This is a genomic window from Variimorphobacter sp. HTMS_6, from assembly GCF_059717775.1.
The window spans coordinates 1,015,686-1,477,058 of sequence record NZ_AP046094.1; the positions used below are offsets into that span (position 1 = coordinate 1,015,686).

426 protein-coding genes, 2 tRNA genes, 2 pseudogenes and 1 other annotated feature (2 of these 431 running past the window's edge) are annotated in these 461,373 nt (G+C 37.0%); of the genes and pseudogenes, 373 read left to right on the plus strand and 57 right to left on the minus strand.

Annotated features, from left to right (window positions below; all coding sequences use genetic code 11):
- Both AC6IWN_RS04475 and AC6IWN_RS04480 read right to left on the minus strand, forming a co-directional pair.
- On the minus strand, positions 1 to 1,052 hold the 5' portion of the coding sequence (locus tag AC6IWN_RS04475) for a [Fe-Fe] hydrogenase large subunit C-terminal domain-containing protein (protein ID WP_497991175.1). 628 nt of this gene lie to the left of the window's left edge; only the first 1,052 of its 1,680 coding nucleotides appear in the window; it begins with the start codon at positions 1,050 to 1,052; its stop codon lies off the left edge, out of view.
- 121 nt (positions 1,053 to 1,173) lie between these two features.
- A complete protein-coding gene (locus AC6IWN_RS04480) occupies positions 1,174 to 1,416 on the minus strand; it encodes a (2Fe-2S) ferredoxin domain-containing protein (protein WP_497991176.1) in 243 nt (80 codons plus the stop codon).
- Between the two features lie 544 nt (positions 1,417 to 1,960).
- Here AC6IWN_RS04480 and AC6IWN_RS04485 point away from each other — a divergent pair.
- Positions 1,961 to 2,263, plus strand: coding sequence for a DUF1648 domain-containing protein (locus AC6IWN_RS04485; RefSeq protein WP_497991177.1), 303 nt, complete (start codon positions 1,961 to 1,963; stop codon positions 2,261 to 2,263).
- Between the two features lie 84 nt (positions 2,264 to 2,347).
- Here AC6IWN_RS04485 and argH read toward each other — a convergent pair whose 3' ends face one another.
- Both argH and AC6IWN_RS04495 read right to left on the minus strand, forming a co-directional pair.
- Positions 2,348 to 3,721 carry an argininosuccinate lyase gene (gene argH, locus AC6IWN_RS04490; protein ID WP_497991178.1) on the minus strand — a complete coding sequence of 458 codons (1,374 nt, stop codon included), beginning with the start codon at positions 3,719 to 3,721 and terminating at the stop codon, positions 2,348 to 2,350.
- Between the two features lie 260 nt (positions 3,722 to 3,981).
- A complete protein-coding gene (locus AC6IWN_RS04495; RefSeq protein WP_497991179.1) occupies positions 3,982 to 5,496 on the minus strand; it encodes a carboxypeptidase M32 in 1,515 nt (504 codons plus the stop codon).
- 301 nt (positions 5,497 to 5,797) lie between these two features.
- Between AC6IWN_RS04495 and eno the strand changes: the two genes are divergently transcribed.
- Positions 5,798 to 7,108, plus strand: a complete 1,311-nt coding sequence (gene eno, locus AC6IWN_RS04500) for a phosphopyruvate hydratase (protein WP_497991180.1) — start codon at positions 5,798 to 5,800, stop codon at positions 7,106 to 7,108.
- 385 nt (positions 7,109 to 7,493) lie between these two features.
- Here eno and AC6IWN_RS04505 read toward each other — a convergent pair whose 3' ends face one another.
- From AC6IWN_RS04505 to AC6IWN_RS04520, 4 genes are all read right to left on the minus strand, one after another.
- Entirely contained in the window at positions 7,494 to 8,081 is a 588-nt protein-coding gene (locus AC6IWN_RS04505; RefSeq protein WP_497991181.1) for an MBL fold metallo-hydrolase, read from the minus strand.
- 25 nt (positions 8,082 to 8,106) lie between these two features.
- Positions 8,107 to 8,313 (minus strand): hypothetical protein, encoded by a 207-nt coding sequence (locus tag AC6IWN_RS04510; protein WP_497991182.1) that lies wholly within the window; start codon positions 8,311 to 8,313, stop codon positions 8,107 to 8,109.
- Between the two features lie 289 nt (positions 8,314 to 8,602).
- The gene (locus AC6IWN_RS04515; RefSeq protein WP_497991183.1) at positions 8,603 to 11,296 is read right to left on the minus strand and encodes a calcium-translocating P-type ATPase, PMCA-type; all 2,694 of its coding nucleotides are present in this window, start codon (positions 11,294 to 11,296) and stop codon (positions 8,603 to 8,605) included.
- Between the two features lie 103 nt (positions 11,297 to 11,399).
- On the minus strand, positions 11,400 to 12,017 hold the full coding sequence (locus tag AC6IWN_RS04520) for a DedA family protein (RefSeq protein ID WP_497991184.1): 618 nt from the start codon (positions 12,015 to 12,017) through the stop codon (positions 11,400 to 11,402).
- Positions 12,018 to 12,173: 156 nt separating this feature from the next.
- Positions 12,174 to 12,418: a binding site (T-box leader), on the plus strand.
- A 67-nt stretch (positions 12,419 to 12,485) separates the two neighbouring features.
- Here AC6IWN_RS04520 and leuS point away from each other — a divergent pair.
- Positions 12,486 to 14,894, plus strand: coding sequence for a leucine--tRNA ligase (gene leuS, locus AC6IWN_RS04525; RefSeq protein ID WP_497991185.1), 2,409 nt, complete (start codon positions 12,486 to 12,488; stop codon positions 14,892 to 14,894).
- Positions 14,895 to 15,140: 246 nt separating this feature from the next.
- On the plus strand, positions 15,141 to 15,740 hold the full coding sequence (locus tag AC6IWN_RS04530; protein WP_497991186.1) for a CDP-alcohol phosphatidyltransferase family protein: 600 nt from the start codon (positions 15,141 to 15,143) through the stop codon (positions 15,738 to 15,740).
- Between the two features lie 176 nt (positions 15,741 to 15,916).
- On the opposite strand, the gene AC6IWN_RS04535 is transcribed toward AC6IWN_RS04530, so the two are convergent.
- Positions 15,917 to 16,963, minus strand: a complete 1,047-nt coding sequence (locus tag AC6IWN_RS04535; RefSeq protein ID WP_497991187.1) for a LacI family DNA-binding transcriptional regulator — start codon at positions 16,961 to 16,963, stop codon at positions 15,917 to 15,919.
- Between the two features lie 312 nt (positions 16,964 to 17,275).
- On the opposite strand from AC6IWN_RS04535, the gene malQ reads away from it, so the two are divergent.
- From malQ to AC6IWN_RS04565, 6 genes are all read left to right on the plus strand, one after another.
- Complete coding sequence (gene malQ / locus AC6IWN_RS04540) at positions 17,276 to 18,793, plus strand: 4-alpha-glucanotransferase (RefSeq protein WP_497991188.1); 1,518 nt, start codon at positions 17,276 to 17,278, stop codon at positions 18,791 to 18,793.
- Between the two features lie 42 nt (positions 18,794 to 18,835).
- Positions 18,836 to 21,175: a glycogen/starch/alpha-glucan phosphorylase gene (locus AC6IWN_RS04545; protein ID WP_497991189.1), complete on the plus strand. Its 2,340-nt coding sequence runs from the start codon at positions 18,836 to 18,838 to the stop codon at positions 21,173 to 21,175.
- 73 nt (positions 21,176 to 21,248) lie between these two features.
- Positions 21,249 to 21,926, plus strand: coding sequence for a response regulator transcription factor (locus AC6IWN_RS04550; RefSeq protein ID WP_497991190.1), 678 nt, complete (start codon positions 21,249 to 21,251; stop codon positions 21,924 to 21,926).
- Positions 21,923 to 22,993, plus strand: a complete 1,071-nt coding sequence (locus AC6IWN_RS04555; RefSeq protein ID WP_497991191.1) for a sensor histidine kinase — start codon at positions 21,923 to 21,925, stop codon at positions 22,991 to 22,993. Before AC6IWN_RS04550 ends, AC6IWN_RS04555 begins: the two co-directional genes overlap by 4 nt.
- An 86-nt stretch (positions 22,994 to 23,079) precedes the next feature.
- The gene (locus tag AC6IWN_RS04560) at positions 23,080 to 24,027 is read left to right on the plus strand and encodes an ABC transporter ATP-binding protein (protein WP_497991192.1); all 948 of its coding nucleotides are present in this window, start codon (positions 23,080 to 23,082) and stop codon (positions 24,025 to 24,027) included.
- Positions 24,024 to 24,842: an ABC transporter permease gene (locus AC6IWN_RS04565; RefSeq protein WP_497991193.1), complete on the plus strand. Its 819-nt coding sequence runs from the start codon at positions 24,024 to 24,026 to the stop codon at positions 24,840 to 24,842. The genes AC6IWN_RS04560 and AC6IWN_RS04565 overlap by 4 nt, the downstream gene beginning before the upstream one ends.
- Before the next feature lie 259 nt (positions 24,843 to 25,101).
- Here the strand turns inward: AC6IWN_RS04565 and AC6IWN_RS04570 are convergent, their stop codons facing one another.
- The 3 genes from AC6IWN_RS04570 to AC6IWN_RS04580 all read right to left on the minus strand — a co-directional run bounded on the left by AC6IWN_RS04570 (position 25,102) and on the right by AC6IWN_RS04580 (position 26,697).
- Entirely contained in the window at positions 25,102 to 25,380 is a 279-nt protein-coding gene (locus AC6IWN_RS04570) for a hypothetical protein (protein ID WP_497991194.1), read from the minus strand.
- Between the two features lie 4 nt (positions 25,381 to 25,384).
- Positions 25,385 to 26,140 carry a hypothetical protein gene (locus AC6IWN_RS04575; RefSeq protein WP_497991195.1) on the minus strand — a complete coding sequence of 252 codons (756 nt, stop codon included), beginning with the start codon at positions 26,138 to 26,140 and terminating at the stop codon, positions 25,385 to 25,387.
- A gap of 77 nt (positions 26,141 to 26,217) precedes the next feature.
- Positions 26,218 to 26,697: an S-ribosylhomocysteine lyase gene (locus AC6IWN_RS04580; RefSeq protein ID WP_497991196.1), complete on the minus strand. Its 480-nt coding sequence runs from the start codon at positions 26,695 to 26,697 to the stop codon at positions 26,218 to 26,220.
- A 482-nt stretch (positions 26,698 to 27,179) separates the two neighbouring features.
- On the opposite strand from AC6IWN_RS04580, the gene AC6IWN_RS04585 reads away from it, so the two are divergent.
- From AC6IWN_RS04585 to AC6IWN_RS04605, 5 genes are all read left to right on the plus strand, one after another.
- On the plus strand, positions 27,180 to 27,878 hold the full coding sequence (locus AC6IWN_RS04585; protein ID WP_497991197.1) for a LytR/AlgR family response regulator transcription factor: 699 nt from the start codon (positions 27,180 to 27,182) through the stop codon (positions 27,876 to 27,878).
- A 33-nt stretch (positions 27,879 to 27,911) separates the two neighbouring features.
- A complete protein-coding gene (locus AC6IWN_RS04590) occupies positions 27,912 to 29,201 on the plus strand; it encodes a sensor histidine kinase (protein ID WP_497991198.1) in 1,290 nt (429 codons plus the stop codon).
- 379 nt (positions 29,202 to 29,580) lie between these two features.
- Positions 29,581 to 30,216 carry an HAD family hydrolase gene (locus tag AC6IWN_RS04595; RefSeq protein ID WP_497991199.1) on the plus strand — a complete coding sequence of 212 codons (636 nt, stop codon included), beginning with the start codon at positions 29,581 to 29,583 and terminating at the stop codon, positions 30,214 to 30,216.
- A 116-nt stretch (positions 30,217 to 30,332) separates the two neighbouring features.
- Complete coding sequence (trpS, locus tag AC6IWN_RS04600) at positions 30,333 to 31,337, plus strand: tryptophan--tRNA ligase (RefSeq protein ID WP_497991200.1); 1,005 nt, start codon at positions 30,333 to 30,335, stop codon at positions 31,335 to 31,337.
- A 171-nt stretch (positions 31,338 to 31,508) separates the two neighbouring features.
- Entirely contained in the window at positions 31,509 to 32,468 is a 960-nt protein-coding gene (locus AC6IWN_RS04605) for a D-2-hydroxyacid dehydrogenase (protein WP_497991201.1), read from the plus strand.
- 98 nt (positions 32,469 to 32,566) lie between these two features.
- Here AC6IWN_RS04605 and AC6IWN_RS04610 read toward each other — a convergent pair.
- The 6 genes and pseudogenes from AC6IWN_RS04610 to aroC form a co-directional block, all read right to left on the minus strand.
- Positions 32,567 to 34,418 (minus strand): annotated as a pseudogene (locus AC6IWN_RS04610) (extracellular solute-binding protein).
- Complete coding sequence (locus AC6IWN_RS04615) at positions 34,412 to 35,230, minus strand: ABC transporter permease (RefSeq protein WP_497992165.1); 819 nt, start codon at positions 35,228 to 35,230, stop codon at positions 34,412 to 34,414. The pseudogene AC6IWN_RS04610 and the gene AC6IWN_RS04615 overlap by 7 nt, the downstream one beginning before the upstream one ends.
- Before the next feature lie 85 nt (positions 35,231 to 35,315).
- Entirely contained in the window at positions 35,316 to 36,392 is a 1,077-nt protein-coding gene (locus tag AC6IWN_RS04620; protein ID WP_497991202.1) for an ABC transporter ATP-binding protein, read from the minus strand.
- Between the two features lie 86 nt (positions 36,393 to 36,478).
- Positions 36,479 to 37,018, minus strand: a complete 540-nt coding sequence (locus AC6IWN_RS04625; protein WP_497991203.1) for a helix-turn-helix domain-containing protein — start codon at positions 37,016 to 37,018, stop codon at positions 36,479 to 36,481.
- A gap of 249 nt (positions 37,019 to 37,267) precedes the next feature.
- Positions 37,268 to 37,474: a DUF6774 domain-containing protein gene (locus tag AC6IWN_RS04630; RefSeq protein WP_497991204.1), complete on the minus strand. Its 207-nt coding sequence runs from the start codon at positions 37,472 to 37,474 to the stop codon at positions 37,268 to 37,270.
- A 189-nt stretch (positions 37,475 to 37,663) separates the two neighbouring features.
- On the minus strand, positions 37,664 to 38,764 hold the full coding sequence (gene aroC / locus AC6IWN_RS04635; RefSeq protein WP_497991205.1) for a chorismate synthase: 1,101 nt from the start codon (positions 38,762 to 38,764) through the stop codon (positions 37,664 to 37,666).
- A 124-nt stretch (positions 38,765 to 38,888) separates the two neighbouring features.
- On the opposite strand from aroC, the gene AC6IWN_RS04640 reads away from it, so the two are divergent.
- Positions 38,889 to 39,092, plus strand: coding sequence for a hypothetical protein (locus tag AC6IWN_RS04640; RefSeq protein ID WP_497991206.1), 204 nt, complete (start codon positions 38,889 to 38,891; stop codon positions 39,090 to 39,092).
- Positions 39,093 to 39,199: 107 nt separating this feature from the next.
- On the opposite strand, the gene AC6IWN_RS04645 is transcribed toward AC6IWN_RS04640, so the two are convergent.
- Positions 39,200 to 39,421 (minus strand): chorion class high-cysteine HCB protein 13, encoded by a 222-nt coding sequence (locus tag AC6IWN_RS04645; RefSeq protein WP_497991207.1) that lies wholly within the window; start codon positions 39,419 to 39,421, stop codon positions 39,200 to 39,202.
- 465 nt (positions 39,422 to 39,886) lie between these two features.
- Between AC6IWN_RS04645 and AC6IWN_RS04650 the strand changes: the two genes are divergently transcribed.
- The 19 genes and pseudogenes from AC6IWN_RS04650 (at position 39,887) to AC6IWN_RS04740 (ending at position 58,025) form a co-directional block, all read left to right on the plus strand.
- Positions 39,887 to 40,843, plus strand: coding sequence for a S8 family peptidase (locus AC6IWN_RS04650; protein WP_497992166.1), 957 nt, complete (start codon positions 39,887 to 39,889; stop codon positions 40,841 to 40,843).
- A gap of 382 nt (positions 40,844 to 41,225) precedes the next feature.
- Positions 41,226 to 42,542 carry a xylose isomerase gene (gene xylA, locus AC6IWN_RS04655; RefSeq protein WP_497991208.1) on the plus strand — a complete coding sequence of 439 codons (1,317 nt, stop codon included), beginning with the start codon at positions 41,226 to 41,228 and terminating at the stop codon, positions 42,540 to 42,542.
- A 174-nt stretch (positions 42,543 to 42,716) separates the two neighbouring features.
- On the plus strand, positions 42,717 to 44,327 hold the full coding sequence (locus AC6IWN_RS04660) for an IS1182 family transposase (RefSeq protein WP_497987278.1): 1,611 nt from the start codon (positions 42,717 to 42,719) through the stop codon (positions 44,325 to 44,327).
- A 359-nt stretch (positions 44,328 to 44,686) separates the two neighbouring features.
- Positions 44,687 to 45,268 carry a TetR/AcrR family transcriptional regulator gene (locus AC6IWN_RS04665; RefSeq protein WP_497991209.1) on the plus strand — a complete coding sequence of 194 codons (582 nt, stop codon included), beginning with the start codon at positions 44,687 to 44,689 and terminating at the stop codon, positions 45,266 to 45,268.
- A gap of 29 nt (positions 45,269 to 45,297) precedes the next feature.
- Positions 45,298 to 46,488, plus strand: a complete 1,191-nt coding sequence (locus AC6IWN_RS04670; protein WP_497991210.1) for an SDR family NAD(P)-dependent oxidoreductase — start codon at positions 45,298 to 45,300, stop codon at positions 46,486 to 46,488.
- 173 nt (positions 46,489 to 46,661) lie between these two features.
- On the plus strand, positions 46,662 to 46,823 hold the full coding sequence (rd, locus tag AC6IWN_RS04675) for a rubredoxin (RefSeq protein WP_497991211.1): 162 nt from the start codon (positions 46,662 to 46,664) through the stop codon (positions 46,821 to 46,823).
- A 255-nt stretch (positions 46,824 to 47,078) separates the two neighbouring features.
- A complete protein-coding gene (locus tag AC6IWN_RS04680) occupies positions 47,079 to 48,257 on the plus strand; it encodes a cysteine desulfurase family protein (RefSeq protein WP_497991212.1) in 1,179 nt (392 codons plus the stop codon).
- An 83-nt stretch (positions 48,258 to 48,340) separates the two neighbouring features.
- A pseudogene (locus AC6IWN_RS04685) lies at positions 48,341 to 49,186 on the plus strand (tRNA 2-thiocytidine biosynthesis TtcA family protein); the annotation flags it as partial.
- Complete coding sequence (locus tag AC6IWN_RS04690) at positions 49,180 to 49,938, plus strand: tRNA threonylcarbamoyladenosine dehydratase (protein ID WP_497991213.1); 759 nt, start codon at positions 49,180 to 49,182, stop codon at positions 49,936 to 49,938. The pseudogene AC6IWN_RS04685 and the gene AC6IWN_RS04690, both read left to right, overlap by 7 nt.
- Positions 49,939 to 50,104: 166 nt before the next feature.
- Complete coding sequence (locus tag AC6IWN_RS04695; RefSeq protein WP_497991214.1) at positions 50,105 to 50,677, plus strand: hydrolase; 573 nt, start codon at positions 50,105 to 50,107, stop codon at positions 50,675 to 50,677.
- An 83-nt stretch (positions 50,678 to 50,760) separates the two neighbouring features.
- Positions 50,761 to 51,522: a DUF554 domain-containing protein gene (locus AC6IWN_RS04700; RefSeq protein WP_497991215.1), complete on the plus strand. Its 762-nt coding sequence runs from the start codon at positions 50,761 to 50,763 to the stop codon at positions 51,520 to 51,522.
- 295 nt (positions 51,523 to 51,817) lie between these two features.
- On the plus strand, positions 51,818 to 53,215 hold the full coding sequence (locus AC6IWN_RS04705; RefSeq protein WP_497991216.1) for a hydroxymethylglutaryl-CoA lyase-like TIM-barrel protein: 1,398 nt from the start codon (positions 51,818 to 51,820) through the stop codon (positions 53,213 to 53,215).
- Positions 53,216 to 53,354: 139 nt separating this feature from the next.
- The gene (locus tag AC6IWN_RS04710; RefSeq protein WP_497991217.1) at positions 53,355 to 54,524 is read left to right on the plus strand and encodes an isocitrate/isopropylmalate family dehydrogenase; all 1,170 of its coding nucleotides are present in this window, start codon (positions 53,355 to 53,357) and stop codon (positions 54,522 to 54,524) included.
- A 76-nt stretch (positions 54,525 to 54,600) separates the two neighbouring features.
- Positions 54,601 to 55,269 carry a GntR family transcriptional regulator gene (locus AC6IWN_RS04715; protein ID WP_497991218.1) on the plus strand — a complete coding sequence of 223 codons (669 nt, stop codon included), beginning with the start codon at positions 54,601 to 54,603 and terminating at the stop codon, positions 55,267 to 55,269.
- A gap of 253 nt (positions 55,270 to 55,522) precedes the next feature.
- Positions 55,523 to 55,903, plus strand: a complete 381-nt coding sequence (locus tag AC6IWN_RS04720; protein ID WP_497991219.1) for a DUF5412 family protein — start codon at positions 55,523 to 55,525, stop codon at positions 55,901 to 55,903.
- A gap of 138 nt (positions 55,904 to 56,041) precedes the next feature.
- A complete protein-coding gene (locus AC6IWN_RS04725; RefSeq protein WP_497991220.1) occupies positions 56,042 to 56,401 on the plus strand; it encodes a DUF5412 family protein in 360 nt (119 codons plus the stop codon).
- Between the two features lie 60 nt (positions 56,402 to 56,461).
- Positions 56,462 to 56,773, plus strand: a complete 312-nt coding sequence (locus tag AC6IWN_RS04730; RefSeq protein ID WP_497991221.1) for a hypothetical protein — start codon at positions 56,462 to 56,464, stop codon at positions 56,771 to 56,773.
- Between the two features lie 178 nt (positions 56,774 to 56,951).
- Positions 56,952 to 57,794, plus strand: a complete 843-nt coding sequence (locus AC6IWN_RS04735; RefSeq protein WP_497991222.1) for an N-acetylmuramoyl-L-alanine amidase — start codon at positions 56,952 to 56,954, stop codon at positions 57,792 to 57,794.
- Positions 57,795 to 57,833: 39 nt separating this feature from the next.
- A complete protein-coding gene (locus AC6IWN_RS04740) occupies positions 57,834 to 58,025 on the plus strand; it encodes a hypothetical protein (protein ID WP_497991223.1) in 192 nt (63 codons plus the stop codon).
- Positions 58,026 to 58,211: 186 nt separating this feature from the next.
- Here the strand turns inward: AC6IWN_RS04740 and AC6IWN_RS04745 are convergent, their stop codons facing one another.
- Positions 58,212 to 60,200, minus strand: a complete 1,989-nt coding sequence (locus tag AC6IWN_RS04745) for an ABC-F family ATP-binding cassette domain-containing protein (protein ID WP_497991224.1) — start codon at positions 60,198 to 60,200, stop codon at positions 58,212 to 58,214.
- A gap of 416 nt (positions 60,201 to 60,616) precedes the next feature.
- Here AC6IWN_RS04745 and AC6IWN_RS04750 point away from each other — a divergent pair, with 416 nt between their 5' ends.
- The 12 genes from AC6IWN_RS04750 to AC6IWN_RS04805 all read left to right on the plus strand — a co-directional run bounded on the left by AC6IWN_RS04750 (position 60,617) and on the right by AC6IWN_RS04805 (position 73,872).
- Positions 60,617 to 60,979, plus strand: coding sequence for a BlaI/MecI/CopY family transcriptional regulator (locus AC6IWN_RS04750; RefSeq protein WP_497991225.1), 363 nt, complete (start codon positions 60,617 to 60,619; stop codon positions 60,977 to 60,979).
- Positions 60,980 to 60,983: 4 nt separating this feature from the next.
- Positions 60,984 to 63,071 (plus strand): M56 family metallopeptidase, encoded by a 2,088-nt coding sequence (locus AC6IWN_RS04755; protein WP_497991226.1) that lies wholly within the window; start codon positions 60,984 to 60,986, stop codon positions 63,069 to 63,071.
- Positions 63,072 to 63,267: 196 nt separating this feature from the next.
- On the plus strand, positions 63,268 to 65,424 hold the full coding sequence (locus AC6IWN_RS04760) for a DUF2339 domain-containing protein (RefSeq protein WP_497991227.1): 2,157 nt from the start codon (positions 63,268 to 63,270) through the stop codon (positions 65,422 to 65,424).
- Positions 65,425 to 65,660: 236 nt separating this feature from the next.
- Positions 65,661 to 66,296: a redox-sensing transcriptional repressor Rex gene (locus AC6IWN_RS04765; protein WP_497991228.1), complete on the plus strand. Its 636-nt coding sequence runs from the start codon at positions 65,661 to 65,663 to the stop codon at positions 66,294 to 66,296.
- A gap of 30 nt (positions 66,297 to 66,326) precedes the next feature.
- Entirely contained in the window at positions 66,327 to 66,941 is a 615-nt protein-coding gene (locus tag AC6IWN_RS04770; RefSeq protein ID WP_497991229.1) for a hypothetical protein, read from the plus strand.
- A gap of 18 nt (positions 66,942 to 66,959) precedes the next feature.
- Entirely contained in the window at positions 66,960 to 67,322 is a 363-nt protein-coding gene (gene acpS / locus AC6IWN_RS04775) for a holo-ACP synthase (protein WP_497991230.1), read from the plus strand.
- Positions 67,322 to 68,932 carry an NAD(P)H-hydrate dehydratase gene (locus tag AC6IWN_RS04780; protein WP_497991231.1) on the plus strand — a complete coding sequence of 537 codons (1,611 nt, stop codon included), beginning with the start codon at positions 67,322 to 67,324 and terminating at the stop codon, positions 68,930 to 68,932. Before acpS ends, AC6IWN_RS04780 begins: the two co-directional genes overlap by 1 nt.
- Positions 68,933 to 69,010: 78 nt before the next feature.
- On the plus strand, positions 69,011 to 70,159 hold the full coding sequence (gene alr, locus AC6IWN_RS04785) for an alanine racemase (RefSeq protein WP_497991232.1): 1,149 nt from the start codon (positions 69,011 to 69,013) through the stop codon (positions 70,157 to 70,159).
- A 137-nt stretch (positions 70,160 to 70,296) separates the two neighbouring features.
- A complete protein-coding gene (locus AC6IWN_RS04790; protein WP_497991233.1) occupies positions 70,297 to 70,656 on the plus strand; it encodes a type II toxin-antitoxin system PemK/MazF family toxin in 360 nt (119 codons plus the stop codon).
- A gap of 364 nt (positions 70,657 to 71,020) precedes the next feature.
- The gene (locus AC6IWN_RS04795; RefSeq protein ID WP_497991234.1) at positions 71,021 to 71,608 is read left to right on the plus strand and encodes a histidine phosphatase family protein; all 588 of its coding nucleotides are present in this window, start codon (positions 71,021 to 71,023) and stop codon (positions 71,606 to 71,608) included.
- Entirely contained in the window at positions 71,580 to 72,059 is a 480-nt protein-coding gene (rlmH, locus tag AC6IWN_RS04800; protein WP_497991235.1) for a 23S rRNA (pseudouridine(1915)-N(3))-methyltransferase RlmH, read from the plus strand. Before AC6IWN_RS04795 ends, rlmH begins: the two co-directional genes overlap by 29 nt.
- Positions 72,060 to 72,447: 388 nt before the next feature.
- Entirely contained in the window at positions 72,448 to 73,872 is a 1,425-nt protein-coding gene (locus tag AC6IWN_RS04805) for a carbohydrate ABC transporter substrate-binding protein (RefSeq protein WP_497991236.1), read from the plus strand.
- 301 nt (positions 73,873 to 74,173) lie between these two features.
- On the opposite strand, the gene AC6IWN_RS04810 is transcribed toward AC6IWN_RS04805, so the two are convergent.
- Positions 74,174 to 74,743, minus strand: coding sequence for an N-acetylmuramoyl-L-alanine amidase family protein (locus tag AC6IWN_RS04810; protein ID WP_497991237.1), 570 nt, complete (start codon positions 74,741 to 74,743; stop codon positions 74,174 to 74,176).
- Positions 74,744 to 74,894: 151 nt separating this feature from the next.
- Between AC6IWN_RS04810 and AC6IWN_RS04815 the strand changes: the two genes are divergently transcribed.
- The 9 genes from AC6IWN_RS04815 to AC6IWN_RS04855 all read left to right on the plus strand — a co-directional run bounded on the left by AC6IWN_RS04815 (position 74,895) and on the right by AC6IWN_RS04855 (position 86,046).
- The gene (locus AC6IWN_RS04815; protein ID WP_497991238.1) at positions 74,895 to 75,950 is read left to right on the plus strand and encodes a sugar ABC transporter substrate-binding protein; all 1,056 of its coding nucleotides are present in this window, start codon (positions 74,895 to 74,897) and stop codon (positions 75,948 to 75,950) included.
- An 80-nt stretch (positions 75,951 to 76,030) separates the two neighbouring features.
- Positions 76,031 to 77,524: a sensor histidine kinase gene (locus AC6IWN_RS04820; RefSeq protein ID WP_497991239.1), complete on the plus strand. Its 1,494-nt coding sequence runs from the start codon at positions 76,031 to 76,033 to the stop codon at positions 77,522 to 77,524.
- Between the two features lie 35 nt (positions 77,525 to 77,559).
- Positions 77,560 to 79,152, plus strand: a complete 1,593-nt coding sequence (locus AC6IWN_RS04825) for a helix-turn-helix domain-containing protein (protein ID WP_497991240.1) — start codon at positions 77,560 to 77,562, stop codon at positions 79,150 to 79,152.
- Between the two features lie 47 nt (positions 79,153 to 79,199).
- A complete protein-coding gene (locus AC6IWN_RS04830; protein ID WP_497991241.1) occupies positions 79,200 to 80,234 on the plus strand; it encodes a sugar ABC transporter substrate-binding protein in 1,035 nt (344 codons plus the stop codon).
- 276 nt (positions 80,235 to 80,510) lie between these two features.
- Positions 80,511 to 81,602, plus strand: coding sequence for a multiple monosaccharide ABC transporter substrate-binding protein (chvE, locus tag AC6IWN_RS04835; RefSeq protein ID WP_497991242.1), 1,092 nt, complete (start codon positions 80,511 to 80,513; stop codon positions 81,600 to 81,602).
- Between the two features lie 232 nt (positions 81,603 to 81,834).
- The gene (gene mmsA, locus AC6IWN_RS04840; protein WP_497992167.1) at positions 81,835 to 83,352 is read left to right on the plus strand and encodes a multiple monosaccharide ABC transporter ATP-binding protein; all 1,518 of its coding nucleotides are present in this window, start codon (positions 81,835 to 81,837) and stop codon (positions 83,350 to 83,352) included.
- Between the two features lie 2 nt (positions 83,353 to 83,354).
- A complete protein-coding gene (gene mmsB, locus AC6IWN_RS04845) occupies positions 83,355 to 84,512 on the plus strand; it encodes a multiple monosaccharide ABC transporter permease (RefSeq protein ID WP_497991243.1) in 1,158 nt (385 codons plus the stop codon).
- 523 nt (positions 84,513 to 85,035) lie between these two features.
- Positions 85,036 to 85,350 (plus strand): hypothetical protein, encoded by a 315-nt coding sequence (locus tag AC6IWN_RS04850; RefSeq protein WP_497991244.1) that lies wholly within the window; start codon positions 85,036 to 85,038, stop codon positions 85,348 to 85,350.
- Positions 85,351 to 85,416: 66 nt separating this feature from the next.
- Entirely contained in the window at positions 85,417 to 86,046 is a 630-nt protein-coding gene (locus tag AC6IWN_RS04855; protein ID WP_497991245.1) for a histidine phosphatase family protein, read from the plus strand.
- 248 nt (positions 86,047 to 86,294) lie between these two features.
- Here the strand turns inward: AC6IWN_RS04855 and AC6IWN_RS04860 are convergent, their stop codons facing one another.
- From AC6IWN_RS04860 to AC6IWN_RS04870, 3 genes are all read right to left on the minus strand, one after another.
- Complete coding sequence (locus AC6IWN_RS04860) at positions 86,295 to 87,125, minus strand: HAD family hydrolase (protein ID WP_497991246.1); 831 nt, start codon at positions 87,123 to 87,125, stop codon at positions 86,295 to 86,297.
- A 17-nt stretch (positions 87,126 to 87,142) separates the two neighbouring features.
- A complete protein-coding gene (locus AC6IWN_RS04865; protein WP_497991247.1) occupies positions 87,143 to 87,772 on the minus strand; it encodes a GNAT family N-acetyltransferase in 630 nt (209 codons plus the stop codon).
- A gap of 79 nt (positions 87,773 to 87,851) precedes the next feature.
- Positions 87,852 to 88,421 carry a manganese efflux pump MntP gene (locus AC6IWN_RS04870; RefSeq protein ID WP_497991248.1) on the minus strand — a complete coding sequence of 190 codons (570 nt, stop codon included), beginning with the start codon at positions 88,419 to 88,421 and terminating at the stop codon, positions 87,852 to 87,854.
- A 300-nt stretch (positions 88,422 to 88,721) separates the two neighbouring features.
- On the opposite strand from AC6IWN_RS04870, the gene AC6IWN_RS04875 reads away from it, so the two are divergent.
- The 5 genes from AC6IWN_RS04875 to AC6IWN_RS04895 all read left to right on the plus strand — a co-directional run bounded on the left by AC6IWN_RS04875 (position 88,722) and on the right by AC6IWN_RS04895 (position 93,823).
- Complete coding sequence (locus tag AC6IWN_RS04875) at positions 88,722 to 89,642, plus strand: AEC family transporter (protein WP_497991249.1); 921 nt, start codon at positions 88,722 to 88,724, stop codon at positions 89,640 to 89,642.
- Between the two features lie 169 nt (positions 89,643 to 89,811).
- Positions 89,812 to 90,681: a DegV family protein gene (locus tag AC6IWN_RS04880; protein ID WP_497991250.1), complete on the plus strand. Its 870-nt coding sequence runs from the start codon at positions 89,812 to 89,814 to the stop codon at positions 90,679 to 90,681.
- Between the two features lie 194 nt (positions 90,682 to 90,875).
- Positions 90,876 to 91,634, plus strand: a complete 759-nt coding sequence (locus tag AC6IWN_RS04885) for a TrmH family RNA methyltransferase (RefSeq protein ID WP_497991251.1) — start codon at positions 90,876 to 90,878, stop codon at positions 91,632 to 91,634.
- Positions 91,635 to 91,792: 158 nt separating this feature from the next.
- The gene (locus AC6IWN_RS04890) at positions 91,793 to 92,629 is read left to right on the plus strand and encodes a glycerophosphodiester phosphodiesterase family protein (protein WP_497991252.1); all 837 of its coding nucleotides are present in this window, start codon (positions 91,793 to 91,795) and stop codon (positions 92,627 to 92,629) included.
- A gap of 291 nt (positions 92,630 to 92,920) precedes the next feature.
- The gene (locus tag AC6IWN_RS04895; protein ID WP_497991253.1) at positions 92,921 to 93,823 is read left to right on the plus strand and encodes an alpha/beta hydrolase; all 903 of its coding nucleotides are present in this window, start codon (positions 92,921 to 92,923) and stop codon (positions 93,821 to 93,823) included.
- 136 nt (positions 93,824 to 93,959) lie between these two features.
- On the opposite strand, the gene AC6IWN_RS04900 is transcribed toward AC6IWN_RS04895, so the two are convergent.
- Together AC6IWN_RS04900 and AC6IWN_RS04905 are read right to left on the minus strand one after the other, a co-directional pair.
- Complete coding sequence (locus AC6IWN_RS04900) at positions 93,960 to 94,199, minus strand: hypothetical protein (protein ID WP_497991254.1); 240 nt, start codon at positions 94,197 to 94,199, stop codon at positions 93,960 to 93,962.
- Between the two features lie 443 nt (positions 94,200 to 94,642).
- Positions 94,643 to 95,854, minus strand: a complete 1,212-nt coding sequence (locus AC6IWN_RS04905) for an argininosuccinate synthase (RefSeq protein WP_497991255.1) — start codon at positions 95,852 to 95,854, stop codon at positions 94,643 to 94,645.
- A 400-nt stretch (positions 95,855 to 96,254) separates the two neighbouring features.
- Here AC6IWN_RS04905 and AC6IWN_RS04910 point away from each other — a divergent pair, with 400 nt between their 5' ends.
- The 5 genes from AC6IWN_RS04910 to AC6IWN_RS04930 all read left to right on the plus strand — a co-directional run bounded on the left by AC6IWN_RS04910 (position 96,255) and on the right by AC6IWN_RS04930 (position 101,075).
- Positions 96,255 to 96,863 (plus strand): Maf family protein, encoded by a 609-nt coding sequence (locus AC6IWN_RS04910; RefSeq protein ID WP_497991256.1) that lies wholly within the window; start codon positions 96,255 to 96,257, stop codon positions 96,861 to 96,863.
- A gap of 105 nt (positions 96,864 to 96,968) precedes the next feature.
- A complete protein-coding gene (locus tag AC6IWN_RS04915; protein ID WP_497991257.1) occupies positions 96,969 to 97,403 on the plus strand; it encodes a GNAT family N-acetyltransferase in 435 nt (144 codons plus the stop codon).
- Between the two features lie 160 nt (positions 97,404 to 97,563).
- The gene (gene argJ / locus AC6IWN_RS04920; protein WP_497991258.1) at positions 97,564 to 98,784 is read left to right on the plus strand and encodes a bifunctional ornithine acetyltransferase/N-acetylglutamate synthase; all 1,221 of its coding nucleotides are present in this window, start codon (positions 97,564 to 97,566) and stop codon (positions 98,782 to 98,784) included.
- Positions 98,785 to 98,977: 193 nt separating this feature from the next.
- Positions 98,978 to 99,862, plus strand: a complete 885-nt coding sequence (argB, locus tag AC6IWN_RS04925) for an acetylglutamate kinase (protein ID WP_497992168.1) — start codon at positions 98,978 to 98,980, stop codon at positions 99,860 to 99,862.
- Positions 99,863 to 99,884: 22 nt separating this feature from the next.
- A complete protein-coding gene (locus AC6IWN_RS04930; protein ID WP_497991259.1) occupies positions 99,885 to 101,075 on the plus strand; it encodes an aspartate aminotransferase family protein in 1,191 nt (396 codons plus the stop codon).
- 115 nt (positions 101,076 to 101,190) lie between these two features.
- On the opposite strand, the gene AC6IWN_RS04935 is transcribed toward AC6IWN_RS04930, so the two are convergent.
- Positions 101,191 to 101,766, minus strand: coding sequence for a DUF4362 domain-containing protein (locus AC6IWN_RS04935; protein ID WP_497991260.1), 576 nt, complete (start codon positions 101,764 to 101,766; stop codon positions 101,191 to 101,193).
- A gap of 328 nt (positions 101,767 to 102,094) precedes the next feature.
- Here AC6IWN_RS04935 and AC6IWN_RS04940 point away from each other — a divergent pair, with 328 nt between their 5' ends.
- From AC6IWN_RS04940 to AC6IWN_RS04950, 3 genes are read left to right on the plus strand one after another with little or no spacing between them, the layout of a single operon-like run.
- The gene (locus tag AC6IWN_RS04940; RefSeq protein WP_497991261.1) at positions 102,095 to 103,051 is read left to right on the plus strand and encodes an AAA family ATPase; all 957 of its coding nucleotides are present in this window, start codon (positions 102,095 to 102,097) and stop codon (positions 103,049 to 103,051) included.
- Between the two features lie 36 nt (positions 103,052 to 103,087).
- Complete coding sequence (locus tag AC6IWN_RS04945; protein WP_497991262.1) at positions 103,088 to 104,209, plus strand: DUF58 domain-containing protein; 1,122 nt, start codon at positions 103,088 to 103,090, stop codon at positions 104,207 to 104,209.
- 20 nt (positions 104,210 to 104,229) lie between these two features.
- On the plus strand, positions 104,230 to 105,489 hold the full coding sequence (locus tag AC6IWN_RS04950; RefSeq protein WP_497991263.1) for a hypothetical protein: 1,260 nt from the start codon (positions 104,230 to 104,232) through the stop codon (positions 105,487 to 105,489).
- 296 nt (positions 105,490 to 105,785) lie between these two features.
- On the opposite strand, the gene AC6IWN_RS04955 is transcribed toward AC6IWN_RS04950, so the two are convergent.
- Together AC6IWN_RS04955 and AC6IWN_RS04960 are read right to left on the minus strand one after the other, a co-directional pair.
- Positions 105,786 to 106,091, minus strand: a complete 306-nt coding sequence (locus AC6IWN_RS04955) for a hypothetical protein (protein WP_497987795.1) — start codon at positions 106,089 to 106,091, stop codon at positions 105,786 to 105,788.
- Positions 106,088 to 107,398 (minus strand): IS30 family transposase, encoded by a 1,311-nt coding sequence (locus AC6IWN_RS04960; protein WP_497991264.1) that lies wholly within the window; start codon positions 107,396 to 107,398, stop codon positions 106,088 to 106,090. The genes AC6IWN_RS04955 and AC6IWN_RS04960 overlap by 4 nt, the downstream gene beginning before the upstream one ends.
- Positions 107,399 to 107,715: 317 nt before the next feature.
- Here AC6IWN_RS04960 and AC6IWN_RS04965 point away from each other — a divergent pair, with 317 nt between their 5' ends.
- From AC6IWN_RS04965 to AC6IWN_RS05000, 8 genes are all read left to right on the plus strand, one after another.
- Positions 107,716 to 108,165, plus strand: a complete 450-nt coding sequence (locus AC6IWN_RS04965) for a DMT family transporter (protein WP_497992169.1) — start codon at positions 107,716 to 107,718, stop codon at positions 108,163 to 108,165.
- A 122-nt stretch (positions 108,166 to 108,287) separates the two neighbouring features.
- On the plus strand, positions 108,288 to 109,016 hold the full coding sequence (locus tag AC6IWN_RS04970) for a helix-hairpin-helix domain-containing protein (RefSeq protein WP_497991265.1): 729 nt from the start codon (positions 108,288 to 108,290) through the stop codon (positions 109,014 to 109,016).
- Between the two features lie 36 nt (positions 109,017 to 109,052).
- Positions 109,053 to 109,751, plus strand: coding sequence for a response regulator transcription factor (locus AC6IWN_RS04975; protein ID WP_497991266.1), 699 nt, complete (start codon positions 109,053 to 109,055; stop codon positions 109,749 to 109,751).
- Between the two features lie 25 nt (positions 109,752 to 109,776).
- Positions 109,777 to 111,168, plus strand: a complete 1,392-nt coding sequence (locus tag AC6IWN_RS04980; RefSeq protein ID WP_497991267.1) for a sensor histidine kinase — start codon at positions 109,777 to 109,779, stop codon at positions 111,166 to 111,168.
- Positions 111,169 to 111,204: 36 nt separating this feature from the next.
- Complete coding sequence (locus tag AC6IWN_RS04985) at positions 111,205 to 112,119, plus strand: GerMN domain-containing protein (RefSeq protein WP_497991268.1); 915 nt, start codon at positions 111,205 to 111,207, stop codon at positions 112,117 to 112,119.
- Positions 112,120 to 112,578: 459 nt separating this feature from the next.
- Positions 112,579 to 114,936 (plus strand): DNA internalization-related competence protein ComEC/Rec2, encoded by a 2,358-nt coding sequence (locus AC6IWN_RS04990; protein ID WP_497991269.1) that lies wholly within the window; start codon positions 112,579 to 112,581, stop codon positions 114,934 to 114,936.
- Between the two features lie 194 nt (positions 114,937 to 115,130).
- Positions 115,131 to 115,829 carry a DUF434 domain-containing protein gene (locus tag AC6IWN_RS04995; RefSeq protein ID WP_497991270.1) on the plus strand — a complete coding sequence of 233 codons (699 nt, stop codon included), beginning with the start codon at positions 115,131 to 115,133 and terminating at the stop codon, positions 115,827 to 115,829.
- 34 nt (positions 115,830 to 115,863) lie between these two features.
- On the plus strand, positions 115,864 to 116,640 hold the full coding sequence (locus AC6IWN_RS05000; RefSeq protein WP_497991271.1) for a PhzF family phenazine biosynthesis protein: 777 nt from the start codon (positions 115,864 to 115,866) through the stop codon (positions 116,638 to 116,640).
- A gap of 51 nt (positions 116,641 to 116,691) precedes the next feature.
- Here AC6IWN_RS05000 and AC6IWN_RS05005 read toward each other — a convergent pair whose 3' ends face one another.
- Positions 116,692 to 117,756, minus strand: a complete 1,065-nt coding sequence (locus AC6IWN_RS05005; RefSeq protein ID WP_497991272.1) for a putative sugar O-methyltransferase — start codon at positions 117,754 to 117,756, stop codon at positions 116,692 to 116,694.
- Between the two features lie 285 nt (positions 117,757 to 118,041).
- On the opposite strand from AC6IWN_RS05005, the gene AC6IWN_RS05010 reads away from it, so the two are divergent.
- From AC6IWN_RS05010 to AC6IWN_RS05160, 31 genes are all read left to right on the plus strand, one after another.
- On the plus strand, positions 118,042 to 119,499 hold the full coding sequence (locus AC6IWN_RS05010) for a UDP-N-acetylmuramoyl-L-alanyl-D-glutamate--2,6-diaminopimelate ligase (protein ID WP_497991273.1): 1,458 nt from the start codon (positions 118,042 to 118,044) through the stop codon (positions 119,497 to 119,499).
- 68 nt (positions 119,500 to 119,567) lie between these two features.
- The gene (priA, locus tag AC6IWN_RS05015; protein WP_497992170.1) at positions 119,568 to 121,802 is read left to right on the plus strand and encodes a replication restart helicase PriA; all 2,235 of its coding nucleotides are present in this window, start codon (positions 119,568 to 119,570) and stop codon (positions 121,800 to 121,802) included.
- A gap of 64 nt (positions 121,803 to 121,866) precedes the next feature.
- On the plus strand, positions 121,867 to 122,358 hold the full coding sequence (def, locus tag AC6IWN_RS05020) for a peptide deformylase (protein ID WP_497991274.1): 492 nt from the start codon (positions 121,867 to 121,869) through the stop codon (positions 122,356 to 122,358).
- Between the two features lie 107 nt (positions 122,359 to 122,465).
- Positions 122,466 to 123,395 (plus strand): methionyl-tRNA formyltransferase, encoded by a 930-nt coding sequence (fmt, locus tag AC6IWN_RS05025; RefSeq protein WP_497991275.1) that lies wholly within the window; start codon positions 122,466 to 122,468, stop codon positions 123,393 to 123,395.
- 104 nt (positions 123,396 to 123,499) lie between these two features.
- Positions 123,500 to 124,198, plus strand: a complete 699-nt coding sequence (locus AC6IWN_RS05030; protein WP_497991276.1) for a zinc metallopeptidase — start codon at positions 123,500 to 123,502, stop codon at positions 124,196 to 124,198.
- Positions 124,191 to 125,546: a 16S rRNA (cytosine(967)-C(5))-methyltransferase RsmB gene (gene rsmB / locus AC6IWN_RS05035; RefSeq protein ID WP_497991277.1), complete on the plus strand. Its 1,356-nt coding sequence runs from the start codon at positions 124,191 to 124,193 to the stop codon at positions 125,544 to 125,546. Before AC6IWN_RS05030 ends, rsmB begins: the two co-directional genes overlap by 8 nt.
- Positions 125,547 to 125,572: 26 nt before the next feature.
- Positions 125,573 to 126,616 carry a dual-specificity RNA methyltransferase RlmN gene (gene rlmN, locus AC6IWN_RS05040; protein WP_497991278.1) on the plus strand — a complete coding sequence of 348 codons (1,044 nt, stop codon included), beginning with the start codon at positions 125,573 to 125,575 and terminating at the stop codon, positions 126,614 to 126,616.
- 27 nt (positions 126,617 to 126,643) lie between these two features.
- Entirely contained in the window at positions 126,644 to 127,363 is a 720-nt protein-coding gene (locus AC6IWN_RS05045) for a Stp1/IreP family PP2C-type Ser/Thr phosphatase (protein ID WP_497991279.1), read from the plus strand.
- A 17-nt stretch (positions 127,364 to 127,380) separates the two neighbouring features.
- Complete coding sequence (gene pknB / locus AC6IWN_RS05050; RefSeq protein WP_497991280.1) at positions 127,381 to 129,447, plus strand: Stk1 family PASTA domain-containing Ser/Thr kinase; 2,067 nt, start codon at positions 127,381 to 127,383, stop codon at positions 129,445 to 129,447.
- A 9-nt stretch (positions 129,448 to 129,456) separates the two neighbouring features.
- Entirely contained in the window at positions 129,457 to 130,341 is an 885-nt protein-coding gene (gene rsgA, locus AC6IWN_RS05055) for a ribosome small subunit-dependent GTPase A (RefSeq protein ID WP_497991281.1), read from the plus strand.
- 67 nt (positions 130,342 to 130,408) lie between these two features.
- Positions 130,409 to 131,080, plus strand: coding sequence for a ribulose-phosphate 3-epimerase (gene rpe, locus AC6IWN_RS05060; RefSeq protein WP_497991282.1), 672 nt, complete (start codon positions 130,409 to 130,411; stop codon positions 131,078 to 131,080).
- Positions 131,081 to 131,165: 85 nt separating this feature from the next.
- A complete protein-coding gene (locus AC6IWN_RS05065) occupies positions 131,166 to 131,825 on the plus strand; it encodes a thiamine diphosphokinase (RefSeq protein ID WP_497991283.1) in 660 nt (219 codons plus the stop codon).
- 88 nt (positions 131,826 to 131,913) lie between these two features.
- Complete coding sequence (ychF, locus tag AC6IWN_RS05070) at positions 131,914 to 133,011, plus strand: redox-regulated ATPase YchF (protein ID WP_497991284.1); 1,098 nt, start codon at positions 131,914 to 131,916, stop codon at positions 133,009 to 133,011.
- A gap of 41 nt (positions 133,012 to 133,052) precedes the next feature.
- Entirely contained in the window at positions 133,053 to 133,982 is a 930-nt protein-coding gene (lgt, locus tag AC6IWN_RS05075) for a prolipoprotein diacylglyceryl transferase (protein ID WP_497992171.1), read from the plus strand.
- Positions 133,983 to 134,433: 451 nt separating this feature from the next.
- Positions 134,434 to 134,862 carry a division/cell wall cluster transcriptional repressor MraZ gene (gene mraZ, locus AC6IWN_RS05080; protein ID WP_497992172.1) on the plus strand — a complete coding sequence of 143 codons (429 nt, stop codon included), beginning with the start codon at positions 134,434 to 134,436 and terminating at the stop codon, positions 134,860 to 134,862.
- Between the two features lie 20 nt (positions 134,863 to 134,882).
- Complete coding sequence (rsmH, locus tag AC6IWN_RS05085) at positions 134,883 to 135,815, plus strand: 16S rRNA (cytosine(1402)-N(4))-methyltransferase RsmH (RefSeq protein WP_497991285.1); 933 nt, start codon at positions 134,883 to 134,885, stop codon at positions 135,813 to 135,815.
- 51 nt (positions 135,816 to 135,866) lie between these two features.
- Complete coding sequence (locus AC6IWN_RS05090; protein ID WP_497991286.1) at positions 135,867 to 136,352, plus strand: hypothetical protein; 486 nt, start codon at positions 135,867 to 135,869, stop codon at positions 136,350 to 136,352.
- Positions 136,353 to 136,377: 25 nt separating this feature from the next.
- A complete protein-coding gene (locus AC6IWN_RS05095) occupies positions 136,378 to 138,336 on the plus strand; it encodes a peptidoglycan D,D-transpeptidase FtsI family protein (RefSeq protein ID WP_497991287.1) in 1,959 nt (652 codons plus the stop codon).
- 138 nt (positions 138,337 to 138,474) lie between these two features.
- A complete protein-coding gene (locus tag AC6IWN_RS05100; protein ID WP_497991288.1) occupies positions 138,475 to 140,442 on the plus strand; it encodes a peptidoglycan D,D-transpeptidase FtsI family protein in 1,968 nt (655 codons plus the stop codon).
- Between the two features lie 235 nt (positions 140,443 to 140,677).
- A complete protein-coding gene (mraY, locus tag AC6IWN_RS05105; protein WP_497991289.1) occupies positions 140,678 to 141,646 on the plus strand; it encodes a phospho-N-acetylmuramoyl-pentapeptide-transferase in 969 nt (322 codons plus the stop codon).
- Between the two features lie 36 nt (positions 141,647 to 141,682).
- Positions 141,683 to 143,041, plus strand: a complete 1,359-nt coding sequence (murD, locus tag AC6IWN_RS05110) for a UDP-N-acetylmuramoyl-L-alanine--D-glutamate ligase (RefSeq protein ID WP_497991290.1) — start codon at positions 141,683 to 141,685, stop codon at positions 143,039 to 143,041.
- Positions 143,042 to 143,089: 48 nt separating this feature from the next.
- Positions 143,090 to 144,235 carry an FtsW/RodA/SpoVE family cell cycle protein gene (locus AC6IWN_RS05115; protein ID WP_497991291.1) on the plus strand — a complete coding sequence of 382 codons (1,146 nt, stop codon included), beginning with the start codon at positions 143,090 to 143,092 and terminating at the stop codon, positions 144,233 to 144,235.
- A 91-nt stretch (positions 144,236 to 144,326) separates the two neighbouring features.
- On the plus strand, positions 144,327 to 145,595 hold the full coding sequence (gene murA, locus AC6IWN_RS05120) for a UDP-N-acetylglucosamine 1-carboxyvinyltransferase (RefSeq protein WP_497991292.1): 1,269 nt from the start codon (positions 144,327 to 144,329) through the stop codon (positions 145,593 to 145,595).
- Between the two features lie 97 nt (positions 145,596 to 145,692).
- Entirely contained in the window at positions 145,693 to 146,457 is a 765-nt protein-coding gene (locus AC6IWN_RS05125) for a cell division protein FtsQ/DivIB (RefSeq protein WP_497991293.1), read from the plus strand.
- Positions 146,458 to 146,707: 250 nt separating this feature from the next.
- Positions 146,708 to 147,946: a cell division protein FtsZ gene (gene ftsZ / locus AC6IWN_RS05130; RefSeq protein WP_497991294.1), complete on the plus strand. Its 1,239-nt coding sequence runs from the start codon at positions 146,708 to 146,710 to the stop codon at positions 147,944 to 147,946.
- Positions 147,947 to 148,314: 368 nt separating this feature from the next.
- Entirely contained in the window at positions 148,315 to 149,232 is a 918-nt protein-coding gene (locus AC6IWN_RS05135) for a sigma-E processing peptidase SpoIIGA (RefSeq protein WP_497991295.1), read from the plus strand.
- A gap of 62 nt (positions 149,233 to 149,294) precedes the next feature.
- Positions 149,295 to 150,035 carry an RNA polymerase sporulation sigma factor SigE gene (sigE, locus tag AC6IWN_RS05140; protein WP_497991296.1) on the plus strand — a complete coding sequence of 247 codons (741 nt, stop codon included), beginning with the start codon at positions 149,295 to 149,297 and terminating at the stop codon, positions 150,033 to 150,035.
- A 94-nt stretch (positions 150,036 to 150,129) separates the two neighbouring features.
- Positions 150,130 to 150,906, plus strand: a complete 777-nt coding sequence (gene sigG / locus AC6IWN_RS05145) for an RNA polymerase sporulation sigma factor SigG (protein WP_497991297.1) — start codon at positions 150,130 to 150,132, stop codon at positions 150,904 to 150,906.
- A 281-nt stretch (positions 150,907 to 151,187) separates the two neighbouring features.
- Positions 151,188 to 152,498, plus strand: coding sequence for a sensor histidine kinase (locus AC6IWN_RS05150; protein WP_497991298.1), 1,311 nt, complete (start codon positions 151,188 to 151,190; stop codon positions 152,496 to 152,498).
- Between the two features lie 181 nt (positions 152,499 to 152,679).
- Positions 152,680 to 153,399: a LytR/AlgR family response regulator transcription factor gene (locus AC6IWN_RS05155; RefSeq protein WP_497991299.1), complete on the plus strand. Its 720-nt coding sequence runs from the start codon at positions 152,680 to 152,682 to the stop codon at positions 153,397 to 153,399.
- A 418-nt stretch (positions 153,400 to 153,817) separates the two neighbouring features.
- The gene (locus tag AC6IWN_RS05160; RefSeq protein ID WP_497991300.1) at positions 153,818 to 154,855 is read left to right on the plus strand and encodes a lysylphosphatidylglycerol synthase transmembrane domain-containing protein; all 1,038 of its coding nucleotides are present in this window, start codon (positions 153,818 to 153,820) and stop codon (positions 154,853 to 154,855) included.
- Here AC6IWN_RS05160 and AC6IWN_RS05165 read toward each other — a convergent pair.
- Entirely contained in the window at positions 154,806 to 155,756 is a 951-nt protein-coding gene (locus AC6IWN_RS05165) for an ROK family protein (RefSeq protein ID WP_497991301.1), read from the minus strand. The two genes, AC6IWN_RS05160 and AC6IWN_RS05165, sit on opposite strands and share 50 nt — an antisense overlap.
- A gap of 287 nt (positions 155,757 to 156,043) precedes the next feature.
- Here AC6IWN_RS05165 and AC6IWN_RS05170 point away from each other — a divergent pair, with 287 nt between their 5' ends.
- Complete coding sequence (locus AC6IWN_RS05170; protein WP_497991302.1) at positions 156,044 to 156,376, plus strand: zinc ribbon domain-containing protein; 333 nt, start codon at positions 156,044 to 156,046, stop codon at positions 156,374 to 156,376.
- Between the two features lie 169 nt (positions 156,377 to 156,545).
- Complete coding sequence (locus AC6IWN_RS05175; protein ID WP_497991303.1) at positions 156,546 to 157,307, plus strand: hypothetical protein; 762 nt, start codon at positions 156,546 to 156,548, stop codon at positions 157,305 to 157,307.
- Between the two features lie 173 nt (positions 157,308 to 157,480).
- On the opposite strand, the gene nrdR is transcribed toward AC6IWN_RS05175, so the two are convergent.
- From nrdR to AC6IWN_RS05190, 3 genes are all read right to left on the minus strand, one after another.
- Positions 157,481 to 157,930 carry a transcriptional regulator NrdR gene (nrdR, locus tag AC6IWN_RS05180; RefSeq protein ID WP_497991304.1) on the minus strand — a complete coding sequence of 150 codons (450 nt, stop codon included), beginning with the start codon at positions 157,928 to 157,930 and terminating at the stop codon, positions 157,481 to 157,483.
- Positions 157,931 to 158,100: 170 nt separating this feature from the next.
- Positions 158,101 to 158,358 (minus strand): PRC-barrel domain-containing protein, encoded by a 258-nt coding sequence (locus AC6IWN_RS05185; RefSeq protein WP_497991305.1) that lies wholly within the window; start codon positions 158,356 to 158,358, stop codon positions 158,101 to 158,103.
- A 229-nt stretch (positions 158,359 to 158,587) separates the two neighbouring features.
- Complete coding sequence (locus AC6IWN_RS05190; protein WP_497991306.1) at positions 158,588 to 159,751, minus strand: FprA family A-type flavoprotein; 1,164 nt, start codon at positions 159,749 to 159,751, stop codon at positions 158,588 to 158,590.
- A 218-nt stretch (positions 159,752 to 159,969) separates the two neighbouring features.
- Here AC6IWN_RS05190 and AC6IWN_RS05195 point away from each other — a divergent pair, with 218 nt between their 5' ends.
- The 69 genes from AC6IWN_RS05195 (at position 159,970) to AC6IWN_RS05535 (ending at position 227,078) form a co-directional block, all read left to right on the plus strand.
- On the plus strand, positions 159,970 to 161,517 hold the full coding sequence (locus tag AC6IWN_RS05195) for a YifB family Mg chelatase-like AAA ATPase (RefSeq protein WP_497991307.1): 1,548 nt from the start codon (positions 159,970 to 159,972) through the stop codon (positions 161,515 to 161,517).
- A gap of 374 nt (positions 161,518 to 161,891) precedes the next feature.
- Entirely contained in the window at positions 161,892 to 163,004 is a 1,113-nt protein-coding gene (gene dprA / locus AC6IWN_RS05200) for a DNA-processing protein DprA (protein ID WP_497991308.1), read from the plus strand.
- A gap of 36 nt (positions 163,005 to 163,040) precedes the next feature.
- Positions 163,041 to 165,092: a type I DNA topoisomerase gene (topA, locus tag AC6IWN_RS05205; protein ID WP_497991309.1), complete on the plus strand. Its 2,052-nt coding sequence runs from the start codon at positions 163,041 to 163,043 to the stop codon at positions 165,090 to 165,092.
- A 246-nt stretch (positions 165,093 to 165,338) separates the two neighbouring features.
- Positions 165,339 to 166,112: a GTP-sensing pleiotropic transcriptional regulator CodY gene (gene codY, locus AC6IWN_RS05210; protein WP_497991310.1), complete on the plus strand. Its 774-nt coding sequence runs from the start codon at positions 165,339 to 165,341 to the stop codon at positions 166,110 to 166,112.
- 339 nt (positions 166,113 to 166,451) lie between these two features.
- Positions 166,452 to 166,841, plus strand: a complete 390-nt coding sequence (gene flgB, locus AC6IWN_RS05215) for a flagellar basal body rod protein FlgB (protein ID WP_497991311.1) — start codon at positions 166,452 to 166,454, stop codon at positions 166,839 to 166,841.
- Between the two features lie 123 nt (positions 166,842 to 166,964).
- Complete coding sequence (gene flgC, locus AC6IWN_RS05220) at positions 166,965 to 167,402, plus strand: flagellar basal body rod protein FlgC (protein WP_497991312.1); 438 nt, start codon at positions 166,965 to 166,967, stop codon at positions 167,400 to 167,402.
- Positions 167,403 to 167,443: 41 nt separating this feature from the next.
- Entirely contained in the window at positions 167,444 to 167,755 is a 312-nt protein-coding gene (gene fliE, locus AC6IWN_RS05225) for a flagellar hook-basal body complex protein FliE (protein WP_497991313.1), read from the plus strand.
- Between the two features lie 137 nt (positions 167,756 to 167,892).
- Entirely contained in the window at positions 167,893 to 169,491 is a 1,599-nt protein-coding gene (locus AC6IWN_RS05230) for a flagellar M-ring protein FliF C-terminal domain-containing protein (protein ID WP_497991314.1), read from the plus strand.
- A gap of 13 nt (positions 169,492 to 169,504) precedes the next feature.
- The gene (fliG, locus tag AC6IWN_RS05235) at positions 169,505 to 170,518 is read left to right on the plus strand and encodes a flagellar motor switch protein FliG (protein ID WP_497991315.1); all 1,014 of its coding nucleotides are present in this window, start codon (positions 169,505 to 169,507) and stop codon (positions 170,516 to 170,518) included.
- Positions 170,499 to 171,290 carry a FliH/SctL family protein gene (locus tag AC6IWN_RS05240; RefSeq protein WP_497991316.1) on the plus strand — a complete coding sequence of 264 codons (792 nt, stop codon included), beginning with the start codon at positions 170,499 to 170,501 and terminating at the stop codon, positions 171,288 to 171,290. Before fliG ends, AC6IWN_RS05240 begins: the two co-directional genes overlap by 20 nt.
- Before the next feature lie 38 nt (positions 171,291 to 171,328).
- Complete coding sequence (gene fliI, locus AC6IWN_RS05245; RefSeq protein ID WP_497991317.1) at positions 171,329 to 172,639, plus strand: flagellar protein export ATPase FliI; 1,311 nt, start codon at positions 171,329 to 171,331, stop codon at positions 172,637 to 172,639.
- Positions 172,639 to 173,100 carry a flagellar export protein FliJ gene (locus tag AC6IWN_RS05250; RefSeq protein ID WP_497991318.1) on the plus strand — a complete coding sequence of 154 codons (462 nt, stop codon included), beginning with the start codon at positions 172,639 to 172,641 and terminating at the stop codon, positions 173,098 to 173,100. The genes fliI and AC6IWN_RS05250 overlap by 1 nt, the downstream gene beginning before the upstream one ends.
- Positions 173,100 to 173,864 (plus strand): MotE family protein, encoded by a 765-nt coding sequence (locus AC6IWN_RS05255; protein WP_497991319.1) that lies wholly within the window; start codon positions 173,100 to 173,102, stop codon positions 173,862 to 173,864. Before AC6IWN_RS05250 ends, AC6IWN_RS05255 begins: the two co-directional genes overlap by 1 nt.
- Before the next feature lie 106 nt (positions 173,865 to 173,970).
- Positions 173,971 to 175,443, plus strand: a complete 1,473-nt coding sequence (locus AC6IWN_RS05260; RefSeq protein WP_497991320.1) for a flagellar hook-length control protein FliK — start codon at positions 173,971 to 173,973, stop codon at positions 175,441 to 175,443.
- Positions 175,444 to 175,464: 21 nt separating this feature from the next.
- Positions 175,465 to 176,292 carry a flagellar hook capping FlgD N-terminal domain-containing protein gene (locus AC6IWN_RS05265; protein WP_497991321.1) on the plus strand — a complete coding sequence of 276 codons (828 nt, stop codon included), beginning with the start codon at positions 175,465 to 175,467 and terminating at the stop codon, positions 176,290 to 176,292.
- Positions 176,293 to 176,325: 33 nt separating this feature from the next.
- Positions 176,326 to 176,718, plus strand: coding sequence for a TIGR02530 family flagellar biosynthesis protein (locus tag AC6IWN_RS05270; protein ID WP_497991322.1), 393 nt, complete (start codon positions 176,326 to 176,328; stop codon positions 176,716 to 176,718).
- An 82-nt stretch (positions 176,719 to 176,800) separates the two neighbouring features.
- On the plus strand, positions 176,801 to 178,246 hold the full coding sequence (locus AC6IWN_RS05275) for a flagellar hook protein FlgE (RefSeq protein WP_497991323.1): 1,446 nt from the start codon (positions 176,801 to 176,803) through the stop codon (positions 178,244 to 178,246).
- Positions 178,247 to 178,470: 224 nt separating this feature from the next.
- A complete protein-coding gene (locus tag AC6IWN_RS05280; RefSeq protein WP_497991324.1) occupies positions 178,471 to 178,662 on the plus strand; it encodes a flagellar FlbD family protein in 192 nt (63 codons plus the stop codon).
- Between the two features lie 78 nt (positions 178,663 to 178,740).
- Positions 178,741 to 179,244, plus strand: coding sequence for a flagellar basal body-associated FliL family protein (locus tag AC6IWN_RS05285; RefSeq protein ID WP_497991325.1), 504 nt, complete (start codon positions 178,741 to 178,743; stop codon positions 179,242 to 179,244).
- A gap of 62 nt (positions 179,245 to 179,306) precedes the next feature.
- A complete protein-coding gene (fliM, locus tag AC6IWN_RS05290; protein WP_497991326.1) occupies positions 179,307 to 180,287 on the plus strand; it encodes a flagellar motor switch protein FliM in 981 nt (326 codons plus the stop codon).
- A gap of 7 nt (positions 180,288 to 180,294) precedes the next feature.
- Positions 180,295 to 181,473: a flagellar motor switch phosphatase FliY gene (fliY, locus tag AC6IWN_RS05295; protein WP_497991327.1), complete on the plus strand. Its 1,179-nt coding sequence runs from the start codon at positions 180,295 to 180,297 to the stop codon at positions 181,471 to 181,473.
- A gap of 50 nt (positions 181,474 to 181,523) precedes the next feature.
- On the plus strand, positions 181,524 to 181,886 hold the full coding sequence (locus tag AC6IWN_RS05300) for a response regulator (protein ID WP_497991328.1): 363 nt from the start codon (positions 181,524 to 181,526) through the stop codon (positions 181,884 to 181,886).
- Between the two features lie 6 nt (positions 181,887 to 181,892).
- Entirely contained in the window at positions 181,893 to 182,327 is a 435-nt protein-coding gene (locus AC6IWN_RS05305; protein WP_497991329.1) for a flagellar biosynthetic protein FliO, read from the plus strand.
- Positions 182,328 to 182,363: 36 nt separating this feature from the next.
- Complete coding sequence (fliP, locus tag AC6IWN_RS05310) at positions 182,364 to 183,221, plus strand: flagellar type III secretion system pore protein FliP (RefSeq protein WP_497991330.1); 858 nt, start codon at positions 182,364 to 182,366, stop codon at positions 183,219 to 183,221.
- Between the two features lie 16 nt (positions 183,222 to 183,237).
- A complete protein-coding gene (gene fliQ / locus AC6IWN_RS05315; RefSeq protein ID WP_497991331.1) occupies positions 183,238 to 183,513 on the plus strand; it encodes a flagellar biosynthesis protein FliQ in 276 nt (91 codons plus the stop codon).
- Positions 183,510 to 184,277, plus strand: coding sequence for a flagellar biosynthetic protein FliR (fliR, locus tag AC6IWN_RS05320; protein WP_497991332.1), 768 nt, complete (start codon positions 183,510 to 183,512; stop codon positions 184,275 to 184,277). The genes fliQ and fliR overlap by 4 nt, the downstream gene beginning before the upstream one ends.
- 14 nt (positions 184,278 to 184,291) lie before the next feature.
- Positions 184,292 to 185,425, plus strand: a complete 1,134-nt coding sequence (flhB, locus tag AC6IWN_RS05325) for a flagellar biosynthesis protein FlhB (protein WP_497991333.1) — start codon at positions 184,292 to 184,294, stop codon at positions 185,423 to 185,425.
- 121 nt (positions 185,426 to 185,546) lie between these two features.
- Entirely contained in the window at positions 185,547 to 187,580 is a 2,034-nt protein-coding gene (flhA, locus tag AC6IWN_RS05330; protein WP_497991334.1) for a flagellar biosynthesis protein FlhA, read from the plus strand.
- On the plus strand, positions 187,580 to 188,791 hold the full coding sequence (gene flhF / locus AC6IWN_RS05335; RefSeq protein WP_497991335.1) for a flagellar biosynthesis GTPase FlhF: 1,212 nt from the start codon (positions 187,580 to 187,582) through the stop codon (positions 188,789 to 188,791). The genes flhA and flhF overlap by 1 nt, the downstream gene beginning before the upstream one ends.
- Positions 188,792 to 188,793: 2 nt before the next feature.
- A complete protein-coding gene (locus AC6IWN_RS05340; protein WP_497991336.1) occupies positions 188,794 to 189,675 on the plus strand; it encodes a MinD/ParA family protein in 882 nt (293 codons plus the stop codon).
- Between the two features lie 48 nt (positions 189,676 to 189,723).
- Entirely contained in the window at positions 189,724 to 190,485 is a 762-nt protein-coding gene (locus AC6IWN_RS05345) for a flagellar brake protein (protein ID WP_497991337.1), read from the plus strand.
- Positions 190,486 to 190,523: 38 nt separating this feature from the next.
- A complete protein-coding gene (cheB, locus tag AC6IWN_RS05350) occupies positions 190,524 to 191,612 on the plus strand; it encodes a chemotaxis-specific protein-glutamate methyltransferase CheB (RefSeq protein ID WP_497991338.1) in 1,089 nt (362 codons plus the stop codon).
- Positions 191,613 to 193,697, plus strand: a complete 2,085-nt coding sequence (locus tag AC6IWN_RS05355; protein ID WP_497991339.1) for a chemotaxis protein CheW — start codon at positions 191,613 to 191,615, stop codon at positions 193,695 to 193,697. It abuts the gene before it with no gap.
- 13 nt (positions 193,698 to 193,710) lie between these two features.
- On the plus strand, positions 193,711 to 194,163 hold the full coding sequence (locus tag AC6IWN_RS05360) for a chemotaxis protein CheW (protein WP_497991340.1): 453 nt from the start codon (positions 193,711 to 193,713) through the stop codon (positions 194,161 to 194,163).
- A gap of 23 nt (positions 194,164 to 194,186) precedes the next feature.
- A complete protein-coding gene (locus tag AC6IWN_RS05365; RefSeq protein WP_497991341.1) occupies positions 194,187 to 194,807 on the plus strand; it encodes a chemotaxis protein CheC in 621 nt (206 codons plus the stop codon).
- A gap of 9 nt (positions 194,808 to 194,816) precedes the next feature.
- Positions 194,817 to 195,302, plus strand: coding sequence for a chemotaxis protein CheD (locus tag AC6IWN_RS05370; RefSeq protein WP_497991342.1), 486 nt, complete (start codon positions 194,817 to 194,819; stop codon positions 195,300 to 195,302).
- A 78-nt stretch (positions 195,303 to 195,380) separates the two neighbouring features.
- Positions 195,381 to 195,635 (plus strand): hypothetical protein, encoded by a 255-nt coding sequence (locus AC6IWN_RS05375; RefSeq protein ID WP_497991343.1) that lies wholly within the window; start codon positions 195,381 to 195,383, stop codon positions 195,633 to 195,635.
- A 69-nt stretch (positions 195,636 to 195,704) separates the two neighbouring features.
- Complete coding sequence (locus AC6IWN_RS05380) at positions 195,705 to 196,475, plus strand: FliA/WhiG family RNA polymerase sigma factor (protein ID WP_497991344.1); 771 nt, start codon at positions 195,705 to 195,707, stop codon at positions 196,473 to 196,475.
- A gap of 61 nt (positions 196,476 to 196,536) precedes the next feature.
- Positions 196,537 to 198,144 (plus strand): flagellar assembly protein A, encoded by a 1,608-nt coding sequence (locus AC6IWN_RS05385; protein WP_497991345.1) that lies wholly within the window; start codon positions 196,537 to 196,539, stop codon positions 198,142 to 198,144.
- Between the two features lie 39 nt (positions 198,145 to 198,183).
- Entirely contained in the window at positions 198,184 to 198,489 is a 306-nt protein-coding gene (locus tag AC6IWN_RS05390) for a hypothetical protein (protein ID WP_497991346.1), read from the plus strand.
- A gap of 13 nt (positions 198,490 to 198,502) precedes the next feature.
- Complete coding sequence (locus AC6IWN_RS05395) at positions 198,503 to 199,180, plus strand: DUF6115 domain-containing protein (RefSeq protein ID WP_497991347.1); 678 nt, start codon at positions 198,503 to 198,505, stop codon at positions 199,178 to 199,180.
- A gap of 20 nt (positions 199,181 to 199,200) precedes the next feature.
- Entirely contained in the window at positions 199,201 to 199,713 is a 513-nt protein-coding gene (locus tag AC6IWN_RS05400; protein WP_497991348.1) for a hypothetical protein, read from the plus strand.
- A gap of 193 nt (positions 199,714 to 199,906) precedes the next feature.
- Positions 199,907 to 200,287 carry a GntR family transcriptional regulator gene (locus AC6IWN_RS05405; RefSeq protein ID WP_497991349.1) on the plus strand — a complete coding sequence of 127 codons (381 nt, stop codon included), beginning with the start codon at positions 199,907 to 199,909 and terminating at the stop codon, positions 200,285 to 200,287.
- Position 200,288: 1 nt separating this feature from the next.
- Positions 200,289 to 201,146: an ABC transporter ATP-binding protein gene (locus AC6IWN_RS05410; RefSeq protein WP_497991350.1), complete on the plus strand. Its 858-nt coding sequence runs from the start codon at positions 200,289 to 200,291 to the stop codon at positions 201,144 to 201,146.
- A 1-nt stretch (position 201,147) separates the two neighbouring features.
- Positions 201,148 to 201,804: an ABC-2 transporter permease gene (locus AC6IWN_RS05415; RefSeq protein WP_497991351.1), complete on the plus strand. Its 657-nt coding sequence runs from the start codon at positions 201,148 to 201,150 to the stop codon at positions 201,802 to 201,804.
- A gap of 241 nt (positions 201,805 to 202,045) precedes the next feature.
- A complete protein-coding gene (rpsB, locus tag AC6IWN_RS05420) occupies positions 202,046 to 202,783 on the plus strand; it encodes a 30S ribosomal protein S2 (RefSeq protein WP_497991352.1) in 738 nt (245 codons plus the stop codon).
- 196 nt (positions 202,784 to 202,979) lie between these two features.
- On the plus strand, positions 202,980 to 203,912 hold the full coding sequence (gene tsf / locus AC6IWN_RS05425; RefSeq protein ID WP_497991353.1) for a translation elongation factor Ts: 933 nt from the start codon (positions 202,980 to 202,982) through the stop codon (positions 203,910 to 203,912).
- A 485-nt stretch (positions 203,913 to 204,397) separates the two neighbouring features.
- Entirely contained in the window at positions 204,398 to 207,658 is a 3,261-nt protein-coding gene (locus AC6IWN_RS05430; RefSeq protein WP_497991354.1) for a carbohydrate-binding domain-containing protein, read from the plus strand.
- A gap of 270 nt (positions 207,659 to 207,928) precedes the next feature.
- Positions 207,929 to 209,053: a polysaccharide deacetylase family protein gene (locus AC6IWN_RS05435; RefSeq protein WP_497991355.1), complete on the plus strand. Its 1,125-nt coding sequence runs from the start codon at positions 207,929 to 207,931 to the stop codon at positions 209,051 to 209,053.
- Between the two features lie 23 nt (positions 209,054 to 209,076).
- Positions 209,077 to 210,081, plus strand: coding sequence for a bactofilin family protein (locus AC6IWN_RS05440; protein WP_497991356.1), 1,005 nt, complete (start codon positions 209,077 to 209,079; stop codon positions 210,079 to 210,081).
- A gap of 90 nt (positions 210,082 to 210,171) precedes the next feature.
- Positions 210,172 to 210,879 carry a UMP kinase gene (pyrH, locus tag AC6IWN_RS05445; RefSeq protein WP_497991357.1) on the plus strand — a complete coding sequence of 236 codons (708 nt, stop codon included), beginning with the start codon at positions 210,172 to 210,174 and terminating at the stop codon, positions 210,877 to 210,879.
- Positions 210,880 to 210,942: 63 nt separating this feature from the next.
- Complete coding sequence (frr, locus tag AC6IWN_RS05450; protein ID WP_497991358.1) at positions 210,943 to 211,497, plus strand: ribosome recycling factor; 555 nt, start codon at positions 210,943 to 210,945, stop codon at positions 211,495 to 211,497.
- Positions 211,498 to 211,610: 113 nt separating this feature from the next.
- Positions 211,611 to 212,327, plus strand: coding sequence for an undecaprenyl pyrophosphate synthase (gene uppS / locus AC6IWN_RS05455; RefSeq protein WP_497991359.1), 717 nt, complete (start codon positions 211,611 to 211,613; stop codon positions 212,325 to 212,327).
- 21 nt (positions 212,328 to 212,348) lie between these two features.
- A complete protein-coding gene (locus AC6IWN_RS05460) occupies positions 212,349 to 213,158 on the plus strand; it encodes a phosphatidate cytidylyltransferase (protein ID WP_497991360.1) in 810 nt (269 codons plus the stop codon).
- 104 nt (positions 213,159 to 213,262) lie between these two features.
- Positions 213,263 to 214,432, plus strand: a complete 1,170-nt coding sequence (locus tag AC6IWN_RS05465) for a 1-deoxy-D-xylulose-5-phosphate reductoisomerase (RefSeq protein ID WP_497991361.1) — start codon at positions 213,263 to 213,265, stop codon at positions 214,430 to 214,432.
- A gap of 61 nt (positions 214,433 to 214,493) precedes the next feature.
- Positions 214,494 to 215,783 (plus strand): RIP metalloprotease RseP, encoded by a 1,290-nt coding sequence (rseP, locus tag AC6IWN_RS05470; RefSeq protein WP_497991362.1) that lies wholly within the window; start codon positions 214,494 to 214,496, stop codon positions 215,781 to 215,783.
- A gap of 17 nt (positions 215,784 to 215,800) precedes the next feature.
- Entirely contained in the window at positions 215,801 to 216,853 is a 1,053-nt protein-coding gene (ispG, locus tag AC6IWN_RS05475) for a flavodoxin-dependent (E)-4-hydroxy-3-methylbut-2-enyl-diphosphate synthase (protein ID WP_497991363.1), read from the plus strand.
- A 186-nt stretch (positions 216,854 to 217,039) separates the two neighbouring features.
- Entirely contained in the window at positions 217,040 to 221,605 is a 4,566-nt protein-coding gene (locus AC6IWN_RS05480) for a PolC-type DNA polymerase III (protein WP_497991364.1), read from the plus strand.
- Positions 221,606 to 221,615: 10 nt separating this feature from the next.
- Complete coding sequence (locus AC6IWN_RS05485) at positions 221,616 to 222,221, plus strand: dienelactone hydrolase family protein (RefSeq protein WP_497991365.1); 606 nt, start codon at positions 221,616 to 221,618, stop codon at positions 222,219 to 222,221.
- 4 nt (positions 222,222 to 222,225) lie between these two features.
- Complete coding sequence (locus AC6IWN_RS05490) at positions 222,226 to 222,360, plus strand: hypothetical protein (protein WP_497991366.1); 135 nt, start codon at positions 222,226 to 222,228, stop codon at positions 222,358 to 222,360.
- Positions 222,361 to 222,826: 466 nt separating this feature from the next.
- Positions 222,827 to 222,898: transfer RNA gene (locus tag AC6IWN_RS05495), tRNA-Glu, on the plus strand.
- Positions 222,899 to 223,179: 281 nt separating this feature from the next.
- Positions 223,180 to 223,935 carry a hypothetical protein gene (locus AC6IWN_RS05500; RefSeq protein ID WP_497991367.1) on the plus strand — a complete coding sequence of 252 codons (756 nt, stop codon included), beginning with the start codon at positions 223,180 to 223,182 and terminating at the stop codon, positions 223,933 to 223,935.
- A 265-nt stretch (positions 223,936 to 224,200) separates the two neighbouring features.
- A complete protein-coding gene (locus AC6IWN_RS05505) occupies positions 224,201 to 224,458 on the plus strand; it encodes a hypothetical protein (RefSeq protein ID WP_497991368.1) in 258 nt (85 codons plus the stop codon).
- Positions 224,459 to 224,498: 40 nt separating this feature from the next.
- On the plus strand, positions 224,499 to 224,651 hold the full coding sequence (locus AC6IWN_RS05510; RefSeq protein ID WP_497991369.1) for a hypothetical protein: 153 nt from the start codon (positions 224,499 to 224,501) through the stop codon (positions 224,649 to 224,651).
- Positions 224,652 to 225,300: 649 nt separating this feature from the next.
- Positions 225,301 to 225,978 carry a hypothetical protein gene (locus AC6IWN_RS05515; RefSeq protein ID WP_497991370.1) on the plus strand — a complete coding sequence of 226 codons (678 nt, stop codon included), beginning with the start codon at positions 225,301 to 225,303 and terminating at the stop codon, positions 225,976 to 225,978.
- Complete coding sequence (locus AC6IWN_RS05520) at positions 225,975 to 226,163, plus strand: hypothetical protein (protein ID WP_497991371.1); 189 nt, start codon at positions 225,975 to 225,977, stop codon at positions 226,161 to 226,163. The genes AC6IWN_RS05515 and AC6IWN_RS05520 overlap by 4 nt, the downstream gene beginning before the upstream one ends.
- 176 nt (positions 226,164 to 226,339) lie before the next feature.
- Complete coding sequence (locus AC6IWN_RS05525) at positions 226,340 to 226,531, plus strand: hypothetical protein (RefSeq protein ID WP_497991372.1); 192 nt, start codon at positions 226,340 to 226,342, stop codon at positions 226,529 to 226,531.
- Positions 226,532 to 226,581: 50 nt separating this feature from the next.
- Positions 226,582 to 226,758, plus strand: a complete 177-nt coding sequence (locus AC6IWN_RS05530; RefSeq protein WP_497991373.1) for a hypothetical protein — start codon at positions 226,582 to 226,584, stop codon at positions 226,756 to 226,758.
- Between the two features lie 83 nt (positions 226,759 to 226,841).
- Positions 226,842 to 227,078, plus strand: a complete 237-nt coding sequence (locus AC6IWN_RS05535; RefSeq protein ID WP_497991374.1) for a zinc ribbon domain-containing protein — start codon at positions 226,842 to 226,844, stop codon at positions 227,076 to 227,078.
- Here the strand turns inward: AC6IWN_RS05535 and AC6IWN_RS05540 are convergent.
- Positions 227,051 to 228,186, minus strand: a protein-coding gene (locus tag AC6IWN_RS05540; protein WP_497987882.1) for an IS3 family transposase whose coding sequence is annotated in 2 segments (ribosomal slippage) — positions 227,051 to 227,940 and positions 227,940 to 228,186 — 1,137 coding nt in all. Because the reading frame shifts where the segments join, the coding sequence is not laid out codon by codon here. The genes AC6IWN_RS05535 and AC6IWN_RS05540 overlap by 28 nt on opposite strands.
- Before the next feature lie 491 nt (positions 228,187 to 228,677).
- Here AC6IWN_RS05540 and AC6IWN_RS05545 point away from each other — a divergent pair.
- From AC6IWN_RS05545 to larB, 7 genes are all read left to right on the plus strand, one after another.
- Positions 228,678 to 228,866: a hypothetical protein gene (locus tag AC6IWN_RS05545; RefSeq protein ID WP_497991375.1), complete on the plus strand. Its 189-nt coding sequence runs from the start codon at positions 228,678 to 228,680 to the stop codon at positions 228,864 to 228,866.
- A 19-nt stretch (positions 228,867 to 228,885) separates the two neighbouring features.
- The gene (locus tag AC6IWN_RS05550) at positions 228,886 to 229,032 is read left to right on the plus strand and encodes a hypothetical protein (protein ID WP_497991376.1); all 147 of its coding nucleotides are present in this window, start codon (positions 228,886 to 228,888) and stop codon (positions 229,030 to 229,032) included.
- A gap of 440 nt (positions 229,033 to 229,472) precedes the next feature.
- Positions 229,473 to 230,573 carry an FIST signal transduction protein gene (locus AC6IWN_RS05555; RefSeq protein ID WP_497991377.1) on the plus strand — a complete coding sequence of 367 codons (1,101 nt, stop codon included), beginning with the start codon at positions 229,473 to 229,475 and terminating at the stop codon, positions 230,571 to 230,573.
- Between the two features lie 12 nt (positions 230,574 to 230,585).
- Positions 230,586 to 231,578 carry a methyl-accepting chemotaxis protein gene (locus AC6IWN_RS05560; RefSeq protein WP_497991378.1) on the plus strand — a complete coding sequence of 331 codons (993 nt, stop codon included), beginning with the start codon at positions 230,586 to 230,588 and terminating at the stop codon, positions 231,576 to 231,578.
- A gap of 176 nt (positions 231,579 to 231,754) precedes the next feature.
- Positions 231,755 to 232,783: an asparaginase gene (locus AC6IWN_RS05565; protein WP_497991379.1), complete on the plus strand. Its 1,029-nt coding sequence runs from the start codon at positions 231,755 to 231,757 to the stop codon at positions 232,781 to 232,783.
- Positions 232,784 to 233,051: 268 nt separating this feature from the next.
- Positions 233,052 to 234,386 carry an alpha-amylase family glycosyl hydrolase gene (locus AC6IWN_RS05570; protein WP_497991380.1) on the plus strand — a complete coding sequence of 445 codons (1,335 nt, stop codon included), beginning with the start codon at positions 233,052 to 233,054 and terminating at the stop codon, positions 234,384 to 234,386.
- 247 nt (positions 234,387 to 234,633) lie between these two features.
- Complete coding sequence (gene larB / locus AC6IWN_RS05575; protein ID WP_497991381.1) at positions 234,634 to 235,380, plus strand: nickel pincer cofactor biosynthesis protein LarB; 747 nt, start codon at positions 234,634 to 234,636, stop codon at positions 235,378 to 235,380.
- A gap of 37 nt (positions 235,381 to 235,417) precedes the next feature.
- Here the strand turns inward: larB and AC6IWN_RS05580 are convergent, their stop codons facing one another.
- From AC6IWN_RS05580 to AC6IWN_RS05600, 5 genes are all read right to left on the minus strand, one after another.
- Complete coding sequence (locus AC6IWN_RS05580) at positions 235,418 to 236,551, minus strand: hypothetical protein (protein ID WP_497991382.1); 1,134 nt, start codon at positions 236,549 to 236,551, stop codon at positions 235,418 to 235,420.
- A 92-nt stretch (positions 236,552 to 236,643) separates the two neighbouring features.
- Positions 236,644 to 237,483, minus strand: a complete 840-nt coding sequence (larE, locus tag AC6IWN_RS05585) for an ATP-dependent sacrificial sulfur transferase LarE (protein WP_497991383.1) — start codon at positions 237,481 to 237,483, stop codon at positions 236,644 to 236,646.
- 17 nt (positions 237,484 to 237,500) lie between these two features.
- Positions 237,501 to 238,874 carry a nickel pincer cofactor biosynthesis protein LarC gene (gene larC, locus AC6IWN_RS05590; RefSeq protein ID WP_497991384.1) on the minus strand — a complete coding sequence of 458 codons (1,374 nt, stop codon included), beginning with the start codon at positions 238,872 to 238,874 and terminating at the stop codon, positions 237,501 to 237,503.
- A gap of 315 nt (positions 238,875 to 239,189) precedes the next feature.
- Complete coding sequence (locus AC6IWN_RS05595; RefSeq protein ID WP_497991385.1) at positions 239,190 to 239,462, minus strand: GNAT family N-acetyltransferase; 273 nt, start codon at positions 239,460 to 239,462, stop codon at positions 239,190 to 239,192.
- A gap of 262 nt (positions 239,463 to 239,724) precedes the next feature.
- A complete protein-coding gene (locus tag AC6IWN_RS05600; protein WP_497991386.1) occupies positions 239,725 to 239,913 on the minus strand; it encodes a ferredoxin in 189 nt (62 codons plus the stop codon).
- A 243-nt stretch (positions 239,914 to 240,156) separates the two neighbouring features.
- Between AC6IWN_RS05600 and AC6IWN_RS05605 the strand changes: the two genes are divergently transcribed.
- Positions 240,157 to 240,723 (plus strand): flavin reductase family protein, encoded by a 567-nt coding sequence (locus tag AC6IWN_RS05605; RefSeq protein ID WP_497991387.1) that lies wholly within the window; start codon positions 240,157 to 240,159, stop codon positions 240,721 to 240,723.
- Between the two features lie 45 nt (positions 240,724 to 240,768).
- Here the strand turns inward: AC6IWN_RS05605 and AC6IWN_RS05610 are convergent, their stop codons facing one another.
- Both AC6IWN_RS05610 and AC6IWN_RS05615 read right to left on the minus strand, forming a co-directional pair.
- Positions 240,769 to 241,686, minus strand: coding sequence for a metallophosphoesterase (locus AC6IWN_RS05610; RefSeq protein WP_497991388.1), 918 nt, complete (start codon positions 241,684 to 241,686; stop codon positions 240,769 to 240,771).
- Between the two features lie 22 nt (positions 241,687 to 241,708).
- Positions 241,709 to 242,734: a DUF4474 domain-containing protein gene (locus tag AC6IWN_RS05615; RefSeq protein ID WP_497991389.1), complete on the minus strand. Its 1,026-nt coding sequence runs from the start codon at positions 242,732 to 242,734 to the stop codon at positions 241,709 to 241,711.
- A 338-nt stretch (positions 242,735 to 243,072) separates the two neighbouring features.
- On the opposite strand from AC6IWN_RS05615, the gene AC6IWN_RS05620 reads away from it, so the two are divergent.
- From AC6IWN_RS05620 to AC6IWN_RS05680, 13 genes are all read left to right on the plus strand, one after another.
- A complete protein-coding gene (locus tag AC6IWN_RS05620; protein WP_497991390.1) occupies positions 243,073 to 243,891 on the plus strand; it encodes a P-loop NTPase in 819 nt (272 codons plus the stop codon).
- Positions 243,892 to 243,913: 22 nt separating this feature from the next.
- Positions 243,914 to 244,480 (plus strand): thymidine kinase, encoded by a 567-nt coding sequence (locus AC6IWN_RS05625; RefSeq protein WP_497991391.1) that lies wholly within the window; start codon positions 243,914 to 243,916, stop codon positions 244,478 to 244,480.
- Between the two features lie 150 nt (positions 244,481 to 244,630).
- Positions 244,631 to 245,371, plus strand: coding sequence for a peroxiredoxin (locus AC6IWN_RS05630; RefSeq protein WP_497991392.1), 741 nt, complete (start codon positions 244,631 to 244,633; stop codon positions 245,369 to 245,371).
- An 89-nt stretch (positions 245,372 to 245,460) separates the two neighbouring features.
- Positions 245,461 to 245,898, plus strand: coding sequence for an RrF2 family transcriptional regulator (locus tag AC6IWN_RS05635; RefSeq protein WP_497991393.1), 438 nt, complete (start codon positions 245,461 to 245,463; stop codon positions 245,896 to 245,898).
- A gap of 280 nt (positions 245,899 to 246,178) precedes the next feature.
- Entirely contained in the window at positions 246,179 to 247,465 is a 1,287-nt protein-coding gene (locus tag AC6IWN_RS05640) for an O-acetylhomoserine aminocarboxypropyltransferase/cysteine synthase family protein (protein ID WP_497991394.1), read from the plus strand.
- Between the two features lie 18 nt (positions 247,466 to 247,483).
- A complete protein-coding gene (cysK, locus tag AC6IWN_RS05645; protein WP_497991395.1) occupies positions 247,484 to 248,413 on the plus strand; it encodes a cysteine synthase A in 930 nt (309 codons plus the stop codon).
- A 279-nt stretch (positions 248,414 to 248,692) separates the two neighbouring features.
- Complete coding sequence (locus tag AC6IWN_RS05650) at positions 248,693 to 249,571, plus strand: YicC/YloC family endoribonuclease (RefSeq protein ID WP_497991396.1); 879 nt, start codon at positions 248,693 to 248,695, stop codon at positions 249,569 to 249,571.
- 24 nt (positions 249,572 to 249,595) lie between these two features.
- Entirely contained in the window at positions 249,596 to 249,871 is a 276-nt protein-coding gene (locus AC6IWN_RS05655) for a DUF370 domain-containing protein (RefSeq protein ID WP_497991397.1), read from the plus strand.
- Positions 249,872 to 249,932: 61 nt separating this feature from the next.
- The gene (gene rpoZ, locus AC6IWN_RS05660) at positions 249,933 to 250,217 is read left to right on the plus strand and encodes a DNA-directed RNA polymerase subunit omega (protein WP_497991398.1); all 285 of its coding nucleotides are present in this window, start codon (positions 249,933 to 249,935) and stop codon (positions 250,215 to 250,217) included.
- Positions 250,218 to 250,409: 192 nt separating this feature from the next.
- Positions 250,410 to 251,117 (plus strand): signal peptidase I, encoded by a 708-nt coding sequence (gene lepB, locus AC6IWN_RS05665; protein WP_497992173.1) that lies wholly within the window; start codon positions 250,410 to 250,412, stop codon positions 251,115 to 251,117.
- Positions 251,118 to 251,206: 89 nt separating this feature from the next.
- On the plus strand, positions 251,207 to 252,196 hold the full coding sequence (holA, locus tag AC6IWN_RS05670; RefSeq protein WP_497991399.1) for a DNA polymerase III subunit delta: 990 nt from the start codon (positions 251,207 to 251,209) through the stop codon (positions 252,194 to 252,196).
- A gap of 63 nt (positions 252,197 to 252,259) precedes the next feature.
- Positions 252,260 to 252,347 (plus strand) — tRNA-Ser (locus AC6IWN_RS05675).
- Between the two features lie 291 nt (positions 252,348 to 252,638).
- Positions 252,639 to 253,658 (plus strand): EFR1 family ferrodoxin, encoded by a 1,020-nt coding sequence (locus AC6IWN_RS05680; protein WP_497991400.1) that lies wholly within the window; start codon positions 252,639 to 252,641, stop codon positions 253,656 to 253,658.
- Between the two features lie 8 nt (positions 253,659 to 253,666).
- Here AC6IWN_RS05680 and AC6IWN_RS05685 read toward each other — a convergent pair whose 3' ends face one another.
- Positions 253,667 to 254,848 (minus strand): aminotransferase-like domain-containing protein, encoded by a 1,182-nt coding sequence (locus tag AC6IWN_RS05685; RefSeq protein ID WP_497991401.1) that lies wholly within the window; start codon positions 254,846 to 254,848, stop codon positions 253,667 to 253,669.
- A 438-nt stretch (positions 254,849 to 255,286) separates the two neighbouring features.
- On the opposite strand from AC6IWN_RS05685, the gene AC6IWN_RS05690 reads away from it, so the two are divergent.
- Entirely contained in the window at positions 255,287 to 256,693 is a 1,407-nt protein-coding gene (locus tag AC6IWN_RS05690) for an aminotransferase-like domain-containing protein (RefSeq protein WP_497991402.1), read from the plus strand.
- Between the two features lie 81 nt (positions 256,694 to 256,774).
- Here the strand turns inward: AC6IWN_RS05690 and rpsT are convergent, their stop codons facing one another.
- Complete coding sequence (gene rpsT / locus AC6IWN_RS05695; protein WP_497991403.1) at positions 256,775 to 257,038, minus strand: 30S ribosomal protein S20; 264 nt, start codon at positions 257,036 to 257,038, stop codon at positions 256,775 to 256,777.
- A gap of 245 nt (positions 257,039 to 257,283) precedes the next feature.
- Between rpsT and gpr the strand changes: the two genes are divergently transcribed.
- The 6 genes from gpr to AC6IWN_RS05725 all read left to right on the plus strand — a co-directional run bounded on the left by gpr (position 257,284) and on the right by AC6IWN_RS05725 (position 264,470).
- On the plus strand, positions 257,284 to 258,192 hold the full coding sequence (gene gpr, locus AC6IWN_RS05700; RefSeq protein ID WP_497991404.1) for a GPR endopeptidase: 909 nt from the start codon (positions 257,284 to 257,286) through the stop codon (positions 258,190 to 258,192).
- A 223-nt stretch (positions 258,193 to 258,415) separates the two neighbouring features.
- A complete protein-coding gene (locus AC6IWN_RS05705; protein ID WP_497991405.1) occupies positions 258,416 to 259,771 on the plus strand; it encodes a stage II sporulation protein P in 1,356 nt (451 codons plus the stop codon).
- Between the two features lie 87 nt (positions 259,772 to 259,858).
- Positions 259,859 to 261,670, plus strand: a complete 1,812-nt coding sequence (lepA, locus tag AC6IWN_RS05710) for a translation elongation factor 4 (protein WP_497991406.1) — start codon at positions 259,859 to 259,861, stop codon at positions 261,668 to 261,670.
- Between the two features lie 487 nt (positions 261,671 to 262,157).
- The gene (gene hemW / locus AC6IWN_RS05715) at positions 262,158 to 263,528 is read left to right on the plus strand and encodes a radical SAM family heme chaperone HemW (protein ID WP_497991408.1); all 1,371 of its coding nucleotides are present in this window, start codon (positions 262,158 to 262,160) and stop codon (positions 263,526 to 263,528) included.
- A gap of 19 nt (positions 263,529 to 263,547) precedes the next feature.
- The gene (locus AC6IWN_RS05720; RefSeq protein ID WP_497991409.1) at positions 263,548 to 264,093 is read left to right on the plus strand and encodes a hypothetical protein; all 546 of its coding nucleotides are present in this window, start codon (positions 263,548 to 263,550) and stop codon (positions 264,091 to 264,093) included.
- A gap of 173 nt (positions 264,094 to 264,266) precedes the next feature.
- Positions 264,267 to 264,470, plus strand: a complete 204-nt coding sequence (locus AC6IWN_RS05725; RefSeq protein WP_497991410.1) for a hypothetical protein — start codon at positions 264,267 to 264,269, stop codon at positions 264,468 to 264,470.
- 81 nt (positions 264,471 to 264,551) lie between these two features.
- Here AC6IWN_RS05725 and AC6IWN_RS05730 read toward each other — a convergent pair whose 3' ends face one another.
- Complete coding sequence (locus AC6IWN_RS05730; RefSeq protein ID WP_497991411.1) at positions 264,552 to 265,238, minus strand: hypothetical protein; 687 nt, start codon at positions 265,236 to 265,238, stop codon at positions 264,552 to 264,554.
- Between the two features lie 431 nt (positions 265,239 to 265,669).
- Between AC6IWN_RS05730 and hrcA the strand changes: the two genes are divergently transcribed.
- The 22 genes from hrcA (at position 265,670) to AC6IWN_RS05840 (ending at position 291,086) form a co-directional block, all read left to right on the plus strand.
- On the plus strand, positions 265,670 to 266,698 hold the full coding sequence (gene hrcA / locus AC6IWN_RS05735) for a heat-inducible transcriptional repressor HrcA (protein WP_497991412.1): 1,029 nt from the start codon (positions 265,670 to 265,672) through the stop codon (positions 266,696 to 266,698).
- A 77-nt stretch (positions 266,699 to 266,775) separates the two neighbouring features.
- Positions 266,776 to 267,450: a nucleotide exchange factor GrpE gene (gene grpE, locus AC6IWN_RS05740; RefSeq protein WP_497992174.1), complete on the plus strand. Its 675-nt coding sequence runs from the start codon at positions 266,776 to 266,778 to the stop codon at positions 267,448 to 267,450.
- A 100-nt stretch (positions 267,451 to 267,550) separates the two neighbouring features.
- Positions 267,551 to 269,422 carry a molecular chaperone DnaK gene (gene dnaK, locus AC6IWN_RS05745; protein WP_497991413.1) on the plus strand — a complete coding sequence of 624 codons (1,872 nt, stop codon included), beginning with the start codon at positions 267,551 to 267,553 and terminating at the stop codon, positions 269,420 to 269,422.
- Positions 269,423 to 269,601: 179 nt separating this feature from the next.
- Positions 269,602 to 270,747, plus strand: a complete 1,146-nt coding sequence (gene dnaJ / locus AC6IWN_RS05750; RefSeq protein ID WP_497991414.1) for a molecular chaperone DnaJ — start codon at positions 269,602 to 269,604, stop codon at positions 270,745 to 270,747.
- Between the two features lie 741 nt (positions 270,748 to 271,488).
- Positions 271,489 to 272,448 (plus strand): 50S ribosomal protein L11 methyltransferase, encoded by a 960-nt coding sequence (gene prmA, locus AC6IWN_RS05755; RefSeq protein WP_497991415.1) that lies wholly within the window; start codon positions 271,489 to 271,491, stop codon positions 272,446 to 272,448.
- A 529-nt stretch (positions 272,449 to 272,977) separates the two neighbouring features.
- Entirely contained in the window at positions 272,978 to 273,718 is a 741-nt protein-coding gene (locus tag AC6IWN_RS05760) for a 16S rRNA (uracil(1498)-N(3))-methyltransferase (protein ID WP_497991416.1), read from the plus strand.
- 48 nt (positions 273,719 to 273,766) lie between these two features.
- Positions 273,767 to 274,570, plus strand: coding sequence for a GTP pyrophosphokinase (locus tag AC6IWN_RS05765; RefSeq protein WP_497991417.1), 804 nt, complete (start codon positions 273,767 to 273,769; stop codon positions 274,568 to 274,570).
- 65 nt (positions 274,571 to 274,635) lie between these two features.
- Positions 274,636 to 276,213: an RsmB/NOP family class I SAM-dependent RNA methyltransferase gene (locus AC6IWN_RS05770; protein WP_497991418.1), complete on the plus strand. Its 1,578-nt coding sequence runs from the start codon at positions 274,636 to 274,638 to the stop codon at positions 276,211 to 276,213.
- Between the two features lie 28 nt (positions 276,214 to 276,241).
- Complete coding sequence (locus tag AC6IWN_RS05775) at positions 276,242 to 276,958, plus strand: pseudouridine synthase (protein WP_497991419.1); 717 nt, start codon at positions 276,242 to 276,244, stop codon at positions 276,956 to 276,958.
- A 139-nt stretch (positions 276,959 to 277,097) separates the two neighbouring features.
- Positions 277,098 to 277,748 carry an HAD family hydrolase gene (locus AC6IWN_RS05780; protein WP_497991420.1) on the plus strand — a complete coding sequence of 217 codons (651 nt, stop codon included), beginning with the start codon at positions 277,098 to 277,100 and terminating at the stop codon, positions 277,746 to 277,748.
- Positions 277,749 to 277,819: 71 nt separating this feature from the next.
- Positions 277,820 to 278,896 carry an RluA family pseudouridine synthase gene (locus AC6IWN_RS05785; protein WP_497991421.1) on the plus strand — a complete coding sequence of 359 codons (1,077 nt, stop codon included), beginning with the start codon at positions 277,820 to 277,822 and terminating at the stop codon, positions 278,894 to 278,896.
- 270 nt (positions 278,897 to 279,166) lie between these two features.
- Positions 279,167 to 279,706, plus strand: a complete 540-nt coding sequence (locus AC6IWN_RS05790) for a Holliday junction resolvase RecU (protein WP_497991422.1) — start codon at positions 279,167 to 279,169, stop codon at positions 279,704 to 279,706.
- 66 nt (positions 279,707 to 279,772) lie between these two features.
- Positions 279,773 to 280,612 carry an undecaprenyl-diphosphate phosphatase gene (locus tag AC6IWN_RS05795; RefSeq protein WP_497991423.1) on the plus strand — a complete coding sequence of 280 codons (840 nt, stop codon included), beginning with the start codon at positions 279,773 to 279,775 and terminating at the stop codon, positions 280,610 to 280,612.
- A 12-nt stretch (positions 280,613 to 280,624) separates the two neighbouring features.
- Positions 280,625 to 281,173, plus strand: a complete 549-nt coding sequence (locus AC6IWN_RS05800) for a prolyl-tRNA synthetase associated domain-containing protein (RefSeq protein WP_497991424.1) — start codon at positions 280,625 to 280,627, stop codon at positions 281,171 to 281,173.
- 228 nt (positions 281,174 to 281,401) lie between these two features.
- On the plus strand, positions 281,402 to 282,661 hold the full coding sequence (hisZ, locus tag AC6IWN_RS05805) for an ATP phosphoribosyltransferase regulatory subunit (protein WP_497991425.1): 1,260 nt from the start codon (positions 281,402 to 281,404) through the stop codon (positions 282,659 to 282,661).
- Positions 282,662 to 282,777: 116 nt separating this feature from the next.
- A complete protein-coding gene (hisG, locus tag AC6IWN_RS05810; protein ID WP_497991426.1) occupies positions 282,778 to 283,422 on the plus strand; it encodes an ATP phosphoribosyltransferase in 645 nt (214 codons plus the stop codon).
- 30 nt (positions 283,423 to 283,452) lie between these two features.
- Positions 283,453 to 284,742 (plus strand): histidinol dehydrogenase, encoded by a 1,290-nt coding sequence (hisD, locus tag AC6IWN_RS05815; RefSeq protein ID WP_497991427.1) that lies wholly within the window; start codon positions 283,453 to 283,455, stop codon positions 284,740 to 284,742.
- A gap of 331 nt (positions 284,743 to 285,073) precedes the next feature.
- On the plus strand, positions 285,074 to 285,664 hold the full coding sequence (hisB, locus tag AC6IWN_RS05820) for an imidazoleglycerol-phosphate dehydratase HisB (protein ID WP_497991428.1): 591 nt from the start codon (positions 285,074 to 285,076) through the stop codon (positions 285,662 to 285,664).
- Positions 285,665 to 285,687: 23 nt separating this feature from the next.
- Entirely contained in the window at positions 285,688 to 286,410 is a 723-nt protein-coding gene (gene hisA / locus AC6IWN_RS05825) for a 1-(5-phosphoribosyl)-5-[(5-phosphoribosylamino)methylideneamino]imidazole-4-carboxamide isomerase (protein ID WP_497991429.1), read from the plus strand.
- 15 nt (positions 286,411 to 286,425) lie between these two features.
- Positions 286,426 to 287,691, plus strand: coding sequence for a bifunctional phosphoribosyl-AMP cyclohydrolase/phosphoribosyl-ATP diphosphatase HisIE (gene hisIE, locus AC6IWN_RS05830; protein WP_497991430.1), 1,266 nt, complete (start codon positions 286,426 to 286,428; stop codon positions 287,689 to 287,691).
- A 219-nt stretch (positions 287,692 to 287,910) separates the two neighbouring features.
- Positions 287,911 to 290,553 carry an alanine--tRNA ligase gene (gene alaS / locus AC6IWN_RS05835; protein WP_497991431.1) on the plus strand — a complete coding sequence of 881 codons (2,643 nt, stop codon included), beginning with the start codon at positions 287,911 to 287,913 and terminating at the stop codon, positions 290,551 to 290,553.
- Positions 290,554 to 290,834: 281 nt separating this feature from the next.
- Positions 290,835 to 291,086: a hypothetical protein gene (locus AC6IWN_RS05840; protein ID WP_497991432.1), complete on the plus strand. Its 252-nt coding sequence runs from the start codon at positions 290,835 to 290,837 to the stop codon at positions 291,084 to 291,086.
- 84 nt (positions 291,087 to 291,170) lie between these two features.
- On the opposite strand, the gene AC6IWN_RS05845 is transcribed toward AC6IWN_RS05840, so the two are convergent.
- Entirely contained in the window at positions 291,171 to 291,704 is a 534-nt protein-coding gene (locus AC6IWN_RS05845; protein WP_497991433.1) for a hypothetical protein, read from the minus strand.
- Positions 291,705 to 292,415: 711 nt separating this feature from the next.
- Between AC6IWN_RS05845 and AC6IWN_RS05850 the strand changes: the two genes are divergently transcribed.
- From AC6IWN_RS05850 to AC6IWN_RS06000, 31 genes are all read left to right on the plus strand, one after another.
- Positions 292,416 to 292,967 carry a biotin transporter BioY gene (locus tag AC6IWN_RS05850; protein WP_497991434.1) on the plus strand — a complete coding sequence of 184 codons (552 nt, stop codon included), beginning with the start codon at positions 292,416 to 292,418 and terminating at the stop codon, positions 292,965 to 292,967.
- Entirely contained in the window at positions 292,954 to 293,343 is a 390-nt protein-coding gene (locus AC6IWN_RS05855; RefSeq protein ID WP_497991435.1) for a DUF1284 domain-containing protein, read from the plus strand. The genes AC6IWN_RS05850 and AC6IWN_RS05855 overlap by 14 nt, the downstream gene beginning before the upstream one ends.
- Positions 293,344 to 293,537: 194 nt before the next feature.
- On the plus strand, positions 293,538 to 293,711 hold the full coding sequence (gene rpsU, locus AC6IWN_RS05860) for a 30S ribosomal protein S21 (RefSeq protein ID WP_228352766.1): 174 nt from the start codon (positions 293,538 to 293,540) through the stop codon (positions 293,709 to 293,711).
- 109 nt (positions 293,712 to 293,820) lie between these two features.
- Positions 293,821 to 294,186 carry a YabP/YqfC family sporulation protein gene (locus AC6IWN_RS05865; protein WP_497991436.1) on the plus strand — a complete coding sequence of 122 codons (366 nt, stop codon included), beginning with the start codon at positions 293,821 to 293,823 and terminating at the stop codon, positions 294,184 to 294,186.
- A gap of 116 nt (positions 294,187 to 294,302) precedes the next feature.
- Positions 294,303 to 295,544 carry a sporulation protein YqfD gene (yqfD, locus tag AC6IWN_RS05870; RefSeq protein WP_497991437.1) on the plus strand — a complete coding sequence of 414 codons (1,242 nt, stop codon included), beginning with the start codon at positions 294,303 to 294,305 and terminating at the stop codon, positions 295,542 to 295,544.
- Entirely contained in the window at positions 295,519 to 296,583 is a 1,065-nt protein-coding gene (locus AC6IWN_RS05875) for a PhoH family protein (RefSeq protein ID WP_497991438.1), read from the plus strand. The genes yqfD and AC6IWN_RS05875 overlap by 26 nt, the downstream gene beginning before the upstream one ends.
- Positions 296,567 to 297,988, plus strand: a complete 1,422-nt coding sequence (locus tag AC6IWN_RS05880; protein ID WP_497991439.1) for an HD domain-containing protein — start codon at positions 296,567 to 296,569, stop codon at positions 297,986 to 297,988. The genes AC6IWN_RS05875 and AC6IWN_RS05880 overlap by 17 nt, the downstream gene beginning before the upstream one ends.
- Before the next feature lie 32 nt (positions 297,989 to 298,020).
- Positions 298,021 to 298,518, plus strand: coding sequence for an rRNA maturation RNase YbeY (gene ybeY / locus AC6IWN_RS05885; RefSeq protein ID WP_497991440.1), 498 nt, complete (start codon positions 298,021 to 298,023; stop codon positions 298,516 to 298,518).
- A gap of 30 nt (positions 298,519 to 298,548) precedes the next feature.
- On the plus strand, positions 298,549 to 299,634 hold the full coding sequence (locus AC6IWN_RS05890; RefSeq protein ID WP_497991441.1) for a DUF3048 domain-containing protein: 1,086 nt from the start codon (positions 298,549 to 298,551) through the stop codon (positions 299,632 to 299,634).
- Between the two features lie 162 nt (positions 299,635 to 299,796).
- The gene (locus AC6IWN_RS05895; RefSeq protein WP_497991442.1) at positions 299,797 to 301,479 is read left to right on the plus strand and encodes a putative polysaccharide biosynthesis protein; all 1,683 of its coding nucleotides are present in this window, start codon (positions 299,797 to 299,799) and stop codon (positions 301,477 to 301,479) included.
- Between the two features lie 158 nt (positions 301,480 to 301,637).
- The gene (locus AC6IWN_RS05900) at positions 301,638 to 302,297 is read left to right on the plus strand and encodes a BofC C-terminal domain-containing protein (RefSeq protein WP_497991443.1); all 660 of its coding nucleotides are present in this window, start codon (positions 301,638 to 301,640) and stop codon (positions 302,295 to 302,297) included.
- 282 nt (positions 302,298 to 302,579) lie between these two features.
- The gene (locus AC6IWN_RS05905) at positions 302,580 to 303,797 is read left to right on the plus strand and encodes a BaiN/RdsA family NAD(P)/FAD-dependent oxidoreductase (RefSeq protein WP_497991444.1); all 1,218 of its coding nucleotides are present in this window, start codon (positions 302,580 to 302,582) and stop codon (positions 303,795 to 303,797) included.
- 22 nt (positions 303,798 to 303,819) lie between these two features.
- The gene (locus AC6IWN_RS05910; protein ID WP_497992175.1) at positions 303,820 to 305,415 is read left to right on the plus strand and encodes an NAD(P)/FAD-dependent oxidoreductase; all 1,596 of its coding nucleotides are present in this window, start codon (positions 303,820 to 303,822) and stop codon (positions 305,413 to 305,415) included.
- Between the two features lie 42 nt (positions 305,416 to 305,457).
- Positions 305,458 to 306,315, plus strand: coding sequence for a glutamate 5-kinase (gene proB / locus AC6IWN_RS05915; RefSeq protein WP_497991445.1), 858 nt, complete (start codon positions 305,458 to 305,460; stop codon positions 306,313 to 306,315).
- A 275-nt stretch (positions 306,316 to 306,590) separates the two neighbouring features.
- Positions 306,591 to 306,806 carry a DUF896 domain-containing protein gene (locus AC6IWN_RS05920; protein WP_497991446.1) on the plus strand — a complete coding sequence of 72 codons (216 nt, stop codon included), beginning with the start codon at positions 306,591 to 306,593 and terminating at the stop codon, positions 306,804 to 306,806.
- Between the two features lie 71 nt (positions 306,807 to 306,877).
- Positions 306,878 to 307,468, plus strand: coding sequence for a 5-formyltetrahydrofolate cyclo-ligase (locus AC6IWN_RS05925; protein ID WP_497991447.1), 591 nt, complete (start codon positions 306,878 to 306,880; stop codon positions 307,466 to 307,468).
- 82 nt (positions 307,469 to 307,550) lie between these two features.
- Complete coding sequence (locus AC6IWN_RS05930) at positions 307,551 to 308,798, plus strand: glutamate-5-semialdehyde dehydrogenase (protein ID WP_497991448.1); 1,248 nt, start codon at positions 307,551 to 307,553, stop codon at positions 308,796 to 308,798.
- Positions 308,799 to 308,834: 36 nt separating this feature from the next.
- Positions 308,835 to 309,803 (plus strand): FtsH protease activity modulator HflK, encoded by a 969-nt coding sequence (hflK, locus tag AC6IWN_RS05935; RefSeq protein WP_497991449.1) that lies wholly within the window; start codon positions 308,835 to 308,837, stop codon positions 309,801 to 309,803.
- Entirely contained in the window at positions 309,800 to 310,681 is an 882-nt protein-coding gene (hflC, locus tag AC6IWN_RS05940; protein ID WP_497991450.1) for a protease modulator HflC, read from the plus strand. The genes hflK and hflC overlap by 4 nt, the downstream gene beginning before the upstream one ends.
- A gap of 96 nt (positions 310,682 to 310,777) precedes the next feature.
- The gene (locus AC6IWN_RS05945) at positions 310,778 to 311,746 is read left to right on the plus strand and encodes a M14 family zinc carboxypeptidase (RefSeq protein ID WP_497991451.1); all 969 of its coding nucleotides are present in this window, start codon (positions 310,778 to 310,780) and stop codon (positions 311,744 to 311,746) included.
- Between the two features lie 24 nt (positions 311,747 to 311,770).
- Positions 311,771 to 313,192 (plus strand): tRNA (N6-isopentenyl adenosine(37)-C2)-methylthiotransferase MiaB, encoded by a 1,422-nt coding sequence (miaB, locus tag AC6IWN_RS05950; RefSeq protein ID WP_497991452.1) that lies wholly within the window; start codon positions 311,771 to 311,773, stop codon positions 313,190 to 313,192.
- Between the two features lie 243 nt (positions 313,193 to 313,435).
- Complete coding sequence (locus AC6IWN_RS05955) at positions 313,436 to 316,069, plus strand: Ig-like domain-containing protein (RefSeq protein WP_497991453.1); 2,634 nt, start codon at positions 313,436 to 313,438, stop codon at positions 316,067 to 316,069.
- 369 nt (positions 316,070 to 316,438) lie between these two features.
- The gene (gene rny / locus AC6IWN_RS05960; RefSeq protein ID WP_497992176.1) at positions 316,439 to 317,986 is read left to right on the plus strand and encodes a ribonuclease Y; all 1,548 of its coding nucleotides are present in this window, start codon (positions 316,439 to 316,441) and stop codon (positions 317,984 to 317,986) included.
- Positions 317,987 to 318,274: 288 nt separating this feature from the next.
- On the plus strand, positions 318,275 to 319,507 hold the full coding sequence (locus AC6IWN_RS05965; protein ID WP_497991454.1) for an amidase domain-containing protein: 1,233 nt from the start codon (positions 318,275 to 318,277) through the stop codon (positions 319,505 to 319,507).
- Between the two features lie 11 nt (positions 319,508 to 319,518).
- Positions 319,519 to 320,121, plus strand: coding sequence for a DUF4829 domain-containing protein (locus tag AC6IWN_RS05970; protein WP_497991455.1), 603 nt, complete (start codon positions 319,519 to 319,521; stop codon positions 320,119 to 320,121).
- 392 nt (positions 320,122 to 320,513) lie between these two features.
- A complete protein-coding gene (locus AC6IWN_RS05975) occupies positions 320,514 to 321,710 on the plus strand; it encodes a pyridoxal phosphate-dependent aminotransferase (RefSeq protein ID WP_497991456.1) in 1,197 nt (398 codons plus the stop codon).
- A gap of 306 nt (positions 321,711 to 322,016) precedes the next feature.
- On the plus strand, positions 322,017 to 322,823 hold the full coding sequence (gene proC, locus AC6IWN_RS05980; protein ID WP_497991457.1) for a pyrroline-5-carboxylate reductase: 807 nt from the start codon (positions 322,017 to 322,019) through the stop codon (positions 322,821 to 322,823).
- Positions 322,824 to 323,018: 195 nt separating this feature from the next.
- On the plus strand, positions 323,019 to 323,555 hold the full coding sequence (locus tag AC6IWN_RS05985) for an NUDIX hydrolase (RefSeq protein ID WP_497991458.1): 537 nt from the start codon (positions 323,019 to 323,021) through the stop codon (positions 323,553 to 323,555).
- 109 nt (positions 323,556 to 323,664) lie between these two features.
- Positions 323,665 to 324,279 carry a stage II sporulation protein M gene (locus AC6IWN_RS05990; RefSeq protein WP_497991459.1) on the plus strand — a complete coding sequence of 205 codons (615 nt, stop codon included), beginning with the start codon at positions 323,665 to 323,667 and terminating at the stop codon, positions 324,277 to 324,279.
- 68 nt (positions 324,280 to 324,347) lie between these two features.
- Entirely contained in the window at positions 324,348 to 325,223 is an 876-nt protein-coding gene (locus AC6IWN_RS05995; RefSeq protein ID WP_497991460.1) for a tyrosine recombinase, read from the plus strand.
- A 149-nt stretch (positions 325,224 to 325,372) separates the two neighbouring features.
- Positions 325,373 to 325,741 (plus strand): VOC family protein, encoded by a 369-nt coding sequence (locus tag AC6IWN_RS06000; protein ID WP_497991461.1) that lies wholly within the window; start codon positions 325,373 to 325,375, stop codon positions 325,739 to 325,741.
- A gap of 36 nt (positions 325,742 to 325,777) precedes the next feature.
- On the opposite strand, the gene AC6IWN_RS06005 is transcribed toward AC6IWN_RS06000, so the two are convergent.
- On the minus strand, positions 325,778 to 326,176 hold the full coding sequence (locus tag AC6IWN_RS06005) for a GNAT family N-acetyltransferase (RefSeq protein WP_497991462.1): 399 nt from the start codon (positions 326,174 to 326,176) through the stop codon (positions 325,778 to 325,780).
- Positions 326,177 to 326,188: 12 nt separating this feature from the next.
- Positions 326,189 to 326,644, minus strand: a complete 456-nt coding sequence (locus tag AC6IWN_RS06010; RefSeq protein ID WP_497991463.1) for a GNAT family N-acetyltransferase — start codon at positions 326,642 to 326,644, stop codon at positions 326,189 to 326,191.
- A 198-nt stretch (positions 326,645 to 326,842) separates the two neighbouring features.
- Between AC6IWN_RS06010 and AC6IWN_RS06015 the strand changes: the two genes are divergently transcribed.
- The 3 genes from AC6IWN_RS06015 (at position 326,843) to AC6IWN_RS06025 (ending at position 328,737) form a co-directional block, all read left to right on the plus strand.
- A complete protein-coding gene (locus AC6IWN_RS06015; protein ID WP_497991464.1) occupies positions 326,843 to 327,691 on the plus strand; it encodes a LysR family transcriptional regulator in 849 nt (282 codons plus the stop codon).
- An 89-nt stretch (positions 327,692 to 327,780) separates the two neighbouring features.
- The gene (locus AC6IWN_RS06020) at positions 327,781 to 328,173 is read left to right on the plus strand and encodes a DUF1398 domain-containing protein (protein WP_497991465.1); all 393 of its coding nucleotides are present in this window, start codon (positions 327,781 to 327,783) and stop codon (positions 328,171 to 328,173) included.
- A 69-nt stretch (positions 328,174 to 328,242) separates the two neighbouring features.
- On the plus strand, positions 328,243 to 328,737 hold the full coding sequence (locus AC6IWN_RS06025) for a GNAT family N-acetyltransferase (protein WP_497991466.1): 495 nt from the start codon (positions 328,243 to 328,245) through the stop codon (positions 328,735 to 328,737).
- Positions 328,738 to 328,877: 140 nt separating this feature from the next.
- Here AC6IWN_RS06025 and AC6IWN_RS06030 read toward each other — a convergent pair whose 3' ends face one another.
- The gene (locus AC6IWN_RS06030; protein ID WP_497991467.1) at positions 328,878 to 329,924 is read right to left on the minus strand and encodes a 3-deoxy-7-phosphoheptulonate synthase; all 1,047 of its coding nucleotides are present in this window, start codon (positions 329,922 to 329,924) and stop codon (positions 328,878 to 328,880) included.
- 205 nt (positions 329,925 to 330,129) lie between these two features.
- On the opposite strand from AC6IWN_RS06030, the gene AC6IWN_RS06035 reads away from it, so the two are divergent.
- The 23 genes from AC6IWN_RS06035 (at position 330,130) to AC6IWN_RS06145 (ending at position 353,904) form a co-directional block, all read left to right on the plus strand.
- Positions 330,130 to 331,455, plus strand: a complete 1,326-nt coding sequence (locus AC6IWN_RS06035) for a pyrimidine-nucleoside phosphorylase (RefSeq protein ID WP_497991468.1) — start codon at positions 330,130 to 330,132, stop codon at positions 331,453 to 331,455.
- A 539-nt stretch (positions 331,456 to 331,994) separates the two neighbouring features.
- A complete protein-coding gene (locus AC6IWN_RS06040; protein WP_497991469.1) occupies positions 331,995 to 332,570 on the plus strand; it encodes an Ig-like domain-containing protein in 576 nt (191 codons plus the stop codon).
- A gap of 108 nt (positions 332,571 to 332,678) precedes the next feature.
- On the plus strand, positions 332,679 to 333,905 hold the full coding sequence (locus AC6IWN_RS06045; protein WP_497991470.1) for a D-alanyl-D-alanine carboxypeptidase family protein: 1,227 nt from the start codon (positions 332,679 to 332,681) through the stop codon (positions 333,903 to 333,905).
- A 274-nt stretch (positions 333,906 to 334,179) separates the two neighbouring features.
- Entirely contained in the window at positions 334,180 to 335,115 is a 936-nt protein-coding gene (locus AC6IWN_RS06050; protein ID WP_497991471.1) for a metallophosphoesterase, read from the plus strand.
- Positions 335,116 to 335,159: 44 nt separating this feature from the next.
- Positions 335,160 to 335,936 (plus strand): segregation and condensation protein A, encoded by a 777-nt coding sequence (locus tag AC6IWN_RS06055; protein WP_497991472.1) that lies wholly within the window; start codon positions 335,160 to 335,162, stop codon positions 335,934 to 335,936.
- Positions 335,936 to 336,505 carry an SMC-Scp complex subunit ScpB gene (gene scpB, locus AC6IWN_RS06060; protein WP_497991473.1) on the plus strand — a complete coding sequence of 190 codons (570 nt, stop codon included), beginning with the start codon at positions 335,936 to 335,938 and terminating at the stop codon, positions 336,503 to 336,505. Before AC6IWN_RS06055 ends, scpB begins: the two co-directional genes overlap by 1 nt.
- Before the next feature lie 765 nt (positions 336,506 to 337,270).
- A complete protein-coding gene (locus AC6IWN_RS06065) occupies positions 337,271 to 337,783 on the plus strand; it encodes a DUF5104 domain-containing protein (protein WP_497991474.1) in 513 nt (170 codons plus the stop codon).
- Positions 337,784 to 337,847: 64 nt separating this feature from the next.
- Positions 337,848 to 338,072, plus strand: a complete 225-nt coding sequence (locus tag AC6IWN_RS06070; protein WP_497991475.1) for a hypothetical protein — start codon at positions 337,848 to 337,850, stop codon at positions 338,070 to 338,072.
- A 33-nt stretch (positions 338,073 to 338,105) separates the two neighbouring features.
- On the plus strand, positions 338,106 to 338,735 hold the full coding sequence (locus AC6IWN_RS06075) for a nitroreductase family protein (protein ID WP_497991476.1): 630 nt from the start codon (positions 338,106 to 338,108) through the stop codon (positions 338,733 to 338,735).
- Positions 338,736 to 338,930: 195 nt separating this feature from the next.
- A complete protein-coding gene (locus AC6IWN_RS06080; RefSeq protein WP_497991477.1) occupies positions 338,931 to 339,617 on the plus strand; it encodes a SatD family protein in 687 nt (228 codons plus the stop codon).
- Positions 339,610 to 340,365, plus strand: a complete 756-nt coding sequence (locus AC6IWN_RS06085; protein ID WP_497991478.1) for a DUF3307 domain-containing protein — start codon at positions 339,610 to 339,612, stop codon at positions 340,363 to 340,365. The genes AC6IWN_RS06080 and AC6IWN_RS06085 overlap by 8 nt, the downstream gene beginning before the upstream one ends.
- A 45-nt stretch (positions 340,366 to 340,410) precedes the next feature.
- Complete coding sequence (locus AC6IWN_RS06090; protein ID WP_497991479.1) at positions 340,411 to 341,262, plus strand: hypothetical protein; 852 nt, start codon at positions 340,411 to 340,413, stop codon at positions 341,260 to 341,262.
- 134 nt (positions 341,263 to 341,396) lie between these two features.
- A complete protein-coding gene (locus AC6IWN_RS06095; protein ID WP_497991480.1) occupies positions 341,397 to 341,744 on the plus strand; it encodes a tetratricopeptide repeat protein in 348 nt (115 codons plus the stop codon).
- A 306-nt stretch (positions 341,745 to 342,050) separates the two neighbouring features.
- On the plus strand, positions 342,051 to 342,371 hold the full coding sequence (locus AC6IWN_RS06100; protein ID WP_497991481.1) for a hypothetical protein: 321 nt from the start codon (positions 342,051 to 342,053) through the stop codon (positions 342,369 to 342,371).
- A gap of 421 nt (positions 342,372 to 342,792) precedes the next feature.
- The gene (speD, locus tag AC6IWN_RS06105) at positions 342,793 to 343,599 is read left to right on the plus strand and encodes an adenosylmethionine decarboxylase (RefSeq protein WP_497991482.1); all 807 of its coding nucleotides are present in this window, start codon (positions 342,793 to 342,795) and stop codon (positions 343,597 to 343,599) included.
- 14 nt (positions 343,600 to 343,613) lie between these two features.
- Complete coding sequence (locus AC6IWN_RS06110; RefSeq protein ID WP_497992177.1) at positions 343,614 to 345,065, plus strand: aminotransferase class I/II-fold pyridoxal phosphate-dependent enzyme; 1,452 nt, start codon at positions 343,614 to 343,616, stop codon at positions 345,063 to 345,065.
- 546 nt (positions 345,066 to 345,611) lie between these two features.
- On the plus strand, positions 345,612 to 346,463 hold the full coding sequence (speE, locus tag AC6IWN_RS06115; protein ID WP_497991483.1) for a polyamine aminopropyltransferase: 852 nt from the start codon (positions 345,612 to 345,614) through the stop codon (positions 346,461 to 346,463).
- Complete coding sequence (gene speB, locus AC6IWN_RS06120) at positions 346,456 to 347,298, plus strand: agmatinase (protein WP_497991484.1); 843 nt, start codon at positions 346,456 to 346,458, stop codon at positions 347,296 to 347,298. Before speE ends, speB begins: the two co-directional genes overlap by 8 nt.
- A 24-nt stretch (positions 347,299 to 347,322) precedes the next feature.
- Entirely contained in the window at positions 347,323 to 348,528 is a 1,206-nt protein-coding gene (locus AC6IWN_RS06125) for a saccharopine dehydrogenase family protein (protein WP_497991485.1), read from the plus strand.
- An 11-nt stretch (positions 348,529 to 348,539) separates the two neighbouring features.
- Positions 348,540 to 349,673 (plus strand): carboxynorspermidine decarboxylase, encoded by a 1,134-nt coding sequence (nspC, locus tag AC6IWN_RS06130; RefSeq protein ID WP_497991486.1) that lies wholly within the window; start codon positions 348,540 to 348,542, stop codon positions 349,671 to 349,673.
- A 315-nt stretch (positions 349,674 to 349,988) separates the two neighbouring features.
- Positions 349,989 to 351,197: an FprA family A-type flavoprotein gene (locus AC6IWN_RS06135; protein ID WP_497991487.1), complete on the plus strand. Its 1,209-nt coding sequence runs from the start codon at positions 349,989 to 349,991 to the stop codon at positions 351,195 to 351,197.
- 322 nt (positions 351,198 to 351,519) lie between these two features.
- Positions 351,520 to 352,191 (plus strand): cysteine hydrolase family protein, encoded by a 672-nt coding sequence (locus tag AC6IWN_RS06140; protein WP_497991488.1) that lies wholly within the window; start codon positions 351,520 to 351,522, stop codon positions 352,189 to 352,191.
- Between the two features lie 375 nt (positions 352,192 to 352,566).
- Positions 352,567 to 353,904, plus strand: a complete 1,338-nt coding sequence (locus AC6IWN_RS06145; protein ID WP_497991489.1) for a D-alanyl-D-alanine carboxypeptidase family protein — start codon at positions 352,567 to 352,569, stop codon at positions 353,902 to 353,904.
- Positions 353,905 to 354,003: 99 nt separating this feature from the next.
- Here the strand turns inward: AC6IWN_RS06145 and AC6IWN_RS06150 are convergent, their stop codons facing one another.
- Positions 354,004 to 354,480 carry a TspO/MBR family protein gene (locus AC6IWN_RS06150; protein WP_497991490.1) on the minus strand — a complete coding sequence of 159 codons (477 nt, stop codon included), beginning with the start codon at positions 354,478 to 354,480 and terminating at the stop codon, positions 354,004 to 354,006.
- 277 nt (positions 354,481 to 354,757) lie between these two features.
- Here AC6IWN_RS06150 and AC6IWN_RS06155 point away from each other — a divergent pair, with 277 nt between their 5' ends.
- Both AC6IWN_RS06155 and AC6IWN_RS06160 read left to right on the plus strand, forming a co-directional pair.
- On the plus strand, positions 354,758 to 357,040 hold the full coding sequence (locus AC6IWN_RS06155; RefSeq protein ID WP_497991491.1) for a hydratase: 2,283 nt from the start codon (positions 354,758 to 354,760) through the stop codon (positions 357,038 to 357,040).
- Between the two features lie 350 nt (positions 357,041 to 357,390).
- Complete coding sequence (locus AC6IWN_RS06160; RefSeq protein ID WP_497991492.1) at positions 357,391 to 357,861, plus strand: pyridoxamine 5'-phosphate oxidase family protein; 471 nt, start codon at positions 357,391 to 357,393, stop codon at positions 357,859 to 357,861.
- 285 nt (positions 357,862 to 358,146) lie between these two features.
- On the opposite strand, the gene AC6IWN_RS06165 is transcribed toward AC6IWN_RS06160, so the two are convergent.
- Positions 358,147 to 358,551: a hypothetical protein gene (locus AC6IWN_RS06165; RefSeq protein ID WP_497991493.1), complete on the minus strand. Its 405-nt coding sequence runs from the start codon at positions 358,549 to 358,551 to the stop codon at positions 358,147 to 358,149.
- 404 nt (positions 358,552 to 358,955) lie between these two features.
- Between AC6IWN_RS06165 and AC6IWN_RS06170 the strand changes: the two genes are divergently transcribed.
- The 9 genes from AC6IWN_RS06170 (at position 358,956) to nagB (ending at position 371,136) form a co-directional block, all read left to right on the plus strand.
- A complete protein-coding gene (locus tag AC6IWN_RS06170) occupies positions 358,956 to 361,355 on the plus strand; it encodes a glycoside hydrolase family 94 protein (RefSeq protein ID WP_497991494.1) in 2,400 nt (799 codons plus the stop codon).
- A 91-nt stretch (positions 361,356 to 361,446) separates the two neighbouring features.
- Positions 361,447 to 362,886 carry a phosphoglucomutase/phosphomannomutase family protein gene (locus AC6IWN_RS06175; protein WP_497991495.1) on the plus strand — a complete coding sequence of 480 codons (1,440 nt, stop codon included), beginning with the start codon at positions 361,447 to 361,449 and terminating at the stop codon, positions 362,884 to 362,886.
- Between the two features lie 138 nt (positions 362,887 to 363,024).
- Positions 363,025 to 364,827: a sensor histidine kinase gene (locus tag AC6IWN_RS06180; RefSeq protein WP_497991496.1), complete on the plus strand. Its 1,803-nt coding sequence runs from the start codon at positions 363,025 to 363,027 to the stop codon at positions 364,825 to 364,827.
- Between the two features lie 186 nt (positions 364,828 to 365,013).
- Complete coding sequence (locus AC6IWN_RS06185) at positions 365,014 to 366,324, plus strand: ABC transporter substrate-binding protein (RefSeq protein WP_497991497.1); 1,311 nt, start codon at positions 365,014 to 365,016, stop codon at positions 366,322 to 366,324.
- A 180-nt stretch (positions 366,325 to 366,504) separates the two neighbouring features.
- Positions 366,505 to 367,386: a carbohydrate ABC transporter permease gene (locus AC6IWN_RS06190; protein WP_497991498.1), complete on the plus strand. Its 882-nt coding sequence runs from the start codon at positions 366,505 to 366,507 to the stop codon at positions 367,384 to 367,386.
- Between the two features lie 17 nt (positions 367,387 to 367,403).
- On the plus strand, positions 367,404 to 368,252 hold the full coding sequence (locus tag AC6IWN_RS06195; RefSeq protein WP_497991499.1) for a carbohydrate ABC transporter permease: 849 nt from the start codon (positions 367,404 to 367,406) through the stop codon (positions 368,250 to 368,252).
- Between the two features lie 36 nt (positions 368,253 to 368,288).
- On the plus strand, positions 368,289 to 369,071 hold the full coding sequence (locus tag AC6IWN_RS06200; protein WP_497991500.1) for a response regulator transcription factor: 783 nt from the start codon (positions 368,289 to 368,291) through the stop codon (positions 369,069 to 369,071).
- Between the two features lie 158 nt (positions 369,072 to 369,229).
- A complete protein-coding gene (gene nagA, locus AC6IWN_RS06205; RefSeq protein ID WP_497991501.1) occupies positions 369,230 to 370,369 on the plus strand; it encodes an N-acetylglucosamine-6-phosphate deacetylase in 1,140 nt (379 codons plus the stop codon).
- Positions 370,370 to 370,386: 17 nt separating this feature from the next.
- The gene (gene nagB, locus AC6IWN_RS06210) at positions 370,387 to 371,136 is read left to right on the plus strand and encodes a glucosamine-6-phosphate deaminase (RefSeq protein WP_497991502.1); all 750 of its coding nucleotides are present in this window, start codon (positions 370,387 to 370,389) and stop codon (positions 371,134 to 371,136) included.
- A gap of 120 nt (positions 371,137 to 371,256) precedes the next feature.
- Here the strand turns inward: nagB and AC6IWN_RS06215 are convergent, their stop codons facing one another.
- A complete protein-coding gene (locus AC6IWN_RS06215; RefSeq protein WP_497991503.1) occupies positions 371,257 to 371,586 on the minus strand; it encodes a hypothetical protein in 330 nt (109 codons plus the stop codon).
- A 344-nt stretch (positions 371,587 to 371,930) separates the two neighbouring features.
- Between AC6IWN_RS06215 and folD the strand changes: the two genes are divergently transcribed.
- From folD to spoIVA, 44 genes are all read left to right on the plus strand, one after another.
- The gene (gene folD / locus AC6IWN_RS06220; RefSeq protein WP_497991504.1) at positions 371,931 to 372,770 is read left to right on the plus strand and encodes a bifunctional methylenetetrahydrofolate dehydrogenase/methenyltetrahydrofolate cyclohydrolase FolD; all 840 of its coding nucleotides are present in this window, start codon (positions 371,931 to 371,933) and stop codon (positions 372,768 to 372,770) included.
- Between the two features lie 50 nt (positions 372,771 to 372,820).
- Complete coding sequence (locus AC6IWN_RS06225) at positions 372,821 to 373,393, plus strand: hypothetical protein (RefSeq protein ID WP_497991505.1); 573 nt, start codon at positions 372,821 to 372,823, stop codon at positions 373,391 to 373,393.
- 110 nt (positions 373,394 to 373,503) lie between these two features.
- On the plus strand, positions 373,504 to 374,835 hold the full coding sequence (gene rimO, locus AC6IWN_RS06230; protein ID WP_497991506.1) for a 30S ribosomal protein S12 methylthiotransferase RimO: 1,332 nt from the start codon (positions 373,504 to 373,506) through the stop codon (positions 374,833 to 374,835).
- A gap of 39 nt (positions 374,836 to 374,874) precedes the next feature.
- Positions 374,875 to 375,417: a CDP-diacylglycerol--glycerol-3-phosphate 3-phosphatidyltransferase gene (gene pgsA / locus AC6IWN_RS06235; RefSeq protein WP_497991507.1), complete on the plus strand. Its 543-nt coding sequence runs from the start codon at positions 374,875 to 374,877 to the stop codon at positions 375,415 to 375,417.
- 521 nt (positions 375,418 to 375,938) lie between these two features.
- Positions 375,939 to 377,189 (plus strand): competence/damage-inducible protein A, encoded by a 1,251-nt coding sequence (locus AC6IWN_RS06240; protein WP_497991508.1) that lies wholly within the window; start codon positions 375,939 to 375,941, stop codon positions 377,187 to 377,189.
- 286 nt (positions 377,190 to 377,475) lie between these two features.
- Positions 377,476 to 378,711: a BaiN/RdsA family NAD(P)/FAD-dependent oxidoreductase gene (locus AC6IWN_RS06245; protein WP_497991509.1), complete on the plus strand. Its 1,236-nt coding sequence runs from the start codon at positions 377,476 to 377,478 to the stop codon at positions 378,709 to 378,711.
- A gap of 30 nt (positions 378,712 to 378,741) precedes the next feature.
- Positions 378,742 to 379,407: a (d)CMP kinase gene (cmk, locus tag AC6IWN_RS06250; protein ID WP_497991510.1), complete on the plus strand. Its 666-nt coding sequence runs from the start codon at positions 378,742 to 378,744 to the stop codon at positions 379,405 to 379,407.
- An 18-nt stretch (positions 379,408 to 379,425) separates the two neighbouring features.
- Positions 379,426 to 381,378: a bifunctional 4-hydroxy-3-methylbut-2-enyl diphosphate reductase/30S ribosomal protein S1 gene (locus AC6IWN_RS06255; protein ID WP_497992178.1), complete on the plus strand. Its 1,953-nt coding sequence runs from the start codon at positions 379,426 to 379,428 to the stop codon at positions 381,376 to 381,378.
- A gap of 34 nt (positions 381,379 to 381,412) precedes the next feature.
- Positions 381,413 to 382,192 carry a CheR family methyltransferase gene (locus AC6IWN_RS06260; RefSeq protein ID WP_497991511.1) on the plus strand — a complete coding sequence of 260 codons (780 nt, stop codon included), beginning with the start codon at positions 381,413 to 381,415 and terminating at the stop codon, positions 382,190 to 382,192.
- 159 nt (positions 382,193 to 382,351) lie between these two features.
- On the plus strand, positions 382,352 to 383,362 hold the full coding sequence (gene plsX, locus AC6IWN_RS06265; protein ID WP_497991512.1) for a phosphate acyltransferase PlsX: 1,011 nt from the start codon (positions 382,352 to 382,354) through the stop codon (positions 383,360 to 383,362).
- 137 nt (positions 383,363 to 383,499) lie between these two features.
- The gene (gene acpP / locus AC6IWN_RS06270) at positions 383,500 to 383,733 is read left to right on the plus strand and encodes an acyl carrier protein (RefSeq protein WP_497991513.1); all 234 of its coding nucleotides are present in this window, start codon (positions 383,500 to 383,502) and stop codon (positions 383,731 to 383,733) included.
- Between the two features lie 196 nt (positions 383,734 to 383,929).
- Positions 383,930 to 384,619: a ribonuclease III gene (gene rnc / locus AC6IWN_RS06275; protein ID WP_497992179.1), complete on the plus strand. Its 690-nt coding sequence runs from the start codon at positions 383,930 to 383,932 to the stop codon at positions 384,617 to 384,619.
- 18 nt (positions 384,620 to 384,637) lie between these two features.
- Complete coding sequence (gene smc, locus AC6IWN_RS06280; protein ID WP_497991514.1) at positions 384,638 to 388,198, plus strand: chromosome segregation protein SMC; 3,561 nt, start codon at positions 384,638 to 384,640, stop codon at positions 388,196 to 388,198.
- A 103-nt stretch (positions 388,199 to 388,301) separates the two neighbouring features.
- Positions 388,302 to 389,234 carry a signal recognition particle-docking protein FtsY gene (ftsY, locus tag AC6IWN_RS06285; RefSeq protein WP_497991515.1) on the plus strand — a complete coding sequence of 311 codons (933 nt, stop codon included), beginning with the start codon at positions 388,302 to 388,304 and terminating at the stop codon, positions 389,232 to 389,234.
- A gap of 95 nt (positions 389,235 to 389,329) precedes the next feature.
- Positions 389,330 to 390,547, plus strand: a complete 1,218-nt coding sequence (ilvA, locus tag AC6IWN_RS06290) for a threonine ammonia-lyase (RefSeq protein ID WP_497991516.1) — start codon at positions 389,330 to 389,332, stop codon at positions 390,545 to 390,547.
- A 582-nt stretch (positions 390,548 to 391,129) separates the two neighbouring features.
- Positions 391,130 to 392,155, plus strand: coding sequence for a recombinase RecA (gene recA, locus AC6IWN_RS06295; RefSeq protein ID WP_497991517.1), 1,026 nt, complete (start codon positions 391,130 to 391,132; stop codon positions 392,153 to 392,155).
- 124 nt (positions 392,156 to 392,279) lie between these two features.
- Positions 392,280 to 392,894, plus strand: coding sequence for a regulatory protein RecX (locus tag AC6IWN_RS06300; RefSeq protein WP_497991518.1), 615 nt, complete (start codon positions 392,280 to 392,282; stop codon positions 392,892 to 392,894).
- Positions 392,895 to 393,180: 286 nt separating this feature from the next.
- The gene (locus tag AC6IWN_RS06305; RefSeq protein ID WP_497992180.1) at positions 393,181 to 394,617 is read left to right on the plus strand and encodes an acyl-CoA carboxylase subunit beta; all 1,437 of its coding nucleotides are present in this window, start codon (positions 393,181 to 393,183) and stop codon (positions 394,615 to 394,617) included.
- A 14-nt stretch (positions 394,618 to 394,631) separates the two neighbouring features.
- Positions 394,632 to 394,994 (plus strand): OadG family protein, encoded by a 363-nt coding sequence (locus AC6IWN_RS06310; RefSeq protein ID WP_497991519.1) that lies wholly within the window; start codon positions 394,632 to 394,634, stop codon positions 394,992 to 394,994.
- Between the two features lie 65 nt (positions 394,995 to 395,059).
- Positions 395,060 to 395,473 carry a biotin/lipoyl-containing protein gene (locus AC6IWN_RS06315; RefSeq protein WP_497991520.1) on the plus strand — a complete coding sequence of 138 codons (414 nt, stop codon included), beginning with the start codon at positions 395,060 to 395,062 and terminating at the stop codon, positions 395,471 to 395,473.
- A gap of 39 nt (positions 395,474 to 395,512) precedes the next feature.
- Complete coding sequence (locus AC6IWN_RS06320) at positions 395,513 to 396,925, plus strand: oxaloacetate decarboxylase subunit alpha (RefSeq protein WP_497991521.1); 1,413 nt, start codon at positions 395,513 to 395,515, stop codon at positions 396,923 to 396,925.
- A 465-nt stretch (positions 396,926 to 397,390) separates the two neighbouring features.
- A complete protein-coding gene (locus AC6IWN_RS06325; RefSeq protein ID WP_497991522.1) occupies positions 397,391 to 400,804 on the plus strand; it encodes a pectate lyase-like domain-containing protein in 3,414 nt (1,137 codons plus the stop codon).
- Positions 400,805 to 401,297: 493 nt separating this feature from the next.
- Positions 401,298 to 401,798, plus strand: coding sequence for a hypothetical protein (locus tag AC6IWN_RS06330; protein WP_497991523.1), 501 nt, complete (start codon positions 401,298 to 401,300; stop codon positions 401,796 to 401,798).
- Positions 401,799 to 402,119: 321 nt separating this feature from the next.
- Positions 402,120 to 402,305, plus strand: coding sequence for a hypothetical protein (locus AC6IWN_RS06335; RefSeq protein WP_497991524.1), 186 nt, complete (start codon positions 402,120 to 402,122; stop codon positions 402,303 to 402,305).
- A gap of 183 nt (positions 402,306 to 402,488) precedes the next feature.
- A complete protein-coding gene (ylxM, locus tag AC6IWN_RS06340; RefSeq protein ID WP_497991525.1) occupies positions 402,489 to 402,863 on the plus strand; it encodes a YlxM family DNA-binding protein in 375 nt (124 codons plus the stop codon).
- Positions 402,864 to 402,868: 5 nt separating this feature from the next.
- Positions 402,869 to 404,215, plus strand: coding sequence for a signal recognition particle protein (gene ffh / locus AC6IWN_RS06345; protein ID WP_497991526.1), 1,347 nt, complete (start codon positions 402,869 to 402,871; stop codon positions 404,213 to 404,215).
- Between the two features lie 204 nt (positions 404,216 to 404,419).
- Positions 404,420 to 404,662 carry a 30S ribosomal protein S16 gene (gene rpsP, locus AC6IWN_RS06350; RefSeq protein ID WP_497991527.1) on the plus strand — a complete coding sequence of 81 codons (243 nt, stop codon included), beginning with the start codon at positions 404,420 to 404,422 and terminating at the stop codon, positions 404,660 to 404,662.
- Between the two features lie 99 nt (positions 404,663 to 404,761).
- Positions 404,762 to 404,992: a KH domain-containing protein gene (locus AC6IWN_RS06355; RefSeq protein WP_497991528.1), complete on the plus strand. Its 231-nt coding sequence runs from the start codon at positions 404,762 to 404,764 to the stop codon at positions 404,990 to 404,992.
- 326 nt (positions 404,993 to 405,318) lie between these two features.
- Positions 405,319 to 405,825: a ribosome maturation factor RimM gene (gene rimM / locus AC6IWN_RS06360; protein ID WP_497991529.1), complete on the plus strand. Its 507-nt coding sequence runs from the start codon at positions 405,319 to 405,321 to the stop codon at positions 405,823 to 405,825.
- 180 nt (positions 405,826 to 406,005) lie between these two features.
- Entirely contained in the window at positions 406,006 to 406,788 is a 783-nt protein-coding gene (gene trmD / locus AC6IWN_RS06365) for a tRNA (guanosine(37)-N1)-methyltransferase TrmD (RefSeq protein ID WP_497991530.1), read from the plus strand.
- A 156-nt stretch (positions 406,789 to 406,944) separates the two neighbouring features.
- The gene (gene rplS / locus AC6IWN_RS06370; RefSeq protein ID WP_497991531.1) at positions 406,945 to 407,292 is read left to right on the plus strand and encodes a 50S ribosomal protein L19; all 348 of its coding nucleotides are present in this window, start codon (positions 406,945 to 406,947) and stop codon (positions 407,290 to 407,292) included.
- Positions 407,293 to 407,393: 101 nt separating this feature from the next.
- On the plus strand, positions 407,394 to 408,014 hold the full coding sequence (gene lepB / locus AC6IWN_RS06375) for a signal peptidase I (RefSeq protein ID WP_497992181.1): 621 nt from the start codon (positions 407,394 to 407,396) through the stop codon (positions 408,012 to 408,014).
- A gap of 81 nt (positions 408,015 to 408,095) precedes the next feature.
- Positions 408,096 to 409,016 (plus strand): ribosome biogenesis GTPase YlqF, encoded by a 921-nt coding sequence (gene ylqF / locus AC6IWN_RS06380; protein WP_497991532.1) that lies wholly within the window; start codon positions 408,096 to 408,098, stop codon positions 409,014 to 409,016.
- A gap of 38 nt (positions 409,017 to 409,054) precedes the next feature.
- On the plus strand, positions 409,055 to 409,840 hold the full coding sequence (rnhB, locus tag AC6IWN_RS06385) for a ribonuclease HII (RefSeq protein ID WP_497991533.1): 786 nt from the start codon (positions 409,055 to 409,057) through the stop codon (positions 409,838 to 409,840).
- Between the two features lie 50 nt (positions 409,841 to 409,890).
- Complete coding sequence (locus AC6IWN_RS06390) at positions 409,891 to 410,178, plus strand: EscU/YscU/HrcU family type III secretion system export apparatus switch protein (protein WP_497991534.1); 288 nt, start codon at positions 409,891 to 409,893, stop codon at positions 410,176 to 410,178.
- 66 nt (positions 410,179 to 410,244) lie between these two features.
- On the plus strand, positions 410,245 to 410,595 hold the full coding sequence (locus tag AC6IWN_RS06395) for a YraN family protein (RefSeq protein ID WP_497991535.1): 351 nt from the start codon (positions 410,245 to 410,247) through the stop codon (positions 410,593 to 410,595).
- A 29-nt stretch (positions 410,596 to 410,624) separates the two neighbouring features.
- Entirely contained in the window at positions 410,625 to 411,473 is an 849-nt protein-coding gene (gene pgeF, locus AC6IWN_RS06400) for a peptidoglycan editing factor PgeF (protein ID WP_497991536.1), read from the plus strand.
- Positions 411,474 to 411,539: 66 nt separating this feature from the next.
- Positions 411,540 to 412,850, plus strand: a complete 1,311-nt coding sequence (locus AC6IWN_RS06405) for a DUF512 domain-containing protein (protein ID WP_497991537.1) — start codon at positions 411,540 to 411,542, stop codon at positions 412,848 to 412,850.
- 24 nt (positions 412,851 to 412,874) lie between these two features.
- Positions 412,875 to 414,200, plus strand: coding sequence for a ribosome biogenesis GTPase Der (gene der, locus AC6IWN_RS06410; RefSeq protein WP_497991538.1), 1,326 nt, complete (start codon positions 412,875 to 412,877; stop codon positions 414,198 to 414,200).
- Positions 414,201 to 414,827: a glycerol-3-phosphate 1-O-acyltransferase PlsY gene (gene plsY / locus AC6IWN_RS06415; RefSeq protein ID WP_497991539.1), complete on the plus strand. Its 627-nt coding sequence runs from the start codon at positions 414,201 to 414,203 to the stop codon at positions 414,825 to 414,827.
- Between the two features lie 25 nt (positions 414,828 to 414,852).
- Entirely contained in the window at positions 414,853 to 415,866 is a 1,014-nt protein-coding gene (locus AC6IWN_RS06420; protein ID WP_497991540.1) for an NAD(P)H-dependent glycerol-3-phosphate dehydrogenase, read from the plus strand.
- A gap of 119 nt (positions 415,867 to 415,985) precedes the next feature.
- Positions 415,986 to 416,744, plus strand: a complete 759-nt coding sequence (locus AC6IWN_RS06425; protein ID WP_497991541.1) for an inositol monophosphatase family protein — start codon at positions 415,986 to 415,988, stop codon at positions 416,742 to 416,744.
- Positions 416,745 to 416,849: 105 nt separating this feature from the next.
- The gene (locus tag AC6IWN_RS06430; RefSeq protein WP_497991542.1) at positions 416,850 to 417,275 is read left to right on the plus strand and encodes a hypothetical protein; all 426 of its coding nucleotides are present in this window, start codon (positions 416,850 to 416,852) and stop codon (positions 417,273 to 417,275) included.
- A 115-nt stretch (positions 417,276 to 417,390) separates the two neighbouring features.
- Positions 417,391 to 418,869: a stage IV sporulation protein A gene (spoIVA, locus tag AC6IWN_RS06435; RefSeq protein ID WP_497991543.1), complete on the plus strand. Its 1,479-nt coding sequence runs from the start codon at positions 417,391 to 417,393 to the stop codon at positions 418,867 to 418,869.
- 124 nt (positions 418,870 to 418,993) lie between these two features.
- Here the strand turns inward: spoIVA and AC6IWN_RS06440 are convergent, their stop codons facing one another.
- On the minus strand, positions 418,994 to 419,842 hold the full coding sequence (locus AC6IWN_RS06440) for an MBL fold metallo-hydrolase (protein ID WP_497991544.1): 849 nt from the start codon (positions 419,840 to 419,842) through the stop codon (positions 418,994 to 418,996).
- Between the two features lie 578 nt (positions 419,843 to 420,420).
- On the opposite strand from AC6IWN_RS06440, the gene AC6IWN_RS06445 reads away from it, so the two are divergent.
- From AC6IWN_RS06445 to AC6IWN_RS06475, 7 genes are all read left to right on the plus strand, one after another.
- A complete protein-coding gene (locus AC6IWN_RS06445; protein ID WP_497991545.1) occupies positions 420,421 to 422,001 on the plus strand; it encodes an ABC transporter substrate-binding protein in 1,581 nt (526 codons plus the stop codon).
- 153 nt (positions 422,002 to 422,154) lie between these two features.
- Positions 422,155 to 423,093 carry an ABC transporter permease gene (locus AC6IWN_RS06450; RefSeq protein WP_497991546.1) on the plus strand — a complete coding sequence of 313 codons (939 nt, stop codon included), beginning with the start codon at positions 422,155 to 422,157 and terminating at the stop codon, positions 423,091 to 423,093.
- 11 nt (positions 423,094 to 423,104) lie between these two features.
- A complete protein-coding gene (locus AC6IWN_RS06455; RefSeq protein ID WP_497991547.1) occupies positions 423,105 to 423,902 on the plus strand; it encodes an ABC transporter permease in 798 nt (265 codons plus the stop codon).
- Between the two features lie 13 nt (positions 423,903 to 423,915).
- On the plus strand, positions 423,916 to 424,929 hold the full coding sequence (locus AC6IWN_RS06460; protein WP_497991548.1) for an ABC transporter ATP-binding protein: 1,014 nt from the start codon (positions 423,916 to 423,918) through the stop codon (positions 424,927 to 424,929).
- Positions 424,916 to 425,905, plus strand: coding sequence for an ABC transporter ATP-binding protein (locus tag AC6IWN_RS06465; protein ID WP_497991549.1), 990 nt, complete (start codon positions 424,916 to 424,918; stop codon positions 425,903 to 425,905). The genes AC6IWN_RS06460 and AC6IWN_RS06465 overlap by 14 nt, the downstream gene beginning before the upstream one ends.
- A 15-nt stretch (positions 425,906 to 425,920) precedes the next feature.
- On the plus strand, positions 425,921 to 427,432 hold the full coding sequence (locus AC6IWN_RS06470; protein ID WP_497991550.1) for a nitrogenase component 1: 1,512 nt from the start codon (positions 425,921 to 425,923) through the stop codon (positions 427,430 to 427,432).
- Positions 427,425 to 428,795 carry a nitrogenase component 1 gene (locus AC6IWN_RS06475; RefSeq protein ID WP_497991551.1) on the plus strand — a complete coding sequence of 457 codons (1,371 nt, stop codon included), beginning with the start codon at positions 427,425 to 427,427 and terminating at the stop codon, positions 428,793 to 428,795. The genes AC6IWN_RS06470 and AC6IWN_RS06475 overlap by 8 nt, the downstream gene beginning before the upstream one ends.
- A gap of 193 nt (positions 428,796 to 428,988) precedes the next feature.
- Here the strand turns inward: AC6IWN_RS06475 and cysK (AC6IWN_RS06480) are convergent, their stop codons facing one another.
- The 3 genes from cysK (AC6IWN_RS06480) to AC6IWN_RS06490 are packed head-to-tail and all read right to left on the minus strand — an operon-like array spanning position 428,989 to position 432,857.
- The gene (gene cysK, locus AC6IWN_RS06480; RefSeq protein ID WP_497991552.1) at positions 428,989 to 429,936 is read right to left on the minus strand and encodes a cysteine synthase A; all 948 of its coding nucleotides are present in this window, start codon (positions 429,934 to 429,936) and stop codon (positions 428,989 to 428,991) included.
- A 30-nt stretch (positions 429,937 to 429,966) separates the two neighbouring features.
- The gene (locus AC6IWN_RS06485; protein WP_497991553.1) at positions 429,967 to 431,502 is read right to left on the minus strand and encodes a nitrogenase component 1; all 1,536 of its coding nucleotides are present in this window, start codon (positions 431,500 to 431,502) and stop codon (positions 429,967 to 429,969) included.
- Positions 431,503 to 431,513: 11 nt separating this feature from the next.
- Positions 431,514 to 432,857, minus strand: coding sequence for a nitrogenase component 1 (locus AC6IWN_RS06490; protein ID WP_497991554.1), 1,344 nt, complete (start codon positions 432,855 to 432,857; stop codon positions 431,514 to 431,516).
- 428 nt (positions 432,858 to 433,285) lie between these two features.
- Between AC6IWN_RS06490 and AC6IWN_RS06495 the strand changes: the two genes are divergently transcribed.
- From AC6IWN_RS06495 to AC6IWN_RS06590, 20 genes are all read left to right on the plus strand, one after another.
- Positions 433,286 to 434,362, plus strand: coding sequence for a C40 family peptidase (locus tag AC6IWN_RS06495; RefSeq protein WP_497991555.1), 1,077 nt, complete (start codon positions 433,286 to 433,288; stop codon positions 434,360 to 434,362).
- A 308-nt stretch (positions 434,363 to 434,670) separates the two neighbouring features.
- Positions 434,671 to 436,347, plus strand: coding sequence for a MutS-related protein (locus AC6IWN_RS06500; RefSeq protein WP_497991557.1), 1,677 nt, complete (start codon positions 434,671 to 434,673; stop codon positions 436,345 to 436,347).
- A gap of 131 nt (positions 436,348 to 436,478) precedes the next feature.
- On the plus strand, positions 436,479 to 436,955 hold the full coding sequence (gene rnhA, locus AC6IWN_RS06505) for a ribonuclease HI (RefSeq protein ID WP_497991558.1): 477 nt from the start codon (positions 436,479 to 436,481) through the stop codon (positions 436,953 to 436,955).
- A 91-nt stretch (positions 436,956 to 437,046) separates the two neighbouring features.
- Positions 437,047 to 439,764, plus strand: a complete 2,718-nt coding sequence (gene mutS / locus AC6IWN_RS06510; RefSeq protein ID WP_497991560.1) for a DNA mismatch repair protein MutS — start codon at positions 437,047 to 437,049, stop codon at positions 439,762 to 439,764.
- A 23-nt stretch (positions 439,765 to 439,787) separates the two neighbouring features.
- Positions 439,788 to 441,974 carry a DNA mismatch repair endonuclease MutL gene (gene mutL / locus AC6IWN_RS06515; RefSeq protein ID WP_497991561.1) on the plus strand — a complete coding sequence of 729 codons (2,187 nt, stop codon included), beginning with the start codon at positions 439,788 to 439,790 and terminating at the stop codon, positions 441,972 to 441,974.
- A gap of 143 nt (positions 441,975 to 442,117) precedes the next feature.
- Positions 442,118 to 443,062 (plus strand): tRNA (adenosine(37)-N6)-dimethylallyltransferase MiaA, encoded by a 945-nt coding sequence (gene miaA / locus AC6IWN_RS06520; protein ID WP_497991562.1) that lies wholly within the window; start codon positions 442,118 to 442,120, stop codon positions 443,060 to 443,062.
- Between the two features lie 75 nt (positions 443,063 to 443,137).
- Positions 443,138 to 444,397, plus strand: a complete 1,260-nt coding sequence (locus tag AC6IWN_RS06525) for a methionine gamma-lyase family protein (RefSeq protein WP_497992182.1) — start codon at positions 443,138 to 443,140, stop codon at positions 444,395 to 444,397.
- A 272-nt stretch (positions 444,398 to 444,669) separates the two neighbouring features.
- Positions 444,670 to 444,951, plus strand: coding sequence for a DUF4321 domain-containing protein (locus tag AC6IWN_RS06530; protein ID WP_497991563.1), 282 nt, complete (start codon positions 444,670 to 444,672; stop codon positions 444,949 to 444,951).
- Between the two features lie 77 nt (positions 444,952 to 445,028).
- Entirely contained in the window at positions 445,029 to 445,727 is a 699-nt protein-coding gene (gene radC / locus AC6IWN_RS06535; RefSeq protein ID WP_497991564.1) for a RadC family protein, read from the plus strand.
- Between the two features lie 74 nt (positions 445,728 to 445,801).
- Entirely contained in the window at positions 445,802 to 446,821 is a 1,020-nt protein-coding gene (locus AC6IWN_RS06540; RefSeq protein WP_497991565.1) for a rod shape-determining protein, read from the plus strand.
- A gap of 163 nt (positions 446,822 to 446,984) precedes the next feature.
- On the plus strand, positions 446,985 to 447,836 hold the full coding sequence (gene mreC, locus AC6IWN_RS06545) for a rod shape-determining protein MreC (RefSeq protein WP_497991566.1): 852 nt from the start codon (positions 446,985 to 446,987) through the stop codon (positions 447,834 to 447,836).
- 16 nt (positions 447,837 to 447,852) lie between these two features.
- Positions 447,853 to 448,362, plus strand: a complete 510-nt coding sequence (gene mreD / locus AC6IWN_RS06550; RefSeq protein WP_497991567.1) for a rod shape-determining protein MreD — start codon at positions 447,853 to 447,855, stop codon at positions 448,360 to 448,362.
- A 2-nt stretch (positions 448,363 to 448,364) separates the two neighbouring features.
- Positions 448,365 to 451,193, plus strand: a complete 2,829-nt coding sequence (locus AC6IWN_RS06555; protein WP_497991568.1) for a penicillin-binding transpeptidase domain-containing protein — start codon at positions 448,365 to 448,367, stop codon at positions 451,191 to 451,193.
- 74 nt (positions 451,194 to 451,267) lie between these two features.
- Entirely contained in the window at positions 451,268 to 451,933 is a 666-nt protein-coding gene (gene minC / locus AC6IWN_RS06560; protein ID WP_497991569.1) for a septum site-determining protein MinC, read from the plus strand.
- A gap of 130 nt (positions 451,934 to 452,063) precedes the next feature.
- A complete protein-coding gene (minD, locus tag AC6IWN_RS06565) occupies positions 452,064 to 452,852 on the plus strand; it encodes a septum site-determining protein MinD (RefSeq protein WP_497991570.1) in 789 nt (262 codons plus the stop codon).
- A 12-nt stretch (positions 452,853 to 452,864) separates the two neighbouring features.
- On the plus strand, positions 452,865 to 453,140 hold the full coding sequence (minE, locus tag AC6IWN_RS06570) for a cell division topological specificity factor MinE (RefSeq protein ID WP_497991571.1): 276 nt from the start codon (positions 452,865 to 452,867) through the stop codon (positions 453,138 to 453,140).
- A gap of 12 nt (positions 453,141 to 453,152) precedes the next feature.
- A complete protein-coding gene (locus tag AC6IWN_RS06575; protein ID WP_497991572.1) occupies positions 453,153 to 454,271 on the plus strand; it encodes an FtsW/RodA/SpoVE family cell cycle protein in 1,119 nt (372 codons plus the stop codon).
- 43 nt (positions 454,272 to 454,314) lie between these two features.
- Positions 454,315 to 454,713: a methylglyoxal synthase gene (mgsA, locus tag AC6IWN_RS06580; RefSeq protein WP_497991573.1), complete on the plus strand. Its 399-nt coding sequence runs from the start codon at positions 454,315 to 454,317 to the stop codon at positions 454,711 to 454,713.
- Between the two features lie 37 nt (positions 454,714 to 454,750).
- Entirely contained in the window at positions 454,751 to 455,713 is a 963-nt protein-coding gene (locus AC6IWN_RS06585) for a D-alanyl-D-alanine carboxypeptidase family protein (protein WP_497991574.1), read from the plus strand.
- Positions 455,714 to 455,893: 180 nt separating this feature from the next.
- The gene (locus AC6IWN_RS06590; RefSeq protein WP_497991575.1) at positions 455,894 to 456,313 is read left to right on the plus strand and encodes a twitching motility protein PilT; all 420 of its coding nucleotides are present in this window, start codon (positions 455,894 to 455,896) and stop codon (positions 456,311 to 456,313) included.
- A gap of 77 nt (positions 456,314 to 456,390) precedes the next feature.
- Here AC6IWN_RS06590 and AC6IWN_RS06595 read toward each other — a convergent pair whose 3' ends face one another.
- A complete protein-coding gene (locus AC6IWN_RS06595) occupies positions 456,391 to 456,588 on the minus strand; it encodes a DUF378 domain-containing protein (protein WP_497991576.1) in 198 nt (65 codons plus the stop codon).
- 212 nt (positions 456,589 to 456,800) lie between these two features.
- Between AC6IWN_RS06595 and AC6IWN_RS06600 the strand changes: the two genes are divergently transcribed.
- From AC6IWN_RS06600 to aroB, 5 genes are all read left to right on the plus strand, one after another.
- On the plus strand, positions 456,801 to 458,168 hold the full coding sequence (locus AC6IWN_RS06600; RefSeq protein WP_497991577.1) for a biotin/lipoyl attachment domain-containing protein: 1,368 nt from the start codon (positions 456,801 to 456,803) through the stop codon (positions 458,166 to 458,168).
- A gap of 163 nt (positions 458,169 to 458,331) precedes the next feature.
- A complete protein-coding gene (locus AC6IWN_RS06605; RefSeq protein WP_497991578.1) occupies positions 458,332 to 459,066 on the plus strand; it encodes a YggS family pyridoxal phosphate-dependent enzyme in 735 nt (244 codons plus the stop codon).
- 20 nt (positions 459,067 to 459,086) lie between these two features.
- Positions 459,087 to 459,656: a cell division protein SepF gene (locus AC6IWN_RS06610; protein WP_497991579.1), complete on the plus strand. Its 570-nt coding sequence runs from the start codon at positions 459,087 to 459,089 to the stop codon at positions 459,654 to 459,656.
- Between the two features lie 3 nt (positions 459,657 to 459,659).
- Positions 459,660 to 460,433, plus strand: a complete 774-nt coding sequence (locus tag AC6IWN_RS06615) for a YlmH family RNA-binding protein (RefSeq protein WP_497991580.1) — start codon at positions 459,660 to 459,662, stop codon at positions 460,431 to 460,433.
- A gap of 95 nt (positions 460,434 to 460,528) precedes the next feature.
- Positions 460,529 to 461,373, plus strand: the 5' portion of a protein-coding gene (aroB, locus tag AC6IWN_RS06620; RefSeq protein ID WP_497991581.1) for a 3-dehydroquinate synthase. 244 nt of this gene lie beyond the right edge of the window; only the first 845 of its 1,089 coding nucleotides appear in the window; it begins with the start codon at positions 460,529 to 460,531; its stop codon lies off the right edge, out of view.

The following is a 461,373-nucleotide window of genomic DNA, read 5'->3' on the forward strand; positions in this document are numbered from 1 at the left end:
AAAATTTCATTCACTGCTATACTTCCGGGCATCTTCAGGTTGGAATTCTGGAAGAGAAATTGCTTTTCAAGATGAGAGGATGTAGGTGGTGTTACATCAAAATCCTCTTGACCGGCATAGCGGTTGACACTTATGATGTCGGATAGTAACATACTGTGTTTTTTATCCATTGCCGGACCACCAGTACAGCTACCTGCACAGGCAGACATTTCAACAAAACAATGATTCAAATTACCGCTTATCATATTCTTAAAGGCACGAATACAATTATCAATACCGTCAATAGCAATATAATCATAATCTGCGTCGTTATATTCCATGGAACGCAGGATACCTCCTGGAATTGGGAATAATCTCGCTTTTCCGGTTGTTTGTTTGGTCTTTGGCGATGGGGTTAGTGTGATCTGTTCCTTCTCAAACCAATCGGTTAATTCCTCAAAGGTTAGAGCAGCATCAACAATACCCGGATATTGTTCCGCTTCCTCTTTTTTTGAAATACAAGGGCCGATAAAAACAGTAAAAGCCTCGGGATGCGCTTCCTTTAGCATGGTACAATGAGCCTGCATAGGAGACATCACCTTTGCCAGATATGGAAGTACCTCGGGATAATATTTTTGAATTAAGGTATTTACCGTATGACAACAGGAGGAGATTAGAATTTTAGATTCACCGGACTTGATGATTGATTCGTATTGCTTTTTCACAATTGTTGCTCCAATTGCTGTTTCCTCTACTTCGGTAAATCCAAGTTTCTTTAATGCGGTTTCCATCGAAGTGATGTCAGAATTATCATAATTAGCAATGAAGGATGGTGCTAAACTTACGTAAACTTGTCTTCCTGAAGCAATCATTTCTTTAACGGATTCTACATCATTTCTGATTTGTTTTGCATTTTGCGGACAGGCTACAAAGCATTCACCACAAAGAATACATTGTTCTTTTACGATATGAGCCTGCTGATCTGCAAAACGAATGGATTTAACCGGGCAGTGGCGGATGCATTTATAACAGTTTTTACAGTTCGATTTTTTTAGTTGTATGTAATGATTCATTTTATCAACCTCCGCGAGGATTGCACTAGGCACATAACGCATGGATACGTATGATTATGTCAGCGATAGCTGACCGCGCTCTGCGAGAGAATGCTTTAGGGCAGATTTAATGTTAAATTTGTTAGAATTTAGATAGGACATAGTCATTAAAGAATCCTTCGAAACTATCCTTTGAAACACCACAGACTACTTCTTCATCAATTTTTACCGATACACCATCGGTACAGCGTCCCAGACAAAAGGCAGCAGATAGCTGGATTTTATCTTCAAGATCATATTTTTCTATGGCTTCTTTCATAAGTTGTATGATGTCATAGGAACCTTTTAAATGGCAGGAGCTGCCGACACAAATATAAATATTCATAAGATTACTCCTTTTCATGAGTTATTAAGCAAAGAGTTAAATAAGTTTGGGGTCGATGTGACACCTAAACCGATTCAATCTATTTGCACAGAAAGAACGGTGAAGCTCACACTTAAGATGCGTGCTCCTCCGTGAATTCTTTCAAGGGTTCTAGATGTCGCTGTGCCAAAGCGACATTGGATATGTTTAAAACACACATCATGGAGGCTAAGTAGTTAATTACTACAAGATTGTTAATTACTTAACGAACCCAAGTATAATACATTGTTAAAAAACTGTCAATGTTAAAAACAATATTTTTTCTTCTATAGAATGATATTGTATAAACGAACAAAGAGGATTATAATTTGCGTGTTAGATTGGTGAATTTGAACAGCAGAATACATAAACTTGAAAGTGAACATAGACGAGATGTATACAAGAGCATTAGGCCTACATGGACGTGACGTATACATGAACAAGAGCTACATAAAAATGTATGCAATAAGGTTAATGAGAGTTATAATTTGGCTTTGAAAATATGCATTAGTAAAAGGAGAAGAAGATGTATTTCATTAAACGATATTATGAGAAGATTTTGATAGTATTATATATTTTATTTACCGCAGTTATGAACGTGATTGGTTACTTTAATCTACCGGGTAAAATTGCAACACATATGGACGTAAACGGTGAGCAGTCAAATTATGTATCTACACCTATTTACTTGATCATAAGTTTTTTACTCGTAATTTTCTTATCGATACTAGGAACAAAAAAAATAGGGGAGAAAAAGGTGAAATTTCATTTTGCTACCGCGATCGTCGTTATAGCTAATGCAGTTGTAATTATCATACAATTTCAGTGATAGTAGAGAAGGGATATTGCAAATAACATTGTTCCTTGATAGAATAATTTATTTTGCAACATCCCTTCTTTTATAAGAGTTCAATTATTGATTAAGATATTCTTCGTTTAGTTTTAAAACTTGTGCCATCGCTTCCAAGCCTGGAGCCCCGATGGTATTGCGTTTATTTACGCAGGTGGTCAGGCTGATTGCGTCATAAATATCCTGTTCGAATACAGGGCTAATATTCTTAAATTCGTCCAATGAGAGATCGTCAAGGGAACAATCCTTATCAATACAATATAATACAAGCTGTCCGATAATCCCATGTGCATCACGGAAGGGAACACCCTTATATACCAGGTAATCTGCTGCATCAGTTGCATTCGTAAAACCATTCTTAGCGCTATTTTCCATATTTTCTTTATTAAACTTCATCGAAGCAATCATTCCGTTAAATAGAGCGAGACATCCTTTGACGGTGTCAATTGCATCAAATGTATATTCCTTATCCTCCTGCATGTCCTTGTTATAAGCAAGTGGGAGACCCTTCATAACAGTTAATAGTGATACCAGTGAACCATATACACGGCCGGTTTTGCCGCGAACCAGTTCGGCAATATCAGGATTCTTTTTCTGAGGCATAATACTGGAACCGGTGGAGTAAGCGTCATCAAGTTCAACAAAACGGTACTCGTTACTATTCCAAATTATAATTTCTTCACTGAAACGGCTTAAGTGCATCATGATAGTGGAAAGTGCACTCAGTAATTCAATTAGATAATCGCGATCAGAAACACTATCCATACTATTTAATGTGGGACCGTCAAAGCCCAGTAGATTAGCGGTATAATTTCGATCCAGAGGATAAGTAGTTCCAGCCAGAGCCCCGGATCCAATCGGAGATAGGTTTAATCGTTTTGAGATATCGGTTAATCTGGAGCGATCTCTTTTAAACATTTCAAAGTATGCTCCAAAATGATGAGCCAATGAAACAGGCTGAGCTTTTTGAAGATGAGTAAAGCCAGGCATAAATGTGGAGGTGTGTTCTTTCATAATATGATGAATACTCTCAAGCAGCTCCTTCACTAATTCATCAATATCTTTGATTTCATCTCGAGTATATAATTTCATATCCAATGCTACTTGATCATTACGGCTTCTGCCTGTATGAAGTTTTTTTCCTGCAGCCCCTATTCGATCTATTAGATGAGCTTCTACAAAGCTATGTATATCTTCATGCTCGTTATCAATTACTAGGCTACCATTTATGATATCAACCAGAATTCCGGTTAATCCGTCAATAATACTTTCTTTTTCGTCTTCAGAGATGATTTCCTGCTTTGCTAACATTCTTACATGAGCAATACTTCCTTCAATATCCTGTTTGAAAAATTTTTGATCAAAGGAGATTGATGCATTAAAATTATGGACTAATTGATCGGTTTCCTTGGTAAAGCGTCCGCCCCAAAGTTTCATATAAGCCTCCATTCTGCCACGGTTGGCATCCGAATTTCATATTATTCAATGCGCGCATTAGTAAAGAATTACCAATGCGGGCATCTTTAACCTCAATATTGTAATCTGAATTCTTAAGGTTTTGATTGAGATAATATTACATCGTTTTATTCAAACTTGCAATATAAAATTAATATTTATGCAGAAAAATTAATAGTTCTGCATATTCATTAATTATATGCGAAGATAATATTAGTATTTTAATGCCGGAAAACAAGCGCTTAATTAAAATGTATATCATAAAGCTTAGTATATTTTTCTTTAAGGTATTTGATATAATATTCAGCAGAGAATTTCTCGCCGCAAACTTCGGTGAGGATTTCATTTGAATTTTTTAAAGCGCCGTATTTGTGAATATTATCACGTAGGAATTCACGAATCGGTGTTAAGTTTCCTTCCTTAAGGTAATCATTGATGGGCATGTGATCCTTCATATAAGCATATATTTGTGATGCGATTGCAGTTCCTATCGCATAGGAAGGAAAATATCCGAATTCACCCCATGACCAATGAGTGTCCTGAAGGATCCCTTCGGTGTCGTTTGAAGGAGAGATACCCATGTATTCTTGATATTTCTGATTCCAAATAGTGGGAAGTTCGTTGATATCGACTTTTTCATTAAAAATCATCTTTTCAATCTCATAGCGGATTAGGATATGAATACAATAGGATAGCTCATCCGCTTCCGTACGTATCAGGTTCGGAGCTGATTTGTTAATTCCTCGGATAAACTGATCCAAACCGATAGAATATAGATTTTCTGAATAGGTGTCCACTAGCTTATCATAAATTGGTTCCCAGAATTCTTTACTACGTCCAATTATATTTTCATAGAAACGGGACTGGGACTCATGCATAACCATGGATGCCCCTCCACCGATTGGAGTTTGTGTAATGTCATCATCAATATTCATTTCATATAATGCATGGCCGCTTTCATGAATGATGGAGAAGATAGAACTTTCCAGATTATCTTCTTTATAATTGGTTGTGATTCTTACATCGTGGTTATGAAGCTGAAGTGTAAATGGATGAGCACTTTCACTTACTACGCCTCGATTAAAATCAAAACCGATATATCCACAAATGTATTTACAAAATTCCTTTTGCTTTTCAATATCATAATTGAGATAATTATAACTCTTATCAATCGTTTCTACTTTTTTTGACACTTCCTTTAATAAGGGAATAATTTCTTTTTTTACTTGGTCAAAGAAAAGATCCAAATCCTTAATCATAAAGCATTCATCAAAATCGCTTAGCAATATCTCATAAGGTTTCTTATCATCCTTAACTCGATAGCTGGCAAATTTCTTCTTGTACTCGATTACCTTTTCTAAATAAGGGGCGAAATCTTGATATTTATTATCCTTCTTTGCTTTTGCCCACTTTCGGCTGGAAATTGAAGTCAATTCGTTAAACTCGCGGTATTCAGCGGGAGGAATGCTTTCCAATTGTTCGAAGGTTCTCCCAACCTCCTTAACAATCGCTTTTTCAATTTCAGTTAATTCCTCTTGCTCCTTCTTTTCCTGAAGCTTTTTTAAAAGTTTGCGTACATCATCGTTAATCATACTTTTCATATATTCATCCGAAAGAATACCGATTACCTTAGAGGTATAATCAGCAGCTTCAAAAGGGGCTGTAGTTTGCTCATCCCAATCGAATAGATTACGGGCAGTTTGTAAGGCCATGGATTTTTCCAGAAAGGGTTGTAATTTTTCAAATGTTTTACTCATTGTATAGACCTCCGTTTTATCGTATCAAAGTAAACTCGATATTTTTCACATTATTCATCTTAAGTAAGAAAGGACAGTATTAATAGTTTTTTACCATTTAAATAATGCTTATTATAATTAGTATAACAATTTTCATAAGGTATAACAATCCAATAAAAGGTAGTTTTTTTTGAGTAAATGAATTATAATTTAAGTGTACCGAATATTTTCCATATTAAAGCAGATAATAAAAAAGATAATTGTCAAAAATGATTAAGTGACAAAAGCAAATGTCAAAACTATCAGCTGAACGGAGGTAAATATGAAAAACATGATTATTGAAAAAGTAATTGGTAGAGAGATACTGGACTCCAGAGGTAATCCAACTGTTGAGGCAGAAGTGACTTTGGTGGATGGAAGTGTTGGAAGGGCAGCAGTACCTTCGGGCGCATCTACCGGCGCATTTGAAGCAGTGGAACTTCGTGACGGAGATAATTCACGTTATTTGGGAACTGGTGTAAAGAAGGCAGTTGAAAATGTTAATAAGTTAATAGCGGATCATATCAAGGGAATGTGTGCAAGTGATCAGACACAGATTGACGGAGCCATGCTTGCATTGGATGGTACAGAGAACAAAGGGAAGCTTGGCGCAAATGCGATATTAAGCGTATCGTTAGCAACTGCAAAGGCAGCCGCTGCATCCTTAAAGATGCCGTTATATCGTTATCTTGGGGGTGTAAATGCAAAGGTTCTTCCGGTTCCGATGATGAACATTATAAATGGCGGAAAGCATGCGGATTCAAGCCTAAATATTCAGGAATTTATGATTATGCCTGTGGGTGCTACCTCTTTTGCGGAAGCACTAGAGCACAGCGCTACTGTATTTCATACATTAAAGAAGTTGTTAAAAACAGATGGTTATGTAACCGCGGTAGGAGACGAAGGTGGTTTTGCTCCGAAGTTTACCAGCGATACACAGGCACTGGATTATATCGTGAAAGCGATAGAAGCTGCCGGTTATAAGCCGGGACAGGATTTTTATATTGCGATTGATGCTGCTGCAACAGAGATGTATGATGAAGCAAAAAAAGCCGGAAGAGAAGGAGATTATCTTTTCTGGAAGGCAGGAGAATACAAGACGGTTGAAGAAATGGTAGACTTCTGGGATCAGATCTGTAATAAATATCCGGTTATTTCTTTGGAGGATGGTTTATCAGAAGAGGACTGGAAGGGCTGGAAGCTCTTAACGGAGCGTATCGGCCACAAAGTGCAATTGGTAGGTGATGACCTATTTGTTACAAATACCAGTCGTATCAAAGAAGGAATCAATCAAGATATCAGCAACTCTGTTCTGATTAAATTTAATCAAATTGGTTCCCTGACTGAAACATTGGATGCGATTGAGATGGCTAAGAATAATCGATGGACAGCGGTAGTATCGCACCGTTCCGGAGAAACAGAAGATGTAACTCTTGCAGATATTGCCGTTGCAACAAATGCAGGACAGATTAAAACAGGTGCACCTTCCAGAACGGATCGTGTTGCCAAGTATAATCAGCTTCTTCGAATTGAACAGGAATTGGGCGATAAGGCCGTTTATCTTGGCCGGGATGCCTTTAAAGTGTTTAAATAAATCACAAGACCAAATTATAAGGAAGGGCTACCGCATGAATGAGGTAGCCCTTCCTTTTAAAGATAATGTTTATAATAGCCAAGGTTATAACTAGCGTAAAAGTTATTATCCTTCAGAGATATGTTTCCACTCGGATATCGCACGTAACGGCACATAATGTTGTGACAGATTAAAAAGAATTAGCCTCAACCTAAATGCTGACGGCGGTAAACAATTTGCTTCTGGATAATACTGAAAACGTAATTTGTTACTTAAAGAGTCTGCACCGACAGAATGAAATAAGCGATGATGAGTAAGGGTAGCATTACCGGAAAGTTATAAGGGAAATAAATTAGAGTAACCCTGTTAATGTACCGTCCCTAGAAAGAAAATATCAGAGAGGTAACTATTCTTCGATTTCAAATGCTTCTCCGTGTCCGGGATATATGGTTTTTACATTACGACGCTGAATCATATTCCAGCTGTCCGCAATTACCGTATTGTACTCTTCAGGTTTAAATATTGTAGGTAAATCTCCGATAAAGGCAAATTCATCATCGATAACCAGGCTGACACTGTCATCACTATGTCCCGGAGTGGATAAGAGTTCCCCATGTATATTAAGAGATTCTAAAAAACTTCGACTGTCTGAATTATTAATCACAATGTTATTACTATTCGTTATATCCTTAAAATTAGCCTTCGGATTTTTCTTAAAGAAGCTATTTAGCCTATTATAATATGGAAGCTGGGATTCGTGCAGAATCAGATTCGTGCCCAGATCCTTTAAGTTTTGGGTAAGACCGGCATGTCCCGGATGAAAATGTGTGATAATTAAATAATCCACCTCATTTACCGGAATATTATTTTGATAAAGCAGTTGAAGAAGTTGGGAAAATGTATCCGGCCAACCGGTATCTATCATAATCCATCCTTCATTTGCCGGTACAAGATAACAATTTGCTGATTTATATGTTAATTGTACTACTTTCACTTGATTCACCTCATAATTAAAAATATTATCCTTTGTTACCTACTTCAATGATGTCCACTATTTGGCAACGGTATGCCTTGATTACATTTCCTGTAACTAATACAAATTTTTTATCTGCGTTAAGATCCGGATTCCATGTAAATGGAACCATATCATACATAGAATGACGATCCAATAAAGAATCATCATAAGGTGCAACTTTTATATTATTGTTCATTATTTCATTCATCATGTCAAAACCTCTGTTTTAAGCGTATTAAAGCATTTGTAAAATAATTGGATGAAATTTGTATTCCATACTTATTTCGCAAATACTAACCAACCGTATTATCAATACTATATAACGATTTGAATCAGATTTCAAGTACAAGCGGATTCTAGTAATGAAAATGTTAGCATAAAAATACTCTCTTTATCAGGATTTAATGATTACAGGGAAGATTTGTTCTTCCGGCAGCAATCTTTCACACTGAAAAGAGAGTATGTGGTGATGGGAACATAAATTTACGAAGCATCAATTATTACGATTTTTTGAAGTATGAATTTATATTCTTCTGTAATTCTATTACGATAATAGGAACAAAGGCTAAGAATAGAGCGATTGCCCATTGTTGTGCGGTTAATCCAACCACCTGGAATATATTGGCAAGCGGTGCTATGGTGATTACGGAGATCTGAAGTGTTGCACATATGATAAAGGATATAACGAGCTTCATGTTGCTAAATATTCCTATCTCTGACAGGGAATGTTCACTTCTCATATTAAAAGAGTGGAACAGCTGGGAGAGGCTGAGTACTGCAAATGCCATGGTTCTACCTACCCAAGGAATCATATCATCGTTTGGGCTGTTAGCATTTTGACTTGATTGTAGGAAAGCGGGTAGGTCGTAGTGATGATAGCCTATCACGAAAGCTAACAGTGCTAATGAGCCGATCATCATACCTTCCAATATGATTTTTACTGCAAGGCCATCAGCGAACATGCCTTTCTTTGGGGATACCGGTTTCTTTTTCATGATATCTTTATCCGTCGGTTCAACCCCTAGCGAGATGGCAGGCAGGGAATCCGTTACAAGATTAACCCAAAGTAGTTGAACGGCAACTAATGGTGTTGGCAAGCCGAGAATGATAGCGACAAATATGGTTAATATCTCTCCGATATTACTGGATAAGAGAAAATGAACCGCTTTTTTTATGTTATCATAAATTCCGCGACCTTCCTTAACCGCCGATACAATCGTCGCGAAATTATCATCGGTTAAAATCATATCGGCAGCATTTTTAGCCACATCCGTACCCGTAATACCCATCGCGCAACCGATATCTGCAGCATTTAAAGCCGGTGCATCATTTACACCGTCACCGGTCATCGCCACAACATTTCCTTTGCTCTGGAACGCTTTTACAATTCTAACCTTATGTTCCGGAGATACTCTTGCAAACACGCTAAATCGGTTAATATGATTTGCTAGATCCTCATTAGTCATTCGGTTTAATGCATCTCCGGTGATAGCTTCTTCGCCACCTACTAAAATACCGAGTTCTTTCGCAATTGCTTTGGCTGTTAGTACATGATCACCGGTAATCATAACCGGCTTGATACCGGCATGACGACACAGAGCAACAGCTTTCTTTACCTCTTCTCTCGGAGGGTCAATCATTCCAATTAAACCGATTAAAATCAGATCATTTTCTAATTGGACGGGATTGGCATGAGCAACCGGTTTTGGTAAATCTTTATAAGCTACTGCGATGACACGTAAGGCTTTTTCTGTCATCTCGTTGTTAACAGAATTTAAACGTACCCTATCTCTAGAGGTGATCGGGGTAGGAGAGCCATTTAGATAATAATGGGTGCAATGTCCTAGAAGATAATCAAATGCGCCCTTCGTAATGCTGCGATACGTATTATCGGAAGACTTATGTACGGTTGTCATTAACTTTCTTGATGAATCAAAAGGAATTTCATTTATTCGTTGATATGTTTTGTCTAGGTCAATCTTGCTAGAACCAGTTTGATAGGCAGCTAGTACTAATGCTTTTTCAGTAGGCTCACCGGTTACGGTTGCGCCTTTTTTATCAAGTTGTAGAATGGCATCGTTACAAAGTGCTGCATGTGATAGGAGGAAGGAAGCAAATTCTCCCGTCATATTTTCCTTGCCGTTAATGGAGCTGACCCTGGTAACCGTCATAACATTCTGAGTTAAGGTTCCGGTTTTATCGGAACAGATTACGGTTGCACTACCAAGTGTTTCTACCGCTGGAAGCTTGCGAATAACAGCATTTTTCTTTGCCATACGCTGTACACCCAGTGAAAGCATAATGGTTACGATAGCCGGGAGTCCCTCCGGTATGGCAGCTACGGCAAGACTAACCGAAGTCATAAACATATCAAACACAGGCATTTGCTTTAACAATCCAATCAAGAAGATACAGACACAGATGGATAAGGCAGCTATTCCAAGGATCTTTCCCGTTTTTGCCAGACGCTTTTGCAGCGGTGTCATCGGTGTTTCTTCATCCATTATCAAAGTCGCGATATGCCCCACCTGGGTGTTCATTCCTATGTCTGTTACTACTGCTATACCCCTGCCATATGTTATTGTGCTGGTGGCAAGCACCATGTTATGTCGGTCAATAATATTGGTTTCCGGACTTAGCTTAACCTCAGCTATCTTTTCTACAGGGTGGGACTCTCCGGTAAGAGAGGCTTCTTCCGCCTTTAGATTTACAGAGGAGACTAATCTTGCGTCAGCAGGTACATAGCCGCCTGTTTCCAACATAATGATATCACCGGGTACAAGTTCGCTGGAATCAATTATGGATACTTTACCATCACGCAACACATGAGCGGAGGGAGCGGACATTTTTTTAAGCGCTTCCAATGCTTTCTCTGCACGTGCCTCTTGTAATACGCCGAGCGTTGCATTCACAACAATGATAACTAATATGATAATAGGATCGACAAAATCTGGTTCGCCTTCAAAATAGGATACTGCAAAAGAAATAACAGCGGCAAGAATTAAGATGATGATCATGAAATCAGCAAATTGTTCAAAGAATTTCACTACGTTGCTTTTGCCCTTCTTCGTAGTTAAAATATTCTTCCCATATGTATGCTGTCTTTCTTTTGTTTCTTTTGTAGATAAGCCCTGATCCAGCGAGACCCCTAATTTGTTTAAGGTCTCTTCTACGGATAAACTGTGCCATTGCATAGAGGTTCTCACTCCTGGTTAGGAAATCTTCTTTAAATTATATGAGTCATGCATCGGATTATGAATGCTTTGTTGGATAAGTCATCCGGTGCATACTAAGAAATCAATCTTTAGCTGAATTGATTTTACGTTTCTTTCCCTTTTTTATAGCAAAGTTAACGATAAGAATAGCAGCGAATACAATAAAAACGGGGATAAGATTATGTTTATAGCGATTATAATATTCACCCACATTCTTATAATTCTCGCGAAGAATATACCCAAGCCCGATTAAGATAGTATTCCAAACCGTGATTCCAAGTGCAGATGCTGTAAAGTAGGTAACAGGATTAAGTTTGGAGGCACCGGCAATCAATGCAATATAGGTGCGAATGAGAGGGATGACGCGACCGATACAAACAGTGGCTGCTCCGTGGGTATTAAACTTTTCATAGGCCGAATTAATGCCTTTCTGGGTCTTGGGAAATTTACGTGTAATTCTGCTAATAATAGCGCCCCCTCCATACCACCCTAACGCGTAACATAAACCGGTTCCTATGAGGCCGGCTATCACACTCAACGGGAGTATAACGAAGAAGTTGGTATTATTAATCGAGGCAACTGCGCCGGAGAACGGTAGAACGATTTCGCTGGAGACTGGAAAACAAGCGTATTCAAGCAAAATGATAATAAACATCGCAATTAAGCCATAATCCGTGATAAAATCCATGATAATATTCATATACTCTCCTTGATTTATAATAATTCTTTTAATTATATTCGTATAGCTTGGTAAACATGAGGAAGGACATACTGCATGTGGGAAGCGTTTTCGTACAAAATCCTTGACAAAACTACAAAGCATGATTATATTTATATAGAGTTAATAAGTAATATATATAAAGCTAGGACAAGGAGTATTAAGAGTCCCTGTGCTTCCAGAGAGCTGTCGGTTGGTGTGAGACAGCAGCAGCACACTCCCAACTCGCCTTTGAGCTCTCTGACTGAACTAAAGTAGGTTGGGGCGGTATTCCCGTTATCGAAATCAAGTGCGTATGGTCATTCTACTTTAGGGTATAATATAGGTAGAAATGATATTACGAAACAGAGTGGTACCACGGAAGATATCCTTTCGTCTCTTAATTGAGGCGAAAGGTTTTTTTATTTAAAAATATAAATGTAATTGATCATATTGATTGGAGGAGATACTATGGCAGCACCTTATAATCATAAGGAAGTCGAAAAGAAATGGAGTAAATACTGGGAGAAGAACCCGGTTAATCCCAAAGACGGTAAGAAGCCGAAATACTACTGTTTGGATATGTTCCCATATCCATCAGGAAGCGGTTTGCATGTAGGACACTGGAGAGGGTATGTAATCAGTGATGTTTGGAGCAGATATAAGATTCTTAAGGGATATTATATTATTCATCCAATGGGATGGGATGCATTCGGTCTTCCGGCTGAAAATTATGCGATTAAGATGGGTGTTCATCCAAGCAAGTCAACTGCAGAAAATGTGGCAAACATTAAAAAGCAGATTAATGAAATTGCAGCAATCTATGATTGGGATATGGAAGTGAATACGACAGATCCTGATTTCTATAAATGGACACAGTGGATCTTTGTTAAGATGTTTAAAGCAGGGTTGGCATATGAAAAGCAGATGCCTATTAACTGGTGTCCTTCCTGTAAAACAGGTCTTGCGAATGAAGAAGTAGTAAACGGTGAATGTGAACGATGTCATTCTTCAGTAACCAAGAAAAACTTAAAACAATGGATGTTGAAGATTACTCAATATGCTGATCGTCTGTTGGAAGATTTGGATAAACTTGAGTGGCCTGAGAAGGTTAAGAAGATGCAGTCTGACTGGATTGGTAAGAGTTATGGTGCAGAGGTTGATTTCACAGTTGATGGTAAGGATCAATCAATCCGTGTATACACAACCAGACCGGATACGTTATATGGTGCAACTTTCATGGTTCTCGCTCCGGAGCATGCGATGGCAAAGGAACTAGCTACAGATGAGACAAGAGCAGCGGTAGAGGATTATATCTACAAATCTTCTATGAGATCCTCCGTAGACCGTATGCAGGATAAAGAGAAGACTGGTGTATTCACTGGAAGTTATGCGGTTAATCCGATCACTAAGAAGTTAATCCCAATTTGGTTATCTGATTATGTACTTGCTGATTACGGTACCGGTGCAATTATGTGTGTACCTGCTCATGATGATCGTGACTTTGATTTCGCAACGAAGTTTGGTATTCCGATTATTCAGGTAATCTCTCCGGACGGAAAAGAAAATCCTGAACTAACCCAGGCATATACCGAACCTGGTATCATGATAAACTCAGGCGACTGGACCGGTATGGATTCTTCGAAGGCAAAGCAGGAAGTTCCTGATATGCTTGATGAATTGGGTATCGGTAAGAAAACCGTAAACTATAAATTACGTGACTGGGTATTCTCCAGACAACGTTATTGGGGTGAGCCGATTCCGATTGTTCATTGCGAACACTGTGGTGCAGTTCCGGTTCCTGAAGATCAGCTACCGTTATTATTACCGGAGGTAGAAAAGTATCAGCCTACCGGAACAGGAGAATCTCCTCTGGCAGATATTCATGAATGGGTTAACACTACCTGTCCTGAGTGCGGTGCTCCTGCAAAGAGAGAAACCAATACGATGCCTCAGTGGGCAGGTTCTTCTTGGTATTTCTTGCGTTATGTAGATAATAAAAATGATAAAGAATTAGTATCCAAAGAGAAGGCTCATGAATTACTTCCGGTTGATATGTATATCGGTGGTGTGGAGCATGCAGTTCTTCACTTATTATATTCCAGATTCTATACTAAGTTCTTAAATGATATCGGTGTGGTGGATTTTGATGAACCATTTACGAAGCTGTTCAATCAGGGTATGGTAGGAAAAAATGGCGCCAAAATGAGTAAATCCATGGGAAATGTAGTTTCACCGGATGATTTAGTGAATGATTATGGTTGCGATTCCTTAAGAATGTATGAATTATTCGTTGGACCGCCGGAACTTGATTGTGAATGGGATGACAGAGGTATTGATGGAGTGTACCGATTTATCAACCGTTTCTATAACCTTGTTATGGATAACAAAGATAGCCAGGTTGCTGAGTCAACGGAGATGATCAAGCTTCGTAACAGAATGGTATATGATATCACTACCCGACTTGAAACTTTCAGTTTAAATACCGTTGTCAGCGGTTTTATGGAATATAATAATAAAATGCTTGATATGGTGAAAAAAACAGGTGGTATTGATAGAGAGACTTTAGAAACAGCAGTTACCTTATTGGCTCCGTTCATCCCTCATGTAAGTGAAGAATTATGGCAGCAGTTAGGTCACACCGAATCAGTATTCAAAAACACCTGGCCTACCTATGACGAAGAAAAGATGAAGGACAGTGAGATAGAGATTGCTGTACAGCTTAACGGAAAGACTAAGACTACCGTATTAGTAGCAGCAGATGCAGCAAAAGATGATATAATCGCTGCAGCAAAAGAAGCTGTAGCAGATAAACTTACTGGAACCATTGTGAAAGAGATTTATGTACCAGGTAAGATTGTAAATATTGTAGTAAAATAAGATTCCCATGAATAAAATCACTTTGTTCTGAATGTTAATAAAGCGAATTAATATATATTTGCTTTTGTGTTTCAGGATAAAGTGATTTTTTATCATATTTTAAAAATTGGCTACCAAATCCCAAATATTTGTGTTAAACTTGTTATAAGTATGGCATTTGTTGGATAATACTTATATATTAATAGTAATTTTATTAAAAGTAATACATAAGACTAATCTACATAAAGCGAGTTTAGGGGGTTTGAGATGAAATTAATTAGTAAATTCTCAAAAAGTGATTTGATAAAAATACCGAATTTATTATGCTATATTCGATTATTATTAATACCATGTTTTATAATTTTATATATAAAAGCGGAATCGCCCAGAGATTATCTTCGTGCTGGTTTGGTGGTGTTCATATCCGGTTTAACTGATTTTTTTGACGGTATGATAGCTAGGAAGTTCGATATGATAACTGATTTTGGAAAGCTGGTTGATCCACTGGCCGATAAATTAACACAGGCTGCATTAATATTTGTGTTGGTTGTTAAAATTAGATGGATGTTCCTGCTTCTAATCCTATTCGTGCTAATGCAGGTATTCCTGTTAATTGCCGGGATTGTGATGCTAAGAAAGGGAACAAAATTGAATGGAGCAAAGTGGTTCGGGAAGGTTTCAACAACCATATTCTATGCCGTAATGTTGGTTCTGATTTCTGTTCCTACACTGGGGTACTCGGTGACGAATGTGCTAATTCTTATCTGTGGAGCATTCCTGTTATTATCATTATTGATGTATGCGAAGGAATATACAATTTTGTATCATAAGCTGGATAATCATAAGAAAAGTGTGGTTAGCAAGTAGTAAGTATTTGAGTAATATAGGATTGCAAAGTATGATATTATTAGAATAAATGTAGAAAATAAAGACTAATTAATATATGAATAAAAAGACACACCTTATTTTATAACGGAATCGTTCCAATCGGTACGACCCCACTAATAAACCCAGGAGTGTCTTTTTTATTTATATCTATACCTTCAAATGGACTCAGTTATTTGTAATAGTTCGTTTGATAGGAATATCCCCGTTCTCTCTTTACATGATGAAGTACTGGCTCGGGGGATGAATTTCGCCCGTAAAAACAGCTTGCTGGTCGGAACATTCTGTATTAGACCATCCAGTAAAAGAAATGCACTTTTGCCGATATCCCTGCGATCCTGACGTATGGTAGAGATGGAGGGCTGGAACTTTGAAGCGATTGTCAAATCGTCAAAGCCGGTGACACTGATATCCTCAGGGACACTGAGGCCAAGTCTATGAAGCTCCCTTATTACACCTACAGCAATCACATCGGTGGCACACATGATAGCAGTTGCGCCCTCTTTGATGAAGTTTAGTACATGATCCTTCGCGCAGGTGGTAGTAAAGTTTCCATAAACAATCAGGTTTTCATGAAGAGGCAATCTGTTTTTATGTAAGCCATAAATAAAAGCTTTATTTCTTGTTTCTGATACAATAGAATTCTTGGAACCATTCAAAAATGCAATGTTTTGATGACCTAATTGACATAAATGTTGTACCGCCTGATCAATTCCTTCAAAACAATCGGTACCAACATAGCCGATATGTTGATTCTCTTCGATATAATTGTCGAAGAGCACGGTTGGTACATTCGTTTTTCCTAATTGTTGAATCCAGTGATCCCGTAGTGTAAAACCAAGTAAGAATGCTCCACTAAAACCATTTTCCAGCATGTAGGTATCATAATGTTCAATTGTCTGTATATCTAAATTAGATGGAATAACAGTTACCTCCCAATGTCTCTTTGCAGCGGCTAGCTTAAAGCCTATGGAAATCTCATAACCAAACTGCTCAATACTCGCATAATCCATATTTTCAATAAATACACATACCTTACGCTTGGTCGGTTCTCTCAACTTTTTTGGTGAATATCCCATCTCTACAGCTGTATCCAAAACAAGCTGTCTCATCTGTGGGCTGATATCGCAGGCACCGTTCAACCCCTTTGATACGGTACTGATTGCAACCCCTAATTTATTGGCAATATCCTTGATTGTTGCCATAATATCCCCCTCTATAATCTGATAAAACAGAGTATAAACCCATGTACAAAGGTTTTCAATACGCGTTTGATAATTCGCTATTTTTGACATATTTATACAAGGTTTAAGTGGTTAAAATTGTATAATATTACATAAAAATGCAAATATTATCAAAGTAGATTATGTATTCTAATGTTTCACAAATTATAATTGCTCGATTATGAGGTATTAGCATATATATAATTAGGAAGCGTAAGCATATATAAATAATCTTTTGAATAAAAGCTTAGAGTATCATTATAGCAATAACATTTGGAAAGGAAGTATATGACTTTGGAGCGGAATTTTAGACTTGAGAGGGGAGCCGGAGTATTAATGCCTATAAGTTCACTTCCATCACCGTACGGAATAGGGAGCTTTGGAACAGAATGCTATAGTTTTGTTGATTTTTTAAAACAGATTGGATGCAGCTATTGGCAGGTATTACCCTTAGGACCTACAGGTTACGGCGATAGCCCGTATCAATCCTATTCCGCCTTCGCAGGTAATCCTTACTTTATTGACCTAGATATCCTAGTCGATGAGGGTTTATTAAAGAAGGATGAAATCAATAAGCTGTGTTGGCAAGTGGAAAAAGAGTATATTGATTATGATGCATTATATCAACTACGTATACCTGTTTTAAGGAAAGCATATGCACAAAGTAATCATAGTACCTCGGAACGTTATCTGGAGTTTTGTAAGTATAATAGTTATTGGATGGATGATTATGCACTCTATATGTCTCTGAAAATTTTATTCTTAAACAAGAGTTGGCTAGAATGGGATAGTAACGTTAAAAATCGTAAGAGTGATGTGTTAATGGGTTATTCAGAACAAATGAAAGATGAGATTGAGTTCTGGAAGTTTTGCCAATATAAATTCAGGGAACAATGGAACCGTGTTAAGCATTATGCGAATATATCAGGAATTAAGATTATTGGAGATATGCCGTTATATGTATCGGAAGATAGCACGGATGTATGGGCTCACACAGAATTATTTGAACTTGATCAGGAGAAGCATCCCAAACGGGTTGCAGGGGTTCCACCGGATGCTTTTTCCGATACCGGACAAAGATGGGGTAATCCATTATACCTTTGGAGTGCTATGAAACTGGATAATTATACCTGGTGGCGGGAGAGAATGAAGCTTTCTTCCGAGTTGTATGATGTAATCAGGATTGACCATTTCATTGGAGTAGTGAACTATTATGCGATTCCAGCTAAAAGCAGCACGGCGATGGAGGGAAAATGGCAAGTAGGACCCGGTAAGCAACTGACTGATGTACTCAGAGAATCAATAGGTAATGCGAAAATTATAGCGGAGGATTTGGGAATCGTTTCACCAAAGGTTAGGAAGCTAATTTGTAAAAACGGATATCCTAGTATGAAAGTCTTGGGCTTTGCCATAGAAGGACCGTCATCGAATGAGTATTTACCCCATAATTATATAAGCAGCAATATCGTAGCCTATACCGGAACGCACGATAATGAAACTTTGATGGGGCATTTGTTGAGTAAAACAGAGAAGGAATTAAGCTTTGCCTTTCAGTATTTCAATGTGACTAAAATTGAAGATCTTTCGAATGCAATCATCAGATCTCTATATTGTAGTATAGCGGATGTCATTATATGTCCAATCCAGGATTTGCTGGGGCTGGATAACCGTGCGAGAATGAATTATCCGTCCACAACCAGTGGAAACTGGAGGTGGAGAATAAAGAACAGTATGTATCAATCCATTGATAGGAAGCTGTTAAAAGGGTATGCAGAGCTTTATAGCAGATTACCCAATAAGGAAATAAAGTGAGGACAGAAAGTTCCACCCACATTGGCAGAATGGAGGATTAATATGGAGAAGTGTTGGAAAGAGGATGTATTAGCAATACTGGAAGCAGATTATCACACCACAATCTATGAGGCGAATATGGTGGAATTGTATCAAGCCATTTCAAAAAGTACGATGAAGTTTCTATACAGTGATTGGAAAAGTGAGAATTCAGGGAAAAAGGTTTGCTATCTTTCCGCTGAATTCTTAGTAGGAAAATTTATTTTTCAAAATTTATATAATTTAGGATTGATGAAAGAATTTAATGAACTGATGGAGGAGAAGCAAAAAGATATCAGTTTTTTTGAAGAACTAGAGGATGCTGCACTTGGTAACGGTGGTTTAGGACGGTTGGCTGCTTGCTTTTTGGATTCCGGTGCATCCCTCGGAATATTAATTAACGGTTATGGAATACGGTATCGATATGGTTTGTTCAAGCAGTTTTTCGAAAAGGGTTTTCAAAAGGAAAAAGAAGATGATTGGCAAAGTTTTGGCGATCCTTGGTCAGTTCGAAGAGAAGAAGATAAAATTAGAATTGATTATAAAAACAGCTCCGTTTACGCGGTACCATACGATTATCCGGTAATCGGTTATAATAATAAGAAAATCAATACCTTGCGTCTATGGCAATCGGAACCGATTAAAAAGTTTGATTTTAAACTTTTTAATGATCAAAGATATGCAGGAGCGTTCAAATGCCAAACTGAAGCGGAGAGTATTAGCTGCATCCTTTATCCGAATGATAATAACGACAAAGGTAAGAGATTAAGATTAAAGCAGGAGTATTTTTTCTCCGCAGCAACGATGGCGGATCTGGTGAGAACATATAAGAAGAAATATGGCGATGACTTTTCACATTTTTCCTCAGAGTATGCAATTCAACTCAATGACACTCATCCGGTTGTAGCAATACCGGAGCTGATACGCCTGCTTATGGAATCAGAGAAGATAAGTTTGGAGGCTGCAATAAAGATTGCAAGAGAATCCTTCGCCTATACCAATCACACAGTGATGTCTGAGGCATTGGAAAAGTGGAGCGTGACACTGTTTCAATCCGTCATTCCAAAGGTCTATAGCTATATATTACTGATTCAGCAAAGGTTATTAGAGGAGCTGAAGTTACTTGGTATGAATACGTATAACACGCAAAAGGATTATCTGATTGTAGATAATGATATGATTCATATGGCGAGGCTTGCTATCTATGTCAGCCACTCGATCAACGGGGTGGCTTCCATTCATACTGACATATTAAAGTATGATCTTTTAAAGGAATGGTATGTGATTTATCCGAATCGCTTTAATAATAAAACAAATGGTATCTCGCAACGAAGATGGCTTGCAATATGTAATGAGGAATTGTCTGAATTTGTGACTTCAAAGATTGGGCAGGGGTGGATTACTAATCTGGAGTTATTAAAAGAACTTGAAAAGAATTGCGAAGATGAGGATTTAATCAAAGAATTTGACATGATCAAACAAAGAAAGAAGAACCAACTTGCTGAGTTTATCTATAAGCAGGAGGGGATTGTGATTGATCCGAAGTATATCTTTGATATTCATGTTAAGCGGATTCATGAATATAAGAGACAACTACTGAATGCTTTTTCCATATTAGATATCTACTTTGGAATCAAGGAGGGAAGAATTAAGGAGTTTCATCCGATGTTATTCCTTTTTGGTGGTAAGGCAGCGCCTGGATATTATAGAGCGAAAGGCATTATAAAGTATATTAATGAAATAGCAAAGTTAATCTCTAGTGATTATGAGGTCAATGGGAAAATGCAGGTGGTGTTCCTCCCAAATTACAATGTATCCTATAGTGAAAAGTTAATTCCTGCCGCTGATATCTCAGAACAGATTTCTACCGCAGGGACGGAAGCTTCCGGTACCGGTAATATGAAGTTTATGCTGAACGGGGCAGTGACGCTTGGAACTTATGACGGTGCTAATATCGAGATAGTAGAGCAGGCAGGGGAAGAAAATAATTATATCTTTGGTGCCAGGGTGGAAGAACTTCGGTTAATTACTCCAACCTATCAGCCAAGAGAGCTTTATGATGGGAATCCACGCATTAAGAAAGTTCTGGATACATTAATTGATAAGACTTTTGATGACGGAAATACCGGAATGTTTGAAGAGTTATATCACTCCATTCTTGATGGAGCTAGCTGGCATAGAGCAGATTATTATTTTTTACTACATGACTTTATTGACTATAATGAAGAACGGCTAAAAGTGAACCAGGATTATTCAAATGCATACGAGTTTCGGAAAAAATGTTTTCTTAACATGGTGAATGCTGGGAAGTTTTCAAGTGACAGAGCAATTAGAGAATATGCCAGAGATATTTGGTCTGTTTAATTTCTGTTTACAATTGTATGTTATAATAATCGTAAAGTGGAGTATAACATAACAATCTTAACGGAGGTTGCGAATGAGTAAAATAATGATAGTTGACGATGATCCGAATATTCGGGAGCTTGTCAGTGTTCTATTAAGAAACGGTGGCTATGACGTTTGTGAGGCAAAGGACGGCCGTGATGCGTTACAGAGAATCACCTCCGATAATCCGGAGGCAGCCATTATAGATTTAATGATGGCGAATATGGATGGTTATGAGCTTTGCAAAAAGCTTCGAATGTATTATGAAAACATGCCGATCCTTATGCTAACCGCAAAGTCGGATTTAATGTCCAAGGTAAAGGGATTTGAAGCAGGAACGGATGATTATCTTACTAAGCCCTTTGAGGGAGACGAATTATTGATGCGTGTTAAGGCACTACTCAGGCGTTATAAAATTGAGGCTTCACAGACGGTTAGTGTAGGTCGTGTTATTATTGACAGAAGCAGTTATTCGGTCATAATCAACGGTAAGAAAGAAGACATTCCGATGAAAGAATTCGAGTTACTGTTTAAACTGGCAGGATTTCCGGGCCGGACATTTTCAAGGGATACACTGATTGAGGACATCTGGGGTTATGATTTTGATGGAAATGAACGTACCTTGGATGTGCATATAAGCAGACTAAGAGAACGATTTTCGGAAGAGATATCAGGCTTCAAGATATCCACAGTTCGAGGTTTGGGATATCGTCTGGAGGTGGTAGCTTGAGAGAGGGTAGAAAGCCAAAGTATATATATAGTATAGCATGGCGAATATTTATGGTTATGGTATTGTTTGCTCTATTAAACGGCTTAGGATACCTGATTACCGAGTTCGTATATCGCTATACCGGACACCCACCGGAGGCTTTTGCGCACATGTTATCCGGCCTGGCAGCAATTTTAATATTTAGCCTGATCAGCTTGATCTTTCAATTCTTTATGAAACTTAGTAAGGCTTCAGAACGCCACAGGGGTGTGCATAACCAACTGACCGACGCACTGGATCAGATATCAAAAGGAAATTTTAACGTTCTAATTGACACGAATCAAAGTCATTTTCATGATGAACTGGCAAATGCGATTAATGATATGGCAAAAAATCTAGGTACGATGGAAACGATGCGGCAAGATTTCATATCCAATGTGTCCCATGAGATTCAATCGCCGTTAACATCAATCAGTGGTTTTGCTACGTTATTAAAAGATGATAAGCTTACCGAGGAGCAAAGAGTACATTATGCAACCATAATCGAAACGGAAAGTAAGCGCCTATCTTCCTTAAGTGATAATTTGCTAAAACTCTCTTTACTTGACAGTGATAAAAAACCGTTATCAATAGTAGAATATCGTTTGGATAAGCAGATAGAAGGAATTATTCTTTCGATGGAACCTCAATGGTCCTCTAAGAATCAAATGCCGGAAGTAGAGTTAGAGAAATGCTTGATAGCAGGTGATCAAGACCTCTTATCACAGGTATGGGTTAATCTCTTGCATAATGCGATTAAATTCACTCCGAAGCAGGGTTCTATCTATATCTCATTAACTAAAGATGTGGAAAACGTAATCGTAAAGATTACAGATACCGGCATTGGAATTGCGCAGGAAGATCAGGTCCATATATTTGAGAGATTTTATAAAGTGGATAAATCCCGTGATAGAGCGTTGGGGGGCAATGGACTAGGATTGTCATTGGTTAACAAGATAATAAATCTTCATGATGGTAAGGTAAGTGTAGATAGTGAGTTAAATGAAGGAACTACGTTTATGATAATTCTGCCAATAAGAAAAAGATAAATTTACATTCCGTTTAAATTATGTTTAACCTCCGTTTAATTTGGGGCAGTAAGATTAAGCCATCAAATGAAACGGAGGATTTTTTTATGAGCGCAATGATAGAGGTCGATAATCTCAAAAAACAATATAAGTCTTCAAATGTTGCTGCTGTTGATGGAGTAAGCTTTCACGTGCAGGAAGGAGAGTTTTTCGCCTTCTTAGGTCCCAATGGAGCAGGGAAAACAACGACTATATCGATACTGACTACCACACTGGCAAAAACCTCAGGAACAGTTAAGATTGCAGGCTTCGATGTAGAAAAAGAGGCGAGAAAGGTACGTGAGAAGGTCGGTATTATCTTTCAACAACCAAGTCTTGATCCATCTTTAAGTGCGGAAGAGAATATCCGATTTCATGCCTGCTTATATGGAATGTATGGATATCGTCCGAGCTTTCGCATGATGCCGGCTTCCTATCGAAATCGAATTATGGAATTGGCACAAATCGTGGGCATTGAGGATGCACTATTCAAACCGATTAAAAAGTTGTCAGGAGGTATGAAGAGAAAACTAGAGATAATACGCAGCCTGATTCATACGCCGAAGGTATTGTTTCTTGATGAGCCAACACAGGGTTTGGATGCTGTAAGTCGACGTTCCTTATGGGAATATATCAATAATGCCCGTAAGGAGAACGGCACTACGATTTTTCTGACAACACACTATATTGATGAGGCAGAAAAGGTAGATAGGGTATGTGTAATTAACCATGGGAAGATAGCAACCTGTACTTCGCCGGAGAATATGAAAGAAAGTTTAATTCGTAGAGAATTAATATTGGATGCAGATAATAGAGAAAGTCTTTTTCAGGAGTTGGAGGATAAAGGACTGCAATATACCGTAGATCGACATGTATCCATAGCACTGGGTGATAAATCTGCGCAAGAAATTATAACACTATTAAAAAATAAACTTACCGTGTTAAGGATTAATGAGCCATCACTAGAGGATGCGTACATTGAATATCTTACAGATACAGGGAGGGCAGCACTATGAACGAATTAGTGGTTTCCAAAAAACACTCAAAAATATTTCGTGAACTGAATGCAATTTTTACGATAATGTCACGGGATATTACGTTAACAATAAAGTCACCGGCTACCATTATATTAAGTTTGGCTTTTCCTATTATCATGATGGGAATGTTGGGAGGAAATCTGTCTCAGAATATGGCTTCCGGTCTGGACTTTTCTTACAACCGATTTATGATGGTTGGAATGCTCATCAATATGTTATTCATGGGTACAGTGATGCAGATGACTTCCTTGGTGGATGATCATGAAACGGATTTTACACAGGAGATGTTAGTATCCCCGGCTTCACGCTATTCCATTGTAATCGGAAAGATCTTCGGGTCCATGTTTGTAGCAATTATAAATATGATCGGTACTTTGGCTGTCGGTTTGGCTATGGGTATCACCATAACCTGGGTTCAGTTGTTGCTATTATTTATACTGTCACCATTGATGTGTCTCTCAGCGGGAGCTATTTCGATGTTAATTATCGGCTTGATCAAAAATAAAAGAACCGCCAATACTGCAGTTATGCTAATTGTTATGCCACAGATGTTCCTGTCGGGAGCAATTATACCGATTAATCATTCCAGCGGAATCTTATATGTTTTGAATCATCTTATGCCGATGACCTATTGTCTTGATTTGGCGAGAGCAGTTATCTATGCCGGTACAGATGAATATGCAAGAATCGTCATGTTCAATCCAATTATTAATTTCGTTACGATTGTTGCATTAACGATAGTATTTTTAGTGATGGGTACAATAGGATTTGCCGGATCTGAAAAAAATAAATGATAAAAGATAGAAATAAAAGATAGAAATAAAAGATAAAAGATAAAAGATAAAAGATAAAAGATAAAAGATAAAAGATAAAAGATAAAAGATAAAAGATAATAAAAAAACAACAAGTTTAAGTGTAGAAACATAGAATATACCTATCCTGCAGCTTTAGATCGGATCAAAGGAAGAAATCATTCAATCTGTAAGCACATAGCATGAGGGATAATATGTATCGAGGCACTTAAACTTGTTTTGTTTGGAATACTTACTTGTTTTACTTTCGGTTATTTGCCATTACTTTTTTGATCATTTCGAATTGTGCTTTTTCTTTCGCGTTCATATTCTTAGTTAATATCTCTATCATCAAATCGGATTCATCCTTAGTAAAAGAAAGGTGTTGTTTTTGAAGTTTTTTCTGTGTGTTCATTAACAAAGGAATTAATTTATCCATTGGTTTTCCATCAGCATCCTGCACTAATTCTAATAGTATAGCAAGCTTTTTGGGATCAATATTTTTGAGCCTGGGATTATCACTCCAAGAATTATCAGCCATCATTTCACTCCTTATCATCATCTGATTTACTATTATTATCATATGACATGGCATTGAAAAGCATGCTTAAGTTTTGAAAGGAGGACATCTGATCCTGTGGGATCATGGATTTTAACATTTCAAACATATTATTGTTCATGCCACCCGTTGAATTTGTACTGCCCGTGGTATCATTTTCTTGCTGTTCATCTGAGTGTTTCGAGTCGGATGCGTCAGTATCAGAACTGTCATTGGCTGAATCCGTTGCTTCAGCCGCTTTAAAATGTTCTGTATCGATATCGGGGAAAGGGCTATCGGAAGAACTCTCTGAGGTATCACTGCCGAAATTACTGAAGTTCTTAAAGATTGATTCGAAGGCGGAACCGTTAAAATTGCCGGTAACATTATCTGCATCACCCGCCCCGAAAGCATCTGCGAATGAAAAATCACCGACATCCTGCATATTTTTCATCATGGACATCATGTTATTGTACATTTCAAAGGTTCGCTTCATATTAAAAAAGTTAAGAAAGCGATCTACCATTTCTTGTTCCTTAGCACTACAAATGGGTCTTATACCTCTTAATAATCCCTCAAAGTCGATATTAGATGAACGAAAGCCGCTGGCAGCCAGTTTACCGGGTTTGGTGGCTGAACGCAAACTTCCCATTAAATCTAAAAACTTTGCAAATAATTCGGCTGTACCTTTGAGCGGTGAATCAACAAAAGGAATTGCAGCCTTGATGATATCTGCGGTATGAGTAAGATCTTGGTCTGCCATAGCTTCTCCCATTATAAATACTCTTTACATTATATTCATTGGGACAGTAAAAATGAACCTCTGAGGGAAAGGGGACATCAGGACGGATAATTTAAAGTTTTGTCTTCAATCTTATATAGCACCTCATCAAGGAACTGTTTCGCATAATGCTTCGCAAGAGGTAAGTCCATATCGGAATAGTTGCCACAGTTTTCGGCTGTTGCGCCAGGAATATCTCCTTCAAAATCTCTCATGAACTCATACATCTCAATTAGGAGAGGTATAATGCTCTTTGATTCGAAATCTCCACCCAGTAACAGGTAGAAGCCGGTGCGGCAACCCATCGGTCCAAAGTATACCGTCTTATCAGCGTAATGTTCGTGATTACGTAGAAAGGTTGCACCAAGGTGTTCAAGGGTATGAACCTCACCGGTGTTCATAACGGGATCAAAATTCGGGCGTGTCATTCTGATGTCGAAGGTAGTGATCACTTCATTTCCAATTTTATCTTTTCGGGATACATAAACTCCACGAAGTAATTTCATATGATCGATTGTAAAGCTGGCGATTTGTTTCATAATGCATCATCCTCCAATAATTCCTATTTTTACTTATTTGTGAATCAAAAGCCATAAACTTAGTAAAACGTCAATTCAGATAATGACATGCAGGAATATGAAATAGAAAACATATTCAACTAAAATTTTTATAAATTGACGGACTTAAGTATTTGGAGGCTTTTGAGCACTAACTATCTACTCAAATATAATCAGGTTATTATATTCCTATTGATTTTACATTATGTGATAATACAAGTGGCACGAGTATAACTTATCAGAATATAAAATGTTTACCTTCGGATTTGAGTTTTTTCAGTTACTATAGTTAATATTGTAACACATGAATTGCCGTCTGTGAATTACATTTCGAGCATATATGTTTTACAGAATAGTAAAAACTACGTATGAAATGGAAACTTCTTACTGTAATAACTTGACGAATTATAGGTAGATTGATATGATAATAGTATTCTTCATTATATTGGAAAGAAGGGGAAAAATTGGTAGTCGGAATATGCGATGATGAATTAATGATAAGAGAGGAATTAGTGAAGTTTTGTAAGAGGTATATGCAGGCTTATTCATTGTCTTTTGAGATAATCTGTTTTTCTTCCGGGGAAGAAGTAATTGCTTATGAGAAAACCCTAGATATTCTATTTCTTGATATTCAAATGGGTGGAATGGATGGAATGGAAACTGCAGAGCAGCTACGCATGAAGGATAATAATGTTACACTTATATTTCTGACCGGCTATGTGAATTATATGCAGGCAGGGTATCGTGTAAGAGCATTCAGATATCTACTAAAACCGATAAGTAGACAGGAATTTAAAGAGGCGTTATCGGATGCAATTCAGGATATCAAGAAGGACAGCAGGGTTATTGTTGGTTCTGATGGGGAGACGATATTCTTAAAGCTAAAAGATATAATTTATATAGAGTATGTAGATCGATATACCGTAGTTAGAACGCGGAATGATTATTTTCAATCATTTTCGTCAATGAATGATTGGGAAAATAATCTGAATACCGGAGATTTCTATCGTGTTCATAAATCCTATATTGTAAATTTGGAGTTTATCAAGGAAATTGGTAAGGAGATTGTACTAGACAATGAGGAAAAAGTCGAGGTTTCCGTTCGTAAAGTAAGCGCATTAAAAAAAGCATGTAAAGCATACAGAAAGAGAAATGCCAGATAGGGGTGAGTTACCATAGCAACGATAGTATATGTTATGTATACATATTTTACGGATTTTATTAAATTATGGCTGGTTTTAACCGGAATATTTAGTATCGCGAGAACAAAAGGGAAAACTAGATATCTTGTACTGGGAGCTCTTCAGATAATATTCCTTATTATTGGAGGAAGTCTGAGGCATTTATATAAAGATGTGATTCTTGCTATTAACTCCGCTATAGTTGTTGTTGTGGTTTGCTTTCTGTTAGAAGGAATGTTTTTGAAAAAATTAGCTCTTTCTATTTTATCCTACTTGGCGATCTCCTTTATGGATGCAGTATTGGTAGCAATACTGACCTTGGTGAACTTCTATTCGAATACTCCGCTGGAGCATGTTTTAACGAATATCGTCAATATTATATTAATTGGCTTTGCGGTAGTTATTAAAAATAGAAAGTATACAAATTTTAAAATTAATTTTACAAGAAAAATATATGCGATGTTCTTTGCCGGTGCAGGAACGGGATTTTTAATTATTACAGCCCTTCTGATCGAATCAAATAGCAATATTAATGACACGGCGCGTCGTTTTATATTATTGATAACAGTAGTACTTGTAACGTTTTATTGTTATGTATGTATTAAATTCAGCTTTATCAGTGAATCTATGGACGTGTATAAGGAATTATCTCTGATTAATCAGAGCATAATTGAATCTCAGCAGAAGTATTATACTTTGGTAAATGAAAAACAGCAGGAAATACGTTCGTTAAGACATGAGATGAAAAACCACCTGGCGTGCATTAACAGCCTCTATCACTTGAATAAAATTCAGGAGATGGAGGATTATATGGGGGAATTGATAAATTTGTCAACGAAGACCGCTCAGCTTATCGATACCGGGAATGATATTGTGAATGCTATATTGAATGATGTTCAGAGCAAACGTCGGAAAGAAAATATAGTACTGCGTGTAGAAGGCGGTTTTCCCGACGAGCTTCATATTGCCTCCATGGATCTTAGCGTTATATTTGCAAACCTTATATCGAATGCAATAGAGGCCATACAAAGAATGAAAAGGACGGAGGATACCCTCTATTATATCGATGTCAGAGTAACAAATTATAAAAATGATCTTTATATCGATGTCAGAAATCCTTGTGAAAATAATTTGCAAATTATAAATGGAAGTTTGATTACTTCAAAAAGGGATAAAAGTCGTCATGGCTTTGGAGTAAGCAATGTAATCCAAAAGGTAGAAGGGTATCACGGAAGCTATAGTTTTAAACAGCAGAATAATGAATTCGTGGTAGAAATATTTATGGAGAACAATCCTAAAGATTAAAATTTGACGTTCATGCAGGAAAACACGACGTTCATGTATCCACCTATTGAAAACACCTTGTCCATATGCTATAAAAAGCATGTGACAAGGTGTTTTCTTTGAAAAGGAGGTTCGGCATGATGTCAATTATGTCTACAGATTTGGTTGATCTTATCATTCGTTTATTCAGAAAACATTAATCTTTTGAAAGTATCTATTGGGGAATATATACTTTTCTTTTTCAGCTGACTCATAAGGCAAAATGCCCGGATTGTTTGTTCAATCCGGGCATTTTGTGTTTTATGAGCAAGGTAGATTGACATTATTGACAGAATGAGGCATTATAATAATTGGACAATATTTTCACAATAATATGAAACAGAGAAAAAGGACAAAAAATATGTTTGATAGTATTATTTTTGATTTAGACGGCACTTTATGGGATTCTACCAACGAGGTTGCGCTTGCATTTAATAAAGTATTACAGGAGAGCCATCCTGAAGTAAAGGATGAGGTTACCGTAAACCGATTAAAGGAGTTATTCGGTTTGCCGTTAGATGTTATCGGTATCAAGTTATTTCAAAGTGTTTCCAAGGAACAGGCTGTATCAATCATTGAAGAATGCTGCGATTATGAATGTGAATATCTGGCAGAGCATGGCGCGACTCTTTATGAGGGGCTAGAGGATATGCTAAAGCTACTTTCGAAGCAATATAAGTTATTCATAGTAAGCAATTGCCAAGAGGGGTATATCCAAAGTTTCTTTCATGCATATCCGCAACTGGAGCAATACTTTACGGACTATGAATATCCTGGTCGTTCCGGTAAGCTGAAGGCGGATAATATTCGCTTAGTAATGGAAAGAAACGAATTGAAAAAGCCGGTTTACGTCGGTGATACCCATGGAGATGCATGTGCAGCGAACGAAGCAAACGTTCCGTTTATCTTTGCTCGTTACGGATTTGGCGACGTACAGGATTTCTATCAATCCATCGATTCTTTAGAGGAACTTCAGAATGTTCTTAATCGGGATTAAGTCAAAGTCGACATTGACATTTTTCCACTTTCTTTATATATTGGAATATAGATTTATTAATAACTGCAGGATTACACAAATGAGTATCCTGACTAAATAAATTAGGATGTGAACATATGCTAGACGGAAAAAAATCAATATTTAGCGGAATGCAGGCAACAGGAACCCTTACATTAGGAAATTATTTGGGTGCGTTAAAAAACTGGGTCGAACTTGAGAATGAATATGAATGCTTTTATTGTGTAGTAGATATGCATTCCATTACGGTTCGTCAGGATCCTGCAGAGCTTCGCAAGAGAGCAAGAGCATTGCTGTCATTATATATCGCTTCCGGACTTGATCCTGAGAAGAATTGTATTTACTACCAATCCCATGTTCCTGCACATGCAGAACTTGCTTGGATCTTAAATTGCTTTACCTATATGGGTGAGTTAAACCGAATGACTCAGTTTAAGGATAAATCAGCAAAACACTCTGACAACATTAATTCAGGACTCTACACCTATCCGGTATTAATGGCAGCGGATATTTTATTATTCCAGGCTGATGTGGTTCCGGTTGGATCGGATCAAAAGCAGCATCTGGAAATCACTCGCGATATCGCGAACCGATTTAATGCAATTTATGGTGATGTATTTACCATTCCGGAACCTTACATCGGTAAGCAGGGCGCAAGAGTAATGAGTCTTCAGGAACCGGATAAGAAGATGTCTAAATCAGATGAGAACCCGAATGCGAGTATCTACTTGATGGATGATACGGATACGATTATCCGCAAATTCAAAAGAGCAGTAACAGATTCCGATAATGAAATTCGATATGCGGATGAAAAACCGGGTATTCGTAATCTGATCGACATTTATTCCTCAGCTACCAATAAATCAGTTAGTGAAATCGAGAAAGAATTCGCAGGAAGTGGCTATGGTGATTTTAAACTAGCTGTTGGCGAATCGGTTGCAAGCTTATTAAAACCGATACAGGATCGCTTTAGTGAACTGCAGAAGGATAAAGCTTATGTAGATAGTATTATTAAAGCAAATGCTGAAAAAGCAAATTACTATGCAACGAAGACCTTACGCAAAGCTCAGAAAAAAGTGGGCTTCCCGGAAAGAATCAGATAAAACGAATAGGGCTGTTTCAAAATTGGAATCAACGAGGCTTGCAATGAGGCTGGTGTGACATTTTGAGGCGGCCCTTAAATAATAGCCCTAATAGAAGAGCCTTTATGATTTGTTTTCTACGACGGTTAGGCAAGTATATTGATTAATTTTTTACTGAAAGGATATGAATTTATGAAAATAGTATTTTTAGAAACAGATACATTGGGAAATGATGTGAACTTATCAATGTTTGATCAACTCGGCGAGGTGGTAAAATACCCATGTTCCGATTCTGTATTGAATGCGAAGAGAATGGAAGAAGCAGATATTGTTATCGTGAACAAGGTACCCATGAATCAAGAATCATTAGTTGGTGCTAAGAATCTAAAGCTGATCTGCATCACAGGTACAGGAACGAATATCGTTGACTTTCCATATACAAATAACCGTAATATCGTTGTGGCAAATGTAAAGGGATATTCGACTCAGTCAGTGGTTCAGCACACCTTTGCTCTTTTCTTTTATTTGTTTGAGAAGCTAAGCTACTATGACAGATTTGTAAAATCAGGGGATTATATCCGATCTGATATCTTCAGCCATTTTAATGTGAAATTCAATGAACTTTCAGGCAAAACCTGGGGTATTATCGGACTTGGGGACATTGGAAGAGGAGTAGCTGAGGTGGCAAAGCAGTTTGGCTGTAAAGTGATATACTACTCCACCTCGGGCAAAAATAGTAATTCTAAGTTTGAACGTGTCGAGCTAGACACCTTATTGAGGGAATCGGATGTTATCTCAATTCATGCACCGTTAAACGATGCAACCAATAATCTGATTGATGAAAAAGAGCTTAAAAAGATGAAGAAATCAGCAGTTTTACTCAATCTTGGAAGAGGGCCAATTATTAATGAGAATGCACTTGCGAAAGCATTAAAAGAAGAGTGGATTGGGGCTGCAGGGCTTGACGTTCTTACGGTGGAGCCAATGGTGGATAGTAACCCTCTAAAAGAAATTCAGGACAGTACAAAGCTCTTGATTACACCACATATCGCGTGGGCTACGGTTGAAGCAAGACAGAGAGTAACGGATGAAGTGTTTCAAAACATAAAGGCGTTCCAAGCAGGGGAAGAGCGAAACGTGGTCAGAGCGTAGAAGAGCGTTATGATAAAGAGCCGACAGAAATGAAAGTATATATTTTGACTTATAAAGGGCTGTTTCAAAATGCATTTAAAACAGCCCTTTGTTTAATATTAATCAGACTTAACTTGGTTCCATTTGTCGTTATATAAGGATTCAATCTTGTCACCTAAGAATTTGTAGGTGGTGCAACGATCAAGTATGGATTGATCAGGGAATGCAATTTGACTATTCTTGATATCCTGATCTGTAATTCGTTCACGTGCAACTTTATTTGGTGTGGAATAAGTGATATAGTTAAAATTCTTTAAGGCTGCGTCACCATCACACATATAGTTGATAAATTTTTCTGCATTTTCTTTGCTCTTGCAGTTTTTCGGAATAACCCATCCATCAATCCATACATTGGAGCCTTCCTTTGGAACAACATACTCTAAATCAGGATTTTCTCTTTTGGTGAAGATTGCTTCACCAGAGTAGATTACACCAAGTGCTGCTTCATTACCAATCATTTTATCACGAACCTGATCAACTACATATGCCTGCACTAACGGGTATTGCTTCTTCAACAAATCTCTTGCCTCGTTCAACTGTTTTTCATCCGTTGAATTGATATCATAGCCCAGATATGCTAGTGCAGTTGCGAAAGCATCGCGAACACTGTCAATCATCAGGATATTGCCGGAATATTGCTTGTCAAAGATTGCACCCCAGCTGTCAATTGGACCTTTTACCATTTTCTTGTTATAAAGAATGCCAACGGTACCCCAGCAATATGGAACACTGAATTTATTCTCAGGATCAAAGGTTTGTGATGCTTTCATATAGGCAGTATCAATGTTTTTAATATTAGGTACCTTAGTGAAATCAATTTCGGTGAGTAAGTTTTCCTGTCGCATCTTTTGTATCATATAATCTGAAGGACAAATAACATCATACTTTACAGCACCGGCTTTCACCTTCGCATACATCTCTTCATTAGAATCAAATTTATCATATACTACTTTGATACCGGTTTCTTTCTCGAATTGTTTTACAGTTGCTGGATCGATGTACTCTCCCCAGTTATAAACATATACTTTTTCTTTCGCTCCGGAACAACCGGTCAAAACTCCTACTGATAATGATAATATCAATAATAGAATTAATGCCTTTTTCATTAATTTTCTTCCTTTCCTATCCTACTCTCATAAGTGTATTTTTTTCCGCATTTTTACGATTTATTAGGATTAATAACAATAATACTGTGACAAACATTAATGTGGACAGTGCATAAATCTCTGGCTGGATTCCCTTTCGAACTTCAGTATAAATCTGTGTCGATAAGGTGTTGATTTCCTGACTTTTTGTAAAATAAGTAATTACGAAATCATCCAACGACATAGTAAATGCTAAAAAGTATCCTGAGATGATACCAGGGAAGATATCCGGAAGGATTACTTTGAAAAATGCATATAATGGTGAAGCTCCCAAATCAAGTGCTGCTTCAAAGGTACTCGGATTCATTTGACGCAACTTTGGCATTACACTTAAAATAACATATGGAATGTTAAAGGTTATGTGTGCCAGCAGAACACTGGAAAATCCAAGGGTATAATTAATCGCTACGAAGATTAACATAAATGAGATACCGGTTACAATATCTGCATTTAGCATTGGGATATTAGTAATACCAAGTAATATGGCTCTTGGAGTTTTCCTCATCCTGTTTATTGCAATTGAGGCAGTAGTACCGATTACTGTCGCTATCAAAGCAGATAAAAAGGCAAGTATGAGAGTAGTAGTCAAAGCATTCATAATATCTTGATCCTGAAATAATGATTTGTACCATCCCAGGGTAAAACCACCCCATTTTGCTCTTGATTTTGACTGATTAAAAGAAAGCACAATTAAAATGAAAATGGGCGCGTATAAGAATAGGAGGATAAATCCAACATAAAATCGGCTTAAAAAACGTTTTACCATATGTTCTCTCCTTCTTTATCATATTTTGACATCACAGACATACTTATAAGAATGAATATCATAAGCACCAATGACAAGCCAGAACCCGTGTTCCAGTGGTAATACCGAAATTGCTGCTCGATGACATTACCGATTAAAACAATCTTGTTACCACCGAGAATTGTTGAGATTGCGAAGGTCGTTAAGGAAGGTACAAATACCATCGTGATACCACTGATCACTCCGGGTAATGATAGTGGGAATATAATCTTTTGAAAGGTCTGTCTACCATTTGCTCCAAGGTCTCTGGCCGCATTTACGACGTCCTGATCAATTTTAATCATAACATTATAAATTGGCAGTACCATAAAGGGAAGAAAGTTGTACACCATACCGAGAATGATTGCTTCCGGAGTATTGATTAAGTTTAGTGTCGGCAGATGGAATAGCCTTAGAAAACTATTTAAGACACCATTTCGCTCTAAGATATTTTGCCAAGCGATTGTACGTAATAAAAAGTTCATCCACATAGGTAAAATCATGACTAACACTATGAAGCTGTTGCTTTTCATCTTGGCATTTCTTAAGATTAAAGCTAATGGGTAGGCTAAAATCAAACAGATGACAGTGCTGATAACGGATAATGCAAGGGACAAAAATAAAGCCTTACGATTAATCGGATCAGAGATAATTGTGATATTCTTTAGGGTGAATCCACCTGTTTCTGAGGTGAAACCATAGAAGAAGATCAATATTAATGGTATAATGATAAACCCTATCATCCAAATTAAATAGGGAAAGGAAAGCCATTTTACATTGGCGGTTTGTGTCATGCGCAAACCAGTTTTCGTAATAGTTTTAAGTTTATTCTTAAACATAGGAAATCTACTCCTATTCTTTAAATTTAGTTAAATGATATTATTCACTAATATCTGCAGCTTGTTCGTCTTCGGATTCCGGTTTATTCATAATCTGAATATCATAAGGATCTACATGAATTCCAACCTGAGTTCCAACTGGTACAAGATCGGTAGAATGAACGAGCCATTCTCTGCCATTTGCAGTAACTTCCATCTCGTAATGTACTCCTTTAAAGAGAAGAGAGGTTACAGTTCCGGTTACGGAACCGTTTTCCGGTTTCACTAAATCAATATCCTCTGGACGAATCACAACATCAACGGACTTGTTTTTACCAAAACCGATATCCACACAAGGGAAATTAGTACCAAGTATGTTAACCAGCTTATCCTCCACCATGGTGGAAGGAATGATGTTACTGTCGCCGATAAAGTCTGCCACAAAGGCATTCTTTGGTTCGTTGTAAATATCCTCAGGTGTTCCGATTTGTTGAATATAACCCTGATTCATAACAACGATTGTATCGGACATGGTCAAGGCCTCCTCCTGATCATGTGTGACATATACAAAAGTAATACCTAACTCATTTTTTAAACGAATCAATTCATATTGCATGTCTTGGCGAAGCTTTAAGTCGAGCGCACCAAGTGGTTCGTCGAGAAGCAATACCTTAGGTTCATTTACGATTGCACGGGCAATGGCGATTCTTTGCTGCTGTCCACCACTTAAGGAATCAGGCATTCTATTTTCAAAACCGTCTAAGTTGACTAACTTTAATGCATATTTAATCTTATCATCTATGTATGTTTTACTCTTTTTCTTTATTTTAAGGCCGAAAGCAATATTTTCTGCAATTGTCATATGTGTGAATAGCGCATATTTTTGGAATACTGTATTCAGCTTTCTTTCATTGGGTGGAAGTTTGGAGATGTCCTTTCCCTCGAAGATGACTCTACCCTGATCCGGTGTTTCAAAACCACCGATAATTCGTAAAGTTGTTGTTTTACCGCATCCGGAGGGACCGAGAAGCGTCACGAACTCGTTCTCTCGTATATATAAATTTAAATCATCCAGTACTGCGGTATCGCCGAATGATTTAGATATGTGTTCAAGGTTAATTAATTTGTTATCCGTCATTGGGGTTCCTCCTTTTGCATGAAAACAAGCCAGTTTTGGCTTGTTAAAATATATCGTAATATAATATTATATAATTCGGTTTCGGATTAGAAGCTGGGCGGAGTGGATACCCACAAAAGCGTAGCCCCGGTTTTTTCATTCGCTGTAATATAGTGTTGCTTATTTGCAGTAAAGTAAAAAGATTCCCCTTTTTTGACCTTATGGATTCTGTTTCCGATGTGAAGAGAAATACTTCCGTTTAAAATATATCCAAACTCTTCCCCTTCATGTGGGTTATCGGGATAAGTGGAGCCCCCTGCATCCAAGGTTAATAAAATCGGTTCCATTATATTTTTTTGAGCATTTGGAATAATCCATTTCACTTGATTCTTAAGTTCGGCATCGTATTTTTCAAAATAATCACCCTTTTTGAATACAACCTGATCAGCGGTAGTTCCGCTAAAGAATTCTTCCAGGTTGGTTCCAAGGCATTGAAGAATATCCACCAGAGTAGCGATGGAAGGTGAGGTGAGGTCACGTTCCAACTGTGAAATAAACCCCTTTGATAACTCTGCTCGATCTGCCAATTCCTCTTGAGTCAGACTCTTTTGAATACGTAGTTCTTTGATTTTAGATCCTATTTGCATAACAGATTCCCTTTCGGATTCTTACTTGGAATAAACAATAAGTTTAGCATTGCTAAACCACAACAAGATTATTATACTAAGATATCATACGTTGTCAATACAATTTTGTAATTTAAAGTGAGACAGTGATAAAATTTTATTACAAAGACAATAGATAGATTTGCATACTACGATGTACTAGAATTTTTTAATAATAAGAAACCGGGAAGACTGGCTACATATTAGTCTTTCCGGTTATTCGTATTCCTGCTAAATTGGTGGTGGTGTTATTGTGATCGGTGCATTTTCGTTATCTTTTTTACTCTCATTTATCTCTCTTTGGGTTAATACCGTCGCCAAGGTATCCCCTAGTTGGGATAATACCACGGATAACAATGTAATTTCATTTTCCGAACAACATTTTGAGATGCCACAGGCAACAGCAGTTACAAGAGTAATCAATTCACATTCATCCATAAGTCGATACCTCACTGTCATAGACAGATTGCGTTCATTTTACTAAAATATATGAATGGAATAAATAAAAAGTTCCAACCCAAGATTGTGTTAAATCTCTGTTGGAACCTCTGTTCTGATAATTTTATATAACCATTTAGGCGAATTTTACAATTTTACATGGTATAATATCTGGATAAGATTGAGCTGTTATTTGTAAAAATCCTTGATACGGCTCATCTTAGAAGTCATTCCCATGAATAATAAATCAACTAGAGTGATAGCAACCATGGATTCAACTACTACAACTGCACGTGGTACGATGATAGGATCATGACGGCCCTGAATATTGATTTCGATATTCTCGTTATCCTGATTTACGGTCTTTTGTGTCTTAAATATAGAAGGAGTGGGCTTGATGGCAGCTCGTAGAATAATATCCGACCCGTCACTCATTCCACCAAGTATACCGCCTGCATGATTGGTACACTTGACTATATTTGAATTTTCATCAAGGAAAAAAGGATCGTTGTTCTCGGCACCAGTTAAGGACGAAGTATGAAAACCGTCCCCAATCTCAAAACCCTTTACTGCACCTATGGACATAACTGCTTTTGCTAGTGAGGCATCCAACTTATCAAATACAGGTTCACCAATACCAACTGGCATACCGGATACGATACATTCAATTACACCGCCGGAAGAGTTGTGATTTTGCATTAACTGTAGCAGATATTCCTCCGCTTGTTCAGATGCTTTTAGATCAGGCATATAGAGAGGGCTTTTGCTTGCATCGCTTATATGTGTGTTATTCGGGTCAATGGTAATAGGACCAATAGATTTTGTGTACGCTTGCACTGTAATTCCCAATTCCTGAAGGATGATATTGGCAATCCCACCAGCGGCAACTCTTGCAATCGTTTCACGACCGGAGGAACGGCCGCCTCCACGGTAATCGCGAAAGCCATATTTTTGGTCGAAGCAATAATCTGCATGACCCGGTCGATAAGCCTGCGCGATCTTGTTATAGTCACCAGACTTTTGATTTTCATTAAATACAACTAAGGATATTGGGGTGCCGGTGGTTTTTCCTTCAAATACACCGGACAGGATAGTGACTTTGTCTTCCTCCTTACGGGGAGTGGAATATTTGGTTTGACCAGGTTTTCTTCTGTTTAAATAAGGCTGAAGCAGTTCTTCATTTAGCGTTAAACCGGCAGGGCATCCATCGACTACAACGCCGACTCCCTTGCCATGGGACTCACCCCAGGTTGATATTTTAAATATTGTTCCATACACCGATCCTGACATAGTGTCACTCCTTTATTTCATTTTGATATAGTATAATGGAAATTATTATATGTTTCAATCATTTTAAGATACATTTCTACAAAATTATCATATATTAGAGTGATAACATAAATCGAGGCACAAAATGGGAGAACAGTATCATCCTTCCGGTAGACCCGCCGGATATCATTATAGTAATCAATTCAAGTCATCTCAAAATAAAGTTAATAGGAATGATCTATATACAAAACAATCAGGAAAAGACGATGATTTAATCATTGAAGATAATACCGTGTATGAAATTGATCGTGAATGTTATGAGAGATATAAAAACAAAAAGAAAAAGTAATGATAAATATTAAGCGATAAAAGGGTTAAAAATACAGAAAAAGAAAGGCTGCAATCGCAGCCTTTCTTTTTTGCCACTTGTTCAAGTGAATGTGGTGTTAGTCGCTTTTAGAAGAAGCCACCAGATCCACCACAGCAGCAGCAAAGGAGAATGATAATCAAGATAATACCGGTACAGCCACAGCCATCACTTCCGCCGCCAAAACCGCCTCCGCCTAAGAAACCACCACTGTTACCTCCGCAGCAGCATAATAAAAGTATAAGGATGAGAATCCAACTACAATCATTACCACCACTTGATTCGCAATGCGTTGCTTGTAAATCACTCATTGTATGTTCCTCCTAATAATGATTACATTGTATCATATGAACATTAGCTTGACTGATTTCCTTTTTGGAATTTATGTTTCCAAAGAATTGAACGATAAAATCTCCCATAAATCGAGTTTTGATTGAAAAGTGGAGGAAAATGTGCATGTCAAAAGAGTGAAATTTTTAACTTTGCTGTAAAAAAATCATTCTAAGTTAAGCGTGTATATTGGTTAAGCTTTCAGAATAGGATAATAAAAAAGACAGTGGAGCCTAGGTATGGTCGCAAAGCATAGAGTACAGGTGATTGTACACTGTAATGAATATGAAAAAAGACTACAGGCGATGGAAGATTTGGGCAATGTAAAATATAGACTTCCTATGATAAACGCTTATGTGCTTGAAGTAGATACAGCTCAGCTGGAACATGTAAAATCAATGGATGGACTTCTATGCGTAGAGATGGATTCTCCTTTATCTGCTCAAATGAACCGGGTAGGAGATATTATCGAAAGTAAATGGGCTCATGACCATAGCGTATATGGAAAAGGAATCGGAGTAGCGATACTGGATACTGGCATAGCATTGCATAAGGACTTTGTGGAAGGTGGTAACCGAGTAATTGCTTTTCAGGATTTTATCAATCAGCGAACGGAGCCCTATGATGACAATGGACATGGAACCCATGTTGCCGGAATTATCGGAGGGAATGGCTATTCTTCAAAGGGGAAATATAAGGGAGTTGCACCGGAATGTAATTTTATATCAGTTAAGGTATTAGATCATCGTGGTGATGGGAATATTTCAGATGTTCTGGCAGGTCTTCAATGGATTATCGATAACCGAATTAAATATAATATTCGGGTAGTAAACATCTCAGTCGGTACCTCCTCAAAGGATAATCTGGATGAGAATTCATTGTTGGTTCAAGGGGTAAACGCGGTGTGGGATAACGGAATTGTAGTTGTGGTAGCAGCCGGCAACAATGGACCGGGGCCAATGTCAATCTCAACACCGGGTATTAGTAGGAAGGTTATCACAGTTGGATCATCTGATGATAATATCACCGCTGAGGTATATGGCAGCGGCAAAACAAAGGACTATTCAGGGCGTGGTCCTACTCCGTTTTGTATAAAAAAACCGGATATTGTGGCGCCGGGATCCAATATAATATCCTGTAATATAAGTCGATATTCTTCCAGAATGAAAAGTGGAGAGGTACGACTAAGCTCCACAGAATCTCCAATGATGTACACTATAAAAAGCGGAACTTCGATGGCCACACCGGTTGTCTCTGGCGCGGTTGCTTTATTGTTATCCGTTCGGCCAAATATGACAAATCGTGAAGTGAAGTTAAAGCTTAGGGATTGTGCAGTGGATTTGGGACAGCATTGGGAAAAGCAAGGATGGGGACTATTAAATGTAAGAAAATTATTTGAATAAAAAAATGCGATCAGTGTAATGATATATGAGGATACCTTTATTTTGATTCAAATACATTGCGTAACTTATGAACAGTTCACTGTAGATGTATGTTTCTTTTTAAAGGTATCCTGTAATAAAGTTGAGAGATAAAATCAGTATTAATATTGAATATACTTAATTGATGTGGAAGCATGAATTTCGATGGTAAATATATTGATTTTTGACTGTTGATAAAGCAAGGAAGTATGCCAAAAATAAAGAAAAAATGAATTAGTTTAATTAATTTACAAATTACTATTGTATTATTTTGAGAAAAGATTTATAATATGAATTGTAAATTAGTTTTTTCATAAAACTAATAGATAAACTTCATTGAAAACATTATTAAGGAGGAAGAACTATGTCATATTTTAAAGTTGATAAGATCCAATATGAAGGACCTCAAAGTAAAAACCCACTTGCATTCAAGTATTATAATCCTGAAGAAGTGGTAATGGGTAAGACGATGAAGGATCAATGCCGTTTCGCTATGTCTTACTGGCATACACTCACATATATGGGTAATGATCCTTTCGGTGGTGCTACAATGCATCGTGAATGGGATAAGACTGATGATGCTTTAGCGAAAGCAAAAGAAAGAGTTCGTGTATCTTTTGAATTTATGGAAAAAATGCAAATTCCTTTCTTCTGTTTCCATGATCAGGATATCGCTCCTCGTGGTGCAACTTTAGCAGAAACAAATAAAAACCTTGACGAAATCGTTGCAGTTATTAAAGAAGAGATGGCTCGTACCGGAATTAAGTGTCTCTGGGGTACAACAAATGCTTTCAGCGATGACAAGTTTGTTCATGGTGCAGGAACCTCTTGCAACGCAACAGTATTTGCTTATGCTGCTTCACAAATTAAAAAAGCAATGGAAATCACCAAAGATTTAGGTGGTGAAAACTACGTATTCTGGGGTGGTCGTGAAGGCTATGAGACTTTATTAAATACTGATACCGGATTAGAATTAGACAACCTTGCAAGATTACTTCAGATGGCTGTTGATTATGCAAAAGAAATCGGCTTTACCGGCCAATTCTTAATCGAGCCTAAGCCAAAGGAGCCTACAAAACATCAGTATGATTTTGATACAGCTACCGTTCTTGCATTCTTAAGAAAATATAATTTACAGGATTACTACAAGATGAACATTGAAGCAAACCATGCTACATTGGCTCAACATACATTCCAGCATGAATTGAACATGTCCAGAATCAATGGTGTTTTAGGTAGTGTCGATGCAAACACCGGTGATCCTTTACTTGGATGGGATACTGACCAGTTCCCAACCAGCGTATATGATACAACATTAGCTATGTATGAGATCCTTTTAGCAGGCGGCTTAACAAAGGGTGGTTTGAACTTTGACTCTAAGGTACGTCGTGGATCCTTCGAAGATGATGATTTATTCTATGCTTATATTGCAGGTATGGATGCATTTGCTAAGGGCTTAAAAGTTGCTGCAAAATTAATCGAAGATGGCGTATTCGAGAACTTCAAGGCTGAGCGTTATTCAAGCTATAACGAAGGTATTGGTAAAGATATCGTAGAAGGTAAAGTAGGATTTAAGGAATTAGAGGCTTATGTACTACAGAACAACTATGCACCTAATAAGTCCGGCAGACAGGAATTACTTGAGAGCATCTTAAATCAGTACATCTTAGAAACAAAATAATTCTAAGATAAATTAAATCACTTACAACAAAATTTCCCTTAAAATAATTTAAATAATAATTAGTTAAGCAGAAAGGGGCTGTTGCAAAACAAAATAGTTTTGTAGCAGCCTCTTTTCTATGCAGAAACAAAAATGCGGATTCCGAAGAATCCGCAAAAGTGGTATAATTAGGTCATGCGAATAACACAATTACACAAGAAAAATTATACCGAACTTAATCAAGGATATCAACTAGTTTTACCATTAAGTTTGGAAGGTTTGATACCTGAAGATGATTCTGTCCGACTGCTGAGCCACATATTGGAGGGATTAGATTACACAGAGTTGTATAAGGCTTACTCTTCTACAGGAAGAAATCCGGCAGTGGAACCACAGACCATGTTCAAGATCATGACCTATGCTTATTCACAGAACATATACTCAACTAGGAAAATCGAAACAGCATGCCGCAGAGATATTAACTTCCGCTGGCTTCTAGCCGGACAGAAAGCTCCTGATCACGTTACTATTAGCCGCTTTCGAAGAAACTATCTATCAGAAGGAGTGGTTGACCGACTTTTTTATCAGATGGTTCTAGTTCTACATGATATAGGTGAAATTCAGTTTGAGAATGCATTTATTGACGGAACAAAAATCGAGGCAAATGCCAATAAATACACATTTGTCTGGAAAAAAGTTATTCTTAAGAATGAAGATAAGATGATGGATAAAGCTATAAAACTGATAGCTGAAATTAATCTGTCAGAAATCAAAGAGTTTTCTTTTTCAAAGGAAACTGCTATTCAAGATATTGAAGGTATTCTTTTATGGTTATATTCAGAAAAAGAAAGCAGAAAAATCCCATTTGTACACGGTATAGGAAAGCGAAAAACACAGGTTCAAAAATGGATTGAGCAATTAGAGGAATATAAGGAACGAAAAGAAAAATACGATATTGGCAAGGAGCTTATGAAAAACCGAAATAGCTATTCCAAAACAGATGAGGATGCAACCTTTATGCATATGAAGGAAGATCATATGCGGAATTCGCAGTTAAAACCCGGGTATAATGTACAAATCGCGGTTGAAAGTGAGTATGTAACAGGAGTAGAGATTTTTCAGGATAGAAATGATGTGGCAACCTTAATTCCCATGTTAAATGGTATGTTGGAAAAGTTGGGACGTAAGTACACGAACCTTATTGCGGATTCGGGATATGAGAGCGAGGAAAACTATCGATATCTAGATAGAGAAAACATTACACCATATATCAAACCTCAAAGTTATGAGATATGGAAGAAAAAAAGCTTTAAGGATGATATCAAAAGATCTGAAAACATGAGATATTTAGAAGAGGCAGATGCTTATGTCTGTGCGAACGACCGAATTTTGTGGCCAGTAGGAATTCATCATAAGAAATCAGCGTCCGGCTATCGCTCCAGACTTACGGTATATGAATGTGAGGATTGCAATGGATGTTCCTACAAGTCCAAGTGTACAAAAGCGCAAGGAAATAGGCGAATGGAGTTATCTAAAACATTTATTAAGGAACGAAAAAAATCCCATGAAAATATAATGACAGATCAGGGAATTAAGTTGAGAGTTAATCGATCCATTCAGGTAGAAGGAGCCTTTGGTGTCCTGAAAAATGATTATGATTTCAATCGATTTTTAACACGAGGTAAAAACAACGTAAAAACTGAGTTTATTCTTCTTTGTTTAGGCTATAATCTCAACAAACTGCATGCAAAAATCCAAAATGGACGACTAGGAAACCACCTACATCCAGTAAAAGAAAGTGCATAAATTCAAGAAAAGTACATATCTTTATTAAAGTCGCGCTAAAACCCAAAAACAGATCTTAGACAAGGACAATCGAAATGATATGTCTTATTTTTTTTGCCTATAAAGAAAGAACGTGCTGCAAAACCATTTATTAAAACAGTTTTGCAACACGCCCTTTCTGTATTTTCTTTTTTTTAGATGGATGATCGACTGTAATAGATGGAAAGTGCTATGGAAAGATATTATAAGTATTTGAATCAAGATGATATTGTTTATGGAAAACTTTACTATAAGACGGTTGACTTTACAATAAACAGAATGTATAATATTGAATATATATTCAATGAAAGAATATTCAATAATATTTTGGAGTGTTTACTATGACGAAAAGAACAGAACAGAAAGAAAAACGGCGTCAAGATATCCTACGAGCAGGATTAAGTCTTTTTATACGTAAAGGCTATGAAGCAACAAAAATAATCGACATTGCAGAAATAACCGGAATGAGTGTTGGCTTGTTATATCATTATTTTGATTCGATTGAACGCTTGTATGTGGAACTGATTAACATTGGATTATCTGGTCGAACTGGGCAGTTTTTTCCTCCTTATGATGGTCCTATAAACTATTTTTCTAATTCCACGGACCACATTTTTAAAATGGTTAAGTCTGATCAGTACATTGCAGAATTATTTGTTTTGATGAGCCAAGCACAGCGTAATCCCAATTTACCGAAAGAAATGCGAGAGCTACTTGAAGAAAATGATGTTATCAAAAAATCAATTGGTATTATCGAAGAAGGTCAACATCTAGGGATCATACGAAAAGGAAATCCTATGGCATTGGCATTGGCATATTGGCTTTCAGTACAAGCCTACGTTGAGATGATTGCGCTTAACCCTACGGTACCTTACCCAGAAACCAGTTGGTTTGTAGATATGCTTCGTGTCAGTACTAAGTAGAATAACGAAATATTTCAAGGGGGAATAATATGATTCTTGAGGAAAACAACTATAGTAGAACAGAACTTTTAAATAAAACCATCTTGATAACAGGTGGCGGTGGTGGGATAGGTTTTGAGGCATCACGGGCATTTGCATACATGGGTGCAACAGTCATCATTGCAGAAATAGATGATGCAAAGGGAAAGGAAGCACAAGAAAGGATTAATGGGGAACATTATAATGGGAGCGTGGATTTTTATCCTATCGATATTACAGATGAAAACCAAATTAACAAACTGTACGAATACATAGAGAACAAATATAAGCAACTGGATGTTTTGATTAATAATGCTGCTGTTGTTCCCATGGGTGCTGTTGAAGCGGTTACAATATCGGATTGGGATTTAAGCTATGCGGTAAACCTGAGAGCACCTGTCCTTCTAGTTCAAAAGTTTATTACCTCTATGAGAAACACAGGTGGGATTATTGTGTTTGTTCCATCTGCCCCAAATCCATATATGTCGGCGTATGAAATATTCAAGACTGCACAGGTGGAATTATGTAATACACTTTCAGAGGAAAATGTCGAAACTAAACTTATTACATACTCTATAGCACCTGGATTTGTAAAGACGGATACTGCGATTAAAGCAGTAGAAACGATCTGTGCATCTATGGGCATTACTTCTGAGGAGTTTTTTGATGCACACATGGAATATATTGTGGATGCAGAAATTGCGGGGGTAGGTTATGCACTTTCAGTTGTAAATGCGAAACAGTATAACGGAAAAGAAATTATGTCCCATCAGGTACTTATAGATAGTGGTCTTTTAAGTAACGATATCAATCCTTCAAATGGAACGTATCTTCAAAAAGACTATGATAAATTATCATCCCTATTTACAAGAATAGCAAATGTTTTCTATGACCAATACCAAAATTGGCAGAAAAAAAAGTTGTTTCAGAAGCAATTCATTCTCTCAGATTTTAAAAAACAAATGGGCATCCCCGCTGATAGCTTCAACAATCAGCTACGCGACCTACAAGCTCAAATTGAAAATAAGGATTGGGATAAGCTTTTTAACTGCAAGGGAATATTTGTAAAGTGGCAAGAATTTTATAAACACCAGATTAAATTACTTCAAGGTTATGAAAAAGATTCCGTTCAATTAGATAAAGATACGACTTTGCTAAATGAGTGGATTGATATTTTGCAAGATATCATTGACATGCTATAAGATGGTTGGGACTCCTAATATTTCATAGCCGGATAGTAAAATATAACCCTCATTTTTATATGAAATAAAAAATAAAAATGATAACTATTTCTATTTTATTCTTGTAATATTACCAAGATTATGGTATATATATATTTATAAATAGAAACACTTATAAACAGGAGGTAATCTTTATGAAGAAGTATGAATGTATAGTATGCGGATATATTTATGATGAAGCTGAGGGTGATCCGGATGGTGGAATCGCACCTGGCACAAAGTGGGAAGATATTCCTGAAGATTGGGTTTGTCCTACCTGTGGAGTAAGTAAGGATGAATTCCAAGAAGTAGTATAATCTAAATAAGATATGATGAAGCAGGGGCTGTAGCAATAATAATCCGAAAGGATAGTTATATTGCTGCAGCTCCTGATTTTTGTAGTGAACATACCCTGTGATTCATTTCGATATAATCCATTGACATAGTATGAATTAGGAATTATGATATTACTATTGTTTTGTGATAAGTATCTAGATTGGCTAGCAAGTCAAAAGATTTCCACATATAGAACGTCAATTCAACTGGTTATATAAATTGAAGGAATGAGTTATATGTTGTGGGATTTGAACACGATAGTTAAGGTCGCTTTGCGACAGAATGGAGTAATTATGATTTATCTGGATTATGCGGCAAATACTCCGGTTGACCCTGAAGTGTTAACATGCTTTGTGGAAGAGACAAATCGATATATTGCCAACCCGAATTCGACTCACCCATTGGGGAAAAAAGCAAAAAACAGATTTGACCATATAACAATAGAGATGGCTGCATTACTTGGTGTAAAGCCCACGGAGATTATTTACACTTCTGGAGCCAGTGAAGCAAATAATCTAGCAATTAAGGGATTAGTGCAGGCACATAAAAATAATGGGAAGCATATTCTTTCCACTTGTTTGGAACATCCATCGGTCAGTGGAGCATTAACCTATCTACAGACCCAAGGTTATGAGATAGATTTGATTGATATCACAAAGGACGGACTTGTTGATATGGAGCATCTGAAAGAGCTTCTGAGACAGGATACCGTATTAGTATCAATCTGCACAGTTGATAGTGAATTAGGTGTGAGACAGCCCATCGAGGAGATTGGTAAGCTATTAAGCGGTTATCCGAATTGTTATTTTCACACGGATGCGACACAGGCGATTGGAAAAGTACCGATTTCCTTAGAGTATGTTGACTGTGTGACCTTTACCCCTCATAAATTCTATGGGTTAAATGGAACAGGAGTGTTAATAAAGAAGGAACAGGTTGTTCTGGAACCACTAATTCATGGTGGTGCAAGTACGACAATATATCGAAGCGGAACCCCCACATTAGGTATGGCTTCTTCTATTTTAAAAGCACTGGAGCTTTCCTATCAGAACATGACTAATCGACATCATAAGGTACAAGAGATGAATGAACGGTTAAGAAAGTATCTTCTTACCTATAAAAAGGTAAGAATCAACAGCTCCAATTTTTCGATTCCTTTTATACTGAATCTGAGTGTTCAGGGTGTGAAAGCAGGAGTGTTTCGAGAAGCCCTAGAAGAATACGGAATCTGTGTGTCCATCAAATCAGCATGCTCGGTAGCGGCGTCCCCTTCCAGACCGGTTTACGCCGTATCGAAGGACAAGAAGAATGCGATGTGTTCCTGGAGAATTAGTTTAAGCCATCTGACCACCGATGAGGAGTTGGATGCATTTATGGGAGCCTTCCATCAGTGTTATGAGAAACTGACGAATTAGTCTTGTTATATATTTGTAAGCAATAAGCAGACTAAGACCTACAAGAATAAGAAAAATGATATTAGAAAGTGGTATATTACATGGAACGTTATCAGGAAATTGAAAGAAGTATTATAAAGAAATTTCGTAAACCTCTCTGGAAGAAATTTATTAATGGTGTAAATGAGTATCAATTAATTCAAGAGGGAGATAAAATTGCTGTTTGTATTTCGGGCGGTAAAGATTCAATGTTACTCGCTAAGTTGATGCAGGAGGTTCAACGTCATGGTAAGATGAAGTTTGAACTGGTATTTTTAGTGATGGACCCGGGGTATAATGAAATTAACCGTCAAACCATCATCAACAATGCAAAAATACTTGATATCCCGATTACGATATTTGAAACCCAAATATTTGATATTGTGGCGGAGGTGGATGAATCCCCTTGCTACCTCTGTGCAAGAATGAGAAGAGGATATCTGTATAAGAATGCTCAGGCATTGGGTTGTAACAAAATTGCCTTGGGACATCATTTTGATGATGTGATAGAAACAATTTTGATGGGAATGCTATACGGCGGTCAAATTCAGACGATGATGCCGAAGCTTCACAGCACAAATCATGCCGGTATGCAGTTAATTCGCCCGATGTATCTGGTGAAGGAAGCGGATATTCTGGCATGGAAGCAGTATAATGATCTTCAGTTTATTCAATGCGCATGCCGTTTTACCGAGAACTGTACCTTATGTGATAACGGTGGTGGCGGCTCAAAGCGTCAGGAGATGAAGGCGTTAATTAAAAAGTTCAGACAGACTAATTCTAGCATCGACAGTAACATATTCCGAAGTGTTCACGATGTGAATTTAAGTACCATCATAGGGTACCATGATAAAGAGAAGGCTTATAATTTTCTAGATGATTATGATCAGAAGGGCGGAAAGATATGTTAAATCAATTTTCAAGAACAGAGTTGATGTTTGGCAGGGAAGGAATGGAGAAGCTTGAGAATTCCAGAGTTGCGGTATTTGGCATCGGCGGTGTCGGCGGTTATACAGTAGAGGCATTAGCCAGAAGCGGTGTTGGCAGTTTTGATTTGATTGACGATGATAAAGTTTGCCTGACAAATATTAATCGACAGATTATCGCGACCAGAAAAACCGTTGGAAAATACAAAGTGGATGTTATGAAGGAGCGTATCCTTGAGATTAATCCAAATGCAAACGTGATTACACATCAGTGTTTTTATTTACCAAGCAATGCGGAAGAGTTTAACTTTACACAGTATGATTATATCGTAGATGCAATCGATACAGTTTCTGCAAAGATTGAGATGATTCTTCGAGCACAGGAGAAGAATGTACCGATCATTAGCTGTATGGGGGCGGGCAACAAGCTGGATCCTACTAGATTTGAGATAACTGATATCTATAAAACCTCCATATGCCCCTTGGCAAAGGTAATGCGTAAGGAATTAAAAACACGCGGTGTGAAGAAGCTCAAGGTACTCTATTCACAGGAACCTGCAAGAAAACCGATTGAAGATATGGCAATCAGCTGTAGAAGTAATTGTATCTGCCCTCCTGGAGCAGAACGAAAATGCACCGACCGTCGTCAGATACCGGGCAGTAATGCATTTGTCCCTTCAGTAGCTGGTTTGATTCTCGCCGGAGAAGTTATCAAGGATCTGACAGGAATCAGATAAGAACATTTATAAAAGCATTTATTTCATAATATGATTTATGAATTTTACACCAGAAAATGTAGAAAAAGTTAAAAAATACCTTTCTAATTCACATTGCTTGTGATAAGCTAATGAGTTAACGAAGCAAGATGATAATTATATTATGTGAACAGAAAGGATGACGAATATGAGTAAGATACCAACTAGGGAAGAAGCATGGGAATTGCTGACAGAATTTAATGAGGATGAATTCCATCTTAAGCATGCAAGGGTAGTGGAAGGTGTTATGAAACACTTTGCCAAGGATCTTGGATATAATGAAGAAGAGGAATTCTGGGGAATCGTAGGGCTATTACATGACCTTGATTTTGAAAAATATCCAGATGCTCATTGCATTAAGAGCCAGGAAATATTCAGAGAACGAGGTATTGATGATAGAATCAATCACGCAACCGCTAGCCACGGTTATGAACTAACTGTGGATGTAAAACCGGAGCATGAGATGGAAAAGGTGTTATATGCTGTCGATGAATTAACCGGTTTAATCGGAGCAGTTGCAATTATGCGTCCTTCGAAAAGTACAATGGATTTGGAATTAAGCTCGGTGAAAAAGAAATATAAAAATGCAAAGTTTGCTGCAGGTTGCTCTAGGGAGGTTATCGAGCGAGGAGCTCAGATGTTAGGCTGGGAGCTTGGAGATTTGATTCAAAAAACGATTATTGCGCTAAGAGAGGTTGAACAGACGACAGGTTTGGTTTAACTTTGATATAAATAATTAGGGATTCAAAGCAGTTACCTTTGATAAAACCGTAAATATAAATAGTGGTAAGTGAGGATGAATATATGGTTGGATTAGGTACATTAGCAAATATGGCTTTAATCTTAGCGGGATCAGGAATTGGTTTATTTATCGGAGATCGATTAAATCAAAAATATCAGGATACGATTATGAAGGCCTTAGGTCTTGCCGTTATGTTCATTGGAATGAGTGGCGCGATACAGGGTCTTATGACAATCGAAAAAGGGGGACTGGGCACTGCAAATTGGATGCTGATGACAGTTTCTCTTGCAATTGGTGCTTTCTTTGGTGAATGGATTGATATTGAGGCGAGATTGGAACGAGTAGGAGAATGGATCAAACGATCACTGAAGGTGAAGGGTGATAAGGGACGGGATTTTGTAGAAGGCTTCGTGAGTAGCTCTCTATTATACTGTGTAGGAGCGATGGCAATTGTCGGTTCCTTACAAGATGGATTATACGGGAAGAGTTCTATATTGATAACTAAGGGAACGATTGACGGTGTTGTGTCAATCTTCATTGCATCAACATTCGGCATCGGCGTATTGTTTTCCGTTATTCCTGTAGCGATCTATCAAGGATCTATCACATTTGCCGCAAAATACTTGGAGCACTTTTTAAATGATACGCTAAAATTGGAGTTATCCTTTATCGGCTCTATTTTGATCTTTGCCATTGGAATTAATATGATATTTGGTAAAAAGATAAAATGTGGTAACCTATTACCTGCAATCTTGGTTCCGGTATTTTATCAAATACTAAACCCAATTATACAACACGTAATTAGTCTTATGGTTGGAATGTAGGAATACTTAATAATTCATGAAAATGATGTAAAGAACAATACAATACATAATAACAAAATAGTATAATTATACATAAAAGAGAAAGCCTGACTTATTATTTGGCCTTCTCTTTTTTTATAAGCGAAATACGTGATTTTAAAGGGATTATAGTACTTGAATTGTTATAAATATTTTTAATGTAAAGCATGATTTATTCATAGAATAAAGAAAAAAAGAATAAAATTAATATTGACAATACAAGTATAATTGTATACAATAAAACAAAATTTATTGAAAAAGTTGGGAGAACGTAAAAATGGATGAAAGAAAAGTGTACATAAACCCACACAATAATTTACTTGAACTGGAAGAGCCTATATATAATCTTGTTGACGTAGAACAACCGAATACTTTTCGCAATTTATTTCCATACGATGAGATACCGAAGATTGCTTTTAATGATCGTATCGTGCCTCATAATTTACCGGATGAAATATATATAACTGATACAACCTTTCGTGATGGACAGCAGTCCAGAGCTCCTTATACGACAGAACAGATTGTTCATATTTTTGATTGCTTGCATCGATTGGGAGGACCGAAAGGCATTATTCGCCAGAGCGAGTTTTTCCTTTATAGTAAGAAAGACAGGGATGCGGTATATCGCTGCATGGAGATGGGGTACGAGTTCCCTGAGATTACCTCATGGATCAGAGCTAGTAAAAAGGATTTTGAGTTGGTAAAAGACCTCGGAATGAAGGAAACCGGTATCTTAGTAAGCTGCTCCGATTATCATATCTTCTATAAGATGAAGATGACCAGAAGAGAGGCAATGAATCACTACTTAAGCGTGGTTCGGGAGTGTCTGGAAACTGGTGTATCGGCGAGATGTCATCTTGAGGACATCACACGTTCCGATATTCACGGTTTTGTAATTCCGTTCTGCCACGAATTGATGAAGTTAAGTAAAGAATATAATATTCCGGTTAAGATTAGAGCCTGTGACACGATGGGATATGGTGTAAACTTTGCCGGCGCGGTAATTCCTCGTTCCGTACAGGGTATCATCTATGGTATTATGACTCATGCAGGAGTTCCGTCTAAGTCGCTTGAATGGCATGGACATAATGACTTCTATAAAGCGGTGACAAATTCCACAACTGCATGGTTGTATGGTGCTGGTGCGGTTAATTGCTCCTTATTTGGCATCGGTGAAAGAACCGGTAATACCCCGCTTGAGGCAATGGTATTTGAGTATGCTCAGTTAAAGGGTACCTTGGATGGTATGGATACGACTGTAATCACAGAGCTTTCAGAATATTTTGAGAAGGAAATTGGTTATCGTGTACCTTCCCGTACACCATTTGTCGGAAAGAACTTTAATGTAACCCGTGCGGGTATTCATGCAGATGGATTATTAAAGAACGAAGAGATTTATAATATCTTTGATACAGAAAAATTCTTGAATAGACCGGTGCTGGTTGCGGTATCGAATACCTCAGGTTTGGCTGGTATAGCACATTGGATTAATACCTTCTTTAAGTTAAAGGGGGATAAGGCGATTGATAAAGCACATCCAATCGTGGTTAAAATCAAGGAATGGGTTGATGCAGAATATGAAACAGGTCGTGTAACCGTCATCACAGATGAGGAATTGATCAGTCTGATCAATAAATATGAGACTGAATTAGGCATTAATCTAGCTGAACGCTAAGAATTACTGTAAATTAATTGACATTACTAAGAAAACATTTTACAATTCTATTGAATGTAAGCATAGGATGAGTTGGCTTGCCAATTCATCTTGTGTTGCTATATATGGCAAAAAATAATTGAAAGGTAAGGGTGTAGCTATGACAACTGCAGATAAAATTGAAGCAGCAAAAGAGAGATTCGGACAATTATTAGAAGCTCAGTTAAAGAGAGTGGAGGAAATGAAAGCACAGGGTGATTTTGTTGACTATCAGGCTCTTGACCAGATTAAAATTGGTGTATGTGGCGGTGACGGTATCGGTCCTGCAATTACAGCACAGTCTCAGAGAGTATTGGAATACCTTTTACAAGATGATATCGAGTCCGGAAAAGTTGTATTTAACATAATCGACGGATTAACAATAGAACGCAGAGCAGAGGAGAATGCAGCAATTCCTCCTGCCGTATTGGAAGAGATAAAAACCTGCGACGTAATCTTAAAAGGACCTACAACAACTCCTAGAAAAGGCGATCCATGGCCGAACGTAGAGAGTGCAAATGTAGCGATGAGAAAAGAACTTGACCTATTTGCAAATGTAAGACCGGTTCGAATTCCGGAACAGGGCATCGACTGGACCTTCTACCGTGAGAACACTGAGGGTGCTTACGCAGTAGGTAGTAAGGGCGTTCACGTGACAGAAGATCTAGGGGTAGACTTTACGATTGCAACATCTCAGGGTACTGAGAGAATCATCAGAACAGCTTTTGAATTTGCAAAGGCAAACGGAAAAACCAGAGTAACCGCAGTTACGAAGGCTAACATTATCAAAACTACCGATGGTAAATTCTTAGATATCTTCCGTGAAATCGCAACAGAATATCCGGAGATTACAGCGGATGACTGGTACATCGATATCATGACAGCAAAGCTTGTAGATGAGAAGAGAAGAAAAGACTTCCAGGTAGTGGTTCTTCCAAATCTTTATGGTGATATTATTACAGATGAAGCAGCAGAATTCCAGGGTGGTGTAGGTACCGCCGGCAGCGCTAACATCGGTAAAAAATATGCGATGTTTGAAGCAATTCACGGTTCCGCACCTCGAATGGTACAGGAAGGCAGAGATATCTATGCCGATCCTTGCAGTATGATTCGTGCCGGAGCAATGTTACTTGCCCACATCGGTTACACAAAGGAAGCAGATAAACTTTACCGTGCACTTGATATCTGTACTGTTACAGAGAGAAAGGTATTCACAACCGGTAGAGATACCGGATCAACCGGTGCTCAATTTGCGGAATACTTAATGGAAACAATCGAAAAGATGGATTAATGAATTAAGATTTTATCTTTTCATATGATATAGTTATAAATCAATTAACATTCCTGATGTACAAGGAGGGAATCTCTTGGAAGATCTGAATCTTCACAAAGATGTTACCGATCATTATTCCTTAAGAGGAAGAGTGTTTAATAAATTAAGAGAAGACATATTAGCAGGAGTTTATCGTGAAAATGATGAACTTAAGGAAAACTCCATCGCGGGTGAGCTTGGAGTAAGTCGAACTCCTGTTAGAGAAGCATTACGACAGCTGGAGCTCGAAGGTTTGGTTACTATGATTCCGAATAAGGGAGCATATGTGACGGGAATCACCTCGAAGGATATGCATGATATTTATATGATACGTTCCTATCTGGAGGGCCTGTGTGCAAAGTGGGCTTGTGAGCACATAACGCAGGAGCAGATTGAGGCTTTGGAAGAGGTTCTGTATTTATCAGAATTTCATGCGAAGAAAAACCACAAAGAGCAGATGGTAGAATTAGATAGCAAGTTTCATGAGTTGATTTATGAAGCTTCCGGAAGCAAAATTCTATATCATGTGCTATCCGATTTTCATCATTATGTAGAGAGAATTCGTAAGATTACATTAGCGATGCCCAGTAGAGCTTCACAAGCAAGCCAAGAGCATGCAGCGATCCTTGATGCAATTAAACAACGTGACGGCGCACGCGCAGAGCAGTTAGCGTATGAGCACATCGAAAGTAGTATTAAAAATATAAGTGAACAGGGCTTATAATAAACTATATAAAAAAGAGGGTATCGACAAGGCGAAATGGCTTTTCGATATCCTCTTTTAATGTGTGATGATATGTGATTATCATAGAGAATAAGTAAAAAGAATTGAAATATTATGGTGATTTGTATATTATATAGATGGAAATGATTTCTTTATGTAAATTAATAAATAGTTTCAGTGGAGAAATTATACTCGCCTAAACACAAATTTAAGATAAAATGAAATAATTCATATTTTAGAAGGAGTATATTGCGTGAAAAAATTATTATTACTAATAGCATTTAACGTTCTGATTATATTCTCATTTACTGCATGCAAACAAATGACCAACTTTATATTTAGTAGTATGGATAACCTGCCAAAGGGTGAATTTATGACAGCTTATAAATCACCGTCAGGAGATTATACAGTGAATACATATTTGTGCGGTGGGAATGCAACTACAGATTTTTCTATTCGTGGAGAACTGGTGGAGAATAATGATAGTACGAAAAGAAATATATATTGGTGTTATCATGAACAAGAAGCTAAAGTAGAATGGATATCGGATGATATAGTTTCTATCAATGGTAAACAGATGGATATATCGAAAAATGAGGTATATGACTTCCGAAATGATAAAAATGTGGAATAAGATTTACATTAACAAAATTTCATAAAGTTAAGATAAACCTCTAAAACGGGATTAAATTTTCTCAATTTGATAAAGTGAGATTATTCGTTAAAGTTGCTACACAATATTGGGGAATTGACTTGAATGAAAGGATAATAAATGAAGTTAAAAAAAATAATCGCTGCGGTAGTAATTAGTATGGTAATGATTGTATTGATCGTGATGGGTGCGATGTATCACTTCTTTTTCAGTATGAAGGGATTACCACAAGGTGAGTTTATAAGTAGTTCTTTATCACCTCAAAAAACGTATACAGTAAATGCTTATATATCAAACAAAGCTCTTTCATCAGATGCAATAAGCTGTGAAGTGGTCAATAATGAGACGAAAAAAACACGTAATATCTATTGGGGATACCGGGAAAGTAACGCGGAGATAAAATGGAATAGCGATCAAATTGTAGTGATCAATGGGAAACGGCTGGATGTTAAAAAGGATAGTTATGATTGGCGGAAGTGATGTTTGTAGGCACATAAAAACAAGACAGGTTCTTAAAATATTAATAAGTGGAGGAAAATTATGAAAAAATCGTTTTCAGCAGGAGGATTATTTAACATTTTTGCTTTTATTTATATATTAATTTCTTTAGATGATTTATATTCGAGTCTTGATTCAGTATTTGCATTTAAACAGAATCCTGTGGAAGTCACTGGTGTTAGTTTTAATCTATTTCACATAACCCTGAACACCGTTCATGATAAAATAGTTTTAGACAATACTCCAACGCAGATTGCACTAGCAGCATTATTGATCAATGTTTTTGGATGGCTGATTGATTTGTTGATTAGTGTTTACAAAAAGAAAAAAGAATCTCTAAAAGAACTAAATTAAGTGAAGGGATTAATAGATTAAATAAAAACAAAATAAAAACCAATAAAAAACCAATAGAAAAAAACCCCTTAATATGGTATGGAAATACATAAATGTAAAGTGTTGACATAATGGGAATTTATGTTACAATTTACCATGTTGTTATGTGAAATAATACCATGGTGAGGGGATGAATTATTTGAATCGTAAAAAAACAATTCAAGTCTTAATTACAGTATTCGTAATGTTTGTTGGGATTATATTTGCTGCAGAATCTAGTGCCTATTTTCTAAGTAACTCTAAAGTGGCGTCGGCTCAAACACAAAAAAGTAAGGACAAGAAAAGTAAGGACAAGAAAAGTAAAGATAAGAAAAGTAAAGTTAAAAAAAATAAGAGCAAAAAGAATAAGGATTATACAATCGTTATTGATGCAGGGCATCAGAAGCATGCGAATAATGAAAAAGAACCAATTGGCCCTGGTGCTAAGAAAAAGAAGGCGAAAGTGTCATCAGGGACACAGGGTAAATATACTAAAGTTCCGGAATATCAGGTTACTTTGGATGTTGCTAAGAAACTAAGGGATATATTGAAGAAAAAGGGTTATCATGTTGTGATGATCCGAACGAAAAACGATGTAAATATTAGTAATGCGGAGCGTGCAAAGATTGCAAATGAAAATCATGCCAATGTATTTGTTAGAATACATTGCAATGGATCCAGTGATTCGAAAATACATGGTTCTGAAACTCTTTGTCAGACAAAGAATAACCCATACTGCAAGAAATATTATGAAAGTAGTAGAAAGCTCTCGAAATCGATTGTGAATTCTTTATGCAAAGAAGTTGAGTCTAAAAATAATGGAGTGGTGGAAACGGATTCGATGAGTGGAATCAACTGGGCGAAGGTTCCGGTATCAATTGTTGAAATGGGTTATATGACGAATAAGGATGAAGATAAGAAATTAACCAGCTCCGACTACCAGAAGAAACTGGCGACTGGAATTGCAAATGGAATTGAAGTGTATCTGGGCAAGAAAAAATAGATAAGTGTACTATAAATTCTGATTCTAAAGAGGGGGGGTATGAGCGATTTTGTAAAATTAGTAGTTGCAATTATTCTTTCATTTGGTGCATTATTAATCGAAATTTTATTGGATCGATTTGCTGATTCCTCCTGGTTTATTGTAATAATTAAGACGGTTGTTGCTTTTGTTTTGATTGTTGCTTTAGGACTTGTAATTAAATTTTTATTAGTTTGCTTAAATGTAGTATGATAGTTTAATCAGTTATAAATTTAAATCAAAAAGGAGAGTTCACTGTATAATACGGGTGAACTCTCCTTCTTCAAAATAATATATTTTCGTCTTTGTACAATATTGAAACAATTAATTCTACTGGCAGATATAAATTTTGATTCTTACATTGATGTTAAAGTCGGTACAATATGCACTTACTGTATTTTACTCTTCCTCAGCCAACAACTCCCATTGCTCCATTAGCTCTAATAGTCGATCTTCGATTGACTTCTTCTCATTATTTAGTTCAATCAGCTTCTGGACATTGGTAAATATCTCTTCTTGTGTGAGCAGGGAATCAATTTCTTCGTTACGTAATTCTAATTTTTGAATCTCATCCTCTGTCTTTTTCAAATCATTCTTTCTCTTACGAGCTTTTGCCTGTTCTTCCTTTTGCTGCTGCCAACTCATCTTATTTTCGCTGTCGTTATCCGATGTTGAAGAGGCTGTGGTAGTTGAAGCAGTAGGGAAGGAGGTTGGGAAGGCTCCGGGTTTGCCGGAAGGAGCAGCATTTTGATCAGCTACGGTCTTTCCGAGGTACACGGCTTCCATCTCATCTTTTTTCTTCAGATAGTAATCATAATTACCAATGTAATTAATTAATCTCTGTTCTGTCAAATCGAGAATTCTGGTTGCTGTTTTATTGATGAAATAACGGTCATGAGATACATATAATACCGTTCCACTATAGTGGTTTATCGCATTCTCTAGGATTTCTTTTGAAGTGATATCCAAATGGTTGGTCGGCTCATCGAGTATCAGAAGATTAGCTTCAGACAACATTAACTTTGCCAGTGATACACGTCCACGTTCGCCACCGCTGATATCCTTTATTCTCTTGAATACATCATCCTCCGTAAATAGGAAAGCAGCAAGGATATTACGAACTGCAGTGTTGTCTAGATGAGGATATGCGTCCTGCAACTCATCAAATAAGGTTTTGTCGGGATCCAGAACCTGATGCTCCTGATCATAGTAACCGACATGTACTTTGGAGCCTAATTTTATCTGGCCATCGTCTGCTTCCAGTTGACCGTTGATCATTTTTAATATGGTGGTTTTGCCGGTTCCGTTATTACCAATGATGGAAACCTTTTCGCCGCGCTTAATATCAAAGCTTAGGTTTTTAAATAAATTTAATGCACCAAAGGATTTAGACAAATCCGTAACAGTAAGTACATCATTACCGCTAATTACACGAGGCTCGAGGTCGAAATGCATCTCGGTATGCTCTGTTGGGCGATCCACACGTTCGATTTTATCTAACATTTTTTCGCGACTCTCTGCACGCTTGATGGATTTCTCACGGTTGAAGGAGCGAAGCTTTGCGATTACTTCCTCCTGATGCTTGATTTCCTGTTGTTGATTTAGAAATTGCTTAATCATTGCGCTGCGAAGCATTTCCTTTTTTACGGCGTAATCAGAATAATTACCCTCAAAGCTCTGGCATTTGCTGTTGTCAAGCTCAACTACCTTGGATACGACCTTATCTAAGAAATAACGGTCATGCGCTACCACGATGACAGCGCCATTATAGTTTAATAAGAAGGTTTCTAACCATGCGATAGATATTAAATCCAAATGGTTGGTCGGCTCATCGAGTAGGATGATGTCTGGCTTTGATAAGAGAAGTTTGCCGAGTGCAATTCTGGTTTTTTGACCGCCGGAGAGGGTATTGACCTTTTTATCAAATTCCTCTTCGCCAAATCCAAGTCCTTTTAGGATACCGGTAACCTCACTTTTGTACGCGTAACCATTTTTTATTTCAAATTCATGAGTTAAACGTGAGTATGTGGAGAGCATCTGGTCAAGCTTTGCGCCCTCGGCGTGTTTCATATCCTGTTCCAGCGTTCTGATATTCTTATCCAGATCGATGATGTCCTGTTTTACAGTGAGCATCTCATCAAGAATCGTACTGTCAGAGGACAGGTTCTGGTGTTGGGCTAGATAGCCAATGGAGCTTCCTTTTGCAAGTATGATGTCACCGTCATCGGGTGACATTTCCTTCATGATGATTTTGAGTAAGGTGGATTTGCCGGCGCCATTAATGCCGACGATCGCAACCTTTTCCCTGTCATTTACATGAAAGGAGACGGATTTTAATATTTGTTTTGTTCCAAATGATTTATTAATATTTTGACATGCAAGTATCATTGCTTTATCCCTCATTTATATAAATTTCAATTTTAGCGCATTCAATGTTTACACTGCTGTATATTTTAGCATAGGAACACTTATCCTGTCTACGAATTAAGCAGAAGAAAGTACTTTGATATATTAGCACCCATTTTATTAATCCTGCGGACAGTGCGTAAAACAAGCTGAGTTTTCCGATGGCTTTTTATATGAAAATTATCAATTCATTTACTTCATCTATACACCGGAATGATGGAAGGGTGCATGTTGGTTACGGATAAATTACGCTACTACCATGAAATTTATATATATAATACTTGACAAAATTGGTCGGTGGTTATAGACTAAATATAGGTTGGTAATTATAGACCTAATTGATAGAGTGTATGATTTTGAATAAATAACTATAGATATATTTAAAGTTAGGAGAACTTATGGAGAATTTAAAACTATGTGATAGCGATTATCGATTTATGATGGTTGTATGGGCGAATGCCCCGATCGGTTCCGGTCAGTTAGTAACGCTTTGTAAAGAAAAGTTAGGTTGGAAGAAATCAACCACTTATACCACGATAAAAAAGCTAAGTGAGAAAGGTTTTATTAAAAATGAGAATGCAATTGTGTCCGTTCTGGTTGGTAAAGAGGAAGTTCAAGCTGAGGAAAGTGATTATTTTGTAGAGCGAACGTTCGAAGGCTCCTTGCCACAGTTTATTGCATCTTTCCTTGGAGGAAAAAGGATATCAGATAAGGAAGCGGAAGAGATAAAGAAACTGATTGAGGAACATAAGGAGAGGTAGCGGTATGGAATATTCACTTCAAGGGTTATTTTTAAAGGTATTAAATATGAGTATTACCGCATGCTATGTGATTATTGCGATTGTAATCATTCGCGCTTTGTTACGTAAAGCTCCAAAGGTGTTTTCCTATGCGTTGTGGAGTGTGGTTGGATTCCGCTTAATTTGCCCCATCTCATTTTCGTTCGTATTCAGTCTATTTAATAGAAAGCTTCTTCATGGGGAAGAAGTCATGAATAACAATGGCATGCTAAATTATATTCCTACGAATATTGGAATGGAGCAAAAATCCCATGTAGTAACAGGGATGTCAAGTGTGAGTGAGGTGATTAATAAAAGTCTTCCTGCCGCTAGTCCAATCAGTAGTGTGAATCCCATGCAAATTATCATATTCGTGTTGTCTGTATTATGGATAATCGGAATAGTTGCAATAGCTCTTTATAGTATTGTATCCTATCTGGTACTAAGAAATAGGGTGAAAAAGGCGGTTCGTCTAGAAGAGAATATCTATGAATGCGACCGGATATCCGCTCCTTTTGTATTAGGAATATTTAAGCCGAAGATCTACATCCCTTTCCGATTAAGTGAACAGGAATTAAGTTATATACTAAGGCATGAACGGTATCATCTTAAAAGATATGATCATATCGTTAAACCCGTTGCTTATCTTTTGGCGATGATTCACTGGTTCAACCCATTGGTTTGGGTGGCCTTTCATCTGATGAGCAAGGATATGGAAATGAGCTGTGATGAAAAGGTTATCAGTGAATTAGGAAGCTCAATGAAAGGTGACTATAGCAAATCGCTTTTATCATTTGCATCAGGTCGTCACTTAACGGCACCCATCCCGCTTGCATTTGGTGAGTCCGGTACAAAAAGCAGAATTAAGAATATCATGAGATTTCGTAAACCAAAATTATGGGTTATGATTCTTGTAGGTCTGGTTTGTATGTTTACAATCGTGATATGTATTACTAACCCAGTTCAGAAGACAAAGCTAGATAATGATGTTAATAATGATAAAACAAACAAGGTGAATATAGAGCAAAAAACATCCGAGAAGGATTTATCTGCGGATGTAGCTCTATTATTCGCGAACAAGAATAAATATATCGGTAATCCTATGGCTGATGGAAAGTTAATGAGTATACTTGGAATATTTGATGATTTCGGAGCTTATAAGATCGAGCTTGAGACAAAGCAGAGACCCTATGTATTGCATATCAATTTTGAGACGGAGCCAAAGGACGAGGAAGCATTAAATCAAAAAATGTGTGGGAACGCGGCTCTATTATTAGCTTTAATTGAGAATGCAGATGATATTCAGTGGAGCTATCCATATGTAAGAAATGGGGAACCTGCTGTTAAAAAAGTGTACTTTTCTAAAGAAGATAGAGAACGGTCGGGGATTAAGGATATAAAAAGTTATGGAGTAACTGCTGAAAAGTTGAGAGAGCTAATTTATCATATACAAGATGCGGTTTTATATTCGAAGTTTAGTTATAAATATAAAATCATATCAACGGAAGAAGGATTAAATCCTGTTATTAATAAAGTGTATTATCAACTTCCGCATGGATTGAAGCAGAGTCGATTTAATGAAACGGTTGCTTATGGTGGAGGAGTTGTTTTTCAAATGAACGGAACCTCACCGAAAGCACCTCCATATTCATCAGCACCAATAGATTGGTATGCACCAGGTGTCGCTGGTTATATACCAAATGCAGTGATAAAGCCAACAAATGGAGTGGCGCGAATGATGGAATTTGAGGGCAGAAAATTAGTTAGAGGAACATTTTATGAAAATCGTGCCTGGTCAATCGATGAGCCAATGACTATAGAGGTGTTGAATGCCCAAGCGGTTCTTATGGAGTTTGGCTTTGAGCTTTATACTGCGGCAGAATTAGAGAAAGCGAAAGAGGAGGGAAAACCTATCCCAAAAGGCAAAATGACAAATAAGGCTTGGAGAATATTTTTTGCAAAAGATGTTGACCACGCAGGATATTGCTTTACATTGAATGAAAAATATTTTTCAAAAAGCGATGCAATTGCGTTCGCAAAGAGTGTAAGGTTTTCTGCCGATGCATTTGACTAACGAAATAAATTTATAACAAAGATCAAGTTCAAACTTCGAGATACAGAACTTGGTCTTTGTTTTGTCTATAGGGTATGGAATAGGTGAGTTACAAAGATCCTTTAATACGGTTAAATGCAGTTATACTTGCGTTGGAAATATATAGATGGTAGACTAGCAATAAGCAATATCTATTACCAACCAAAGGATAAGGAGTGTGATTACAATAGACTCAATGGAAGAGAGAATATTAAAGCTTGAACAAAGAGTTAAGGAGTTAGAGAATAAGCTTGCGAGTACATCACAGGTGCAAAAAGCTAATCCGTTAAGCAATGGGGGTATTTCAAGCCCTAATAAGGGGGTTAATCAACCGATTCTTACAAGAGAAACACAGATAAAGAATGAAGTTCCGACACAAAATCAATCCCCAATCCAATTTCAAGAGCCTTTTATTACTAAAACTCATGCAGAGACCAAGGTTAAGGAAGCTGTGGTAGGTAAATATTTAATTGGTTCGTTGGCTTCTTTGCTAATTTTTGTAGCAGCAATATCCTTAGTTGGGCTTGTTTGGAATGACTTATCTTCCGAAATGAAGTTATTCCTATTATCTTTTACCGGAATCGTATTGACTGCGGTTGGATTCTATTTGATCAGAAAAAAGAAGAATCCGATTACTGCGATTATACTTGGAACCGGATCAGGACTTGTATTTATCAGTATATTGTCAGCCAATATGGCCTTTGACCTGATCGGCAATAATACAACAATCATTCTGGCTTGTTTCTGGTGTGTATTTTTTATCCTGTCCTCAAGATATATCAACGTATTTTTCACAACAATCATTGCATACATAGGTAGTTATATCGCTTTGATATTAGGGCTAAGCCTTTTAAAAGGGGATATGGATTTGGCCGTTATGACCTTGTTTGTATCGGTCGTAGCAGCTGTTATGGTCTATAATGCACAGATAAATAAGAATAGAACGGAACGAAATATATCACTTGCACTGTCTTATTTGAGCTATTCAACCATTCTGACCAGAGCCTTATTTGACGGAGCATTCTCTGATCATATGATCTTTAAATACTGGATTGTTCAGATTGGTATTTTATTGATTCTTTATGTACTTTTGAATGTTCAGTATCGTTTGACTGATGTTACGAAAGCACTGCCCTTACATATCATTTTAGCAATTATCACAACTATTCTAACCGGATTTTTCATCAACTATATTAATGATAACTATTTACATTATGATAGCATATTGACACTTTATATCTGGTTTTTTATCATTAATTTAGTACAATTAAGCCTGATTAATATAAATCTTAAAAGTGTCTGCAAGATATTAACCATATTTTATGCGTTCATATTAATGATAGATATGATTTTGATAAGTGATAAGTTGTTCCAAGTTCCTACCGGTATTGTATTTGTTGCCTTTATATTAATCTTAATTGAACTCATATTTAAGAAAAATAACTATCAAATCATAATCAGTATTGTAGTTGCATTAGACTCGTTAAGCTTAATAACAACCACAGCATCCAAATTATATGCGGTGCCATTTGGCTTGCTACAATTAGGTGTGTTGGGATATGTATTGTATCGAAGGTATAGATCAAGAGAATTCAAGTATATTAATTTAATTAAATCCATTGCAGCTGTTACAATATTGTTTGATGGCTTTTCAATTACTCATAGTATAGGTTCATATTTTGAAGGAAAAGATATTTATAATTATTCTGTGTCATCAGCAGTCGGTTATATGGCAATGGTAATCATATTTGCTGTGTTATTCAGATCAGAATTTTTCAAAGATTGGACTGTGAATAAATTTCGATTTTTCGATTCACATCAAAACATAATAATGACACGCGATATGAGAATCGTGTTTTATTGTATATCAACGGCATTGTATTTTATCGGGTTACAAGGAGTTGGGTTTTCCGTTCTCTGGTATGTACAGTTGATATTTACGATAGCAACCTTAATCATAGCGCTCATTCAATCTTATAATCTAATTATGACCAAAACAGAAAAGGCACATATTAATGAGGTTTGGATTGGATTGAAATATTTAATCTTTACTTTTGTACTTATTAATTCTTTCTGGGAACTTTCGATTGATTCGGTATTTTATAGCGTAGCTGGATTGATTATAGCGATTGCCAGTATTTCGCTTGGATTCCGATTCCGATTGAAGAATCTAAGGTTATACGGATTGGTACTTACAATTCTGATGGTTGGGAAGTTCATAGTAATTGATTTAGGGCAGGAAAATTCAATTACCCGAATCGTTGCATTGATTTTTGGTGGATTAATCTGCTTTGGAATTAGTGTGCTTTATAATCGGCTTAATAATCGGATTTAGGATATAGATTTAAGAATGAATTTAAGATATTTCTCTCCAAATAGGACTTAGTGTTGATGGATTATTATTAAGAAAGGTGTATAATTTTAATCATAGCAATGTATCATTTTTGAGCTTGTTTCAACACGAATTATTTCGATTAACAGATGATTTTCGCCTCCGTCTAAACACATTGACTTTTTATTAACAATCCAATATAATGAAAATAATAGTGTATTGGACGAGGAGGATGAAAATTGTATAAGAAAGAAATTTCGAAGGCAGTTATTAATAGATTACCTAGATATTATCGCTATTTGGGAGATTTGCTGGAAAAAGATGTTGTACGTATATCTTCCAAGGAATTAAGTGAGAAGATGAAAGTAACAGCATCTCAGATAAGACAGGATTTGAATAATTTTGGAGGATTTGGCCAACAGGGTTATGGTTATAATGTGGAATACCTACACTCTGAAATCGGTAAAATCCTTGGACTTGATACAAGATACAACATGATTATAATTGGTGCCGGTAATCTGGGCTTGGCGCTCGCTAACTATGCGGATTTTGAGCGTAGAGGATTCTTTGTAAAATGTATATTTGATATTAATCCCGAGTTGGTTGGAACCAGTGTTAGAGGTATTCCAATCAAAGCAGGTGATGAGGTGGAGAGTTATCTGAAATCCAATAAGGTGGATATAGCAGCAATTACGGTTCCGAAGGCAAAAGCGGCCGCACTTGCGTTAGATATGGCTAATTGGGGTGTGAAAGGTATCTGGAATTTTGCTCCTACTGATTTAAATGTACCCAAGGGAGTTACCGTTGAGAATGTGCATTTGGCAGAAAGCCTTATGAAATTATCCTATAGATTATCGGGCAGTGACACAGAGTAGCGGAGAACATATTGCTCGGGGGTTTCGTAGATGGCAAAGAAAGCAAAGCGTATTGATTTTAATAAGATTGTTAAGGACAGAAAGCTTCCGATTTTAATTTTGGATAGTCGTTGGCATGAATTGTTTCCTGAGGATCAAAAAACACCTGCGATGAAGGAACTAGAGCGCAAATTGAATACTCTGCTTAAAAAGCAGGGAAAACTAGTTCATGATATCAAAGATATGAAAAAACTGAAGAATAATTTGTTGAATGAAATTATGGCGAATATGGAGATTAGTTCGGATAATATCGGGAAAGCAAAGGAAAAGAAGTTAGATCAGAACAAGCAATTTGTTACTGAGTTGAATGAGAAGATAGAGAATGCAATGGAAGAACTTGCGGAGATTCCGTATCAGATAAAAAATGTCAATGAAGAATTGATGGCGATTAGCATCAATATATTTTATGATGATTTAGAAGATAATAAAGAAGATCTTAAAAATGTTGCAGATTGGATTGCGCAGATGAGAGACGAATTGAAAATAAAGATTTTACTGAAGCAGGATTTGGAAGCAAAGAACTCGATGATTTATACCTATATGCACGATATTCTTGGTGCTGAATTGATGGAGTTGTTTGATAGGGAGAATAACCAAAATCAATAAGGAAAGGCGCGGGTAATCATGATTACCGGAATCGGTGTAGATTTAATAGAAGTAGATCGCGTAATAAAGGCAAGTGAAAAGGATAGTTTTCTCAATAAATATTTCACTGAGGATGAGATAGAATTAATTCGTACAGACAGGAATAAAGCAGCAGATAATTTTGCAGTTAAGGAAGCGGTCTCAAAGATGTTTGGTACAGGCTTCCGTTCCTTTTTTCCAAAAGAGATTGAAGTTCTGCGTAATCCTTTGGGGAAGCCATATGTGAATCTCTATGGGAATGCAGCAGATATAGCAAAGCAGCAGGGCGTAGCCGTTATTCATGTATCAATATCGAATACAAAGGGTTATGCAAATGCATTTGTTGTTGGGGAGGCCGGGTGATGAAATTAGTTCTTAATTCTACCGAAATGAAAGCAATCGATGAATATACAATTAAAACGTTAGGTGTTCCTCAGGAGGTACTGATGGAACGAGCTGCCTTTGAAGTAGTGGCAGTGATGAAGCAACAGATTAGAAAAGATGACCGTATTCTAGTGGTATGCGGTTGTGGTAATAATGGCGGTGATGGAATAGCAGCAGGTAGAATTCTGTATTTACAGGGCTACCGGGTTGCTATTCTTTTGATTAGTGATGATGGGAAAGGTTCGGATGGATTTCAAAGGCAGCTACAAATTGCGAAGAATTTGGGCATGCAGTTTGAACACAGAAGCAACCTTGGTGAATATAATATAATGATTGACGCTATATTCGGGATTGGTATATCCAGACCTGTTACCGGAATATATGAAGAGATTATTACAAAGATGAATGAGATTAAGTCTATTGTGTATGCTGTGGATATTCCGTCCGGAATCTCTACCGATACCGGTAAAGTGATGAATGTTGCTGTACGTGCCGATTATACGATAACCTTCGGATATCACAAACTTGGGCTAATATTTTATCCTGGCGCTGATTATGCCGGAAAGATTAAGATTGTCGATATTGGATTTGGCAGGATTGATCAATCTGAAATTCGGGCAAATACATTTTGTTATGACGGGTATGACTTATCATTAATCCCGCTAAGAAGTAACTACGGTAATAAAGGAACCTTCGGAAAGGTACTTGTGATTGCCGGAAGTAAGGGAATGAGCGGGGCTGCATATCTTTCCGCTAAAGCTGCCTATCGTACCGGAGCGGGCATGGTTAAGGTGTTAACAAGTGAGGATAATCGAATTATCCTTCAATCGATATTACCGGAGGCACTTTTTCGTGCTTACGATGATCCTTCCGTTGATGTCAAGACTTGTAAATCCGGTATACTAGAGGATTTGGAATGGGCAGATGTGGTGGTATTTGGACCGGGAATCGGTACAACACAGGATTCCGCTGATTTAATGGATCTTGTTTTGGAAAACTGTAACACACCACTGATTATGGATGCAGATGGTATCAATCTACTCAGTAAGAAGCTGGACACTGAACTACAAAAGAATATAAATAACGCTACAAATGAGGAAGGATTGGAAAGGGATGAGAATAGCAAATTTCCACCCGAGGGGGAGAGGCTTGAAACATTATCCCACCAATTAAAAGGGCAGGTTATATTAACACCACATCTTAAGGAATTATCGCGATTAATCAATTATCCGATTTCTTATATTGTCAATAATCTGGTTGACACTGCCTTTCAATGTTCTTATAATAATAATTTGATATATGCAATCAAAGATGCGCGTACAATTGTTACTCAGACGGGACAAAAATATATTAATACATCGGGCAATAACGGAATGGCAACCGCAGGTAGCGGTGATGTGCTCACAGGAATGATTGCCGCTCTTATCGCACAGGGAATGAAACATTATGAAGCAACCTGCCTTGCGGTTTATCTTCATGGTTTAGCGGGGGATGAAGCAGAAAAAGTAAAAGGAACATATTCCTTAATGGCAAGAGACATAGTAGATCATATTGAAACTGTGCTCCTAAAGCGGGCAGATATATTATAGTAACGTATTAACTTTGGATGAAACGATAAAGTGTTCCGGTTTATATCGTAGACACGTGGAAAGGCTAGCGAACGTATTATGAGCGAAAAAAATGATACACAAGAGCAGGCTTACTACAGAGTGCAAGCTAATGTCAATATTAGTGCAATACAACATAATCTGCAGGAAGTTCGAAAGAAAATCAATAAAGATACGAAATTAATGGTGATAATTAAGGCAGACGGTTATGGTCATGGCGCGATACCGATTGCTAAAGTTTTGGAAGAAGAGAAGAGTGTTGATGCATATGGAGTTGCAATTATCGAAGAAGCAGTAGAACTTAGGAATGCAGGCATTAAAAAACCAATCCTAATACTTGGGTATACAGCAAAAGAGCAGCATCATTTAGTGGTGTCCTATGATATTGCACAAACAGTTTTTCAATACGACATGGCAGAAAATTTATCGATGGAGGCAAGGCGCCAGGGTAAAACTGCAAAGATTCATATCAAGCTGGATACCGGTATGAGCAGAATCGGTTTTACCGATACCAAGGAAAGCGTCGATATTATTAAGAAGATCACTGAGCTTCCAGCGATTGAACTGGAAGGGTTGTTTTCTCATTTCGCAAGTGCGGATGAAAGTGATAAACATAGTGCTTTGGTACAGTTAAACAGGTACATAGCCTTTCATCATATGCTGGACGAGGAACAAATTCATATTCCGATTAAACATTTAGCGAACAGTGCAGGTATTATGGAACTACCACAGGCTTATTTTAATATGGTTCGTTCAGGTATCGTAACCTACGGAATATATCCTTCTGATGAAGTGAACAAGAAGGAACTTCAGCTTATCCCTGCGATGGAATGGAAGACTCATGTTGTCTATGTAAAAGAAGTGGAGGAAGGAATCGGTATTAGCTACGGTTCTACCTTTGTAACAAATAAAAGAATGAAAATCGCTACGATTCCTGTAGGTTATGCGGATGGATATTCCAGAAATTTATCAAATTCCGGTAGGGTGATTATAAACGGGGTCTTTGCACCGATTATCGGAAGAATCTGCATGGATCAATTTATGGTAGATGTTACAGGGATTGAAAATGTAAAACAGGGTGATGTAGTTACCTTACTCGGTAAAGATGGGGATGTATGTATAACTGCAGAAGAACTCGCCACCAATTCTCACTCCTTTCCCTATGAATTGGTGTGTACGGTTGGAAAGAGAGTACCGAGGGTTTATTAATCAGGGAAGTCAGAGATTAAACTACTTATATAAAAACATGATCATCACCGAGTAAATATGAAACATATACACTTTATGGTATACACACGAAAAAAGTGGCAATAATAAGGTTAGCCTAATATTGGAGTGTGAATAAAGTGGTAATTAAACGTGGAGATATCTTCTATGCGGATTTAAGACCTGTGGTCGGATCCGAACAAGGCGGTGTCAGGCCGGTTCTGATTATTCAGAATGATACAGGTAATAAACATAGTCCTACCGTAATTTGTGCGGCCATTACATCTAAAATGAATAAAGCAAAGCTTCCAACACATGTTGAGTTAGATGCTGAAAAATACGGAATAGTGAAAGATTCAGTTATTTTACTGGAACAGGTTAGGACAATTGATAAATCCAGATTGAAAGAGAAAGTCTGTCATTTGGATAGGGATGTATTGAAGAGAATTGATAGAGCACTTATTATTAGTTTTTCTTTAGATACATATTTTAATAATTAAGCAGAAAAAAGGAACCTACGAAAGGTTCCTTTTTTCTGTTATACAGCAGGGGAGCTGTATAACTTTGCGTATAATAGGGTGGGAGTAGAAAGTGTTTTATCACTGTCTATGTATATAATATAACTTCTAAATGTGTCTTTACCGTGAACTAAATCTAAAAAAAGAATAAAGCAATTATGAGTTAAATATAAAACCGGCCAATTGTGTAAATATTGTGTTAAGAATTATGGGGATTATTGGTTTCCCTTGAAAAATATAAAGAAAATATGTAAAATGGAAAGATAGCGATTGATGGAAAATCTATAACGGATAAAATTATAGAGTGGACAAGATAACAGGCTAGACATACGAATAGGAGAGCAATATGCGTATAGGATTATTACGGCATTTTAAAGTGAATTGCCCACATAAGAAAATGATGACCTCGAAAGAGTTTCGCGAGTGGTCAGAAAAATATGAAGTATCGAAGGTAATTAAGAAAAAAGTTGAAATGTATGGACTGGAATGGGATATCTGCTATGCAAGTGATTTACCAAGGGCGGTTACCACTGCTAAGGAAGTATATAGCGGAAATGTATTACTGGATAAATTACTTAGAGAAGTGGACAATGCTCCTTTTATACATACGGAACGTATTAAACTGCCATTTGAAGTATGGCATCTGTGTGGAAGACTTGCATGGTATTTTAAGTCCAAAAGTCAGCCTGAGAACAGAATAGAAACTAGAAAAAGAATTAATCAATTCCTTGATCGAATTGACTGGGAGCAGGAGAATATATTAATCGTATTTCATGGCTTCATGATTTATAATTTTCAAAAAGAGCTCAGAAAACGTGACTTCAAGGGTGCAAAGCTGAAGCTTGTAAAGAATGGTGTTCTATATGAATATATCAGAGAAGAGATACAAAAGGAAGCAGTAGAGAATGAAGATAACGTTAATATGTGTGGGTAAGTTAAAAGAGAAATATCTTGCTCAAGGAGTAGAAGAGTATAGTAAGAGACTAACCAGATATTGCAATATGGAGATTGTAGAGCTTCCGGATGAAAAAACACCGGATCATGCAAGTGAGGCTTTAGAAGAAGCAATCAAGAAAAAAGAAGGTGAGCGCATTTTAAAAGCACTCAAGGAAGACTCCTTCTGCATTGCCCTTGCAATAGATGGAAAGATGCTTTCCTCAGAGGAGCTAGCTAGCAAGATAGATACCCTCGGTGTAACGGGTACGAGCCATATATCTTTAATCATCGGTGGATCACTCGGGCTATCCACTGAAGTTCTAGCACGTGCAGATTTTAAGCTTAGCTTTTCAAAAATGACGTTCCCGCATCAGCTGATGAGAATGATATTATTAGAGCAGGTTTACCGCGCTTATCGAATTATTCATGGTCAACCGTATCATAAGTAAATGAGGCTTTTTGCTACAAATCATATAACGCTAAGTCAGGATGGTATTCAGTAAGTAAATATGATTGGTAAAGGCAGTAATGAAGAAGTTTAATGAAGTTATTACAGATTGATTCAATAAATATACTACTAAATAAAGATATAATAAAGTATCTGAATATAAATGGAGAAGAGGGATTATCGCTAGATGATAACCCTTCTTCTCTGTTTTCTGCTATTTATGTATGTACCCGTATTTGAAAATTGTTGGAATCGTTATAATATTTGACTAAATTAAAAATAGATTTAATAGCATAAATAATGTATAATATTACCATGTGTAATAATAAAGTCACTCAATTTAAAGAATTAGTAAGTATTTATATATGATTAATTAAGGGGGATTCGCTATGAAACGTTTTACCACTTTATTTCTTGCTTGCCTGTTCGTAATGATTATGACATTAATAGGATGTAACAAAATAAACGACAACCCAAATAGCTCGATCATTACTCCTAGTAACCCTGTAGATGATGCTAATAGTACAGATTCAGGAGCAACTGTAACGAACAATCCTAATTCAAATGTTATCAATGTTTTTTACTTCACAGATGAAGTTTTCGATATTATTGAGAAATACAAGAAACTTCATCCGGACTTCCCTTACAAAATCAAGAATTGTAACCCCGGAGATGTTGAGTATCAGACTTACCTTGACCAGGAGCTTGCTGCCGGCGGGACAGATACACAAGACATATACGGTGTTGATGCTAAATTCGCACTGAAGTACACCCAAGGCGATAAATATCAGTATGCAGCACCTTATAAAGATCTCGGCATCGATGTTGATAACCTCTTAAAAGTTGCTGATATCACACAGTATTCCGTTGATATCGGAACAAATCCGGATGGTGAACTTGTTGGTCTTGGTTATGAGGCAACCGGTGGTGCATTCATCTATCGTCGCTCCATTGCGACGGATGTTTGGGGAACGGACGATCCTGCTACTATCAAAGGGAAGATTAGTCCAGGCTGGGATAAGTTCTTCGCAGCTGCAGCTGATTTAAAAGCTAAGGGATATCGTATCGTATCCAGTGATGGCGACATATGGCATGCTGTAGAAAATGGTGCTAAACAGGGTTGGATCGTTGATGGCAAACTCTATATCGATCCAGACCGTGAAAAATTCTTTGATCTTGCTAAAGAGATCAAAGATAAGGGCTACAGTAATGATACTGTAGAATGGACTGACGCTTGGTTTGCAGATATGAAAAATACTGGAAAAAAACAAGTATTCGGTTTCTTCGGGCCTGCATGGTTAGTTAGTTATGGAATGAATGAACATTCCGGTGGAGACAAAGTTGGCGAAGGTACCTATGGCGATTGGGCGATATGTGAACCACCTGTTGGATTCTTCTGGGGTGGAACATGGGTTCTTGCAAACAAGGATACGAAGAAAAAAGCCGCTGTTGGTGATATCATTAAGTGGATTACCCTTGACAGCTCCGATACAGGCCTTCAGTACTATTGGGCTAATGGTACTTTAAATGTTCCTAATGGTACTGGCGGAGTAAAAGATGCCGTTGCTTCCGGTACTGTTATGAAGAGGTCTGATGGTAAACTCGACTTCCTAGGTGGACAGAACATGTTCGATGTATTCGCTCCAGCAGGGCAGCTCGCAAATGGTAGGAATAAGTCACAATATGACGAATTAATCAACTCCTTATTGCTTGACCAGGTACGTGAGTATACAGCAGGTAATAAAACAAAAAAACAGGCAATCGCGGATTTTAAACAGACTGTAAAAGATATGCTTAATATTGAAGTACAATAAGCTTTATAAGTTAACATCATACCCCCCCAATAAAAATATACCAGATTAACATATCTGGTATATTTCCGGTTACCGATTCAAAGTGGTGGATTTCATAGCTATAATAGACAAAGATGTTGCAAAGGCATGATTTAAAGTTAATGATGGTTCGTATGCTTTTAAAGAATTTCCAATAGATGAGTTAAAAATAAACCAAAGAATACGGCTTTTGCTTATAAAGCACACAACAAAAGGAACGATATCATCGTTCCTTTTAATTCATCCATTAAGCAAAAGCCGTCAACGTATTATTCATAAACTTTTACGCGAATCCAAAGTAACGCATGATGCCCAGGTAGATTCCATACGCGAACTGGTACTGATCATCGCGTAATTTTTCTGCATCCGAGGGGTTGGTTAAGTATCCTAACTCAATCAACATGGAAGTCATGTTAGTTCTTCGCAGTACATAAAGAGATGGCCTTACTCTTATACCGTTATCGATGGTACCGGTCATCTGATTGATTCCAACCATAATTTGTTCTGCCATCCACTGAGCCTGTGTTTGCAACTGGTAGATGTAGATTTCCGTACCGTTAATTGCCGGATTGGGATTGGAATTACAATGAATACTAATAAAATAATCAGCGGGCCATTCGTTCGCTAAACGTACTCTTTCTGCAAGGCTGGTGGAGCTGCTGGTTCCTAAAACAGTGGTTGCAGTCGGTCGAGATACTCTTGCTTCAAATCTCGGATCACTGTTAAGGAGATTGGCAAGATATAATCCTACCTGGTATGTGATATCCTGCTCATAAAGTCCATTTGCAGTAGCACCGGCATTTGGATTACCGGTTGGATTGTGACCTTGGTCTATAAATATCTTAATAGGCAAAGAAACACTTCCTTTTCATTTTAACTATAATATCATATTCTTGCCGAATAAACTTGTTACTGGAGAGCAGTTAATTAGTAAATTCATATAGTAAATAAACAAAAAGGATGCTATACTATTATAATAAATTAACAGTAAATGAGGAATAAGAATGCGAAACAAATCGGACAAGCGTAGATTGTCAAATCAAAACAGAGTGATTACTTTAGCTGCAATGTGCAGTATAGCAGTCGGAATTATTATTATTTTGGCTGGTATGTTTTATTATAAATATCGTATTTCAGAATTGGAATTAACGGAAAAAGATGAATATAAACAGTATGATTATCATTATGCAATAATATCGGAAGAAGCAGACAGTACTTTTTGGAAAGCAATTTATCAAGGTGCCATGGATAAAGGTAAGAAAAACAATGTCTATGTTGAGAAAATCGGAAGTGATTTATCTATTAAGTATTCCCTGCAGGATTTGATGAAAATTGCAATTGCCTCTAAGGTTGACGGAATTATACTTGAACCGAATGGGGACGAAGATATGAATGCATTAATTGATAAAGCATATAAGGCCGACATACCTGTTGTAACAGTGCTTAAGGACACAACTGGAAGCAAGCGTATCAGTTTTGTCAATATTAATAGTTATACGCAAGGGCAGACTTACGCGAGAGAAATCCTTCAGACGGTTCGTGAAGGAGTTAAGAATATAACAGTTCTGTTAAATAATGATTCAAAGTATAACACACAGAAGGTTATTTACTCGAATATTGTCGGCGCTGTTGCAAATCACAGTGTTACAGTAAAGTCTGTGATGGTAAATACCAAGGATGCGTTTAGTTCAGAAGACAGTATACGTAAGATCATAATGGATAAAGTAAATCCTCCTGATTTGTTAGTTTGTCTGACGGAATCGGATACCAGAAGCGCTTATCAGGCAGTGGTGGATTACAACAAAGTTGGGGAGGTTGGAATCGTTGGTTACTATTATTCGGATATGATTTTATCAGCAATTGAAAAAAATATTGTTCACTCAACAATGACATTGGATGCAAAACAAATGGGAGCAAACTGTGTAGAGGCTCTGACTGAGTATAAGAAATCCAACTATGTTAGTGATTATTATTCGGTAGATATCAGTGTTATTAACAAGAATAATGTAAAAGACTATATTAAGAATGTTAAAAAGAACAAATCAGAGGAAAACGAATAATAGCAAGCACACACATGATCCGGATATACACATCATATGTCTTGAATTACAAGATGTTTACTTAAGCGGGGGTTACAAAAATGAATTCAAAGAAAAAAACTGGATCGATTCGAAGAAGATTAATCTTGGTTTTTATATTGTCTTCGACAATCATATTTTTTGCTAATTTAATAATGTATTATAATATTAATAAATCGATCGGAACGATTGATCAAGTATATAAAAGCAATGCTCAATTAAACAAGCTTTACGATAAGCTGTCTGAAGTTCAGAATAATCTTTATGAATTTTTAAATACCAGAAGCAGTGAATCACTTGAAAATTATTATCGTACATCACAGGATTATAAAAATCTAATTAATGATTTGGATGGTAGTATTACTGATAATGATATGCTTTTAATGCAGAAAAATATTAAGAACATGTCAGAAAATTATCTTCAGCTTGTGGCGGATACCGTTAATGCAAAAAGAGGACGTAATATTGAAAAATATAAAAAACTATACGAAGAAACAAGACAAATGTTTGGATACATCAACGTTCATATTAATAGTTTAAATAATGAGAAGTTTAAAAATAATTCAAAAAAATATGACGTATTATTAATATCTTTTAATTATCTTGAAATTATCAGTACTACGGTTCTGCTGGTATTAACAATCCTTACGGTACTTCTAATTATTATAGTGACGCGAAGCATTACGGATCCTTTGATGAAGCTGACACGTGTTGCACACCAGGTTGCCGGAGGTAATTTTGAGGTTGATCTGGTTCACGTGGACTCATCCGATGAAGTCGAGATTGTTACGAAAGCATTTAATAACATGATTGTCAGCATTCATCAGTATATTATCAAAACAAGAGAAAGTATGGAATTAGAAAACAAGATGATGGAGCGGGAGTTGATGATGAAAAATCATCTCAAGGATGCTCAATTAAAATATCTGCAGGCGCAGATCAATCCACACTTTTTGTTTAATACCTTGAACGCGGGTGCGCAGCTTGCCATGATGGAAGGTGCGGATAAGACTTGTCTGTTTATTGAAAATATGGCGGATTTCTTCCGATTTAATATGAAAAGCTTTGATTATGATTCTACGTTAAGAGATGAAATTAAACAGGTAGATAGTTATATTTATATATTGAATGTAAGGTTCTCGGGAGGGATACATTTCTTTAAAGAGATAGATGAGAGTCTGTTGGATATTAGAGTTCCCAGTATGATTTTACAGCCTGTTGTTGAGAACTCAGTGAACTATGGAATTCGAAATGTGGAATATGAAGGGGAGATTCACTTGGAGGTTAAAGCTGCAGGTGAAAATATTGAAATTATTGTTGCAGATAATGGTACGGGAATTGATCAAAGTACAATTGATCGTATTATGACAGCAAGACTTGAAGAGAGCACATCGCTCAAAGAACGAGTTGTTTCTAAGGATTCTAACGGGATAGGGCTTGGTAATGTTATTAATCGATTAAGGCTTTATTATAACCGGGAAGAAGTGTTCCAAATTGAAAGTGAAGGTCATAATAAAGGAACTAGGGTTATCATTCGCATACCAAGAAATCGTTAATGCTAAGATGGGGGATCTAAAAGATAGGAGAAACTATGTACAAGATAATGTTAGCAGATGATGAAGGAATTGTTATTGATTCCTTAAGGTTTATTATTGAGAAAAATTATCAGGGCAATTGTCTGGTGGAGCATGCCACTACGGGGAGAAGTGTAATTGAGCTGGCAGAGAAATTTAAACCTGATATTGCAATTATGGATATTCAGATGCCCGGTATAAATGGAATAGAAGCGATGAAAGAAATTAGAAAAACGAATAGTTCGGTTATCTTTATCGTAATGACGGCATATGACAAGTTTACTTATGCGAAAGAAGCAATTAATTTAGGCGTTTTAGAGTATTTGACAAAGCCGGTGAATCATACGGTAGTGGTAAATACATTACAAAAGGCAATGGATATCATAGAATTAGAGCGTAAAAAAAGAAGTAATGATTTAATGATCCGGGAAAAACTTGAGATTGTTGTTCCAATTCTGGAGAGTGATTTTATCTATGCGATATTATCCAATGATGACTTTAGAACAGAAGTGGACTTTAGAAGCTTACTTTCTATTAAAGATGAGTATGGAATGATGATGGTAATTGAATTTGGTGATTCCATTGAGGATGGAAAGCTGACAAATCCTGTTGGTGTAAGTGTAAAAGCTCAAAATTACTACCAATTAATTCGAGGGTATTTAAAAGAAGAGTTCCCTTGCATTGTAGGGCCAATTATGGTGAATAAAATTGTTGTATTCCTTCCTTGTGATAAACCACAGCTTGAGTATGATGACCGTATTAATATTATCGAGATGGTGCGACATTTGATTAGAGAATTAACAAAGCAGATCGACCTTCAATTTAAAGTAGGTATTGGTTCCGTGGCTCCTTTAAATCGAATAGGAGAATCCTACAAGGAAGCATTAACTGCTACGCACAACAGTAAAGGTCGAGTCGTTCATGTGAAAGATATACCGGTTGGATGCGATTATGCAGATGACTACCCAATCGACATAGAGAAAAAACTCTATGATATGATTGAAAAGGGTAATATGGAAGGAACAAAAACGGAAGCGAATCGTTTTTTTGACTGGATGGTGGAACATTTTCCGGACTGTGAGATGGATATCAAGCTAAAGACTTTAGAATTTATCCTTTTTGCGGAGCAGAAGGCATTCCTTAGCGGGGGTATGACCTATCATTTCCGTTATCGTAAGGATTACTTAGAAACACTGATTCAGATAAGCGATTATGATTTGCTACGTAAGTGGTTTGTAAATAAAATTTTGGAGGCTTGTCGAAATACCATAACAAAAAAAGATGAACAAACCAATATAGTAATTATAAAAGCAAAAGCATATATTGAAGAGAATTATAGTAAAGATATCTCTTTAGATGATGTATCGAGAGTGGTAGATATTAGTCCATATTATTTTAGTAAGTTATTTAAAGAGGAGACTGGCGAAAACTTCATAGAGTACTTAACTAATATTCGTATAGAGGAAGCAAAGAAATTGTTGCGAAACAGGGAGATCAGCATCAAAAACATCTGTGCAGACACAGGTTACAGTGACCCGAATTATTTTAGCCGTATCTTTAAAAAGCAAGTGGGTGTTACACCTACGGAATATAGGGAGAAGGTAATGTGAGATAATTAAATTTTTCACATTAATATGAGGAAGGGCGTGGTTATTTTATGAAAAAGTTAAGTATTGTATTGGTTCTACTTGTGACATGTGCAATATCAATGACTGGGTGTAGTAATAAAAAGGAAAGTGATCATAACGTAAATCATGAGAAAAAGAGGATTCAGATCGGATTATCGTTTGATTCATTTGTAATTGAGCGCTGGCAAAGAGACCGTGATGTATTTGTATCAACGGCACAAGAGTTGGGGGCAGATGTTAATGTTCAAAATGCAAATGGGGGAGTAAAAGATCAAATCTCACAGATTGAGTACTTAATCAGCAAAAAAATGGACGCTATCGTAGTCGTTGCTGTCGATTCTGAGGCATTGTCCGGAGTACTAAAAAAGGCTAAGGATGCCGGAATCATTGTAATCGCATATGACCGTTTGGTTAATAATGCGAATGTAGATCTTTATATTTCTTTTGATAATGAGAAAGTGGGACGCTTAATGGCGGAAGCTTTAGTCAAGGGGGTTCAAAAGGGAGGTAATATTATTACGATTTATGGCCCGACATCGGATAATAATGTAGCCCTTGTCGAGAAGGGATTTAACAGTGTTATAAAAAATTCCGGTCTAAATGTGATATACTCAGTTAATGCAAAGGATTGGCTTGCCGAAGAAGCATTTACTGCAGTAAATACGGCATTATCCAAAAATTCGAATATTAATGGAGTAATGTGTGGTAATGATAATTTGGCGAGCGAAGCAGTAAAGGCGTTATCGGAGAACCGTATGGCAGGTAAAGTAGTGGTGACCGGACAGGATGCTGATCTGGTAGCATGTCAAAGAATCGTTGAGGGGACCCAGACCATGACGGTGTATAAACCGGTGGATCAGTTAGCGAAGTCTGCTGCGGAATATGCGGTTAGGTTAGCCAAGGGAGATAAGGTGGATTTTAAAGAATCCATCAATGATGGGAATTATAAAGTTCCCTACGTTAAGCTGGAGCCTATCGCTGTGAATAAGGATAATATATATCAGGTTATTATCGAGGGAGGATTCCAGAGAGAAGAAGAAGTATATTTGAATGTTCCGAAATAAATTAAATTAATATAGAAGAAAGAGCTCCATAGTTTGCACAGGAACAAGTTAAGGTTGTGCTACTTTGGAGCTCTTTTGTACTATGCAGGGATAGCTCGGAGTATAATAGGAATTTTTCGCAATATCAGTGCAATAAATTGCTATACCATAGGAGGGTAGCATATTAGTATGTGCATTAATCATCAATAATATGCAGATTAAAGCAAGTTTGTACTATTCTATACGTGTTATTATCAATACGTAGTAAAAAACATATTTTATGGGAGGAAAAAATTTATGAAAAAGAAGTTAATTAGTTTAATGCTTTGCGTTGCACTAGTAGCATCTTTGATGGTTGGATGTGGTAGCAAAGATGATTCCAAATCCGGTGCGAAATCAGATGCAAAAAAAATTGGTGTAGCAATGCCTACAAAAGATTTACAGCGTTGGAACCAAGATGGTTCTAATATGAAGAAGTCCTTAGAGGACGCAGGATACAAAGTAGACTTACAGTATGCTAACAATGACGTTTCTACTCAGGTTTCTCAGATTGAGAACATGATCACAAGTGGTTGTAACGTATTAGTAGTTGCAGCTATCAATGGTAGCTCACTTGGTACTGTATTAGCGAAAGCAAAAGAAAAGAATATTCCAGTTATCGCTTATGACCGTCTTATCATGGATACTGATGCAGTTTCCTACTATGCAACCTTTGATAACTTCAAAGTTGGTGTAATCCAGGGACAGTATATCGTTGATAAATTAAAACTTAAGGATCAGGCTGGTCCTTTCAACATCGAGTTATTCACAGGTTCTCCTGATGATAACAATGCTACTTTCTTCTTTAACGGTGCTATGAGTATTTTACAGCCATACATCGACAACGGCAAATTAAACGTTGTTTCTAAACAGAAGAAATTTGAAGAAGTTGCTACACAGAACTGGTCAACAGAAGAAGCTCAGAAGAGAATGGAAAACCTTCTTACATCCTTCTATGCTGATAAGAAAGTTAAACTTGATGTAGTTTATTCATCCAATGACTCTTGTGCAATCGGTATTACTAATGCTTTAGTTAACGCTGGTTATACAAAAGATGATTTCCCGATCGTAACCGGTCAGGATTGTGATAAGACTTCTGTAAAGAACATTCTTGCAGGAACTCAGTCAATGTCTATCTTCAAAGATACTCGTGAATTAGCAAACAAGGTAGTTGAAATGGTTACCGCTATTGTTGATAACAAAGAAGTACCTGTAAATGATACTAAGACTTATGACAATGGTAAGGGCATCGTTAAAACATTCCTTTGCGATCCAGTATTCGCAGATAAAGATAACTACAAGAAATTATTAATCGACTCCGGATATTACAAAGAGAGCGATATTCAGTAATCAACACATTAAGTAAGGGTGTTGTATAAGGAAACAGTCATACAGCACCCTTATTAAATTACGCGATGGTAGAGTGAAATGTTATTTCTTCCCAATCGTGAGAATATATGTATTGTACAATTAGTTACACTGCTACGGCAGTGAATATATTACTCAGAGCTTCGACATAGAAACTCTAGAAACCATCATATTTTATAGTATAGGAGGGGTATCAGTGGCAGCAATATTGGAAATGAAAAATATTACCAAACGCTTCCCCGGAGTTAAGGCATTAGATAATGTCAACCTTCATGTTGAAGAAGGCGAGATTCATGCGTTGGTTGGTGAAAATGGTGCAGGAAAATCAACATTAATGAATGTACTTAGCGGAATTTATCCGTATGGAAGCTATGAAGGCGATATTCTGTACCAAGGTGAAGAATGTAAATTCAATGTTATTAAAGACAGTGAAAGTAAAGGTATCGTAATTATCCATCAGGAACTTGCGTTAGTTCCATACATGACAATCGGAGAAAATATGTTCCTTGGTAACGAAAGAGGAACTGTAGCGAAAATTGATTGGGAACAAACTTATCATAAAGCGGCAGAGCTGCTTAAAGTAGTTGGTTTGAATGAAGACCCTAAAGAATTAATAAAGGATATCGGTGTTGGTAAACAACAGTTAGTTGAAATTGCGAAAGCTTTGGCTAAGAATGTTAAACTTCTCATTCTTGATGAGCCTACTGCGTCATTAAATGAAGCTGATTCCCGTAAACTACTAGATTTACTGTTAAGCTTCAAGAAAGAAGGAATGACTTCGATAATTATTTCTCATAAATTGAATGAGATTTCATATGTAGCTGATAAGATTACTGTAATTCGAGACGGTGCTACTATAGAGACATTGGATAATAAGAAGGAAGAAATCAGTGAAGAGCGCATCATTCGTGGCATGGTTGGTCGTACCATGACGGATCGTTTTCCTAAGAGAGAGAATGTTGATATTAAAGAAACCAATCTTGAAGTAAAGAATTGGAATGTATATCATCCACTCTATGCTGGACGTAAAGTTGTAGATAATGTATCACTTCATGTAAAAAAAGGTGAAGTAGTTGGTATCGCAGGACTTATGGGTGCCGGCCGTACAGAGCTTGCATTAAGTATCTTTGGTAAGAGCTACGGTGTAGATATCTCTGGTGATTTATTAGTAAATGGCAAGGAAGTTAATTGGAATAGCTCAAGAGAGGCAATTGATAATAAGCTGGTTTACGTTACAGAAGATAGAAAGGGAGATGGTTTGGTCTTATCCAACCCAATCCGTGTTAATACTACCTTGGCTAAGATGAGTAAAGTAAGTAAGAATGGAATTATTGATCAAGATCTTGAAGTAATTGTATCAAATGATTACATTGGAAAACTAAAAACCAAATGTACTTCTTCAGAGCAAACAGTAGGTAACCTTAGTGGTGGTAATCAGCAGAAGGTATTAATCAGTAAATGGATGTTCTCTGATCCAGATATCATGATACTTGATGAACCTACCAGAGGTATCGATGTTGGTGCGAAATATGAAATTTATTGCATTATTAATCAATTGGTTAAAGAAGGCAAATCAATCTTGATGATTTCTTCTGAATTACCGGAGTTGCTTGGTATGTGTGATCGTATCTATATAATGAATGAAGGTAAAATGGTTGGTGAAGTCTCTAAAGAAGAGGCTACCCAAGAACTTATTATGAGTCAAATATTAAAGACAAGTAAAGGAGAATAGAGATGGATAAAGCAAAGGAAATACTTAAAAAGAATACAATGATCTTTGCGTTGATCGTTGTTACAATCTTTTTCGCCTTTGGTACGGGTGGAAAATTACTTCTCCCAGGTAATGTTACAAACTTAATAGCACAAAATGGTTATGTGGTTATTTTAGCAACAGGTATGTTACTATGTATCTTAACCGGTGGTAACATCGACTTATCAGTCGGTTCAATCGTTGCATTAGTAGGTGCTTTAGCAGGTACATTAATTGTTAATATGAAGGTGCCGGTTAGTTTATCAATTATCATCTGTTTGTTAGCAGGTATCATAATCGGTGTAATTCATGGTTATTGGATCGCATATTTACGAATTCCTGCATTCATCGTAACACTGGCCGGTATGTTATTATGGCGAGGCGTTGCACTTATGATTTTAAATGGTTTAACAATTTCAAGCTTACCAAACTCATATTTGAATTTGTTCAATAGTTATGTTCCGGATTTCTTCAAAGGTGATATTAATATTACATGTATCTTAATTGGTGCTATCCTTAGTGTTATCTATGTTGTTACTCAATTAATATCCAGAGCAAACAAAAGTAAGAAGGGTTATCAATTAGAATCCATTATTGCACTTGTTGCAAAACTTGTAATTGTGGTAGTAGCAATCATGGCATTAAGCTACTCCTTAGCAAATGCAAGCGGTATTCCTGCAATCTTGATCATACTTTCTGTAATCGTTATGATCTATGCATATTTTACAACAAGAACCGTTCCTGGTCGTTACCTCTATGCAATGGGTGGTAATGAGAAAGCAGCTAAATTGAGCGGTGTAAATACCAATAAAGTATTATTCTTTGCTTATGTTAACATGGCATTCTTGAGTGCAGTTGCTGCTCTCGTATGTGTTGCTCGTTTTAACTCTGCTGCTCCTACAGCAGGTGTGAACTATGAATTAGATGCAATCGGTTCTTGTTTTATCGGTGGTGCATCCGCTTACGGTGGTGTTGGTAAAGTAGGTGGCGTTGTTATTGGTGCTGTATTCATGGGTGTTCTTAACATCGGTATGTCCATTATGGGCGTCGATGCAAACTTACAAAAAGTAGTTAAAGGTATCGTACTTCTCGCAGCTGTTACCTTTGACGTATTATTGAAAAAGAGAAGTAAAACAGCATAATATATTCTCCTCGTCCTATGCTGAAAGGCCCCGGTTCCCCGACCGGGGTCTTTTACCGTCCAAAAACAGACATGTTGATAAGGGGGGTGAAGGGAAGAAGCAGAACAGTGATTACTTCTTTGGAGAGATGATAATCACTGTCCTGCTTCTTCCCTTCTACATATCGAAAATAAATATTAAAGAAAATTGGTGGATTAGTTTTAGTAAGGTAGTTCTGTTATATTTATTAAACGATAAAAGATATAGTATAGAAAAGAAAGAGAATAAATTATTTTATGAAGAAGAAAGAGAAAAGCAGATAGCATATCTTTAGTAAGTATGAATTACCATGTAGCCTGAAATAATTAAATAATATTTATGGTTTGATTATACGCTTATGGACGTATCTATGATGACTAGGGTGGATGGAGTACACAATCTTTGATAAACTCTTGTAATTGGATTACATTACATGATAGAATGAGGAGGTTGACATAAATGACAATGAGTAGATATAGTATTGAATAAATACGGAGGTAGTGATATGAGAGATGAATTAGCACAGTTGGATGCAGATTTAAAGGGTCTGTTTTCTGAAAATAAATTGGAAGAATTGAATGCCTTACTGCAGGAGCAGTCGGAGGAGGATGTAAAGGAACTGATCGTGTTTTATTGTGATATAATACGAAAGTATTATGATTCGGAGCGATTTGATTTGTTGCTTACCCATATTCGATTTGTTGCATTTAGCTGTTATATGGTGGAGTATGCAGATCAGGGTGATATGATTACCAAGGAAGAATACCTGGGTATGATGAACATCTATAATGAAGTATATGAGAGAAAACAACAACAATAATCATGATTGCGTAACATATATTAAATGCAAAAAAGTAGGATGAAATATAGAAAAGGTGGTGCAAACATGATTAATCTTTACTTGATCAGACACGGAAGACAGTGTAGTAGGTTATGTAATGTTGATGTGGAGCTTGCGGATGAGGGAAGAAAACAGGCAGAACTTCTTCGGGATAGAATGAAACATTATGAGATTGATGCGTTATATTCAAGTGATTTAATTCGGGCAAGGCAAACAGCGGAGATTTTAAATGAAGCCTTACAACTCCAACATATAATCAAAGAGGGGATTAAGGAAATATCCTTTGGGTTACTCGAGGGAAAGAGCGACGAATATATTAATGAGCATTTTAGTGAATTTAAAAAACAACAGAAGATGCTGATGGATGATATTCCATATCCGGAAGGAGAAAACGGAAGAGCGGTATATCAAAGAGCGATGCCAGTCATCCAGGAAATTATAAATAGTGGTTATAAGAATGTAGCAATTGTAACTCATGGTGGAACAATACGTGTACTTCTTGCAGCCCTAGTTGGTAAAAATCAAGCAAACCGATTTTTGTTCGGTTTATCCTTGGAGAATACAAGTATCACTCATTTACAATATGATAAAGAGCTGGGACGTTTCTATTTAGAGAGATTTAATGACTTTGCACACTTAGAAGGATATCCGGAATTGTATCGAAAGAATATGTAAACCACGATTTCATTTTATGGCCATCAACTATTAAAATGTTAAAATGTTCAAAGTATGAGTAAGTAGATGTGTGACGGAAGCACGTATTATACATAAAATCATCAATATGCCCAAGTATATGTATGTTTTAAGAATTGTATAATATTTATTCTTAAGACTAATAGTATACTATTTTTGTTTAAGCTTTAATTTGTGCATATTGATGATAATAATATAAGCAGGATTTTTAATATCAGTAATTAATATAATTAAAGTGGTTTGAAATTCTCTTTTAACCACATTGCAACCCCATCTGAAGTATTCTTGTCGATCACCTGATCGGCTTTTTCTTTTAATTCTTCCACCGCATTACCAACGGCCAATTTTACGTCACAGGCTTCAAACAACGGCAGATCATTACGATTATCTCCAAAGCATACAACCTTTTCAAATCCGTATTCTTCTCGTAGAAACTGTACTGCATGGTATTTTGAAGCGGATTTACTGTATATCTCAAGGTACCACAAGCCGGGTACATAATTATCTTTATAGAATACACAGTTTAATTCCTTGATTTTTTGCAGAGCCTGATATACCGGTTCAAGTATTTCCCTTTCATCCATTAATGAATAATAGATTAGAGGTTCATCCGATAAGGTTGAGAAATCATCAATCTGAGTAAATGGCTTACGATAGCGGCTCACGCGTTCCTGCACAAAGTTCTTTAAGGCAGGGTGACTGATATCCTCATAATAAGTTGACATGATTCCATCTTTTATGGTATATGCAAACCCTTTTAGATTATGCTCTTTAATCAGAGTCATTAGTTTTGCAACGCTATCCTTAGGGAGTGTCTCTATTTTTACAAAATCGTCCTTTGCTAAATCAAAGATGCAAACACCGTTCATCAATACGATGGGAATGGAAATGTTCACATCCTTTAGTATTGGCTTAGCAGAAGCGATGGAACGTGCAGTTGCAACGGTAAATAGCATGTCTTGGTCAATTAATTCATTCAAAATTTGTACGGTAGCATCAGAAAGTTCAACGTTAGGTTGCAGAAGCGTGCCGTCCAAATCGGATATATATAATGTCTTCATTGGTTCTCCTTTGTTGTCTATAATATAATTTTAACTTCTGAATCTGGTATGGGATTTTTATTGTAATCATCAGCTAATAATCCGTAGATATAATAATCGGTCATTACATTAACAATAGCACCCTGTTTTATCATACCTTCCTTCTCAAATCCCAATTTTTCTGCGACGCGAACGGAGCTTTGATTGTTCGTAAAGCAACGGATCTGTAATCTGGTTAAATTGAGCGCTTCAAATGCCACTTTACACATAGCTTGTCCCGCTTCGGGGGTAAATCCCTTTCCCCAATAATTTTTACTGATGCGGTAACCAATATCTGCCTGTTTATCCAGTCGGAAATCGTATAATACGACCTCGCCGATTACCTTATGGGTATCCTTCAATTCCATAAGCCAGGTTAATTCCCTACGGGCTTTATACTCTTTCATGGTGGCTTTATAGTGATAATCCAATTTAATCATTTTTCTTGGGCGCCCGCTTCCGTCGCTGTCGTTTGCTTCATCGTATACACCCCAATAACGATAAACACTATAGTCGTTTATAAATTCCAGACTATCTTTTCCGTCTTCGGGACTCTCTGTGATTTGACGAAGGATTAATCTGCGTGTCTCCAACACGGGTAATTTATTAAAACATGAATCTAAACTCATGGTCTTCACTCCTTTGATTTGGTAAGATGTCTCTATTATCATATAAGATGGATGATTTTTCAACCTAGTTTGCGTAATATCAAATGAATCTTTCAAGAAATATTTTTAATCCGATAATTATAAGGATGATTCCGCCGACAAATTTGGCACGAACACCTAATAATACACCAAACATTCTTCCGAAATAAACTCCGACAAAGCAGAAACAGAAGGTAACAATACCTATCGTGAGAGAAGCAACTAATATATTGATATCAAGAACGGCAAAGCCTACACCCGTTGCCAATGCATCAATACTGGTAGCAATGCCCTGAATAAATAAATTTTTGATTTTGAGAAACTGACTCATGGGCTTTGGTGTTATTGGATGTTGTCTTTCTTTGTTTGCCTCAACGAGCATATTGATTCCGATTCCCCCTAGTAGAATCAAAGCAATCCAATGTTGATAAAGATGTACGACCTCTGAAAATGAATTGCCGAGAATAAAACCGATCACCGGCATGAGTGCCTGAAATAATCCAAACATAATACCATTGGCAAAGGCATAGCGTTTGGTAACCTTTTTACGACAGATACCATTTGTCATAGATACTGCAAAAGCGTCGGCAGTTAAACCAATCGCAAGAAGGAACAATGTTAGGAAATCCATAGTCTTTTTCCTTTTTTATTTTATTATACTGATAAGATTGCATTTATATGAACAGTCCAACAAGTTATTATGTAGAATATTGCTTATTGGGTGCACAGAGTTATAGCAGTAAGAATGAGCTTCGATATCAACGCTGCAAAAGTAGGCCTATCTTCTTTGTCATCTTTGTATAATTAAAATATAAATAATCATAATTATTTATTAAAAAAATTACTTGAAGGTTCCTGAAAATCAGTGCATAATAACTTATCGAGACATAATAATTAAAAATCCGACACATCGTGGAAAGTAGGTAAAATAATGAATCTTGCTCTAGCAGCGATTAGCCAGATTATCATAATGTTTGTTCTTATTCTGGTTGGAATCATTAGTTATAAAATAAAGTTAATTGATAATGAAACAAATAAAAAGTTAGCGGATATTGTGTTGCTGTTGGTAAATCCGATGGTAATCTTAATGTCCTATCAAAGAAAATTTGAGGCAACGTTATTAACCGGACTGTTGATTTCCTTTGTACTTGCGATAGCAACGCATTTAGTCAGTATCTTGCTATCGGTAATAATATTAAGAAAAAAAGGTGCGGATATTAGTATAGAACGGTTTGCTATGATTTATTCCAATTGCGGGTTTATCGGTATACCTTTAGTAAACGGAATCTTCGGTGGTGAAGGTGTGTTTTATCTAACCGCTTATATTACGATATTTAATCTTGTGGTATGGACGCATGGCATGGTTAGTATGTCCGGAGAATATGATAAAAAGTCCATTATAAAGGCAATCCTTTCCCCCTCTGTATTATCCATTTTTGTCGGTTTTTTGCTCTTTGTCTGTCATATAACATTGCCGGAGGTGATTGGTAAGTCGGTATCTTATATCGCTGATATGAATACGCCGTTAGCGATGATGGTAGCAGGAGTTACCATTGCCCAGACCAATATTCTTAAGGTGTTTATGAATGTAAGAGCATTATATATATCATTGTTTAAGCTGGTATTGATACCAATTGGTATGTTACTGGTGTTCCGATTTTTCAATATCCCAGATATCGTTATACTGACATCAATTTTAGCGTGCGCCTGCCCGACCGGTGCTACAATCAATTTGTTTTCCATTCGCTATGATAAGAATTATCTATACGCTTCGGAGTTATTTGCTATTACCACAATTTTATCCATAATAACGATTCCAATTGTGATGGTACTTGCGAAATTAATTGTTTAGTTATCAGTTTGATGTTGACAGATTTATATTTTATCGTAAATAATGCTAATAATAAATACACAATTGCTTTATTTAATATCGGTTTATTGAATATTTCTTGCGTATTGGATCACTTTCGTAGTAAAATAGTAACCAGCATGTAATAATAGTAAATAAAGGAGCTGTATCAATGAATAACTATGTGATTGTAAGTGATGCAACACTTGATTTGCCTGCAAATATCGTAAAAGAATATGATTTAAATATTATTCCTATGGGTGTAAGTGTAGATGATAAGGAATTTAATCATTATCCGGATGAGAGGGAATTGTCCATCGAAGAGTTTTATACAAAATTAAAGAACGGAGGAGTACCTCGTACAACTCAGATTACTCCTGCTGTATTTATGGAACATTTTGAAGAAATTCTTGATCAGGGTATGGACATTCTTTACATAGCCTTTTCTTCCGGATTAAGTGGAACCTATAATGTATCTCAGCTTGTAATAAGAGATTTAGTTGAAGAGTATCCAGATCGAAAGATATATTGCGTGGACTCTTTATGTGCTTCGGTGGGAGAAGGTTTGCTTGTTTTAAATGCGGCAAAAAATAAGAAGAACGGTATGGATATTGATGCGTTGAGAGATTGGGTGGAAGAGAACAAAAGACGCATCTGTCATTGGTTTACTGTTAAGGATTTATTCTTCTTAAAGCGTGGTGGAAGAATCACTTCATTGGAAGCAATTGTAGGAACTGCATTAAAAATCAGACCGGTTCTTAGTACGGATGAACAAGGAAAACTGCAGGTGATTTCCAAGGTCAGAGGAAGCCGTGCAGAGATGGAACTAATGGTTACAAAATTAATTGAGCAGGGTGTAGATATAGCTTCTCAAACTGTAGGGATTGCCCATGCTGATAATCTTAGCCAAGCTTTAGAATTGGAAGCAATCATCAGAGAAAAGAATATCGTGAAGGATATTTTCATTACCAAAGTAGGACCGGTAATTGGCACGCATACCGGACCCGGTATGTTGGCTTTGGTGTTTATGGGAAATAATTAATTAATTAATTAATCCATCAATAAATTGAGTATAATTGTTATGAAAAGGGGCTGTTGCAAAATTAAAATTTGTTATATCATTTTATGAAGGATATACATTTTGCAGTAGCTCCTTTTTTATGTAAAGAATAAGCATTTCCAATTACAGTAAGCCTATGGCGTGGAGATGATTTAGGGCGTGAACGGAGGGTATCAATGAAACAGAGCAAGATAGATGCATCGAACGAGCAACAGATAAAACCATATAAAAAGGATGTTGATTATTCTTATACGTTGGGGGCGTTTCCGACGTATGAGTTAATTAAATCAAAACCTGAACAGGTAAAAAAGATATTAGTAGATTCCAGCTTCACGGATAAGGATAAGCTATATCAGTTGTGTGAGAGCAGTAATATACCGATTGAAGAGAATAATAAACTGATAGCTAGGTTAAGTGACAAAGAAAACTGTTATGTGGCGGGTGTATTTAATAAATATAACAATGAACTCGTAGCGAATAAGCCGCATATTGTATTGGTAAACCCCAGTAATATGGGGAATCTCGGTACAATCCTTAGAACAGCGGTAGGGTTCGGGATATATGATATTGCAATTATTCTACCCTCTGCGGATTTGTTTAATCCAAAGACAGTTCGATCCTCCATGGGAGCACTCTTCAAGCTGAACATCAGCCAATTTCAGAGCTTTGAGGATTATAGAAAGATCTATCCGGAGCATGATATATTTACCTTTATGCTCGATGGTGAGAATACATTAGAACTACAGAATTGTCCGAAGACAAGCTTATATTCTTTGGTGTTTGGCAATGAGGCAACTGGACTGGATGCCTCCTTCTTAACAGCTGGAACAAGTATTTTTATACCACAGTCACCGGACGTTGATTCCTTAAATCTGACGATCGCGGTTGGTATCGGAAGTTATGTGTTTACAACAGTGAATCGTGCAAATGAATAAACACTAGAGTGATAACATAGAATGGTATGCTGGCAGATTTCTGGTACTACTGGCAACAATTCTATTAAAGCTTACGGTGTTAGCTAACCGATGAGAAAGAATAAGTATGATTAAAATTATGATGATGATGCTGAGGATTAATGTTAGGAGTATGTAATATGTTGTTGTATATTTTAATTGGGCTTGCGTTAATGGTGTTATTATATTTGCTTATGATCATGCCAAAGTTAAAGCGTAACCCGGACAGTAAAAAACTTGATGGATGGTTATATGCGCATAGAGGGCTCCATGATAATAAGGGAGACGCGCCGGAAAACTCCCTACTTGCATTTCGTCTTGCGGTGGAGCATGGATATGGAATTGAACTAGATGTTCAGCTTACAAAGGATAGAGTAGCGGTTGTTTTACATGATTATAATCTAAAGCGTGCATGTAATGTAGATTATAAAGTGGCGGAACACAATTATATGGAATTACAGGCATTTCATTTGTTTGGATCTAAAGAAAAGATACCAACTTTACAAGAGGTGCTTGCGCTTGTTGATGGTAAGGTTCCTCTGATTATCGAATTAAAAATCTTATTCAAAGCAGATAGTACCTGTAAAGTGGTGTCAGAGATTTTAAAGAATTATAAAGGGGTTTATTGTATTGAATCCTTTAATCCCTTTGGCTTGTCATGGTATCGTAAGCATTATCCGAACATAGTAAGAGGGCAATTATCTACCGATTTCATACGGGAGAAGACCAAAGGAAATGTGGTTCAATATTTTTTTCTCAAACATCTGTTGATGAACTTTTATACTAAACCGGATTTTATTGCATATCATTATGTATATCGCAGTGGATTGTCTTATACAATCTGTAGAAAAGTATACCGCGTAAAGACGGTGGCCTGGACAATACAGAACCAGAAGGTTTACGAGGAAAATAGAAAATATTATGAATTGTTCATTTTCGATAGTTTCATTCCGGAAGAGGACAGCGTGAATTATTGAAAAGAATAATTCACACTTAGTTTGTGCCTGCTCACTGTCATAAACGGTACATTAACCTCGGCATACACTAACACAAAGGGCAGGCATATTAAGTTAATATAAAAGATTATATTAATCAACAAAATAATTATATAGAAAAAGAGAAGTAGTGGAAGCGTGATATTTATCGTGCTTAACTACTTCTCTTTTTATAGGTTTCAATCTATCATCATTTTGTTCAAATATGTCAGTGCATAATAGGAATTTTATTTGGGGATGAATACTAATAGAAAAAGGTAGGGATGTGAGTGATTGATTCAATTAATATTAGTATGGGTTTTTGAATGGCTTTGGTGCTTGGCGGATTTAATTATAAAGCCAAGAAATATTGCATATAAGAAAGGTTTTGAAAGGGAATTACGCTGGAAAAAATTCAACAGGGAAGACTTTGAGAAGTGGAAGAAAACCTCCTTTCGATTAAAATCGGATTTTGGTTATATACTGAGTTGTGAGGTATATGATTCTGATGAGATTACGAATACATCCGGAGATAGAAAGATAGCGATACTCTGTCATGGCTTAGGGTGCGCAAAATACGAGAGTATAAAATATGCGGAGCTTTTTATTAAGCTGGGTTTTACAGTAGTTGTGTATGATCATCGTAATCACGGAATGAGTGGTAAGGCTTATACATCGATGGGTTATTTTGAGAGGTACGATTTGAAAAAAGTGGTGAGTTGGTGTAAGGATAGTTACGGAAAGAGCTGCAAGATTATAACTCATGGAGAATCAATGGGTGCAGCAACGGTATTGTTGCATCTGGAAATAGATAATAGGGTAGATTGTGTGATTGCGGATTGCGCTTATTCGGATTTGAAATCACTGATTCAGCACCAATTAAAGCAATTCTATCATTTACCCGGCGTTTTACTGCTTCCTATTGAGAATCTTGTAATTTACCTTCGTGCCGGATTCTGGATCAAGCAGATATCCCCGATCCGAACAATTAGAAATAACACAACCCCGGTATTGTTTATTCATGGGAAACGGGATAACTTTGTTCCAACAGAAATGTCAAAGAAAATGTATCAACAAAAAATAAAGAATAAAGCCATCTATCTGGTTGCAAAAGCAAAGCATGCAGAAAGCTATTGCAAAAATAAAAAGGGATACGAAAAGATAGTACTGGAATTTTTAATGAAATATCTAAAGTAAATTAGATAAATCAAAGTTCACAACGAGAAATTCGAGAGAAAAGAGATTTAATAAATCATAGGAGGGGATTGATTCCCCCTCCTATTTTTGATACTCGTTTTTGAGAAAGTTTTGAATTAACATTCTATTATAAATCCTATATGTTTTCTTTTGAAAAATATTCTTTTGCTAAAATTAATATACCCAATATAAAGAATATACAAGTCAAAATATATGGTATTAGTAACCCATAATTGGTAAATGCAGTCATAAATGGACCGTCGTCAGTATTCCACTCTGTCATATTTGATGAAATTAAAGAAGTAGTTAATAAAATTGATATATTAGATAGTGATGAAATAATAAATATAACAATTCCTATCATGGTTTTTTTCATAATCTTCCTCCTAATAAAAATTTTATACATATAATTATATATCACCCAGCCAAATAATTCCAGCATACATGTCCGTATGGCATAATACAACCTTCTGTTCTAAAGCCTATTATATTGAATCTAGAGCATATATTCTGTACCAGTAATATTTTCTAGTAGAGCGAATTTATAAATTTACTAATTATATATTAAATCATTGTTATAGGTGTCGTAAAGTATTATCAATTTAGAAATAGTTAATTAAATATAACTGGCGAGAATTAAAAGGGCTTTTTCAATAGAGAATCTTTTCATGGGTGGATGTGATTATCCGATAATGCACAGATTGGAATACACAATTGTGGTTAGTGTCTTCCAATCTGTGTGTGAGGGATTTACATCCTTCCATAAGAAGATTGTCTATCGAAAAAGCCTTTAATAAACTCACTAAAATAATTTAACGATTATTTCTCATCCAAGGAAGCCATCTTCATAGCGCGAACCTTTAAGGATAAACCAAAGAGGTTGATGAAGCCTTCTGCATCACGATGGTCATAAAGATCACCGGTGGTAAAGGATGCGATGCTCTCATTGTATAAAGAATACGGAGAAGTTGTACCCTGCTTAATGATATTACCCTTGTAAAGTTTAAGCTTTACTTCACCGGTTACATATTCCTGAGTAACATCGATGAACGCTTGATATGCTTCTCTTAATGGAGTGAACCATTTTCCCTCATATACGATGTCTGCATAGCGGTTAGCAACTTCCTTTTTCGCGGTCAATGTAGCACGATCAAGGATTAATTCTTCTAATTGCATATGTGCCTCTAAAAGAATAGTGCCGCCAGGAGTTTCGTATACACCACGGGATTTCATACCAACAACACGGTTCTCAACGATATCTACGATACCAACTCCATGCTTGCCACCGAGCTCATTTAATTCCTTGATGATATCAGTAGGGGATAACTTCTTACCGTTTAAGGAAGTAGGAACACCTTTTTCAAAAGTTAAGGTGATTGTCTCGCCTTCATTAGGAGCCTTCTCAGGAGATACGCCGAGAACTAAGAGGTGATCATAGTTCGGAGCGTTAGAAGGTAGTTCTAATTCAAGACCTTCATGGCTGATGTGCCATAAGTTACGGTCGCGGGAATAGCTGTTATCTACAGAGAAAGGAAGGTTAATACCGTGCTTCTCGCAGTATTCGATTTCTTCTTCACGGGAGGACATGGTCCAGATTCTCCAAGGAGCAATGATTTTAAGGTCAGGAGCAAGTGCTTTGATGGTTAACTCGAAACGTACCTGATCATTACCTTTACCGGTTGCACCGTGGCAGATTGCAGTAGCGCCTTCGATTCTAGCGATTTCAACCAATCTTTTTGCGATTACCGGACGAGCCATAGAAGTACCTAAGAGGTATTTGTGCTCATATATTGCATTTGCTTTCACACAAGGAACTACGTAATCATCAACAAATTCTTCAACAACATCTTCAATATATAATTTGGTTGCACCGGATAATTTTGCTCTTTCTTCCAGACCATCGAGCTCGTTACCCTGACCAACATCGATACATACACAAACTACATCATAATCATAATTTTCCTTTAACCAAGGGATAATTGCGGTAGTATCAAGACCACCGGAGTAAGCAAGAATAACTTTTTCTTTCATACAATCCTCCATTCTGCCGATTACTGCGGCATGTTTATTTGTCTCACATTTAATATTTGTTTAAATATACATCAAAAATTAATATTATGCAATAGTAAAAATGAATAAAAGTATAAAAATACATTAAATATTTTTGGTAAAACTATAATGGCTTCCTATATTAGAAGCATTATAAGGAATTATCACATGAAATATGCGAGAGATGGGAAGGATATATCGGTTTTTCGATTATAAATGAGGTTATTTCTATTATGTTTCTTATAGGAAATAACATAAGACATCTTTTATATCAGATATAACATTTAATTCTTATGAATGAACGATTGTATTTTTCTTTTGGTTTGGGTATTATGTTTATTAAGATAGAAAAATGGAATTATATGAGAAAGGATAAAGAAGAATGAATCATGTAATATTAGCATCAGGCTCACCAAGAAGAAAAGAAATTATGGAGATTATGGGTATTCCTTATAAAGTAGTTACGGAGTATGTGGAAGAGATTACTGAGGAGACCATACCCGCAAACATGGTACAGGCTTTGGCTCAGTTAAAGACGAAAGCAGTTGCTGCAAAGTTAGAAAAAGCAGGCGAATACGAGGGAGGAATCATCATTGGTGCTGATACGATGGTTTTTTACCAGGACGAGGCACTTGGTAAACCGAAGGATGAAGAGGATGCATTCCGAATGCTTTCCATGTTATCAGATGATGTGCATGAGGTATATTCGGGCGTTAGTATTATTATAAAGAATAAGGACGGTTACAAAGAATATATTACCTTTTCAGTTGAAACAAAGGTAACAGTACAGCCGTTGACCAGGAAGCAGATTTATGACTATATCGCGACAGGAGAGCCGATGGATAAAGCGGGAGCATATGCGATACAAGGTTTATTCGGTATATATATTAAGGAAATAAAGGGTGATTATTATAACGTAGTTGGATTCCCGATTGCAAAAATCTACGAGAGCTTGATGAAAAAGGGAATCGATATAAAAAAATTAAAATAATTCTTGCATAAAATTCAATCCAGATGTATAATTATGAATAATTCATTTTGGCTGATGCATAGAAAAGCTTGTTTTAAGCATTGATCAGCTTGGAGGGGAGGATTCATGATACGGTTTTTCACAGAGAGTGATTATGCTGAAGTTTATCAACTTTGGAAAAACATGCCGGGTGTTGGACTGCGAAGCATGGATGATTCGAAAGAGGGTATTACAAGATTTATCAAACGGAATCCGACTACTAACTTTGTTGCAACCGATAATGATAATGGCAGAATAATCGGTGTAGCATTAGGAGGCCATGATGGGAGAAGAGGATATCTCTATCATGTATGTGTGGAGGAGTCTCACAGACAGAAGTCCATCGGCAGGCTGCTTATTCAATATGTAATTGAAGCGATGAAAGCTGAAAAAATATCCAGATTGGCACTTTTTTGTTTAAAGGATAATAATCTGGGTAATGAAGTTTGGAAGAGCCTGGGATGGACGGAGCGAACGGATCTCAATTGTTATGCACTAAATATCACGGAAGATAGTGTATAAAAATAATCGAATAGAACGTAACCTTATATTAATGTAAGGATAACATAGAACCGTAAATGATAAAATCATATCTGAGTGTATAAGTGGCTGATATGATTTATACATAACGGTATGTCTGAGGTAATTGCTTTTAGGCATTTGGAAAGGATGGGTAATAATTATGAATAAAATAAATGGCGGAGTTACCGTAGCACAGGGCTTTCAAGCAGCCGGTGTATATGCTGGAATAAAAAAGAAGAAAAAAGATATGGCTTTGGTGTATTCCACAGTTCCCGCTGTGGGAGCGGGTACTTTTACTACGAATGTGGTAAAGGCAGCTCCTGTAAAGTGGGATATTAAATTAACACAGGAAAGCGAGAATATTCAAGCGGTGGTTCTTAACAGCGGTATTGCAAATGCATGTACCGGTGTTGAGGGCGATATCAATAATGAGAAGATGGCTCAGGCTGTTGCAGATGCTATGAAGCTCCCTATTAATGCGGTCTATACAGCATCTACCGGTGTTATTGGTAAACAGATGCCTATTGATGTGATTCAGGAAGGTGCTAAGATTTTGGCAGCTGAATTAAAAGAAGGAGTAGAAGCTGGGTTACTTGCTGCAGAGGCTATCATGACCACAGATACCTATTCCAAAGAATGTGCAGTTACCTTTATGCTGGATGGTAAGGAAGTAAAGCTTGGTGGTATGGCTAAGGGTTCCGGTATGATTCATCCGAATATGGCTACCATGCTAGGAGTTGTAACTACTGATGTTTCAATTACAAAAGAGCTTCTTCAGGAAGCATTAAGTGCTGATGTAAAACGTTCCTTTAATATGGTATCGGTAGATCGTGATACATCAACTAATGATTCATTACTGGTTTTAGCAAACGGGTTATCCGGGAATAAAACAATTACAGAGAAGAACGAAGACTATGAGATATTCTGTCAGGCACTCAATTTTGTAACAACAGATTTATCAAAGAAAATGGCTGCAGACGGCGAAGGCGCAACCAAATTATTTGAAGTTCAGGTATTTGGTGCAGGATCAGAAGAGGAAGCGGTAGTAATCAGCAAATCAATTATAACCTCCAGTCTTGTAAAGACAGCAGTATTCGGAAATGATGCAAACTGGGGTCGTATTCTTTGTGCTATGGGCTATTCCGGAGTATCTTTTGAACCGGATAAGGTTGATTTATACATTGAAAGTATTGAGGGAAAAATTAAATTGGTAGAGAATGGTATGGCAGCTGACTACAGCGAAGAATTTGCAACGAAGATACTTTCTGCAAAAGAAGTAAAAGCAACTGCAGATTTAAAGTCAGGTACATCCACCGCGACTGCATGGGGCTGTGATCTCTCCTATGATTACGTTAAAATTAACGCAGATTACCGTTCATAAGAAACAAAAAAGCGATGATTGAAGCCGACCCGAGTCCTATACACAGTATAGAATATTTCCGGATGGAATTCCTGAGGAGGTTCACAAATCAAACTGCCCTGAGGAATCCTTTCGGGAACTCCACAACATAAACCTTTGTTAACAATTACTATAAACGTATCATTATCTTGAAAGGATGTAAAAAATGGAACAAATGGATCAGATATTAATTAAGGCAGGAACTCTGATTGAGGCACTCCCTTACATACAAAAGTTTAACAATAAGAAGGTAGTAGTAAAGTACGGCGGCAGCGCGATGCTTGACGAGAATCTCCAACTGAATGTTATTAAAGATGTTGCTTTATTGAAGCTGGTTGGTATGAAACCGATTATTGTACACGGTGGTGGTAAGGAGATTACAAAATGGCTTGGCTTGCTCGGTCATGAATCCAAATTCATAGAGGGATTAAGAGTAACCGATGACCAGACGATGGAAGTAGCAGAGATGGTTCTTGGCAAAGTAAATAAGAATCTGGTTCAGTTGGTGGAGAAGCTTGGTGTAAAAGCGGTCGGCATCAGCGGTAAGGATGGAAGCACGTTAATGGTAGATAAGAAGACGGTTAACGGTCAGGATATCGGATTTGTTGGAAATATCAAAGAAGTCAATCCTCAGTTGATCAATACCTTAATTGATAACGATTTTGTTCCGATTATCGCCCCAATCGGTGTGGATGAAGATTATAAGAATTATAATATCAATGCGGATGATGCTGCTTGCGCGGTAGCTACAGCAATCGGCGCAGAAAAATTAGTTTTCTTAACGGATATTGAAGGTGTATATGCTGACCCAAACGATAAAAGTTCTCTTATATCTGTTCTTACACTTGATAGAGCGGATGAATTATTTGAGAGCGGGTTTATTGGAGGAGGAATGCTTCCGAAGTTGAAGAATTGCGTGGACGCAGTAAGAAACGGCGTATCCAGAGTGCATATTCTGGATGGTAGAATGGAGCATTGCTTATTGTTAGAATTCTTCACGAATAAAGGAATCGGTACTGCAATAATTGACCAGGTAAGCTTGTTTGAAAATGAAAAATAAATAATCGATAGCAGGGGAGAGGATGAAGATGAATCAGTATATTGATGATGCAGAAAAGGTATTGATGCATACCTATAACCGCTATCAGGTTGTGCTTGATCACGGTGATGGCGTGTATCTATATGATACGAAGAATAAAAAATATCTTGATTTTGCAGCAGGAATCGCAGTATTTGCATTAGGCTATGGGAACAAAGTATTTAACGATGCATTAAAGGATCAGATTGATAAGGTGTTGCACACCTCTAATTTATATTATAATGCTCCGGCAGTCTCGGCTGCAAAGAAGATAACGAAGGCAACCGGATTAGACAGGGTTTTCTTTACCAGTAGTGGTACTGAAGCAATTGAAGGGGCTGTAAAACTTGCCAGAAAATATTATTACAAAAAGCACGGGATAGCAAACAGCCAGATTATCTCCATGAATAATTCTTTCCACGGCCGTAGTATGGGAGCATTAAGTATCACCGGTACAAAGAAATATAGAGAAGCCTTTGAACCTCTGATCGGGGGAGTGGTTTTTGCAGAATATAATAATTTAGACAGTGTGAAAGAATTAGTAACAGGGAATACTTGCGCTATCATTATGGAGACGGTTCAGGGTGAAGGTGGACTATACCCAGCTGAAAAGGAGTTTGTTCAGGGGGTTAGGAATCTTTGTGATGAGAAGGGCATCCTTTTGATTCTTGACGAAATTCAGTGCGGTATGGGACGAACCGGTACGATGTATGCCTATGAGCAATATGGTATTAAGCCGGATATCGTAACTACGGCAAAGGCACTCGGTTGTGGTGTTCCGGTGGGCGCATTTGTAGCGACCGAGCAGGTAGCAGCAGCGTTTGAACCCGGTGATCACGGAACTACGTACGGCGGGAATCCATTTGTTACCGCAGCTGTAGACGCGGTATTTGACATCTTTGAACAAGATGGAATACCCGCACATGTGAAGCAGATTTCTTCCTATCTGGAGAAACAACTGGACTCTTTGGTTGAGAAATATGATTGTGTCGTAGAACGACGTGGCATGGGGTTGATGCAAGGACTAGAGTTTTCTATGCCGGTTAAAGATATTATTCCGAAGGTGATGGATCAAGGGTTAATATTAATCGCAGCCGGAACCAATGTGATTCGATTTGTTCCACCGTTGGTAATTGAGAAGCACCATGTAGATGAAATGATTGGAATACTAGATAACGTAATCGGAAATATTTAATGCTCAAAAATTATAAAAAATTAGTTTGTTTGAAAAAGCCGCAAAACCCTAGGTTTTGTGGCTTTTCATCGCTACATTATACCAAAGACTGCTAACAACTTAAAATCGCTTATGCTTATTTACTGACATAATCAAATTTTAGAAAATCACAATCAAAACCATTTTTATAGTCTTTTGCTGTTATTTTATCAAGATTTGTTACAAAATAATATAATTTTCCATCATCCTGATATGTTACAAGATTTTTATATGTTTTTACTGCGATTTTTGAAACACTTCCAAATTTATCTCTAGTGGCATCATAAATAACTTTAAAACGAGAATTCTTATATAAAAAATCTGTGATTATTGGGTCTCCCTCTATTGTATATAATACCGTTCTAACGGATGCATTTTCCTTGTTTGAAACTTTCTTTAAAAAGTCATCCATTGCTTCATTGTTTGATATTTCTACATCAATCCTAACATAATCCCCATTTGCAATAGCGGTTTCAAGGGGATAATCTTTAGGTGAATCTTTCAGTGGAATGGTCTGTTTTATAGTTTCAGTAGGCTTACTTACGGAAACTGTGGGGGTCGTTTTGATCGAAGCAGTTGGTTTCTGTATCTCTTGCTCTTTTGGCTGTACCTTAGTGCCACAACCTGACAATAAAATTAATAAAAGAATTAATAACAATACAAGTTTCTTCATAAAATAGCCTCCCTTTATTTATATGATTAAATGCAACAATATATAAATTTGTTTCATTCCAGTCGATTAAAATATAAATGACGAACAGTTCACTATAGTAAACGAGCATTATGTATGGTAATATTATACATTACATGTTGTTCTAATAGCAATATTCATTATCAAACGAATGATAGTCCGTCAAATGAAAATAACATTAAGGGAGAAGATCCTATTAGTTAAATATATCTCACAATTTTAATAGTTAAAATTTAGATAATATGTCCATATTATACCTAATGCAGTTTATTTATAATTACAGGAGAAAGAATGGAAAGGAAGTTATGATATGGATATTCAAGAGTTGAGTATAAAAGCAGCAGCAATGAAAGAAAATGTTGAAAAGGTTATCATAGGAAAATCAGATACGATTACACTCATAATTACTGCATTGGTTGCAAATGGTCATGTATTGTTAGAAGATGTTCCGGGTACCGGTAAAACGGTTATGGCAAAATCATTGGCAAAATCCATTCATGCTGATTTCAAAAGAATTCAGTTTACACCGGATTTATTGCCGTCTGACATAACAGGTTTGAATTTTTATAACCAGAAGTTAGCTGAGTTTACTTTTCGTAAAGGACCTGCCTTTACCAATATATTGTTAGCAGATGAAATTAATCGTGCTACTCCAAGAACGCAATCCAGTTTATTGGAATGCATGGAAGAAAAGCAAATTACAATTGATGGGGAAACAAGAAGCTTAGAGAAACCATTTTTAGTAATTGCAACTCAAAATCCAGTCGAAACGGCAGGAACATTTCCTTTACCTGAGGCGCAGTTGGATCGCTTCCTGATGCAGATTAATATTGGATTCCCGGAAGTCAATGAAGAAATTGAGATATTAAACCGTTTTATTTTGGATAATCCATTGGAAAGCATCGTTCCCGTATGTACGAAAGAAGATCTCATTATGATGCAGGAGTGCATAAAATCCGTATATATTCACCCAACATTAATGGAGTATATAATAGAAATAGTACATAAAACTAGAACCCATAAAGAATTATCATTGGGGGTGAGCCCAAGAGGAAGTCTTGCGCTGTTAAGAGCAGTTCAGGCATATTCCGCCATTTGTGGAACGGACTATGTTACTCCTGAAACCATTCAATACCTTGCGCCTTATGTGTTGTCACATCGACTGATTTTAAGAAACTCATTCCAAAAAAGCGAATCGGGTTTAGATATTATAAAGGAGATTTTACGTGATACACCTGTGCCTACAGAAGAATTTCATAGAAGATAAGGTAGACACTAATATGAGGAAGGGCAGGTTATTTATATGATAATTGTTATAGTACTCCTGATCATATTATTATTGCATCAATTACTGAATTACATATTCAATCATATCTGGATGAAAAATCTGACGGTCAACCTACGCTTATCAGATGATATGGCCATAGAGGGGCAAACGTTGTTGCTGCAGGAAACAGTAACGAATCGAAAATGGATGCCTCTACTGGCGGTACAGGTTAAATTCATGGTATCAAAGAATTTATTATTTGAGGACAATAATAATTCTATGATTTCAGATCAGTATTATAGAAATGATATGCTATCGTTAATGATGTATCAACGAGTTACCAGAACATTAACGTTTCAATGTACTCGGAGAGGTTATTATACCATTAATCAGATTTGTGTTGTATGCTCTAATTTATTTATGACTTCAGAAAAATTAAAGAACTATGATCAGGATATTCGCCTATTTGTATATCCTAAGTTAGTAGATTATGCAAGGATTGAAGTGCCTTTTCTAAAAATGCTAGGAACCGTCTTAATAAAGCGATTTATAAACGAAGATCCCTTTGAATTTCGAAGCATCAGAGAATACCAATCCTATGATAATTTAAAGTCGGTGAACTGGAAAGCTTCTGCAAAGACCGGTTCGTTAAAAGTAAACGTGAATGATTACACCTCATCACAGAAAATTAAAATACTGATCAACACTGAAAATGAAGGGCTCCGGATTTTTGAGGATATACAGGAAGAAAGTATACGAGTTGGGGCAACGTTAGCAGTGGAATTCATAAAACAAGGGATCGAAGTATCTGTATTTACCAATGCAAAGGACATCATAACTAAAGAAATTCTGGATATTCCCGCAGGATGTGGAAAAGATCACATACGCTCATTAATGGAGGCTCTATCAAGAATAGATACGACTTTGAGTGCAGCCCCGTTTGTTTCAACAATTAATGATAAATTAATTAATCGTGTAGATGAAGACTATATCATAATAATATCCGCCTACCAAAAAGAGGATCTACAGAACTTATTATTAGAACAGCTGGAATTGCACAAGGATTTTTCCTGGTTTATTCCAACGAATAATGAAGTTAAGCTACATGTGTGTAATGAGTTGATGCCGCAGGTGATTTCATGGGAGTTGATAACCTAGCATAAGGAAAGGAGAGTAAGGTGAATAATAAACAATATCTATTCGTTGTTGATATAATTAATATTATATTAAGACTCATAATCTCCATTTGTATCATTGGTTTTGTGTTTCTGGTGCTTACCGGTAATATGAATTACTTTGGTACAGTATGGTATATTATCCCTGTGCCTTTTATTTCATACTGGATCAATAAAAAAGCAAAATCACTGTGGGCTTTTGCTCTTTTACACCTATTGTTAATAATGCCATACCTATTACTGCTTCATGATATCATCATGCTTACAGTATACGGTCTTTATCTGTGTATTCTGATAACTATAACTGTTATCATGCGTATAAAGAAAAAAAGTAATCTGGTAAATACAAATATTATCTATATTTTGACCATCATAGCGATGTATTTTTTTAGTGATTCATTGAAATCAAATACATGGAAAGAAGTATTTATATGGTTGTCTTTTGTTTATATATTTTTGTACTTTATCAATCAGTATATAATAAATTTTAATAATTATTTTTTAAAGTATGAAAGAATGAAACACATACCAATCCATCAAATTGAGGTCAATAACCACTTTATATTTGGTGCATTTATCATACTTTGTGGTGGTGCAATACTTCTTATTTCTCAACTGCCGCTACATAGTATATTATCATTCGTTGGAAATATCCTGCTTAAAGTAATTATGGCTATTGTGTATTTGTTTCTTCCGAAAAAGGTAAAGGAAGTAAAGCCGGATAAATCAGATCATGGAATTGGTAGACCACCGATCATTCCACAAGGTCATCATCCGATATTAGATGCGATAGGCACAATCTTATACGTTTCAATCATCCTATTAATCGTAACAGGAATAATCTATTGCATAATACTTCTTTTCAAGAAGTTCTATTGGAATAAGTTCAAAGCGGTAGAGGATAAGGTGGAATTTATCTCTCCCTTTGAAACGAAAGAGAAGATTAAGAAAAAAGACAATTCTTTTACACAAAAACTGTATCAAGTCATCTTCGGTAAATCAAACAATGAGAAAATTAGAAAACAATATTATAATGCAATTGTCACGAAGGCCAATCACGATCAGTTGACCAAGGATATGACACCCACGAAATTGAGTCGGTATGCGATCGGTGCTTCAGATGATAAGGACGTAGATGTGCAAAAAGAAAATGAGCTCACTAAAATATATGAAAAGGCAAGATATAGTAAGCAGGAATGTAATAAACAAGATCTTATAAAGGCAAAAGAATTAATAAACGGGAAACTCCGAAAGCATTCATAGTTCGGAGTTTTTTCTTGTTGAGAAAAGGTTGAGAAAAGGTCAATTGACAGGGTAAGTTCTAGTTTGCCATAGTAAACCTCTAGTCCCATGACAGTAAAGTAGTGGAGATCAAGAATGAATTGCTATGTTCTCTTAAAACTAATGCATTTTGGTGATTATAGGTGTAAAATTGGACTTAGGTAAGGAAAAAAGGGCGCAATTCAGCGCGAGTGAGATTTAGTCATTTTTTTGCCAGAGTAAATTCCACCCGTCAATGGAGTTATGTGATGCTGTGTCCCGGTTTGGTTTATTGGTGGTTAGATTTCATCTTTTGATAAGAAACATTTTAAGTCATCATTCCAGTATGTTTGATGTTCGGGGCCTTTCCAGTAGTCCCATGGGCCACTGGAATATCCAATCTCTAACCGATATGCTTGTAGGAAGTTGAGTGGCATATCGTCAGAATCTAAGTAATCCCATGGATTGGAATCGATGTCATGGCCTTTACGGACCCATTCACGTAGATTTTTGCGTTCATCTAGCGTCATTGGGACACATTCCTCCATTTCGTGAAGCGCTTCAAGGTTGATTTGATAACTAATGGATTTTTTATCGTACATCATAATTCGACCTCCTTATCAAAAATAGATTTATTGAGTGTCACATCCTGGGGAGGAATACGGTGGCACTCAAGTAAATCTAGAATGTCTTTGCCATAGAGGAAGGCAAACATATCGTAAGGAGATTTGTCACCAATACTTTCTCTGCTATACGAATTAATGTGATCCATCATTCGATTGATATCTTTCTGAGTATATGGCTCTAAATCAGTGCCTTTGGGCAAAAAACATCTTATAAATTCATGATTGCGCTCAGCCGATCCTTTCTGATAAGGTGCGTTGGGATTGCAATAAAAGATATGTGTTCTTTGGTTCCCCAACACATCAAACTCAATTGCCTTTGGGTTGGAGAACTCACTTCCATTGTCAGCGAGACATACTCGGAAAATCCGTGTGAAATATTTCGATCCAAGGATTCGGTATAGTGCATTAAAAATCGCTATGACTGACTTAGAATCGTTATGATCACGGAGGAAAGCAAGCATCATTTCAGTATTCACAAAGTGAATTGTAAGCAGAACTTTTCCGCTTTTTTTGCCCTCAACAGAGTCGAGTTGAGTAATGGGGACATCCGGATGATTGGTTAGGAAGGCTTGAAAGCATTCATAATTGCGTCCAATGCGACATGATTTGTCCACTTTTAGCTGAATTGTTTTTTTGCGAGAATGGTAGCGAACTTTCCTAGGAAGATCAAGGTTCATTGCAGAAAGAACACGAGCATCTACTAATCGATAAATCGTGCGCTCACTGATCATGATGGAGTCACGATTTGTTACATAAATATGATGAGGAGACTGTTGTTGCTTGATAAGAGGAGAGATAAGATCATCAAGATACAGAACCTCTTCTTCGGAAAGAGAGATGCCAGATCTAGTCTCTGAAAGAATCAAGCGATATTCCTTATGAGCTTCTTCTGCATAGTAATAGCGTTTTTCGAGGCTGCATTGAAATCTTTTTGAGCATCCATTGCAGACATACGGTGGTTTTTCCAAAAGAAAGCATAGAGTTTTTTGAAAGTCCTTACAAAAAGAGTTGCACATGGAGCAGTGTTTACAAAGCTTGAATCTGCGATCGGTATTGCAGGGACTACAGAGGTGAGTTTTTGAACAGGAAAAGCGATGCTGACATGCATTGTAACGAGTGTGCATACCTCCGATACGTCGAAAGACTAGATGGGAACGTATCTCTTTTGAAATCGTCGTAGGATCCTTGAAAAGAACCCGCCCAATTTCCTTGAAGCATGCTTTGTCCTTTAGCATGGATTGGATAGTTGAGCGATCTTCTAGCGTTAAATGTTTATTATTGGCCATGTTGGTACCTCCTTATTTACCGGGACATAGCAACATAACTATAACATAAATGAGTTTGACAAATAAACTGTAAGGTAAACGGTATGGACATAGATTGCCAAAGTAAAATCAGCTTTTGAAAGATGCGGACTGGAATTTACTTTGGCAATTAACGAAGGTTGAGAAAATCGAGAAAAAGGTTATTTAAACGGAACTGTTTTAGAGATACCTCGTCTAATTATTATCCATTTGTATTGCGCCCAACCATTGAATAGTGATACCCGAACTTGGAAATGTTAAGAGAGAAAATTAATCTTAATGAAAGGTTTGGTATGATTATGTTAGGTATTCTGATTGCTGTTATTTCCGGTTCATTAATGAGTATACAGGGTGTGTTTAATACTGGTGTTACAAAGCAGTCAGGTATTTGGGTGACCGCAAGTTTTGTACAGTTCACAGCCTTACTGGTTTGTCTTGGCGCCTGGGTTACATCAGGAAGAGAGGGTTCATTTGCCTCTTTATTAAAAGTGGATCATAAATATATGTTGCTTGGAGGTGTGTTAGGAGCATTTATCACGTACACGGTAATAAAAAGCGTGGACACATTAGGGCCAGCTATGGCTAATATTTTTATTATTAGCGCCCAACTAATAATTGCTTATTTGATTGAGGTGTTTGGTATCTGTGGATGTGAAAAAGTCCCATTTGAATGGAAGAAATTGATAGGTGTAATTCTTATTATATCAGGTATTGTGATTTTTTATTGGAATCGCGAAAAATGTATATGATAATTTTTTAAAACTAGTTATTATTCCTATTGTAAAAGGTGGGCAAATTATGTAAAATAAGATTGTCTTATGAAAAGTATAGAGGGTACTTTTAAGTCTTCTTTGAATAAAGGAAGATGAATATGAATAAGAACATAAATAAGAAAATAATAATTACAGGATTATCCTGTGCTTTTTTACTGATTACCGGTCTATGTTATAGTTGTTCTTATAAGGATTCCGGTAAGTCAGGACTTCAAACGACTTTAACTGAAACTACACCTTCTCCGAACCCTTCGCAGGGAAGCGGACAAAATAGCTCAGCGAAACAGAAGGATGTGGATGCAAAAAATAGTGCGAAAGATGATTCAACTGAGGGCACATTGATTAATACAGAGCTCTACATTCATTTATGTGGTGCAGTAGCTAAACCGGGTGTATACCGTGCTCAAGAAGGTGCCAGATTAAGTGATTTAATCAAACTGGCAGGTGGATTGCGTAAAAATGCTGCGGGAGATTATATAAATCAGGCCAAGAAAGTGATTGACGGACAACGTATTTACATTCCTACCGTACAAGAGGTATCAAAACTTTCGAAAGATCAGTATATTGAAGGGGATAAATCTTCGGATAGTGGCAATAATCAAGATACGACAGAGCAAACAGATTCTAACGGAGATTTAGTCAATATAAACACCGCCACGGCGGAGCAATTAATGAATCTTCCTGGAATCGGTCAGTCGAAAGCAGAGAGTATCATAAGTTATAGAACAAAGAACGGACAGTTTAAAAAAGTAGAAGATGTTATGAAGATTTCTGGAATTAAAGAGGGGTTATTTGGTAAAATAAAGTCATACATTTGCGTGAAATAATTGCCATATAACCATACTATAATATGAGGTGATAAGATGGCGAAAAGAGTACTTGTTGTTGATGATGAAAAATTAATCGTGAAAGGCATCCGCTTTAGCTTAGAGCAAGATGGCATGGAAGTAGACTGTGCATTTGATGGAGAAGAGGCTTTAGAGGCAGCAAAAAAGAAAGAGTATGATGTGATTTTACTGGATGTTATGCTTCCTAAGCTGACCGGCTTTGAAGTATGTCAGCAAATCAGGGAATTCTCAAGTATGCCGATTATTATGCTGACTGCTAAAGGGGATGATATGGATAAAATCCTCGGATTAGAGTATGGTGCTGATGATTATATTACAAAGCCATTTAATATATTAGAAGTAAAAGCAAGAATAAAGGCAATTATTCGCCGAAGCAGCAAGAATGTTGCTAATAACAATGCTGATATGAAGCAAATAACATTCGGCGATATGAAAATCGACTGCGAAAATAGAAGAGTATATATTAGCAACAAGGAAGTAAATTTAACAGCGAAAGAATTCGATTTATTGGAGTTACTTGTATTTAATCCAAACAAGGTTTACAGCCGTGAGAATCTGCTGAACATCGTATGGGGATATGATTATCCTGGTGATGTAAGAACAGTGGATGTTCACATTCGTAGATTACGTGAAAAAATCGAAAGCAATCCAAGTGAGCCAAAATATATACATACAAAATGGGGTGTAGGTTATTATTTCCAGAATCAAGAGTAAATTACATTTTTTAAATAGTATGAGAATGTACCTGCTGATAATTTTTATTATCTTAGGTGTGGTTCCTCTTTCCTTTTTTTCCTTTGTATTATTAAACACATATCAGGATAAGGCTATCACCAATCAGATATTAAAGTTACAAAATCAGGGAAATGTTCTCTCGAATAAGTTGAGTTCCTCCGTGTTTCTAACCTCCGGTGAGGATCCTGATGTAGAAAATGAAGTAACGCGTTTTGCAAATATATATCAGGGTAGAATTATAATAGTCAATGATACACTTAAAGTTATTAAGGATACTTATTCCCTTGAGGAAGGGAAGTTCCTTATCTCTGAGGATGTAATCAAATGTTTGGGCGGAGATGCTTCTAGGGCAACTAATTATAAGTCATCAAATTATATTCGATTGACAATTCCAATCTTGAAAAATCAATCAAAGGATATAATGGGTGTTATCGTGATGAGTGTTTCTACCAAGGATATTCAAAGTATTCGTGATAGCTTGGAGCGAAGGATTTTATTGTTTGCAGTGACATTAGGAGTGTTGATTGTTGTATTTGCAATTTATTTCTCAGCTACATTGACGAACCCATTAACGAATGTGGTAAATTCAATAGACCGAATGTCCGAAGGTTATAATATGGATGAGGGCATATCGGTGAAGGGATATAATGAGATTGAAAAGATATCGGATTCATTTAATCATATGATTAAGCGGATGCAGAAGCTGGAGAGTTCCAGGCAGGAATTTGTATCTAATGTATCACATGAATTAAAGACTCCGATTACCTCAATTAAAGTTTTGGCAGATTCTCTTATTATGCAAGAGGAAGCTCCTGTGGAACTCTATCGTGAATTTTTAACCGATATAACAGATGAGATTGAAAGAGAGAACAAGATTATTAATGATCTCTTATCCCTGGTTAAGCTTGATAAAACTGCTGGTGATTTAAATATTACGCCGGTAAATATCAATGAATTATTGGAGCTTATATTAAAACGTCTTACTCCAATTGCTAAGAGACAAAATATTGAAATTATATATGAAAGCTTCCGCCCGGTTGTTGCTGATATTGATGAAGTGAAGTTATCTCTTGCTATCTCGAATCTAATTGAGAATGCTATCAAATATAACACAGAAGATGGATGGGTTAGAGTTTCCTTGAATGCGGATCATAAATATTTCTTTATCAAAGTTGCGGATTCCGGTATCGGTATTCCGGAGGATGCCCAGGATTCGATATTTGAACGATTCTATCGCGTGGACAAGGCAAGGTCCCGTGAGACCGGAGGTACCGGTTTGGGTCTGGCTATCACCAAAAATGTTATCCAGATGCATCGTGGAGCGATTAAGGTATATAGTAAAGAAGGGGAAGGTTCTACATTCAATGTTAGAATACCGCTGAACTTTATCGTTTAATATAGCCGATTTAATATCTTGGATTGGAAGGTAATTATGAAAATAAAGTATGGAATGCTCCTGATATTAATATTATCGATACTTCTTGTCGGATGTGGTGACAATAATAAGAAATCATCATCTTCCAAGGAAGTTAGAGTATATTATATAAATACAAAAACCTCCGGATTAGTGAGTGAGAGCTATAATATGAAAGAAACTGATCCGGTCAAACAGATTCGTGAGTTGTTAACACAAATAAAAAGAAAACCTAAAAATGCCGTTTATAAAAGAGTACTCCCGGAACATATGCCTGTGGAATATGCATTTGACAAGAGGGGTAATTTGATTATTAACTTCGATGAAACCTATAACGAATTATCAGACATCAACAAAATTGTTGGCTGTGCTGCCGTCGTAAAAACTCTTTGTCAAGTGAAAGGGGTGGACGATGTACAGTTCAGTGTCAATCGTCAACCTATGGTGAATTCAAACGGAGATGTTATCGTACCGTTATCGAAGGACGACTTCATAGACAATACAGAAACGAACATGAGCTATAAGATAAAATTGTATTTTACAAACAAAAAAGGCGATATGTTAATGGAAGATACCGCTAATATCAATTACTCCGGAACGGAATCAATTGAAGAACAGTTGGTGCAACTGATGATTGATGGACCAAAGAATCCTAATATGTATCCAACCGTTCCTGAAGGAACGAAACTACTGAATATAACAAAGGCTGATGGTATCTGTACGGTAGGTTTTAATGAGAAGTTTCTTGATAAAATCCCAACTGTGAAGGAAGAAATTGCAATATACTCAATTGTAAATACACTGGTAGAGCTTCCGGATATTAACAAGGTTAAATTTACAATAAACGGTGTGGTTCAAAAGAAGTATATGGAAAATATCAAGTTTGACCAGCCGTTGGAAGCAAATCTCAGCTTGGTAAAAGAGCCAGATTAATGAACCATATTAATGAACCATATTAAAGAATGTTACACTTGATAATAGGATGTTACATACGATATTACATCCTATTATCAAATTTTTCTATCTATCAAATCAAACTAATTCTTATGAAATTATTCTTATAAAATAAATCCTTTTTAAACAAACTAGTTCCTTTGATTCTGTTTCTTAGAAAACAAATTCTTAAACAAAATTTATAAACAAATTTTATCACAAATTGCAATCACAAATTTTATAAACAATTCTTAAAAATAAATCCTATAAAACAAATCCTATAAAACAAATCCTATAAAAACAATTACTTTTAACAAATTCTCATGAAGATTATTCGTTATAAACCAAAACTTATAATACCTATCTTCGAATTAGATTTATCTTAAAACAAACTGCCTGCTATTTTTTATTTTAGGAACTAAATCAATATTATTATAAAACGTATTATATGGAGGCGATATGATTAAACGTCCCTTTATTTTGATTCTTTGCTTTTATCTGTTTGGTATGTTTTTAGCTTGGAAAAGTGCTGTGCTTTTTCTGGTTTTATTAATAATGTTTATAGTTGCGTTAATGATTTATTTGTTTCAATACCGGATTTATAATCAATGGATTACAACGAAAGATAAGTTCCTGTGGTGTCTACCTTTTCTGTTGCTTTTGGGCTTTCTCTCAATGCAGGGTCAGTTAACCAGACCTGAACTGGATCAGGTATTCGACCAGAAGTTAAGTTGTAATGTATCTGGTACCATCTCGATGATTGTACAAAAACAGTCCTCAAGGGCCATTTATATAAAAAATACTACGGTGGAATTGGAGGATAAAAAAGCATATCAATGTGAGAGTATTATTGTATATTGTACAAATCAAAAGAGAGGTTCGTACCAACCGGATGCATCTCTTCAAAAATCCTATCTGGTAGGGAACAAAATAACCATTCACGGTTCCCTTCAAAAGTTTACTTCTGCCTCAAATCCAGGCCAGTTTAACGAAAAATTATATTATCAAATCGAAAATATTGATTATAAAATGCTAGCAGAAAGTATCACTGTTTCTGATGAAAGCTATTCCCGGTTTCATGCGGTGCTGGATTCGATTAAGCAAAGACTTCTGGCTGTGTATGAACAGATTTTGCCTGAGAAAGAAGCTGGTACACTAATTGCGATGATACTTGGTGAAAAATATCTGCTGGATGATGAAATCAAACAATTGTATCAGATGAATGGTATATCCCATGTAATAGCGATATCGGGCTTACATATATCCTTGATTGGTATGTTTGTATTTCATATATTAAAAAGGATAAAACTGCCGATTCTTGTGGCTACCTTTTGCTCCATCTTTATTATCTATAGCTATGGAGTGCTAACTGATTTTAGTGTATCGACCAACCGAGCGGTTGTAATGATGGCGGTGATGCTGTTGGCGGCATTGATTGGGAAAACTTACGATATGCTTTCCTCCCTATCCTTAAGTGCATTTCTTATATTATTGCAAAATCCCCTTCAAATCGTGAGTGCAGGCTTTTTGTTATCCTTTGGCGCGGTACTTGGAATTGCTGTTATTTATCCAGCTTTACAAAAGCTGTATTCGAGTAAAAATGCTATAGTTAATAGCATTTATATTAGCTATAGTGCACAGATATCTACTACGCCGGCGGTAATATATTATTACTATCAATTTCCTCTCTATAGTTTAATTACGAATTTGATTATTCTTCCTTTTGTAACAATCCTTACATTAACATCAATTCTAGCTGGAATCGCCGGAGTTATCTATCTCCCTCTGGGAATCTTCCTAATTGGTGCTTCAAATTATATTCTGAAGTTCTATGAATGGATTTGCAGGATGGGCGGAGCGTTGCCCTACCATCTAATCACGGTTGGAAAGCCGGATGGTGCAAGAATCATGATCTATCTATGTATCATTGCATTGTTTCTATGGCTTGCATATCGCAATCAGAATAAGTTGATTATGCTACTACCGGTTCTGGCACTGGCAATACTTCTTTTGCCTCAGTTAAAAGGAGATTTGGCTGTTATGATGTTGGATGTCGGACAGGGTGATGGGATTGTGTTGCAAAATGAGGAGGGAACAACCTATTTACTCGATGGGGGCAGCAGTGATGTGAAGAATGTGGGAAGATACCGTATCCAGCCATATCTTCTATCTATAGGGATTGACAAAATCGACTATGCAATTGTATCACATTCAGATAATGATCATATATCAGGGTTGAAAGAATTGATGGTGGAGAAGAAGATAAGAATAAAAACCTTAATTCTTCCTATGATTAATGAGAAGGATAACGCTTATCTGGAATTAGAGAAGCTTGCTAAGGAGGAAGGAATAAAAACGCAATATATAAAGCGCGGGGATATCATTCGTGAAGGAGAGCTTATATTTACTTGTCTCCATCCAAAAAAGGATTATACCCCCTCCTCAATTAATGCATATTCTACTGTTCTTCGGTTAAAATATCATGATTTTGATATGCTTTTTACCGGTGATCTTGAGAAGGATGGAGAAGAATTGGTAACTGAGGTGCTATCAACTGGTAACAATGATATGGATGTATTGAAAGTGGCTCATCATGGATCAAAATATTCAACCGGTCAAGATTTACTTTCCCTTATAAAACCTGAGATCTCTCTAATATCCTGTGGCGAAAATAATACCTATGGACATCCTCATATGGAACTGTTGAAACGACTCGACACGGCCGGAAGTAAAACGATGATTACTTATGAGAAGGGAGCGCTTCTGTTAAAGACGGATGGTAAAAAGTTAGAGGTGAAAGGTTATAAGGAGAAGTAAACTTCTTTATTCCATTATTCATAGGATTAACGAAACTAGATTTTCTTTCTAACACACAAATAGGTTTACATTAATTGTTCTTATAATAGATTAATATCATTACCTGTTTGCGGTTAGCCTATATATAATTACAAAAATCATAGATATAATTGGATACTAACCGCATGAACATAAACCAGATAGGAGATGATTGCATGACCGATAGTAGAAGAGGATTTGTCCCTTCTGACGAAAAAGAATTCTCGGATGATAGTGTGAGGATTCTTCGCAGGGCGCAAAAAGATATTCGATATCTTATTAATCAAGGATATCCTATTAAGAATGCATCCACCTTTGTTGGAAACCACTTTATGTTATCCGAACGACAAAGAATAGCCATCGTTAGAGCAAGTTCGTCAGACGAGGAGTTAGCACTAAGAAAAGGGAAGGAGCTTACGAGGGATACACTGGGTAATAGCGTTGTGATCGATGGATTAAATACGATTATTACCCTTGAGGTGGCATTATCCCAGGGTATATTGATTCGATGCATGGATGGCAGTATTAGAGATTTGGCAGGACTTCGTGGAACGTATCGGCTGATTAGTCAGACTGATCTTGCGATTCAATTGCTGGGTGAAAAGCTATCTCAGCTGAATGTAGAAGAGGTAATCTTTTATTTGGATGCTCCTGTTTCAAATACAGGTAGGTTAAAGTCACGAATCTTTGAATTACTTGAGGTCTATCCATTTCATTTGCAGGTGGAGGTAGTTCATGATGTGGATGTCCGACTGCAACAGATGGAGGGGGTAATCTCAAGTGATTCTATTATATTGAATAAATGTAAGAGTTGGTATAATATAGTAAATACTATTATGAAAGATTTATCGATGGAATTAATTGATTTAGGGTAAGAAACAGTACTTACTAGGCGGAATGGAGGACATTATGAAGTATTATGTTGTAGATGCTTTTACAAAGGAACATTATTGCGGTAATCCCGCGGGAGTTTGTGTGATGGAGAAATGGATAAGCGATGAAATCATGCAAAAGATTGCATTTGAGAATAATCTAGCAGAGACAGCCTTTCTTGTAAAAAATCATGACCATTATGATCTGCGATGGTTTACTCCGGAAGTAGAGATTGATCTCTGCGGTCATGCAACCTTAGCAAGTGCACATGTATTGATGAGTTACATAGATACTACATTAAATCAGGTAGCATTCGAAACAAAGAGCGGGAAACTTACTGTTACAAGAGATGGAGAGATTTACCTTATGGATTTTCCGTCTAGAGTACCGAAAGTATGTGTAAAGCCGCAATTATTGGAAAAAGCATTAAATATTGACGTATTAGAAACCTATCAATCCAGAGATCTCGTCGTAGTCGTCAAGGATGAACAGACTATGAAAGAATTAAAACCTGATTTTTCGCTTTTAAAGCAATTAGAAGATTACTTTGGTATCATAGTTACAGCAAAAGGAGATCAAGTTGATTTTGTATCACGCTTCTTTGCTCCCAGAGCAGGAATTCCAGAGGATCCGGTGACCGGTTCTTCTCATTCGACCTTAATCCCTTTTTGGAGTGAACGATTGGGTAAAGATGTTATGATTGCAAGGCAGCTCTCCTACAGAGGAGGAGAACTGTATTGCAAGAATTTGATGGATCGTGTTGAGATTGGTGGAAATGCTATCACACATCTAGTGGGAGAAATATTAGTATAAGCATACTTAAGTACACATGTTAAATAGCTAAGTTATAATTTCATATATTCATTAATTGATATATTGGTAAAGATATTCCCTATACCGTCCGCCTGCCCCAGTCCATGGGGATATCGCCTGGTAGATAAGTTTATATCCATCAGGAATCGGAAAGTCTTTTGCAAGTACTTCAGTATGTCCGCGTGAGGAGCTTTCCCAAAGTTTATAATTGCTGTTTTGATGAAAGATATATGTGGGAATATTTTGATGAATCGTATCAAAGTAATCACTAATATCCTTATAACTCATCTCGGAGAAGGAATTAGAATTGTAAGCAACATCAAATCCACAATTTATTTTCCTGTGATTATTAGATGGGACAAAGATCAAGTCATATTTTTGTGTGTCATTGGGGGTGATTTCACCCTCCATGGCCCATTTTATTTTAAGGTCTTTGTGAAACATGTGAGACCATTTTTTTGTATAATAATAATTTGTGAATAGGGTCTCTGCCAGATCGCATACGATATAACAATAATTATTTGTTAATCGGTTCAGATAATAATATACCCCTCCGTACCCACCACCGATTTCTAAAATTACTGGTCTTTTTATACCCTCAGTGAGTTCCTTAAGTTTACATGCGTGATAATAATGCCTGCAGGAGTTGTAAAGGATAAGGGAGCCGTCAATTAATACACCAAACGGATTTCCTATAAAGGGGGTGCTTAACTCTGAAACCGGTATGTCTCCACAGAATTCTCTTAAGGTATCCAAATCTAAAAGGGTATCGTTCACCAAATCCCGTCTTGTTGATTCCGAGTCGCTGTCAGGCGCAGATATACCAAACGATATCTGGTTTCGAAAAAAGTTTTGATACATTGAGATTAAGGCTTCTTTGTTCCCGTTGGCTAAATTCTTTTTATATTCATTTTGTTTGTTTTCTTGAATCCATGCCCATTCGCCTCCGGCAAGAACAATCTGGTGCGAATACATTTGATATATTTCAATAATATCTTTTACAATTTCTTCATCAAAGGGGTCGATGACTTCTCGATCATAATAAACACCATCCAGATAATCTTGACAGTTTGGGTGTGTCTTTCTCTCTATTCCGGCGAAGGTAAGTCGTTGCATAATTCCTCCCATATAAAAAAATATATATCTGTATTACTATATGCCTTAGCGGTTCATTTGGTATATCAAAGAGCGATTGCTGTAGAATATCAAGGTTAAAAATATTGCATATTGTGCTATAAACTCTACCATAAGTAGGTTAATAAGATCTAAGGCTTTACAAATAAGATTATTCGCCTATAATTATATGTGTGAAATAATGCTGTTTTATATCACATTTAGCAAATACTATATTTGATAACATCATCAGAATCGATGCAAAATATATTCTATGGAGGTTGACATATGTTATTAGAACAATTATTAGAAGATTTAGAGTATAGCTGTATACAGGGAGAGATACATACGCAGGTAACGGATCTGGTATATGATTCACGTAAAGTAGGAGAGGGTTCCGTATTCGTATGCATAACCGGTGCAGTGACGGACGGACATCAATATATTAATGATGTTGTGGAAAAAGGTGCGACAGCTATTGTTGTGGAACGTGATGTTGAAGCTCCAAAGGGTGTGACAGTGATAAAGGTTGAAAATACCCGCCTTGCCCTTGCTTGTATGTCAGCTGCTTATTTCGGACATCCTGCACGTAAGTTGATTTCAATTGGTATCACTGGTACAAAGGGAAAGACAACAACGACCTATATGATCAAATCCATCCTAGAGAATACAGGCAAAAAAGTCGGATTGATCGGAACGATAGAGACGATTATCCTTGATAAAGTGATTCCTGCAAATAATACGACTCCGGAGTCTTATATAATACAACAAACTTTTGCCGAAATGGTGGAAGCAGGGTGTGAGTATGTAGTGATGGAGGTTTCTTCCCAAGGTCTTATGCTAAATCGTGTCAGTGGGTTTACCTTTGATTACGGTATCTTCACAAATCTGGAGCCGGATCATATCGGTCCTGCGGAGCATAAGGATTTCGCAGATTATCTAAGATGTAAGAGTTTGTTATTTAAACAATGTAAGCTTGGGTTAATTAATATCGATGATTCCCATGCTCTGGAGATTCTTGAAGGGCACACCTGTAAGGTGGAAACCTATGGTTTCTCTGAGAAGGCAGATATCAGGGCTACCGATGTGAAGCTGGTAGAATGCCCTGGATATCTGGGAATTGCTTATAAAGTAGAAGGATTAATGAACCTGGAGGTTAGTATGAATGTTCCGGGTAAATTCAATGTATATAATTCACTCTGTGCAATTGCTTTATGTAGAAATTTTGATGTGAAAGACAGTGAAATTATTAAGGCTTTGGATAAAATCAATGTTAAGGGTCGTGTTGAGTTAGTCCCTGTGTCAGAGCATTTCACATTGATGATTGACTATGCTCATAATGCGATGAGTCTTAGAAGTTTACTTACCACATTGAAGGAATATCATCCAAGAAGACTGGTATGTCTCTTTGGTTGTGGAGGTAACCGATCCAGAGACAGACGATTTGAGATGGGAGAGGTTTCCTCAGAACTGGCAGATCTTACTGTGGTTACCTCCGATAATCCAAGATTTGAAGAGCCACAGGATATTATTAATGATATCCTTGTTGGTGTAAAAAAAGGTAGCGGTAAGTATGTTGAGATCATTGATCGTAAGACTGCAATTAAGTATTGTATCGACAATGCGCAGGAAGGTGATGTAGTGGTTTTAGCCGGTAAAGGACATGAGTATTACCAGGAAATTAAGGGTGTGAAGCATCACATGGATGAACGTGAGTTGATTGAGGATATTCTGGCTGGAAGGTAATCGTGTGATTTATTGATACATGAAGGAAAAGAACGAAAGAAGGAAAGGAGGCTGCTATGTCTTATCAAATGTATGCAGATATCATTATTGATATATCCCATGAAAATCTGGACAAGACATACCAGTACGCCATTCCACAGGAATATAGTGAACGAGCTGTAATAGGAGCTTTGGTAGTTGTACCCTTTGGTAAGGGCAATCGCAGAATTAATGGCTACATCGTTGGAATTTCCACCGAGCCGAAGATTGCGAAAGAATTAATTAAACCAATCAGCGAGGTAGTACAAGGGGCGCAAATCATTGAAAGTCACCTTATCTATCTGGCATATTGGATGAAGGAAAACTTCGGTGGAACAATGAATGATTCCTTAAAGACCGTAATTCCTGTAAAAAAAGCGATTAAAATCAAGGAACAAAGAAGTGTAGAATTAACCATAGATCCGGAACGGGTCAATCAGCTTTATTATGAATACCAACGCAAGAATAATAAGGCAAAATTACGCCTATTGGAGGCGTTGCAAAAAAACAGAGTTTTAGATTATGAGGAGGTAATCGGTAAATTAAAAATACCGAGAACCACCTTACAGGGAATGCAGGAGCAGGGTATTATGAAAATTGTATCGGAGCAGCTCTATCGTAATCCGGTACAGTACAGTGGAGAGCCATATAAACCTGTGTTATTAAATGATGAACAAGAATTTATAGTAATTGACTTTATTAGAGAATATCAAGAGGGAATAAGAGGCACCTATTTAGTTCATGGCATTACCGGTAGTGGGAAAACGGAAGTATATATGGATATTATTGCTTCGGTTATCGCACAAGGAAAACAGGTTATTATGCTGATACCCGAGATAGCGCTGACGTTTCAGACGGTGCAGCGCTTTTATAAACGATTCGGGGATCGTATAACAATTATGAATTCAAAGATGTCACAGGGAGAGCGTTATGATCAGAGTGTAAGAGCAGCGAACGGAGAGATTGATATCATCATTGGACCACGATCGGCACTGTTTACACCATTTCAAAATCTTGGACTCATTATCATCGATGAAGAGCATGAGGGCAGCTATAAAAGCGAAACCTCACCCAAGTATCATGCAGTCATGGTTGCTCGTAAAAGAGCGGAGCTTACCGGAGCCAGTGTGCTACTCGGATCAGCTACCCCATCCTTAGAATCCTATATTAATGCTACGAAAGGGGAATATAAGCTTTATTCGCTGACAAAAAGAGCGAAGGAAGCAAAGCCCCCAAAGGTATGGGTTGTGGATTTGAGAGAGGAGCTTAAGAATAAGAATAAATCCATATTTAGTTATAAGCTGAAAGAGTTGATAATAGATCGATTAAATAAGAAGGAACAGATTATGCTGTTTCTGAACCGAAGAGGTTATGCAGGTTTTGTATCCTGTAGAAGCTGTGGCTACGTATTAAAATGCCCTCACTGTGATGTCTCATTGACGTCTCATAATAATGGAAAGCTAGTATGCCATTATTGTGGGCATGAAGAAGTACAGCCAAAGCTTTGTCCACAGTGTAATTCCAAGTATATTGCTGCCTTTGGTACAGGTACACAGAAGGTAGAGGAGCTTGTTCATAGGGAATTTCCCGTAGCAAAGGTTCTTCGAATGGATATGGATACAACAAGGAATAAAGGAAGTCATGATGCGATTTTAAAAGCATTCTCGGAGCATAAAGCAGATATCTTAATCGGTACTCAGATGATTGTAAAAGGACATGATTTTCCAAAGGTAACCTTGGTTGGTATTATAGCAGCAGATTTGTCCCTCTACACAGGAGACTTTCGGGCAAGTGAAAGAACCTTTCAGTTATTAAATCAGGCGTCAGGAAGAGCTGGGCGAGATGCGTTGCCCGGAGAAGTTGTGATACAAACCTATCATCCGGATCATTATAGCATCATGACTGCTGCTGATGGTGATTATGCATCCTTTTTTGAACAGGAGATGCTATACCGTAAATTGATGCAATATCCTCCGGCGTCCCATATTCTGCTGGCTCTGATTACCTCTAAAGAGGAACAGGCGGTGGATGTTGCTTCCCAGATGCTTGGTGGAGCAATTAAGCATTATCTTGATGAAAAAGGGATGGAAGGACATGTAATTGGTCCAGCTCCGGCAACCGTATCAAAAGCAAATGATATCTACCGAAGAGTAATCTATATCAAGCATGATGAATATTTTGTATTAATCGATTTGAAGAATTATGTGGAAGGGTATTTTAATTATTCTGAGAATTTTACGTCTTGTAACCTTCAATTTGATTTTAATCCAATGAGTAGTTATTGATAAATGAAACAACAATATGGTATGATAAAGAAACTCATTTTTATTAGTTGAAAGGAATGGATTTATGGCAATTAGAAATATTAGAGAATTTGGTGATAATGTATTAAATAAAGTAAGCAAAGAGGTTATGCAAAATGATAAAAAATTGGGCATCCTTATTGAAGATATGTTGGATACAATGTATGAAGCAGGAGGCGTCGGTCTAGCAGCCCCTCAAGTCGGTGTGCTAAAAAGAGTAGTGGTAATTGATGTATCGGAGGAGGGCGATGATCCAATTATATTAATTAATCCTGTTATTATCGAACGAGATGGAGAACAGACAGGAGATGAAGCCTGCTTAAGTGTTCCCGGAAAAGTGGGTACAGTTACCAGACCAAATTTCGTTAAGGTAAAGGCTATGGATAGAAAAATGCAGGAGTATACGGTGGAAGGTACCGGATTACTAGCCCGTGCATTCTGTCATGAGATTGATCATCTGGATGGCACATTATATGTGACCCGTGTGGAAGGTGAATTACGTAGTTCCTTCTCGGAAGATGAGGAAGAGGAAGAATAATCAGCCGATAGAATTTTAAGTAATGCAAGAATAAGGTAAGGGAAAATTGAGATAAGAATCCTTGTAATCTGACGCTTGACGTAGTTGATGAAAGGCATGGTGAAACGATGAAGATATTATTTATGGGAACGCCGGATTTTGCAGCAACCATATTAGAGAAATTATTACTATCTGGTCATGAGATAATTGGAGTGATAACACAGCCGGATAAACAAAAAGGTAGGAAACGTGAGGTTAGCCAACCACCGGTGAAAGAATTAGCTATACAACATGGATTACCGGTTTATCAGCCGGTTAAGGTAAGAGAAGAAGAATTCCTTACAACGATTCGTGCACTTGCTCCCGATGTAATTGCGGTAGCTGCTTTTGGTCAAATACTTCCAAAGACATTACTTGACATACCACCAAAGGGATGTATCAATGTACATGCCTCCCTGCTTCCGAAGTATCGTGGCGCAGCTCCGATTCAGTACTCCATCCTGGACGGTGAGGAGGAGACCGGAATCACGATTATGCATATGGATGTAGGTATAGATACAGGAGATATCATACTACAGTCGAAGATTGCAATCTCTTCAGAGGAAACAGGCGGAAGTCTATTTGATAAGATGGCGGTACTGGGTGGAGAGTTACTGGTGGAAGCATTAGAACAGATCCAGAATAACACCGCAATGCGTATTCCACAGGATGAAGAGCACGCTACTTATGTGAAGATGATTACCAAGGAGATGGGTAAAATTGATTTTTCTCTTCCTGCTGTCCAAATTGAACGATTAATTCGAGGATTAAATCCTTGGCCAACCGCATATACCTTTCATGAAGGGAAATCCTTAAAACTGTGGAAAGCAGAAGTAAAAGCAGGCGATGGAAGCGCAGTTGCCGGTGAAGTGGTGGCTATTAATAAGGATTCCATTGAGGTCATGACCGGTGATGGGATATTAGTGATTAAGGAATTACAGTTGGAAGGCAAAAAGCGTATGGCAGCAGATGCATTCCTAAGAGGATTTCCGATTCAGCCAGGAATTAAGCTAGGTTAATGAAATCTTCACATAATAATCAAACATTTATACTATCATATAGATAGAAACAGACGATTCAATAGAGCATATTGTTTTATTTTAGAAAGTAGGTGTACACAATTATGTATTTTGGCTATTTTGATCCAACCTATATATTGGTTATAATCGGTATTGTAATAACACTTGCGGCATCCGCAAAAGTTAAATCAACCTTTGGAAAGTATTCTAGGGTAGGTAGCGCATCCGGGATGACAGGGGCGCAGGTTGCAGAGCGACTCCTCCGTGAGGCAGGTATCTATGATGTTCGTATTGAACGGATATCAGGAGATCTGAATGATCACTATGATCCCAAAAATAAAGTACTGCGTTTATCTGATCCTGTATATGGACAAACCTCATTAGCTGCAATCGGTGTAGCTGCACATGAATGCGGTCACGCGATTCAGCATCAAGAATCTTATGCACCGTTAAGTATTCGTGGTGCTTTGGTTCCTGTAGCGAATATAGGATCCATGGCTGCATGGCCTCTCATTATACTTGGATTACTCTTAAGCTTTAATCAAACATTGATTTATCTTGGAATTATTTTATTTGGGGCAGCAGTATTATTTCAAATCATTACGTTGCCGGTGGAGTTTAATGCTTCCAAAAGAGCGATTCAAAAGCTTGGACAGACAGGTATTTTATACGGCGATGAGTTAAAACATTCGAAAAAAGTATTGGATGCAGCAGCGCTTACCTATGTGGCAGCAGCGGCAGCGACCATCTTACAGTTATTACGACTGATTATATTGTTTGGCGGAGGAAGAAGCCGTGACTGATACGATAAATACGCGTGAAATTATTCTTGATATGCTGCTTGAAGTATTAGAGGGGGATAAATTCAGCCACACCGTATTAAAGGGTACCTTAAGAAAATACCAGCATCTGCAAAAACAGGATAGAGCATTTATTTCGCGTACATTTACAGGAACGATCAAGGTTTATCTTACCCTTGATTATGTCATAAATCAGTTCTCCTCTCTTCCGGTACATAAGATGAAGCCATTCATTCGTAACCTTTTAAGAATGAGTGTGTATCAGCTTATGTATATGGATAAAGTGCCGGTTTCCGCTGTATGTAATGAAGCGGTTAAGCTGGCGAAGAAAAGGAGTTTTACGAAATTATCAGGTTTTATAAACGGTGTGCTTCGGAATATTGCAAGGAATTTAGAGGATTTGAGTTACCCGGAAAAAGAGAAAAACCCTTGTTCTTATCTAGAGGTAACATATTCGGTTCCGAATTGGTTTGTCAAAGAGCTTCTAGGTTTATATAGCTTTGATGTTGTTGAGAAGATTTTAGGTGCTTCATTGAAGGAAAAGGAGATCACAATCCGTTGTAATCGAAAGAAGGTAACTCCTACCGAGTTAAGCATTGCACTAGAGAATGAAGGGGTAACCGTTGCTCAAAGCGAATATCTGAATTATGCATTTAAACTTACGGATTATGATTATTTGGATCGATTAGAGTCCTTTAGGCAAGGTCTGTTCACAGTGCAGGATGTAAGCTCGATGCTGGTATGTGAGGCTGCAGGTATAAAAGAAGCAGATTTTGTAGTGGATGTATGTGCCGCTCCCGGCGGAAAAGCACTTCATGCTGCAGAAACTGCAGAAAATGTTTCTGCCAGGGATCTAACGGATTATAAGATAAATTATATTAACGAGAATATTGACCGGATGGGATTTACCAATGTATCAACGAAGGTATGGGACGCAACGGTAGAGGACACAGATATTATAGGGAAAGCAGATATCGTTATCGCAGATCTTCCATGTAGCGGTATGGGAGTAATAGGGAAAAAGCCGGATATTAAATACAATTTGGCCAAAAACCAGATAAGTGAATTGGCACAGCTACAGAGAGATATATTAAAAGTTGTGCAAAATTATGTAAAAGAAGGTGGAGTGCTGATATTTAGCACCTGTACCATTAATCGTTTTGAAAATCAGGATAATCGCAAGTGGTTTTTAGAGAACTTTGATTTTAACGCAGAGAGCCTTGACCCCTATCTGCCGGAGCAGTTACACTGCGAAGATACAAATGAGGGACACCTGCAATTATTACAGGGAGTTCATAATACGGATGGCTTTTATCTGGCGAGATTTCGCAAGAAGAGCAAGTTGCAGTAAAATTATAGATAGAATAGGATAAACAAATGGAAACAGTCGATATAAAGTCCCTATATGAAGAAGAATTGGTTCAAGAATTGAAAGTACTTGGATTACCGGCATTTCGAGCAAAGCAGATCTTTGAGTGGCTTCATGTTAAGTTGGTATCAAGTTATGATGAGATGACGAATTTACCGAAGAATCTTCGAGAAATATTAAAGGAAAAGTACCCAATCACGGCACTGGAACAGGTTGATGCACTGCGCTCCGAGAATGATGGAACTGTAAAATACCTATTTCGTCTAGAGGATGATAGAGTGATTGAAAGCGTTCTTATGAAATATCATCATGGCAACAGTGTGTGTATCTCCTCACAGGTAGGATGTCGAATGGGTTGTAAGTTCTGTGCTTCCACGATTGGCGGCAAGGAACGGGATTTGCTTCCCTCAGAGATGTTGGATCAGATTTATCGTATCCAGTCCCTGTCAGGTGAGAGGGTTTCCAATATCGTTGTTATGGGTACGGGAGAACCACTAGATAATTATGATAATCTCATTCGTTTTCTTCGTCTTATCACAAATGAGAAGGGATTGAATATCAGTGCAAGAAATATCACTGTCTCTACCTGTGGTATACCGGGGCAAATAAGATCGTTTGCGGAGGAAGGATTACCGATTACGCTGGCGCTTTCCTTGCATGCACCGAATAACGAGATACGAAAGCAGTTAATGCCGATCGCATCTAAGTATGATTTAAAAGAAGTGATGGATGCGTTTCTCTATTATTATGAAAAAACAGGCAGAAGATTAACCTTCGAATACAGTTTGGTAAATGGGGTAAATGATGAAGAAGTTCACGCAAAGGAACTTTCAAAACTGGTAAGGGGAATGAATTGCCATATAAATTTGATTCCTGTGAACCCGATTAAAGAGCGAGATTACAGGAAATCTGATAGCAGTAAAATACAAAATTTCAAAAATATACTTGAAAAAAACAGAATTAATGTTACTATAAGAAGAGAAATGGGCACAGATATTAATGCTGCCTGTGGACAACTAAGGAAGAGTTATTTAGATAAAAAAAGTCTTTAGAGGTTGCCATGATTGGGAGGTGCAGTCTTGAGAGCGTTTTCGTTAACCGATATCGGAGAGAAGCGACAGATTAATCAGGATTATGTCTTTTGTAGTGAAACCGCAGTGGGTAAGTTTCCGAACTTATTCATTGTTGCCGACGGCATGGGTGGACATAATGCAGGAGACTATGCTTCAAGATTTTGTGTGGAGTATTTTAAACAACAAATCGAAGAAAGTGAGTTGGAATCACCGGTTTCTTCAATTGAAGCAGCGTTAAAAGAAACAAATGCATCCCTTAGAAGTATAGCAGACGATCAAGTTGAATTAGAAGGTATGGGAACAACCTTTGTGGTTGCTACTATATTTGATAAAGAAATGTATGTTGCAAATGTTGGTGATAGCAGGCTATATGTGATCGATCAAGAGATGAAACAGATTACTGAGGATCATAGCTTAGTCGAAGCGATGGTAAAGACGGGTGAATTGAATCGAGAACAGGCTAGAGTTCATCCCAGCAAGAATGTGATTACCAGAGCAGTAGGTGCAAACGAACATTTGGAGCCTGATTTTTTTGAGGTAAGCTTGGACGAGGGAGATGTAGTACTTATGTGCTCGGATGGTCTAACTAATATGTTAGAAGATGAGGCAATTGAAAAGATCATCAAAGAAAATGATGATATTGAAGCAGCTGCCCATAAGTTAGTCGAAGATGCAAATAAGAACGGTGGAAAAGATAATATTGCAGTAATAATTATTAAAGTTTAAAGATGAGGTGAACAAAAATGTTAAAACCTGGTATGACTATCAGCAATCGTTATGAGATCATTGATAAAGTTGGCTCAGGCGGTATGGCCGATGTTTATAAGGCAAGGGACCAAAGGTTAAATCGTTTTGTTGCAATCAAAGTATTAAAGGCAGAATATTCAAATGACAAAAGTTTTGTAGACAAATTCAGAGGGGAAGCTCAATCAGCTGCGGGCTTATCTCATCCTAACATTGTTAATGTTTATGATGTAGGTGATGACGGCGGCTTACATTTTATTGTAATGGAACTGGTTGAAGGCATCACGCTCAAACGATTTATTGAGAGAAAAGGTAAGCTTGATATTAAAGAAGCAGTGGGTATCGGTATTCAGATCGCTCAAGGAATGGATGCGGCTCATGAAAATCACATAATTCATAGAGATATTAAACCCCAGAACATTATTATATCGCGAGATGGTAAAGTAAAGGTAACTGATTTCGGTATTGCAAAGGCAACGAATTCGAATACCATTACTTCAAATGCGATGGGATCAGTACATTATTTGTCTCCTGAACAGGCGAGAGGTGGCTATAGCGATGAAAAAAGTGATATTTACTCTCTCGGTGTAACACTGTATGAGATGTTGTCCGGCAAGGTACCTTTTTCCGGTGATAACACTGTATCAGTTGCTCTGCTTCATATTCAGGGAGAAGCAGTACCACTACGTGAATTAGATCCTTTTATTCCGGTAAGTATTGATAAAATCGTACAAAAATGTATGCAAAAGAGACCGGAGAGAAGATATCATTCCGCTTCGGATTTAATTGCAGACTTGAAAAAAGCAATCACGAATCCGGATGGTGATTTTGTTCAGATTCCTGCTTTTGTTGCACCGGATTCTCCGACGATAAACATATCGGATGATCTTAGCAAAATTAAAAGTGGAGCTTATCTGGAGGAAGATACTCGCCCGGTTAAGAATTATAATACGGGTAAAATAACAGAGGATGATGATGAAGATCTTGACACTGTGGATGCAAAAGTGGAAAAGGTATTCATGATTGGAACCATCGTTGTTGCAGGCATTATTATATTAGCTATCGTATTTGCAGTGGTTTGGTTTGTGAGTAACGGTGGAGGAAAGCCGAAGGGCGGAGATAAACCATCCGTGACTATGGAGGTTTCACCAAGTCCTGAAGCATCTCCAACGATATCTGAGACTGCAAAAAACTTCAAGATGCCAAGTGTTGTCGGCAAAACCAAGGAAGACGCAGAAAAAGCAATTAATGATCTCGATCCAACCGCATTTGTGCAATATAATGATCCGGAATATTCCGATGAATATAATAAGGATCAGGTTATGAAGCAATATCCGAATAAGGATAATGATGTAAAGATTGGTTCAACTATTATATTGACCCTAAGTCTTGGAGCAGAAGAATTAGAAGTACCGGATGTGTCCAATCTATCCGAGGCAAGCGCCAAGCTGAAATTAACCGATAAAGGCTTGAAGGTTAAGAATGACTACAAACCAAGCTCAGACGTGGAAAAGGGCAGAGTTATCTCCACCGATCCGGTAGCAGGAACGAAGGTTTCCGTAGGAGATACTGTTACGATCATAATTAGTGACGGTGATGCGAATACTCAGGTTTCTGTACCGAATTTGCTTGGTATGTCCGAAAGTGATGCAAAGGATGCGTTAACCGCTGCTGAGCTAACAGTTGGAAAGATATCCTATGAACCATCGGATAGTTATGATGTCGGACAGGTGACTTACCAATCAGAATCTTATAAAAATAAAGTGAAAAAGGGTACCGCAATAGATATAACTGTATGTAGTCCAATCTATCAGGGTTCGATAACAATTTCCGATGATTTGTTTACACCGAATGGCTTAAATCCATCAGATCCACATGAATTTGAATTTTCGATGACTCAGCCAGGAGTAGCAGGTGCAAAGGTTATTGATAACGGTAATTATACCAAGGATGATTTCCCGAAAACCATATCAGCTGAATCGGCTAGCAAATCAAACGGTACCGTTACATTAAAAATCGATGGTAATAAAGTACAGGGTAAAACATGGATCATAAAATTTAACTGAAGGTGAAATATGTTAAAAGGTAAAATTATCAAAGGGATAGCAGGTTTTTATTATGTTCATACTCCAGAGAATAATCAGATATATGAATGTAAGGCCAAGGGGATTTTTCGTAATCAGAAAATCAAACCCTTAGTGGGTGATGATGTTGTAATTGATATCAGTGACCAACCTGAGGGGAAGGGCACTATCACGGATATTTTACCTCGTATGAATGAATTGATCAGGCCTGCTGTAGCGAACATTGACCAGGCAATGATATTGTTCGCTGCAGCGGAGCCAAATCCAAATCTTAATCTTCTGGATCGCTTTCTGATTATGATGCAGAAGCAAAAGGTGAATACGGTTGTGTGTTTTAACAAAAAGGAAATTGTTACGAATGAGGAGCTCGCCTTATTGGAGGAAACCTATGAGCGTTGTGGATGCAAAGTGGTCTTTACCAGCATGAAACTGGGGAACGGCATTGAGGAGCTTAGGGATCTGATCAGGGGAAAGACGACTGTGTTAGCAGGCCCCTCAGGGGTAGGGAAGTCCACATTTATTAATTTGATTCAACCGGAAGCAAATATGGAAACCGGTAAGGTCAGTGATAAGATAAAACGTGGAAAACATACCACAAGACATTCGGAATTGATATTCGTGGAACAGGATACTTATATTATGGACACGCCCGGTTTCAGCTCTCTTTATATCAACGAGATTGATAAGGAAGAACTGAAGGACTATTTTGTGGAATTTCTGGAATATGATGAAGAATGCCGATTTATCGGTTGCAGCCATTTGAATGAACCAGGCTGTGCGGTAAAGGATGCGCTAAAGAATCACAAAATTAGTCATGTACGCTATGAAAATTATGTTCTCTTGTATGAAGAATTAAAAAATCAAAAACGTTATTAATGGAATTGCAATAAAGCAAAAGTTAAATCACTAATATACTTTACTTGACGAAAGGTTGAGGAATACTATGATAAAACTATCTCCATCAATACTAGCTGCGGATTTTGAAAAACTGGGAGAACAAATTGCCCTGATTGAACGGTCCGGAGCTCAATACCTTCATATTGATGTAATGGACGGAAATTTTGTTCCAACAATCAGTTTTGGTATGCCTTTGATAGCTTCGATACGAAAGAATTCGAAGCTTATTTTTGACGTTCATCTTATGGTAGAGGATCCAATTCGGTTTTTGGAGGACTTTAAAGCTGCAGGAGCAGATATTATTACAGTTCATGCTGAGGCATGTGATGACCTTAAGCAAACTGTTACAGCAATTAAAATGTTGGGCTTAAAGGCAGGTGTTTCTTTAAATCCAGTTACCCCAATCAGTGAAATAGAATATATTTTAAGCGAGATAGATATGATATTAGTAATGGCAGTGAATCCGGGTTATGGTGGACAAGCATTTATTCCGGCTGTTTTACAGAAGATAAGTGATTTGAAAGATATGATTTACAAAGCCAATTTGAATGTTGACATAGAGGTGGACGGAGGAGTAACTCATAAGAATATTACTGAGGTACTTCAAGCCGGAGCCAATGTGGTTGTAGCAGGAACTGCGGTCTTTAAGGGCGATATAACAGATAACATAGATATATTCCAGAAAAAGATCAAGGAGTTTGAAGCGCTTCAAGCATAGTACATTTGGATTTATGTCTAAGGCTTTGTTATATGGTCTGATTAAATAAACTTGTGATAAATTAATAAAAAGGTGATGAAAAGAGATGAAAACCAAGCATAATAAGATATTGATTATCACTGGTGGTAAAATTGAAGATGATTTCTTATCAAACCTTGTGATAAACGGAAATTATACGATGATTATAGCGGCAGATCACGGTTTGTATGCGGCAGATCGCTTAAACATCAAGTTAGACTATATCTTAGGTGATTTTGACTCAGTTACTGAATCTTTGTTAGAAAAATACAGGAGCATCTCTACTCCAATTCAGGCATTTCCACCTGAGAAGGATAAGACGGATACGGAGATCGCAATCGAATTGGCTTTGACGCATAATGCTGCTTCAATAGACATCGTGGGAGCAACTGGGAGTAGATTGGATCATGTGATTGGGAATATTCATCTGCTATTATTACCAATGCAGCTTAATGTTAAAGCTTGTATTCTTGATGCTAACAATAAGATATATTTAAAAGATATGAGCTTTTCGATACAAAGAGAGCATCAGTTTGGTGATTATGTATCATTACTGCCTTATGGTGACAAAGTAACCGGACTTACCTTAACTGGGTTTAAGTATCCGTTAAATCATATTACCTACATGGCAGGATCAAGTCTTGGTATAAGTAATGTAATAATAGAAGAGAAAGCAATAATCGAATTGTCGGAAGGAACACTAGTGGTAATTGAATCGAGAGATTAGGCAATGAAAGCAATACATTAAGATTATCACTTCGGTAATTGATAACAGACAATTCTATTGGAAATATATATAAGGAAGGAAGACACAAATGAAATTAGGTATCGTAGGCTTACCCAATGTAGGTAAGAGTACTCTTTTTAATTCTTTAACAAAAGCGGGGGCAGAATCAGCGAACTATCCATTCTGTACGATTGATCCCAATATCGGTATTGTACCGGTTCCGGATGAGAGATTGAAGGTATTGGGAGATTTATATCAGACCGAGAAGGTTGTTGCAGCTACGATTGAATTTGTTGATATCGCAGGTCTTGTAAAGGGAGCATCCAAGGGAGAAGGTCTTGGAAACCAGTTCCTCTCCAATATTCGTGAGGTGGATGCAATCGTTCACGTGGTTCGTTGCTTTGAAGATGGGAATGTAATTCATGTAGATGGTTCCGTTGATCCGTTAAGGGATATTGAAACCATTAATCTTGAGTTAATCTTTTCTGATATTGAGATATTAGAGAGAAGAATTTCAAGAGTTGCGAAGGGTGCAAAAAATGATAAATCTTTAGCGAAAGAACTTGCACTTTTGGAACGACTCAAAGCATTTTTAGAAGACGGTAAGATGGCGAAGGCTTTTGAACCGGCTGATGATGAAGAAACAGCAATTATGAATGAACTGAACCTATTAACAGCAAAACCGGTTATTTACGCATCAAATGTTAAAGAAGATGATCTTGCGGATGACGGTGTGAATAATGATAATGTTAAAGCTGTTCGTGAATTCGCTAAGAGTGAAAACTCTGAGGTATTTGTAATCTGCGCACAAATCGAGCAGGAAATTGCGGAGCTTGATGAGGAAGAGAAGAAGATGTTTTTAGAGGATTTGGGATTAAAAGAATCCGGTCTGGAGAAATTAATTACTGCAAGCTATCGACTTCTTGGATTAATAAGCTATCTGACAGCAGGCCCTAAGGAAACAAAAGCCTGGACAATCAAAATAGGTACAAAGGCACCTCAGGCTGCAGGTAAGATCCATTCGGATTTTGAGCGAGGATTTATTCGAGCTGAAATTGTGAATTATCACAATCTGGTTGAATGCGGTAACTATAATGCTGCGAAGGAAAAAGGTTTAGTTCGCTCTGAAGGCAAAGAATATGTCGTTCAGGACGGAGACGTAGTATTGTTCCGTTTTAATGTATAATCAACTTTATTATAGAGAGTGGTGAGGTTATTTTGGATAGCTTGAAGACAAATGTTATTTTTCCGCACCTAGGCATAGAGTTTCATCAATTTACCTCGGGCTTTGATGTGTTTGGATTTCATATCGCCTTTTACGGTGTCGTGATAGGATTTGGTATGATGATTGGTATGCTGATGGCGTTTTGGACGGCAAAGAGAACTGGACAAAATCCTGATTTTTATATGGATTTTGCGCTAGTGGCTATTATAGCATCAGTAATTGGAGCAAGAATTTATTATGTAATTTTTGCGTGGGATGAATTTAAGGATAGACCCCTATCTGTATTTAATCTCCGCACTGGAGGATTAGCCATCTATGGTGGTATTATCGTTGCATTTCTAACCGCAATAATCTATGCAAGATATAAAAAATATTCTTTTTGGTTACTGGCAGATACAGGGTGTATTGGCTTGGTAACCGGGCAGATGATTGGTCGATGGGGTAATTTCTTTAATAGGGAAGCGTTTGGAAAATATACGGACGGTCTCTTTGCAATGCAACTTGACCGAAGAGTGGTATCAAGCGTATATCAGGATACGTTATCTACAAGCCAATTACAACAGATGTATGATGGAAGGCCTAAGGCGTTGGAACGAATTCTCGAGATTCGTAACCATATCCAGTCAGTTGATGGAATTCAGTACATTCAGGTACATCCTACATTTCTTTATGAATCGCTATGGAATCTATGTTTACTTGTTATCCTGGTGTTTTATACGAAACATAAGAAGTTTGACGGAGAAGTGATGTTGCTCTACTTGTTTGGTTATGGTCTTGGTAGAGTATGGATGGAAGGACTAAGAACGGATCAGCTGTTCCTATGGGGAACCCCGTTTGCGGTATCACAGCTATTATCAGCATTGTTAGTACTTGGTTCTGCCGTATATTTTGTATATAGAAGAATGAAATTAAAGCAAGTTAATCTATCATAATCAGTATGCTCAGGGATGTTGCTAAATAAATAATTTAAGGAATAATGTTATATTGCCATAATGCACTGTTTGGTTGTTGTCTTCCAACCTGTGTGTGAGGCAAATAACATTGTTCCTTAAAAAATTATTTATTAGCAACATCCTATTTATATGCTTTAATGAAATGGGCCTATTTTCCTATTAACCCCAAAACGACTATATATTGACATGAATTGAATGATTTTATAAATTAATACTATATATTGTGAAGTATTACCGAAAAAGCGCTGAAAGCCAATAAATATAAGGCTTTCTGTGCTTTATTTTTTTATTTAACACTTGATATATTCCCATTTTTAATATAAAATAGACCTAGAAGTGGAGAGAAGTGGTGGAAAGTGGTGAATAAGACCACGAAAGTGGTGTGAAATTACTTGACGCCTATCACAGGATAAAGAAGGTGAAAGCCATTATGTTCATGGGTGAATATGAACATTCAATTGATGCAAAGGGAAGAATCATCGTTCCTGCAAAGTTCAGGGAAGATCTGGGAGAAGAATTTGTGGTAACCCTAGGTTTGGATGGTTGTTTATTTGCATACCCAAAAAACGAATGGCAGACTTTCGCATCAGAACTCGGTAAGCTTCCTGGAACAAAAGAAGCAAGACAATTACAGCGATACTTTTTTGGTAAAGCGGCTGCATGTGAAGCGGACAAGCAGGGAAGAATATTGATACCGGCTGTATTACGAGAATGTGCAGGATTAGAAAAGGATATTGTTTTTGTTGGAGTACTTAATAAAATTGAAATCTGGAGTAAAGAACGTTGGGATAACAATAACGATTTTGATGATGTTGATACAATAGCAGAACATATGACGCAGTTTGGTATAAGTTTTTAAGCGTACAGATGGAGGGCAGAATGGCATTTGAACACAAATCAGTATTGTTAGAAGAAACGATAGATAACTTGAACATAAAACCGGAAGGCATCTATGTTGACGGTACATTGGGCGGCGCTGGTCACTCAATAGAGATTGCAAAGCGTGTGACAAACGGCAGATTAATTGGAATAGATCAGGATGAAGCAGCGATTAAGGCAGCAAGTGAACGACTTATAGATTTTAAAGATAAGGTTACGATAGTAAGAAGTAATTATTGTAATATAAAACAGGTGCTACAAGATTTAGATATTCAGAAGGTAGATGGTATCATGCTGGATCTGGGGGTTTCCTCGTATCAGCTCGACACACCGGAGAGAGGCTTTTCTTATAGAGAAGATGCACCGCTTGACATGAGAATGGACACAAGAAATGAATTGACAGCGAAGGACATCATCAATGGGTACAGTGAGATGGAATTGTTTCGCATCATTCGTGATTATGGGGAAGATAATTTTGCGAAGAATATCGCGAAGCATATCGTAAGAATGAGGGAGGAGAAGCCACTTGAAACTACCTATGAGCTCAATGAGGCGATAAAGGCAGCGATACCTATGAAGCTTCGAATTAATGGTGGACATCCTTCCAAAAGAACCTTTCAGGCAATTCGAATTGAATTAAACAGAGAGTTGGACGTACTGAAGGACACCTTACAAGATATGGTGGAACTCTTAGCACCAGGCGGCAGACTTTGTATTATAACCTTTCATTCTTTAGAGGATAGAATTGTGAAGGCAACGTTTCGAAGATTTGAAAATCCATGTACATGCCCACCGAGTTTTCCGGTTTGCGTATGTGGAAAGGAATCTTATGGAAAAGTAATTTCCAGAAAGCCCATTCTTCCGACACAAGAGGAACTGGAATATAATAAAAGATCAAAGAGTGCCAAGCTGAGAGTGTTTGAAAAAAGATAGCATTTTAATAAAATAATTGGGAAATATATAGTAATGGGGAGAGGCTCAGGCATGGAGGCAAAAAGAAGCAATTATTATCAAAATAATAGGACAAGCTATGTAGAAGGCAACACAGCACGTAAGTTAAACACTGTTCCGGATATCAGGAGAGAGGAACAACCGTATGAACAGCCTTCCAGACGTAGGCAGGAGCAGAACCAGCCAAAAACCTTATCGGCGATCAATTTTGCGTCCTTACTAGTGCTTATTGTTGCGGTTTCAATTACGGTATTTATGTGCTATGAATATTTAACCCTTCAGGCAAGTGTTAGCCATTTGAACAGCAAAGCGAAGCAGTTACAGAAGGAATTAGTTGTTAATACGAAGGATAATGATGCCGCTATGGATAAGCTCAAAGCAGCAGTTGATTTGGATAAAGTTTATCAGATTGCAGTTGGAGATTACGGCATGGTATATCCAAACAAGAATAAGATAATTAGTTTTGACAGCAGTAATGGTAGCCATGTGAGACAATATGAAGATATTCCGCAAAAATAATATTGCGCGGATGAGGTTAAATACAATGGAAAACAGATCAGATAAAACAACTAAAAAATTTAATTCACGAATGCAAGCAAGTTTATTGCTTGTATTTTGTGTTATTACTCTGCTGATGCTTGGGTTGATAATAAGAATTATTTATATTATGCAAACGGATGGTGATCGATATGCAAAGACTGTATTATCCCGTCAATCTTATGTCAGCACGGTGCTTCCATACAAGAGAGGTGACATATTAGACAGTAACGGTACGGTATTGGCACATAGTGAACTGAAGTATCGATTGATCTTAAATCCGAAGCAGCTGCTAGCGAAAAAAGAAAATATTGCTCCAACGGTTCAGTCATTGAATAAGTATTTCAAAATCCCTGCAAAAACAATAAACGATATTTTGAATGATAAAAATAAGACAACCAGTCAGTATGTAGTAGTGGAAAAGCATTTAAACTACGATACGGTTCAAAAGTTTAGAGCGAAAGAGAAAGAAAACAAAGTTCTCGGTGTATATTTTGAAGAGGAATACATAAGGAAATATCCATATAATACGCTTGCCTGTGATGTGCTCGGCTTTACCACCAGTGATGATTCTGGATTATGGGGTATTGAAAAATATTATAATAGTGAACTTGTCGGTACAAATGGACGAGAATATGGATATTACGGATCGGATTTGAACTTAGAACGTACCGTTAAGAAAGCGGAGAACGGCAATAATATCGTTACCACTTTGAATGCGGATGTTCAACGAATCATACAGAAAAAAATCAATGAATTTAATGCTGAGACAGGCAGTAAAAATATCGGAGTGCTTGTGATGAATCCGAATAACGGTGATGTTATCGCAATGGCCTCCAACAAGGAATATAACCTAAATGATCCGAGAAACCTTGATGGGATTTTTACAAAAGAGCAGTTAACAGGAATGTCGGACACTCAAAAATCCAATGCGTTGAATGCTCTTTGGAGAAATGATGTAATCAGCTTCAATTATGAGCCCGGTTCAACCTGGAAGCCAATGACGATATCATCGGCACTAGAGGAAAATGTAATCAAACCTGAGGATCACTATATCTGTGATGGTGGACAGACAATACATGGTATACGAATTAAATGTAGTAACCGTGCAGGTCACGGAGACATCACGCTTACCCAGGCACTTATGTTTTCCTGTAATGATGCTTTGATGCAGATCGTTGCAAAAGAAGGAAAGAGCACATTTTATCAATACCAGAAGAATTTCGGATTGGGACAGAAGACCGGAATCGATTTGCCGGGTGAAGAAGTGGGTATCTTAACAAACCTAGATCGTATGGGGGACATAGAGCTTGCTACCAGCGGCTTTGGACAGACCTTTAATACTACGATGGTTCAGATGGCGTCCGCTTTCTCTTCTGTAGTGAATGGTGGAAATTATTATGCTCCTCATGTGATGAAAAAGATTGTAAATGATAACGGAGCTACCATAAAGGAATATGACAAATCTTTGATACGACAGACGGTGTCAGCTAAAACATCTGAATTCCTTAAAGCTGCCTTATATCAGGCAGTGGAAGCGGGTACTGCAAAGGGTGCACAGGTAGAAGGATATGCGATCGGTGGTAAAACCGGTACGGCTCAAAAATATCCACGTTCTGCAAATAAATATTTGGTATCATTCATTGGATGCGTACCGGCTGAAAATCCTCAGGCTGTTATCTATGTAATCGTAGATGAACCTCAGAATGTAATTAAGCAAGCGGATAGTTCTATCGCAACCAAATTTGCTAGTAAAATATTAAATGAGATATTGCCGGTATTAGGAATTTACCCCGAGGGAGATATTGACTATCTGTTGCCGACAAAAGCTCCGACTCCGACACCACCCCCAAAAGGGACGGTACAAGATGAAGGTGGCGTCATTGATAAAAACACACCGGGTCCGGGTGGTGATCAGGAGGATGAGAAGAAACCTCCAAAATCAAATAAGGAAACGAATCAGTAATTTTTAGGTTGGCTCATGCTTGTCCTAAGGAATAATGGCTAAAGAAAGCAGATAATGGTGAAGCTATGGGCTAATGTATGAATAAAGCCGTGTCCTATGTAATAAAATGAAACGATAAGATATGCAGGATATGGTGAAATGTCCAGAAACAGAACTTATAATAAGAGAAATCTTTTAATTGTGGTTACCATTATAATAATTGCCACCCTGGGGCTGACTCTACGCTTGGGATACCTGATGATTTTTAAATCACAGGTCTATGCCGTACGAGCAGAGCAGCTTCATGAACGTGAAAGAGATATTAAGGCGGAACGTGGTAAAATCATTGATACAAACGGGGTGCTGATTGCTACGAATAAGCCGGTTTGCACCATTTCAGTTATACATGCACAGATAACGGATCCTCGGAGAGTGATTCAAGTACTGTCTCAGGAACTGGGGTTAAGCCAAGAGGCAGTTAAAAAAAGAGTGGATAAGAACTCCTCTATTGAAAGAATTAAGTCTAATGTAAATAAATCAATTGCAGATAAAATCAGAGAGTACGATTTGGATGGTGTTATGGTGGATGAAGATTATAAACGGTATTATCCCTATGACACACTTGCTTCAAAGGTAATCGGGTTCACGGGTAGCGATAATCAAGGGATTGTTGGGCTTGAAGTAAAGTATGATAAATATCTGAAGGGAATTGACGGTACGATACTAACTAAGGCCACCGGTCATGGACAGGAGATTCTAGGTGCAGCAGAGGATCGCATTGAACCGCAAGCGGGTAATGATTTGAGGATCAGCTTGGATGTGAATATTCAGCAGTATGCGGAGCAGGCAGCGAAGAAGGTACTTGAATCAAAACAAGCGAATAATGTAAAGCTGATTATAATGAATCCTCAGAACGGGGAACTTTATGCAATGGTAAATGTTCCTGAATTTAATTTGAATGATCCCTATACATTAAGTGATATTATAAAAAATCAATACGCTGGGCAGACGCTGACGTCGAAAAAGACGAATGAACTCCTAAATGGAATGTGGAGAAATGCATGTCTGAGCGATACCTATGAACCGGGATCTACCTTTAAGATTGTAACAGCCGCCGCGGGTCTCGAGGCAGGGGTGGTAAAATTAACGGATACTTTTCATTGCCCCGGTTATAAGAAGGTTGAAGATCGTATGATTCGTTGCCACAAGGCTGGGGGTCACGGCAGTGAAACCTTCGTTGACGGAATAAAGAACTCCTGTAATCCGGTATTTATGGAGGTTGGAGCGAGACTAGGAGTAGATAAGACTTATTACTATTGGAAGAAACTCGGACTGTTTAATAAAACAGGAATTGATTTACCGGGTGAAGCAAATTCCATCATGCATAAAAAGCAGAACATAAAAGCAGTTGAACTTGCAACTATGTCATTTGGTCAATCTTTTCAAATTACTCCGCTTCAGCTAATGACAGCAGCATCTGCAGTGGTGAATGGCGGAACGTTAGTAACACCACATTTTGGGGTATCGGTTATATCTGGAGACGGGACCAATGTTAAAAAATTAGATTACCAGACAAAATCGGGTGCGATTTCAAAAGAGACATCAGAAACGATGAAACAGCTTCTTGAAGCGGTTGTATCAGATGGTACCGGTAAGAGGGCATATCTGCCCGGATTTCGTATCGGTGGAAAGACAGCTACTTCTGAGAAACTTCCACGTAGCAGTAATAAATATATCTCCTCCTTCATCGGTTTTGCACCCGCCGATAATCCACAGGTTATGGCGATGGTTTTAATTGATGAACCAGTTGGTGTGTATTATGGTGGAACAATTGCAGCTCCGGTTATCTCTGAATTATTTGATAATATACTTCCTTATCTTGGGATTGAACCAAAATATACAGAGCAAGAGATAAAGGACAACAATATTGGTACTTATATTATGCCTGAATTATTAGGAAAGACAAAAAAAGAAGTAAGTGAGTTATCTAAAATATATGAATTTGGTGATAAATATGAATTTGGTGATGGTGAGGTAGTTAAGGAGCAGTTCCCACTTCCGGGCGATACGATTAAGAATAAAGCAAATTTGATTTTACATTATGGTGCTGATGGGGACACGAACTAATTTTAAATATGCGCATAATAGGGATTAATCTCATATTGTTTTTTTAAATATAATAAAGTATAATAACCAAGGTATTAAATTCCGTTAATAACCAGTCGTGTTTAAAATATCCCGAATCGTTAAATTTTTCATGGGTGGTTTGTTTTGGAATTCTGTTATTTGTTAATAATAGACAAATGATTAATACATAAGAAGTAAGCCGAGAACGTGTTAAAACACGTAGATGGAGGATAGTATGAATTTTTCAGATTTTAAAATTGTTTTACCTGTCATTATTTCATTTGGAGTTTGCGTGATACTATGTCCGATTCTAATTCCGTTTTTAAGAAAGTTGAAGTTTGGCCAGTACATTCGTGAAGAGGGGCCACAGTCCCATCAGAAGAAGTCAGGCACACCAACAATGGGCGGAATAGTTATTGTACTTAGTATTGCAATCACTTCATTGATTTATATAAAGGAATACAAAGGGATTATTCCGGTTTTGTTTTCCACAATAGGATTTGGAATTATTGGTTTTATGGATGACTATATCAAAGTAGTTATGAAACGTTCAATGGGACTTCGAGCATGGCAGAAATTACTTGGTCAGGTATTGGTAACCGCTATACTTGGTTATTATCTGATTAATTTTACAGATGTATCGACATCTATGTTAATTCCGTTTTCCGGTGGGAAGTATCTGGATGCACACTTTTTGTTTATACCGTTCTTCTTTGTCTTTGTACTTGGTACGGTAAACGGATCCAACTTTACCGATGGTCTTGACGGGTTGGAATCCAGTGTAACTGTTTTGATTGCTACCTTCTTTACGGTTGTTGCAATCGCACTGAAAAATGATATTTCTCCAATTACCGGAGCAGTCGCAGGAAGCTTATTAGCATTCCTATTATATAATGTATACCCGGCAAAGGTCTTTATGGGAGATACGGGGTCGTTAGCTCTAGGCGGTTTTGTGGCCGCGACTGCATTTATGCTTCAGATGCCTTTGTTTATTATAATAGTAGCATTAGTATATCTCGTAGAAGTTTTATCCGTTATGATACAGGTAAGTTACTTTAAATTAACCGGTGGAAAGAGATTCTTTAAGATGGCACCGATTCATCATCATTTTGAATTGATGGGTTGGGAAGAAACCAGAGTTGTTGCGGTATTTTCAATCGTTACTACATTACTCTGTCTCATCGCTTTGATGGGAATCAGCTAAAATCATGAATTACAATCTGATCCGGAGGGAAAACAAATGGAGTTAAATGGGAAAAATGTAATGGTATATGGCGCTGCAAAAAGTGGAATATCCGCTGCAGGTATGCTGCAAAAACTAGATGCTTCCGTTATAATATTTGATCGCAATACCAATCTTACCAAGGATGAATTGCTGGAGAAATATACCTTTAGCCAGGACTTTACCTTAATAACCGGAAGTTTAACGGATCAAATAATTGAGTCTATAGATTTACTTATTATCAGCCCTGGTGTCCCAACCGATAATCCGGATATTATAAAGGTGAAAGAAAAGAATATCCCGGTTTGGAGCGAGGTGGAGCTTGCATATCGCTATACAAAGGGGAAAATCGTCGGTATAACCGGTACAAACGGGAAAACAACCACAACCACCTTGGTTGGAGAGATTATGAAGGCATACCATGATGAGGTTTATGTCGTGGGTAATATCGGTAACTCCTATTCCGACGCCGCATTATCAACAACGGAACAATCGGTTACAGTAATCGAGCTTAGCAGCTTTCAGTTAGAAACGATTCATGAACTGAAACCAGATGTAAGTGCAATCCTAAATATCACTCCCGATCATCTAGATCGCCATTATACGATGGAAAATTACATCACGATGAAGGAACGTATTACAATAAACCAGACTTCATCCGAGATATGTGTGCTAAATTACGAGGATGAAACACTTCGTAATATGGTTCCAAGAATATCTGCAAGGGTATTGTATTTTAGTAGTGAAAGAAAACTCACCGACGGATTATATCTGGAGGGTGAGGAAATCATATATTCGAAACAGGGCGAGGTACAGTCGTTCTGTAATGTAAAGGATCTACATATATTAGGCAAACACAATTACGAAAATGTTATGGCTGCAGTCGGGATCGCACTGTCATTAAGTATTCCGATGGATATCATTCGCAAAGCGGTTTTAAGCTTTCAAGGAGTAGAGCATAGAATTGAATATGTAGAGAAGATCAATGGGGTTACTTATTATAATGATTCAAAAGGGACGAACCCGGATGCTTCGATTCGTGCAGTGCAAGCTATGCCATGCCCCACAGTTTTGATCGGCGGAGGATATGATAAGAAAATACCGTTTGATGAATTGGTGGAATGCTTTGATGGTAAGGTCAAGTGCCTGGTACTATTAGGTCAGACTAAAGAGCAGTTTGCAGAAACAGCAAGACGTCATGGTTTTGAGAATATCATTCTTGTTGATAGTCTTCGTGAAGCTTTAGAGGTATCAGCAAAACAGGCTGTACCGGGAGATGCGGTATTATTATCCCCTGCCTGTGCAAGCTGGGGTATGTTTGATAATTATGAACAACGCGGTAGAATGTTTAAAGAATATGTAAGAGAGATGATATAAAACTAAACTTATTCAAAAGACAGTGAATGGATTAGTGTGGAGGTATGGATGAGTAGAACAGCACGAGAAGCCAATCAAAAAAAGATGCATAGCTATTATGACTATAGCCTATTATTCCTGATTCTGTTTTTAGTATGTTTTGGATTGGTCATGATTTATAGTACCAGCTCCTATAACGCACAGAGATTATATCAGGACCCTACCTTTTATCTACAGAGGCAGGCGCTATTTGCAGGGGTGGGTATACTGGTGATGCTGTTTGTATCAAAGATTGATTACCATATTTATGTGAAAAATCTGCCGATCATAAAAGTGAAACCAATTGTATTATTATATGTGATGTGTTTGGCGTTACAGAGTTATGTATTGGTATTCGGTGCGGCGACAAAAGGATCCAAACGTTGGATTGATTTGGGTGGACTCGGTAGATTTCAACCATCTGAGTTGACAAAGATTCTGGTAATCTTATTTACCGCGTACATAGTAAGCCTGGCACCGAAGAAGTTAGATAAATTCTCAGGCTTTTTAAAAGTAGCTGCTTTTATTGTTCCGTTAATCGGATTAATTGTAGTGGAAAACCTATCTACAGCAATTATCATAACGGTTATGCTAGTTTCCATTTGCTTTGTTGCTAGTAGGAGAAAAGCCTATTATATTATCACTGGGGCAATATTAGCCGTATTAGGATATATCTTTATCTTCTTTGTATCCTATCGATCCAGTCGTATTGATGCATGGCTCCATGTGGAGACAGCGGATAACGGATATCAGATTCTACAGGGCTTATATGCGATAGCATCCGGTGGAATCTTTGGCAAGGGACTCGGTCAAAGTATGCAAAAGCTTGGATTTATACCGGAGTCTCACAACGATATGATTTTTTCAGTAATATGTGAAGAGCTGGGCTTGTTTGGAGCCATCGCTCTGATCCTATTGTTTGTATTATTAGTTTGGCGTATTTTTATCATTGCTATAAATTCTACTGACTTATACGGTGGTTTGATTGCAACCGGAGTATTGGCGCATATCGCAATACAAGTGTTAATCAATATCGCGGTAGTAACAAACTCCATTCCATCAACGGGTAACACGCTTCCGTTTATCAGTTACGGAGGTAGTTCGGTTATGGTTCTGCTCTTTGAGATGGGGATTGTACTCAGTGTCTCAAATCAAATCAAAGGAGAGAAGGGGTAGTGTGAATTATTAACATAATTCACACCTGGTACGCGGACAAATTAGGATTCATATAGTATTAGTATATTCCCGTATTTGTCTGAGGTGTGCTATGTCGAGAATTGAGATCATCGGCGGTGAGCAGTTAAAAGGCGAGTTAAAAATACAAGGTTCAAAGAATGCAGCATTACCGATAATTGCTGCTACTATTTTGAATAAAGGTATCACGATACTTAAGAACTGTCCTAAAATTCTGGATGTATACCATATGGTAAATATTTTGGAGGAATTGGGATGTGCCATTACTTGGGAGCAAAATACGTTAATTGTAAACAGTAAAAAGGCTTCTGTTTCTTGTGTCCCTGAGGATTCTGTCAGTAAAATGCGCAGCTCTGTGTTGTTTTTAGGTGCGATACTGGGAAGGTTCTGTGAAGTTACCATTGCTTATCCGGGTGGTTGTTCCATTGGTAAACGACCAATCAATTTTCATCTGGATGCAATCAAAAGAATGAATGTAAAACAGGAATTCTTAGGAGAAAACAAGGATATTATTCATTGCTATACGGATGAGATTATCGGGAATGATATATTTTTCGAACGTTCCACGGTAGGAGCTACTCAAAACGTAATACTTACTGCAGTTTTATCACAAGGAAAAACCAAGATATATAATGCAGCAAAAGAACCTGAAGTGATTGAGCTATGCAGGTATTTAATTCAGGCAGGTGCAAAGATTATCGGAGAGGGAACCTCGTATATCGAGGTGGAAGGAGTGAAGGAATTACACGATGTAGAATTTACTCTTTCACCGGACCGAATCGTTGCAGGAACATATATGGCAGCGGTAGCAGCTACCCAGGGTGATGTGATTTTACGGCACGCACCGAGCGGGCATCTAGAGGCAATCATAAAGGTTTTAAGTAAGGCAGGATGTAATATTGAGGTAGATGGTGATGATATTAGAATTAGTAATCATATTAGACCGAAACCGGTAAACATTATTACAGAACCCTATCCTTCTTTTCCGACTGATATGCAATCTCAGCTAATGTCGATCTTATGTCTAGCCGATGGTAATAGTATTATCGTAGAAAATATCTTCGAATCCCGATTTCAAAATATTGATGAATTAGCAAAAATGGGTGCTCAGATTCAAATTGATGAATCTGGGAAAATAGCACAAATAACTGGCGTTAAAACTCTAAATGCTTCACAAATGTATGCTCACGATCTTCGCGGTGGAGCAGCACTTGTTATTGCTGCATTAGCTGCGGAAGGAACTTCTGTAATCCAATGTACGGATTATATTGAACGTGGTTATGAGGATATTAGTAGAGATTTAAAAATACTTGGTGCTAAAATCCGATATCATTGTGGATAAGGATTCATTATAATCAAAATCGAAGGAAACTCACTCGTGTGTTTCTTTTGATTTGGTAAGGAAGCGGACATGCTATAAGCACAATTACGGAGGTATGATGAGGATGTATTTGCAAAGGAATAGGAATACGAATAGTGTACTTAAGAGATTGTTAAAAAAAGCAATAATCGCTTTGCTCGTTCTTGGTATACCAACCTTAATATTTTTGTTTTCGTTCAATGTAAAAAAAGTGGTAGTGGAAGGTTCAAATCGTTATACCGAAAAGCAGATAAAAGAAATGCTGTTAAAAACAAAAGCAGACTATAATTCAGTTCTTTTTTTCGTCAGATATCACTTTATTACAAAGCCGAATATCCCGTTCATCGAAAAACTTGATGTCGAGATGGTAAATAATCATACGATTGCAGTAACAGTTTATGAGAAAAAAATCTCAGGTTGTGTGAGGTTCATGGGTGAGTATCTGTATTTTGACAAAGACGGAATTATCGTGGAGAGTTCACCAGATAAAATCAAGAATATCCCTGTGATCGAAGGGCTACAGTTTAAGGAAGTGATGCTTCATCAAAAACTGACGGTACAGGATGATACATTATTTGATGAAATCATGAATCTAACAAATCTGGTGAATAAATACAAGCTGGAAATTGACTCAATCAGTTTTAGTAAAACCTATGATGTTACGATATCATGCAATGGAGTTAATGTACTTATGGGAAAGAAAGAGTACTATGATGATGTGTTATCCGATCTAAAGAATATTCTACAAAATTCGAAGGAAACAAGGCTTTATGAGCTTGACATGAGAAATTATGAAAAAGGTTCCAAATATATTATAGGAAAGACAAAAAAAACGACAGAATAGATAAAAGATAGTGAAATAATTCGGAATTTTTTAAAATTGTTCTTGATTATTTGGGAATTTAAAGATATTATATAAAGTAGAATTACATATACCACAAGTTGTATTTATGTCTTGATAAATCCCATTATAATGTGGTTGAGTAGAATTATGGTAATAAAATTTTGAGGGATTAGGGAACAATGGACAAGCCAAAAATAGGGTAACTTTTGCTTGTCATTTTGAGAAGAATACGTTAAAGGAGGAATATACCTTGCTTGAAATTAGAACAAACGAGGCGGATACCACAGCTAAGATACTAGTTATTGGAGTAGGAGGAGCGGGTAACAACGCCGTTAATCGAATGATAGAAGAAAATATAAAGGGTGTAGAATTTATCTGTGTGAATACGGACAAGCAGCACTTGAAGAATTGTAAGGCTCCTCAGGTAATTCAGATAGGTGAAAAGTTAACAAAGGGTCTTGGTGCTGGCGCACAGCCGGAGATCGGACAAAAAGCGGCAGAAGAAAGCTACGAGCAGTTAGCTGAAGTGATTAGAGGTGCGGATATGGTATTTGTTACCTGCGGTATGGGTGGCGGTACCGGTACCGGTGCAGCACCTGTTGTGGCACAGATTGCGAAAGAATTGGGCATCTTAACGGTCGGAATTGTAACGAAGCCTTTTAAATTTGAAGCAAAAACTCGTATGACGAATGCAGTTAGCGGTATTGACCGTTTGAAAGAACATGTAGATACACTAATCGTTATACCGAATGATAAATTATTAGAGATTGTAGATCGCAGAACTACAATGCCAGATGCTTTAAGAAAAGCGGATGAAGTATTACAACAGGGTGTTCAGGGTATCACAGATTTGATTAATGTACCCGGACTCATTAACTTAGACTTTGCCGATGTTCAAACAGTTATGAAGGATAAGGGCGTTGCACATATTGGTATTGGTATCGGAGTTGGTGATGATAAGTGTATCGATGCTGTAAAACAGGCAATTACAAGTCCTTTACTTGAAACTACAATTCAGGGTGCTTCCCATGTAATTATTAATATCTCTGGTGATATAAGCTTGATTGAAGCGAATGAAGCAGCAACCTTAGTTCAGGAATTAGCAGGAGATACCGCGAATATCATCTTCGGTGCTATGTTTGATGACATGAACCCTGATACAGCAACCATAACAGTTATCGCTACCGGGTTAGATAGAGGTTTTAAGGATATGGTTAAGACTCCTGATTTCTTAAGACAATCTACTCCATTAACCGGGGGAACAAGACCTGTTATGAAACCGGATATGAATTTAGGAAAATCCTTTAGCGCTGCAAGTGCTTTTGGACAAGGACAGTCTGCTACAACTTATACTGCTCCACCAAGTTTTCAAACTGATCCGACAAGACGACCGGTTGCTCCAGCTCCAAAAACACCGTCCAATTTAAGTACGGATCCGAGTGGTATAAAAATTCCGGAATTTTTACAGAAGAATCGCCACAATAAGTAATTCTTTGACAGGAACGGATTTAATGAATTATTGATAGAAAAACCGTAATACATAAGAGATTTAGGCTGTTAGATTATTTCGATAATAATAATCTAACAGCTTTTTTTGCGTCTGAAATGCAGATAACATCTAAAGATGGAAAAAAAAGTAAATGAAAACAACGAATTACGCACCATGAATTGACATAAAATGGAAACAAAACAAGTTATAATCGTACTATGCTTGATTGAGGGACATAAACATAAAATACAGACCTGATATCTGGTATCTCTTCCTATGAGAAATAGTTATCGGGAAACAAAATCCAGTATATGGATTACCTTACTAGCTGGCTAATATTAATATTGACTGATTGTTGGAGGTGAAATTTGTATCTTGAGGTATATCCGGATATTATTTTTATCCTTAATTTGATTATAGATTTCATTTTGTTGTTCCTCCTAAAAAAGGTAAATCGTAAACGGAGTAAATTCATTCGGTTGTTGGCAGGAGCGGCTGTGGGATCATCCTTTGCCGTGATGGTCAGTATATTTCCAATGATGAATAGTATGATACGATTACTAATCATGAATGTATTTGCAGCAATCCTAATGATTATGGTCTCCTTTGGAAGAATGAAGATTCCGGAACTGATAAAGCAAGTGATTGTTTTATATTTGATTACGCTGTTTGCAGGAGGATTATTGAATTCCTTATACTATTATACCAACATTCGTGAGAGATTGATTAAGATCAGTAATGCCTTGGTATTTAGTAATCTGTCATCATGGTATGTACTTGTTATGATAGTATGCCTTATCCCATTAACTTATGCTATTCTATGGTTTCTTCGCTGGTATCAAAGTGAGAAACGGGAGACCTACGATGTGGAACTCATTTTTAAGGAGCATAGTATCCATACAAAGGGGTTAATGGATACGGGAAATTGCCTCTATGATCCGATTTTTCGTAAGCCTGTTATGGTTATGGAGGATATCGTTATTAAGGAATTATTACCCTGTGAAGTATATGAGGAGATTGAAGTAGCAAAACACTGTTTGGAAGGGGATAACCCAAATCAAGGAATCATTCCTCAGGATAGTGAAAATTCGGTACGTCTGCGATTTATTCCATATCAATCAATCGGAAAGCAAAAAGGTATGATGTTGGGGTTGATGCTGGATAAGGTTTTAATTCATACAGGACAGGAGATCATATGTAATGAGAAAGTAACCGCTGCTATTTGTGATAACCGCCTATCTACAAAGGATGACTATCACGTAATATTACATAAAGAGCTGATTTAGAAGTTTGGGCAATAGAATACTTGATGGAGGTTCAAGCTGATGGAAAAATGGGAGGTTTATCTATGCTTTTAAAATTATCAATTCAAAACAAATTTCAATTTCGGATGATCCCGGATCTAAAGACGATTCTATTCGGTCATAAGGGTGAAATACATTATATAGGAGGAGCGGAAGTGCTCCCCCCACCACTGGATTCGGTGAAAGAAGCGGAAGTAATCTCAATGCTTGGAACGGAGCGGGATAGTGAGATGAAATCGATCCTTGTAGAACATAATTTACGATTAGTCGTATACATAGCTAAGAAATTTGACAATACCGGGGTTGGAGTAGAGGATTTGATATCGATAGGTACAATTGGTTTGATCAAAGCAATTAACACCTATAATCCCGAGAAAAATATCAAACTTGCTACTTATGCGTCCCGTTGTATTGAGAATGAGATTTTGATGTATTTAAGAAGAAATAACAAGACAAAACTGGAAGTGTCCATTGATGAGCCACTTAATGTTGATTGGGATGGTAACGAGCTTCTTCTTTCGGATATCTTAGGAACGGAAGAGGATGTAATATATCGTAATATTGAAGAAGAGGTAGATCGTAAGCTCCTAAGAAAGGCGTTATCCAAATTATCCGAGCGTGAACGTGTGATTGTAGACTTGAGATTTGGTTTGAATACGGATGATGGAATTGAGAGAACGCAAAAAGAGGTTGCTGATTTGCTTGGCATTTCGCAATCATACATATCAAGGCTTGAAAAGAAAATTATAAAGAGACTAAAAAAAGAAATGGTCCGTTTTGAATAGTTTTTGGTAATTATTTCTTTTCTAAAAATCGTATAAACATGAGCCAAAAAGTGAATCATTCTATAAAGAAAATGAATGATTCGGAGGTTTCGTTATGGCTCTTTATAAGGTTGAGATTTGTGGTGTAAATACATCTAAGCTGCCGTTGTTGAAAAACAGTGAAAAGGAAGAATTGTTTCAAAGGATTTTATCGGGTGATAAAGAAGCAAGAGAATTATATATTAAAGGTAATTTACGCCTGGTACTTTCTATTATACAACGATTTTCTAATAGCAATGAGAATGTGGATGATCTGTTCCAAATTGGGTGTATCGGATTAATGAAGGCAATCGATAATTTTGATATTACCCAGAATGTAAAATTCTCTACTTATGCAGTTCCGATGATTATCGGTGAGATAAGAAGATATCTTCGGGATAACAATGCAATAAGGGTTAGCCGCTCCTTAAGGGATACTGCTTATAAAGCAATTTATGCGAAAGAGGCATTGGTTAAGAAGAATGAAAAAGAACCGACGATTACCGAGATTGCTCAGGAGATTGGCATCAGTAAAGAAGATATCGTATATGCCCTGGATGCTATACAAAGTCCAGTATCCTTATATGATCCGGTTTATGTAGAAGGCGGAGATGCACTATACATTATGGATCAGGTAAGTGATAAGAAGAATAAGGAAGAGAACTGGATTGAAGAAATCTCATTAAAGGAGGCTATGGATAAACTAACTGCTAGAGAGCATAACATTATTAAACTGCGTTTCTTTGAGGGAAAAACTCAGATGGAAGTAGCGAAGGAGATTAATATCTCACAGGCACAAGTTAGCAGGCTTGAAAAATCAGCTCTCAAAAACATGAGAAATTATTTAGGTTGATAAGAGAAAGAAATTAATTCATCCTAAGATGAATTGATTTTATATAGAATAAAGTGAAAAGGGTAGCCGCATTTAATATATTGTGGCACCCTTTTCATTTTATGAATAAGTAGAGATAATTATTAGAGGTTTTGTTTTATGATTAGTGGAGAAATTTGTTTTGCAAAATGTGACGAAAGTGTGTATTATATGAATAGGGAATTTGCCTTATGTGGCGATAAAATAGATGTGTGAATATGTGACACATTTTATATAGGTATAAGAGAAGAGGTAAAATAAAAATGGATATTATTCGAACACTGCTAATTTATTTTCCGGCTATGATTGAATGTTTAATATTATATCGAATTATGGTTACTATGCTGGAGCCAAAGCATAAAATAGCACCGATCGCAATGATAATAACATTGTTTTTCTTGATGGTGATAAAAAAAATGACGGTTGAAACACCGGAGTTGGTAAAATATCAAGCGTTTACTACGCTATTTCTGATTGTTTTCATGTATTTATGCATTCATTTTTTGACACGGAATAGTTTAGTGGAAAAACTTACTTGGTATATTCTATATTATTTTGGTCTGTTTACCATGGAGATATTGACGCTGTTGTTTCTTGGCCTTGTGTTAAAACAACCAGTAAAATCAATTGGTGAATTGGATCAATTGGGTCTGATTGTTATTGCAATTGGTAAGTTTTTAACATTTCTATTGTTTGAATTGGTTATTCGGATAAGAAAAGGCAAGCTGATCATCGGTGTCTCTTATTTAAGAGAATTGATCCTCGTATGTCTGTTCAATCTGCTGCTCTTACTTGGGCTTGTTTACGTATGCTATAATAAACAGATCATTGTTCAACATATAGATGATCTTATTACAGGTACCTTGTTTTTGGTTTTTGTAATAACCATAAATTCGGTTGCTTTAATATTTAGAATTGAGAAAAAATCGAATGAGGAGCTTGAAACACAGCTTAAGATTCAACAAATTGAACATGAACTTGAACTTAATAATAATATTGTAGAAATGACAGATAAATTAAGTAAATTGCGTCATGATATGAATAACCATATTGGTGTTTTGAATGCTTTGGTTAAAACCAAAAAGTATGATGACCTAGAAGAATATTTGAAACAAATGTATGAGGATGTAGAACTGGCAAATGATCTTGTAATTAAAGGGAATAAGGTCGTAGCCGTTTTATTAAATGCAAAAAAAGCGCTTGCTAAACAAAAAAATATTGAATTTTCCAGTTTTATTGGTGCACAGGAGTTTAATATGCAAAACAAAGATATCTGTGCCCTGTTAGGTAATATATTGGATAATGCAATTGAAGCTGCAGAAAAATGCAGGAGTAAGAAATACGTACAATTTATGATTCAAAAAACAGAAGAAGGGAATGTTATTAGCTGTGAGAATTCATTCGGTATCAAACCGATCGTAAGAAAAGGACGATTTATTACGAACAAAGAGAATAATCAGCTACATGGTATCGGAACGGATCATATCAGACTGATAGTTACAAAGTATAAAGGGGAAATGAATTTTGACTATGATGATGAAACATTTAATCTTCGCATTGTAATTCCTGCATAAAAAGGCGAAGAGTGTTAAATACATATAATCTCATACTGACATCAAAAAAATAAAGAAGAACTAAGTTAAGAATATTATAAGATAAATTATTTAAACTAAAAATATTAATACTACTATACTAAAGATAATCAATTATGTTTTCATATTAAGTATCATAATGAAATACGCAAGCGGAGGAATTATGAAAATCAACATAGTTGTATGTGATGATGAGAATATTGCATTAAGAATTAACTGTACTTATATTGAGGAACTATCAAAAAAATACCGAATAGATACAAATATAATCGGCTTTTTAAGTGGTGAACAACTAATGGAATATATAGAGGATAATGTGGTAGATATTGCTTTTCTCGATATTGACTTAAAGGGTATGGATGGAATTACTCTGGCTTCCAAGCTATTACGTAAGAATCCAAAGATCGCAACTATATTTGTTACAAGCCACCGGGAATATGCTTACGATGCATTTACTGTAGAAGCTTTTAGCTATTTAACAAAACCGATTGACCCCGATAGATTGGAGCGTATATTCAAGAAGGTAATATTACATGTGAATGATATGTATAATCGTGTTCAAAGAGTACCGCTTATTATCACTGAGGGTAATATAAAAAAGAAAATTAATCAAGCAAGTATCATGTACATTGAAAGAATAGGTTCTCAAAGTATCATCGTTACCAGATCAGGGGATCATTCTGTTTACGAATCGATAACTTCTCTGATTGGACGTTTGGAGATGAATTTTCTTCAGATTAACCAAGGTATCATCGTTAATATGGATGAAATCTCATACATGGAAGGGAATAATGTAGAGATGAAAAATAAAAGAGTATTCTCAATCGGTAGAACCTTCAGTAAAGATGCGAAAAAAGTTTATTTGGAATATCCAAAGGCATAAATTGATGTCGAATTGTGTATATTTTTATAATTGGATTAAAGAATTTAAAACCAAAATAATACCTTTGGAATTGTAAATAACTGAAAAAGTGCATAATACAAAGGAATTTATACCGAATAATAAGGAATGTAATTTTTTAATACGTTTTATTACGTAATATGATAAATATTTAACGTTATTTACCTTACCTTACTTGATGTATAATTATAAATCTGTTATTTTATATATAAATATTACAGTTTGGTGTAATACTTCAATTTTGGGTTGTATGGGGAATATATAACATAAATATATGCATAGATAATACTTGGCAAGCGGTATTGTCTATGCATGTTTTTATTCTGATAATTTTAGTTGACATGGTAATAATAAAATATTGTTTCAAGTAGATTATAATAAGCAGAAAAATAGGGAAATTATGAATTCACAAATTGTAAGTAAAAAAAATCAAATTAGAAGCTTAATCTTTATATTAATACTAATGATAATAACGATGGTGGTTTTACTAAGAGAATATTCTGTCCATGATTTAATTAGTGTGGTTAGGACGTCCAGTCCGATCTATTTGGCAACCGGTATCCTGATGATGATCCTGTATCTTAGCTGTCAGGCTCTAAATCTATATATTATCCTGAATGGGCTGGGTCATCGGGTTAGTTTGAGACGAAGTTTGCAATATACTTTTATCGGATATTATTTTGGAGCTATTACACCTTGTGCAAGTGGGGCACAGCCCGCACAGCTCTATTATATGAATAAAGATAAGATTCGTGTTGATCTATCAGCCATAGCCATATTTTATATGGTTTTTGTCAGCCAGATAGTGATACTGTTTCTTGGGGCAATCTTGATGACAGTTCAGCTACCTGTTTTTCTTCGCTTGCAAAATTGGTTAAAATATCTGTTTGCGGCAGGAGGTATATTTACCCTTAGTCTTATCCTTATTTTAACAGCGTTGATGTTCTCTCAAAAAATAGTCCCATTTCTTCTGAAACTCGGTTTTAAAATCGGGGTAAGATGGCATATCATCAAGGATGTAGAGAAAATGAAGGGCAAAATGGAAGCAATGATAATGTCATATAAAGAAAAATCCAAGCTGCTTATCAAGCATCCGGATTTATTCTTTAAGGTATTTTCAGTTACGGTTGTACAATGGCTATTCTATTATCTGATTTCTTATATGGTATATCGTAGCTTCGGACATAATGAACATGGTGGATTTGAATTAGTAACAGGACAATCCGTTATCAGTATTGCGGTAACGGCAGTTCCGCTACCGGGTTCGGTTGGTATTGCGGAAAAGGCATTTTTGATGATTTTTCAGCCATATTATACGCAACAGCAATTACCATCCGCGATGCTCTTAAGTCGAATTATAAACTTTTATCTACCATTATTTATAAGCTTTATTGTGTATCTTTTTGTTCATTTAAGGGTGATGAAAAAGAGGAAGTAGAGGGGGATGTTGCAATATCCCCAGACTTCTCTAGTTCAAATTCCAGTTTTGCAAGTGCTAAACAACCCATAATTCCTTGATTATCGTTTAGTGAGGGGGGGACAATATAATTTGCAAGATCCTTCATCTGGGGGGTATCGATATAACCGTTAAGTAAGGTGGCTACATTCTTATGAATAAGCGGGAAAAGCTGAGTTTGATGCATTACGCCGCCACCCAGAACAATCTTATGAGGGGAGAGCGTAAGAATATAATTAACAATCCCCTGGGCGATGTAATATGCCTCCATATCCCATACCTCCATTTTGTCTACTAGTTCAAAGGCTTTTTGATTCCAGCGCATCTCAATCGCAGGTCCCGAAGCCAAACCTTCAAAACAATTAGGATGATAAGGACATACACCTTTAAAGCTGTCCATTGGATGCTTGCTTAACAGAATGTGTCCACCTTCCGGATGAAGCATTCCATGTAACAGTCCGCCATTCATAAAGATACCGACACCAATTCCGGTTCCAATCGTAATATAAATGCCGGAGGGTAATCCTTTCATACAGCCCCAAGTGGCTTCCCCAAGAGCAGACGCATTTACGTCCGTATCAAACCCAATCGGAATATCAAGAACGGTCTTTAGAGTTCCTACAATATTATAATTTGCCCAAGCCAATTTTGGAGTGGATGTGATGTATCCATAGGTTGGAGAGGTTCGCTCTAAGTCAATCGGACCAAAAGAACCGACACCGAGGGCAGAGATATTTTGATTTCTAAAATACTGAAGAATATTAGCCATAGTAATATCGGGTGTTTCTGTAGGTATGGTGCTTTGGTTTATGATTTCTCCGTTCTCATTGCCAATTGCCATTACCATCTTTGTTCCGCCTGCTTCCAGGGCTCCAAATAACATATGCATTTCCTCCGATGTGATGAAATTACACGCCCTTGTTCGTTAGAAGAGCGGTGTTGTATAATTTATTATATAAAATTACTGAGTAAAAAAACAGAGCCATTTCATAGTAATTGCTAAAATATAGATTTCTTTATTATGTTCGCTCAGTTTCCTTGATTCTATTCGATTTGAGATAGGATTGGACAAAATTTAACAACATGCTATACTGATTTCATACATAGATAGATGAAAGGTATGGTATTAATATGTTTTTTGTTTTTGGCCTATCAAATGGTGAAAAGAAATTGAATTTTGTTCAAACCGTAATATGCTCCAGGTGCGGACAGTTTGGACGATGGGAAGCTTATGCTACATTTATGTATTTTAGTTTGTTTTTTATCCCGATTTTTAGATGGGGAAAGAAATACTTCATTAAAAGCAGCTGTTGCAATAGTGTTTATGAGATTGATAAAGAGCTGGGGAAACGGATTCAAAGAGGGGAAGAGATTACTCTTACAGAAGATGATCTTCATAGTGTCAATCAATACAATAATCACTTTCATCAGAGTTGCCCAAGCTGTGGGTATCCCTTATCCAGTGAATTTACGTATTGTCCTAAATGTGGTAATAAATTATAAGAAATTGTCTTTCTATATATAAATGATATCAACAGAGTTGCTGTTCAATTAAGATTATTAGTTCTAAAATCAATATCACAACTAAATCATAGATATTAGCAGTGTGAAGGATATATATTGTATAAACTGCATAGATATTAATGATACGTAATCATTAGGGGATTATTCCATGAGGCTTCGACTTAGATTCATGATTGGGCTTATTATAATAATGATAGCTCTCACCGGATGTGAATTAAAGAAAGAAAAAGAAACAGTTAATCAGAATGCAACTGGGAATTCATCGATTACAAATGAACATATTACCAAGAAGGGGATTGAAGCAGATTATCCGATCATTCCCGCTGGGGATAATTCGAAAGACATCACAATCTGGAATCAGATTATTAAAAAGGATTTTGATAAAATACTGGATATCTATTCCTTCGAACCCTTCCCGGAACTTACCCCTGAACCGACAAGCAACAGGGTAATATTGAAGGTTAGCTATCAGACTAAATTAAATAATGATAATTACAGTAGCTTTTTGTATCTGGCTGATTTTAACGCTCCATATTCGGCACATCCAACAGAGCTTACCTATACAACAAATATAGATAAAAGAAAAAATCAAAGAACAACACTTGGTGATGTTGTTACACTAAATGAGGATTTTGTGAAAGATTTTCGTAGCTGGGATTTTATCTCGGTGGAACAAGGGAATGAGGAACTGGATAAGGCGATTAGAGATTATTTTAGTAATATAACGGATGAAGATCTTTTGAAAGGGTTTCAAAATGCTGATATAATCGGCTCGGGTAATATGATGGATGCATATAGTTATAGGACTCCCGAAAAGCTTGGAATAACCTTTGGCATACCAAATTACATTGGAGATCATGTGGAATTTGAACGGAATTATGATAAGCTTGGGAAGTATTTAATAAAATAAATTTATGAGAATTGTGAAACATATATACTATAGCAATTGTATGAAGACGTTGGTACTTAGAATATGTAGTTTGTAAACTTATAGAACTTATCAATAAAGGGGACTCGGTCTGGCAGAGTCCCCTTTTATGAGTCATAAGATAATAGTTCGGAGGAACAGTTTCCACCCGGGGGCTATTCTAATATTTTTTTTAATTCGTCCATGAATGTGCTGACATCTTTAAACTCACGGTATACGGAAGCAAATCTTACATAGGCTACCGGATCCAGGTTTTTTAATTTATTCATTACGATTTCGCCGATAACAGAACTAGGAATCTCTTTATCTTCACGGATAAAGATAGAATTTTCAACTTCGTCCACAAGTGATGTGATTTGGTCAATCGAAATAGGACGCTTATGACAGGAACGAAATACTCCTGCTTCAATCTTGGCACGATCATATGGTTCGCGATTATTATCCTTCTTAATCACTACCAAAGGGATGGTTTCAACCTTCTCATATGTGGTAAATCTTCTATGGCACTCATCACATTGTCTTCTTCTACGAATTGAGTTGTTTTCATCAGCGGGACGGGAGTCAATCACTCTGGTGTTATCCTTGTTACAAAATGGGCATTTCATAGTAAATCCTCCTAGTTGGTACTAATATAAATCGTTTAAAACAGAATAGTTTGACGATTTATTAGACATAACTAGATTATATTGAAAAATTTACTAATGGTCAAGAAAATTATTACATTTTAGTGCTATTCTTGTTCAATTTTGTTGGTTTTTTATTCTTTTTATAATAATTAAATGCATTTTAGCAGACATTTTTCAATATCCACATCTACTAGTATAATATCGACTCCAATTTGCTTGATACAGCTTCGTCCGATAACATATTCCTGGTCACGTCCAAGGATACCCCACACCTTACAGGGGCCGGGAATTATGATATGAGTAATTTGACCGGTGCATATATCGAATTCTACATCACAAACATATCCAAGTCTCATGCAGTCTCTACAATTGATTACTTCTTTCTCTCTTAACTCACAAATGCGCATATAATCACCCTTTACATGAGATTTGTCTATAATATAATCTCTCTTGTATCATGGTTTATTATATGCGCATAATTTTAAAATGTCCGCTGATTATATGCTTTATTATCTGTTTTGTTACTGCTTCTTAAAAATATTTTTATGTAGTACGTTAATTTTAATATTGAAAAAATATTAATATAGGGAAAATCAATATTACAAGAAGAAAAAATAATCGAAAAGACGACTACATCTATAAAGCGGCTACCTGGTTCTCCAGATCGGTTAATTGTTCCTTGCTTGGTATGTAATTAATTTTAACCGGATCCATAATGATATCAACTCCTATATCAATGAGAGCTTGATTGACAATACCGGTACTTTGACCACCCCAACCGTAGGAACCGAATGCAAAACCCTTCTTACCCTTTGGTTGGAGACCCTTTAGGTAGGAGAGTAATGCTGCAACATTCGGAAGAATGTTATTGTTTAACGTAGGAGATCCAACCACTAGATAGCGTGCGGTTAGAACTTCGGTAACGATGTCGGACAGATCATTCTCCTTCAGATCAATTAATCGTACTTTCGTTCCTCTCTTATCAAAACCTTCCACAATACTATGTGCCATTGATTCGGTGGAGTGCCACATGGAATCAAAGATAACAAGTGCAGTGTCCTCGGTTTCTCCGTCTGAGAAACGGTGGTATGCGCTCAAAACTTCTTTGATATGGCTTCTCCATATAATACCATGACTTGGAGCAATCATATCAAGTTCGAGTTCCTCTACAATTGCGAGTGCTTTTTTTGCCTGTGCTCCGTAAGGCATTAAAATATTTGCGTAATACCCTTGAACATCCGACAACACCTGAGAGAGATCAACTTCATCATCAAAGTGTTTATTTGATGTAAAATGTTGACCGAAGGCATCATTTGAGAATAGGATTTTTTCTTCTGGGCAATAGGTAACCATGTTGTCAGGCCAATGTAACATTGGTGTACCGACAAAAGTTAAGGTTCTCTTGCCAAGAGGGAGAACATCCCCGGACTTGATTTGTTGATACTTATAAGTTGAGCCGTAATGCATACGCAATCCTTTTAAACCATTCGGATCCGAGGTCACGATAACTGCATTCGGTGCAGCCTGCATTACTGCAGGAATTCCACCGGAGTGATCCATCTCAACATGATTGGAGATAAGATAATCGATATCAGCAGGATTTATAATTTCTGAGACACGCTCAAGCAGCTCCTGTGAGAAGGAAGCCTTTACTGTATCAATTAATGCAATCTTTTCATCCACAATCAGATATGCGTTGTAAGTTGTCCCCTTATGAATAGAATAGCCGTGGAAGTTACGGAGATTCCAATCCACAACACCTACATAATATATACCTGGTTTTAATTCTACTTTGTTCATATCTAACTCCTCCTTAACGGGTGTTTCATACTAGTGGTATTTAGTGTTAAAATATTAATGATAAAATAGGAATAATTATCAATATTATAGTATCGCTAAATATGTTTGTCAAATGGTTCGTTTCTATTTTTATAATATTTTTTACAAAAACTTGAAAATCCATTTTTCCTTTGTTATACTACCAATAAGCAAATGATTCCTTCATTGTAGGAGAGACAATGGAAGGAGCAACTATGTTTAGTAAAGCCTACAGTGCAACTTTTCACGGTATCGACGGTCTAGTTGTATCAGTGGAAGCAGATGTCAGTGATGGATTACCTGTTTTTGATATGGTTGGGTATCTGGGATCGGAGGTTAAAGAAGCGAGAGAGAGAGTAAGAATTTCGCTTAAGAATTCCGGTTATATGATACCACCCAAGAGAATCACAGTGAATCTATCCCCGGCAGATATACGAAAAGAAGGAACGGTCTTTGATTTATCTATTGCGATTGCAATTCTAACGGCCCTTGGCCATCTTCCCGAAGAAAATCTTAAGGATTATTTAATTATCGGGGAACTCAGCTTAAATGGTAATGTGAATAAAGTAAACGGAGTACTGCCTATTGTTTATTCTGCAAAACAACAGGGGTTTAAAAAGTGTATCGTCCCGCAGGAAAATGCAAAAGAAGGAGCGGTCGTATCCGGTGTTCAGGTCTATGGTGTAGCAACCCTTAAGGAAGCGGCGGACATTTTGAATAACAAAGGGGAGAAGTCACCAGAGGAGTTGGATGTCAATGAATTGTTTTTGGCAGACCGAAAAGAGGATTTCATTGATTTTTTTGAGGTAGCAGGTCAAAAGGCAGCAAAAAGGGCAATCGAAATTGCGGTATCCGGAATGCATAATATATTAATGATTGGCCCTCCTGGCTCAGGGAAAACGATGTTAGCGAAGAGAATTCCTACAATTATGCCTGGGCTATCCTTTGAGGAGAGCATGGAGATCTCGAAGATATATAGCATCGCCGGCCTTTTGGATCAGCAGGCATTGGTGTTGAACCGACCATTTCGAAATCCCCATCATACGATAACTACCACAGCGTTGGTAGGAGGGGGAAGAGTGCCCCAGCCCGGTGAAATTAGTCTAGCGCATCTAGGAGTGTTGTTTCTGGATGAACTGCCTGAATTCCAAAAGAATACCATAGAAGTGTTAAGGCAACCTTTGGAGGATAAATCAGTCACAATAGCAAGACTAAACGGTACATATAAATATCCTGCAGGTTTCATGCTTGTTGGTGCAATGAACCCTTGTTCCTGTGGTTATTATCCGGACAGGAATAAATGTGATTGCTCTATTAATCAGGTGAAACGCTATCTCGGGCGAATCTCTCAGCCCTTACTGGATCGATTTGATATCTGTATCGAAGCGTTGCAGATGAATTATAAGGAACTACTTGAACAGGAGAAACAGGAAAGCTCAGAGGATATCAGGGGTCGTGTGAGAATTGCCAGACAAATACAGTTAGAACGATACCGGGGTCAGAATATCTACTTTAATTCACAGTTATCTCCCAGGACAATTAAAAAATATTGTAAACTTGATCATAAGGAGCAGAGCTTACTTGAGGAAGCATTTATAAAGATGAATCTTAGCGCCAGAGCCTATCACCGCATTCTTAAGGTCGCAAGGACGATTGCGGATTTGGATCAAAGTGAACGGATTCAAACCAAGCACATCAGTGAAGCAATCTGTTATCGCAGTATAGATCAAAAATATTGGGGCGATTAATGTGAATTATAAAGAGCATAATTCACATTTCTAAGTTTGAGCCTGCGAAATCCTCGGCTCAAACTAACACAAAGGGAAGGCATATGAAGTCTGGAGTGATTTAGATAAAGGCTTTGAAAGGCACAAGAATTTAAATTCACATCATATGGTTTGAGCCTGCGAAATCCTCGGCTCAAACTAACACAAAGGGGAGGCATATGAAGTCTGGAGTGATTTAGATAAAGGCTTTTAAAGGCACAAGAATTAAAATTTACATCATAAGGTTTGAGCCTGCGAAATCCTCGGCTCAAACTAACACAAAGGGAAGAGGTGTGAAGCGAGTTTGTTTCCATGAAATTACTAGAATACTGTAATGTTGTAAGAGGAGGATGGATATGACGAGTAAAGAATATAGTTATTGGTTGGCGAATATTGAGAGAATTGGCAATAAGAAAATAGCTCGTTTACTAGAGATGTTCGGTACGGCGGAGGAAGTGTTTCGCGCTACCAAGGAGGAGTTATTAAAGTTTCAATCACAATTTTCGTTGGCTAGTCAATTTTCACAACAGGATGTGGAATGCATCGTGAAAAGCAGAAACCACCAAGAAATTCAACATAATTATGCTAAACTGATAAAAGATGGCATATATTTTGTTGCAAAGGAGGATAATGATTATCCTAAGAAGCTAAAAAATATATACGACGCTCCGTTTGCATTATATGTAAGAGGAAAACTTCCGGATGAAAATCAAAAAATTCTAGCCATCGTCGGAGCAAGAGAGTGCACCGATTACGGCAGAGAAATGGCAAAATACCTTGCACACGAGATAGCCAAGGAAGGAGTTGCGATTATTAGCGGTTTAGCGAGAGGGATTGATACCTGCGCTCATATCGGCGCGTTGGAGTCCGGGGGATTGACTTATGGCGTGATGGGTTCGGGAATTGATATCTGCTATCCGCGAGAAAATATCAATGTTTTTACTAGGATGATAAGCGAGGGAGGAGTGTTATCGGAATATGCACCCGGAGTACAACCGATTGCCGGTAATTTTCCGATGAGGAATCGTATCATAAGTGGATTGAGTGATGGAGTATTGGTGATTGAAGCAAGGGAGAAAAGTGGATCTTTGATTACAGTCGATATGGGGCTGGAACAGGGAAAAGATATCTATGCGTTACCGGGAAAAGCAACGGATCGCTTAAGTGGCGGGTGTAATAATTTGATAAAAATGGGGGCAAAGTTAGTAACAGGTGCCAAAGATATTTTGGAAGATTTGATACTGAATTATGAACAAATCCCCAATGATTTGAAAAAAAATAATAAAATTCTTGAAACAGATGGGAAAATAGTGTATGCTTGTTTAAGCTTCGAACCCATGCATATAGGGGAAATCAGTGATAAAACAGGTATTCCGATGGATTTGTTATTGGAACAACTTCTATTACTTGAGCTTAGGGGCTACATTTGTCAAATAAGAAAAAATTATTACATTGTAAATGATAGATAGGTTTTATACACATAGAAATGAAGGGAAACAAACAGTATGCCAAGGTATCTTGTTATTGTTGAATCTCCGGCAAAAGCAAAAACAATTAAAAAGTTTTTGGGTGCAAATTATGAGGTGCTTGCGTCAAACGGACACGTTCGAGATTTGCCGAAGAGTCAAATGGGAATTGATATTGAACACGATTATGAGCCGAAATATATTACGATTCGAGGAAAAGGCGATTTATTAGCGAAACTTCGCAAGGAAGTAAAAAAGGCGGATAAAGTCTTTCTCGCAACTGACCCTGACCGTGAAGGGGAAGCAATCTCCTGGCACTTATCTCAGACGTTAAGATTAGAAGAGAAGGATTCCAGTAGGATCACATTTAATGAAATCACGAAGAATGCGGTAAAAGCCTCCATAAAGCAAGCAAGGGATGTTGATATGGATTTGGTGAACGCTCAGCAGGCTAGAAGAATCCTTGATCGTATGGTGGGATATCAAATCAGCCCGCTTCTTTGGGCTAAGGTGAAAAGAGGTCTTAGCGCGGGTAGAGTACAGTCAGTTGCTCTACGTATTATCTGTGATCGTGACGATGAGATTAATGCTTTTGTTCCTGAGGAATACTGGAATCTTGAAGCTCAATTCGAATTAAAGGGAAAGAAAAAGCCTTTGGTTGCGAAATTAACGAAAAAAGATATCCATTCCGAACAAGAAATGAATGATATACTGAAGCAACTGGAACATGCTTCCTTTGTTGCAAAGGAAATCAAAAAGAGTGAACGAATCAGAAAAGCTCCGTTACCGTTTACCACCAGTACATTACAGCAGGAATCGGCAAAGGCACTGAATTATTCCACTCAGAAGACGATGCAGCTGGCACAGCAGTTATATGAAGGTATCGATGTAAAAGGTCATGGTACCATAGGTTTGATTACTTATCTTCGTACGGATTCTATTCGAATCAGTGATGAAGCAGATCAGGGTGTAAAGCAGTTTATTAAGGATAAGTTCGGTGAGCACTTTGTGGCGTTGGAAGAAAACGTTGGCCGTACTGGTAAGAAGATTCAGGATGCGCATGAGGCGATACGTCCAACTTATGTGGAGCTAAATCCGAATGATATCAAGGAATCCCTCACTAGGGATCAATTCCGTTTATATCAACTGATATGGAAGCGCTTCGTAGCAAGCAGAATGATGCCTGCAAAATACGAAACAAATACAATTAAAATAGAAGCAAATGGTTTACGTTTTTCTGCTTCAGCCTCAAAATTGGTGTTTGATGGCTTTATGAGCGTCTATACACCGGAGGAAGAAGAAGGTGATAATGCAGTTAATTTTGAAAGCCTGCAAGAGGGTGATAAGCTTGAACTGATGGAACTGAATGAAAGTCAGCATTTTACACAGCCACCCGCACACTATTCAGAAGCATCCCTTGTAAAGACGTTGGAGGAGCTAGGAATCGGAAGACCGAGTACCTATGCACCGACGATTACAACAATCATCGCCAGACGTTATATCGCGAAGGAAAATAAAAATCTATATGTCACTGAACTGGGTGAAGCGGTTAATAGCATTATGAAATGTGCTTTTGCAAGTATTGTTGATGTTAACTTTACCGCTAATATGGAATCGCTGCTTGACTGTGTTGAAGATGGAACAGTAAACTGGAAAACCGTAATAAGAAACTTCTATCCTGATTTGGAAGAAGCAGTAAAAAATGCTGAAACAGAGTTAGAGAAGATTCAAATAGAAGATGAAGTAACCGACGAGATTTGTGAGATGTGTGGTCGAAATATGGTTGTTAAGTACGGACCCCATGGCAAGTTCCTTGCTTGTCCCGGCTTTCCGGAATGTAAGAATACAAAGCCATATCTTGAAAAAATCGGTGTATCCTGTCCTCTATGTGGTAGCGATATTGTATTACGTAAAACCAAAAAGGGTAGAAAATATTATGGCTGTATACAAAATCCTGAATGTACTTTTATGACTTGGCAGAAACCTTCCGACAAAAGATGTGATAAATGCGGTGGCGTACTGCTAGAAAAGGGAAATAAGCTTGTATGCGACAATGATAAGTGTGGTAATGTTATTAGTAATTCTAAATAAATAAAATATTTCACCTATTTTTTGAAAAAACGCAAAATTCTATAGAACAATTTGTAATTATCTCATAATATATGTCAATTAGGAGAAAAGACTATTGTTTTTAGGAATCAGATATGATAGAATTATGAAGGTAATATATTTAGTAGGATTTACTAATTATATTACCTTCTTCCATGAACCGATTAAGCATATTTACGGGCACATGGTATGATAGAGGGGAACATTGAATTTGGGAGGAACCATCGAATGAGTGTACAGTTGTTGGATAAAACAAGAAAAATTAATAACTTATTGCATAATAATAATTCGCATAAGGTAGTATTTAATGACATCTGTGTAGTCTTGAGCGAAATACTTGCATCAAATGTACTGGTAATCAGCCGTAAGGGTAAGGTTCTTGGTGTTAAAAATCGGAATGATATTGCGGAAATTAATGAGTTGATTAAGGATGCTGTAGGAAGGCATATCGATGGTTTGCTGAATGAAAGACTCCTCAATATATTATCGACAAAAGAGAATGTTAATCTAAGAACGTTGGGGTTTGAGTTTGATGATGTTGATACGTATCAGGCAATCATTACACCAATTGATATCGCAGGGGAAAGACTTGGAACCTTGTTCTTGTATAAGAACGGTCCACAATATACTTTGGATGATATTATTTTAAGTGAATACGGCACCACAGTTGTCGGGTTAGAGATGATGAGATCCGTTAATGAAGAAAGTGCGGAAGAAAATCGTAAGGTTCAGATTGTAAAATCAGCGATTAGCACATTATCTTTTTCAGAACTGGAAGCAATTACTCATATTTTTGAAGAATTAAAAGGGAATGAAGGAATACTGGTAGCAAGTAAGATTGCTGACCGAGTTGGAATAACCAGATCGGTGATTGTAAATGCACTTCGTAAATTTGAAAGTGCCGGTGTAATTGAATCACGTAGCTCAGGAATGAAGGGGACCTACATTAGGGTATTGAATGATGTGGTTTTTGATGAGTTAGAGAAGCTGAACAATAATTAGATACCGTTGGTTTATAGAGAATATAAGGATTTATGAGAGGTGCCTCTTATAAATCCTTTTTTGTATGTAATTTCATAATGAAAATACATGAATGATATGATATCTTAATGAAGTAGTAATGATGAAATATGACAAAATACTTTATTTTTCGTATGAAATTTGGTAAAAGTCACATATTGTAATTTTGAATTGAGATAATATGTACAAAAAACACCTAACAAAATGGTAAAATATCTATAATATCACAAGTTGTAGTATTATTCTCCTAATTTTTCAAATACATCTTGTGTTTTTTGCAAAATTAATTATAATAAATTATATATGGAAAGGAGTGTAGATATGATAGGTTCAAACGCATTTAATTACATTAATGTACTGGGCAAGGCGGCTAATGCAAGTTGGAAAAGGAATGAAGTTATTTCTAATAATATTGCGAATGTTGATACACCCGGTTATAAAAGAAATGATGTGCAATTCGAATCTTATTTGCAGGATGCTCTGACGGGCGATGGGTCGCTAGATGAAAAGGTATCGAACGCTAATTTAAATTCATTGAATGCAACGGAATATACAGACAATGCAAACCTTAGCTACCGCCTGGACGGAAACAATGTGGATATTGATACGGAATCGGCTTACTTAGCGGAAAATCAGATTCGTTATTATGCCCTACTTGATTCCATGTCACAGGAGTTCAATCGAATTAAAACTGTGCTCAACGCAAGATAAGATTCACAAAATCAAATAGGAAGCTTTACGAAACATGGATGTTTATAAGAGGAAGAACCAGAGAAGTATTCTGGTTACTTAATTCAAATATAGAAAGTAAATCAAAACATAGGAGGATAAACGATGTCGGCGATTGATGCTATGAACGTAAGTGCAAGTGGTATGACTGCACAAAGACTACGTATGGATATAATCTCACAGAATATTGCTAATGTTAATACAACCCGTGACGAGAATGGCAACCCCTACCGAAGAAAAGCAGTTGTCTTTGCAGAAAAAGATTCATCCTCTTTTGGTGATGTATTGGCTAAAACCACAGAAAAGTCAGGAAACGGTGTTAAGGTAACACAAATAGTAGATGATACAAGCACGGAGATGCGCAAGGTTTATGATCCGTCTCATCCGGATGCTGATGCGGATGGTTATGTAACCTATCCAAATGTTAATGTTGTTCAAGAAATGACAGATATGATTGATGCATCAAGGTCTTATGAAGCCAATGTTACTGCTTTCAATGCAAGCAAGAATATGGCTCTAAAAGGATTAGAGATAGGGAAATAAATAAAGTAAGATGCTGACCGATCGCATTATGGAGGAAAGTAATGAATATTTCATCAATTAGTAATTTAATGGATTATCAAAAAATCGGGTCTTCAGGAGCTTCACCAACTACAGAAAACGGAAATAAGACATTTGATAGCTTGTTTAAAGCTTTAACGAACCAAGTAGATGAGACAAATAATTATCAAAACGCTGCAGAGCAGGAGGAAATGAACTATTCCCTCGGATTAACAAACAATACAAGTGATTTGTTGGTTGCTCAGCAAAAAGCGAATTTATCTTTGCAATATACAGTTGCTATTCGAAATCATGTATTGGATGCTTATAAAGAGATTATGAACCTTCAGTTTTAATTACAAATGATGAAATTTCTATTTGTACTTATGAATCGAAGGTTCTTAGAGCGTGTACACATTTGTGTAAAAGGTATGAAGTATTTGTTTATCCCGATTGGATAAATCACTAATACATTTATAGGGAGCATATGTAAATGGCAGAGAGATTAAATAATATTTTAAAACAAGGATTGGGACTTTGGAATAAATACACGACCAAACAAAAAACAATGATTATTAGTATCGCTGTTGTGATTATTTTGGCATTTGGTATCTTATTCTTTTTGGTCAATCGTGTGGATTACAAAGAATTTAAAGTATGTAAGGATGCAACGGAAGCCAGTAAGGTTAATGAATTACTGAAATCGGAGGGCGTTAAGTTTAAGTATAATGAAAATACGCTCACTTTTTATGTTGAGAGTAAAAAATCAACCGATGCTACCTTCTTATTGGCTCAAAATGACATCTCAACGGATGGTATCTCGTTTGATCAATTGCTTAAGAATGACCTAAGCACAACCAATGCGGATCGTACTTTAAAAATTAATTTGTATTTTCAAAGTCAGTTAAAAAATAAACTTAAGCAGATGAAGGGTGTTCAGGATGCAGAAGTTTATTATATTCCGAAGGATACCAGCAATAATATCCTGACTGAGCCAGAGGATACCGGCGCAGCCGTGATGTTAACGATTAAGGATGATTTTGATCCGTCATCAGCACAGACGATTGCAGAGGTAGTAGCTACTGTCATCGGTAATAAAAGTACGGATAAGATTAAGATTAATGATCAATTCGGTAATCTATTGTTCGGTGCTAACAAGGATTTATATTCCGGTACAGCAACGGATACAATCGATTACAAGGAAAGACTTCGTAATAATTTTATTAACTATCTTTATAAACTCCTATTAAAGAATGGTGGTTATAAGGACGTTGAGATTGCTCCAAACCTTGTATTTGATATGGATAAGGTAGAGGAGATGTATACGGAATATTCCGTTCCGGAGGGTATGGATCAGGGTTATTTAACAAAAGATTATACGTATAAGACGGATAATTCCAATACCTCTTCCGGTGGTACCCCTGGAACATCATCGAATGACGGAACCGGTTATGAGACAGAGAATCCTGCAACTAACTCAGGGTCCTCTAAAACAGAACAAAATGAACATGCACTTAATCAAAGAGTGACCAATACAAAGCATGAAGTGGGTGCGGTGAAATCAGACCAATCCTCCATCGGTATTGTTCTTACCAGAGTGACGAATATAACAGAGGCTCAACTGAAAAAAAGCGGAGCATTAAAAGGCATCACCTTTGAGGATTATGTTAGCCAGAACAGTACTCCAAAAGCAGGAAAGGTTGATACAAAGCTGATTCCTCTAGTAGCTGCAGCAACCGGTATTGCTCAGAATAACATACAGATTACAGTTTGGGATCAGACAAACTTTATTCCTACCGTAAAAGCTCCATTTAACTGGACAACTTATCTTCAAATTGGTTTGGCAGTTCTCATCGTTGGGTTATTAGTATTCGTAGTATTTAGAGGTATCAGACCAGTAGAAGTAACGGAGACAGAACCTGAATTATCCGTAGAACAATTACTTGCAACCACAAAAGAAAACCAGGTAATCGAGGATATTGAATTTAATGAGGTATCCGAGGTTCGAAGAATGATAGAAAAATTTGTAGACGAAAAGCCGGATGCGGTAGCACAGTTACTTCGTAATTGGCTGAATGAAGAATGGAGTTAAGAGAGGGGTTAGCATGTCGAAAGTAAATAGTGATATTTCCGGTATTCAAAAAGCTGCAATTCTATTAATCACTCTTGGGCCGGAACGTTCTGCAACGATATTTAAGCATCTCAAGGAAGAAGAGATAGAAACCATGACTCTTGAGATTGCCAATACAAGAAGTATTTCACCATCAACAAAGGATCAGGTTATGGATGAGTTCTATGAGATCTGCTTGGCACAGCAATATATTGCAGAAGGTGGTATCTCCTACGCAAAAGAACTTCTTGAAAAAGCGTTGGGTGTGGATAAAGCGAAGGATGTTATTGGAAAGCTTACTGCTTCCTTACAAGTTCGTCCATTCGAATTTATACGGAAAACGGATGCTTCTCAGTTGCTGAACTTTATTCAGGATGAACATCCACAAACGATTGCGTTGATCTTATCCTATCTGTCACCTTCCCAGGCCTCAACAATTATCTCTTCGTTAGGACCTGATAAGCAAGCAGATGTTGCAAGACGTATTGCACAGATGGATCGTACCTCTCCGGATGTAATCAAAGAAGTAGAGAAAGTACTGGAACGAAAACTAGCATCCTTGGTAAATCAGGATTACACCATTGTTGGTGGCGTGGACTCCATAGTAGAGATCTTGAACACCGTAGATCGTGGTACAGAACGTCATATCATGGAAACCTTAGAAATCGAAGAACCGGAACTTGCGGACGAAATCAGAAGGAAGATGTTTGTATTCGAAGATATTCTTACGCTGGATGACAAATCGATTCAGAGAGTTCTTCGTGAAGTGGATAACAATGAGCTTGCGGTTGCGCTTAAGGGCTCCAATGAGCAGGTTCAAAATATTATCTTTAACAACTTATCCAAACGTCTTGCTTCGATGATTAAGGAAGACATGGAATACATGGGACCTGTACGTATGAAGGATGTTGAAGAAGCACAACAGAAGATTGTTAATATTATAAGAAAGCTGGAGGATTCCTCTGAGATTATTATTTCCAGAGGCGGAGGTGACGAGATCGTTGTCTAATGTGATTAAAGCATATTCCGTACGTTATGATGAAGTTGTAAAAAAAACAATTGATTCACAGTTGAAAATAAATAATATTATTGAACTTAAACCGAACGTTATTCCTCAATCAGAGGAACATGCGGGAGAATTTGTTGAAGGAATCGATGCACTAGTGGTGGATGCTTTTCCATCAGAAGAGGTTACATCAGAGAAGGCGTCAGAAATTATTAAGAATGCTAATGATGAAGCTGAGATGATTATCGAGCAAGCAAAGCAGGAAGCAGAACGGATAAAAAGTGACGCTTATTCTATGGCAAAAACAAATGGTTATGAAGAAGGTATGCAACAGGCAAAACAGGAAGGCCAGCGATTACACTATGAATACGATTTAAAATCGAAACAACTTCAAAGTCATTACGAAGACATGATTCAAAGTGTTGAACCGGAGATTGTTAAACTAGTTTCCTCGCTGGTTCAAAAAATAACCGGGATAGTAGTGGATGGCAAAGAGGAAGTAATCTTATATCTAGTGCAAAACTCAATCAAGAATATGGATCGAAGCAACGAGTATACCATACGCATTTCAAAAGACGATTATGAGTATGTTGCGGATAGAAAAGATATGATCCTTGAAGCACTTGGCAGAGATGTATCGATTTATTTTACGGAAGATTTAAACTTACAGAAGAATCAATGTCTGATCGAAACAGACATGCAGGTGATAAATTGCAGCCTGGATATCCAATTAAATAACCTAATCACTGATTTAAAATTACTCGGCAATATTTAGATTTTGTAAGAAATTGCCGATATATAGAAGGAATGATCATGATATCAATCGATTTTGATAAATATAAGCAATTGCTTAATAAATCCTATGTGACGGAAATTGGTAAGGTTATTAAAATGGTGGGATTAACCATTGAGGCATCCGGCCCCAGCGCAAATCTGAATGATGTTTGTCATATCTTCGGGGAAGGGCAATCGGAAAAGAAAATTGCTGAAGTTATCGGTTTCCGTGAGAACAAAGTTTTATTGATGCCCTATGATGACATGGGCGGAGTTGGAATAGGAAGTTATGTAGAGAACTCTGGAACTACATTTAAAGTTCCGGTTGGAGATGAGTTACTTGGTAAGGTGTTGGATGGACTTGGTAATCCAATGGATGGTTCTGAGTTAAACACCAACCTGTTTTATCCATCAGAAGCTCCTGCTCCTGATCCGTTAAAGAGGCAATTGATTGAAGAAGTATTGCCGTTAGGAGTAAAAGCGGTTGACTCCATGTTGACAATCGGTAAAGGACAAAGAATTGGAATATTTGCCGGAAGCGGTGTTGGTAAAAGTACATTGCTCGGTATGTTCGCAAGAAATACAAAGGCTGATATTAATGTCATTGCATTGATTGGTGAGCGAGGTAGAGAGGTTCGTGAATTTATTGAACGAGATCTCGGAGAAGAAGGCTTAAAGCGTTCCGTGCTAGTCATAGCAACATCTGACAAGCCCGCATTAATACGTAAAAAGGCAGCACAAACCGCAACAGCGATTGCTGAATATTTTAGAGATCAGGGAAAGGACGTACTTCTTATGATGGACTCCCTAACCCGTTTCTCAATGGCGCAAAGAGAGATAGGACTTGCTTCCGGGGAACCTCCGGTTTCCAGAGGATATCCGCCAAGCGTATATTCTGAGATGCCTAAGCTGCTTGAAAGAGCAGGCAATTCGGAGCATGGATCAATTACGGGGCTTTATACAGTCTTAGTAGACGGTGATGATTTTAATGAGCCAATAACTGATACAGCGAGAAGTATATTGGATGGACATATAATGTTGTCCAGAAAATTAGGACACAAAAATCATTATCCTGCAATCGATATTCTGCAAAGTATATCCAGATGTATGAGCTCAATTGCAACAAAAGAACATAAATCCGCTGCTGGAAAGCTAAAGAATGTTCTTGCAACTTACCAGGATGCGGAGGACTTAATTAATATTGGTGCTTATAAGAGCGGTTCAAATGCAGATATTGATTATACCATTACAAAGATTAAGGAAGTTAACTCGTTTCTTCAACAAGAAATGTATGAAAAACATAGTTTTGATGAAGAAATTAATATGCTTATGGAGATTTTTGATAAATAATGAAAAAGTTTCAATATAAGATGGAAAGTGTTCTTCAAATTAAAGCAAAGCTCGAGGATCAAGCAAAAAGCAATTATGGGAATGCCAGAATGCGCTTGAATCAGGAAGAAGATAAATTAGAGCAAATGCATCTTAAGAAGAGTTCCTATGAAGAGGAATTAAGAAGTCTTAGGATAGATCGTCTGAATCTTTTAGAGATTAGGATATGTGAACAAGCGGTCGACGTCATGAAAACCAATATTAAACAACAGGCAGTTATAGTCAGAAACTCAGAACATCGTCTGGAGGTAGCCAGAATACGATTGAGTGATGCAATGGTTGATCGTAAAACACAGGAAAGATTGAAAGAAAAAGCGTTTGATGAATATTTACTGGTATTTGATTCAGAGGAACGTAAGGAAGTAGATGAGCTGAATAGTTTTAACTACAATAGGCCGACGTTTCAAGAGGGGGATAAATAATGGCAAGGAAAGAAAAAGAAGCCACCGACGAGAAGAAGGAAGACAATAAAATCCTGACGATGCTTATTGTAATTATGATAGTGTTTATATGGCTTGCTTTATTTGGGTTTTTAATAAAAATTGATGTTGGTGGGTTTGGATCGGGAGTATTAAGACCCATATTGAAGGATGTTCCGGTTGTAAACATGGTATTACCGAATGAATCCGGAATCAAAAATCCTACTAGTCAGGACTTTCAGTATAAGTCTTTATCGGAGGCGGTGGCCAAGATCAAAGAACTGCAGGAGAAAATTGATACGTTAAATGCAAATGCCAAAACCGATAAGGATACTATAGCAGACCTGAAAAAAGAAGTTGCACGCTTAAAAGTATTTGAGGACAATCAGAAAGAGTTTGAAAAAAGGGTAGCGGAGTTTGACAAGAAGGTGGTATTTAATGATAAGGCACCGGGACTGGAAGCTTATAAAGCGTACTACGAAGCGATTGACCCAACCAATGCAGCAAAACTTTATCAGCAGGTTGTAGAACAATTACAGTATTCACAGGCGATAAAGGAAAAGGCAGATATCTATAGAAATATGGAACCGAAAGCGGCAGCAACAATTCTTCAAACAATGACAGCGGATATTGACTCAGTCGCTCAGATTCTGCTCAGCATGAAACCGAAGGAAAGCGGTGCAATTCTCGCTGAGATGGACAATGTAGCGGCAGCTAAGATTACCAAGATGATGCTTGATTTGGATGATGCTAGATTAAATCAATAAGCCGTGTATCAGGAGTTTCATTTATAGTGATTATAGAAAGCATATGCTTTTTATAATAGATATTATGATGGCGTTAGAGTAACGCTTGAAAGAAAGGAGGAAACGTATGACGACACAGAGTGTGCAAACACAGTCACCAAAAACCGTTGCAAACATTACGGGAGGCGGAAGTAGTAAACCGAAGCATGCTGGGAATGCATTTGATTTTTTTATCAACAGCTCCATGAAGATGACAGATATCAAATCAAATTCTCAATCACAGGATATTAGTAGTTCAAACACGAAGGATAACAATCAGAAAAATCCAACTAAGTTGAAGGACAATAATCAGGATGATCAAAGCAAGGTAACAAAAAGTGATAATCCGTTTCGACAAGTTAAAAAACAAAACGATATCTCGGTAAACGATGATAAGGTTTCTACTGTTAATGACGACGTTAAGGATGATAAGGAAGATGCGATTACGGATAATCAACAGCTGATATCACAAATTGTAGGAATGCTACAGACGGTGAAGGAAGCAGCAATGAAAGTTTTGAATTTATCTTCGGATGAACTTAATCAACTTTTATCTGATCAAGGAATGACACTAAGTGATTTACTTCAACCCGAAAAATTGCAGCAACTGGTTCTTGCAAGCAAAGGAACGAATGATATTCTGTCAGCGGTTACCGATGAGAGTCTTGCAGATACCATGAATCAGCTTCTCCAAGCAGTAGACGAGATTAAAGATAATAATAATCTAGGTCTTACTGTAGATCAGATCAAAGAGCTACTCGTGCAGGCGAAGGATCAGGGAAATGAACAAGTTAATGAGGTAATGCCTAAGATCGTTAGCGAAGAGCCGATGGATGTTACTCCTAATCAGCAGACTCCGGTAACTAACAAACTGGTATCTGATACAAAGGAAGAAGTAAGTACAAAGGATCAGACTTCAGGTAGTACGAATGATGCGAAAGTAGTAACTCAAGAACCAAAAACACATGCTGAATTGTCACAAAACCAGAATTCGAACCAAAAAGGTAAGGATGAGCCTGGCTTCAAAGATCAATTTCAGGCATTTGTTGATAATCTAGCTAAATCAGCGCAAAGTGTACAAAACGAATCTACGACTGGTATATCCCAGATAGCGCAGTTTCGGGATGTTGTGAACCAAATCGTTGATAGTATTAAAGTTTCTGTTTCACAAAATAATGCAAAAATGGAGCTTCAACTAAATCCTGAAAACCTTGGCAAGGTTAACCTTACCGTACAGTCAAAGAATGGTGTGATGACAGCCCAATTTGTAGTTCAGAATGAAGTAAGCAAACAAGCGATTGAAAGTCAAATCCAAACTCTTCGTGACACATTAAACCAGCAAGGAGTTAAGGTAGAAGCAATTGAAGTAACTGTTTCAGCGAACGCATTTGAACAAAACAGTAGCCAGAACTCAAATAACGAGGCTGAGACACAAAAGAATCCATCCGGTAAGAAGATCACTCTTGATGAAGCGTTATCCATGACAGAAGTTATGGAGGAAACAGGTAATACAGAGAATGTCTCAGACTTAACGGGAAGCCAAATTAATTATACGGCATAATTTCAAGAAAGGAGGAAAAACATGAGCGATTTGATTCAAACAGTGAAAAATGGTGTGGTTCAACCAAACGAAAGTACTGTTTCAAATAAGAAATCCGGTAGTGCGTTAGATAAGGATGCATTTCTTCAACTTTTAACCACTCAGATGAAATATCAGGATCCACTGAATCCTAGTTCTAACACAGAATATGTGGCACAGCTTGCAACCTTTTCTCAACTAGAGCAGATGCAGAATTTGAGTAATACAACTACAAATTCTCAGGCGTTTAACTTGGTTGGTAAGAATGTCATCGTTAAGAATGTAGATAACGCTGGCAATACAACGTATGTTAACGGAGTTGTTGATTTCGTTAATGTTACCGGAGGAAAGGCACAGATGTCAATCGGTGGTAAATTTTACACCCTTGATAAATTGGATACGATTATTGATGACCAATTTGTTCGAAACCAAAATCTACCGGGCATAACGGATGCAACAAAACTGAAATATGATGGAGAAAAGCCAACCGATCTTAGCTTCAAGGTTAATTTGGGCTCAGGAGATACCAAAGCAGATGATATAGCGATTGCGATCAACGGTAATCTAGTGGATTCGAGTCTAGTAAAATTAACAGGTGATACCGTAAAGATTGATAAATCAGCATTTAAAGATCTTACAAACGGTACATATAAGATTACGGTAGCATTTAATGACTCTGAATATACTGTTGTAAGGGATAAGATTACACTTGAAGTACAGAAAGCAGTTACATCAGATGATACCCCTCCTGCAAGTGGAGATGGTACAACAGGTGGTACCCCTCCTACAGACGGAGATGGAACATCAGGAGGTAGCGGTACAAATGCATAAGCATTGCGCCTTGAATGGAAGGATGGAGGTTTAATGAATATTCCGGTAAATCAATTCCCGTCCATAGAGCAGATGACGCAGCAATTAAATGCAACAAAGAGCAATAGCGCAGGTGTCAAAAAGCAGATAGTATCAACTCCTTTCAGTGAGATTTTAAAGAATCAGCAAACTGAAGTGAATGAGTTGAAATTCTCAAAACATGCAAATGAGCGTTTGGCAAGTAGAAATATTGATTTGACAGACGAACAGATGGAGAGATTGGAGATTGGTACGAAAAAAGCGGGAGAAAAGGGAATCAATGAATCCCTGGTTATGGTAGACAATCTGGCATTTGTCGTAAGCGTGAAGAACAATACGGTAATCACAGCGGTAAATGACGGAGATGACAAAGTTTTTACAAATATTGATGGTGCAGTAATCGCCTAAAGCCGGACCTAACGGAGGCTTTTGTATCCATGAATGACAGATTGGATACGGATAATGTAGCATAAAATGGAGGTCAATAATTATGATGAGATCATTATTCTCTGGTGTATCGGGCTTAAAAGTTCACCAGACAAAAATGGACGTAATTGGTAATAATATTGCCAATGTTAATACTGTCGGATTTAAAGCAAGTAGTGTAAGTTTTTCCGATGTATTTTATCAAACAACACAGAGTGCAACCGGACCGAATGCGCAGACCGGTGCAGCAGGACGTAATGCAATGCAGATTGGTTTGGGTGCAGGAGTTGCAGCTATATCAAATAGTATAACAACAACAGGTGCTTCACAAAGAACGGACAACCCTTTTGATATTATGATTGATGGTAACAGTTTCTTTATCGTTAATAGCGGTGGTACCAATTATTTTACAAAGGCAGGTTCCTTTACAGTAGATGCTCAGGGTAGATTATGTACACCTTCCGGAGCGTCAGTAATGGGATGGCAGGTAGACCCGAATGATCCGACCAAAACGGTCGCAGATAAGGTATCTCCTTTGACTTTAATGTCAGCAGCAAATAAATATGCTGAACCGGAAGCTACATCTAATGTATATATTTCCGGTAACATTGATAGCATGGACACACAGCTTTCTAGTGCTACCGGTAGTATGGTAAACATCTCATTCTATGATAAGATGGGTCACGGTTATTCTGCAGATATGAAGGTTACTCAAACGGAAGACGCAACGAATACTTATAAAGTAGCATTAACTGATATAAAGGATGAATCCGGACAATCTATCTTTGTTACAAAGACAACAGATCCGGCGACCGGTGAGGTCACATATGGACCTTCCTCAATTACTACCTTTAATCTGGGATCATACAGCTATTCTGTATCAAACGTTGACCCAAAGACAGGTGCTGTTACAATTGATGCAACAGATTCTCCGGTAGTAACATTCAATGGTGCATCCGGTAAGTTTATTAGTGTGGGTGATGGAACGACCACTGGAAAAAGTATAGGACTTACCATTACAGCAGATCCAAATCCATTCGCCGATATTGATATAGACTTTTCTTCCCTTACAATGTATTCCACCAGCGGTTCTTCTTCAATCAAAGCGAATCGTGGTAGTGTTGATGGATTAGGTGCAGGTAAGAAGGTTGGTAATATGACTGGTGTGAGCATTGATGGTTCCGGTAAGATTTATGGTAAGTATGATAATGGTGATAGTAAGTTGCTTGGTCAGATTGCAGTAGCAAGCTTTGAAAACCCGGCAGGTCTTGAAGCAGTCGGCAACAGTATGTATGCATCAACCCAAAACTCTGGTGATTTTAACGGAATCGGACAAGATCCAACTCAGGGTGGTGGTAGTCTTACAACAGGTGTATTAGAGATGTCCAATGTGGATCTGTCTCAGCAGTTTACTGATATGATTACAACACAAAGAGGTTTCCAGGCTAACTCAAGAATCATTACCACTTCAGATTCATTGTTAGAGGAATTGATTAATTTAAAAAGATAAGATGAGATAGGCAGATATAGTTTATAGTATTTGCCTATGTTATGGGGCTGATGCAGAGTTAGTCTAATATTGGTTCAAATAAGACATAATAATGCATTGGCTCCATCTTTATATACGATAATCATTACATAATTATATATGAATAATTAATAAGGTATGATTAACATACTTTTAATAACGATTAAGTTAAGAGTAACAGAATGTCTTAGCAGAAGGAGGATTTTATGATTGAAGTAACCAGATTGAATAATGAAAAAATTATCATTAATGCAGAACTGATTGAAAAGGTCGAAGAAACTCCTGACACGATAATTACACTTACAAATGGGAGTAAATTAGTAGTAAAAGAAAGTAGACAAGATGTTAAAAATCTTGTAATATTATACAAAAAAGCAATATTTGGTCGAGAATTGTAAGAAAACTAAGATTACCTGCTGCATACATAAGGGCATGGTAAATTAATATAGAACGTAAGCTAAGGAGGAAGTTATAGAATGAAAAAGAACATATTGACTATCGTTATTATGGCAATTGTACTGATTAATACGGTATTAACGGCATTATTAATCTTTACTATAGTCCCAACAGCGAATAGGACGAATGCATTGGTATCAAAGGTGGCATCCATAGTGGATCTTGAAAAGGAATCTCCGGATGGTGAGGACAATATAAGTGTAGAGGATATGGAATCATATCCTATCACAGATAAATTGACTATCAATTTAAAAAGTACGGATGGGAAAGAAAACTATGCAACACTTAATGTCTCCCTCGTTATGAATATGAAAAATAAAGAATATGCAAAAATGAAAGATACAGTTGAACCGAATGTTTATCAAATAAAAGAAATTATTCAGGATGAATTTGCTAAGTATACAAAGGAAGAAGTGCTGAGTAATAAAGAAAAAATCAAAGATAATATTTTAGTGAAAATCCAAGATTTATTTAAATCGGATTTTATCATAAAAGTCAATTTCACGAATTTGTTGATTGGGTAAGAAATATGATGATTTTAGATTTTTTTTATGTTATTATGTAAAAGTAATAGGAGGTCAATAGAATGGGCGATGTCTTATCCCAAAACGAGATAGATAATCTGCTGGCAGCACTGAGCAGTGGAGAGCTTGATGCGGATGAATATAAGCAGACGTCGGAAAAACAGATTAAGAATTATGACTTTGCCAGACCATCCAAGTTTTCTAAGGAACATCTACGAACGTTGAATATTATTTTCGAGCATTATGCCCGTTTGTTATCTACAAACTTACCCGCATACCTTCGTAAAAATGTTCAGGTAGAAGTAGTAAATTCAGAAGCGGTTCAGTATTCGGAATTTACAAACGCCCTATCTAATCCGGTATTGTTAGGTATCATTGATTTCTCCCCTCTTGAGGGAAATATTATCATTGAACTTGCAGACAATCTAGGTTATGCGATTGTTGACCGAATGTTAGGTGGTGGAGGATACCCGCTAGATAAGGTTCGGGATTTCTCGGAGATCGAGTTATCCATAATAGAGCGAATATTTAATGTTTGCACAAACCTGTTAAGTGAACCCTGGACAAATGTAATTCAAATTCATCCGAGATTGCTGAGAATAGAAACAAATTCACAATTTGCACAAATTATTTCACCAAGTGAAATGATTTCACTTGTAACTTTGAATATAAAGATAGGTAATATTGAAGGCATGATGAATATTTGTCTCCCTTATGTTTGCTTAGAAAAGGTAATTGATAAGTTAAATACGAAATATTGGTATTCTACTATGCAGATGATAGATAATCAATCCTATCAAGATGTAATTGAACTGGCTATATCAAAAGCAAAAGTACCTCTTCGTGCCGTGTTGGGTAAAAGCACGATATCGGTAAACGATTTTATGAATATCCAAAAAGGCGATATCATTAAACTAAGCTCTAAAGTTGATGATGAATTAGACGTATATGTAGGGAACTTATATAAATTCACTGCGCTACCCGGAGCATCCTCAGGCTCCTATGCAGTGAAAATTTCAACAGTTATAAGAGGAGAGGAGTAAAATTGCTATGGATGGTATGCTATCCCAAGAAGAGATAAATGCGTTGTTAAATGGCATTAACTCAGATGATTCAGCGGACAGTGCTCCGGCAGAAACCTTAACTGATGCGGAAAAGGATGCTGTAGGTGAGATTTCTAATATAAGCATGGGAACTGCAGCAACAACGCTGTTTTCCTTAGTTAATCAAAAAGTTAATATTACAACACCAATTGTTGAATATGCAACATGGGACGATATAGTTAACAGCTATGATAAACCCTGTGTTTTCATCCAGATTTACTATGAAGAAGGATTGGATGGTAACAACATCCTGATTTTAAAGGAAGCAGATGTTAAAATAATCGCCGACTTAATGATGGGTGGTGACGGCTCCAATATAGCCGGTGAGTTATCTGAATTACACCTAAGTGCAATTAGTGAGGCGATGAACCAGATGATGGGTTCTGCGGCTACTTCGATTTCTTCCATGTTGGAGAAAAAGGTTAATATCAGCCCGCCTACAGCTAAGGTAGTAGAATTATTTGAAAATATTAGAGGTGAAAACATCGCTTCATTCCTAAATGGAAGTTTTGTAAAAGTATCGTTCCATATGGTAATCGGCGATTTAGTAGATAGTGTTTTAATGCAATTGTATCCTTTTGATTTCGCAAGAGATTTGTATCGACAATTCATGCAGGCTACATCGTTGGAACCGGATGTACCAACAAGACCTCAGCAAGAACCGGCTCCGCAACCACAACCTGCTCCGGCACCGGTAGCTCCTGCTCCGGTACAACAAGCGCCGCCGCAAATGCAACAACCTGGATATAATAATCCATATCCTTACCCCAATCCATATCCTAATCAGGGTGGTATGCCAGCGATGCCATACATGATGCCTCCGATGCAGGATGTCAATGTTCAACCGGTACAGTTTGCAGCGTTCAGTCAAAATATGAACCCTGTTATACAACCCGAGAATATAGATTTGTTAATGGATGTTCCTTTAGAGGTAACCGTAGAATTAGGTAGAACAAGTAAATCGATCAAAGAGATTCTTGATTTTACACCGGGAACCATTATTGAATTGAATCGCCTGGCAGGAGAACCGATTGATGTTTTAGTAAACGGTAAGTTCGTTGCTAAGGGAGAAGTGGTAGTAATGGAGGAAGCCTTCGGCATCAGAGTTACAGAAATAATTAAATAATTATTATAAAATTGAATGAAAACAACTACAAAATGATAGGAGATTATAATATGGCAAAAAATATTTTAATTTGTGACGACGCGGCATTTATGAGAATGATGATTAAAGATATTTTAACCAAGAATGGTTATACTATTGTAGGAGAAGCTGAGAATGGCCTTAAAGCTGTTGAGAAGTATGCCGAGACAAAACCTGATTTGGTTATGATGGATATTACAATGCCGGAAATGGATGGTATTCAAGCACTTAAAAAGATTAAGTCAACTGATCCAAGCGCAAATATAATTATGTGTTCTGCAATGGGACAACAAGCAATGGTTATTGAGTCAATTCAGTCAGGAGCGAAAGATTTTATCGTTAAACCGTTCCAGGCAGACAGAGTGTTGGAAGCAGTTAAGAAAGCGGTGGGTTAATAAATTATGTTGGGAAAATCGATGGTTCTATTGCAGTCCTTTGTTGGTCAAGTGGTATTAACATCCCCGGCACCAACAATTAAACCGGGCGGTAAGCCTTTTCCCGACGATAGTAGTTGGTTGCAATTAGTAGGCTTGGTATTTATACTTATCGCTATCCTTTTTGCAGCCTATTATACATCTAAGTTAGTAGGAAAGTTTTCGATTGGGCAGCTTAAAAACAGCAATTTTCATGTAATTGATACTTATCGCATCAGCCCCAATAAATTTCTTCAGATTATTAAGGTAGGAAATAAATTTATTGTGATTTCGGTAAGTAAGGAACACGTTCAGTTTATTACTGAGCTTGATGAATCGGAAGTATTTATTCGAGATACTCAAAGTAAAGAGAATATGAGTTTCAAACAAATATTTGAAAAAATCAGAAATAAAGCAGACTGAAAATTATCGTGTATGCTATAGAGAAGGTTGATACCCATGAATAAAAAAGTTTCCAAAAGCGTAAAAAAAAAGCCAGCTGTTGTGATTATAATGTTGATGATTTGTATGTTAGCTTTGTTCGGTGGACAGAGAGCTTATGCAACCACCACGAATAATAACACAACGAATACTACAGGTAGCACCAATACAAATAAAACAGGGGACAGCAATGTTAATGGTAATCTGGGACCACTCCAATTTTCATTAAACACCGATAAAAACGGTGGTGGTTTATCAGCATCACTTCAGATGCTTTTGATTCTCACGATTATCAGCCTTGCACCTTCTATATTGATTATGGTAACCTCTTTTACCAGAATTATCATTGTGTTACATTTTGTTCGATCAGCAATAGGTACACAAACAACACCCCCCAATCAGATACTTGTAGGTTTAGCTTTGTTTCTAACATTTTTTATTATGTCACCTGTGTTTACTAAGGTGAATACGGAGGCAATCCAGCCGCTTGCCCAGGGCAAGATATCGCAGCAGCAAGCTTATGATAAGGGAATTGCACCGCTTCGAACCTTTATGTTAAGTCAGGTCAATGAAAAGGATTTAAAACTTTTCATGGACATAGCACAGTTGAAACCGGTAGATAATGTAGATCAAATTCCAATTACGGTAATTATACCCTCTTTCATCATTGGAGAATTAAAAAAAGCATTTATTATAGGGTTTTTAATATATATTCCCTTTATTATTATTGATATGGTAGTTGCATCCACCCTGATGTCGATGGGTATGATGATGCTTCCGCCAACGATGATATCCATGCCGTTTAAAATATTATTATTTATTATAGCAGATGGTTGGAATCTCATCATAGGAGAACTTGTAAAGACATTTTATTAATGGGGGATGATCTGGAATGAATGAAAACATAGTAATTGATATTGCCAGAGATGCTATTTATCTGGTTTTGAAAACTTCCGCTCCAATGCTGCTCGTCTCCCTAGTTGTTGGTTTAATCATTAGTATATTCCAAACAGTAACTTCAATACAGGAGCAAACCCTCACATTTGTTCCAAAACTGATTGCAATATTATTGGTTATCATACTATTTGGAGGATGGATCCTTAACTCTTTAAAAGAATATATGATCCAGTTGTTTTCTCAGTTTAGCTTTTATATTCACAACCTATGACATTTACATTAATTAATTTTGAAGTATTTTTACTTATACTTGTGAGGATAACCGGATTTATCTATACGGCTCCTTTTTTTTCACTAAGAAATGTACCAATTATAGCTAAATCGGCGCTTTCGGTTTCATTTGCCGCCATTTTGTTTTATACAATCCCGATGAATCCTCCCAGGTATGACGGGATAATTGGTTTTAGCGTTCTAATAATCACAGAAGCACTGGCAGGAGTCATTATGGGCTTCTTTACCAATATCGCATATTATATTCTTAACTTTGCCGGACAACTTTTGGATATGGAAATCGGTTTTTCCATGATGAGTCAATTAGATCCGGTATTGAATGTTGAATCAACAATAACGGCGAATTTATATGGTAATCTGGTTTTGTTGATTATGCTGATAACCAATTTACATCATTATTTTATAAAGGCGCTGGTGGCTTCCTTTGAGAAAATTGCGGTAGGAGAAGTAGTAATTGATCCAAATGTTTATCATTTAATGGCAAAATTCATGGTTGATTATTTTGTTATAGCATTTCGTATCATATTACCTGTATATGCCGCACTTTTAGTAGTAAATACGATTTTGGCAATCTTAACCAGAATTGCTCCGCAGATGAACATGTTTGTTATTGGTATGCAGATTAAAATTTTTATTGGTTTAGTAGTTTTAATTTTGATCATGGGTTTAGTTCCGTCAGTTGCCGATTTTATTTTTAATGAAATGGTAACAATGCTAAAGGCTTCCATGGAGCTTTTACATTAGAAGAGGAGCTTGGGATGATATTAGATGAGCAAATAAGACATTCAAAAATTCTCCTTCGCTATAACCTTCAATTTTTTGCCGGTGGCGGTGGAGCAGATAAAACGGAAGAACCAACCGCGAAAAAGCTAAGTGATGCCAGACTAGAAGGGCAAGTTGCTCAAAGCAAGGAACTTACTACTGCAGCTGGTTTGGTGATTCTATTTGTTACACTCAAGTTTTTTGTAGGATCGTTCGGTCAACAATTTGTAGATGGTTTTAAAAAATATTACAGTATTATTGAAAAATTTTCGCGAGAAGATATTACTTTGCCGGCTGCAGAGAACATCTTATTTAATGCAATTATATCGATTGTAGTTATTGCCCTTCCGGTACTGATTGCCGGTTACATCATTTCATTTGTAATTGTTCTTTTTCAGGTGAAATGGAAGATCTCAGGTAAGGCGTTACAACCTAAATTTTCGAAAATTAACCCGGTTAGCGGTTTTAAACGAATTATATCTAAGGATAAAATCGTTGAATTACTTGTAGATGTTGTTAAGATTGTTGTGATTTGTTATATCTCGTATTCCACATTAAAACAGGAATCAAAGAACTTGTTATTGCTTTATGATATGAAGCTAGAGCAGGCATTACAGCTAGTTGGCGACTTAGTAATTAATTTGGGTTTGAAGATCAGCATAATCTTTTTAATCATAGGATTAGCTGATTTAATATATCAGAAGTTGAAATTTAAAAAAGATATGAGAATGTCAAAACAAGAAGTTAAAGATGAGTTTAAAAACTCGGAAGGTGATCCGCAGGTCAAAGGTAAAATTAAAGCTAAGATGAAAGAAGTTTCCACAATGAGAATGATGCAGTCCCTTCCGAAGGCAGACGTCGTTATTACGAATCCGACTCATTTTGCTGCAGCAATTTCATATGAGAAGGATGCTGCGTCGGCACCGATCTTAATTGCAAAGGGTGCAGATTTTCTGGCTCAGAGAATTAAAGATGCAGCGAAGGAAAATCACATCGAAATAGTGGAAAACAAGCCTTTAGCGAGAATGCTTTATTATAATGTTGAGATAGGAGCGGAAATTCCTCCGGAACTCTATCAGATGACTGCGGAAGTTTTGGCATATGTTTATGGATTGAAAAACAATTCTTAACATTTGATCATATATTAGGAGGTAATACTTCTTGTATCATGGAGGAACCCCTCCAATTAACTGGAGAAGACTTCTGCTTTAGAGAGGAATAATCCATAGTGACAGGAGGCTTGGAAGAGGGATGAAAAAAAATGACATGATTGTCGGGTTGTTTTTGCTTTCTGCAATCGTATTTTTAATTATTCCTATGAATACATTATTACTCGATTTGTTATTAGCTTTAAATATATCAGTGGCTATGGTTGTATTGTTTAATGCGATGTTTACAAGAGAAGTGCTGAATATGTCAGCGTTTCCAACAATCATATTATTCACGACCGTATTCCGTATCTCATTGAATGTATCCAGTGTTCGTATCATTCTGGGAACCGGTGAGGGTGGTAATGTAATTGAAACCTTCGGTCAATTCGTAGGTGGAGATAAACTGGTAATTGGTATTATCGTGTTTATTATACTAATTATGGTTCAGTTTATGGTAATTAATAAAGGTTCCGAACGTGTTGCTGAGGTAACCGCCAGATTTACGCTGGATGCAATGCCCGGTAAGCAGATGGCTATCGATGCGGATCTGAATACCGGAGCCATCACAGATAAGGAAGCAAAGCAACGTCGTGAAAAGATTCAAGAGGAATCCGCCTTCTTTGGAGCGATGGATGGTGCTACAAAGTATGTTAAGGGTGATGCAATCGCAGGTTTAATTATAACGATAATTAACTTGGCCGGCGGAACGATTATGGGTATTACGTCAATGGGTTATGGAGCGGCTGAAGCTTTTCAACACTTTGCGACATTAACGATTGGTGATGGTCTGGTAAGCCAGATTCCTTCCCTTATGATATCTCTGGCAACCGGTATACTAGTAACAAAAGCATCCAAAGAGGCTGATTTTGGCGATATGCTGATCAAACAGCTCTTTTCGATTCCGAAGGTTCTATATATGGTTGGCGGCAGTATGATTGCGTTAGGATTTTTGACACCACTAAGTAATTTCTTGTTTACTGCATATGGCCTGATGTTTATTGTATCTGGTAGAATGATCTCAAATAAAATTGATGTGGAATCAATTGAAACCGAAGTATCTTCCGAGGAAGCTTCAGCGAACGAAATTAGAAAGCCTGAAAATGTAGTATCCCTTTTACAGGTAGATCAAATCGAGTTAGAGTTTGGTTATGGTATTATCCCATTAGCGGATACTAGCCAGGGCGGTGACTTACTTGACCGTGTTGTTTTAATTCGTAGACAAATTGCCCTTGAGCTGGGCTGCGTCGTACCAATGATCCGATTAAGGGATAACATTCAGCTAAATCCTAATCAGTATATCGTTAAAATTAAGGGGATACAGGTGAGTGAAGGTGAGATTCTCTTTGATCATTATATGGCGATGAACCCCGGCTATGTAGAGGAAGAGATTACGGGTATTCCAACCTTTGAACCATCTTTCCATCTACCTGCAATCTGGATCACTGAGGCGCAGCGCGAAAGAGCTGAGACACTTGGTTATACCGTAGTGGATCCGCCATCTATTATAGCAACTCATTTAACCGAGATCATCAGAGGTCATATATTTGAATTACTTACCAGACAAGATGTTCAAGGACTTATTAATAATATTCAGGAATCTCATCAGACGCTTGTATCGGAATTGGTTCCGAAATTGCTTAATATCGGTGAGATACAAAAAGTGCTACAAAACCTGTTAAGAGAAGGTGTTTCTATCAGGGATTTGGTTACGATATTGGAAACTTTGGCCGATTATGCACCGACAACCAGGGATACCGATGTGTTAACTGAGTATGTAAGACAGAGTTTAAAGCGAGCAATATCAAGCAAGTTCTTTCCATCCGGCGAGATGACCAATGTGGTTACACTTGATCCGAAGGTGGAACAGGATATCATGGGATCAGTTAAGCAATCAGAACAAGGTGCATATCTTGCTTTAGATCCAGCAATTACAAAAGAAATCATTCAATCCGTACAGTCAGAAATACATAAGCTGGAAGAATTGGGAAGGATGCCTATCGTTATTACTTCTCCAATTGTAAGGATGTATTTTAAACGGCTCACTCAGGATTACTTTCAGGATTTGGTTGTGATTTCATACAATGAAATAGATTCGAATGTAGAATTACAGTCAGTTGGGATGGTGACAGTATAATGATAATTAAGAAATTTCAGGCAAATACAGAAACAGAGGCAATCATGCTTGCAAAGGAGGAACTTGGCAAGGATGCTATTGTAATGAACATAAAAACAGTATCGCCTAAGGGGATTTATAAAGTTTTTCGTAAATCGGTTGTTGAAATCACCGCCGCTGTGGATGAGAATGTGACATATAAGCCGGAACGTCCTAAGCCGGAGCTTCAGCCACCGGTTTTGAAGAAACCTTTTAATCCGGATATCATCTATGATGATGAACCATTTAATTCTTCTACCCTTACAAGAGGGAGTTCTGCTTCTGAAACATCTGCAATTGAGGACAAGCTAAATAATCTTCAAAGTTTATTAGAAAAACAGATGAATGAAAAGGAAAAGGAAACAGAAGAGAAGAAGGAGCCTAAACCAGCGGAAACAAATAAGAATATTGCTTGTATTCAATTGATCTATAATCAGTTGGTATCAAATGAAGTTGATGAAAAATTTGCAAACCAAATTATTACAGAGATTGAGGGCAACCTGAAAAAGGATGCTTCGATGGATAATATTCTTTCTAGTATTTATCAAAAGATTGTATTAAAACTTGGACAACCTAAAATGATAACCATGAGTGAGAAAACACCCAAGTTTGTGTTCTTTATTGGACCTACCGGGGTAGGAAAAACAACTACGATTGCTAAAATTGCCTCCAAATTTAAAATGAATGAAAAGGCAAAGGTGGCTTTTTTAACAGCAGATACTTACCGAATCGCTGCAGTTGAGCAGCTGAGGACTTATGGTAATATTCTTTCCATCCCGTTAAAAGTAGTATATACAGAAGATGAATTAAAACAAGCTAAGGATGAATTCTCTGAGTTTGATCTGGTATTTGTTGATACCGCAGGACGTTCACACCGTAATAAGGAGCAGAGGGATGATATTGAAACGCTTATTAACGTAATTCCTGAGGATGAAAGAGAAGTTTATCTGGTATTAAGTGCAACAACAAAATACAGAGATTTGGTTAAAATTACAGAAGCTTATTCAGAAATTATTAATTACAATCTTATTTTCACAAAGTTAGATGAGACTACTTCCATTGGTAATCTGTTTAATATTCACATGTTAACCGAGGCACCTTTATCCTATGCCACTTATGGGCAAAATGTGCCGGATGATATTGCGCGTATTGATGCTCAAAGTATCGCTAAGCAACTTCTAAGGGGGCAATAAAAATGGATCAGGCTGAAAATTTAAGAAAAATGATAAAAGAACAAACTTCCCCAAGAAGAGTAGCAAGAGTTATTACCGTAACAAGTGGGAAAGGCGGAGTGGGAAAATCCAGCATATCGGTAAACTTAGCAATCGCTCTCAGCAAATTAGGTAAGAGAGTTGTTATAATTGATGCTGATTTTGGACTAGCGAATGTGGAAGTCATGCTTGGAATTCGGCCACAATATAACCTTGCTGATCTAATGTTCAGAGGAAAGAATCTAACTGATATTATTACAGAGGGACCGGATAATATTGGATTTATTTCCGGAGGTTCAGGTATTCAGGAACTGACTAATCTGACAAAAGATCAAATCGTATATTTAATCCAGAAGCTTGTAGAATTGGATCAAAAGGCAGATGTTGTTATTGTTGATACAGGAGCGGGAATTGCAGATTCTGTTTTAGAGTTTGTAGCAGCCAGCTCTGAAGTTATATTAGTTGCAACCCCGGAGCCTACCTCTATCACGGATGCTTATGCTCTATTAAAAACCTTGAATCGTAAAACGGATGTTGTGTTACAGGATACGGTCATCAAGATGGTTGCTAACAGAATTGACTCTTATGATGGTGGTAAGGAATTATATGAGAAACTAAGCTTGGTTGTAAATAAATTTCTTGATTTAAAGTTAGAATATTTAGGAGCGCTTCCACAGGATCCAATTGTATCAAAGGCTGTAATGTTACAAAAACCAGCCTTAAATGTGTATCCAAATTCACAATTTTCTAAAACACTCATGAGTTTTGCTGAAAATTTATGTGATCATAAAGTAGAGAATATACAGAGTAAGAAGGGAATTGCGCAGTTATTCACAAATCTACTAAGATCAAGAATTACCAAGTAAACTAAAATTGCGTAAAAGACAGATGATTAAACCCTAGGGGGGGATGGAATGTTTCGAGAAGTCTTGAATATTGGCGACAAAATTGACATCAGACATATACTAAAATCCGGCAGTCCATATCCGAATGCCAGAACGTATGCAAGTCAGTTGATTGACACAATCAATAATGATGTAATTCATATCGCAACTCCAATTAATAATAGTACACCTATCATTTTAAATGTGGGTGAATACTATAATCTCTGTTTCTTTTCCTCACTAGGTTTGTATCAATGCAATTGTGAGGTATTAAAAAATCAGAGAGAGAATAATATAATCGTTGCCATTGTAAGAATCACTTCGAATCTGGAGAAGATTCAAAGAAGGCAGTATTATCGCTTGGAGTGCGTGTTAAATGCGGATTACCGCATTATCTCAAATGAAGAAGAACAGTTAAATAGGAAAGTAGCATCGGACGATTTTATAAGTAATGAAGAACGAATCAGTTGCAAAAAAAAATTATTAGAATTTAATTCGCAGTGGATTAAGTCTATTATCATCGATATCAGCGGTGGTGGCATACGATTTACTTCATCAGTTCTACATGAATCCGGTGAAAGTATAAAATTAAAATTAGAATTAGCTATGGGATCAGGAATAAAAATCATGATGCTAGGAGCAAATATACTATCCTCGAGCAGGATTTATAATAAATCCGGTGTTTATGAACATAGAGTAGAATTTAATGATATTAATAAGAAAGATAGGGAAGAAATCATTAAATACATCTTTGAACAAGAACGAAAACGCAGAGGTTCGATGAAGAATTAAGTAGAATATTTCATATTAAAGGAAGGATTTATCAAAATATGAAGAAAAATATTTTAATAATAGATGACTCTGCACTTATGAGAAGGGTACTCTCTGATATAATAAATTCAGATAATCGTTTTCAAACAGTTGATACTGCGATAAACGGATTAGAGGGTCTCCAGATATTACAGACAAAAGCGAAGGAATATGATGCAGTTTTATTAGACATCAACATGCCTCGTATGAGCGGCATAGAATTGCTGGAGCAACTCAAGATACAACAAATCAAGATTACGATTATTATTGTTAGCACAATTGCAACGAAGGATGCCAAAGAAACCATTCGTGCCTTAGAGCTTGGAGCTTTTGATTTTGTAACAAAACCGGAAAGCTATTTGGAATTTAAGAACTATGTATTCTCAAACCGTCTTTTAGACTGCTTGGCGGTTGCAACAAAAGCTGAAGTGGTGAAGAGCATTACGGTGCCGGTGGTGGATCATCCGAAAGTAAAAGCAACCCCAAAATCAAAAGTGCAGAATAAACCAATTAAAACTTCAGACATATCGAACAAGCTTATAGCAATTGCTTGTTCTACCGGTGGACCAAAGGCGTTACACAGTGTAATACCAAATCTGCCAAAGAACTTGGATGCTCCCGTCTTAATTGTTCAACATATGCCTGGTGGATTTACGAAATCATTGGCGGATCGTTTAAATGAGATAAGTTCGTTGACGGTTAAGGAGGCACAGGACGGTGAATTCATCAGTAAGGGAATGGCCTATATCGCAAAAGGCGGATGTCAGATGAGGCTAAAATGTCACGAAAACGGCCAATATTATTTGGCAGTATCGGTGGAACCTGCCAGACACGGATTATTACCTTGTGCTGATATCATGTATGAATCATTGGAGGATATCGGTTTAAATCAATTAACTTGTGTCGTACTAACAGGAATGGGCAGTGATGGAACTGCCGGAATAAAGAAAATTCACAAAAAACAAAATATACATGTGATAGCACAGAATGAAGAAACCAGTATTGTTTATGGTATGCCTAAGGTTTTAAAGGACGCTGGTTTGGTAGATGAAGTAGTTGCGTTAAATGAAATTTCTGATGCCATCATAAAGAATGTGGGGGTGTATTAAATGGACGTAAGTCAATATCTTGAGATTTTTATTGAGGAAACAAAAGAGCATTTACAAAATTTGAATGAACATCTTTTGATTTTAGAGCGTGAGCCAGAGAATGAAGGAACCATCAATGAGATATTCCGTGCAGCTCATTCACTAAAAGGTATGTCAGGTACCATGGGATATAAGAGAATGCAGCACTTAACTCATGATATGGAGAATGTGTTCTCCGAAATCAGAAACGGTAAGTTGAAAGCATCATCAGAGTTGGTTGATATCTTATTCAAAGGATTGGATGCACTGGAAACTTATCTTGGCAATATCCAATCAGATGCAACAGAAGGCGAAAACGATAATGAAGATATTATCAATGCATTGAATAATTATCTCAATGCCGGTCTTGGAAAAGAACCGGTACAAGCCGTACAGGCTGCAGTTCCTGCCAAGGTAGAGGAAGCTCCGGTAGCGGATAACGGTTTAATGAAATTTAAGAACATCAATTTAGAAGAGCACGAGAAAAAGGCTATCGTTAAGGCAGGCATGATTGGTCTTAATGTAATTGGTCTTACGGTTTACATACACGAGTATTGTGTTTTAAAGGGAGCGAGAGCTTTCATGGTAAACCGTAGTCTTGAGGAGATGGGAGAGATTATTAAATTAAACCCTAGCGCACAGGACTTAGAGGACGAAAAATATGATTTTGACTATTCTGCTTATATCATTACGAAAGAGACACCTGAGACTATCGCAAAAAATGCTTCTTCCGTTTCTGAAGTAAAAGAAGTTGTTGCCGATTACATCAAATTATCAGATGCAGAAGTGGCTCAGTATACCGCAGCATTAAATCAAAGTGATGCTCCTTCTGCTCAGGCAAACAAAGCAAAGGATAGCAGTTCCTTAAAGACCGGCAATGCTCCTTCAGCGAAGCCAGCAGCAAAACCGATTGCAAATCGTTCGGTTCGTGTAGATATTGATAAGTTGGATGTTCTTATGAACCTTGTAAGTGAGTTAATCATCGCGAAGAATGGTTTGATATCAATAAGCGGTTCTTCCAATATTATGTTAGATAATACTTTCCATGAGCAAATTGAATATCTGGAAAGAGTAACAACGAACCTTCATGAATCTGTTATGAAGACACGAATGGTGCCAATTGAAAGTGTTGTAAATCGTTTCCCTAGAATGATTCGAGACTTATCAAAGTCCTTGAATAAGGAAATGGAATTATATATGACCGGTGAAGAGACAGAATTAGATCGTACCGTTATCGATGAAATCGGTGATCCTTTAATGCATCTGCTTCGTAATGCAGCAGACCATGGTTTAGAGTCTAATGAGGAGAGAAGCAAGAATGGTAAAAATCCTGTTGGTTCCATCTTCCTCGATGCATACCAGGATGGCAATAACGTAGTGATTGAAGTAAGAGACAATGGCGGCGGTATCAATACAGAGAGAATTAAGAAAAAAGCGATTGAACGAGGTTCTATTACCGAAGAGCAGGCACTTAGTATGACGGATAAGGATTTTATTGATATCTTATTCCAACCAAGCTTTTCAACAGCAGAACAGGTAACTGATGTATCCGGTAGAGGTGTTGGTCTTGATGTTGTTAAAACAAAGATCGAGGCACTTGGTGGAGAGATTGAAGCAAAAACAAAGCTTGGAGAAGGTTCCAATTTTATTATTCGCTTACCGCTCACACTTGCCATTGTACAGGCACTCATGGTTATCATCGGTGATGAAAAATATGCCCTTCCATTAGGAAGTATTCAAACGGTTGAGGACGTTCCATTAAGCGATATTAAAACAGTATCGGGTAAGGAAGTAATTAACCTAAGAGGTAGCATTGTTCCGATTGTTCGTCTGAGAAATGTCTTAAAATGTAATAATCCGGAAGCTGAGAAAGAAGAACTTACCATCGTTATCATGAAGAAGGGTGACAGACTTGCCGGTATGGTAGTGGATGAATTACTGGGCCAGCAGGAAATTGTTATCAAATCAATAGGAAAGTACATCAAGAATCATAAGATCATTAGTGGTGCAACCATTCTAGGTAATGGTGAAGTGGCTCTTATTCTGGATGTTAATTCTTTAATATAAGGGGGATAACAGAATGGAAGCAAATGATGCAAAACAATTTATTGTAGCAAATCTTAACAATGAACTATATGGTATCGAAATTAAGTATATTGATAATATTATAGTAATGCAAAAAATCACCAGAGTACCAAAGTCACAATCCTATTTTAAGGGTGTAATCAATCTGAGAGGAGAGATTGTTCCTGTTCTTAGCCTAGGCCATAGATTAGGAAATCTCAATGCAGATGAAACTGCTAAAACTAGAATTATCATTGTAAGACCTGAGCCTCAGGCTGCACCACTTGGGTTGATTGTGGATGGGGTAAAGGAAGTTATTACAATTGAGCCGGACGATATTGAGAAAATCAACTATGATGAAAAAGAATCAAAGATTAACTTTAGTATTGGAGTTGGAAAATATGAGGATGATTTAATTAACTTATTAAATATCCCGGCAGTTATTTTTGATAAAGAAACTAGTAACTAATAATAATTTGTGAGGTGTATTGTATGTCCCAGATAGATTTAAACAAGCTTGATTATATGCAATATGATGTTCTTCGTGAAATTGGTAATATTGGAGCGGGTAATGCTACTACCGCACTCTCACAAATGATTAATGCGAAAATCGATATGAAGGTGCCGAAAGTTGATTTACTCGAGTTTAAGGATCTTTCGGATATAGTTGGTGGCGCAGAAAATCTCGTAGTCGGTATCTTGTTTACTTTACAAGGAAATATAGATGGAATGATGATGTTTATGATGAACATCGAAGCTTCCAGACATTTAGTTAATTTATTGATTGGAAATATGAATGATAATGTAAATGAAGAATTCACAGAGATGGAATTATCTGCATTGAATGAAATTGGTAACATTATTGCCGGAGCATATCTTTCCTCTCTTTCTTCACTCACTAACATGTTAATAACGTCCAGCGTACCCTATATGGCAATTGATATGGCCGGAGCAATTCTTAGTGTTCCTGCAATAGAATTTGGCAAGATCGGTGATAAGGCTTTGTTGATTCAAACAGAATTCGGTGATGAAGTACGATCAGTAAACGGCTACTTTATATTAATACCTACATTAGAATCGTATGACGGAATATTATCTTCATTAGGATTATAGGGTGAATACATGGGTGAAATGATTAAGGTCGGGATGGCCGATTTGAATGTTTGTACCGCGCCGAATGTGATAACAACCCTTGGACTTGGCTCTTGTGTCGGAATTGTCCTTCATGACCCGCTGAGAAAAATAGCAGGGATGGTACACATTATGCTTCCTGACAGCACAAAGATTTTGAACAACGAAAATAAAGCAAAATTTGCAGACACAGGAATAGATGCGTTAATACTGGAAATGACTAAAATAGGTGCGGAACGTAGAACATTAATTGCGAAGATTGCAGGCGGAGCGCAGATGTTTGCATTTAGTAACAACAATGAAATGATGAGAATTGGTGATCGTAATGTCGAAGCGACTAAATTGAAATTACAGCAACTCGGCATCTCTATTAAAGCCGAAGATACAGGGTTGAATTATGGTCGTACCATCGAATTTTATCCTGATACAGGGATGTTACTAATAAAATCCGTTGGAAAAGAGAAAAAATTGATTTGATTTTATCTAGGAACGAATTGATTTCTTCTTTCGTTATACAGGTGGGATGCATGTATAAGAATATAGAGGGAGGTCAATATGCAAGTAAGATATATACCGGCTTTTATTGTACTTATTGCAGCAGCGATTACAAGTGTAATCAATATAGTGATTAATATTGACATATTAACCGGGTTAAAAAGATTACTGTTAGTAATTATCATATTTTATATCATAGGGTTGATTACCAGAACAGTGATTACCAATATAATAACACCAAAGCAGAAAAATATAAAAACAGAAGAAGTCCAGGAAGAGATACCACAACCGGAATCGAATAATGATTCAAAGTGATACTTTCAATTGGATCGTATGTAGATCAAAAGATTTTACATCAATATCTGTTAAGTTTCAGGAGGAATTATGGACGCTGAAAATAAGCAAAAGCTTTGGGAAGATTATTCCAAAAAAAGAGCACCGGAGCTTCAAGAAAAAATTTTAATTGAATATGCAGGATTGGTCAAAATGGTTGCAGGTCGCCTAAGTATGTATCTGGGTTATAATGTGGAATACGATGATTTGGTAGGGTATGGTACTTTTGGCTTGATTGACGCTGTGGATAAGTTCGATTATACTAAAGGGGTTAAGTTCGAAACTTATGCATCTTTAAGGATACGCGGTGCTATTTTAGACCAAATCCGGAAGATGGATTGGATTCCCCGAAGCATCAGACAAAAACAACGTAAAATTGATATGGCTTGCCAGAATCTTGAGTTGAAGTATGGACGTATGGCAAGTGATGAAGAGATTGCGATTGAGCTTGAAATCACTGTTGACGAGTTGGATACCTGGCAGAATCAGACGAAGGTAACCAATATTATATCGTTGGATGAGTTTATGGATCAGGGTAGTACTGAGAGTAAGATGGAATCACATCTGACCTCAGATTATGACCGACCGGAGCGCATATATGAAAAACAGGAGTTAAAAAACATTTTAATACAGACGCTGGAGACATTAACTGAAAAGGAAAAGAAAGTTATCATTCTGTATTATTACGAAGAATTAACTTTAAAGGAGATAAGCCGGATTTTAGAAGTTTCAGAATCTAGGATATCCCAGTTACACACGAAAGCGTTACAAAAAATGAAAATAAAGCTGGGGAATAATATAGAACTTTTAACTAGTTATTAAGGAATTAATAAGTAGATAGATTAACTAGACAAATGGATACTATATTAGGGGGGCTACTAAAATGAAAGGTAAGAATGGGTACTTCCAGTTATTAATTAAAAATGATGGTACATATTTAATCATTCATGAAGCACAGGAAGGCGGAGATGCCGTTTTTTATGATGAAATTAATACGTATCTGAGCGATCATAAAATTTATGAATTTGATAAAATTGCAATTGGAAGGGCTCTTACCATGTTAAGCGGTTCTGTAGAGTTGAAAATAACCTCTGCGGTTATCGGTCCAATTAGTGAAAGTGTAAGTATATTTGTTAATAGTGAGAAAACATACGCAAAGGGAAGATTCTATCCGCCCTCTAATAATGGTTCAAAAATGACGAAAGAAGATATTGTTCGTGCTTTGGTTGGATCAGGAATAAAGTATGGTTTAGATGATCAGGTCATTAATGAATTCTTGACGAATCGGGAATATTGTACGGATTATTATCTGGCGAAGGCCACTCCGGTTGCTCAGGGTAAGGATGCATACGTTACTTACTTTTTTAATACAGATCTTACTTTGAAACCAAAAAGAAATGAAGATGGAACAGTGGATTTCCATCAGCTTGATATTATTAGTCATTGTAGTAAAGGAGATTTGTTGGCGGAACTTACGCCGGTGGATAACGGAAAACCGGGTATTGATGTATGCGGTAATGTAATTCGACCTGCAAAGGTGAATAATAAAGTAATGCGCCATGGTAATAATGTGTTTTTATCCGAGGATGGACTTAAGATGTATTCCTCTGTCAGTGGTCATGTAAGTTTGACAGATGGGAGAGTATTTGTATCCGACACTTATGAAGTACCGGCGAATGTGGATGCTTCGACAGGTGATATCGCTTACGATGGTAATGTATTGATCCGTGGTAATGTAATTACTGGATTTACAGTAAGGGCCAAAGGAGACATCGAGGTAAACGGTGTAGTAGAAGGCGCATATTTGGAAGCCGGGGGGCAAATTATATTAAAACGTGGAATGCAAGGGATGAATCGAGGGGTTCTCAAGGCAAAAGGGAATATCATCACGAAGTTTTTAGAAAACTCAGAGGTGTTTGCCGGTGGTTATGTATCTACTGAATCAATCCTTCATAGTAAAGTCTCTGCGAAAGGTGATATCATAGTTGGCGGTAAAAGAGGCTTTGTTACCGGAGGAGAGATACGCTCTGCTACAAATATATCAGTAAAGACTGCAGGATCCCATATGGGGACTACAACATTACTTGAGGTTGGAATTGATCCTAGTATTGCACAGGAATATCGTGAACTAGAGAAAAAGATCACCGTTATGATGAAGGATAAAGAAAAGCTTACACAGGCCTTGGCTATTATTCGTAATAAATTGGACAAGGGCGCCGTCTTAGATAAAGAGAAGAAGGATCTGCTTATTCAAGTTACCAAGAATAATATTACGTTGGAAACAGAGCTTAAAGAAGCCAGAAAACGATGTGAGGAATTAAAAATAGAGATGGATAATGCGAATGCATCCGGTATGATAAAGGTATCGGACAGTGTTTATCCCGGTACGAAGATTGTAATCTCAAATGTGGTATATTTTGTACGGGAAGAGATTAAATATAGCAGGTTCATTCGAGAACGAGCTGATATAAAAATCATGCCATTTGCTTAAGTAATAAGGAGTTTGTCTTGTGACAGATTGGAGGTAGTTATGTCAATTAATCGAATCGATATTGTAAGAACTCAGGAAGTATCTCAGATTAAACACATTGAGAATCAACGAAGCCAACAAGCGCAAGACCAACTCGGCAAATCTTTTCAGCAGATGATTCAGCAGGATATGAAAAAACCTACTCAGGCTGCGAAATCTGATAATAACGAATATCGTTATGACGCAAAAGAAAAGGGTAATAATGAATATAAAGGTTCTAATAATAAAAAGAAAAATAGTGAAAAAGAAGATAAAAACAAATCAAAGGAACAGCAATATCAAGGTGGTATTGATATTTTGATTTGATTATGGAGGCATTATGACATTGCAAATAGCTCTAATTATCATTGGTATCATAACCATAGTGATTAGTTGTTTTGTGGTAGACAAATCACAAAATAATATATCAAAAGCTCCTGGTTTTGATTTTTTGATTGATAATGAATTAACAGATGTTCAAAAAAATAAAATTAGGGAAAAAATCGACGAGATGATATCAGAGGCAAGTGAAGAGGTAATTGTTCGCGCGGATGATACATTAAGCAAGATATCAAATGAAAAAATCATTGCAGTAAATGAATTTTCAGACCAGATATTAGAGAAAATCAATCGAAACCATGAAGAAGTAATATTTTTGTACAATATGTTAAACGATAAAGAAAAGGAAATAAAATCAACAGTACATGAAGTAAACACCTCAAAAAAGATTGCAAGTGAAACGATAGCAAATATATCGATTCCTACAGAAACAAATTCATCAAAAAGCCATCAAACGGTAATTACGCAAGCAGATCGCATTGATAACCGTTCAAATACATTAAACGATATAAAAGAACTTCATAAAGACTCGTCTGAGCAGGATATGGATGCAAATAATAATACACTTATCTTGGAATTATATAAACAAGGTAAATCAATTGTAGATATATCGAAGGAATTGGATCTGGGTCAGGGTGAAGTAAAATTAGTAATTGATTTGTTCAAAGCGAATAAGTAATGAAAGGCTTGGTATAAGATATGAAATTAAAATATTATATGAGGGGCCTTGGGATAGGAATTTGCTTAACGACTATTTTGCTTTCGTTTGGCAAGGTAAAGATGACGGATCAGGAAATAATACAACGTGCAGAAAAACTTGGAATGAAGTTACAAGATGAAACAGATGATGAATTACATAATGCACTGGATAAGATGAAAGTAACACTGACGCCTGTACCATCACCGTCTGCTAAACCGACGAAGGCTCCGACGTCAAAACCTACGGCTGAACCTACGAAAGAACCCACAAAAACTCCTACAAAAAAGCCAACGCCTACAACGAAACCGGTAGCAGCCTCCTTCTCCATCAAAAAAGGAATGACATCGGATAGTGTGGCATGGACGCTAAAAAAAGCAGGATTGATCAAAAATGCGGACAGCTTTAATGATTATATTATTAACAAAGGGAAGGCCAGTGTAATTCGAGTAGGATATTATTCGATTGCAAAGGGAGCCTCCTATGATGAAATCATTCGAAGGATTACAAAATAGAAATGTGGATAGAGTAAGAATATAGAGTTTTAATTAAAAGGAGACATCACTCTTTGCAGTTTTACTTAGGGTGATGTCTCCTTTTTTTGCCATTGATAAAGATGATATATTATAATTATTATTGACAAATGTACTTAACCTAACTATAATGTACTTATTGAATGAGTACATTAAGATACAAAGGTGGGATGATGTGGAAATAATTATCAGTAGCAATACGAGTAAACCAATCTATGAGCAAATCACTTCACAGATAAAAGCGATGATCATGAGCGGAGAATTGAAATCCGGTGATCCGATTCCGTCAATGAGAGCATTAGCAAAATCCATTCACGTAAGTGTGATTACGGTACAGAAGGCTTATGAAGATTTACAACGTGATGGGTTTATCGAAACCACGGTTGGAAGAGGAAGCTTCGTATCAGCGTTGAACAAGGATTTTTTTCAAGAAGAACAACAACGCAAGGCAGAAGAACATCTTCAAGCAGCAGTCGATATAGCACGTAACAGTGGTATTAAGGTTGATAAAATGATCGAACTTTTGACCATGTTTTATGATGAGGAGGATAAATAATATGGAATCAATATTACAGGTCGAGAATTTAACGAAACAGTATCCTGATTTTTTGTTAGACCATGTATCTTTTTCTATCCCGAAGGGCTCTATAATGGGACTGATCGGGGAAAATGGTGCGGGCAAAAGTACAACAATTAATGCCATACTGGATCTTATTCGTAAGGATGATGGAATAATCAAATTCTGGGGTGAGGAATTATCCTCCAATCCAAAGAAACTAAAAGAGGACATTGGTGTCGTGTTTGATGGTATCAACTTCTATGAAACACTTACACCGGAAAGAATAGGAAAAGTATCGGCTGCGGCTTACCAACAATGGGATGCTTCTATCTACAAAGAATATTTAAAGAAATTCCAGCTACCTAGAGATAAAGAAATCAAAACCTTTTCGAAAGGAATGAAGATGAAATTTTGTATCGCAGTAGCTCTCTCACACAAGCCTAAGCTGTTGATACTCGATGAGGCGACCAGTGGCCTTGATCCAATTATGAGAGATGATATTTTGGACGTTTTTCTTGATTTTGTTCAGGACGAAAATCATTCTATCATGATGTCCTCCCACATTACAACTGATTTGGAGAAGGTGGCAGATTATATCACCTTCATACATCACGGGAAAGTACTTTTTTGCAAATCAAAGGATGAGCTGCGTTATAATTATGGAATTATTCGTTGCGGTGCAGCGATGTTCGACTCCATTGATAAATCAGAAATACTTGCCTACCGGAAAAGTGATTACCAATGGAATGTATTGATTGCTGATAAAGAAAATGCACGTCGTAAGTATAAGTCAGCGATAATAGATGATGCTTCGATTGACGACATTTTATTGATGTATGTTAAGGGGGATAGATAATATGAAAAGCTTAGTTCTGAAGGATCTATATAATATTGGGCATAATGGGAGAACCATGCTACTTATGCTAATCGTACTGGCAGCCTTTTTCATTCCATTTAGTAACGCCGAGACTTATATTATTACCAGTGGAATCTTATGTAGTATGATGGTGATGACAACTTTTAGCTTTGATGATCAATCCAAGTGGTTGAAGTATGCGCTTGTTATGCCGATTACTAGGAAGGATATCGTTTTAAGCAAATTTATTGTACTCTTGGTATTTTCATTCACTGGAGCAGTTAGTGGGCTTATTTTAGGATTTGTGGGTGGAGTCATTTCTCATAAAATTAATATCAGTGATGCTACAAGAATAATCTCACTAGTATGTGTTTCGGTAGTAAGTTTACTTATTGCAGTGGTGATTGGAAGCATGTCCATACCGCTTTTATTTAAGTTTGGTACAGAGAAGGCGCGAATTCTTTCGCTTGTATGTACAATTATCCCTACTGTAATTTGCTATAGCACTTATCAGGTACTTATCTTATTAGGAGTTCAGGTGACTGATCAATTAATATTCGTTTTGTTGTGTAGCTCACCTGTAATCGTGATGGTTTGGAGCTTTATCATGTACAAAATGAGTTATGTAATATTGTTAAAAATGGAACCTGTGAATTAAAAATTTATCACATTAAAATACCTAGAAGAATGAATACTAATAATTGATGTTTGTATAAATTAGATAGTATTTGTCCGATTTTAATATGAAATGAAAAATAGTACTTGATATTACCATCATTAGTATGTTATAATTCTGAAGGCAAATTACACGCATATGGATCCTTATAGTGGTGCCGATGAGCAAGAGGTCTATAAGAATATGAAGTATGCGGAAGAAAACAACCAAATGGAGGTCAATTATGAGCGTTATTTCAATGAAACAGTTATTGGAAGCTGGTGTACATTTCGGACACCAAACAAGAAGATGGAACCCTAAAATGGCGGAGTACATCTACACAGAGAGAAATGGTATCTATATCATCGACTTACAGAAATCTGTAGGTAAAGTTGATGAAGCTTATGCTGCAATCAAGAATGTTGTTGCAGAAGGCGGTTCAATTCTTTTCGTAGGTACTAAGAAGCAGGCTCAGGAAGCTGTTAAGGCTGAAGCAGAGCGTTCCGGTATGTTCTTTGTAAATGAGAGATGGTTAGGTGGTATGTTAACTAACTTCAAGACCATCACAAGCAGAATTAAAAGATTAAGAGATATCGAGAGAATGGCAGAGGATGGTACTTTTGAAGTACTTCCTAAAAAAGAAGTTATCCAGCTTAAAAAAGAGTGGGAGAAACTTGAGAAAAACCTTGGCGGAATCAAGAACATGAAGAAGATTCCGGATGCTATTTTCGTAGTAGATCCTAAAAAAGAAAGAATTTGTATTCAGGAAGCTCATACACTTGGTATTCCGTTAATCGGTATTGCGGATACAAACTGTGATCCGGAAGAATTAGATTTCGTTATTCCTGGTAATGACGACGCGATTAGAGCGGTTAAATTAATCGTATCCAAGATGGCAGATGCTGTTATCGAAGCTAATCAGGGTGTTCAGTTAACTGACGCTGAAGGTGCAGAAGTATCTGAAGAAGCAGTAGCTGAATAATTCAAGACTTAATAAAGCTTATTCCAAGTACCCTGCTTTTTGAGTGGGGTACTTGAAGAGTATAAAAGCGTATTAAACAACGTTTGACATCAAATGTTGGAACAATATAGACAATTGGTCGCAGTTTTGTGACTTGTGATAAATTCACATTTACATTCTATTATAATATGTGTAAAGCACATAGATGGAGGTTAATATGGAAGTTACTGCTAAAATGGTAAAAGATCTTAGAGATATGACCGGTGCAGGTATGATGGATTGCAAGAAAGCTCTTGCAGCTACAGAAGGCGATATGGATAAAGCGGTTGAGTTCTTAAGAGAAAAAGGACTTGCTGCAGCTGAGAAAAAAGCAGGCAGAATCGCAGCAGAAGGTGTTGTTGATGTTAATGTAAGCGCTGATGGTAAGGTAGCTTCCATCGTTGAAGTTAACAGCGAGACAGACTTTGTTGCTAAAAATGAGAAATTTAGAGAATTCGTAGCAGGTGTTGCAGCTCAGGCAGCTAAAACAAGTGCAGCTGATATTGAAGCATTCCTTGCTGAGAAATGGGATCTTGATGCATCCAAGACAGTGAAAGAAGAATTATCTTCCTTAATCGCTGTAATCGGTGAGAACATGACAGTTAGAAGATTCGAAAAAGTGGAAGCAGAGAACGGTTTCGTATGTTCCTATATCCACGGCGGCGGAAGAATCGGTATCTTAGTTGAAGTAGAATCTACTGTTAACAATGAAGCAACTCAAGAAGCAGCGAAAAACGTAGCAATGCAGATCGCAGCATTATCTCCTAAATATGTTGATAAGAGCGAAATCTCTGCAGACTTCCTCACACATGAGAAAGAAATCTTAAAAGCTCAGATCATGAACGATCCTGCTAATTCCAAAAAACCTGAAAACATCATCGAGAAGATGCTTGAAGGTCGTTTAAACAAAGAGTTAAAGGAATTCTGTTTAGTTGATCAGGTATACGTAAAAGACGGCGATTTAACCGTTGGTCAGTACCTTGCTAATGTAGCAAAAGAAGTTGGTGCTCCAATCGCTATCAAGCGTTTCGTACGTTTTGAAACTGGCGAAGGCATCGAGAAGAAGCAAGAGAACTTTGCAGAAGAAGTTGCAAAGCAAATGGGTAACTAATCTTGCAATAAAGAAATAAATAGTTTATAAAATATTAAAAGCTGTTGGCATTTATGCCAGCAGTTTTTTTGACGCTAATTTTGGGGATTCCTTTGAATAAATACGGAATATTAGAAATAGAATTTAACAAAAATAATATAGGACATGGAAATGATATTAAAACACATGGAAATAATTACTAAATGGCAATAGGATTCCCATATAATATAAGAGCAATTGTGTACAAGCGATAATATTAAGAATAAACAAGTGACTTAAGTATGTAAAATATATACTTATTATTAAATCAATTTAAAGTTGCAAAAGATAAAGTAAATGAAAGACAAAGTAAATGAAAGACAAAGTAAATGAAAGACAAAGTATCTAAAAGATGAAGTATCTAAAAGAGGAAAGGAAGGGGGCAATAGTAGTAAAGGCGGAAATGGGACAGGTATAAATTGCAATGTTGCAAAGTCAAAAATTTAATAAGGTATGGGGAGGTTTTTATGTTTAGAAAGATTAAAAACAGGATTCTTGCTATCGTAACGATAATTACTATGGTGATGTCATTCGTACCCGTAAATGCATTGGCGGCAGATACGACTACGAGTTCAACAAACAGAGAATCTACATATCCTAATCTACTTGGAAATACAAATGTGAAAAAACCATCTACTGCAGGTGCGCTGCAGATTCTTGAAAAAAATGGTATAGCAACTTTGTGTGATAAAAATGGAGACCCCATCCAATTAAGAGGAATGAGTACACACGGTTTACAATGGTATCCGGGGATACTGAATGATAATGCATTTAAGGCTCTTGCAAACGACTGGGAATGTAATGTAATTCGCCTTGCTGTGTATGTTGGAGAAGGTGGTTATGCGACGAATCCTACGAGTATGTTTGCGGCAGTTAAAAAGGGAATTGATTTTGCGATAGCAAATGATATGTATGTAATTGTGGATTGGCATGTTCTTACACCCGGTGATCCTACTGCAAATGTATATTCGGGAGCGAAAGATTTCTTTCAGCAAATCTCTGATAATTACCCGGGTGTAAAGAATATTATTTATGAATTGGCCAATGAGCCAAATAGCAATGCACCTGGCGTACCTAATAATGCAGCCGGCTGGCAAAAAGTGAAATCCTATGCCGAACCGATTATACAGATGATCCGGAATGATGGCAATCGAAACTTGATTATCCTTGGAAGTCCAAACTGGAGTCAACGTCCTGACTTAGCAGCGGATGATCCGATCTATGATATACGTGGCAATACAGCATATGCGGTACATTTTTATTCCGGAACCCATAAGCCGTTGGCGGTGGATACAGATCGAGATAATGTTATGAGTAATACAAGATATGCAATCAAACATGGTGCGGCTGTGTTTGTAACAGAGTGGGGAAGTAGTAATGCGGACGGAACCGGCGGACCTTTTCTTGATGATGCGGATAATTGGCTGAATTTCTTAAATGAGAATAATATCAGCTGGTGTGATTGGTCATTAAGCAATAAGGGAGAAACCTCAGCAGCTTTTGTTGCGTATGAAAGTGGAAAGACAGATGCTACGGACCTGAATCCAGGTGATGATCATGTATGGTCAATTAAGGAACTGACTAAATCCGGTGAATATGTACGAGCTCGTATCAAAGGTATTGCGTATCAACCGCTTGATCGAAATGCATATACCACAAATGTATGGGATTTTAATGACGGAACAACACAGGGGTTTGGATACAATAACGATAGCCCAATTAAAAGCGGAATAGGGATAGCAAATGAAAATAATGCATTAAAACTTACGGGAATTAATTCGAGTAGTGATCTCTCGGAAGGAAACTACTGGGCTAATGTCAGATTATCTGCAGATGGAGCAAGTCAAAAGCCGGATATTAAGGGAGCACAAAAGATAACCATGGATGTTATCGCTGCATCTCCCGGAACGGTTTCCATTGCCGCAATTCCGCAAAGCAGTACGCATGGTTGGGCTAATCCAACCAAAGCGATACAGGTAACCCCTGCTGATTTTATTTTACAAAAGGATGGTAGCTATAAAGCGACCCTTACGATGACGGGTGTTGACACACCGAATCTACAGACAATTGCGGATGATCCTACGGATCACATTATGAGTAATATCATATTGTTTGTAGGAAGTAACATTAATAATATATCACTTGATAATATCTCGGTATCTGGAAGCCGTGAAGATACGAGCCCGGTAATAACACACGATCCGTTAGGAACACCAACACTTGCGTCAACCTTTGAGGATGCAACGCGACAGGGATGGAGTTGGGATGCTGCGTCCGGTATAAAAGGATCATTAACCATTAAACAAGCGAATGGATCCAAAGCGATATCCTGGGATGCGCAATATCCCGATGTTATGCCTTCCGATCCTTGGTCTGTTTCACCCAGACTAATACTCGCAGGAATTAATACAACCCGAGCAACCAATAAATATGTCTCCTTTGACTTCTTTATAAAGCCTACCAAAGCCACGAAGGGAACACTGAATATTAATCTGGCATTTGCTCCGCCATCACTTAGTTATTGGGCGCAAGTAAAGGATACATATAATATTGATTTAACAAAGCTTACTTCTATGACAAAGACTGCGGATGGATTATACAAGTTTAAAGTGTACTTTGATTTAGATAATCTTGCAGATGGAAAGGTATTCGCTCCGGATACTCTTTTACGTGATATTACCGTAGTTGTTGCAGATGGAGATTGTGATTTCGCCGGTACCATGTATATGGATAATTTCCAGTTCACGAATACTCCGCCTGCACCTTCGCAATACAAAGTTACCTTTAATAGCCAGGGCGGAAGTGGGGTAAATCCTATCACTGTAAATGCCGATAGTTTGCTGAAAGCTCCGAAAGAACCGACAAAAATCGGATATACGTTTGACGGTTGGTATAAGGATGCAACCTGTAAAATTGAATGGGACTTCTTGGCCGATAAAGTTACTGCAAGCACGACGCTGTATGCAAAATGGACAATTAATAAATATACAGTTAAATTTAACAGCCAAGGTGGAAGTTTGGTATCAAGCCAGAGTATAAACTATTATGGACTGGTGGCAGTTCCGAAAACACCGACAAAGAGCGGATATGTCTTTGGCGGCTGGTATAAGGATGCATCATGTAAAATTGCTTGGAATTTTGCAGTCAATAAGGTCACAGCAAGTACAACACTATATGCGAAGTGGATAATTATTACTCCGTCAGTTCCTGTAAAGGTAAATGCTGCAAGCAATGGATATAACAGTGTTAAGGTGAGTTGGAATAAAGCAAATCAAGCAACGGGTTATGAAGTATACCGGTATAGCGCAACCAGTAAAAAATATATTAAAGTGTCAGATACAAAGTTCTTGTCCTATATTGATACTGGATTAGCCACCGGAACAACTTATTCATACAAGGTAAGAGCATATAAATTTGCCGGAACTACAAAAGTATACAGTAATTATACTGCAGCGGTTAGTGCTAAACCAATTCTGTCTGTACCTACTAAATTAAAGGCAGCTAAACTAAGCTCCTCAAGTATAAAGCTCACGTGGAATAAGGTCAACGGAGCGAACGGATATGAGATATACAGGAGCGATAAAGGAATAATAAAAGCTACAAAATTATTGTCATATACCGTTTCAGGTTTGACTAAAAATAAAAAATATTCCTATAAAGTAAGAGCGTATAGATGGGTAGGAAAAACCAAGGTATATAGTGGGTGGACATCATATATTAAAAAATAAATGGTACTTGATTATGGATTAATATTAATGATATTTATGTTGCCGTATCTATTTTAAATTGCTTCAGTATATAATTGGATATATGTAGAACCTCTAAATTGATGGACTGAAGCCTCGATTTAGAGGTTTCTCTTTTTATGGAATAATAATTATTATCAAGAGAAATAATCAAAAATAAAAGATGTCGATTGCAGATTTATTTTGATTTAATATGTTATTTTATATCATAATATGATAAAATAGTGATGATATATTACTAGGGGTGATCACTTGGAAAATAATGATAATAAGATGCAAAATAAAAATATAAATAATAGTCCTACTTTAAATATAACAAAACAGACGATGGAACAAAAACGTAGAAAGAGAATAAATCGTATTAAAGTCGGTATAATCGTTATTGTTGTAGCCTTGATTTTAATACCGACGATACTTTGTGTCTTTTTAGGTCTTAAAGTTAGCCGTTTGCAAAAGGAAGTTGACCAGTTGGCGGCAATACATAATGAACATAAAACGTCTCAAAATCACGATAAATCCTTAGCGTATGCTGCGGTGAAAGGTGATGCTTCCGATGAAAGTAAGGATAATCCACAATCAGTTGCAGATACTGATATTAAAGAAGGCAATGAGACGGATTCGAAATCTGAGACTGACACGAAGGTAGATAAAGGCTTAAAGGATGATGCGAAATCAGAAAAGCCGAATAAGGGTGTGAAAGAAGATTCAAAGAATAATAAAAAAAACTCGGGGATATATAGAGGGAAAAAGATTTATCTGACCTTTGATGATGGTCCAAGCAAGTATACGAATGAGATTTTGGATATTCTTGATGAATACCATGTTAAAGCAACATTCTTTGTGATTGGTAAAACAGATAAATCTTCAAAAGCGATTTACAAAAGGATTGTAAAGGATGGACATACACTCGGTATGCATTCCTATTCACACAAATATAATCTTATATATAAATCAGTAGAAGATTTTGATAAAGACTTTACAAAACTATGGGATTTGTTATATGATACTACTGGATACAAGCCTAAAATTTACCGATTTCCAGGGGGAAGCGGCAACTTGGTTAATGATCATGGAATGGATGAATTTATTAAATATTTGAATAAGAAATCCATTGTATATTTTGACTGGAATGTCGTGAACGGTGATGCAACAAATATAAAGTATACAAAGAAGCAACTTGTGAAGAATATATTAGATGGTGTAGCAAATCGCGAAAATTCAGTCGTATTGATGCATGATACGAATCAAAAGAAAGCGACAGTAGATTCATTAAAACAACTTCTGGATGCACTAACTGCAGGTGGAGCACAAATCTTGCCTTTAGATGAAAAAATTCCACCAATTCAAATGATTAAGGCTAATACTATAAATAATTAAATCTTAGGGAGGTATTTGCAAATATGGGGTTTTTCAAGGAATTTAAAAATGATTTTTCACAGGCCGTTAATGAACTATTACCGGACGACAATGCAAACCAGAAGGATTCTGAATCAGAAGAAATCGTTAATACACTTGATATGAATCATGAGGCTGATAGTGAAAAGATGAAGGAATGGCTAGAGGAATTCGCTCAAGAGGACTCAGCGAAGGGTGATGAGGAAGAAATTAACGTAGATACTTTTGAGGAAGAGGATAATTTAACAGAAGAAGTATTAAATGATGAAGAAGAATTTAATAGTGAACAAGAGTTAAATAGTGAAGAAGAGTTAAACAGTGAAGAAGAACTAGACAATGAAGAAGGAACACCAGCTGACGATAAAAACGAAGATCACTTTGAATTTGAGGACAGCACGGAGTTTTTGGTACAAGATACCAATGAAATAAATGAAAAAGAGGATGAAACGATGGAAGATAACGTAGATTTAGAATTATTTGATGTATTAAATGCAGATGAGGCAGAAACAAAGGAAGAAGAAATCTCCCAGAAAGAAGCTCCAAAGCCTAGAGTAGCATCCGTATCTGAAGATGAAATCACAGTAATTGCAAAGGGTACTGTTATTAACGGTAGTATCTCTTCCGATGGTGCACTTGATGTATTAGGTACTGTAAACGGTGATGTAGAGTGTTTGGGCAAATTATCAATTACCGGTAAAGTAAAAGGTAATACTTCAGCAGCTGAAGTGTATGTGAATACAGATAGACTTGAAGGAAGCATCATTAGTGAGGGTAGTGTAAAAGTAGGCCTTGGAACAGTGGTATTAGGTGATATTACAGGCACGTCAGGCGTTATCGCTGGTGCTGTTAAAGGTGAGATCGATGTTAATGGACCAATCGTTATTGATTCAACTGCTATCATTAAAGGTAATATCAAAGCAAAATCCGTTCAGATTAATAACGGTGCTGTAATTGAAGGCTTCTGTTCCTTAAGCTATTCCGAAATAAATGTGGACAATATCTTTGAATAAGATAAAATTTTAGTCTAGTATTGGTAATGGATTTGTGGTAAATTATATAGGAATGTTTAGAAGATGATTTATCATGGAGGCAATTACGGAATGAAAGCATATGAAAGAGTACTTTTAAAATTAAGCGGAGAGGCTTTGGCTGGCGATAAAAAGACCGGTTTTTGTGAAGCTACTTGTATCGGTGTAGCGAACCAAGTGAAGAAACTTGTGGAGGAAGGAATCCAGGTCAGCATCGTGATCGGTGGAGGTAATTTCTGGAGAGGAAGAACAAGCGAAACAATCGACCGTACGAAAGCGGATCAAATCGGAATGTTAGCAACCGTTATGAATTGTATCTATGTATCCGAGATTTTTCGCCATGTTGGTATGAAAACTGAAGTATATACTCCGTTCGCATGTGGCAGTATGACAAAGCTTTTTTCAAAAGATGATGCACTAAATTGCATGAAACAGGGTGGAGTGGCATTCTTAGCAGGTGGTACGGGTCACCCCTATTTCTCCACGGATACAGCTACTGTTTTACGTGCAGTTGAATTGGAGTGTGAAATCATATTGAATGCAAAAGCAATTGATGGTGTTTATGACAGCGATCCAAAGCTAAATCCACAAGCGAAGAAGTATGATGAAATATCAATTCAGGAAGTGCTTGATAAAAAGCTTGGAGTAGTAGATCTCACAGCAACCGTTCTATGTCTTGAGAACAAGATGCCATTATTGCTCTTTGGGTTGAACGAAGAAAACAGCATTGTAAAAGCAGCGCAGGGTGAGTCGAACGGAACTAAAGTTACCGTATCATAAAACGAGTTGAACGATCAATTCGCATATAGGGAATAAAGATTTAATATAGTTGGAGGGATGAAAATGGATGCAAGACTAGAACAATTTAATTCAAAAATGCAAAAATCAATTGAAGTACTGAAGGAAGATTACTCTACCATTCGTGCCGGAAGAGCAAACCCACACCTTCTAGATAAATTAAGGGTGGATTATTATGGACAACCTTCCTCATTTCAATCGGTTGCAAATGTTTCCGTACCTGAGGCAAGAGTCATCCAGATTCAGCCATGGGAGAGCAAATTAATCAAGGATATTGAGAAAGCGATTATTAATTCTGATTTGGGTTTAACACCGAGCAATGATGGAAAGGTAATTCGTCTTGTATTCCCTGAATTAACAGAGGACAGAAGAAAAGAATTGGTTAAGGATATTAAGAAAAAAGCAGAAAGTGCTAAAGTTGCAGTTAGAAATGTAAGACGTGATGCAAATGAATCCTTTAAAAAATTAAGCAAATCCAGTGAGATTTCAGAGGATGATTTTAAGCGTCTTGAAGATGAGGTTCAAAAGATTACTGACCGTTATGTTAGTGAAATCGAAAAAATTATGGACGATAAATCAAAAGAGATTCTTACTGTATAAATTTTGAAGTCATGGGTGTTTCAAAAGGTTTATTCGTGTTTTACTATGGTAAAGAAGAATACTGCCTTATGAGGCACCTTTTATACATTTTTAAGAATCGATTGGAGTAGATTATGCAAGATAATGAGTTAAATGTGCCCAAGCACGTAGCTATTATTCTGGATGGTAATGGTAGATGGGCAAAGAAAAAATTATTACCTCGGAATGTTGGCCATACTCAAGGCAGCAAAAACGTTGAAAAGATTTGTGAAATTGCTTATAAGATGGGGATACAGTATCTGACTGTATATGCCTTTTCAACTGAGAATTGGAAAAGACCAAAGGATGAAATAGATGCTTTAATGAAATTGCTTCAGACCTATCTTGAAACCAGTGTTAAAACAAGTACAAAAAACAATATGCGTATCCGAGTACTTGGAGATAAGTCAAAATTAAATGATGATATTAAGAAAAGTATATTAAATTTAGAGGAAGCTTCAAAAAATAATACGGGTTTGAATTTTCAAGTGGCGATTAATTATGGAAGCAGGGATGAAATTGTTCGCGCTATAAAATCGATAGCGGAAGAGATAAAAGAGGAAAAAATACAAGTTAACGATATAGATGAGAATTTATTTGAGAAATATTTAGATACTCAGGGCATTCCTGATCCGGATCTTTTGATTAGGACAAGCGGGGAACAAAGATTATCGAATTATTTATTGTGGCAGTTAGCGTATACGGAGTTTTACTTTACAGATGTATTGTGGCCGGATTTTAATAAAAAGGAACTGCAAAAAGCAATCGAATATTATAGCAGTAGAAATAGAAAATTTGGTGCTATCACCTAATTATACATTTGGAGGAATACTATGTTTCGAACAAGATTAATCAGCGGTATTATCTTATTAGCAATTGCATTATCGGTGGTCATTCTCGGGGGAGAATTATTATTTGGTGTTCTCTTTATCGTGGCTATGATTGGAACGATGGAATTGAATAGGGTAGTTAACACTCATAAATCCTTTCCGGGAATTTTGGCTTATTTAGCTGGCATAGTTTTTTATCTGTTGATTTATTTGAAGCTTCAGCAGTATGAAACAATGCTGTTTGTTGTATTTTTGATGTTATTGATGTTTGCGTATGTATTCGGTTTCCCCAAATACAAAACAGAGCAGATCGCAACGGCATTTTTAAGCTTGTTCTATGTCTGTGTCATGCTGTCTTACATATATCAAGTTCGTATCCTGGATAACGGTGAGATATTAGTTTGGTTGATATTTATCGGTGCCTGGGGTTCTGACACCTTTGCTTATTGTACCGGCATGCTCTTTGGAAAGCATAAAGTAGCTCCGAAGTTAAGCCCGAAGAAATCCTTGGAGGGATGCATTGGTGGGGTATTTGGTGCAGCACTACTTGGATGCCTCTTCGCGATGATTTTACGACCTTGGATTCATGGAATCGCTAATCCTCCGCTGGTATTCGGTGTGATAGGAGCTGCCTCCAGTGTTCTGTCACAAATCGGTGATCTGGCCGCTTCTGCGATTAAACGTAATCATGATATTAAAGATTATGGAACCCTGATTCCAGGACATGGTGGAATCTTAGATCGATTTGATAGTATTATATTTACTGCACCGATTGTTTATTATCTTGCGGAATTGCTGATAAAGCAATTATAAAAGCATCATATGATTTGAGTGTGATATGATAAAATAATATAGTTCGTACTATTTATTGATAGTAGTATTAAAAATTCAACTCTATATTATAATGGAGGAGTAGAATGAAAAATATTGCAGTACTTGGGTCTACCGGATCGATCGGAACACAGACCCTGGATATTGTTAGAGAATATAAGGATTTATTGAAAGTTTCAGCTTTGGCAGCCGGAAGCAACATTGAGTTACTGGAAAAACAGATTCGTGAATTTGAACCGAATTTGGTATGTGTGTACCGGGAGGATAAGGCAAAAGAGTTAAAGAATAGGATTAAGGATCTTTCTGTTACTGTGGTTACCGGAATGGAAGGGCTGATTGAATGTGCCACTGAAAAAAGTGCTGATACGGTAGTAACAGCTATGGTGGGGATGATTGGTATTCGGCCAACAATTGAAGCTATTAAAGCAGGAAAGAATATAGCTCTGGCGAACAAAGAAACCTTAGTTACCGCAGGGCATATTATTATGCCATTAATCAAAGAAAAAAATGTTGAATTACTTCCGGTAGACAGTGAGCATTCAGCTATATTTCAATCACTAAATGGAGAAGATAAGAAACAGGTACAGAAAATTATTTTAACGGCATCAGGCGGTCCTTTTCGTGGAAGAAAGCTGGAGGAACTTCAGAATATTCAGATAAAGGATGCTTTAAAGCATCCTAATTGGGCAATGGGTCAGAAGATTACGATAGATTCCTCAACTATGGTTAATAAAGGTTTGGAAGTGATGGAAGCAGCTTGGTTATTTGATGTATCGATGGATCAAATTCAAGTGGTGGTGCATCCACAGAGCATCATTCATTCGATGGTAGAATATATTGACGGAAGCGTAATCGCACAAATGGGTGTTCCGGATATGAAGCTTCCGATACAATATGCGTTATTTTATCCGAATCGCTTACCGATGTCAGGAGGAAATCGAGTGGATTTTGCAGCATTAAAGCAGATTACCTTTGAAGATCCTGATATGGACACATTCTATGGGCTAAAGCTCGCATTTGAAGCAGGAAGAATTGGTGGAAGTATGCCGACAGTATATAACGCTGCAAACGAATGGGCGGTGGATCAATTCCTAAGAGGCAAGCTTCGTTATCTTGCGATTCCTGAATTGATCCGTGAGGCTATGAAAAATCATAAACGAATTGAATGTCCTACCTTGAATGAAATTCTGAATACGGAACAGCAGACATATGATTTTGTAAGGGGATTAACAGAATCCGGTCGATATTATCTCTGAATTAGTGGAATGATAAATCGGAGAGATTGATTACGGATTGCCAGAAAGGATAAGTATAAGTATGAATATTATCGTAGCTATTTTGATATTGGGTATTATTGTTATAGTTCATGAATTGGGTCATTTTCTTCTCGCAAAAAAGAACGGGATTACAGTAACAGAGTTTTCTGTTGGTATGGGACCTAGACTTGCCAGCTTTGTAAAAAACGGAACCCGTTATTCGTTAAAGGTATTTCCAATCGGTGGCTCTTGTATGATGCTTGGAGAGGATGAATCCGTAGAAGATGAGGGAGCATTTCATAAGAAGGGTGTTTGGGCAAGGTTTTCTGTAATCTTTGCCGGTGCATTCTTTAATTTTGTGTTTGCGTTTCTTTTATCGCTTATATTTATAGGAGATATGGGTGTTGATAAGCCCTACATTACCGGTATATCCACAGATAGCACATCACCAAAGATTGAATTACAAAAGGGAGATCAAATCACGAAAGTAAATGAAACTCCGATTCATTTCTCTGAAGATATGAGATATTATTTCTATTTTAGTCCGTTATCAGAAGCTCCGATTAATATCGAGTATATTAGGGGTGGGAAAAAATATGACACAACAATTAATCCATCCGTAATTGAGAAGTATTATTTAGGAATTAATTATGATAACAATGCGAAAGCACCAATTATCAGCGCGGTTGATCCTACATTTCCATTAGGGAAGGCAGGGATGAAAGCAGGGGATCAAATTGTTAAAATGAATGGAACTGACATCAAATCGGGTAAGGGACTTGAAGACTATATCGCAAAGAACCCATTGGCGAATAAATCGCTCGATATAACCTACCTAAGAGAGGGGAAAGAGGCTCAGGTTACGATAACTCCACAATATAATAAGTCGTATGATTTAGGATTTGGATTAAATTATGCCCGTGCGAAGGTTTCAGCACCCGAGGTAGTTAAATACAGCTTTTATGAGCTTAAGAACAAAATTGTTTACACTTTAAAGAGTGTATTGTATCTTGTTACCGGTAAGATTAGTGCCAGAGAGATTGCAGGTCCTGTCGGAATAGTAAATGTAGTGGGTCAGGTTGTGGATTCATCTAAGACAGAAGGATACCACATTATGATAATGAATTTGGTTGGCTTTAGTATATTAATCAGTGCAAACCTTGGTGTAATGAACCTCTTGCCTTTGCCTGCGCTAGATGGAGGAAGACTGGTATTCTTATTAATCGAAGCAATTCGCAGAAAACCGGTTGCAAAGGAAAAAGAAGCAATGGTTCATATGGTGGGCATGGCGCTATTAATGCTTCTAATGGTATTTGTCATGTTTAATGATTTACGTAATATTTTTGGTTAAATAAAGGGGATTTCGATATGTATCGTGATAATAATAAGGTTATCCGAATTGGTGATCGGGTGATCGGTGGTGGCAATCCGATTCTGATTCAATCAATGACCAATACAAAGACGGAGGACGTGAAAGCTACGATCGAACAGATTCATCGTTTGACTGAAGCAGGTTGTGATATTGTAAGATGTACGGTACCAAATCAACAGGCGGCGGAAGCATTTTCAGAGATAAAAAAGAACATTACTATTCCACTGGTTGCAGACATTCACTTTGATTACCGTCTTGCTATTGCTGCGATGGAGAATGGAGCCGATAAGATTCGTATTAATCCTGGTAATATCGGAGACGAAGAACGCGTGAAGGCGGTTGTTAAGGTAGCGAAGGAAAGAGAGATTCCAATACGCGTTGGCGTTAACAGTGGTTCTTTGGAGAAAGACCTGATTATAAAGTATGGAAAAGTAACAGCCGAGGGACTTGTAGAAAGCGCTTTAGATAAAGTAAAACGTATCGAAGATATGGGATATGACCAGCTTGTAGTCAGTATCAAATCCTCGGATGTTATGATGTGTGTAAAAGCACATGAATTGATTGCTCCACAGATTGATTATCCTCTTCATGTCGGTATCACGGAAGCAGGCACAGTGAATGCAGGAAATATCAAATCCGCTCTTGGGTTAGGAATTATTCTTCACCAAGGAATCGGTGATACAATTCGTGTATCCTTAACCGGCGATCCGGTAGAAGAGATTAAGTCGGCAAAGATTATTCTTAAGACACTCGGATTTCGCAGCGGAGGAGTAGAAGTGGTATCCTGTCCAACCTGTGGCAGAACTCAGATTGATTTGATCAATCTGGCCAATCAGGTTGAAACCATGGTAGCAGGCATGAATTTAGATATCAAGGTTGCAGTTATGGGTTGTGCGGTAAATGGCCCCGGTGAAGCAAGGGAAGCAGATATTGGAATCGCGGGTGGCAAAGGGGAAGGTCTTATTATCCGAAAGGGTGAGATTATCCGAAAGGTGCCTGAGGATCAGCTGCTAGAGGAACTAAAACAGGAATTATTAAACTGGACATAAACAATAAAATACGATGTTAGCTTCGTGTAGGAATGGGAAGCTAACATCGTTTCATTTATCGCTTTATAAGAGGTATTGCTTTATGGCAGTAAAAAGTATTGGAGAAATAATATAAAAAATGATATTATTCTGATATAATATCAAATAATAATACAACGTTTGACAGTCGGTAAAAGGAGAAATATTATGCTGTTTTTTGAAGCGTTTGATCAGTTGAATGCCGATCAGGACTTAAAGAAGTTATATGGAGAAGCAGAGGTAATCAAGGTGCAGGCATCCAAGGTGTCACCGAATTTATATATCTGCATGAGGAGTCCGCGTCTGTTAACCAGAGCAAATATAAGAAAAATGGAAGAACTGATGAATCGTCAGCTCTTTATACATACAGGAAACAAAGCAATTCTTAAACCACAATATATTTTATCCGCTCAGTATACTCTAGATAAGCTATACCCGATTTACAGGGACAGTATCCTAGAGGAGTTGAAGGAACAAAGTGTGGTTACTTATCATATCTTTAAGGATGCTCAGATTGAAATCCATGAGATGACGATGACGATTCGTGTGACGGATAGCTATGTGGTTAGCCAGAAGATGACAAAACTAAAGGATTTTTTGGAAACGATGTTCCAAGAGCGTTTTGATTATACAGTACGTGTGGAGCTTGATTTTGTAGAACCGAAGAAAGACCAGGATAATCATGAGCTGGAATACCGTAAGCAGATGCTTCAAATGGCAGACAAAGAAGCAATCGAGGAGGGATATGAGACAGGTAATTCTGGTGCTTCTATGAGCGGTGATAATGCCACGGGTGCGATTTCGAATGCTTCTGTGAATACTTCCACAGGTAATTCAGGGAGTCAGGGTATAAAGCAGTCTCTTGAGAAGAAGGGAAATGCTCCTGCAAAAACAGCGGCGGATGTAGCCAAAACATCAGCACCCTCTTCAAAGTCATCTAAGAGTGCATATGAGAAGGGAAAGGGAAGTTACCGAAAGCTTCCTGCTGACCCATCCGTGGTTTATGGTAGAAATTTTGACGGAAGTTCCATGCCGATCTGTGATATTAATGCTGAAATCGGAGAGGTGGTAATCCGCGGAAAGCTAATCAAGCCGGAGAGTAGATCCATTGGTAATGAGAAGAGCATTATTATGTTCATTCTTACGGACTTTACAGATTCTATCAAGATAAAACTATATGCTAAGACAATTGAAGTGGATGAAATCAATGCGGTATTAAAACCGGGTGGCTTCTTTGTACTTAAGGGAATTGCGCAAATGGATAACTATGAACATGATATTACGATTGGCTCAGTAGTAGGTATCAAGACAATTCAGGATTTTACTACTTCAAGGATGGATCACTCCCCATTAAAGCGTGTGGAGCTTCATGCACATACTATGATGAGTGATATGGATTCCGTTGTGGATGTGAAATCACTAATTAAACGTGCATTTCAATGGGGTCATAAGGCGGTTGCAATCACTGATCATGGTGTTGTTCAATCCTTCCCGGAAGCAAATCATACCTTGAATCCGAAGGCTTATAAGGATGAAGCCGAGCAACAGAGAGCAAAGGATTTCAAGATAATCTATGGTATGGAAGCTTATCTGGTAGACGATATTCAGGAGGTGGTGTCAAATCCTAAGGAGCAAAGTCTTAATGGATCGACCGTAGTATTTGATATCGAGACCACCGGCTTTAGTAAGAATAGAGATCGCATTATAGAAATTGGAGCGGTAAAAGTGATGAATGGTGAGGTGGTCGATCATTTTTCAACCTTTATCAACCCGGAAGTTCCGATTCCGTATGAAATCGAGCAATTAACCTTAATCAATGATGATATGGTAATCAATGCCCCTAAGATTGAAGAGGTTTTACCAAAGTTTTTGGGCTTTTGTGAAGGGTGTGTATTGGTAGCTCATAATGCTTCCTTTGATATCGGGTTTATCGAGACAAATGCGGAACGCCAGGGAATCGCAATTGATTTTACCGTAATTGATACAGTAGGATTATCCAGAATCTTGCTTCCTGATTTAAATCGTTATAAGTTAAATATTGTGGCGAAAGCACTTGGCGTGTCGTTGGAAAATCACCATAGAGCAGTGGATGATGCAGGAGCAACGGCTGAAATATATTTAAAGTTATGTGTGAAATTAAAAGATAGAGAGATTAATCTAGTGAAGGAGATTGATACACTTGGTAAGTTGTCAGTTGAGGCAATTCGAAAACTACCGGCATATCATGCAATTTTACTGGCTAAAAATGATATTGGACGAGTGAATCTGTATAAGATGGTGTCGCTGTCCCATATCGAATATTATAATAAACGTCCTAAGGTTCCGAAAAGTCTCTTGATGGAATGTCGGGAGGGTATTATAGTTGGTTCTGCCTGCGAAGCAGGCGAGGTATTTCGTGCGGTGTTAAAAAATCAATCACACGATAAGATTGCGAAGTTGGTGAACTTCTATGATTATCTAGAGATTCAACCGATAGGGAATAATGAATTCTTAATTCGCAGTGACCGAAGTGACGAAAAGGATATTATGTCGAATGATGATTTGATAGAACTGAATAAAAAGGTGGTTGCACTTGGTGAAGAGTATCATAAACCGGTTGTGGCTACTTGTGACGTGCATTTTATGGAGCCGGAGGATGAGATCTATCGTAGAATTATAATGGCAGGCAAGGGCTTTAAGGATGCTGATAATCAGCCTCCCCTCTATCTTCGTACTACGGAAGAGATGTTAGAGGAATTCTCCTATCTTGGGAAATCGAAGGCTGAGGAAGTAGTTATCACCAATACGAATTTGATTGCCGATATGATTGAGAAGATATCCCCGGTGCGACCGGACAAATGTCCTCCGGTGCTGGAAAACTCCGAAGAAAATTTAAGAAACATCTGTTATGATAAAGCGCATTCTATGTATGGAAATCCATTACCAAAGCCCGTGGAAGAAAGACTCGAGCATGAGTTGAAATCCATTATTAATAACGGTTTCGCCGTAATGTATATCATTGCCCAGAAGCTTGTGTGGAAGTCCAATGAAGACGGATATCTGGTAGGATCGCGTGGATCAGTAGGTTCGTCCTTTGTTGCAACGATGGCAGGTATCACGGAGGTTAATCCGTTGGCACCGCATTATTTTTGTTCCAATTGTTTTTTCTCTGATTTTGAATCAGAGGAAGTAAAGAAGTTCGGTGGTAGCTCCGGTTGCGATATGCCGGATCGAATCTGTCCGAATTGCGGCCAACCTCTTACCAAGGATGGCCACGATATCCCATTTGAAACCTTCCTTGGTTTCTATGGAGATAAAGAGCCCGATATCGATCTTAACTTCTCTGGTGAGTATCAGAGCAAGGCACATGATTATACGGAGGTACTCTTTGGCAAAGGACATACCTTCCGAGCAGGTACGATTGGTACCCTTGCGGATAAGACGGCCTTCGGTTATGTGAAGAACTATTTTGAAGAGCGAGGAGAGCATAAGCGTAACTGTGAGATAGACCGAATCGTTGGAGGATTGGTTGGAGTTCGAAGAACCACCGGCCAGCATCCGGGAGGTATCGTTGTTATGCCACATGGGGAGAATATCTACTCCTTCACCCCGGTACAACGACCCGCAAATGATATGACAACCAAAACAATCACTACACATTTTGATTACCACTCCATTGATCATAATTTGTTAAAACTTGATATACTCGGGCACGACGATCCGACGATGATTCGTATGCTGGAAGATATAACCGGACTGAATGCACAGGAAATTCGCTTAGATGATCAAAAGGTTCTGAGCTTGTTCCGTGACCTGACTGCACTTGGTATCACACCGAAGGATATAGATGGTTGTGAGCTTGGGTGCCTTGGTATCCCGGAATTTGGTACGGACTTCGTTATGCAGATGGTTAAGGACACAAAACCGAAATCCTTCTCTGATTTGGTACGAATCTCCGGTCTGTCCCATGGTACTGACGTATGGCTGAATAACGCGCAAACTTTGATTCAGAGTGGCAAATGTACTCTGACCACCGCAATCTGTACCCGTGATGATATCATGATTTATTTGATAGCCACAGGTGTAGAGCCTGGTCAAGCATTTAAAATCATGGAGAGTGTCCGTAAGGGTAAAGGACTCACCCCTGAGATGGAGTCTGCGATGGTTGAGGCCGGCGTACCGGATTGGTATATCTGGTCCTGTAAACAGATTAAATACATGTTCCCGAAAGCGCATGCTGCGGCATACGTTATGATGGCGTTCCGAATTGCTTACTTTAAGGTGTATCATCCACTTGCTTATTATGCAGCATACTTCAGTATTCGTGCTTCGGCTTTCAATTATGAATTGATGTGTCTCGGAAAAGAACGCTTAGAGCAGCATATTGCAGATTACAAGAGAAGAAGCAATACATTAACGAAGAAGGAGCAGGATACCTTCAAAGATATGCGTATTGTTCAGGAGATGTATGCGAGAGGATTTACCTTCCTGCCGATTGACATTTATACAGCCATGGCTCATACGTTCCAGATTATTGATAATAAGCTGATGCCTGCACTGAGTACGATTGACGGGCTTGGAGAAAAGGCTGCAGACGGTGTGGTAGAAGCCTCGAAGCAGGGCAAGTTCTTATCTAGAGATGATTTTAGGGTTCGTTGTAAAGTCAGCTCAACTGTAGTCGAAACGATGGCAAATCTAGGTTTATTCGGTGATTTACCGATATCAAACCAGATGTCCCTTATGGATTTCTTATAGGAGTGTGGGTATGGATTATAACATGATTGATTATAACATAATTCATGACAACCAAAAGGCAGTTATAATTCTTCATGAAATCTATGGCATCAACCATTTTATCAAACGTGTTTGTGATGGTTATGTAGGGATTGGATATGATGTGTATTGTCCTAATCTGATTTATCGTGAGAATCCATATGATTACGCGGAGAGTGACACCGCATATCAGCATTTTAATGATATTAAGGGATTTGAGAAGTATCATTTGATTAATCAGTTGATAGAACAGATCAGGCCAAAGTATGATGAAGTTATATTGCTTGGATTTAGTGTCGGTGCAACGATTGCTTGGAGATGCTCTGATAATCCTTTGTGTGATAAGATGATTGGACATTATGGTTCCCGCATCAGAGATTACCCGGATGTAAAACCAAGCTGCCCGGTACTTCTTATCTTTGCGCAAGAGGATAGCTTTGATGTAGTGAAAGTAGCAGAAACTCTTAATAATCGAGAAAATGTATCGGTACATATCTTGGCGGGTAAGCATGGCTTTCTTGATTTTGATTCAGCGAATTATAATGTGGAATTGAGTAAGGTTGGTTATAGAATTACGGATGAATTTATCAAGAAATAGATGGATGTTGGAACTAGAAGAGATATCGGATAATGAAGAAAAGCCGGATTATGAAGAGATGTCGGATAATGAAAAGAAGCCGGATTATGAAGAGATGTCGGATAATGAAAAGAAGCCGGAACTAGAAGAGATATCGTAAATAGAAGAAAAGCCGGAACTAGATGAGATGACAGATATAGAGTAGATGAATGATATACAAGCGGTATAGAATTAGAAGAGATGATAGACTAGAAGATAAGATAGAACTAGAAGATACGATAGAAGTAGTAGATGGAATATCTAATTAAGATATCATTTTAGCTAGAAAGAGGCGAGCTGTAGATAAACTCAATTTAGGGATGTTAGTATACAATCCTTTAAAATTGTTGAGGTGAATTTACGACCCGCCTCTTTTTTTGAGTGTGACGGAAGTTCATCCAGGACAAAGCCGTGCAGCTGCAATGGTTCATGGATATATCCGGGAGTATGTGGAATATAAATACATAAATTTTAAATAATTCTCTAGGAAATGGCAAAGTGTGTCAATTGATTAAAAAATTTAAAAAATTATAAAAAAAGTGCTTGCTTTTTTATTCTCCATAGTGTAATATAAATATTGTTCTTAAGGCTCGTTGGTCAAGGGGTTAAGACGCCGCCCTCTCACGGCGGAAACAGGGGTTCGATTCCCCTACGAGCTGCTAATAACCCAAGTAGAAAGGTGATTTGTATACTGGATACTTTAAAAGTTTATCACCTAGTTTATCACATGATGTTTACTTAGAAAGACTATTAATTTAGTCTTTTTTTATTTGTCAGAAACAGGAGTTAAATATTAAAACAAGAGCCTTACCAAATTGGTAGGGTTTTTATTTTAGTGTTTATAACTTGCCAAAATATATCAAATAAGGTAATATTATACTGTAATATAATATATAGGATTTGATTATTTAATTATAAGACACTTTTGGAGGCTAAATATATGTTTGGTAATGTGTTATATTTTGATGAGAAAAAGTTTAGAGAATATAAATCTATTGCTACAGGGAAAAAGAATTTAAAAGTTGATAATATTGAAATAAATAGTGATAAAGGAATATCAATTAATTTACCAATTTTGGGGGCGGATGCAAAATCTACTAAGAATTATGGTGGTATAATCGAGGAAAGTCTCTTATTTGATTGTAATGAGTTCGAAACTTTGCTCAATGGAAGAGAAGATTATTTTGATTTTACAATGTGTGATGATTATGATTTATTAACATTGCAAAGGGGATACATAATAAAATTTGATAGTTATCTGAGGATACCTGAGTCGTTTGACTTTACGCAATTAATTGAACAATTCAAGCCAATGATTATTGAACAATTATCGGATAACATGGAAAAAACCGAGATGCAAGCATTTGAGAGTTTTTTTGCTGTATCAGATGCTAAGATTCCACTACTTTCTGAATTAGATAATATAGCTTTATGCTCAAAAATTGATGCTAAATATTTGCAAATATTGTATAATCAACTAGAAGATTATGAAAGTGTCGATGTTACTATTTTAGCTCGTATAATTTCAAGTTCAATGATTAATAAAACTAAATCGATATATGATCCTTTAAAAGATTTCATGGCATTGAATCGAGCGACTAGAAGAAGCATTGCTGAAGAAAGACCAGAAGGATTACAGGAGCTGTATAGCGAAGAAGACTATATGTGTATTGAAATAGTAGCTATATATCAGTAGTATAAAATTTCATATATTTAAAAAGTGTATATTATGAATAATAATGATTTTAAAATACTACAGGCGATGTTGTACATACTTATGTCAAAGCTTGTCTAGGAAGTATACCAATTGCTGGCGCAATAGCATCTGAATAGCGGTTAACATCTCAGAGATAAAAATTGGTCTTTGAATAAGGAGATTATACGTCAGTTTTATTAATATTATTTAAGGCAGTTGATAGTAAATTAGAAACATAATTCTATAGATAAAAGAGGGCGACAAGGTGAGTGCTAAGATTAAAGATATAGAGGAAATGTCAATTGAAGAAGTTATAAAAAAGCATGATGATGTATCTGAATATACAGTGGTTGGAGTTGATTTTTGGTTAAGAATTTATAACAATAAAAAGAATGAGTTGCTTATTAAAGAACAGAAGAAATTAAATAAACAAATGCTACTTTATACAAAAGCAATGACTTTAATGACTATAATAGTTGTAATAGCTACAATAGCAAGTTTAATTATTAGTATTTCAAAATAATTATAGCTATTTTAGATAAATAACAATTCGTAGGAGAAATATGAATAGCAATGAAAGATTAAAAACGTATTTTGAATACAGATATTTGATTGATGTGTTTTTGAATAATTGCTCACAGGATGATTCTGATTACGAAGACTTATATGACGCAGCTATCATGGGGTTACATATTGTTATAGACGGTATAGATTAATGCAGTGGTAATTTTGAACCTTTCGCATTATTCCATATCAAGAGTGCCATCAATAAATATATCAATCATGAGGACTAGCTTACGGGCTAGTCCTTTTACTATGTTCAAATTTATTAATATACAGACTTATTTAAGGCACTTTCAATGATGTCAATAGTATATATACTGCCTTAAAGGTTAAAATGGCTCTACAAGGCTGTGAGAAAGCGATTTGTTGATCTTTATAAGCTGTTTATTATATATAAGTAAGAGAGGCTCATTAAATATAATATTAAACTATTATATCTTCGAAGGTTCTTTATAAATAACTATTCATTCTTCTCGTCAGATTATATTGAAATAATCGTTGAATTCAATCCACTTATAGAAAATCAAAGTTTAAAGAAATGCTAAATTATCAATATTCAAGTTGAATTGATATTTAATCTACCTTTATCGACATAAATATTTCATAGAAATGGTATAAATCTACCAGATATAATAAAGACATATGATATTAAACTATTTTGTTAGTTGTATATAAAACATATTAAACTATAGTAAATGTGCATACAAAATAATAAATAAATAGTGTTTGACAAACAAATTAAAACGTATTAGTATATTCATATGAAGTAAAAATATGTAAATATTTATATAGGAGGGTTTTATGCAGCAGTCAGACTTCGGTATTGATAAGGTTTATTATGCAATCGAAGCCAAAGATAATAACTATAAAATACGAATAGATATAGAAAATCTTAAATCTGTCTATTTAAATCTCACCAATTTACTGGGAGATGATTTAACTTTTTTTATCAATACAATAAAGTATGCGTATAAAGTATTAGTTAGTAATTTTTTATCATGGATGGATAATTGGAATGGTAGCGAACAGTTAGTTCAAATTGAAAATATATTTATTAAGTATACAAATTTACAATCGGAGTTACATACTGTGGGAATAATAAATAAAGATTTAAAAGCTTTTGCTTATTATGGATTACATGCGATTGAATTTATTAGAGGTGAATATGATCCATGTTTGAAATATATATTGAACGCTTACATAGTTAATCCTAGATTAGCGCGTTACAAATTATATTATTATCTTTATGAATTTAGCTTTTATCCGATGATATCAAAAGATTTAAAAATTGATTTAGCATGTATAAGTAAAGATTATAGATATACAGATGAAGTAATTATGTCAGTAGAGCAAATGAGACTATTATCAGATTTGAGAAGGTACAGATTAGAAGAAATTGAACAAAGGATTGATAATCAATGTGTATGTATTGCGGAAAAAGTCCTCAAGGAAATGGGAGATAGGGGAGACAAATTATGATCTATAAAATATTATTCTATTTGTTAACATTGGCTGCGTCTGCACTATATTTGATTCAGAAAAATAAGAAGGAAACTACGATGGACAAGCATGATACTGATATTGATAGTATTACTGATGAATGTCAAAATGAAGTAGCGACCTCTGAAGAGAAAGATATTGATATAGATACAATAGATAAATAAAATGACGTTAGATCTTTAATAGATAGTTGGTTATGATGCCGGACTATATGAAATTAATATACTTTTCGGTTTACTTTTCTTGTAGTTAAATGGTAATATATTACTATACAGTTAGTTATTTACTAGAGATTTGTATCAGATTATAAAATGAAAACAAATTGAAAGCGAGGACATATATGTTTGGATTAGGAGTATTAGCATTTTTATTTCAAGTAGGATCAGAATCATATAATAAAAAGAAAGACAGTGGGAGAGTTAAACAGTATGAGAAAAAGAAATGTGACGAATTAGGAATACCACCATTTGAGGAAAGAATGAAAATGATTATGGATGGAGTAGAATGGAGAAAGAAGAATGGACTTAGTTAAATTAACAGAGGATTGAGAAACTATAGATTTATGTATTGCAGGAGGCTTATATGGAATATTTAAGTATTGTAGGGGGTTTGATTATAGGTGTACTGGTTTATGTGTTAGATAGTCAAAAGAAGCGTAATAAATGGATTAAAAGAGACAATGATCCGTATAGCACAATTAAAAGAAATGAAGAATATAGAATTAAATTAGTTTCAAAGGATGATGTAGAGGATGAGTAAGTAGAATTAAAAAATGGAACAGGGTAATAAAGTAGTATTTATCTTGATAAAGATAAATTAATATTTTTTACGGAGGTGCAAAAATGGCACTTATTAATTGTCCCGAGTGCAATAAACAGATATCAGATATGGCTCAATCCTGCCCTCATTGTGGATACCCTATTCAACAATCGCTAAAGCACAATGATAAATTGGAATTGTATAGTTTAAAATTAATAGAAACAACTAATCTTATAATGGCTATGAAAATATGGACTTGTGTCAATAACGTAGACACAAAAAGTTTAACTTCCTATGCAGCAGCGTCATGCACTGCATGAGGAGTCATATTGTTAATTGCACCGTGAATCCTTTTTCGATTATACCAGGATTCGATATATTCAAAGATTGCCTTACTGGCATCATTGAAATCATAGTATTTTTTATGATTGACCTCTTCTTTTTTTAGTAAGGAGTGAAAGGATTCAATACATGCATTATCATAAGGATTGCCTTTCCTGCTAAAGGAATGCACCATTTCCTTTTGGGTTATTAACTCGTTAAATTTCTGACTGGTATATTGTGTTCCCAGATCGCTATGGAGAATAATTCCCTTTGTACTTTTTACATTTAGGCAGGCGTTTTCTAAAGATTTAATTACAAGCTCTGTAGTCATTGAAGTTCCATATGCATAGCCTAAAATCTTTTTGCTGTAGAGATCCATTACAGACGCAAGATAAGTCCAACCATCCTTTAACGTATGAATATAAGTTATGTCAGTACACCATTTTTGATTTATATTGGTTGCTTTAAAATCTCTATTTAAAATGTTCTCTCTTTCTACCACATTTGATTTAGAGGAATGTGGGTGGAACTTTTTAACTACGATAGAGCGGAGCCCCATGGAAGACATATAACGTTGAACTCTTTTAAGACTAATATTTTTACCTCTCATTATCAGTATCTTATGAATTTTGGGAGCTCCATAGCGGCATTTGCTTTCTGAATAAATCTTATGGATTTCTGCCTTCAACTTTTCAGCTTTAATCTGTCGGTTTGAGGGCACATGAACTAGAGCCTTATAATAGGTGCTCCTAGGGAACTTCAAGGCTTTGCATATAAGTTTAACGGTATACTTTGATTTGTATTTTTCGATGAAGGTAACGATTTCTTCTATCGTTTTCTGGCGAATATGGCGGTAGCTTTTTTTAAGATTTCATTCTCCATTTCAAGTTCAGCAATACGTCTTTTCATTTTTTCGTATTCCTTTGAAGTGATTTCTTCCTTCTCAGATACTTTAATTGGAGATGATTCTTTAATCCATTTATAAATCGTTACATTTGCCACACCATACTCACTACTAAGATAGCTAACTGAACTACCTGATTGATACAGATCGATTATCTGTTGTTTGAATTCTTCCGAATAACGGACACCGTTCTTGGACATTGAATAACACACACCTTTCTTGGAACTATTGTAATGTGTTAAACTTTTCGTGTCCACTGTTATATACTAACACCAATAGTTAAAGAAGTTTTTAATTTAAATTTACAACAAACCAAAGATTTAGTTAATTCTTCGCCAGTCATCTTAGCAAAAAATATTACTAGAGATGAAGTAATAAAATTATCACAACCATTTTATGATAATCTCATTAAAGTAGACATTATTAAAAGTGATGGATCAATAATTGATCTCGGTATAAAACCACAACCACCAAAAAATCAATATTATTCAAAAGAACCATTACATAATTCGAGAGATTCTATAAATAGTAACCAACCTAAATGTCCCACATGCAAATCAACAAATATTCAAAAAATATCAATTACTCAAAAGGCGGTAGGTGGAACAATGTTTGGATTATTCAGTAGTAAAGTAAGAAAAACATTTGAATGTAAGAATTGTGGATATACTTGGTGATATGGAGGAGTTATATGGGAAAACCAGTACGTTATTTATGTTTAAATAAAGATACTGATTTAATTAAACTAGAAGCGGAAAAGAAAAAATACATATTAGCAGGATTTAATGTTGTTATTTATGATAATACAAGTAAAGACGATAATATAAAAAATGGATTATTTAATATCATAAAAAATCATATAAGTAATAAATCTAACTAAAAAGTGGGAAGGCTATACAATGGAATGTATAAATATTGAAGACATACAAGAATACGAAAAAGCACATCTGGGAGTATTTGATAAAATTAGAGAAGAATTAAATAAGAAGAAATGTATTATTAACTTAAAAATTCCCCTACGAGCTGCTAATATAAAAATCGAGTAAATAAGCCACTTTCAAAAGATTTGATTATCTTTGTAAGTGGCTTGTTTTTTTGTTTCTTGATTTCCGGGTTATCGAAATGGGGCATTAAATTTGTCGCCACTCTATATATTAGTACATATTATGAAAATTCAATAAATCATATAATGAAAATAAAAATCATGGTAAAGGGCGCTCTTATCAACAAATTGATAGCGCTCGTTTTTCATTTTAATCACTCAAATCCTAAGCATTTCAAACAATTCTATAATTATCAATCCGTGATAGTCAAAAAGTAATTATAAGAATTACTTACCCATCAAAAAATCCCTAATGTGGAATAATACAGAAATAATGTAAAATATTACAGAAATGATTGATTTTCGAGATATATAATTATAGAATGTCATTAAAGTTCAAAAAATCACATATGAAAAATATACGAAGATAGGGGATAAAGGAACATGAATTACAAAGTTGGAAAAAGTTCTAGCGTAGATCTTAAGGAAGCGGTGCGTGAAGCTACATGTGAGATTCAATCACCAAAGTTATTGCTGTTCTTTGGGGATGTGAAGCATTTTGAAGAATATACGGCATTGATCCATGAGGAATATCCTAATACGATTGTGATGGGTTCGACCACTTATGCAGGCTTTTGTAAGGATGGGGCTTATAAGGATTCTTTGTTAGTGATGGGAATTGAGGATGGGATAGAATGTTATGCAGATGTATTAGAAGAGGTGGATCGATATCCATTAAAATATGTGGATAGAATCACGGGCTGTGTTGGAAAATTCAAGGATTTAACAAATACGGTATGCTTTGAGATATCAACCGGATTAATCGGCTGTGAGGAATTGGTTTTGTCTACCTTTAGTTCAGTACTGGAAAGCAAAGAGATTCCGTTGTTTGGCGGTACCGCCGGAGATCACGGGAAAGCGGAGAAGACGTTAATCTCTTTAAACGGAATTGTTTATGAGAAAGCTTGTATCTTTGTTATCATTAAGAACCTGGGAGGAAAGATCAAGCTCTATCGTGAGAATATCTATAAACCCACGAATCACTATTTCACAGCAACGAAAGTTGATGTGAAAAACCGTATTGTACATGAGTATGACCATAAGCCGGCAGCAGTTGTTACTGCAGAGGCGCTGAACACATCGGTTAAGGAGCTATCGGGATATCTTGATGGCAATCCACTCGGGAGAATTATCGGTGGGGAGATGTACATAACAGCAAATCAGATGGTTTCAAAAAATAACGGTATGGCTTACCATGCAAGAGTATATAATAACTCTAAAATGGTTCTCCTTGAGCCGGATGATTATAAGAATGTAATTGGTGAAACCATTGAAAAAGTGAAAAAAGAAATTCCGAAGCCATCGATGGCCATTATGATAAATTGTCTGGCCAGATCCATATTGTTTGAAAATGACGGATACCTTGATACTTTCGCCAAGAGTATGGGAAGTGCGTTAGGTAATTACATCGGTTTTGCAGGATATGGAGAACAGCTGAACCAGCAACATTTTAACCAGACAATGGTTTTAGCTGTATTTGAATAGGTGGGGGAGAATATGAGAATATTTAATAAGAAGAGAAAAGAGATAATTACAAATCCGGAGATTAGTGCAACGATAGAATTAAATGTAAAACCGGTTACAGAAGCATCAGAAGAGTATTATAGCTATATCAATTATGGTGTAACACACATTGAAAAGAAGATTGATGAGTTCTTGGATGAAGAAGTAAAGGTGTCAAAATCAATCCAGGATATTCAATACACCTATGCCCAGATGAGCGGGATTCAAGACGTGATTAATCGATTGAATTCTAACTTTAATGATTTTGGACAATATGTGAATAATATTAATGGTGTTATGAAGCGATCGGAAACTGCTATTTCTCAAGCGGATGATAAAATGAATACCCTATCTGATAAATTAAATGGGACATGTGATCAGCTGGATTTATTTACAGAATCCTTTCATTCCTTGGAAAATAACTTTAATGATATTAAAGAAATGTCAAAAAGTATAACAGGAATAGCAAAGAATACAAATCTTTTGGCGTTAAATGCATCCATTGAAGCAGCAAGAGCAGGAGAGGCTGGCAGGGGTTTTGCAGTAGTTGCTGATGAGATTAGAAAGTTATCTTCCGCTACAACAGAGCTGGTTCACGGAATTGATGAAAATATTATGAAACTGTATGAGAGTATTAGCATGTTAAGTAACCAGATTGTTAGTACAAAGGAAGCAATTCAAGGTAATTTTGAATATGCTTTAAATGTACAGAAGGATTTTAAACAGGTTACTGATTGTACTTATGAGGTAAAGGACTTTAGCGAACAGATCGTTACTGGAATTGAACAAACAAGTACTGAGATTAGCGGGGCCGCAACCGGTGTTGGTTCGGTAGCGGAGATTGTTGATTCAGTGGGTGATAAATTGGAAAATCTGAATTTGAGAATGAGTAAGCGTTCGACGATTATTTGTAATATCACAGACTTTTTACAGCAGATTAATAATCTCTCGGGTGAAAAGATGTCCGAAGAGAAGGGAAATCAGTAAAAGATAGAATAACAGTAGGATATAGAATAACATAAAGATATTGAATAACATAAAGATATTGAATAACATTGAGATACAGAATAACATTAAGAGATAGGGTAACTGGAAGAATAAGAAAATCAGGAAGAGAAAGAATATCAGAAAGAAAATGAATATCAGGAAGGATTGTTGCTATAGTGAATAATAACGGCATAAGTGAAACATTAAAGAAGAAAATATTATTGATAGCAACAGGAGGAACCATCGCTTCTTCAAGTACCTCATCGGGTCTGTCCCCGCTCCTGACTTCGGAGGACGTGCTTGAATATATCAAAAACATCGATCATTTTTGCGAGGTGGATTCGGTTCAACTGTGTAATCTTGATAGTACGAATATCGGTCCGGAGCACTGGATTATGATGGCGGATACAATTCGTGATTCCTTTCATCAATACGACGGATTTGTCATAAGTCATGGTACAGATACGATGGCATATACCGCAGCGGCGTTATCCTATTTGATTCAGCATTCGCCAAAACCAATTGTCATCACCGGATCACAAAAACCAATTAATACAGAGGATTCTGACTCTAGAATGAATCTTTATGGCAGCTTTTTATATGCATCCTCAGAATTGGCAAGTGGTGTTCAGATTTTGTTCGGTGGAAAGGTGATACTGGGTACGAGAGCCAGAAAGACCCACTCAAAAAGTTTTCACGCATTCTCAAGCATCAATTACCCTTACCTTGCCGTGGTGCAGGAGGATAAAATTCTTCAATACATCACGCTGCCCAAGGAAAGAGAGCCAGCCTTTTATAATAAACTTAATCCGAGTGTCGCTCTGTTAAAGCTGGTACCAGGAATGGATTCCGGTGTTCTTAATTATCTTTTGGAGAAAAATGATGCTGTGATTATAGAGAGCTTTGGAGTAGGAGGGATCCCTTCTCTTAAAGAGTATAATTACTATGAAGTGATCGAAAAATGGATACAACATGGTAAAACTATCGTAATGACAACACAGGTTCCAAATGAAGGAAGCGATATGAATGTCTACAAAGTAGGGCAGAAGTTAAAGAAACAGTTTCCTATACTTGAGGCATATGACATGACGACTGAAGCGGTTGTCACTAAATTGATGTGGATTCTTGGACAAACACATGATCAGGAAGAAATAAGCAGGTTGTTTTATACCACGATCAGTAATGATTTATTATTTAAAGAATAATTAGAATAATCCCAGAGATGGTAGTTTGAAATAATCCCTCTAACGTAAACGGTTTAAAACTGATACGTTAGAGGGATTATTTAATTCGTTTAGAACAAAATGTGTGCGATGTGAGGAGTTGATATAAAATGATAATACAAAGGAATAATGTTATATTGCCATAATGTGCTGTTTGAAGACTATGTTCATGTGGATTACATTTCAGAAATACTATTTTTTGTCTTACTTGAATATATATTTGCTGTAACAGAAAGCTTTGGAGGTAACAATGCAAGTAAGCAATTCTGAAAATGCTCTGTCTGAGGAAAATCAATACATTGAGAAGAGAAGTGAAAGTTCCGATAAGGTTACGAAGTGGATTAAAGACGCAATCATATATGAGATTATACCAGATCGTTTTGCGGCTTCGTGGCGGAATTCGAATAGTAGTGTAGAGGATACTGATGAGAAATATTTGTTAAAGCAAGAAACAGTGTCAGAGCCTTTAATGGGAACAATTCAAGGAATCATTGATAATGTAGACTATATTCTTAAACTTGGGGTTAACTGTATTTGTCTAAATCCATTTATAACTGATGAAAACATTAAGGATGCATATGATTATACCCAAGTTAATGGACTACTGGGGAAAAATAAGGATTTTGCATTCTTGGTAAATTTCTGCCATGATTGCAATGTTAAGGTGATAATGGATGGATTATATCATGAGTATGATGGGGAGAGTGGTTCAGAGGGGGAAGAAACAAGCAATGAAGAAAGAATGAATTATTATCTTACGTTATGTCGTCAATGGATTATCGAATATGGAATAGATGGGGTTAAAATTGATGAAACAGTTGATACGATGAAGGAATCATTTCTTATGTTTTGTGAAGCAATCAAGAAATGTAATGAGAATTGTTTGATACTAGTTAATAATTCTAACGAAGATAAGCTCAAGCAAGATATCAACAAGGAAGATATGATCAAGGAAGTTATTCAGGGATTAAATATTGTGTTTAATAAACAATTTCATAATGTCTGCAAGGATTTCTTTGCCACGCATCATATTAATGCAGATGAGTTTCGAGATCATTTTAACCCACCTAAGCTTGATTGCATGATGGAGATACCTTATCCATTTATCAATTTTTTGAGTGATAAAGGCACACCGCGGTTTCTATTTTTATGTAATAAAGACTTTTCTCGGTATAAGCTTTCTATTCTGTATCTTATGACATCCCCCGGAATACCAATGATTTTGTATGGAGATGAAAATCCAGTATTCGGGGATAAGGAAGTGGATACCTTACAAGCGATGCCATTTGATGAGGAGCAGGAATTGTTTGCTTTTTACAAGGCTGCGATATTTTTACGTAAGAAGTTGAAAGGGTTACGTGTTGGAGGATACCGAACGGTTGAAGCAGAGAAGGACAGTAATCTCTTTGTATATGAACGATATACCGATGAGGAGTGTATCACGGTTGCGCTCAATGCAGGAGAGACAGAAGTGCCACTTGACCTAGACACAGAGGGTAAGATGATGATATGGAATAACGGATATGAGGAGTTGAGACTCACTGCGTATGGGTTTGTGATATTAAGGAAGAAGAGAATGGTTTAATGTAGGGATATCGTGATTTATAAAGCTTCGAGCAGAGGGCAGTAAAGAATGATGCTGTATTTGCTCGAAGTATTTATATTGGATAAGATAGTACAAACTATTAGGGTTTGTAAGACATGAATTATATACTGCATCTACTGGTATTTTTTATGTATTTATGGTACCATACTAGATGGAAAATCAATAAAAATGATAAGACTTAATGCATAAGCCATCCAATTGATGGAGAGGCAGATTGGAGTTATATATGGATGTTCAAAGACTATTAGAACAAGTTAAAAATAATGAAGTTACGATAAGTGAGGCCGAGGAGATTCTTAAGAAATTGCCTTATGAAGATCTTGGACATGCGAAGCTTGACCATCATAGGGAATTACGCTCCGGCTTTGGGGAAGCTATTTTTTGCGCAGGAAAATCTACTCCCCACTTAATTAGTATTTATCAGAACTTCTATGAGAAGGGGACGAATGTTCTAGGAACAAGAGCTACGCAGGAGCAATATGAGAGTGTGAAAGAAGTTCTTCCAGAAGTGGAATATGATTCGTTATCAAGAATACTAAAGATACAAACGACTCAGAAAGAAAAAGTAGGTTGTATAGTGGTTTGCACCGGTGGCACGGCCGATATCCCGGTGGCTGAGGAAGCTGCACAAACAGCGGAATTCTTCGGAAGTAATGTTATTCGCATCTATGATGTCGGGGTAGCTGGAATACACCGATTGTTTTCTAAGCTTGAAGATATCCGTCATGCGAACTGTGTTGTTGCTGTAGCAGGAATGGAGGGCGCTCTTGGAAGTGTTGTAGCAGGATTGGTGGATAAACCGGTGATAGCAGTGCCGACATCAATCGGTTATGGCGCGAGCTTTCAAGGAGTATCAGCATTATTGACTATGCTCAATTCCTGTGCGGAGGGACTTGCTGTGGTCAATATAGATAATGGATTCGGCGCAGGATATATTGCTACACAGATTAATCGTTTGGCAATAAAGGAATAGAAGAATAGCGTAGATATTAAAAATGCCACCATGAAGGTTAACCAATGGTGGCATTACATGTAATAACATATACAGTTCTTTCGTTTGTAAAACAACAACTTATCATGGAAGTACCTTTCTTTATGGCTCGCACGATTCCATTTGCCGGATCAACCGAGACATTGGAATTATTGGACTCAAAGGAATATTTCCCACCGCTATATGCGGTAATGACATTTAAGTCAAAATAATCATTGATGGATAAACTTAAGGTGTTTTTATTAAGTGATACGATATCCGCCTGATTTGCCACATTCACCTTCATAAAATAGGTATATTGCTCTTTCGAACTAGGGTTAGTTATGCAAGTGGTTATGATAGCATCTCCATTATGGATTGCTTTAACTTCACCGGTTGTGGGATTGACATTGGCTACAAGATTGTCAGAAGAAGTCCAATGAATTGATCCGGCAGGTGTTTTAGGATATGAAGTTGGAGTATAGGTCGAACCGGGCTGCATGTACAAGGAATCAGCCGATAAAGTATACTTTGGTGAATAATTTATAATAAAGGAACCTTTTAACACGGGATAGTTATCATTAACAGGGGTAAAAGCATATTGAATGGTATTATCACCCATATCATATTCGTTTATATTATCGCTATAATTGATTTCACCTGCAACCTGTCTGCCTTCACTATCCTTAACAGAGTATGTAATTGTTCGATAAAATGGCAATGGATTTTCGTTAGTCGTCATATAATCTTCTGTTAAGTGGAAGATCCTACCCTCTAAGGAACAATTCAGCTTCTGATCAGCTTTTACGACCTTAACCTTTATCGGGAAAGAGCAGCCTTCTTTGCTGTTATAAATATTTTGTACTCTTATATTGATTGAACTGGAATTCCCAACTTGAGTTAACCCGGTATTATCGCAATATAGGACACATAGGTTGTCTGAATGGTAAACCTTATTATTGCAGGTTAAAGTACCGGTAATGGTGAAATCCGTTGTACTGGGAATATCTCCTTGCACAAAATCATGTTTTTGAATAACCTTGCCATGAAAGCTGCCGGAAGAGTCGGTTATTGTATTCTTTGATTCGTTATAATATGTATTCGTAACCGGCTTCAAATTTAACATAAGTAATATAGTTGATATTAGTATAATTAGGATTCGAATATATTTCATAAGACACCTCCCACAGTATTATATAGAGGAATCTTAAAAATATAACAAAAATTTAAGTTGGTAAAACGTTTCTTGTCCTTTCTTTTAACCTTCTAAGTAAGATTAATATCCATACTTCCTGATCGGAATCCTTCCAGATCCAGTGTAATATAAATAAACCCAAGATCTTTCATATGCTGAATGATAACTGAAGTGTGTTCAAAAAGGCTAGGAAAGGCGGACTTATCTACCTCGATTCGTAGAATGTTATCGTGTAACCTGAGTCTTACGTTATAAAAACCAAGCTTCCTCAGGTATTGTTCCCCCTGATCGATTCGTTTGAGTAGTTCAAAATCAAAGGTTGTTCCGTAGGGCAATCGTGTGGCCAGGCATGGTGCAGAAGGCTTATCAGAGGTGGAGATATGTAATGCTGTGGCCATGGAGCGAATTTGTTGCTTTGTAATTTGTAACTCCAGTAAAGGGCTATTAATGCCCAGTTCTAATAGCGCTTTCATCCCGGGTCGGTAAGCGTTGCGATCATCATAATTTGTTCCGTCCACAAGATAAGTAAAGCCCTGTTCCTTCGCTACCTTGATAAAGGTTTGAAATAATAATTTTTTACAACGGTAGCAGCGGTCAACCGGATTTTTCATGATTTCAGGATCAGCAAATTCATCCACAAGGATGGTCTTGTGAATTGCACCCATACTGAGTGCTAGATTGCGTGCCTCCTCCAAATCACCATGGGGGTGAAGCTGTGTTTCAAAAGTAACAGCAAGTACCCGGTGATTTGAAGTCTTACCCACCTCGCAGGCAAGCTTAAGTAAAAGGCTGCTGTCCACCCCTCCAGAGAAAGCAACTGCTATACCCTCATTAACATGAGACTGGAATAGGTTATATAGTTCTTCTATGGCAGCAGAGCTTGAAATCTCTGCATTATTAGTGTTATTCATCATAATTTCCTCGGTTATTAAAATAAACTCTTTCTTCCTTCATACTGAGCTAATTGATACATCGTCATATAATCCAGTCCTGAACTTTGACAAAGTGATTTGATGCTTTCGTATTCGGGGTAAATATAGGTCTGGTTTTCATAGGTACATATTTTTAACTGTACATCACCATAGGGCGTGGTTACTGTTTTTTGCTCCCTCGGTAATATGGTACGAATGGCTTCTTGCTTACGAATCCCAATCGTGGTTGTATGTGTGAAGATAATTCCTTCCAGCTTTTTAATATCGTCTTCCTTACATATTACACCGAGCAGATAAGCAGGGCGGTTCTTCTTCATAAAAATAGGAGTATAGTAGACGTCCTTCGCTCCGTTTTGGAATAATAGTTCCATTGTGAAGGAAAGAGCTTCCCCGGTACAATCATCGAGATTTGCCTCAAGTACCCATATCTTATCCGTAGCGGTGTCAGCGGTAATCTCTTCAATTAACATTGCACGTAGTATACCCGAAGCACCCTGGTAAATTCTCTTACCGGCGCCCAGACCGATTTTTTGGATACGCATATTCTTTGGTAATTGATCCTCAGTCTTTATTGCAGCAACAATCGCAGCTCCGGTAGGTGTTACAAGCTCACCTTTTACCGAGGTAATATGGAGTGGGAGCTGATGCTCTGCTGCTATATTGATTACTGCAGGAACAGGAATCGGAAGCAGTCCATGCTGACATTTGATTTGGCCGGTTCCTTCGTGCAATTCAGAAACAATTACTTTTTTAATATTCAGGTTATCCAGACATATCGCTGCAGCTACGATATCGACGATGGAATCAATTGCACCAACCTCATGAAAATGCACCTCGTCTAAGGGCTTGGAATGAGCCTTTGATTCTGCTACCGCGATGATGTGGAAGATTCTTTTTGCTAAATCTTTCGCGTTATCTGTAATATCAGATTCTTCTATAATTGAATTAATATCATATAAGTTCCTATGCTCATGATGTCCCAGATGTAGTGATTCGCTAGGTTCAGAAAGATCATGAGTATGAGGATGATCATGGGGATGGTCATTCAGGTGGAAATGGTCATGAGAATGTTCATCCTCGTGGGAATGACTATGGGAATGGCCATCTTGGTGGAGGTGGTCATGACTATGTACTTCTTCGTGATCAAAATCATGAGAATCAATATCCTGATCTAAAATTACATTAAAATCACAAGCATCAATACTACTTTTTAATCTACGTCCTATCTCAATACGATATCCGTCTACCTTTAAACTATTTAATCCATCTAATAATATTTTTTGGTCGGCTCCTAGATCAAGTAAAGCCGCAACGGTCATATCACCGCTGATTCCGGAGTAACACTCCAGATATAATGTGTTTTCATTCATATTTATACTCTCACTTTCAATTAAGAATAGCTTTCATAGTCAATTATATAACTTCAATATTGATATTTGTATATCATAATTCGATTTTTTGTGGTGTATCAAACGAATGGTTGAATTATAGCACCGGGCTTATAGTATAGTAAATGTATTAAATTAGCTATAAACGTATCAAACATGATATGAAAAAACAAAAATATGAAAAATGCTCCGTACTGTGACTGGATTTATGAACAGTGAACAGAGGAGCAAGGTTTTGTGTAAAATTGAGACAAAATGATATCGTATTTAGTGAATCACAATTGTTACCGCAGAGTTTTAAGCTAAGACATCGGAATATTCCGGATGTTCTCCAAACCATTTCACAGCATAACTGCAAGTTGGCTTTGCCTTCTGGTTGTTAGCCCTTAACTGGGTAACTACTGCCTCCATCAGTTTGCCTGCGACTCCCTGACCGCGGAGAGATTTATCCACATAGGTGTGATCGATATTGACGATATCCGCTGTCACATTAGGAAAGGTTACAACGGCAATCATTTGATTGTTTTCATCATCTAAATATATTTTATTTTTTTCGTATTTAAAATCCATAAAGTCACTCCTCATTCACCTAAAATTTGTTATAACTAAATTATAACATAATGGGAATATCGCAACAATAGAAACATATTTCATTGCATAACGCTCTCGCATAGATGAAGTATGTAATGGTGCTTAAAGTCACAAAATGCGTGACCTAAACACCAGCGATTTCAAAATAATGCTTATAAAACGATATTACATCTTACATATAAAAATAATCAAACAAAAATAGACTAGTGAAGGAAAAATAATATCAATAGTATAATAAAAATTATTCTAAATTAATTACACTAACAGGGCAACCATCTCGAGCCTCTTCAGCCTGCTTTAAATGTTTTTCCGGAATATCATCTTCAATAGCCTGTGAAATGTCATTTTCATTATAGCTGAATACCTCGGGGCATATATCAATGCATAAACCACAGCTGATGCAGCCGTCTTGGTCAACTGATGCTTTCATGTGTATTCTCCTTTCAAACTGTATTATTTTTTACCATAATGTACTGGATATATTATGTATGGAAGAAGTTCAAATTATTCATTTATCATAAACCTTTTCCGGCTCAATTGGTAATAATATCTTTCGTCAAGATTATTATGAATACGAAAAAGAATAATTGGATTTTAACAAGAAATCATTTATAATAGTTCCATTATACGTTTTGTATTCTAAATTACAAAATGAATTACGACGGAGGTAATTATGGCTGAGAGAGATAATTGGAAGCCGGGAAATATGCTTTATCCAATTCCGGCTGTTATGGTAAGCTGTGGCAAAATTAAAGAAAAACCTAATATTATTACGATTGCCTGGGCGGGTACCGTGTGCACGAATCCTGCTATGGTATCGATTTCAATAAGAAAAGAGCGTTATTCCTATGATATTATCAAGGAGAACAGAGAATTTGTTATCAATCTTGTTACAAAGGATCTGGTATTTCAGGCAGATTACTGCGGAGTGAAATCCGGAAGAGATGTGGACAAATTCAAGGAGATGAAGCTCACTCCAATAAAGGCACAGAAGGTGAATGTTCCATATATTGAGGAAAGCCCGGTCAGCATTGAGTGCGTGGTAAAGGAGATTATTCCGTTAGGAAGCCATGATATGTTTCTTGCAGAAGTCGTAAATGTAGGGGTAGATAAGAAATATATGGACGAAACAGGTCGTTTTCATCTGAACAAATCAGAACTGATCACATACTCCCATGGGGAATACTATTCACTGGGAGAATACCTTGGAAAATTCGGATACTCCGTTAAAAAAAGATGATATTATAGGGCTGATGTAAAAAAAATTGCATCAGCCCTTCATATATTAATTTTCTTCGGTGGAATACTCCTGGGATTTAAAATATTCCATGATGCGAATTGGCCCTTCGAGAACTTCACGTCCGACATAAAGCGTACGATCTGGTCTTGTTAGTATTGCCCACTTCACCAATGCGATTGTTCCGTTTCGTATCTCTAATGCGGTGATACATCGCGGGTGCACACAACTGCCATCATTAAAATAAGGAACCTGACCGGCACTGGGGAATTCCGCTCTATGTGTATGACCGCATATAAGCGGATGTTTGTTCTGAATGATCCAGTCTCTTAATCTATTTTCGATAGCATTTTTATTGGAGTTGTTTTTAGATGCGCTCGTCGGGTCTTTTATTCCTATCAATTCCAGGGGTCTCCATAAATAACGCACGAGAAAGCGAGATAATCGCCATAATGTATCATTTTGAAAGTCTGCCTGATGTCCATGGGTTAAAAAAATCTTATGAGCGGATTGACGATATTGAAGTATGAGTCCTTCGGGGAATTTGATGCCGGGGAATAACGGAATCTGCGAATCAATACTTTCGCAATAAAAGCTGTGGCATTTTGTTTTTGAGAATCGGGAATCCCGTTTAATGATATCGTGGTTACCGTATAGCATCATAAGGCGATTGTTTTTATAAAATAAAGACATGAGCCAGAAAGCATCACTATGCGTGCTGATAATATCATTAATATCCCTATTTTCCCATAATTCATCTCCATCACCCAATTCAATGTACGTAAATCCGTTTTCATAATAATAGTAAAGTGAAGCGAAAAATAGGTTTTGATTACCAGAAAAGTTATCTCCCCAATTCCCTATTCCACGATGACAATCGCTCATGATTACAAAACGTGAACTATCATCAAAATTAATGATAGTTGATTCCTTAAACACTTTGGATAAACGTTTTGAAGTAGACAATGCTCCTTCCCCCTTTTTGTTTTTAATCCTTATCCAAATGTTCGTTGATTGCTACAAAGGCATCATATACTGCATGTGGCTTCCCGATATTGATTGCACTATTGTACATACCGGGAGATTCCTTGCGGAGTACTTCCAATTTATCAAGCGTATCAGGATATGCCTTTGTTAACTCGTTGTAGGTATTGCATAGGTTTTCATCATTTTTCAGCATGAGAAAGTCGGTAAATGCAGTTCTGGTAACAGGTTGTGGAGTGTGAGGTTTATCAAAATGAATGTATACCTTGTTGTTTTGAACCTGGTATTCGTTGTCCTTGTATCCTGCCTTTACCAGTGCATTTACAAAAGTGAATGTCATACGTTTATCATATAATTCTATTACGATATCCATGGTTAATTCGGAAGGCTTTGAGAATTCACCTAATTTAAATCCGGTTAGCCACCAATGAAAACCGCTCCTTGTAAACAATAAATTTCCTTTTTTGCGAAGAGCATAGGACATATTAATGCAGTCCTTATCCTCCACACTATGATAGAATGTTCCGTTAAAAATGCCTGGAATTGACATGGCAGAACTGGTTGTATAATAGATACCGATTTCCGCTCCGGTATTCATTCCGTATTGTCCTTTCCAGAATTCGATTAACCATTTACGGCCATTGTATTCAAAATAAATCGGTTCACAATCAATAATCATACTTAACGCAGCACTTGCTTCATCATATAATCTGCAGTAGCCAAACTCACGCTGCCATGGATACATGATGGAATAAAATATATCCTGATTGGGTTCGTATGCAAAACCAAAAGGTTTAATATCTTCATTTAATTCATTTACACGCTCAGCTGAATCACCAATGATGTCAGTAATCGGTGTAATCACCTCGTGCTTGTTGCCTTTCTTTTTTAAATGAACTGTATATAATAGTCCAACAATCAATACAAACAGACCACCGATGATAGTTAGCACTCCTATATAGTCTTCAAGAAAATAAATCAAACCAACTGCCTGCATTGGTAAAAGCGTAGACGTACAAAACATAAGCATTTTATCAGCTCCTTTCTTGTTGTTATATATCATAATATTCGGGATATGGTTTGGTTGTTAAAGGTGAAAGGGGTGTTTTGTTGAATCAATGATGGTAATTTTTAAATTCCGGATAAATTGGGGTTGAGTCGTAAAAACGAAGTGAATCCTAAGCACGAGATATTGACTTATAAGAAGAATGGGATATAATAAATTCGATAGTAGTGTGACTTATGGGAAAACATAATTCACATCTATTAGTTTGTGCCTGCGAAATCATCGACACAAACTAATACAAAGGGTAAGCATGTATTGTTCGTGTGAAAATATATGTAAAAACATAGAAAAGGATGATGAAAATGAGTGATTGCAGTCAAGATTGCGGAAGCTGTAGTGCAAGCTGTGGCGATAGAAAAGGCGAGAATAGTTTTTTAGAAAAACCACATGAGCTGAGTAAGGTTAAAAAGGTAATTGGTATTGTCAGTGGTAAGGGTGGAGTTGGTAAATCAATGGTTACCTCTTTGATGGCGGTAATGATGCAAAGGAAAGGTTACCATACTGCAATTTTAGATGCAGATATTACCGGACCTTCCATCCCGAAAGCATTTGGTTTAAAGGAAAGAGCAAAAGGCAGTGAGCTTGGAATGTATCCGGTTAGAAGTAATTCTGGAATCGATGTGATGTCAATTAATTTACTTTTAGGTGATGAGACGGATCCCGTTGTATGGAGAGGACCGGTTATCGCAGGAACTGTAAAGCAGTTCTGGTCAGAGGTTATCTGGAGTGATGTGGATTATATGTTTGTTGATATGCCTCCAGGTACAGGTGATGTACCTCTTACGGTATTTCAATCCCTACCGGTTGACGGAATTATCATAGTTACCTCACCTCAGGAGTTGGTTTCCATGATCGTTGGAAAAGCAGTAAAGATGGCTCAGATGATGAATGTACCAATCCTTGGATTAGTTGAGAATATGTCATACTTTGTGTGCCCGGATTGTGATAAGGCTTATCCTATCTTTGGCGAGAGTAAGATTGAAGAGGTAGCTGCAAAGTATAATATTAGGAATTATGCCAAGCTTCCAATTAACCCTAAGCTTGCCGCGGCATGCGATAAGGGTATGATAGAATTATTCGAGGGCGATTGGCTGGATCAGTTAGCGGAAGTAATTCAATAAAGAATAGCGAAGGACAAAAAAGATGGCTAAACTATATTTTAAATACGGCGTTATGGGAAGCTCAAAAACAGCGCAGGCATTGATTACGAAGTTTAATTATGAAGAACGTGGTATGAGGGTATGGTTATTTAAGCCTCAAATCGATAGCCGTGATGGGGAAGGTATTGTAAGTTCGCGTGCCGGACTATCTGCAAAAGCCTCTGTTTTATCTGAGGACGAGGATGTTTATGAGGAATATCAAAAATTAGATAATCCAGTGGATGTAATCATTGTTGATGAGTGCCAATTCTTAACGGAAGAACAAGTAAACCAATTATCATATCTGGTCATCGATTTTGATGTACCGGTGATTTGTTTTGGACTAAGAGCGGATTTTAGAACGAAGATGTTTCCGGGAAGCAAACGTTTGATGGAAATAGCTGATTCTATAACGGAGATTAAAACGATCTGTTCCTGCGGTAGAAAAGCGACGGTGAATGTACGTCTGGATGCAAATGGTAAGATTGTGACAGAAGGGGAACAGATATTGATCGGAGGAAATGATCAATACACCTCTATGTGCTATCAATGTTTTATAAAGAATAGATAAACAAAACAAAGCAAGGGGTTATAGCAAAATCTGATCCGATCAGGATAAGTGATTATTTGCTGTGCCCCTTGCTTTTCTATGTCAAACTGTATCATATATGGATACGCTATCATATCTTTGTATTAATAGCATAATTCAGAGGTGGCAGTTATGCCGATGATGGGAGATATGGCGCCAAGCTTTCGTGCACCTACAACATTAGGGGAGATAGATTTTCCAAGGGATTATTATGGAAAATGGGTTGTACTATTTAGTTATAGAGCGGATTTTACACCGGTGAGTACTACAGAAATTATGATTTTTGCCTCCATGATAAATGAGTTTAAGGACATAGATGTTGAATTGATAGGAGTATCAGGGGATTCGTTATATTCCCATATTGCCTGGACTCGAAAGATCAAAGAACTGGTCTGGAAAGATAAAAAGCACATTGATATCACTTTTCCCTTGATTGCAGATGTAAAAAGTGAGATAGCGAAGGAGTATGGATTAGTGGGCTCTTCCGATCAAGACAGTTGCACATCGGGTTCGGTTTTTATTGTCGATCAGGTGGGAAAGATCAAGGCCATATTGCATTATCCGGCCTCGGTTGGGGTAAATATACAAGAAGTTAAAAGAATGGTAATTGCGTTACAAAAAGCGGGTGAGGAGCATGTGTTAATTCCTGCCCAGTGGCTTCCAGATGATGATGTGATGCTTCCAATACCCGAGAACTGCGGTGCGGCAGCAGAACGGATTGAGAAAATCAATGAAAACATCTACAGCGTCGATTGGTTTTTGAGCTTTAGACAGACTAATCTTATACCTGATGAGGAGGAAAAAATAATACCTGAAGTAAATCCCTATCCATCCGCATTTCCGGTGAGGCGAAGAACTAATTTCAGAAGATGATGTTAAGTGAGGCGCGAACAGTTGTATTCCTACTACTCACATGGTATTATAGTAATAAAGAATCGAATAGTTACTGAGGAGGATAAGTCATGAAGGTTTCAACAAAGGGTAGATATGCACTACGTTTAATGTTGGATTTGGCTTTAAATAATACCGGTGAATATATTACGATAAAAAGTATTGCAGCTAGACAGAACATCTCCGAGAAATATTTAGAGCAGATTATATCACTGTTAAACCGTGCAGGATATGTGAAAAGCATACGTGGAGCTCAGGGTGGTTATAAATTAATGAAAGCACCTACGGAATATACGGTAGGAATGATTCTTCGATTAACAGAGGGAAATTTAACACCAGTGGATTGTGTCGAGGATCTGACGAATGAATGCTCAAGAAGTGAAGGTTGTGTAACCAGAGAAGTGTGGGAAGAACTCTATGAAGCAATTAAGTCAGTGGTGGATCGGATCACACTCCAAGATCTTGTAGATAAGCATAAAAGAAAAGTTCCTTTGGATTTTTCTATATAAATTGGAAAAATATTATCAAATGAGGCTACTTTATAATTGTTGCTTTAAAGGAATTATGTTATATTGTCACGCAGTTATTTTATCAGTGCTTTATTTTATAGCATCTTTTCTAAGAATAATGATTTTGGAGTAGTCTCCTCTATAATGATATTGAAATAAATTACATTTCCTACTTGACAAATATTACAAGTGGGTTTAGTATAATTACCAAAGCATAGTAAATATGTATGAATAGTAGTTATTGCATGCATATCACAAATTTATCATGGAGGTATTCATTATGGCAAACGAAAAGAAACTGAGATTTGAAACTTTACAACTTCATGTAGGACAGGAAAAACCGGATAGCGCAACTGATGCAAGAAGTGTTCCGATTTACCAGACAACATCCTATGTGTTTGCAGATTCCGCACAGGCAGAAGCAAGATTTAACCTGAGTGAGGGTGGAAATATCTATACAAGAATTATGAACCCTACCTCTGATGTTTTTGAACAGAGAATTGCAGCATTAGAAGGTGGAGTAGCAGCGTTAGCAACTGCTTCCGGAGCTTCAGCGATTACATATGCAGTACAAAATATCGCACATGCCGGAGATCACATTGTATCTGCTTCCACAATTTATGGTGGTACATATAATCTCTTTGCTCACACTTTAGAAGACTTCGGAATTAAAACTACTTTTGTTGACTCCGATGATATTAGTAATTTTGAGAAGGCGATTCAGCCGAATACAAAAGCAATCTTTATTGAATCCTTAGGAAATCCGAACAGTAATATTATCGATATTGAAAAGGTTGCGGAGATTGCACACAATAATAAGATACCATTGATTGTAGACAATACCTTTGCAACACCATATTTACTTCGACCAATTGAGTACGGTGCAGATGTTGTAGTACATTCCGCTACCAAGTTTATCGGTGGACATGGAACAACACTCGGTGGTGTAATTATTGATGCTGGTAAGTTTGACTGGGAAGGTTCCGGTAAATTCCCGGGATTAACCGAACCAAATCCAAGCTATCATGGTGTACAGTTTACAAAAGCGGTTGGTGCATTAGCATATATCATCAAAGCAAGAGTAACCTTATTAAGAGATACCGGAGCTTCCATCAGCCCGTTTAACTCCTTCCTGTTACTTCAGGGACTTGAGACATTATCTCTTCGAGTAGAGCGACATATATATAATACATTAAAGGTGGTTGAGTTCTTGAATAATCATCCTAATGTTGAAAAGGTGAATCATCCTTCCTTGCCGAGCGATCCATACCATGAATTATATAATAAATTCTTCCCGAACGGCGGAAGTTCTATCTTTACTTTTGAGCTTAAGGGTGATGCGAATACAGCAAAAGCATTTATAGATAAATTGGAGATCTTTTCATTATTAGCAAATGTTGCTGATGTAAAATCACTGGTTATCCATCCGGCAAGCACAACTCATTCTCAATTGAATCCGGAAGAGCTTCTATCTGTAGGTATTAAACCAAATACCATTCGTTTATCGATTGGCACAGAACATGTTGATGATATCATTGAAGATTTAAAACAAGCTTTAGAAAATTAATATAAAAGGAGAACCGTTATGGCTGAGTTTAAGAAAAAAATTACAGAGTTAATTGGAAAGACACCACTACTAGAGTTGGCAAACTATAATCATATTCATAATCTTGATTCAAAGATTGTTGCTAAACTGGAATATTTTAATCCGGGAGGCAGCGTGAAGGATCGTATCGCAAAGAAGATGATTGAAGAGGCGCTAAAGAGTGGTCAAATTAATCAAGACACTGTAATTATTGAACCTACCAGCGGTAATACAGGGATCGGTCTTGCAAGCGTGTGCGCCAGTTACGGCTTGAAACTAATTATTACTATGCCTGAGACAATGAGTGTTGAACGAAGAAATCTTATGAAAGCCTACGGCGCAGAACTGATTCTTACCGAAGGACCGAAGGGAATGCAGGGTGCGGTTGATAAATCCATCGAATTAAATAAGGAGATCTCGAATAGTTTTATCCCTTCTCAATTTGAAAATCCGAATAATCCTAAAGTTCATGAGGAGACTACAGGTGTAGAGATTTGGGAAGATACCGAAGGAACAGTAGAAATCTTTGTAGCAGGTGTCGGTACCGGTGGAACCATTTCAGGAACAGGAGCTTATTTAAGATCTAAGAATCCCAATATCCAAATTGTTGCGGTAGAGCCGGCGGATTCTCCATTGTTATCGGAGGGAAGATTAGGATCCCATCGACTTCAGGGTCTTGGACCAAACTTTGTACCGGGAACATTGAACAAGAATATCTATAATGAGATTATCACAGTTACTACAGAAAATGCCTTTGAAACAGCAAGGGAAATCGCAAAAAAAGAAGGCGTTCTTGTAGGAATCTCATCCGGTGCAGCTCTTTGGGCAGCGACTCAGGTTGCAAAAAGACCGGAGAATGCAGGAAAGGTGATTGTAGTAATCTTACCGGATACCGGAGAGAGATATTTATCAATCGCTGATTTCTCCTAAAAAAAGGGTTTGGGTAAAAACCCTATTCATAAAAAATTAAGTATAGGAAGATAACTTTAACTGACCATAAACTAAACATTTTTATAATGCCATATTCTCAATTTGATTGTGATAAGGAGATTCCGTTATAAAATTGTTTATTTATGGTCAGTTTTTGAGGTTGTTTTTGATGTGATAAATTCTTGACTTGTAAAGTTATATCCCTTATAATGAATTGAATGTAATAAAATAATTGTGATGCACAAGAAAGCATAATCACAAATGAAAGAGTGTGCAGATATGTTAAAAAGCATGACAGGCTTTGGACGATGTGAAATCGCAGGAATGGATCGTAAAATAACGATTGAGATGAAAGCAGTGAATCACAGATACTGTGAGATTGCGATAAAAATGCCTAAGAAACTTGGCTTTTTTGAAGCGGGTATCCGCAATTTATTAAAGCAATATATAGGTAGAGGTAAGATAGATGTTTACATTACATACGAAGATTACACAGAGAATAACGTATGTGTAAAATATAACGCTGAATTAGCAAAAGAATATTTGACTAATTTAGAGAAGATAGGCAATGACTTTGGATTAGAAAATGATATTAGGGTGTCCACCTTGTCCAGATATCCAGATGTATTTACTCTGGAAGAGCAAACCATTGATGAAAAGGAATTATGGGAATTAGTCGAGGAGGCTGTGCGAACAGCTGCTGTAAAGTTTGTTGAGACAAGAATCGCAGAGGGTGCGAACCTTAAGAAGGATATATTCTCAAAATTAGATAATATGCTTAATCTGGTAGAGTTTATAGAGACCAGATCACCTGAGATTGTAAAAGAGTATCGTAATAAACTGATGACTAAGGTGAGTGAATTGTTGGGAGATACCAGAATTGATGAGGGTGTTCTCGCAACAGAAGTCACAATCTTTGCTGATAAAATCTGCGTGGATGAGGAAACAGTTCGATTGAAAAGTCATATTCTCAATATGAAGGATACTTTGAATGAGAATGATAATGTAGGTAGAAAGTTGGACTTCATTGCGCAAGAGATGAACAGAGAAGCGAATACAATATTATCGAAGGCAAATGACTTAGAGGTAACCAATAAAGCAATTGACTTAAAGACTGAGATTGAAAAAGTCAGAGAGCAAATTCAGAATATCGAATAGAAGTTGGCGAAATGAGGAATAACTTTGAGTAAGTTAGTGAATGTAGGCTTTGGAAATGTAGTGAACTCCGGAAAAATAATCAGTATAATCAGCCCTGAGGCGGCACCGATCAAACGAATGATACAAACAGCTAAAGATCAGGGTATGGCAATCGATGCGACTTGTGGAAGAAGAACAAAGGCAGTGATTGTTACGGAGAGTGGACATTTGATCCTATCCTCCCTGTTACCGGATACGATTGCAGGAAGAGTAAATCAAAAAGGAATTTCAGAGATACAAGATAATACACCGAGTGAGTAATCAGGATTATTATGATATGATAATAAATATTAAATGAAAGAGATTGGAAGGAGATTTAATTATGTTGCATCCATCATATACAGATTTAATGAAAGTAGTAAATAGCGAGGTAGAACCGGGTGAGCAGCCTGTTGTAAACAGTAGATATTCAATCGTAATCGCTACTGCAAGACGTGCAAGACAAATTATCGACGGTGCTATGCCTTTGGTAAATGTTACTTATCCGAAACCACTTTCCATCGCTGTAGAAGAATTAAACCGCTCTAAGGTAAAGATTGTTGGAGATGATGAAACTCCAGAAGAGCAAGAACAACAAAACGATACGAATGGAACAACTGAAGCTTAATTTATTGTATCGATAATTGTATAAGCAAGAGTGAAAATTATGACAGCACTTTCATACAATCTGATATGAAAGTGCTTTGTATTTACGCGAAGCTATGGCTATACAGTGATAAGTGATGATTGAATAACGCTCTATTGCCATACTTTGCATAGATTAAAGGGATATGTTTAAGGAAATGGAGGGAATGGCTTGGTGTCAAATGATCCGGAAGAAGAAAAGACAGATTTGGAAAAAGTGAAAGCCTTCTCAAGAGGAAATAATTCTATAAACTCTGATATAAATGGGCTTATAGATGAGGAAACTACCTATCAAGATTTTGAAGAGCCATATGAAATAGTGGATGAAACAGCAAAGGAAAAACAAAAGAAACCAAGTAAAAAGGGTCTGTTTATTGATTTGATTTTCTACCTTATTCTGATCTTTGTGGTTGTGTATATTATCCCGAATTATGTGATACAGAGAACCTATGTCGATGGGGATTCCATGTTAAATACATTACATAATGGTGATCAACTCTATGTTGAAAAGCTCTCCTATCGATTTGATGCTTTAAAGCGATTTGATATAATTGTATTTTATCCTTACGGAAGAGAGCAATCAGACTATTATGTGAAGCGAATAATTGGCCTTCCTGGAGAAACTGTTCAGATAATCGGTAGTGATATATATATAAATGGTAAAGTATTAAAGGAACATTACGGCAAGGATCCAATTACGGAGGCAGGAAGAGCCGCGAATCCGATTAAATTGGCAAAGGATGAGTACTTTGTACTTGGTGACAATCGGGCGATTAGTAGGGATAGTAGATTTAAACAGGTCGGTAATGTAAAACGAGAAAATATCGGCGGTCGTGCAATGTTTCGCATCCTACCGTTTAGCCGATTCGGGACGATCAATTAATACAAAAAACAGAACGATTTGTGCTTGCAATTTGTATATGAATTAGGTAGAATAGTTTATGTTCTGTTCTGTAGTCAGGAGTATAGGTTATGAAGGTAATCAGAGAGCATATAAAAACAAAAAGCTTTAAACAATTCTATCTTTTGTATGGTTCAGAAGAATATTTAAAAAAGCTATATCGAGACAAATTAAAAGATGCGATTCTAACCGATGACAATGAGATGAACTTTTCTTATTATGAAGGAAAGAATGTAGATCCGTTAAAAGTGGCAGAGGTGGCAAACACATTACCGTTCTTTAGTGAGTTTCGCTTAATTATAATTGAAAACAGCGGACTATTCAAAAGCCAGAGTGATATGAGTGAAATACTTGATAAAGCACCTGACAGTACGATTACAATATTCGTTGAGAGTGAAATTGATAAGAGAAATAAACTCTTTAAAATGATACGTGATCGTGGAACTGTATCTGAAATGAATGGATTAGATGAGAGAAATTTAAAATTGTTTGTAGCATCATTATTTGAACAGAACAGTAAAAAAATTACCGAGGCTACGATTAATAATCTTTTAGATAAGACCGGAACGGATATGATAAATATCTGTAATGAGGTTGAGAAGATAAATAGCTATGCCATAGATCGTGATGTGATTACACTGCAGGATATTGATGCGGTTGTTACAACTCAGATTAACGGCAAGATATTTCAGATGATTGATGCAATCGGAAGTCAACAGTCTGCGAAAGCTCTTGATTTATACTATGATTTATTATCAGTACGAGAGAAGCCAATGTCTATCTTGTTTTTAATTATTAGACATTTCAATATCATGCTTCAAGTAAAGAATCTGCAGTCGCTTGGTCATAATTCGGCTTCTATCAGTGAAAAAGTTGGGATACCACCTTTCTCGGTAAATAAGTATGTTGCTCAATCCAGGAATTTTACTTCAAAAAGATTAAAGGAAGCGTTGGAGTTTGGAACAGAAGTGGAAGAGCAAATTAAAACCGGAAGAATGATCGAGAAAATCGGTGTTGAACTATTTATATTAACCTTTAGTAAGAGCGAAGTTACAAAATAAAAGTAAATACCTGAGTGATTTGAACTGAGAATAATCTGTTCAGAGAATTTGGTTATTATATATGGAAACGTATCGAAGAGGTCATAACGGCCCTGACTCGAAATCAGGTAGTCCCTAACGGGGCTCGTGGGTTCGAATCCCACCGTTTCCGTTATCATAAGGCTTAAAATCGTAGAGAATATGCGGTTTTGAGCCTTTTTTACGGAAATACCTTGGTTGGTGTATCACTATTATTAAAGTCTTTCGGATAAAGAATTGACAAAAGAATCAATTACTCGCCCACAGGAGTCTACGTCAACAAGACAAAATATTACATAATTCAATTTAAAAATGCAACGGATAACGAGCTTAATTGTGAGGGTTTTATTATAGCGAAGAAGGTATTTACTGAAATTGGTAGATGGCTTATAATGGAATTATTAAAGTGAATGGGGAGATTGTTATGAAAAAAGCTTTGATACATTATTTTAGTGGAACCGGTAACTCACTAATGGCTGCGACGCAGCTTATCAGAGAGAAGTGTTTAAGTGATTATGAATTCACATTTCATCCAATCGAGAAGGGGAAGCGCAGCGATATAAAGGACTATTCTCTTCATTTGTTTTTCTTTCCTGTGTTTGCAACCTCCGTTCCGCATATTGTACGTAAATACATTCGTAACCTAGAGACGGGTAATATGGCTAAAACGGTGGTAATATCTACGAATGGAAAGATCTCTATACGCTTTCGGGATGGTTATCAGGGATGGGCGCTACATCAAGCCAGGATATACTTGAAGGCAAAGCATTATGATGTTGTAATTAGTGAAACGCTTGATCTTCCATATAACGTAACAATTGTGGCACCACCTAGAAATGAAACAGCTAATAAAATAATACTTACAGAAGGGCTGAAGCCGCTCTCTATAATAGCAAACCGAATAGCGGAGCATCAGAGCTATCATCGTAGGATATTTCCAATCAACTTTCTGTGGAGCATACCCTTTGGAGTGTTATATTCCTTGCTCGGACGAAGAGGCTTTGGTAAGTTGTTTGGAGCGGATGCCTCCTGTAATCAGTGTAAACAATGCGTTCGTGAATGTCCGGTTCAAGCGATTCGATCGGATGGAAGGAGTATTCGTTGGAAATTAAACTGTGAAGGGTGTTTAAGATGTATTAATTCCTGCCCGAAGCATGCTATCCAAACCTCAACTGCACGCATTGTGCTATCGTTTGGAGCTATGTTCTTAAATCCTTTCTACCTGCTATACCCGAATGTGAGAGATAAATTTAGTGCAGACTTAAATCCATTCATAGTACATACAATCGGAGCAGTTTACGTAATATTATCGGTCTTGTTATTCTGGTTACTACTTGACCAATTAATTATATTCTTATCGAGATTTACTGTCTTCCGTAAGATATTCGGCTTTGGACATACCAGATTCTATGGAAGATATCAGGCGAAAAAATTTAGCGAATAGACCAATTCTTACTCGTGTTGCTTTAGAATTGTAGCCAAGCGTTTAATTCCCTCATTTATTGTGTTGGTATCTGAATTTGTATAATTAAGACGCATTGTATTAACACGCTCCCTGTAAGTATAAAAAGGGTCTCCCGGGACAAATAGTACCTTTGCGTCGGTAGCTTCCTTAATTAAATCAATGGTGGGTAATCCGTTATGTAGGGTTGCCCATATAAACATACCACCGACCGGAGTAGTATAGGATACATAGCCCGGAAAAAACTCCTTCATTGAGTGAAGCATCGTATTACATTGTGACTGATATAGGGACTTGATTTTGGTGATATGCTCCTCATAATCATTATGTTTCAGGTAGTCATAGATTAAATACTGGCCAAAGATATTCGTGTGCAAATCGGAGCCCTGCTTTGCAGTTATAACATGCTGCATAATTTCCTTGTTCTTTGTACAAAGAAAACCCAATCTCATGCCAGGAGTAATTGTTTTTGAAAAGGAGCCAAAAAGTACGCTGTTTTCTAATTTGTTCGCTCCGATATATGGAAGTGTTTTACCATCAAAACAAAGTTCACTATAGGGGTCATCCTCAACGAGCACAACATTGTATCTTTGTAGTATCTTATATACCGCCTCACGCTTTTCCTTCGAATAGGAGAGGCCGGTCGGATTCTGATAATTTGGCACACTATAAAAGATCTTAACCTTATTTTTTTTCAGTGCTTCCTCCAACTCATTCAGATTTACGCCGTCCTCTTCCAAGGTCAACGGTATAAATTCCGGCTCGAATAATGAGAAGGCTTGGATCGCACCAAGATATCCGGGTTCCTCAATTAATATTTTATCCCCTTTATTAATAAATACTTTACCTAACAGATCCAGTCCTTGCTGAGAACCGGTGGTGATCATAATATCCTCCGGTGAAAAATCTAATCCAAATCGCTTCTTATAACGAGCCGCTATATATTGTCTGAGCGGAAAATACCCTTCTGTAGTTGAATATTGAAATACAGCTTCCCCGCTATCACGAATGATTCGTTCAGAGGATTTTGATAACTCCTCTAACGGAAAGGATATGGGGTTGGGAAGTCCCCCTGCAAATGAAATAATGTCCTTATTACCGCTAACTTTTAAGATTTCTCTGGTAAATGAGGGTTTTGTTTTCATAATTCGATCGGAGTATAAATACTGCATATTCTTGTCCTTCTTTCTTTTCATTCCTATTATAAATACAATGCTAAAAACCCTAGACAACGCCTTGTCGGATAAAATGCCATATTTAATTACTGTTATTTATGAAATTTTTAAATTTAAATTTTTAAATTTGTAAATAATTTTACTTTTGAGAATTATAGCATTGATTATTGTACCGAACAATAATATAATTGTATGCAAAACAATATTAGTAAGATATTGGATTTGTTTATAATTTTAATTCGGAAAAATTGTAAAATGTATGGATATAAGCGTGACTATAGCATGGTTTGCTGAGTAAATATTATTACATATAATTGAGTTGTTATGTGTATATTATCTTTGTATTTGTATGGAGTATGTATGGTATTTATATGCTATATTGTGGCTATTTATATTTGTTAAATATGAATTATTGTGTGAACAGGAGGAGAAGACATGCCGGTGAATTCCTTTGAAAATTACCCGATGAGCTGGAAACCGAATTTGGTGAAAACGGAGGCACCCATTTATAAGGCGCTTGCAAACTTGCTTGAAGAAGATATCACAAATGGGAGATTGCTTCCCGGTACGAAGCTTCCTCCGCAGCGTGAACTTGCGGATTATCTTGATATCAATCTCAGCACGGTATCCAGAGCGTTCAAACTATGTGAACAGAGTGGTTTAATCTGTGCTTCGGTAGGGAATGGAACATATGTTGCAAGTGATGCAGGAAGTAACCATATCATCAAGATTAATTCTGATTCCATGCAGATAATTGAGATGGGAGCGATACTTCCCAGTATCCAGCCAAATCAATTGATGATTGAATATATGCTGAAGTTATTAACGGAGCCTGAAGTGGAGAAGCTGTTTCAATACGGAAGCACAGATTATACCCCGAGCCAGAAAGAAGCTGCGGTTAGATGGATGAAAGCAGCCAACAGGGATGTGTCTGCGGAAGATATTTTATTCTCAAGTGGAGGGCAGAATGCTATAACCGCTATTCTGTCCTCCTTATTCAAGGCGGGAGATCGAATAGGTACGGATCCCTTAACCTACCCTGGGATTAAAACAGCAGCGAAAATGTTAGGGATTCAATTAGTTCCAATTGAGTCACATGGGAATGAGATAACGGAGGAGGGCTTAATCAGTGCGTGTAAGAACGATAAGATTAAAGGGATCTATATAATCCCCGATTTTCACAATCCCACTACGCATGTAATGAGCTTAAATACGAGAAAGATGATTGGTAAGGTTGCAGAGCAGTATCAATTAATTGTAATTGAGGATGCGATAAATAGCTTGTTGGTAGAAAAGCCTCTACCACCAGTATCCTCCTTTGCACCGGAGAACAGTATTTATCTATTGAGTCTATCAAAGGTAATATCACCAGGCTTAAGGCTGGCATATATTGCAGCACCCAAGCACTTAAAAAGGGAGCTGTCCACTGCGTTATATAATCTGAATATCACGGTTTCTCCGTTTCTGCTGGAATTATCCTCAAGACTGATATTTTCCGAAAGAGCGGAAAGGATTGCGTGGGAACGAAGATCGGATACAGTTATCCGAAACGAGATAATGAATCGTGAATTAAAAGCTTATATTGTTGAAGGTCAGAATAGTTGCCCGTTTCGTTGGCTTCAGCTGCCGAATACATTTACCGGCAAGAGCTTTGAGATATGTGCAAAAAACGAGGGAGTACAGGTGTTTTCTGATGAACGCTTCCTGGTCGGCAATACGCGTCCCCGTGGATGGATAAGAATTTCCGTCACCGCTACCCGTTCCATAGAAGAACTCGAACGAGGCGTAAAGATATTAAAGCGAATCCTCGAAAGTGAGATAGAGACAGATCAGTTGTTATAGAATAGTAATCTCTTTCAAGCACGTAAAAAACCCGGAAATGTGGGTTAAACATTTCCGGGTAATAATTACACTTTGCAAAAATTAAGCGATTTTATTTACAGCCTTTGTTAAGCGAGATACTTTTCTAGCAACTGTATTCTTGTGGAATACACCCTTAGAACAAGCCTTATCGATTTCAGTGATAGCTTCAACTAAGCTTGTCTTAGCAACATCCTTATCACCTGCAACGACAGCAGCATCTACCTTCTTAATCATTGTCTTAACCTTAGACTTGATAGCCTTATTTCTTGCAGCCTTAGTAGCGTTAACTAAAATTCTCTTTTTAGCAGATTTAATATTAGCCATTTCGTATACCTCCAAAAATATTATTAATATTTAACCGGATTACTAAGGACATCAAATTGAGAGTGAGATGTTTACTCATATACGGTTATTCATAACTTGTTTCATTAAATCCGGAGACACGGACGTTCTAATGGAAACATACTCTTATATAGTAGTCGATAGTAATTGTTCTGTCAATACATAATTTAATAAACTTTGCAGAAAATAATACAAAAATAGAATAAAATATTTTGGAGGATAATCGCTTGAGTAAAATCAGAACTGACTTGGCTTTAGAGGTAAGGGAAAGCTTTCCTGAAGATGATGTTGAAATCAAGGGTGTTATACTAACCGAGAATTTTGATGAAAAGAATAATATCCGGGTATCGACTGTTGAGATTAAGGATGAAAAGGGAGCCAATGCAATGCAGAGGCCAATCGGAACCTATATTACGATCGAGGCTCCCGATATGTATCAGGGTGATGAGGATTACAATAAACCAGTTTCGCAGGAAGTAATTAAGCAACTTAAAAATCTAGCCGGTGATCTAAAAAGAGAAGAAATATTGGTGGTAGGGCTAGGCAATCGAGAGGTAACACCGGATGCATTAGGACCTCAGGTCGTAGACAATCTATTTATCACAAGACATTTAATCAGAGAATATGGTAAGGAATTTAAGGATAAGCATAAGCTAGGTAGCGTCAGCGCGATTGCGCCTGGTGTTATGGCGCAAACCGGAATGGAGACGGTAGAGATTATCAAGGGCGTAATTAAGGAGACAAATCCTAAACTGATCATTGTTATTGATGCGTTGGCTTCCAGAAGCGTTAGCCGCGTTAATACTACTATACAATTAACCGATACCGGAATTAGCCCAGGATCGGGAGTGGGTAATAACCGCAAGGCGCTGAATGAAGAGAGCCTAGGGGTTAAGACGGTAGCACTTGGTGTTCCCACCGTGGTCGCAGCTACCACAATCGTTGCGGATTCCTTAACAACGTATATGCAAAAAAGCGGTTTTAGCGAAGAGGATGTGGATAAATTTATCTCTGAGGTGATGGAACAACAGGTGGATAACATGTTTGTTACTCCGAAGAATATCGATGAATCCATAAAGAGGCTTAGTTTTACTGTATCGGAAGCATTGAATTCCTGCTTCGCACAGGCGGGATAATTTGTAGATTTATTGTACGTTGGAAGGGATTGCTATCAAAAATAACTTGTATTGTATCCAAAAAAAAATAAAAATTAATTAGCCTGATTTTCCCTTATAATTCGGTAGTTAACATAAGTTTACCAATTGTCCTTTCGGTGGGAGGGGGTAATAAAAACAAGCTGTCCGAATATAATGAATCAGGCTACATGATTATGCCGATTCATTTTGATAGGAGGAGATCATGAAAAGTATCCCAACTAAGAAAAAAATCAAGCTTTACCCAATCATATGGACGGGTATTATACTGGTATCCATCTATATAATATACCGATATGCGTCTTTATCGTTTTCGGTAAATGTTGGCCAAGCTGAGGGCACGATTAAGAATGCGTTTGTATCAAAAATCTGTAGTAAGGTGATGGAAGAAGGTTCTGCCCTGGTGAGCTATACTTCAAAAGGATATCATGGCACTTCCGGACCGTTTGATTTGATGGCAAAGCATATATCGATACAAAAATTCTCTCTCGATGATAGTTCACTCACTGCGAATGCAAAGGATAATAAGGCATTTCCGGATAGCAATGCAAAGAGCAATGATACAATTCCGGTTATGAGCACGAATGCAGTTAGTGATGAGAAAGGATATTATAAGATAAGTGGCGGAGTTACAAAGGAATATTTACTTACGAATGGATTGGTCTATAACGATTCCTTAAGCAGTAAATCAGATAATACAGAGCAGTTGATCGGATATACTCCGGGAAATGTCGATAATCTGGAAACAGAGGACGATAATGATAGTAAAGCTGTTGAAACAGTGAATATGAGCGGAGCATCAAAATATACGTTAGCACAGCTGAAGGATTTTAACTTTTTAGTCAATAATTTTTATGTTGTAGATTCTTCAACTAGAGTTACCAAAAACTTATTTAATGGAGAGAAATTAATTAGCAAAGATCTTAAGATGAAACAAAAGAATGATAAACCTCAGATTCTTATCTATCATACCCATGCTCATGAAACATATGCCGACAGTAGAACCGGTAAAATGGATGATACGGTTGTGGGAGTAGGAGATGTATTAACGGATATTCTGGAAAATACTTATCATTACAATGTGATTCATGATAAAACTGGTTATGATATTGTAAACGGTGTGCTGGATCGAAGCAGGGCGTACAACCAAGCAGAAGATGGGTTGGAAAACATAACAAAACAGTATCCATCAATTGAGGTAGTAATTGATTTACATAGGGACTCCGGCGCAGCTCGAAATGTTACAATTAATGGGAAGAAGACCGCTCAAGTAATGCTCTTTAATGGATTGAGCAGGGATAAAGACGGACCGATCAAAAGATTACCGAATCCCTATCTTCAGAGTAATCTCGCCTTTAGCCTTCAGACGCAGCTAAAAGCAAGAGAATTGTTTCCTGGGTTATTTGTAAAAAATTATTTAAAGAATTATCGTTATAATATGCAGATACGTCCGAAGACTCTGCTTGTCGAACTTGGAACACAAAATAATTCTTTGCAATCCGCAAAGAATGCAATGGAACCCTTAGCGAAGGTTTTGGATACCATACTTCAAGGTAAGTAAATGCTACCGCATTGTCTTGCCACTGAGTTATCGTTGTGTTATAATCATACAGATAAAATGCATTGTTATATACGCAGGAGGATTGACATGGCCTTAGACCAAAGTAAAATCAGAAATTTTTGTATTATTGCTCATATAGATCACGGTAAATCAACACTTGCTGACCGTATTATTGAGATGACCGGATTGCTCACCAGTCGAGAGATGCAGGCACAGGTGCTAGACAATATGGATTTGGAGAGAGAAAGAGGTATCACCATCAAAGCACAGACGATTCGTACCGTCTACAAGGCTAATGATGGGGAAGAGTACATCTTTAACTTAATTGATACCCCCGGGCATGTGGACTTTAACTATGAGGTATCCCGAAGCCTGGCTGCCTGTGAAGGAGCGATTCTTGTTGTAGATGCAGCTCAGGGCATCGAAGCGCAGACCTTGGCAAATGTATATCTGGCACTGGATCATAATCTTGATATTATGCCGGTGATTAATAAAGTTGATTTGCCAAGTGCAGACCCACAACGTGTTATTGCTGAGATAGAAGATGTAATCGGCTTAGAAGCGCAAGATGCACCATTGGTTTCTGCAAAAACGGGTCTAAATGTGGAACAGGTATTGGAGCAGATTGTAGCAAAGATTCCTGCACCCAACGGAGATCGTAATGCCCCTCTTCAGGCTCTGATCTTCGATTCAATCTATGATTCCTATAAGGGTGTTATCGTATTCTGTCGTGTGAAAGAGGGAACTATTCGAAAGGGAACCGAGATTCGCATGATGGCAACTGGTGCAACCGCGGAAGTAGTTGAGCTTGGAATATTTGGACCGGGACAATTCATTCCGACCGAAGAATTATCCGCCGGAATGGTTGGTTATGTAACAGCCAGCTTGAAGAATGTAAAGGATACCCGTGTGGGAGATACCTTAACTGATCATAAGCGTCCTTGTGCTGAACCCCTTCCCGGTTATAAAAAAGTACATCCGATGGTTTACTGCGGTATGTACCCGGCTGACGGTTCAAAATACGGCGATTTACGTGATGCATTAGAGAAGCTTCAGTTAAATGATGCAGCATTACAATTTGAACCGGAGACTTCGATTGCGTTAGGTTTTGGTTACCGATGTGGTTTCCTTGGATTATTGCATCTGGAAATCATTCAGGAAAGACTGGAACGTGAATATAATCTCGATCTTGTAACAACCGCGCCAAGTGTTATCTATAAGGTTCATAAATCAGATGGTGAAGTGATTGAAATTACCAACCCTACCAATCTACCGGATCCTTCTGAGATTGCCTTCTTAGAAGAGCCGATGGTATCCGCTGAGATCATGGTAACGACAGAGTTTGTAGGTTCCATCATGAGCTTATGCCAGGAACGAAGAGGAATTTATCTTGGCATGGAATATATTGAACAGACCAGAGCGCTTTTAAAATACGAATTGCCACTGAATGAAATTATTTATGATTTCTTTGATGCTCTAAAATCCAGATCGAAAGGATATGCTTCCTTTGATTATGAATTAAAAGATTATGTACAGTCAGAACTAGTGAAGCTGGATATCTTAATCAACAAAGAGGAAGTGGATGCATTAACCTTTATCGTTCATGCGGAAAGTGCTTATGAACGCGGAAGAAAAATGTGTGAGAAGTTAAAGGAAGAGATACCTAGACAGCTCTTTGAAATCCCGATCCAGGCAGCGATCGGAAGTAAAGTAATTGCTCGTGAGACCGTAAAGGCGATGCGTAAGGATGTACTTGCAAAATGCTACGGCGGTGATATCACCCGTAAGAAGAAGCTTCTTGAGAAGCAAAAAGAAGGTAAGAAGAGAATGCGTCAGGTTGGTAATGTAGAGATTCCGCAGAAGGCATTCATGAGCGTTCTAAAATTGGATGAGGATTAGAGTACACGCTTATCCATTTAGTAATTAAAATTTTGTTTCTGGATAATGACAGGCAATCGAATAACTCAATTAATGAATAGATTAATTGGTAAAGTAGATTTCATATGTTTAAGTTAATATAGGGACAATATAAAGTAGGCTGTTTGCGTATTTGTATTCTATAAGTGATGTGGTAAAATAATAATTATCATTCAAACACTTTGGAGTACGAGATACGAAACAGCCTTTCTAATATAATAAGGGTGATATCTGAGCTGGATTATAAGGTTACAGTTCACGAGTAATGAGTCTTCGCACCAGAAAAAAGCAGAATGAGTAATGAGACTTTGCATCAGAGAAAAACAGAATGAGTAATGAGTCTTTGCATAAGAAGAAAACAGAATGAGTAATGAGACTTTGTATCAGAGGAAAATAGAATGAGTAATGAGTCTTTGTACCAGATGGAAATAGAATGGCTAATGAGACTTTGTATCAGGGAGAAAAAACAATGAATAATCAGTATGTGTCACAGGGAGAAAGTAAAGTGAATATAGAGCTTATACCACATGAAAAAAGGAATAAGAAGAAAATACGTGACCTAGGAATCTATATACACATCCCTTTTTGTGCGAAAAAATGTGACTATTGTGATTTCTTATCCGCTCCCTGTACGGACAAGGAGATGAAGGAATATTTTGAAGCACTTTACGTAGAGATTGAGCAATACCGTGGACAAATGAATTCCTATGTGGTTCCGACCATATTTATTGGTGGCGGAACCCCGTCCGTTGTTGCATCTTCTTATATAGAAAGAACTCTGATTTTAGTAGGAGAGATATTTCACATTGATAGGTCCAGATTGGAAGCAACAATAGAGATAAATCCGGGTACCGTAACGAAGGAGAAGCTGAAAAGCTATCAAAAAGCCGGTATTAACCGAATCAGTTTTGGCTTGCAATCTACGAATAACGAGGAACTTAAAGTATTAGGAAGGATTCATACCTTTGAACAATTTGAGCAAAATTATCTTCTTGCCAGAGAATTAGGGTTTACAAATATCAATATCGATTTAATGTCGGCACTTCCCGGACAAACCTGTGAAAGCTGGGAGAGGACGTTAAATCAAGTATTACAACTAAATCCAGAGCATATCTCTGCCTATAGCCTGATCATAGAAGAAGGGACCAAATTCTATGATATGTATAGTGAAAGGGCAGAGAGTCACGAACTTTTACCGGATGAAGAAACGGATCGACAGATATACCACCGAACAAAGGAATTACTAATAAATAGTGGCTATCATCGCTATGAAATATCGAATTATTCAAAACCGGGCTATGAATGCAGGCATAATCTGTCCTACTGGATCGGTATAGAGTATTTAGGATTGGGACTTGGTGCTTCCTCCTATATGGACGGAGCTAGGTTCTCGAATGTAGATGAATTAGGAAGGTATATTCAGATATGTAATCATAAAACTGATGTCAATATAATAGAAAGAATAGATGAAAAGAGTGGTAAAGAAGAAAAAAATAGTGAGAAGATAATAGAGAAAGCTACGAGCTCCTTTGAAATAAATGATAACAAACTCTTTAATCATAAGAACGATATGTTATTAAATCTTCACAAAGATTACCACATTCTCAAAAAAGAAGAGCGGATGGAGGAATTCATGTTTTTGGGTTTAAGAGTCTGCGCAGGAATTGGTAAGAGTGATTTTTGTAATCGCTTCCGGATGCCAATTGAAGAGATATACGGTACAACACTGGAAGCGTTAACTACGAAGAAGCTGATTGTCAACGAAGGGGATAATATTAAGTTGACTGAGTATGGTGTAGATATCAGTAATTATGTACTTGCTGAGTTCTTGTTAGATTGATATTGATACGGAGGAGAAAATGAGAAAATATTCAGTTTTATTAATGTCATGTGTATTAACATTATTAATAGTGTTTGGATTGCAGTCATCACTTTTTGTGATAAGAACGGATATTGGAGTTTCAGGAATTATAATATTGGCAATATTATTTGTTTTATCTGTTCTATCCATGATTTGTACTAGATTGACCTTACGTTCCCGCGAAAAACAGTCTCCTTACACTCCTATATTCTTGATCGGAACGGGAATTCTTCTTTTTATTACAAATATGATTAATTTAGGAAGATTTTTATTTGTAGTTAATATTAATATAATGGGCGAAGTACTCATGTTTACATTTTTTATGACAGGAGCAATCGTATATTATATCTGGTTTTGGTATAGGAATAGTTTATGGCTTCTGCTAATAGCCGGTAATTCTCATACTGCAGCATTTTCACAGATAAAATACCTCATTCCCAAGGAATATAAAGTTGAGTTTTGTATTATTAATGCGATATTGGGATTGTCAATCTATGCTTTTATGATTTATCGATTTTGGAGAAGGTACAAGCTGGAAAAATAGTCTTACATAATTGATACAAAAAGAGATATGAATAAGATTACATTACTCCAATATACTAATCAATAACGCAAACTTATCATGTGATAATTCTAGAACTTCTTGTCATGATATGCGCCAATAATCAAAGAAAATTACTTGGTATGATTGTGAAAACATTAGAATAGGAGTATATAATGGAACGTAAATCGAATGAAGTTATAAAAAATGAGGTACGAAATGGGAATATACGAGGAATATTAAGAGCAGATTTATCTGCGCAAGAACAAATAAAGGAAGAAATTCTAATGGATGGGAATGAGTTGGCGAGTCAACCGGCAACAAACCGAGCTATTAAAGTAACCCCAACCGTTGATTTGCAAAAGGATTCCTTGAGTTAGTGAATAGGAATGAGCGGATGCACAAGAGGATATAAAAACAATCGATTGTGCATCCGCTCGTTTTTTATTTCATAATTCTACTTATAAAATATAATGAGATAATGTACTAAAGATAAAGCTTATAATTTTAAATTTTTCAAAAACCATACCAACTAAAAGTGCCAGTATGAGAATTCTGATCCCTTTATGATGACTATGCCCTACTGAAAACAATATTAACAGTACAATTGCAAAAATTACATTTAGTAGCTCTGTTACACATTGTTCGAAAAAAATATAGCTGTAAAAACGATATCCCAATGTAAATAACACTGCAACCGGTAAAGAAGCAATTATATCTGAAAAACAACCATTTCCTTTGCCATACCATATAATCCAGGCACAAATTGAGGATGTAAATGCGAATATAATCCAGTATAAAATTACGGAAGTTGAGTAAAAGCCACATATAAAACGGCTGTAAAGATAGTAACCAGACAACATGGCAAGAAAAAAACAAGTGTTATTAATCATGGCATATAGAGGGGTATAACTATACATTGCAATAATAGTTGCGATAAAAATCCATATTCCCAGGCTTGTAGTTATGTATGATATACAATGAATGAATGCCCCATATACTCCAGCATTGCTTGCAACGGTATCACTATATTTTGAGATAATTCCAAATATAAATCCAAACAATACGATAGTAATAAAAAATATGACTATATTTCTTTTTTTGATGTGATGCGCAGGTTCTCTAATCGCATTTAATTTTTCTTTCATTGGATGTTTCTCCTAAATAATCTATTATAGTGTTCGGTGTGAATTCACACGCATTATTTTCAAAATCATCTTACATCATATCTCATAATTTTTCCATACCGTAAAGAGGTATTATTTAGTTCGTTCTAATTTTATGTAATCATATTCTCTTTATATTGTTGGATCGTGCGATTCATTTTACCAAGGATAGATATTATGTATCTTTGAAGAATTCTCCAGTTTAGAATTAGTTTCTTCTTATATAATAACTTGTAAAAGCACTAGATTAGAGAATGATTAAAATTCGTGATTTCATCACAATAAATTTATAAAATGCCTTGACAAAAGAAATGGGTAGTGATATTTTATATATAGAAATTAGCACTCTACTTGATTGAGTGCTAACAATACAAACGAAGGTGTCTTATACGAAGAGGAATTGAGGGCTGGTTATGCAAGAGTTGGATGAGCGAAAACTTAAGATTTTGCAAGCTATTATTCGTAATTATCTGGAGACCGGTGAACCGGTCGGTTCAAGAACCATTTCAAAATATACCGATTTAAACCTTAGTTCCGCAACAATACGGAATGAGATGGCTGATTTGGAGGAACTCGGATTTATTATTCAACCTCATACTTCAGCAGGACGCATACCTTCCGATAAAGGATATCGGTTATATGTTGATATGCTATTGCAGAATAAGGTTCAGGAAGTAGATAATATGAGAGAAATCTTAATCCAGAAGGCAGACCGTCTTGAGAATCTTCTTCAACAGGTAGCGAAGTTACTTGCAGTAAATACACAATATACAACTTTGGTTACGACACCTCAATATAAGAAAAAAGTTAAATTCATACAGCTTACGGAGATGGATGAGAATCAGTTGCTTGCCGTAATCGTATTTGAACGTAATATTGTAAAGAATAAAATTATCAATATTACGACCACACTAAGTAAAGAAACTTTGCTAAAGCTTAATATTATAATTAATACATTTTTACAGGGCTTGGATTTAGGTGAGATTACGTTGCCGGTGATATCACAGATGAAGGATCAGGCAGGAGATAATCGCAATCTGGTAAATGATATTTTAGATGCGATTATGCAGGCAGTGTCCGAGGAAGATGATTTTGAGATGTATACCTCGGGAACCACCAATATCTTAAAGTACCCGGAATTAAGTGATAAAGAAAAAGCAAGCGATCTGCTCTATACACTAGAAGAAAAGAAAGCACTTTCTGATTTTATTCAGGATAAGATGGAAGATGAGGAAAGCAGAGGAATTCAGGTGTTTATCGGCGATGAGACTCCGGTAGAATCAATGAAAGAGTGTTCCGTTGTTACCGCGACCTATGAGATTGAAGAAGGAGTATATGGTAAAGTTGGTATCATCGGACCCAAACGAATGGATTATAAGAAGGTGGTTAGTACCTTACAATCCCTGATGCAACAGCTGGATGATATATTTAAAAAAGAATAATTGACGTTGACCATGAGAAAGGTGGTTTATAAACGGTGGAAGATATGGATAAAACTATAGAAGTTATGAAAGCAGCGATGGAAAAGGAGAAAGTGATGAAAGACAATTCGAATGAAACAATTGCAAACGAAGTTGGCGATGAGAATATCAATGATATTTTAAATGACAATGTAGTTGAGGAAACAGATGAGATACTTGAGGGTGAGGTTGAAACCGATGGAGAAGCTAATCCCCAAGCGGATGATGCAACAAGTGAAGGAAAAGCAGACAAAGGTGTAAAATCATTTTTCAAAAACAATAAGTCAAAGGAATTATCAGCAAAAGATCAAAAGATCGAAGAGTTAACAGATCGACTGATGAGAAATATGGCAGAGTTTGATAACTTCCGTAAACGTTCTGAAAAAGAAAAATCAGCCATGTATGACATGGGTGTGAAAAGCATCATAGAGAAGATCCTTCCCATCGTTGATAATTTTGAAAGAGGTTTTAGTACCATAACCGAGAAGGATAAGGAAAGTGCCTTTGCTCAAGGAATTGAGATGATATATAAGCAGCTAATAACCGCGCTTGATGAGATTGGGTTAAAGCCGATTGAAGCAGTGGGAAAAGAATTTGACCCGAACCTGCATAATGCAGTAATGCACGGGGAGGATGACAGCTTAGCTGAGAATATCATATCGGACGAATTCCAAAAGGGTTATATATATCGTGATATGGTGGTTCGCCACAGCATGGTTAAGGTAGTTAATTAATTCATATACACATGATTCAAGCAGGAATTACGAATGAATCAAAAACATTTTTAATCAATTACATGTTAACAAATTATAAGAAATATAGGAGGAATTGAACATGGGTAAAATAATTGGTATTGACTTAGGTACAACAAATTCATGTGTAGCCGTTATGGAAGGCGGAAAACCGGTTGTCATCGCAAATACAGAGGGTGCAAGAACTACACCATCCGTAGTAGCATTTACTAAAACAGGAGAGCGTCTGGTAGGTGAGCCTGCAAAGCGTCAGGCAGTTACAAATTCCGATAAGACTATTTCATCCATAAAGAGACACATGGGTACCGATTTCAGAATAAATATCGATGATAAGAGATATTCTCCACAGGAGATCTCTGCAATGGTTCTTCAGAAATTAAAGGCAGATGCAGAAAGCTACTTAGGCGAGAAGGTTACAGAAGCAGTTATCACTGTTCCTGCATACTTCAACGATGCGCAAAGACAGGCAACAAAGGATGCGGGTAAGATAGCAGGTCTTGATGTTAAGAGAATTATCAACGAGCCTACGGCAGCAGCATTAGCTTATGGTCTTGATAATGAGCATGAGCAAAAAATCATGGTATATGATTTAGGTGGTGGTACTTTCGACGTATCTATCATCGATATCGGTGACGGTGTTATTGAAGTTTTAGCAACCTCCGGTGATAACAGACTTGGTGGTGATGACTTCGATGATAAGATTACAAGATTCATGATTGAAGAATTCAAGAAATCTGATGGTGTTGATTTATCCACGGATAAAATGGCTCTTCAGAGATTAAAGGAAGCAGCAGAAAAGGCGAAGAAGGAATTATCTTCTTCTACAACAACAAACATTAACCTTCCTTTCATTACTGCAACCGCAGAAGGACCAAAGCATTTTGATTTAAACTTAACTCGAGCAAAATTCGATGAGTTAACTCATGATTTAGTAGAAAGAACTGTAATTCCGGTTCAGAATGCACTTCGTGATGCAGGATTAAACGCTTCCGATGTTAAGAAAGTATTATTAGTTGGTGGTTCTACTCGTATTCCTGCAGTACAGGATAAAGTAAGACAATTAACCGGTCAGGAACCTTCTAAAACATTAAATCCGGATGAATGTGTTGCAATCGGTGCTTCCATCCAGGGTGGTAAATTAGCAGGCGATGCTGGTGCAGGTGATATTCTTCTTCTTGACGTAACTCCATTGTCATTATCAATCGAGACTCTTGGTGGAGTAGCTACAAAGTTAATCGAGAGAAATACGACTATCCCTACTAAGAAAAGTCAGGTATTCTCTACAGCAGCTGATAACCAGACAGCAGTTGATATCAACGTAGTACAGGGTGAAAGACAATTTGCAAAGGATAACAAGAGCCTTGGACAATTCCGTCTGGATGGTATCCCTCCAGCAAGAAGAGGAATTCCTCAGGTCGAAGTTACCTTTGATATCGATGCGAATGGTATCGTAAATGTTTCTGCTAAGGATCTTGGAACAGGTAAGGAACAGCACATTACCATTACAGCTGGATCCAACCTCTCCGACTCTGATATTGATAAGGCTGTTAAGGAAGCAGCTGAGTTTGAAGCTCAGGATAAGATTCGTAAGGAAGCAGTAGATGTAAGAAATGATGCAGACTCCATGATATTCCAGACGGAGAAGGCTTTAACAGAAGCTGGTGACAAGATTGATGCGGATGCAAAAGCAACGGTAGAAGCAGATCTTACAAGATTAAAAGAATTAGTTGAAAAATCCAATCCTGAGGTTATGTCCGAGGGTGAGGTTGAAGACATCAAAGCAGCGAAAGAAAAATTAATGACCGACGCACAGGCATTATTTGCTAAGTTATATGAGCAAAGCGGAGCAGCAGGTGCAGGCCCTGATATGTCAGGTGCAGGTGCAGGTGCTGGTACAGGAAATGCTGGCGGAAACAATGATGATGTTGTGGATGGAGATTACCGCGAGGTATAATTCATTGTAGGGGCATACCCATTGTAAAGTGAAAAGAGAAATTCCGGTCACAGAATGGAGTTTCTTCCATATTAATAAATTGAGGCATAAGGCGGTCAGGATTGACTGCCTATTTGCCGATTTACACAAACCAACAAAAGGGTAAGACATACATTGTTAGTATGAAAGGTGAAGGAAAGATGGCAGATAAACGCGATTATTATGAGGTCTTAGGTGTCAATAGGACAGCGACGGATGATGAATTAAAAAAGGCGTATAGACAGATGGCTAAGAAATACCATCCCGATACCAATCCGGGGGACAAAGAGGCAGAGGCAAAATTCAAAGAAGCTTCCGAAGCCTATGCTGTACTTAGCGATGCGGATAAGCGCAGACAATATGATCAGTTCGGGCACGCAGCTTTTGAAGGCGGAGCAGGTGGAGGTGCCGGTGGCTTCGGCTTTGAGGGAATGGATATGGGAGATATCTTCGGGGATATCTTTGGAGATCTATTTGGTGGCGGACGTTCCAGACGTGCGAATAACGGTCCTATGCAGGGCGCTAATCTACGTACATCTGTCAGAATTACATTTGATGAAGCGGTATTTGGTACAGAGAAGGAATTGGAATTAACATTAAAGGATGAGTGTGGAACCTGCCACGGCTCTGGAGCAAAACCGGGAACATCATCCGATACCTGTCACAAATGTGGTGGTAAAGGTCAAGTGGTTTATACACAGCAATCCCTGTTTGGTATGGTTCGTAATGTTCAGACTTGTCCTGATTGTAAGGGAACCGGTAAGATAATTAAAGAAAAATGTCCGGATTGCTATGGCTCTGGCTACATTAGCAGCAAAAAGAAAATTAAAGTTACCATTCCGGCAGGTATTGATATCGGTCAGAGTGTTAGAATCAGAGGAAAAGGTGAACCGGGTACAAATGGTGGACCAAGAGGAGACTTACTTGTTGAAGTAGATGTAAGTAGACATCCGATCTTCCAACGTCAGGATTATGATATCTACTCAACCGCTCCGATTTCCTATGCAACAGCTGTTCTTGGCGGTGATGTAAGAATTAGTACCGTAGACGGTGATGTTCTTTATACCGTTAAACCGGGAACTCAGACTGATACAAGAGTTCGCCTTCGTGAAAAGGGTGTGCCGAGTCTTCGTAATAAAGCGGTACGTGGAGATCACTATGTAACTTTAGTGGTGCAGATACCATCGGGACTCAATTCAGAGCAGAAAGATCTTTTGCGAAAGTTCGATGATGCCATGAATGGAAAAACAACACCGGAAGCTCCTGAAGGTGATAAAGAAAAAGGAAAGAAAAAATTCTGGAAATAAACGATAAGACTTAAAGGCAAAAGACATTAAGGTCAAGGACTTTAAAACTAAGGACTTTTAAAACCACAAATTTTGGTATCCTTATTACGTCTTCGATGAATTCGCTGTGTTTCACTAATGGAGTTGTCATATAGTTATAGCAGGGTCAAAAAGGCGAAAACTCCTCGCTTCGCTCGTCAGACATTCAATTTTTTGACCCTATACTATATTCCAACTCCATAAGTGAAAACATCAGCTCTTTCATAGGCGAGTAATAAGGATATCAAATTTGTGGTTTCCTTTCGTTCGTGGATTATAAATGGCTTTTAAGTTAAATGGTTTTTCACTTTAATTTTTAATATGGTTTATTCATAAAATTTTTCCTCACCGAAGGGAAAAAAGGATGATTGTTTGTGATGTTTCAGTTGGTCATTGATTAGAGGAAGTTATATATTTGATATTTCTTGCTTCGAGTTTAGTTGAATAAAGAGAGTAATAATGATACGAATAAGCGGTAGTAATAAGTGGTAGAATTATGTAATAGAAATATCTAAGTGAAATACTGAATGAAATACCTAAGTGAAATACTGAGTGGAACAAACTAGTATTGTAAGGACTATTATGATATTAAGAAATGTTAATTGGTTTTATTGAGTAATGGGATTATGGTTTTTTACTATTTATATATGATTAAAATACGATTACACCCCAAATTTGTGCTGACGCCCAAATTCGCGGGTATTAGTAGCCTGGAGGAATAATATGAAGTGGACGAAATTCACCTTGGAGACAACGACGGAAGCAGTTGATCTTGTGAGTGATTTGTTAAATGATCTTGGGATTGAAGGAATTGAGGTTAGTGATAATCTTGGTATTTCGGAAGAGGACAAGAAAAAGATGTTTATAGACATCCTTCCTGAGCTTGAAGAGGATGATGGTTCTGCAACCGTAAGCTTTTATATTGATACGGAGCAAGATTCTGAGCAGGTTTTAAACAGTGTGAAAGAAGGACTGAAAGAGATGTCTGCTTATGTCTCGGTCGGTAGTGGTGAGATTACGATATCCGAGACAGAGGATAAGGACTGGGTGAATAATTGGAAGGAATTTTTTAAGCCTTTTCGTGTGGATGATACCATCGTCATAAAGCCGACCTGGGAAGAGCTTACGGATGTGAAAGAAGATGATTTGGTCATTGAGATAGACCCGGGAACTTCCTTTGGAACCGGAGCACATGAAACAACAAAACTTTGTATTATTGGCATGAAAAAGCATATCAAGCCGGAGTCTGTAGTTTTGGATGCAGGTAGCGGAAGTGGTATACTATCAATTATTGCAAAGAAGTTGGGTGCAAAAGAAGTCATGGGAATTGATATTGACGAGAATGCGACTAATGCTGCGATGGAAAATGCCCAAGTGAATAAACTATCTTTACAAGAGGGTAATTTAACCTTTGTCACAGGTAATATGATTGAGGACGATGGAATTCGAACAAGCCTAGGTGAGGAAAAGTACGATATGGTGGTTGCGAATATTCTTGCAGACGTTATAATCCCGCTGTCCGATGTTATCGGTGAGAATTTGAAACCAGGTGGCATCTTCATTAGCTCGGGTATTATTAATATGAAAGAAGAAGCAGTTCGAAATGCACTTGAAAAAAATCATTTTTCGATTCTTGAAGTAAACAGAATGGGAGACTGGGTATCCTTTGTTACTAAAAAATAATTTTATTGTTATAATCTACAATATAAAAATTGTGATGAAATAATCTGATTCGGATACAATAATATCAGACCTGAAATCAAGGTGAAAAGTAATACATTTTCCATATAATTATTATTTCATGTGGTGAAATAGGTTTAGATGAAAGGTATGGTATTATTATGAGTAGAAATAAAAGCTTCATGCCGGAAGATGAAAAAGAAGAAATTGCAAAGAATTGGGTGTGTATAATAAAGTGAAGCAAAACGGATGGGGCGAAGTTTCCTCTAAGGATTGCGGTAATATCGTAAAAAAGGCATTCGAAAAAACAGAAAAGTACGGGTTGAAAAAGTAATATTAATGTTTCTATCTGAAATGTAATCGAGTGATAGCTGCGCTGGTTACATTTCTTTTTTTAAAATGTTATTGAACATATGTTCTGAATCATATATAATACTTATGGGAAATGTCACATATGCTATCTGTGCAGGAAGGTAATTCAACCGTTACATAAGGTGTTCTTGCGTACATTAACTATTACAAGGAGAAAATCATGCATCGTTTTTATGTAAATACGAATCAAATTAATGGCAGCACAATTACAATTGAAGGTCAGGATGTAAATCATATAAAGAATGTACTACGAATGAAGCAGGGTGAGGAAATTGTAATTTGTAATGGACACGGAAAAGATTGTTATTGTATAATTAGTAAGGTATCTGACAGTGAGATTTTGGCAGATATTCAGTCGGAACAAGACACCGGAACAGAATTAAAGACAAAAATCACACTTTTTCAAGGACTTCCAAAGAAGGATAAGATGGAGCTCATCATTCAAAAAGCGGTTGAGCTGGGTATATATGAAATCGTACCGGTGATGACGAAGCGTGTTGTAGTGAAGCTGGAAGATAAGAAAAAAGAAGCGAAGAAACTAGAGCGCTGGCAGGCAATTGCAGAAGGAGCAGCAAAGCAATCCGGGAGAGGAATTATTCCGAAGATCCTGCCGGTACAAACGTATAAAGAAGCATTAAAAAATGCATCCAATATGAGCATTGGAATTATTCCTTATGAAAATGCAAAAGGAATGCAATATACCAGAGAAGTTATAGACAATCTGTCACGTCATTCCTCCATCGCAGTGTTTATCGGACCGGAGGGTGGTTTTGAAGATGGGGAAATAGAGCAGGCTACCCAACAGGATATCATTCCGATAACCCTGGGAAGGAGAATTCTGCGTACAGAGACGGCAGGACTTTGTGTGCTGTCTATGATGGTATTAAAGTTAGAGGAGTGATGGCAGGGGTTGGTGCCTCATTTCGTTGTAAGGTAGGAGGTAGGTATTATGGAGATACAGCTTTGGAGAGAAATTCTAGACCCATATTCCTTAGCAGTTGATGAATTAGTAACGAAATTTAACCATATCATAGATGAATACAGACATGTGGGGGCGTACTCACCAATAGAGCAGGTAACAGGTAGAGTAAAAACCATTTCAAGTATTCTTGAGAAATCCCAGAAGAAAGGGATTGATTTAAAGAATTTTGAGAATACCATGGAGGATATAGCCGGTATTCGAGTTATCTGCCAGTTTGTTGAGGATATTGATAAAGTAGTTGATATCATTAAGATGAGATCGGATATGCGAATTAAGAGTGAGAAGGATTATATTAGTAACCGGAAGCAAAGTGGTTACCGTTCTTTTCATCTGATAGTGTACTATGATGTAGAAACGTTAAAAGGAAAGAAGGAACTACAGGTCGAAATTCAGATTCGCACGCTTGCGATGAATTTTTGGGCAACGATTGAACATTCTCTACAATATAAATACAAAAAGAATATGCCGGAACATATCAGAGAACGTCTGGCTTCCGCTGCTGAAGCAATATTGATATTGGATCGGGAGATGTCTGCAGTTAGAGATGAGATTATGGATGCGCAAAATTCATTTACCGTAAAAGCGAATATCGTTGCGGATATACTCACCAATATACAGAACCTGTATAAAGTTGCGAATAAGCAAGAGGTTGTTAAGATACAGGATGAGTTCTTTCGTATCTATCAGAATGGGGATCAAGAGGAGCTTAGAAAGTTCAGCGATGAACTGGATATGATATCTGCCCGATATAGAGCACAGAGCTTAAGATAAAAGTACATTAGAAATCAAGCATATTAACAGAGTTTCATTACGAAATATACTAATGGAGTGAGATAATGAATTTACCAAAATTATTTGAGGACAGAATGAGAGAACTTTTGGGGGAGGAAGAATACGAGGAGTATTTAAAGTGTTACTCAAAGCCACATTACGGTGGCTTGAGGGTAAACTCCTTAAAATCAACCCCGGAGGATTTCGAAAAGATCTGTCCTTATTCTATAAAGAGAATCCCCTGGGTGAAGAACGGATATTATTATAATACGGGAGAACAACCCTCTAAACACCCATATTACTATGCCGGATTATATTATATTCAGGAGCCGAGTGCGATGACACCGGCTAGCCTGTTACCGATTCAAAAAGGGGACAAGGTACTTGATATCTGCGCGGCTCCGGGTGGAAAGAGCACTGAGCTTGGAGCAAAGCTAGGCGGAGAAGGAGTACTGGTTTCGAATGATATCAGTAATTCGAGGGCGAAGGCTCTATTAAAAAATATTGAGTTATTTGGTATCCGTAATGCGCTAGTTGTTTCAGAGGCACCGAGTAAGCTGGCTCAATATTTCCCGGAGTATTTTGATAAAATATTAATTGATGCGCCATGTTCCGGAGAGGGAATGTTTCGTAAAAGCCCTGCTATTATGAGAAACTGGGAGCAATACGGTGTTGAATATTATAATAAACTTCAGAAGGAAATTATCCTGTTTGGAGCGTCTATGCTAAAGCCCGGTGGGTATATGCTTTATTCTACTTGTACCTTTTCTCCGGAAGAGAATGAAGGAACGATAACCTATCTTCTGGATCAATGCCCGGAGTTTCGCGTGGTTAATGCAATTCCTGATGAACAGGTACTGAAGGAACTTGGATTGTCGTTTGAAGGGTTCGATTTTGGAAAACCTGAGTGGGTAGAAGGCAGAGAAGGAAGAGAAGAGTTAAAACATTGTATTCGCTTATGGCCGCACAGGATTAACGGAGAGGGTCACTTTGTAACCTTATTGTATAAGGAAAAGGCAAATGATCAAGACATAGTTGACGGTAAGGATGAAGAAATTGTTCCATCTGAAACGGACACGAATTTGAACTGTGATGAAGAAAAATATAGCAACGGGAATGGATCCAAATCGCTTACCAAGAAGAAAGAATCGAAGCAAAAACATGCAAAAGACAATGTAATATCAAAAGCTTCGATGAATAACATAAACACATTGAAGAAAGCAGTTAATTCCCTATCTGAGGAAGCAATGGAATTTTTAAAGGAACTGCAATGTTCAATTGATTATAACCAAATCGTGGTACGTGACGAGCGGGTTTATCTATTACCTTACGGACTGCCAAACTTGAGCGGGCTTCGTATTCTCAGACATGGTTTATTGCTGGGAGAGATGAAGAAGCAACGTTTCGAACCGTCACAGGCGTTAGCGAATTCCTTAAAAATAACCGATTACAAGAAAACAATTCGTATGTCTGTGGAAGATCCGAATGTAATTCGTTATCTAAAATGTGAATCCATCGATCTAAATCAGGAATATTCGGATGGCTGGTATCTCGTATGCGTGGAGGAGTATCCGCTAGGATGGTTAAAGATTGCCAAGAATAATGTTAAGAATAAGTATCTCCCAGGGTGGAGATGGGTTTAATAATACGCAAAGGTAGGAGGAGAGTGTGATGGGAATTCGTTTGGATAAGTACCTGTCGGATATGGGAGTTGGTACGAGAAGCGAATTAAAAACATGGATTCGCAAGGGTCGGGTAAAAATCAATGATGAGATATGTAACAAGCCTGACACAAAGGTGGATATTCAAAGTGATATCATACTCTTGGATGATAAGAAGGTCAATTATGTTGAATATGTTTACTATATGCTTCACAAACCTACCGGAGTAGTTTCTGCTACGATAGATAATGTCAGTAAAACAGTTATGGAGCTTATTCATGATAAACAGGGCAAGGAATTATTTCCGGTGGGAAGACTGGATAAGGATACGGAAGGGCTTTTGCTTATCACCAATGACGGAGAACTGGCTCATCGGCTATTATCTCCGAAAAAACATGTGGATAAGGTTTATTATGCGAAGGTGAAGGGGATTGTAACAACAGAAGATATCAAAGCCTTTGAAGAGGGAGTAAACATCGGAGAGGAGAAGCTTACCATGCCGGCTCATCTGAATATCCTTTTCTCCGGTGAGATATCAGAGATTGAGTTAACGATTCAGGAAGGAAAATTCCATCAAGTTAAGCGTATGTTTGAAGCGGTTGATAAAGAAGTGATTTATTTGAAGAGGCTTTCCATGGGTGCTCTGAAGCTGGATGAAAGACTTGCCCCGGGTGAATACCGTGAGCTGACGAAGGAAGAACTTGATAATCTTAATTCAAATAGTTAAACTCGGAATCCTTGATTGGTTAATATAAACAAATATGAAATAGATAAATCTATTTCTTGACTTTGGTTTTGATAAAGTAATTAGAGATAAACTTGATAAGACACAATACAGAATATACAGTAGAATGGATGTGAATAGAATGCTAAAGGATATAGATGCAGTGATTTTTGATTTGGACGGTACCTTGGTTGATTCCATGTGGTTGTGGAAGAGCATTGATATCGAATATTTAGCTCGTTATGGAATAGAATTGCCGGACGATTTGCAAAAATGTGTGGAGGGAATGAGCTTTTCAGAGACAGCGGTATATTTTAAGGAGCGCTTTGGAGTTCCAGACCCGGTGGATGTAATCAAAAGTGATTGGAATAAGATGGCTTGGGATAAATATCTCCATGAGGTTCCGCTAAAAGAAGGCGTGCTGGATTTCTTAAAGCATTTAAAGGAAGAGGGTATCCCTGCAGGAATTGCCACCAGTAACTCGAAGGAATTGGTATCTTTAGTAATAGAAAAATTAGGTGTGGAAGAGTACTTTTCTTCGATTCGAACTTCCTGTGAGGTAGCCAAGGGAAAACCTTCTCCAGACATTTACTTATTAGTTGCAAAGGATCTTGGTGTTGATCCGACCAGATGTCTGGTCTTTGAAGATATCTTGACTGGTGTGATGGCAGGGAAGAATGCAAATATGAAGGTTTGTGCAGTGTATGATGAATATTCTGCTGGGGAACAGGATGAGAAGATTAAAATGGCGGATTACTATGTGATTACCATGTCCGAAGTATTAGAAAAATAGTATAGGAAGTTGTCAGGTTATATTTCTCTTTGCAAAGAACAATGATCAGACGAATAAAATTGGAGAAAACGATGAAGCAGATATATGTTCAACAGAATGAAGCAGGACAAAGACTGGATAAGCTACTTGCCAAGGTGCTCAATAAGGCGCCAAAGAGTTTTATCTATAAGATGCTTCGCAAAAAGAATATTACACTGAATGGGAAAAAGGCGGAAGGTTCGGAAAAGTTATCCTTACAGGATGAGATCAAGTTGTTTTTATCCGATGAAACAATTGCGCAATTTAGTGAAGTAGAAGAAACAACGATTGTGGATGCAAAGCTTGATATTATCTATGAGGATCAGCATATACTGATTGTCAATAAGCCGCTTGGAGTACTATCACAGAAAGCGGAAAAAGATGATATCTCCATGGTAGAGTATGTTATCTCTTATCTGATTACTTCAAATCAGATAACGAAGGAACAACTTGCAAGCTTTAAACCCTCAATCTGTAATCGACTGGATCGTAACACAGGTGGAATATTAATCGCTGGAAAATCACTTCTTGGATTACAGGAGATGGCGAGATTATTTAAGGATCGTTCCCTGAATAAATATTACCTTTGTATCGTAAAAGGGAAAGTGGAAGAGAAGAAAAGGATCGAAGGATACCTTAGTAAGGATGAAGACAAAAATCAAGTGAAAATCTACCCGAAGCAGGTGGAGAACACCGAATATATCTGCACAGAGTACGAACCGATTGCTTATTCTAAGAATGCACTAAAGGATAAAGAAACCTTACACGAAGAGATACTTCAAAGAAACAAGGTGAAAAAAGAGGATATCAATAATACTGCTACGACTTCTGATTCAGAGGACATTTACGGAAGCTTTACTTTACTTCAGGTTAAGCTGATTACAGGACGTTCCCACCAGATTAGGGCACATCTTGCATCCATCGGACACCCAATAATTGGTGATTTTAAATATGGTAATCAAAAAACAAATCATTATTTTAAAAAGAACTATAACTTAAAGAATCAGTTATTGCATTCTCATCGAATGGTATTCCCTGAGATAAACGGGGAACTGTCATACTTATCGAATAAGGAATTCGTTGCTGAAATTCCAGAACAATTTAAAAAGATTAAGAGCGAATTATTCTAAATTATAACTGCCTTTATCATGATATTATGCTCCATCAATAATTTTGTAGCATAAATATTTAGGAAATATGCTATACAACTATTGTGCAATAATATTTTTTAAGATAGACGTTAATCTATTAGCATTAGCGCGTTTGGTTCTACAATCAACAAAATGAAATAATTAATTGTTGGATTGTAATGAAAAATAAAATGAATATATTTACAATAACGGACAAAGGATATAAAATAGATGGAGTAATCTATTTTGTACAGACTAGGGGGTGCGTGTATGCCGTCATGGAATTCCAGGGGTTTAAGAGGCTCCATGTTGGAGGAAATGATTAACCTGACCAATAATAAATATCGTGAGAAAGGATTGGCGCTGATTCAAAAAGTGCCTACGCCAATTACTCCGATTAATATTGATAAGGAAAACCGTCATATTACCCTTGCTTATTTTGAACAAAAGAGTACAGTGGATTATATCGGCGTAGTACAAGGAGTGCCGGTTTGTTTTGATGCAAAGGAATGTGCAGTGGACACCTTTAGCATTAATAACATACACGAGCACCAGGTTGCCTTTATGAAGGAATTCGAAGAGCAGAATGGGATTTCATTTTTGTTGATTCATTATAAGAAAAATGATTCTTATCATTATCTAACCTTTGAGCGTCTTAATGAATTCTGGGAGAGGTCAGTAAACGGCGGTCGTAAGAGCTTTCGTTATGAAGAACTGGACGACGACTACCGTATTCCGCTGATGGGCAACAGCTGCATTCATTACCTTGATATCTTAAAAAAGGATTTGGAACGCAGAGAGTACATATAAAATAATAATAGGAAAATGAGAAAACGGTTGAGGGTATTATAACGTTTTCAAATGATGAGGTGAACAATGAATATTATTGATATTTTAAACGCGATTATACTTGGAATTGTGGAAGGTGTGACCGAATGGCTTCCAATCAGTAGTACAGGGCATATGATATTGGTGAATCAATTTCTTCATTCAAGCTCAAGCATAACTGAGGAATTCCAGAACTTATTCTTAATAGTGATTCAGTTAGGTGCCATTTTGGCAGTTGTTGTACTTTTTTGGAAAAAAATATTTCCGTTTTCCTTTAAAAAGGGAGAGGCGTTTATTAAAACAGATATATTAATTATGTGGGTTAAGATTGCGGTTGCATGTATTCCTGCAGCAATCGTAGGCATCCTATGGGATGATGAAATTGATAAATTATTCTATCGTTATCAAGTGGTTGCATTGGCGTTAATTATATTTGGTATTCTGTTCATTGTAATTGAGAATAAGAATGTGAATCACCGTCCAAAAATCAAATCACTTGCAGAAATTACGTTTAAAACAACCATTATTATTGGTATCTTTCAATTGATTGCTGCTGTCTTCCCAGGCGTATCCAGATCCGGTGCTACCATTATCGGTGCGATGTTAATCGGTGTATCCAGAAGTGTTGCTGCAGAATATACCTTCTTCTTAGCTATTCCGGTTATGTTTGGTGCAAGCTTATTAAAAATAGTAAAATATCCTTCAGCTTTTACATCAGATGAATTGATAGTATTATTAACCGGTATGGTAACCGCATTTGTTGTATCCATTGTTATCATCAAATTCTTAATGCAATATATCAAAAAACATAATTTCAAGATCTTTGGATGGTACCGAATTGTTCTAGGTGTTATCGTGCTTGGTTACTTCCTTATCCAAAGTATGTAAGGGGTTTTTGTTATGGATATTAAAATTGACCGAACCATATACAGCACTAGGCCGAATCCCTCCACCCGTCTTGACAAGGAGAATCGATCCTATGATGTGTTGGAAAAGTTAGATATTCCGTTTGTTCGAGTTGACCATGAAGAAGCGAAGACGATAGAGGATTGCAATGATATTGATCAACTTTTACAAATTACAATCTGCAAAAATCTGTTTTTGTGCAATTCACAGAAGACAAAATTCTATCTCTTGGTACTTCCGGGCTATAAGAAATTTCAGACCAAAGAAGTTTCTTCCCAAATTGGTTCCTCGAGGCTTTCCTTTGCACCTCAGGAGTATATGGAACAGTTTTTAGATATTACACCTGGTTCGGTAAGTATACTGGGGTTAATGAATGATACACAAAACAGGGTTCAGCTGCTGATTGACAAGGATATATTATTGGAAGAATACTTCGCTTGTCATCCGTGTATCAATACGACAAGCCTTCGAATGAAGACTACTGATATTATTCAAAAGTTTCTTCCTTATGTAGATCATGCACCGGTTCTGGTTGAGTTATAAACCAGAACCGTTTTTGTAATAATAGTAAGACATGTTCCTGTTTTTGATTCAATACGTGTGAAAATATGGTATTATTTTCGTGATATTTGGTTGACAGCGTAGATAGAATAAATTATAATGTAGCAATATTAGCGTGGTAGCGAATTATCACACTACCATACTAAAGCGTATAAAATAGAGTGTACATTTAATATTAATAATACAGTAAAGAAAGGCTTGGTGCTCGATATGAAGGAAAAGTTATTACATACACCAGAAGGAGTCAGGGACATTTACAATTCAGAATGTGCAATGAAATTATCATTGCAAAATAAACTCCATCATGTGCTGGAGCATTATGGCTTTCGTGACATTCAAACTCCAAGTTTCGAGTTTTTTGATATATTTAGTCAAGAGCGTGGTACGGTTGCTTCTAAGGATATGTATAAGTTCTTTGACAGGGATGGGAATACCCTGGTGTTAAGACCGGATATCACACCTTCTATCGCACGTTGTGCAGCAAAATACTACAGGGAAGAGAATCTTCCGATCCGTTTGGGTTATATCGGCAATACTTTTATCAATAATACAAGTTACCAGGGAAAATTAAAGGAGGTAACGCAGCTTGGAGCAGAGTTGATTAATGATGATAGTATTGAAGCGGATGCGGAGATGCTGGCGTTAACCATCGAATGTCTATTACAATCCGGATTGCAACAGTTTCAATTGGAAATCGGAGATGCAGATTTCTTACGTGCTTTAATCGAGGAAGCTGGATTTGAGGAGGAAGAAGAGGTTTCTGATCTTCGTGAATTAATTGAAAAGAAGAATATGTTTGGCATTGAAGAGATGATGAAGTCGAAGCACATCAATGAGGAACTAAAGAATATCTTCTTAAAGCTATCTGAATTCTTCGGTACTTCTGATATACTGGAGCGTGCGAAAAAGCTGACAAGTAATACACGAGCAATTAAAGCTATTGAGCGACTGGAGAAGCTCTATGTCATCATGAATGAATATGGTTATGAAAAATATATCTCCTTTGATTTGGGAAAATTGAGTAAGTATAATTATTATACCGGAATTATCTTCAAGGCTTACACCTATGGAACCGGTGATGCAGTTGCTACCGGTGGCCGTTATGACAATCTGGTAGGACAGTTTGGTAAACAGGCTCCGGCGATTGGACTTGCAATTGTGGTTGATCAGCTTATGCTGGCATTGTCAAGGCAGAAGCTTCTTCCGAAACCGGAAGCACAGGATACGCTGATTCTTTATAAAACAAACTACCGTAAACAGGCAGTAGCGCTGGCAAATCATTTCCGAAAGGATGGGGTTAATACCATATTGCAAAAAGCAAAGGAGGATGTCTTGATCGAGGATTATCTATCCTATGCGATTAGAATGAGCATCGGTGGCATCTTATATCTGGATAACGACAAGGAGATTAAGGTAATCAGCGGAGATGGATCGACACAGTCTGCTCCGATGGAGGAGTTTCTTAGTTAATAATATCTACTAAGAATTTTGATGTTGGAAGAAGACTATTTGGTAAATTCCTGAGTTTTATATTGGTAGGCTGTCATTTGTTGATATGAGAGAGCCTTAATGGAAAGGAAGAGGATATGAGATATATAACAATTGCCCTTGCTAAGGGGCGTCTGGCATTAAAAACGTTGGAAGTACTTGAAAAGATAGGAATTACCTGTGAAGAGATAAAGGATAAATCCTCAAGAAAGCTGATTTTTGTTAATGAAGAGTTGAAATTAAAGTTCTTCCTTGCAAAGGCAAGTGATGTTCCGACTTATGTGGAATACGGTGCTGCAGACATTGGTGTAGTAGGTAAGGACACCATTCTTGAAGAAGGAAGAAAGATGTACGAGGTTGTAGATCTAGGACTCGGTAAATGCAGAATGTGTGTAGCCGGCCCGGCTTCCGCTATGGAATTATTACAACATGGTGAATTAATTCGTGTAGCAACGAAGTACCCAAATATCGCGAAGGATTATTTTTATAATAAAAAGCATCAAACTGTTGAGATTATCAAATTAAACGGCTCCATTGAGCTTGCACCGATTGTAGGTTTATCGGAAGTAATCGTAGATATCGTTGAAACCGGTTCTACCCTTAGGGAGAACGGATTGGATGTTCTAGAAGAGATATGTAATCTATCCGCACGTATGGTTGTGAACGAGGTTAGTATGAAGATGGAACATGAGCGCATTACCAAGATTATAAAGGATTTGCAGGAAGAGATTGTAGCCAAATAAAAGTAATTTATACGAAAGGGAGATTGGCGGATGAGAATAATTGATTTAAATGAACAAACGAAGCAAAATATCCTGGAGGACTTATTAAAGAGAAGTCCGAACCAATATGATGAATATGCAGAAGTAGTTGCAAAAATATTAAATGACGTAAAAGTGAATAAGGATAAAGCACTTTTTGAGTATACAGAGCGTTTTGATAAGTCGTTGTTGACAGTGGATACAATCCGCGTTACGGAAGCAGAGATCGAAGAGGCGTATCAATTGGTGGAGTCGGCTGTTGTGGATGTTATCCGTAAAGCAATTATTAATATTGAAGCTTATCATGCAAAACAGAAGCAATATAGTTGGTTTGACACGACGGAGAATGGCACGATTCTAGGTCAGAAAGTAACACCAATCGCCGCAGTTGGTGTATATGTACCGGGTGGGAAGGCTGCTTATCCTTCCTCCGTATTAATGAATGTAATTCCCGCAAAGGTAGCCGGAGTATCAAGAATTGCAATGACTACCCCTCCGAGCAAGGACGGTAAGGTAAATCCCGGAACACTTGTGGCAGCAAAGGAAGCTGGTGTGACTGAGATATATAAAGTAGGCGGAGCACAGGCAATCGCTGCACTCGCTTATGGGACCGAAAGTATTCGCAAAGTGGATAAGATTGTAGGACCGGGTAATATCTATGTAGCACTTGCCAAAAAAGCAGTGTATGGTCATGTCAGTATAGACTCCATCGCAGGACCTAGTGAAATATTAGTTCTTGCGGATGAGACTGCTAATCCTAGATATGTTGCAGCGGATTTGTTATCGCAGGCAGAGCATGATGAACTCGCTTCTTCAATCTTGATTACAACCAGCCGAGAACTTGCTGAAAAGGTATCCATCGAAGTGGATCAGTTCGTGGAGCAGTTATCCCGTAAGGAAATCCTTCAAAAGTCCTTGGATAATTACGGATATATCATGGTGGCTGAGAACGAAGCAGATATGATTGAAACAGCGAATGAAATCGCTTCCGAGCATTTGGAGATCATGACAAAGGATCCGTTCATGATGATGACGAAGATTAAGAACGCCGGAGCCATTTTTATCGGTGAGTACTCTAGCGAACCGTTGGGAGATTATATGGCAGGACCAAACCATGTCCTTCCGACAAACGGAACGGCCAAATTCTTCTCACCGTTAAGCGTGGATGATTTCATCAAGAAATCCAGCATCATTTCCTACTCCAGAGAAGCGCTTGAACCAATTTATCAGGATATCGTGACCTTTGCAAATTCCGAATATCTGACGGCGCATGCAAATTCGATTTCAGTTCGATTTGAATAGTTGGGGTTACAAAATCTTATGAAAGCTCTTCCAAACAGTGCAATTTTGATATGAATAACAGAACGAAGTTTCCGGACTCGATTTGATCTTGTTTATTATAAGAGTACTATGCTTTAATGATATTATAATAACAAGACAAATTCGAATGATAAGTTGAAATAAAAATATTGTAGAATTGTCTATATCAGGATGCAGGCAGGGCAGAAGAGAATATTCATTCCCTTCCGTACTCACTGCATCCATTCCTTAAACATCAATATAAATTGTAACGAATAAAATTTGACTTTTATAAATGTTATTGTATAATTATAAAAAACGAGAGGGTGAGATCATGAGCAACAGAAGTGCGGTGATAAAAAGAAAAACGAAAGAAACTGATATCAATATGGAGTTTAACGTGGATGGTAATGGTGAAGCAGTTATTGAAACAGGAATCGGTTTCTTTAATCATATGCTTGAGAGTTTTACTAGACATGGATTTTTTGATATGAAGCTTACTGTATCGGGAGATTTGTATGTGGATTCTCACCATACCGTTGAAGATACCGGTATCGTATTAGGGCAGGCAATTAAAACTGCGATTGGGGATAAGCAGGGAATAAGACGCTATGGTTCTTTTGTTCTGCCTATGGATGAGACCTTGGTGCTCTGTGCAATTGATTTATCCGGAAGACCTTATTTGTCATACGACTTGGAATTTAAATCGGAACGAATCGGTTATATGGAAACCGAATTATTGAAAGAATTTTTCTATGCAGTATCCTACTCTGCAGGAATGAATCTACATATTAAATTATTAGACGGTGGCAATGATCACCATATTGCTGAAGCTGCTTTTAAGGCTTTCGCGAAAGCCTTGGATCAGGCAACCGGCTTTGATGAGCGTATAGTTGGGGTGTTATCTACCAAGGGAACAATCTAATAACAGAAAGGCAATGGTGTATCATGAAATTATTTCCGGCAATTGATATTAAAAATGGACAGTGTGTAAGACTTAGACAGGGAAGCTTTCAGGATGTTTTAGTGTATTCTGATATTCCACTTAAAATTGCAAAACAATGGGAAGCGGCAGGAGCTTCCTTTATCCATATTGTTGATCTCGATGGGGCTTTAGTGGGTCACTCCGTAAATGATGAAGTCATTAAGGAAATCGTATCAGAAGTGAAGCTACCGATTCAGGTAGGTGGTGGAATCCGTACCATTAAGGATATTGAGAATAAGCTGAATTTGGGCGTTGAGAGAGTAATAATCGGTACTAAGGCGGTTAAGGATCCGGCATTTATTAAAGAAGCGATTGCAACCTTTGGATCAAAAAGAATCGTAATCGGTATTGATGCAAAGGATGGTATGGTAGCGATTGAAGGCTGGGAAAAGGTTAGTGCTTACCAGGCGGTTAATTTAGCTCTTGAGATGAAGAAGTTCGGCGTAAAGACAATCGTATATACGGACATATCTAAGGATGGGATGCTAATGGGACCTAATATTTCTCATACCAAGGAGATGGTGGATGCAACCGGGCTTGATATTATCGCATCGGGCGGAGTTTCTTCCTTGAAGGATCTGGAAATGTTGCAAGAAATCAATGTATACGGTGCGATTGTTGGTAAAGCATTATATGAAAATAGAATTGATTTGAAAAAGGCAGTTAACTTATTCGAAAAAAACTAGGAGGTTTCGTTCCCGATGTCAGAGAAAAAAATTATCCCATATATTAATGCGGAAGGTGAAGTATCCGCAAATGTAATCCGATTAGCAAAAAGCTATTCCTATGGTGGAGCGGATGAATTGTTAATTTATAATTACTCCAAGGATGAGAAGACGAGGGAAGAATTCTTTTCTTTGGCAAAGGAGATTGCTAAGGAAATTGATATTCCTTTTATTCTCGGATGCTATGTTAAGCGCTTAGAGGATATCAAAAAGGCACTTTATACCGGTGCCGGTGCCGTTATGGTAAACTATGCGACTCTGGAGAATAAGTCGGTGTTAAAGGAAGCCACGGATCGATTCGGATCAGAAAAAATAAGTGTGGAGCTGGATATTGTAGAATATCTGGAGCAGGAGCAAGCATTGTCCGAAAGCCTGGTTCAGTTTAAGGTTGGAACCGTTATGCTTAAGCATGTAACATTATCTGATTCAGAAACCGAGAAGTTTGAGGCATTCCCAATCAAGATTTTAATTCGTGACAGCTTGGTTCGTAACGATATGGGAAGCATCCTCTCCTTAGAAAATGGAATAGGTGTTGCAACCAATTTCTTTGAAGATAAGGATATCATGAAAGCAAAGATTGCTCTGAAAGCAGGAGGAATTGAGGTGAATTCCTATGACAGCAAGATGTCGTTTAGTGAATTCAAAGTCAATTCGGATGGATTGATTCCGGTTATCGTCCAAGATTATCGTACCTCCGAGGTTTTAATGCTTGCGTATATGAATGAGGAAAGCTATAATAAGACTGTTGCCAGCGGCAAAATGACTTATTATTCGAGAAGCCGCAGTTGTTTATGGGTGAAGGGTGAGACCTCTGGACATCTTCAATATGTCAAAGAACTCAGTCTGGATTGTGATAATGATACGATTCTTGCGAAGGTTCTTCAAATCGGTCCGGCTTGTCATACCGGAGAGCAATCCTGTTTCCATAAGGAGCTTGTGAAGAAAGAATATAATAATGAAGATCCGCTTCATATCTTTAATGATGTATATCATGTTATCATGGATCGTAAGCTACATCCGAAGGAAGGCTCTTATACTAATTATCTGTTTGATAAGGGAATAGACAAAATCCTGAAAAAATGTGGTGAGGAAGCGACCGAAATCACGATAGCAGCAAAGAATCCGGGTGCAGAGGAGCTTCGTTATGAAATTGCGGATTATTTATATCACTTGATGGTTCTTATGGCAGAATGCGGACTTGATTGGAGTGACGTCACAACAGAACTGGCACACAGAAAATAAATCTGGAAAAAAATCAATTTTGATGTTAGTATATTAGTTGCGAATAATACTATTATTGATTCAAGTACCGAATGTATTCTGTGAGTAAAACAGATATCATATGTACAGGGCTTGGTTCCCGGTAAAACATGTGATTTCTGCTTTGTTCACATATTACGTTCGACACTTGAATCAAAATTATATCTAACATGTATTAATACAATCTAGGAGGCAATTAACGTGCAAGTATACGGTGTAAATGAACTGAGAAAAATGTTCTTGGAATTCTTTGAAAGTAAGGGACATTTGGTGATGAACAGCTTCCCGCTGGTTCCTCATAATGATAACAGCTTATTATTAATTAATTCCGGTATGGCTCCATTAAAGCCATATTTTACAGGACAAGAGATACCACCAAGGAAAAGAGTAGCAACCTGTCAGAAATGTATCCGTACCGGTGATATCGAGAATGTCGGTAAGACTGCCAGACATGGTACTTTTTTTGAAATGTTAGGTAATTTCTCTTTTGGTGATTATTTTAAACATGAAGCAATCGCTTGGTCATGGGAATTCTTAACGGAAGTGGTAGGTCTCGATGCGAGCCGTTTATATCCTTCTGTATATGAGAACGATGATGAAGCATTTGAGATATGGGAAAAGGAAATTGGTATCGCACCAGAGAGAATTTTCCGTTTTGGTAAGGCTGATAACTTTTGGGAGCATGGCGCAGGTCCTTGCGGTCCTTGCTCAGAGATTTACTATGACCGTGGTGAAAAATACGGTTGTGGTGAACCGGGCTGTACCGTAGGCTGTGAATGTGACCGATATATTGAGGTTTGGAATAATGTATTTACCCAGTTTAACAGTGATGGTAATGATAATTATACAGAACTTGAGAATAAAAATATTGATACCGGTATGGGTCTGGAGAGACTTGCTGCCGTTGTACAGGATGTTCCGTCCATCTTTGATGTGGATACGATGAAAGCAATCAGAGATAAGGTGTGTGAGCTTGCTCATACAAGTTATCAATCAGATGCCAAGAAAGATGTATCCATCCGTAAGATTACAGATCATATCCGTTCCACAACCTTTATGGCATCCGATGGTGTTATTCCTTCCAATGAAGGAAGAGGATATGTTTTCCGTCGTTTACTTCGTGGTGCGGCTCGTCACGGAAGATTACTCGGAATTCAAGGCGACTTCATGGCAAAACTTGCAAAGGTGGTAATTGAAGAGCATAAGGATGGTTATCCGGAATTAGAAGAAAAGAAGGAATATATCTTAAAGCTTCTTACAATTGAAGAAGAGAAATTCAATAAGACAATCGATCAGGGCTTAAATATCCTTTCAGAGATGGAAAAGGAATTAGAGAAAAATGGTGGCAAGATCTTAACCGGTGAGGACGTATTCAAATTATACGATACCTACGGTTTCCCATTTGATTTAACAAAAGAAATCCTTGAAGAAAAAGGCTTTGAAGTGGATGAGAAGGGCTTCCGTGATGCAATGGAGGTTCAGAGAGTAACAGCAAGAACTGCTAGAAAAACAACAAATTACATGGGCGCAGAAGAAACCGTATATCAGCAGATTGATCCAAGTATTACTTCCGCTTTTGTTGGCTATGAGCATTTGGTTTATGAGTCTGAAATCACTGTACTTACTTCTGAGACTGAAATTGTTGAAGAATTAGTTGCCGGACAGATTGGAACTATTCTTGTGAAGGAAACTCCATTCTATGCGACTAGCGGTGGACAGGCAGCAGATTCCGGTATTATCACCACAGCAGATGCTGAATTTGAAGTAGAAGATACTATTAAGCTTCAAGGCGGTAAGATTGGACATGTTGGTACTGTAACTAAAGGTATCTTTAAAGTGAATGAGAAGGTTTCTCTTCAGGTTAATACCGTACAGAGAGCTTCCACAGCGAAGAACCACAGTGCTACTCACTTATTACAGAAAGCATTAAGAACGGTTCTCGGTTCACATGTTGAACAGGCTGGTTCCTTTGTAAATGAAGATCGTTTACGTTTTGATTTTACTCATTTCTCCGCATTAACAGCTGAGGAATTACAAAAGGTTGAAGAAATCGTAAACGAACAGATTACAAACAATCTTGGTGTTATTACAAAAGTGACAAATATTGATGAAGCAAAAAAAGAAGGCGCAATGGCATTGTTCGGTGAGAAGTATGCAAGCGATGTACGTGTTGTAACTATGGGTGAATTCAGCAAGGAACTTTGTGGTGGTACCCATGTTGCAAATACCGGTGTAATCAGCGTATTCAAGATCTTATCCGAGACAGGTATCGCAGCGGGTGTAAGAAGAATCGAAGCGTTAACCGGTAATGGTGTATTTACTTATTATAAAGAACTTGAGAAAGAGCTTACTGCATCTGCAAAAGTTGCTAAGACAGAGCCTGCTCAGTTAACTACTAAGATTGAAAGTTATCTCGAGGAAATTAAAGCATTAAAATCAGAAAATGAAAAGCTAAAGAGCAAGCTTGCAAATAACGCACTTGGTGATGTTATGAACCAAGTTGTTGAAGTAAAGGGTGTTAAATTATTAGCGGTTAAGGTTCCTGATGTAGATATGAATGAGCTTCGTAATCTTGGTGATCAGCTCAAGGAGAAGTTAGGAGAAGGAGTAATTCTTCTAGCATCCTCCACATCACCTGATAAAGTAAGCTTAATCGCGATGGCTACAGACGGTGTGATGAAGCAGGGTGCACATGCAGGTAACCTCATTAAAGAACTCGCTTCCTTAGTTGGCGGCGGTGGCGGCGGAAGACCGAACATGGCACAAGCTGGTGGTAAGAACGCAGCAGGTATTGACGCAGTCATTGAAAAAGCAAAGGATGCGTTATCAGGACAGATTAAATAAAATATATTTTAGTAAAATATGAAAAGGGCAGTTGTAAAATAGTACGTTTATTTAGGAAGAAAGTTATATAGCTTTACAGATAATTATTGGGCTAAATAATGTGACATCCTATTAAGCACTATTATGCAACTGCTTTTTTGCACTTATAATATTCCATTAATTATATAGATAATTTTAAAAATCATAAGGATTAGGGGGGGAGTGTTTTGGATAAATATGCTATATAATAAGACTGTTGTTAGGTCGATACATATTGTTTTGTTCATTAAGGAGGAGAATTTATGATAATGATTTGGAATAGAAAAGAAGTTTTTGTCGGAAACTCAACTCAAAGATTTGACGAAGTTCGTTATAAACTTTCATCTAATAACATTAAATATGATTATAAAATAGTTGATAGTACCAGCCCTGGTTTTTTTGGTTCATCGAATCGAGCAAGAACGGGTACATTTGGCGTTAATATGGACTATACCAAGACATATTATATCTATGTGCATAAAAATGATTATGATAAGGCACAAGGATCTTTATGATATTGAATTAATACAGTATACTATAAAATTTAATTATGGGGCATAACAAAGTTCAAAATAGCAGAGCAAACAGCTCTAATGTTTTTATAAGTCTATTGTTATATTTTCTATTTTATCAATTAAAACTAATTTGTTTTTAAGAAAGCGTATTATTTTTTCTCTATCCTCATCCCTGAATCCTTTTATGGCTCTAGGAACTCCTTGCCCTATTATCAAAGATATGAAGGCAAAAACAAATAATATAATCGGATTTTGATAATTAGAATTCGTTGGACTAGAGAATATATTTAAGATAGCACTGCATAGTACGCAGATTGTACAAATTGCAAATGCAATCATCATAGATATCTCAAATAAGGTAAAACCGGCTGGTTTGTTAAAATGCCCCTCGAGATAAGTGCCGTTATCGGAATGAACTAATTTACATATGAATTTGGGAGGATTATATCTTGCACCAAATCGATTCGCATCACAATAACGGATGATGAAACAGTCTTCTTTCACTTTACCGATGTAATCACCTTCCATATATTTTTTTACTATGTTCCTATTTAAGATATCATTACATTCCTGAATACTTTTCTCAGTGAAAAAAGAGTATTCTTGTTTATCTTTCATTAATATCCCCCCTTTCTTCGTAATCATTAATTTGATACATTAACTTCGTGTTGACCTAAAGAAAATGGCCAAGGAGAAAACCTATGAAGATACCTATGAAGATACCTAAAGTGATACCTAACGCAAAAGATTCTTCCTTCGGTGATATGCGAATCCAATCTCGGTTGTATTTATAATGAAAGTTTCTAACATCTAAGAAATTAAAAATATAAGGGTTAGCCCAATTGAGATAATTGGAATAAACAACCAAAAGCCATGAATTACAGATAGGGACATCAGCATTGTCATAGTGATGTATATTGTGAACGAGAAAATTGTTAGGAAAATGATGATTTTAGTTGAGGGGGATGGCTTGTATTTTACCAAGGGAGCCCTTTTCTGGGATGGTTGGTGTAAATCATCCTTCGTCATAAATTTATCCTCCTTGTATCAATGGTTTATTAAACTATATTATATAACTATTATTTTACAATAGCTAGCATTATAGAGAATGTTACCATGTTTTAATAATGAATAGTGGGATGTGGATTGTCAACTATAAATACAAGAACGGTTGACAATATAAATGAGTGGTGGTATACTTCATGTAACATCCAAACGAATATATAAAAGTACGCTTGGAAATAAATTATCTACTTGACTCTTACGTGATTATAACATTCTATAACAATCAACGAGAAGCTAGAGTCATTTTACTACATGGAGGATATAATGAATATTAAGAGTAATAAGTTTAAAGTAATTGATATGGTTTATATTGCGATGATGGCAGTGCTAATTGCAATCTGTTCCTGGATTTCAATACCCGCAGCAGTTCCATTTACGCTACAGACTTTCGCAGTGTTTTGTACGGTAGGGTTATTAGGTGGTAAGAGAGGTTCGATTGCAGTTATAATTTACATATTACTAGGCATGATAGGAATTCCGGTTTTTCAAGGATTTAGAGGCGGTATAGGAGAGTTGTTCGGTAATACCGGCGGATATGTTATCGGATTTTTATTTTCAGCCTTAGTATATTGGTTAATAACTCAAATCTTTGGAACGAAGATTATTCCTATGGTAATTGCTATGGTAGTAGGGTTAGTAGTTTGTTATGGATTCGGAACTGCGTGGTTTATGTATGTATTTTCCCACAATGTAAAACCGGTAGGCCTTAACGTAGTACTTGGCTGGTGTATTTATCCTTTCATTATCCCGGATTTAATCAAGATTGTTCTTGCTGTTGTCTTAACAAAGAGATTATCCAAATATGTGCAAAATTAAAATACGACCACACCATGTTCTGTGCATTACCTTCTTTGAAGGAAAGGGGTATAGTGAGGAATTTGTTAAGCAGATGTCCTATGTAATTAAGGAGCTGGAGAAAAATCCATTCATACAGTTGACCCAAGGGGAAGACCAGATCTGCGCTGCATGTCCAAATAGTAACGAGTATCAAGGGAAATGTTTTGATAAGGCATCAAGATACGATGAAGCAGTGAACAAGTTATGTAAACTGAGCCCTGACTTATTTATAGAGTGGAAACAGCTCCATGAGAAGGTGAAAAAACATATCCTTCAAGCAGGTAAATTATCCGAAGTATGCGGTGATTGCGAATGGAGCTCTATATGCTTGATTCGTGTGAAAGATTATTTATAAGTAGAAATACTTGTAATTCTTGTAGAATTATAGAAGAACAACATGATAAATCAAGCTGAGAAACTGTTCTTAAATATCAAAAAGAAGTTGACGAAAATGAAAAATATGCTATAATACTTTTAGTGCTATTCAAAAAATACCCAAACAGTTGTTTACGCACAATACACAACTGGAGGGAGGTTAGGTGTGAGACTATGTCAAATGTTATTGTAAAAGACAATGAAACTTTAGATAGTGCTCTCCGCAGATTCAAAAGAAACTGCGCGAAAGCCGGTATCCAACAGGAGATCCGTAAGAGGGAGCATTATGAGAAGCCAAGCGTAAGACGTAAGAAAAAGTCTGAAGCTGCTAGAAAACGTAAATATTAATTTTACACGAACTTCCAATGAACATTCATTGGAAGTTTTTTATTTAGTCTACATTTTAAAAAAAACTCATATATTATTACAGTATCTGCGAAGGATTTAGGGGGCCGCGATGAAGGATAACCTGAAATCATCACATCAAAAATTCAAAAAAATAAATAAAGACACATTATATAAAGGTCTGAACAAGAAAAAGAAAATCAAATCAAATCAATCACCCACCTATTTAGAAGAATTATCAAATCGAATTCATTTGCCAGCTGATATACTGGCGGGTGCTCCGATTATTACCGCAACCGGAAGAAATGAAATCTGTCTTGAAAATTATAAAGGAATCATCGAATATAACGGCAGTATAATTAAGGTACAAACAAAGCTATGCAAGATCTGCATTGAGGGAAAACAATTAAATATTCTATATTTTACTGAGGATGAGATGAGAATTACCGGCTATATCCAGGCAATCTATTATCAATAATTTTTACGCGAGCGATTTAACTGATACATATGACAATACATAAGGATTATGTAAAACGATCAGGTTTGTGAAGACCTTAAAAAATGGATCACAGTTGCCGACCGGGAGGGATGGTCATGCTAATTAAATTATTGAATTGGTTCCGTGGGTATTTGTATGTGAAGATTAAGGGAGCATCACCGGAACGATTTATCAATCTTTGTTGTAATAAAAAGCTATTTATATGGGATTTGAAGCAGGTTGATGACGAGTACCGCTTCCATATCTCTATAAAAAATTATAAAAAACTTAAACCAATTGCTAAGAAGACCAGGATAATACCAAGAATTATCAAGAAAAAAGGCTTTCCGTTTTTCCTACATAGAAATCGAAAGAGAAAAGGATTTTTTGTGGGTTTGCTCCTGTGTGTTATATTAATATACATAATGTCATTGTACATATGGAATATAAGTATTGTAGGCGGGTCAAAATATACTTCCGAAGCGATGATAAAATTCCTGGATAAAAATCAGGTACATACCGGCATGCTGCAAAAGAAAGTTGATTGTCAGGAGATTGAAGAAACCATTCGCCTGGCATATAAAGATATCGGATGGGTATCGGCGGAGATAAGGGGTACACGCCTTATTATCAAGATAACGGAGACGAATATGCCGGCTCCTGCAAAGGTCGCAATGTCCCCTAGTCATATGGTTGCTACCAAGGATGCAATTGTAGAGAAGATTATAACTAGATCAGGCACCCCGATGGTAAAGCTGGGTGACGTTGTGAAAAAGGGAGATATATTAGTATCCGGAATACTTGTCATTAAGGGAGATTTTGATGAAATACAGCGTTATCAACCGGTTGTAGCCGATGCAGACATCGTGTGTAGATCATTTTATAATTATAAGGATAGTTTTTCGATGCTATATGATAAACGCATTTATACAGGGAAAACAAAAAAAGGATATTATTTTGGCATTTTCGGGAAAAAATTATTTTTATATAGTCCTAGAAATTCCTATAGCAAATATGATATAATTACAAACGAAAATGCGCTTCATATTACCGATTCTTTTTATCTTCCATTTTTATATGGATCGATCAAGACCAGGGAATATCGTGAGGAACAGAATAATTATACGAAGGAAGAGGCAATATCTTTAGCAAAGGAACATTTGAACAGATATCTCAATAACCTTAATAAGAATAATATCAAAATTACGGATAATAATATTCAAACTACGATAGAGAATAATCAATGCATAACACAGGGTAGAATCCTTGTGGAAGAGCCAGCTTGGGAATATAAAACGATACAAGAAGACGAGTGGAGGATAGAACAGGAAGATGAGCATAACGGAGACAATAATTGATATACCTGCCGAACATGAGAAAAATGTTTTTGGAAGATTTGATGCATATGCTAAGATAATAGAGCGCTCCTTTAATATAACGATGATTGCAAGAAACGGTGAAATCAAAGTAGTTGGTGGTGCCGAAGACGTCGCCAGAGCAAAAAGCGTATTTATTCAACTGTTGGAACTTTCTAAACGTGGTAATCAGATCACAGAGCAAAATGTTAATTATGCAATCTCTCTTTGCTATGAAGATAAAGAAAGAGAAATTGTAGAAATTGATAAGGATCTTATCTGTCATACAATTACCGGTAAGCCGATCAAACCAAAAACATTGGGTCAAAAATCTTATGTGGATCAGATCCGTAAAAAGATGATCGTATTTGGAGTAGGCCCCGCCGGAACAGGAAAAACCTATCTGGCAATGGCGATGGCAATTACCGCTTTTAAAAATGATGAAGTAAGTAAGATTATATTGACTCGTCCTGCAATTGAAGCGGGAGAGAAGTTGGGCTTTTTACCGGGTGATTTACAAAGTAAGGTAGATCCTTACTTAAGACCATTGTATGATGCATTGCATCAGATTATGGGACCGGAAGCATTTGTTAAGAATACAGAAAAAGGACTTATCGAAGTAGCACCACTTGCATATATGAGAGGTAGAACTTTGGATAATGCTTTTATCATACTTGATGAAGCACAGAATACTACACCGGCGCAGATGAAGATGTTTCTTACCAGAATCGGTTTTGGTTCTAAGGTTGTTATCACAGGCGATATGACACAAAAAGATCTACCCATCGGTGTAAAATCCGGTTTGGATGTTGCAATCAATGTGTTAAGCAAGATTGAAGACATAGGCTTTTCCTATCTGACGAGTCAGGACGTTGTTCGACATCCGCTAGTTCAGAAAATCGTAAAAGCATATGATTCCTATGAAGAAAAGTTAAAAAAGGTTGAAACAAAGGCACTGGATCATGATAAATACAAAAGAGAAAGAAAATTGAACTTTAAATCCGAGAAGATCAGAGGAAACCGGAATGAAAAAAGACAATAAGGAAGGTTCTGTTAAAGAAAAGAGAGGATTTTTATCACTGATAGTAAGAAGGAAGAATACGAAGAGTAATCCTGTCTTTATATCGTTACTACCGATTTTGTCCACACTGTTTGCGGTATGGCTGAATGTTTTACACAACGCCTCCGGTGCAGAAGTTGCAAAAATCGGAGTTATTACTTTGGTATTAACTGGGACAATCACCTTTTATATACGTCTGAATGAGGAAACAACACGGAACTTAAGATTTTCAAAAACCATTATTGTATTAGGATATCTGGGCTCCATTGCTTTGTTGTTCCTACTACCGAATCCGGAACTTGATAGTTTATGGCTGATTGGTGGTCTTTTGATATCAATGCTAATTGATAATAAGCTTGGATTACTATGTAATTTTATTCTTACCTTTCTTTTAGGATTTCAACATAACTTAAGTCCACAGTTATTGATTCAGATTTTAATTGTATGCGTATTATTAAGTGTATTATCCGGTGCGATTAAGAATAAGGCAACAGTAGTGTATGCTGTTATTATCATATTATCAATTAATATTACGGTAGCATTTGCAATTAATAATTTTTCATTTGATAAAGAAAAGAACTATGATTATGTCCGTTCACTCTTTGGCATCTTGACGGTTATGGTTCTTTCTTATATAATAACCTTTTTATACCAGAGATTTATTAAGAACGATATTACGGAACAAACCTCAACCTCAACCTCGACCTCTGAGGATGAGTCTTCCCTTAATCAACCGGTGCTGGCGATACAAGAGATAGCATCATCTGAAGAGGTGATGACAAGTGAGTTTGAGTCTGAACTGGAGAGAAAAATCAATACACAGATAGCAGCTGGCGAATTGAATCGGAATAACGTTATGGATCGTAATAAGACAAGTTATGAGGAACTTTGTAATACCGAGAATGAGCTGCTGAGCGAATTAAGAGAGAAATCAGAGGAATTATATTTGCATTCCTTACTTATCGGAGAACTATCTGAGCGCGCTGCTTCATTAATTAGAGCAAATGCAAACCTTGCAAAAGCCGGTGGTTTATACCATGAGATCGGCAAGATCAGGAGTAAATATTATATCGAAGAGGGATTACGTCTGGCAAAAGAGCACTTTTTCCCGGAGGAAGTAGCAGCGATTATCAGAGAACATAATGTAAAATATGATAGACCAAGCTCGGTCGAAGCAGCAATTGTCATGCTGTCGGATAATGTGGTTTCTACAATAGACTTTATTGAAAAGACAAATGACCACAAATATACAACGCAAAAAATTATTGAGAATATCTTCCAGATGAGGTTGGATAAGGGAACGTTTGATGCTTCCGGATTAAGCCTGAAGGACTTTAAACTTTTAAAGGAATTTTATCAGGAAGAATTTAAAAGTAAAAAATCTTAGGCTTTATAAGGGAAATCAGAAAGGTTAGATAAATGACTTATAATATTGAATATGAAGCATCAAAAAATATGGATTTTGATTATGAAGCATTAATTCAGAGAGTTATCGAGGGATGCATTGATTACGAAAAATGCCCTTATGAGAGTGAAGTTAACGTATTGTTTACGGATAATGAGCAGATAAGGCAGATTAATAAGGAATACCGCGGAATTGATAAACCGACGGATGTGTTATCTTTTCCTTCAATTGAATATGATACGCCCGGAGACTTCTCCCGATTAGAGGTTGATTATGCACAGTGTTTTCATCCGGAATCTGGCGAGTTGCTTCTTGGGGATATTGTCATCTCGGTAGACCGGGCACAGGAACAGGCTGAAGAATATGGGCATAGTATGGAGCGTGAGATTGCATTTCTTACCGCGCACAGCATGTTTCACTTGTTTGGATATGATCATATGGAAGACGAAGAAAGATTAGTAATGGAACAAAAACAGAATGAGGTTTTGGACATACTTCAAATTAGAAGATAATCCCCAAAACACATAGAAGGAGGCAAAGGAATGCATAATAAAAAAATTATTACCATTTTCCTTATGACTTTAATCGTACTAGTTTTAGTTGGTTGCAAGAAGACGAATGATGAGATTGATAATACACAGCCCACATTAACCACAGCTCCAACAGATCAGCCTACGGAAGCGGTTACTCAGGCACCGACCCATGACGGAGAGATGAAGAGCTATCTCTCAGGTGAATGGGTTCCGAATGAAATCGGAACAAAACGTCCGATTGCATTCGCATTTAACAATTTCAAAACAGTAAGAAATCAATGGGGTATCGGACAAGCTGATATTGTTTATGAATGCTTGGTTGAAGGTGGTATCACCAGATTATTAGGAGTTGGAGAAAACTATACGGGTGACCGCATCGGCTCAACCAGAAGCGCTAGACATTACTTTGCAAGTATTGCGGATGAATATGATGCGATTTATATTCACTTTGGAGGCACCAGTTATGCAAAGGATAAAGTGAATGAACTTGGATTAGATGAGATTGACGGTATAACCGGTAAGGGTGGAACTATATTCTATAGAGATGAGAGCATTAGAGCTCCCCATAATGCATTTTCCAGTGAAAAATTGATTAAGGAAGGCTTAGAGAAATACGGGTATGAAACAAAATATTCGAGTGATTACAAGCCACATTTTTCCTTCTATGATCAGGACACGGAATTAAGTGATGGAACACCTGCCGACAATCGAATTGGTATTCATTTTTCAACTTATAATGATCCATATTTTCAGTATAACGCAGGAGAAAAGGTTTATGAACGTTTCCAGTTCGGAGAAAAGCATGTAGATTCTCTGACAAACAAGCAATTGGCCTTTAAAAACATCATCGTTCAATTCGTTAAAGAATGGAATATTGATAAGAAGGGTTATCAGACAATGGATATTGCGAATGCCAGTGGTTCCGGTTATTATATCACGAATGGCAAGAAGGTAAACATCACCTGGAAGAAAAAAGAAGCAGATCATTGGATGAGATACTATGATGAAGGCGGAAATGAATTAACAATTAATCCGGGTAAAACATATATCGCATTATTCCCGGATAGCCGTACGGATGACGTTTCATTTAAATAGTTATTAATTTCTTTATAGAGTGTATTGTTTAAGTAATTAAGTCAATAATCCTAAAAAACATCAACAAAGCAAAGATGAAATATTGTCTTTGATTTGTTGATGTTTGGTATGTTTTAGCAAAGTAATAACGTTTATTACATAGGAGAAACGAAGGAGCAGGTTATGTCAGCAAGAGAAAGAAGAAACAATTTTTTAATGCAGGGTAGTATCCTGGCAGCTACTTCTCTGATTGTTCGAATCATAGGGTTGGTGTATCGAATTCCTATGAACAGAATCATAGATGATGATGGTGTTGGTATTTATGGAAATACCTTTGAAATATATAATTTTGCCCTTATTTTGTCCTCGTATAGCGTACCAATTGCTGTAGCAAGGCTGGTTACAATTAGAAGAGTGAACAAGGAATATAAAAATTCCTATCGAATATTTATCTGTGCATTAGGATTTGCTTCGGCAGTCGGATTTGCAGCGATGCTAATTATCTATTTTTGTGCCCCCGCCCTTTCCCAGTTGGTTGGTAAGAGTGACGATGCAATACTTCCGCTGAGGATATTATCACCGACGATCTTTATTTTTGCCATTATGGGCGTGTTAAGGGGATTCTTCCAGGGTAAGAATACCATGATTCCAACCGCAATGTCCCAGTTAATCGAACAGGTGGTTAATGCAATCATTAGTATTGGCGCTGCTTATATATTTGTAAATATGTATAGGGATAGTAAGGATGTGTCATCCTACGGTGCTGCAGGTGGAACATTGGGAACATTTTTAGGCGCATTGATGGGATTATTCTTTCTGGTTTTCGTATTCATGGTATATCGACCTACTTTACGGAAGCAGATGCGCCGTGATAAGGATGAATATAAAGAATCTTACTCAACCATATTTAAGTTATTGCTTATTACTGTTGCTCCTATCATACTGAGTCAGGCCGTTTTCCAAATAAGTGGAATATTAGATGTAAGTATATTTAATCATATTATGGCCCCAAAGAAGGTTACAGTCTTTGATCAAGAGGTGCTGGAAAAATATGTTGCGGGCAAACTCTATATATCGGATTATCGTAATGCATTATTGGGAATCTATGGTTTGAAATATAGACTGCTATCCAATGTACCGGTTGCGATTGCAACTGCAATATCAACTGCAATTATTACAACGATAGCGGCAGCTTATTCCAAGGGCTTAAAGGATGTAATTTATAATAAAATCCATGTCGCAATTAAGTTTAATATGATTGTTGCGATTCCGTCAGCGGTTGGTATGGGTGTATTAGCATCCCCTATTTTGAAGATGATATTTAATGATGACTCGAAGTTATCTGCAAACCTATTAACGTTAGGAAGTATTGCAATTGTTTTCTTTGCATTATCAACACTATCTTCAGCAGTTTTGCAGGGAATTAATCGAATGCGAATCCCGGTTATCAATTCTGCAATCTCGCTGGCAATCCATGTAGTATTTCTGATTTTATTATTGCATTTCACACCGTTAAGTACATATGCACTTGTTATGGGGAATGTAACCTTTGCACTTGTGATATGTGTCTTAAACTGGCTAGCAATTGAGAAATATCTTGGGTATGAACAGGAGATTCTGAAAACCTTTATTATCCCGGCGGTAAGTGCAGGATTTATGGGGGTAGCAACATACTTTACCTATAAAGGGATGATGTCACTTCTTGATAGTAATATAATATCGGTTATGTTAGCAATAATCGTAGCAATCATTGTGTACTTTGCCTTTTTAATCTTCCTTCGTGGAGTGGATGAAACAGAGTTGCTATCCGTTCCAAAGGGCGCGACCTTGGTTCGCGTATTGAAGAAGCTTCACCTGTTAAAATAAATAAGCATGAAAGATGTTCAATATTATTATCATAAATTCATAAAAGGAACTCTTACATAGAGTTCTTTTTATTTGTAGTAAAATATTGATGTAAGTTTTGATATATCTGTATAATTATGAAAATAATGGACATAATCTTTGCCAAAGGAGTGGTTTCTATGAAGCTAAAAAAGGCATCGATTTATCTCTTGAGTTTTGTATTAATATGTGTCATGTTTTCGGCATGCTACTATTTGAGTTATCTTCATGCTTTAAATGATTTTAATAATAAAGCCATTGAACATAAAGAACAATTGTATGCTCTAAACAACAAACCGACGCCAACAACGGCAGCATCACAAACAAATAATAGTGTTGAAACATTGCAAAACGATGCAACCGTCAAGCCAACGACAAAATATACGTTGCAAAACTACGATTTGAAGACGGATACAACACAAACACAGGAATTAAATCCGCCCGCCTACTTGGTGGGACTTACCAGAGATCAAGTGGTCGAATACCTTACTTCATATATGAAGGATATACCACTGTCAGAATACAATAAAGGCTTGTTCTCCTTTGAACTTGTGTCATTTTCAGAGGATCAAATCGTTTTAAAGAAAAGCTATAATAAAGACTTTGTTCCGTGTATGTACTATGTAGCAATTAAGGACGGTAAAGTGATTGTATATAACAGCGATAAAAAGACGGTTTACAAATATACAGAGATTGATGCAAAAGATCTGTCCGAAGAGGATCGAATTGCATTAACACAGGGAATCTATGTGAATAGTGAGGACGAGCTATATTCCTTACTCGAAAGCTATTCCAGTTAGAGGAAAATGTAAGATAATTAAGTAAAATGGTTCATAGGAAAGAGGAGGCTGCTAGATTAAAAGGCAGCTTCCTTTTTCTGTAAGTTAAAATTTATTATTTTCAATAAGAAAACATTTATATCATCGGCAAGTTAACCTTTTCATATCCAATTATTAAAATCTCTTTAGAAAGATGAAAGAAGTTTAAAGAAATACTTATAATACAAAGAAATGCTTGAAATAATTCTTGGGGTAAAATATAATGAAACAAACATAATTTTGATTCAAATTGGAGGCTGCAGGGTGGAATACGATGTGATTATCATAGGTGCGGGTGCATCCGGATTGACTGCTGCAATTGCAGCGGCAAGACAGGGAAGCCGTGTTCTTGTGATAGAGCGAAAAGAAAAAGCCGGTAAAAAAATATTGGCTACGGGTAACGGTAAATGTAATTTTACCAATCTGGTTCAGGAACCCGCATGCTATCGTAGCAGTGACAGCGCATTTCCAATGAAGGTGCTGTCTTGTTTTGACGTTAATCGAACCATAGAATTTTTTAAAGAGCTGGGTATCTACCCAAAAAACCGAGAGGGTTATCTCTACCCGAATTCAGAGCAGGCCGCAAGTGTCGTTCAGGTACTTATGTTGGAATGCGCAAGATTCAAGGTAGATTTTCAATATAATGAAAAAGTAGAAGAAATTAAGAAGCCGGATTATACAATCCGAACAACTACGCAATCCTATCAGGCGAAGAAGCTGATTATAGCGGCGGGAGGATGTGCATCACCCCAACATGGTTCTGATGGCAGCGGCTTTGAACTCGTGGCTAAGTTGGGACATCATGTAATTAAGCCGGTTCCAGCATTGGTTCAACTAAAATCTTCTGATAAATGTTGTAAAACAGCTTCGGGGGTGCGAACCTTAGCAAAGGTATCATTATTTATCAATGATAAATCAGTAGTCGAAGAGAGTGGTGAAGTATTATTTACTGATTACGGTATCTCCGGTATTCCGATTATGCAGATAAGCCGGTTTGCTGCAAAGGCTTTGGAGCGCAAGGAGAAAGTACATTTAACCCTAGATTATATGCAGGAGCAATCTACGGGAGAATTATTGGTGGACTTACAAAACCGAATTCATCACAATCCTCAAAAAAACAGTGAAGAGATGATGATTGGCCTTTTAAATCATAAATTATCCTATATTATTCTGAATAAAGCGGGGATCGATGTATATAAAAAATCAAAACAATTAAAAGATCAGGAAGTAAAAGAACTGGCGAAAAATATTAAGGAGTTCCATTTATCGATAAATGGAACAAATTCTTTTGAACAGGCGCAGGTATGTGCCGGTGGAGTATCCACAAAGGAGATTGATCCGATGACCATGGAATCAAAGCTTCATCGAAATTTATATCTTGTCGGAGAATTGGTAGATGTTGATGGTACTTGTGGAGGATACAATCTTCAATGGGCTTGGAGCACCGGTTATATTGCCGGAACAGCTTCGGGTCAACAGTAGTAATAAAAGGAACGGGTGTAGAATGATTCGAATATCACAAATAAAGCTTCCGATCAAGCACGACGAAAAAGAGATGCTACAGGCAATTGCAAAAGCATTAAAACTTACGCAAAAAAAGATCAAAAGATATCAGATTATTAAAAAGTCTATCGATGCAAGAAAAGAGCAAGTGAAATATATTTATACTGTGGATGCGGTAGTGAATATGGAAGGAAAAGAAACAGAAAATTCCATCGTTGCCCGCTTGCACAATGTTAATATTATCATCTCAGAGAAATCGCAGTATGGGTTTGTGCCAACCGGTGAGCAAAAGATTGGTCATAGACCGGTAATTATAGGAACCGGTCCCGCCGGATTATTTACCGGCTGGCTACTAGCCAAACACGGTTACTCTCCTCTGGTGATAGAGCGTGGAGCACAGATAACAAAGCGTGTACAGTTGGTGGAGGAGTTTTGGAAAAGCAATGTACTTAACCCGGAAAGCAATGTACAATTTGGAGAAGGGGGAGCAGGAACCTTTTCAGACGGAAAGCTAAATACTCTGGTGAAGGATGCATTCAACCGATATCGACTGGTTATGGAGACCTTTGTACAGTTTGGTGCTCCTGCCGAGATATTATATCTTAATAAGCCCCATATTGGAACGGATCAGCTTCGATATGTCGTTGAGAATATGAGAAATGATATTATAAAACTAGGTGGCGAAGTACGCTTTGACACGAAGCTGACGGATTTAATCATAGAAGAAGGAAGACTAGTCGCTATTGAACTGGATCATAAGGAGAAGGTGCCTTGTGAAGTGTTAATTCCGGCGATTGGTCATAGCGCCAGAGATACCTTTGATATGTTTCATAAGAGAGGGTTAATGCTATCACCGAAGGCATTTGCGATTGGTCTTCGTATTGAGCATAAGCAGAGTATGATCAGTAAGTCACAGTATGGTAATGATTATATTCATCTGCCAGCTGCGGATTATAAGTTGACACACCAGACTGTAAGCGGTAGGGGAGTGTATTCCTTCTGTATGTGCCCTGGTGGTTTCGTTGTTAATGCTTCCTCAGAACAGGGTTATTTGGCTGTGAATGGCATGAGTAATTATAAAAGAGATGAAGTAAATGCGAACAGTGCCATTGTTGTGACGGTACAGCCCGAGGACTTTGGTGGAGATGGCCCGTTAAAGGGTATGGAATTTCAGCGAAAATGGGAACAAGCTGCGTATCAAACCGGCAGAGGAAGCGTTCCGGTGCAATTATTTGGCGACTTGTTAAGGAATAAGGATAGTGTTACAATAGGTGATGTCACCCCAAACATCAGGGGCGATTACCAATTATCCAATCTATCGAACTGTCTCCCTACCGAAGTGATTGATTCAATCAAAGAGGGGGTTTTAGCATTTGATAAAAGAATAAAAGGGTTTGGTAGTGAAGAAGCAGTACTATCCGGTGTGGAAAGCAGAACCTCCTCTCCGGTTCGAATAGAACGTGATATCACTTTTCAGAGTAATATAAAAGGAATTTATCCATGTGGGGAGGGAGCCGGTTATGCCGGTGGCATCACCTCGGCTGCAATCGATGGAATTAAGGTGTTTGAGGCAATCACAAGCTTTTATCAGGCGTAATAGACAAAGGATAAGTTGATATATTTATAGTTGGAGGCAATTATGCAGATTAGGGAAATGTTAAAAAACAGTAATAGAATCGTAATTAAGATAGGTTCCTCATCCTTAACACATCCGGAGACAGGAAGCTTAAACTTAGATAAAATGGAACGCTTGGTTCGTATCCTTACGGATATCAGAAATCAGGGAAAGGATGTTATACTAGTTACATCGGGTGCGATAGCTGTGGGAAGAAAAGCACTTGGTTTGAAACAGCGACCAACTGATCGGTCCGTAAAGCAAGCCTGTGCTGCAGTAGGTCAGGCAAGTTTAATGATGATTTATCAGAAACTTTTTTCAGAATATAATCAGGCAGCAGCACAAATCTTATTGACGAAGTATACGATGATTAACGATGTGAGCCGCTTTAATGCAGCAAATACCTTTGATGAATTGTTCAAGCTTGGTGTTATCCCAATCGTAAATGAGAACGATACTGTGTCCACGGATGAGCTCGATTTGGATTTTGGAGATAATGATACGCTATCCGCAATAGTAACTGCTTTGGTTGGAGGGGATTTGTTAATCCTGTTATCCGATATCGATGGTTTATATACGGATGATCCGAATAAGAATGCACAGGCGACATTGGTTCCGTATGTTGAGGTGATTGATGATAAATTAAAAGATATGGCGAAGGATTCCTCAAGTTCAGTGGGAACCGGCGGTATGGCAACCAAATTATCCGCGGCCAAGCTTGCAACCGCTTCTGGAGCGGACATGGTAATCACGAACGGAGAGAATGTTAGAAATATTAATTATATTATAGAAGGAAAAGAAGTCGGAACACTTTTTAAAGCGAACAAGGTGGAGAACTTCAACATTATGGATTACATTACTTCAAAGCAATATCAAAAGTAAGCTTAAGCAACATATTCCAAATATGAATTTAGATATGGAAAGTAATAGGGTATTTATAAATATATCTGTTTGGAAATAACAGGATGTTTATAAATAAGATGATACTTATAAATAAGAGGATACTTATAAATAAGATGATATTTATAAATAAAAGGATACTTAAAATAACAGGATACTCAAAAGTAGCAGGATGTTTATAAGTATAGGGTACTTAAAAATAACAGGATAGATTCTGAGAGAAATTCAAGTTAAGAATCTAAATTAGTGGAGGAAATATGGAAGACAGTAGAATTACAAGAATCAATGAATTATATCATAAATCACAGAACGAAGGCTTAACAGTCGAGGAGAAAGAAGAACAGGTTAATTTACGAAAGGAATATATTGCTTCCATCCGTAAGAATTTACGAGGAACTATAGAACAGGTATCCTTTGTGAATCCGGATGGTTCCGTTGTGAATGCGACCGATTTAAAGAAGAAAGAAGATTAATGTGAATTATATAAGTATAATTCACATTACAAAGGGATGGCATTCAAAGTTATGTAGATTGGAGGACATTCATGACAAAGGATGATATTCGAATTCTTCAAAAAAACAGAAGAGACCAGATGAGCATCAAAGAACAAAATACTAATTCACAAGCAATTAGGCAAAAGCTTTTCGAGAGTGAAGTCTACCGATGCAGTAAACAGATATTCATCTTTGTATCCTTTCGATCAGAAGTAGATACCCATGAGATTCTTCGTAGGGCTTTACTTGACGGAAAGAAAGTTTATGTTCCGAAAGTGGAAGAGTGTAACATGGAATTCTATAAAATCATGAGCCTTGAGGAACTGGTTCCCGGTACGATGGGAATACTGGAGCCCCAGATCAATCCGCAAAACCGCTACGCGACTTCTTCATCTCAAGCTGTGAAAAAGGATAACGTAATGCTATTACCCGGCTTGGCCTTTGATCATAAGGGAAACCGTATCGGCTATGGTGCAGGGTATTACGATCGATACCTTTCAAGAGAAGGGGAAGCCAATTTTACTAAGATTGCATTAGGATATGATTTTCAGGTGATGGAACAAATAACATCGGATGAATATGATATAAAAGCGGATATGATTATAACCCCAACTAGATGGATTAAATGTAGTGAAGAATAAGTAATATATGAAATGAATTCAAATGATGTGACGAGAACATTTGTATAAACTTCGCAATGAATGCGAAAGATTGGAGGATAGGATGGGATATTTAGAAGAACTGGGAACCCGTGCAAGAAAGGCATCTACTGCATTAAATCGGATGCTTCAGGATGAAAAAAATAATGCACTGAAGGAATGTGCAAAAGCACTGATCTCTTCTTCATCAGAGATTTTAGCAGCCAATGAGAATGATGTGAAGGCTGCTATGGAGAATGGAATGAAGAGTTCTTTGGTAGATCGCCTTCGACTGTCACAGGAGAGAATTGAGGGAATGGCGGACGGTTTGTTACAAATTTGCTCTCTACCCGACCCAATCGGTGAAGTGTTGAGCATGACGGTTCGTCCGAATGGACTTACCATAGGACAGAAGGTAGTGCCGCTAGGTGTAATCGGAATCATCTATGAATCCAGACCAAATGTAACTGCGGATGCGTTCGGTTTATGCTTTAAAACAGGTAATGCAGTTATTTTGCGAGGAGGCAGTGATGCAATTCATTCCAATACAGCCATTGTAAAAGCGTTGAGAAACGGTCTTATGGGAAGCGGATGTGATGAAGATGCATTATTATTGATAACAGATACCTCCAGAGAAGTAGCAAAAGATTTTATGAGGCTTAATCGATATATTGATGTTCTTATCCCAAGAGGTGGAGAAGGATTGATTAAAACAGTAGTAGAAAATAGTACCATTCCTGTAATTGAGACGGGTACCGGTAATTGCCATGTGTATGTGGATGAATTCGCTGATTTTGATATGGCGCTTGATATCATCGATAATGCAAAGACACAGCGTCTGGGTGTATGTAATGCATGTGAGTCTCTTGTGATTCATGCAAAGATTGCCGAGGGATTTTTGCCAAAGCTATATAGCAGATTGAATCCAAAAGAAGTGGAAATGCGTGCGGACGAAGCAGCATGTAAGATTTGCGAGGGCTTTATACCAGCACAGGAGAAAGATTATGCGACGGAATATCTGGATAAGATTATCTCAATTAAAGTAGTAAGCAGTATTCAAGAGGCGATTGACCACATTAATTATTACAGTACGAAGCATTCGGAAGCCATTATAACAAAGGATTATGATAATTCAATGAAGTTTCTAAATGAGATTGATTCGGCAGCAGTATATGTGAATGCCTCCACCCGCTTTACCGATGGAAATGAATTCGGTTTCGGAGCAGAGATAGGAATCAGTACCCAGAAGCTTCACGCAAGAGGTCCAATGGGATTAAAGGCGCTCACAACTACCAAATATATTATTTTTGGTAACGGTCAAATCAGGAAGTAATTAATATTTTAAATATAACAAATAGGAGGATATGAAATGGCAGAAAAAATTTACGATTTCCCCCCGGGTAATAATTTCAAGAGCTTTATGAAGCGATTTGGTAAGTTGTTTCTTATGGCGATTGGAGTTGTTATTATAGCAGTCTTAGTATTTGGCTCCTTTTACACGATTAAGGAACAGGAACAGGCAGTAGTCACTACCTTTGGAAAGGCAAAAACCGTCAACACTGCGGGATTGCATTTTAAAATTCCGATTATACAGCAGGTACATAAAGTGGATACCACAATTCAGGGATTATCCATTGGGTATGATTTAAAGACGGATAAAAGAATTGATTCAGAATCAATGATGATCACAAAGGATTTTAATTTTGTTAATGTAGATTTCTTTGTAGAGTATAAGGTATCAGATCCGATTAAAGCACTATATGCATCGGATAAACCTGAGATTATTTTAAAGAGTATTGCACAGAGCAGTATACGTATGGTGGTTGGTAGCTATAATGTGGATAATGTAATCACAAGCGGCAAGAATGAGATTCAGGCTGCAATCAAAACGATGATTTTAGCGAAGTTAACCAAGCAGGATATCGGTATTCAACTGGTGAATATATCAATCCAGGATGCGGAGCCCCCTACTGATAATGTCATGAAAGCATTTAAGTCAGTTGAAACAGCGAAGCAGGGCGCAGATACAGCGATCAACAATGCGAATAAATATAAGAATGAGCAGTTACCAAAGGCGGATGCAGAGGTGGATAAGATCTTACAGCAAGCGGCATCCGGTAAGGCTGAGCGTATTAACCAGGCAAATGCAGATGTTGCAAAATTCAACAAGATGTTTGAAGAATATAAAAAATATCCATCCATCACGAAGGAGCGTATGTTCTATGAGGCGATGGAGGATGTACTTCCTAACCTAAAGGTTATTATTGATGACGGTAGTTCAAGTGTACAGAAGCTGTTACCGATTGATAAATTAATGGAAGGAGAGAAGACAAAATGAAAAAAGTAAAAAGAATCTCCGGAGTATTTTCATTCATTATCATAATCGCAGTAATTATATTGTTGTTTTCCTCCATCGTTATTACGAAAGAAAATCAGTTCAGTGTTATTAAAAGATTCGGAAAGATCGAACGTGTTATTGATCATGCGGGAATATCTTTAAAATCACCATTTGTGGAAGAGGTATATACCATACCTAAGAGTATTCAGTTCTACGATATGCCGGAATCCGATGTGATTACACTGGATAAGAAAACTATGGTTGCCGATAGTTATGTATTATGGAAGGTAGAAAATCCTATTATCTTTGCACAGACCTTAAGCTCCTCCGTGGTGAAGGCAGAGGGAAGAATTGATACCACAGTTTATAATACAATTAAACTTGTAATTGGTCGACTTTCACAAACTGATGTAATCAGTGGTCGTGATGGGGCGTTAAATAATGAATTCATGGAGAATATCGGAGATGCAATGGAACAATACGGCATTAAGTTAATCTCTGTTGAAACGAAGCATTTGGATTTACCAAGCGATAATAAGGTTGCCGTATTTGATCGTATGATTTCTGAACGAGCTCAAATAGCAGCGACTTATACTGCACAAGGTGAGTCACAGGCACAAAAAATTCAAAATGAGACGGATAAAGAAGTTGCCATCAGCATCTCCGATGCAAAAACAAAGGCTGCAAAAATAACAGCTGAAGGAGAAGCAGAGTATATGAAGGTTCTTTCTGCAGCATACTCTGACAAGGCTCGAAGCGAATTCTATACTTATATCAGAGCATTGGATGCAGCGAAGGCTTCTTTAAAAGGGGATAACAAGACTTTAATACTTTCTCCTGATTCACCAATTACTCAGATATTCTACAAGCTGAACTAATATATAAATAAAATAGTATATTTCTGTTAATTTTAATCATAAAATCGTTTTTTTATCATAGAATGATATGATAATAGTTACTAAGGAGCTGATTCTATGATAGTTAACATGAATGATTCACTTTATACTTATGATGATATGGTTTCTGATGCTAAGAAACTTTCAAAGCAATACGATAGCATTCTACAATATGTCACGATTGGCACTTCCCATGACAATCGTGACATCGTTATGCTAAAATTGGGTATCGGAAGGCGTTACTTGTTATGCTGTGGCGGTGTACATGGCAGAGAATCAATCAATCCGATGGTATTACTTTGCATCGTTGAATATTATGCAGATTTATATAGTAATCATAAGCAACAAAAGAGCAATCTTAAGAAAAAGATGAGGAATTATGCCCATAATCTTGTTGGAGAATATGAGCAAATGTTATATGGAACTTGTATCTATGAGCTATTACAAACATTTACCATCCTGTTTGTTCCACTTTTAAATCCGGATGGATATATGGTATCATTAAGAGGCTTTGACGAAATACAGGATCCCAGGTTAAGAAGTACTTCGATGACATTGAATATTCCATATGCGGAGTGGAAGTTGAATGCACGTGGTGTAGATATCAATCGTAATTTCCCCAGCAGACTCTGGAAAGCAAAACATGACTCAGATACCTGGGCAAGTGAAAATGAAACAATCGCGTTAATAAAGGTATTTCAGGAATATAAACCGAAGGGATTTTTGGATTTTCATTCCCGCGGTAAACAGATTTATTATTATAGAAGCGTAATGCCGGGTAGTTACAATGAGAAGCAGTTAGAGATTGCAAATCGATTAAAAGAGATCACTAATTATGAATTGGTTGAGCCGGAGAATGAAATTGATGCCGGCGATACCGGCGGTAATACGGTACATTATTTTTCGGAGAATTATTATGAACCGGCACTTACTATTGAAACAGTAGAAGAAATTGCGGAGTTCCCGCTTGACTATAAATACAGACAACCGACGTTTGAGGAGATGAAACTCGTCATCTTTGAATTCGGAAGAATGGTATTAATTTGAATACATAAAAAACTGGAGGACAGAATGGAAAACAGAGATACAAACGTGAACGAGCTCGAGGCAGCCAGACAATTACAAATAATTAACGAGCTTAAAGTAAGTTTCGATCAGGAGTTTGAGAGAACAGGTAAGAAAAAGACATATCATATCACCACCTTTGGATGTCAGATGAATTCTCGTGACTCTGAAAAGATATCCGGTATACTTAAGCAGATTGGATATGAGGAAACGGATTCCGAGCAAGCAGACTTTGTTCTATATAATACCTGTACGGTAAGAGAAAATGCGAACAATAGAGTGTACGGACGTCTAGGATACCTCGGGAAATTAAAGAAAAGCAATCCGGGTATGTTAATAGCGATATGCGGCTGTATGATGCAAGAAGCATCAGCAGTAGAAAAAATAAAGACAAGTTATCGATTTGTTGATATTATATTCGGAACACATAATATATTTAAATTAGCGGAATTACTTCAGACCAGATTGGATTCAAAGAGAATGGTTATTGACCTGTGGAAGAATACCGATATGATAGTTGAGAATCTGCCAAATGAACGTAAGTACAGCTTTAAGGCTGGTGTAAATATTATGTTCGGCTGTAATAATTTCTGTAGCTATTGTATTGTTCCTTATGTGCGAGGAAGAGAAAGAAGCAGAAATCCTCAGGATATATTGAATGAAATCAAGAAATTAGCGGAGGATGATGTTGTTGAAATTATGCTTTTAGGCCAGAATGTTAACTCCTATGGCAAAAACCTAGATACACCAATGTCCTTTGCTCAGTTGTTATCTGAGGTAGAAAAAATCGATGGGATTGAACGAATTCGTTTTATGACTTCTCATCCAAAGGACTTATCCGATGATTTAATTGAAGTGATGAAACATAGCAAGAAAATCTGTAAACACCTTCACTTACCGTTTCAATCAGGTAGTTCTAGACTTTTAGGTTTGATGAATCGTCGTTACACGAAGGAAAGCTATTTGGAGCTGGTGGATAAAATTCGTGCAGCTGTACCTGATATCTCACTAACAACCGATATTATCGTGGGATTCCCCGGCGAAACAGAGGAGGATTTCTTGGATACGATGGATGTTGTGAAGAAAGTGGGCTATGATAGTGCATTTACTTTCATCTATTCAAAACGTACCGGAACACCGGCAGCGACCATGGAAGATCAGGTTGAGGAGGGGATAGCGATGGAACGTTTCGACCGTCTGCTTAAGGAGGTTCAGTCAAGCTCCGCAAAGTCTGCCGGTAAAGACGAACACACCGTTCAAAAGGTTCTGGTTGAAGAGGTGAATGATCAGGATTCATCGCTATTAACCGGAAGACTAAGTAATAACCTGTTGGTACATTTCCCGGGAGAGAAGAGCCTGATTGGTAAGATTGTAGAGGTGTATCTGTCGGAGAGCAAGGGATTCTATTATATGGGAACATTAAAATAATAAAATAATCAAAAAGAGCAACCCTGGATAATCAATCTAGGTTGCTCTTTTATGTTGGAAGGATCATATTTATCACGGAGCTAGAAGTGATTTTAATATTAAATATTAATAGTAATTTAAATAAATGATGAAATAACTTTGCGATATTTCTTACTTCATAAAGTTGATCTTATGTTGATAAATATATGAGTATGATCTATAATAATAAATGGGAAAATATTACAGTATTCAAGGTGGTAAAATATGAGGTATCGATTATGTACTTTTTTTACTGTGTTGATTTCAGTATTAGTAATAATGAAAATTGACGAGACAAAAGTTTTGGCAGGAACAAACATTGGAATAGGAGCCCATATTGATGTTGATTCGAGTTTTAATGCATATTGCGAGGAAGGACTCATTGGATACTTTTATTGGGGGTTTGACGACGCAGTAATTACATGGGGTAGTAGTAATTCTAGTGTGGTTAAAATTCGTAATTATAATAACCAATACTGTAATGTTCAATGTATGAGTGCAGGAAGTGCTGTGATAAAAGCAACAGCAACTTATCAGGAATATGTGAATATAAATGGTTGGCTTAGCTTACAGACAGTAAAAAAGTATATGAATATTGTTGTACATGTATCTAAACCGCAATGCAAGCTCACTTGTCTGTCAAAGACCACATCATGCGTGACGCTTGGCTTTAATGCTGCAGAAAATGCTACTTCAGTTACATTGTGGCTATCCAAGGATGGTGCGAAGACTTGGAAAAAGGCTTCTATCTCTGCACTTAATCGGAACTCAACCAAGGCTGTTGTAAATGGATTGAAACCAAAAACAAAATATATATTTCGCTTAACCGTTGTAGGTGGGAAAAGAAGTGGATATTCGAATGCACTCACTGTTGTCACCCCTTCTTTTGTATCGGGGATTACTCTTAATAGAACAAAAATGACAGTTGTGCGAGGTAAAACGGCAATCTTATCAGCTATTGTTTTGCCCTCCGATGCCTATAATAAAAAAGTAATTTGGAAATCTACTAATACAAAACTTGCTACAGTAGTAAAAAATAATAATGGGACTGTCACGATTAAGGCTAATTCGAGTAGAACCGGGAAGGTTAATATTATTGGAACTACTAGTGAAGGGGGATATACTAAAACTTGTAATGTTCAAATTATAAATCCGACAGCACAAACCCCGGTGGCATCAATTTCAACCGGTAAAATTAAAATAGGGACTTCTGTCAAACTTACTGATAAAGAGAGCCATGCTACCATATATTATACCTTGGATGGAAAAACTCCGACGAATAAATCAGCAAAATATGTATCTCCGATTAAAATAACTCGCTCGCTTACACTAAAGGCAATTGCGGTTTGTAAGAACATGTATAATAGTAAAGTTCTTTCTGTAAATTATACATGTATAGTGGGGGTAAACAGCGTGAAATTTAGTCAAGCTGCTTATTCTGTGTGTGTTGGGAGAACCTATGCACCATCTTATATAATATTACCATACAATGCATATGATAAATCGGTCAAATTTACTTCGAGCAATACGTCAGTCTTTACCGTATCTGATAAAGGAAAAATAAAAGGGATAGGATTAGGAAGTGCCACTCTGACAGTAAAAACAGTGGATGGAGGATTTACGGGGGTTTGTAAAATAAATGTGACTGGGATTCCGATTTATTCGGCGAATGATTTTATGAAAATCGGTTCAATTTCGGCCTATTCATCCAGTTATCCATATAAACTGATGAATGACATTGATTTATCTACAGTAACGAATTTTAAGCAAATTAAAAATTTTAGCGGTGTATTTGATGGATGCGGTCATAAAATTATTGGACTAAATTTCACTAATGATACATTTAAAGAAGACTCATATGGTATATTCCGTGTATCGCTATTTGATTCAAATAGCGGAATAATAAGAAATTTAACTGTTGAAGGCAATATTAATTGTAGTTTTGATGATGAGATGGTCTATGCATCTGGGATTGTAATTGATAATTCTGGTGAGATAACTAATTGCATCAGTAACGTTAAGATAACTTGTTCGGCGTTATATCAGCAAAATGGTGGAAATATTGGAGGTATAGCAGCGTCAAATACGGGAAATATTCAATACTGTATTAATAACGGTAGTATTAACTGTTCGGTTGATAATCAAACTCGTAAATATCAACTTTTTGATTTGTTGGTTGGTGGAATTTGCGGTAAGGGTGGAACTATCAAATATTGTTGTAATACAGGTAATATTTCTAGAGATGATTCTGACAAAAACCGTCTTTGGGCAAGTGCATATCTTGGAGGAATTACAGGTGGCTCCGGTCATGTTACCAGTAGTTTTAATACTGGCAATATCACAAATAATGCCTTTGCAGATTGTGATTATTTATTCGAGCAGATACACTCATTAGCATATGCCTACTCAGGAGGTATCTCTGGAAGCGCTTGTACTGTTGAAAATTGTTTTAATACGGGTAATATTAAATCAACAGCACATAATATTCAGGCTGGCTATAGTAACGGGAAAATATACTATGAATCGAATGCCTGTTCAGGAGGTATTATTGGAGATGTATCGGATAGTGGCTCTGCATTATATTGTTATAATACGGGGAGCGTAACTGCGGATGCTTCAGGGGTGGAATGTGAATCAGTTGCAAATGCTATTGCCGCTTATGCGACAAATTCATATAGTTTAATTGGAATCAATGATGAGTATAATACTGCTATTATGGTTTCTATAGCCCAAATGAAACAAAAGAGTACTTTTGATGGATTTGATTTTACTAATATATGGAGAATAAATCCTGCTATTAATAACGGGTATCCTTATTTGATCAAAAACGGAGGAACACCGAATGGCAGTACGAAATAAATTAACATCGATGATATATTGATTTATATTATATTGTAAAGATTGAAATACTTTTAGGGTAAAACAGTATAAACACTAATTTTTTGTGAATAATTAAACATATTCCACGTGTTACACTATCGATTTTGACTATATAGTGGTTGATAACAATGGATAAACTATATATTGGTACTATATTTTGTCAGATTAGTTAATTTGGTGGCACGAATACTTGACATATTAGTAAAAACAGTATAAAATTTATATGTTGTATTAAATCAAAATACATGAATTCTAAGAAAGTGGTACAAGTTTTCAATCATTTTATGAAAATTCATTTTGTAATGTACAATGAAAACTAAATAAGGAGGTGCTCCTGTGCTAGAAGAGGTGTTAAAAATCGTTATCGCGGTTGTAATTACCTTTGTGGTTGTAGCAGCTCTTACTTGGAAGTTTGCCATAGCATATCGTATTAAAGTTTATGAAGCAAAGATAGGCAGCGCAGATGAAAAGGCAAGAGAAATCATAGATGAAGCTTTAAAAACAGCTGAAACTAAGAAGCGTGAAGCCTTGCTCGAAGCGAAAGAAGATGCATTAAAAAATAAGAACGAATTCGAGCGGGAAACAAAGGAACGCAGAGCAGAGTTACAACGTTATGAAAAACGTGTTCTAACTAAAGAAGAAACTTTAGATAGAAAAACCGAAGCACTGGAAAAGAAAGAATCCAGACTCTCTGTAAGGGAATCAGAACTTGATAAGATCAAGTTGGAAGTGGAAGAGTTCCACGCAAGACAATTACAGGAGTTGGAAAAAATCTCAGGATTAACCTCCGAACAAGCTAAGGAATATCTGATTAAGACTGTTGAAGAAGAAGTAAAACATGAAACCGCTCTGCTTATTAAGGATTTGGAAAGCAAAGCAAAAGAGGAAGCGGATAAGAAAGCAAAGGATTATGTGGTTACAGCAATTCAAAGATGTGCTGCAGATCATGTTGCTGAAACAACGATTTCTGTTGTTCAACTTCCCAATGATGAGATGAAGGGTAGAATCATTGGTAGAGAGGGACGTAATATCAGAACTTTGGAAACTATGACAGGTGTTGATTTGATTATCGATGATACACCGGAAGCTGTTATTTTATCAGCCTTCGATCCAATCAGACGTGAGATTGCAAGAATTGCACTTGAAAAACTGATTGTTGATGGTAGAATACATCCAGCTCGCATTGAAGAGATGGTGGAAAAGGCTCAAAAAGAAGTTGAAGTTATGATTAGGGAGTCGGGAGAGGCTGCAACCTTAGAGGTTGGTGTTCACGGAATTCATCCGGAGCTTGTCAAGCTTCTCGGCAAGATGAAATTTAGGACAAGTTATGGTCAGAATGCATTAAAGCATTCAATTGAGGTAGCTATTTTATCCGGTCTCTTAGCCGGAGAAATTGGTGTTGATGTTAGACTTGCAAAGCGTGCTGGTTTATTACATGATATTGGTAAATCCATAGATCATGAAGTGGAAGGTACGCATGTACAAATCGGTGTTGACCTCTGTAGAAAATACAAAGAATCACCGATAGTCATTAATTCAGTAGAAGCTCATCATGGTGATACTGAATTCCAATCATTAATTGCATGTATCGTTCAGGCAGCTGATACTATTTCAGCAGCTAGACCGGGCGCAAGACGTGAAACTTTGGAGACATATACCAACAGATTAAAGCAACTCGAAGATATTACTAATAGCTTTAAGGGGGTAGACAAATCATTTGCTATTCAGGCAGGTAGAGAAGTAAGAGTTATGGTTGTACCAGAACAAATTACTGACGCCGAGATGATATTATTGGCACGTGATTTATCTAAAAAGATTGAGAGTGAACTTGAATATCCAGGACAGATTAAAGTAAACGTAATTAGAGAATCAAGAGTAACTGATTACGCGAAATAAGTGAAACAAATAAGTAGCTAGAATTGAAATGTATTTTTGATTCTAGCTATTTTTTTGTGCGTTAGGAGCATAGTTTTAGATGAGACAAGTCTGACAATGGTAAATATTATTATTTTAAAAATGATGAATAGTTAAATAGTTTATTTAAGATAATTAATAGTTCAGCGAAGTGTGATTTACAGATATATACTAATGTGGTATTATATTACAAGGGTTTATGCGGTATTTATAAAAGAGTATTTATAAAATTATTTCTGCTAAACTTAATAAATTATTGGGGAGAATAATATGAACGTAAGAAAAATGAAGTATGGAGTTTTGGTCGTTATATTATGCACATTGTTTTTGTCTACTACTGTTAGTTATGCAGAGGGAATTCCTTCAATAAGCGTAGAATCTGATAGTAAACAAGATGTAACGGCCTTAATTGAGAAATTTTTTAAGAGTTATGAGAATGCATTTGATAAAGAAAATACAAGTTTTACCGAGTTGAATAGTGTTTATACTTCGGATGTTAACAATATTAATAAAGCACTTATCAAAACTGTTTTAAATAGGCGCATAGTATTGGCTCAAGAATATCCAGGAATCAAGCTTAAAGAAATGAATAAAAAGTTGAGCTTTGATTATGAAACATTTGAAATAAACAACAATGAAGTAACGGTAAATGTTTATGTAACAAAAAAATTTAATTATAATTTTTCGTTAGATATACAATCAGGTGAAAGGAACAAATATACGATTACTTTATTTAAAAATAAAATATGGCAAATCGTTAATATTTCTGGATTTGTTGATGATTCAGTGAAGGAAGATTTTGAAGGGAAGGCTATTGATCCAGAAAGTATTGTGAGTCTAAATCATTATAACAAAAATTTAAAAAAGGATGTAAACAAATTTTATAGTGATTTTAACAAAGAAATATTAAATGTTGTTTCTGAAAAAAGTAATGAATCTGAAGATAAACAAATGGTTAATAATTCGGTAGTTGCGGCAGCATCTACTACATACAATAGATCAGGTGCCGCTGATTATGCAATGGATCATGCATATAATTACAATACGAACTATCATAATTATGACGGCAATACGGGTGATGGTGATGGTGACTGTACTAACTTCATATCCCAATGTCTATATGAAGGAGGCGGTTTGAAGCAGAAGGTTGGTGAAATATACAGCGATACTTGTTGGTTTTACAAATCTAGTGGAAATAGGTCATCATCTTGGACAGGTGCAAAACAATTTAATACTTATATTAAATCTTCGGTCTCTAATATAAATTATAAATCATCATCGTTTAGTGCTGTAGATTATGGAGATATAATACAATTAATTGAAGTTGGCTCAACTACTGCACATCATTCTTTGATTGTTACCGGTATAGTGTACAATGGTACAGGATCGACTAGAAGTGATTTGCTGATTTGTTGCCATAGCAGAGATAGACTAAATTATTCATTAGTAAATACATTTGGAACTGAAAAAAGGGAATACTTCCATATCGTTGGTAATAAATAGAAGGGGGATTTATGAAGAGAAGAATAGTTATTGTAATGATGTGCATAATATCGAGCATTGTTCTATTTTGTGGATGTGCAAAAAATAAAAATGTCGATTTGAATGGAGATGTAACAAATAAACCTTCAAGTGTATTAACGAACTCACTGTCACCGACTACAACCATAGCCCCGTCTACAACTGTATTCCCTACTACAACGATTATACCGACGATTAGTCCAGAAAAGATTGCAAAAGCACAAGAAGCTGAAAAGCAAAAATCAGAGGCGATACAAGTAATCAAGAATTATTTTGTGGCACTTAAAGAACACGATAAAAGAGATCCTTTTAAATATTTGGCTGATCGTTTAAAGCATGGAAATTTCTCTAATATAAAAGATGCTGAACTTATTTCAATCAGTGACAAGGATGGTAGACAAATTAGCTATACTTATAAGGTTGGAGCAGGTGCTGATACTAGACCATATAAGGTGATTAGCTTAGAGCTAACCTATAAGATTCTGTATAGGAATGATAAGAAGGGAAGTGGACCCGGTGGGGAATATACGAAGTGGTTTACTTTGGTGAAAGAGAAGGAAACATCTCCTTGGCTGATTGCAGATATAGGGTATTAAATTCAACTAAATATGGCTGGAACCAGTGATTAACTCATATAGGTTTCAGCCGTTTTAAGTTGTGAGAATAGGTATGAATTATAAGATAATCAGGTAATCCAAATCAGAATAACATAAAATATGAGTAATCTCGGTATTTGTGCAGAGAGAAGACGTGAATATTTTACAACTTATAATTACTAAACATGAACAATATAAATCCGTGTAGAACGGACATGTGATTGCGCTACAAATATATTTATTTTATAATTTTTTCATATTTCTGTTGCATAATCGAAAGTTATATATTACAATGGTTAAGATTTAAGTTGTATACAATAATACACATATTCAATTTGACAATATAATAATGTATCAACTTTAAAAATGAAAGGTTAAGGATGGTATAATTTATGGCATTAACGTTATCAAAAAAAGCGCAAGCAGTAAAGCCTTCTTCTACTTTGGCGATTACGGCAAAAGCAAAAGAATTAATGAGCAAGGGCATTGATGTCGTTGGTTTCGGTGCAGGTGAACCTGATTTCAATACCCCGGATAACATTTGTGATGCAGCGATTAAGGCAATTCATGATGGTTTTACTAAGTACACACCGGCGGAAGGCACATTAGAACTTCGAAAGGCAGTATGTGAAAAGTTTCTCAACTTTAACAAAGTAAAATACGAGCCAAACCAGATTGTGGTAAGCAATGGGGGAAAACACTCCTTAACTAACATTTTTGAGGCAATATTAAATCCGGGAGATGAAGTAATCATTCTTGCTCCATACTGGCTCAGCTACCCTGAGATCGTTAAACTTGCAGATGGTGTACCGGTATTCGTAAAAGGAGAGAAATCAAACGACTATAAGGTAACGGCAGCACAGATAGAAGCGGTTTGTACCGATAAAACAAAGGCTTTAATTTTGAATTCTCCTAGCAATCCATCCGGTATGATTTATACTAGAGAAGAACTTGAAGCAATCGCAGAAGTAGCAGTAAAAAAAGATTTCTATGTGGTTTCTGACGAGATGTATGAGCACTTAATCTATGAAGGGGAAGCAGTCAGTATTGCCTCCTTGAACGAAGAGATTTATAAGAGAACAATAACCTGTAGCGGTGTTGCAAAAAGCTACTCTATGACAGGTTGGAGAATCGGTTTTACTGGATCACCGGCACCGATTGCAAAATTAATGGGAAGCTTACAGAGCCATCAGACCTCCAATCCGAACTCGATAGCGCAAAAAGCTGCGATGGAAGCATTGATTGGTCCTCAGGATTCGGTGCATAAGATGCATGCAGAATTTAAGAAAAGACGTGATTACATGTATGAAAGAGTATCCGGTATGAAGCTTGTATCAAGCCTAAAGCCTCAAGGTGCGTTCTACATGTTTATCGATATCAGAGAGGTTTTAACTAAAGATTATAATGGTGAGAAGGTATCAGATGTGAATAAGCTTGCTAAAATTCTCATTGAAGATTATAATGTAGCGGTTATTCCTTGTGAGGATTTTGGTTGTGCAGACCATATCCGTCTTTCTTATGCAATATCATCAGAGCAGATTAAGAAAGGCCTTGACAGAATTGAAGATTTCCTTGCCAAATTGGTATAAATATAGGTAAGTCAACCGCTTGCCACAATAAATGGGTAGTGCATTCCGTATTGGAAAGCGCTACCCATTTATTGATATGAAACATTGGTTGTTGTGTCAAAAGCCCTGATTCTTAATCATTAATCATACCGATAATCTGGGTTCTTTTGTATAATAGGATATAAAAAACACTTATTTGGCTACATAAATAAATTATGGTTACCAGATTTTAGATTTTACTATGGATTTTTGACAGGAATATGATAAAATAACATAAAGATGACGTTTTACTTTGTATGTATTATATGGTTAGAAAGAAGGAAAATTATGGCATTATTTGGATTTATCGGAGCCGGTAATATGGGCTACCCTTTATTAAAAGTAGCAATCACCACCTTTGGTAACACAGAAGTAGTATATACGGATGCATCGAAGGACAGATGTCAGTTCGTAGTTCAGGATACCAAGGTTCCATACAGTGAGGACAATATTACTGTGGTTTGTCAGTGCAAATATCTTGTATTAGCAGTTAAACCACAATTCTTTCCTCAGGTCTTGCAACAGATAAAAGATAAGGTAACAAAGGATCACATAGTTATTTCTATTGCAGCAGGGATTACGATAGAGACATTGAAGGAAGCACTAGGAGAGGAGACTCGAGTAGTAAGAGCGATGCCGAATACGCCTGCAATGGTTTTGAAGGGAATGACCGGAATCTGCTATTCGAAGGACGAGTTTCTTGAAGATGAGATTACAACGATTGATCAGTTCTTTCGTTCGTTTGGTAAATATGAAGTATTTGATGAAAGCTTGATGAATGCTGTGGTTTGTGCGAATGGAAGCTCACCGGCATATGTATATATGTTTATCGAAGCATTGGCTGATAGCGTGGTGAGCTATGGAATTCCAAGGGACAAGGCATATACCTTAGCAGCCCAAACAGTTATGGGAGCAGCGGCTATGGTATTAGAGACAGGAGAACATCCTGGAAGACTTAAGGATAATGTATGTTCACCGGGTGGGACAACCATCGCGGCTGTAAAAGCCTTGGAGGAGCATGGGCTACGCAATGCCATCATGAAAGCATCGGATGCCTGCTATGAGAAAGCGGTTGAGTTAAGTAAGAAGAAGTAAGAAAGAAGAAAGTTATGTAAAGGTTGTCCTGGGAATAAAGAATGAAAAGAAAATATTTCAAAATTAAACGAAACAAATGAACAGGACACTTTTACAAAATATAAAAATAACAATGAAATGTATAATAACAAAATGAAAGTAACGATTTAGACTTAAAATAGATTATATAAACAAACATCAGATTAGGAGTAAATTATGGTACCACATAAAAGATTAAATAGAGAATTAGTCCATCAAGGTCGCATCATCAGCTTATATCGTGATACGATTGAAGTAAATAATGATAAGATTACTCATTTTGATTATATCCACCATAACGGTGCGGCTGCTATGATTCCGGTAGATGAGGATGGCAAAATCTACATGGTGCGTCAATACCGAAATGCAGTGGATCAGTATACCTTGGAGATACCTGCAGGAGGCTTAAATACCGGTGAGGATCCACGAGAATGTGCAATTCGTGAGTGTGAGGAGGAAACCGGACATAAGGCAGGGGAAGTTTATCACCTTCTTGATTTATATACCACAGTGGCTTTCTGCAATGAGAAAATTGGGATCTATTATACAACCGGAATTACTCCATCCAGTCAGAATCTTGATGAAGATGAATTTGTAACGGTTGAAAAATATTCACTCGATGAGTTAACAAAGATGGTTTTAGAGGGTCAGATCGTTGATGCAAAAACAATTGCCGGATTAATGGCTTATAAGGCAAAGATAGAATCGAAATAATCCGTATGTCAACTTCATAACACGATCACTTTTCTTAAAAATAGCTTGTTCTATTTCTCTGTTCCTATCATATCTATTTTATATAAGAAAATGATAGGCAGGTGAAGCGATGAAACCTTTAAAAGTACAATTCCATAAATTAAGCGTATTCCAGATAACAATATTTCTTGTTATCATTGGAGTGTTTTTTGGAGTGTTATGTGCAAACATTTTTCGGACAAATTATTCGGCTCAAATGCAAACATATGAATCCAATCTGTTTGGTAAGATCGTAGATGGAAAAATTGATTATATGGGGTTGTTTCAATATGTATTGGGCAAGAATTTTAATGATTTTATCATATTCTGGTTACTGAGCTTGACGATTCTCGGCATACCATATATGGCACTGAAAGTGACTTCCTTTGGGTTTTTTACAGGATTTTTTATCTCAGCCGTTACAATGCAATATGGAATAAAGGGACTTATCCTTGTAGCGGTTTATGTATTTCCACAAGGGTTGCTATATCTACCGATTGCATTGATCAGTCTATATAAAGGATTTGCAATATGTAGGACGATTTACAGTGAAAACCGCAATAATTTTGGCGGTATATTAAAATTGGTGAAATCCAACTTGTTTCTTATATTTTTACTAGCGCTTGCTCTGGTAGCTGCAAGTTTTCTCGAAGCGTATCCAGGTGCATATCTATTACAAAGAGTACTAGCAACATTTATATCATAAGCTTAATCATTTTCACAATACGGTACAATACTTCAAAACTGATTTTTATGAAAACCAGGGAGGTAGGAATGGAACAGTATATCAATGATTTTATTATGTATTTGAAAGAAATAAGACATGCTTCAAAAAACACATTGCAGGCTTATCAGAATGATCTGAGAAAATTGCAAATCTACTTTAATAAACAGAATATCGATTCTATAACGAAGATAAGTGAGACATGTTTAAATTCCTATGTACTTACGCTTGAGAAGGAAGGGCTGTCGCCCGCATCCGTATCCAGAAATATCGCTGCTATGAAAGCGTTTATTCTATATCTGATGAAAAATGGGTTGATTCAAGGAGATCCCTCGGAACGAATCAAGCCACCTAAGGTGCAAAAGAAAGCGCCTCAGGTATTAGAAGCCTCAATGATGGACAAGTTGCTCGGGCAGCCCGACTTAAAAACAAAGAAGGGGATTCGTGACCGCGCAATATTAGAACTCCTCTATGCTACCGGAATTAAGGTAACCGAGCTGATATCGATGAAGGTCACCGATATTAATTTATCTGCCAAATACATAACATGCGGGGAACGCAGAGAGCGTAATATTCCTTTTGGAAAGTCCGCAAAGCATGCACTCCAGGAATACCTGAAAGTACGACCGGAGGAATTTGATAAAAATAACAGTGATATATTGTTTTTGAATACCTCAGGAGAGCAATTGAGCAGACAGGGCTTGTGGAAAATCTTAAAAACCTATGCGAAGGCAGCCGGAATGGATACAATTAATCCAAACACCATCAGGCACTCCTTTGCAGCTCATTTAATCGATAATGGTGCTGATCTTGGAAGTGTGCAGGAATTCCTGGGTCATTCTGATATAACAACTACTCAGCTCTACCTGCCTCAGAGTTATAAAAACAGCAGAGAAGTATATATGAATACGCATCCCAGAGCTTAGTAAGGTGGGGAGAAGAGAAGACTACAATATGTGTTTGGGGAAATGAGACGGTACTGATTTAATATACCAAAGCGCATTTATAGGTTGTTACTTGGCAGATATTATAGAGAATATTGCATCAATTACTTTAACACATTAAGAGGTAGCATATGGATGGAAACATCACATTCCAACTAAAATCACTTTATATATCAGTAAATGATATGAGTAGAGCAATTATTTTTTATGAAGACCTTTTAGGGCAAAAGGTAAATGTGAAAGATAAAATATATAGTGTTTTTAATATTAATGGTTTTCGTTTAGGTTTGTTTGCGTATAAAAAAGTAAACGAATATAAGAGCTGGGGGAATAATTGTATTCCCAGCCTAGAAGTAAATGATATGAAGCAAATGTTGAAAAAGATAGAGGAATTACATTGTAAAATTGTTTTCCCTCTTACGATAATTGGACAAAATCAAGTACTTGAAATTATGGATAGTGAAGGTAATGTTCTAGAGGTGACGAGCCCATTGAATTGATTTTGCATCAACCTTTTCGCAGCGGAAACAACCTTCCTACTTTGTCATAATCATAAGAGGTGTAGAGGTGCCTACTTCAAAACCGAGTTTAGTATAAAAGCTGACTTTATCTTTTTCTTCTGCCAATATCAATAGATAAAGGTATCCTTCATAATGTTTCTTTATGCGACGAATCAGTTCCTTTCCGATACCTAGCTTCTGATAAGAAGGGGTTACAAGAAGGTAGTGGACATAAGCAGTCATGGCACTGTCATCAAGTGCATTGACGAGTCCGATTAGCTTATCTCCATCCCAGGCAGAGAGTACAGTGGAGGAATGATTTATCGCTTGTTCCAGACGCTCCGGGTAGTTAGCTGACAACCAATTTACAGAATGGAATAAGTCCTTTAATTCAGTAGAATAAAAATTCTTTGATGTTTTATAGATGATATTCATGTGAAATCCTTTCTACTTGATAATCAATTCCATACACAGTGATTCTTTCATTTTATCATAAGGTGGATAGTTCGGTATCACTTCAAATCCTATATTCTTATATAGTGAGATGGCAGATACGAGAGAGGATCCTGTCTCGAGTACTAACCTCTTGATTCCATTATCTTTATTAATGTTAATTAGCTCCTGGAGAATTGATCTCCCATAACCTTTGCCTCGATATGCTTTCTTCACAAACATTCGTTTAATTTCAGCGGTACATTCATCATGTAATCGGTAGGCTCCGCATCCAATCGCAATATCTTCATCATATAATATCACAACCATGTCCATTGTATTAGACTGGTTATAGGGCACATATTTTTTTCTGTTTTCAAATCCACCACTTGCCTCATCGAGTGCATGATCCAGTTCATTGCATAATATTAAGAAATCAGGATGAGTTCTATTTGTTCGTATTATATTCATTGTTAATCTCCTTTTCCTATCATATGTATTCCAATTGACTAAAGTATAATCCCATCATATAATATTTGTAAAATGAATTATTCGAATAATATCAATTCAAAAGTTGAATTGGTGAGAGTATGAGTAAACTAGATATTTCACACAAAAATATGTGTTGATATCTATTTTATTAGATAGTGGCAGCATGGAGGGTTAATAATGGATATACAAAATCTTAAAACATTTATAAAACTAACTCAACGAAAAAACTTTACACAAACTGCGGAAGAGTTATTTGTTGCACAATCGACAGTTACAAACCGCGTAGCGGAGTTGGAGCGTGAATTAGGGAAGAAGCTCTTCGATAGGGAACGCAGGCAAATAGAATTAACAGAGGAAGGGAAGCTGTTTTTAACATATGCGACACGAATAGTGGAGCTTGAGGAGTTGGCGTTTCAAAAACTAAATACCTTAACTAAATATAAGAAGACGATAAGAATTGGCACGACGAATACCATATATGAGACATCCTTATCAAAGGAACTTCATAAGTTTCGTTCTAAAAACAAGGATACATCGTTGAAACTAATATTGGGACATTCCACTGAATTATTACAACAATTACAAGATGGAGTGATCGATATAGCGTATACTTTTATACCATTGCATAAAATCGGATATCAATGCGAAATATATCACGAGGACAAGTTGGTCTTAGTAACGGATTATAATAACACAACCTATAAAGATGGTATCGCAAAATCTGAATTGGTGCAGATCGATTATTTAATGTGTAATTTTATGCTACAAGGAATTGGTGAGTTTATTCGTGAATTATTCCCGCCCTATTATCAATTTTCGTTTGAGATTGATAATAGTATCAAACTAATTCCATACTTATTTGATGGATATGGATATAGCTTTTTACCAAAGAAGCTTGCTGAAGAATATATTGAGCAGAAGAAGTTGAGGGAAATACCATTGATTGATTTTGAATCGCCACAAATAATAAGCTATCGTATTGTAGGAGTTAAAGAAAAATTACAAGGGAACAAAGTAATACTATGATTTACATCAATCATTATATAGAAACCAATTATATTATGTTTTCCTGCAAAACAAGGCCTGCAGGTTATTAGGAAAGAGAGTTAAATAGGATGGAATTTACTTTAGAGACAATTAAAGCAGCACATGCAAAATATACGGGTGTAGATTTTCCGAAGCTGGTACAAGAGTTTAAATTAATGGGCATGGAGAGGAATGAATATATAGTAGAAGATGGAAGAAGTGTTTATGTGGATAAGAGTGGAAAGGTACTTGAGATAGAAGGTAATCGGCCAATTATTACAATCAACAGTATTAGTGACAGAGCGGAAGTTAAGAAAATCATCAAAGAGCATCAAGTTGGTAAAACGGATTTTGTAACCTTTTGCAATCAAGTTGCAGAGGCCGGGGTGTGTAAATGGATCACCCGGATGGAGGAGATGACTTGCAACTATTATGACATTAATGATAATCTCTTGGTATCAGAAGAGGTACCGGGGAAATGAAATGAGACATTATCTGCAGATGATTCACGATAGTTTATATGGTACATCGTTTTATAATAGGGGGATATAGTGATTTTTGAATTAAATGATTTTTATATTGATTTGGTCAAGAACAAGGACTTAAATGAAATTACTGAAGTTTATAACTCTAATAAACATTTTTTAGTGGCTCATATGGATAAGGAAAATGTAACAAATCAATGGATAATGGAAGAACTTGAATCAATGATAGAGGTTGGTTTTTATTCCTGTAAAATAGTTGAGAGAGCTTCAGAAAAGATAATTGGAACAATTGACTTTAAGGTGGATAAAGAAACCTATTTATCTTTATTGATGATACATAATGATTTTAAAGATAAAGGTTATGGCAAACAAATTTATCAAGCATTTGAAGAATATGTAAAATCATTAAAATCTAAATGCATTAGAATAGATGTAGTTACTAATTACGATAGTTCGGTACTACGTTTTTGGAATAGAATTGGATTTACTAAATTTGAAGATGTAGAACTGGATTGGACTGGGAAAAAGTTGCCTGCAGTTATTATGAAAAAGAATCTTTAATATAATTCACAGTATTGAAAATTATCAAAATGAAGGAGGGAAATCAAGTCCCTCCTTCAAATGTATATAAATATGAATTAATAAAATATATTCTGAATATAAGACAAACAAAATATTAAAGTAAAAATATAATTTTAAGATTAGATACTGTCAGCTATAGTATAAATTAATTTTTCGGAATCAGCCCAACCTAAGCAAGGATCAGTAATGGATTTACCGTATATATGCTCAGATACTTTTTGGCTGCCACCTTCGATGTAGCTTTCAATCATCACACCTTTCACCATACCTGCGATATCCTTGGATAATCTTCGGCTGTGGAGAACTTCTTTAACAATACGAATCTGTTCTTTGTATTGCTTGCTGGAGTTAGAGTGATTCGCGTCAACGATGATTGCGGGATTTACCAAATCACGCTCATTATACATAGAAGCAAGTAAAGTCAAATCTTCATAATGATAGTTTGGAATGCATTGACCATGCTTGTTCACCGCACCTCTTAATATGGTATGAGCTAACGGGTTGCCGGAAGTTTCTACTTCCCACTTACGATATAGGAAAGTGTGATTTGCCTGTGCAGCTACTACGGAGTTTAACATAACGGAAAAATCACCACTGGTTGGGTTCTTCATACCTGCCGGAACATCCATACCACTGATAGTAAGGCGATGTTGTTGATCTTCAACAGATCTGGCACCTACTGCTACATAAGATAGGATATCTTCTACGTATGGCCAGTTTTCCGGATATAACATCTCATCAGCAGAGGTTAAACCGCTTTCAGCAATTGCACGAAGATGCATTTTTCTCATTGCAATAAGACCCTCTTGAAGATCCGGTTCTTTCTCGGGATCAGGCTGATGCACCATACCCTTATATCCTTCGCCCGTAGTACGTGGCTTATTGGTATAAATTCTAGGGATTATGATTAATTTATCCTCAACCTTATCCTGCACTTTAGCGAGTCGGGAAATATAATCACAAACAGCATCTTCATTGTCGGCGGAACAAGGCCCGATAATAACCAAAAATTTATCAGATGAACCTGTGATAACATCCTTAATCTGTTTATCTCTATCCTTCTTACGAAGAACATCCTTAGCCGGTAACGGATAGGCTTTTACGAGTTCTTCCGGGGTTATAACTTCTTTTAAAAACTTGAAACTCATTTTATCAATCTCCCTCAATTCAATTTCATTTATTTTATCCTTTTTTTATAGTATAGTCAATGAAATTAAATTTAAAATATTTAATATTATGCCAAAAATCTGCATAATAATACGAAAGTAGGATAATTTAAAGTTTTTGATATCCAATTTGTGTAAAATGGTATATTGTAGTAGACAAATGAAACATACTATGTGGGATAATAAATATCGGAGGAAATGTGCTATGAAAATGTATGATTTGATTAATAAAAAGAAAAACAAAGAACGTTTAAATACACAGGAAATAGAGTTCATTATAGAAGGGTTTACGAACGGAACAATTCCTGATTATCAAATGTCTGCTTTATTAATGGCAATCTGTTTAAATGGAATGGATCACGAAGAAACAGCTGCATTGACGGTAGCGATGGCGAACAGTGGCGACATATTGGATTTATCGCAAATTAATGGAGTAAAGGTAGATAAACACAGTACCGGTGGCGTGGGAGATAAGACTTCGTTGGTGCTAGGGCCTATGGTGGCTTGCTTGGGAGTACCGGTTGCCAAGATGTCCGGACGTGGACTTGGACATACCGGAGGTACGATAGATAAGTTGGAAAGCTTTCCGGGCTTTTCAACTACAATTACTACTCAGGAGTTTATCCAAAATGTAAATACAATCAAAATGGCAATCGTAGGACAGACAGCAAATCTTGCGCCTGCGGATAAAAAAATCTATGCCTTGAGGGACGTAACTGCAACCGTAGATAACATTTCGCTGATAGCAAGTAGTATTATGAGTAAAAAGATTGCATCCGGCTCTGATGTCATTGTACTTGATGTTAAAACAGGAAGCGGTGCATTTATGAAAAAGTTTGAAGATTCCCTTGCACTTGCAAAGGAAATGGTTCAAATCGGAACAATTGCAGGCAGGAAAACCTATGCAGTAATCACGGATATGAATCAGCCGCTAGGTCAGGCGGTCGGTAACACCCTGGAGGTAATTGAAGCAATCGATGCACTGAATGGTTGCGCACCAAATGATTTGATGGAGGTTAGTATCACGCTAGCTGCCTTTATGTTGGTTGGATCGGATAAGGCTACCAATGTTGAAGAAGCAAAAAAGATGCTTTACAAGACAATTGAGGATAAAACGGCATTGAACAAATTCGCAGAGTTCATAAATGCACAAGGGGGAAACAGCAATGCTGTCTTTCATACGAACTTATTTACGAAAGCAAAGCTGGAAGAAGATGTTACAGCCAATGAGGATGGATATATTACCTCAATTCATACGGATGAGGTGGGGATGACTTCCTTAATACTCGGGGGTGGCAGAGAGACAAAGGATAGTGTGATAGATCTATCCGTCGGGCTAAAGATCCAGAAGAAACTAGGGGATTGTGTATCAAAAGGAGATGTGTTAGCAACCCTATATGCAAATGACCCTAAGAAACTTCAGGAGGGGAAAGAACGACTTCAAAAAGCCTACACAATCTCCAAGGAAAAACCGGAACCCACCAAGCATGTGTATGCGATCGTAACGAAGGATGGAGTAGAACTTCTGTAGAATACCGCATCCTGGAAGAGACCGTTTGTCGCTGTCGGCACTTAGGTTCTGTAAGCATGCCGTATATCTGACATAAGATTACGTGTTACTATGAGCGACAATCAAGTAAAAATGTATCTCACAAGGATATAAATCAAATCTTATTTTTATATAATTATGATAATAACATAAAATCTGAAGGGCGCTTTCATAGAACTTAGAAGTTTATCATACAGAGAATTGAATTAATAGCGTGTTATCTATTCATCCTGTAAGAGACCGTTTGTCGCCGTTGGCACTTAGGTTCTGTCAGAATGAATTTATCTGACAGAACCTAAGTGCCATTACGTGCGACAATCGAGTGAGAACGTGTCTCTGAAGGATAATAGATTACACGCTATTTTCAATACCTAAACATGATAAACCTCAATAAATTTATGAGCGCCCCTATATTAGTGCATTTTCAAAGAAATTCATTCAATAGTCCAGGCCTAACTCATAAGATATAATAGAACCTGGTATAGAAAGTGGGTTTATGCCATTAGGTGGCATAGAGTTGAATGAAAAAACGAGGGTATCAAGAAAAGTCGCCATTATTATATGTGATATATAAATACATAATTATTGTTATCATTGCAGTTCTCGTACTTCGTTATATTATTATGAATTCTTCCGTGTATTATAAGGAAAATATTATGCTTCCGTTTTCGCTTCATCTCACGAAGCAGGATATTTATATGGTAAAAGGACAGGAAACTCATCTTGGAATTAATGCGATTAATAAGAGGGCGACCTATTCTTCTACAAATTTTCGTGTGGTCGGGGTGAATTTTACCGGACGTTTATACGCGTATCAAACCGGCAAAGCATTTATAATCGTGAAGGTGAACGGCAAAGTGCTAAAATGCCGTGTGCATGTTGTTGACATCAGTAAAAAGAAGATAAGTTTGACGAAGGGGCGGAGCTACGATTTGGATGTCAAGGGTTCGGGCGCAATGGTGAGCTGGAAAAGCAGTAACCGATCGGTAGCTAAAGTATCCATGTTTGGGAATGTGAAGGCGGTTGGAAAAGGATCTACAGTGATTACGGCCAAGATTAAGGGGAAAAAGATGCGATGTACAGTTGTAGTAAAGTAATGTAATATAAATTGAACAAATATTGGATAGATTGGTCTAAAAACGGATAGCCTGGATTAAAATAGTAATAATGCATTTTTGCCCCGTAATGGCAGAATTGAGGTAAAGTTGAAAAAGACACTATCTATATTTTTACTAAGCTCTTTGATACTTCTTTTGATTTATCCTAGTTCATCCAATGGTCAAACAAAAGATACGAAAGTAGGAAAAGGCGGTGAGATGGCTGTCACTGCGGCAGCGGATACACAATTGCAGCTAAGTACTCCATCAGTAGTATTGATGGAAGGATCGACTGGTAAGGTTATTTTTGAAAAAAATAAGGACGAACGCTTAAAACCGGCAAGTATCACAAAAGTTATGACATTACTTCTTATCTTTGATGCGATTGATTCTGGCCAGATAAAGCTTACTGACCAGGTCAGTGTAAGTGAACACGCTGCTTCCATGGGCGGATCACAGGTCTATCTAGAACCAAATGAGACACAGGATGTTAATACTATGATAAAGTGTATCAGTATTGCGAGCGCGAATGATGCATGTGTTGCTATGGCAGAGTATATTGCTGGTTCAGAGGAAGAGTTTGTGGCACGTATGAATCAAAGAGCAAAGGATCTTGGTATGAAGAATACACACTTTGTAAACTGCTGCGGTTTAGATATCGATGATCATTACTCCTCGGCATATGATGTTGCACTGATGTCAAGGGCTCTAATTATGAAACATCCGGAGATTAGTAAATACTCAACCGTATGGATGGATAACATCACCCATACTACAAAGAAAGGTACATCCGAATTTGGTTTAACGAATACCAATAAATTGGTTCGGTTCTACCAGGGTATCACAGGCTTGAAGACCGGTTCTACAGGGTTAGCAAAGTATTGTCTCTCCGCAACTGCAAAGCGTAATAATATGGATCTGATTGCAGTAGTCATGGCCTCCCCGGATACAAAGACCAGATTTGCAGAAGCCTCCAAGTTATTAAATTATGGTTTTGCAAACTATAGTATCTATACGGATAAGAACGAAAATGCTACCCTTCCTCCTGTAAAGGTTACCAAAGGTGTTACGGATTCAGTAAAGGGTAAGGTGAGCAAGGACTTCTCGTATCTGTGTACGAAAGGAAAAGCCTCGGATAAAATACGTAAGGAAGTCAAGATGATTGATCAGGTACCTGCACCGGTGGCTAAGGACACAAAGATCGGTGAGATTGTATATTATTATGATAAAGAAAAGATCGGAAAGGTTGATATTCTAGCGGGTGATGCAGTGAAACAGGCCAAATACAAGGATTACTTTACAAAAATCTTACATAAATATTTTATGGGCCCGTAAATTATAGAATTCTACCTTTGTAGCATAGGAATATGTTTGACTAATCTGATTATAATAAAAATATTTATCGGGGTTCTCTTTAGTAGAGAACCCTGTTTTTTCTTTATTATATTTGTGAAAGAATATAATGTGCAATTCATATAGAATAAATATCACCCATTGTAGGAGACGTCGCCATCATTTGGTTGACACTTGATTTATGAACTAGTATATTATAATAGGTGCGTGTAATACGGCACAATTATATATAGAGACTTAGTAAGAAGGAGCATATATGCAATACTTTTTAATATTAATAGGAATTGCCTTGTTTTTTATCCTTTGGACTTTAATAGAACAAAAAAGCTTAGTGGTTTCAAATTTTGATATCGTTAAAAGCAATTTACCCCACAGCTTTCACAATACAAAAATAATAGTACTTGCAGATCTTCATAATGCTGCCTTTGGCAGGAATAACGAAAGATTGATTCGACGTGTTAAAGCTTTGAATCCGGATTTTATTCTTGTAGCCGGAGATATGACCTCAAAACATTCTCCTAGCTACCCCAGTAATGCTTATGTCTTATTGGAAGAGTTGTCAAGAACTTATAAAATATATTATGGGTATGGAAATCATGAGCAGAGAATTGAAAGACTATTCATGGAGAATTGTAATAAGGAGCAGCAGGAATCCCAGTATGAAAATGTGGTTTCAGCCAAGGGTCAGCAGTTGGAATTACTAAGTTCTACTTGGGTAGAATTTAAAGAAAAGCTTACACATAAGGGGGTTACCTTTTTAGATAATGAAAGTGTTGAGCTCGCCAAAGAGCAAGACCGTATTAAAATCAGCGGGGTATCGATTGCGAAGGATTTTTTTAATCGGAGTAAAGTACCGTGTATGGAGAAAAATTATCTGTCTTCATTAATCGGTAAGAAGTCACCGGATTATTATCATATATTAATTGCACATAATCCGATTTATTTTAAGAAATATGCAGCTTGGGGAGCTGACTTAATCATATCTGGTCATTTGCATGGCGGTATGGTTCGGATTCCGGGAATCGGAGGAGTGGTTTCACCTCAGGTTAAACTATTTCCAAAATACGATGCGGGATCTTATTCTGAGAATGGCAGTACAATGATTGTATCCAGAGGATTGGGATCCCATTCAATGATGCCAAGATATTTTAATACGCCAGAGATTTTACAGATCACGTTAAAGCGCCAGTAAAGAGTTGGATTACAGGCGCTCATGAAAGGGTGGGAATAATTAGTATGGGGATTTCCGTTAAATTGGAGGCATTTGAAGGTCCGTTGGATCTCTTGCTTCATTTAATAGATAAAAACAAAGTAAATATTTATGATATTCCGATCATTGAGATTACAGAGCAGTATCTGGAATACATCAGGGAGATGGACAGCAAAAATCTGGACGTTATGAGTGAATTCCTAGTTATGGCAGCAACCTTGCTGAATATTAAGTCTAAGATGCTTTTGCCGGTAGAGAAAACGGAAGAAGATGAAGTTATCGATCCGAGACAGGAGTTGGTGGAGCGCTTACTTGAATATAAGATGTACAAATATGCTTCGGAAGAATTAAAGGACAAGCAGATGGATGCAGCACGAATTCTCTTCAAACTACCGACTATCCCAAAGGAAATTGAAGATTATAAGGAAGAAATCGATGTGGAAGGTCTATTATCCGACCTGACTTTGAATAAGCTTCATGAGATCTTTAAATCCATTGTAAGAAAGCAAGCGGACAAGATTGACCCGATTCGAAGCAAATTCGGAAAAATCGAGAGGGAGGAAATCAACCTCGGAACTCTATTTGTTCAAATTCAGGAATATGGACTTAAACATAAGAGATTTTCCTTCCGAAACCTATTGGAAGCACAGCATACGAAGATGGAACTCATCGTAACATTTCTTAGCGTGCTAGAGCTAATCAAAATCGGAAGAATCAATATCGAACAGGTATGCTTATTTGATGATTTCATTATCACTTATCTTGCTGAGGATATTATACAAATGGAGGAGGACAGCTTTTAATGGAATTGAAACATCTCGAATCACAGATTGAAGCAATTTTATTTACAATGGGGGAAGCGGTGGAGCTAGACCGTATCGCATGTGCTTTAGATCATGATGAAGAAACAATAAGAAGATTGATACATAATATGATGGATCAATATGAGGCGGAGGAACGAGGAATCCATATCATTGAACTGGATGGAGCATTTCAGCTGTGCACAAAGCCTGCCATGTATGAATCCATCATTAAGATTGCACATGTACCTAAGAAGCATGTACTGACCGACGTACTCCTAGAGACCCTCTCTATCATCGCATATAAACAACCAATCACAAAGCTACAGATCGAAGCAATCCGTGGCGTAAAATCCGATCACTCTGTGAATAAGCTCGTTGAATATAATCTGGTATGTGAGATGGGAAGAGTGGATGCACCGGGCAGACCGATATTATTTGGCACCACAGAAGAATTCCTTAGAGCGTTCGGTTTACATTCGTTGGATGCATTACCGATTGTGAATCCGGATAAGATTGAAGACTTTAAGCTGGAAGCAGAAGAAGAGATGCAGCTGAAGTTGGATATCTAGGAATAGTAAGATAATTATTATTAATTAGATATTTCCCGATTTTGAATTGAGTTGATATATCTGATTTTTGGTTTTGGAAAATAAAATTACTATAGAGAACAGAAGGTTTGCAGATAAATTGCAGATCTTCTTTTCTTTATTCACTTATTGTGAAGCGAGAGCCAACTTAGGTGACCTTATGACAAATCCTGTGTTTAAAGATTTTTGCTATGATTAAGAAAGAATATATTTATGAAAGGAAATATGTTACAATTGGTAATATGAAGTAATATATATCCATAGGGTGTCACTTTAGCACAATAAAGGAGAATTTTTAAGATAAGTGGGGTTATGAACCTGATATATCAGATATAGAATATTGAGAGGTGGATGTATGAATCGAATAAATAAATTATTTATTTATTAAAGGATAACCCTTCAATGTATATCGGCGATAAATCTTTAAAACAATTACTTTCATTATAACAGGTTATCAATACTGTGTGTATGAAACGGAGGGTACTGTTCCAGAGTTTTTACCAGGTTTTCAAGGATATATTAAGACTTATTATGGTTTGTCTGATAATGTTTTTGTGTTTCAGCATTGGTCAGACATAATAATTTTCTTTAATGAAACTGAAGAAAAAGCTTTTGATAAATTCTATGAAATTTTAGATGGCTTCTGGAATCAGAATTAGTGAATGTTTTTAAGAAAAGTCGATGTTATTTTCGAATTGAAATGAAATAATTGGGTTTTGAAAATGGAATTTTAAGGAGAATTAACGAATGAAAAAATTGCTAATTACTATAATATTAGCTTCGGTAGTTTTATTATTAGGTTCTTGTGTTCCTGGAAGAATATTCTATAGCGATGATGATACAAAAGCTGAGGCAAGAATGAAGCAGGTATTAGAAATAATGGAGAAAAAAGATAAAGATGGGCTAAAAGCATTATTTTCAAAACAAGCGTTAAAAGATGCTAAAAATTTTGATGAAAATATGAATTATTTATTTGAGTTTTTCCATGGAGATGTAGAGTGTAGTATAAAAGAATTAGCTTCCTCTGATGAAGATATTGAATATGGTAAAAAATCTATCATGCTTAAAATTTGGTATACTATATATGTTGGTAAGAACATTAATTATGAATTTATAATGATTGATTATCCAAAGGACACTAATAATCCGGATAATCAAGGATTATATTCATTGAGGGTTATAAAAGCGGAGAATGAAGACAAAGAATTTACTAGCTGGGATGATATTAAGATTGCAGGTATTTATAAGCCGAAGAATTAGAAGAGGCTATTGACGATTTTTATGTTGCTGAATGAATTTGTTAATTCCATTGGAGGGGTGAAAGATGAAAGATTATATTTTTAGAACTTTGCTAGGGGTTGTACCATTGTTTATTGTATTAATACTAATACAGCTTTCTTGTGACTATATAAGTAATAAGATTAATATAGACATTGCGAAATTAGCACTGGTCAGGATTTTTGACATGCTATTCTATGGTTATGGATTAATTACGGCATTGATTATGGTTAAGGTGATTGAGTATAAAAAAAAGCAAGAACGAAAATAACAAGTAACTAAACTGTGTAAGGAGGAAAATGTTATGGATTTGTACGAAGCAATAAAGAAAAGAAGAACAATAAGAGATTTTGAAGAAAAAGAAGTAGAGAAAGAGATCATTGAACAAATTATTAGTGCAGGACTCAAAGCTCCTACGAATGATCATATGAGAAGTTGGGAGTTTGTCGTTATAACGGACAAAGATGAGAAAGCAAAACTGATAGCAACACTTCCAAAAACTATGTCAAAATCGGATACGGAAGCGATACTGGATAATTGGAAGATGACGGATGAAAAACAGCGCAAAATGTATATGGATGGCATCCCGAAGCAGTTTAAGATGTTATACAATTCATCCTGCTTGATACTACCGTTTTTTAAACAAGATTGGCCACTCTTAAAGCCTGGGAATATATCATCCCTCAATCCATTCGCATCAATTTGGATGTGCATCGAGAATATTTTACTTGCAGCTACTGCACATGGTTTGTACGGCGTTGTGCGAATTCCAGGAGCAGAGGGTGAGAGTGAACATTTACAACGTACTATAGGTCATCCGGATAATTACATAATGCCGTGTTATATTTCTCTTGGTTATCCAAAAGCCGATGCGATCATTCATGAGCAGTATGAATATGACGCCAAGGATAAAATTCATATGAATAAGTGGTAAGCTTGTTAATCCAGTTAACTAGAGCGATTACTGCGAGGCAAATGGAATTAATGTCGTTGACTGAATGGCGGTCTATAAATGAGATATATTCGTATAAATGTTTATATTGATTTATTATAACCTATATGGTGAATAATACTTGAATATTCATCAAATGGGTTATATAATGTGACATATGATACTGGAGGTGTTTGTATGTTTTTCTCTATCAATAAAAACTCATATGTCGCAATAATTGGAGACATTAAGAAGTCTAAGAAGATTCTGAACCGAGGCGAAGTACAGAATAAACTTAAGAAGGTATTAGAAGAAATAAATGATAAATATAAGAACGATATTTCATCGAAATTCATTTTAACACTGGGAGATGAATTCCAGGGATTATTAGATGATGGCAATAATGCACTGAATATTGTATCGGAGATTGAGAGAAGAATGTACCCGATCAGGATACGTTTTGGTATTGGGATTGGACAAATTCTTACCGATATTAATAAGGAAATGGCATTAGGGGCAGATGGTCCCGGATATCACAAGGCTAGAAATGCTATAGAATATTTAAAAGAAAATGAAAAGAAAAAGCAAGCAATTCATTCAGATAGAAGAATTGAAGTAGAAAGTGATAATCAAGAAACTGCGATAATGCTAAATACAATTTTAACACTCATGACATCAATAGAAGAAACCTGGAGTGATAGACAAAGAGAGATAATTTGGGATATGCTAGAACATCAAGATAGTCAATTAAATGTAGCAAAAAGACGAAATATTCAACAGCCAGCTGTACAGAAAAGTTTATCGAAAGGTAAATACTACGCATACAAAAATGCATTTGATACAATAGGACAAGCCCTTAAAGATATAAGGAGAGATGATGTTTAAAGATTATTTTTTTCTACTACTTATCGGTCATGTTCTGGGAGATTTCTATATTCAAACAGAAGGAATGGCAGGAAGAAAAGAAAAAAGCTTAAAATGGGTATTGATTCACTGCTTGTGTTATTTAGGTACAATGTTATTTGTTGTGTTGCCTGTTATGTCATTGGAAGTGGCATTTGCAGCAATAGCAGCTTCAATATTCCATTTGATTATTGATTTGATAAAGTATCACTATCTGACTACGAAAGTGAAACACAATAAGATGACACTAGAGTTAGAACGAAACGTGTTTTTCGTTGATCAAATATTACATGTTTTGTGTTTGGTAGTAATTGCATTCGTATTGATTGAAAGAAACGTTGTAATTAGAGAGTGGAAAGCGGTAGAAGATTTTTTTGTTACAATAGGTATTTCGGAAGTGTCAACGTTATCATGGCTACTTGCTTTAATATTGATACATAAACCGGCTAACATTTTAATTCAAAAATTGCTGATGATATATAGACCAGAAGATAAGGAAGACGCTGTGACAAAGGATAATAATGCCGGTAGGTTTATTGGTACTATAGAACGAATCATTATGTTAATATTTTTATCAATTGGGCAGTATTCTGCGATTGGTCTGGTGCTTACGGCGAAGTCAATCGCTCGGTATGACCGAATATCGAAGGAGAAAGATTTTGCGGAATATTATTTGCTGGGGACGCTTATCAGTACAGCAGTGGTAATCGTCGTGGCGTTTATCTTATAGGTAAAATGAATAGTTTTTATTTTCTAATGTAGGAAGGTATAGGTTATGCGAATAAAGTCTAGATTTGTTTTTGTAATGGATTATGAAACGGTACAAAAACTATATACAAAGTTAAATAAAAAGATTAAAAAACCTAATTTGTTAGATACATTGCAGGATATAGAAGTTTATAAGGATTCGCCAGATTATGTTACAATTGAAAATTTCCTAAAGGAATTAGGAGTAAGTTGTGAACCCGATGAAGAGGTTGAATACTCAAGTATTGAATTGAAAACATCACAAATATTACAAATCATTCCGAATAGTCATAGAGGAGGATATCCTCAACCTGAAGATTATTATCAAGAAGCTTCATTTGATATGAATACAGGCTGTAAATATTGCATTAACGGAAGAATACAAAATCGCCCATTAAGACTTAAAAGTAATATAAAAATGGGCAGAAATGATATATCTGGAGTCTGGTGGCTTAGAGAATTGATTATAACTCGGAGATTAAAAGAGTTAATTGAAAAGTCTGATTTGTTTGGATACGAAATATTTCCAGTTATTCAGCATGGAAAAAATATTCCTTTTAGTGATATTTACCAACTAAAAATTAATGGAAGCTTGCCGCCAATGGATTCAAAAACAAATATAGAATTTGAACCAGTATTCATTTATGAAGGAAAAGAAATGAGAAGTTGTCCCAATGGATGTGGAGAGAGAAGTGTTGAAGGGCCAATTTATTATAATGGTAAAGATTTGGTGAATGTTCCTGATTTTGCTCTTTCACAAGAATGGTTCGGAAGTAATGATGAATATTGGCGATGGCCATTTTTATCTCAAAGAGCCTATCGTTTATTTGAAGATAATAAAGTAAAAGGTATAAGGTATGAACCGATTAATATTAAATAGTGATGTTCTTCTATTCAATGAACTAAAACAGTTGCTGGACTCAAAAACTTCAAAAGAGGTCAATCGGTCAGTTAATAAAGCATATTTGTAAAAAGCTGGACTAAGAAAAGGTTAAAATTTAAGAGGTTAGTAAAATGGGCTACAATAATTATCAATTAGGAACTATTTATTTTACAAATAAAGATTTTAAGAATGCATTAAAATGTTTTGAGAAATCAGCAGCAACTGAACCTCATTTTAAAACATATGAAATGATGTATCTATGTTTGGTGAATTTAGAAGATAAAGATGGTTCGAAAGAGTATTTGAGAAAAGCATATGAATTAAATATAAACAATGATAAAGTCGGAGTTGAGTATGCAAAAATGGTATTAGAGGAAGGTAATAAAGAGACTTCGTTGGAAATATTGAAACAAATTCTTCAAAGAAACAGTACATATGGTCCAGCAAAAAAATTACTGGATTGTATGAACAAAAAATAATATAACTATAAGAAAATTGATTAAACAACAGGATTATTGACAATGGTAAGATGCACCTCATATTTTTGATATCAGATAATTTCAATCTAATATTAGAGGTGCATTTAATGATGAAATTTTCGATAATTCAATATTCGGCATGATGCGTTCTGTGATATTAAGATTTGTACATAATTAGTGGTTTAATTAGTTCTAGTTAAGGGAAAGAAACTTAATATATGAGAGTTTAATAAAGTGGTGGAACTAAACATGGACATCCAAAAGCAAAGGCTGAATATCAAAAACTTTAATAAAGGAGCGTGAAATATGATCTTTGATAATATATATTTTGGAAATGATGTATGTAAAAAATATATTGATTTTCCAATAGATGAAAGTATTCCGCTCATTAAACAGATATCTCATTTAAAGGAAGATATTTTGCAGGTTAATTATTATAGCGGTTACTCAATAGATGTAGGTTGGTATCCGGAATTTGACAAGAATGGATCTTTTAAAATTTTAGTTATTAAAAATTATATTTGGGATAACCCGATATATAATGCAAGTACTAAAGATATAAAATTAATGGAGAAATATGTATATGAGTGTATTGCATTAGTTAATCTATTAAATAGCTGTTTATAAAATGCTTGTTTCTTGTTGTTTGAACCATACAGGTTATAATTAATGATCATCACCTTATTGATGAATAATAATAAAAAATACATTAAATAAAATATTGCTTGTTTATGTTTGTAAGTTATTGCAATATTATCGAATAAAAAGAGAAAGAAATTGCATGCAAGCATGCATTTCCTTCTCTTTTTTATCAAGTAATCTGTTTTTACGCGAAAAGTCACACTAATACTAAACTTATGGTTTACAAATAGTAAAAATAATGCTTGCATGTTAGAATAGTTTTGTATATAATAGTCCATGCTGTTAATATCTGAGGGCTCTTTTTAGATGCTCCAAATGATGGAAAACAGTGCATATTTGGTACATATATGTGACTTGTTTTAAATTACATACACCTACATTTTTGAAAAGAAAGGTTGTGAGAGGTTTGGATAATAAAAAGCTCAAATTATATGGTTTTAACAACCTCACGAAAACACTTAGCTTTAATATTTACGATGTCTGTTATGCGAAGAGCGAAAGAGAACAGAAGGACTATATCGCATATATCGACGAACAATATAATTCAGAACGTTTAACCAAAATTCTTGTGGATGTTACCGAGATGATCGGTGCTCACATTCTTAATATATCCAAACAGGATTATGATCCTCAGGGAGCCTCCGTTAACATATTGATTGCGGAAGGTACTCTTACCTCAGATCATATTGATGAATCCTGCAATCAAGGCAAATTTTTAACAGAAGCAAGAGATTCCGTGCATGCACATCTTGATAAAAGCCATGTTACCGTGCATACATTTCCTGAACACCATCCTGACAACTCGATATCTACATTCCGTGTAGATATTGATGTATCGACGTGTGGGGAAATCTCTCCTTTGAATGCCTTAGATTATCTGATCGGAAGCTTTGATTCCGATATTATCACAATCGATTACCGTGTGAGAGGATTTACACGCGACCTTCACGGTATGAAATATTTTATAGATCACGATATTACCTCGATTCAGGATTATATCGATGACCAGACCTTGACCAAATATGATGCGATTGATGTCAATGTATATCAGTCCAATATTTTTCATACAAAGATGCTGATTAAAGAAATTGAATTACAGAACTATCTCTTTAACAAGGATGTATACGAATTACCTCCGAAGCAAAGACTTGATATTACAAATAGTCTTCGTAAGGAAATGATTGAAATATTCAGCGGAATGAACATTTATTAATCGGAATGGAGTAAATTATGAAGTACACACAAGAAAATTCACCCATTCATGAAGCATTACTACAACATAAGAAAAACCGTGTCGTACCTTTCGATGTCCCCGGACATAAGGGGGGACGAGGAATTCCTGAGCTAACTGAATTTCTGGGAGCTGACTGCATGAAAGTGGATGTCAACTCCATGAAGCCATTGGATAATCTCATCCATCCGGTTTCTGTTATAAAAGCTGCTGAGGAACTTGCCGCTGAGGCATTTGGTGCGGATGCAGCTTTTTTTATGATTAATGGAACAACAGCAGCGGTGCAGGCGATGATTATGTCAACCTGTAAAACGGGTGATAAGATTATCATGCCTCGTAATGTACATCGTAGCTCGATTAATGCGTTGGTAGTATGTGGTGCAATTCCGGTATATGTCAACCCGGGAGTTAATCATGAGCTGGGTATCCCTCTCGGTATGTCTGTTGAGGATATTAAAAATGCAATAATGGAAAATCCAGATGCGAAAGCAATTCTTGTCAATAATCCGACCTATTATGGGGTATGTTCAAATATGAAGGAGATCGTAAGGCTTGCCCACGAACATGATATGAAGGTGTTAGTGGATGAAGCACACGGAACCCATTTTTACTTCGGTGAAAATATGCCGATTAGTGGTATGGCTGCAGGGGCGGATATGTCCGCTGTCAGTATGCATAAGACAGGTGGATCACTGACGCAGAGTTCCTTCTTATTATGTAGCAACGGTATTGACCCGGGTTATGTAAGGCAGATAATCAATCTGACTCAGACCACAAGTGCCTCTTACCTCTTATTATCCTCACTTGACCTGGCACGTAAGAATATGGTGCTTCATGGTAAGGAGCTGGTAAAAAAGACGGTGGATCTTGCAGAATATGCAAGGGAAGAGATTAATAAAATTGGCGGATATTATGCTTTCTCTGCGGAATTAATGGATGGTGATACGATTTATGATTTTGACCGTACGAAGCTGTCCGTTCACACCGCGGATATCGGCTTAGCGGGAGTAGAGGTTTATGATCTGCTTCGTGATGAGTATGATATTCAGATTGAATTTGGTGATATTGGTAATATACTAGCAATTATCTCAGCAGGTGACCGACCATTTGAAATTGAGCGATTGGTCGGCTCCTTATCTGAGATCAAGAGAATATATAGCAAGGATAAGGTTGGTATGCTCAATCATGAATACATTGATCCGGATGTGGCATTTACTCCACAGAAGGCATTCTATCATGAAAAGAAATCGGTAACCTTAGAGGAGAGTATCGGTCACATCGCCGGCGAATTCGTAATGTGTTACCCACCGGGAATTCCAATACTTGCCCCAGGGGAACGCGTAACCAAGGATATCATCGACTATATTAAATATGCCAAAGAAAAGGGAAGCTCCTTAACCGGTCCTAGAGATATGAAGGTAGAGCGCCTAAATATTATAGATTTTTAAGGTGTACTATTAATTGCAATAAGAAACACATGAAATATAATAAACTAAAACTCAAACCTCACTTCATGATGAAAAAAGGTATATGTTTTCATCCTCGTTACACGGTGAAAAGCGAATGGTATATGTTTTTATCCTTGCCACAACGGTGGAAAGCGAATGGTATATGATTTTAACCTTGCCACAACGGTGAAAAGTGAATGAAGATGTTATAACTGAATCTGTTATTAAAATATCAATTTAATTGTATTTCAGAATATAACATTATTTAACTTCGATGACAGTCAATCCATTCACAGAGTGGGCGGGAGAACGATGAAAACAATATATCAAAAGCAACTGTATGAAGACGTTGGTGCTTAGGCGGCGTGCTTTGCGGCCTTATGCACCATTACGTACTTCATCCAAGTGGGAGCGTGTTGTTCTTGATATATGTTTTCATCTTTCTCCCTCAACAACTAAGAGGATTGGAGTCCCTTTGAATCACAGCATTAATCTAGAATCACTAAATAACATAGAAATGAGATAAATTCGGAAAGGGTGGTAATTATGGAATTATGGTATTCCGAGCAACACACGGATCATGTCCGTTTTTCACTGAAGGTGAAGGAACAGTTATTCAGTAAGAAGAGTGATTTTCAGCAGGTGGATATTCTGGAAACGTATGAATTTGGACGAATACTTACCTTGGACGGATGCTTGATGGTAACTGAGAAGGATGAATTTATCTATCATGATATGATCGTGCATGTTCCGATGGCAACGAATCTAAATATCAAAAAGGTATTAGTAATTGGTGCTGGCGATGGCGGTACGATTCGAGAACTTACCAGATATACATCCATTGAGCATATCGATATGGTTGAAATTGATGAACTGGTAGTGGAAGCGTGTAAAAAATATCTACCACAGACTGCCTGCAGTCTGGACGATCCGAGAGTGCATATCCATTATGAGGATGGATTGAAATTCGTGCGTCGCAAGTCAAATGAGTATGATTTAATTCTCGTGGATTCCACCGATCCGTTCGGGCCAGGTGAAGGACTATTTACAAAGGAATTCTACGGTAATTGTTATAATGCGTTAACCGATCAGGGTATTCTCGTAAATCAGCATGAGAGTACTTATTACGATGCTTATGTGGAAGCAATGAAGAGAGCGCACCGACGAATCAAAGAGACATTTCCGATTGCAAAGGTATATCAGGCACATATTCCAACTTATCCGTCAGGTCACTGGTTATTTGGCTATGCATCAAAGAATTTTGATCCGATTGCGAACCTGAATGAAGAAAAATGGAATGCACTTGGTATCAAAACAAAATACTATAATACAGAGCTACACAAAGGTTGCTTTGCTATTCCGAACTATGTAAAGGAGCAGTTGAACGAATATGAATAGAAATATCCATACTTTTATCGCCTGTGATCATGAGTATGAGGAGAGCGATATTGTATTATTTGGTGCTCCCTTTGATGGAACCACCTCCTATCGTCCGGGAACGAGATTTGCCAGCGCGGCAATTCGTAATGAGAGCTATGGAATTGAAACTTATAGCCCCTATCTGGATAAGGATTTGTTAGATAAAAAGATATTTGATGCAGGTGATCTGGAATTTGGCTTTGGGAATACTCAGCGTGTCATTGATACCATTGAGGAGATGACAAAGCAGATTCTTGATGATAAGAAAAAACCGCTTATGATTGGCGGAGAGCATCTTGTAACACTTGGAAGTGTAAAGGCTGTTTATGAGAAATATCCGGAACTTCATATCATACACTTTGATGCACATGCAGATCTGAGAGATGATTATCTGGGTGAACAACTTTCCCATGCCAGTGTAATGAGAAGATGTTACGACTTGGTGGGGGATCATAAGATATTTCAGTTCGGAATCCGAAGTGGAGACAGGGAAGAATTCCTGTGGGCGAAGGACCGTATCTTTACCCAGAAGTTTAATTTGAACGGTATTGAAGGAATCGTGGAGAAGCTTCAGGACAAGCCAGTATACCTGACGATTGATCTTGATGTGCTTGATCCATCCGTATTCCCCGGAACCGGTACACCGGAAGCCGGTGGTGTTACCTTTATGGAGTTGATGGGAGCATTGAAGGAAGTATTCAAGCTGAATATCGTAGCGATGGATATGAATGAGCTTTCACCGGTATATGACCAAAGTGGTGCATCAACCGCATTAGCATGTAAGTTACTTAGAGAGCTTTTATTACAATTATAAGTATATATTTAAGGAGGATTTGCAATGAGCAAAGCGTTAATCATTGGTGCCGGTGGAGTTGCCGGTGTAGTAGTTCATAAATGTTGTCAAAATCATGAGGTGTTCGAGGAGATCTGTATCGCAAGCAGAACGGTATCAAAATGTGATGCATTGAAAGCTCAGGTAGAAGCAAAGGGATATAAGACAAAGGTTACTACCGCACAGGTAGATGCAGATAAAACTGAGGAATTAATTGCATTAATCGAGAATATAAAACCAGATATCGTAATTAACGTTGCACTTCCTTATCAGGATTTGACCATCATGGATGCATGTCTTGCAACTAAGGTAGATTACTTAGATACTGCAAATTATGAGCCTCTTGATACTGCAAAGTTTGAGTACAAATGGCAGTGGGCATATCGTGAACGCTTTGAAAAAGCAGGTATCACAGCAGTTTTAGGCTGTGGTTTTGACCCAGGTGTAACCGGTGTATTCTCCGCTTATGCGTTAAAGCATTACTTTGATGAGATTCATACTATTGACATATTGGATGCAAATGCAGGTGACCATGGCTATCCATTTGCAACCAACTTTAATCCTGAGATTAATATTCGTGAAATTACCGCGAACGGAAGTTATTTTGAGAATGGCGAATTTATTGAGACTGAGCCGATCTCTATAAAAAGAGTATATAATTTCCCTGAAATCGGTGAGAAGGATATGTATCTTCTTCATCATGAGGAGATGGAATCCCTTGCTCTTAATATGCCGGGAATTAAAAAAATCCGTTTCTTTATGACCTTCTCCGAACGCTACTTAACCCATCTTCGTGTGCTTGAGAATGTAGGAATGACTTCCATCGAGCCTATTGAATTCGAAGGACAGCAGATTGTTCCGTTACAGTTTTTAAAGGCAGTACTTCCGGATCCTGCGTCCTTAGGATCAAGAACCAAAGGAAAAACCAACATCGGCTGCATCTATACCGGTGTAAAAGATGGCAAGGAAGTAAAATACTATGTATACAATGTATGTGACCATGAGGAATGTTATCGTGAAGTTAACTCTCAGGCAATCTCTTACACAACCGGTGTACCGGCGATGATCGGTGCGATGATGGTACTTACCGGCAAATGGAAGAAGCCGGGCGTATACAATGTAGAAGAGTTTGATCCGGATCCATTTATGGATAAGCTAAATACCTGCGGATTACCGTGGAAGGAAAGCTTCAACCCGGATATGGTAGAGTAGTGGAGAAAACAATGAATTTTGATATTAATAAAGTACCTACTCCGTCCTATGTGATGGAGGAAAGCTTATTACGTAAGAATTGTGAAATTATAAAATCAGTAATGGATGGAACCGGTTGTGAAATTTTACTGGCACAAAAGGCATTTTCGATGTATTCCACTTATCCGATGCTTGGAGAATATCTGAGCGGAACCACCGCCAGCTCCTTGTTTGAGGCGAAGCTTGGGAAGGAAGAGATGGGACAGGAAGTGCATATCTTCTCACCGGCGTATCGTGAAGATGAGTTTGAAGAGATTATGGAACTATGTGATCATATCGTATTTAATTCAATCACACAATGGGAGAAATATAAAGGTAAAGTACAGGGGACCTCGAAGAAGATATCCTGTGGACTTCGTATTAATCCGGAATATTCCGAGATTGAAACAGATATGTATAATCCATGCTTTGAGAATTCCCGTTTTGGAATTACGCTTGATAAGCTTGAGAGGGCTGACTTGACTGGAATAGAAGGGCTTCATTTTCATACCATGTGCGAACAAAACTCCGATGTTTTAGAGAGAACGCTTAAAGTAGTGGAGAAGAAGTTCGGGGATTTGATGCATACGATGAAGTGGATTAATTTCGGCGGAGGTCATCATATCACAAGAGATGATTATGATATTGAAACCTTGGTTCGCTGCGTCAATCATGTAAAGGAAACCTATCAGGTTCAGGTTTATCTGGAACCTGGGGAAGCGGTTGCCTTGAATGCCGGATATCTTGTGAGCACGGTTTTGGAATTGAATGAGAACGGTATGCAGCTTGCAATCATGGATACCTCTGCAGCTTGCCATATGCCAGATGTACTAGAAATGCCATATCGTCCGAACATTATCGGATCCGGTAAGTCCGGTGAACACCCTTATACTTATCGATTAGGGGGACCGACCTGCTTGTCCGGTGATGTAATCGGGGATTATTCTTTCCCTAAACCTCTAAAGGTAGGAGACAGGCTGGTGTTCTGTGATATGGCTATCTATTCAATGGTTAAGAATAATACCTTTAATGGCATTAATCTTCCTTCCATTCTTCTGAATACCGAGAAGGAAGGATTGAAGCTGATCAAAGAATTTGGTTATGAGGATTTTAAAAGTAGATTGTAACGTAGGGATATATTTAAGATCATTAGATAATATAGTGTAGTGAATTTAATAATTTTAGGTCTGAAAAGACCGTGACCGAATAATTAAATTGATCATTCATGACATGATTCTAATTAATTAGAATAAAAATGTACCTATATCAAAGTCAAAATGTTTTGATTCTTGATAGGTACATTTTTTAGTATGACAAATTAATATTTAACAAAAACTAAGAAAAGATTTTAAAGATTGAACACATATATGTCTTTACAAATTATCGATGAATGGATAATATGTTAGTAATAGATTAGCATAGAGATTGGAGAGGATTTAATTATGTATAGTACTTATGAGATATCATCAAATATATTTTGGATCGGCGGAAATGACAGACGATTGGAGCGCTTTGAGAATATGTTTCCGTTGCCCAATGGAGTCGCTTACAATTCCTATCTTGTATTGGATGAAAAAACAGCAGTCATTGATACGGTGGATGCCTCAATCAGCGCATTATACCTTGATAATATAACACATACTTTAGGCGGACGTAACCTTGATTACCTTGTTGTCAATCATATGGAGCCGGATCATTGTGCAAATATTGAGGAAATTGTAAGACGTTACCCAAGTGTGAAACTGGTAGGTAATAAGAAGACATTTCAATTTATGGAACAATATTATAGCCTTGATATGTCCGCGAATTATCTCGAAGTCAAAGAAGGGGACGAGCTCTCACTTGGTGCACACATCCTTCATTTTTATTTTGCTCCGATGGTTCATTGGCCGGAAGTTATGATGACTTATGAGATTACGGAAGGTATTTTATTCTCCGCAGATGCATTTGGTTCCTTTGGTGCGATCGCAGGGAATTTGTTTGCAGATGAGGTGGAATTTGATAATGCATTTTTAGATGAAGCCAGAAGATATTATACCAATATTGTAGGACGCTATGGTACACAGGTACAAGCTGTATTAAAGAAGGTATCCGGCCTTAAGATTAATATGATCTGTTCCCTCCATGGTTTACTGTGGAGAAATCAGGATGTTGCATATATCGTTGATAAATATAATGAATGGAGTAGCTATCGTCCTGAGAAAAAGGGAGTTGTGCTGGCATATGCTTCCATGTATGGTAATACGGAGAGTGTAGTCAATGCCCTGGCTGTTAAATTAGCGAAACGTGGAATTAAGGACATTAGAGTGTTTGATGTATCAAAGACGCATCCCTCTTATATCATATCCGATGTCTTCAAATACAGTAATGTGGTATTTGCTTCTTGTACCTATAACATGCATTTGTACTTTATGATGGACTCTTTATTAAGAGAGTTGGGTGTGTTAGGAATAAAAAGCCGTAAGGTTACCTTGATTGGAAATCATAGTTGGGCTTCTGCTGCGTTAAAGGGAATGACTGAACTTATTGATACGATGAAAGATATGGAGATTGTCGGTACACCGCTTGATGTTAAATCAACACTAAAGCAGGAGCAGGAACCAGAGCTGGATGCTTTGGCAGATGCTATCCTTGCTTCATTAGCAGAATAATTACATTCAATATATAAAAAGCCTTTTCTCATGAAATGATTGAAGCGCCCTCCTATGTTAGATCTCACTACTAACATACGGAAGGGTCGTTCACATTTTGAGAAAAGGTTTTTTTAGGCGTAAATACATATTTACGTATTCAATAAAAAGGAGTAACGTTAAGATATAGAAAAGATATGTTAATTATAATAGAAATTGGACATAATATTTGGAAGTGAATACTATATTAAAATTATATGAATAAAATCTTACATATTTGTTACTAATAATAATCATGTCCATATTTATAGTTGAATGCGAAAGCATCGAAAGGAACGTTTTCATGAGAATAACGGATAAATCTAAATTCATAAGTCAAAGTATGGAGGCACTTGAGGGGATTCTGGATGTGCTGTACAAGGCACCGGATTTGAGCTTAAGTAGTCTGCCCTCTGAACAGACAGCCTTACTTATTGTTGATATGGTAAATGGTTTTGTCAGAGAGGGCGCATTAATGAGTCCGGAAGCAGAGAAGATTATTCCTGAGATTCTTGATCTGATGAAGCAGTGTAAAAAGCTTGGAATTCAAACAATTGCATTCGGAGATAATCATACGGATGAATCGCCGGAGTTTAATTCTTATCCACCTCACTGTATACAGGGAAGCAGTGAAAGTGAAATCGTAGAGGAGATTAAGGAATTCGGTAATTACCGGTTAATATCGAAAAATTCTACGAATGGTTTTTTGGAAGAGGAATTTCAACAATGGTTGAGTGAAAATTCTCAGGTGGAATACTTTATTATTACTGGAGACTGCACGGATATCTGTGTTCAACAATTAGCAATCACCTTAAAAACGTGGTTTAATAAGCGGAACAAAAAATCTAGGATTATTGTTCCGATCAATGCGGTTGCGACGTATGATTTTGGGTTGCATAACGGTAATCTGACCCATGTTATGGCTCTTTATAATATGGTTATCAATGGAGTTGAAGTTGTCGTAGAAGTAAAGTAGTTTATATATTAAGGGATGTTCAAAAATAAAAAATTTGTAGGAATAATGTTATATTGCCATAATGCACTGTTTGGAAGACAGCTGTTCATAATTTTGTATTTTCGAAGGCGCACTTTTATGTACGACTGCGAAATGCAAAATATGAATGCTGTTCTTCCAACCTGTGTGTGAGGCAAATAACTTTGTTCCTTAATAGAATTATTTATTTTGGAACATCCCCTTTCTTATGCACGTAGGGACACGTTATTCCTATCGTATTGTAAATTTGGATAAACTAAAAATAAATGCAATATCTTTATATTATCATAGTAAATTATGAATAATCTGGTGTTTTTACAATAAATTTAATATGAAGACAAAGTTAGGATGATATACGTGAATAAAAAGTTGTTGCGTTACATGCCCTATATAATAATTTTGCTACTATTTGGACTGTTTCAAGTTAGTAAAATTAATGCAGACTATAATAAGTTATTAAGTTCTTCAGGACTTGTAACTGAAGACTATGGGAAGAAGATTGACCTAGAGAATAATCGCGCCCGCCAGAATGAAAATGAGTATCAGGAGATTTTAATCAAAGAGGGAGAGGAAGATCAGATTAAGAGTAATCCTTCCTCTGATCAAAATAATAAAAGTTCGGCGGTATATGAAAAGCTAAAACTCCATTCTCGTGGAGCAGTTCTTCTGGATGCTACGAATAATCGTGTTCTTTATGAAGAAAACGGTTACAAGGAATTGCCGATGGCAAGCACCACAAAGATTATGACCTGTATTGTCGCACTCGAGAATTCAAAGCCAAATGAAGTTGTAACGATTTCTAAACATGCCTCCACAATGCCCGATGTACAGCTGAATGCAAAACCCGGAGAAAAGTTTTACCTTGGTGATTTATTATATTCTTTGATGCTGGAAAGTCATAATGATATCGCAGTAGCAATAGCCGAGCATGTCGGGGGTTCGGTAGAGGGATTTGCAACGATGATGAATGACAAGGCGAGAGAGTTAGGATGTGAGCATACGAATTTTGTAACCCCGAATGGACTTGATGCGCCCGGTCATCATACTACGGCCAGAGATCTTGCTGTGATTGCAAGTTATGCAATAAAGAACAAAAATTTCATTAAAATTACAAATACTCCATCCCATGAATTTAATGAGATAAAAAGTAAAAAGAAATATTTTGTAACCAACAAGGATCGTTTTCTCTTTATGATGGAGGGAGCGATTGGAGTGAAAACAGGATTTACCAACGGAGCAGGGTATTGCTTTGTAGGAGCGGTACAAAAATCGGATCGAACCTTAGTATCCGCGGTACTTGGATGTGGCTGGCCTCCCAGCAAGAATCTGAAATGGACCGATACAAAGGAACTTATGAATTATGGTATAAAAAATTATAGACTAAAGCAAATTTTTAAAGATAAAAAGTTCGAGCCTTTGGTAGTGAAGGATGGACAACAAAGATATGAGCCTCTTACAATGAAGGGAGATATGTCATTATTATTAAGGGATGATGAACAGGTTCGGGTTGTATATGATTTGCCAGATGGTTTAGTAGCTCCGATAAAAGCTTCTGTAGAAGTGGGTAAGGCAAAATATTATGTGGACGATGTTTTATATAAGGAAGTTCCAATCTATGCAACAAAGGATATTAAGAAAATTGATATGAAATATTGCGTAAAGAAAATTATCAGATATTGGACTGGAAGATTTTAGCGTGAGAACGTGTCTCTAGGGGATATTAATAACATTCTATTTTGATATAATCAGTAATCAAAATGGGTGCCGCTTATATACTGCGACACCCATTTATTTTTAAGATTTATTCAATTGATAAATCATAAAGGTCAGAAAACCGGCGAAGGTAACCCATAGAAGGTAAGGAATCTGTAGTAAAGCAGCACATTTTGAGATGGGGTAGTAGGCTAATATCATTGCGATGATTAATCCCCATAGCAGTACCAGCCAAACAAATGCTAGTAAATAAGCGCTCATATTGAAGAAGATGAAAGACCATAAGAAGTTTACACCAAGCTGTAAGGCATAAATTCTTAATGCCTCCTCCTTCTGTAGTAGAGAAGCATCTGAGGCATATATTAAATAAGTAGATATGCCCATTAGGATATATAATACAGTCCACACTATCGGTATTACGTAGGAAGGAGGAGTGAAAGCCGGTTTAATAATATTGCTGTAATTTTGCATCCCTTCTTGTGATAATAGACCGGATATCGCTCCGACTGCCAGAGGAACAAATAAGTTAATCGCTAACGCTTTCCATCTGATTTTCATAGGAATCACTCCTTTCATTGCATTTTATGATAGGGACAATATGAGTATACTTAAATCATAAAAATCGAATAAATACGTTAATGCGCTTTTGTATGATAACAGTTTATCGCTGTAAAGTTATGTTGCGAATAGTAAAATAAGACTTGATTATTTTTGACATTCCGATTATTATTAGATTGTTTCACGAAATGAAATTCGACAACAACTATGCAACAGATGGGCGCAACCAGCCCTTGATAAATACAACGCCGTATCATCGGTAGAATGGAGAGTAAGCATGATAAAATTATATGACAAAGGTATTTATTTATTAGCCGGCACAGAAATTATTGAAGACTCACATGAAGCAGTTGCAGCCATCCAATCAAAAACTGGGGTGGAGATTAACAAGGAGGATGCGAAAAAGGGCACGATAGCTTATGATATCTTAAGCAGCCACAATACCTCTGGTAATGATAAGAAATTAAAGGTAAAATTTGATAAATTAACTTCGCATGATATAACATTTGTAGGTATTATTCAAACCGCGAGAGCCAGCGGTCTTGAAAAATTCCCGGTTCCTTATGTTCTTACAAACTGTCATAACAGTTTATGTGCGGTAGGTGGTACCATTAATGAAGATGATCACATGTTTGGTCTCTCCTGTGCAAAAAAATACGGCGGTGTGTATGTTCCACCTCATCAGGCGGTAATTCACCAATATGCACGTGAAATGCTTGCAGCAGGCGGCAATATGATTCTTGGTTCCGATAGCCATACCCGTTATGGTGCACTTGGTACGATGGCAATCGGGGAAGGTGGACCTGAGATTGTGAAGCAATTACTGGACAAGACTTATGATATTAATATGCCGGAAGTTGTTGCAATCTATCTGACCGGTACACCTAGAAAGGGCGTTGGTCCTCAGGACGTTGCGCTTGCAATCATCGGCAAAGTATTTGCAAATGGCTATGTGAATAATAAGGTAATGGAATTTGTCGGTGACGGAATTGCCAACTTAAGTGTAGACTTCCGAATAGGTGTGGATGTTATGACTACGGAGACTACCTGTTTATCCTCTATCTGGGTAACCGATGAAAAGGTGAAGGAATTCTATGATATTCACCGCAGAAGTGATGATTATAAGGAATTACAACCTGAGAAGGTTGCTTATTATGATGGGTTGGTTTATGTAGATCTTTCTGAGATTAAGCCTATGATTGCTATGCCATTCCATCCAAGTAATGTATATACAATCGATGAATTGAATGCGAATCTTTATGATGTATTAGATGAGGTAGAGAAGAAGGCATTAGTAAGCTTAGGTAGCGATAAAGTAAAATACACCTTAAAAGATAAGGTTCGTAATGGCAGATTATATGTGGATCAGGGTACAATAGCAGGTTGTGCAGGCGGTGGCTTTGAGAATATCTGCGATGCTACTGATATCTTGGATGGAAAATACATCGGAGCAGATGAATTCTCCTTAAGTGTATATCCTGCGAGCCAGCCGGTATTTATGGAGCTTGTTAAGAATGGTTCAGTTGCAAAATTAATGTCAACCGGAGCAACAATCAGAACTGCATTCTGTGGACCATGCTTTGGTGCCGGTGATGTACCTGCAAATAACGGTTTTAGTATTCGTCACACTACCAGAAATTTCCCTAACAGAGAAGGTTCCAAAATCACCAGTGGACAGATTGCTTCGGTAGCGTTAATGGATGCAAGATCCATCGCTGCAACGGCTGCAAATCAGGGTTACTTGACCTCAGCAGAACATATTGATGTGAACTATTCCACTCCAAAGTATTATTTTGATAGCTCTATCTATGATAATCGAGTTTATAACGGTATCGGTAAAGCAGATACTTCTTTAGATATAAAGTTTGGACCGGGAATTGTAGATTGGCCTGCTATGACTGCACTGAGTGAGGATATGATCCTTAAGGTGGTATCAGAAATCCATGATCCGGTAACGACAACGGATGAGCTCATTCCATCCGGTGAGACCTCTTCCTACCGTTCTAACCCACTGGGCTTGGCTGAATTTACTTTATCTCGTAAGGATCCAGAATATGTTGGACGTGCAAAAGAAATTCAAAAAGCGGAGAAAGCAAGAATTGCAGGAGAGAACATTACCGAAGCGAACCGTGAGATGAAAGAAGTATATGAAAAAATCGGAGAGAAATTCTCGGTGGATGAGAATGCAACCCAGATCGGTAGCACTATCTTTGCGGTAAAACCGGGTGACGGTTCCGCAAGAGAACAGGCTGCGAGCTGTCAGAAGGTACTTGGTGGTTTTGCAAATATTGCAAATGAGTATGCGACGAAGCGTTATCGTTCCAATTTGATCAACTGGGGCATGCTTCCATTTATTATAGATGGAGATCTTCCATTCACTAATGGAGATTTCATCTTTGTAAAGGATATCAAGAAGGCAGTAGCAGAGAAGATCTCAGAAGTGAAAGCCTATGTTGTAAATAAGGACATGAAAGAATTCACCTTAAAGTTAGGCGAACTTACTGACGACGAAAGAGAGATTATCTTAAAAGGCTGCTTAATTAATTACTATAGAGGATAATATATTTGTAGTTAGAGTAGAATTTTATATCAGAATCTTATATTAGGCTGTTGCGCAATCATTATACGTAAGTAATTACGTGATAGCGCAGCAGCCTATTGCATTTATGGATACAGCAGAACGCGATCGGCATGAGAGCTTGTTAAGATGCTTTCTTCGTTTGGTAATCTCTGGACATAGAACATTACTTTTTTCACATTGTCAGATTAAGGTAGAAAGTGGTAATGTTATTTATGTGGTGTTTGGATGATTATGGGTATAGGAACGCCGTAATTTCAAAGAAGTATTGAACAAGAATAGTTATAGTGAAAATATGATTTTCACAAATAAAAGAAAGGGATGGGTTATTTATGAATGTTTATGAAAAGGCACATCATGTAATGATTGAATTGTTCCAAAAGGATTATCAGTTTGCTTTGGCAACAGTAAAGGATAATGTACCATCAGTTCGTTATATTGATACCTATTATGATAACGATGCCTTCTACGTAGTTACTTATCTGAAATCGCAAAAGGCACAGGAAATATTGAATAATCATCATGTTGCGTTGTGCCATAATCTTTACCGCTTTAATGGTAAGGCATATTATATCGGACATCCAAAGCAGGATGAGAATCAAGAGATTAGGGCAAAACTTGTAAAAGCATTTGAACCCTGGTATTTTGCTCATAATAATGAAGATGATGAAAATATGGCATATATAAAAATTGAGCTTGAGGATGGTTTTGTTTATGATAAGGGAACCGGCTATAAGGTAGATTTTAAGAATCAGCAGGCAGAGGAGTTCCCTTTTGATTTTAATTTAGTAACTGTATCATAATGGATTAGAAAGATTAGAAGTATATTAAAATCCCCCAATTTAATTGACATATTCATCCACTTAAAGTAGCATGAATTCGATGAAGCTGATATAGATCAGCAAGCTTTAAGAAGATAAGAGTGAAAGATAAATCTTTCACTCTGCGTAAAAAAACGTGCGCAATGGTGGAGGAAAGTATGAAATTAAAGAGGGGAATTTTTATATTTATTATTTTGCTATTTGTAGTTACAGGAATATTTTATTTTAGTGGTATGTTTTAACAGTTGCTGATAATTTGCCATTATCTTAAATCATCGTAATACTGTCATAATCCTTAAAGATAATGCTTTCAACCCATATGATCGTCAAAAAGTATATTGCTAAATCAATGAAATTCAGCTTACATACAATAAATAACACGAGGAAACCGGCTATATATAATAGTGCTGCAATTACTGTGCGAATAGAGGTCTCTACTATTTGATTCACTATGACCAGGAAACCAATAATCAGTAATTCTAAACAGAAAGTCAGAGAGGTTAGTAATAGCTTTTCTCCGATATTGATATCACGATTTAATATTCCGAGGGAATAGCTGTTTTTTAATATCATTGTTATTACATTGTACAGTAGAAGGAACAAGCCCGCATCAAAAAGAATATGATGATAGTTTTTTTGAAGGTTATAAAAGAATAGTTTCTTGTTTCCCATAGTAATCTCCTTTCCGGTATAGAACCAACTGTTTTATTTTGGTTACATGAATCAACTAATTCTTATTAATATGCAAATGGATAAGGTTAAGTGACTTTCTTAAGGATAATGAATCTTATCTTCTTTACAATTTTAATATATATTATTCACCCAATAATCTGCTACCAAGGAATTCTCAATTCTATGTAATATTTTCTATAAATATATGTAAATTCTAATTGAAACGTATTCCATAACGACCATATCTAATCCTTTCAAGCCAAAAAAGTACAACAAATATAATCAAATATTGACATAGTTAACAATACAAATAAATCCTAGGTTCATTATAATGAGAATAAGATCTTATGTATCGCAGAGGATTCAGCTTGAATCCTGTAAAAAACCTGGAGGTGCAGCTTATCATGAAGTATGGATATTTTGATAATGAGAAAAGGGAATATGTAATTGAACGTGTTGATCTTCCTACCTCGTGGACGAACTACCTTGGCGTACAGGATATGTGCGCTGTAGTTAACCACACGGCAGGGGGATATATTTTTTATAAGTCACCGGAATATCATCGCATCACTCGCTTTCGTGCGAATAGTGTACCGATGGATCGACCGGGGCACTATGTATATCTTCGAGATGAGGAAAGCGGAGATTACTGGAGCGTATCCTGGCAGCCGGTAGGCAAACCTCTTGATGTAGCAGATTATCAGTGTCGACATGGCCTTTCCTATACCAAGTACTCTTGTAATTACAGCAATATTGAGGCGGAACAGACCTTATTTATCCCAACCTTGGATCCGGTAGAACTATGGGATGTAAAAATTAAGAATAATGATAATAAAGTCAGAGAAATTAGCGTGTTTTCTTATCTGGAATTTTCCTATCACCATATCGATATGGATAATCGCAATTTTCAGATGAGTAATTATGCAGCCGGCTCCTCCTATAAAGATGGAATCATTGAGCATGATTTATTCTATGAAGAGTTCGGATATCAGTTCTTTACTTCGAATATGGAGCCGGATAGCTTTGATTGTTTAAGAGATAAATTTATCGGTTTGTATCATACCGAATCAAATCCGGTATCGGTAGAACAGGGAATCTGTGGTGGAACCTTTGAAAAGGGGAATAATCATTGCGGATCATTACATAAAAAACTTATTCTACAACCGGGTGAAGAGGTTCGTATTATCTTTATGCTTGGTGAGGGGAATCGTGTTGAGGGTAAGAAATACCGTGAAAAATATTCGGATTTATGTAAGGTTGATCATGAATTTGAAGTATTAAAGGATTTTTGGAGAGAGAAATTAGACAAACTACAGATAAATTCTCCGAATGAAGGTATGAATACCTTGATTAATACTTGGACGTTATATCAGGCTGAAATCAATGTTATGTTTTCCAGATTTGCTTCCTTTATCGAAGTGGGCGGCCGAACCGGCTTGGGTTACCGAGATACCTCGCAGGATGCTATGACAGTACCACATTCTAATCCCGAGAAGTGCCGACAGAGAATCGTGGAACTACTACGTGCGTTGGTACAGAAAGGTTATGGGTTACATCTGTTCCAACCGGAATGGTTTGAACCAAACAATAATGCCAAACCGTTTAAATCTCCAACTGTGGTGCCTACGCCGAATAAAAATGATATGATCCACGGTATCGAAGACGCCTGCTCGGACGATGCGCTCTGGTTGGTAAGCTCCATTACAGAATATGTGAAGGAAACCGGCGAGTTAGCATTTTTAGATGAAGTGATTACCTATGCTGATGGCGGAAGCGGTACGGTCTATGAACACATGACAAGGATTTTAGACTTTTCTGCGGAGCAGGTGGGTCGGACCGGAATTTGTAAAGGGCTACGTGCGGACTGGAATGATTGCTTAAACCTTGGTGGTGGAGAGAGCGCTATGGTTTCCTTCCTTCATTATTGGGCACTTGAGAACTTTCTTCAGATTGCTTATTATCTGGGCAGGGACGAAGATGTGGTAAAATATTCGGTAATTCTAAATAAAGTTAAGGAAGTTGCAGAGCAGGAACTGTGGGATCAGGAATGGTATATTCGCGGTATTACGAAAAATGGCAAGAAAATCGGTACTAGTGAAGACAAAGAGGGTAAAATACATCTCGAGTCCAATACCTGGGCGGTTCTTTCTGGGTTAGCGGATCAGGAGAAGGGCGAAAAGGCGATGGACTCCGTCGATAAATACCTATATACCCCTTATGGAATTATGTTAAATGGACCCTCCTATACGGTGCCGGACGATGATATTGGATTTGTAACCAGAGTGTATCCGGGTTTAAAGGAAAATGGTGCGATCTTTAGTCATCCAAATCCATGGGCATGGGCAGCAGAATGTGTATTGGGCAGAGGAGACAGAGCAATGAAGTATTACGATGCGCTATCTCCATATAACCAAAATGATATGATTGAAATACGTGAAGCGGAGCCGTACTCCTATTGCCAGTTTGTTGTTGGGAAGGAGCACACAGCTCATGGACGTGCAAGACATCCGTTTATGACAGGTACCGGAGGGTGGGCTTATTTTTCAGCTACCAGATATATTCTAGGAATCCGTCCTCAGTTTGAATATCTTCAGGTAGACCCTTGCATTCCGTCTGAGTGGGGACGTTTCTCCGTTGCACGTGAATGGAGAGGGGCGAAATATTATATTACAGTATTAAATCCAGATAACGTGATGAAGGGTGTTAAATCGATCACAGTGAATGGAGAAAAGGTAGAGAATATTACAGTGATGCCTGCAGGAAGCGTGAATGATGTTACAGTTATCATGGGTAACTGCGAATAAGAAGACTGAAAAGTGTACATCAAGTATATAGTCACAAGGTGGTGATTAGAGGAGCAATGCTTATCCCATCTTGTGTAGAATGGAGGATATTATGATAAAATTCGGCACAGGTGGATGGAGAGCAATCATTGGTGATGAATTTACTAAAGTGAATATGCAAAAGCTATCCAAAGGATTAGCTTTGAAGATGAAAGATGAAGGAGTTGCGGAAAAAGGGATCGTACTCGGATATGATCGTCGTTTCTTATCAAAGGAAGCAATGAAGTGGGCTGCGGAAATTTTTGCAGCGGAAGGAATTACGGCTTATCTGATCAATCGATCCTCACCGACTCCATTAATCATGTTTTATGTTATGAAGTATGAGTTCCATTATGGAATGATGATTACCGCAAGTCATAACCCTGCTATTTATAATGGGGTAAAGGTATTTACCTATGGCGGGCGTGATGCGGATGAATTCCAGACTCAGGAGATTGAGAATTATATACTTGGAGTGGAGGACGAGGAGATTATATCCATTGACTACGATACTGCCCTCGAACAGCAAATGATATATGAATTAAATCCTCTGAATGAGTACATCGATAATATTATTAATGAGATTAATATGAAAGTAATCAGAGACAGAGGACTAAAAATTGCATTGGATCCAATGTACGGAGTGAGTGAAACTTCCTTGAGAACGATTCTATTAACAGCAAGGTGTGACGTGTCAATTATACATGACAGACATGACACGTTGTTCGGTGGAAAATTACCTTCCCCTTCCGCGCATACCTTAAGAAGCTTGCAAAACTATGTACTGGATCGTTATTGTGATCTTGGTATTGCAACAGACGGAGATGCAGATCGTATCGGTGTGATTGATGATAATGGCAAATTCCTTCATCCGAATGATATCTTAGTGCTATTATATTACTATTTGGTAAAGTATAAGGGATGGAGGGGTTCCTGTGTACGTAATCTTGCAACCACACATTTACTAGACAAGGTGGCAGAAAGCTTTGGTGAAAAGTGCTATGAGGTACCAGTTGGCTTTAAGTACATTTCTTCAAAAATGAATGAAACCAATGCGGTGATCGGAGGAGAATCCTCCGGCGGATTAACGGTTCGTGGTCATATTAAGGGCAAAGATGGAGTATATGCTGCAGCTCTTTTAGTTGAAATGATTGCTGTTGTTGGAAAAAAACTTTCTGAAATCATGGAAGATATCTATGAGCAATTCGGTCATTATTATATGGAAGAAAAGGATTACCGTTTTAGTGTTGAAAAGAAGAATGAAATACTTCATATCGTTATGGTAGATAAATTGATCCCGGATCTACCATATGAAATTGCGAAAATTTCGTACTTAGACGGTTGCAAAATCTATTTCGAGAATGGCGGATGGATTATAATTCGTTTTTCGGGAACTGAGCCATTGCTTCGTATCTTTTGTGAAATGCCTGAGGAGGATGAAGCAGCACGGGTATGCGATATCTTTGAAAATTTTTTGGATTTAAATAATAAACAAAAATTAAGCGTAAAATAGAATTTTTCATTGGTAAAAAATTCATTTTATTAATGCGGAATTCATCTTAACATGATAAAATATAAAGTGGGTTATCCTTAGTGATAACCCATTTTTGGCATGTCTCTACTATACACTTTCAGAAAGAAAGGAATATTTATGAATAACAAGATATCTCTACGAAAACGATTGTTGTTCCTTGTTCTTGCAATATGGTTAGTACCCGTTTTAACCATTTATACTTTTCTAACGATATCCTATCGTAATGATATTATCGCCCGGACAAGTATATTAATGCAGGAAAATTTGAAAAATTTTACGAATTTTTGTGCTCAGAAGATTGATGAATCGATAGTAATCGCTAAGAAATCCTCCTATGAAAAGGTGATAGAAGATGCTTGTAAAGATTATAAGAATAATAAAATTACAAATACTGATTTATATAATATAATCGACAAAAATCTTACTTCTAATTATAATAATAATCGCTTTGGTGTAGCGATATTTTATTTATGCTCTAACCCTGATTATATCTACCATACCCAACAAAAAGAAGAAGACCTAATTGATATTTATAAGAATAAGGTTGAGAAAGAAGCTCATAAAATTTCACAACAGGATACTTCTGACGCACATGTAAAGATAATTAGCGGAAGAATCTATATAATTCGCAATCTTTATACAACAACCAATTATACGAAGTTTGGAACACTGGTTCTAGAATTAAATAACAACAAGCTTATTGAAGGAATTACGCTACATAAAGACTATGAAATGGCTCTATATATTAATGATACAAGCTCAAATATTATATATGATAATCGTTTGTTGGAAAACTCACATCAGAATATCATTCAAAAACTATTGAACGATTATTCCGTAAAAAAAGACCAAGTAATGAAACGGGAGACGAAAAGTCCATATATCGGCTACATTTATCAGGAAAGGTATAGTGATTATCATTTGGGAACGATATTAGTCGCCAATAATAATATCATTTTTTCGGATCTTAAGAAATTATATATTGTTATGATTATGATTATGCTAGTTGTAATTCCTGTATTTATATATATGATTTATTTTATATCACATCATATTAGTAAGCCGATGAGCCGTATGATTTCAGCGGCGAAAGTGTTAGAGCTTGGTGATATCGGTAAGCTGATTGAAGGAAATGAGATGCCGAATACTGAGTTTGATGTTTTGAAAAAATCCTTTAATAAAATGTCTTCAGAAATTAAATATTTATTTGACTATGCTTATCAAGAAAAGCTCGCAAGAAAAGATGCTAAAATCATGGCATTGCAGTCACAGATCAATCCTCATTTTTTAAATAATACTTTAGAAATGATGAATTGGCAGGCAAGAATGGCAGGTGATGTAGCAGTTTCAAAGATGATCGAAGCTCTGGGAACTTTGTTAAACCATAGTATGGATCGTTCTAATAAGAAACTTATTCCGTTATCAGATGAGCTTCGATGTGTTGATGCATATTTTTACATAATATCAATGAGATTTGGTAAAAGACTCATGGTTGAGACTGAAGTAGATGAAAATCTTCTTCAGTTACAAGTACCGCAGCTGATTTTGCAGCCTTTAATTGAAAATGCTGTTGTACACGGAGTTGAAACGGTTAAAAACGGTACAATTCAATTGAAAATTTACAAAGAAAATGAAAATGCTGTGCTCCAAATTATTAATACCGGTAAACCTATGACAGAAGAGGACGTTATTAGGGTGGAACAAATCTTGAATGGAACCTATCGTCGTAAAGATGAAGAGATGGGTAAGCACGAGTCATTGGGAATATATAACGTAAATCAAAGAATAAAACTAATATACGGTGAGGAATATGGACTTACAATTAAGCCGACCGAAGAAGAGGAGACAGCATCAACAATTATAATCCCTCTGGAATATGATTCTTATAAGAATTTATCAAATCTAACAAAACTTGATTGATAATAAGGTGATTCGTATCTATTTTAAATAATGAAAATGTAAGATTGTAGATATAAGAAAGCAAGATTAAACAAATAATGTCAAGTTAGACTAAAGCCTTTTCGGATAAATGTTATTATAATTGAATCATACCAAGTAAGTCAGTAACTTCTTGGAGTAAACAAACATTTAAGGAGGAGCAATTTTATGAAAAGATTTCAAAAAGTTTTGTCAATCTTAATCGCTTCAGTTTTAGTAATGTCGATGTTGACAGCTTGTGGTAAGAAAGATGATGCGGTTTCCAGCAACAATCCTACGAAAGAAGCTAGCGCAACAAAAGCACCTGCTGCCCAGAAGGTTACATTGAGAACGGTATCAATGATGGGTGGAACAGATGCTAATGGACCGAAATATCAGGATGTTATCAAACAGTTCCAGAATGATAATCCAAACGTAACGATTGAAGATGAATCTCAGGTATCTGATCAGGATTGGAAAACGAAGGTAGCTGCAGACTTCGCAGTTGGTAATGAGCCAGACGTAATTCAGTACTTTACTGATGCAAATGCAAGTGATGTATTAAAAGCAGATAAATTTGTTGATATCAAAACAATTAGAGCTGAATATCCGGATTATGCGAAAGATACGAAGGAAGATTTTCTCAAATTAGCTGCTAACCCAGATGGTGTTGAGAGAGCAGTACCTACCACAGGTTACTGGGAAGGTTTGTTCTGTAATAAGGATTTATTTGAAAAAAATAATATTGAGCTTCCTACAGACTGGGATAAGTTAATCGCAGCAATTAAGGCTTTTAAGGCGAAAGGGATCGTTCCGATTGCTGCTTCCTTAAATGAAGTTCCTCATTACTGGACAGAATTCTTAATGCTTTCTGCAGCTGGTCCTGATGAGTATTCAAAGGTTCCTACATCAGCTCCTGCAGATTGGGTAACGGGTCTTACATATTTCAAAACTTTAAGAGATTTGGGTGCTTTCCCAGTTGATACTGATACTGTAAAGGATGCAGACACAAATACTTTATTCTTTAATAAGAAAGCTGCAATGCATTTAGATGGTTCTTGGTTCCTTGGACAGGTAAAAGATCAGGATAACACTGTTCTTATTCCTTTCCCTAATGTACCAGGTGCAAAAGCACAACAAGGATTTGAGGTTGGTGGTGTTTCCTCTGGTTTCTATATCACAAAGAAAGCTTGGGATGATCCTGCAAAGAGAGAAGCAGCAGTTAAATTTGTTGAAGCTAATACATCTGCAGCACAAGTTCAAATTTACTGGAATGGTGCCGGTTCACCAGCAACTGCTGTTACTACACCTGATTCATTGACTCCACTTGCTAAATCTGGTGCAGATTATGCTAGTTCAGCAGTAACAGTTTCCTCACCTACAGACTCTAGAATCAGTGCTGCTGCTTACACTACTATTATAAAAGGTATTGTTGGTGTATCTACTGGTAAGACGAAACCAGAAGATTTATTAAACAGTGCAATCGCTCTTAATAAATAACATAACTCCGAAAGGGAGAGGGGTTTATTTAACTCTCTCCCTTTTATAAAGCAAGTTGGTATTTTCATGTTGTCTTATCATTTGTTGAAAAATAATCGCGTTAAACATATATCTGCCTCTGGCAGAACAGGCAAAGTGCAAGTTTCATAAGCGAAACTTTTACATGAAAGGAAGAGGCAAATGTTATATAAAAAGAAGTTACCCTTATTGATTTTTTTGGTTCCAGGACTATTACTGATGGCTGTTTTTTTATTTGAACCATTTATTGAAAATATTAAAAATAGCTTTTATGATATGGGTGCGATTGTTAGGATGCCCGGTCAAAGCTTTCCTTTTATCGGGTTTAAAAATTTTAAAGAATTATTTCATGATGCAGAATTGAGGATTGCGCTCTTAAATTCCTTTAAAATGATGGGTTTAGTTGTGATCTTTCAGGTTGGAATTGGATTTGTCCTCGCAGTACTTGTTAATCAGATTAAAAAGGGCCAACATATATTCAGAACAATTTACTTTTTCCCAATTGTAATCTCAGGTTCGGCTATCGGTTTATTGTTCACATTATTTTATAACTATTATGGTGGTGCATTAAATCAGATTTTAGAATTACTACATAAAACTCCTGTGTATTGGCTAGGGCCAAAGTCAGCATTTGCAATGTTATCCATACCGATTATTTGGAGTTATGTGGGTTTTTACTTTGTAATTATGTTAACAGGATTAAGTTCAATATCCGATGATATTTACGAAGCAGCAGAAATTGATGGCTGTTCGAAGTTTAGACAGGTATTTTCTATTACAATTCCGTTATTAAGAGGTGTTATCTGTACTTGCATTACATTAGCAGTAACAGGTGCAATAAAAGTATTCGACATTCCATGGATGATTGCTCAAGGAGGAGCCCCAAATGGATCGACACATTTTTTGGGAACCTATATGTACGAAACTACCTTTAACATGTCTAATTATGATTACGGTTCAACTTTAGCAATATTTATCGTAATATTAGGGGTAATCGTTTCCAAGGTTGTAACATCAATCCTTAGACCTGACGATAATCTATAATGGGGGGAGTTAGAATAATGGTTCAAAAAACTTATAATAAGAAAAAAATTAAAATTTCAACTTTATTTACATATATAGTTTTATCCTTGTGGGGAATCACCACGATATTTCCGTTTATATGGATTGTTATGAATTCCTTTAAGCCTTCCGATGATGTATTAAGTTCATCCTTTCGTTTACCACAGTCCTTTGATTTGGCAAATTTTGATAATGCATTTAGTAAACTTAATATTTTAGTAGCATATAAGAATAGTCTTATCATCTCGGGAACAGTTACCATAGGCGTAATGCTGTTGGCTACAATGATTGCGTTTGCAATGACTCGTTATAGTTTTAAGGGGAAGGGATTCATCAATTCCTTAATTATGGCAAGTCTAATGTTCCCGGCATTCTCTACTATTATACCAGTGTTTAGGCTTATGACTCAGACTCACTTACTTAATAATCCGATTTCTGTTATACTACCCCAGATAGCTGGTAATCTGAGCTTTGCTTCTGTAGTAATGATAGGTTTCCTACGTGGTTTACCGCTTGAATTGGAAGAAGCCGCTTATATGGAAGGGGCTGGCGTTGCCAAAGTATTTACTAAAATTATCATTCCTCTTTCCAGACCTTCCTTAGCAACAGTTGCAATCTTTTGTTTTTTATGGTCCTATAATGACTTGTTTACACAGCTTATCATGATCCGTGACCGCACCAAGTTTCCGATTTGTGCACTACTCAAGGAAATCAGTTCAAAATATGGGACGGATTATGGACTAATGGCATCATCCGTAACACTAATAGTTCTTCCGGTACTAATTATATATATCTTCCTACAAAGGAACATTATTAAAGGTTTAACAGCAGGGGCTTTAAAAGGTTAGAGCATAGAAAATTAAGGAAAGGGAGAGGGGTAACTTATGTACACAGTTGTAATAATTGATGATGAACCAATTATTGTAGAAGGTATTTCACGAATGATTACTTGGGAGAATTATGGATGTAAAATTATCGCTACAGCAAATGATGGATTAGAAGGTACAGAAATAATTCGTAAATATCAACCTCATATTATTATAACTGATATATCAATGCCAGATTTAGATGGACTATCTATGATTGCAGGAATAAAGTCGGAATTTCCGGATATCGAAGTAAGTATTCTTACAGGTTACCGTAAATTTGAATATGCGCAGAAAGCAATTAATCTTGGTGTAACAAGATTGTTACTAAAGCCTTCCAATCTTGAAGAGATTGAAGAAGCAATTCAGGTTATGGTACAAAGTCTTAAGCATAAAGGGATTCTTCCGGAAAAAGAAATAAAACTGGAACAGTCAATTGATAAGTTTGATAATGAAGCAAGTAATTTTATTGTAAATAACGCTATAAAATACATTGAACAAAATTACCCTCATAAAATTTCTCTTTCCGAAGTAGCAGAAAAAACTTATGTAAGCCAATGGCATTTAAGTAAATTATTGAATCGGAATTTAGGTCTTAATTTTTCGGAAATCTTAAATAATATAAGAATTAAAGAAGCTCAAAGATTACTTCGTGATCCATCCCTAAGAATTGGTGACATCGCTGAAAAGGTTGGATTTATTGATATGGCACATTTTTCACGTGTATTTAAAAAGAATATAGGAATTTCGGCAAATGAATATCGTAACAAAATCTCACAAAAGGACATTGAGATAATCTAGATTATAAAAGTGAGCTGGTACAGCTGCGTTTGCCATTCCAGTAGTTTTAATCAAAAGACAACATAATATAATGACTCAATCTTGGGAAATTTATGTGTTCCAAGCTTAGGATATATTTTGTGAATTAGTAATTTAAAATTTCAGAAGGAAAAAGGCGTATGATAATAAAAAATGCTTTTGTTTTTAAAGATAACAAACAATTTGAAGTCGGAGATATCTATATCAAGGAGGATAGAATTGCTGAAGATAATCATAATATTCATGAGGATTTGGTAATTGATGGTGCCGGTTTGTATGCGATTCCGGGATTGATTGATATTCATTTTCATGGATGTGACGGGTATGATTTTTGTGATGGCACTAAGGAGGCACTGGATGCCATTACACAGTTCCAACTGAGGAATGGTGTGACGACAATTTGTCCCGCCACGATGACGCTTACTGAAGAGGAATTGATTCGGATCTGTGAAAATGCACGTGACTATTCGAATGAAAAGGGAGCCACTATCTGTGGCATTAATCTAGAAGGTCCTTTTTTATCAGAAAAGAAAAAAGGAGCCCAGAACGCAGCTTATTTGCATCAACCTGATGCGGGTATGTTTCGGAGATTAAAAGAAGCCTCAGGCGACCTGGTGAAATTGATCAGTATTGCACCAGAGGTGGAAGGTGCGATGGATTTTATCTCACAAGTGAAGGGTGAAGCAGTGATATCCGTGGCACACACCACAGCTAATTATGATACCTCCTTGCAGGCTTTTGGGGTTGGAGCAAGTCATGTGACCCATCTATATAATGCGATGCCTCCTTTTCATCATAGAGATCCGGGTGTTATTGGCGCGGCATATGATTCGAAGGATTGCACGGTGGAGATGATCTGTGACGGTATCCATCTACATCCTAGTGTGGTAAGGGCAACAATTCAGTTGTTCGGAAAAGACAGGGTAGTATTTGTCAGTGATAGCATGATGGCATGTGGCTTAGCAGATGGGGCCTATTCGCTTGGTGGTCAAGAGGTGCAAGTGATTGGAAAGACAGCTAGACTTACGAGTGACGGTGCGATAGCCGGTTCCGCTACAAATCTAATGGACTGCGTCAGAACAGCAGTAAACACAATGGGCATCCCATTTGAAACAGCGATTCAGGCAGCAGCCTCAAATCCTGCCAGAGTTATCGGCATAGATAAGGATTACGGTAGTATCACTGCTGGCAAGGTGGCTAATATTGTATTATTGGATCAGGCACTTAATATTAAAGCTATTATTTTTAGAGGCAACCGAATAAAAGAAACTACGAACTAACGATGGAGGTCATAAATATGAAGATATATAAAGCTTCGGATTATCAGGAAATGAGTCGCAAAGCAGCAAATATTTTATCAGCACATGTGATTTTAAAGCCGGATAGCGTATTGGGACTGGCAACCGGTTCAACTCCGGTCGGTATTTATAGACAGCTGATTGAATGGTATCAAAAGGGTGATATCGATTTTAGTCAGGTTAGAACTGTGAATTTGGATGAATATAAGGGGTTATCTCCTGATAATGCACAAAGTTACCATTATTTTATGATGGAGAACCTGTTCAAGTATATAAATGTGAAAATGGAAAACACCTACCTTCCGGATGGTACACAAGAAGATAGAGAAGCGGAATGTGCTCGTTTTAACAATGTGATTGAAGAGCTGGGCGGCATTGATCTTCAGCTTCTAGGGTTGGGACATAACGGTCATATCGGATTTAATGAACCGAGTGAGGCATTTGATAAAGGAACCCACTGTGTTGCGCTGACTCAGAGCACTATCGAAGCAAATTCCAGATTATTCGCTCCGGGTGAAGCCGTTCCGAAGGAAGCTTATACGATGGGAATTCAGACCATTATGTTAGCGAAAAAAATCCTATTAGTAGTAAGCGGCAAGGAGAAGGCTGAAATACTTCAGAAAGCACTAACCGGTCCCGTAACGCCATCGGTTCCGGCATCCATTCTACAGATGCACCCGGATTTGACGGTGGTAGTGGATGAAGAGGGGGCTTCTTTGCTCGACGATAAACTGTTCGAAGATAACTAAATTTACATTAAAAATAGCACTATGAGAAATGAACCGACCCCCAAAAGTTAGACGTAAAATCTAACGATTGGAGGTCGGTTCATTGATAAAAACTCACATAGTGCTGTTTTATTACCTACATTACATTGGTTTTGAAATACCATTATATCCATACCCCATAAATGCAGTGATAATGCAGTACAAACCAACAATAATAAGCAGACCCCATGCCCATTTAGGGGTGTTGTTTTTACGAAATCGATCAATTTTAAATATGGAATAGTAATCAGTACAGCCATTCCAAATACCGTTAAAAATACACCATACACCTATGATTATTCTACTGACGATACCAACGTAATATGTTTCGGAAATTTTTGTAACGACTAAAATAGGAGCTACAACAAAAACAAAACAAATCATTGGAATTGTAAACCAAAGATATAATTTTTTGTGTTTTATAGAATTCATTTAAACCTCCTTAATCAACATATACTCAGTATTTTTGAGGGTAAGCCATTACCATTATTATACAACAAATATTTTATAAATCTACTATTTATAAGGGATTTATTCGTAATCAAAGCTGAGAGCAGGCGTTGTATGTCAAAAAATACCTTGTGATATTAGTGAGAATATATTAGAATATATTAGACATTAATTTTAAGAAACATATTATTGGCTAATATATTAGAATATATTAGACATTAATTTTAAGAAACATATTATTGGCTAATGAAAAGTTGGTTAAGCCGTTACTTTGATCCATCTAGAGTAGGCATAACTATGAATATATGTTAGGATGGGAGATTAACATGGCATTGATTATTGATGGGAAGAAAATATCCGCTGAAATTAAAGATGAGTTAAAAGAAAAGGTTAGTGAACTAAAAGTAAATGGAACCGAGATTACACTAGCCGTAATCCAGGTTGGAAATGATCCGGCTTCCTCTGTTTATGTGGGAAATAAGAAAAAAGCATGTGAGTACATTGGAATTCATTCGCTGTCATATGAGCTACTGGAAGAAACTACACAGGAGGAGTTGCTTGCACTTGTTCAAAAGTTAAATCAGGATAAAGCGGTAAACGGAATCCTGGTTCAGTTACCGCTACCTAAACATATAGATGAGGACTTGGTAATTAAGACAATCGATCCTGCTAAGGATGTGGATGGTTTTCATCCTCAGAGTGTGGGTGCGTTAAGCATTGGGCAGAAAGGATTTGTATCCTGTACTCCTGCAGGCGTTATTCAATTATTAAAAAGATCGGATATCTCATTAGAAGGCAAAGAATGTGTTGTAATCGGAAGAAGCAATATTGTTGGTAAACCGATGGCTCTTCTGATGCTTCGTGAGAATGCAACAGTAACCATTTGTCACTCTAGAACAAAAGATCTTAAGGAAGTTACAAAGAGAGCAGACATTCTGATCGTAGCACTTGGGAAACCTCGTTTTGTAACGAAGGACTTTGTGAAAGAAGGCGCAGTTGTAATTGATGTCGGAATTCATAGAGATGAGAATAACAAGCTTTGCGGCGATGTAGATTACGCAGATGTAATAGATCAAGTATCAGCAATTACTCCGGTTCCAGGCGGAGTGGGACCGATGACAATAGCCATGCTAATGAATAACTGCGTAGAATCCGCACTGGCTTAGCGTTTGATGCGCTATAAGCGCCTAATATATGGGGAGAGAGGTCGCATTTCATGTGTTCTGAGCAACAAATCATATATCGTGATAAACCTTATCATATTTTAAATACAGAGCAGGAGTTTATCGTGCATCCGTCTGTATTCGGTATGTTACCGTTAAATAAAGCTGCTCTTTTAGAACCCTTTAATTATCAGCTTCATATTGAGGATTATAAGCTGTTTTTGGATAAGCTTGAATTATTAAATGTTGAACAGCTTTCAGCATGTAGCTACGAGGAGGAAAAGAACTCGGTGGGCACGTTGGTACCATTTGACGGAGCAATCCTAATCGGAGCCGGTTTAACAAAAGAATATTATATGAAAGAAAAATTGGCATGCTTTTCCTATCAAAAGGTTTATGAATTAGTTTTTGATAAAGGTAGGCTGATTACAACGGTGGATCAAAGTAAAGCAATGCAAAAAATCCGCAAAAATATCGATGCAGGTCTTAGAGAACTAGATAATAAGCGTGACATTCGATGTATTAAACGGTTTTTGAATTCCTCCTTAGTTGGAGATTATAAGTCGTTTTTCTTTTGTGGAAATCGACTGAAACATATTAAGAATATGCAGGAGAATTATCAATAAATCGAACGAAATGTATCATTTGTGTAGAAAACGGTTTATTTTTTAGAAGAAAGCTGTTACAATGTGTGATGCAACATAGTTACGAATATTGAAAGGCACGTGCATAAAGAATGAATATTTATTTTATATCCCTTGGTTGTGACAAAAACCTGGTAGACAGTGAAAATATGCTTGGTATCCTTCATGAGAATGGGTACAAGATTACGAATACGGAACAGGATGCAGATATTATTATTGTAAATACCTGTTGTTTTATTAATGATGCAAAGCAAGAGAGCATCAATACCATCCTAGAGATGGCTGAATATAAGAAATCAAAAAGTGCGAAAGTACTAATCGTTGCCGGTTGTTTGGCAGAACGTTATAAGGAAGAAATCTTGTCCGAGATTCCGGAAGTAGATGCACTTCTTGGAACAACAAGTTTTAGTGATATCTTAAAAGCAATTGAAAATAGTTTGAATGGCACCAAGCATGTAGAGTTTGAAGACTTGGACAAGCTACCAAAAAGTAATAGTAAAAGAATGCTTACCTCAGGAGCGTTTTCTACGTATTTAAAGATTGCAGAAGGATGCGACAAGCATTGTACTTATTGTATTATTCCTCAGGTCAGGGGTAATTACCGCAGTGTAGCGATGGAGGAGTTAATAACAGAGGCACAATACCTTGCTGAGCAGGGTGTGAAGGAGCTAATCTTAGTTGCACAGGAAACTACTCTTTATGGAGTTGATTTGTATGGAGAGAAATCCCTACCGAAGCTTTTGAAGAAGCTATGTGCAATTGAAGGGATTGAGTGGATTCGTATCCTGTATTGTTATCCGGAGGAGATAACGGATGAATTGATCGAGGTGATGAAGGAAGAACCAAAGATTTGCCGTTATTTGGACCTGCCGATTCAACATGCATCCGATCGTATCTTGAAATTAATGGGAAGAAGAACCTCACGTCAAGATTTGATTGATATTATTACAAAGCTTCGTAAGAATTTGCCTGATATTGCACTTCGTACCACATTAATAACCGGTTTTCCTACCGAAAGTGAAGAGGAGCATGAGGAGTTACTTGATTTTGTGAAGCAGATACAATTTGACCGACTTGGCGTATTCACATATTCCAAGGAAGATAACACTCCTGCTGCACAGTTAAAGCCTCAGATCTTATCAAAGGTGAAGAAGCAAAGACAAAAAGATATTATGAAACTTCAACAAAGTATTATTTTTGAAAAAACATCAAATCTTGCAGGGAATGTATATCAGGCGCTGGTGGAAGGCAAAATCGCGGAAGAAGAAAACGTATATATTGCCAGAACCTATATGGATGCACCTCAGGTTGACGGATTTATATTCATTCGCTCGGAGAGAGAATTAATATCCGGTGAAATGGTTAAGACATATGTGACCGGAGCGAAGGGCTATGATTTAATCGGAGAATTAATTATCGAATAAAAAACTTTTGCCGGATCTAAAGGCAGAATGGAGTATAATATGAATTTGCCAAATAAAATAACAATATTCAGAGTGATCATGATTCCTTTCTTTTTAATATTTTTATTGATGCCGGATATTCCCTATAATCGACTGCTTGCAGCCGGGGTGTTTTTGGTTGCCGCACTTTCTGATTTAGCGGATGGTTATATTGCCAGAAAGTATCATCTTATCACAAACTTCGGTAAATTTATGGATCCGTTAGCCGATAAGCTATTGGTCAGCAGTGCGCTGATTTGTTTTGTAGAATTAAAGCAAATCCCTGCATGGATTGTAATTATCATTATATCCAGGGAATTTATCATCAGCGGCTTCCGACTAATCGCTTCGGATAAAGGTATAGTGATTGCTGCTGGATGGTGGGGCAAAGTAAAGACCAATGTACAGATGATCATGAGTGTAATGCTGATCGTCAACCTTAATTATAATTGGATGAATATACTCGAGCAAATCGCAATCTATCTGTCCGTTATCTTGACCGTAGTATCTTTGATTGATTATATGGTGAAGAATAAAAACGTTCTGAGTGAGAAAACAATATAATAGTTTTATAAATAGAACACGATTTCATTGCAGTATATTTTACAAAGTAATGAAATGGTGTTCTTTCCATTGTGTATTATGCGGTTAGTTTGGATTTCATTAAATGCACAGATAAAGGTATTGATTAGAATTGCAATACATATTTCCTAAGTAACACGCTCTCGCTTGGATGAAGTACGTAGTGGTACTTAAGGTTGCAAACTACGCACCCTATGTACCAACGACTTCATACAGTTACTTATGATTATATGTTTTGCAATTCTTAGGGTATAAGTATGTATGTGCATATTGATGAAATCCAAACTAATATTTAATTTATCGAAATATATTTTAGAATTATATTAAGGAAAAGTTGGAAACGTTGATAAGGGTTAATGAAACCCGTGCAATACTTAACGTTAAGCAATTGAATAAGAATTATAGGAAGGGCAGCTTGGAAAAGTTGAGAAAGGTTTTTGAAACTCTATGTAATATTTAGCATAAAACGATTAAAGATTTCTTATAAAGAGAGGATGGAAACTATGACGGTTGAATTAATTAGTGTAGGAACTGAATTGTTGCTTGGTAATATTGTTAATACCAATGCAAATTATTTATCTAAAAAATGTGCAGAGCTGGGATATTCGTTATATTACCAGGTTACAGTCGGAGATAATGAGGGGAGATTGGTGGATGCATTACAATCCGCTTTATCCCGTTCAGATGTAGTGATATTAACAGGCGGACTGGGACCTACGCAGGATGATATGACGAAGGAAACAGTCGCTAAAGTGTTGGGTAAAGAGTTAATTATGGATGAACATTCCAAGGAGAGAATTGCTTCCTTCTTTAAATTCCGATATAGCGGGACTGCAGTTCCACCGGTTATCACCGAGAATAACTGGAAACAGGCATTAAAAATTGAAGGTTGTATGGTTCTGGATAATGATAACGGAACCGCACCGGCTTATATTGTAGAGGATAATGGCAAGATGGTAATTCTGCTCCCGGGTCCTCCGTCAGAGATGATACCTCTATTTGATAAAAAGATCTATCCGTATCTTAGAAATAAAGAAAGTAAAATATTCTTATCTAAAATGGTTAAGATATGCGGAGTTGGTGAAAGCAGAGCAGAAACAGATATACTGGATTTGATCGAAGGCCAAACCAATCCGACGGTAGCACCTTATGCAAAGGATGCTGAGGTTCACTTTAGGGTGACAGCCGGAGCAAATAGTGAAGAAGAGGGTGAATCACTCTTAAAACCGGTTGTAGAAGAATTGTACCGCCGCTTTGGAGATAATATCTACTCGACCGATGAGGAGGAAACACTGGAGGAAGTAGTTGTAAAGCAGTTGGCTAGGAAGAATTTTACACTTACTACTGCAGAATCCTGTACCGGCGGGCTGGTAACCGGACGATTAGTGAACGTAGCCGGGGTATCGGAAGTATTAAAGGAAGGCTTTATTACTTATTCAAATGAAGCGAAGATGAAATACCTTGGAGTAAATGAAGATACATTAAAAACATATGGTGCTGTGAGCAGTCAAACCGCACAGGAGATGGCAATCGGTGCGGCAAAGAATACCGGAGCGGATGCAGCACTTGCAATCACAGGTATTGCAGGGCCTGACGGTGGTACACCGGATAAGCCGGTCGGACTGGTTTTTGTAGGATGTTATGTATCCGGCAAGGTGACGGTGAAGGAACTTCATCTAACAGGGAACCGACAAAGGGTTCGTAATCAAAGTATCGTCTATGCACTTGATTTATTACGCAGATGTTTAATTTAAATTATTTTTAAATTATTTTTTAAAACATCGTAATAATTATTATAGCAAGCGGATAAGAGATAAATATCTGCAAAATTTATGTTGTTTCATGAAGATAGACGGATACAATGAACTATTTATTGAAAAAATAATAATGAAATAATGATAGGATTAGGTAATTGCAATACAGGATTTTGTGTTCGACAATTACCTAATATTATGCTATCTTTAATATTAAAATAGATTGAGTAACAATGAAGAAAATATATTAAGATATTACAAAGATAATGGGAAGGCATAATGATAAATGAGTAAAGTTTTTGTTGTTGGCGGCGGAGCAGCTGGAATGCTTGCTGCAATTGTAGCTGCGAGAAACGGCCATAAGGTTGTTTTGCTTGAAAAAAATGAGAAGCTGGGTAAGAAATTATTCATCACTGGTAAAGGGAGATGTAATATTACCAATGCTTGCGATAAAGAAGAGTTTTTTGATCAAATAGTAACGAATCCAAAGTTTTTATTTGGAGCGTATCATACGTTTAGTAATTATGATGCAATGGATTTCTTTGAACAAATCGGTCTGCCGATTAAAACGGAACGTGGAAACAGAGTATTTCCCACATCCGATAAATCCTCGGACGTAATCGCTGTGTTAAAAAGGGAATTGGAGCATCAATCAGTTACAATCCGTTATCATAGCGAAGTTACTGAGATTCTAATTAAGGACAATGCGTTTGATGGATTAAAAGTAAGAAACTCAAAGGAAGAGTTTACGGGAGATGCAGTGATTGTCGCTACCGGAGGACTCTCGTATCCGGTCACCGGCTCTACCGGTGATGGTTATGACTTTGCTAAGAAAATGGGACATACCGTTACAAAATTACATCCCTCCCTTGTTCCACTTCATACCAAGGAAACATTTGTGAAAGAACTGATGGGATTATCGCTGCGTAATATCGAGATAAGGGTGACTGCAGGTGATAAGCAAGTATACCGTGATTTTGGGGAGCTGTTATTCACACATTTTGGTGTGAGCGGTCCGGTGATTCTAAGTGCGAGTAGTTATCTGATTCCTTATTTGGATAAGAATACACAGGTAAAATTAATGATAGATTTGAAACCGGCGCTCAGCGAAGAGCAGTTGGATACACGAATATTAAGGGATTTTGATGAAATTAAAAATAAACAATTTAAGAATTCCCTTGACCACCTATTGCCAAATAAATTAATAGATGTTATCATTCGACTAAGCTTGATTGATCCGGAAAAGAAAGTTAACTCGATTACCAAAGAGGAAAGACTGCGACTGGTACACCTGCTTAAGAACTTTACGCTTAATATCACTAAGCTAAGTGATTACAATCAGGCAGTCGTGACAAAGGGTGGAATCAGTGTAAAAGAGATTAATCCATCCACTATGGAATCGAAACGGATGAAAAATGTGTATTTTGTGGGAGAAGTGCTTGATCTGGATGCATTGACAGGCGGATTTAATTTACAAATCGCCTGGTCGACGGCATATCTTGCAGGACTATCCATTTTATGATACAAAAATAGTAACTCGGAGGTAATTGCCATGAGGATTTTTAATCTTGCAATTGACGGACCGGCCGGAGCCGGTAAAAGCACCATAGCCAAACGAATTGCAAAGCAACTAGGTTTTATTTATGTGGATACGGGAGCAATGTACCGTGCCATGGCGCTCTATTTTATCAGAAATCAAATCCAGCCAACACAGACGGATAAGATTGAAGCTGCCTGTAAGGATGTGAATGTTTCCATTAAATACAAGGAAGGCGAACAGCTGGTTGTGTTAAATGGAGAAAATGTGAATGCATTAATTCGTACGGAGGAAGTCGGGAATATGGCAAGTGCGACATCAGTCAATAAGGCAGTACGTTTGAAGCTGGTGGAACTGCAACAGGAACTTGCGAAAAGAGAGAGCGTTGTGATGGATGGAAGGGATATAGGAACCTATGTACTTCCGAATGCGGATTTAAAAATCTATTTGACAGCAAGCTCTGGTGAACGTGCGAAAAGAAGATGGCTTGAACTGAAAGAAAAAGGAGTACAAGCTGATATCGGAGATATCGAAAAAGACATCATTGAACGAGATAATCGTGATATGACAAGAGAATTTGCACCGCTAAAGCAAGCAGAAGACGCTGTATATCTGGATACATCGGATATGTCAGTCGATGAGGTTGTTTCAACCATCGTTGATCTATGTAAAACAAAATAATCAAGAACAGGAAGTTGAATCATTTTGAAGATAACAACCGCAAAAAGCGCAGGCTTTTGTTTTGGAGTGAAAAGAGCAGTTGATCTGGTTTATAAGGAAGTGGAGAACGGTGTAGATGTATATACCTTCGGACCGATTATTCATAACGAAGAAGTAGTCTCTGATTTAACCAAAAAGGGAGTGCGAGTGATTGAACATCCGGAAGAATTAAAAGCATTACCAAAGGGTACAATAATTATACGTTCTCATGGTATATCAGCAAAAACTCAGGAAGAGCTTTCATCCTACGGACATAAAATAATTGATGCAACCTGCCCTTACGTTAAGAAGATTCATCGATCCGTAAGAGATAAGGATGCAGAAGGTCAACATATCATTATTATCGGAAATCGAGCACACCCAGAGGTGGAAGGAATTGTTGGTTGGTGTGGCAATTCTTCGGATTGTACGGTAATTGAAAATGAAGAGGAAGCTTCCTCTTTTGATATTCCGAAGGAACAGAAGGTATGTATCGTCGCACAGACGACATTTAATTACAAGAAATTTCAAGATTTAGTTGAAATTATATCAAAAAAGGGTTATGATATACTTGTTTTAAACACAATTTGCAATGCCACGGAAGAAAGGCAAGCAGAGGCTTATCAACTGGCGAAGCAGTCAGATGCGATGATAGTGATAGGCTCAAAACATAGCTCGAATACGAGAAAGCTATATGAAATATGCAAAAATGAATGTGAAAATACTTACTATATACAGAAACTCGTAGACCTGGATTTAAGTTTGTTTAAATCTTCTCGGAATGTAGGTATTACAGCAGGGGCTTCTACCCCAAACAATATTATCAAGGAGGTTCATACCGTAATGTCAGAAAAGAGTTTTGAACAATTATTGGAAGAAGAAAAGGTAGTACAAATAAGCAACGGTGACGTTGTAGAAGGAATTGTCTTAAGCGTTAAAGAAGATGAAATCATCTTAAATATAGGCTACAAGTCAGAGGGTTATATTACAAGAAATGAGTATACCAATACTCCTAACCTTGATTTAACAACTGTAGTTTCTGTTGGTGAAACGATGCAGGCTAAGGTTCTTAAGGCAAACGATGGGGAAGGACAAGTTTCCTTAACCTACAAGAGACTTGCTGCAGAAAAGGGTAATAAGAGATTAGAAGAAGCATTTGAAAGTCATGAAGTGCTTACTGCTAAGGTTGCAGCTGTATTAAATGGTGGATTAAGTGTAGTTGTAGATGAAGCAAGAGTATTCATTCCTGCAAGCTTAATCTCTGATGCATACGAAAAAGATCTTACAAAGTACAATGGTGAGACTATCGATTTCGTTATTACAGAATTCAACCCTAAGAAGAGAAGAATTATCGGAGATCGTAAGCAGTTAATCGTTGCGAAGAAGAATGAGTTAAAGAAAGAGTTATTTGAGAAGATTCAGATCGGTGCAACGGTAGAAGGTACTGTTAAAAATATCACTGATTTCGGTGCTTTCATTGATCTTGGCGGCGCTGACGGTCTTCTTCATATCTCAGAGATGTCTTGGGGCAGAGTTGAGAATCCTAAGAAGATCTTCAAAGTTGGCGATAGCATTAAGGCTTTCGTTAAAGATATCCAGGGCGAGAAGATTGCTCTTAGCTTAAAATTTGAAGGTGCAAATCCTTGGATTAATGCAGAGACAAATTATGCGGTTGGTAATGTAGTAACTGGTACAGTTGCTCGTATGACTGATTTTGGTGCATTTGTTGAATTAGAAGCAGGTATTGATGCACTTTTACATGTATCTCAGATTTCTAGAGATCACGTTGAAAAACCGGCTGATGCATTAAAGATCGGACAGGAAGTAACTGCTAAGGTTGTAGAATTCAATAAGGAAGATAAGAAGATTAGCTTAAGCGTGAAAGCTCTTGAAGCTCCTGAAAGAGAAGCAGATGGCGTTGAAGCAGGTGAGTCTGAGGAAGTAACTGAATAAAATCCAATCTATCATATGATAAAGGAGAATAAAGTTGTTCGGAGATTATGAAGCTTTTAAAAAATCCATTTATGATATGACGAAAATTGATTTGAATTCTTACAAAGAGCGACAGATGAAGCGACGCATTGAGGCACTTATTACGAAGCATGGCATCGCTACCTATAAGGACTATGTGCAAAAGCTTAAGGTTGATCGAGTTGCATACGATGAGTTTATCAACTATATTACGATAAATGTGTCTGAATTTTTCCGAAATCCGGAGCAATGGACTGTTCTGGAAAAGCAGGTTTTTCCGTATTTGTTGGAACGCTTTGGTAAGAGTTTAAAGATTTGGAGTGCTGCTTGTTCTACCGGGGATGAACCTTATTCTCTTGCTATGCTACTATCTAAGTTTGTGCCGTTAAATCAGATTAAGATTTTAGCAACAGACATTGATAAGCAAGTAATGGAGAAGGCTAGGGTTGGACTTTATCATGAAAAGAGTATTAAAGACGTTCCGGAAGAATACGTACAGAAGTACTTCAATAAGATTAATGATCGTACTTATCAGATTTCAGATACTATAAAGTCTTGTGTAGAATTTAAACAACATGATTTGCTAAGAGAAGCTTATCCCACCAATTGTGATTTGATTGTTTGTAGAAATGTATTGATCTACTTCACAGATGATGCGAAGAATAAGATCTATTCCGATTTTAATAAAGCATTAAAAAAAGATGCATTGTTATTTGTAGGAAGCACAGAACAAATCATACAATCACAACAAATTGGTTTTCAAACTTACAAATCATTCTTTTACAAAAAATCATAACTTGTATAAATTGGCATATCCTTGTATTAGTAACACGAGGATATGCCAATTGCTTTGAGAGCTGAACGGAAATAGCCCGTTTTATATTTTCAAAAATGTGGTTGATTTTTAGAATGATATCGAGTATATTGTTAAATAGATTAGCTAAGAGAGGGTGTTATGCAAAAGATGGTTACAGTAGCAGTAGATGCTATGGGCGGCGATAACGCACCTGTAGAGATCATCAAAGGAGCAGTTCTTGCAGTTCAAGAGAATAATGATATTAAAGTTGTTTTAACAGGTGACGAAGCGGTCATTCAAAAAGCACTTGGTGAGTATACTTATGACAAGGATAGAATTGTGGTCGTGCATGCACCGGAGCTAATTACAAACTGTGAAGCACCGGTTATGGCTATACGTCGCAAGAAAAATTCCTCAATCGTTGTGGCACTTAATATGCTTAAGAGTGGTGAAGCGGATGCATTCGTATCTGCGGGTAGTACCGGAGCAGTGCTTGCAGGGGGACAGCTTGTCGTAGGAAGAATTGAGGGAGTGGAGCGACCACCTCTTGCACCACTTTTACCTACAATGACAGGTGTTTCTTTATTAGTAGATTGCGGAGCAAATGTAGATGCCAGACCATCCCACTTGGTTCAATTTGCAAAAATGGGCTCCATATATATGGAGAACGTAATCGGAATTAAAAACCCTAGGGTTGCAATTGTCAATAATGGTGCGGAAGAAGAGAAGGGCAATATGCTCGTGAAAGAAACCTTCCCATTGTTAAAAAATTGCACGGATATAAATTTTATCGGAAGTATTGAGGCGAGAGAGATACCGAATGGTGCTGCGGATGTTATTGTTTGCGAAGCATTTGTAGGTAATGTAATTCTTAAGCTATACGAGGGTCTGGGCTCAGCTTTGATTAAAAAAGTTAAAACAGGGCTTATGAGTACATTTAGAAGTAAGATTGGTGCGTTATTAGTAAAGCCTGCATTGAAAGAGACTTTTAAAGATTTCGATTCTTCCAAGTATGGCGGCGCTCCGCTTCTTGGTTTAAAAGGACTGGTGGTAAAAACACACGGCAGCTCAAAGAGCACTGAGATTCGTAATTCCATTGTACAATGCGTTACATTTACAAAGCAGAATATCAATGAGAAGATTAAAAAGAATCTGAGCAATGTCGAGTAATTCTCGATTAGTAAGATGATTAAATTGGGGTATGCATGCTGGTTAGCATGTCATTAAGGTGCAAACCGGGAATTCTAACGGATTTCAGGCGATTAAAAAAATACAATCAACAAATTATAAAAGAAGGGTGTATGATTATGGAATTTGAAAAATTACAAAAAATTATCAGCGAAGTATTAAATGTTGACGAAGATGAGATTACGATGGATACTACATTTGTGGATGATTTGGGTGCGGATTCGTTAGACGTATTCCAGATCATTATGGGTATCGAGGAAGAATTTGATATCGAAATCGCAAATGAGGAAGCAGAAAATATCGTTACTGTTTCAGATGCTCTTGAGCAAATCAAAAATGCATTGAATTCCTAATAAAGGAATCGATAGATCAGTACTTAGTTTTGTTTCTTTCGTTAGAAATAAAATATGTGATATGATTAAGCCCTGTGAATAAGGCTTGCCTTATTTATGGGCTTTTCGTATAATTTTATAACAGGAAAAACTCGCATGGCGTGTTATCCGGTTGGTTGAAAGGAGGAATGCCAATTCTATGAAGGGGCGTAAAAGGTTGGAAGAAAAGATTGTTCTTCTTGAGAACAAGATTAATTATCATTTTTCTAATCCTTCTATCTTAATACACGCATTGACGCATAGCTCTTATGCCAATGAGATGCGTTTGGATAAGGAAAAGAATAATGAGAGGTTGGAATTTTTAGGTGATGCGGTTCTTGAGTTGGTAACAAGTGAGGAGGTATTTAAAGAATATCCGAATCTTACGGAGGGTGATTTGACAAAGCTTCGTGCAAGCATTGTATGCGAGCAGACATTATCAACCTGTGCCAGAGATTTGAATATCGGAGAGTATCTGTTACTCGGTAAGGGAGAGGACATCTCCGGAGGTAGAAACAGGGATTCGATTTTATCAGATACCTTAGAGGCGGTAATCGGAGCGATCTATTTGGACGGTGGTTTTACTAATGCAAAAGAGTTTATTAACAGCTTTATTTTGGCGGATGTTAAGAATAAAGATCTCTTTTTCGATAGCAAGACTATCTTACAGGAAATTATTCAGAATGAGAATAATAAACAGGTATTAAGGTATAAATTAATCTCTGAAGAAGGACCCGACCATAACAAAATATTTAAGGTTGCTGTATGTGTCGGTAATAATGAGATTGGTTATGGGACAGGCAGGACAAAGAAGGCAGCGGAACAGGAGGCTGCAAATCAGGCGATTCAATCTCTACGAAAGAATTAGTTAGATGGGAGACTATTAATGTATTTAAAGAGTATTGAGGTTCACGGTTTCAAATCCTTTGCTAATAAAATTGTTTTAGAGTTTCATGATGGTATTACGGGAATTGTTGGCCCCAATGGTAGTGGTAAAAGTAATGTTGCAGATGCAGTTCGATGGGTACTGGGTGAGCAAAGTGCGAAACAGCTACGTGGTTCTAAGATGGAAGATGTAATCTTCTCCGGAACGCAGACACGTAAGCCTTTGGGATATGCATATGTAGCAATTACATTGGATAATTCCGATCATAAGCTACCAATTGAATATGATGAGGTTATTGTTGCGCGAAGAGTTTATCGATCTGGAGAAAGTGAATATTTGATTAACGGAGCATCCTGTCGACTTAAGGATGTACATGAACTGTTTTTAGACACCGGTATCGGTAAGGAAGGATATTCAATTATTGGCCAAGGGCAGATTGATAAGATTCTAAGCGGTAAGCCGGAGGATCGTAGAGAACTGTTTGATGAAGCAGCCGGAATTGTAAAGTTTAAGAGACGTAAGGCAACTGCGGAGAAAAACTTAGACGAAGAAAAGTTGAATTTATCCCGTGTTACGGATATCATTAAGGAAATTGAAAAGCAATTATCTCCTTTGGAGAAGCAGTCAGCGGTAGCCAAGGTATATTTGAAGTATAAAGAAGAGTTAAAGAGTCTAGATATTAATTTATTCTTAAAGGAATATGACAGACTAAAAACCTTGAAAGAAGAAGTGGAAGAAAAGTTATCAATTGCAAGCTCTGATTTAGAACAGTCCAAAAGTGAATATGAGAATACGAAGGAGGAATATGTTCGTCTCGAACAGCAGCTCGAGGAGTGTAATACAGTAATTGAAGAAGATAAGAATCAATTTAATGAGTTGAAGCTTAAGATTCAACAATCAGAGGGTGAAATCAAAGTATTACAGGAACAAATCAGCTCTGCTTTGCAAAATGATGAATATATTCATAATCGTCTACATAGCAATAATCATGATATCCAAGTGAAGAAGGAAGAAGAAAGCGGTTATCTAAAAGAAAAAGAATCCATTGATGAAAAATTAACCTCTATGGATGACCGTCTTACTGCAGCACTGGGAGAACTAAATCGTATCAGAGAGAATATCTCCGGTTATACCAAGGAGATCGAAGAATGTAATAATGGAATATTTGAGCATCTGAATATTAACTCCGGCGTAAAAAGTAATATGCAACGCTATGAGATGATGTTGGAACAGAACACACTTCGTAAGTCTGAATTGAATCAGAAGATTCTAAAGAATAAGAGCGAAGAATTCCAATATGAAGAAGCAATATTATTCGGTCAGGAGCAATTGAAAAATGTCTCTGATATCATTATCAAATCAACGCAGGAAAGCACCTCTACCCAAGTTCAAATAAATGAGACTCAATTAAGTATAGACCGGTTGAATTCTCAGTATAATGATATGCAGACTAGATATCTTGGCGAGAAATCTCGCTTTGAATCTCTCCTCAATCTGACCGAACGCTATGAAGGATATGGCATCAGTATCAAAAAGGTGATGGAACAAAAGCAGAGGATGCCTGGTATTATCGGTGTAGTTGCTGATATTATTAAGGTGGAGAAATCCTATGAAACTGCAATTGAAACAGCGCTTGGAGGTACGATACAAAATATCGTTACTGATAATGAACAGACTGCGAAGGAGTTAATTTCTTATCTGAAGCAGAACAAATTCGGACGTGCTACATTTTTACCGTTAACCAATATGTCCTCCGGATCCGGATTCCATCAGGAGAAAGCGTTGCAAGAACCTGGCGTTCTTGGAATTGCCAGTACGCTCGTTGAAGCAGACAAAAAATTCAATGCATTAATTGAATACCTACTAGGTAAAATTATTGTAGTAGACCATATAGACAATGCAACTGTTATAGCGAAAAAATATCATCATTCGCTTCGTATTGTAACACTTGAGGGAGAATTATTAACACCCGGCGGTTCAATATCCGGTGGTGCTTATAAAAATGCAAGTAATCTCTTGGGTAGAAGACGTGAAATTGATGAGATGGAAGAGATGATTTCTTCTCTTCAAAAGCAGTTAAAGGAAATTCTTGATCAGAGGGAAGAGCAAAAAGAGATCAGAACTTCACTTCGCGCGAGAATGGAGGAGCTAAAAGCAATCCTTCAGGAAAAGTATCTGGAACAGAATACAGCTAAGATGAATTTGGACAGGGAACTTGCGAAAAAGTCCGAATCGGAAGGTGTTTATCTGGAGTATGTGAAGGAACTACAGGAGATTGAACTACAGGTGAAGGATTTAAAGGATAATCTGAGTAAGCTAAATGAGGAGATGGAACAAAATTTCCTTTTGAATAAGCAAAACGAAGATAAAATTGACCAATTAACAAAGCTTCTGGAAGCGGAACGTGTTCTGGAACAAGAGGCAAATGAAAAGACGTCACAATTAAAACTGGAGTTATCTTCTCTGGAACAAAGTAATCAATTTGTGATGGAGAATGTAAAACGTGTGAAGCGCGAAATTGAGAGATTGTTCGAGGAAGAAGCGTCGCTTAATGGTGATATCTCGAGAACTTCTCAGGCAATAGAGGAGAAGAAGCATTCCATCAGTCAAACGGAGACAATTATCAAAGCGTACAAAATAGCAGAGTTGGATCTTGATAACAGGATTAAAGAGATGTCTACTGAAAAGGAACGTATCACAGGAATTCATAAACGCTTCTTTGATAAAAGAGAAGAGTTGTCAGTTCGCATGAATGAGCTTGATAAGGAATGCTATCGATTAAGCGGGCAGAAAGAAAAACTGATTGAACAGACTGACCAGCAGATGAGTTATATGTGGGAGGAATATGAGCTTACTTATACCACTGCTTTGGAATATCCGGTTGAAGAAGAAATTAGTTTAACTCAGGTGAAGAAAACAATCGCAGAGATCAAATCCAAAATCAGAGAGCTTGGAGATGTCAATGTGAACGCGATTGAGGATTTTAAGAATTTATCCGAGCGTTTCGAATTCTTGACCGTGCAAAAAGAGGATCTGATGAAAGCGGAAGAGGCTCTTCTTCAAATTATTCATGAGTTGGATGAAGAGATGAGAATACAGTTCAGTGAAAAATTCAAGGCAATTAATGAACAATTCGAAATTGTATTTAAAGAATTGTTCGGAGGTGGTAAAGCAGATCTTGAGTTGACAGAAAATGAAGATATTCTTGAAGCAGGTATTCGTATCAATGCACAGCCGCCAGGTAAAAAATTACAGAATATGATGCAGCTTTCCGGTGGTGAGAAGGCATTGACCGCGATATCATTATTATTTGCAATTCAGAATTTGAAGCCTTCGCCTTTCTGTTTATTGGATGAGATTGAAGCGGCGCTGGATGATTCAAATGTAAATCGTTTTGCAAAATATTTGCATAAATTAACGAAGGATACACAATTTATTATTATTACCCATCGAAGAGGCACGATGGCTGCTGCGGATATTTTATACGGTATTACGATGCAGGAAAAGGGTGTATCAACATTGGTATCCGTTAATTTGATTGAAAATGAACTTGATAAATAAATGAACTTGCAAGGGGTTTGCAAGAGTGGGAGTATTAATACTTAATAACACGTCTATTGAATGGCTGACCAAGTGTGGTAGTGGTTGGCAGAAGGAGAGTTATATGAGCGATAATAAAACAGGCTTTTTTGGAAAACTAGTTCAGGGCTTATCAAAAACAAGAAATAGTATTGCACACGGATTTGATGCTATATTTAGCGGCTTTTCCAGTATTGATAATGATTTCTACGAGGAATTGGAAGAAATTCTGATTATGGCTGATATCGGTATCAATACCACAACTGCAATAATTGAAGACTTAAGGCAAAAAGTAAAAGATGATAAGATCAAAGAACCAGGTGAATGCAGAGAGATTCTGATTAATAGTATGAAGGATCAAATGAAGCTTGAAGAAACAGCGTATGATTTTGAAAACCAAAAATCTGTTGTGCTGCTCATTGGTGTAAATGGAGTAGGAAAAACCACATCGGTCGGAAAATTAGCCGGACAGATGAAGGATCAGGGAAAAAAAGTTATGGTAGCGGCTGCGGATACATTCCGTGCTGCTGCAATTGAGCAATTGACCGAATGGGCGAACCGCGCTAATGTGGGTATCATAGCACAAAAGGAAGGCTCCGATCCTGCGGCAGTTATATTTGATGCAGTAACCGCTGCGAAAGCCAGGGATATTGATGTATTGTTATGTGATACAGCAGGACGTCTTCACAATAAGAAAAATCTGATGGAAGAATTGAAAAAGATAGATCGAGTCATTGAACGTGAATATCCGGAGGCTTATCGTGAAACACTGGTGGTTCTTGATGGTACTACAGGTCAGAACGCCTTGGCTCAGGCAAAGGAATTTAACGAAGTGGCGGATATCACCGGTATCGTCTTAACAAAACTTGATGGCACTGCAAAGGGCGGAATTGCAATCGCGATTCAGGCTGAGCTTGGAATTCCCGTGAAATACATTGGTATTGGCGAGAAGATAGATGACTTACAAAAGTTCAATGCAGATGATTTTGTAAATGCATTATTTCAAAGGAACGAGTAGTACGAAACAGTTCGATTAATCCGGACCGATTTGTATTCATTTTAGATCGTGCTTCAGGTGTATCGGCACCAAGTACGGAGATGGAGGGATAAATCATGATGACTTTAGACAGGTTTGAGGAAGCGACAGAAGCGGTGAAAAAGGTAATTCTCCGCACAGAACTAGTTTACAGCGATTATTTTTCTGATAATACCGGCAATAAAGTGTACTTAAAGCCTGAGAACATGCAGTTCACCGGTGCTTACAAAGTAAGAGGCGCTTACTATAAAATTAGTACTTTGTCCAAGGAAGAGAGAAAACGTGGCTTAATTACAGCCTCCGCAGGGAATCATGCACAGGGTGTGGCTTATGCGGCAAAGCTTTATGGCTCGAAGGCAGTTATTGTGATGCCTTCCACAACTCCTTTGATAAAGGTAAATCGCACCAAAAGTTACGGAGCAGAGGTAATCCTTTATGGTGATGTCTATGATGAAGCCTGTCAGCATGCACTAAAATTGGCGGAGGAAAACGGCTATACCTTCATTCATCCATTTAATGATGAGACGGTAGCTACCGGTCAGGGTACCATTGCAATGGAGATTTTTAAGGATTTGCCGACTGTCGATATCATTCTGGCTCCGATTGGTGGCGGCGGCTTACTTGCCGGTGTTGCAACCCTGGCAAAGATGTTAAATCCTAATGTCAAGATCATCGGTGTAGAGCCTGCAGGAGCAGCATGTATGAAGGCTTCGATTGCAGCGGGACATGTAGTGACACTTCCGGGTGTGGATACCATTGCGGATGGTACAGCAGTAAAGACACCGGGTGATGTGGTATTCCCTTATATCCAACAATATGTGGATGAAATTATCACAATCCAGGATAAGGAATTAATTGTTAACTTCCTTGATATGATTGAAAACCATAAGATGGTAGTTGAGAATTCCGGATTATTAACGGTAGCTGCATTAAAGCATTTAAAGTGCAAGAATAAGAAAGTAGTATCCATCTTAAGCGGTGGCAATATGGATATCATCACCGTATCCTCAATCGTTCAGCATGGATTAATCCAAAGAGGAAGAATCTTTACCGTATCCGTCCTTCTACCTGATAGACCGGGTGAGCTGGTCAATGTGGCCTCCATCATCGCTAAAGCACAGGGAAATGTAATTCGTCTTGATCATAATCAATTTGTAAGCATAAACCGCAACAGCGCAGTGGAGCTTACGATTACTATGGAGACCTTTGGAGAAGAGCATAAAATTTTGATTGTGCAGGCTCTTACTGATCATGGGTATGATCCGAAGATCTGCATGCCGAATAAAGTGTATTAAGCTTTGTGATATTTACATAAATATTAGGCTAAATTTCAGCATTTTAATAAGTGCTACAGGTATTTACAAAGATAACCTGGGTTGATATAATACGAATATCTTAATATTCTATTATTCATGACAACACAATTTTTCTTGGAGATTTGTTAAGCTTCTCCGGGGGGATGAACCCAGCATCTTTAATACTGTAGCACTTTTTATTTTGTGAAAGCATATAGAGTGCTGAGTATACATACATTACAAGCAATGTCTACCGAAGGCGATTGCTAATTTTATAAAACGTGTTTCTTCCCTTTATGAAAATCTGTTTTTCATTATTTTCTAACCATATTCCATACTCTATGTTTATTTAATATTATATTTGGTATTTTATTTAATGGTTTTTTGATATTGTATTTAATATTTATTGAATCGGACATAGTATGTCTTGATAGCACGGTAGGATAAGGGTAAGGAACGCGAAAGAATGAGTTTGTTTTATTGAGTTTTTGTATTGACAACGTTTCTAAAATAAGTTAATATAGCTATAAGAACATTAGTTCGTATTTTAGAAGCGAAACTTCATTAAAAGGGAGATTAGATATGGCAAAGGATGATAAAGTCAGAGCATTAGAATCTGCACTTGCGCAGATTGAGAAACAATATGGTAAAGGTTCCGTCATGAAGCTTGGCGATACGAGCGCGAATATGAATATTGAGACAATTCCAACGGGATCGATCAGCTTGGATGTGGCTTTAGGCTTAGGCGGTGTTCCGAAGGGAAGAATCGTTGAAATCTATGGACCGGAATCCAGTGGTAAGACAACCGTGGCATTACATATGGTAGCCGAAGTACAGAAGATAGGCGGCATCGCAGGCTTCATCGATGCAGAGCATGCACTTGATCCTGCCTATGCTAAGAAAATAGGTGTGGATATAGACAATTTATATATTTCACAGCCTGATAACGGCGAGCAGGCCCTAGAGATTACTGAGACGATGGTACGTTCCGGTGCAGTTGATATTATTATCGTCGATTCTGTTGCAGCTTTAGTACCGAAGGCTGAAATCGATGGAGAGATGGGTGATTCCCATGTTGGTCTGCAAGCAAGATTGATGTCACAGGCACTTCGTAAGCTGACTGCTGTTATCAGTAAGTCAAACTGTATCGTAGTATTTATCAACCAGCTGCGTGAAAAAGTCGGTGTTATGTTTGGTAATCCGGAGACAACTACCGGTGGACGTGCATTAAAGTTCTATTCCTCCATTCGTTTGGATGTTAGAAGAATTGAAGCATTAAAACAGGGTGGAGAAGTTGTAGGTAACCGTACCAGAGTAAAGGTAGTTAAGAATAAGATCGCTCCTCCTTTTAGAGAAGCAGAATTTGATATCATGTTTGGTAGGGGTATCTCAAGAGAAGGAGATGTTCTTGATTTAGCAGCTGATTCAGGAATCGTAGTGAAGAGCGGCGCTTGGTATGCATATAACGATGCTAAGATTGGACAGGGTAGAGAGAATGCAAAACAATACCTTGGCGATAATCCGGTAATATTTGCTGAGATTGAAGCAAAGGTAAGAGAGAAATTCGCTCTTGTTCCGGCCAAAGAGATAACGGAAGTACTAGAATAAATTTTTAAAAAAGACTGGCTGTCCGTAAGGAGTGGCAGGACGATGGGATAACAATGTAGCCCGTTTGTCAGCTCCGATCGGACAGCCTTTATTTGTAGGTAAAGCATAATCGGAGGTTAAGGATATGGTTGTTACTCAATTGGAGGAACTAGAGAAGTCTAAGTTCAAGGTTTATATCGATTACAAATATGCCTTTCTTTTATATCGTAAGGATATTGAATATTATGAGATACAAGAAGGGTGTGAGATTTTAGATTTCGTTTATGATAAAATAATTGAAGATACTGTATTTAGACGAGCAAAGCAAAAGGCGCTGGCTGTTTTGAAATTCAAGGATCGGACGGAACATGAATTAAGGGGAAAGCTTTCCGATACCGGATATCCAACGGAAGTAATTGAACGAACGATATCTTATGTAAAGGAATATGGATATTTGAGTGATGAACGCTATATTGGAGCGTTTATCAGAGATAGAATGAGGGTAAAAAGTAGGAAGGTCATAAAGACCTTGTTGCTTCAAAAGGGTGCGAACAAGGAGTTGGTTGATCAAATCATGCAAGCAGAATATGAGCAGCTTGATGAGGGAGAAGACATCGAAATGCAAGCGATTTTAAAGGCAGTCTCAAAGAAGACGAAAAACAAGGATCAGCTTACGATGCAGGAAAAACAGAAGATAATAGCATCACTTTACCGAAAAGGATTTGAACTTGATAAAATCAAAAAGGCTGTATATTTATAGTTCGGGTTTTTACGCACACCAAATCTGTATGAATATTCCATGTTGCAGATGGATGAAGGACTAAAAACATTGTTATAAAAATGTCAAAATCATCCTAGATTGAGTAACTTATCCTTGCCTTTTTAAAGCAGATAATATAAAATTATAAATGGCAGAATATTGAATTGAGCGTTAATATAGGCATAAAACGCACATTTGCAATGAAAGACTCCGGTTATGATTGGAGAAACTCATGAAGCATGTTTCTTCCGATGCTATTAAAGATAAAGAAAATGGAGGGCTGAAAATGAGCACTACAGCACAGCTGTCAGCAAGAGAAAGAATATCGTCTTTACTTGACGACAACAGTTTTGTCGAAGTCGGCGCTTTCGTCACAAAAAGAAGTACGGACTTTAATCTACAGCAGAAGGAAGCACCTGCAGATGGTGTTATTACCGGATATGGTGTGATTGAAGGAAATCTGGTTTATGTATATAGTCAGGATTCGACTTCTTTAGGCGGATCTGTTGGTGAAATGCATGCTAGAAAAATAGCACATATTTATGATTTAGCACTTAAGGTAGGAGCACCTGTGATTGGATTGATTGATTCGACCGGTCTTAGATTACAGGAGGCGACGGACTCACTTAACAGTTTTGGTGAGATTTATTCGAAGCAGACATTGGCTTCCGGTATAATCCCACAGATCACAGCAATCTTTGGTAATTGCGGTGGTGGTTTGGCTGTTATGGCATCTTTAAGTGATTTTTCTTTTATGGAGGTAAATCAGGCAAGGTTATTCGTGAATTCTCCGAATACTTTAGCTGGAAATTATAAGGACAAGCTAGATACAGCAAAAGCTTCTTATCAAGCAAAATCCGGAGTGGTGGATTATGTTGGAGAGTCAGAGGATGAAGTCCTTCAAATGGTACGTGAGCTTGTAGCTATTCTACCTTCTAGTAATGAAGATAATGATTCCTATGATGAATGCACCGATGATTTAAATCGTCTTGTGCCAGAATTTGAAGGTAACATTAAGGATGGGAAGCTAGCATTAGCAGCGATTTCGGACGATCAATATTTCTTTGAAGTAAAAGAAGAATATGCAAAAGAGATGGTAACCGGATTTATTCGTTTGAATGGAGCTACGGTCGGTGCGGTTGCAAACCGAACGGAAGTGATTGATGAGAACGGTAATGTTGCTGAGTCTTTTGATGGAACATTAACAACAGCGGGTTGCTATAAAGCAGAGGATTTCGTTAATTTCTGTGATGCATTTAATATTCCTGTACTTACATTAACAAATGTATGTGGATTTAAAGCTACTTTAGAAGAGGAAAAGTCCATTGCGATTGCTTCTGCAAAGCTTACTTATGCATTTGCGAACGCAACCGTGCCAAAAGTAAATTTTATCGTAGGTAAGGCATATGGTTCGGCTTATATCACTATGAATTCAAAACATATCGGCGCTGATATGGTATTTGCATTACCAAGTGCACAGATTGGGATGATGGAAGCTGAGCTTGCAGCTAATATTATATATGAAGGCGAAGCTGGAATCGACCTTAAGGAGAAAGCTGTAGAATATGCAGCACTCCAGGCAAGTGCAGAATCCGCTGCAAAAAGAGGATATGTGGATAGTATTATTGAACCGAATACGGTTCGTAAACATGCAATTTATTCATTTGAAATGCTCTTCACGAAGAGAGAAACTCGCCCTGCGAAAAAGCATGGCACCATATAGAATGAGGTGAGATTATGGGAATAGTTCAACAAGGAATAATCAACCGGACAATGCTTCTCTCAAGTGATTCCATAAACAAATATATTAATATCAATACATTATTCGGACTTGTTATCGGAATGGTAGTATTACTACTGATTGTATTGGCTTATTTGATTAGTATTCGGTCACATTTGGTGAAAAGTTCTCCGGTTAATTCAAATAATTATCCTAACTCAGTGGATAATGTAATTACACAAATCGTTAACAATGAGAAGGAAGAACTGGTTGATGATTGTGAATTAGTAGCTGTTATTACAGCGGCTATCCAAGCTTCAATGGGTGACGAAGTTCCGGCAGGTGGATTTGTAGTTCGATCCATCCGTAAGGCAAGATAAGAAATGAAATAATAATATATTTAGCATGACACCTTTTGGTGTAAATGAACAAGGAGGATTTCAATATGAAATATTATACAATAACCGTTAATGGAAATACTTATAATGTATCTGTTCAAGAAGGAATAGCACAGCCCGCACCTGCTCCGGTATATGCACCTGCACCTGTGGCAGCACCTGCTCCTGCACCCGCAGCAGCAGCGCCGGCACCTGTAGCACCTACACCAGCGGCTCCTGTGGCACCAGCGCCAACCGGTTCCGCAGGAAGTGTTAAAGTGAATGCACCTATGCCCGGTAAGATTATTGCTGTGAAAGTTGTTGCAGGTCAGGCAGTGAAAAAAGGAGAGGTAATCCTAATTCTGGAGGCAATGAAGATGGAGAATGAGATAGTATCTCCACAGGATGGTGTGATTGCAACAATTGATGTTAGTGCAGGAAAATCAGTGGAAGCCGCAGCGTTATTGGCTACCTTAAACTAATTAATAGAAATTATATTTAGATTAATAGGAGGTAGAGTAATGGCTGAACAAGCAAAAAGACCGGTTAAAATAACAGAAACCATATTGCGTGACGCTCACCAATCCTTAATTGCAACAAGAATGACAACGGAAGAAATGCTTCCAATTCTTGAGACTATGGATAAAGTAGGTTATCATGCAGTAGAATGCTGGGGCGGTGCGACCTTTGATGCATCCCTACGTTTTCTGAAAGAAGATCCGTGGGAAAGACTTAGAAAGATAAGAAAAGGATTTACGAATACAAAGCTACAGATGCTGTTCCGTGGCCAGAATATCTTGGGATATCGCCATTATGCGGATGATGTAGTTGAATATTTTGTTCAAAAATCAATTGCGAACGGTATTGATATCATTCGTATCTTTGATGCATTAAATGATATCCGTAATCTGGAATGTGCAGTAAAGGCAACCAATAAAGAGAATGGTCATGCACAGATAGCGATTTCCTATACTTTGGGTGATGCATATACACCGGAGTATTATATGAATATGGCAAAGAAAATTGAAGAACTTGGAGCTTCCTCAATCTGTATTAAGGATATGGCCGGTTTATTGGTGCCATATGAGGCAACCAATCTTATCACGGCATTAAAATCAGCAGTAAGCATTCCGATTGACCTGCATACACATTATACCAGTGGTGTTGGTGGTATGACTTATTTGAAAGCGGTGGAAGCAGGCTGTGATATCATTGATACAGCAATGTCACCGTTTGCAATGGGAACAAGCCAGCCTGCTACGGAGGTTATGGTTGAAACCTTTAAAGGTACTCCTTATGATACTGGTTATGATCAGAATGTATTGGCGGAAATTGCAGATTATTTCAGACCAATCCGTGACAAGGCACTATCCTCCGGCTTATTAAATCCGAAGGTTATGGGTGTTGATATAAAGACACTTTTATATCAGGTTCCGGGCGGTATGTTATCCAATTTGGTATCCCAGCTTAAGGAAGCAAAACAAGAAGATAAATATTATGAGGTTTTAAAAGAAGTTCCTAGAGTTCGTAAAGACTTCGGTGAGCCACCGCTGGTTACACCATCTAGCCAGATTGTAGGTACACAGGCAGTTTTAAATGTACTTGCAGGAGAGCGCTACAAGATGGTGACGAAAGAAACCAAAGCAATTCTTGCCGGAGAATATGGTCAAACCGTAAAGCCTTTTGATCCTGAGGTTCAAAAGAAAGTAATCGGAGATAAGACCCCAATCACTTGCCGACCAGCCGACTTGATCGAGCCGGAGCTTCATAAGATTGAAGCGGAAATTGCTGATTGGAAAGAACAGGATGAGGATGTGTTATCCTATGCATTATTCCCACAGGTAGCAATGGATTTCTTCAAGTACCGCAAGGCTCAGAAAACCGGGGTGGATGTAACGGTAGCTGATAAAGCAAACCATGCATATCCGGTGTAATATTTAGCACTTAACAAATTCTAATCTGAAGTAGTGAAATAGAATATATATTATAAAGATAATATTAAAATGGTGTATTATATCCCAAAGAAAGAAAGTCGGTTCTTGATTAAATTTAATCAGAACCGGCTTTTTTCGGCTCATTACAAGTGTTGGAGTGGGTTTCTCTGAAACCCGCTCTATTACTGCAATTAGAGCTATTTTGATGTGAAAGGTATCTGATATTTTCTTGAATATTATTCAGGCACACAAGCAATGATGGATAAAAACTATGTTCTTTCAACTTCAAAGCAAAATATTGACAATCTTGCGTTGATAATAAATCGTTCGAAAATAGTAGGGGGTTTTCGAAAATAGTAAGTGTTTTTATATGCAACAGAATGATAGTATGATTCTGTTAAATGGATAAAATTAACAAATTGTAAATGCTTTAAAACACTATGCCTAATAGGGAAAGGAGAATTTATGTTTAAGACAATCAAAAAATGTATACCAATGATGATGATTTTGTGTTTGATTATGAATACAATTCCGAATTCGACTTTTGCAGCTGTGACAAAAAAGACGCCGGATAAATTATTAACAACAGGAATAACAAAAGAATCAGAAATAAAGGGCGCAACAGAGGCAGTGATACCATATGAGGCAAATGACGATTATACTTATATTGTATCCGTTAAAACCGGAAAAGCAGTACGCGTAAATGTTGGCAACTATACGGAAGCTGTAACTGCCGATACAGAAATTACCGGAAATATCGGAAATAATTTACCTGATAATGCACTGTTTTTAATGAGAGAAGATCCGGCTGATTCCATGCATGTAAGCTTTTCATCCAAAGCGAATGACTGGCGGATGCTGAAATCGGAGCCAGTTAATGGGGTAAATATAATTGATAATAATAATGCATTAAAAACTGAGGTCAGTGGATGGGAAAGCTTTAATCTAACAGATCTTGGGAATGGTATCGTAGCAATAATGGATAATAATTTTCATAAATTTATAACGGTTAGTGATGATAATAAGTTAGTGATCTCACAGATTTCACAGATTAGTTCGACCACACCTGTTACCTCGGCAGAACAATTTATTATTGTTAAGGCAAAATATGAGCCGGAACCGGAAATAAATGCAGAAGTTACCTTTGAGCACAAGGCAACCGGTAAACTCGTTACAGTTGATGGTAAAGTAAATGATGATATTGATGTAAATCTTACTAAGCCTGAGGTGATACCCGATAAAGCGAAGTTTACCACTTATTATGGTGTGTTTAACGGTGCTTCGGTTATTAATTTTGAGTCCAAGCTTGCAGTATCTTCGACCACTCCAAAAACCATGTGGAAATCGGATGGAAGCAAAGTGTTCCAGATCAACAGACAAACTCCGGGTGGATGGGAATCTGTTACCATTGTGCCACAAGGAGATGGGACGGTAGCGTTTAAAAATAACAATAATAATGCCTATATCTCAGTGCAAGACGGCAAGATGATAACTCCTTTTAACGGAACGCTTACGGATAATGAAAAATTTATTATACATACTGCAACACCTCCGAAAAAAGTAGTAAAAATTAAAACAACAAATATTGAAGGAGATAGCCTTTCGCTTAGTTGGACACCGGTAGGTAACACATTATTTACAGGTTACGAAGTATGGCGTGCCGACAGTAGCGGAGGGAATTTTATAAAAGTAGGGAATGAAACAACAAAGACTACGTTTACCGATACAGGTCTAGCGTTCAATAAAACCTATTATTATACCATTCGTACAGTGAATGGTCCTAGTCCATATTCGGTAAGCACAGAATTTCAGGTGACTTCAATGGGAGGAAATCGACCAAAAACACCGGTAGGATTAAATATTAAGCAAGATAGATGCGGCATGATGCTTAATTGGAAAGCAAATGCTGATGCAGCAAGTTATGAAATATATAGAGCTCCTAGTAGATTTGGTGATTACACAAAGATTGGTACAACAAAAGGGACACAATTTAAAGATTCAAAGCCGAACAAAGACAAGTATGCAAACTACTATAAGATTTACGCTGTAAATGCATATGGTAAAAGCGAAGTTTCAGCCCCAACCTCATTAGAAATAAAACTGTTTGGTAATAATATGATTTTCTTCTCTGAAACGGATAATACCCCAGCTATTAATGGTGAGGTAGCCAGAATTTATGAGATACAAAAAGATGCACAGTTTGGTTCGGATCGTTTTGCGATGTTCTTTAAACCAGGTGATTATACCGACACAGCCATGATGCAGGTTGGCTTTTACACTCATATCGCAGGACTTGGCAAAACACCAACGGAAACAAAACTGAAGAATATAGAGACTCCGGCTTATTTGCCAAACAACAATGCAACCTGTAATTTCTGGCGTTCAGCTGAGAATCTTAGTATTGTCGATACTGACAATAACAGTGATCCTTATTTTAATTTCAAGTGGGCCGTATCTCAGGCAGCACCATTAAGGCGTATGGATGTTGGTCGTAAATCAATGTTTGACTGGTGGTGGGGATGGGCAAGCGGTGGATTTGCAGCCGACAGCGTATTCCACAAGACGGCTGGCTCTGATACTCAGCAGCAGTACTATACCAGAAACAGCGTATTAGAGAATGGGTTTTACGGAGTAAACTGGAACGGTTTCTTCCAGGGAGTAAAGGGTGCACCTGCTACCAATTGGAATACAGGTGGCAGTTACACGAATATTGAATCGACTCCGGTAATCCGTGAAAAGCCGTTTTTATATATGGATAAGGGTGAATATAAAGTATTTGTTCCGGCTTTACGACGTAATGCGGTAGGTACAACCTGGTCAGAAGGCAATATGGGACCTGGAAAATCTTTGGGTTTGGATAAGTTTTATATAGCAAAGCCAGGAGTAGATAACGCAAGAACGATTAATAAAGCGATTAGAAGAGGTAAGAATATCCTCTTAACACCAGGCATCTATTACGCGGAAGAGCCTATAGTTGTTCGTAAAGCAAATACCATAGTTCTGGGTATCGGACTTGCAACAATTATACCAACGAATAAAAAATCGGCGATGGTTGTTGACAATGTCGATGGTGTAACGGTAGCTGGTATTATCTTTGATGCTGGTACTTATTCGGATCACCTTTTAGTGGTTGGTAAGAATAATGATTGTAAAGATCATTCGAAGAATCCAACACTGTTAGCAGACCTGTTCTTCAGGGTAGGCGGTGTTCATGGTGGAGTTGCTTCCTCAGATATCGCACTGGAAATAAACAGTAATGATGTAATAGGAGATCATTTCTGGATATGGAGAGCGGACCATGGTGATGGTGTTGCATGGAATCTTAACAAGGCAAGAAACGGACTGGTAGTAAATGGCGATGATGTTACCATATATGGTCTGTTTAATGAACATTTTCAAGAGTATAATACATTATGGAATGGTGAAGGCGGACGTATGTATTTTTATCAGAACGAGACCCCATATGATCCTCAAAACCAGGCAGATTTTATGAGCCACAATGGAAAAACAAAAGGCTATGCTGCTTACAAAGTATCAAACAATGTAAATACTCATCTTGCAGTTGGTCTAGGAATCTATGACGTATTTATTAATACCAACGGAGCGAGCATATTCCTCGATAATGCAATAGAAGTCCCGAATAAAAAGGGTGTGACCGTCAAAAATGCATGTATCGTTGAGATAGCTAATGCAACCGGTCCACTGGTTGGTATTAATAGTATAGTAAATGGTACGGGTAATGGCATTAGTACTGGCGTAGGTGGAAAAGGTTACGCAAGAGAATTTATTCTCCAATACCAGAACGGTATCGCAACCCTAATGAATGGAACGCAAAAAGGAATACAGCCACCGGATGATAAGAAGTGTAATCACAAATAATGTAATCATAAATAATTTAATCATGATAATATAATCACAAATAATGTAGTCACAGATTATGTAGTCACAAATAAAGCAATAAATTGAATCAATTAATAAAGTTGATGCGTACACCACAGTCGGTTACGCATCAACTTTTTATTCCATGAATATCGAAGGTAAATCTAAGAATCAAGATGGTTGTCTTGGTTCTTTACATTTATACAAGAGTGATAGTAATTTGACTATATTAGAAATGGATTCTTGCTAGAACGTACAGAAATATATATTTGTTCGTAACGATTAGTATAAAATTATAAGCCTTTATTCCGGATTATAAGACTTATTGACGAAGCATCTAATTTAAAATTACTAGTTTTTAATGAATTTATCAATTTTATTTGTATAAAATTATAGTATTTATCAAAAAGATGATGTATAATAATTCCATCTATGATTCACCTCGACATATTAGAGTGATGTGATATCAAGTCTCATAAAAAAGGAGTTAAAAATGCCGATTCTAAACAATAGCGAAGGGGATATCTGTTGGAATTTAGATTTGATCCGGGATGAAATAATTGATATTAACACGACTGATACAGAGACACAGAATAGCATACCGTTTTATTTTAGCTTGCTTGTCAGAGATAAGAAGTATGAATTTCAAGAAAATAAAACGTATTTTCATACGGATGAAATAAATGTAATCACCAATGGATTAAATAATATTATTCATATTATGAAAGAGGGAAACGCTGAAACGTTCTCAAAAGAGCGTTTTGAACCTTTTTATTACATATGTGATCGATCATTATTTGAATTTAAAGTATATGATGGTGGAAAAGATCAAGTAGAAATCGAATTATGGTTAAATTCAAAATATGTTACGAAATTTGTACATGATAACGGAATCACCTTTCATGTAGACATCGATGACCTAGAGGAGTTTTCAAATGCATTAGCAAATCAGCACCAGGAGCTTCTGCTTAAGAAAGAAAAGGTTGCTAATTAATATATTGTTGCATGACAATAGAAATAATAAAATGAAAATATAGGTAAGTCACTGTATAACATGTAGTTGATATACAGAACAATTATTTGCCACTCCCGTAAAATCATCATAAAGTGTCCATAAACCATATTTCAGTCTATTATCAATGCGTACTACAATCCCTATAAATGTTTAGATAGAAGTGATTTAAAAAGATTAAGGTATAATTAGCTAATTAAATTTATTGATTGTAGCACAAAGTAAATCATATTTGTTTCTATAGTGTCAGAATTACAAATGGGCAAATAATATTAAAAATTAATTATGAAGGTAGATAAGTGCATGAAAGCTATAAAAAGAATATTAGCAGGAATAGGCTTTATTTTATTTCCAGTTGGTTTGGCAGGTTTGTTATACAGTTGTGGTGGCAATGACGGAAGTTTTGATTTTTTGATATTATTATCATTCCTAAGCCCGTTTATAGGAATTATACTAATAATAGCAGGCTTATTAACAAGAGAAAATTGAATGGCAATAACTTAATGGAAAATGTAGCTGGTTTACAGTACAGGCTATATAATTTAAGAAAATGTGCGTGCTGATCCGTACCAATTAATCCAATAAGCCTATCAAGAAAATTACTTGACAACCAATTAAAAATGTTATATACTAACGCCTGTAAAGAAAAATGCTTTACAGGTGGTGATTTTTATGGGGCAAAGTGAAACACAGATAGAAAAGCTGGATGAGATTGTATTGCAGTCCATTCTTTATGATTTTTATGGTGATTTATTAAGCGATCATAAAAGACAGATATTTGAGGATTACGTATTGAATGATATGTCCCTCAGTGAGATTGCCGCAGAGCAGGGTATCAGCAGACAGGGTGTATATGATATCGTGAAGCGCTGTACCAATGAGATGAAACAATATGAAGAGAAATTATCCTTAGTCCGTAAGTTTCAATCGATTAAAGAGAAGCTTAATACAATTAAGATGATTGTATCCGATACAACCAATACCGGAGATATCACACAAATCAATACCATTACTTTATTGGCAGATGATATTTTAAAGGAGTTGTAATTAATATGGCAGCATTTGAGAATTTATCCGATAAACTTCAGAATATATTTAAGAATTTAAGAGGAAAAGGCAGACTTTCCGAAGCTGATGTTAAAGCAGCATTAAAGGAAGTTAAGATGGCTTTATTAGAAGCGGATGTTAACTTCAAAGTAGTTAAGAATTTTATAAATACCGTTCAGGAGCGTGCAGTTGGTCAGGATGTTATGAGCAGCTTAACTCCGGGACAGATGGTAATTAAGATAGTAAATGAAGAGATGGTTAAGTTGCTCGGTGAAAGTACCGTTGAACTGGATTTAAGACCATCAAATGAGATAACCGTACTTATGATGTGCGGTCTACAGGGTGCAGGTAAGACAACCACTGTCGCTAAACTTGCCGGTCAATTAAAATCAAAGGGTAGAAAACCTTTGCTTGTTGCCTGTGATATCTACCGTCCGGCTGCAATCGATCAGTTGCAAATCAACGGTGAGAAGCAGGGAGTTCCCGTGTTCTCCATGGGAGATAAGCATAAGCCGGTGAATATTGCAAAAGCTGCTTTAGAGCATGCGGCGAAGAATAGTTATAATGTAGTGATTTTAGATACCGCTGGTCGACTTCATATTGATGAAGCGATGATGGAAGAGCTTCAGGAAATCAAGCAGAATATCAAAGTGAATCAAACCATCCTGGTTGTTGATGCAATGACAGGTCAGGATGCGGTAAATGTATCTGAGATGTTCAATGAGAAGCTCACAATTGATGGCGTAATCTTAACAAAATTAGATGGTGATACCAGAGGTGGTGCGGCTCTTTCCATTCGAGCGGTTACCGGAAGGCCGATACTATTCGTTGGTATGGGTGAGAAGCTTTCCGATTTGGAGCAATTCTATCCGGATCGTATGGCATCCCGTATTCTTGGAATGGGAGACATCCTCACATTAATTGATAAAGCGCAGTCACAACTTGATGAAGATAAGGCGAAAGAACTTGAGAGAAAGATGCGTAAAGCGGAATTCGACTTTAACGATTTCCTAGAGCAGATGCAACAAGTGAAAAAGATGGGTGGCCTTGCAGACATCCTCGGTATGATTCCGGGTATGGGCAAGCAGCTTAAGGATGTGGATATTGATGAAAATGCAATGTCTTCCACCGAAGCGATGATTTATTCCATGACGAAAAAAGAACGTTCTCATCCGGAGATCATTAACCCTTCTCGTAAAAAGAGAATTGCTGCGGGTGCCGGTGTGGATATCAGTGAAGTAAATGCACTGATGAAGCAATACGAACAGTCTAAAAAAATGATGAAGCAATTTTCCGGCATGATGGGTGGAAAAGGCAAGGGCAACAAGTTTAAGATGCCATTTGGTTTTTAATCAGTAATTGTTATGCAACCTAAGGTTTGCATTTACAGTATAAATTTATATCAGGATAGGTTATCCTAGCTTGATATAACATTCGATTTAATAGGACTAGTCCTTGGGACTGGAGAGCATGGCTCAATATTATCGAATGGCAAATCAACATAGTTTATTCTCAGCACGGACTTATGTTGTGATTATTAAAAGGAGGTGAAATACATGGCAGTAAAGATCAGATTAAAGAGAATGGGACAGAAAAAAGCTCCTTTCTATAGAATTGTTGTTTCTGATTCCAGAACACCTAGAGATGGTAGATTCATCGAGGAAATCGGTACTTATGATCCTACTAAGAATCCTAGCGCTTTCAGTGTAAACGAAGAAGCAGCTAAGAAGTGGTTATCAAATGGTGCTCAGCCTACCGATACAGTAGGTAAGATTTTTAAGAATGCAGGTATTCTTTAATTAACAACAAAGGGAGAATAGCGAAACATATAATGATTCGCTAGGAAAGAGTCAATTTGACTTTTTCCACTTCTATATGTTTATATGGAGGTAGTAGAAATGAAGGAGTTAGTCGAAGTAATCGCTAAATCACTCGTGGATCATCCCGATGAGGTTGTAGTTACGGAAAAAGAAACCGAAAAAGCAATTGTTGTGGAATTAAAAGTTGCTTCTGATGATATGGGTAAAGTAATTGGCAAACAAGGTCGTATTGCAAAATCCATTCGTACCGTAGTAAAAGCAGCCGCAACAAAGGATGACAAAAAGGTAGTAGTTGAGATACTGCAATAGTTGGTATTTCAATTACATTTTCCTGTACTGAATTAAGGGAGCTGTCTGTTATGTCCATGAAATGTGTGATAGAAGCAAAGGTATGAGGAGTAGCTGATTTAGAAACATGGTTTTCTTAACAGCTATTCCTCATCGTGTGCGTAAGCATATGATGTCTCAGTAGAGAAGCTTTGTTCGATCTGATTTTGTGGTATAATAGTTCAGCTTCTTTTTATGAATTACTATGAAAGAAATATCGAAAGATATTAATATAGATTGATATAATATAGATTGAAAGATTATGAATAATGATTGATAGAATATGAATGATCAAAGGATGGAAGCGCATGAATGATTATTTAAGAGTTGGAGTTATCTCCTCTACCCATGGAATTAAAGGTGAGGCTAAAGTATTTCCTACAACGGATGACACAAATCGTTTTAAAGAATTAAAAAAGGTTATGCTTGATACCGGGAAAGAGTTAGTTGAACTTGAAGTGGAAGGTGTAAAATTCTTTAAACAAATGGTAATACTTAAGTTTAAAGGAATTAATGATATCAATGATATTGAAAAATACAAAGGGAAGGACTTACTTGTGTCCAGGGAGGATGCAGTAGAACTGGAGGAAGGTGAGTATTTCATATACGATCTAATCGGTTCTGAGGTAGTAACAGATGAGGATGAGATGTTAGGAAGCTTGTCAGAAATTATGACTACCGGAGCAAATGATGTTTATGTTGTGAAGACACCGGAAGGAAAGGAAATTCTGATCCCTTCCATTAAGGAATGTATCCTTGATGTTGACGTTGAAAATAAAAAGATTTTAGTACACTTACTTAACGGACTCAGATAATAGTGCTGTTTTAAATATGTAAAGTATTAACGAAATGATGCTAGTGTGAAATTTTAGAAGCATAATTCACACCACTAAGTATGTGCCTGTGTAATTTTTGGCACATATAAAACAAAATTAGGTGTGTATTGTTAGTGTATAACGCTCAAAAGATTGGGTAGGGCAGGAATGGAGATAGGAATGAATTATCATATACTTACGCTTTTTCCGGAGATGATTCAACAAGGGCTTGGTACAAGTATTACCGGGAGAGCAATTGATAAAGGACTCATAACAGTGAATCCGGTTAACATAAGAGATTTTAGCTCGGATAAGCATCATAGAGTGGATGATTATCCATACGGTGGAGGTGCGGGAATGGTCATCCAAGCTGAGCCGGTATTTAAAGCATATGGTTATCTGGCAAACCACATCAAGATGTCAAAGGAAACAACAAATTTAGAGAATTATAAAAAGCCAAGAGTGATTTATGTTACACCTCAGGGAAGTGTGTTCAATCAGACGATGGCAGAGGAGCTCGCAAAGGAGGAAGATCTGATCTTCCTATGTGGACATTATGAAGGAATCGATGAGAGAGTACTTGAGATGATTGTGACAGATAATATATCAATCGGTGATTATGTTTTGACCGGAGGCGAATTGCCTGCGATGGTTATGATTGATGCAATATCTCGTTTGGTTCCCGGCGTATTAAATAATGAAACCTCCGCTGAATTTGAATCCCTGCAGGACAGTTTGCTTGAATATCCGCAGTATACCAGGCCTGAGACTTTTATGGGGAAAAAGGTTCCTGACGTACTTTTGACTGGACATCATGCAAATATCGAGGCATGGAGAAGGGAACAATCCATCCTAAGAACCTATGAACGCAGACCGGATCTGTTAGAAAATGCGGACTTAACAGAGAAAGAAAGAGAATATTTAACCCGTCTCATCTTCTCGAAGAATTATGACGTATATTAAAATTGAAAGATATAAACGCCAAACATTCCGGCAAAAAGGACTTGCAATAAGTGACAGTTTATGATAAAGTAGTTAATTGTGAGATGGGATGGTCCTCTGATGCATGGTAAAAACCAAAGCGTGTCAAGAACATCTAAATATTAGGAGGTCACAAAAATGAACGATATTATTAAGAGTATTGAAGCTGAGCAGCTCAAAGCAGAAATCACACCATTTAACGTAGGTGATACCGTACAGGTTTACGCTAAAGTTAAAGAGGGTAACCGTGAAAGATTACAGGTATTTGAAGGAACCGTTATCAAGAGACAGAACGGTGGAAACAGAGAAACTTTCACAGTAAGAAAAACATCCAATGGTATTGGTGTTGAAAAAACATGGCCACTTCACAGCCCTAGCATCGATCGTATCGAAGTTACAAGAAGAGGTAAAGTAAGAAAAGCGAAACTTTTCTACTTACGTGGCAGAGTTGGTAAGAGAGCTAAGGTTAAAGAGGTAATCAGATAAATACAACTAAGGGACAATACTTCAGTGATTGTCCCTTTTTTATAACATAACCGGCATTTAAGCAGATATCATAATTCTTGAAGGAAGGGGTTGTGGCTACGATGATTTACGATTTTGATAAAGATGAGAAAAGAACCGCACGAAAGAAGTTATTGATAAAAATATTAATATGGGTAGCTGAAATCGTGGCTGTCATATTTTTAGCATATTTTATAGTTTTTTATGCATTGGAGAAGACAAATGTAGTCGGAGCCTCAATGGAGCCTACATTAAAAAATGAAGATTCCATTATTGTGAATAAATTTTCATATCGTTTTACGAAACCGAAGCGCTTTGATGTAATCGTATTTAAGCAGCGAGGCAGGGAGCACAGCTATTATAATGTAAAGAGAATCATCGGCCTTCCAGGTGAAACCATACAAATTAAGGACGATAAATTCTATATTAATGGTAAGCTATACGAAGATCCGGTTAATGCGGAACCTATGACAAATTATGGTCTTGCAACCGAAGAGATGAAATTGGAAGAGAATGAGTATTTTGTTTTGGGAGATAATCGTAATAATAGTGAAGATAGTCGATTCGCTAGTGTAGGAACAATTAGTAGGAAGGAAATCGTAGGACAGGCCTTTTTAAGGTTAAAGCCTTTTGATTTTATTAGCCAGCTGAACTTAAAGAAGAATCAGCCTGAGGTCACAACAACCCCTACGCCTACCCCGTAATTAGAATGAGGAACTATGTTTTTCGATTAAAATCTAATTTGAAATAGATCATATCAGATAAAGTTTTAGATGGAGGTACTTATGAATTTTCAGTGGTATCCTGGTCATATGGCGAAAGCAAAGCGTATGATGCAGGAAGATATGAAATTGATTGATGTCGTGATTGAATTGGTGGATGCAAGAATTCCATTATCAAGTAAAAATCCGGACATTGATTCTTTGGCGAAGAATAAATCTAGAGTAATTCTTTTAAATAAATGTGATATGTCAGACCAACGTTTTAATCTGGCTTGGAAGGAGTATTTTGAATCCAAGGGTTATTTTGTAGCTCTGGTTAACTCCAGAAGTGGAAATGGCGTTAAACAAGTACAGGATATTGTAAATAAAGCGTGTGCTGCAAAGATTGAACGTGACAGAAAAAGAGGCATTCTAAATCGTCCTGTAAGAGCGATGATTGTGGGTATTCCGAATGTGGGGAAATCCACATTTATCAATAGCTTTGTAGGTAAAGCAACAGCAAAGACCGGAAATAAGCCGGGTGTAACAAAGGGTAAGCAATGGATTCGATTAAACAAGAATACCGAGCTTTTGGATACTCCTGGTATTCTTTGGCCAAAATTTGAGGATCAATCCGTAGGACTACGACTAGCTTTAATCGGTTCGATTAATGATAATATCCTTCATACTACAGATTTATCTTTGGAATTGATCTTAATTCTCGCGATGCATTATCCGGATGTATTATTAAACCGTTACGGTATTGAACATGCTGGCAGTGTAGAGGATTTAAGAGAGGCTTCTGAGATTCTTAAAAAAATTGCAATTAAGCGTGGTTGTATAATTAAAGGCGGAGAGCCTGATTTTGATAGGGCGGCAGGCCTTTTGATGGATGATTTCAGAAGTACGAAGCTTGGTAACATAACCTTAGAATTCCCGAATCTTTCAAAAGAGAGTGAATTCACAGAGAGTAATTCTACAAGCAATGATAAGGAACAACAATAAACAGAGTGAAATGATAAAGATACAAGAGGAGAATATCCATGCAAGAAGAATGGAACGAGGACACAGCTCCGAAGAAAATAGCACTTGTTAAGCTGGAATTTATGCAAGCACAGGATGAAGTAATTCCTGAGTTATTAAATAAATACGAAGCGGATGATCGTAGCGGGGTAATTACCATTTGCAACCAATATCGCAATAAAATTGTGGCGAAGCAAAACGAGCTGGAACGAACAGAGGCAATGAAAAAATATGAAAAAGAATATAGCGATTATCAGTATATCTGTGGTATCGATGAGGTGGGTAGAGGACCATTTGCAGGTCCTGTAATTGCTAGCGCTGTAATTTTGCCAAAGGATTGTAATATTTTATATATTAACGATTCAAAACAATTGTCAGAGAAGAAGCGTGAGGAGCTTTACGATGAAATTATATCAAAGGCAGTAGCTTTTGGTATTGGTAGTGTACCGCCGGAACAAATCGATGAGATGAATATATTACAGGCAACTTATGAAGCGATGAGAAAAGCTATAAGTAATATGAAGATAAAGCCCGATATATTATTAAACGATGCGGTTACGATTCCGGGTGTTGATATCAAGCAGGTTCCGATTATTAAAGGCGATGCGAAAAGTATCAGCATTGCTGCAGCAAGTATCGTGGCAAAGGTTACAAGGGATCGTATGATGATTGCATATGATGGAATTTTTCCGGGCTATGATTTCGCTTCTAATAAAGGCTACGGCTCGCCAAAGCATATTGAAGCGATTAAAAAACTTGGACTGACCCCGATTCACAGAAAGAGCTTTGTGAAGAACTTTATATAAATTCCGTATTCGTTATAACTAAGATTCCTGCTTTCAAGGAGGTATAATGTATGGAAGAAAAACAAAATAAAAGTGATCGTACCGCGGTTGCGATAACCTATGATCCAAAGGAAGCGGCACCGAAAGTTATCGCTTCCGGAAAAGGGTATTTGGCTGACAAAATCATCGAGAGAGCGAAAGAAGCGGAGATACCGCTGCATAAGGATGAGAAACTAGTTGGAACTTTGTCAAAAATACAAATAGGCGATATGATACCACCCGAATTATATGATGTAGTGGCTGAAGTTCTCGTATTTGTAGATAAGATGGATCGAATTAAAGGCAAATTACAGGAATAACTGACAGTGAAGGGGAAACCTTTGATTTGAATTGCTCTTTAATGAAAGGCTTGGTAGTTAATACGAATGAATAATCGGGCGGTAGGAACACAATTTGAAGAAAAAGCTGCGAACCATCTGAAGAAGAATGGCTATCAGATACTTCAGAAGAATTTTCGCTGTAAAATTGGGGAGATTGACCTTATAGCAAGAGATGGGGAATATCTCTGCTTTGTTGAGGTGAAATATCGCTCCGCTTTAACAAAAGGGTTCCCGGCGGAGGCAATAACCCTGAATAAAATCCGAAGAATTACCCGAACCGCACAATTTTATATGCTCCAACATAAGATACCTCAGGATACACCCTGCAGATTTGATGCAGTGGTTATTCTGGACAAAGAAATATCGATTATTAAAAATGCATTTGACGGAATATAAATTAGAAATGGATAGAAAGGTGTGACGCTATGAAGTTTGAAAACAGTAGCTCTGCACAGATTGATTTTGAGGCAGAGATTCCACATATCTCATTTCCGGTATTGTCTCAAATACCATACATACGACATGGCTTCTCAACACGTTTGGGTGGCGTAAGTGAAGGGATTTTCTCCAGCATGAACTTTGGTGTTGACACGAGCCCCTATCAGGATGACAGAGCCAACATTATAGAGAATTATAATCGTATTGCGAAAAGCATCGGGGTTGATCCAAAATCATTTGTCATATCAAAGCAGGTACACAAAACCAATATTCGAGTGGTGGATAATCGGGATCTAGGTAAGGGTCTTTTGATTCCAGCGGATTATTCCGAGATCGATGGATTGATTACGAATATACCTGGAATTACATTGGTTACCAAGTATGCGGACTGTGTTCCTCTGTATTTTGTGGACACTAAGAATAAGGCAATCGGACTGACACATTCCGGTTGGCGTGGTACCGTTATGAAGATCGGTAAAATCACAGTAGAAGAGATGACGAAACAATATGGAAGTGATCCTAAGGATATCATCGCGGTAGTTGGTCCTTCTATCTGTAAGGATTGTTATGAAATCGGAGCAGAGGTTGCAGAAGAATTTGAAAAGGCGTTTCCATCCTCCTATGAGAAAGGAATTCTCACAGAAAAGGGCGGTGAAAAATACCTCTGTGATCTGTGGGCAGCAAATGAAGAAGTATTTTTAGAAGCGGGAATTAGCCCTGAGAATATTCATATCAGCGGCGTTTGTACGTGTTGTAATAGTGATTGGATGTTTTCCCATCGTAAAACCGGAACAAAAAGGGGTAGTCTCGCTGCATTTTTAGCACTCAGTGAATAAAAGCTATCGTTAAATATCAGAATTAAGATAGTATTATACTTTATAAAGAGAGAAACGATGTATTATATGAAGAAAAAAGCACACATTATTAAAGAAATTGAACAAGGAAGCATCGCTGAAGAATTAGAATTAGTACCGGGGGATGAACTGGTTTCTATCAATGGTACAGAGATTAAGGATGTTTTTGATTATCATTACTTGATAAAAGATGAATTTCTGACTGTTTTAATTAAGAAGGAAGACGGTGAGGAATGGGAATTAGAGATCGAGAAGGATTACGATGATGATTTGGGAATTGACTTTGAAGAAGGCCTGATGGATGAGTACCGTTCCTGTCGTAATAAATGTATCTTCTGCTTTATCGATCAGATGCCTCCCGGTATGAGAGATACCTTGTATTTTAAAGATGACGATGCAAGACTTTCCTTTTTGCAGGGGAATTATATCACACTTACGAACTTAAGTGATGAGGAGATAGACCGCATCATTTACTATAAACTTTCGCCGATTAATATCTCAATTCACACAATGAATGAGGAGCTTCGCTGCAAGATGTTAAATAACCGTTTTGCGGGTACTGCTTTAGCAAAGCTTAAGAAGCTTAAGGAAGCAGGTATTATGATGAACGGTCAAATCGTTCTGTGTAAAGGTTGGAACGATGGCGAAGAGTTAGAGAAATCAATTCATGATCTTGCTGCATTTATGCCGGAGATGGATAGTGTATCAGTTGTTCCTGTCGGACTCACCAAGTACCGTGAAGGTTTGGCAGAGTTGGAAGGCTTTACGAAAGATGATTCCAGGGTGGTCTTGGAACAGATCCACAGATGGCAGAACATACTGTTAGAACATTATGGCACAAGGTTTATCTACGCCAGTGATGAGTGGTATATTACGGCAGAGCTTCCAATCCCGGATGAAGATTCTTATGAGGGTTATCCTCAGATTGAAAATGGAGTAGGAATGGTTCGTTCGTTGCAGAATGAATTTAATGAAAGGTTTGAAGAGGTTCAAGGTGATAACCGGGCAAGAGAGCTTTCTTTGGCTACCGGGGTATTAGCGTCACCGTTTATAACCAATTTGACCTTGAAAGTAAAAGAGAAATTCCCGAATATAACAATCAATACGTATACGATAGAAAATAATTTCTTCGGATCCCAAATAACCGTTGCTGGGTTACTAACAGGGGGAGATATTATTGAACAGCTTAAGGATAAGAAATTGGGTGAAGTACTGTTGCTCCCAGAGGTTTTACTTCGTAATGGAGAGACCGTCTTATTGGATGATGTAACCGTTCAAGAGATTGAAAATGCTTTACAAACCAATATACGTATTGTACAATCAGATGGAAAGTCCTTTATTGATAGTATTATCCAGTAAGGGAAGGATTAGTTGGAGGTAATTATGAGCAGACCGATAGTGGCCATTGTAGGCAGACCGAATGTGGGTAAATCAACGTTGTTTAATTCTTTAGCAGGAGATCGTATTTCCATCGTTAAAGATTATCCCGGCGTTACCAGAGACCGTATTTATGCTGATGTTACATGGTTAAATACACAATTTACGATGATAGATACCGGTGGTATTGAACCGGACTCAAAGGATATGATGCTGTCCTATATGAGAGAGCAGGCGCAGATCGCGATTGATACTGCGGATGTTATAGTATTTTTGACAGATGTTAGACAAGGACTAGTTGATGCCGATTCCAAGGTGGCAGATATGTTGCGCCGTTCAGGAAAGCCGGTAGTACTGGTTGTAAATAAAGTTGATAATTTTGATAAATTTATGGCTGATGTTTATGAGTTTTATAATCTAGGCATTGGCGAACCATTTCCTATCTCGGCATCCGGAAAGCTTGGCTTTGGCGAGATGTTAGATGAAGTAGTAAGTCATTTTACAAGAGGAATGACGGAAGAATCAACGGACGAACGACCAAGAATAGCAATCGTAGGAAAACCAAATGTAGGAAAATCCTCCATTGTTAATAAATTAGTCGGTGAAAACCGTGTTATCGTATCCGATATCGCTGGAACTACGAGAGATGCAATTGATACACCAATACGTCGTAACGGTAAAGATTATGTGTTGATTGATACTGCTGGACTTCGTAGAAAGAGCAAAATCAAAGAAGAGTTGGAACGCTTCAGCATTATTCGAACAGTAACAGCGGTAGAACGTGCCGACGTTGTTGTTCTGGTTATTGATGCAGCAGAAGGAATTACAGAGCAGGATGCAAAGATAGCCGGAATCGCTCATGAACGAGGCAGAGGTGTTATCATCGCGGTCAATAAGTGGGACTTAGTTGACAAAGATAATAAGACCGTTAAAGAATATACGGGTAATATCAGACAGATCTTATCCTATATGCCATACGCAGAGATTTTATTTATATCTGCAGAAACTGGACAAAGACTCCACCGTTTGTTTGAATCAATCGAAGTGGTAATTCAGAACCAAAATCTTCGTATTGCTACCGGTGTATTGAATGAAATTATGATGGAAGCAACTGCACTTCAACAACCTCCGTCAGATAAGGGAAAACGTTTAAAACTTTACTATATCACACAGGTTTCAGTGAAGCCACCAACCTTTGTTATCTTTGTTAATGATAAAGAACTTATGCATTATTCCTACACAAGATATATTGAAAATAAAATTCGTGAAGCATTTGGTTTTTCAGGAACATCATTAAAATTCATTATCAGAGAACGAAAGGAGAACGAATAAATGCTTCTTAAAATCATTCTATGTTTGATTTTCGGATATTTATTTGGATGTTTTTCGACAGGGTATGTTGTTGGAAAAATGAATAAGGTTGACATTAGAAAGTATGGCAGTGGGAATGTGGGAACAACGAACGCTCTTCGTACCTTAGGTGCAAAAGCGGGAGCGATTACTCTTGTTGGTGATGCGTTAAAGGCAGTAATCCCAATTGTAATTGTGAAGCTGGTATTCTTTCCGAATGTTGATTATGTTCAATTGCTTGCATTGTACACCGGACTCGGTGTTGTATTAGGTCATAATTATCCCTTCTGGTTGAAATTTATCGGTGGTAAGGGGATTGCGGCAACCGGCGGAGTGTTAGCTGCCTTTGATCCATTAATCATTCCGATTGGTTTACCGATCTTTATTGCTATCGTTGCTATCACCAGATATGTATCGGTGGGTTCCTTGTTTGTAGCTGTATTATGTCCTGTATGGATTTTAATCAGATATCCGGGTCAGATACATATGTTAATCGTAGGTATTATATTTATGACACTGGCCTTTATTAAGCATCGTTCCAACATCAAAAGACTAATGAATGGTACTGAGAATAAGATAGGACATAAAGTTAAGATTGAGAATAAATAAAACTGCAACAGTAAAGGAGAAACTTATGAGTAAGGTTAGCGTATTAGGAGCCGGGACTTGGGGAACTGCACTTGCAATTTTATTAGCGAACAAGGGTAATGACGTAACAATCTGGACAAAGATTGAAAATGAAGCGAAAGCTTTAAATGAAAATAGAAAAGCGATTAAAAATCTACCGGGAGCCGTACTACCGGAGCAGGTAAAAATCACTTTAAATCTGGAAGAGGCTTGCACCGATAAAGAGATTATCGTGATGGCGGTAGCTTCTCCTTATATCAGAGCAACTGCACATAGCGCGGCACCGTTTATAAAGGAAGGCCAGATATTGGTAAATGTATCAAAAGGGATCGAAGACGGAACATTGTTTACCTTATCTGAGGTATTAAAGGATGAAATTCCTCAAGCGGATATTGCGGTTTTGTCAGGGCCTAGCCATGCTGAGGAAGTAAGCCGTGGTATCCCAACTACGATAGTAGTCGGTGCGGATACACAGCATACCGCGAAATTAATTCAGGATACCTTTATGACGGATGTTTTTCGTGTATACATCAGTCCGGACATTATCGGAATCGAGCTGGGCGCTTCATTAAAGAATGTTATCGCTCTTGCTGCCGGTATCGTAGACGGCTTAGGTTTTGGTGATAATACAAAGGCAGCTTTGATGACCAGAGGAATTGCTGAAATCAGTCGTTTGGGAATGACGATGGGTGGAAAGCTGGAAACCTTTGCAGGTTTATCCGGTATCGGTGATTTGTTCGTAACCTGCACCAGTGTTCATAGCCGTAATTGGAAAGCCGGCAACCTAATGGGACAAGGTAAAACGATGGAAGAGGCCATGAAGGAAGTGAATCAGGTGGTAGAAGGAGTAAATTCTGCAAAAGCTGCACTTGCTTTGGCTCGAAAATACAACGTGGATATGCCCATTGTGGAACAAATCAATATGGTTTTATTTGAAGGAAAAACGACCAAGGATGCGGTAACGGATCTGTTAATGAGAGATCGTAGAAGTGAACATAACTCCCTTGAGTGGGATAAATAATTTTAAAGGCAGCTATGTTGATGTTTAATATGGCTGCCTTTGTTGTAAGTATGACGCTGATACATTATTGAACTGGTAAATAATTTAAGATAGATTAATAGTACTTTTGGGAGGTATCTATGTTAGAAACAATTCAAAAAATCGTTAGAGAAGCAGGAAAGATTATATTAAGTGCCAAGAATATCAATGATGGCATTGAGAGTAAGCAAGGTAGAGCAAACTTTGTAACGCAATATGATGTTGAGGTACAGACATTCTTAATAAAGAAGCTTTCAGAGGAATTCCCTGATGCAGGCTTTATTGGGGAAGAGGGAGATAATAAAGAGGAAGTAAAGGCGGACTATTGCTTTATTATTGATCCGATTGATGGTACCACTAACTTTATCTATGATTATCACCATAGTGCGATATCGGTTGGTTTACAGTATAAAGGAGAAATGGTTCTTGGTGTTGTCTTTAATCCATATCTTGATGAGATGTTTTATGCGGAAAAAGGTAAGGGTGCATTTCTGAACGGTAGAAAAATTAATATATTGAATGAAGGATTGAGTGACGGAATTGTAGGGTTTGGAACAGCTCCGTACTATCGTGAGAAAGCAGACGAGACCTTCACCCTGATAAGAAAGCTTTTTGATCGCTGTCAGGATATCAGACGAACTGGCTCAGCTGCCCTTGATTTATGCTATGTCGCTGCCGGACGCTTTGTTCTGTTTTGCGAAAAAGGAGTCTGCACCTGGGACTATGCAGCCGCATCCTTAATCATCACGGAAGCAGGCGGACGTATCTCAACAATAGAGGGTAAGGAGATGCCGTTCTCTGATATAACCTCCGTGTTAGCTGCTGGACCAATCGCTTTTCAGGAATTTTTTGAACTATAGGACTATGTAGTAGCTTGGCTACAATCTATGACTACATCTTTGGTAAATATTTTCTATGGAATTTTCGCAGCTATAAACAAATGATTAATCAGAGTGGGAATAACAGTGGAGTTGGTTGATGTAACGAAAGATGGAGTATTGGATTTATGCGTCAGCGAATATCATGGAAGTGGTACGGGAGTAGCTGTGTCCGGCCTTTATATGGTTGATTTAAGTAATATGAAAGAACTCAGAGTCATGCATAAAGACAATCAGAAAGTGCGAAAATCAGATGCAATAAAGATAAATCGTTTCTTACAAAAACAAAAGAAGAAATATGATTATTTAAAATGGGTTACTGCAAACCCAGAGCAACAATGGAACCTTATGAGTTATAGTGTTTCACCATCAGGAGTAATTGGTGTCGGTATTGGTATAACTGAGGATAATAGTTTAAGCGGAGAATTTGTTGGGAATGTAGTCGGAACCTACTCATATCGCAATCAAAGTCTTGTTCTGGATAAGGTTTGGTTTGAACCATATACCGAATGACATCAAACAGGATGGAACAAATGCTGTCCCAATATAAATAAAAATATAAAACACAAACATCATAGAATGAAACTACCCTGCATATCTTTAACTATAACCATAAGGAGGTTGCTATATGTTAGGGCAGTTTGATGTTTATAATGATATTCAGGCTAGGACAGGCGGTGAAATATACATAGGTGTGGTAGGGCCGGTCAGAACAGGAAAGTCTACCTTTATTAAGAGATTTATGGATCTCTTAGTGATACCAAGTATTACAGATGTCCATAGCAGAGAGAGAGCAATCGATGAATTGCCACAGTCGGCGGCAGGAAGAATGATTATGACCACGGAGCCGAAATTTATACCAAAGGAAGCTGCCGAAATTACACTTGATAATGACACTAAGGTAAAAATCCGTTTGATTGATTGCGTAGGCTACATGGTTGAAGGAGCTTCCGGTCATTTTGAAGACCAGCATGAAAGAATGGTAAAAACACCTTGGTATGAGCAAGAAATCCCGTTTACCCAGGCCGCTGAATTAGGAACCAAAAAGGTTATTAACGATCATTCCACGATTGGGATCGTTGTTACAACCGATGGTAGCTTTGGGGAACTTCCCAGAGAGAGCTATAAGGCTCCTGAGGAGAAAACGATTACCGAATTAAAGCATTTGGGTAAACCTTTTATCGTACTATTAAATACCGTTAAGCCATATTCGATTGAGACAATTAAGGCGGCGCAGGATCTGTCAGAGGAATACTCGGTTCCCGTTATGCCGGTCAATGCGGAGCAATTAAAGAGAGAAGATATCACCAAAATCATGGAGAATATCTTGTCCGTATTCCCGATTTCTGAAGTTGATTTCTTTATGCCGAAATGGGCAGAGATGCTACCCGCAGATCATTGGCTTAAAATTGATTTGCTTCAAGCGATCAAAGAAATGTTTGAAAACCTGACACAGGTGAAAGATGCCAGAACGAATAATTTTGATACCAACAGCCAATATGTAAAGCGGTTTAAGGTTGATAATGTTGATATGCAGGACGGAACAGTTCGTGTTGATGTTGAGTTTGATGATATGTATTATTATAAGATATTAAGTGATTTAATTGGCGTGCCGATTACCGGTGAGTACCAGTTGATTTCTACATTGAAGGATCTTGCGAACAAGAAATCGGAATTTGAGAAAGTATCCTATGCAACGGATCAGGTGAAAGCAAAGGGATATGGTATTGTTACTCCTGTCAAAGAAGAGATTACGATAGAAGAACCGGAAATTATGAAGCATGGTAATAAATACGGAGTTAAAATTAAAGCTGTGGCTCCGTCCGTTCATATGATTAAGGCAGATATTTTAACCGAAGTTGCTCCGATTGTTGGTAGCGAGGAACAGGCAAAAGATCTGATTAATTATATAAATGAGAATGCAAAGGAAAATCCGGAGGGTATTTGGGAGACTAATATATTCGGAAAGACCGTTCGCCAACTGGTGGATGATGGTATTAATGCAAAAATTAGTAAACTGACGGATGAAAGTCAGATAAAACTTCAAGAGACTATGCAACGTATTATCAATGATAGTAATGGCGGTCTCGTATGCATAATTATTTAACAAATTGTTACAATATGCTGCCCGGTAAACGAGTGAAATCGTACTGTGGCAGCTTTTTTAGTGTAAATATAAGCATACATACCGATTCTCTTAATGTAAATGACTTACACCTGCTATGATATATTTATATATTCTTTGAATTTTTAATGTTATTTTTGCTGTAATATATAGTAGCATTACCTGATCTATGAGCATATAATTCACCATGTTTGAGAAACATATAGTCAGCATTTTCTAATTGATCATCAGAGCCGTTTAGGATCTCAATCGAAGCTTTTTGTAGATCATAGATAAGTCTTAAATTAAATGGGTTGTGAATATGTGCTGCATATATATTTTTAATGCCATTTGATCTAGATTCAAAATGATTTAAAGTGTATAGAAAACTTTCGACACTGAAGGAATCTTTATCAAACCAATGAATATCAGCAATACCATCTCCTGTAAAAGCATATTGATCCTTTTTATTAATGAAAGAGAATGAGCCTCTAGAATGACCAGGCGTGAAAACTGCTTCAAGTTGAACGCTTCCAAGATTAATAATATCACCATCATTTATATTATCGTAATCTAATTTTATATCCTTCACCATATGATCGATTAAGTAATTATAAAGCTCTTTATCATTTATTAGTTGTGATCCTAGAAGTCCAAGCCTTTGTTCAAGTGTTAGGTTATATATGTAACCATGGTCTACTTCATTAAATTCCCTTGTATTCATGTAGACTTTGTCAAATAAAGCATCTGCACCGATATGATCGCCATGACCATGTGTGTGGAGCACGATAACCGGTAGGTTTGTAATTGATTCAACAATATTCCTTAGATTTCCTGATCCAAAGCCGGTATCAATGAGTGCCGCTTTTTCACTACCTATAACCAGGTATATATAAACAGGAAATTCATCTCCAAAGATTTTCTCTTTGATAGAGTACAAATTATAATTTATCTTATTTACTTCATATAGATCCAAAAGTGATACCTCTCTTTCGCTAATTAGATATAATTAAATAATAATAAACCAATTCTTTGTTAAAATAAAATCAGAAAGTACTTATACTTTTTCTGATTTTAAGCATATTTTACAATACTAATAATACATATATGAATAAAATGTGATTGAATAATATCATAGCAATATTATAATGTCAATCTTTGATGTTTTGATTACTTTGAATAATTTTAATGTTATAGTGACATTTAAAATTTTTTATTGTATTTTTTAAATGATTAGGGAATCATATATAAAAATTATTTTTAATTTACAGTTGACAATAAAATTAGAAGATAGTATAGTACTTATAAGATTAAACATACTTAACATACTTTAATAGTATGCTATGTATAGGCGATATTAACAATTTAAACAAAAGAATTAGCTGACTAGATAACTAGAGGCCGTACCAAGATTGGTATGGCCTTTTTGTAGTAGTTTTTAAGGAGGTAAAGGGTATGTGTAAAAAGAGAGCATAGTATTTGGGGAGTAGATTCAGTTGATGAATTGAAATAAAAATTGAAAAAATTTATGTTAAATAAAGGAAGGGAACTAATATGAAGAAACAAAATCGTTTATTAAAATTTACTGCAATACTATTGGTATTAACACTGGGAGTGATAAGTTTGACAGGGTGCTCCGGTAACAAGAGTAAATCAACGGAAGTTACACCAACGAAAGCAGCTTCAACAGCAAGTACAACACCCACAGCTGAGGTTGATGACAGCAAGATTACATACGGAGGAGATTTTGCAACTTATGGATTAAGCGAAGTTTCCAACTTTGATCCTTATGTTACGGTTACAGCAGATGCAAGATCACTTTTCTTTAATATATACGAAGGACTTGTGAAAGTAACAAATGAAGGAGAATTTGAAGGTGCTGTAGCAGAAAAATGGACCATCTCAGATAATGTTAAAACTTATACCTTTACTCTTCGAAACGGTGTAAAATTCCAAGATGAAAGTGTTGTTACAGCAGAAGATGTTCTTTATTCTATAAAAAAAGCAATTGATTCAAAAGTAACCGGTTATGATAAAATTGAAAGCTTTAAGGCGTTAGATGACAAGACTATTGAAATTAAGTTAAAAGAAGCAAATACAAACTTTATTTCAAATCTAACTGCACCGATTGTCAAAAAGGATTATGCAGATAATGGTACCAAACCAATCGGAACGGGACCTTTCAAGTTAAAATCATATACAGCACAGCAAAGTGTTGTACTTGAAAAATTTAAAGATTATTGGAAGACCGGTTTTCCGTATCTGGATACAGTAACGATTAAATTCTCTGCAGATACTTCGGCGCCTCTGTTGGAACTTCAAGCAGGAACTGTGGATAGTGGTAATGTAACCAGTGAAACAAAGTCCACATTAGATGCAAGCAAATATAACTTTATTCAAGTTAATTCAAATGCTGTACAATTACTTGCTTTAAACAATACCTTTAAACCTTTTAAAGATTTGAAAGTACGTCAAGCACTTAATTATCTGATAGATGCAGATGAAATCAAGTCATTGGTAAATGAGTTTGGTGTGAATAATGGAGGAGGACTTATTCCGGGATTAACAAAATATTATAATAGTGATTTGGAAAAAGCTTATCCGAAAGATGTGAATAAAGCAAAAGAGTTACTAAAGGAAGCCGGATATGAAAAAGGTTTCACTTTTACGATTAAAGTTCCTACAGTATATCAAGTTCACATTGATACTGCTGAAGTAATTAAAGAAGAATTGGCTAAGGCAGGTATAACAGCAAAAATCGAAAAAGTAGAATGGGCAGATTGGTTACAAAATGTATACTTGGGTCGTAAATACGAATCCACTATCATATCTCTAGACGGATCAACTGCAGCCCCTGAAAGCTTTTTGTCAAGATATGTATCAAATGCTGGCGACAATTTTGTGAATTTTTCAAGCCCTGCATACGATGGAGTTTATAAAAAAGCTTCTACAACCTTAGATGAGCAAGAGAGAATTAGTTTATATAAAGATGCTCAGAAAGTATTATCGGATGAAGCAGCTAGCGTATTTATACAGGACATTGGCAGTGAAGTCGCTTTAAGTAAGAAATATGATGGTTATACAACATATCCTCTCTATGTTAAGGACTTTTCGACCATTCATTTGGCAAAGTAATAAATTAAAACATTATTAACAAATGTAGCTCACTTCGGTGAGTTGCATTTGTTAATTTAATTGTCCGTTTAAGTAATTAATCAACTATAAAACTATTTTTAGTTTTTCTATTAAATTAAAATCTCACAGAGCTATGTGAAATGGAGATCTATGATGAGATATATATTAAAAAAAACCGGTATTTTACTGGTTACACTTTTTTTGATATCGGTAATTTCATTTACAACATTTAATGTTATTCCAGGTGATACTGCTTTGGTAATTCTGGGAACATCAGCTTCTCAGGAACGACTTGATGATCTTCGAGAAGAGTTAGGTCTAAATAAAAGTCTTCCGGTTCAATATGTTAATTGGGTAACAAAATTTGTTCAGGGGGATTATGGAAATTCGTTGAATTACAGCAAACCAGTTAAATCAATTATTGCGGAACGAATTCCGGTAACAATCTGGCTGGCTATTTTTTCGATTATCATTATCTTGATTATAGCAATTCCCTTGGGTATTCTTACAGCAAAAAAATCAAATTATTTATCAAAATTTCTATTTAATACGGTAACTGTGATAGGAATTTCTGTTCCGAATTTTTTTCTGGCAGTTATCATTATATGGCTATTTGGTTTTAAACTTAAGTTATTTACGATAGGCGGCTATGTTAGTTGGACTGAGAATATAGCCGGATTTGTAAAATTTATGATTTTTCCTGCGATAGCGATTTCAATATCAAGTATAGCTGTATTAGTTAAGTACTTACATACGTCAGTGTTAACAGAATTGAAATCAGATTATGTCCGTACGGCGTATAGTAAAGGAAATACTGAGAATGCAGTTCTTTATAAACATGTGTTGAAAAATTCAATTGTGACAGTTGTTTCACTGATTGGAATGATTATAAGCGGAGTGTTTTCGGGAAGCATTATTATAGAACAAATATTTGGTGTACCCGGTATAGGTAGCTTACTTATCACAGCGGTTAATACAAGGGATTTTCCTTTAACTCAGGTGCTGGTTGTTTATATTGCGTCTATTGTCGTAATTACAAATACTATAGTAGATATCATTGTACAAATAATTGACCCTCGAATTCATATATAAGGAGATTTCGTATGAAGATTAAAGATCTAGAACTTAAATTTGGATTTTTCATTGTTACTTTTATCATTGTGTTAGTTTTTATTGGAATATTTTATACCCCTTACAATATAACAGAAATGCATGTGATGGATAAATTTGCAAAACCATTTACGAAATATCTACTTGGTGCGGATGAGAAGGGGAGAGATATATTAAGTAGGTTGATGGTTGGAGGAAGATATACACTTATAATCGCAAGCTGTACTATTTTAATCAGTATGGGAAGTGGGACTATCATTGGCCTCATTTGTGGTTATAAGGGAGGAATCTTTGATGAAGTTATAATGAGAGTAACGGATGCGATTGCATCCTTTCCTGGTATTTTACTTGGTTTAATTCTTGTGACGATTATCAAGGGTGAGAATATTTCGATTATTCTTGCGTTAAGTATAATGTTTGTTCCTTCCTTTATCCGAATTGTCAGGATGGGTACTCTTCAGTATAAGCAAAGTGATTTTGTAAATCAGATAAGAGTGTTTGGAGGTTCTGATGTTCGTATTATTTTTGTGCATATCCTTCCTAATCTGTTTCCAATAATATTATCATCGGTGGTCGTGGGAATGTCTAATGCTATTCTAGCTGAATCAGGAATGAGCTATCTTGGACTCGGAATACAACCGCCCACACCCAGTTGGGGGAAGATGCTCTACGATGCACAAACAAGCTTGCTTCATGCACCTTGGGGAGCAATTATTCCAGGGTTTGTGATTATGTTAACGGTTATCGGTTTTCACTGTATCGGTGAAGGCATAAGCAAAAAATATTGTTGATCGGAGGTGGATTATGGAGGAGCATGTATTAAGAATACAGAATTTATCAATAGGTGTTCATGCAGATGGTATAAAAGAAAAGACTCCAAAGACTTTATTGGCTGTTGATCATATCGATTTTGATGTCAGAAAGGGTGAAATACTAGGTGTTGTTGGTGAGTCGGGTTGTGGTAAGAGCCTGACTTCTTTATCTATTATGGGACTTTTACCAGAGAAGGTGGAAATAACTGAGGGAAGAATAGTTTTTGATGGAAAAGATTTATTGAGCCAGCCTCAAGATGAGTGGAGAAGATTAAAAGGAAATCAAATATCTATGATTTTTCAAGAACCAATGACTTCTTTAAATCCACTTATGAAAATTGGAAAACAAGTTGCAGAAGCGCTTCGATTACATAAAAGCATAGCAAAAAAAGATATTAATGATGAGGTATTACAAATACTTACAAGGGTTGGATTACGCAATCCGAAAGAAAGTATGGATTCTTATCCTTACCAATTATCCGGTGGTATGAGACAACGTGTTATGATCGCGATGGCAATTATTTGTAAGCCAAAGCTCCTGATAGCAGATGAACCTACTACAGCATTGGACGTAACAATTCAAGCACAGATTTTGAACTTACTAAAAGAGATTAATGTTGAATATGGAACTACAATACTTTTTATCTCACATGATCTGGGTGTTATCAAACAATTATGTGATAGAGTGGTTGTAATGTATGCAGGAAAAATAGCGGAAGAAGGTAGTGTAAGCAATATTTTTCTTCATCCGGTTCACGAATATACCAAAGGATTAATCAATTCGATTCCATCTGCAGCAAAGAAGGGGAAACCTCTAGACTGTATCGATGGTAAAGTTCCTTCCTTAGCAGAGAGAAATTTGGGATGCAACTTTGCCACACGGTGTAAAAATGCTAGAGATGTATGCTTTCAGGAAATACCAAGAAAATTATCCTTAAGCCTAAATCATAGTGTGAATTGTCATTTGGTAAATCCGGAAAGTGAGATGGAATATGTCAGAATATGATAATGTCATAGAATTAATAGATGTGTGTAATGAATATAACAGCTCAACAATAGGAATTCATGGTAAAAGAAAGAAAATGAAAGTATTAAATCATATTAATCTAAATATTCGTAAAAATGAGTTCTTTGGGTTGGTAGGAGAAAGCGGCTGTGGTAAATCTACCTTAGGCAAAGCGATTTTAGGACTTCTAGATTATCAAGGGAAAATCAGCATTGATGGAAAAGTGAGAAATGATAAGAATAAAAAGGATTTTGCAAAAAATATGCAAGCGGTATTTCAAGATCCCTTAAGTGCATTAAATCCTAGAAAAACGATTGGATTTATGCTTGAAGAACCACTAAAAATTCATCATATCGGAACCAAAAGGGAGAGGCTTCAAAGGGTTAATAATATTTTGGAGCTGATAGGTTTAGATGCCAGTTATATTAATCGATATCCCCATGAACTAAGCGGAGGACAGAGACAGCGTGTATGTATTGGGTGTGCATTGATGCTAAATCCTCAGCTGATTATAGCTGATGAAGCAGTATCAGCGCTTGATGTATCGGTCGGTGCTCAAATATTAAATTTATTTCAAGATATTCATAATAAATATGAGTTATCTTTGGTTTTTATATCTCATAATTTGAATGTAGTTTATTACCTTTGTGATCGTATTGCGGTGATGTATCGAGGAAATATTGTAGAAATGGGTAGTGCGGAAGATATTTATAAGCGTCCCCTCCATCCATATACGAGATTATTGTTTTCTGCAATTCCGGATATTGAACAGGAACAAGAGAAACTAGTTGGCGATAATTTAAAGAAGGATGAATTAGAGGAGTCATTACAATGGAAGGCGAATGAATGCCCCTTTCTAAATAAATGTTCCTATGCAAAAGATATATGCAACAGTATGTTGCCGGAACAAATTAATATGGCAATAGAAAATTCTGAACCACATTATGTAAGATGTTTTCTATATTCTAAAACCTAAATAGGAGGAAAACCAATGCCACGAATTAATTTAGCAATCAATCAGGTTGAAACCAGAGAAAACCGCCTTGGTTCTATAACAGGGTTTATCGGAAGTGCAAATGATTTGGTTGTAGCCTGCAGATCAGGTAGATTACAGGACGATACAAGAGATTTTACGCAGTGTATGGGGTGTAATGCAAGTCATGCATTTTGTCAGCTGGCAATGATAAAAGATGTAGCAGTTATTAATCATGCACCAATTGGATGTTCTGGTAATTTTTTTGGTATGAATTTTATATATAAATTCGGTCAGCTAAACCGAGGGGCCTTAAAATCAGTGCAGGGAAGATATTTTAATACCAATATTGATGAAAGCGATGTTGTATTCGGAGCATCTGGAAAGCTGATATCAACGATACAGGAAGCCTATGATAGAGTACATCCGAAGGCTATCTTTATAACTTCCTCCTGTGCCTCCGGTATTATAGGAGAAGATATTGATGCAATTGCGGATCAGGCTTCGGAGGAATTAAATATTCCGGTGGTATATTGTAGTTGTGAAGGATTTCGTACTAAGATTTGGACCACAGGGTTCGATGCAGCATACCATGCCATTATGAGAGGGATTGTGAAGCCTCCAAGAGAGAGAAAAAAAGTAATTAATGTGATTAATTTTTGGGGTAGTCATTCCTTTGATTCATTATTTAATAAGCTTGGATATAAAGTGCAATACCTGGTACCATTTACTAGTGTTGAAGATTTGGAATATATTTCAGAAGCTACGGCGACAATACAAATTTGTAATACACTTGGAACTTACCTTGCTCAAGCTTTAGAGCAAGAATATGGTGTGAAGGCAATTACCGCTCCGGCTGGTTATGGATTAATCGGTACAGATATTTGGGCGAGAGAAATTGGAAGAGTCCTTCGACAAGAAAAAGAAGTGGAGGATTGGATTCAAGAGGAGAGAAATAAAATCATACCTCAAATCGAAAAATATAAAACGTATTTTAGTGGAAAAAAAGCATATGTCACCGCTGGAGCAGCGCATGGCCATGCACTTATCTCTATGCTTCGAGATTTGGGCTTTGCCGTGGATGGAGTAGCGATTTTTCACCATGATCCTAAATTTGATTATTCTGATAACCCATCGGATTCGGATGCATTAGAGCAGATAGTAAACCATTCTGGTGATATTAAAAATTATAATGTATGTGGGAACCAGGATTATGAAATATTAAATGCTTTGTTAAAAGCAAATCCAGATGTTGTTGTTTCTAGACATGGAGGTGTGGGGATTACTGCGGCAAAACTTGGAATTCCATCGTTACCTCCAATGGATGAGCAGTTTATCTTTGGATATGAGGGGATTTTACATTTTGCACTAAAACTATACGAAATAATAGAATATGATGAATTTGTAAGATTTTATGCAAATCATACAAAATTACCATATACCCAATGGTGGCTAGAACAAAATCCTTATTCCTTTTTGAAGAAGGGAAAAGTAAAAGGATTACAGGAAAGGGAGAATTGCAGTGTATAAAGGAGTTGAACAGTCAAGATATAGTTGTGCTATGGGAGCACAACAAACGGTATTAGCAATTAAGCGAACGGTACCAATCCTTCATTCTGGTCCCGGTTGTGGAGATCATGTAGAAGGTCTTTTGGGGCATGCATCAGCAATCTACTCTGGAGCAGTTCCGTGTACCAATGCGAATGAAAGTGATATAGTCTTTGGCGGACTGGATAAGTTGAAAAAAGTAATAGATGGTTCCTTTCAGGTGATGGATGCAGATTTGTATGTGGTTTTAACTGGTTGTACTTCTGATATTGTTGGTGATGATGTGGAAAGTATCGTGTTGAATTATCAGGAAGAAGATAAACCTATTGTATATTTGGAATCTGGTGGATTTAAAGGAAGCAACTTTTCTAGTCATGAAGATGTTGTAATTGCAATCATAGATCAATATGTAGATAAATTTATCAAATGCAAAACAGTAAAAAAGGGGTTAATTAATGTGTTTTGTTCTGTGCCGACTCAAAATGTATTTTGGAAAGGTGATTGCAGTGAGATAAAGAATCTACTTACAAAGCTAGGGTTTGAAGTGAACATATTGTTTGGAATAGAATCCGATGGCATTGATGAATGGAAGACAATACCCAATGCTGAATATAATATTGTAATAAACTCTTGGAATGGTGTAAAAATAGCGAAGCATTTACAAAAAAAATATGATACACCATATTTCCATTTCCCTTATTTACCCGTGGGGGCTATAGCTACAAGTAAGTTCATTATTGAATTAGGAGAGTATACAAATCTTCAAAAGGAGAAAGTGGAAGCTGTTATTCGATCTGAAGAAGAAAGGTACTTTGACGCACTAGATAATATCGTTGCATTTTTACAACAAATGCGATTTATGTTGCCTGAAATTTATTACACAATCGCTGATTCTAGTTTGGTTATCGGAATAAATCAATTTTTGATTAATGAACTTGGCTTAGAGCCTGCTAAACAGTTTATAATTGATTTACCTCCGGAACCTTATGAGAGAGAAATCAAGGAGTTGGCTAAAAAAATAGCTGGAAAAAGAACAATTGATATTAAATTTTGTGCTGATGGCGGGAATGCACAGAGAGAGATTACGAAACATCGCAATCAAAAACATGAGTTTGACTTATATACTTTTTCAGAGGAGGAAAGATCAAATCATTCCGTGCGCGCAGGGCTTATATTCGGGTCGGCTTGGGAGAAAACACTTTCAGAGGAGTTGAACTTGGAATTTATATCAGTAGCGCCACCTGCTTTTTATCGTACCATTTTAAGCACTACCTATTTTGGGTATAATGGAGGATTAAGACTTGCAGAAGATATATATAATAAGGTGTTGGAGAAGTTTAGTTAAGTAGATATGGTTATATAAATGAATACAATAAACGATTGAGTAGAAGGTATAATTGATTTATACATAAATTAAGGGCTGTTTCATAACAAATATAACGTTCTTATATGTTATTATTTGATTTGAAACAGCCTTAAATGATATCTATGATATAAAATACATTTATTATGAAGCACACGATACAGATTGCATATGACTATTTATATTTTCTCTGGTATTGAAAGAGCTCAGTCGACAGATAACGTTCTCCGGTATCTGGCATTAGTGTAACAATAATTTTATCTTTGTTTTCTGGACGAAAGGCAATGCGTGTCGCTGCATAAGCGGCAGCACCGGAAGAAAAGCCTACAAGAAGTCCCTCGCGTCTAGCGAGTTCCTGACTTGTAAGGATTGCATCTTCGTTTCTCACCTTATAGATTTCATCAACTATATCAGGATTAAAGTTATCGGGTATAAATCCTGGTCCTATCCCTTGTATTTTATGAGCACCCGGTAAATTACCTGATAAAACTGCTGAGCTTAAAGGTTCGACAGCTATGATTTGAATGAAAGGATTTTTTTCTTTTAGGGCTGCACCTACACCGGAGATTGTTCCACCCGTACCAACTCCGGCTATGAAAATATCAACTTTTCCTTCTGTGTCATTCCAAATTTCTTGTGCGGTTGTTATTTTGTGTACGTTTGGGTTTGATTTGTTTTTAAATTGATGTGGAATAAATGAATTAGGTATTTGAGCATTTAATTCATTGGCTTTATCAATGGCACCTTTCATTCCTAACGAACCAGAAGTTAGCACTAGCTCTGCTCCTAATGCACTAAGAAGATTTCTTCGTTCAAGACTCATCGTTTCTGGCATTGTAAGAATTAACTTATAGCCTTTTGCGGCCGCAACGAATGCAAGCCCTATACCGGTATTACCGCTTGTAGGTTCAATTATGATGGAATCTTCTGTTAAGATTCCGGATTCTTCTGCATCTCGAATCATTGCATAACCTACACGATCTTTAACACTGGATAGTGGATTAAAGTATTCCAGCTTTAATTGTAAATCAGCTGGGATTTGAAAGTGCTCAATATAATTTTGAGGGCGAAGTAGCGGTGTATTACCGATTAATTCTATTAAACTATTCACAGCCTTTGGCATATCGTTCTCTCCTATATTTTTCATTGTTTACTATGTGCGTTTTGCTTTCTTCTCTCTGGTTTTGATGTATTTGAATGGATTTTCATCAAACCATTGATCTTTGTATGGAAGCTTTGTATACTCGGATAAATTCTTATTAAAAGCATTATTGCTGGTTACTCTAACAAGCTTTCTGGCTAATTCATAAGCACCCCTATATCCTAAAAATGCCGATGAGACCAAAAATATCGGGAAAGTAGGGATACCATGTCGTGCTGCCCAACCATTTAATTCTACATGGCCGATATAAATATCTGGTTTTAATTTTCTTAAAAGATTGGCTTGCTCAAATTCCTGTGCAGTTGCTACGCTGTAATTTAGCTCAGTATCATTTTCCAACTCTTCAAGGAGTTCATCAGCAAAAAAATCGTAATGATAACCTTTGATCCCAATTATTTTCATACCGAGCTCTTCTTTTAAAAATTGTGCGGTAGCTAAAGTTCGAATGGATCCTCCGGTTAGGTAAGCACTCTTACCTTGTAATTCGTTTTTAAATGGTGTTAATGCTTCTTTTAAGTTCTTTTCTTCCTGTGTTATTAGTAATTCCGCTCGTTCTTTTATCCCAAAAAATTCCGCAATATCTAATATCCATTTTTGGGTATTTGTAATACCGACAGGCAATGTACGATATAGATATGGTGTACCATATAATTCTTTTAAATGACCGCTGAAGTAATCATCATGAGTTGGACAAACACTCACATTTAGAGCAGCTTCGTTAATGGTTTCAAAGTCACTTGGACGGGAGTAACATGGATAAATGCGAACGTTTAGGTCAAGTGCTGTCAATAAGCGAGTTAATTCAAGCTCATCATCTCTACTTATCGAAGACATATTGAAGACATTGACCGTACGGCTCTTTTGAAGTTTTTGTTTAAACTGTTCTATTTCATTTATTAATGTAGGCTCGTCGTAATCTTCAAATTTCTTTTGCATCATTGTTCTTAAGATTCCATGATACACTGCATCATAGGCAGTGGCATTAATGGAAGTTCGAAATCCTGCACAATGAATTGGTACTAATTTTGCTGATGTTTGAGGTTGAAGGGATGAGAGAATAGCTTCTATATCATCGCCAATTAACGAGGGAACGCAGGTACTCACAACCATAATAGCCTGTGGCTGAAACTCCTTATCTGCATACGCAATAGTCTCTCGCAATTTCTTTTCACCACCGCTAACGACATCATTGGAATCTAGGTTTGTACTTAACCACAAAAGACCTGATGCGTTAGGATCTCTTAAGCGTTGTACAGTTCTGGTTGTTCCTGCACTGAATATATTAGCCCCGCCACAACCGATAGGGCCGTGAATTATTATAGCGATATCTAGCATTGTATTTATTATGGAAGAACTTAAATATAACTGGCAACCCTGTGTTTGGGTAAAATCTCGGTCAGCATATTTTGTACAATTGCAGTTGTTCTTAAGGTCGGAACAGCTACCGCCGTAAGCACAACCGGCACTAAGACGGTCTTCGCGTTTCGGAGGCTCACTTGTACTTAGATAATTGTAATTCAAATTCATATTATACCTCCTTATCTTGCACTTACAAGTGCTGAAAATATATCTTCGGCCAAAGTCAGACCACCTTCATAGCCAGTATAACCTCTGCTTAAAATAACCTTATTAGTAATTGGATAGGTAACAGGGATAAGTGGAATGTTTAGATCGGTAGCTAGATCAAGTTCAAAGGTACTGCCCAGAATTGCTGCGGGAGTCATTTTATTATAATAAATAGGATTATTATCTTTATGCCAATGTTTCCGGATATGCTTGATGTTTTCAGAAAGATTTTGCTCAAATATTATTTCGAGATTCTTCTTGTTTTTTATTAATGAAGAGCGGGAAAGTACAATATTCCTTATTTTTTGATCTTCGACTTGATCAACTAATATTGTTAATTCTGCGAGCCAGCCTAGGTCATCCGCAAGAAATCTTGTTAAGGGAAGGGCAAAGTTTGAATCTCCAACTACAATTGAATAACGCTGCATATCAAAATCATTGTATAGATCAGCTAGACGAACCAGATATCCGAAATATTTTAGTTTCTCATTATGTTTTATTTGTTCTGCTAAGATTTTGTCTAAATTAAGTGCAGATGTAACTTCGTCGACTAATTGATCAGATGCACTTGCACCGATTGGTAGAGGGAGCGTGAGATAAGGAGTATTGAATTTTTTCTTGAATATTTCCGCTGCACTGATACCATATACATCTGAGAATACAATATTGAGGGATGCCGACCCACAATTTTTTAGGTTTTCTAATGTTTCGTCATCACCAAAGAAAGTATTTACTTTTAAACCGAGTTTTTCAAGTAGACTTTTGATATTTCTTAAGTTCCCTTTATAAAAAGCATCCTGTATAGGGACCACCCCTAATATATTAACCGTTTTGCTTTCTTTTTGATGGGGGACAGTGACATATTCCTGAAATAGAGTCTCCATAACAATATCATAACCAACATAGGAACTGCCCTTAAATCCGGCAGTCTCTGAAGCAATAATAGGAACATCTTCGTCAACAAATTCATTAACAACAGAATGAATACTATCGCCGATCATTTCAACTGTACAACCGGAAACAACGAAGTAAAGATCTGCTTCTACAATAGAAAGGGTATTTTCGATCTCGGTTCGTAATTTATCTTCACCACCGAAAATGACATCTTTTTCACATAAATTTGTACTGGGTAGAGCTAGGCCGCCGCAATAACCACTTCCGAAATATCCGGCGCCTCCATTGATAGCAAAAGAAAGATTTAAACCACATCCAGGTCCGGAATGCAGGATTGGAACTACTTTTAGCAAAGCATTTAGCGTTGCAATGGCACCACCTAGAGCGCAAGTGTATTTTGGCCTGTCGACAAAGCTTTTCATTATAACACCTCATTAAATTAATATTTTACTTTAGCTTCATAATATATAATATATAATACATATATGTGATATATGATAATTATACTATAGTTTATATTGTTGTCAATAGATAAAGCTTATTATTGGAAGAAATTTGTATGCATAATTATTTAACAAATTGTTACAATATGCTGCCCGGTAAACGAGTGAAATCGTACTGTGGCAGCTTTTTTATGTTAATTTAGTGTAAAATTACCAAATACTGAAATATTTATGACATATAGTTGACAATATTTAAGGGGTTTGCTATAATACTAACGTAACATATTTAATATTTGTGTAACAATTATGTTAACAAATATTTACGTACCACATCTTGTATACTTTATGTAACGTATGGGATGACATAAAAGTTCTATTATTATCAATAATGATTTGGAGGACATAATATGAGGAAACTTTTAAAGATTTCCTTGGCATGTGTAGCAGGTTTGTTAGTGTTCGCAGCCAATCCCAAAACAGCATTCGCATATGAAGAAGGCGTTGCAGGTTTCGTATATGATAAGGATACCAACAATACAGATGAGAAGTCCGATAGCACAACATTGTTAAGTATGTCTGATAGCGAATTACCGATACCGGGTTATAACAATCTGGCGATGGCGAATGTAGACACAAACCTAATGATACGTTCCGGTGCGGGTGAAACATACAAGGTTAAGGGAAAGTTACCTAAGAATGGTGGATGTGAAATATTAAAATCCAACAAGGACGGATGGACTAAGATTTCCGCTAGAACATCAAACGGTAGTGTTGTAGGTTATGTAAAGAGTGATTATCTGATTACTGGTGATGAAGCACTTCGTAAGGCTAAAAAAGTCGGTAATTATGTAGCGAAAGCGATTACGGATGGTCTTAATATCAGAGATAAGGCTTCTACTGATGCAACAGTCATTGATCAGATGGCGAAGGGCGAAGAATTAGTAGTAATTGATTCTAAGGTCTCAACAGATGATAGCGAACACAGTGATTGGGTTAAGGTGGCGGTTGATAGTGATGATGCAGATAATGATACTGCTTATGTAGCGAAAGAATATGTTAAAATTACATTTGAATTGGCTCGTGCAGTTACTATTCAGAAAATAAAGTACGGTTCAGAGGTATCTTCTGTCCGTGTTAGATTGATTGATGCAGCGAAAGATCATCTTGGTGAATCCTATGTTTGGGGTGGAACCAGATTAGGCGCTGGTGTGGATTGCTCCGGTTTTACTCAGGCTTTATATCGTAGGATGGGATATAGCATTCCTCGTACTTCCAGAAGTCAGGCAGCCGGAGGACGTCGAATCTCTGCTTCTGAATTAAAACCTGGTGATCTTGTATTCTACGGAAGTTCCAGATATATCAATCACGTAGCTATGTATATCGGCAACGGTAGGATTATTCATGCAAGTAATCCGAGAGACGGTATAAAAATATCCCCTATGTATTACAGATCCCCTGTAAAATATGTTCGGTATATTAAATAGTGAATTTATCCTCATATGAAACTGTTTTGTACAGGAGAAGCACGCTAAGCGGGTTTCTCCTGTTATTTCGTTTTGTGAGCGACAGACGGTCCAATTAGGGAGGAACAAAACGTAATAGACGCATGCAGTTGCTCCCGAAAATTAAGCTTGTTTTTCCAACCAGCCGCATCTCTATTCAATGAGTGCTTTTGGTCGTCCCTTAGCGGAGCATCTACATTCAAAATCCGATTCTGTGTTGACAGCCCATCCATAGAATTTTATAATAGCCGTAATGGATTTTATTATGAAATTGGGATTGGAGAAAAATGATGCCGTATATTTTTATTATATTAGTGATTATATTGGGACTTGTGATTATGAGCTTATGGAACGAATATAACCTAACAAAGAAAATAAAAATCAGATTGATGAAAGAATGGGGAGATGTTCCTGAAGAGGAATATACCTCGGAGAAGATGACATCCTTAAAAGCATATTATCAGTCAGTGATGGACCCCAATCTGGATGTTGATGATATTACCTGGAACGATATCGATATGGATGAAATCTTTATGCTGATGAATAATACTCAGTGCTCCGTTGGTGAAGAATATCTGTATGCGCTTCTTCGAAAACCTAGTTATTCGAATGAGGAATTACAAGAGCGAAATCGTCTGATAAAGTTCTTTTCTCAAAATGAAGAAACCAGAATTACACTTCAGACGAAATTACGCCAGATCGGTAAGATTACCAGAATATCGGTATATGAATATATTAATCGACTTCGTGATCAAAAGGCGAAAAGCAATATCGGTCATTATCTAATGTTATTGGGTTTGTTTGCGTCAATCGGACTTATCTTTATTCAGCCTGGTTTAGGTGGAATATGTACTGTTTTCATTATTGTGAACAATATCATTCAATATTACAAAGAAAAGGCTGAGATAGAGAATTATCTGATTGTTGTTGCATTTATCTTTCGACTTCTTGATGGTAGTAAGGAGATTGTTAAGCTAGATATTAATGAGATACAATCCTATACAGATTGTATCAAGCAGGACGCGGATAAGTTTAACAAGTACCGAAGAAGTGCAGTATTGCTCACTCCTAAGAAAGCAAGTGGATCATTGGCGGATTTGATTTTGGATTATATCCGTATGTTTACCCATATTGACTTGATTATGTATAACTCCATGTTGAGTTTTCTGCAATCCAATAAGGATACATTAAATCGAATCTTCATGAATATTGGAGTACTTGATAGCATGATTGCAGCAGCTTCCTTCCGTGATTATATAGATTATTATTGCGAACCGGAGCTGATGAAAAAAGCGGAGCCATTTATCAAGGTGAATGATTTGTATCATCCACTTTTGGAATCTCCGGTTGTAAACTCTATCTCAGAGAATAGATCGGTTCTTCTTACAGGATCCAATGCATCAGGAAAATCAACTTTTATTAAAACGCTTGCGATTAATGCGATATTAGTACAAACTATATTTACCTCGATTAGTAAAAGTTATTATGGTAGCTTTTTTAAAGTTTTTTCTTCAATGGCGCTTCGAGACAATATTCTTACCAAAGAAAGCTATTATATTGTAGAGATTAAATCCTTAAAGAGAATTCTGGATCAAGTAAATGAGGAAGTGCCAACCCTTTGCTTTATTGATGAAGTTTTAAGAGGAACGAACACGCTTGAGAGAATCGCCGCTTCTTCTAGAATATTATCTTCACTGGCATGTAGGAATACGTTGGTATTTGCTGCTACCCATGATATAGAACTGACTCATATTCTGGAGAATGACTATTCAAATTATCATTTTCAGGAACGGATTGAGGAAGATAATATTATCTTTGATTATAAATTGTATCAAGGAAAAGCAATTTCGAAAAATGCAATTAAGTTACTAAATATGCTCGGATATCCAAAGAATATTATTCAGTCTGCAGAGGATGCTGCTGAAGAATTTTTAGAAAAGGGCGAGTGGAGTATGGTGAATGATTAAAATCATTCACCTTGCTGGTTTGTGTCTGCGTAATCCTCGACACAAACCAGAGACTAAGGGAACACGAATATAAAATGGAAATTTTATATTAGAAAAGAATAGGATTTTGCAGGAAATCATGGAGGAATAAGATGGATATTAAGATATATACCGATGGTTCGGCAAGAGGAAATCCGGATGGACCGGGCGGGTACGGAACGATTTTGGTATATGTGGATTCCAAAGGAGTTACACATGAGAAGGAGTTAAGTGCAGGCTTTAAAAAGACGACAAATAACCGAATGGAGCTTTTGGCTGCAGTGATTGGGCTGGAGGCTTTGAATAAGCCGTGCAATGTCGTGATTTACTCGGATTCCCAGTATCTTGTGAAGGCATTCAATGAACATTGGATTGATGGGTGGATGAAGAAGGGCTGGAAAAGAGGGAAAAATGAGCCGGTTAAGAACGTGGATCTCTGGAAGAGATTACTCGTGGCTATGGAACCTCACAGGGTTAGCTATGAATGGGTGAGAGGACATAACGGACACCCGATGAATGAGCGATGTGATGTCCTCGCAACAACAGCAGCGGATGGAACTGATTTGCTGGACGATGTACAAACTGAATAATGAAATAAACGATTCAAACCGTTGCAATCAATTATCTTTATGATATAATTGTAATGGTTTTGTTTATTATACAAAGGAAAGGAAATTCACCATGACTCAATTAACCCCGCTTATGCAGCAATATTTGCAAATCAAGGAGCAATATAAGGACTGTATCTTGTTTTATCGATTGGGTGATTTTTACGAGATGTTCTTTGAAGATGCCCATACCTGTTCGAAGGAGTTAGAGATTGCGTTAACAGGAAAAAGTATTGGACAGGAAGAACGTGCTCCGATGTGCGGTATTCCTTTTCACGCAGTGGAAGGGTATTTAAGTAAATTAATTGGTAAAGGTTATCGCGTTGCGATTTGCGAGCAGGTGGAAGATCCGAAGCAAAGTAAGGGAATTGTAAAGCGTGAAGTTGTTCGTATTGTAACACCCGGAACGAATTTAAATACACAGGTACTGGATGAAACAAAGAATAATTATTTGATGGCAGTCGTACATACGACGAATGCCTATGGGATATCTATCGTTGATATTACAACAGGAGATTATTATGTTACTGAGGTGGACACGGAACGTAAACTGATGGATGAGATCTATAAATGGTCTCCTTCAGAAATAATCTGTAACGACACCTTTTTTGTATCAGGAATTAATATTGATGCATTAAAAAATATCAGTAATCTAACCTTGTCTCCGATTGAACCCTGGTATTTTGATGATGAATTATGTGTTAGGGCATTGAAGGAGCATTTTAATGTAGGAACCCTAGATGGTATGGGTTTAAAAGATTATTCGATCGGGGTGATCGCGGCGGGCTGTGTTATGCAGTTTTTACGTGAGACTCAGAAGAATTCTTTATCCCATATCACGAAGTTAACCCCTTATACTTATGAAAAATACATGCTGCTCGACAGCTCTACGGTTCGTAATCTGGAATTAACCGAGACAATGAGAGAAAAGCAAAAGAAGGGCTCCCTGCTATGGGTTTTGGATAAAACCAAAACAGCTATGGGTGCGAGACTTCTCAGAAGTTATATGGAGCAGCCATTAATCGATTTTGATATGATTAACCAGAGGCTGGATGCTGTGAATCAGCTAAAAGATAATATGATCACAAGGGAGGAGATAAGAGAATATCTTAATCCAATCTATGATCTGGAACGCCTTATGAGTAAAATTAGTTATAAAAGTGCAAATCCCCGCGATTTGATTTCATTTCGCTCCTCGTTGTCGATGTTACCGCATATCAAATTCTTAATGCAGAATTTTGAATCTGCTTTATTGCAGGATATTTATGAAGAATTAGATCCGTTAGAGGATATATTTGCGTTAATTGAAAAGGCGATTGAAGAAGAGCCTCCTTTAACCGTAAAAGAGGGTGGAATCATCAAGGAAGGCTACCATGAGGAGGTAGACCGTCTTCGAAAGGCTAAGACAGAGGGTAAGGATTGGCTTATGGATCTGGAGGCGAAGGAACGAGAGGCAACAGGAATTAAGAATCTGAAGATTAAGTATAACAGAGTATTCGGTTATTACCTTGAGGTTACGAATTCCTATCAAAATCTCGTACCGGAGAACTGGATCAGAAAGCAGACTCTTGCGAATGCGGAACGTTATACCACCCCGGAATTAAAGGAGCTTGAGGATATTATTCTAGGTGCCGAGGACAAGCTGTTTTCGCTGGAGTATAATTTATTTAGCGAGATCAGAGATCAGATATCTCTCGAAGTAAAACGAATTCAACAATCTGCTAAAGCAATAGCAAGAATAGATGTATTTGCTTCTCTGGCATTGGTTGCGGAACAGAATAATTTTGTTAAACCAAATATGAATACAAGTGGTGCGATTCATATCAAAAATGGTAGACATCCGGTTGTGGAACGAATGATATCTCATGATATGTTTGTGTCAAATGATACCTTACTAGACAATAAGCAGAATCGGGTTTCGATAATCACAGGACCGAACATGGCTGGAAAGTCCACCTATATGCGTCAAACTGCATTAATTGTATTGATGGCACAGCTGGGTAGTTATGTGCCTGCAGATTCCGCTGAGATTGGAATCGTGGATCGTATCTTTACCCGCGTTGGAGCTTCCGATGATTTGGCAAGCGGACAGAGTACTTTCATGGTGGAGATGACGGAGGTTGCAAATATTCTCCGTAATGCTACAAAGAACAGTCTGCTCATCCTTGATGAGATCGGACGAGGAACCAGTACCTTTGACGGATTAAGTATAGCATGGGCGGTGGTAGAGCATATTGCAAGTAGCTCTATTCTTGGTGCAAAGACTTTGTTTGCCACGCATTATCATGAACTGACGGAGTTAGAGGGACGTCTTGAAGGTGTGAATAATTATTGTATCGCTGTAAAAGAACAGGGAGAGGATATTGTCTTCCTTCGTAAGATCGTAAAGGGCGGTGCAGATAAGAGCTATGGTATTCAGGTGGCAAAGCTTGCCGGGGTGCCTAGTGCCGTATTAAAACGAGCATCAGAAATTGTTTTAGAGTTATCCGGTAATGATTTGGCTCTGAAGGCCAGAAATGTAACAGTTCCTGAGGCGGCTGCTACACAGGAAGAGCTTTTACAGGAAGCACTTAATCTGGAAGAGCTATTGGTAGAACCCGATAAACAGGATGCGGCGGAAGGCAAAAAGGGAAGAAAGTCAAAGGATATGAATCAATTTTCCATATTCTCTGTTTGTGACAATGAGGACATCATCGGAGAGCTTCGTGATATGGATATTGCAAATCTCACACCGATGGATGCAATGAATAAATTATACCAGATTCAAAAGAAAATCAAGGATCGAATCTAGAAGATACCAGTTAGGAGGAAACCATGCCGCAAATTCATGTACTGGATGATGCCACGATTAATCAGATTGCTGCCGGTGAAGTGGTGGAACGCCCAAGCGCAGTTGTAAAGGAATTGATTGAAAATGCTATGGATGCCGGAGCAACAGCGATTACTGCAGAAATTAAAGAAGGTGGCTTAAGCTTTATACGAATTACAGATAACGGTGGTGGAATCGCAAAGGAAGACATTCCTATTGCATTTCTTCGTCATGCAACCAGTAAGATAAAATCTGCACAGGATTTACTGTCGGTCATGAGCCTTGGATTTCGAGGAGAAGCATTATCTAGTATATCCGCTGTTGCTCAGGTGGAGTTAATCACAAAAACTCCCTCTGCTTTGAATGGTTTCCGCTATCTGATTGAGGGTGGAGAGGAAAAGTCCTTCGAAGAGATCGGCAGCCCGGGTGGTACGACCATTATCGTTCGCAACTTATTCTATAACACCCCCGCTCGGCGTAAGTTTTTAAAATCACCGACCACCGAGGGAGGATATATCAGCGATTTAATGGAGCGTCTAATGGTTTCCCATCCCGGTGTATCCTTTAAATATATTGTCAATAATCAAGTTAAGCTTCAATCATCCGGGAATAATAACAGTAAGGATATCCTGTATAATGTATATGGCAGAGATATAACGAAGGAACTTTTGCCAATTGACTTTGGAACTCAGAATTTTAAGATTACCGGTTATATCGGTAAGCCGGTAATTAATCGAGGTAATCGTAATTTTGAAAATTATTTTATTAACGGAAGGTATATAAAAAGTAATGTAATCACCAAAGCAATTGAAGAAGCATATAAGCCCTTTCTAATGCAGCATAAATATCCTTTCACCTCCCTGTATTTTGAAATTTCACCGGAATTAATCGATGTGAATGTTCATCCGCAAAAGATGGAAATTCGTCTTAAAAATAGTGAAGAGGTATATCAATTCACTGTAGAGGCGATAAAAACTACGCTCTCTGGCAAAGAGATGATACCCAAAGTGGTATTAACGCCACAAGAGCAGGTGACGCCGAAAGCGATTGCGATACCGGAGCCGTTTGAAGCAAATCGTAGGAAAGTGATGCAAGCCAAGGCTTCCTCCCCGACCGATGCAAATGAATTTTTAAAGAAAATTACATCCTTTCAAACAAATGCTTTTGAGTCTAAGTCTATATCCGGAAATCAGCTGAAAGAGACGAATGATTATAGTGTTACAAAGTTAAATAAAGAGGAAAATAATTTAGAAAATAGTAATCATGATTTCCTTAGAAAATATAAAAGTGAAAGCAATGTGATTCCGGTAACTGTTGAGAATAACGACAATAATGATATTAATAGGTCGTCAGTTATTTCTGATAATACAAAAGAATATAATCAAAAGCTTGATATTCCGGATAATGCAAGTCAATATGAAAATCAAGTAGACAAACAGATAGACAAACAAATAGATAAACAAATAGACAAACAAATAAACGAACATCTTCTTGCCCAGGAGACGGAGAAAGTAGAAGTACCAGCTCCTCAAATCCAAGTATCGGAGCAAATGAATTTGTTCCGGGAGGAGTCACAAAACGATACACCTTTCCTCTCAAAAAAGGCACTGGAAGAGCACCGAATCATCGGTCAAATATTCTCAACCTATTGGCTGGTAGAATATAAGAAGGAACTCTATATAATTGACCAGCACGCAGCGCATGAAAAGGTTCTGTATGAGAGAATCATAGCCGCTGCGAAAACTAAGACATTTCATTCCCAGCAATTATTACCGCCCATTGTATTATCGCTTACCATGAGGGAACAACAGGTATTAAAAAAGCATGAAGAGGTTTTAGAAAGTCTTGGCTATGAGATTGAGCATTTCGGAGGAAATGAATTCTCTGTTCGTGCCGTGCCAAGTGATTTATACGGAATATCGGAGAAAGAGCTGCTGTTAGAATTTGTTGATGAACTGGCAGAGGATACCTCTATCTCAGTAACGAATTCTACCGCTGTGTTGGAACGTGTGGCTTCGTTGTCTTGCAAGGCTGCAGTAAAGGCAAATCATGTTTTTTCCATAGTGGAAGCCTCCGAATTGATTAAGGAACTTTTAACACTGGATAACCCTTATCATTGCCCTCATGGAAGACCGGTTATCATATCCATGAGTCAATCCGAGTTAGAACGTAAATTCAAGAGAATATTATAATCGGATTAGGAGTTAAAAGCCCTATTACTAAGGTGATATCATCAATATACATAAATTTATGTTATGATGAGGGCTTTTTACCTCCAATCGAATTTGACAATTAAGAAACTATTTTTAGTTTCTGTGAATTAGAGAGGAAAACCATGAATTACAGACCTTTGATTATCTTGACAGGACCCACCTCAGTGGGGAAAACTCAGTTATCCCTTGCACTTGCTAAGGGAGTTAATGGTGAGATTATATCGGCAGATTCCATGCAGGTATATAAGCATATGGACATCGGTACAGCCAAGATTATGCCCGAGGAAATGGATGGTGTTCCTCATTACTTAATTGATGAATTTGAGCCGGACGAAGAATTTAGCGTAGTTAAATTTGCGCAATTGGCAAAACAATATATACAACAAATCTATGATAAGAATAAGATTCCGATTCTGGTCGGTGGTACCGGCTTCTACATTCAAGCAGTTCTGTATGATATTGATTTTACAGAAAATGATTCCGATCATTCCTACCGTACTGAACTTGAAGAATTACATCAAGAGCACGGATTCCCCTATTTATATGAGATGTTAAAAAAGATTGATCCGGAGAGTGCGCAGACGATTCATCCGAATAACACAAAGCGTGTGATAAGAGCACTGGAATTTGCACGTCAGACGGGAGATAAGATATCAGAGCATAATAAGGAGCAAAGAGAGAAGGAGTCCCCATATCAATACTGTTACTTTGTGTTAAACAAAGATAGAGCAAAGCTATATGAAACCATTAATTTCAGAGTGGATAAGATGGTTAGCGACGGATTGGTAGAGGAAGTGAAAAGCCTTGCTGAAAAGGGCTATACGAAAGATATGGTATCCATGCAAGGGATCGGATATAAAGAAATCTTATCTTATCTTGATGGAGAATATTCTTTGGAAGAAGCAATTGATCTCTTAAAGCGAGATACAAGACATTTTGCTAAACGGCAAATTACTTGGTTTAAGCGAGAGAAAAATGTAACCTGGGTGAATAAGGATGACTTTTCCTCCGAAACGGAAGTGCTAGAATATATGATGACTTGCCTAAAAGAGAAAAATGTGATTTAATGAACCATAATATTATTATGTAAACTATTAACGGAGGATGAAATCTTGGATAGTATATATTTGAAAGAAACCTATATGGATTTAGGGATTGACCCAAAGGTCTTATCTTATTGTGAAGAGATAGAGCGCGATTTGGAAATGCGATTTAAAGAGATAGATAAAACGGCTGAGATTAATCAGATGAAGGTATTAAAAGCCATGCAGGATAATCGCTTAAGTGATGTACATTTTGCTGCAACAACAGGATATGGCTATAATGATATAGGAAGAGACACTTTAGAGAAGGTATATGCGGATGTTTTTAAAGCAGAAGATGCACTGGTAAGACCACAGTTAATTAGCGGTACACATGCTTTGACTATCGCGTTATCCGGTAATTTAAGACCGGGTGATGAAATCCTGTCACCGGTTGGTAAGCCTTATGATACGCTAGAAGGTGTAATCGGTATTACACCGGCGAAGGGTTCTCTTGCTGAATACGGAATTACCTATGCTCAGGTTGATCTTCTTGAGGATGGAGAATTCGACTGGGAGGGAATCAAAGACTCAATCAATGAAAGAACGAAGTTAGTGACGATACAACGTTCCAAAGGCTATGCAAGCAGACCCACCTTATCAGTTAAAAGAATCGGTGAGTTGATTGAGTTTGTGAAGAAGATTAAACCGGAAGTTATCTGCATGGTAGATAATTGTTACGGAGAATTTGTGGACATAATCGAACCAACTCAGGTGGGGGCAGATCTATGTGTTGGTTCCTTGATTAAGAATCCGGGAGGTGGTCTTGCACCGATAGGTGGTTATATTGTAGGTAAGAGAGAATATGTAGAGAATGCATCCTATCGACTTACTGCTCCAGGACTTGGGAAGGAGGTTGGTGCTACGTTGGGCTTAAATGCACCGTTGTTCCAAGGATTTTTCCTTGCGCCACAGGTCGTATCCGGTGCAATAAAGGGTGCAATTTATGCTGCAAATATCTACGAAAAGCTGGGGTACCCTGTTCATCCGAATTCCAGTGAGGATCGTTTTGATATTATCCAAGCAGTAACCTTAAACTCAGCAGAAGCGGTTATCGCGTTCTGTAAAGGGGTTCAAGCAGCCGCACCGGTAGACAGCTATGTTACGCCGGAACCATGGGCGATGCCGGGTTATACCTGCGATGTTATTATGGCGGCAGGAGCATTTGTACAGGGCTCTTCTATCGAACTGTCCGCAGATGCACCGATTAAGCCTCCATACACTGTATTCTTCCAGGGGGGATTAACCTGGTATCATGCAAAATTTGGCATTTTAATGTCACTTCAAAAGTTATTTGAGGAAGGTATCATTAAGCTGTAAAGTGATTCCAAATGATTTTTTAAGCTGAAATACCGATACCATATATTGATGAAAGTATGACATTTTATATAGATATGGTAGTGAAAATAAAATAAAAGGCGAATTATGGGACTAAATTCTGATGCATTATGCGGGATAAAAAAATAGTTTCAAGTATACAAATTTATCTGATTATGGTAAAATGTTATATAATTATGATATAATATGAAATGTGTATGAATTCTTTGGCTAGAATTCTTAGTTTAAAGAACTTCACGAAAGGGGACAAACATATGGCCAAAATGTCAAAGACATTAGGGAAAAACTATTGGGCTTTGTTTCTTCTGTTGTTACTTGGTATCGTAGTTGGCGGCTTTTTAGGATATTTGGCAAAAGGTGTGGAAGCATTATCGTGGTTGAATTATGGAAAACAATTCTCCATAGGAGGCGCTAAAAACAATGTTATGACATTGGATTTGGCGATTTTGGTTCTACATTTCGGACTTCAGATTAAAATTACCATAGGGAGTGTAATCGGTGCTATTGCAGCCGTTTTCATTTATAAAAAGCTATAATGATTTATGCATAGCATGTTGACACTTGGTTCTATCATCTAACTGATTTCTTGGAGAGAAAAAAGTGGAGGATGAACATGAAAGAATCATATTTAACTGTCAAAGAATTACCTGCTTCTGAACGTCCGTATGAAAAATGTGAAAAATATGGTGTGAGCGCATTATCTGATGCTGAATTACTGGCAGTGATTTTACGAACAGGAACCAAACAACTGAGAGCAATTGATTTAGCAGTGAACTTGCTAAATTATTCGCCGATACACAAAGGATTAAAAGGACTGAATTACCTTACGATGAAAGAATTAATCACCATAAAAGGGATTGGTCGTGTCAAGGCGATTGAACTGCAGTGTTTAACGGAAATAACCAAACGGATGTCAAAAGAGATCCACTTGGAACAGTTTAAATTAGCTACACCGAAAACAGTGGCTGATTATTACATGCAGGATATGAGGCACCTGACAAGGGAACAGGTGCTGCTTTTAATGATGGATTCGAAGAATAAATTAATTAAGGATATGATTATATCAGAAGGAACCGTCAATACTTCCATTATGCCTACAAGAGAAATTATGGTGCATGCGATGAAGTATGACACAGTAAATATTATTCTTTTGCATAATCATCCAAGCGGAGATCCTACCCCTAGCGCAGAAGACATTCGTGTAACAAAAAGACTAGCAGAGGCTTCCGAATTAATTGGCATCACGCTTATGGATCACATTATTATTGGCGATAATAGATATATCAGCTTTAAGGAACAAGGGATTATATAATTACGAATGAAATTGAATATGACCTTTCTTATGAGCTACATAACATAATTGTTGAAACATAACAGGAGGGAAACATGGCTTCAAAAGTATATGGTATAGATTTTGGTACAAGTACAATTAAGATATATAAGAAAGGACAGGGTATTGTATTAGATGAGCGTAATGTCATCGCAGTATCCAACAAGAAGAATGTTATCGCAGCGGGTGATGATGCATTTGAGATGTATGAAAAAGCTCCATCCAATATATTGGTGACTTATCCGGTACGCAATGGAGTTATTGCTGATGTGGCGAATATGATGGCATTATTGACTAGTTTTATGAAGAAGAGCAGCGGGAATAAACGTCTAGGCGCTGCGGACTTTATCGTTGCGACTCCGACCGATATTACGGAAGTGGAACGCCGTTCTTTTTATGACCTGATTGCAAGTTCAGGACTTAAAATCGGTAAAATTAAAATAGTAGAAAAACCGATTGCAGATGCTCTTGGTGCTGGATTAGAAGTAATGACAGCGAGAGGTGTAATGATCGTTGATATCGGTGCAGATACAACTGAGGTTTCCATTCTATCCTTAGGAGGAATTGTGTTAAGCAAATTAATCCCGGTTGGTGGAAATAAACTGGATGAATCAATAAAGAATATCGTAAAGAAGAAGTACAATCTTTTTATCGGAGATAAGACCGCCGAGAATATAAAGAAAAAGCTTGCATCCGCATTTCCTACACTCCAAGCATCCGTTAAGGTATTTGGTCGTGATGTGGTAACAGGACTTCCAAGTGAGATGGAGATTAATTCTACGGATGTCTTTGAGGCAATATCGGAATATCTTTATTCCATCATTGATGCAATCCGCATTATATTAGAGAGAACTCCTCCGGAGATTTCCTCCGATATCATAGACAGCGGTATCTACATTACCGGTGGCTCGGCTAAGATATTTGCGCTAGATGAACTATTGCATAAGGAAACTGATTTAAAAATTAATATATGCCCTGATCCGTCGAATACCGTTGTTACTGGTTTGGGTCAGATTATTGAAGACAACAAGTTATCTGTATTAGCGGATATGATAAAACCAAAAACGTATAATTAGGAGCCTGTATCTGAACGAGGGAAGATAGAATAAATATAAGAGTTTAGTGTAGAAAATGAAATTTTCCACACTAAACTTTGAGCCGGTGGCTCAAAATTTACAGGTTTGAAGAAAGGTATAGAGGTCTTTATGACCATTTCATACAATTAAGGTGGAGATAAAAATGAGGCGAAGGACTAAAATAAAATTAAATCCGAAGCATGTTTTGATCGCATGTGTCGTTCTATTATTAGGACTGATTGTATTCTCCTTCAAATTCGGTGAACATCTTTCACCGGTTAAGGATGGTGTCGGTGCTGCAATTACTCCGATGCAACGAGGTATCAATTCCGTAGGAACCTATATCTCAAAAGGAGTGGAGAACCTAAAAAGCGTGCAGAAGCTCAAGGATGAAAATGAAAAATTAAAGGATCAGGTGAATACACTTTCCTATACGAATAATCTGCTTCTACAGGATAAATATGAATTGGATGAGCTACGTAAATTATATAAGCTGGATCAGAAATACATCGACTATCCTAAGGTTGCAGCACATATTATCGGTAAAGATCTTAGTAACTGGTATAGCGTATTTAAAATCGATAAGGGTACAAAGGACGGTCTGGCTAAACATATGAATGTAATTGCCGGTGATGGTCTGGTAGGTGAGCTTGTCGAAGTACATTATAATTACTCCATCGTAAGAGCAATTATTGACGATAACAGTATGGTATACGGCATGTTTTTGAAAAGCTCGGATGAATGTGTTGTTCAAGGTGATTTACAGTTAATGGATAGTGGTAAGATTCGCGTTAAGATGATTAACAAAGATGCGAAGATCAGTGAAGGTGATGAAATAGTTACTTCCCGTAACAGTAATAATTTCCTTCAAGGGATATCGATAGGTTATGTAAGCGATATCAAAACTGCGTCGGATAATTTAACAAAAACTGCTTATCTGACTCCGACCGTTGACTTTAGTCGTTTACAGGATGTCTTAATTATTACGAAACTAAATGAACCATTGATAAAATAAAAAAGTGGGTATCAAGGTGAAGAGATTTATTATATATTTTCTTGAAATTTTAATATGTTATTTGCTCCAATCAACACTATACCGATATTTTAGCCTGGCTGGGATTATGCCAAATATTATATTGATTCTAATTGTTTCGGTGGCATATATGCGTGGAAGAATGACTGGATTAACCGTGGGTCTATTTGCAGGCCTTTTGGTTGATTTGATGTTTTCTAGTTACGTAGTAGGTGTGAGAGCATTATTGTTTATGTTGCTTGGATACTTTATCGGATTTACAAATAAATATTATTCCGATGATGATTATACTTTACCGATTGCAATTATTGCAGTGAGTGATTTGGTTTATAATTTCTTTTACTATGTGATAGAGTATTTACTTAGGGGACGTATGAACATCTTCTTCTACTTAAGGAGAATCGTTCTTCCTGAGATTATTTATACTGTGGCCGTATCAGTTTTATTGTACAAGCTGTTACATATTATAAATAATCGAATGGAGCGTAAACCTGAAAAGGAGGTATAAGATTGTTTGACATATTTTTGGATTACGTTAAGAAGCTGGTAAAATCGCGAATTTTTCCGATTACAATCATATATCTCATCCTGTTCGTTATTGTAATTCATCGACTGTTTGTTCTACAGATTATTGAAGGACCTACCATTCAAGCAGCGAATGATACGAAGAGTCAAACGACTAGGGAGATTGATAGCCCAAGGGGTAATATATATGATCGCAAAGGAAAACTTCTTGCGACAAATTCATTATCCTATTCGGTTATGTTAACGGATAACACCAGTATTAAAACAATGAAGCAGAAAAATGCTATCATTCATCAAATGATAAAATTAATCGAAAAAAATGGCGATACGCTTGATAGCCAATTTTTTATTAAGCAGAATGATCAGGGTAAATTAGAATTTACAGTTGATGATGATGCTTTACTGCGCATTAAGAAGAATGTTTATACCTATGTGCTAAAAAATAAAAAGGAATTGACAGAGGATCAAAAGAAGGCCACTGCCGAGGAAGTCTATAACTTTATGCGTACAGGCGGAGATTATAAGAAGCAAACAACTATGTTTGATATAGATGACACCTATTCGGTGAAGGATACTTTAAAGATCATGAGTATTCGTTATTTGCTTTTATGTAACTATCCGAAATATATGTCGATTACCATTGCTTCTAATGTAAATAATAAAACAATTGCTGCCATTGAAGAGAACAGTGCAGATCTGATTGGTGTGGAAGTGCGTCAGAAGGCGAACCGAGTGTATAAGGATGGAGTATATTTCTCAAACATTCTAGGTTATACCGGTGTGGTAAGTGCACAGGAATATGATGATCTGAAAAAGCAGGATTACAATCTGTCCGATCTAGTAGGTAAAACGGGAATTGAAAAGACCTACGAGGATGTACTTAGAGGGAAAAAGGGTAGTGAAATTGTTAATGTGAATTCTTACGGTAAAGTTGAGGGGATTAAATCAAAGAAAGACCCTGTTGCCGGGAATGATGTTTACTTAACAATCGATGCGGATTTGCAAAAAGCCACATATAATCTATTGGAGAGAAAGCTGGCGGATATCCTGTTAGAATTCATAACTCCGACGATGAGTTATGGAACAAAGGGAGAATCTGATAAAAACATATTGATACCAATCTTTGAAGTTTATAACGCTTTAATTAAAAACAACATCATTGATATTAATCATTTTAATGCAGATAATGCGACTGATTTAGAAAAACAGACATATGGAAAGTTCAAGAATAAACGAATCGAAGTGATCAATCAATTAAATTCGAAACTGAAGATGGATAATACTACCCCGAATAAGGATGCAGGGGATATGGAGGATTATCTCGATTACTTCTATACGGTTATGGTAAATGAGAAATTACTGTCAAAAGACATTCCAAGTGATGACCCGACCCTAAATGATTACAAAAATGGTGAGATTAGTTTAAGTAAATTGTTGCAATATGCGCTCGCTAAAAACTGGGTTGATTTGGATAAACTCAAGGTGGGAAATAAGTACTACAGCACAGAGGAATTATACCAGAAATTAATTAACTATACTGAGGATCTCCTCAAAAAGGATAGCACATTTAATAAAAAAATATATCGTGATTTGGTGTTTTCGCATAATTTATCGGGAAAAGAAATTTGTCTTTTATTATTCGACCAAGGTGTGTTAAAATATAATGAAAGTGAGATTAATAAACTCAGATCAGGTAGTATCTCATCTTATAGCTTTATCAGAGGTAAGATAAACTCTCTCACAATCACACCGGCGATGCTTGCTTTAGAGCCTTGTAGTGGTTCTGTTGTAATTACTGATCCAGGGAATGGAGACGTTCTCGCAATGGTAAGCTATCCGAGTTATGATAATAACAAGTATTCCGGTAAGATAGATTCGAATTATTATAAAAAGGTTTATAATGATTTGTCCTACCCGTCCATGAATCGACCTTTGATGTCTAGAATTATACCCGGTTCAACCTTTAAAATGGTTACCGCAGTTGCTGCATTGGAGGAAAATAAAGTTTCAATTTATGATAATATTTTTGACCAATATGAGTTTGAAAAAACTTCTCCGCATGCATTCTGTATGCATCATCATGGTACGGTTAATGTAGTTGACGCGATCAAGGTATCCTGTAACTATTTCTTTTATGAGATGGGTTGGAGATTGAACGGTAATTCCGGTTCAGCAAGTAAGACCCTTGGACTCAATAAGTTAAAGAAGTATGCAACAGACTTAGGACTGAATGAAAAATCAGGGATTGAACTAGGTGAATTAAAACCTCAGATGTCTACCGTGGATGCGGTACGTTCGGCAATCGGTCAAGGTACAAACTACTTTACGCCTGCACAGATCGCCAAGTATGCAACTACATTAGCAACCAGAGGTACCAGTTATGACTTAACGGTACTTGATAAGGTGGTAAACAGCAAGGGTAAATTAATCAAAGATAATAAAGCGAAGGTATCGCATAAGGCTACTGATATTAGTCAGTCTACCTGGAATGCAGTTATGCAGGGTATGTACAATGTTGCAAATGAAACCAGCGGTACAGGTTATAATTATTTCCATAATTTCGGTGTTAAGGTGGGAGGAAAAACCGGTACTGCACAGATCAACCCTTACCATCCAAGTAATGCGTTATTTGTATCATTTGCACCTTTCGATAATCCGAAAGCGTCTGTAACAGTAGCAATTCCGAATGGATATTCCTCTGCTTATGCTGCTGCTTTAGCAAAAAATGTATATTCTTATTATTTTAAATATGAAAAGTTAGATGATTTAATGAAAAATAAAGGTGGCAACAAGCCTAATTCCTATGTAGACTAATATCTTAGCTTATCGTATAAGCAATATGGTTTCACCTGGATCTATTCGCAACTAATCAAAAAAGGAGTTAATCAATGAATAATTCAGTTATAATAAAAGGGAATAAATATGGTATCGTAGTTGTTTTAAATCCCGACGTACCATTTGAGGATTTAAAGCTTATTATTGCTGAGAAATTCAGAGAATCCAGTAAGTTTTTTGAGAACGCTAAAATGGCAATCAGCTTTGAAGGTAGAAAACTGACGAATGAAGAACAGAGGGATATACTCGATGTAATTGGCGAGAACGCGGACATGCATATTGTATGTGTGATGGATAACGACGAGGAATTACAGGACAAGTTCCAACAGACGGTAGAGCAAAAACTGATGGAATTATCAAATAACACCGGTCAATTCTATAAAGGTATTTTACGTTCCGGTGCTTCAGTAGAATTTGAAACCAGTGTCATTATTATTGGCGATGTTAACCATGGAGCTAGAGTTGTTTCCAAAGGAAATATTATAGTATTAGGTTCGCTAAAGGGAACCGCTTTCGCCGGAGCAACAGGTAATACGAATTCTTTTGTAGTTGCCCTTGATATGAATCCTACCCAAATTCGTATTGCTGATACTATTGCAAGAGCACCTGATAAGCCACTGAAGGAGGAAGCAAAAGAAACAAAAATTGCATTCTTAGAGGATGGGAATATTTATATTGAACCGCTTAATAAAAACGTACTACAGGATATTAATTTATAAGCGGGGAATAAAATATAAAGTTTATTTTTTGAGGATAATCTGTAAGTGAACTGGGGATTATTCTCAATGATATGAGGATCGCTTTCGCGAGGGTACCTCAAACACAATAACGTGAAGGATTGGTGAAAAAATGGGTGAAGTTATAGTAGTGACATCCGGTAAAGGCGGTGTAGGTAAAACTACTAGTACTGCAAATGTAGGAACCGGTTTAGCAATGTTGGATAAGAAAGTTGTATTAATTGATACGGATATCGGTTTAAGAAACCTTGACGTCGTTATGGGTCTTGAGAATAGGATTGTATATAATCTTGTGGATGTAATTGAGGGTACCTGTCGTATTCGCAATGCATTGATTAAAGATAAACGTTATCCGAATCTTTACTTATTACCTTCAGCACAGACCAGAGATAAAAGCGCTGTTTCCCCAGAACAGATGAAAAAGCTTGCAGATGAGCTGAAAGAGGAATTTGATTACATATTATTGGACTGTCCGGCAGGTATAGAGCAAGGCTTTAAAAACGCTATTGCAGGAGCGGACAGGGCATTAGTTGTTACCACACCTGAGGTATCTGCTGTCAGGGATGCTGATCGTATCATTGGTTTACTTGAAGCAAATGAAATGAAGCAGACACACCTAATCGTTAATCGTATTCGTATGGATATGGTAAAACGCGGTGATATGATGTCTAGTGATGATGTATGTGAAATCCTCGCAGTTGATTTGATCGGTGTAGTGCCGGATGATGAGAATATTGTTATATCTACTAACCAAGGTGAGCCGTTAGTTGGTTCAGACTCATTGGCAGGTAAAGCTTATATGGATATCTGTAGAAGAGTAATTGGAGAAGAAGTGCCATACTTGGATTTAGAGGAGAAGCAGGGTATTTTCAGTAAACTGTTTAATAAACGTAAGAGATAGGGGGTAACGTAAATGGGCTTTTCAGATTTTTTTAAGAAGAAGGGGACCGGGAGTATTGCTAAAGACAGACTAAAATTGGTCTTAGTATCTGATCGTGCCGGTTGCTCTCCGGAAATAATGGAACAAATTAAAAATGATATTATTGTAGTAATATCAAAATATATTGAAATAGACTTAGATGGTTTGGATATTAAGATTACTCAGACGGAGTCAGAGACGAATAACGGCTCAGTACCTGCATTATATGCTAACATTCCGATCAAAGATTTGAAGACCTCTAAGAAATAAGGATGTTAACTAATGTTTAATTTTAAACAATATGATTTCAAACGATATAATATTACATTAATCGTTTTAGTTTTTATAATCGGATGTATTGGAGCATACTTGATTTACCAGGTTGATCCGAGCCTCTGGAAGAAGCATGTAGTCGGTATTGTCGGAGGATTGATTCTGGCTGCGGGCGTTTCGTTATTTGATTATCACTTTATCGCTAGTTTTTATATCGTTCTATATGTCATCAATTTGTTGTTACTTGCTATGGTAAGGGTTATGGGTACGACGATTAACTATGCAAAGAGATGGCTTGATTTAGGATTTATGATGTTTCAACCTTCAGAGCTATCAAAGGTGATTTTAATTATCTTTGTTGCGAAAATATTTAGTATGTTTAGACCTAAGATTAATAATGCAAAATTTTTGTTATGCTCGATCGCATTAGTTGGTATTCCCACTTTTTTGATTCTGATTCAAACGAACCTTTCTACCAGTTTGGTAATTGCATTTATCTTTGTAATGATGATTTATGCTGCCGGTCTTAGCTGGAAGATTATATTGCCAATTATTTTAATTGGAATCCCTACCGTGTTCGGATTGTTTTGGTATGTTCAACAGGATTATCAGATATTGTTAAAGGACTATCAACAAGATCGTGTTGTATCGTTTTTGCATCCGGAGGAACATCAGGATCTGGCATTCCAACAGGACAACTCAGTCACATCTGTTGGGTCAGGACAATTATATGGTAAAGTACTTAACGAAAATTCAGGTAATGCACGTAATTATGATAAATTACCGATCGCAGAAAGTGATTTTATTTTTGCGGTAGCGTGTGAAGAATTCGGATTTATCGGAGCTGCTGTTATTATAGCGTTGTACGCAGCAATTATTGCCATATGTATCACTACAGCGAGAAAGGCACCTGATTATATGGGCATGCTGTTAGCGATAGGAATTGCCTCATTGTTTAGCTTTCAATTATTTGTTAATATTGGTGTTGCAACTAAAATATTACCGAATACCGGTATTCCATTGCCGTTCTTAAGTTCCGGCTTAAGCTCACTAATCAGTGGTATGCTTGCAATAGGTATTATTTTGAATATAAGATTGCAACCGCAGAGAACCAGAGGTATGGGTTAGGAATTATAAAATACAGCCGCAAAAGGCAGAATGGAGGAAACATATGAATATTGGTATGATTGCTCATGACGCAAAAAAGAAATTAATGCAAAACTTTTGTACTGCTTACCGTGGAATTTTAAGCAAACATAATCTTTATGCAACGGGTACTACTGGCCGCTTGATTGAAGAAGTAACCAATTTAAATGTTCATAAATATCTGGCAGGACATCTTGGTGGAGAACAACAGTTAGGCTCCCAGATTGAACATAATCAGATGGATATTGTGATATTCTTACGCGATCCTTTATCACCAAAATCCCATGAACCTGACGTAAATACGATATTTCAGCTATGTGATAAGCATAACATCCCGTTAGCTACAAACTTAGCAACAGCTGAGCTGTTAGTAAAAGCGTTAGAACACGGCGATTTGGATTGGCGTGAGTTATTTAAATCCTGATAGTAATATAATTAATGAAGCAGGAGATGTGTTGTTGATGAAAAAAAGAATACTGTGCGTCATATTAGTTGCAGTTATGTTGCTTGGTGGATGTCAAAAAACATCCGATAAATTCCTGGCTTATCGTGATACTGCTGCCGATGTGAATGTATCCAATGATGACTTATTAACACAAGGCGATTTTTTTGGTAAGAGTCTTACCATAATCTCGAATACTCAGGATAACGGCGGAGATGATCAATTGACCGCAGGTGCACTGTTATTTGTTAACAATACGAAAAATGAAAAGATATACGCGGATAAGGTATATCAAAAATTATATCCAGCCAGCTTAACAAAATTGATGACAGCACTTATTGTATTCAAATACGGAAAGCTGACGGATAATGTCACAGTTAGCTATAATGCTTCCCATATCACGGAAGTTGGGGCAAAAACCTGTGGATTAAAAGAGGGCGATGTTCTGTCCATGCAGGTGTTGTTGAACAGTATGTTGGTTTATTCCGGCAATGATACCGCTATCGCCATAGCAGAGCACATTGGCGGCAGTGTTGACGGTTTTTCTGACATGATGAATAAGGAAGCAAAAAGAATTGGAGCAGTTCATTCGCATTTTGTAAATCCGAATGGATTGCATAGTGATGAGCAATATACAACAGCTTATGATTTATATTTAATCTTTCACGAGCTGTTAAAGTATGATGAATTTAAACATATTATTCATCAATCCTCCTATATCGCTAATTATGTAGATAAGGATGGGTATGAAAAACAGGGTATATTTGATACAACGAATGAATATCTAAAAGGAGAAGCCTCTACCGATCCGGAATTAACAGTAATAGGCGGTAAAACCGGAACCACCAGTAAAGCGGGTAATTGTTTGGTACTTTTAAGTGAAGGCAAGGATAATCAGGATTATATATCAGTTGTTTTGAAGGCAAATGGTTCTGTTGATTTGTATACAGAGATGTCCAGGATGCTCTCAAAATTCAAATAATATACGTTAAATTATTTGAACTTAAGTAATAGAGCACTGGTATTTTGTGGTTGTCTTTCGTCTATAATTGTACTATAATAATTTTATAGTATTAAATTTGAAAAACAGGAAACAATTACAGGAAACAATTTAATATCTGGCACCGCACATTGTTGCGCCCACCATAAGGAGGAGATTACAATGATACAGATTATTTCAGGTGAAAAAGGAAAGGGTAAGACTAAAATCCTTATTGAAAGAGCAAACACTGAAGTGAGAGCTGCTAAAGGAAGCATTGTTTATCTTGATAAAAGCAACAAGCACATGTACGAATTGAGTAATAAAATCCGGTTGGAGAACATTCGAGATTATTCTATTGAGAATCAAAGTGAGTTTATCGGTTTTATCTGTGGTATCTTGTCCGGCAACCATGATTTGCAATCCATTTATCTGGACAGTTTCCTGAAAATAGCTTATATTAATGATGGTGATATTGGAACAGTGTGTTCGAAATTAGAGAAATTATCGGATCAGTTTAACGTTGATTTCGTTCTCAGTGTATCGTTGAATGAAACTTTACTCCCGGATAATATTAAAAAGAATGTAATTGTATCGTTATAAGGATACTTTAGGAAAGATAAAGGAGCGTCATTATTACTGACGCTCCTGTTTTAGTTCATGGAATAAAAAATTAGTTGTTATTCGTTTCTTAATCTTCCGAAGAAACTTAAAGCATATAAACCGGAAACACCTACTAAAGCATAGACGATTCTGGAGATTAAGGTCATGTCTCCGAATATAAATCTGACTAAATCAAAACTGAAGAAACCTATCAGACCCCAATTAATTGCACCTATAACAACTAATGTTAGTGCGATGTAATCTAATGTCTTCATAAAGAACCTCCTTCATTTTTTAAAATTTAAGCTCTTTCTTACTAAATAGGAAAGAAAGAGAGAACTTTCTTATACTAGAATAACCATTATTTTTTTGTTTATTCATTGTAAGTAATATGGCCTAGCTAACGAATGAAATGAAAATAAGGGCTTTAAAAACAATAAAAAAACAAGTATAATAAATAAAGCATTACCAATCAGGAGGCATTAATTTGAGCGATCAAAATAAAGTTGTAAAATTTAAAAAACGTAAAAACATGAGCGTGGGTGTAGTCGTTTTTTTTGTTTTGTTTCTATATATCATTATTAAAGTTGGAATCTATTTAACGAAGGAACAGATGACAATTTATGAGGTTTTGGATGGCACCACCGCTGTTGATAACCGTGTCACCGGCTTGATTTTACGTCAGGAAGAATTAATGAATTCGTCGAAAGCTGGATACATAATAAGCTATCAGAGAGATTGCTCCAGAGTAGCGAAAAACTCTCCATTATTCTCTGTTAATAGTACATTACTCTATGATGCAGATACGAAACCAAAAGCTTTCTCTGAGAGGGATATTGCTCAGATTAAGCATGAAATCAGATCTTATTTGAGTAATGATAATAATTCTGATTTTGAAGCATTATATGACTTTAAAGATAACATCAAAAGTACAGTTATGGAGATCCAAAATAATAATTTGGTGGTTACTGGGGGACAAGCTTCGGGTGAGAATTCATCGATGAATGATGCAGTTCGCAGCACTAAGAGTGGGATAATAACCTATTACCAAGATGGCTATGAAACGGTTAAACCAGACCAGGTAACCGAGGATATGTTTAATAAGGATAAGTATAAAAGAACAAACTTAAGAACTACAGACAAGATCAATCAAAATTCACCGGTCTGCAAAATTGTCGGATCAGAAGTATGGAATTTGGTTCTTAAGTTATCAAATCCTCAGTATAAAAGATTAAAAGATCAAAAAAGTATTTCATTCACTATTGTCGAGGATGGAATAAAGCTTTCATCAGACATACAGTTTCAAAAAAAAGGCTCGCAATATTTTGGGATATTGACCCTGAATAAAAATATGTCGGATTATATTACAGAACGGTATTTGGATGTAGAGCTTAATTTTAGCTCGGAAGATGGATTAAAAATTCCAATTTCATCCCTTGTGAACAAGGACTTTTATGAGGTTCCTAAGACCTATTTTACCAAAGGCGGAGACAGCAATAAGGACGGTTTGATAAAAGTAGATTATGCAAAAAACGGTGATATCAGCTATCCATTTGTACCGACGGATATTTATTACCAGACGGATAAATACTACTACGTTGATACGAATATGTTTCCCCCCGGAACAAAGATACAGTCAAAAGATGATAATAAACAATATACATTATCAAAAACAATCAAACTTACTGGTGTGTATAATGTAAATCAAGGGTACGCTGTATTTAGAAGGATAGAAATAATTTCCCAGGATAGTGAATATTGCATCGTGAAAAAGAATACAGAAAACGGTCTATCCGCATATGACCATATTGCACTCAATAGTAAGATGGCAGTAGAACAAAAGATAATATATTAATACTGGATAGATGTGCATACATCATTACCTAATGAAACTAAAAGTAAGTAGGTCATTATAATATATACGAGACTAATGATCAATATGGGCTTTGTATTAATTATTCAATTTTTGGTAGAAAGGAAAATTCATTCTATTGTAAAGATGAAAGAGGAACGTTGCTATGATGAAAGATAATATTGAAGATATTGAAAAAAGGATTCAAGCGGCTTGTGACAGAGCGGGTAGAGATCGTTCTGAGGTGACATTGATTGCTGTCAGTAAAACGAAACCAAATGAAATGCTTGAGGAAGCATATCGCTTAGGAATGCGTCATTTTGGTGAGAACAAAGTGCAGGAGCTGGTTGGAAAAGTCGAGAATCTAGGTGATAAATTTGATGAAAAGGTATATTGGCATCTGATAGGTCACCTTCAAAGAAATAAAGTAAAATATATCGTTGATAAAACCGTATTGATTCATTCCGTTGATTCCCTTCGCCTTGCTCAGCAAATAGAAGAGGAAGCTGCTAAAAAAGGGATTATAAGTGATATTTTGCTGGAAGTAAATGTAGCAGAAGAGGAGAGCAAATTCGGTATCACAACACAAGAGGTACAAAGTTTATTGGAGGAAATTAATAAGCTTTCCCATGTAAGAGTACGTGGTCTAATGACAATTGCTCCTTATGTTGAAAATAGTGAAAAAAACAGGAAGTATTTTAAGATTTTGCGAGAATTATATGTTGACATAAAAACAAAAAACATTGATAATAATTGTAAAGGTAGCTTATGCGATCAATATTTTGATACGCTCTCCATGGGTATGACCGGAGATTATGAAGTGGCAATTGAAGAGGGAGCTACCATGGTTCGAGTTGGGACAGGCATTTTTGGAGAAAGAGACTATTCTAAAACAGTTTAAATATAGATAGGAGAAGTGACATGTCTAATATTTTTAAAAATTTTTTAAATTCAATGAAATTAACTGAAGATGAAGATGACGATGATTATTATGATGATGAATTAGAGCTTGAAGAGAAAAAAGCGAAGCGCTTTGAGAAAAAAGAAGCGAAAAACGAAAGATTTGAAGAAACAATAAAAACCCCATCATTTGCTACACAGCAAAATGCTACAGCGAATGAATTTAAAAAGGAAAAGGTGGCTAAAATGGAAAGAAGTACAATCAACAAAGTTGTACCAATCCGTACCACTCCTAAGGGTCTTGAAGTATGCATCATGAAACCAACATCGTTTGAAGATTCCCAGGAGATCTGTGATACACTTTTAACAGGTAGAGCAACGGTGATTAATTTGGAAGGATTTGATGACAAATTAGCGCAAAGAACGATGGATTTCATATCAGGATCTGTATATGCGATCAATGGAAAATTACATAGAATATCTAATTGCATCTTTATTGTTTCGCCGGATACAGTTGATATCTCAGGAGATTATTTAGATTTAATACAGGAGAATGGCTTTGAGCCGCCGACATTACAGTCAAAATTTTAAACTATGATGAATACCGACAAAGAAGAACAAATTATACGAAAAAGATTTTTAGATATGGCGAATACCTCTTATTCAAGAGGTATTAGTCTTTATTCTGATTTTTTAAATCTGAATGAGCAAACCATCTTTTTCGCTTTAAAAAATGAATTACCAATGATAAAGTATTTTGCTTACGGAGGATATCATGATGCCGAGAGGAAAATACTTTGTTTTTATGGGGGAGATAATAGTATTGATGAGAAGGAATTAGAATATCCAATCACGTGTATCAAGGTGGTTCCTTTAAATCAAAAATTCAGTGATGCGTTCAATCACAGGGATTTTCTTGGTGCAGTATTAAATCTTGGTTTGGATCGAAGTAAGATAGGTGATATACTAATTATTGAGAATGTAGGTTATATTATGGCTCATAGTAATATAACTGATTTCATCATCGATAATCTTACGAAGGTGAAGCATACTATGGTGAACTGTAACCGGTTTGATTATAGGGATTTTAATTATCAACCAAAGGTGAAGGAGATCAGCGGTACGGTTTCTTCCATACGTTTAGATGCGATACTTGCGGTGGCATTTCATACTTCTAGAAGCAGTTTATCTGGATTGATTGAAGGTGGTAAAGTATCAATTGGCGGGAAAATAATATTATCGAACAGCTATAACTTAAAAGAGAATGATGTAGTGTCAGTAAGAGGGTATGGTAAATTTAAATTTGTTGGAACCTCTTATCAAACGAAAAAAGGTCGTTATAGTGTTCAGATATTATTATATATATAAACACTCTGAATTTAGTATTTTATACAATAAAGATGAATGGATAAGGAGGATAGCATAACCTAATCTTGAAGTGTTGAAGCGGTTGTGCATTTTTTATGAATAATTTACTAATAATTAATTACGAAAACAAACCGGAATACGATATTATGCTGGAAGTGGATTTTCTTCAATTACCTGGTAAGTTAGAAACACTGGGTATGAAGGATCGTAAATTCATGATTATCACGGATTCTAATGTCGGAACGTATTATCTTGAATCTGTAAAGGAACAGTTGAGTAATGTTTCAGAAAATGTACATTCCTATACCTTTCCAGCAGGAGAAGAGAACAAAAATCTGGATACTGTTAACCAATGCTATGAGCAGTTGATTCTGGCTAATTTTGACCGAAATGATGTGTTAGTGGCATTAGGTGGTGGTGTTGTTGGCGATTTAACCGGATTTGTTGCCTCTACGTATCTGAGAGGGGTGCGTTTTGTTCAGGTACCTACCTCTTTGCTTGCTATGGTGGATTCCAGTATCGGTGGAAAAACAGGAGTAGATTATAGAGCCTACAAGAATATGGTAGGCGCGTTCCATCAACCAAAACTTGTTTATATGAATCTTGCATCATTATTGTCTCTACCGGAGAGGGAATATTTATCCGGTATGGGTGAAATTATTAAGCATGGCTTGATAAAGAACAAAGAAGACTATCTATGGATTAAAGATAATCAAACAGGCATTTTAAACAGAGAGCTGGACACCATAAAAGAGATGGTTTATCGTAATTGTTGTGTGAAAAAAGCGGTAGTTGAGCGTGACCCCAAAGAACAGGGTGAACGAGCAATGTTAAATTATGGACACACAATTGGACATGCTATCGAAAAGCTGAAGAACTTTACGATGCTACATGGAGAATGTGTTTGTGTCGGAATGGCGGCTGCATCTTATTTGTCCAA

Bases quoted from the DNA above. Each gene is read 5' to 3' on its own strand.
- ftsY (WP_497991515.1), top strand. From the start codon at position 388,302: ATGAGCGATAATAAAACAGGCTTTTTTGGAAAACTAGTTCAGGGCTTA.
- prmA (WP_497991415.1), top strand. From the start codon at position 271,489: ATGAAGTGGACGAAATTCACCTTGGAGACAACGACGGAAGCAGTTGAT.
- argJ (WP_497991258.1), top strand. From the start codon at position 97,564: ATGAATAAAATAAATGGCGGAGTTACCGTAGCACAGGGCTTTCAAGCA.
- dprA (WP_497991308.1), top strand. From the start codon at position 161,892: ATGACGAGTAAAGAATATAGTTATTGGTTGGCGAATATTGAGAGAATT.
- AC6IWN_RS05285 (WP_497991325.1), top strand. From the start codon at position 178,741: ATGAAAAAGAACATATTGACTATCGTTATTATGGCAATTGTACTGATT.
- speE (WP_497991483.1), top strand. From the start codon at position 345,612: ATGGAATTATGGTATTCCGAGCAACACACGGATCATGTCCGTTTTTCA.
- AC6IWN_RS05880 (WP_497991439.1), top strand. From the start codon at position 296,567: ATGAAAAAAGACAATAAGGAAGGTTCTGTTAAAGAAAAGAGAGGATTT.
- AC6IWN_RS05500 (WP_497991367.1), top strand. From the start codon at position 223,180: ATGTTTGGTAATGTGTTATATTTTGATGAGAAAAAGTTTAGAGAATAT.
- AC6IWN_RS05970 (WP_497991455.1), top strand. From the start codon at position 319,519: ATGAAGAGAAGAATAGTTATTGTAATGATGTGCATAATATCGAGCATT.
- AC6IWN_RS06155 (WP_497991491.1), top strand. From the start codon at position 354,758: ATGATAAAATTATATGACAAAGGTATTTATTTATTAGCCGGCACAGAA.
- AC6IWN_RS05555 (WP_497991377.1), top strand. From the start codon at position 229,473: ATGAATTACAAAGTTGGAAAAAGTTCTAGCGTAGATCTTAAGGAAGCG.
- AC6IWN_RS05515 (WP_497991370.1), top strand. From the start codon at position 225,301: ATGCAGCAGTCAGACTTCGGTATTGATAAGGTTTATTATGCAATCGAA.
- AC6IWN_RS04595 (WP_497991199.1), top strand. From the start codon at position 29,581: ATGTTTGATAGTATTATTTTTGATTTAGACGGCACTTTATGGGATTCT.
- AC6IWN_RS05400 (WP_497991348.1), top strand. From the start codon at position 199,201: ATGAAATTAAAATATTATATGAGGGGCCTTGGGATAGGAATTTGCTTA.
- plsY (WP_497991539.1), top strand. From the start codon at position 414,201: ATGCTTCTTAAAATCATTCTATGTTTGATTTTCGGATATTTATTTGGA.
- AC6IWN_RS06185 (WP_497991497.1), top strand. From the start codon at position 365,014: ATGAAAAGATTTCAAAAAGTTTTGTCAATCTTAATCGCTTCAGTTTTA.
- AC6IWN_RS04820 (WP_497991239.1), top strand. From the start codon at position 76,031: ATGAATTCAAAGAAAAAAACTGGATCGATTCGAAGAAGATTAATCTTG.
- AC6IWN_RS06065 (WP_497991474.1), top strand. From the start codon at position 337,271: ATGAAAAAATTGCTAATTACTATAATATTAGCTTCGGTAGTTTTATTA.
- AC6IWN_RS04510 (WP_497991182.1), bottom strand. From the start codon at position 8,313: ATGATGAATGAAATAATGAACAATAATATAAAAGTTGCACCTTATGAT.
- AC6IWN_RS04560 (WP_497991192.1), top strand. From the start codon at position 23,080: ATGAGCGCAATGATAGAGGTCGATAATCTCAAAAAACAATATAAGTCT.
- mraZ (WP_497992172.1), top strand. From the start codon at position 134,434: ATGTTCATGGGTGAATATGAACATTCAATTGATGCAAAGGGAAGAATC.
- rnhA (WP_497991558.1), top strand. From the start codon at position 436,479: ATGGATATTAAGATATATACCGATGGTTCGGCAAGAGGAAATCCGGAT.
- AC6IWN_RS06150 (WP_497991490.1), bottom strand. From the start codon at position 354,480: ATGAAAATCAGATGGAAAGCGTTAGCGATTAACTTATTTGTTCCTCTG.
- AC6IWN_RS05340 (WP_497991336.1), top strand. From the start codon at position 188,794: ATGGATCAGGCTGAAAATTTAAGAAAAATGATAAAAGAACAAACTTCC.
- hisIE (WP_497991430.1), top strand. From the start codon at position 286,426: ATGTCAGAGAAAAAAATTATCCCATATATTAATGCGGAAGGTGAAGTA.
- fliG (WP_497991315.1), top strand. From the start codon at position 169,505: ATGTCGAAAGTAAATAGTGATATTTCCGGTATTCAAAAAGCTGCAATT.
- AC6IWN_RS04570 (WP_497991194.1), bottom strand. From the start codon at position 25,380: ATGGCTGATAATTCTTGGAGTGATAATCCCAGGCTCAAAAATATTGAT.
- smc (WP_497991514.1), top strand. From the start codon at position 384,638: ATGTATTTAAAGAGTATTGAGGTTCACGGTTTCAAATCCTTTGCTAAT.
- AC6IWN_RS04695 (WP_497991214.1), top strand. From the start codon at position 50,105: ATGAGTAAGATACCAACTAGGGAAGAAGCATGGGAATTGCTGACAGAA.
- uppS (WP_497991359.1), top strand. From the start codon at position 211,611: ATGCAAGATAATGAGTTAAATGTGCCCAAGCACGTAGCTATTATTCTG.
- pgsA (WP_497991507.1), top strand. From the start codon at position 374,875: ATGAATTTGCCAAATAAAATAACAATATTCAGAGTGATCATGATTCCT.
- AC6IWN_RS05480 (WP_497991364.1), top strand. From the start codon at position 217,040: ATGCTGTTTTTTGAAGCGTTTGATCAGTTGAATGCCGATCAGGACTTA.
- AC6IWN_RS04985 (WP_497991268.1), top strand. From the start codon at position 111,205: ATGAAAATAAAGTATGGAATGCTCCTGATATTAATATTATCGATACTT.
- AC6IWN_RS06525 (WP_497992182.1), top strand. From the start codon at position 443,138: ATGGATTTAGGGATTGACCCAAAGGTCTTATCTTATTGTGAAGAGATA.
- AC6IWN_RS06500 (WP_497991557.1), top strand. From the start codon at position 434,671: ATGCCGTATATTTTTATTATATTAGTGATTATATTGGGACTTGTGATT.
- AC6IWN_RS06200 (WP_497991500.1), top strand. From the start codon at position 368,289: ATGTACACAGTTGTAATAATTGATGATGAACCAATTATTGTAGAAGGT.
- AC6IWN_RS05680 (WP_497991400.1), top strand. From the start codon at position 252,639: ATGAAAAAAGCTTTGATACATTATTTTAGTGGAACCGGTAACTCACTA.
- dnaJ (WP_497991414.1), top strand. From the start codon at position 269,602: ATGGCAGATAAACGCGATTATTATGAGGTCTTAGGTGTCAATAGGACA.
- AC6IWN_RS04940 (WP_497991261.1), top strand. From the start codon at position 102,095: ATGGATATTCAAGAGTTGAGTATAAAAGCAGCAGCAATGAAAGAAAAT.
- AC6IWN_RS06035 (WP_497991468.1), top strand. From the start codon at position 330,130: ATGAAAATGTATGATTTGATTAATAAAAAGAAAAACAAAGAACGTTTA.
- AC6IWN_RS04945 (WP_497991262.1), top strand. From the start codon at position 103,088: ATGATAATTGTTATAGTACTCCTGATCATATTATTATTGCATCAATTA.
- AC6IWN_RS06405 (WP_497991537.1), top strand. From the start codon at position 411,540: ATGAAGAAAAAAGCACACATTATTAAAGAAATTGAACAAGGAAGCATC.
- AC6IWN_RS05730 (WP_497991411.1), bottom strand. From the start codon at position 265,238: ATGAAAGAAAAATTAAATGCGATTAGAGAACCTGCGCATCACATCAAA.
- mgsA (WP_497991573.1), top strand. From the start codon at position 454,315: ATGAATATTGGTATGATTGCTCATGACGCAAAAAAGAAATTAATGCAA.
- AC6IWN_RS04960 (WP_497991264.1), bottom strand. From the start codon at position 107,398: ATGGCCAATAATAAACATTTAACGCTAGAAGATCGCTCAACTATCCAA.
- priA (WP_497992170.1), top strand. From the start codon at position 119,568: ATGTATGCAGATATCATTATTGATATATCCCATGAAAATCTGGACAAG.
- AC6IWN_RS05490 (WP_497991366.1), top strand. From the start codon at position 222,226: ATGTTGGAACTAGAAGAGATATCGGATAATGAAGAAAAGCCGGATTAT.
- AC6IWN_RS04680 (WP_497991212.1), top strand. From the start codon at position 47,079: ATGTTGTGGGATTTGAACACGATAGTTAAGGTCGCTTTGCGACAGAAT.
- AC6IWN_RS05525 (WP_497991372.1), top strand. From the start codon at position 226,340: ATGTTTGGATTAGGAGTATTAGCATTTTTATTTCAAGTAGGATCAGAA.
- lepB (WP_497992181.1), top strand. From the start codon at position 407,394: ATGATTTACGATTTTGATAAAGATGAGAAAAGAACCGCACGAAAGAAG.
- AC6IWN_RS06020 (WP_497991465.1), top strand. From the start codon at position 327,781: ATGGAATTTACTTTAGAGACAATTAAAGCAGCACATGCAAAATATACG.
- AC6IWN_RS04730 (WP_497991221.1), top strand. From the start codon at position 56,462: ATGAAAAAATCGTTTTCAGCAGGAGGATTATTTAACATTTTTGCTTTT.
- AC6IWN_RS04885 (WP_497991251.1), top strand. From the start codon at position 90,876: ATGAAACAGAGCAAGATAGATGCATCGAACGAGCAACAGATAAAACCA.
- AC6IWN_RS05535 (WP_497991374.1), top strand. From the start codon at position 226,842: ATGGCACTTATTAATTGTCCCGAGTGCAATAAACAGATATCAGATATG.
- AC6IWN_RS06310 (WP_497991519.1), top strand. From the start codon at position 394,632: ATGGGAATAGTTCAACAAGGAATAATCAACCGGACAATGCTTCTCTCA.
- AC6IWN_RS06190 (WP_497991498.1), top strand. From the start codon at position 366,505: ATGTTATATAAAAAGAAGTTACCCTTATTGATTTTTTTGGTTCCAGGA.
- AC6IWN_RS05255 (WP_497991319.1), top strand. From the start codon at position 173,100: ATGGCAAGGAAAGAAAAAGAAGCCACCGACGAGAAGAAGGAAGACAAT.
- murA (WP_497991292.1), top strand. From the start codon at position 144,327: ATGTCGAGAATTGAGATCATCGGCGGTGAGCAGTTAAAAGGCGAGTTA.
- AC6IWN_RS04975 (WP_497991266.1), top strand. From the start codon at position 109,053: ATGGCGAAAAGAGTACTTGTTGTTGATGATGAAAAATTAATCGTGAAA.
- AC6IWN_RS04580 (WP_497991196.1), bottom strand. From the start codon at position 26,697: ATGAAACAAATCGCCAGCTTTACAATCGATCATATGAAATTACTTCGT.
- AC6IWN_RS05230 (WP_497991314.1), top strand. From the start codon at position 167,893: ATGGCAGAGAGATTAAATAATATTTTAAAACAAGGATTGGGACTTTGG.
- proC (WP_497991457.1), top strand. From the start codon at position 322,017: ATGGCATTATTTGGATTTATCGGAGCCGGTAATATGGGCTACCCTTTA.
- sigE (WP_497991296.1), top strand. From the start codon at position 149,295: ATGCTTTTAAAATTATCAATTCAAAACAAATTTCAATTTCGGATGATC.
- rseP (WP_497991362.1), top strand. From the start codon at position 214,494: ATGAATATTATCGTAGCTATTTTGATATTGGGTATTATTGTTATAGTT.
- AC6IWN_RS06005 (WP_497991462.1), bottom strand. From the start codon at position 326,176: ATGAATATCATCTATAAAACATCAAAGAATTTTTATTCTACTGAATTA.
- AC6IWN_RS05360 (WP_497991340.1), top strand. From the start codon at position 193,711: ATGGAAGCAAATGATGCAAAACAATTTATTGTAGCAAATCTTAACAAT.
- AC6IWN_RS05965 (WP_497991454.1), top strand. From the start codon at position 318,275: ATGAACGTAAGAAAAATGAAGTATGGAGTTTTGGTCGTTATATTATGC.
- AC6IWN_RS05920 (WP_497991446.1), top strand. From the start codon at position 306,591: ATGGAAGACAGTAGAATTACAAGAATCAATGAATTATATCATAAATCA.
- AC6IWN_RS06160 (WP_497991492.1), top strand. From the start codon at position 357,391: ATGAATGTTTATGAAAAGGCACATCATGTAATGATTGAATTGTTCCAA.
- AC6IWN_RS05875 (WP_497991438.1), top strand. From the start codon at position 295,519: ATGAGCATAACGGAGACAATAATTGATATACCTGCCGAACATGAGAAA.
- AC6IWN_RS05625 (WP_497991391.1), top strand. From the start codon at position 243,914: ATGGCTAAACTATATTTTAAATACGGCGTTATGGGAAGCTCAAAAACA.
- AC6IWN_RS06610 (WP_497991579.1), top strand. From the start codon at position 459,087: ATGTCTAATATTTTTAAAAATTTTTTAAATTCAATGAAATTAACTGAA.
- AC6IWN_RS05705 (WP_497991405.1), top strand. From the start codon at position 258,416: ATGAAAAGTATCCCAACTAAGAAAAAAATCAAGCTTTACCCAATCATA.
- sigG (WP_497991297.1), top strand. From the start codon at position 150,130: ATGGCTCTTTATAAGGTTGAGATTTGTGGTGTAAATACATCTAAGCTG.
- radC (WP_497991564.1), top strand. From the start codon at position 445,029: ATGAAAGAATCATATTTAACTGTCAAAGAATTACCTGCTTCTGAACGT.
- AC6IWN_RS04805 (WP_497991236.1), top strand. From the start codon at position 72,448: ATGAAACGTTTTACCACTTTATTTCTTGCTTGCCTGTTCGTAATGATT.
- ffh (WP_497991526.1), top strand. From the start codon at position 402,869: ATGGCAGCATTTGAGAATTTATCCGATAAACTTCAGAATATATTTAAG.
- AC6IWN_RS05560 (WP_497991378.1), top strand. From the start codon at position 230,586: ATGAGAATATTTAATAAGAAGAGAAAAGAGATAATTACAAATCCGGAG.
- AC6IWN_RS06140 (WP_497991488.1), top strand. From the start codon at position 351,520: ATGAGAATAACGGATAAATCTAAATTCATAAGTCAAAGTATGGAGGCA.
- AC6IWN_RS04620 (WP_497991202.1), bottom strand. From the start codon at position 36,392: ATGACGGATAACAAATTAATTAACCTTGAACACATATCTAAATCATTC.
- AC6IWN_RS06215 (WP_497991503.1), bottom strand. From the start codon at position 371,586: ATGAATTCTATAAAACACAAAAAATTATATCTTTGGTTTACAATTCCA.
- hisA (WP_497991429.1), top strand. From the start codon at position 285,688: ATGAAATTATTTCCGGCAATTGATATTAAAAATGGACAGTGTGTAAGA.
- flhA (WP_497991334.1), top strand. From the start codon at position 185,547: ATGAAAAAAAATGACATGATTGTCGGGTTGTTTTTGCTTTCTGCAATC.
- AC6IWN_RS06245 (WP_497991509.1), top strand. From the start codon at position 377,476: ATGAGTAAAGTTTTTGTTGTTGGCGGCGGAGCAGCTGGAATGCTTGCT.
- hflK (WP_497991449.1), top strand. From the start codon at position 308,835: ATGGCAGAAAAAATTTACGATTTCCCCCCGGGTAATAATTTCAAGAGC.
- hisD (WP_497991427.1), top strand. From the start codon at position 283,453: ATGAGAATAATTGATTTAAATGAACAAACGAAGCAAAATATCCTGGAG.
- AC6IWN_RS05195 (WP_497991307.1), top strand. From the start codon at position 159,970: ATGGAAGGAGCAACTATGTTTAGTAAAGCCTACAGTGCAACTTTTCAC.
- AC6IWN_RS04480 (WP_497991176.1), bottom strand. From the start codon at position 1,416: ATGAATATTTATATTTGTGTCGGCAGCTCCTGCCATTTAAAAGGTTCC.
- AC6IWN_RS05995 (WP_497991460.1), top strand. From the start codon at position 324,348: ATGGAACAGTATATCAATGATTTTATTATGTATTTGAAAGAAATAAGA.
- AC6IWN_RS06085 (WP_497991478.1), top strand. From the start codon at position 339,610: ATGTTTAAAGATTATTTTTTTCTACTACTTATCGGTCATGTTCTGGGA.
- AC6IWN_RS05770 (WP_497991418.1), top strand. From the start codon at position 274,636: ATGAATTTACCAAAATTATTTGAGGACAGAATGAGAGAACTTTTGGGG.
- AC6IWN_RS04980 (WP_497991267.1), top strand. From the start codon at position 109,777: ATGTACCTGCTGATAATTTTTATTATCTTAGGTGTGGTTCCTCTTTCC.
- AC6IWN_RS04515 (WP_497991183.1), bottom strand. From the start codon at position 11,296: ATGCAATGGCACAGTTTATCCGTAGAAGAGACCTTAAACAAATTAGGG.
- AC6IWN_RS06595 (WP_497991576.1), bottom strand. From the start codon at position 456,588: ATGAAGACATTAGATTACATCGCACTAACATTAGTTGTTATAGGTGCA.
- AC6IWN_RS04690 (WP_497991213.1), top strand. From the start codon at position 49,180: ATGTTAAATCAATTTTCAAGAACAGAGTTGATGTTTGGCAGGGAAGGA.
- AC6IWN_RS06420 (WP_497991540.1), top strand. From the start codon at position 414,853: ATGAGTAAGGTTAGCGTATTAGGAGCCGGGACTTGGGGAACTGCACTT.
- AC6IWN_RS05410 (WP_497991350.1), top strand. From the start codon at position 200,289: ATGGAATCAATATTACAGGTCGAGAATTTAACGAAACAGTATCCTGAT.
- trmD (WP_497991530.1), top strand. From the start codon at position 406,006: ATGAATTATCATATACTTACGCTTTTTCCGGAGATGATTCAACAAGGG.
- acpS (WP_497991230.1), top strand. From the start codon at position 66,960: ATGATTACCGGAATCGGTGTAGATTTAATAGAAGTAGATCGCGTAATA.
- AC6IWN_RS04915 (WP_497991257.1), top strand. From the start codon at position 96,969: ATGATACGGTTTTTCACAGAGAGTGATTATGCTGAAGTTTATCAACTT.
- cysK (WP_497991552.1), bottom strand. From the start codon at position 429,936: ATGCCAAAGGCTGTGAATAGTTTAATAGAATTAATCGGTAATACACCG.
- AC6IWN_RS04865 (WP_497991247.1), bottom strand. From the start codon at position 87,772: ATGAGTTTAGATTCATGTTTTAATAAATTACCCGTGTTGGAGACACGC.
- AC6IWN_RS05955 (WP_497991453.1), top strand. From the start codon at position 313,436: ATGAGGTATCGATTATGTACTTTTTTTACTGTGTTGATTTCAGTATTA.
- nagB (WP_497991502.1), top strand. From the start codon at position 370,387: ATGAAGATATATAAAGCTTCGGATTATCAGGAAATGAGTCGCAAAGCA.
- rpsP (WP_497991527.1), top strand. From the start codon at position 404,420: ATGGCAGTAAAGATCAGATTAAAGAGAATGGGACAGAAAAAAGCTCCT.
- AC6IWN_RS06465 (WP_497991549.1), top strand. From the start codon at position 424,916: ATGTCAGAATATGATAATGTCATAGAATTAATAGATGTGTGTAATGAA.
- AC6IWN_RS04910 (WP_497991256.1), top strand. From the start codon at position 96,255: ATGAATCATGTAATATTAGCATCAGGCTCACCAAGAAGAAAAGAAATT.
- AC6IWN_RS04605 (WP_497991201.1), top strand. From the start codon at position 31,509: ATGAAAATAGTATTTTTAGAAACAGATACATTGGGAAATGATGTGAAC.
- leuS (WP_497991185.1), top strand. From the start codon at position 12,486: ATGGCAGCACCTTATAATCATAAGGAAGTCGAAAAGAAATGGAGTAAA.
- nspC (WP_497991486.1), top strand. From the start codon at position 348,540: ATGAATTTTGATATTAATAAAGTACCTACTCCGTCCTATGTGATGGAG.
- AC6IWN_RS06425 (WP_497991541.1), top strand. From the start codon at position 415,986: ATGTTAGAAACAATTCAAAAAATCGTTAGAGAAGCAGGAAAGATTATA.
- AC6IWN_RS05850 (WP_497991434.1), top strand. From the start codon at position 292,416: ATGAATATTAAGAGTAATAAGTTTAAAGTAATTGATATGGTTTATATT.
- AC6IWN_RS04630 (WP_497991204.1), bottom strand. From the start codon at position 37,474: ATGGATGAATGTGAATTGATTACTCTTGTAACTGCTGTTGCCTGTGGC.
- larB (WP_497991381.1), top strand. From the start codon at position 234,634: ATGGATGTTCAAAGACTATTAGAACAAGTTAAAAATAATGAAGTTACG.
- AC6IWN_RS05415 (WP_497991351.1), top strand. From the start codon at position 201,148: ATGAAAAGCTTAGTTCTGAAGGATCTATATAATATTGGGCATAATGGG.
- AC6IWN_RS06325 (WP_497991522.1), top strand. From the start codon at position 397,391: ATGTTTAAGACAATCAAAAAATGTATACCAATGATGATGATTTTGTGT.
- AC6IWN_RS05945 (WP_497991451.1), top strand. From the start codon at position 310,778: ATGATAGTTAACATGAATGATTCACTTTATACTTATGATGATATGGTT.
- AC6IWN_RS05570 (WP_497991380.1), top strand. From the start codon at position 233,052: ATGCAAGTAAGCAATTCTGAAAATGCTCTGTCTGAGGAAAATCAATAC.
- hrcA (WP_497991412.1), top strand. From the start codon at position 265,670: ATGCAAGAGTTGGATGAGCGAAAACTTAAGATTTTGCAAGCTATTATT.
- rsgA (WP_497991281.1), top strand. From the start codon at position 129,457: ATGTTAAAAGGTAAAATTATCAAAGGGATAGCAGGTTTTTATTATGTT.
- AC6IWN_RS06195 (WP_497991499.1), top strand. From the start codon at position 367,404: ATGGTTCAAAAAACTTATAATAAGAAAAAAATTAAAATTTCAACTTTA.
- AC6IWN_RS06390 (WP_497991534.1), top strand. From the start codon at position 409,891: ATGGAAGAAAAACAAAATAAAAGTGATCGTACCGCGGTTGCGATAACC.
- AC6IWN_RS06355 (WP_497991528.1), top strand. From the start codon at position 404,762: ATGAAGGAGTTAGTCGAAGTAATCGCTAAATCACTCGTGGATCATCCC.
- AC6IWN_RS04930 (WP_497991259.1), top strand. From the start codon at position 99,885: ATGAAGATGAATCAGTATATTGATGATGCAGAAAAGGTATTGATGCAT.
- AC6IWN_RS04645 (WP_497991207.1), bottom strand. From the start codon at position 39,421: ATGAGTGATTTACAAGCAACGCATTGCGAATCAAGTGGTGGTAATGAT.
- AC6IWN_RS06015 (WP_497991464.1), top strand. From the start codon at position 326,843: ATGGATATACAAAATCTTAAAACATTTATAAAACTAACTCAACGAAAA.
- AC6IWN_RS05165 (WP_497991301.1), bottom strand. From the start codon at position 155,756: ATGTTATTTGGAGCCCTGGAAGCAGGCGGAACAAAGATGGTAATGGCA.
- AC6IWN_RS05465 (WP_497991361.1), top strand. From the start codon at position 213,263: ATGAAAAATATTGCAGTACTTGGGTCTACCGGATCGATCGGAACACAG.
- AC6IWN_RS06470 (WP_497991550.1), top strand. From the start codon at position 425,921: ATGCCACGAATTAATTTAGCAATCAATCAGGTTGAAACCAGAGAAAAC.
- AC6IWN_RS04615 (WP_497992165.1), bottom strand. From the start codon at position 35,230: ATGACACAAACCGCCAATGTAAAATGGCTTTCCTTTCCCTATTTAATT.
- hisB (WP_497991428.1), top strand. From the start codon at position 285,074: ATGAGCAACAGAAGTGCGGTGATAAAAAGAAAAACGAAAGAAACTGAT.
- AC6IWN_RS05305 (WP_497991329.1), top strand. From the start codon at position 181,893: ATGTTGGGAAAATCGATGGTTCTATTGCAGTCCTTTGTTGGTCAAGTG.
- AC6IWN_RS05260 (WP_497991320.1), top strand. From the start codon at position 173,971: ATGACGACACAGAGTGTGCAAACACAGTCACCAAAAACCGTTGCAAAC.
- AC6IWN_RS05925 (WP_497991447.1), top strand. From the start codon at position 306,878: ATGACAAAGGATGATATTCGAATTCTTCAAAAAAACAGAAGAGACCAG.
- mreC (WP_497991566.1), top strand. From the start codon at position 446,985: ATGAGGCGAAGGACTAAAATAAAATTAAATCCGAAGCATGTTTTGATC.
- AC6IWN_RS04880 (WP_497991250.1), top strand. From the start codon at position 89,812: ATGAATAACTATGTGATTGTAAGTGATGCAACACTTGATTTGCCTGCA.
- rsmH (WP_497991285.1), top strand. From the start codon at position 134,883: ATGGCATTTGAACACAAATCAGTATTGTTAGAAGAAACGATAGATAAC.
- grpE (WP_497992174.1), top strand. From the start codon at position 266,776: ATGGAAAAGGAGAAAGTGATGAAAGACAATTCGAATGAAACAATTGCA.
- AC6IWN_RS06485 (WP_497991553.1), bottom strand. From the start codon at position 431,502: ATGAATTTGAATTACAATTATCTAAGTACAAGTGAGCCTCCGAAACGC.
- ispG (WP_497991363.1), top strand. From the start codon at position 215,801: ATGTATCGTGATAATAATAAGGTTATCCGAATTGGTGATCGGGTGATC.
- scpB (WP_497991473.1), top strand. From the start codon at position 335,936: ATGGAATTGAAACATCTCGAATCACAGATTGAAGCAATTTTATTTACA.
- AC6IWN_RS04575 (WP_497991195.1), bottom strand. From the start codon at position 26,140: ATGGCAGACCAAGATCTTACTCATACCGCAGATATCATCAAGGCTGCA.
- ylxM (WP_497991525.1), top strand. From the start codon at position 402,489: ATGGGGCAAAGTGAAACACAGATAGAAAAGCTGGATGAGATTGTATTG.
- AC6IWN_RS05005 (WP_497991272.1), bottom strand. From the start codon at position 117,756: ATGCAACGACTTACCTTCGCCGGAATAGAGAGAAAGACACACCCAAAC.
- AC6IWN_RS06305 (WP_497992180.1), top strand. From the start codon at position 393,181: ATGAGCACTACAGCACAGCTGTCAGCAAGAGAAAGAATATCGTCTTTA.
- AC6IWN_RS05385 (WP_497991345.1), top strand. From the start codon at position 196,537: ATGAAAGGTAAGAATGGGTACTTCCAGTTATTAATTAAAAATGATGGT.
- yqfD (WP_497991437.1), top strand. From the start codon at position 294,303: ATGCTAATTAAATTATTGAATTGGTTCCGTGGGTATTTGTATGTGAAG.
- AC6IWN_RS05280 (WP_497991324.1), top strand. From the start codon at position 178,471: ATGATTGAAGTAACCAGATTGAATAATGAAAAAATTATCATTAATGCA.
- AC6IWN_RS04520 (WP_497991184.1), bottom strand. From the start codon at position 12,017: ATGAATATTATCATGGATTTTATCACGGATTATGGCTTAATTGCGATG.
- frr (WP_497991358.1), top strand. From the start codon at position 210,943: ATGGATGCAAGACTAGAACAATTTAATTCAAAAATGCAAAAATCAATT.
- mutS (WP_497991560.1), top strand. From the start codon at position 437,047: ATGACTCAATTAACCCCGCTTATGCAGCAATATTTGCAAATCAAGGAG.
- AC6IWN_RS05030 (WP_497991276.1), top strand. From the start codon at position 123,500: ATGTATTTTGGCTATTTTGATCCAACCTATATATTGGTTATAATCGGT.
- AC6IWN_RS04900 (WP_497991254.1), bottom strand. From the start codon at position 94,199: ATGAAAAAAACCATGATAGGAATTGTTATATTTATTATTTCATCACTA.
- AC6IWN_RS05355 (WP_497991339.1), top strand. From the start codon at position 191,613: ATGGACGTAAGTCAATATCTTGAGATTTTTATTGAGGAAACAAAAGAG.
- eno (WP_497991180.1), top strand. From the start codon at position 5,798: ATGAAAAACATGATTATTGAAAAAGTAATTGGTAGAGAGATACTGGAC.
- AC6IWN_RS05485 (WP_497991365.1), top strand. From the start codon at position 221,616: ATGGATTATAACATGATTGATTATAACATAATTCATGACAACCAAAAG.
- dnaK (WP_497991413.1), top strand. From the start codon at position 267,551: ATGGGTAAAATAATTGGTATTGACTTAGGTACAACAAATTCATGTGTA.
- fliP (WP_497991330.1), top strand. From the start codon at position 182,364: ATGAATAAAAAAGTTTCCAAAAGCGTAAAAAAAAAGCCAGCTGTTGTG.
- AC6IWN_RS05150 (WP_497991298.1), top strand. From the start codon at position 151,188: ATGGATATTATTCGAACACTGCTAATTTATTTTCCGGCTATGATTGAA.
- AC6IWN_RS06590 (WP_497991575.1), top strand. From the start codon at position 455,894: ATGATACAGATTATTTCAGGTGAAAAAGGAAAGGGTAAGACTAAAATC.
- hemW (WP_497991408.1), top strand. From the start codon at position 262,158: ATGAATAATCAGTATGTGTCACAGGGAGAAAGTAAAGTGAATATAGAG.
- rnhB (WP_497991533.1), top strand. From the start codon at position 409,055: ATGCAAGAAGAATGGAACGAGGACACAGCTCCGAAGAAAATAGCACTT.
- mmsA (WP_497992167.1), top strand. From the start codon at position 81,835: ATGAAAAATATTACCAAACGCTTCCCCGGAGTTAAGGCATTAGATAAT.
- speB (WP_497991484.1), top strand. From the start codon at position 346,456: ATGAATAGAAATATCCATACTTTTATCGCCTGTGATCATGAGTATGAG.
- AC6IWN_RS05615 (WP_497991389.1), bottom strand. From the start codon at position 242,734: ATGCTTATGTTTTGTACGTCTACGCTTTTACCAATGCAGGCAGTTGGT.
- AC6IWN_RS05380 (WP_497991344.1), top strand. From the start codon at position 195,705: ATGGACGCTGAAAATAAGCAAAAGCTTTGGGAAGATTATTCCAAAAAA.
- argH (WP_497991178.1), bottom strand. From the start codon at position 3,721: ATGAAACTTTGGGGCGGACGCTTTACCAAGGAAACCGATCAATTAGTC.
- fliY (WP_497991327.1), top strand. From the start codon at position 180,295: ATGGATGGTATGCTATCCCAAGAAGAGATAAATGCGTTGTTAAATGGC.
- AC6IWN_RS05000 (WP_497991271.1), top strand. From the start codon at position 115,864: ATGAAGTATTATGTTGTAGATGCTTTTACAAAGGAACATTATTGCGGT.
- AC6IWN_RS04875 (WP_497991249.1), top strand. From the start codon at position 88,722: ATGAATCTTGCTCTAGCAGCGATTAGCCAGATTATCATAATGTTTGTT.
- AC6IWN_RS05250 (WP_497991318.1), top strand. From the start codon at position 172,639: ATGAAAAAGTTTCAATATAAGATGGAAAGTGTTCTTCAAATTAAAGCA.
- rimM (WP_497991529.1), top strand. From the start codon at position 405,319: ATGAATGATTATTTAAGAGTTGGAGTTATCTCCTCTACCCATGGAATT.
- AC6IWN_RS04770 (WP_497991229.1), top strand. From the start codon at position 66,327: ATGGCAAAGAAAGCAAAGCGTATTGATTTTAATAAGATTGTTAAGGAC.
- AC6IWN_RS05895 (WP_497991442.1), top strand. From the start codon at position 299,797: ATGTCAGCAAGAGAAAGAAGAAACAATTTTTTAATGCAGGGTAGTATC.
- AC6IWN_RS05095 (WP_497991287.1), top strand. From the start codon at position 136,378: ATGGAAAACAGATCAGATAAAACAACTAAAAAATTTAATTCACGAATG.
- pknB (WP_497991280.1), top strand. From the start codon at position 127,381: ATGTTAAAACCTGGTATGACTATCAGCAATCGTTATGAGATCATTGAT.
- fliM (WP_497991326.1), top strand. From the start codon at position 179,307: ATGGGCGATGTCTTATCCCAAAACGAGATAGATAATCTGCTGGCAGCA.
- rpsT (WP_497991403.1), bottom strand. From the start codon at position 257,038: ATGGCTAATATTAAATCTGCTAAAAAGAGAATTTTAGTTAACGCTACT.
- AC6IWN_RS05620 (WP_497991390.1), top strand. From the start codon at position 243,073: ATGAGTGATTGCAGTCAAGATTGCGGAAGCTGTAGTGCAAGCTGTGGC.
- acpP (WP_497991513.1), top strand. From the start codon at position 383,500: ATGGAATTTGAAAAATTACAAAAAATTATCAGCGAAGTATTAAATGTT.
- ilvA (WP_497991516.1), top strand. From the start codon at position 389,330: ATGATGACTTTAGACAGGTTTGAGGAAGCGACAGAAGCGGTGAAAAAG.
- AC6IWN_RS04495 (WP_497991179.1), bottom strand. From the start codon at position 5,496: ATGAGTAAAACATTTGAAAAATTACAACCCTTTCTGGAAAAATCCATG.
- AC6IWN_RS06605 (WP_497991578.1), top strand. From the start codon at position 458,332: ATGATGAAAGATAATATTGAAGATATTGAAAAAAGGATTCAAGCGGCT.
- AC6IWN_RS06585 (WP_497991574.1), top strand. From the start codon at position 454,751: ATGAAAAAAAGAATACTGTGCGTCATATTAGTTGCAGTTATGTTGCTT.
- mmsB (WP_497991243.1), top strand. From the start codon at position 83,355: ATGGATAAAGCAAAGGAAATACTTAAAAAGAATACAATGATCTTTGCG.
- AC6IWN_RS05775 (WP_497991419.1), top strand. From the start codon at position 276,242: ATGGGAATTCGTTTGGATAAGTACCTGTCGGATATGGGAGTTGGTACG.
- AC6IWN_RS05640 (WP_497991394.1), top strand. From the start codon at position 246,179: ATGGCAAACGAAAAGAAACTGAGATTTGAAACTTTACAACTTCATGTA.
- AC6IWN_RS06320 (WP_497991521.1), top strand. From the start codon at position 395,513: ATGGCTGAACAAGCAAAAAGACCGGTTAAAATAACAGAAACCATATTG.
- AC6IWN_RS04640 (WP_497991206.1), top strand. From the start codon at position 38,889: ATGGGAGAACAGTATCATCCTTCCGGTAGACCCGCCGGATATCATTAT.
- rlmH (WP_497991235.1), top strand. From the start codon at position 71,580: ATGAAGATAACGTTAATATGTGTGGGTAAGTTAAAAGAGAAATATCTT.
- nrdR (WP_497991304.1), bottom strand. From the start codon at position 157,930: ATGAAATGCCCATTTTGTAACAAGGATAACACCAGAGTGATTGACTCC.
- rpoZ (WP_497991398.1), top strand. From the start codon at position 249,933: ATGTTGCATCCATCATATACAGATTTAATGAAAGTAGTAAATAGCGAG.
- AC6IWN_RS06040 (WP_497991469.1), top strand. From the start codon at position 331,995: ATGAAAAAACGAGGGTATCAAGAAAAGTCGCCATTATTATATGTGATA.
- AC6IWN_RS06090 (WP_497991479.1), top strand. From the start codon at position 340,411: ATGCGAATAAAGTCTAGATTTGTTTTTGTAATGGATTATGAAACGGTA.
- AC6IWN_RS04625 (WP_497991203.1), bottom strand. From the start codon at position 37,018: ATGCAAATAGGATCTAAAATCAAAGAACTACGTATTCAAAAGAGTCTG.
- AC6IWN_RS06010 (WP_497991463.1), bottom strand. From the start codon at position 326,644: ATGAATATAATACGAACAAATAGAACTCATCCTGATTTCTTAATATTA.
- AC6IWN_RS05635 (WP_497991393.1), top strand. From the start codon at position 245,461: ATGAAGGTTTCAACAAAGGGTAGATATGCACTACGTTTAATGTTGGAT.
- AC6IWN_RS05685 (WP_497991401.1), bottom strand. From the start codon at position 254,848: ATGCAGTATTTATACTCCGATCGAATTATGAAAACAAAACCCTCATTT.
- AC6IWN_RS05910 (WP_497992175.1), top strand. From the start codon at position 303,820: ATGATTCGAATATCACAAATAAAGCTTCCGATCAAGCACGACGAAAAA.
- AC6IWN_RS04545 (WP_497991189.1), top strand. From the start codon at position 18,836: ATGGAGAAGTGTTGGAAAGAGGATGTATTAGCAATACTGGAAGCAGAT.
- mutL (WP_497991561.1), top strand. From the start codon at position 439,788: ATGCCGCAAATTCATGTACTGGATGATGCCACGATTAATCAGATTGCT.
- AC6IWN_RS04665 (WP_497991209.1), top strand. From the start codon at position 44,687: ATGACGAAAAGAACAGAACAGAAAGAAAAACGGCGTCAAGATATCCTA.
- AC6IWN_RS05345 (WP_497991337.1), top strand. From the start codon at position 189,724: ATGTTTCGAGAAGTCTTGAATATTGGCGACAAAATTGACATCAGACAT.
- AC6IWN_RS05605 (WP_497991387.1), top strand. From the start codon at position 240,157: ATGGCTGAGAGAGATAATTGGAAGCCGGGAAATATGCTTTATCCAATT.
- AC6IWN_RS04725 (WP_497991220.1), top strand. From the start codon at position 56,042: ATGAAGTTAAAAAAAATAATCGCTGCGGTAGTAATTAGTATGGTAATG.
- AC6IWN_RS04705 (WP_497991216.1), top strand. From the start codon at position 51,818: ATGGATGAAAGAAAAGTGTACATAAACCCACACAATAATTTACTTGAA.
- rpe (WP_497991282.1), top strand. From the start codon at position 130,409: ATGATAAAACTATCTCCATCAATACTAGCTGCGGATTTTGAAAAACTG.
- AC6IWN_RS06125 (WP_497991485.1), top strand. From the start codon at position 347,323: ATGAGCAAAGCGTTAATCATTGGTGCCGGTGGAGTTGCCGGTGTAGTA.
- AC6IWN_RS06240 (WP_497991508.1), top strand. From the start codon at position 375,939: ATGACGGTTGAATTAATTAGTGTAGGAACTGAATTGTTGCTTGGTAAT.
- AC6IWN_RS05990 (WP_497991459.1), top strand. From the start codon at position 323,665: ATGAAACCTTTAAAAGTACAATTCCATAAATTAAGCGTATTCCAGATA.
- AC6IWN_RS05065 (WP_497991283.1), top strand. From the start codon at position 131,166: ATGAAAACCAAGCATAATAAGATATTGATTATCACTGGTGGTAAAATT.
- AC6IWN_RS05550 (WP_497991376.1), top strand. From the start codon at position 228,886: ATGGAATGTATAAATATTGAAGACATACAAGAATACGAAAAAGCACAT.
- flhB (WP_497991333.1), top strand. From the start codon at position 184,292: ATGATATTAGATGAGCAAATAAGACATTCAAAAATTCTCCTTCGCTAT.
- AC6IWN_RS05800 (WP_497991424.1), top strand. From the start codon at position 280,625: ATGGATATTAAAATTGACCGAACCATATACAGCACTAGGCCGAATCCC.
- tsf (WP_497991353.1), top strand. From the start codon at position 202,980: ATGGAAGTTACTGCTAAAATGGTAAAAGATCTTAGAGATATGACCGGT.
- flhF (WP_497991335.1), top strand. From the start codon at position 187,580: ATGATAATTAAGAAATTTCAGGCAAATACAGAAACAGAGGCAATCATG.
- AC6IWN_RS04535 (WP_497991187.1), bottom strand. From the start codon at position 16,963: ATGGCAACAATCAAGGATATTGCCAATAAATTAGGGGTTGCAATCAGT.
- AC6IWN_RS05890 (WP_497991441.1), top strand. From the start codon at position 298,549: ATGCATAATAAAAAAATTATTACCATTTTCCTTATGACTTTAATCGTA.
- minD (WP_497991570.1), top strand. From the start codon at position 452,064: ATGGGTGAAGTTATAGTAGTGACATCCGGTAAAGGCGGTGTAGGTAAA.
- AC6IWN_RS05430 (WP_497991354.1), top strand. From the start codon at position 204,398: ATGTTTAGAAAGATTAAAAACAGGATTCTTGCTATCGTAACGATAATT.
- AC6IWN_RS05440 (WP_497991356.1), top strand. From the start codon at position 209,077: ATGGGGTTTTTCAAGGAATTTAAAAATGATTTTTCACAGGCCGTTAAT.
- AC6IWN_RS04905 (WP_497991255.1), bottom strand. From the start codon at position 95,854: ATGAAAGAAAAAGTTATTCTTGCTTACTCCGGTGGTCTTGATACTACC.
- AC6IWN_RS04815 (WP_497991238.1), top strand. From the start codon at position 74,895: ATGCGAAACAAATCGGACAAGCGTAGATTGTCAAATCAAAACAGAGTG.
- AC6IWN_RS05780 (WP_497991420.1), top strand. From the start codon at position 277,098: ATGCTAAAGGATATAGATGCAGTGATTTTTGATTTGGACGGTACCTTG.
- AC6IWN_RS05760 (WP_497991416.1), top strand. From the start codon at position 272,978: ATGCATCGTTTTTATGTAAATACGAATCAAATTAATGGCAGCACAATT.
- AC6IWN_RS05125 (WP_497991293.1), top strand. From the start codon at position 145,693: ATGAGGATGTATTTGCAAAGGAATAGGAATACGAATAGTGTACTTAAG.
- AC6IWN_RS05845 (WP_497991433.1), bottom strand. From the start codon at position 291,704: ATGAAAGATAAACAAGAATACTCTTTTTTCACTGAGAAAAGTATTCAG.
- AC6IWN_RS06095 (WP_497991480.1), top strand. From the start codon at position 341,397: ATGGGCTACAATAATTATCAATTAGGAACTATTTATTTTACAAATAAA.
- AC6IWN_RS05725 (WP_497991410.1), top strand. From the start codon at position 264,267: ATGGAACGTAAATCGAATGAAGTTATAAAAAATGAGGTACGAAATGGG.
- AC6IWN_RS05160 (WP_497991300.1), top strand. From the start codon at position 153,818: ATGAATTCACAAATTGTAAGTAAAAAAAATCAAATTAGAAGCTTAATC.
- AC6IWN_RS05795 (WP_497991423.1), top strand. From the start codon at position 279,773: ATGAATATTATTGATATTTTAAACGCGATTATACTTGGAATTGTGGAA.
- folD (WP_497991504.1), top strand. From the start codon at position 371,931: ATGGCATTGATTATTGATGGGAAGAAAATATCCGCTGAAATTAAAGAT.
- AC6IWN_RS05580 (WP_497991382.1), bottom strand. From the start codon at position 236,551: ATGAAATATATTCGAATCCTAATTATACTAATATCAACTATATTACTT.
- AC6IWN_RS04870 (WP_497991248.1), bottom strand. From the start codon at position 88,421: ATGGATTTCCTAACATTGTTCCTTCTTGCGATTGGTTTAACTGCCGAC.
- murD (WP_497991290.1), top strand. From the start codon at position 141,683: ATGGAGTTAAATGGGAAAAATGTAATGGTATATGGCGCTGCAAAAAGT.
- pyrH (WP_497991357.1), top strand. From the start codon at position 210,172: ATGAAAGCATATGAAAGAGTACTTTTAAAATTAAGCGGAGAGGCTTTG.
- AC6IWN_RS05275 (WP_497991323.1), top strand. From the start codon at position 176,801: ATGATGAGATCATTATTCTCTGGTGTATCGGGCTTAAAAGTTCACCAG.
- AC6IWN_RS06530 (WP_497991563.1), top strand. From the start codon at position 444,670: ATGGCCAAAATGTCAAAGACATTAGGGAAAAACTATTGGGCTTTGTTT.
- recA (WP_497991517.1), top strand. From the start codon at position 391,130: ATGGCAAAGGATGATAAAGTCAGAGCATTAGAATCTGCACTTGCGCAG.
- minC (WP_497991569.1), top strand. From the start codon at position 451,268: ATGAATAATTCAGTTATAATAAAAGGGAATAAATATGGTATCGTAGTT.
- hisG (WP_497991426.1), top strand. From the start codon at position 282,778: ATGAGATATATAACAATTGCCCTTGCTAAGGGGCGTCTGGCATTAAAA.
- AC6IWN_RS05720 (WP_497991409.1), top strand. From the start codon at position 263,548: ATGAGAAAATATTCAGTTTTATTAATGTCATGTGTATTAACATTATTA.
- AC6IWN_RS05370 (WP_497991342.1), top strand. From the start codon at position 194,817: ATGGGTGAAATGATTAAGGTCGGGATGGCCGATTTGAATGTTTGTACC.
- AC6IWN_RS04855 (WP_497991245.1), top strand. From the start codon at position 85,417: ATGATTAATCTTTACTTGATCAGACACGGAAGACAGTGTAGTAGGTTA.
- AC6IWN_RS04485 (WP_497991177.1), top strand. From the start codon at position 1,961: ATGTATTTCATTAAACGATATTATGAGAAGATTTTGATAGTATTATAT.
- flgB (WP_497991311.1), top strand. From the start codon at position 166,452: ATGATAGGTTCAAACGCATTTAATTACATTAATGTACTGGGCAAGGCG.
- der (WP_497991538.1), top strand. From the start codon at position 412,875: ATGAGCAGACCGATAGTGGCCATTGTAGGCAGACCGAATGTGGGTAAA.
- ybeY (WP_497991440.1), top strand. From the start codon at position 298,021: ATGACTTATAATATTGAATATGAAGCATCAAAAAATATGGATTTTGAT.
- holA (WP_497991399.1), top strand. From the start codon at position 251,207: ATGAAGGTAATCAGAGAGCATATAAAAACAAAAAGCTTTAAACAATTC.
- AC6IWN_RS06100 (WP_497991481.1), top strand. From the start codon at position 342,051: ATGATCTTTGATAATATATATTTTGGAAATGATGTATGTAAAAAATAT.
- AC6IWN_RS06080 (WP_497991477.1), top strand. From the start codon at position 338,931: ATGTTTTTCTCTATCAATAAAAACTCATATGTCGCAATAATTGGAGAC.
- AC6IWN_RS06300 (WP_497991518.1), top strand. From the start codon at position 392,280: ATGGTTGTTACTCAATTGGAGGAACTAGAGAAGTCTAAGTTCAAGGTT.
- hisZ (WP_497991425.1), top strand. From the start codon at position 281,402: ATGAAGGAAAAGTTATTACATACACCAGAAGGAGTCAGGGACATTTAC.
- AC6IWN_RS06335 (WP_497991524.1), top strand. From the start codon at position 402,120: ATGAAAGCTATAAAAAGAATATTAGCAGGAATAGGCTTTATTTTATTT.
- AC6IWN_RS06395 (WP_497991535.1), top strand. From the start codon at position 410,245: ATGAATAATCGGGCGGTAGGAACACAATTTGAAGAAAAAGCTGCGAAC.
- AC6IWN_RS04890 (WP_497991252.1), top strand. From the start codon at position 91,793: ATGTTGTTGTATATTTTAATTGGGCTTGCGTTAATGGTGTTATTATAT.
- AC6IWN_RS05090 (WP_497991286.1), top strand. From the start codon at position 135,867: ATGGAGGCAAAAAGAAGCAATTATTATCAAAATAATAGGACAAGCTAT.
- AC6IWN_RS05765 (WP_497991417.1), top strand. From the start codon at position 273,767: ATGGAGATACAGCTTTGGAGAGAAATTCTAGACCCATATTCCTTAGCA.
- AC6IWN_RS05985 (WP_497991458.1), top strand. From the start codon at position 323,019: ATGGTACCACATAAAAGATTAAATAGAGAATTAGTCCATCAAGGTCGC.
- cheB (WP_497991338.1), top strand. From the start codon at position 190,524: ATGAAGAAAAATATTTTAATAATAGATGACTCTGCACTTATGAGAAGG.
- AC6IWN_RS04990 (WP_497991269.1), top strand. From the start codon at position 112,579: ATGATTAAACGTCCCTTTATTTTGATTCTTTGCTTTTATCTGTTTGGT.
- rimO (WP_497991506.1), top strand. From the start codon at position 373,504: ATGAATATTTATTTTATATCCCTTGGTTGTGACAAAAACCTGGTAGAC.
- fliR (WP_497991332.1), top strand. From the start codon at position 183,510: ATGACATTTACATTAATTAATTTTGAAGTATTTTTACTTATACTTGTG.
- AC6IWN_RS06490 (WP_497991554.1), bottom strand. From the start codon at position 432,857: ATGAAAAGCTTTGTCGACAGGCCAAAATACACTTGCGCTCTAGGTGGT.
- AC6IWN_RS04850 (WP_497991244.1), top strand. From the start codon at position 85,036: ATGAGAGATGAATTAGCACAGTTGGATGCAGATTTAAAGGGTCTGTTT.
- AC6IWN_RS05155 (WP_497991299.1), top strand. From the start codon at position 152,680: ATGAAAATCAACATAGTTGTATGTGATGATGAGAATATTGCATTAAGA.
- AC6IWN_RS05790 (WP_497991422.1), top strand. From the start codon at position 279,167: ATGCCGTCATGGAATTCCAGGGGTTTAAGAGGCTCCATGTTGGAGGAA.
- AC6IWN_RS06540 (WP_497991565.1), top strand. From the start codon at position 445,802: ATGGCTTCAAAAGTATATGGTATAGATTTTGGTACAAGTACAATTAAG.
- AC6IWN_RS04590 (WP_497991198.1), top strand. From the start codon at position 27,912: ATGTATACATATTTTACGGATTTTATTAAATTATGGCTGGTTTTAACC.
- AC6IWN_RS04650 (WP_497992166.1), top strand. From the start codon at position 39,887: ATGAACCGGGTAGGAGATATTATCGAAAGTAAATGGGCTCATGACCAT.
- AC6IWN_RS06175 (WP_497991495.1), top strand. From the start codon at position 361,447: ATGATAAAATTCGGCACAGGTGGATGGAGAGCAATCATTGGTGATGAA.
- AC6IWN_RS06445 (WP_497991545.1), top strand. From the start codon at position 420,421: ATGAAGAAACAAAATCGTTTATTAAAATTTACTGCAATACTATTGGTA.
- rpsU (WP_228352766.1), top strand. From the start codon at position 293,538: ATGTCAAATGTTATTGTAAAAGACAATGAAACTTTAGATAGTGCTCTC.
- AC6IWN_RS04740 (WP_497991223.1), top strand. From the start codon at position 57,834: ATGAGCGATTTTGTAAAATTAGTAGTTGCAATTATTCTTTCATTTGGT.
- AC6IWN_RS06135 (WP_497991487.1), top strand. From the start codon at position 349,989: ATGTATAGTACTTATGAGATATCATCAAATATATTTTGGATCGGCGGA.
- AC6IWN_RS05175 (WP_497991303.1), top strand. From the start codon at position 156,546: ATGAGGCTTCGACTTAGATTCATGATTGGGCTTATTATAATAATGATA.
- spoIVA (WP_497991543.1), top strand. From the start codon at position 417,391: ATGTTAGGGCAGTTTGATGTTTATAATGATATTCAGGCTAGGACAGGC.
- AC6IWN_RS05390 (WP_497991346.1), top strand. From the start codon at position 198,184: ATGTCAATTAATCGAATCGATATTGTAAGAACTCAGGAAGTATCTCAG.
- fmt (WP_497991275.1), top strand. From the start codon at position 122,466: ATGAAGATATTATTTATGGGAACGCCGGATTTTGCAGCAACCATATTA.
- cysK (WP_497991395.1), top strand. From the start codon at position 247,484: ATGGCTGAGTTTAAGAAAAAAATTACAGAGTTAATTGGAAAGACACCA.
- proB (WP_497991445.1), top strand. From the start codon at position 305,458: ATGCAGATTAGGGAAATGTTAAAAAACAGTAATAGAATCGTAATTAAG.
- AC6IWN_RS04565 (WP_497991193.1), top strand. From the start codon at position 24,024: ATGAACGAATTAGTGGTTTCCAAAAAACACTCAAAAATATTTCGTGAA.
- AC6IWN_RS06315 (WP_497991520.1), top strand. From the start codon at position 395,060: ATGAAATATTATACAATAACCGTTAATGGAAATACTTATAATGTATCT.
- fliI (WP_497991317.1), top strand. From the start codon at position 171,329: ATGATATCAATCGATTTTGATAAATATAAGCAATTGCTTAATAAATCC.
- flgC (WP_497991312.1), top strand. From the start codon at position 166,965: ATGTCGGCGATTGATGCTATGAACGTAAGTGCAAGTGGTATGACTGCA.
- AC6IWN_RS04550 (WP_497991190.1), top strand. From the start codon at position 21,249: ATGAGTAAAATAATGATAGTTGACGATGATCCGAATATTCGGGAGCTT.
- AC6IWN_RS05185 (WP_497991305.1), bottom strand. From the start codon at position 158,358: ATGCGCATTTGTGAGTTAAGAGAGAAAGAAGTAATCAATTGTAGAGAC.
- miaB (WP_497991452.1), top strand. From the start codon at position 311,771: ATGGAAAACAGAGATACAAACGTGAACGAGCTCGAGGCAGCCAGACAA.
- hflC (WP_497991450.1), top strand. From the start codon at position 309,800: ATGAAAAAAGTAAAAAGAATCTCCGGAGTATTTTCATTCATTATCATA.
- AC6IWN_RS05270 (WP_497991322.1), top strand. From the start codon at position 176,326: ATGAATATTCCGGTAAATCAATTCCCGTCCATAGAGCAGATGACGCAG.
- AC6IWN_RS05530 (WP_497991373.1), top strand. From the start codon at position 226,582: ATGGAATATTTAAGTATTGTAGGGGGTTTGATTATAGGTGTACTGGTT.
- trpS (WP_497991200.1), top strand. From the start codon at position 30,333: ATGCTAGACGGAAAAAAATCAATATTTAGCGGAATGCAGGCAACAGGA.
- AC6IWN_RS04830 (WP_497991241.1), top strand. From the start codon at position 79,200: ATGAAAAAGTTAAGTATTGTATTGGTTCTACTTGTGACATGTGCAATA.
- def (WP_497991274.1), top strand. From the start codon at position 121,867: ATGGCAATTAGAAATATTAGAGAATTTGGTGATAATGTATTAAATAAA.
- AC6IWN_RS05975 (WP_497991456.1), top strand. From the start codon at position 320,514: ATGGCATTAACGTTATCAAAAAAAGCGCAAGCAGTAAAGCCTTCTTCT.
- AC6IWN_RS06330 (WP_497991523.1), top strand. From the start codon at position 401,298: ATGCCGATTCTAAACAATAGCGAAGGGGATATCTGTTGGAATTTAGAT.
- miaA (WP_497991562.1), top strand. From the start codon at position 442,118: ATGAATTACAGACCTTTGATTATCTTGACAGGACCCACCTCAGTGGGG.
- AC6IWN_RS05690 (WP_497991402.1), top strand. From the start codon at position 255,287: ATGCCGGTGAATTCCTTTGAAAATTACCCGATGAGCTGGAAACCGAAT.
- AC6IWN_RS05100 (WP_497991288.1), top strand. From the start codon at position 138,475: ATGTCCAGAAACAGAACTTATAATAAGAGAAATCTTTTAATTGTGGTT.
- AC6IWN_RS05375 (WP_497991343.1), top strand. From the start codon at position 195,381: ATGCAAGTAAGATATATACCGGCTTTTATTGTACTTATTGCAGCAGCG.
- AC6IWN_RS05840 (WP_497991432.1), top strand. From the start codon at position 290,835: ATGATAATGATTTGGAATAGAAAAGAAGTTTTTGTCGGAAACTCAACT.
- AC6IWN_RS06615 (WP_497991580.1), top strand. From the start codon at position 459,660: ATGATGAATACCGACAAAGAAGAACAAATTATACGAAAAAGATTTTTA.
- plsX (WP_497991512.1), top strand. From the start codon at position 382,352: ATGCAAAAGATGGTTACAGTAGCAGTAGATGCTATGGGCGGCGATAAC.
- codY (WP_497991310.1), top strand. From the start codon at position 165,339: ATGAGTGTACAGTTGTTGGATAAAACAAGAAAAATTAATAACTTATTG.
- cmk (WP_497991510.1), top strand. From the start codon at position 378,742: ATGAGGATTTTTAATCTTGCAATTGACGGACCGGCCGGAGCCGGTAAA.
- AC6IWN_RS05930 (WP_497991448.1), top strand. From the start codon at position 307,551: ATGGGATATTTAGAAGAACTGGGAACCCGTGCAAGAAAGGCATCTACT.
- AC6IWN_RS04745 (WP_497991224.1), bottom strand. From the start codon at position 60,200: ATGATACTTGCATGTCAAAATATTAATAAATCATTTGGAACAAAACAA.
- AC6IWN_RS06575 (WP_497991572.1), top strand. From the start codon at position 453,153: ATGTTTAATTTTAAACAATATGATTTCAAACGATATAATATTACATTA.
- AC6IWN_RS05395 (WP_497991347.1), top strand. From the start codon at position 198,503: ATGACATTGCAAATAGCTCTAATTATCATTGGTATCATAACCATAGTG.
- AC6IWN_RS06075 (WP_497991476.1), top strand. From the start codon at position 338,106: ATGGATTTGTACGAAGCAATAAAGAAAAGAAGAACAATAAGAGATTTT.
- AC6IWN_RS05545 (WP_497991375.1), top strand. From the start codon at position 228,678: ATGGGAAAACCAGTACGTTATTTATGTTTAAATAAAGATACTGATTTA.
- AC6IWN_RS04995 (WP_497991270.1), top strand. From the start codon at position 115,131: ATGACCGATAGTAGAAGAGGATTTGTCCCTTCTGACGAAAAAGAATTC.
- AC6IWN_RS04670 (WP_497991210.1), top strand. From the start codon at position 45,298: ATGATTCTTGAGGAAAACAACTATAGTAGAACAGAACTTTTAAATAAA.
- AC6IWN_RS04795 (WP_497991234.1), top strand. From the start codon at position 71,021: ATGCGTATAGGATTATTACGGCATTTTAAAGTGAATTGCCCACATAAG.
- argB (WP_497992168.1), top strand. From the start codon at position 98,978: ATGGATCAGATATTAATTAAGGCAGGAACTCTGATTGAGGCACTCCCT.
- aroC (WP_497991205.1), bottom strand. From the start codon at position 38,764: ATGTCAGGATCGGTGTATGGAACAATATTTAAAATATCAACCTGGGGT.
- xylA (WP_497991208.1), top strand. From the start codon at position 41,226: ATGTCATATTTTAAAGTTGATAAGATCCAATATGAAGGACCTCAAAGT.
- AC6IWN_RS05520 (WP_497991371.1), top strand. From the start codon at position 225,975: ATGATCTATAAAATATTATTCTATTTGTTAACATTGGCTGCGTCTGCA.
- AC6IWN_RS05365 (WP_497991341.1), top strand. From the start codon at position 194,187: ATGTCCCAGATAGATTTAAACAAGCTTGATTATATGCAATATGATGTT.
- AC6IWN_RS06050 (WP_497991471.1), top strand. From the start codon at position 334,180: ATGCAATACTTTTTAATATTAATAGGAATTGCCTTGTTTTTTATCCTT.
- mraY (WP_497991289.1), top strand. From the start codon at position 140,678: ATGAATTTTTCAGATTTTAAAATTGTTTTACCTGTCATTATTTCATTT.
- AC6IWN_RS06055 (WP_497991472.1), top strand. From the start codon at position 335,160: ATGGGGATTTCCGTTAAATTGGAGGCATTTGAAGGTCCGTTGGATCTC.
- AC6IWN_RS05115 (WP_497991291.1), top strand. From the start codon at position 143,090: ATGAGTAGAACAGCACGAGAAGCCAATCAAAAAAAGATGCATAGCTAT.
- AC6IWN_RS04530 (WP_497991186.1), top strand. From the start codon at position 15,141: ATGAAATTAATTAGTAAATTCTCAAAAAGTGATTTGATAAAAATACCG.
- AC6IWN_RS05855 (WP_497991435.1), top strand. From the start codon at position 292,954: ATGTGCAAAATTAAAATACGACCACACCATGTTCTGTGCATTACCTTC.
- AC6IWN_RS06495 (WP_497991555.1), top strand. From the start codon at position 433,286: ATGAGGAAACTTTTAAAGATTTCCTTGGCATGTGTAGCAGGTTTGTTA.
- ylqF (WP_497991532.1), top strand. From the start codon at position 408,096: ATGAATTTTCAGTGGTATCCTGGTCATATGGCGAAAGCAAAGCGTATG.
- topA (WP_497991309.1), top strand. From the start codon at position 163,041: ATGCCAAGGTATCTTGTTATTGTTGAATCTCCGGCAAAAGCAAAAACA.
- fliE (WP_497991313.1), top strand. From the start codon at position 167,444: ATGAATATTTCATCAATTAGTAATTTAATGGATTATCAAAAAATCGGG.
- AC6IWN_RS06000 (WP_497991461.1), top strand. From the start codon at position 325,373: ATGGATGGAAACATCACATTCCAACTAAAATCACTTTATATATCAGTA.
- AC6IWN_RS04750 (WP_497991225.1), top strand. From the start codon at position 60,617: ATGGAGAATTTAAAACTATGTGATAGCGATTATCGATTTATGATGGTT.
- AC6IWN_RS04965 (WP_497992169.1), top strand. From the start codon at position 107,716: ATGTTAGGTATTCTGATTGCTGTTATTTCCGGTTCATTAATGAGTATA.
- AC6IWN_RS06225 (WP_497991505.1), top strand. From the start codon at position 372,821: ATGTGTTCTGAGCAACAAATCATATATCGTGATAAACCTTATCATATT.
- ychF (WP_497991284.1), top strand. From the start codon at position 131,914: ATGAAATTAGGTATCGTAGGCTTACCCAATGTAGGTAAGAGTACTCTT.
- AC6IWN_RS04780 (WP_497991231.1), top strand. From the start codon at position 67,322: ATGAAATTAGTTCTTAATTCTACCGAAATGAAAGCAATCGATGAATAT.
- AC6IWN_RS04860 (WP_497991246.1), bottom strand. From the start codon at position 87,125: ATGAAGACATTATATATATCCGATTTGGACGGCACGCTTCTGCAACCT.
- AC6IWN_RS06180 (WP_497991496.1), top strand. From the start codon at position 363,025: ATGAATAACAAGATATCTCTACGAAAACGATTGTTGTTCCTTGTTCTT.
- AC6IWN_RS06450 (WP_497991546.1), top strand. From the start codon at position 422,155: ATGAGATATATATTAAAAAAAACCGGTATTTTACTGGTTACACTTTTT.
- AC6IWN_RS05600 (WP_497991386.1), bottom strand. From the start codon at position 239,913: ATGAAAGCATCAGTTGACCAAGACGGCTGCATCAGCTGTGGTTTATGC.
- larE (WP_497991383.1), bottom strand. From the start codon at position 237,483: ATGAATAACACTAATAATGCAGAGATTTCAAGCTCTGCTGCCATAGAA.
- AC6IWN_RS04660 (WP_497987278.1), top strand. From the start codon at position 42,717: ATGCGAATAACACAATTACACAAGAAAAATTATACCGAACTTAATCAA.
- AC6IWN_RS06070 (WP_497991475.1), top strand. From the start codon at position 337,848: ATGAAAGATTATATTTTTAGAACTTTGCTAGGGGTTGTACCATTGTTT.
- AC6IWN_RS04700 (WP_497991215.1), top strand. From the start codon at position 50,761: ATGGTTGGATTAGGTACATTAGCAAATATGGCTTTAATCTTAGCGGGA.
- AC6IWN_RS05630 (WP_497991392.1), top strand. From the start codon at position 244,631: ATGCCGATGATGGGAGATATGGCGCCAAGCTTTCGTGCACCTACAACA.
- AC6IWN_RS04755 (WP_497991226.1), top strand. From the start codon at position 60,984: ATGGAATATTCACTTCAAGGGTTATTTTTAAAGGTATTAAATATGAGT.
- AC6IWN_RS06170 (WP_497991494.1), top strand. From the start codon at position 358,956: ATGAAGTATGGATATTTTGATAATGAGAAAAGGGAATATGTAATTGAA.
- AC6IWN_RS05190 (WP_497991306.1), bottom strand. From the start codon at position 159,751: ATGAACAAAGTAGAATTAAAACCAGGTATATATTATGTAGGTGTTGTG.
- AC6IWN_RS04825 (WP_497991240.1), top strand. From the start codon at position 77,560: ATGTACAAGATAATGTTAGCAGATGATGAAGGAATTGTTATTGATTCC.
- minE (WP_497991571.1), top strand. From the start codon at position 452,865: ATGGGCTTTTCAGATTTTTTTAAGAAGAAGGGGACCGGGAGTATTGCT.
- chvE (WP_497991242.1), top strand. From the start codon at position 80,511: ATGAAAAAGAAGTTAATTAGTTTAATGCTTTGCGTTGCACTAGTAGCA.
- fliQ (WP_497991331.1), top strand. From the start codon at position 183,238: ATGAATGAAAACATAGTAATTGATATTGCCAGAGATGCTATTTATCTG.
- AC6IWN_RS05010 (WP_497991273.1), top strand. From the start codon at position 118,042: ATGTTATTAGAACAATTATTAGAAGATTTAGAGTATAGCTGTATACAG.
- AC6IWN_RS04970 (WP_497991265.1), top strand. From the start codon at position 108,288: ATGAATAAGAACATAAATAAGAAAATAATAATTACAGGATTATCCTGT.
- AC6IWN_RS05595 (WP_497991385.1), bottom strand. From the start codon at position 239,462: ATGGATTTTAAATACGAAAAAAATAAAATATATTTAGATGATGAAAAC.
- larC (WP_497991384.1), bottom strand. From the start codon at position 238,874: ATGAATGAAAACACATTATATCTGGAGTGTTACTCCGGAATCAGCGGT.
- rlmN (WP_497991278.1), top strand. From the start codon at position 125,573: ATGGAAACAGTCGATATAAAGTCCCTATATGAAGAAGAATTGGTTCAA.
- pgeF (WP_497991536.1), top strand. From the start codon at position 410,625: ATGAAGTTTGAAAACAGTAGCTCTGCACAGATTGATTTTGAGGCAGAG.
- AC6IWN_RS05900 (WP_497991443.1), top strand. From the start codon at position 301,638: ATGAAGCTAAAAAAGGCATCGATTTATCTCTTGAGTTTTGTATTAATA.
- AC6IWN_RS05265 (WP_497991321.1), top strand. From the start codon at position 175,465: ATGAGCGATTTGATTCAAACAGTGAAAAATGGTGTGGTTCAACCAAAC.
- AC6IWN_RS05300 (WP_497991328.1), top strand. From the start codon at position 181,524: ATGGCAAAAAATATTTTAATTTGTGACGACGCGGCATTTATGAGAATG.
- AC6IWN_RS05865 (WP_497991436.1), top strand. From the start codon at position 293,821: ATGAAGGATAACCTGAAATCATCACATCAAAAATTCAAAAAAATAAAT.
- AC6IWN_RS06460 (WP_497991548.1), top strand. From the start codon at position 423,916: ATGGAGGAGCATGTATTAAGAATACAGAATTTATCAATAGGTGTTCAT.
- rplS (WP_497991531.1), top strand. From the start codon at position 406,945: ATGAACGATATTATTAAGAGTATTGAAGCTGAGCAGCTCAAAGCAGAA.
- rpsB (WP_497991352.1), top strand. From the start codon at position 202,046: ATGAGCGTTATTTCAATGAAACAGTTATTGGAAGCTGGTGTACATTTC.
- alr (WP_497991232.1), top strand. From the start codon at position 69,011: ATGAGCGAAAAAAATGATACACAAGAGCAGGCTTACTACAGAGTGCAA.
- AC6IWN_RS04935 (WP_497991260.1), bottom strand. From the start codon at position 101,766: ATGAAGAAACTTGTATTGTTATTAATTCTTTTATTAATTTTATTGTCA.
- AC6IWN_RS05460 (WP_497991360.1), top strand. From the start codon at position 212,349: ATGTTTCGAACAAGATTAATCAGCGGTATTATCTTATTAGCAATTGCA.
- AC6IWN_RS06455 (WP_497991547.1), top strand. From the start codon at position 423,105: ATGAAGATTAAAGATCTAGAACTTAAATTTGGATTTTTCATTGTTACT.
- AC6IWN_RS05785 (WP_497991421.1), top strand. From the start codon at position 277,820: ATGAAGCAGATATATGTTCAACAGAATGAAGCAGGACAAAGACTGGAT.
- nagA (WP_497991501.1), top strand. From the start codon at position 369,230: ATGATAATAAAAAATGCTTTTGTTTTTAAAGATAACAAACAATTTGAA.
- AC6IWN_RS06165 (WP_497991493.1), bottom strand. From the start codon at position 358,551: ATGGGAAACAAGAAACTATTCTTTTATAACCTTCAAAAAAACTATCAT.
- AC6IWN_RS04955 (WP_497987795.1), bottom strand. From the start codon at position 106,091: ATGATGTACGATAAAAAATCCATTAGTTATCAAATCAACCTTGAAGCG.
- rd (WP_497991211.1), top strand. From the start codon at position 46,662: ATGAAGAAGTATGAATGTATAGTATGCGGATATATTTATGATGAAGCT.
- AC6IWN_RS04710 (WP_497991217.1), top strand. From the start codon at position 53,355: ATGACAACTGCAGATAAAATTGAAGCAGCAAAAGAGAGATTCGGACAA.
- AC6IWN_RS05510 (WP_497991369.1), top strand. From the start codon at position 224,499: ATGAATAGCAATGAAAGATTAAAAACGTATTTTGAATACAGATATTTG.
- lepA (WP_497991406.1), top strand. From the start codon at position 259,859: ATGGCCTTAGACCAAAGTAAAATCAGAAATTTTTGTATTATTGCTCAT.
- AC6IWN_RS05650 (WP_497991396.1), top strand. From the start codon at position 248,693: ATGTTAAAAAGCATGACAGGCTTTGGACGATGTGAAATCGCAGGAATG.